Here is a 461,373-nt window from a genome sequence, read left to right on the forward strand (position 1 = left end):
GCCGAGGTGGCATCAGCGTTCGACGCCGACGTCGCATCCGCCTGCGCAGCAGCCTGAGCCGCCACCTGGGCCGACGCATTCGCCTCCGAGGAGACGTCCGTCGATGCATCGCTGGACGCATCCGCGTTCGCCGCAACCTGAGCCGCAGCGGTCGCATCCGCATCCGCCGCAGCCGTGGCCGTGGTCGACGCATCCGCCTGAGCCGCAGCCTGCGCCGCAACCTGAGCCGCCGCGTTGCTGTCGTCGTCAGCGTTCGCCGACGCGGAGGCCGAGGCCGCCGCGTTCGTGTTCTCATCGGCGTTACTGCCATCCACATCACTGTCCGCGTTCGCCGCGGCCGCAACCGACGCGTCCGACGAGGAATCGGCGTTCGCGGCAACCGCCGCAGCCGATCCTGCGTTCCCGTCGGCGGCCGAGGTGGCATCAGCGTTCGACGCCGACGTCGCATCCGCCTGCGCAGCAGCCTGAGCCGCCACCTGGGCCGACGCATTCGCCTCCGAGGAGACGTCCGTCGATGCATCGCTGGACGCATCCGCGTTCGCCGCAACCTGAGCCGCAGCGGTCGCATCCGCATCCGCCGCAGCCGTGGCCGTGGTCGACGCATCCGCCTGAGCCGCAGCCTGCGCCGCAACCTGAGCCGCCGCGTTGCTGTCGTCGTCAGCGTTCGCCGACGCGGAGGCCGAGGCCGCCGCGTTCGTGTTCTCATCGGCGTTACTGCCATCCACATCAGCGTCGGCGTTCGCAGCCGAGGTGCTGTCGGCATCGGCGTTCGCGTCGGGGTCGGCGCCCGTGCCCGCGGCCTCGACCGTCAGCGAGCCGGTGGCGGGCGTCTGCGACACCTCACCCGTCGCCACGACCTCGAACGTGCCCGTAGCCGCGTCCGCATCCGTCATGTGCAGGAACGAGAAGGTCCCGTCCACATCCGTCATGACCGGACCGACCTCAGCGCCGTCGATCGTCAGCGACGCCGACTCTTCGGCGGCGAAGCCCGTGCCGGAGATCGTCGTGGACTCACCCTGCTGGATGGTGCCCGGGTCGACCATGATCGCCGTGTCGTAGACCGCGTCCGCGGCCTCGATCGTCAGCGAGCCGGTGGCGGGCGTCTGCGACGCCTCACCCGTCGCCACGACCTCGAACGTGCCCGTAGCCGCGTCCGCATCCGTCATGTGGTCGAACGTGAAGTTCCCGTCAACATCCGTCATGACCGGACCGACCTCAGCACCGTCGATCGTCAGCGACACCGACTCCTCCGCCGCGAAGCCCGAACCGGAAATCGTCGTGGACTCACCCTGCTGGATCGTTCCCGGGTCGACCAGGATCGCCGTGTCGTAGACCACGTCGGCGATCGAGTTCGCGCCGACTGATGCCTTCCCGAGGTTCACGGTCGCCCCGTTGCCCCCGATGAGAGTGATCTGCGTGGCGATCTCGGTGTAGGTGCCCGCACCGTCGTCCTCCTGGACATTGATGTTGACGCTGACGACATCACCGATCAGCCCGAACACGGGGCTGAGCTCGCCAGCCGCGGTCGTGATCACAGCCTCGATCGCGCTACCCGCCGTGCTGAGCGCGCTCGTGACGAGCGGCTGGACCAGGTCGGTGAGACCACTCGTCACTGTGGCAAGCAGCGGGTCGATGATCGGGTCGAGAAGCCCGAGAGTACCGGTCCCGCTGAGCGCGAGCGATTCCGTACCATCGAGCAGATCGCCGAGCGTGCCGTCGTAAGCGATGTCGAGACCGGCTGTGCAAAGCCCGGCTACCTCAAGCAAGCAGACACCCCCGCTGATGGAGACGGTGACACTGTCGAGCACTCCGTCGAGAGCGGCGTTGATCTCACCCTGCAGCTGCGTCAGCAGACCTTCAACCTGGTCGCCAATCGCCGTGAGCGTCGTCGCACTCAGAAGAGGTGTGTTCGGCGGGAGGTTGTTGACGTCGACAAGCTGCTCGAGATCAACGGCGATCGTGCCTGCACTCAGGTCGAGCGTCACGCCGCCAGCGGTTCGCACCTCGTTCAGCTCCGCGTTGAGCGCGCCCGCCAGATCGGCCGTGATGTCGACGGCCAGGTCGTTCGAGACGAGAGAGACGCCCGGCAGGAGGGAGCTGAGGAGGTCCAGGGAATCTGTGACGCCGGCGAGAAGACCGTCGACGACCTCATCTTCCAGAGCCTCGAGCGTCGTGCCGAGCGTGGTGAGCGCCCCGTTGGCGGTTGTGACGATGTCGCCGAGAAGCGGTGAGCCGACGTTGATCGTCGCGGACGCGATCTGATAGTCGCGGCAGTGATCCGGGGCCGCCAGATCGGCGCACGCGGTCGCCAGATCGGCCTGAGCGGCGTCAAATGCCGCGACGCCCGTGACAGCGCCAAGCGTGAGGCTCGCAGTGTCGAGCGCCGCAGTCTCCGGAAGGAGCGCCATGAGGTTGAGGCTTGCATCGGCGGGGAATGTGCCGTCGCCCGAGGTGTCCACAACACCCGCGTCACTGACGGCTCCGGAGGCTGCAAGCGAGACCCCGGCGTCGCGCGCCTCGGAGTACTGGTTCACCGCTCCGAGCGCCAGCAGGTCGCCGAGAGGGAGCGAAACTCCGTCGGCAATCGTGACATTGATCGCGCTGAGCGCCGTGATATCTAGGTCGGTCGTGTCGATCACCGGAGCGGGATCGCCCGAGTTGCTGGCTTCGGTCCCCGCGACGCCCGCGATCGAAGAGAGATCGATCGCGTCCAGAAGCGACCCGCTCACGAACTGAGAGCTGGACGCGGACTCGTCACCGGGCGCTGCCGAAGCGGGGACAGCGACGAGCCCCATTCCCACCATCGTTGATGTCGCGACCACGGCTCCGATACCGAGTCGCCTCCTCGTCAACCACCGGGAGCTGCCGCCCCCGGATCGACCCTGTTTCTGAGCGTGCACTGGATACCCCTCACATCGATACGTTCATCGAGCCCCGAGGCCGATCGAAGATGCACGGCCATCGTGGACGCGGCACAGGTCCGCGCGCCCAGCTTTGCGGTATACGAGCCTGGCGTCCAGTATTCTGGGAGGGAACTGAATAACGATTCGGTTACGGCGACGCGCTGATGACCTCGATCACCTGCTGTCCGTAGGCCTCGCGCTTCTTCGCGCCGACCCCCGTAATGCCGTCAAGTTCGGCGAGACTCGTCGGCCGATGCTCGGCGAGAGCCCGAAGTGTCGCATCGCCGAACACGATGTATGCCGGCACCCCCTGCTCTCGAGCCTGCGCTGCCCGCCACCCGCGCAGCGCCTCGAAGAGATCGCGATCCTCGGGCGCGAGCGTGTCGGCAGCTGTCGTCTTCTTCGCCGCCGGTCGAGAGCGCCGACCGATCACGTCCTGTCGCAGCGGCACGGGCGTCTCGCCCCGTAGCACCCCTGCCGATTCCGGCGTGACCGCGAGCGTGTTGTACTCACCCTGCGGGGCGAGCAGCCCGCGCGCGAGAAGCTGCCGGATGACGCTGCGCCAGTCTTGTTCAGACAGATCGCCGCCGATGCCGTAGGTCGCGAGCTGATCGTGCCGGAATCGGGTGACGCGCTCGTTCTCTTTGCCGCGCAGGATGTCGATCAGGTGCCCCGCGCCGAACGACTGCCCGCGCTCGCGCTGCAGGCGCACGATCGTCGACATCAGCTTCTGCGCGGCGACGAGCCCGTCCCAGGTCTTCGGCGGCTCGAGACAGGTATCGCAGTTTCCGCAGGGGGAGGACTCCTGACCGAAGTATCCGAGCAGGTTCTGGCGTCGGCAGGACACGGTCTCGCACAGCGCGAGCATCGCGTCGAGGTGCTGCTGCTGACGCATCTTCAGGGTGCGATCGCCCTCGCCCTGCTGAATCATCCGGCGCTGCTGCACGACGTCGCCGAGACCGTAGGCCATCCACGCGACGCTCGGCTCGCCGTCGCGCCCCGCTCGCCCCGTCTCCTGGTAGTACCCCTCGACCGACTTCGGCAGATCGATGTGGGCGACGAATCGCACATCGGGCTTGTCGATGCCCATGCCGAACGCGATCGTCGCGACCACGACGACGCCCTCGTCGCGCAGGAAGCGCCCCTGATGCGCCGCCCTCATCTCGGCCGGGAGACCCGCGTGATACGGGATCGCGTCGATGCCCTGCCCCGCAAGATAGGTCGCGGTCTGCTCGACCGACTTGCGACTCAGGGCGTAGACGATCCCCGCGGCCCCGTCGGGCTGAGAGCGGATGAACTGCAGCAGCTGCCGACGAGCGTCGACCTTCGGCTCGATGCGGTACTGGATGTTGGGGCGATCGAAGCTCGCGACGAAGTGCCGAGCGTCGCCGAGACGCAGCCGCTCGGTGATCTCGCGATGGGTCTCGCGGGTGGCCGTCGCCGTGAGGGCGATGCGCGGGACACCGGGAAACTGCTCGCCGAGCTCGCCGAGGGCGAGATAGTCGGGCCGGAAGTCGTGCCCCCACTGGCTGACGCAGTGGGCTTCGTCGATCGCGATGACGCTCAGCGCGCCGCGTGCGAGGAGCTCTCTCGTCTGCGGACTGCTGAGGCGTTCCGGCGCGACGTAGATGAGGTCGAGCTCGCCCGCGAGGTACGCGCGTTCGACCTCGGCGCGCTCGGCAGGCGCCTGCGTCGAGTTGAGGGAGGCCGCCGCGACGCCGTTGGCGCGCAGTGCCTCGACCTGATCGTGCATGAGCGCGATCAGGGGTGAGACCACGAGCCCGGTGCCCTCGCGCACGAGCGCCGGCACCTGGTAGCACACGCTCTTTCCGCCACCCGTCGGCATGAGGACGATGGCATCGCCGCCGCCCACGACCTGTTCGACGATCTCGGCCTGCTCACCGCGGAATGCCTCGTATCCGTACACTGTCTGGAGCGCCTCGAGCCCCGTCCCGAATCGCGGGGCGCGAACGGCTCGCCGCTCGCGCGGCGCGTCGGCCGGAGGCGAATCCGAAGCGAACGGATCGGCCCACTCGATCGCGCCGCCCGTGTACTCGGCGTATGCGTCGTCGGGCGGCTCTTCCGGCGGAATCCAGCCGTCGTCGGGATCGAAGTCATACGGCGGCTGCGTCATGCCCCCAGCCTACGAGCGACGACTGACAGGCATCCGCCTCCTGTGGACAACTCGATCGCAACTGAGGGCACCCTCACTTTCTCGGCGGATCCGCACGAAAATCGGCTCCCGCAGGGGGTCGCTCACCGTAGGCTCGGAGTGTGTCCCGCCCCTCTGTGCTCTCGACGCGCGTCCTGCTCGTCTGCGCCGCGATCGGCGTCGCGACAGGCCTCGTCGGCGGTATCGAAGGCTGGCTCGCCGTTCCGGTTCTCGCCGCGACCCCGTTCCTGTACGGCTTCCTCCTCGGGGTGCACGTCCTTCCGGGGATCATCGCGCAGGAGCTGTTCCGCGGACCGTGGGTCGCGCTCCTCGCCCACGTGCTCGCCGCATTCGTCAGCTGCGCGATCGCGCCCGTCTACGCCCTGCAGTTCCTGGGCACGGCGCTGCTGTTCGGGGGGATTCAAGAGCTCGTGGCCGCGGCCTTCCGCTATCGGGCGTGGGCATGGTGGCGATACACGCTGTCGGCCCTCATCATCGGAGCGGGCATCGCTGCCGTCGTGTGGATGGCCGCCGACCTCGCACGCCTGCCCGAGTGGGCGCAGATCGCGTACATCGCCCTGTCGATGCTCGGCCCCGTCGCCTGGACACTCGGCGGCCTCGCCGTCGGCCGCTCCCTCGAGCGGGCCGGTGTCGTACCCCGGCGCCGTGTCGCCCGGTGACCGCGCCGATCGTCGCCCTCTCACGTGTGAGCGTGACGCATGAAGGCGCGAGCCGCCCGGCGATCCGCGATGTGTCGTTTGCGATCGCCCCCGGCGAGGTCGTGCTGCTCGCGGGGCCGAGCGGATCCGGCAAGTCGACCCTCGCGCTCACGACCAATGGGCTGATCCCGCACGCGATCGACGCCGAGGTAGCGGGATCCGTCACCGTGGCCGGCATCCCGACATCGCAGGCGACACCCGCGCAGCTGGGCACGCACGTCGGGATGGTGTTCCAGGATCCCGACGCGCAGGTCGTCACGGGATCCGTGCGCGATGAGGTCGCGTTCGCCCTCGAGAATCTGCTCCTGTCTGCAGACGAGATCGCCGCCCGCTGCGAGGATTCGCTGCGCCGCGTGGGCCTGTGGGAGCGTCGGGAGGAGGATCCGGCCGTGCTGTCGGGCGGCGGACGCCAACGGCTCGCGATCGCGTGCGCCCTCGCGATGCGGCCCGCGCTCATCGTGCTCGACGAGCCGACCGCGAATCTGGATCCGGACGGTGCCGCCGACGTGTACTCGGCCGTGCGGGACGTGATCACGTCGGGTGATCGATCGCTGCTCGTCATCGAGCACGACCTCGCCGCGGCCCTGCCGCTCGCGACGCGGATCCTCGTCCTCGATCACGAGGGACGCCTCGCCTTCGACGGCGCCCCCTCCGACGTCCTCCGCGACCACGCCGACGAACTCCGCACCCTCGGCGTCGCACTCCCGTCGCCGCCCGCGAGCGAGACCCTCGCGGGCGCGCGCACCAGCGCGGATCCGATCATCACGGCGCGCGATATCGCCGTCGCGCGCGGCGGCCGCGACGTTCTGCGCGACGTCTCGGCCGACGTCCCCCGCGGATCCTTCACTGCGATCATCGGCCCCAACGGCGCCGGCAAAACGAGCCTCGCGCAGGCGCTCGCGGGCGTGATCCCGGTCTCGCGCGGGGCCGTCCGCGTCGAGGGCGAGGATCCGTGGCGACCCCGGCGGCGCGCACGCGCGGTCCGCTTCGTCTTCCAGAACCCCGAGCATCAGTTCGTCGCCCACACCGTGCGCGACGAACTGGCGCACGACCTGCGTCGCCTTCGCCTGCCGCGTGACGAGGTCGAGACGCGCGTCGCGCGCATGCTCGACCGGCTCGGGCTCGCCGACCACGCCGATCAGCACCCGTCGCGACTCTCCGGCGGGCAGAAGCGGCGCCTCTCCGTCGGCACGGCCCTCATCGCGATGCCTCCGAGCGGCGTGCTCATCCTCGACGAGCCGCTCTACGGTCAGGACGCGATCCGCAGCGCGGCGCTCATCGACATGCTCGAGGACCTCCACGCGGCCGGTACGACGATCGTCGTCGTCACGCACGACGACGCGCTCGTCGCCCAGCACGCGACGCACGTCATCGAGCTGCCGGGAATGCAAGCAGTCGAGAGCGCGCCGACTCCCTCCACGGACTCCGCGCCCGATGTGCCGACGACGCGACGACCGCGGGCGCTCGACACCCTCAACCCGCTTGCGAAGTTCGCCGCGGTGATCCCGGCGATGATCGGCCTCGTGCTGACCCGCGACGCGATCACGCCCGCGATCTTCCTCGCCCTGTCCACCCTCGCCCTGCTGCTCGGCACCCGCTTCACGCGGCAGATCGCGCTGTGGCTCGGCGTGGCGCTCCCCGCGATCGTCATCGTCCTCGCGACGGGATTCGGCGTGTGGAGCGGGCTCGAGGCGGGCATCGCGACCGCGCTGCGCCTCGCCGCCCTGCTCGCGCTCGCGCTGATTCCCGGCGTGACGAGCGACGGCGTCGACACCGTGCGCGCCCTCGTCGCGCAGCTCCGGATCCCGTATCGCATCGGCTACGCGGCGCTCGCGGCGGTGCGGTTCGTGCCGCGTTTCCGGTACGAGCTCGGGGTGATCCGCTCGGCCCGGCGGGTCCGAGGATCCGCGGTGCGCGGCCCCGCCGCCGTCAGTCTGCTGGTGCCGCTGCTCGCCGGCGGGATCCGGCACGCCGAGCGCGTCGCGCTCGCGATGGACGCCCGCGCCTTCGGTGCGTACCCGACCCGTACCGAACGCCGCGAGTGGCGCTGGCGCGCCCCCGACACAGCCTGCGTCGTCGTGGGCTGGGCCGTCACTGCGGTGACGTTCGTCGTGGGCGCGCTGCACTGACGGGCAGCGGGACTCTCCGGCTCAGTACCCCGGTGCGGCGGGGAGACCCCAGAACTCCTCGTACGTCTCGTATCCACCCTCGTGATACGCAGTCGCGAGCTCGACGCCGACGTAGCGAAGGTGCCACGGCTCGGCCTCATAGCCCGTCGTCGCCGTCGTGTGCGCCTCGTATCGGACGATCCACCCGTGCCGCCACGCATTGTCGGCGATCCACTGCCCCTGCGGCGTCTCGCCGAACTCGTACATCGTTCCGCACGCGGTCCCGTCGCACGCCACGAGGTCCGCGGCGAGGCCGAGCTGGTGCTCGCTGTACCCGGGGCGTGCCGAGGTGAGATCGGCACCTTCGGTTCCGCGCAGATCGACCTGGGATCCGTAGGCATCGACCTGCGTGTCGTATGAGCGATACCCGCTCTCGAGCCCGATCTCGCCCGCGCCGGCGTCGAGCGCGGCAGATGTCATCGCGTCGAGCGACTCGGCGGCGGACGGATCCAGGTGCGCGCCGATCGGACTGTACGTCGCGGGGGCGACGAGCTCCGGCACGAAGTCGATCGGATCGATCGGCCGCTGCTTGTTGACGACGACCCAGTCCCAGGCGGGATGGCTCAGCGAGATGCAATCGCTCGCGCGACCCGCGACGACGCCCTCGCGGAACGCCGAGCCGCCGCCCGCGGCGACGACGAGCGCCTCGGGGTCGCCCGAGGCGATCGCCTCGTCGACCGAGGGCGAGCAGAACGCGGCGGATTCGTCCCCGTCGCTCGCGCGATCCGGTTCGTCATCGTCGAGATCTGCCTGACGAAGCGGGATCCCCTGCGCCTCCGGGGTCGCGGCCTCGACGGTGGGATCCAGCGGGGCCGGATCCCCGAGCGCCTGCGTGCCCGCGCCGTCGCCGCGGAGATCGCGATCCGCGCCTCCCGCCGAGAGAAGCGCGCCCGTGACGAGCATGGCGCACGCCGCGAACGCGGCGACCGCCGTTGCGACCGCCCGGCGGCGTCGACGCGTGACGCGTCGACGCCGCTCAGCGCGGCGCGAGAGCTCAGGGGGCGCGGTGGTCACCGTGCCATCGTCTCTGCTCCGGGTGTCTTCGCCCTGTACGCGCGCCGAAGAGGCCTGCTATTCGGCCCGTCCGTACGTGACGCCCCAGCTGAGCTCCCACGTCTCGCCCGGTTCGATCCACCGCAGGCCCTCGCCAGAGTTGAAGGCCTCAGGCGGCATCGTCATCGGCTCGACGGCGACGGCGTAATCCTGCCCCGGGTAGGACGCGGTCGTGAACACCTGGAGGTAGTCGAAGTTCTCGTCCTGCCAGATCGTGACCTTCTGCCCGTCGGGCGACTCGAGGGTCGTGCCCGCGAGGCCCTCGGCGTCGCGGGAGAGCGTGCCGAAGGCGGTGTCGAGATCGACATCGCCGAGACGGGCCCCCTCACGTAGATCAGTCTCGTCGCGGACCGGCTTCTCGGCCGTCGGCAGCAGGCGGTCGTCGACCTCGAACCACGTCGACGCCGGGAGTGTGAGGCGCAGCTCGCGCGGATCCACGCCCTCGATGAAGAAGAACGGGTGCGTGCCGACTCCGGCGGGTGCCGCGTCGGCGCCGACGTTCGTGAGGCGGTGGGTCACGAGGATCCCGTCGTCCGTCAGCTCGTAGACGACCTGCGTGACGAGCGCGAAGGGGTATCCCTTCTGCGGCACGACGGTCGCCGTGAGCGTCGCGGACGCCTCGTCCTGCTCGATCACGTACGGCGTGTACCGGAGCAGTCCGTGGATCGCGTTGTCGAGCGCCGGCTCGGTAAGCGCGAGCTGCTCGTCGTACTCGGCGCCGTGCGGATCGGTCTGCGCCCAGCGGCCGTCGCGGATCCGGTTCGGCCAGGGCACGAGAACCGAACCCGACCCGAACGGCGTCGCCGTGTGCTCGGGGTACGGCGTGACGATGGCGGTGCCATCGACCGTGAGCCCGCGCAGTGCGGCGCCGACCTGCGCGATGTGCGCGGTGACGTCGCCTCGCGTAAGGCGGATCTGCTGGCCGGTGGGATCGACGGGGGTGTGAGGCATGCCCCCTATTCTTGCGCACGCTCCCGACCGCGCTTCGCGCCGTGTCGCCGAGCGCCGCGGCCGCACGCATGCTCCCCGGGTCCTCACGCGCCGGCGCACCCCTCGCATGAAAAGAGGAGACCTCACGAAACGAGGGCGGATCCGCGGTGCGGGCCCTCGTTTCGTGAGATCTCCTCGATTCGTGACGGGATCAGGCGACGGGCGCGCCCGAGATCTCGTCGAGCACGACGTCGCCGGGGTTGGCGTCGCGGAACGGCGCATCGATCTCGGCGCGCTGCAGCAGCTCGCTCATGCGACGGCGACGATTGCGCGGGATCAGCGTGACGACGCGGCCCTCACGGCCCGCGCGACCCGTTCGACCCGAGCGGTGCAGGTACGTCTTGTACTCGTCCGGGGCGTCGGCCTGCACGACGAGGTCGACGTCGTCGACGTGGATCCCTCGCGCCGCGACGTCCGTCGCGACGAGCACATTGATGCGGCCGTTCGAGAAGCGCTCGATATTGCGCGTGCGCTTGGCCTGATTGAGGTCGCCGTGCAGCGCGATCGCCCGGATATCGGCGTCCTCGAGCTGCTCGACGAGCTGATCGGCGAACGCGCGCGTGCGGCTGAAGACGATCGTGCGCCCCTCGCGATTCGCGAGCTGCTCGATGACCTCCCGCTTGCGACGCTGATCGACGACGAGCACCTGGTGGTCGATCGTGCCCGAGTCCTGGTCCTCACCCGAGACCTCGTAGACCTGCGGATCCTTGAGGAACTCGTCGACGAGCGCCGACACCTCGCGGTCGAGGGTCGCGCTGAACAGCAGCTTCTGCCCGCCGTCCTTCGTGAGGCGCAGGATCCGCTGCACCGGCTCGAGGAAGCCCAGATCGCACATGTGGTCGGCCTCGTCGAGAACCGCGATCTGCACCTGGCTGAGGTCGAGCTTGCCCTGGGTGTGGAGATCCTCGATGCGGCCCGGGGTGCCGATGATGATGTCGACGCCCTTCTTGAGCGCACCCACCTGTCGCGCCTGGGGGACGCCGCCGTAGACCTGCGTCGTGAACAGGCCGACGCTGCGCGCGATCGGCTGAACCGTGCGGTCGATCTGCAGCGCGAGCTCGCGCGTCGGGGCGAGGATCAGCGCCTGCGGCGAACGACCGAATGCGCGGGTCCCGCCGTCACGAGCGCGCAGCAGGCTCTCGACGAGCGGCGCGCCGAAGGCGATGGTCTTGCCGGATCCGGTGCGTCCGCGGCCGAGCACGTCCTTGCCCGCGAGGATCGGCCCGATCGTCGCGGCCTGGATCGGGAATGGGCTGACAGCACCCTGCTCGCTGAGCACACGGCAGATGTTCTCGCCAAGGCCGAGATCGCCGAAGCTCTGGCCCTCGACCACATCCGCGGCCACCGCCTCGGCGCTCAGGCGCTCGTGCACGACATCGATCTGCTGCTCGTGCTGCGCCGAGCGCTGCGGCGCCTCGCGGCGCTCCTGCCAGGCCTTCTCGCCGTCGTGCTGCGCACGCGCCGGACGGTCGTCGCGGTTCTGGCGGGACGGGCGGTCGCCACGGACATCGCGGCGCGGGGCGCGGTCATCGCGGTCGAAACGACGCGGGGCGCGGTCGCCGTTCATGCCGCGGTCATCGCGGCCAGCGCCACGATTGCCATCGAAAGGACGGCCACCGCGATCATCCCGACGAGGGGCACGATCATCCCGGTCGAAACGACGCTCCCCACGGTCATCACGGCCAGCGCCACGATTGCCATCGAACGGGCGGCCACCGCGATCATCCCGCGCAGATCCACGGGCACCATCGAAACCGCGCCCACCGCGATCATCCCGGTCGAAACGACGCGCACCACCACCGGAGCGGTCACCGCGGTCAAAACCACGTCCGCCACGGTCATCCCGCGCAGATCCACGGGCACCATCGAAACCGCGCCCACCGCGATCATCGCGGTCGAAACGACGCGCACCACCACCGGAGCGGTCAAAGCGACGTCCGCCGCGGTCATCACGCGCAGATCCACGGGCACCATCGAAGCCGCGCCCACCGCGGTCGTCACGACGCGGGGCACGATCATCGCGGTCAAAGCCGCGGCCACCGCGATCATCCCGACGCGGGGCGCGGTCATCGCGGTCAAAGCGACGTCCTCCGCCACCGGATCGGTCACCGCGGTCAAAACCACGTCCACCGCGATCGTCACGCGCAGATCCACGGGCACCATCGAAACCGCGTCCGCCGCGGTCATCCCGGTCGAAACGACGCGCACCGCGGTCATCGCCGCGCCCACCCCGGTCGTCGCGGAAGCGCCCGCCGCCACGACTCTCGTCGCGGTCGAAACGGCCTCCGCCGCGGTCGTCACGGGCGGGACCGCGGCCCGTGGGGCGCGCGCCCTGGTCACCGAAACGATCCTGACGACGCTCATCGCGATTCTGACGGTAGCCGCCCTCGGCGCTGTCGCGGCGGGGTCCGGATCCGTTCCCCTGCGCGGCGCGATCATCGCGCGTCCAGCGCGGCTTGCGGGATCCGCTGCTCGACTTGCCGTAGCGAGGATCGAAGTTCCGAGCGGGGCGTCCGCCCGCGGGTTTCTTGTTCTTGGGCATGCGAAAGCACGCACCTTCCGTAGGTGTCATTGCGGCCGAGAAGGACACAACACACACCCGCGCATACGACGCGGCATCCTAGAGCCGACACGCCAGAGTATCTTGACGCCCTGGGAAACCCCCGGGCTGGGCCGGTCCGCTTCGACGGAGATTCTTCCATTCCACGGATCCGCCATCCGGATCCGATCCTTCGAACGGAAGAATCTCCGCAGTTCCGGACCGGTCACGGAAGCACCCCGGGACCCGACCCACCAAGCGGGCGGACCCCCGCAGTTCGCGACCGGCCGCGGAAGCACCCCTCAGCTCGCGAGCTCCCCCACGACGTCGTCTCGCCCCGTCCACGCCGGCGCGGCCTCGATGAGCGCGCCGAACCTCTCAAGCCGAGCGGTCGACGCGGCATCCGCCGGGGACATGACGATGATCCGCGTGCCACGGCCGGGATCGATCCACAGGCTCTGGAAGTGGGTGGTCAGCCGGCCGGCCCGCGGCGATGCGTAGCGGCGCAGCCGAGGCCTCTCGTCCGCGACCTCGTAGTCATCCCAGTAGCCGCGGAAGTCCGCCGACTCGCTCCGCAGCCGCTCGATGAGGACCTCCCAGCGGGGTTCATCTCGGTGCTCGGCGGCATGGGCGCGCAGCCTCGCCGCGATGTCCGGGAGCACCAGCGACTCATCGACGAGGCTGCCCCGCCAGGTCGGGTTCGTAAACATCAGCCAGGCACAATTGCGCTCATCGGGAGCGAAGGCGTCGAGGTCGCTGAAGAGGAAGCGGTAGGCGCGGTTCGCCGCGACGATGTCGTAGCCGTCCGTCTGGATCGCGGCGGGGAACGGCAGCAGCTGCTCGAGCACGGCGACGTGCTCGGGGCGCAGGCTCATGGGCGGCAAATGCGCGACCGCCGGGGCGCGATCCGCGAGCACCCGCATGTGACGCCGCTCGGCCTCGTTCATGCGCAGCACCCGCGCGACGGCTTCGAGAACCTGCTCGGAGACGCCCGTCGCTCTCCCCTGCTCGAGCCAGGTGTACCAGGTGATGCCAATGCCCGCCTGCTGGGCGACCTCCTCGCGACGCAGGCCGGGCGTGCGTCGACGACCGCTCACGGCGATGCCCGCTTCTCGAGGCGAAACACGCTCTCTCCGGGCACGCAGAAAGGCGCCGAGCTGACGGCGACGCTCGTCGGGATCGTCCATGCCTCCATCCTGCGTGCCACGCGCCCGCGGATCCAGATGGTGTCAGTAATAGGATGAATGCACTTCTGGTAACAGGATCCCGATGGGTCGACGGTGGATCCATGACCACCACATCCCCCGTCGCAACGCGCGCATCCACCGGGTTGACTCCCCGCGGCCTCGCCGTCCTGCTCGCGGTCTACGTCCCCGTGAACTTCACCTTCGGATCCGTCAATGTGCTCGCCGACGCGATCGGACGAGACCTGCACGCGGGCGCCGCCGGACAGCAGCTCGTGCTCGCGTCGTTCACGATCGCGTTCGCCGCTTCCCTTGTCATCGGCGGCCGCCTCGGAGACCGGTACGGGCGCCGGCGGATCCTCATCATCGGCGCGCTCGGCGTCGCCGGCTTCAGCATCGCGACAGCCTTCGCCCCCGGGATCGGGGTGACGATCGTCCTCCGCGTGCTGCTCGGCATCGCCGCGGGACTGCTGACGCCTCAGGTGCTCTCGACGATCCAGGCGACGGCCGCAGGCGCGCTCCGCGTGCGCGGGCTCACCCTCTTCGCGGCGATGAGCGGCGTGAGCACGGTGCTGGGGCAGATCGTCGGCGGCGTGCTCGCCTCGGCCCTGCCCGAGCACATCGGATGGCGCGCCGTGCAGATCCTCACAGGGCTCGTCGCCGCCGCCGCGCTGCTCGGGCTGCGTGCGATCCCCGAATCACGATCCTCGGCGCCGCTCGTCCTCGACCGGACGGGCGCCGCGCTCCTCGGAGCCGGACTGATGCTCGCCGTGCTGCCCCTCACGGTCGGCCGCGCAACGGGATGGCCTACGTGGACGATCGCCGCGCTCGTCACCGGCGCGGGCGCACTCGCCGCATTCTGGATCCACCAGCGGCGCGCCGAAGCGCGCGGCATCCTGCCCGTCGTGCCGCCGAGCGTGCTGCGCATCGTCGTCGTTCGCCGCGGCCTGGTGATGACGCTGCTGTTCTTCACGACCTACGGAGCGTTCCTCTACGAACTGTCGGCGCTCGCCCAGGGCCGTTTCGGAACCGGTCCGCTCGGCGCCGCAGGTCTCGTGCTGGGATTCGGCGTCTCCTTCATCGCGACGTCGATCGCGCTCCCGCGGATCCTCGCCCGGCTCGGTGCGCACACGATGGTCCTCGCCGGCGTCACCCAGGCCGTGCTGATGCTCGCGGTGACGGCGCTGGAGGTCGCGGGCGCGGCCGATCTCGTGACGCTGCAGCTCGTCCTGATCCCGATCGGCGTCGCGCAGGCGATGATGTTCGGTCCCGTCCTGCAGACCGTGCTCTCGCGGGCGCCAGAATGGGCGGCCGGCGTCGCGAGCGGCCTCTTCACGACCGTGCAGCAGCTGGGCCTCAGCATCGGCGTGGCGCTGCTCGGCGGCGTGTTCTGGAGCATCGCGGGGACGGATCCGGCAGGGATGGACCGCGGCGTCGGCGTCGCGTTCGCGATCCACGCCGCGTGCGCCCTCGCCTTCGCCGCCCTCGCGCGATCGGTGTCGGCGCGCTGATCGACGCGAGATACTGACGATCGCGCGAGATTCTGACGGATCAGCCGTCTCGGTCAGAATCTCCGCGCGATGTCAGCATCTCGGCGATCCGTCAGCGCCGGCGGCGTAGGGGCGGCGCAGCGACGATGCCCTCTCCCGCGGGCTGCACGCCAGCCGAATCCGTGGGCACCTCGGCCGCGGATCCGCCACCCGGAGCATCCGGCGCGGGGCCGTCGCTGCCGGCATCGCCGTCCGGTCGCGGACCCCGACGGTTCGCACGCCGCTCCTTCGCACCCTCGACGAGGTTGTACAGCGTCGGCAGCACGATGAGCGTGAGGAACGTCGACGAGACGAGCCCACCGATCACGACGATCGCGAGAGGCTGCGAGATGAACCCGCCGTGCCCCGTGATCCCGAAGGCCATCGGCGTGAGCGCGAAGATCGTCGCGAGCGCCGTCATGAGGATCGGGCGCAGACGCATCGAGGATCCGGCGAGCGTCGCGTCGTGCGCCGAGAGCCCGTGGCGGGAACGGTACTGATTCACGAGGTCGACGAGCACGATCGCGTTTGTCACGACGATGCCGATGAGCATTAGCACGCCGATGAGGCTTGCGACCCCGAGCGGCACACCCGTGACGACCTGCAGCAGGATCGCTCCGGTCGCCGCGAACGGCACCGAGACGAGCAGCAGCAGGGGCTGCCGCAGCGACTTGAACGTCGCGACCATGACGATGTAGATGATGAGGATCGCGGCGAGCATCGCGAGCCCGAGCTGCGCGAACGCGTCCGCCTGGTCTTCCGCGACACCGCCGATGGACGCCGTCGCCCCCTCCGGCAGCTCGGCCGCGTCGATCGCGGCCTGCACCGATGCCGTCGCCGTGGCGAGATCGTCCGTCGCCGGTGGCACCGTGATGGTGGCCGTGCGCTGACCGGCGACCGTCGTGATCGACGACGGGCTCTCGCTCCGTTCGACGGTCGCGATATCGCCGAGCTCGACGACGCCGGTCGCGGTCGGGACCTCGAGGCGCCGCAGTTCATCCTCCGTCGACGGCGGGTCCTCGCTCGCGACGTAGACGGTGAGCGACGTGTCGTCGATCTCGACCGTCCCGGCCTGCTGCGGCCGCATCGCGCTGTTGACGAGAGTGCCGACGGCGGCCTCGCTGAGACCGCGATCGGCCGCGGCCTGGCGATCGACGTCGACCGAGATGAACGGCATCGCGGCCTGGAGGTCGTTCGTGACCGCGCCGATCCCGTCGCGTCCTTCGAGCTCGGCCGTGAGCGACTCGGCCGCCGTGCGCAGCTCTGCGTCGCCGGCCGCGTCGACCTGCACCGTGATGTCGCTCGAGGCTCCCGGCGAGGCCGCCGACTGCACGGCGATCTCGCCCGCGCCGTCGATGCCGGAGACCGCATCCTCAACATCGGCCCGCACGGCCTCCTGGTCGGCGTCGGCGTCGGTCATGATCGAGTAGGTGATGCCTGTGCCGCCGGACATCATGCCCGCCAGAGGCGAGGATCCGGATCCGATCGTCACCTGAACCGTCTCGACGCCGTCGAGCCCGACGAGCGCCGCTTCGACATCAGCGGCCGCCGCGTCCTGCGTCTCGAGGCTGGCGGTGTCGCCGAGATCCTGCGTGACGGTGAGCGAGTTCTGCCCCGTGTCACCGAGGAAGTTGACCTTCATGAGCGGTGCGAGGGCGACCGTCCCCACCATGACGACGGCCGCGAGGCCGAGCGTCGACCACGAGTGCTTGAGCGTCCACCGGAGGATCGGCGCGTACGCCCGCTGCAGTCGAGACGGCGGGGCGTCGGGGTGCTCCGGATCGATCCGCTCGCCCGCATCATCCACGAGCGGCTTGCCCGGACGCATGAACCAGTACGCCAGGACGGGCACGATCGTCAGGGCGACGAGGAGGGAGGCGAGCATCGCGATCGTGACGGTCATCGCGAACGGTCGGAACAGCTCGCCGACCATGTCTCCGACGAAGACGATCGGCAGGAACACCGCGACCGTCGTCACCGTCGATGCGGTGATGGCGCCCGCGACTTCGCGCACGGCGAGACGGATCGCGTCGCCCTTGTCTGCGCCTTCGACATAGTGCCGCTTGATGTTCTCGATCACGACGATGGAGTCGTCGACGACGCGCCCGATCGAGATCGTCAGAGCGCCGAGCGTGAGCATGTTCAGGGAATACCCGAACGCCTGCATGCTCGCGAACGAGATGAGCACGCTCGTGGGGATCGAGATCGCCGTCACGAGGGTGGATCGGATCGACAGCAGGAACACGAGGATCACGAGCACCGCGAAGACGAGCCCGAGCACACCCTCGACGGCGAGCGTCTCGATCGACTGCACGATGAATGGCGCCTGGTCGAACACCACGGTGAAGCTCGCCTCGGGCATCTGCGCTCCGACGTCGTCCAGCGCGGCGATCACGCCCTCCGACACGTCGACCGTGTTGCCGTCCGGGAGCTTCGTCACCGAGATCGAGATGGCGTCCTCACCGTCGACGCGCGAAATCGACGTCACGGGGTCGTCCTCCACGGCGACCTCCGCGACATCGGCGATCGTGCGCGCTTCAGGCATCGTCACCGCACCCGTCGCCGGATCGACCTGCGGCTCCGCGCCGGAGACGAGGGGCAGCTGCCGGATGTCATCGACCGAGGTGATCTTCACGCCCGTCTGCACGGTCAGCGTGTCGCCGTCTTCCGTGATCTCGCCGCCCGGGAAGAGATTGCCGTTCTGCTGGAGCGCGTCGACGACGGCCTGCCGAGTGAGGCCCGCGCTCTGCAGACCCTCCGGGACCGGGGTGATCGTGACTCGCTCCCCCATCGCGCCCGATACGGACGCCGTTCCGACGCCGTCGACGTCCTCGATCGCCGGGATCGCGAGATCGTCGAGACGATCCTCCGCCTGGGCCGCATCGTCGAAGCCGGACACGGCCACCTGAATGACGGGCAGCTCGTCGAGCGAGATCGAGACGACCTGCGGGTCGACGTCGGTAGGAAGCTGGCCCGAGATGCGGCTGATCGCCTGCTGCATCTTCTGCTCGGCGGTCGCCATGTCGGTGCCGTAGTCGAACATCGCCTGCACGACCGACGCGTTCGACGAGCTCGTCGCCGTCGTCGAGTCGAGGCCGGGGACCGACTGGATCGCCTCCTCGATCGGCGTCGACACGTCTCCCTCGACGACGTCAGGCGAGGCGCCCGGATAGCTCGTCGTGACGACGAGCGCGGGCAGCTCGACCGAGGGGATCAACTCCTGCTTGAGGCTCGTGAGCGACAAGCCGCCGAATATCGCGGCACAGATCGTGATGAGCGCGATGAGGGCGCGGTTCTTCAGGCTGAGAACGGCGAGATTCGACACAGAGGATCCCCGGAGATGTCAGACGGCGCGAGACGCGGATCCGCTTCCGATACAGGTGCGTATCCGCGATTCTCAGTCTTCCACAGGGCCCCAGGCACACCATCCGGTTTTCCGGAAGATCATCCTCAGGTACGACAGCGGGGTCATCCGTTCGGGTGGCGCCGGCGTCGGATCAGCGAGGACGTCCCTGCGCCGGCGTCGGACCGGGCCGCGCATAGGTCGCGACACGCCGCCGTTCGGGGCCGGAAACGACGAACCATCCGACGCCGGCGCAGTGCTCCCTCGCATCCTCCGACGCTCGCGCCACGGCAGAGGTCAGACGAACGCGAGGCCGAGCACGGTTCCGACCGCCGACGCCGCGAGGCAGACGACGAGCGTGCCCGCGACGTTCGCGATGGCAAGCCGGTAGCGACGCTGCCGCCACAGCTGCGCGGAGTCGACCGAGACCGTGCTGTACGTCGTGAAGCCGCCGAACAGACCCGCTCCCACGATCGTGAACCACGAGTACGACGCACCGACGACGACTGTGAGGAAGGCAAGGAAGAGGCACCCGACGGCGTTGACGAGCAGGATCGCCCACGGGAACCCGCCCCGACGCCAGCGCCAGAGCGAGACATCGACCAGCCAACGCGCGCCCGCGCCCGCACCCCCGGCGAGCGCGACACCGAGCACCATCAGCGGGCTCACGATCCCCTCCTCTTCCCGAGCCTCCGGCCCAGGGCAAGCCCGGCGAGCGCGCACGCGACGGCCGCCACCGCGATCACCAGAAGCACACCGAGGCCCGCAAGCCCGAACCACGCGACCGGCCCGGCGAAGTGCACCGCGAGGTACCCGAGGGCCGGCGCAAGCGCGCTGTACGACGTGAAGGCGCCCAGGAACCCGGTCCCGAGGAGCGCACGGCGTCGCGGGTGACGTTCGCCGAACATGCCGACGACGACACCGAGCACGGTCGACCCGACCACGTTGACGATCAGGATCGACACGACCCCGGCGTCATCGAACGTCAGCGCCCACCGCAGAAGCGCGCCCAGCGCGCCGCCCACGACGACGAGCGGCAGCTGGACCCAATCGATGCCTGGGCGGGCCTGCGTCACGCCTCGTCGAAGATCGGCTTGTCGTCTTCGATCGGCTCGTCGACCGGCACGACAAGAAGCGGCCGGTACTGGCGATGAGACAGGCGCGCGGCGACGGATCCCGTAAAGAACTCGCGGATCGACTCACCGAATCCGCGCTTGCGCGTGCCGAGCACGATGAGCGGCGAGTCGATCTTGTTCGCAAAGTGCTTGAGCGCGAGCGCCGGATCGCCAACGAGCTGAGTCGTCGACCACTCGACGTCGAAGCGCTCGAGGATAGCCGTGACCTGCGCGGTGACCGCGGCGAGCTCTTCCGCACCCGCGTCGATGTTGATGTCGATGGGCGCCGTGTGCGGCGCGCCGTCGGGATCCTCATAGGTGACGAATCGCGTCACGTCGACATGCACCACGACGAGCGGGACCCCGAGGAGCGTCGCGTAGCGGGCAGCCTCCGAAATGACGCGCGGGGACTGATCGGGGATGATCGCCGCGATGACGGCTCCGTGCGGCTCACCGGCAGGCGATTCCGCGGGGTTCTGGGCGTCGGACATAGATGCGCACCTCCTGGCCTGCGGAGCCCGCCGTTCAGGCCCCGTGGTATCCTGAATCCTACTCTTTCCCGGTGAATTTCCGGGTGCCATGAAAGCATGTATCTGAATAGGGTTCGAGAAATCACCCACAGATCGACGTTGAAGGGGGTCGACGCGCTATGGGGCGTGGCCGTCAGAAGGCGAAACACACAAAGCTCGCTCGCGAGCTGAAGTCGTTCAGTCCGACCGTGGACTATTCGGCACTTGAGCGCGAGCTCACGCACAACAACGACGACGAGTACGTCGACCGCTGGGCCGACATGTACGAAGACGAAGACGAGGACGACGAGCCCGCGAGGGTCTGACACCCTTTCTCCGCACGAAGAGCGCCGCAGGTGGTTCGCCTGCGGCGCTCTTCGCGTCATTCCTCGAAACGCCGCCGGATCCGCGCATCCAGCACGGCGAACACGGTCACGCCCACCGCGAGCAACCCGAGCATCGGCATGTAAGCGACGCGGAACATCTCCATCGAGTAGTCGTCCGGCGTGTCGGCACCCTGCAGCGTCAGCATCGCGCCCGTCAGCCAGATGATGACGAGCGCGCCGGAGAAGCCACCAGTGTTGACGACGCCGTTCGCGCGCGCCGCAAGGTGTCCCGGCACGTAGTCGCGCGACATCTCGAACGCGGTCAGCGACGCGGGCCCCCCGACGCCGGTTGCGAGCGCCAGCAGCGCCAGGACGATCACGGGCGTCGGTGTCGGCCACATCAACGCGAGGATCCACGCCGCGATCTGCAGGACGACGGATCCGATCACGATCCGCGCGCGCAGCCGCGGACGGCCCACGATCGCGCGGCCGATCACGAGACCGGCCACCATGCCGGTGACGGGGATCGCGAGGAGATAGACGCCGACACCCGCCGCGTCCAACCCCGCACCATGGGAGAGGAACAGCGGGCCCCACGTCACGACGAAGGCCGTGAATGCGGCGCTCGTCATCAGGTGCGCCGTGAAGGCGAGCCACGACCCCGTCTGGCGCATCGCCTCGCCGGTGCCGCGCAGCACGGATCCGAGGCTCTCCCCGCTCGCCGTCCGCGACGGATCCCGGCCCATCAGGGCGAGGATCCCACCCGCCGCGAGCGCGACGACACCGGTGAAAGCCGCCATGATCGAGTACCCGGTGGGCCAGCTCGTGAAGTCGACCAGGCGGACGAGCGGCGTCGCCGTGACGACCATGCCGAAGTTGCCGACGACGCCGATCATCTGCGTGCCGATCGCGATCCAGCGCGACGGCAGCGAGACCGCGGTCAGGCGCACGGCCGAGGGGAACACCATCGCATCCCCGAGGCCCGCGAAGGCGCGCGCCACGAGAAGTGCGCCGAACGAGTCGCCGAAGCCGATGAGCAGCTGGCTGCCGGCGACGATCACGAGGCCGACAAGCAGCACGAACCGCCCGCCGAGGCGGTCGATGAGCATGCCCACGGGTATCTGCGCCGCCGCGTAGACGAACAGCTGCAGGATCCCGAAGGCGGCGAGCTGATCGCTCGTCAGCTCGAAGCGATCGCTCGCGATCGCGCCCGTCGCCGACAGGGAGGTGCGCGACATGATCGCGGCGAGATACGCCACGCACGCGACTCCCCATACGGCGAACCGCAGCCAGGGGGCGGGATTCTTCAGGCGCGGCATGTCGCCTCGATCCTACGCGGTGGTACTGGAGGCGCCCGCTGTGCCCCATCACAACGCAGTCAATCCGGCGCCCTTCACGGCTTTCGGGGGCGTTCCGCCGCTGTCTCGGCCGAATCGACTGCGTTGTGTTGGGGACTGGGTGTGGGGCGGGCGGGATTCCGCAGCCGGCGGGCCCCAGCCCCGACGCGCAGTGACCTCACCTCGCACATCACAACGCAGTCAATCCGGCCCACGCGGGGCCCAGGGCCGGCAGAACCCGGGTGCGGCGGCCGAATTGACTGCGTTGTGTTGGGGGGGGTGTCGTTGACTCAGGATCTCAGCGCGTCGCTGGGCTGGATGCGGCTCGCGCGAATCACGCCCGCCAGCGCGCCGATGCAGGCGATGAAGATGCCGCCGCCGACCGCGACGAGTCCGAGCACCGGGTCGAAGACGGGCGTCCAGCGCCGGGCGATCGTGAGGGCGAGGATCGCCCCCATCCCGAGCGCGACGCCGCCGAGCCCACCGATCAGCCCGACGGCGATCGACTCTGCCGTGAGCATGCCGCTGATGTGGCTCCGTCGCGCGCCGATCGCGCGCCGCAGACCGATCTCCTCCGACCGTTCGCCGACCGATGTCACAGATGCGATGACGACCGAGGCGGTCGCAGCGATGAGAGCCACGATCGTGAGGATCGTCATGCTCATGGCGATGCTCTCCTCCACGCCGGCGCGGACGCTGTTCAGTTCGACGGGTTGGTCAATCTGCAGTGCGTCCGGGTGGTGCGGATCCATCACATGCGGCATCTCACCGGCCACCTGGTGCGCCGCACCCGTGTCAGTGACGACGTAGGCCGTAACGGTCGATGTCGGGATCCGGTCGGCGTCGGATCCGAGCACCAGCTTGCCCATGAGGTCGGGCGCGCGCGGCGAGTCGTCGATGATCCCGACGACGGTGACGGTGCGTCCGTCGACGTCGATCGTCGGCTCAAGATCGACGGCGGTGAGGCCGAGGTTGTCCGCGAGGTAGGCGCCGACGATCGCCGTGTCGGCGGTCAGCTCGCGCGTCGTGTCGCCTGCCCACGCGACGTCGAGTCGCAGCGCTTCCTCCACTTCTCCCGTGCCGAGGAGCGTGCCGGTGGACACAGCCCCGCGCGGCGGTCCGACGCGGACGCCGCGCGAGCCGACGTCGGCGAGGATCGCGGCGGCGGCGACCCCGTTCAGCTCGCCAAGCGCGGCGAGAGTCACGCCGGTCGAGCGCGGGATCGCCGGCGATACCCCGTCGCCGTCGACGCGCGCCGACACGTCGCGGCTCGTGACGACGTCGAACTCGCTCGATACCTGTGTCTGGGCCGAAGCCGCGAGCCCGAGGGTCGTGACGACGAGCGCAAGCGACAGGGCGACCGTCGCGACGAGGCCGAGGGCGCGGCCCGGACGGCTCACCGCGTTCGCCCACGCATCCCGGAGGCCGGCGAGGAACCGCACGTGCGACGCCCGCCCCGGCGGGACATCGCGCGCTGTCGACACCGTGCGTGACCCCGCGACACCTTCGCCACGCGGCTCCCCCGCGGGCGCCATCTGCGGCGCGCTCCGAGTGTCGTTTCTTGGCGACCCTTCCGATGGGTCGCCAGAAAGTGCGAGTGAAAACGGCGGCCGACTGCCCGTTTGTGGCGACCCATCGGCGGGGTGGCTCGCGTCTTCCACGACTCGGCCGTCGACGACGCGGATTCGCCGTTCGGCGTGCGCGGCGACCTGTTCCGAGTGCGTGACGACGACGAGCGTCGTGCCGACATCGCGCAGTCGCTCGAAGCTGCGCAGCACGGCGGCGCTGTTCTCGCTGTCAAGGTTGCCCGTCGGCTCATCAGCCAGCACAATCGGCGTCTCGGACGCGAGCGCGCGGGCGATCGCCACACGTTGGCGCTGGCCGCCCGAGAGGGTGCGCGGCGTGGTCCACGCGAACTCCGACAGGCCGACGGCATCGAGCGCGCGTAGAGCGCGCCCGCGCCGTTCCTCCGTCGGGACACCGCGGTAGTGCATCGGCAGCTCGACGTTGTCGACGACCGGGCGGCGGTCAAGCAGGTGGAAGCTCTGAAAGATGAACCCGATGTAGTCGGATCGCCGCGCGGCCGCGTCGCCGTCGCTCAGGAGGCTCACGTCGACCTCATCGAGGTGGTACTCGCCCGAGGAAGGTGCGTCGAGCAGACCGAGGATGTTGAGCAGCGTCGACTTACCGCCGCCCGACTCGCCCTCGATCGCCAGATACGTGCCCTGCGGCACGTCGAGATCGAGCCCACGCAGGGCGTCGACGCGCGGCGCCTCCCCATAGTGCTTCGCGATCCGCCGGAGGGAAAGCCGCGGCACTACGGGATCCTCACGAAGTCGTCGACGGCGAGAGCGTCGTCGCCCTTGGGCTCGATCGCGCTCGTGCCGTCGAGCGTGCCGAGTTCGCGGACGGGAACCTCGGTGAAGTCACCGTCGCCTGCCTCACGCAGCACGTAGCGGACGTCGCCTCGCGAGGCGACTGCCGTGCTCGGGACGAGGAGCGCGTCATCCGCGACGACGCTGCGCGTGACGGCGACGACCGCGTCCTCCCCCATCGCATCAGCGAGGGATCCGTCGACCACGGCACGAAAGGTGAGCGCGACGCCGCCCTCATCATCCGGTTCTCCGATGCGCTCGAGCGTCAGGGGGATCGGCTCGCCGCCGCGCTGCATTTCGGCGCCGAACCCGGGTTCCAGCAGCGCGGCTGTCGCTTCGAGCACGCTCACGGTGACAACGGGATCCCCGCTCGCGAATGCGATCGAGGCGTCGCCCGAGAGCGCGCCGACGGGCGGGAGCGACAGCGCCGTCGCGGGCAGGGATCCTGTGACGGCGAACGCCGACGCGGGCGCGACGATCGTCGTGCGAGCGGGCGGCTCCTCCGTGTCCTCGCCGGATCCGCTTTCCTCCTCGGGACTCTCCGGCGCCGTCTCCTCAGCGACCTCGAGCGTCGGCGCGGCATAACCGGCCTGCTCGTACAGAGCGCGTACAGCCCGCTGGGTTCCCGGCCCGTACACGCCGTCGGCCGCGACATCGAAGCCGGCTGCCCGGAGGGCGGCCTGCAGCTGCTCGACATCGCGCCCCGTATCGCCGTCGGCGATGTCGCGAAAGAACGGAAATGTGCCCGGCATCGCGAACACGGGCTGGTTGCTCACCTCGAGCACGACGTCGCCTGCCGCGATCGCGTCGCCCTCGGTGACGGGGTGCGCGGTGACGACCCCCGCGCCGTCCGCGGATCCGATGGGCGCCGTCGTGCGCCCGGACGCGGCGACGGTCCCCTGGGCGTTGATCACGTCGGCGAGCATCCCCTGTGTCACGGGCGCGGTGATGGTCGACGGCTCGGGCGCGACCGCCTCCGCGGCGATCTGCGCCGGCGAGCGGAAGGCGCTCGCCATCGCCCACCCCGCCGCGAGCATCACGGCGCCGGCAACGATGACGACGACGCCCGTGATGACCGGGCGCCGTCGTCGAGGATCCGCCGTGCCGTGGATCACGAGGATCCGCCCGCGGTCGCGTACTGCGCAATGATGCGGTCGATCTCGGCATCGGTCGCTTCGATCGCGGCGCGCTGCTCTTCGAATGCGGCCTGGTTTTCCTCGAGCAGCCGGGCTTCCCGCTCCCAGATCGCGTCGTAGAGCGCCTGGTGATAGCCCGATGACTCGCGACAGTCGACGTCTGCGAGCGCGAGATCTATCTCCGCTTGCGTCAATGGCGCTGGAGGTGTGTCCTTGGCGGGGTTGAGGCCAAACCGTATGCGGACTGACTCGGACGGCATCATGTAGGGACTATCGGGGAGGTCCTCAACACCATAAGCAGCAACACACTCGCGCCAGGCGTCGGCCGCGGTCGTCACCTCGCCACTCGCAGCCGCGCCCTGAAACGCAGAAGCTGCGAAGCTCGACGTGAAGTTCACAACGTCGTTGCCGTACGACGGCATCTCGTCGCCGAGCTCCGTCCGGCACGCATCCATCGCCTTGAGCTCGACGTCAGACCGCTGCGTGGTCCGGTACTCCTCCCACGCCGCGATCCCCGCGGGGGTACGAGAATCTGGGCCTCGGTACCCAACCTCTTCTGCCAGACCTCGCGTCAGCATCGAGCGCTTGTGCACCTGATCGCCATACGCAGCATCGAAGTCGACGAACGGGACAGCGATCTCGATCCCCTGCCGCGCGAGGCACTCGCTGAGTAGTAGCGCGCCCGCGTAGGAGCTCTTCTTCAACTGCATGTCGGACAAAAGGAAGTCGTCGAGCGGAAGAGTCCAGCCCTCAACGTTCTTACTCGGAAGCGTGACCGCCCCACCCGCGTTGCCTCCATCCGCAGATGGAGCGCAGCCCGAGGTACTGATGAGGATCGCGGCGGCGGCCACGAACACGGCCGCCCCTTGTGATCGCGCCTTGAAGGGGCCGAAGCTCATGTTTAGATGAACTTCGCGGAGTTCGGGTCCCACGTGACGTTCTGAATCAGGCCCGCCTGGTTCGCGATATTGCCATCACCGGTTCCCCTCTCGAGACACTTCCGTGTGCTCCTCGGTTCGTAGTACGCGTGATCGTAGAAACACGCAGTCGAGCTGTTGCCGTTGTTGTACCAGGAGTCAGCCGTGTTGCCCGCCGTGATCGAGGTGCCACGGTAGTTGTAGTTCGACATGTTCCCGACGTAGAACTCGAACCAGAGCAGTGCGCCGTAGTTGCCATTCGTGTTGTAGCTCGGGTCGTCCCACACGCAGGCGGTTCCCGAATCGCAGTAGTCCTGCGGCGCGGCACTCGCCGGAGCCGCGAGGCCGAAGATGGCGCCGGCGGAGGCGAGCGCGGCGACGAGCCAAGTGGCGAGGCGCCTGCGGATCGAAGTCCTCTGAGACATGCTGTGTCCTCTCGTATTGCTGACGACCCGTGTGATCGCGGGTCATACGGCTTGTTTGCCGACCCAGCGGTTCTGTGACTTCCGAACGGACTTGTCACACATTCGGCGCGTCGGCAAACAATGGGTACGTGAGGCGGGGTTCGGGTGGACGCGCGCGTGCAGAAGCGCGCGGGCGATTCGTGGACCTCTATCGCGAGCGGTATCGGACGATCCTCACGACGATCGAGCACCGCGTGAGCAGTTTCGAGACGGCGGAGGACCTGACGGAGCACGTGTTCACCCTCGCCTGGGAGCGACTACAGGCCGGTGATGGCGTCGACCTGAGGTGGTTGTATACGACGGCACGGAACGTCGTCGGGAACGAGTATCAGAGGCGACAGCGCCAACTCGCGCTGCTGGAGAAGGCCGGTGAGAACATCATCACCGTTCCCAGCGCCGACAGCGAGGATCAACTCTCGGAGGTGCGTCGGCGAATCCGGAATCTCGACGACGAGCAGCGGGAGCTGATCTACATGGCGTATTGGGAGGAACTCACGGGAGACGAGATCGCGCAGATCCTCGGCTGCACACCCGCCACGGCGCGCAAGCGCCTGCAGCGGGCGCGAAAAGCGGCCGGCGCCGCGCTGGAAGACCTGCGACAACCGATGGAGGTGACACATGAATGACGTTGACGACCTGATCCGCCAGGCGAAGCCCGGAACGAGCCGTCGCGATCTCCCGCTGACGGACCGCGCGGAGGAGAGTCTGCGCCGGATCCTCGCGGCGGAGAACGAGGTCGAGCGCGAGCCCGTGAGGCGACGTCGAGCACGGCGGCGTCCGCGCTGGCGCGCGACGTCGCTCGCCCTCGGCGCCGCCGCCGTGCTGATCGTCGCCATCTTCGCGCCGGGCATCAGTCCGTCTCCGCAGCAGACCGCGGTCGCCGCGACGCCGCCGTTGCTCGCTGCATCTTCTGTGCCCGAGACTGCGCAAGCGGAACTTGAGAAGCTTGCGAGTGTCCGCGCGCAAAGCGAACCGATCAAGGCACCGGATCCTCCATTCACGATCCAGAGTCATTCGTGGCAGCTCGATGGCTACTACGGACACGATGTCGTTGCGCCGACCGTCACCGAAGAGCAGTTCTTCGCCGACGGCCACGTGCAGCGTTGGGACTACGTGGGCGAGCCGCTCACGGGCCCTGATGCTGACAAGCTCCCCGCTCCCGGCACTCTCCTCGAGGAGTACGACTCCCGCACCGGGATGTACGCGGGCCGAACGCTCGGCGACCCGTTCCCGACGGATCCTGACCTCATCGCCGATCACCTCGCGTTCATGCTGGACGAGGACGGCCCATCGACCGTCTTCTACTTCGGAGCCGTCACGACACTCATCAACGACCGCATCCCGTCGGCTGCCGAGGAAGCCGCGGCTCTCCGCTTCCTCGCCGGGCTCGATGGGATCACCGTCGAGGGAGAGGTCACCGACCGCCTCGGTCGCGACGGCATCGCCTTCAGCGCGAACGACCGCGGGGACGGCAGCGACAAGACGCTGCTGATCGTCTCGCCCGACACGGGCAAGATCCTCGCCACCGAGACGATCTACATCGGCGATACCCGCACCGATATCGAGTCGCCCGCGGTCATCCACTACGCAGCATGGGAGCGTCAGTAGGAGTCCACCTCGTACACAACGACGCCATTTTTCTCACCACCGACCCGTGGAACCGGTCTCAGGGACGAGTCGGGCAAATTCTGGCGTCGTTGTGCAGGAGCACCTCCGTGCGCAGACAACACAACGCAGTCGATCCGGCGCACGCGGGGCCAAGAAGGGCTGTTCCAGGCTGTGCGGGCCGAAATTGACTGCGTTGTGTTTCCGAGAATCCAGCCTCAGCGGCCGAGGGCCTCGCGGAGGCGGGTGGCCGCCTCGTCCAGGTCGCGCTGGAGGGCGTCGACCAGGTCCGAGGACAGCGTCCCTCCGCGTGCGACGTGCGTGCGCAGATCGGCGCGCACCGTGCCGCGGAACGCGTTCAGCGCAGTCTCGGCGCGCGCCTGCTGCGCGCGGGACGCCTGGCGCGGATCCTCCTGCGGCGGCTCTTCCTCGGTCTGCGCGTTCGATGCCGCGGCGAGATCGGCCCGCAGGCTCTTCATCGCCTCACGCACGTTCTGGCGTACGCCGTCGGCGATGATCCGCACCGAGTCGGCCAGCCCGTCCTGGATACCCTCGATGTCCTCGGCGCGCTCGCGCACCTCTGCTCGGCCGGCGTCGGTGATCTCGTACGTCGTCGTGCGCCCCTCGGTCGTCTTGATGACGAGGCCCTCGTCCTCAAGCTTCGCGAGGCGCGGGTAGATCGTGCCAGCGCTCGGGGTATACGTGCCTCCCGTGCGTTCGGAAAGTGCCTGCATGATGCCATAGCCGTGCAGCGGCTTCTCGTCGAGCAGACTCAGCAGGTAGAGCCGCAGATCGCCGTGACCGAAGACGGGGGCCATCAGTTCTGCTCCTCGCGGGCGGTCGGCCACTGGACCTCGTCGTCGACCGAGGGCGCGGGCGCGCGCCCCCCGCGCCGCAGCACGGTGACGTCTCCGCCGACCGAGTTCGCACGCACATCGGCGAACATGCCCGACAGGACGCCCGCGTGACCCGCGTGGTTCCGCGAGCGCGCGACGCCGTCGACCTGCACGCGGCCGCTCAGCGTGTGGATGCTGTAGCTCGCGGCGTAGTCGTCGTCGAGTCGCAGCGTCGTCGCGCCCGAAACCGTGTTCAGGCTCGCCTCCTGCAGCGGCCCCGTCGCGTCGATGAAGACGGCTCCGGACACAGTGTTGACGTCGGTCTTCGACACCTCGCCCGAGACGGCGATGTCGCCCGAGACCATGTCGCTCGAGAACGCCCCGACGAGCCCGCGCACCTGCACATCACCCGACACCGCGTGGGTGTTGAGATCGCCCGTCATGCCGTCGACGAGCACGTCGCCCGAGACGGCGTTGATCGTCGCATCGGCCTCCAGCCCCGCGACGAGCGCGTTCGCCGAGACGACGGCGAGCGACAGCTCGATGCTGCGCGGCACGGCGACGCTGATCTCGGCGCGCGGCCCGGAGGATCCGAAATGCCCGAACGCCTTGAGGAAGTTGTCCCAGCGCAGCTGCGGATGGTCGATCTCGAGCTCGGTGCCGGTGACCTCGATGCGCAGCTCCTTCGCCGCGACGCTGTGCACCTCGACGCGCACGTGCGCCTCGTCGTGCCCGATGATGTCGATCTGCCCGCCGACCAGCGCTGTCTTGAGGCGCGTGACGTCGGCGACGTCGATCACGCGCGCCTCACCCGGCTGGATGATCCATTTCTCCTGCACCATGTTCGTCCCCCTTGTTCTGCCGGACCCCCGGCATGGTTTCGAGATATAACTCGAGTTAAACACGATGTATCGCGTCTGGCCATCGTGCTCGACGAACTCACAGGAACGACCGCTTGACCTTGACGCAACGTCAACTTCTACCGTGGAGTGCACCACGACGGGAGAAGCGGATGAACGAGATGTCGATCCAACAGGTCGCGCGCCTCACGGGCACGACCAGCCGGACGTTGCGTCACTACGACCAGATCGGGCTGCTGCGCCCGAGCCGCACGGGTGCGAACGGCTATCGCCGATACGGATCCGCGGAGCTCGTGCGCCTGCAGCGGATCCTGCTGCTGCGCGAGCTGGGCCTCGGACTGACGCAGATCGCCGACGTTCTCGGGCATGAGGCGGACGAGTCCCGCGCCCTGCGCACGCACCTGACGTGGCTCAGCACCGAACGCGACCGCATCGACCGGCAGATCGCCGCCGTCGAGCAGACGGTCGCACGAATCGAGAGAGGGGAAGATCCCATGGATCAGAACATGTTCGACGGCTTCGACCACACGCAGTACAAGGACGAGGTCACCGAGCGCTGGGGCGCCGACGCGTACAGGCAGGGCGACGCCTGGTGGCGGGGTCTGGACGACAATGAGCGCGCGGGATTCCAGCGCACCACCCGCGAGCTCAGCGAGGCATGGACCCGCGCGGCCGAGGCGGGAACGGATCCCGCATCTGAGGAGGCGCAAGCTCTCGCCGAGCGCCATGTCGACTGGCTGCGCTCGATCCCTGGAACGCCGGCGCAGGATCCGGCGCAGCTGGGCGCCTACGTACGCGGTCTCGGCGATATGTACGTTGCCGACCCGCGGTTCGGGAAGAACTACGGCGGCGCGGAAGGAGCGACGCTCGTACGCGATGCGCTGCACGCGTGGGCCGACCGCCGCGCGTGAAACACAACGCAGTCGATTCGCACCCCAGGCAGCTCGATCTCCGCGAAACGGCGGGGATCGACCAGCCCGATGTGGCCGAATTGACTGCGTTGTGGTGCGGCCGCCCGCGGGCGGAGTAACGTCGGCACCATGACGTCCGATCTCCGTCCTGATTACAGCCTGCGACAGAGCCTGCGCACCGCGATCCTCATCGGCAGCATCATCTCGCTGGTGTTCGGCGTCGTGATGCTCGTCTGGCCCGTCAAGTCCGCGGTCGCAGTGACGATCCTCGTCGCGATCTACGCGATCATCGGCGGGTTGCTGCACCTCGCGTACGGCTTCTTCTCCCGCGGCACCGGCGGGTGGACCCGAGCCGGGCTCATCGTGCTCGGTCTCGTGTTCCTCGCGGCTGGCGTGGTCTCATTCCTGAATCTGGGCGAGACGACGCTCCTTCTCGCGGTGATCGTGACGACCTTCATCGGCATCGCCTGGATCATCGACGGCGTCGTCGCCCTCTTCTCGCTGGGCGTCGCCGACACGGCATGGCCGGGAGCGGAACGACCCCACAAGGGCTGGACGATCGCTTACGGGATCATCGGGATCCTCGCCGGCGCGTTCGTCATCTTGTCGCCCGCATTCACGGCGCTCTGGCTGTGGATCTTCCTCGGGGCGACGCTGGTCGTCCTCGGCGTCATCGGCATCGTCCGCGCCGCAACGCTCGAGAAGTAGTCAGGCGCGCCGGGCGGCCCGGCGCGCCTTCCACCATGCCCAGAAACGCTCGAGCCGCACGCGCAGCGCGTGCGCGAGTCGCTGCGCCCAGCCGAACTCGGTGGCGAGCACCGCGAGTCCGCCGAAGACGATGAGCCACCCCGGGCCGGGCAGGGGAACGATGATGAGCCCGAGGATCACGAGCACAGTGCCGATCAGGCCAACAAGGGTCCGATAGGCGAGGTCGACCCAGCGATTGCGCGCGATCGCGCGGCGCACGGCTCGGCCGGCCCGGACGAATGCGCGGGGACGCGGCGGATCCGCGGCCTCATTCTGCCGCCCGCGCGCGGGCGCCTCGCGGATCTCGACGACCTGGATCGTGTCGGGTGTCATGTCCCGACGCTAACCGGGGCCGCTTCCGAAGGGGATCCGGATGTCCCGAGAATCTTCGATGAGACGCGTCAGGACCCCTGCGTCGCCGCGACCCATTCGAGGTACTCGTCCGTGACCGTGCCGGTCACATAGCGACCGTCGAAGCAACTCATGTCGAGATCATCGAGCGTGACGCCGCCTGCCGCCGCGCCCTCGACGATCGCCGCCCGCAGATCCTCGATCTCCTGGTAGACGAGATGATCGGCGCCCAGCTCATCCCGGATTTCGGGGATCGTGCGACCGTGCGCGATGAGCTCCGTCGCCGAGGGCATGTTGATGCCGTAGACGTGCGGAAAGCGCACGGGCGGCGCTGCCGAGGCGAACGACACCGTCTCGGCGCCCGCGTCGCGCGCCATCTGGATGATCTGCCGGCTCGTCGTGCCCCGCACGATCGAGTCGTCGATCAGCAGCACCTTCTTGCCCCGGAACTCCGTCGACATCGTGTTGAGCTTCTGTCGCACGCTCTTCTTGCGCGCGGCCTGCCCCGGCATGATGAACGTGCGACCGACGTAGCGATTCTTGTAGTACCCCTCGCGGTAGTCGATGCCGAGCACGCGGGCGACCTCCATCGCCGCGGGCCGCGCCGAGTCGGGGATCGGCATCACGACGTCGATCTCGCCCTCGGGGATGTGCTTCGCCACCGTCGCGGCGAGCTTCTCGCCCATGCGGAGTCGCGACTCGTAGATGCTCTGCCCGTTCATGACCGAGTCGGGGCGCGCGAGGTAGACGTACTCGAAGGAGCACGGGGCGAGGATCGGATCGTCCGCGCACTGCTCCGAGAACAGCTCCCCGTCGTTCGTGATGAACACGGCTTCGCCGGGCGCAACCTCGCGGACGACCTCGTAGTCGCCGTTCTCGAGCACGAGCGACTCGCTCGCGACCACCCATTCATCACCCGCGAGACCCGCCGTGCGGCGGCCGAGAATGAGGGGGCGAATCCCGTGCGGGTCGCGGAACGCGAGCAGCCCGTAGCCCGCGATGAACGAGATGACCGCGTATGCGCCCTCGATCCGCCGGTGGGTCCGGGCGACGGCCTGGAAGATGCGCTCGGCGTCGAGGTCGACGGTGCTCGTCGTCGCCTGCAGCTCGCTCGCGAGCACGTTGAGCAGCAGCTCGGTGTCGCTTGACGAGTTGAGGTGACGCCGGTCGCGGCTCTCCATCTCGACGGCGAGCTCACGCGTGTTCGTCAGATTGCCGTTGTGGATCAGCGTGATGCCGTACGGGGCGTTGACGTAGAAGGGCTGAGCCTCCTCTTCGCTCGACGCCGTGCCCTTCGTCGCGTAGCGCACGTGTCCGAGGCCGACATTGCCCAGCAGCGATCGCATGTCGCGCGTGCGGAAGGCCTCGCGCACCATGCCGTTGTTCTTCGCCATGTGCATGACGCCGTTCGCCTCGGTCGTGGCGATGCCCGTGGCATCCTGGCCCCGGTGCTGCAGGAGCAGAAGTGCGTCGTAGATGTCCTGGTTGACGTGGCCGCGACCGACCACTCCGACGATGCCGCACATGGGTGGGTTACTTCGCTCCGTCCGCGTATGCGCCGACGAGCCGGACGGCGCCGCCGTCGACCCCCTTGGCGCCCTGCTCGTAATCGTCTCCGGTGGCCTCGCCGGCCTCGACGACGCCCGCCTGCCAGGCCGGGATCCCATCTCCCGCGAGGGCGTCAACCGCAGCGTCGACCTGGTCGGGCGACACCACGGCGAAGAATCCGACGCCGAGGTTCCAGGTTCCCTCGGCCTGCTCGAGGCTCGTGCCGGCAACATCGCTCAGCGTGCGGAACACGGGGCTCGGGCTCCAGGTCGATCGATCGACATCGACCCGCGTCCCCTGGGGCAGCACCCGCGCGAGGTTCGCCGCGATCCCGCCGCCCGTGACGTGACTGAGCGAGTGAACGGATCCGGGCAGCGCCTCGACGAGCCGCAGGAGCGGAGATGTGTAGAGCCGCGTCGGCTCGAGCAGCGCCTCGCCCCACGTGGCGCCGAGGTCGTCGGCGCGATCGCCGTAGCCGAGCCCGGCGTTCTTCAGGATGTGGCGCACGAGCGAGTAGCCGTTCGAGTGGATCCCGCTCGAAGCGAGCGCGAGAACCGCATCGCCCGGCTGCACGAGGTGCGCGCCGAGCATGTCGTCACCCTCGACCACGCCCGTCGCGGCGCCCGCGACGTCGTAGTCGTCCGGCCCGAGGAGCCCCGGGTGTTCGGCCGTCTCGCCGCCCACGAGCGCCGTCCCCGTGGCGCTGCACGCTTCGGCGATGCCGCGCACGATGTCGGCGATCCGCTCCGGGACGACCTTGCCGCACGCGATGTAGTCGGTCATGAAGAGCGGCTTGGCGCCCATCACGACGATGTCGTCGACAACCATGCCGACGAGATCCTGGCCGATCGTGTCGTGCTTGTCGATCGCCTGCGCGATCGCGACCTTCGTCCCGACGCCGTCGGTGCTCGTCGCGAGCAGCGGGCGGCGGTACTCCTTGAGGAAGCTCGCGTCGTACAGACCCGCAAATCCGCCGACGCCGCCGAGGACCTCGGGCCCCTGCGTCGCGCGTACGGAGGATTTCATGAGCTCGACCGCGAGGTCGCCTGCCGCCGTATCGACGCCGGCCTCGGAGTAGGTGGACCGGGGCGCCTCAGCGGACGAAGAGGGGGAAGTCACGGCTCCAGGTTACCGGCTGGTGATCGAGGCGCTGATCAGCGCTCGTCGATCTGATCGACCCGGACGGTCGCGTGCCGCAACTTGCGCGACACGGCCTTGTCGAGGATCAGGGCGAGGATCATCATGAGGGCGATCCCGGCGGGGACGCACCACAGGAGAATGAAGCCGAACGCCTGCGTCTGGGAGTAGCTCACCTCGGTGAACGGGCTCGGATGGCTCGTCCCGTCGAAGACCGTCGTGAGGATGAGCGCGGCAACGATGCCGAGCGCCACACCAAGGGCGGTGAAGGTGCCGTACTTCGGCGAGCGCCGGATACTCACGGACGACTCGGGGACGCGGGTCACGTGCGGCGCGCCCTCGACGGCCTCGCCCGAGCGCTGATCACTCTTCCCGTCCATGGCCCCATTGTCGCACCCGAACACTGTGAAGGATCGGGACGTTCGCTCACCACCTCACGGGAAGAAGGTCCGAGATGTCAGCGCGCGTCCCGGATGCGGTGATGCGCCCGGCCGCGACCTGCTCGGCCCACGTCGTCGCGCCCGTCGCGAGCGCGACCCACGTCCGCGGATCCGTTTCGACGACGTTCGGCGGCGTTCCGCGCGAGTGGGCCGGCCCCTGGATCACCTGCACGGCACCGAACGGCGGCACGCGCACCTCGACGCTCTTCCCCGGCGCCCGCTCCTCGAGCAGCTGGAGCAGATAGCGCACGGCAGTCGCGAGCTCGGCTCGCGCGGGGGACGGTGCGTCCTGGACTGCGCGGACGGCATCCCGCCCGTCGGCAGTGTCGATCTTCCGGGGCATGGGCCCATCTTCCCGCGTCGGACCTGCACAACGACGCCAATTCCTGGCCTGACCACCCCGACACGCCGCACTCGGGACCTCGCTGCACAGAATTGGCGTCGTTGTGCAGAGCGGCACGCCGACACCGCCGCCGGTCAGCGGCCCGCGATGCGGGGCGGATCGAACGCCTCGACGGGCGGGAGCTCGCCGTCGAAGCGCTCGACCTCGACCAGGGTCGTCTGGGCGGTGGATCCCTGCGCGAGCTTCGACGTGCCGCGATCAGCCGTGAGCACGTTCGGGTTCCCATGCCGCTCGATTCCCGTGACCGGATCCGGGTCGAACCAGGCGCCCGTCGGCAGCACGACGACGCCGGGCGCCACCGCATCCGTCACCGTCGCGCCCGCGAGACAGGATCCGCGGGCGTTGCGGATCCGCACGATGTCGCCTTCACGGATGCCGCGCGCGGCCGCGTCTGCCGCCGACAGCCGGCAGGCCTCGCGGCCCCGGATCTTCGCGGCACGGCTGACGGATCCGCCGTCGAGCTGACTGTGCAGCCGCGTCGACGGCTGATGCGAGATGAGGTGCAGCGGATGCTCCCCGGCGTTCTCCCACTCGCGCGGCGGCATCCACGTCGGATGCCCGCCGCAATCGTCGTAGCCGAAGCCGTCGATCGTCTCGGAGAAGATCTCGATCCGGCCGCTCGGCGTGCCCAGCGGCTCGCCCGCGCGAAGCCGAGCGAGCGGATTCCGCGGGGTGATGCGGGGCAGCTCGACGGATCCGCTGTCCCAGAACTCCTCGAAGGGCGGCAGCTCCAGGCCGATGCCGGCCGCCGACGCGCGCCCGGCGTCGTACATCTCGCGCAGCGCGTCGTCGACCGTGCGGTACGGCGCCTCGACGCCGAGCGCGGCCGAGAGCCGCCGGAAGATCTCGGCGTCGTCGAGCGCCTCACCGAGGGGATCCACGGCGCGCTTCATCGCGACGATCCAGCCGTCGCTCGACGTCGCCGCGATGTCGTCACGTTCGAGAGACGTCGTCGCGGGCAGCACGATGTCGGCATGCTTGGCGGTCGGCGTCCACCACGGCTCGTGAACGATCACCGTGTCGGGCCGCTGCCACGCCGCGGAGAGACGACCGAGATCCTGGTGATGATGGAACGGGTTTCCGCCCGCCCAGTAGATGAGGTGGATCTCCGGATAGGTGCGCCGTTCGCCGTCGAAGTCATAGGATCCGCCGGGCTCCTCGAGCGCGTCGACGATGCGGGCGACCGGGATCTCGCGCCCCGCGAGCGGGTTGGCGCCCTTCGTGAGCGACGGCGGCCGGAAGCGCTGCGACGCGGATCCGATGCCGTCGGTCGAACCGAAGCCGAACGCGAAGCCCTCCCCGGGCCGGCCGATCCCGCCGAGCATCGCCGCGAGGACGACCGTCATCCAGTACGGCTGTTCGCCGTGCTCTGCCCGCTGCAGCGACCACGTCGTCGTGATGAGGGTGCGGGTGACGGACATGTCTCGGGCGATCCCCCGGATCCTCTCGGCCGCGATGCCCGTGATGCCCGCGGCCCACTCCGCATCCTTCGCGACGCCGTCATCCTCGCCCGTCAGGTAGGACGCGAAGCGGTCGAACCCCGTCGTATAGGCATCGAGGAACGCGCGATCGTGACGATCTTCGACGAGGAGCGTGTGGGCGAGGCCGATGAGCAGCGCAACATCGGTTCCGGGGCGGATCGGCTGCCACTCCACGCCGTCCGGTGCCTCGTCGCGGATCGGGTTGACGTTGATCCCCCGCACCCCCGCGGCGAGCGCCCGCGCGAGCCCCCGCGCACCGCGATGCGCGCCGACTCCTCCCGAGTCGACCTTCATATTGCGGGTCGGCACGCCGCCCAGCATGAGCCACGTCTCAGTGTGCTCCGCGATGTCCTCCCAAGAGTGCGAGTCGCTCGTGTTGGCGTCGAAGCCGAGCACGCGCGGCAGGATGACCGAGGAGGCGCCGAAGCTGTAGGTGCCGACGTGGCTCGTGTATCCGCCCGTCGCCGAAAGGAAGCGCGCCAGCTGCGTCTTCGCGTGGTGGAAGCGTCCGGCGCTGGCCCAGCCGTAGGATCCGCCGAAGATCGCCTCGGATCCGTGCTCCGCACGCACTCGGGTGAGCTCGCGCGCGACGAGATCGATCGCCTCGTCCCACGAGACCTCGACGAACTCGTCCCGGCCGCGCGGCGATTCGGCTCGAGATCGGCCCTCGAGCCACCCGCGGCGGACCGCCGGGCGCGCGACGCGATTGGGAGCGTGGACGACGTCGGCCACGGATCCGAGCAGATCGACGGGGTCGGGATCCCCTTCGAAGGGAACCGCCTCGACGACGCGACCGCCCTCGACGCGCGCCCGGAAGGCACCCCAGTGGGCGCTGTGCATGACCGATTCCGTTGCCCCACTCATGTCTCCATTGTCCGCCCCACCCCACCCCGCGCTGTCCCTGATGCACAACGACGCCAATTCGGGCGTCCGGAGACAGAAAGCGCGGCGTGTCGCACGGTTCCGGCGAAAAATGGCGTCGTCGTGCAGCGCGGGTACCCTGGACGCGTGAAGATCCTCGTCCTCGGCTCCGGCGCACGTGAGCACGCCCTCGTCCTCGCCCTCCGCTCCGACAGCGAGCGCCACGAGATTCTCGCGGCTCCCGGAAACGCGGGGATCGGACGCCATGCGACACTCGTCGACGTCGACATGCTCGACCCGCGCGCCGTCACCGAGTTCGCCCAGGAGAACGACGTCGACCTCGTCGTGATCGGGCCCGAGGCACCGCTCGTCGAGGGCGTCGCCGACGCCCTGCGGGAGCGCGGGATCCCCGCCTTCGGACCGGGGAAGCAGGCGGCGCAGCTCGAGGGATCCAAGGCCTTCGCGAAGCGGATCATGCAGAACGCCGGCGTTCCGACGGGGCGCGCCACGCACGCCCACACGATCGCGGAGACGGTCGCGGCGCTCGACGAGTTCGGCGCTCCCTACGTCGTCAAGGCCGACGGGCTCGCGGCGGGCAAGGGCGTCATCGTCACCGACGACCGCGACGCCGCCCTCGCACACGCCGAGACCTATCTGCCGAAGGGTTCCGTCCTCGTCGAGGAGTTCCTCTCGGGCCCCGAGGTCTCGCTCTTCTTCCTCAGCGACGGCGACACCGTGCGTCCGCTGACGCCCGCGCAGGACTTCAAGCGCGCCCTCGACGGCGACGAGGGCCCGAACACGGGCGGCATGGGTGCCTACTCGCCCCTCCCCTGGCTCGCCGACCGCTTCGGCAGTGTGCAGGGCTTCGTCGACGAGGTGACCGAGCAGATCGCGAAGCCCGTCGTCCGCGAGCTCGACCGCGACGGCTCGCCGTTCATTGGCCTGCTGTACGCGGGTCTCATCATCACCGAGCAGGGCGTGCGGGTTATCGAGTTCAACGCCCGTTTCGGAGACCCCGAGACGCAGATCGTGCTCCCGCGCCTCACGACGCCCCTCGCGGGCCTGCTCATGGCGGCGGCGAACGGCACGCTCGAAGACGAACCCGCCCCGAGCTTCCGCGACGACGTCGCCGTGACGGTCGTGCTCGCGAGCGAGGGGTACCCTGCGTCGTCGGTCACGGGCCGCGAGATCACCGGCCTCGACGACGCCGAGAGCATCGAGGGCGTGCACGTCACCCACGCCGCGACCGCACACGACGGCGACCGCCTCATCGCCACGGGCGGCCGCGTGCTCAACGTCGTGGCGCTCGGATCCACCTTTGCCGAGGCCCGCGAACGCGCCTACGCGGCGATCGACCGCATCGGCCTCGAGGGCGGACAGTTCCGCACCGATATCGCGGCCCGCGTGGCGTAGCGGATCAGGGGTTGTACCGGGCGAACGCGAAGCGTGCGGCCGCGATCGTCAGGGTCACGAGCAGACCGACACTCGCTCCGGCGGCGGCGAGCAGGAACACGATGCCGATGAAGCGCAGCGTCTCCTTCTCGCCGCTCGCCTGCTCCCACAACCAGAGGGATGTGAGCACGGCAAGGCCGAACGCCATCGTCGGCAAGAGCACCCACGGGCGCCGGAACAGCCGGAATCGGTGATGCAGGAACCCACCCACCCCGACGACGGCCGCCGCCGACACTGCCCAGAAGATCGGCAACGCGAAGACGCCGAGGTAGAGCAGCCCGAACACGACGTCGGGCCACACGATCGTCACGACGGGCCCGATCGGGAACGCGACCGCCCACATCGCGAACAGGGCGATCCAGGTGCCCCACGGGCGCAGGCGACGGGGCGTCTCGGTCGGCGTCGGATCGCTCATGTCGCGACGCTATCGAAGGCGCGCTCCGCTCTGTCCACCCCCGACCCGCGCCTGTGGATAAGTCGGTACCCTGACGCCATGGAGCTCACGGGCGTCGAGAACTGCGGCAACTCGCCAAAGAACACCCTGCTCGCCGAATGGGAGGGGGCGCTCGCCGTCGGCGACGAGAACGGGGTGCGGGTGGTCCTGACGGCTGACGTCGTCCTCGAGATCGGCGCGCGCACGCTCAGCGGCATCGAGGAGGTGACCGCCGAGCTCCTTCGGATCCGGGGCGACCTCACCCGCGCCCACCTCGACATGGCCGTCACGCACGGCAAGGAGGGTGCCGCGGGCGGATCCTGGACCCGCGGATCCGACACGACGCACTTCGCGCACCTTTTCCGCTTCGCGACCGCCAAGGGCACGGCGCTGAGCTGGATCCGTGTCGTGCACGCGTAGCGGTGCCGTCGCCATAATGGATGGATGAGCGACGCACCCCGCATCCCCGGTTGGAACCACGTCTATTCCGGGAAGGTGCGTGATCTGTATCGGCCCGCGGACGGATCCGCCAAGATGCTGGTCGTCGCGAGCGATCGCGTGAGCGCCTTCGATCACGTGCTCGAACCGGGGATCCCCGGGAAGGGCGCCCTGCTCACCTCGCTCAGCACGTGGTGGTTCGGTCAGCTCGCGGGCGCCGACGGCGGGGATCCGATTGCGAACCACCTCACGGGCGAAGGGCCACCTGCCCTGGTCGCCGATCGCGCGATGGTGGTGCGCTCGCTCGACATGCTGCCGATCGAGTGCGTCGTGCGCGGCTACATCACGGGATCCGGCTGGGCCGAATACCAGGAGAGCGGCACCGTGTGCGGGATCCCCCTCCCCGAGGGTCTCTCGAACGGCGACCGCCTGCCCGAGCCGATCTACACGCCCGCGTACAAGGCTCCGCTCGGCGAGCACGACGAGAACATCTCGTTCGAGAAGACGGTCGAGCTCGTCGGCGCCGATCGCGCGGCCGAGCTCCGCGACGCGTCGCTCGCGATCTACTCGCGGGCCGCCAGGGCGGCCGAGGCCAAGGGACTGATCCTCGCCGACACGAAGTTCGAGTTCGGCGTCGATGAGGACGGTGTGCTGCGGATCGCCGATGAGGTGCTCACGAGCGACTCGTCGCGGTACTGGGATCGCGCGGCGTGGGAGAACGGATCCGCCCCCGCCGAGCGCATGGCGAGCTTCGACAAGCAGATCGTGCGCGACTGGCTCGCGGCGAATTGGGACAAGCAGGGCACGCCGCCCCGCCTCCCGGCCGACGTGATCGCCCGCACCGTCGCCCGCTATGAGCAGCTGCTGACGCGCATGACGGCGTAGCGCCGCCGCCAAGTCCGCAAGTCTTCGCCGAGTCCGCCGCGAATTGCAGCGGACTCGGCGAAGACTTGTGGATTCGTGGGGCGTCAGGCGCCCGCGGTGAGGATCCGCTCGACGAGCTTCTCGTCGACGCCGAAGCTCACGAGGCGTCCGAGCGGCATCGCGCCGCCCATCGCCGAGACGCCGTCCTCCGTGAAGAGCATCTGGCCGAACTGCGTCTTCCGGAATTCCTCGCGCGCGATGGGGCCGGCCACGGGGTGCGCCACGACGTCGCCGATCGAGGAGTCGCGGGTGAGGGGAACGACGAGGTCGTCGCCCTCGAGGTCGACGGTCGCCTCGCCGCGCAGATCCCGGCTCGACGCGCCGATCTCGACGCGGTAGGCACCCGGCTCGAGGATCCACTCGTCGACGCGCGTCTCCCAGTAGGCGAGGTCGCGGCTGCGCACGGTCAGCGGCACGGTCACGGTCTCGCCCGGCTGCACCTCGACGCTCGCGAAGGCCTTGAGCTCGCGCGGCGCGCGCTCGACCGCGGACCCCGGACGCGACACGTATGCCTGCACGACCTCGCGCCCCGCGACGGATCCGGTGTTCGTCACGTCGACGGTCACGTCGATTCCCCCCTCGGCGTTCGCGACCGCGCGCGGCTCGCCGTAGGAGAACGTCGTGTAGGACAGTCCGTGCCCGAAGGGGAAGGCAACGTCCATCTTGCGTGCGTCGTACCAGCGATAGCCCACGTAGAGCCCCTCGCCGTACCGCACGTGCTGCGCCTCGCCGGGGAACGACGTGAAGGCGGGGGTGTCCTCGAGCCGGTAGGGGAAGGTCTCGGCGAGACGCCCCGAGGGGTTGACGGATCCGAAGAGCACGTCGGCCGTGCCGGCGCCGCCTGCCTGCCCGAGCAGCCAGGTCTCGAGGATCGCGGGGACCTTGTCGGCGAAGGGCAGCGCGACCACGCCGCCGTTCGACAGCACGACGATGACGTTCGGATTCGCCTCGGCGACGGCGTCGAGGAGCGCGAGCTGCTCGGCGGGGAGGTCGATGTGATCGCGGTCGAAGCCCTCCGACTCGTCCTCGTCCGGCAGCCCCAGGAACACGACCGCGACGTCGGCGCCCGATGCGGCAGCGACGGCCTCATCCCGCAGCGACTGCAGCTTCTCAGGTGCGGGCTTCGGGGCCTTCGCTCCGCTCATGCCGATGCCCTCGGGCGCCGGCGGGAGGACGTATCCCGGAGCGTAGGTGACGTCGCCCGCCACCTCGCGGATCTTCTCGAGCGCGACATCGACGCGCGTGGGGTGGATGTGGCTCGAACCGCCGCCCTGGAATCGCGGGTTCTCGGCGAACTCGCCGATCACGGCGATCTTCTGCGAGGGACGCAGCGGCAGCGCGCCGCCGTCGTTCTTCAGCAGCACGATCGAGCGCGCCGCGGCCTCGCGAGCGAGCGCGTGATGGGCGTCGACGTCGAGCACCCCCTCCACCGCGGCGCGTTCGTTCGCCCGGCGGATGAGATCCAGGACGCGCGCGGCGGAGCGATCGAGCTCGGCCTCGTCGAGCGTGCCGTTCTGCACGGCCTCGACGAGCTGACGATCGGTGATCCCGCCCGAGGTGGGCATCTCAAGGTCCATTCCCGCGCGGATCCCGTCGATGCGCACGTTCGACGCGCCCCAGTCACTGACGACGAGACCCTCGAAGCCCCACTCGTCCCGCAGCACCTGCGTGAGGAGGAAGGGATCCTCCGATGCGTAGACGCCGTTGACCCGGTTGTACGAGCACATCACCGTCCACGGCTGCGTGTCTTCGACGACGCCCTGGAACGCGCGCAGGTAGATCTCGCGCAGCGGGCGCGGGTCGATGTCGCTCGACGACCGCATGCGGTCGGTCTCCTGGTTGTTGGCGGCGAAGTGCTTGAGGGAGGTGCCGACGCCGTTCGACTGGATACCGCGCACGATCGCGGATCCCATATCGGAGGCGTGGATCGGATCCTCGGAGAAGTACTCGAAGTTGCGCCCGCAGAGCACCGAGCGCTTGATGTTCACTCCGGGGCCGAGCACGACCGCGACGTCCTCGATCGCGGCCTCGCGCCCGATCGCCTCGCCGACGCGGCGCGCAAGCTCGGGGTCCCACGAGGATCCGAGCCCCACCGCCGGCGGGAAGCAGGTGGCGGGCACGCTGTCGTTCAGCCCGAGGTGGTCGCTCTCCCCCGCCTGCTTGCGCAGGCCGTGCGGCCCGTCCGTGACCATGATGCTCGGCACGCCGAGGCGCTCGATGGCCTTCAGACGCCAGAAGTCGAGCCCGCTCGTGAGCGCGGCCTTCTCTTCGAGGGTGAGGTCCGAGATGTCCGGGAACGGTGTGCTGGTCATGACTCTCCGTCGGGTCGAGGTGCGAACGTGAAAACCGTATGACGTTTGACTTTGAAAAACAAGTGTCGTTCGGCTTTAATCGAGGCATGGCACAGCGAGGCGCGTACGCGAAGGGCATCGCCAAGCGCGAGGAGATCCTGCAGGTCGCGCTCGACGTCATCGCGACGCACGGCTACCGCGGCGCGTCGGTGCGGGAGATCGCCGACGCGGTCGGGCTCAGCCAAGCCGGATTGCTGCACTACTTCGGCAGCAAGGACGAACTGTTCACCGCCGTGCTGATGAAGCGCGACGAGGTCGACGCCGTCGGGCAGACGAGCGATCTCCTCGACGATCTCCTCCGCATCGTCGCGCACAACGCCGAGGTTCCCGGCCTCGTCCAGCTGTATGCGCAGCTCTCCGTCGAGGCCGCGGATCCCGCCCATCCGGCCCGCGCGTACTTCGCGGACCGCTTCGCGCGCCTGCGCGCGGTCTTCGCGAAGGCGCTCGCCGACGGACAACGCGCCGGATCCGTCCGCGCCGACATCGACGCCGACCGCACGGCGACGATGATCATCGCCCTCGCCGACGGCCTGCAGACCCAGTTCCTCCTGGATCCGCACGTCGACATGACGGAGCCCCTGCGCGCGTTCTTCGAGGGACTGCGTCCCTGAGCCGCGTCGCGCCTTCTGAACGCTCGCGGATCCGGACCCCGGTAACGTAGTCGAGGCCGCATGCGCGGTCCACGGCACGAAGGGATCCGCATGTTCGGTTGGACACTGCACGGCAACGGGCGAGACGTCGCCCCCGGAAAGGTCGTCGCCCCCGGCGAACGCCTGAACTGGCCCGCAACGATCGCGATCGGCGTGCAGCACGTCGTCGCGATGTTCGGCGCCACGTTCCTCGTCCCCACCCTCACGGGCTTCCCCGTGCCGACGACGCTGCTGTTCTCGGGGATCGGCACGATCCTCTTCCTCATCATCACCGGCAACCGCCTGCCGAGCTATCTCGGATCGTCGTTCGCGTTCATCGCGCCGATCACGGCGGCCACGGCGTCCGGGGCGATCGGATCCGCTCTCGCGGGCATCGTCGCCGTCGGCGTCCTGCTCGCGATCGTCGGCGTCGTCGTGCAGGTGGCAGGGCTGAAGTGGGTCGATGCCCTCATGCCTCCCGTTGTCGCGGGGGCGATCGTCGCCCTCATCGGCTTCAACCTCGCGCCGACCGCGTGGAGCAACTTCGAGGCAGATCCGATCGCCGCGACGATCACGCTCGCCGCGACGATCCTCTTCGCCGTGCTGTTCAAGGGCTTCCTCGGGCGCATCTCGATCTTCCTCGGCGTGATCGTCGGCTATGTCTACAGCGCCGCCACGGGCGCCTTCGGCGTCCCCAACGCCGTGACGGGTCTCACGCCGGCCGAGGCAATCAGCCAGGCGGCGTGGATCGGCCTGCCCGAGTTCCACGTGCCCGACTTCGCGGCACCCGGAACCTGGTCGACTCTCGCGATGTTCCTGCCCGTCGTGCTCGTGCTCGTCGCCGAGAACGTCGGCCACGTCCGCGGCGTCGCGACCATGACCTCGTCCGACGTCAACCGCTACACGGGGCGCGCGCTCATCGCCGACGGCCTCGCCACGGGCCTCGCGGGCGCGGGCGGCGGATCCGGCACGACGACCTACGGCGAGAACATCGGCGTCATGGCCGCGACCCGGGTCTACTCGACGGCCGTGTACTGGGTCGCGGGCTTCGCCGCGATCCTGCTCGCGTTCTCGCCGAAGGTCGGCGCCGTGTTCAACTCGATCCCGCCGGGCGTGCTCGGCGGCGTGACGACCGCGCTGTACGGCCTGATCGGGATCATCGGCATCAAGATCTGGGTCGACAATCGCGTCGACTTCTCGCGCCCCGTCAACCAGTACACGGCGGCTGTGTCGCTCGTCGTCGGGATCGCGGGGTTCACCATGCACATCGAGGCGTTCGAGTTCGGCGGCATCGTGCTGGGCACCGTCGCCGCGCTCGTGATCTATCACGTCGGCAACTTCGTTGCACGCCTGCGCGGATCGGGCGCGGATGACGGCGGACCCATCCCGGCCGTCGGTCAGATCGGCGGCGACCCGGAGAACTGAGCTCCGGCCCCGTTCAGATGACGATCGCCCGCCACTTCCTCAAGGGAAGCGGCGGGCGATCGTCGTATGAGGCGAGTTGCTATGCGCTCTCGCGGACGACCAGCTCGAGAGGAAGCAGATTCTCGTTGGGTGGATCCTCGCCGCCGAGCAGGCGCAGCAGCACGTCGGCCATCGCCGCCCCCTGATCGCGCGACGGCTGCCGCACGGTCGTCAGTGGCGGCACGACGCTCGACGCGACGGGCGAATCGTCGAAGCCGACGATCGCGATGTCCTCGGGCACGCGGATCCCGGCCCGCGCCAGCACGCTGAGCGCGCCGCGCGCCATGAGATCGCTCGCGACGAAGATCGCGTCGGGGCGGGCGCCGCTTTCGAGGATCCGCTCCATCGCCTTCGCGGCGCCCGCCGACGAGAACTCACCGTTCTGGATGCCGACGGGGTCGAGACCGGCCTCCTCGAGCACCTCCCGGGATCCGCGGAGCCGGTCGATGCCGGCGAGCATGTCGTCCGGCCCCGTGATGATCGCGACGCGGCGGCATCCGCGCTCGACGAGGTGCCGCATCGCGAGCCGGCCTCCCGCGACGTTGTCGACATCGACCCAGTAGTCGTCCGGCGTCACCCCGATCGGGCGTCCACCGTAGACGACGGGCGTCGAACGCGCGATCCGTCGGACGTACTCGTCGCTCGTGTGGTGGGAGACGATCAGCGCGCCGTCGACGCTTCCGGAGGAGACGAAGTTGGTGGCCTTGTCGTCGGGGTCGCTCGACGCGATGAACAGGCCGAGCATGTACGGCGACGCGGAGATCCGGTCGTTGATGCCCGCGACGATCGACGAGAAGTACGGATCGCCGAAGAAGCGCGTCGTATCCTCCGGAACGACGAGCGCGATCGCATGGGTCTGGCGAGACGCGAGCGACCGCGCGGCCCGATTGGGCACGTAGTTCAGCTCGGCGATCGCCGCCTCGACCGCGGCGAGCGCGTCGGGGCTCACGCGAGCGCCGCCGTTGACGACGCGCGACACCGTCGATCGCGACACACCCGCGCGCACCGCGACCTGTTCGAGCGTCGCCGCCCCCGTGTCCGTCGTCCTGCTCATGTCGCCCTCCTTCGCGCCGTGGATCCATCATTCCCCACGCGCGGCCGCGATGACGCCGCGCCCGGCGCCGAGGGGGCTCCCTGTCGGCGCCGCGACCCCGTCACACGGCGCGGGCCGCGATCATCGACGCGTACTCGCGCCCACTGCGCTTGACGGTGCGCTCCTGCGTGTCGTAGTCGACGCGCACGATGCCGAATCGCTTCTCGTATCCCCACGCCCACTCGTAGTTGTCGAGCAACGACCAGTAGAAGTATCCGCGCACGTCAACGCCGCGATCGATCGCATCGGCGACGGCCGCGACGTGCGCGCGGACGAACGCGGCGCGCTCGACGTCGTCGACGGATCCGCCCACGAGCTCATCGTCATACGCGGCGCCGTTCTCCGTGACATACAGCGGAGGCACCTCGTAGTCGCCCGCCACGCGCTCAAGCAGGCGCGTGAGCCCCTCGGGCTGCACCTCCCACCCCATGCCCGTGCGGTCGAGGCCGCGATCGTGCCAGTGGATCCCCTCATGAGACGGGAACGGCGACCGCGTGGGGCGCTCGGTGGCGGCCTGCTCCCCCGTGGGCGGCACCGCAGCAGGCTGCCCCGCGACGAACTCGCCGTGGTAGTAGTTCACGCCGAGGAAGTCGAGCGGCTGCGAGATCGTCTCGAGATCGCCGGGGCGCACCGCCTCCTCGAACTCATCGACGGCGCCCGCATCGACCCGTCGGATGTCCTCCACGATGTCGTCGGGGAAGGATCCACGGAACACCGGATCGAGGAACCAGCGGTTGAACTGCCCGTCGATGCGCCGCGCGGCGTCGACGTCGGCCGGATTCTGCGGATCCGCGGCGTCGGCGACCGTGAGGTTGAGCGTCACGCCGAGATCGAGGTCGGCATCGCGCGAACGCAGCTCTCGGACCGTCGCGCCATGCGCGAGCAGCAGGTGATGGGACGCGAGCAGGCCGTCGCGCACGCTCTGTCGCCCCGGCGCGTGGGCGCCGGCCGTGTACGAGAGGAACGAGGCGCACCACGGCTCGTTGAGCGTCGTCCAGATGTCGACGCGATCCCCCAGCGCATCATGCATCGTCGCGGCATACTCGACGAAGCGCTCGACGGTGTCCCGCGAGGTCCACCCGCCGATCTCCTCAAGCGCCTGCGGCATGTCCCAGTGATAGAGCGTCAGCCACGGCAGGATCTCGGCTTCGAGGAGCTGATCGACAAGGCGCGAGTAGAAGTCGACGCCCTTCTGGTTCACGTCGCCACCGTCGGGCCGCACGCGCGACCACGACGTCGAGAAGCGGTATGCCTGGATCCCGAGGTCCTTCATAACGGTGACGTCCTCACCGGAGCGGTGGTAGTGATCGCACGCGATGTCGCCGTTGTCGGCATTGATGACGGCCCCGGGAACGCGCGCGAACGCATCCCAGATGCTGGCTGTGCGTCCGTCCTCGAACGCCGCGCCCTCGATCTGGTACGCCGCGGTCGCGGCGCCGAAGAGGAAGTCGTCGGGAAACGAGCGAGTCATGAATGCCTTTCTGAGAGATGCAACGGCGCGGAGGACTTCCCCGACGCCGGGGGGCGTGCGATCGAGCGAGTCAGCCCTTGACCGCTCCTGCCATGATGCCGCTGATGAGCTGGCGGCCGGCGACGACGAACAGCACAAGCAGCGGGATCGTCGCCAGGACGGCGCCCGTGAGCACGATCGAGTAGTCGACGTAGTAACCGGACTGCAGCTGGCTCAGCGCCGTCTGCAGCGTGGGGTTCTGCGGGCTGAGGACGATCATGGGCCAGAGGAAGTCGGTCCACGCCGTCATGAACGTGAACAGCCCGAGGATCGCCATGGCGGGCCGCGCCGCGGGCAGGCCGACCGTGAGGAAGGTGCGGAACTGATTCGCGCCGTCGACGCGCGCAGCTTCGATCAGCTCGTCCGGGATCACGTCGACGAGGTACTGCCGCATGAAGAACACGCCGAACGCCGTCACGAGGGTGGGGATGACGACGGCTCCGATCGTCCCCGTCCACCCGAACTGGCGCATCACCATGAAGAGCGGGATCACACCAAGCTGGGTCGGGATGGCCATCGTCGCGACGACGAACACCATGAGCCCGTCGCGCCCGCGGAACCGCAGCTTCGCGAACGCATAGCCGGCGAGCGTGGAGAACGATACGACCGAGATCGTGATGATCGACGAGACGACGATCGAGTTGCCGAGGGCGAGCCAGAACGGGATCGCGTCGAGCACCCGCGCGGCATTGGCGAGGAAGTTGCCGCCCGGGACGAGCGGGAAGGTCTCGCCGCGGGTCGCGTTCGTGCCGCTGCCGACGACGAAGGACCACCACAGCGGATAGGCGCTGCCGAGCACGAACGCGGACAGCAGGCCGTACACGAGGAAGCCCGGGCGGCTGCCGATCCCTGCGATGCCGCCCCGAGCGCGGCGGCGCGGCGGACGCGTGTCGGCCGTGGATCCCTCCGTGACGATGGCTTTCGTGGCGCCCTCTGTGTGCGTGGTCATCGGCGGGATCCCTTCGAGGCGCGGCGAGTCTTGCGGTTCGGTTTGGGCGCATCGCCCGTGGCGATGCGTCGGGAGAGCAGGAAGTTCACGAGGCCGAAGCCGACGATCACCAGGAACAGCAGCCACGCGACGGCTGCCGCCTCGCCGAAATCGCGGCGGAAGAAGGCGAGCTCCCAGAGGAACAGGACCGTCGTCTGGAACTGCCGATCGGATCCGCCGATGCCACCCGCGCTCGACGCGTCGAAGAGCTTGGGCTCGGCGAAGATCTGCAGGCCGCCGATCGTCGCCGTGATGATGACGAAGATCAGCGTGGGACGGATCGTGGGGATCGTGATCGAGAAGAAGCGCCGGAGGCTGCCGGCGCCGTCGAGAGCGGCCGACTCGTAGAGATCGCGCGGAACGGCCTGCATCGCCGCGAGGAGGATGAGCGCGTTGTATCCGGTCCACCGGAAGTTGACCATCGTGGCGACCGCGATGTGGCTGAGGAACGTGTCGTGCTTCCAGTCGAGGTCGGCGATCCCGATGAGATTCAGGAGGTTGTTCGCGAGGCCATCGGCCTCGTTGAAGATGCTCGAGAAGATGAGGGCGACCGCAACGGGCGTCACGATAAACGGCAGCAGGACGCCCATTCGCCAGACCGTTGCGGCGCGCAGTCCCTGATCGAGCAGGTAGGCGATGCCGACCGCGACGACGAGCTGCGGGACCGCCGAGAGGACGAAGATGCTGAGGGTGTTTCCGAGCGAGTTCCAGAACATCCCGTCGCCGAGGATCTCGACGAAGTTGCCGAAGCCGACGAAGCCGCCCTGGCCCTTCAGCAGATCCCATTCGTGCAGCGAGACCCACGCGGTGTAGCCGAGCGGGAAGAGCCCGACGAGCGCGAACAGGAGGAAGAACGGCGAGACGTAGAGGTACGGAGACGCCTTGACGTCAAAGCGCGACAGTCGTTGGCGGAGCGACGGGCGCGGCGGTTCGGCGGGTTCGGCGGGTGCCGTCGCCGGCGGCGCTGGCGTGTCGGTCATGGTCATGTCGGGAGGATCCTCACGTCTCGGGAAGGCGGGCGACGGTCGGTGCGCGCCGGGCTGGAGGCCCGGCGCGCACCGGATCAGCGGAGTGTCACTCGACGAGGTCGCCGAGCAGCTGGATCGCCTCGTCCCACGCCTCGTCTGCGTCGGCCTCGCCGCGGTCGAGCTTGTCGAGCGAAGGCCCGAACACGTTCTCCTGGATGACCGAGTCATCCGGGCCCTTGAACTGGGCCTGCACGCCCTTCGCACGCTCCGCGAGGATCGCGCCGGTCGGGGCGCCGCCGAAGAACTCGTTCGGCGTCGCGTCGGCGGCGAGGGTCTCCTGCGCCTCGACGGTCGACGGGAAGTTGCCGGCGGCAGCGGCCTGCTTGACCTGCTGCTCGGGCTGCGTCAGCCAGTCGGCCAGCTCGGCCGCGGCGGCCTGCTGCTCGCTGCTCGCGGGGATCGACAACCACGCGCCGCCCCAGTTCCCGGCTCCGCCGGGGAACACATCGGCAAAGTCCCAGCCGGTGTCGGCGTCACCGCCGCCGGCCTCGACCTGCCCCTGCACGACACCGAGCATCCAGCCCGGGCACACGTAGGTCGCGAAGGTACCGTCGACGAACGACTTGCCGCCGTTCCAGTCCCACTCGGCCTGCGCGGCCGACTGGCCGCCCGCGACCGCCTCGGCGAGAAGGTCGAAGCGCTCGCGCAGCTCGTCGTTGCCCTCGACGTTCAGTGCGCCGTCGGAGGTGTAGTACCCCTCGGCGAGCTGGTTGACCATCGAGTTCCAGACGAAGCCCGACTGGTCGAACCAGGCCTTGCCGGTGTCGTCGGAATACTCCTGCCCGACGTCGAAGTAGTGCTCCCAGTCGCCCTCGAGCAGCGTCGCGACCTCGTCGCGCTCCGTCGGAAGACCGGCGGCTTCGAAGGCGGGCTTGTTGTAGCAGATGCCGGTCGGCCCGATATCCGTTCCGTAGCCGATCACACGTCCGTCAGGATCCGTCGCACCGTCGTACTTCCACGGCACCCAGTCGTCCTTGCGGTCTTCGATCCCGTGATCGCGGAGATCGACGAACTGATCCGACACCTCCATGACGGCGCCGATCCAGCCCTCCTCGACGGCGACGATGTCGGATGCGCCCGATCCGGCGGCGAGCTTGGTGAACAGGTCGGTGCGGGCGTTACCGCCCGTATCGATGTTCGTGGCCTCGATCGTCACGTTCGGGTGAGCGTCCTCGTACTCCGCGTACAGGTCCTCGTAGCCGAAGGTGCCGAATGTGGTGATGGTGAGGGTGATGTCCTCGTTCGGGTCTGCCTCGGCGGCTCCGCCCTCTGATGCGGAACAGCCGGCGAGGACGAGGGCTCCGGCCGCCGTCGCGGCGAGGCCGGCGGCTGTCTTGCGCAGGATGCGTGTGGTCACTGTGTCCACTCCTTCGTGGTGGTGGCGGGACATCGTGGGAGCGCTCCCACGACTGAAGTGAACAGTAATGGGAGCGCTCCCACGATGTCAAGCTCCTGCCTTCCACATCACAACGCAGTCAATTCGGCCGGCGATCGGAGGGCCCGCCCGTCGTTCCGGGCCACCCGCCCCGCGACCCGCACAAATTGACTGCGTCGTGATGTCGGCGAGGATGGACGGATGCACCCACTCCGCTCGCGGATACACGCCGACGCCGCGGCGGCCGGCTTCACGCTCGACGACGGGCAGATCGCCGCCATCGACGCCGTGACCGGTTCCGAGCAGGGCATCTACCTCCACGGCCCCGTCGGCCGCGGAAAATCCTGGATCGCGGACGCCTGCTATCGGCACGCCCCGACCGACAGGAAACGGCGGATACACTTCCACGGCTTCCTCGACGAGCTGCACCGCGCGGTGTTCGCCCGCCAGACGGCGATCCGCCACCGGCGCGAAGACAGGATGCGCGCCGAGCTCACCGCCACACCCACCCCCGACTCGGCCGTGCGCGACACAGGCCCTCGCGCCGGCACCGCTCCCGTCGTCATCACGACCGGCCCGGAGTCCGCGACCGACGTTCTGGATTCCGCAACGACGCCGCGTGATGCGGATCCGATCACCGAGGCACTCGATGACGTCGTCGGCGACGCCGAACTTCTCGTCTTCGACGAGTTCCACGTCCACGACCCGGGCGACGCACGCCTGCTCACGCGACTGCTCGAGCACACGATCGAGCGCGGGATCCGCATCGTCGCGACGTCGAACTACGCGCCGGCCGAACTCCTGCCCGACCCCGTCTGGCACCACATCGCCGAACCAGGGATCCGCCTCATCGAACAGCACATGCACCACGTGCGCTTCGACGGCGGGGTCGATCACCGCAGGGATGCGCCCTGCGGTGAGGGCTTCGCCAGCGGATCCTGGACGACCACGCGCCTCGATCCTCCGGCGGGCGCAAACTCCCTCATGGTGCGTGAACGCGTGTTCACGGTGACCTCCGCCACAGACGACGCGCTCTGGATCACGTTCGATCAACTCTGCGCACAGGCAACCTCGACGATCGAGTACCTCGACTGGGCCCGCCGATTCCCCCGCTGGATCATCCTCGACGTCCCACCCCTCAACGTCACCCCGGCGGGACCGCAGCAGCGCTTCATCAACGCGATCGACGTCCTCACCGACACCGACGTGCCGACGACGATCTGCGCAACCGTACCGTTCAGCACCTTCGCCGAGTCGGCCGCTTCACGCCCCGACGCCGCGCGCCTCGTCAGCCGCCTGAGCCTGCTGAGCTGACTACCGTCAGGATCCGCGTGAGGTGAGGGCATCACGCAGACTCCGCACCTCGTGCCGGAGGCGGGTCGCCTCGACCACCGGTTCGAGCGCGCCGGCCACAGAGTCGACCTGACGCCTCGCGAGGAGGTGCCTGGTCAGGAGAGAGTGGCCAGACGGCGACAGGCGTCCTTCGCCTTCAGTACGAGCGCAGGATCCGACATGACTCCCGCCGTCACGATCGCCCCCTCCGCAAGGAGGTGCACATCGTCGGCCTCGAGCCCCGCGACGCCGTCTACCCACTCCGCGAGATGTTGCCGGAATGCCGCCTTGTGCTTCCGCACCTCGTCGACGACCTCGGGCGATGTGCCGCCCAGCTCGCCATGGACGTTCACCCAGGCGCACCCGCGAAAGTCACTCTCCTGAGACCACTCGTACAACCAGTCGAAGACCGCCAGCACACGGTCGATGCCCGGCCGTCGCACCTCTACCGAGGCGACGAGTCGGCCCCGCCACCGCTCGTCACGACGCCGCAGGACGGCCACGACGAGATCGCTCTTCGTCGGACAGATCGCGTAGATGCGCTTCAGTGACAGGCCTGAGGCGTCGCGGATCCGATCCATCCCGACGGACTGCACCCCGCGCTCATAGAACAGGTTCTCTGCCGCGCCGAGCAGCGCCTCGCGATCCTCGTCCATATTCCCCTCCGCTTGACCTAGAGAACGGTCATTCTCTAGGGTAGCGGCCGGAGGCGAGAACGACCGTTCTCCCCTCGGAGAGGACCATGATGACGACACAGCGCCCACCGCTGCCCCCATTCGACGCGACGACCGCCGCCGCCAAGGTGCAAAGCGCGGAAGATGCCTGGAACACCCGCGACCCCGAGCGCGTCGCCCTCGCGTATACGCCCGACTCCGTTTGGCGCAACCGAGAAATGCACATCCGCGGGCGCGACGAAATCGTAAGTTTCTTGACACGGAAATGGGAGCGCGAGCGGGACTACGCACTGCGGAAGGAGCTCTGGGCATTCACCTCAAACCGCATCGCCGTCCGCTTCCAGTACGAATGGCACGACGCCGACGGACAGACCTGGCGCAGCTACGGCAACGAGCTGTGGGAGTTCGACACCGACGGCCTGATGTCACGCCGCGAGGCGAGCATCAACGACGTCGAGATCGCCGCCGAAGATCGACGGATCCGCGGCGCACGAACCGACGAGGAACGCAGGACGCCGCTTCCGCTGTGGTGATGAGCGTGGCTACTCGCCACCCTCCCGCTGCCGCTTGCGCCGGGCGATCTCCTCGCGCAGTCGCGCCTCGTGCTCCTCACGCTCGAGGTCGGCGAGCTGCTGCTCGGTCGTGCGTGTGTCGACTGGCCGGCGCGGCGGCGCCATGCGTTCCGGGTAGCGCGTCGATCGCACCGGCCGCGGGGCATATTCGCGGCCGAGGATCCACCACAGGAGGCTGCCGATGAACGGCAGGAGGATCACAACGATCAGCCACACCATCTTCGGCATGAAGCGGATACTCGCGTCGTCGCGGCGGATGATGTCGACGAGCGTCGCGATGAGGAGCGCGAGGTTCACGGCGGCGATCAGGAACGGCATGTCCGCATCGTAGAGGCGCGGGCCGCACCCGCGCCAGACTCGGGGCATGGGAGCGGCCCGCGAGGCGGATAGAATCGACGGGCACACCTGCCCGCGACATCCGGAGCTCACACATGCCCACCATCGTCGTCGACGTCATGCCCAAGGCCGAGCTGCTGGACCCGCAGGGCAAGGCCGTCACCGGATCCCTCGACCGGCTCGGCCACGGCCGCTTCCAGAACGTGCGCATCGGCAAGCGCATCGAGATGACCGTCGAGGGCGAGGTCACGGACGAGGTGCTCGCCGAGGCGAAGACGGTCGCCGACGAGGTGCTGTCGAACTCGGTCATCGAGGACGTCGTGCGCATCGAGGTGGTCGAGTGACCGCGCGGATCGGTGTCGTCACCTTCCCGGGATCCCTCGACGACCGCGATGCGCAGCGCGCCGTGCGGATCGCAGGCGCCGAGCCGGTCGCTCTGTGGCACGGATCCCACGACCTCGACGGCGTCGACGCCGTGATCCTTCCGGGCGGCTTCAGCTACGGTGACTACCTGCGCGCGGGCGCGATCGCGGCCCTGGCGCCGCTCATGTCCGAGGTGAAGGACGCCGCCGGCAGGGGGATGCCCGTGCTGGGGATCTGCAACGGCTTCCAGATGCTCGTCGAGGCGCACCTGCTGCCCGGAGGGCTCATCCGCAACGCGCACCAGCAGTTCGTCCGCCGCGACCAGAAGCTCGAGGTCGTGAACACCGACACGGCGTGGACGAACGCGTTCGACGCCGGCCAGGAGATCATCATCCCGCTGAAGAACGCCGACGGCGGCTTCACGGCCGACGCCGAGACGCTCAAGCGCATCGAGGGCGAGGGCCTGGTGACCTTCCGCTATCGCGGAGTCAACCCCAACGGATCCCTCAACGACATCGCCGGCCTCACGAATGAGCGTGGCAACGTCGTGGGCCTCATGCCGCACCCCGAGCACGCGGTCGAGCCGGGCTTCGGTCCGAACACGCCCGCCGCGATGCGCTCCGGCGTCGACGGCCTCGGGTTCTTCCAGAGCGCTGTGTCGGCGCTCGCCACCCAGGCCGCCTGACCCGCTCCTCGCAGCGCCCCGCCGGATTCGGCGGGGCGCTGCCGCGTGGGTGCCTTCCAACACAATGCAGTCAATTTGCGGCCGGATGACCCCCTTCGGCCGAAACTCGGTGGCCTGACCCCATATCGACTGCGTTGTGCTGGCACTGGCGCGGGCAAGCCTCCGCGCAGCCCCAGCGCCCCAGCGCCCGCCTCAACACAACGCAGTCAATTTGCACCCGAACAGCCCTGTACGGCCAGATTCCGGCGGCGCACCCCCACATTGACTGCGTTGTGATGAGAGGGCGCCGGTAGCCTGGGGCGGGTGACCGATCTGACGCTCCTCGTTCCCACGCAGCAGCTCGCCGACGATGTCCGTGGGCTGATGGACCCGACGCTCGACGTCGACATCGCCGTCTGGGACGGCACCGAGGCGACTCCGCGCGACCGTGCCGATATGGTCGTCCCGCCGTATATGAAGCAGGGCCGGGCGCTACGTGCCCTCGCCGCGCTCCGCCCGCGTCTCGTGCAGGCGCAGTCGATCGGCTACGACGGCGTCGACAAGGTGCTGCCGGACGGCCTCACCTACGCGAACGCCTCGAGTGTGCACGAGACGGCGACGGCCGAGCTCGCGATCGGCCTCCTGCTGACGGCGCAGCGCGGGCTCGCGGACTCCGTGCGGAACCAGGATCGCGGCGAGTGGAAGCCGAGCTGGACCGACGGCCTCGCCGACCGTCGCGTCGTGCTTCTCGGCTACGGCGGGGTCGGGAAGGCAATCGCCGCACGCCTGAGCGGCTTCGAGGTCGACCTCATCCCCGTCGCGTCGCGGGCCCGGGAGGAAGATGGCGTGCACGTGCACGGAATCGACGAGCTCGGTGAGCTGCTCGCGAGCGCCGACATCCTGCTGAATGCGCTCCCGGGCGGATCCGCCACGCACCGCCTCATCGACGATGCCGCCCTCGCCGCGCTGCCCGACGGTGCGCTCGTCGTGAACGTCGGACGCGGCCCGACCGTCGACACCGATGCGCTCGTGGAGCACGTGCGCCGGGGGCGGATCCGCGTCGCGAGCGACGTCTTCGATCCCGAGCCGCTGCCGGCCGATCATCCTCTGTGGACGCTCGACGGCGTGTTCATCACGCCCCACGCTGGCGGTCTCTCGGGCGCCATGCGACCCCGCATCGCGAAGCTCGTCGCCGACCAGGCCACGCGCCTCGCGCGCGGCGAGAACCCGATCAACATCGTCATCGAGGGCTGACGGCCCCCGCCATCCCCGGCAAGAACTCCGCCAACATCGTCATCGAAGGCTGACGGCCGAACGCACGCCCGCCGCCCCCGGCAAGAACTCCACCAACATCGTCATCGAGGGCTGACGGCCCCCGCCACCCCCGGCAAGAACTCCACCAACGTCGTCACCCACGGCTGACGGCCGATGGCACCCCGGCGGCTGCTTCGGCCGCGCCGCGGGCGCCCGCCCACACTCCGAGAGTCGCGAGTTCGATGGGTGGGAGGCGATGGAACGTTGCCGCGGCACCGGCCGCGGCGACGGCCGGCTGCACGGTCCACTCCGGCGATCGCGCGACGCCGCCCCCGATGACCACGAGCCCCGGGTCGATGAGCGCGCACACATCGAGAAGCGCACGCGCGAGCGCCTGCGCGGCGTCATCGAGAGCGGCGACGGCCGCGCCGTCCCCCGCACGCGCCGCCGCGACGACGTCCTGCGCACTCGCCCCGGTGCCGGCTGCCCCGCCGTGATCTCGCCAGCGGTCGGCCAGCTGGGATCCGCCGATCGCCGTCTCGAGACATCCCCGCTGCCCGCACGAGCAGACCACCTCGCTCTGCGTGGTGCGCATGTGGCCGATCTCCCCCGCCGCCCCGTGTGCGCCACGCCGCACGCGGCCTCCGACGACGTGGGCGCCCGCGATTCCCGTGCCCAGGGCGATGACGAAGACGTCGTCGCCACCGCGACCTGCTCCGAATCGCGCCTCGGCGAGTGCCGCGGCTTCGCCGTCCTGCACAGCGACGCCCGGAACCCCGAGGGAGCTCGAGAGCACCTCAGCCGGCGCGGTCCCGTTCAGCCACGGAAGATTCGCGCTGTGGCCGACGACACCGGTCGCCGGGTCGAGGGTTCCCGCCACCGTCAGCGCGAAGGACGCTGGCGTCGCTCCGGCGCGCTCGAGGAAGTTGCCGACCGATTCGCCGAGCGCCCGCAGCCCACCCGTCGATACCGTGTCGCGGGCGATCTCCCCCTCATCGGACACGAGCATGAGCTTCGTCTTCGTGCCGCCATAGTCGATTCCGAGACGGGTCACAGGCTCGCGCCTCGCATCAGCGCTGCCCGGATCGCGCGAGCCTCGCCCTCGTCCGTCGTCGAAGACGTCGAGACTCCGGCCTGTGCTCCCGCACCGAGAGAGACCGCGAAGCGCTCCGTCACTGTGCGCTTCGCCGATGCATGCACGGCGTCGACGCCGGACTCGGCGATCGCGACGGCGTTCTGCGCGGTCACTCCCGCGCCGGCCATCACCTGCATGCGTCCGGCAGTGCGCTTCGCGAGATCGCTCAGGATCTCGAGCGCGTCGACGGCGCGGGGGGCGCCTCCGGAGGTGAGGATGCGCGTGACGCCCGCGTCGGCGAGCGCCTCGACCGACGCAGCGAGATCGGCCGCCATGTCGATTGCGCGATGGAACGTGACCTCGCGTCCGCCGGCCGCGTCCTGCGCTCGCCGGACGAGTTCGAGGTCGACGGCTCCGCCGACGAGCCCGCCGATCACGACCCCCTGGGCGCCGCGGCGGACGGCCTGCGAGATGTCGGAGAGGATGACCGCGCGTTCCGCCTCGTCGTACTCGAAGCCGCCTTCCCGGGGCCGCACGAGCACATGCACAGGCACCTGCGTCTCGACGGCGGCGTCGATCAGGGCGGCCGACGGGGTCACGCCTCCCGTGCTCAGCGCCGTGCAGAGTTCGATGCGGTCGGGACGCACGCGGCCGGCGACCGCGATTCCCGCCGGATCCTGGACCGCGAGCTCGAACGCGGTCATGCGGATGCCTCCGGCGCCCCGCCGCGCACGTACCCTCGCCCCTGCAGGAGCGCCGCCGACAGATCGGGGCGTTCCGCGAACTCGTCGTACGGGAACATCGGACGACGGATCCGCTCGTGCCCCAGCCGTTCGAGATCCTGATCGACGGGACCGGGTGTGAGGGCGAGCGTCCATCCTTCCGCGACGTCGTACAGCGTCGGCTCGAGGTACCCGATCTTGGTGACGACGATGTCGGCGTCGCGTATGCGAAGACCGATGTCCTCGAAGTCGCTCGTCGCATGGAAGGCCTTGCGGTGCTCCGTGACGATCGCGCGGATCCCGCCCACTCGGATCACGGCGATGCGCCCCGCTGCGGGATCACCCTCGTGGAGCGAGACGAGTGTTCCGCGGATCCGCACGGGGCCCGAGACACGGTCGTCGACGCGTGCGCCGGCGACGACATCGACGACGTCGCCCGGCCGCGCGGCGAACAGCTCTTCGATCGCCCCCTGATCGAAGATCGATGCGACGTAGCTCACGGGCGCGTCGTCCGACGTGAGCTCGGGCTTCTCGAGGAGGTGGGAGAGCGTCCACGTCACGTCCCCCGAGCCGCCTGCCCCGGGATTGTCCCCCGAGTCGCTGACGAGGTAGGGGCGCGCGCCCCCATCCGAGACGTGCGCGAGCGCCGCCGCGACAGCATCGTCAAGGGATCCCGGCGGGCCGACGAACGAGAACTCGTCGCGGGCGTCCCAGAGCTCGCCCGCGATCCGCTCGGCTTCACGCACGGTCGCCTCGGCGTCGTCGCCCGTCACCATGACGGCCGCGTGGCAGCGGGGTTCGTCGGCCCAGGCATAGCCGATCCAGATCGCCGCGTCGGTGATCCCGTCCTGCGCGGCGACCCCGCCGAGCTGCGCATACAGGGACCGGGCCGGTTCCACGCGCGTCGACGTCTTCTCACCGGGCAGCAGGATCGGAACGCGCACCCACGCCCGCACCGGCGCGTCGCCGCGGCGGATCCACTCGACGAGGTCGCGGGCCGTGCGCTCCTTCGTCTCCCAGGCGTCCTCGTGCGGGGCGAGGCGATAGCAGGTGGGGAGGTCGAGAGCGAGCGCGAGCGTCTCCGAGACGTTGCCGTGCAGATCCATCGGCGCGGCCATCAGCGTGTCCGGCCCGACGACGTCGCGCACGGCCGTGACGAGGTCGCCCTCGGCGTCATCGAGTCCGACGACGCTCATCGCGCCGTGGATATCGAAGTAGACGCCGTCGAGAGGGGCCTCGGCAACCGCGGCGCGCAGACCGTCGACGATGCGTGAGCGGAAGTCCTCGTACACCTCGCGGAGCACAGCGCCTCCCGGGATCGCCCGGGCCATGAACACGGGGATCCACTCGGCTGCGCGCCGCAGCGGCTGCCCGTCGGCGAGGAAGCCGTACCGCGCGAGCAGCGCGTCGCCCGTGAGCACCGGGAAGTCGCGATAGCCGGCGCGATGAGCGGCGTAGGCGCTCGATTCGATCGCGATGCCGACGATCGCGATGCGAGGTGCGGTGGTCGTCATGTCAGTTCTCCAGAAGTCCGGCGCGCGCCTGTCGACGCTCGCGTTGCTGAACGGGATCGGGGGACGGCACGGACGCCAGCAGCTCCTGCGTGTAGCGCTCACGGGGAGCCCGAAGCACGTCGGCGGTGCGCCCCTGCTCGATGATCCGTCCGCGTCGCATCACGACGACCCGCTCCGTGAGCTGATTCACGACGCCAAGGTCGTGGCTGACGAAGAGGCAGCCGAAGCCGAGCTCGGCGTGCAGATCGCGGAGCACGTCGAGCACTTCGGCCTGCACCGACACATCAAGCGCACTCGTCGGCTCATCGGCGACGAGAAGCCGCGGCTTCAGGACGAGAGCGCGGGCGAGCCCGATGCGCTGGCGCTGGCCGCCCGAGAACTCGTGCGGATAGCGACTCGCGGAGTCCTCCGGAAGGCGAACGGCGTCGAGCAGCTCGGCTACGCGCGCCCTCCGGTCGGCGCGGGAGGTGCGGCGCGCGTGGATCGCGAGGGGCTCGGCGATCGATTCTCCGACCGTCATGCGCGGATCTAGGGATCCCCCGGGATCCTGGAAAACCACGCCCACCTGCGCGAGCAGGCGGCGCGCACGACGCCCCTTCAGCGAGGACAGGGGGCGGTCAAGCAGCGTGATCTCGCCCGCCGAGGTGGGCAGCAGCGCCAGTGCGAGGCGACTCACGGTCGATTTCCCGGATCCCGATTCACCCACGAGGCCGACGAACTCTCCCCGGCCGACGGTCAGATCGATGCCGTCCACGGCCGGCACGTGGCGGCCGTTGACGCGATACCCGGCAGCGACGCCGCGCATCGAGATCACGGCGTCCTCCGGCACTTCGGGTTCGGCGGCGGCTGCCGCCTGCTCGCCTCCGAAGGCCGCCGGCGGCAGCTCGGGGATCGCGGCGAGCAGCGTGCGCGTGTACTCGTGCTGAGGGGCCGTGAGGACCGTGGTAGCCGCCCCCGATTCGACCACGCGCCCACGACGCATGACGAACACCCGATCGGCGAGGTCGGCGACGACGCCCATGTTGTGCGTGATGATCATGAGTCCCGTGCCGCGCTCGCGGACGAGGCGGCGCAGCAGATCGAGGATCTCGGCCTGCACCGTCACATCGAGCGCCGTCGTGGGCTCGTCGGCGATGATGACCGTCGGATCGCATGCAAGCGCGATCGCGATGACGATGCGCTGCCGCTGACCGCCCGAGAGCTCGTGCGGGAACTGCGCCGCTCGGCGCTCGGCATCCGGGATGCCGACGAGCCCCATGAGTTCCACGGCTCGATCCGAGGCTTCGGCCTTCGTCGCCGAGGTGTGGTTGCGCACGGCCTCGGCGATCTGCGCGCCGAGCGTCATCGTGGGATTCAGTGCCGTCATCGGCTCCTGGAACACCATCGATGCGACACGACCGCGCATATCGTCGAGCGTCTCGGCGGACGCCCCGACGATCTCCGTCTCCCCCGCACCGTCCGCGACCCGGATCGATCCCGTTGCCGTCGCCGTGCGCGGCAGCAGGCCCATCGCGGCGAACGAGGTGACGCTCTTGCCGGATCCGGATTCGCCGACGACGGCGACGACCTCCCCCGCGCGCACGTCGAGGTCGACGCCCCGCACGGCTTCCTCGTCGCGCCCGGCGAAGCGTACGTGCAGGCCCTCGATGCGCAGCACGGTGCTCGGAGCCGCCGTCCGTTCGTCGCTCATGCCGTCTTCCCCTTCACGTCGAACACGTCTCGCAGGCCGTCGCCGATGAAGTTCAGCGCGCAGACGACGAGCACGATCGCGAGGCCCGGGGGCAGGATGAGCCACCAGGCGTTCTGATAGATGAGCGACAGACCGTTCGAGAGCATCGCTCCCCAGTCGGTCGCCGGCGGCTGCAGACCCATGCCGAGGAAGCTGACGTATGCGACCAGGAGGATCGCGTCGGCGACCTGGAACGTTGCGTTCACGACGACGGTGCCGACCGTGTTCGGCACGATGTGGCGCACGACGATGCGGGAATGGGATCCGCCCATCGCTCGCGCCGCGACCACATAGTCGCGAGTCTTCACAGACAGCGCCTCCGCGCGCACGAGGCGCGCGGGGACCAGCCAGGAGACGAGACCGATCACGAGGATCATGACCCACTCGCTGGGCTGCACGATGCTCGAGAGGACCAGGAGCAGGAAGATCGCGGGGATCGCGATGCCCGCGTCGACGATGCGCATCATCACCGCGTCGACGACGCCGCCGACGTATCCGGCGATGGCGCCCCACATCGTGCCGATGACGGTCGCGAGGATCCCCGCGAGAATCCCGACGAGGAGAGAGGTGCGGCCTGCGATCATGAGCCGCCCGAGCACGTCGTAGCCGAGGGCGTCGGTGCCGAGAGGATGTCCCTCGACGCCGGGCGCGAGATTGGCGCTCTCGAGCGCCGTGCGCACCTGCTCCGTCGGATACAGGAGGGGCCCGATGAGGACGAACAGGACGGCGACGGCGAGCACGACGAGGCCCACGAGCGCGAGTCGATTGGCGGCGAATCGCCGGAACGCGTTCACGAGAGACCTCCTCGCGTGCGCGGATCGAGCACGGCCTGGATGATGTCGGCGAGCAGGGATCCCGCGACCGTGGCGATCGAGATGACGAGGACGCAGCCAAGCAGCACCGGGAAGTCGCTCGACTGCGCGGCACTCCAGAACAGCAGGCCCATGCCCGGATAGTTGAAGAGCTGCTCGATCACGAGCGCGCCGCCGAACATGACGGGGAGCTGGTATCCGAGCATCGCCACAACGGGTGTCAGCGAGTTCCGCAGCAGGTGGCGCGACAGCACGCGGCGGAAGGGCGTGCCCTTCGACCGAGCGGTGCGAATGTAGTCCTCGCTCAGACTGTCGAGCGCGGACGAGCGCATGTACCTGCTGAAGTTCGCGACGAGCGGGATCGCGCCCGTCAGCACCGGCAGCGCAAGCCGCTGCGGCTCGGCGAGCACGGCAAGGACCGACTCGCCCTGCGGTGCATTCGCCGGCAGGATGCCGAGCCCCTGGCTGAAGAGCATGATGAGGAGCATGCCGAGGAAGAAGCTCGGCGTGGAGTAGGCGATGATCGCGAGCGTCGAGAGAGTGTAGTCGGCGCCCCGATTGCGACGGACGGCCTGAAAGATCCCCACGGGGATCGCGATGAGCAGCGCGATCACGAGAGAGAGGCCGGTCAGCAGGAGCGTCTTGGGAAGGCGCTGAGCGATCGCGTCCGAGACGGGCATGTTCAGCAGATACGACTGTCCGAGGTCGCCCGTCACGAGGCGCCCGAGGAACATCAGGTACTGCTCCCACACGGGGCGGTCATACCCCTGTTCGTGATTGAACTGGGCGATCTGCTCGACGGTCGCCTGCACACCGAGCACACCGCGCGCGGGCCCGCCGGGCAGCATCTGCAGCAGCGCGAACACGATCACCGTGACGACGAAGATCACGATGATCGACTGGCCGATGCGCCGCAGCAGGAAGAAGAGGAACGGATGGCGTCTGGGCCGCGTTCCCGCGACCGTCGCCCGGGCGGCGACGGTCGCGGGAACGGCGTCGGGGGTCCTGCTCACGAGCGGCCGCTCACTCCCCCCACGCCCAGCGCTGGGGGTGGAAGTTGCCGAGCGAGTCCTGCTCGACCCCGGTCAGGCCGCTGTCGATCACCGAGACCTGGTAGACGGGGTTCGGAAGCCACATGACGGGGAGCTCGGTCGCGCCGTACGCCGAGTACTCCTGCATGGCGGTCTCGTCCCCGGCCTCGAGGGTCTTTGCGATCCGCTCGTTCATCTCAGCGTCGTCGTACGATCCGAAGTTCGAACCGCCTCCGGTGGAGAACAGCTGCTCGCCGGTCGGGTAGGCGGGGAAGTACCACGAACCCGCGGTCCCGAAGAAGGGCAGCTCCCATCCGCACTCCGGCGACTCCGGCTCGCACTGCGGGATGGATCCGAGCACCGTGTTGAGCGGTGCCTGCTCGATCGTCACGCCGACGCCCGCTTCTTCGAAGGTCGACTTCATCGAGGCGAACATGTTGTCGGTCTCGGTGTTGCCGCTCTGCGAGAGGATCGTGATCGACAGCTTCTGTCCGTCGGCGATCCCCTCTCCGCACTCGGCCCCCGTCTCGCAGACGTAGATGCCGTCGGATCCCAGGCTCCAGCCGTTCTCCTCGAGCAGGCTCTTGGCGGCCTCCGGGTCGAACGGATAGGGGTTCTCCCGCTGCTCGTCAGCGAGGAACTTGTTGTCCGGGTTCTGCGGCACCGGGCCGTAGCCGGGCTTCGCGGCACCGTTCCACACGACGTCCGAGATGGTGTCCTGGTCGACGAGGTGCTGCAGTGCCTGCCGCACGGAGAGCTGCGAGTACACGGGCCCCATCTCGGGGTTGTGGAAGTTGTACGGCAGGTAGGTGATCGCCCACCCGTCCCAGTTCACGACGTCGTACCCGAGGCTCTCGTACTGCTCCGCGCCCGAGAGTTCGCTCGTGGGGATGTAGCCGTAGTCGACCTCACCTGCGCGCACGGCCGCGACCTCTGCGTCGGTGCTCGTGTACGGCAGGAAATTGATCGTGGAGACGCCCGCGGCGTCGTCGCCGTCGTACGCCTCGTTGGCGACGAGCGTCACGCTCCCCGAATCGCTGAACGCCGAGAGGCTGAGCGGCCCGCTCACCGTGTCGAACAGCGGATTTCCCTCGTAGCTCGAGAGATCCTCGCCCTCCGAGACCAGGTACTCCCAGATCTGCGCCGCCCCCTCGGGCGTCTTCGCGAGCTCAGGATCGGGCTCGCCGCCGTCTTCCGTGATGCTCCAGGCATGGACCGGGATCGGCACGATGAGCGTGAGCTGCGAGGCGAGCATCCACTCTTCGTTGTATGCGTCGTCGAAGTTGAGCACAACGGTTTTCTCGTCGGGGGTCTCGACGCTGTCGATGAGGTCGGGCATCGACCCCTCTCGGTAGCTGCCCCACACGTCCTTGTTCGCCTTCACGAGGTCGATCCAGAAGGCGACATCGGCCGAGGTGATCGGCTCACCATCGGACCACGTGCGCTCGTCGAGGGTGATCGTCGCGGTCGTGTCGTCGTCGCTGAACGTGATCTCGTCTGCGAGATCGGCGCTCGGCACCCGGTCGACCGTGCCCATCGAGCCGTCGTAGGCGACGAGGGGTTCGTACATCGCGCGAATGAGCGACGAGTTGTGGGTCGTCATCTTGCCCGCTGTCGCGAGCGGAACGAGCCAGTTCGGCGTCGCGTTCGCCGGCAGCGCGTAGTTGATCTCGTCGTTCGTCTCGTCGGGGCTCGAACCGGAATCGCTCGAGCAGCCCGCGACGAGCGCGACAGTCGCGGCGACGCCGACGGCGCTGAGGCCGATTCGGTGGCCACGTGACGCAAATGTCGATCGCATGGGTGTCCTCCTGATTTCCCCGCGGCGAGGCGTGGGGCGGTGCTGTGGTGGAGTGGTCATGAGTACGGTAACCGAAATAACTTCCTGCGCAACAGCACTAAGTGTCACGAGCAAGTTACTATTGGACCGAAAGAAGTGCCGGAGCCCCTCCGGATTCGACCGGGACCAGGCACACTGATCCGTGAAATCGACGGGATACTGGGAGCCATGTCACGCACCGCCAGCAGCGCTGCCGAGAACCACGTCCTCGCCGCCATCGGATCCGGCCGCGCGCGGTCACGGAGAGAGATCTCGCAGGTCCTCGGACTGTCGGCATCTACCGTGTCCCAGCACGTGCAGTCACTCCTCACACAGGGCCTCGTCGAGGAAGGCGACGCACGCGACTCGACCGGGGGGCGGCGGGCGAAAGAGCTGCGCCTCGCCGGAGACACAGAGCTCATCGGCGTGATCGACCTCGGCGGGGCGCATGCTCGCCTCGGGGTGGTTCCGCGCGGCGGTGATCTCGTACGCACCGCCGAGATCGCGATCACCCTCGACGACGGCCCCCGCCCCGTTCTCGAACACTGCGTGTCGGAGCTCGAACGACTTGCGGAGGGCGCGCCGATCGCGGGCGTCGGCATCGCCCTACCTGGGCCCGTCGACGTCGCATCGCGCGGCGTCGTCAGCCCCTCGCGCATGCCGGGATGGGGCGGGGTCGACATCGGCCAGATCCTGTCGGACATCGCCGCCGTTCCCGCCGTCGTCGAGAACGACGCGAACGCGATGGCGCTCGGAGAGCACTTCGCGCATTCCCCGCACCCCTCGGGATCCGTCACCCTCAAAGCCGGAACGGCGATCGGATCCGGCATCGTCGTCGATGGCCAGGTGTATCGCGGTGCCGCGGGCGCGGCAGGCGACATCACCCACACCCGCGTGGCCTCCGCGCGAGATCGGCAGTGCACCTGCGGAAATCGCGGCTGCCTCGAGACGGTCGCATCAGGCGCGGCGCTCGTTCGCCTGCTTCAGGAAGAGGGCGTCGACGTCTCGTCAACCGCCGAGGTGATCGCCCTCGTCCGCGACGCTCACCCGCGCGCGACGGCCCTCACCCGCGCAGCGGGACACCACCTCGGAGAGGTGCTCTGCGCCGTCGTCAACTTCTTCAATCCGAGCGCGATCCACCTCGGCGGGGCGCTCTCCTCCCTCGAACCGTTCGTCTCGGCTCTGCGCAGCGAGGTGTACGAGGGATCCCACCCGCTCATGACGCGGGATCTCACGATCGCCCCCGCGGCTCTCGGCGCCGACGCCAGCCTCGTGGGCGTCTCCCGGCAGGTCAACGAGCACCTCACCGGGCTGCTGCGAGGGTGATCCCTACAGCCCGAGCCAGACCTGGATCGGGTCGACGAGGAAGTAGACCACGAACAGCGCGGCGACGAGCCACATGAGCCAGTGGATGTCACGTGCCTTGCCGCGTGCGAGCTTCACGACGACGTAGGCGACGAAGCCTGCGCCGATGCCGTCGGAGATCGAATACGTGAACGGCATGATCGTGATCGTGAGGAAGGCGGGGATGCCGATGTCGGGGTCGCGCCAGTCGATGCCGGCGATCTGCGTCATCATGAGGAAGCCGACGAGCACGAGCGCGGGCGCCGCCGCCTCGTAGGGCACGAGCGCGACGAGCGGGGCGAACATCGTCGCGAGCAGGAAGCACACGCCCGTCGTGATCGACGCGAGGCCCGTGCGCGCACCCTCGCCGACACCGGCGCTCGATTCGACGAACGCCGTGTTCGACGAGACGGATCCCATGCCGCCGGCGATCGCGCCGAGCGAGTCGACGAGCAAGATGCTGCGCGCCTTCGGGGGATTCCCCTTCTCGTCGAGCAGCTTCGCCTCGCCGCCGATGGCGACCATCGTGCCCATCGTGTCGAAGAAGTCGGCGAGCAGGAGGGAGAACACGAGCAGCGCGAGGGTCACGATGCCGATGTTCTCGAACGATCCGAGGAGGCTGAACTGCCCCAGGAGCGAGAAGTCAGGCAGCGCGAAGACACCCTGGAACGTCGGGGCAGTGTTGAACCCGCCCGGACCCTCGTCGCCGATGTGCAGCGTGTTCTCGAGGACCACGGCGAGCACAGTCGCGACGAGGATCGAGATGAGCAGGGCGCCCTGAACCCGACGCACATGGAGCACGATCGTGAGCACGAGACCCACGACGAAGACGAGCACGGGCAGGGTTCCGAGGTTGCCGAGCGCGAGGATCGTGGCACCGTCGCCCGTCACGACGCCGGCGTTTCCGAGGCCGATGAGCGTGATGAACAGGCCGATGCCGACGCCGATCGCGGTCTTGAGCTCGGTCGGCACGGCCCGGAAGACCGCTTCACGGAAGCCGGTGAGCACGAGGACGAGGATGATGAGCCCCTCGATGACGACGACGCCCATCGCGTCCGCCCATGTCACATCGGGGATCCCTGCGATCGAGAAGGCGACGACCGCGTTCAGTCCGAGCCCCGCGGCGAGCGCGAGCGGGTAGTTCGCGATCACCCCCATGAGGATCGACAGCACGCCGGCGATCAGCGCGGTCGCCGAGGCGATCATTGCGAGGTTCGGCTCGCCGGATCCGCCGCCGAGCAGCTGCCCCGTGCCGTCGGGCGTCGTCCCGAGGATCAGCGGGTTCAGCACGATGATGTACGCCATCGCGAAAAAGGTGACGAGACCGCCCCGGATCTCGGTGCCGATCGTCGACCCGCGCTCCGAGATGCGGAAGTAGCGGTCGATCGCGCTGGGGGAAGGGGACTGTGTGGGGGCCGCGGCCGAGCTCATGCCCTCATCGTTCCACGTCCAGATGGACGGACCGTCTCCGTCACGATCCCCTTCCTTCTTTTCTCCTACAGGTGTACAATTAGTACATCGATTCCATTCAACCGGATGGAATATCGGCAGTCCGAAGGAGATGGATCATGGCTTTCACCGACAAGGTCGCGCTGGTCACAGGCGGCGGATCCGGCATCGGCGAAGCAACGGCCAAGGAACTCGCGTCGCTCGGCGTGAAGGTCGTCGTCACCGACATCAAGCTCGAGGCGGCGCAGCGCGTCGTCGACGAGATCACGAAGGCCGGCGGTGAGGCCGCGGCGTTCGAGGGCAACACGGCCGTCGCGGAAGACAGCGAGAAGGCCGTCGCCTTCGCGAAGGAGACCTACGGCAAGCTGAACTACGCGTTCAACAACGCGGGCATCGGCGGCGCAAGCGCCCCGATCGGCGAGATGGACATCGACGCGTGGGACACGGTCGTCGGCATCAACCTCAACGGTGTCGCGTACGGCATGCGCTACCAGGTGCCCGCGATCCTCGAGGCCGGTGCCGAAGAGGGCGCGATCGTCAACATGGCCTCGATCCACGGCACGGTGGCGGCGCTCGGAAACGGCGCCTACACGGCGACGAAGCACGCGGTCGTCGGCATCACGAAGAACGCGGCCGCCGAGTACGGCCCGCAGGGTCTGCGCGTCAACGCCGTCGGCCCGGGGTACATCGACACGCCCCTGCTGGCGGGCGCCCCCGCCGAGGTCAAGGAGGGCCTCGTCGCGAAGCACCCGCTCGGTCGCCTCGGTCGCGCCGAGGAGATCGCCAAGGTCGTCCGCTTCCTCCTCAGCGAGGACGCATCGTTCGTCACGGGCGCGTACTACCTGATCGACGGCGGATACACGACCGTCTGATCGCCTCCCAGATCTCGCATTTCCACAAGTCTTCGCCGAGTCCGGTGCGAATAGCTGCGGACTCGGCGGAGACTTGTGGATTCGGGGTCACACCCCGCGCTGGGCGTCCATCCCCCGGCGCGCGAGAACCGTCGTCTCGATCACCTGCACGAGGTTGTAGAGCACGAGCGCCACCGCCGTCGTAACGGCGACGGCAGCCCACACCTCCGTGAACTTCGCCTGCGTGACGGCTCCTGAAAGGGATCCGCCGATGCCGTCGCCCGTCGCGAGCCACTCCGCGAGGAGGGCCCCCGTGAAGGCGCCGGGGACCGAGATCCGCACGGCCGCGAAGAAGGCGGGGAGCGACGTCGGCAGCGCCACCTTGACGAGCTGCGTGACCTTGCCGCCCCCGTAGACAGCGACGAGGTCGTTCATCTGGGGCGACGCGGAGCGCAGGCCGAACACGATGTTCACGAGCGCGGGGAACAGCACCACGATGGCACCGATGACGGCGACGCCGACGAGATCCCGCCCGAAGATGAGCGTGACGACAGGAGCCATCGCGACGAGGGGCACGGATCGCAGCAGCATCGCGACCGGCATGAGCGCCGCTTCGATGCCCCGCGAGAGCTGGAACAGCAGCGCAACGACGAGCGCGACCACGAGCCCCGACACGAATCCGATGAACGCGTGCCCGAGCGTGGTGCCGAGTCGTCCGAAGACGAGTGCGCGGTTCTCCCCCGCGTCTGCGTCGCTCACCAGCCACTGCCACACATCCCCCGGCCCCTTGCCGACGTAGTCGGTCACACCGAAGACCGTGAGCAGCGTCTGCCAGAGGACGAGCACGACCGCGACCATGAGGGCGAACAGCAGGAGGCTGCGCCCGAGAGCTCGCCACATGGCCCGCGAGCGCTCGCGGCGCATCTCGCGCTCGAGCGCGTCGCCTCCCACCTCGTGCGTGGATGTCAGCGTGAGGCGGCTCATGCGGATGCCCCCGTCGACCAGGGCGCGACTCCGCGCGCGATGAGCCCGAGGAGGCCGTAGCCCGCGAGCGCGGCGATTCCCGAAGCGAGCGCGAGCGACCACACGAGAGGCGCGTCGACGTTCGTCTGCGCGATCATCATGGCCCGCCCGACGCCCGCCTCGACCTTTCCGAAGAACTCGCCGAGCACGGCGCCGAGGAACGCGGCAGGAACCGCGATCTGCAGGGCGTTGAGGATCGCGGGCAGCGCGGCGATGAGCCGCACCTTGCGCAGCTGCGTGAAGCGGGATCCGCCGTACACGGCGATGACGTCGAGCGCGCTCCTGTCAGCCGCCTTCAGCCCCAGCAGCGCGCCGACGACCGTGGTGAAGAACACGCTGAGGCCCGCGAGGATGATCGGCGTGAGCGCCGGCTCGCCCGCCTCAGGGATCGGCGTCATGACGATGAGCACGGCGCCCATCGCGACGATCGGGATGCAGTAGGTGATCGTCGCAATCTGCACGACGATGCCTCCGAGGGCGGGGACGACGAGCACGAGCATCGCGAAGACGAGCGCCAGCAGGTTCCCGACGAGATAGCCGATGCCGGCCTCGGCGAGCGAGACGCCGAAGTGGCGAGCGAAGTAGTCCGCGCCGGCCGAAACCGCCGAGGCGACGACGTCCTGCGGATACGGGACCGCCGACGCCTTGCTCGCGGGTGCCTCCGGATCCGCCGCGACGCCGAGGCGCCACAGCCACGCGGCCAGGAACCAGAACGCGAGGATCGCGACGGCGCCGAGCGCCGAGGTCGCCCACGCGGGGAAACGTGTCGAACGCTCAGAGCTCATCGTCGGAGGATCCGTCGGATCCGAACAGCAGATCGGATGCCTCGTCGACGTAGGCGTGGAACTCGGGAGTGCGCATCATCTCGGGGGTGCGCGGCCGCGGCAGGTCGATGTCCATGACCGCCTTGATCCGCCCAGGGCGCGGGCTCATCACCGCGACCTTGTCGCTGAGGAAGATCGCCTCCGAGATGCCGTGCGTCACGAGCAGGGTCGTTGCGGGCTTCGACGACCAGATGCGCAGCAGCTCGAGATTGAGGCGCTGGCGCGTCATGTCGTCGAGGGCGCCGAACGGCTCGTCGAACAGGAGCACGTCAGGCTTCATGATGAGCGAGCGCGCGATCGACACGCGCTGGCGCATACCGCCCGACAGCTGGGCGGGCTTCGCCTTCTCGAAGCCCGCGAGACCGACGAGGTCGATCATCTCGGCCACGTAGCCGCGGTCGACCGGAGAACCCGCGACCTCGAACGGCAGCTGGATGTTCGACTGCACGCTCCGCCACGGCAGCAGGGCCGAGTCCTGGAACGCGATGCCCAGCTTGCCCGCCTTGCGCAGTTCCTTGGGTGAGTGCCCGTCGACCCGGGTCGTGCCGCTTGTCGGATCCTCGAGGCCCGCGAGGATCCGCAGGATCGTCGACTTGCCGCAGCCCGACGGCCCGAGAAGGGACAGGAACGCCCCCTGGTCGGTGTGCAGGTGGGCGTCCTGCAGGGCCACCGTCTCGCGACGCCCCGAGCGGAACACCTTGTTGAGTCCTTCGATGTGCAGGCCGGTGCCCGGGTCGCCCGGGGCACCGGCCTGCGACGCGTGTGACACTGTCGTCACTCGGCGTCCGCCGCGAGCTCGGAGCCCAGCGTCACGTAGTCGACGAGCTCGGGGTTCTCCTCGTAGATCTCCTCGAGGAGCGAGATGTCGAAGAGATCCTCGACCGCGACGTCGTGGCCCGCCGTCGCGAGGCTGTCGATCGTCTGCTGCTGCAGCTCGTCGGTCACCGTGAAGAGGCCGTTCGCCTCGGTGTCGTCGCTGACGATCAGTTCGAGCTGGGCCTGCATGCCCGCCTGCGTCTTCTCGGGGTCGAGGTCGGTGCCGAACTCCGCGACGACCAGATCGGCGGCCGTCTCGGGGTCGTCGAGCACCTGCGCCCAGCCCTTGATCTCGGCGACAAGGAAGTCCTTGACGAGGTCGCGGTTCTCGGCGAGGTACTGATCGGTCACGGTGAACGTCTCGACGACGAAGGGCATGCCGTTGTCGGCAAAGGTGAGGTTCGTGATCTCGTTGCCCGCGAGCTCGACCGTGAGGGCCTCGTTCGTCGTGTAGGCGAAGAAGCCGTCGACCTCACCGTTCGTGAGGGGCGACGGGTCGAACTGCACAGGAACGACCTCCAGCTCGGACTCGTCGATGCCGTTCGCATCGAGCAGCGCCTGGAACAGCGCGGCATTCGAGTCCTGCACGCCGATCTTCTTGCCCGCGAGATCAGAGATCGTCTCGATGTTCCCGCCGTCGGCGAGCGAGAGGATCGTGAACGGGCTCTTCTGGAACGTCGCGCCGACGATCTTCAGCGGCGCGTCCTCGTTCGCGATCGCGGCGCCCGTGACGATCGCGTCGTTGATCGCGATGTCGAGCTGGCCCGAGAGGAGGCCGGCGACGCCCGTGTCGGGTCCGTCGATAAGGTCGACGGCCTCGAACCCGGCTTCTTCGTAGTAGCCGTACTTCGTGGCGTAGAACTCGCCCGCGAACTCCTCGTTCTTGATCCACGACTGCTGCACGGCGATCGAGCCGTGGCCCGAGGCGTCGCTGTCTTCCGACGCCTCGTCATCGGTCCCGCCGCAGGCGGAAAGCGCGAGGGCGCCGGTGGCGAGGAGGGCGCCGGCGGCGAGACCGCGACGCGCGAAGGGGCTGCTGATGTTCATTTGCTGTGTTCTCCAGTTTCACCGCACGCCTGACAGGGGGGAGCGCGGGTCGGGGATGGATGATGCAGATCCGCGCGATGCGCGGTGCGAGTCCATCCTCCCCTTCCCGACCTGGGCATCTTCCGGCATGGAGATTGCCGCGGTGTTTCGCGGTGGATACGCAGACCGCTCGCCCGGCGAACGCGGTGTGCAGCCCGCAGCAGCCCGGGCGCGACACCGCCTCCAGATCGTCAGCGCGAGTAGACGCCCACGACGCGATTCTGCTCGATGACCGCGTCGGCGTAGTCACGAAGGAACTCCTCGCGCGTCGGCTCGCCCTCGACGGGGCGGCTCAGCGCGTAGACCCAGAAGTAGTAGCTGTGGTCGCCGTGGCCGGGAGGGGGCAGCGGACCCGAGTAGCCTGCCTCACCCTTCGTCGTGATTCCCTCACGGCCGATGTCCGCGGTGATCGTCGTCGCGTCGGCGGGGATCCCGAACAGCGTCCAATGGGTCCAGCCATGCGGGATCGGTGCGTCCGGGTCGTGGCAGATGAGGGCGAGCTCAACGGCGTCCGCAGGGACGCCCGTCACCTCGATGACGGGCGCGACGTCCTCGTGCTCCGCGGCGAAGCGGTCGGGCATGCGCGTGCGGTCGCTGAAGTCGGGGCTCGAGACGGCGATCGTTCCGGGAAAGGCCATGGAATGCTCCTTTGTCGTCGTAGAGAGGATCCGCATCGATCCTCGCGCGATCCCGCCTCCGCGTCGAGGCGTGAAACAGGTTCGCCATCGAGTCTTCGTAGCATGGAGTCTTCCCGCATCATCGTCGTCGCCCCGTGCGGCGAGAACCCGGAGATCAGACCATGAGCATCACACGCCTCGACTCGGCACGCCGTCACCTCCTGCTGATGCTCGTCCTCACCTTCTCGACGGGCATGATCGACGCGATCGGTTTCCTCGGCCTCGACCGCGTCTTCACCGCGAACATGACGGGCAACATCGTGATCCTCGGCATGGGGCTCGTCGGCGCCTCCGATCTGCCCGTTCTCGGGCCGGCGATCGCGCTCGTCGCCTTTGTCATCGGCGCGGCATTCGCCGGCCGAGTGCTGCGAAACGCGCGGGCTGGCTGGAGCGGTCTCACGACGACCTCGTTCGGCATCACGGGAGGCATGGTGGTCGCCCTCGGCGTCGCGACGCTCTTCGCTCCGCCCGTCGAGCACACCGTCTGGGGATTCGTCGTGACGGGCGTCCTCGGGCTCGCCATGGGACTGCAGGCAGCCTGCGCGCGCCGACTCGGCGTCAAGGACGTCACGACCGTCGTCGTGACGTCGACGCTCACGGGCTTCGCCGCCGACTCGCGCCTCGCAGGGGGCACGAGCGAGAACTGGGGCCGGCGCCTTCTCGCGCTCGTCCTGATGCTCGCCGGCGCGGCCGCCGGCGCGGGCCTGCTGCTGCTCGTGAACTTCGGCACGGGCCTCGTCGTCGCGGGCGGGATCGTGCTCGCGGCGTCGCTCGTCGGTCACATCGACCGACGCGCCGACTGACGACGGCGGAGCTAAAACCCGCGCTCGGCGCCCCGGCGGGTGACGGCCTCCGCGAAAGCGCGCAGGCCGACCTCGACGTCGGATGCCCTCCGATCTGTCGGCCCGCGCGAGGGTGCGGCGCACACTCGAAGACCCAACTCCGAGCGTGCGCGCAATATTCGCGTAGCTGTGCGGTTCATCGCGCGTTCGCTGCGCGGTCGCGATCCGTTCGGTACCCATGACCGTAGGACGTCTGCCCACGCGCCCGACGCTGCGCGCGTAGGTCACTCCGCGCATTAGGTTCGCGCGGATCGTGTCGATGCGCAGCTGCGCGATGCTCGCCATCATGCTCAGCATCGCGCGACCCATCCGCGTCGACGGGTCGACGTTCAACGTCGGTTCGGTATGCCTGCTGACTGCGATGCCCCGTTCGCCGAGATCGTGCAACCTTTGTATCGCCAGCACCTCAGACCCGCCGATGCGATCGAGCGCGCGGATCACGAGCGTCTCACCGGGGCGCATGTGATCAAGACACCTCAGCCACTCGGGCCGATCAGCGATACGGCTCGAGGAGCCATGGTCGACGGAGGCGCTCGCGCATCCGGCCTCGCGCAGCTCGGCCTCTTATGCGTCCGGGTTCTGCTCACGCGTCGAGACGCGGGCATGCACGGTGTTCAATTCCCTGCCGAGAACGGTACGCCGCTTGGTCCGGCTCACTGAGGTTTCGGCAGGGGGCTTCGGCCGATCAGGAGTCGGCGTGTCGCGCGATCGGCGCGCAGCGTCGAGCTGGGTGTCGGAATCGATCGTTACTGGTCCGCAAGGTTCCTGTTGACTCACCGGTACACGTACTTCAGGCGCCACCCATCCACACGACCCTCGCTCAGCTCTACTGAGACAGCGCAACAGCTCACACGATTGCCACCCTCCAGGTGAGAAGTAGAGCAGACATGGCGACGCCTATTGGAGCACAACAGACTCAATCAATCTTCATAGCAACTCTTTAGGTTTGTGACAGGCACCGTTAGGCTCGCTGGAAGTGCGCTGGCCGATGTAGGACATCGACTTGGCGGTCACTTCGCAGGTAACACACTCATCAACCGGGAAGGACCAGATCGATATGAGAGCGAGCACAAATCGCAAGCGGAAGGCAGTCGCCTCAGTAATGGCAGCCCTGGTGGTCACAACCACCCTGACCTACATCGGCAGTAACCAAGCAGCACAAGCAGATGCGCAAGACGAACCAAGTGCCGTATCCCTGGATTATCCCCAGTCCGCAGGGACGATCGATCTCCAAGGACGAGCTCTAGAAGTGTTGTCCACCGAGGAAACCCCCGCCGAGAGCATCGTCACATCACGGCTCATCAATGGCGAACTCGCAACAACCGTCACGCTGCGTGTACCTGTGGATCCCCTGGAACCTGGCCCCGTGGAACCGGTTGATGCTTCTCAACTCAGCAGCACCACTGAGAATCCTGGCCCTGTCAGCGAAAACCTGGACAGCATGCCACTCTCCGAGGACGCGGCTGACTGGCGGCCAGCGTTTGCCTATACGACCAGCGAAACAACCGTGACGTTCGCATGGTATACGGCAAACGGCCCTTTTGAAGTTTGGGAGGAGGGTGAAGAGATTGCAGAAAGTACCGACGGCAGCGCCACCCTGTCAGGACTCAAGCCGGGGTCAACGCACCAGTTCGAGCTTTACGGATCCATCGATACGGACGACGGTGTGACTGACTCTTCGCGATCGGTAAGCGTAACGTTGGAGAACTCAGACAGCTCCACGACACAGTCGAACCTTTCTCCGCTGACCTACCAGACCTACACCACCGCCGTCACCTATCGCACCTTCATTCCTGAGCAATCCGCTCCCGCAGCTGCCTGCAACTGGGGCGACACTTCTTATACCTTTGACGGCGACAACCGGAGTTGGGATTTTCCCGGCCCGAGCGAACCATTCCAGCCAGCAAATTACCGCACACTCATGGCCCTGAATGTCAACTGGGATAACGAGGATCCTTATAACCTAAATGCAGTTACAAATGTAGGCGAAAGCATCACTCGCAAGAACGGTAGCATTGTGGCTTCCGAATATACGAGCATGGAAAACATGTTGTTCGAAGAGGCTGGTTCGACGACTGCTTATGCTCAAGCCCGCTTCAACCACACAGCCAGCAACCCTCACTGCAAGCTCTTCAACCAAAACTACGGCGGTTCCATTCAGTACAACGTCGTATTTCGCATTTACCGAAGCGGCACCGTTGAGATGGTTGGCTGGCGGAAGCCTGTACCGAACCATGAGGTCTACGTACGATGGGATCGTACGGACGGGACAAATTTCTGGCAGACTCTCGCGAGACGCACCAACCAGGGGTTCGGCTGCTTGCTTGATGGCGTCTGTGCCGTCGACGACTACAACATCTCGTCGTCCTACTGAATAGGGATCGAATGACTGCGACACCGAGCCGGGCATCGGGGGGGCAAGTTCTCGTCTCGTGGATCGCCCTCTGTGCGAGCTTTGTGCTCGGTGTTGCAGTCGCAACGGTCCTTCTAGAGCTGGGAACGCCTGGTCAGCACGAATCCTCGCCTGCTGCGTCAATGGCTTGGTGGACCACAGCCGCGGACATTTACTGGCTCTGGGCGCCTTGGGTGCTACTCATCTCGGCGATCGGGGCCAGCCCGTTACTCGTATGGGTGCGACAGCGAAAGAGGGCCTCGGTGACCATCTTTTGCGGTGTGCTCATGGGTTTCGTTCCCCCGCTGGGGCTGGCTCTGGCGGTCTGGATCTTTCCGGCATTCACGGGCCTCGCTCTCTTCATCTTTCCGCTCAGCACGATGAGCCTGCTGACGTCCATCATCGGGACGAGCGTGTGGCTGCTCAGTGAACGGCTGCGTCTGATACCTATTGCTGGCGCAGTCCTGGTCACCGCCGCCGCTCTCGTCGCGTCATTCCAATGATGGCGGGTTGCCAGTCAGGCCTTCACCGCCGCGATGTTGACCTACGACACACGATTCCGCCCGATCTTCTAACAACGCGTTCACGATCTGTCATGGCGTCATTCCCTGTGGTCGCGGTGTAGCTCTTCTCGCATCGCCCCAGCTGCCGGCCGAGAACGATGAGCGGCAGGAAGTTCAGCAGGTTCGAGGTCGTGTGTACGCGGGCCGCGGGATGATCCGGTTCGGTCGCTTGCGAACTCGTCGCGGACGAGACGCTTGAGCGTGCGCAACGCCTGCCGCAGCGTGGGCTTCTCCTGAGTCGCCTGAGCGATCATGGCCGCCTCCCCTTGGCAGTTCTTCCGGCGATGTGGTCTCCTACCTTCTGCTCCACGGCAAGTCGTGGTTGGCCGAGTATCGTCGCCAGTCGGCTACTCCCCCTTCCGGCGCCCGGGTACCATCACGCCGGCCCCAATGGGTTGGAAGGGCTTGCCATCGTTGTACTTACATACCAGGCGTTCGACGTCGGCCGCAGCCAGGGCGGCGAGGGTGATGAAGCCGACCGCGGGCGGGGTGTCGGTCACGACGTCATCCCACTCCCCGCGAGGGTCGACAGGTCCGGCCGGTTCGTCAACGACCACGGCCAGGAGAACGGGCCGCCAGAATGGGACGATGCGAACCCGTCGATATTACAACACCGAGATCCACGCAAAGTGGCTTGAGCTCGCTCGCGCCGTAGACCGACTCGTCGAGAGGATCGCTTACCCCGACGACTTTGGCGTCCTGCCGGGAAGTTCCATGGCTGGCGATGACCGAAGGCTGCACCCCTACGAAATCTCCCAAGCCGTACGCCACCTCATCAACGCAACCGTCGACCAACTGCACGGCATCAAGACTCTGGCCGTCGACGCACAGATTCAACATTTGGCGGTCGGCCCAACCCTCGCGAGAGCAGCGCTGGAAAATACCGCGACCGCGCTGTGGATGCTTGGCCCCGCGAAACGTGAGGTCCGCCTCGAACGGGTACTGCGATGGCATATCCGCAACTACCAGGACGAGCACAGGACCGTTGGTCACCTGGTCGGTCCCGCGGCGCAGAACAACATCGAAGCCGTCCTCGCAACCGCCCGACAGCTCGGCGGTGACCCCGAAAAAGTCGGCCGCGGCTACGGCATCACCACCCCGATCGACGGATCGATGGAATACACCAGAATGGACGTGAGGTTCATGTGGTCCGTCGCCTCAGGCTTTGCCCACGGCCGCCCTTGGGTCTACCAGGGGCTTCTGCAGCGTCAAGCCCTCCAAGTGAAGGACGGCAGCAAGAGCGTTCGCCTGGCGCCGAGAACGGATATCGCCATCTGGCTGCCGCTCCAAGCTCTTCATCTTTTGGGAGAGCTTCTACGGCTCCGCGAGAAACGCGCGGGCTACCCGGAATCTCCCATGCCGACCGCGGGGCCCAGCCTGGCTAGCTTCTAGGGTGCGTCTCCTAAAACTTGTTGGGGCCCGCACTGGTGACCACGGTCGCCACCTGAGCCTACCGCGCTCGCCCCCTTACCTTCGCCGGCTCAGTGACTTCCTGGCCGCACTCCCCGGCGAATGTCGACCGCGACGCCGATCAGGTCGCCGCGACGCAGCTCTCATCACCGCGGCGTTGCCGTTGCTTGCCGATCTGGATCATGTGCTGCCACACCACGACATGAGTAGAACCCCCGCCACTTTCTCTTGCGAAGAAAGTGGCGGGGGTGGAGAAAGCTGAGTCCTGATCAGTTAGGCGATCGATCTCGCATTGCGTCTCGGCGCGCCACAAATGCGGCCACAAGTAGCGTCGCGGTTGCGACAGCGGGCACCATGAGAAAAACAGAGTCCATGATCCCCGAAAATATACACACAACAACAACGAATATTGATCCTACCGCTCCAACAATGTAGAACAATAGCGCGAAAGTACGGGAAACCGACCCACGCTCAACCAATACAATAGGCGCGGCGAGAAGCACGGTGGCCAACAGAACGAGAAGGCCCTCTGCGCTATCAAGCAAGAATGCCCCACCGTATCGCCCATCAAAGCTGTACTCAATCACAAACAGAGCGATCGGCACGACCCATGAGGCAAACAGAATGCTTGCCGAAACACCCACCGCCACCCGTTTTCTCGACGGATTCACTTCGACACTCGTGCGTCAAACATCGCTTAGATCGAGCCAATGAGAGAGTCGAACCCAGTTACCGCCTGTACCGGCGATCCTGTGATCTACTTCGGCCAGAACTCGCGGAACGTACTCCGCTCCTGAATTCCAGATCGCAAACCCAAAGCCAGTCGAGTAACTGTAGCTATTGGCGTATGGGAACTTCTCGAGCTTTTCGGTAAAAACGCCCCCATTAATCATCAATACACGACGATTCTTGACTTCGACGGAAAAATCGGGACTCCACGAACCCGACACATGATCAATGCGAATATCCTCTGTCCTCCTCGTGTAGGAAATCGAAATCGATGACTCGACACCCCCTGGCTTAAACGTGGAACCAATCGACCCCAAGGGCTGAATGGCATTATCATTCAACTCAATGTCGCTGGGAACAGTCAGCGCACCTTCCTCCGGCACGGGAACCTCTTTGGATTCCGAATACAAAACTTCGCCGGTTTCGAGGTCCGTCAAAGTCACGTGTGACGTGACGGAATGCTCTTCCGATTCACTTTCGGAAGCCTGAGCTGTCGATGCAGTCGCTGCCAGCAAGATACTTGCCGCAAACGCGAGGATTGCGGTTGTTGTTTTCCTCACTCGTACTCCTTTGGCATTGAGGTTGTCGAAGTTTCAACCGTACCATCGGCGAAGCGCGCTGCATATAGCAACTTGGGGGCTTCGGATCGCTGGCCCTCAGAGACCTGCCCCGATGTTTCGCCATCCACTTGGCTGGCCACCCCAGGCGTGATATCGGGATATGAGCCGAGACCCTGGCACAGTGCCGCACAGGAGCGGTCGCCATTACGGTAGCCCACCACCGATTTCGACAGGGCTATAACCCCATTTCGAGGGCCGCTGCAGCGGTGCGAGCAATGAATACCGAGCTCAACGATGCAGCCTCCCCGATGCGGCGGTTGAGCTTCATGTCAGCAAAGATTCGACGAGCCTCGACAGTGAGCTCATCGTCAGTCGGAAACTGCGAGATGCGAATGCGATCGAACGTACTGAGCGGGCCGTCGGGAACCTGCGACTGCGGCCGCTCATAGACCACGCGATCCTGGCGATCGCCGTCGAAGTAGGTGATGATCACGGTGCACTGGCTTGTGTAATCGACGCGCGCCGAGCGGTGAGATGTCATGGTGTGACCCAATCACGGATCGCAGTGGCCCCGGGTGCTCCCGCCCCTCGACCCGTCCACTAGACAGAGGACCCCTCCGCCCGGGCGGAGGGGTCCTCTGCACTGCGCCTCGATGCTCCTGCGGGAGCCCCACCGGAAGAGGGCGGCCTGCTCCGAGCACTCGCGTGCGGTTCAGGGTAGTACCGCTCGAGGTACTACCCACAGTACTGGAACGGTGGTCGAAGTTGGAGTGAAATTGTAAGGTGCGAAACCCATCACCCTACGTTAGCGCAACCCACGAATGATATCCTTGTAGTTCACAGTCTACCCCTTCGATTCGAAAATTGGAGTCCCGATGTCCCACACGCAAAGGAGGGCGTTCGAGGCCGCCACGCTCGCGCAGCAGCGACGAGCGGGTATGGGGGGACCGTTTCGTGACGCGTTCTTCAAGTCGCGCGACGCTGCGGGGATCGTCACGTATCCTCTGGCAAGTCTTCTAAGCAGCAGAAACGGGACAGGCGGCGGGGGCCGCGGTGGAAAGACTCGCCTCCTGCTCTACGTCAGTCTGTTGTGGGTCGCCGGTGGCGGGGATCACACCTCACACAGACCCGCATCGTTCTGGGCCGCGCTCCTCGGCCTCGAGGATCCGGACGGAGCGGGCAGTCGCGTCATCCGCAGCAGCTGGAAGGAACTGGAAAAGCGCAACCTCGTCGCCACTGAGCCCGGCGACGCGTCCGGGGATGTGCCGACCATTCGCGCGCTCCGCGAAGATCGCTCCGGCGAAAAGTACACGATTCCCACAGGCCGGCCCGGCGACACCTACCGACGGATCCCAGAACTGGCATGGCGGATGCTCTTCCATTCCCCCGAGCTCAGCAGCCCAGGGCTCGTGATGTACCTCATCTCACTCCGAACTCACGGACAGGCCAGCGGCGGCGAAATGACCTTCCCTCGCAACTACATCACAACGGAGTACGGCATCAGCGACTCCACCAGAAAGGCTGGCCTCCGCAACCTTGTCGAGATTGGAGTGCTCGCCCACGAAGGAACCAGTAAGGAGACCGGAGCGACCGCAACGCGTCTCCGCGGCCGCAACATCTATACGCTGACGCCGATCTACGCGCCGCCGGCACCGTCAGGTCCGGTTGCAGTAGACGATCGCTGAATACTTCTCCGTCACGCGCCCTTCTCCTTGTCCGCCATCCCGTCAACTCGCGCGCAGGTAGTCGGTGAGAGCGTCGCGCATGATCGCGGCAACGGGGCGGTGCTCGCGCTCTGCGCGCTCGGTCAGAGCGCGGTCGAGGTCGACAGGCAACCGCACCTGCCGCTTGGGGGACTCGCCGCGCGCACCCTTTGCCCCGACACTCGGGCGTCCGCGTCCGATCGCCTTGTCAAGCTCTGCGAGTTCGGCGGGGTCGAGTGAAGCTTCAATGAGGGCACGGCCTCGCGCCGCGGCCTCATCACCGCTGCGGATCTTCGTGTCGGGGGAGATATCGATGTCTCCGCGCTCGTAGCGCGCGGCGCGCTCCTCGCGCGTCTCGTTGTTGGTCATCACTCCCGCTCCTTCTGTGCCTTCTCGATCGTTCGAATGACGTGGGGGCGGGCCTCCATTATGTGGAAGATCGCGATCGTCCGCGCCCGGTGGTCGACCTCTGCGAACACTTCAATGTCGGTTCCGTCGACGGCGGGACCGATCCATCCTGCCGGGTCACTCGCGCCGGTGATCCGCGACGGCTCGAACGGATCTGCCGCGAGCCGCGCCCGGCTGATCGCCGCGAGGGCGTCAAGCCGAGTGAAGTCGTGCCGATACGCCGATCCCGTCAGCGTGATCGTCCACTTGCCCTCCATTTCTTTATTGTACTCCATAAATAATGTCCGTGCAGTCCGAAAGCCAGAGGCTGGCGCAGATCCAGTCGGCGACGTCGAAGACGTCGCTGTCGACGGAGAGTGCGGAGACCTCGGCGCGCTCGCGTCCGGCGATGCCGGGCCACCAAGGTCATGACCCCCGAGGAAGCCGCTCGACCCACGTCTCCGGTCCGTGCAACCAGCTACGCCCCGCGCTCGGCCCCCCGGAGGGCGACCGCCTCCGCGAAAGCGCGCAGGCCGACCTCGACGTCGGATGCACTGACCGCCTCGTCCGGGTGATGGCTGATGCCGTCCGGGTTCCGGAGGAACAGCATCCCGACGGGTGTGACGGATCCGATCGCCATGCCGTCGTGCCCCGCGGGGCTGAAGAGCGTGAGGGGATCCTCGGCGCCCGCGCGGAGCGTGGATCCGATCCCCTCACGCACGACGTCCTGCAGAAGCGGATCGCAGAACACTGCCGGCGCGGAGTGCACCTCCCGCGCGCGCCAGCGCAGGCGGCGGCGCCCCATGATGTCGTCAAGGTCGCGGCTGATGCGGTTCCAGACGGCGTCGCGCGCGCCGTCGAACTCCCCGCGAAGGTCGAGACTGAACTTCGCCTCACCCGGCACGACGTTGACGGCGCCGGGGAAGGCTTCGAGCTGGCCGACGGTGCCGATGATGTGATGCTCGCTCGAGCACACGCGCTCGACGGCGAGGGCGGCCTCGCTCGCACCGAGGAGCGCGTCGCGGCGCATATCGTATGGCGTACCGCCCGCGTGACGAGCCTCACCCTCGACGACGATCTGGAACCGGCGAGCCGACGCGATCGACGACACCGCCGCCAGCGATTCGCCACGGCGATCGAGCTCGGGCCCCTGCTCGATATGCGCTTCGAGATAGCCGACGAGCTGCTCGCTCGCGCGAGCGGCTTCGCCGATACGGCCCGGATCGAGTCCGAACTCGCGATACGCCTCGCGCAGCGTGATGCCGTCGGCGTCGGTGAGGTGCCACCAGTCGTCGTCCCAGACGCCGGCGACGGCCGAGGATCCGAGCAGCGCCTTGCCGAAGCGCGTGCCCTCCTCGTCGCTGAAGGCGGCGACCTCGATACCGAAGGGGAACGGGCTGTACCAGACGCCGTCGTCGCCGCCCGGAACACGCAGCAGCCGCACGATCTCGAGCGCCATGAGCACGCCGAGGATCCCGTCGAATCTCCCCGCGTCGATCACGGTGTCGAGGTGGGATCCGAGCATGAGGACCGGCGCATCGCGATCGACCGCGCGCAGCAGGCCGAGCTGATTTCCCGCGGCGTCGAGGCGGGTCTCCATGCCGACTTCCCGCATCCATTCGGCTGCGAGGCGATTGACGCGCGCATGCTCGGGCGAGAGGTAGACGCGCGTGATCCGCCCGTCGCCCGCCGAGACGCGCGCGAGCTCGTCGCAGCGCTTCATGATGCGCCGTGCGGCGAGCGCGAAGGCCTCGGGAGGGATCTGCGCGAGGCGTCCCATCGGCGCGGCGGGCGTCACGCGGCGGCCCCGCGGAACACGTCGGCGGCCGCGGCGACGCCCCCGCCGGCAGGAACCGAGATCCATCGCCGCAGCACCTGCTCCAGCGCGGCCAGCGTCGTGAGCACGGCATCCTTGCGGGCGTTGTACCCCATGGTTCCGATGCGCCACACGCGACCGTGCAGCGGCCCGAAGGACGTGCCGATTTCGATCGCGAAGTCGTCGAGCATCGCCTGCCGTGCCGCATCGCCCGGCACGCCGTCCGGGATCTCGACGGCGACGACGTTGTTCATCTTGTGGGCGACGTCGCCGAACACCGAGAGGCCGAGGGCTTCGACGCCCGCGAGCATCGCGCGACCCGCGGTCTCGTGCCGGCCGATGACGGCATCGCGCCCCTCGTCGAGCAGCACCGTCGCACACTCACGCGCCGCGTAGAGCATGCTCGTCGCCTCCGTGTGGTGATTGAGGCGACGCGGTCCCCAGTAATCCATGATCATGCCGAGATCGAAGTAGTTGGATCGGATGAAGTCGGAGGCCGACTCGTCGCCCTCTTCGCGGATCCCGGCCTCGATGCGCCGGCGCGACCGGATCACGTCGGCGGCGCGCTCCGACAGCGTGAGAGGAGCGGATCCGCTGGGCCCGCCGAGGCACTTCTGCAGTCCGGCCGTGGCCGCGTCGAGGCCCCACGCGTCGGCTTCGAAGGCGTTGCCGCCGAGCGACGCGGTCGCGTCGGAGTAGAACAGCGCGCCGTGCTTGTCGCAGATGCGGGCGATCTCGTCGAGCGGCTGGTTCATGGTCGTCGAGGTGTCGCCCTGCACCAACGCGAGCAGAGTCGGCTTCACTCGCGCGACGGCCTCCTCGATCGTCGACACCGGCACCACCTGACCCCACGGCACCTCGATGCGGTGCACCTCAGCCAGGGCGCGCTCGGCGATCTCGGCGAGCAGATGCCCGAAGCGCCCGAACACGGGGACGAGCACCCTCTCCCCCGGGCGCACGAGCGACGTGATCGCCGCCTCGATCCCGGCGCGCGAGGTGCCGTCGACGAGGAACGTCTGCTCGTTCCGCGTCGCCCACACCTCGCGGTAGAGCCGCTGGACCTCGCCCATCGCGTCCGTCATGAACGGGTCGTACTGCCCGACGAGGGGCGACGACATCGCGCGCAGAACGCGCGGGTACGCCGAGATGGGCCCCGGACCCATGAGGAGGCGGTGGGGCGGTTCGAGCGGAGCGATGGGGGTCATGCGGTCTCTTTCGTGGAGAACGGGGATCAGGCGTCGAGCTGGCGCCCCAGGCGGACGAGAGCGATGTCGGTCTCGGCGCGCGAGGCGACGCAGACGCCGACAGGCGCGGGGCCGAGCTGTGAGGGGACGGTGAGGAGCGGGATCGACAGGGCCGGCACGCCCGCGACGGCGACGGGCGTCGTCATGCGCAGCGTCGCGGTGCGCACGGCATCGACCTTCGCGCCGTCCGACGTGCGCATGGGGGCGGGGCCCGGAACCGTCGGCAGGAGCAGCTGAGCGTCGATCAGGAGGTCGTCGACACGTCGCTTGAGCACCTCGACCGCGGCCCGCGCCCGCGACTCGTCCTCCGCCGTCACCTCAGACGCGGCGCGGAAGCGAGCCGCGACGGCCGGGCCGAGCGCGCCCGGGTGCTCGCGGATCCAGTCGCCGTTGTTGCGCCATGCCTCGGCGCCCTGCACGAGACGGAAGGGATCCTGATAGTCGGCGAGCGCGCCGATGTCGACGCGTTCGACGGGGGCGTCGAGAGTATCGAGCCATGCCTCGAACGCCTCGCGAGTGTCGGGCTCGAGGACGTCGATCACTTCGTTCGGCACGCGGAAGCGCCACGGCAGGTCGCGGCCGGATTCTCCGTAGACGCGCTCTGTCGAGTCGGATCCGTCGTACGACAGGCACCACTCGGCCGCCTTCTGCAGCGTGTCGACGTCGCGCGTGATCCATCCGATCGTGTCGAACGACTGCGCGAGCGGCAGCAGGCCCGCGCGCGGAACGAGCCCGTGCGTCGTGCGCAGCCCCCAGAGGCCCTGGTACGACGCGGGCACGCGGATGGATCCCGCGGTGTCGGTCGCGAGCCCGATATCGGCCTGCCCCGTCGCGACGGCGCTCGCGGGGCCTGAGGACGACCCACCGGGGAGGGCGCCGGGCACCGCGCCGTTGGGCGGTGTGCCGTAGTGGGGGTTGTCGCCGGCGACCGAGTAGGCGAACTCGTCGGTGCGCGCGATGCCGCGCAGCGACGCGCCCGCGCGGAGCAGATCGGTGACGGCTGGCGCCATCCGCGGCTCGGCCGCGACCGTGTCGACATAGGTGGGGTTGCCCGCTCCGATGCGATAGCCCTTGATCGCGAAGAGATCCTTCACCGCGACGGTCTTCCCCGCGAGGGGTCCGTCCCACGCGCCCTGGAACAGCGGATCCCCCACCGTTCGCCACATCGCACGGTTGAGCGGCTGTGGGCGCCCCGACACATGGGCCGACGTGATCCGCCACCCATCGGGTGTCTTCTGCCACAGCTGCGTCTGCAGGCCACGACCGCCGATGCGGAAGCGCGACACCGAGACGATCAGGGCCGTGTCGTCACCGAGCGCGCGGTACTCGATCCGCTCGATGTCGCGGGGCGGGACGCCGCCGCGGAGTCCGCGAAACGCGCTGATCGCCTCGTGCCCGACGAGGAGGCCCGCGTCGTCTCCGCGCATCGTGCGGGGGCTGTCGAGGAACCAGCGGTCGAGCTCATCGAGGTCGTTCGCAAGGATGGCCTTCTCGTAGGCGAAGAACGCGTCCCGCAGATCGGCGGGGACGCCTTCCGTGCCGGGGATCTCATGGGTCATGCGAAGTCGGCCTCTCGGATGCGGGCGTGCACGCCGCAGGTGATGTCGACCACCTGCGAGATGTCGAAGTCGGCGGCAGCCGACAGATAGGCGTAGGCGAGGTGCTCGTCCATGCCCCAGCGCGCCGTGATGAGGTCGATGGCCGCGCGCACGGCCTTTCGCATGGCCTCGTTCAGATCGGGGTCGAGGCCCGTCGGCACGAGGTACTCGGGCGTGCGGACGAGCGGACCAGTCACACGGCCGAACTGGCGCTGCGCCTCCGCGGCGGGGATCACGTCGAACGTGAGGCTCGCGCGCAGCGACGCCTCGAGCGCCGTGAGCGCGACCTCGCCGTCGCCCTGAGCGAAGTGCGGATCGCCGACGAACGCCAGGGCGCCGTCGACCTGCACCGGGAGGAACAGCTGGGTGCCCTCGACGAGCAGCTTGATGTCGATGTTGCCGCCGAAGTCGCTCGGCGGCACGGAGTGCGGCCGGTCGTCACTCGCCGGGGCGACGCCCATCGTGCCGAGGAACGGCGCGAGCGGGAAGGTGACATCGCGCGCGGCCCCCTCCGTGCGGGGCAGCGCACCGACGAGCCGGCCGTCTCGTTCCTCGACGGGCGCGAAGACGCTGACGGTGGATCCGTCGCGGGGCAGCTGGCCGGGCAGCGCGCCCTTGCCGTGACGATTGCTGATGACGCCGTAGGGGACGCGCGGAACGAGGCGATCGACCGTGATCCGCAAGAGATCGCCGGGGGCGGCACCCCGGACGTGGATCGGCCCCGTGACGACGTGCGGCCCGTCGGCCGAGTGGTCGCGCGGGCTCGTCGCGGCGATCGCCGCGGCATCGTCGAGCACGGCGTCCGCGGGCACGCCGTGGGCCGCGAAGAACGCCCGCGGATCCTGCCCTTGATCGGGCAGGAGGCCCTCGTGGCTGACGGTATCGACGACGACCTGGTCCCCCGACGCGATCGTGAGGACGGCGGCGTCGACTCCGCTGGGCAGCCTCCCCCAGATCACGTTGCGGGGCTCGGCGCTGAGGTACGTGGCGCCGTCCGGAACGTCCGCGTGCGGCTGGAGGATCGGGAGATCCGCGAACGCCGGGGTGCCCTCGCCCGTTCCGTATCTGTTGCGCGCGAGCCCGGCCGCGCGATCGATGCCCGTCATCGTTCCTCCCCTGTGAGCGGAGCGTCCGTTCCTGCGAGTCTGCCCTGCTCGCCGCCGGGAAGCACCTCCCTCCCCGAACGAGCGAGCAGGCCCTCGCCGCGCGAGAAGATCCGCTCACCGTGCAGATAGGTGTGGAGGACGGCTCCGGAGAGCTCGGCGCCGACCCACGGCGAGAGCTTGTTGCGGTACTCGAGCTCGCCCTCGACGAGCGTGTGAACGGCGTCGGGATCGAACACCGCGAGATGCGCGGGAGCCCCCGGCTCGATCGTGCCGCGCGTAAGGCGCACGAGGCGCGCGGGCCCCGTCGTGAACAGCGGCAGGATCCGTTCGAGCGGGATCCCGCGACGCCTCGCCTCGGTCCAGCACGCAATGAGTCCCGTCTGCGCGCCCGAGATGCCGCCCCAGGCCGTGCCCAGGTCCGGGTCGAGCTTGAGCTCGGCCGTCGCCGGAGAGTGGTCGCTCACGATCGCGTCGACCGTGCCGTCGAGCACTCCGCGCCACAGGGCGTCCTGATGGGATCGATCGCGGATGGGCGGGCAGCACTTGAACCGCCCCTGGCCGTCGGGCACGCTCGCGGCGTCGAGCGCGAGGTAGTGCGGGCACGTCTCAATCGTGATCGCGACGCCGTCCGCCTTCGCGCGGCGCACGAGATCGAGAGTCTCGGCGGCCGACACATGGACAATGTGCGCCCGAGCGCCCGTGCGACGCGCGGCGTCGATGACGAGCTTCACCGCCTCGACCTCGGCGGCGGGCGGCCGCGATGCGACGAAATCGGCGAAGACCCGCCCGGATGCCTCCCCCAGGTGCTCCTCGAGCTCGGCGTGCGCGATGAGCAGCCCGTCTCGCTCGGCGAGCTCGGCGAGCGCCCTTTCGAGCTGCGCGGCATCGAGATGACCGAACTCGTCGATGCCGCTCGGCGCGAGGAAGCACTTCACCCCGACGATGCCGGCATCCAGCAGCGCGCCGAGCGCGCCGAGGTTCTCGGGCACGGCACCGCCCCAGTAGGCGAGGTCGACCGCGAGCTGTCCGGCCGCCGCTCGCCGCTTCTCCGCGAGTGCTGCGGGCGTCGTCGTGACGGGGATCGAGTTGAGGGGCATCTCGACGACCGTCGTGACGCCGCCGGCCGCCGCCGCGGCCGTGCCGGTCGCGAACCCCTCCCACGAGGTCCGGCCCGGCTCGTTGAGATGTACGTGAGTGTCGACCAGGCCGGGGAGGAGCACGTGGGCATCGTCGACGACGACGTCCGCGTGCTCATCGAACGGCGCGATCTCGCGGATCCGGCCGTCTTCGATCCGGAGGCTCGCGGGACGGAACGCGCCGTCGAGGAACGTGCGGCGAGCGGCGATCGAACGGATCGTGCGGGTGGTTGTCTCGGCGTTCACGCCATCACGCTATCCGCGACGCGTGTCGCCGGTGTTTCCCGTGTGCCGATCGCGGCGTACTCGTCGCGCTTGCTCGTCCCCACGCCCATGCGAGCCATCCCCGAGACCAGACCGACGGATGCCGCGACGCCGTCGACGACGGGCACGCCGAGCTCACCCGTCAACGTCGCGCAGAGGTCCGCCATCCCGGCACAGCCGAGCACGATCGCGTCGGCGCCATCGACGCGCACGGCGCGTTCGCACCAGGCGACGATCTCGTCGACATCCGCCTGCTCCTCGAGCGCGAGCACGGGGATCCCGGTCGCGTGCGCCGCGACGCAGGCCTCGTCGAAACCGTATCGGCGCACGAGGTCTCGCGCCCGCCCGAGGGTCCGCGAGAGCGTCGTGACGATGCCGAAGCTGCGACCTGTGAGCGCGGCGACGTGCATGGCCGCCTCAGCGATCCCGATCACGGGCACCTCGACAAGTTCGCGCGCCGCGTCGACGCCCGGATCCCCGAAGCACGCGACCACATAGGCGTCGCTTCCGCCGCTCTCCTGATCGCGGACGATCATCGAGACGACGGCCGCGGCCGCCCGCACCTCGTCGAGATGGCTCTCGACCGCCGGCGGACCGTCGCCAGGCTCGGGGCAGACCGCGACGATCTCGACGTCGGGCGCCGCGACATCGTGCGCCGCCCGGGCGATCTTCTCGGTCATGACACGCGAGGTGTTGGGGTTGATGAGGGTGACGCGGATCAACGCTCTCCCACCTCCGCGGGCGCCGTCGCCGGCTCGAACGGCGCGGGCTCCGTCTCGTGACCGCCCTCGCGCACGTCGGGCACGGATCCGTCGGAGACGCCGTCCGTCTCGTCGTCCCAGCTCGGAACCTGCGGTCGACGCCGCTCGAGGAGGATGAACAGCGCGAATCCGAGGCCACATCCGATGAACCACGTGAAGTCGCTCACCGCGCCCCACCCCGAGCCGACGAGCCCCGCGAAGACGAGCGACTTCGGCACGATGGCGAGGAGAATCGTCGGGACTCCGGCGCCGACGACCGCCCACATCGCGTTGGGGTTGTACCCCCGGCGATACCAGTACGAGCCGGTCTCGGACATCGTGTACATGTCGTCGACCTTGATGCGCTGCCTCGCGACGACGTAGTAGCCGGCGATGAGGATCCCGAACAGCGGACCGATGAGCGCCGACAGGATGCCGAGCGTGTAGTGGATCGCCTCATCGTTGGAGTACCAGTTCCACGGCGTGAGGATGACCGACCCGACGGCGGCGATCATGCCGCCGGCGCGCCACGAGATGCGGTTCGGCGCCACGTTCGAGAAGTCGAACGCCGGCGAGATGAAGTTCGCGACGATGTTGATCCCGACGGTCGCGGTGACGAAGGTCAGACCGCCGAGGAGGATCGCGAACCAGTGGTCGATCCGCTCGACCGTGTGGATCGGATCCGTGATGAGCTCGCCGAAGACCGGCACGGTGGCCGACGCCGTAAGGACCGTGAGGATCGCGAAGAACAGGAAGTTGATGGGAAGGCCCCAGAAGTTGCCGCGCTTGACGGCCTCGAAGCTCTTGCCGTAGCGGGCGAAATCGCCGAAATTCAGCATCGGTCCGGAGAAGTACGACACGACGATCGCGATGGCCGTGCACATCACGGGGATCGACGCCCAGAAATCGAGCGGCTCGCCGGTCGAGAGATTGAGGCTGACGTTCTCCCACCCGGCCTGGCTAACGAGGTAGACGGCGAGGACGATCATGACGACGTAGACGGCCGGTCCCGCCCAGTCGATGAATCGACGGATCGCCTCCATCCCGTTCCAGAACACGGCAGCCTGCGCGACCCAGAGGATCGCGTAGGAGATCCACCCGAGCGCGTCGAGGCCGAGGAACGTCGGCTCGATGAGCGCGGCCGAGGCCGGGATGAACTTGAGGAAGACGATCGTGAGCGACTCGGCCGCGAGGAACGTCTGCACGCCGTACCAGGCGATGGCGATCACGCCGCGGATGATCGCGGGCAGGTTCGCCCCCTTGACGCCGAAGAGGAAGCGGTTGACGACGGGATACGGCACGCCCGTGCGCTGACTCGGCTTCGCGACGAGGTTCGCGAAGACCTGGACGATGACGATGCCGACGACGAGGGAGACAAGCACCTGCCAGCTGGAGATCCCGAGCGCGAAGAGGGAGCCCGCGGTCACGTACCCGCCGACCGAGTGCACGTCGCTCATCCAGAACGCGAGAATGTTGTAGCTCGTCCACTTCTGCTTCCGCAGCGGTGCGAGGTCCTCGTTCGCGAGGCGCGGGTCATAGCCGGGGCGCATGTTGGCGGAGCCAGCGGGGTGATCAGACATGGCGTGAAGCTATCGCTTCACATTTCCTCCGTGATGTCTCGCGTGTTTCCGCCCCGTGAAGTCACTCCATGCCGCCGGATACGATGACGAGGTGGCCCCGTCGACCTCCCCGGACTCACCTGATCCGCGGTTTCTCGTCGGCCGGCGCCTGCGCGATGCCCGGGAACGCGTCGGCGTCTCCCTCTCGGAGCTCGCGCGGCGCCTCGACATCTCCGCGAGCGCGGTCTCGCAGATCGAGCGCGGCGTCATGCAGCCGAGCGTCGCACGCCTCATCACGATCTCGGATGCGCTCGGGATCTCGCTCGCCGACGTCCTCTCCGATCCGGCAACCCCCGACGGCGAGCAGCGCGTCTCGATCGAGCGCGCAGAGGACGCCGCCCGGCTCGAGCTGGGCGGCGGGGTCACCTTCCGTCGCCTGACGCCCGGCGACAGCCCCGGCGTCGACTACTTCGAATCGGTCTATCCCCCGGGCAGCACCGCGGCCGCGCGGGACCGGCTGCTGCGACACGAGGGCTACGAGGTCGGGCACGTGATCTCAGGAGAGCTCACGATCGACTTCTCGGACGAGATCGTCGTCCTCCGCCCCGACGACACGATCACCTACCCGTGCGACCGGCCGCATCGGCTCCACAACGCGGGCGACGTTCCGGTCGTCGCCCGCTGGCTGATCGTGCATCCGACGGGCTGAGCGCCGCGCAGATCACACGTCGCGTCACGCACGCCGGGACTTTTCCGAGGCATGTTCCGGGACTTTTCCGAGGCACATTCCGGGACTTTTCCGAGGCGCCTGCACCGCCCACCTCCGCTCCCGCTGGCTGATCGTGCACGCCGCTGGCCCGTCGTAACCACCGCGAAACGGTCCGGGCATAACGTTGCCGCATGCGCTTCGCAGACTTCGATCGGGCAGCCGACTCCGAGGCGGAGACGACGGCCCGGCTCTGGGCCGACGTCCCGCAGTGGGTCGACGCGCTCGTCGACGAGCGCCCGCACGGATCCGTCGACGCTCTCGTCGAGAGTGCCCGCCGCGCCGCCACGCGATGGGGCGCGGCCGAGCTCGACGCCGCGCTCTCGCAGCACGCCCGCATCGGTGAGGCACCGCGGGGCGACTCCGCGGAGGCATCCGCGTCGCGCCGCGAGCAGAGCGCCGTGACGCGCGCTGGCGCCGATGTCGCTGCCCGTCTGGCCGACGCGAATGCGCGATACGAGGCACGCTTCGCGCGCGTCTTCCTCATCCGCGCCGCCGGCCGCACGCCCGAAGAGATCCTGGCCGAGCTCGAACGCCGGCTCCACAATGACGACGAGGCCGAGATCCGTGAGGCGTGCGCCCAGCTCGCCGAGATCGCCGTGCTGCGGATCCGGTCGACCTTCGAGGACGACGACACGGAGAGCAAGGAGAGCTGATGCCGCACCTGACCACGCACGTGCTCGATGCCGCGAGCGGAACCCCGGCGGCGGGCATCGAGATCGCCCTGACGACGGCATCCGGATCCGCGATCGCCGACGGCGTCACCGACGACGACGGCCGCGCGGGCCTCGGCCCCGATGCGCTCGTGCCCGGCGACTACACGCTGCGCTTCGAGACGCGCGAGCACTTCGCCGCACGCGGCGTCGAGGCCTTCTACCCGTTCGTGACGGTCACCTTCACGGTGACGGACGACCGGCACTATCACGTGCCGATCCTCCTCAGTCCGTTCGCCTATTCCACCTACCGAGGGAGCTGACATGAGCGACGTCTCCGTGCGCCTGGGCCCGAACAAGTACGGCAAGGCCGAGGTGCGTCTCGTGCGCATCACGCGCGACACCCCACGCCACGAGATCGAAGACCTCAACGTCACGTCGCAGCTGCGAGGAGATGTCGACGGATCCTTCCTCACGGGCGACAACACGCGGATCGTCGCGACGGACACCCAGAAGAACACTGTCTTCGCCCTTGCCAAGACGCATGGCGTCGGCTCCCCGGAGCGGTTCCTGCAGACCCTCGCCGAGCACTTCACGGGAGAGTTCGACTGGATCGACGGTGGGCTCTGGCAGGCCGAGCAGTACTCATGGGATCGCATCGCGTCGGGCGGCCCCGGCGAGGACCACTCGTTCGTGCGAAACGGCCGGGCCACCCGCCTCGCCGCCGTGCAGGTCTTGGACGGCGCGACGCACGTGACCGGCGGGGTGAAGGACCTCACGGTGCTGAAGTCGACCGGGTCCGAGTTCTGGGGGTACCCGAAGACCGAGTTCACGACCCTGCCCGAGACGCAGGACCGCATCATGGCGACGAGCGTCACGGGCCGCTGGCGCTTTCTCCCCGAGGCGGTCGACGCCGGCATCGACTACAACGGCGTCTACGACGACGTCTGCCGCGTGCTGCTCGAGCGCTTCGCCGACGTGCACTCGCTCGCCCTGCAGCAGACGCTCTACGAGATGGGCAAGGCCGCGATCGCCGCGCGCCCCGAACTCGCCGAGGTGCGCTTCGCAATGCCGAACAAGCACCACTTCGTCTACGACCTCGCGCGCTTCGGTCTCGAGAACGAGAACGAGGTCTTCATCGCCGATGACCGCCCCTACGGCCTCATCGAAGGCAGCGTCATCCGCGACGGTGTCGCCGATGCGCCCGAGGCCTGGCACGAGCTGCCGAGCTTCGTATGACACCGCGACGACGGCCCGGGAATCAGGGGCGCGCGTGGACCTGAACACCGTCTCGGCATACCGCGCCGCGCGCTCGCGCGACGATCTCATGCTGGCGGACGGCGAGCGGATCCTCGGCGGCGGGACCTGGCTCTACTCCGAACCACAGATCGGCACCACAGGGCTCGTCGATCTGACGACGATGGGCTGGCCCGCGCTGGAGCGCGTCGGGGACGGTCTACGGATCGCGGCGACGTGCACGATCGCCGAGCTCGCGCAGATGCCGCCCGAGCCGACGTGGCGCGCACACCCCCTTTTCTTCCAGGCGGCGACCGCCCTTCTCGCCTCATTCAAGGTGTGGAACGTCGCGACGGTCGGCGGAAACGTGTGCCGCGCGTTCGCCGCGGGCGCGATGGTGTCCCTCTGCACGGCGTTGGACGCCGAAGCGCTCGTGTGGACACCCGACGGCGGCGAGCGCCGGCTGCCCGTCGCGGATCTCGTGACCGGCAACGGAACGACCTCGCTCCGCGACGGCGAGGTGCTGCGCGCGCTCGACATCCCCGGACACGCCCTGCGTGCGCGGACGGCGTTCCGGAAGATCGCGCTCGCCGAGCTCGGTCGCTCGGGCGCCGTCGTGATCGGGCGCGTCGACGAGGATGGCCGGGCCGTTTTCAGCGTCACGGCAGCCGTCGAGCGACCGGCCGTGCTGCGGTACGACGCACTTCCCGACGCGGTGCGCCTCGCCGCCGATGTCCGATCTCTCGACGGGTACTACTCGGATCCGTTCGGCGCCGCCGACTGGCGCCGACACGTGAGCGGCGTCCTGGCGGCACAGACCCGAGAGGAGCTCGCCTCGTGAAGTTCCGGATCAACGGCGCCGAGGTTGACGGGAATCCCGCGCCCGGCCAGTGCCTGCGCACCCATCTGCGCGACCACGGGCACACGGAGGTCAAGCGCGGCTGCGACGCGGGCGACTGCGGGGCCTGCAGCGTCCTCGTCGACGGTGCACCCGTGCACTCGTGCATCTTCCCCGCGCAGCGCATCGATGGCCGAGAGGTGACGACAGCCGCCGGGCTCGGAACCCCGGGCGAGCTGAGCCCGATGCAGAGCGCGTTCGTCGACGGCTTCGGGTTCCAGTGCGGATACTGCACGCCGGGCATGGTCGTCACGGCGTCGTCGCTCGAAGACGATCCCGATGATCTCCCGCGCCTCATGAAGGGAAGCCTGTGCCGCTGCACCGGCTATCGAGCGATCCGCGAGTCCATCCGCGACGGCCAGAGGCGCGGCGCCGAGAACCTCGGCAGCACGGGAGCCGACGCGCGCGTGGGCTGCTCGACCCGCCCTCCCGCGGCGGAGCGGATCGTGTCGGGCACCGAGCCGTACACCTTCGATCCCGTCGTGCCCGGCGCGCAGGTGCTGCGCGTGCTCGGTTCCCCGCACGCGCACGCGCGGATCGTCTCGATCGACACGTCCGAGGCCGAGCGCGTGCCCGGAGTGGCGCTCGTGCTCACCCACCGCGACGTCGAAGACCTCCCCCGCTTCTCGACGGGACGCCACGAGCACCGCGAGGACGACCCCGACGACACGCGCGTGCTCGACGACCGCGTGCGCTTCGTCGGCCAGCGCGTCGCGGCCGTCGTCGCCGACTCGGCTGCCGCCGCCGAGGAGGCGTGCCGACGGATCCGGGTCGAGTACGAGACGCTGCCCGCCGTCTTCGATCCCGAGGAAGCGCGACGGCCGGGTGCCCCGCTCCTCCACGCGGATCGCACGCCCGAAGATCGCGTCGACGAGCCGGACCGCAACGTCATCACGAGCGTGCACGACGGCTTCGGCGACGTCGACGCTGCCCTCGCCTGCGCGCACACGCGCGTCTCGGGCACGTGGAGCACCTCGCGCGTCGCGCATGCGCAGCTCGAGACCCGCGGCGCCGTCGGCTGGATCGCCGACGACGGGCGCCTCACGATCCGGACGAGCTCGCAGGTGCCGTTCCTCGTGCGCGACGAACTGGCGCGCCTGCTGTCGCTGCAGCCCGACGGGATCCGCGTGATGACGGCTCGGGTCGGCGGCGGGTTCGGCGGCAAGCAGGAGCTGCTGTGCGAGGATCTCGTGGCCGTCGCCGTGCAGCGCACGGGACGTCCTGTCGCATACGAGCTCAATCGACACGAGGAGTTCGTTCGGACGACTGTGCGCCATCCGATGCGCGTCTCGGTTTCGCTCGGAGCCGACGCCGATGGACGGCTCACAGCGATGAAGCTCGACCTCCTCGCCGACGCGGGCGCGTACGGCAACCACTCCCGCGGCGTGCTGTTCCACGCATGCGCCGAGTCGATGAGCCTGTACCGCTCCCCCGCCAAGCGCGTCGACGCCGAGGCCGTCTACACGAACAACGTGCCGTCCGGCGCCTTCCGCGGATACGGCCTGGGGCAGGTGAGCTTCGCGATCGAGTCGGCGATGGACGAGCTCGCGATCGAGCTCGGCCTGGATCCGTTCGAGCTGCGTCGACGCAACGCGGTGGCCCCGGAGGATCCCGTCCTCGCCCACGGATCGGCGCCCGAGCCGGGAATCGTGTGGGGCAGCTACGGCCTCGATCAGTGCCTCGATCTCGCGCAGAGCGCCCTCGCGACGGGCGGGGATCCGGTGCCCGAGGGCGACTCATGGCGCGTCGGCGAGGGGATGGCTGCGGCGATGATCGCCACGATGGCGCCGTTCGGGCACATCTCGCACGTAACCGTGACGCTGCGGCCCGACGGTTCGATCGACGTGGGGGTCGGCACGAGCGAGTTCGGCAACGGCACGACGACGGTGCACACGCAGATCGTCGCGACGGATCTCGCGACGACGCCCGACCGGATCCGTCTGCATCACTCAGACACCGACGCCGCACCGTACGACACGGGAGCCTTCGCCTCGGCCGGCACGACGGTCGCCGGCAAGGCGCTCCACGCCGCGGCGCTCGCGCTGCGCGATGTGCTGCGCGAGACGGCGGCCCGGCTCACGGGCGCGGAGATCGCCGACTGCGTGCTTGAGCGCGACGGCGTCCGCGTGAACGGGGCACTCGTCTCCTTCGCCGATCTCGTCGCGGCGGCCCCTGCCGAGCACCGCTTCGAGAACGGTCTGCGCACAGACGGGAGCGAGCTCGGCGAACTGCGCAGCCTCGCGTTCGATGTGCAGGCGTTCCGCGTCGCGGTCGACACCGAGACAGGTGCCGTACGGATCCTCCACTCGGTCCACGCGGCCGACGCCGGCACGGTCATGAATCCGGCGCAGTGCCGGGGTCAGGTCGAGGGCGGCGTCGCACAGGGCATCGGCGGGGCGCTGTACGAAGAGGTCATGACGGCGGAGGACGGATCCGTCGCGACGCCGGTCTTCCGCAGCTACCGCGTCCCGCAGATGGCCGACATCCCCGACACCGAGGTCCTGTTCGCCGAGACCGCCGACGATCTCGGCCCGTTCGGCGCGAAGTCGATGAGCGAGTCGCCGTACAACCCTGTGGCGCCGGCCCTCGCGAACGCGATCCGCCGGGCGATCGGCAGGCGGCCGTACGAGAGCCCCATGTCGCGGGACCGGATCTGGCGCCTGATCTCCCGAGAGGAGACGCCATGAGGGACGTGCTGCCGGTCGCGGCGCGGTGGGCGCGCGATGGGCGCCCCTTCGCGCTCGCGACGGTCGTGGGGATCCGCGGCAGCGCGCCGCGAGAACTCGGCGCGAGCATGCTCGTGGACGAGGACGGCACCGTGATCGGCAATGTGTCGGGCGGCTGCGTCGACGCCGCCGTCGCGGCCGACGGCGGCGAGGCGCTGCGCGAGGGCTCCTCCCGCGTGCACCGGTACGGGGTCGACGACGATCCTGTGCATGGGATCGCCCTCACCTGCGGCGGCGAGATCGACGTGCTCGTGCGCCCCGTCCCGCGAGACAGCGACGCCGCACGGCAGCTGTGCGCGCTCGCGGCCGCGGACGGGGCGATCGGCTGCGCCCTCGCGATCGCGGGCGAGCGGACCGGTCGCTCCTGGATCGTCGGGGACGACGTCGGCGCGGACGCCGAGGATCCGTCCACGCGCCGCATGCTTGCGGACGCCGCGGCTCTCGTCCGCGGCGACCGCGCGCGCGTGCTCGCCTACGACGCGGAGGGGTGCCGCGCCGACGATGCGGCGCCATCGCTCCTCCTCGTCCCATTCGGCTCGGCACCGCGCCTGATCGTGGTCGGCGCCGTCCAGTTCGCCGTGCCGCTCACGAGCCTCGCCGCGGCTCTCGGCTTTCGCTGCACGGTCGTCGACGCGCGACCGGCCTTCACCTCGCCCGAACGCTTCCCGGATGCGGAGGTCGTCGTGTCGTGGCCCGATCGCTATCTCGCGTCGACGGACATCGATGCGGCCACCGCGATCTGCATCCTCACGCACGACAGCCGCTTCGACGTGCCGGCGCTGCGGCTCGCGCTCGACGGACCGGCCGGATACGTCGGTGCGATGGGGAGTCGCGCGACCCACGACGACCGCGTGCAGCGGCTGGGCGAGGCCGGCGTCACGGCCGCGCAGATGGCCCGTCTCCGTTCGCCGATCGGCCTGGATCTCGGCGGCCGAAGCCCCGAGGAGACCGCGCTGTCGATCCTCGCCGAGATCGTCGCGCGCCGGAACGGCGCGACAGGCGCGCCGCTGTCGGAGCGGACGGGTCCCGTGCATCTGAGCGGAGCGGAAGGCGCATGAGTTCCGACCAGCTCTGCGGGATCGTCCTTGCGGCCGGAGCTGGCACACGCTTCGGGGGGCCGAAGGCGCTCGCGCGCACCACCGATGGGCGGTCGTGGCTCCGGCTCGCTGTGGCGGCTCTCGACAGCGCAGGATGCAGGCAGATCCTCGTCGCCGTCGGCGCCTCGGCCGACGCGGTCGAGCAGATCCTCCCGCCACGGGCGAGCGCCGTGTGGGTGCGCGGGTGGCGGACCGGGCTCGCGGCGAGCCTGCGCGACACGCTGGAAGCCGCCGCGCAGACGGCGGCGCGCGCGGCCCTCGTGATCCCCGTCGACACCCCCGCGATGCCGACGACGGTCTGCCGCCGCGTCCTCGACGTCGTCCCACCTGGTCCGCACGCCCTCGCACGCGCCGTCTACGCGGGAACACCAGGCCACCCGGTTCTGATCGGGCGCGAGCACTGGGAGCCGATCCGCCGCGAGGCGAGCGGCGACCGCGGTGCCAGCGGGTATCTCCGGTCCCACGGCTCCGCCCGCGTCGAGTGCGCCGATCTCTGGGACGGCGCAGACATCGACGAGTCGCCGTGAGCGTCAACCGGCGACGTACGTCCGAGTCCATCCCGCGTCGCCCCGCGTGTACCGGACGCGGCGGCTCGGCCCGCCCTCCGCGCCCTCCCAGAACGCGATCTCGTCCGGCAGAAGCCAGAACCCCGCCCAGCTCGCCGGCATCGCCGGCTCGTCGTGCGCGAGATCGGCGCGCGCGAACGCGTCTTCCCGCTCGACGCGCGGACGGTTCGCCAGCTGGTCAGTGTTGAGGAGAGCGAGCAGCTGAAGGTAGCGGCTGCGCCGGTCGAACGCGGCGCGCTCGCCCGCGGCGGTGTCGCGACGCACGCTTCCGCGCAGCACGACCTGACGCGCAACCTCCGGCCATCGCACGACGAGGGCCGCGACCGGGCGAGCGCGCAGCTGCTGCGCCTTCCTGCTGCCGACGTCCGTGTGGATCGCGACGGAGACACCGTCGACCGCCGAGACGAGAACCGTGCGCGCATCGGGCACGCCATCCTCGTCGACCGTCGCGAGCGTCGCGAGCGGACGTTCCGGGGCATCGTCCGCGGGGAGCCACGACAGAAGGAGCGCGGCCGGATCGGCGGGTGCACGCCCGTCCTGTACGGGACGCTCTCCCTCGGCGGGCGGGACGATCCCGGCCGCTCCGAGCAGCCTCGACGCCGTCATGCGGCGTGCCGGAATCGGGAGATCTCGGCGAGGGCGGTCGCGACGAACTCGGTCCCTTCCTCGACGAGGGCGCGCCCGTACTCTGCGGTCGCCTGCGTCGGGTCTCCGATCACACCGCTCGGTCCGAAATCGTCCGAGGTCCAGCCGAAGCTGACGGGAGCCCCGTTGAACCCGATCGTGGAGAACCCCGCGATGTGTTCCGGGACGCTGCGCACGGCGCGCGACATGTCGACGAGCTCGGGGCGCAGGGCGAGCATGACGCTCGTCTCCGAGTGACCGGCATGGATCCCCATGCCGAATTCGTCCGGCCCTCCCTCGGCGGAACCGCCCGCGCGCTGGGTACCCGAGCCGAGCGAGAACGTGCGCAGCCCGTACCGGCGACGGATCTCGCGATTCACGACCTGCAGGAGCGCCGAGTTGCCTCCGTGCCCGTTGAGGAAGACGAGCGTGCGTGCAGGCGTCTCGGCGACCGATCGCCCGACGTCGACGAGCGTGTTCCAGATCGTCGAGGCCTCCATCCAGATCGTTCCCGGCGCCCAGTGGTGCTCGTCGCTCTTGCTCGCGGCGATCGACGGCAGAAGCCAGGCATCGACACCGTTCTCGACCGCGCGATCGACGGCGCGAGTCCCGATCTCCTCCGGGATGACGAGGTCGGTGCTGAGAGGAAGGTGCGAGCCGTGCTGCTCGAGGGCGCCGATGGGCTGCACGACGACAGACTCTTCCGTCAGCGCCTCGATGGCCGCCGGCTGAGGCAGATCGGTGAGCAGGCGGCTCATCGGATGGATCCCTTCTGAGGCCCGGTGTAGTCGGGATTGAGCTTGCCGGGGTTGAGCAGCCCGCGAGGGTCCGTCGTCCGAGCGACCTCGATCGTGCGCTGCACCTCGAAGTCGACGTTCCACTGGTGGCAGTTGTGCACGCGCACACCGATCGCTGTGAGCCGTTCGATCGCCGCCTCGACCGCTTCCGGCCCGACGTACTCCGAGGCGAGCATGCCGATCGGGACCGTGTGGCCCGCCTCGATGTGGAGGAGTCCGTCGCCGATCGTGGCGTGCACGAGGTCGATGTCGTCGGCGAGGACGTCACCCGCGACCTCGAGGTGGTAGTAGAACCCCGGACGGGACTTCTGCAGCCACTCGATCGGGTGGTTGTAGCTGAGCGTCGAGAGCTTCGCCCCCTCGACCGCCCCGTCTCGAACGGCCTCGACCCGTCCACCCGCGTCGGCGATCAGGCGAGTGATCTCCGCGACCGCGTCGGGGTGAGCGATCGCGCGGAGACTCGACCGCCCAGATGGGATCGCGTCATCGTCGGGCAGGGCCGCCGATACCTCGACCGTGTCGGCCGACACGAGGCGCGGTCGCGGCTCGAGTCGGCCGATCTCGCGGACCACCGACAGCGATCCGCCGAAACTCGGGAACGACGCGTACAGCGCTCGCCACGCGACCTCGGGCTCGAGTCGGACCGTCGCACGGGCGATGATGCCCGCCGTACCGTAGTTGTGCACATAGCGCTGCGCGGCCTCCCCCTCGACGTGTGTCAGCCCTGAGCCATCGGCGTGCACGACGTCGAGAGCGACGACGAATCCCATGTGGTTCGCGCCATGCACGATCGTGCCTGTGCCGCCGGATCCCCCCGCGAGGAAGCCGCCGATCGACGAGTTCATCGTCGACGGATACATCCACAGCTGCTGGCCGGCCTCACGCGCGGCCTGCTCGAGCTGCGCCATGGGCGCCCCCGCGTCGGCCGTGATCGTTCCGTCTCCGACCTCATGGATCGTCCGGGCACGCGACGTGTCGAGCACGAGCCCGCCCGTCGACGGGATCGCCTGACCGTAGTTGCCGGTGCCCTTGCCGCGCGGGGTCACGGGGATCCCGCGCGACACAGCCTCCTGCACGACGCGCGCGATGTCCTCCGCGGTCGTCGGAAAGGCGACGATCTCGGCGATGCCGAGGGGGAGCCGCTCGCTGATGACGGGCGACATGCGCGCCCCGTCGACCGAGGCACGTTCGAGCATCCGGCGGTCTGTCGAGACATTCCGAGGTCCGAGGAACTCCACGAGCGCGTCGTGCAGCTCGACGACGGGCGCCCGCTCTGCCGTCACGGCGCTCATTCGGGCAGTCCGATCGACGTGTCGAGGAACTCGTTGGTGTAGATGTCCTCGGCTTCCAGCTCCGGATCGACATCGGCCGCGATCTGCTGGAACAGATCCATGCCGGTCTCGAAGAACTCCTGCACGCGTTCCGGATCGAAGTCGCCGATGTAGTCGTTGTCGCCGTTCGACACGATGCCGTCCGCAAGGAGCGTCTCCGTCGCGTAGTCGGCCACACCCTCCGAGTAGGACCAGCCGTTGTCGTATTCCGCGACGAGCTCAAGAATGAGCTGGTTCGCTTCCGCAGGGTCCGCGAAGAAGTCGACCTCCGCCTGCTGCAGGATTGGGACGAGCTCCTCCAAGCAGGGCGACAGCTCCTCGAACCGGTCGGCGCGCACCGACAGCGCGGATCCGTAGATGTCCCAGCCCGCGTCCGCGATCAGCGCGTAGTCGACGGGCTTGTTCCACGCGTCGACCTCATTGGCGTAGATGTACGGCTCGGCCGAGGCGAAGCCCTGCTGCGCCGAGAGCCCGGCATCCGACACGAACGCCGCGGGGGTGCCGTCGTACCCGCCGTCGACGATCGACTCCGGAACGATGCCGGCCGCCATGAGGTACTCCATATATGCGGCGCCACCGAAGTAGCGCCACGCGCCCCCCGATTCCTCGAGCGCCCCGGCTAGGTCCTCGATCGTCTCGACCTCGGGATAGGTCTCCGGATCCCACATGACCATCTGCGGGTTCACGTCCATCTGCGCCATCACGCCGACGACGGGAGTCACCGCCGACGACGAGATCGCCGCGTCCGAGTGCACGTAGCCGAGCGTGATCGCATCATCCTGGTACATGATCGAATTGACGGTCGAGTAGCCGATCGCGGGGCCGCCCGAGCGGACCTCGAAGTCGACGCCGGTGTACTCCCCGTCGACGACGAGAGGCGACGACACCGACTTGCTGTCGGCATCGATCGCACGGTCGTCGCCGATGAGCTGATACAGATGACCGTGCTCCGACTCGGGGTTCCAGTCGGTCTGCACGACGACCGTCTCCGGGCAGACAGCGGAGAGGTCGAGGGCACCGACCTCGAGGTCGGCGGCCGCGTCCTGCGGGGCGGATCCGCCCGAGCAGGCGGTGAGCGCGACGGCGGCGATGCCCAGCGTCGCGACGGCGGCAGGGCGCCGGCGGAGAGGATGCGTCATGAGAGTGGCTCGCTTTCGTGTGACGGGAGAAGGGGAATCAGGCTTTCGTGGCGTCGTACCAGCGGCCCACGACGAGCCGCGACAGCAGGCCGAAGCCCACGAAGATCGCGACGCCGAGGAGGGCGGCGACGACGACGGACGCGTAGAGCTCGGCGGCGAGCAGCCGCGAGGTGTAGGCGCTCATCAGGGATCCGAGGCCCGGGGCGCCGCGACGGAAGAAGTAGTCGCCGACGATCGCGCCCACGATCGACAGGCCCGCCGACGTGCGCAGTCCGACGAACATGGAGGGCAGCGCGGCCGGGAGCTGGAGCTTCCAGAGCGTCGTCCAGCGGCCGGCGCGCTGGAGCTGGAACAGCTCCTTCTGAGACCTGTCGACGGACTGCAGCCCGAAGAGCGTGTTCGAGACGAGCGGGAAGAGTGCGATGAGGACGCAGACGATGATGCGACCGGGCAGCCCGTAGCCGAACCAGAACCCGATGAGGGGGACGAGCGCCAGGATCGGGATGCACTGCAGGATCACGGCGTAGGGATAGAGCGATCGCTCGGCCCACTTCGCCTGAAGCATGACGACGGCCCACCCGATGCCCACGACGATCGCGATGGCGAGACCGATGAAGGCGACCAGCGTGGTCTGTCCGAGTGCCTCGAGGATCTCCGGCCCGACAATCGGGTCAAACAGACCGTCCGTGAAGATCCGATACGGGGCGGGGAGGAGGAAGCTCCGGTCGCCCAGGAGCATGCTCGCGATCGACCAGACCGCGACAATCGCCGCGAAGACGATCATCGGCGGCCAGACGGTGGACACCCATGCGGGGCGGCGCTTCGGGCGTGCGGCCACGTCGGCCGCGGGCGCGGCGATATCGACGGTCCGGCTCATGTGTGGGCCTCCTTCAGTGCGTGCGAGACACGACCGACGAGCGCTCCGAACTCCGAAGTGAAGCGGATCTCCGGATCGCGAGGGGTGTCGAAGGGGACGTCGACGACGTCGACGATCTGGCCGGGTCGGCCAGACATCACGACCACGCGCGTCGAGAGGTACACGGCCTCCGCAACAGAGTGGGTGATGAACAGTCCCCCGAATCCGCGCTGATCGAAGAGGCGGAGCAGCTCGTCGTTCAACCGCTGCCGGGTGATCTCGTCCAGGGCGCCGAACGGCTCATCAAAGAGGAACAGGTCGGGATCCAGCGTGAGCGACCTCGCGAGCGAGGCACGCATGCGCATGCCGCCCGACAACTGTCGCGGCATCGACTTCTCGAATCCCGCGAGGCCGACGAGGTCGATGGCGCTGCGTGCCGCCGCGGCCCGTGCGGCTCCGGGCAGGCCACCCAGCTCGGCCAGGAGTTCGACGTTCTTCTCGACGTTCCGCCACGGCAGGAGCGTCGCGTCCTGAAAGACGAAGCCGACGCGATCGGTCCGCGTCTCACACGATCCGGCCGTGTTCGCCTCGAGACCCGCCGCGATCCGCAGCAGGGTCGATTTGCCGCATCCGGACGGCCCGACCACGGTCACGAACTCGCCGCGCCGCACCTCGATGTCCACATGCTCGAGTGCGACCGTGCCGTCGTCGTAGGTCATGCCGACGTCCCGGAACTCGACGAGAGGGGCGGTCGCGGAAGAGACTCGCTCGATCGTCGCAGTGCTCATTGATCCTCCTTACGTGTGCGCGGAACCATCCAGCGCGTCGTATCGGCTCGCGCGACGACGCGGCCGCGTGAGATGACGATGCGATCGGCCGGCGCCGAGGCGACGGCCTCCGCGAGCGAGTCGGCACGGACGGCGAGCAGGTCCGCTCGGAGTCCGTCCACGGGGCCCGCCGGTGGCAGCCCCATGACGCGGCGAGCGCTCGCGGACACGGCGTCCCAGGCCTCTTCGATCGACAGATGCGCCGCGACGACGAGGAGCATCGCTGTCTCGAACGGGTCGGCCCGTCCGAGCGGATTGAACGGGTCCCGCACGTTGTCTCCCCCCGCCGCCGTGACGACCCCCGCCGCGCGCAGCTTCCGGATCGGCGCGATGCCGCGCGGTGTCGCGACGGGATCGCCCCACCCCTGGAGGTAGAGGTTCGTCATGGGGTTCGCGATCACCCCGACGCCGGCGCGAGCGGCGTCGATCAGCAGCGGGGCAAGCTCGGCGTCATCAAGCATCGACAGCCGTACGCAATGACTCGCGGTGCGCGTGACCGACCAGTCGCGTGTACGCCTCGAGAGATGGGCGAGAGTCGTCCCGTGGCGAAGCGCTTCATCGGCGTGGAAGTCGACGCCGACCCCGTGGCGCTCGGCAAGCCGGAGGAGGGCCTCGAGGTCGCCGCCCTCGTCTGGGGCAAGGTGCGGCGCACCGCCGACCAGGTCTGCCCCGGCTGCCAGAGCGCTCTCCATGCGAGCCGGGTCGATCTCCCGCCCCGCGAGAGCGACGATCTCGACGTCGATGAGTCCCGCGAATGCCTCGCGCGCCCGCGCCACCGCCCGCACGCCGCGAGTCGCGTCGCCCTCGGCGGGAACATCGACGTGGGTGCGAATGGCCGTCGTCCCGTTGCCGAGGTACCGCTCAATCGCCTGCAGAGATCGGTCGTGGATCTCGTCTTCGTCAACTCCGGACGAGTAGTCGAGCCAGGAGGCAATCGCACGGTCGAGGTCTCCGGACGGCGGCTGGATCGCGTCCCACGACAGGGCCTTGTCGAGGTGCGTGTGCGGATCGGCCGGCGCGGCCAACAGCAGCCACCCTTCGAGATCCAGATCGTCGAGCGCGAGGGGTGCCGTCGACGCGGGGCGAACGAGGCCGACCTTGTCGGCGTCGATCTCGACGTCGACGACCTGACCGTCGGCGAGGGTCGCGCGACGGAGGCGGCGAGGGGAGAAGGAGCTCATGTGGTACACCTGGGGTCGAGGTAATGTTGATGAGATCAACATCCTTGACGCTAGGCCCGCGATGTTTCCCCAGCGTTTCCATCTCGAACCGACATCCGCACCCCTCTCGGAGGAACCCGATGAGCGAGACCACCGGCCCCCACATCGGCCCGGCCATCCGCGCGCGCCGACGCACCCTCGGGCTCACGATCGTGCAGCTCGCCGAACGCGCCGACTTGTCTCACCCGTTCGTCAGCCAGGTGGAGCGCGGGCGGGCGAACCCCAGCCTCGACTCGCTCACCCGCCTCGCCCGCGCCCTCGGGACGAGTCAGGTCGAGCTGATGAGCGGCACGCCCCTCCTCTCGGCGCAGCAGGCGACGGGCTCCTTCGGCGCCGCCGATGCGCGCCTGCTGACAAGCGGCGACACCCGCTTCACCGTCATCGACGTCCAGGGCGCGTCGACCGATCTCGGCGAGTACTACACCCACCCCGAGGACGAGTTCGTGACCGTTCTCGCGGGGCGGGCCCTCATCGACCTCGGCCCGGATCGCCTCGACGTCCTCGCCGAAGGCGGGGCCGTCTATTTCGCCGGCGGGACGCCGCACCGGTGGGCGAGCGCTGACGGCGCGCCCTATCGCCTTCTCGTGGTGAAGGAGAGGACGACTGCCAGCCGAGCAGAAGGACCCGAAGGGAACGACCGGGCATGAGCTTCTTCAGCGACGTCGAGCGCGAGATCGTCGTGACCGATCGCACGCTGGTCGCCGACCGCATCGTCTCGATCGGCCTCGCCGCAGCGAACGGCCGCCCCCTGCCAGCCTGGGACCCGGGCGCGCACATCGATCTCATGCCCACCGCCGATCTCGAGCGACAGTACTCACTCTGCGGGGATCCCGATGACCGGGGGCGATGGCAGATCGCGGTCCTCCGCGACGATTCCGGGCGCGGCGGATCCGTCGCGGCGCACGCGCTGCGCCCGGGCGCCATCGTCCGTGCGCGCGGCCCCCGCACGAACTTCGCCTTCGCAGATCCGGCAGCCGGCGAAACGGTCGTGTTCGTCGCCGGCGGCATCGGGATCACGCCCATCCTGCCGATGGCACGTCGGGCGAGGGACCTCGGCGCCGATTGGACGATGCACGTGTGCGTGCGGTCACGGGAGGCGTTGCCTTTCGCGGACGAGCTTGCCACCCTCGGCAATCGAGTGCACCTGCACGTCAGCGACGAGGGCAGCCGGGCCGATCTGGCGCGGATCGCGCACGAAGCGGGGAGCGCCCCGATCTGGGCCTGCGGGCCGGAGGCGATGCTCGACGCGCTCCACGCGGCCGGCCCTCCTGCCCTGCACGTCGAGCCCTTCTCAACACCCGAACCGGAGAAGGCGAAACCGGCGACACCCTTCGAGGTCGAGACGCTGTCGACGGGCGAGGTCTTCGAGATCCCCGCGCATCGCTCCGTGCTCGAAGTGCTGGAGGACAACGGCCATTTCACCGTATCGTCCTGCCGCGAGGGCACCTGCGGGACATGCGAGACCGTCGTCGTCGACGGCGAGGTGGAACACCGGGACCGCGTGCTGAGCGAGGCGGAACGCCGCAGCAGCCCCGTCATGATGATCTGCGTGTCTCGTGCGGCCTGTCCGCGCCTCGTCCTGGACGTGTAGGGAAGTCAGCGCCCGACACGCTCGCGAAGCGCGGCGACGATCTCGCCTTCGTCCGCCGACACAAGCCGATAGTCGCGCACGACGACGCGCCCGGCCACGACGACGTGCCGGGGGCGCCGGCCTGGCGACATCCACAGCAGTCCGCCCACGGGGTCTGCGGATCCGGCATCGCCGACCCCGGAGATGTCCCAGACGCACAGGTCCGCGGCTCCGCCCTCGCGGATCCGCCCGAGGTCGTCGCGACCGAGTCCCCGCGCGGATCCGGCGGTCGCAGCAGCCAGGAGCTCGCGCGCCTCCAGCTGCGGCCCGACGAGCCCAGAAACCTGCATCGCGAGGCGCGCATCGGCGAGGAGGTGCCCCGCGTCGTTGCTCCCTCCGCCCGACGTTCCGAGACCAACTCCGATGCCGGCGTCGAGCAGGCGTCGAACGGGAGCGATCCCCCACCCCATCGGCACGTCGCACCCGGGCGCGTGGGTCGCCGTCACGCCGCGTTCTGCCAGCAGATCGATCTCGGCGTCCGTGACGTCGCAGAGGTGGGCGATCGTGACGTCCGTCTCGAGCCAGCCCCACGCGTCGAGCAGCTCGAGCGGACGCCGTCCGTATCGCGCGAGGGCGATCTCGGTATCGACCTGCTCGTTCGCCTGCGTGCGGCGGCGCAGCCCACGTTCGCGCGCGACATGCGCCAGCGCTTCGAACGTCGCTCGACCGTCGCTGTGGACACCGGCAGGCCCGACGGCGACCTGGGTCATCCCGTCGGCTGACACACCGCCCCGCTCCGGCGCGAGTGCTGCGGCGATCGCATCGGCGCTTGCCGCCGCACGGTCCGGTTCGTCTCCCGCCGTGCCGCGGACGAAGGCGAGCCGCGACCCCAGCTCCGCGCGTGCGCGCTCGACGGCGCGGGCGATGTCGACGTCGCCTCCGACGCCGGCCGGCCAGTTGAGATGGTGGTCGGCGATCGTCGTGACACCCGAGAGCAGCCCCTCCGCGATCGCGGCACGCGCGGCCGCATAGGCGAGAGAGCCGTCGATCTCGGCCTCGCGGTAGGCGTCGGCCATCACGGGAAGCCAATCGCGCATCGCGACGCCGCGGGTGCCGGGCAGCGTTCGGAAGGCGGTCTGCAGAAGATGGTGGTGCGCGTTGACCAGCCCGGGGGTCACCACACACCCCGACACGTCGATGACCTCCGCATCGGGCGACGCGTGACTGGCGACGACGCCATCGACGGCATGCACGTCGCCTTCGCCCTCCCCGTCGATCGACCAGACGGCGCGCGGACTGCGGAGCGTGACATCGTTCATCTGTCCACTGGTATCACGCGGCGCGGCACGACTCGCCCGCCGTGACGAGCCGGAAACACACCCGGCATAACGTCGGCCGCATGAGCCTCCTCGTCACGTCCGCGCGCCTCATCACGATCCCTGCGGGGACGGATGACCCCGGATTCATCGACCGCGGATGGATGCTCGTCGAAAACGGGCGGATCTCGGCTCTCGGGGCCGGGGATCCGCCAACCGGAACGAGAGCCGACAGGACCCTCGATGTTGCCGGCGCCTTCGTGGCACCCGGATTCGTCTCGAGCCATTCGCATCTGTTCACGAGCGGCCTCCGCGGTCTCGGCGTCGCCGAAACCCTCTACGGCTGGTGCGACTCCATGCTGGGCACCACCGCTCACATGTCACCCGAGCAGATCTACTGGTCGACAGTGCACGGCGCCCTCGACTTCCTCTCCCACGGGGTGACCACCGCATACAACTTCACGGACCCGCTCCAGGCGTGGGAGCCGATGGTCGACGGGCGCCGTGCGGGCACGGCACCGTTGCGCGATCTGCGCTATCACACCCGTCAGGCCGACGGCTGCCGCGATGCCGGGATCCGCTTCGTCGACGCGGCCGGGATGGACGTCACTGTCGGTGACGAGGACGAGGTGTTCGCACGCTTCGCCGCAGAGGTCGCGCACACGCGGTCGATGAACCCCGAGCTTGCCCTCGGCAGCTCGATCATGGGTCAGGTGCAGTGGTCGCCCCATCCTGCCGCCGCCGAGTTCGAGGTCGAAGCCATGCGCCGGCACGGCGTCACGAATCAGGCGCACTTCCTCGAGTCACCGGAAGCCGTCGGGCACCAGCAGTCGAAGTTCGCGCTCTACCGCGACGCGGGCGCGCTGGGGCTCGGGTTCGTCTTCGGCCACTTCATCCAGACGACACCCGAGATCATCGACGAGGCGGTGGCGGGAGGCGCCGCGATGTCATGGCAGCCCGCGTCGAACGGACGGCTCGCCTCGGGCATCGCGCTCGTCCCGGAGATGATCGAGCGCGGCATGCGCGTCGGTGTCGGGCTCGACGATCAGGCGTGCACCGACGTGTCCGACCCGTGGCAGAACATGCGCATCGGCATCTTCGCGCAACGCGCACGGACGCATGATCCCCGCTCGATCATGCCCGAACAGATGCTCCGGCTGCACACGCTCGGCGCCGCCGAGATCATGGGTGTTGACGATCGAGTCGGCAGCCTCGAGCCCGGGAAGTTCGCTGACTTCGTCGTCGTGAACCCGCTCTCGCCCGACGTCGGCCCTCTGTGGCATCCCGTGCGCAGCTACGTGCTCTCCATGACGCCGCGCAATCTCGAGGCCGTCTACGTCGGAGGCGAGCTCGTGAACGCGGGCGGCGCCTCGAAGAATCCGCTCGCCGCCGAAGCCACAGCGCGCGTGCACGAGCTGCCGGAGTTCATCACGGATCACGGCCACCCGCGATGAGGCGTGCTGCGGTTACCGCTCGACCGACACGGTGAGTTGCAGCGGCTTACGCCCCGGGGGCCGGCAGCGTGCCCGTGCCGAGGGCGACGACTCCGTCGAGCTCGCCCTCGTCGTCCCCCGCGAGAATCTCACGCCCCGCGTGGGCGGTCACGCCTTCCGCGAGGGAGAACACGCGCGCGCCCCGCAGATAGCTCGCGACGACGGATCCCTCGTCGGGAGCGAACACGGCGAGGTGCGCGGGCGCGCCACGCTCGATCTCCCCGCGCGCCAGGCGTAGGGCCACAGCCGGTCGGGCCGCGACGAGCGGGAGGAACTGCTCGAGCTCGAGGCCGCGGCTCTGCGCCGCCGCCCACGTCGTGGCGAGGATCGATGCGTCGAGCCCGCCCGCGATCGCATCGATCGCACCGTCGAGGAGACCGTCCCAGGCAGGGTCTGAAAGCTGGTCCCCGGCCGCGACATCGGCTGTGACGGGCGCGCCGCCGAGCTTCGCCCGCCGCACGGCGTCGATGCCCTCGGGGGTGGCGACGGCCACGACGTGCGCCCGCGCCCCCGCGCGGCGAGCGGCCTCGGCCACCAGGCTCACGCCGGCCGCTTCGTCCTGCCCTCGCAGGGTCACGGCGAGCGCGCTGTCGTGCGCCGCGACCTCGGTGAGCGCACGCTCCAGGCCCGCGGCATCCAGCGCGTCGGCGTCGCCGCCGTCGACCGCGAGCTCGCACGAGAGTCCGATCGCGCCCGCGTCGAGGAGTGCCGCGATGTCCCCGAGCGTCGCCGGGGAGACCGCGACGCGGCGTGCAACATCGACGGATGTCTCTCCGGAGGCCGCTTCCCTCTGCGCCGCGGGCGACTCGGAGGTCGTTGCGATCGTCGTCACGCCGCCCGCCGCCGCGCGCGCCGTCCCCTCAGCCGTTCCCGCGCCCGCGAGGTCGACGAGGCCGGGGATCAGCACGTGGGCCTCATCGACGACCGTGTCGGCCTGCGCGTCGAAGCGGCCGATGCCGCTGATGCGCCCGTCGGTGATACGGACAGTCGCGGGCCGGAAGGACTCGCCGACGAGGGTGCGTCGCGCCGCGATGGAGGTAGAGCTGGGGAGGTCAGGTGTCACGGGTTCCACGGTAGTCGCGACGGCGTCAGAGGCGCGAAGATATCGGGCACGTCCTCAGTCGCGCTCAGCTTCTTCCGCCTCCTCCCCCGCCTCGATTTCGAAGAGGTCTTCCTTCTGCGGAGGCGTCGCGAGCGCCTCGACGGGTGTGGGGTCGGGCATGGCGTCGTCGAGGCCCTGCAGCGCGCTGAACCGCCGCGCCTGCGTGACGATGTTCCTGTCGAGCGACGACGAGAACGAGTTGTACGCCTCGACCGTCTTGTTGAGGCGGCCGCCGAGCGTCGCGAGGTGCTTGCCGAGGACGCTCAGGCGCTTGTGAAGCTCCTTTCCGACCTCGAAGATCTGCTGGGCCTCCTGTGCGAGCTGATCCTGCCGCCACGCGTGCCCGACCGTGCGCAGCAGGGCGACGAGCGTCGACGGCGTCGCGATGACGACGTTGCGGTCGAACGCGTACTCGTAGAGCGTCGCGTCGCGATCGAGGGCGGCGGCGAGGAAGGGCTCGGCCGGCACGAACATGACGACGAACTCGGGCGAGCCCGACACGGCGTCCCAGTACTCTTTCGCGCCGAGATCGTCGATGTGCTTCTTCATGTGCCGCGCGTGCGCGTCGAGGCGCTGCGCCCGCACCGTATCGTCGGTCGCCTCCATCGCCTCGAGGTATCCGGTGAAGGCCACCTTGGAGTCGACGACGACATGCTTGCTTCCCGCGAGATGCACGACGAGGTCGGGGCGCAAATCGCCGCCGTCGGTCGCGTGAGTGGGCTGCTCGCCGAAGTCGACGTGGTTGAGCATGCCGGCGGCCTCGACCACGCGCCGCAGCTGCGACTCGCCCCAGCGACCGCGCACCTGCGGCGCGCGCAGGGCGTTCACGAGGCGCCTCGTCTCGGATCCGAGCTTCTCTGAGCTCTCCTGCATCGCCAGGATCTGCTGTTTCAGCTCGGCGCTCGTCACCGTGCGTGCCTTCTCGGCCGACGTGACCTCGGTCTTGACCTGATCGAGCGATTCCTTGATGGGTGTGACGAGCCGCCCGACGGCTTCCTCACGCTTGCGCAGCTCGGCGGCGCTCTCGGTCTGCGCACGCTTGAATCGCTCGTCGGCGCTCTCGAGGAATGCGCGCGAGTTCGCCTCGAGCGCCTTCTTCGAAAGCGCATCGAACTCGTCCGCGAGACGCTTCTGGTCATCGCGCAGCTCGGCGATACGCTGCTCGGACCGCTCGCGCTCCTGCTCCAGTTGCGCCTGCGCCTCCCGGCGCACCTCATCGACACGCGCCGTCGCGCGCTCGCGCTCCTCGCGCAGCCGCTCCTCGTGCAGCGCTCGCGTCTGCTCGTCACGCTGCCGCGCCTCCTGCGCGGCGGCGGCCGCTCGCCGCTCGGCCGCGGCGCGCTCTTCCTGTACGCGCTGATCAGCCGCTTCGCGCTGCGCCTGCACATCGCGCTGCAGGCTCTCGATCTGCAGGCGCCCCGCCGCCAGCTCGGCCTGCGCGGCGGTGCCGTCGGAGGACGCCCGCTGCCGCCCGATCAGGAATCCGACGACCCCCGCGAGCGCGATCGCGAGGCCCGCGACCACCATGACGATGACCAGTGCTGCATCCATGTGGGTTCCTTCTCTTCAGCGTCGGCGGATCCGCGTCGCCACAGTATCGGGGAGGTCCGACATGCGAGTGCGTCCTCCCGACCCATCGCCCCCGCGCACGCGAAGGCGCCCGCGGGATCCGGAGATTCCGCGGGCGCCTGTGCGAGGTTCAGCGCGTAGCGCCGGCGCGACGCTTGTTGTAGATGTCGAACGCGACCGCGAGCAGGAGCACGAGGCCCTTGACGATCTGCTGGGTCGACTGGGGCACGCCCATCAGCTGCATGCCGTTCGTCATGACGGCCATGACGAGGCCACCCACGAGGGCACCGCCGACGCGACCGACTCCGCCCATCGTCGAGGCGCCGCCGATGAAGCAGGCCGCGATGACGTCGAGCTCGAACATCTCGCCCATGCCGGGCTGTGCACCGTTCGACCGCGACGAGAAGACCGCGGCGGCGATACCGGTGAGCATGCCCATGTTGACGAAGATCCAGAAGTTCACGCTCTTGACGTTCACGCCCGAGAGGCGCGCGGCCGACAGATTGCCGCCCACCGCGTAGACGTGACGGCCGAACACCGTGCGGTTCGTGACCACCTGGTAGACGAGGATCAGCACCGCCACGATGATGAGCACGATCGGGAAGCCGCGGTTGTAGGCGAGCGCCCACGCGAATGCAAGCAGCACGGCGGCGACCGCGACGAGCTTCGCGACGAAGAGGGTCATCGACTCGACCGGCTGGTTGTAACCGATGCGGGTGCGGCGGCTGCGCCACGAGCTGACCACGAGACCGATCACCGCGAGCACGCCGATCAGCAGCGTGAAGACGTCGACCGTCTGCGCGACGCCCTTGAGCCCCTCACCCTCGCCGACCGTGATCACGCCGAACACCGGGTCGATAAACCCGCTCGCGACCTCTCGATACTCGCGCGGGAACGGCGACAGCGACACGTTGTCGAGAACGAGCCATGCGAGCCCGCGGAACAGCAGCATGCCGGCGAGCGTCACGATGAATGCGGGGATCCCGACGAACGCGACCCAGAAGCCCTGCCAGACGCCCACGACGATGCCGGTGACGATCGCGGCGAGCACACCGGCCCACCACGGCATGTCCATGCGGATGACGAGCACGGCCGACACGGCCGAGGCGAAGGCGAGCACGGAGCCGACCGAGAGGTCGATGTGACCGCCGACGATCACCAGGATCATGCCGAGCGCCATGATGAGGATGTGCGCGTTCTGCAGCACGATGTTCGTCACGTTCTCGGGACTGAGCAGCGTGCCCTTGGTGGCGACCGTGAAGATCACGATGATCGCGATGAACGCGATGTAGATGCCGGACGTGCGCAGATTGTGAGTGACGAGGTTCTTGGCCTCCACCAGCACGTTGTTCATGCGGCGGCCTCCTTCGGGGAAGAGCTTTCGATAGTCATGAGGCCCATGAGCTTCTCCTGCGTCGCCTCGGCGGCGGGAAGCTGGCCGGTGATCCGCCCGTAGGCGAGGGAGTAGATGCGGTCCGACAGCCCGAGCAGCTCGGGCAGCTCGCTCGAGACGACGATGACGGCCTTGCCCGCGTCCGCGAGGGCGTTGATGATCTCGTAGATCTCGTACTTCGCGCCCACGTCGATGCCGCGCGTGGGCTCGTCGAGAATCAGCACCTCGGGGTCCGTGTAGAGCCACTTGGACAGAACGACCTTCTGCTGGTTTCCGCCCGAGAGGTTGCCCACGACCTGTGCCACGGTCGGCGACTTGATGTTGAGGTCACGCCGGTACTGCTCGGCGATCTTGATCTCCTCGTTGCTGTTGACGAAGATCGAGGCCGTCGAGAGCTTGCCGAGCGCCGACGACGAGACGTTCGTCTTGATGTCGCCGATGAGGTTGAGCCCGTACGTCTTGCGGTCCTCCGAGACGTACGCGATCTTGTTCGCGATGGCGTCCTTGACGGTCCGGGTCGAGATCTCCTGACCGTGCAGGAAGACCTTGCCGGAAGCGTCGCGGCCGTAGCTGCGGCCGAACACGCTCATCATGAACTCGGTGCGGCCCGCCCCCATGAGGCCGGCGATGCCGACGATCTCACCCGCGCGCACCGAGATCGAGGCGTCGTCGACGACGACGCGCCCCGGCTGTGTCGGATGCATGACCCGCCAGTTCTCGACGCGGAAGATCTCCTCGCCGATGTTCGGGGTGCGATCGGGGAAGCGATTCTCGAGCGCGCGCCCGACCATGCCGCGGATGATGCGGTCCTGCGTCGCATCGGGTCCGTGCATGTCGATCGTCTCGATCGTCTCGCCGTCGCGGATGATCGTGGTCGAGTCGGCGATGTCGACGATCTCACCCAGCTTGTGGCTGATGATGATCGAGGTGATCCCCTGCTCGCGCAGATCGCGCAGCAGCCCGAGCAGGTGCTCGGAGTCGTTGTCGTTGAGCGCCGCGGTCGGCTCGTCGAGGATCAGGAGCTTGACGTCCTTCGTCAGCGCCTTCGCGATCTCGACGAGCTGCTGCTTGCCGACGCCGAGCTGACCGATCGGGGTCGTCGGGTTCTCGCGCAGGCCGACGCGCTCGAGCAGTTCGGCCGCTCGAGCGTTCGCGTCGTGCCAGGCGATGAGGCCGCCCTGGGTCATCTCGTTGCCGAGGAAGAGGTTCTCCGTCACCGACAGGGCCGGCACGAGGGCCAGCTCCTGGTGGATGATGACGATGCCCGCGTGCTCCGAATCCTTGATCGCGTGGAATCGCTGCGACTCGCCGTCGAAGACGATCTCACCGTCGAAGGATCCGTGCGGATAGACGCCGGAGAGCACCTTCATCAGGGTCGACTTGCCGGCACCGTTCTCGCCGCAGATCGCGTGGATCTCGCCGCGCTCGACGCTGAGGCTCACATCTTTGAGCACCTTGACGCCGGGGAAGTTCTTGGTGATGTTGCGCATCTCGAGGATCGCGTCAGACATCGCTGCTCCTGTCGTTCATGATTCTGAGCATCGCTGGCCCGCGTCCGCCGGGCCGCCGCGCGGGCGGCCCGGCGGACGTCGGCCTGCAGGGGCGGATTACTCCGCGACGCCCGCCTCGATCTCGTCTTCGGTCCAGTAGCCGGAGTCGACGAGGAGCTCGCCGATGTTGTCCGAGACGACGATGTCCGACTCGAGCAGGAACGACGGCACGACCTTCAGGCCGTTGTCGTACGACTCGGTGTCGTTCGCCTCGGGCTCCTCACCCTCGGCGTACGCCGACGCGGCGGCGACGGCCTGCGTCGCGAGCTTGCGCGTGTCCTTGAAGATCGTCGCGTACTGCACGCCGTCGCGAATCATCTTGACCGACGCGATCTCGGCGTCCTGACCGGAGACGACCGGGAGGCCCGCCTCGATCGTCGCGCCGTAGCCCGCGTTGTCGAGGGCCGTGATGATGCCGCGCGAGATGCCATCGTAGGGCGAGAGCACGCCATCGAGGGGCTTCGAGCCGCCGTCGTAGGTGCTCGTGAGCAGGTCCTCCATGCGCTTCTGCGCGGTCGCCTGGTCCCAGCGCAGGGTCGACACGGTGTCGAAGTCGTCCTGGCCGGATCCGATCGTCAGGCGCCCGTCGTCGAGGAACGGCTTCAGCGTGTCCATCGCGCCGTTGTAGAAGAACGTCGCGTTGTTGTCGTCGGGCGAACCGGCGAACACCTCGATGATCTTCTCCTCGTCGAGGCCGGTCTCCTCGTAGTTCTCGTCGAGGTAGCCGAGGCCGCGCAGCAGCGACTGCGCCTGCTGCACGCCCACCGTGTAGTTGTCGAAGGTGACGTAGAAGTCGACGTTCTCGGTGCCGTTGATGAGGCGGTCGTAGGCGATGATCGGGATCCCCTTGCCCGCGGCGTTCTCGAGCTGTGTCGCGAGCGCGGTGCCGTCGATCGAGGCGACGATGAGGATGTCTGCGCCGTTCGTGATCATCTGGTCGAGCTGCTGCTGCTGCGTCGGGATGTCGTCGTTCGCAAACTGCAGGTCGACCTCGTAGCCGGCCTCCTCGAGCTGCGACTCGACGGCCTCGCCGTCGGCGATCCAGCGCTCCGAGGTCTCGGTCGGCATCGCGACGCCGACCGTGATGTCCTCCGCAGCTCCTTCCGAGCCGCCTTCGCTTCCGGATCCGCCATCGCTCGCGCATCCGGCGAGACCGATTCCGAGGGCCACGACGCCCGTGACGCCGATCATCCGCAGGCCATTTCGCATCATTGCTGTGTCTCTCTCCATCGAAAGGGAGCGCTCCCACCAGGCGCGGGATCGCCATGTACTCCAGCGCCGGCGCACTCATCACGCCGGACCGCTGCATGGCAGACTACATATTGCTGACCCTGCGGACAAATTACTTTCGCATAACATACGGCTGACGCCCGGCGACTCGGAGAGGAGCGCAGACCGATCCCCACGACTGACCCCATCCTCCGCACAGCGGGTATCACGAAGCGGTTCCACGGCGTCGAGGCACTGTCGGATGTCTCGCTCGAGGTGCTGCCCGGAGAGGTCCACGCGATCTGCGGCGAGAACGGTGCGGGCAAGTCGACGCTCATGAAGGTCCTGAGCGGCGTGCACCCCACGGGATCGTACGAAGGGCGCATCGAGCTCGACGGGCGCGACGTCGCCTTCCGATCCATCGGCGACAGCGAGGCCCACGGCATCGTCATCATCCACCAGGAGCTCGCGCTCGTCCCCCAGCTCTCGATCGCCGAGAACATCTTCCTCGGCAACGAGGTCGTCCGAAACGGCCTCATCGACTGGCGGCGCACGAACGAACGCGCCGCCCGGCTCATGGCGCGCGTCGGTCTCGATGCTTCGCCGTCGACGAAGGCCATCGAGCTCGGCATCGGCGGCCAGCAGCTCGTCGAGATCGCCAAGGCGCTCGCGAAGGATGTACGGATCCTCATCCTCGACGAACCGACCGCCGCCCTGAACGACACCGACTCCGAGCGTCTCCTCGGCCTCGTCGCCCAGCTGCGCACGCAGGGCATCACGTGCATCGTGATCTCGCACCGGCTGCGTGAGGTCCTCGCGATCGCCGACCGGATCACCGTGATCCGCGACGGCGCGACCGTCGAGACGATGCGGACGGACGACCCCGAGACAGACGAGAACCGCATCATTCGGGCGATGGTGGGCCGCGACCTGGACAGCTTCTTCCCGCCGCGCGACCCCGACATCGGCGAGGAGCTGTTCCGCGTCGAGCACTGGACCGTCCACCATCCTTCGGATCCCGAGCGCGTCGTGGTCGACGACGCGAGCTTCTCTGTCCGATCCGGCGAGGTCGTGGGCTTCGCCGGCCTGATGGGCGCAGGACGCACAGAGCTCGCGATGAGCATCTTCGGGCGTTCGTACGGGTCGCGGATCTCAGGATCCGCGTTCAAGCGCGGCGAGCGCGTCTCGCTCCGCACCGTCGACGAGGCGATCTCCGAGGGAATCGCCTACGCGACGGAGGATCGGGCGCGATACGGGCTGAACCTCATCGGCGACATCCAGGCCAACGTCTCGGCCGCGGCGCTCGACCGCCTCGCCCGGCTCGGCATCGTGGATCACTTCCGCGAGCACAAGGTCGCCGATGCGTATCGCTACAAGATGAACATCAAGGCACCGAACGTCTCCGCCGTCACGGGGAACCTCTCGGGCGGCAATCAGCAGAAGGTCGTGCTGTCGAAGTGGATGTTCGCGAACCCCGATGTGCTCTTCCTCGACGAGCCGACGCGCGGCATCGACGTCGGCGCGAAGTACGAGATCTACGGGATCATCGGCGAGCTCGCGGCGCAGGGCAAAGCCATCGTCGTCATCTCCTCCGAACTGCCCGAGATCCTCGGGCTCTCCGACCGCATCTACACGATCTCTGAGGGGCGCGTCACCGGCGAGGTGTCCCGCGAACACGCGACGCAAGAGCTGCTCATGCGATACATGACGGCCGAGAGCTGATGGGTGACGTGGTGACGATGCAGGAAGACGATCGGGCGGGCGGGCGCGAGCCCGCGTCGTGGAGCGGCGCTCCGCCGCGCACGGCCGGCGCGCGAACGACGAACGAAGAGGTCCGGCAGCAGAATCTGTCGGCCGTGCTCCGCCTCGTGCACACGGCAGGAGCCCAGTCGCGTTCGCACATCGGCGCCGTCACCGGGCTGAATCGCTCGACCGTCACGGCCCTCGTCACCGAGCTGCTCGAGCTCGGTCTCGTCCGCGAGGCGGAGGCCGCACCGACGGGACGGCGCGGACGGCCGTCGCTCGGGGTCGCGGCCGACGACGCGGTCGTCGCGCTCGGCATCCGCGTCGAGGCCGACGCCGTTTCGGTCGCGCTCGTCGGGCTCGGCGGGGCGGTCCACTCCCGCGTGCGGCACGATCTGTCGAGCCCACCGAGTCCGCGCCGTTTCGCCCAGATCGCTTCTTCCCTCGTCGACGGCATGCGCGCCGACATCGACCGGCACTATCGGCTCGTCGGTGCCGGTCTCGCCGTGCCCGGGCTCGTCGACGAGGCCGGATCGGTGCTCGTCGCGCCCCCGCTCGGCTGGCGCCGAGAGCAGGTTGCTCCCCGTCTCGAAAGCGCGATCGGGATCCCCGTCACGGCAGGGAACGACGCGAGCATCGGCGCGATGGCGGAGGCCCGCTTCGGCGTGGGCCGCGACGCCGCGAACCTTCTGTACCTCCACGGGTCGCTGTACGGCGTCGGCGGCGGCCTCATCTTCGATGGCACACTGTTGCGCGGCACGTCGGGCTTCGCCGGCGAACTCGGCCACACGGTCCTCGACCCGCGCGGAGCACGGTGCCCGTGCGGCCGCCGCGGGTGTTTGTCGGCCGAGGTGACCCCCGGCCCCCTGCTGAAGCTGCTCGGTCGCCGGAAGCTCGACGAGGACGAGCTCGACATCGAGCTGGGCGTCGCGCGGGATCCCGCCATTACGGCAGAGCTCGAGCGCCAGGTCGATCTGCTGTCGCTCGCGCTGACCAACTTCGTCAACGCTTTCGCCCCCGAAGTGGTCGTGCTCTCGGGGTATCTCGGTGTGCTCCTCGCGGCGAGCCGCGAGCGACTTTCCGACGCCGTCCACATCGACCCGGTCGGCGCGGAGGGCCGTCAGGTGCGGCTCGAGCGCGCGCGCATGCGCTCACGGCTCATGCAGCTCGCACCGGCCGAGATGGCGTTCGCACCGCTGCTGCTCGATCCGGCGGGCATGGCGCCGGGTCGCTGAGGCGGTTTCGCCTCAGGCGGTGAAGACCGCGTGAACGCCGCCCGCACGGGCGCGTCCGCCCAGCTCCTCCAGCTCGAGGATCACAGAGGATCCGATCGCCGTCGCGCCAAGCTGGGACAGGATCTGCTTCGCGGCGGCGATGGTTCCCCCCGTCGCGAGCACGTCGTCGACGAGGAGGACTCGCGTTCCCGCCTCGAGCACGCCCGGCGCCTCGATCGTCGCAGTGCCGTACTCGAGCTCGTACGAGGCCGCTGCCGCAGGCTTCGGCATCTTCCCGGCCTTGCGGATCGGCAGCATGCCGACGCCCTCTGCCGCCGCGATGTACCCCGCGAGGAGGAAGCCGCGCGCCTCGATGCCGCCGACGATGTCGAACTGCCCGCGGAAGGGCCGGATCATCGCATCGCAGACGTCGCGGAGAGCGCTCGCATCGGCGAGGAGAGGAGAGATGTCGCGGAACAGCACGCCGGGCTCGGGATAGTCGGGCGTGAGAGCGATCAGTGATTCAGCGCGGGCGAGATCGGGAGCGGTCACGACCCCGAGCGTACCGGCGACGGCTGACAGTCGCCGTGCGACAGTTCGCGCGGCCACCCCCACATCGGGGCGTTTGTGCGCGAGGATACGTGCATGAGCATCTCCCTTCACGCGAACGAACTCGCCGCTGATCTGGTCGCGACCGGCGGGCAGATCTCAGGGATCGTGATCGCCATCGCGATCGCGCTCATCGTCGGCGGCGCGGCCCTGTACCTCTTCCTCCGCCGCCGCGGGCGCGACTGACGTGAGCGCTGCTCGCGGCCGCCCCGTACGCTGGTCGCATGACGTCCCATCTTCAGGCTGACGCCGACACCGACCGCTGGGTGCCGCTCAGGGGCCGCGGCTTCGGAGGAGGTCGCCACCGCAGGGCCGCGATCCGCATGCTGCTGTCGACGGCGGGCGTCACGCAGGGACAGCCCGGATCCGGGGTCATGAGTTTCCTCGCGACGCGCATCATCAAGGCCGGCCTCCGGAACGCGAACGGACGCTTCCTCGCGTGGTCGTGGAAGGACGATCCCTCCGCCCTCGCCGCGCTTGCGCAGGTGCAGGATCTCACGCCCCATCTGCGCGCCGCTCGCGCTTCGATGCCGATGGAGTACGACGACACCGAGAGCTTCTCGAACCCGCACCTTGGGGTCGGCGAGAAGCTCGTCATGGATCAGCCGCCGAACGGTCGCCTTTCGTTTGCGACCTACACGTGGGACACCGGGTCGCAGCTCATCTCGCTCCACGCTGTCTGCCCGGACCGAGAGCGCTTCCTCACCTTCCTCCCCCACCTCGACGATCTCGCGCGCACGCTGCGCTGGGTCGAGGATCTCGAGGTGGGCGAATCAGACGTGCTGAGGCTTCCCCCGGCCTGACCAGAACCCCCCCTGGAATCACCGCCCTGCGTAGGGCAGAATCGCGGTATACCCGGGCACCCGAGCCGATCCCGACGGCGACGGTCGCCACACACTCGTGCCGTGTCGCCTGCGACGGCCCGGGGTGCGCCAGGGGGGTGCGCTGTGACGTCGTCATTCGAGAGCGGACGGCCGCGGCTGCTCGCCCTGATGCAGCAGGCCCACCCGGGCGAGACCGTGCTGATCCGAGCACCCGACGGCTCCGGAACGACCACTTTCCTCACCAGCTGGCTCGCGGCGACCGGGCTGTCGGCGGCATGGCTGTCGCGACACGCACCGGACGACAAGGAAGACACGGACGTCATTGTGCTCACGCTCGCCGACGCGACGGATCAGGACGCGGATCTGATCGTCAGGTGCCGCGAGAGGGCTCCCCACGCGATCCTCGTCGTCGTCTCGCCCCTCGGGTGGCCCGGGAGCGCGTCGGCGCGAGGCGTGCGCCCTGACTTCCGGGTCGGCGGATGGACGCTGTCGTTCACCCGCGCAGAGCTCGTCTCCCTCGCCGCCGCGGCGGGCGTGAACATGACCGACCTTCAGGCGACGCGGATCATCGCGGCGACGGCAGGTTTCCCCGCCGCCGTCGACGCGATCATCGCGGAAGGATCCATCACCGGCGAGCTCAGCGACGCGCAGATCCGTCGCGGTTGCGATTCGGCCGTCGCGCGCCTCGCGAGCAAGGTCGAGGGCGATGAGGTTCGCCTCTGGGAATGGCGGGCTGCGATCGCCACCGCCCATCTTGCCCCCCTCTCTCGCAGCGCGGTCGACGCACTGTGGTCGCACAGCGACCGCACGACCGCGTTCGAGACGACGCTCATCGAAGCCGGGTTCCTGCGGGCCGACTCCGAGGGAAGACTCGCCTTCATCCCCGGGATGGCCGACGCTTTCCGCCGCAGCGTCCCGCTCCACGACGACCCCCACACTCGCGAGCACGCGTCCGCGTCGATCTCGGCGCTCGCCCTTCCCGACGAGATCGAGGATGCGGTGCGGATCTCGGCGATCTCCCCGCACGTGCGCGCACGACTGCTCGCGATCCGCTGGCGGGATCTCGCGCGGATCCCCGTCGCGCGGATCCGCGGTCCGCTCGAAACCAGTCTCCGAGTGAGCGAGGATCCGAGGCTGAGGATCGCACTCGCGCGCACGCTGATCGACATCGGACACTGCGGGCACAACGGGCACGTTCCCGACGCGGATCTCGCCCAGGCCGAGGAACTGCTCGATCATGTCGCCGATCTGTCGAGCGGTATGGCTCCGGAGGACGCCGCCATCTTCGTCACGATGCGCGCGGCCGCGAGCCGCCTCCGAGGCCGGCAGGAGGCGTCGCTGCAGCAGCTCCGTGCTCTCGCTTCCGTCCTTCCTCCCGATGAGGACCGCGCCACGATCTCCTTCCACACGGGGCTGAGCGCCCTCGAGTCGAGCCACATCGACGAGGCCATGCTCGCGTTCGAGTCGGCGCAGACCGCCGCGGCGATGCAGGGCCTCGAAGAGCTCGCGGCGATGGCAGCGGAGCTGACGACGGTCGCGGCGTACATCTCCCACGATGCTTCGGCACACCTCTCGCTCCGCCCGTCGCCGCGCCCTTCTCATCGCCGCCTCTCCGCTGCGGCGAAGCAGATCGGCTTCTCGCTCAACCGGCTCGACGTCGCGGCCGTGCAACGCATCCTCGGGCAGGTGGCGAACTACACCATCGACGATCCGAGGACGATCCCGCTCGTCGAAGCGGGCCTGCGGGCGCTGGCGCACGGCGTGCTCGGCCGCCCCCGCGCGGCGCAGAGCGAGATCGAGCACTTCGAGACGCAGGTCGCCCTCGAGCGAATGTCGCCCGGACAGACGCGGTGGCTGCACGCCATCCGCGCGGAGGCCCTGCTCGCCAACGGCTGCCCGCGCGAAGCTCTCGAAGAGCTCGACCGGGGCCAGCTCGATATCGACGCCTTCCCTCACGCCGAGCTTCAACGCGCGCTCGCTTTCATCCGCCTCGGAGAGCACACCGAGGCGATCGCCCGCAGCGAGCGGGTGCTCGAGCTCGCGCACGGACGTTCCGTTCGGCTTGCGATGCGGGGCCAGGTGCTGCTGCACATGGCCCGACGGGAGAGCGGCGACCGGTCCGGCGCGCTCTCGCCCCTCGAAGATGCGCTCCGCGTCGCTTCACAGACGCAACGGATCCTCCCCTTCGGGCAACAGGGCCCGGCCTGGCTCGCGTCCGTCCTCGATGACGCGGACACGCTGTGCGCGGATCCCGCGATCGCGAAGGTGGTGCACACGCTCCACGCCGTCGCCGCTGACATCGACGGCAGCGGCGAACTCATCGAACTGACCGAGCGGGAGATCGTCGTTCTCGAGGTCCTCGCCTCACAGGCAACCATTGCCGTGGCCGCCGAACGGCTGGGCGTTTCTCCGAACACGATCAAGACCCAATTGCGCAGCATCTACCGCAAGCTCGGCACGTCGACGCGGGCAGACGCGATCCTCGCCGCGCGGTCGGCGGGACTCATCGCGTAGGGCCTCACCCGCCCGCTCACCCCCGCGCCGTACGCGGCATCACCCGCTCGCCCATACGCAGCGGCCACGCCCCCTCCTCCGCTCCCTGAGGAGGAAGGGCGAGACGAGTGCGCGCCGAGAGAACTCCTGGTCTACCTGAGTTTTTCTCGTGCGTTCCTGTGCATCGTGACGTCCCCGCAACGGTCCGCCGAGCGCCCTGTTGGCGAGCTTCGCGCCAGGAATAGCGTGCGCACGTTGACCGCCCTCGCTCGCTAGGACCCGCCATGTCACGCATCCGCACCCGACTCGGTGCCATCACCGCCGCCGCCGCTCTCGCCGCCGCCGGCCTCGCCGCACCACCCGCGTTCGCCGCGGATATCCCCACCTCGGTCGGCAACGTCAACACGCTGTTCGAGATCGACGGCGACATGGCCGGGACGAATGACTGGGACGGCGTGCTGTCCGGCGCGGCATACGGTCCGTACACGACGGCGGAGGGCGATCCGTCGACGGGGATCCTCGGATACTCATCGGGCGAGGAGTACTGCGCGACGGAAGGGGTGCCCACGCAAGAAGACCCGTCGATGTTTCCCGGCAGTCAGACGATCGACGCCGATCCGTGGATCATCGGCACGGGCAACGTCAACAAGAAGAGCGACCTCTGTTCGGCGGGATCCGCGTACGAGATCGTCGACGTCGACGGCGAGGCGCACATCATCTTCTACCAATTCTGGAACCGTTCGGCGGACGGCACGGGCGACCTCACCGTCTACCAGGAGTTCACGGGCCCCCAGGCAGGGCGCGGGGACGATCTTCTCATCGAGTTCAACTACGACGCGAACGGCGGCGGGGCCGTCGACATCCAGGTGCTGCGCTGGAACGGCACAAGCTGGGTCCCCGGTACCGGCTCCTACCAGGCCGACTACGGCACGAACGGCGTCGACGGAAATGTCGGCACGTTCGGCGAGATGGCCGTCGATCTCACGGATTCCGGGATCTTCTCGCACGAGCAATGCGACACGTTCACTTCCGGGCAGGTCATGTCCCGAACGGGGAACAGCCAGCAGGCTCAGCTGCAGGACACGATGTCGCCGCCGCCGCTCGTCATCAGCGACTGCAACGACCTCACCGTGACGAAGGAGACGACCGGTCCCGTACCGGAGGACCTGCTCTTCTCGTACGTGATCGAGCAGGCCGACGGCATGCCCGTGCACGCGGACGGACTCGTCGGCCCGGTTGCGGATGAAGACGCGTCGAACGCTTCCATCACCGCTTCGATCGGCGCGGGCGAGAGCCACACCTGGCAGAACCTCTTCGCCGACCCCGACTACCTCGTGCGCGAGCTCACAGGCGATCTGCCCGCGGGCGTCAGCCTCGACACCGTCGTGTGCACGTACACGAACCTGTTCGAAGCCGGAGCACCGGTCGAGTCGGTCGTGCTGTACGAGAACGGCGCGTCGACGGGCGCCGTCTTCCCCATGTTCCCGCACACTGTGGCGGACGCCCCCTCCTGCGTGATCACGAACGCCGTCACGTCGCTCACTCTCGAGAAGATCGTGACGAACGATCACGGCGGGACCCTGACCGTCGCTGACTTCACCCTCACCGCCGAGGACGGCGGCGGGAACGTCGTGCTGCAGGGAACGGATCCCGACCCCGCACCTGGCATCGGTCTCACGGGTCTCGTCGAGGCCGGCGATTACACGCTCTCCGAGGAGACGGCCGCCGGATACGACGCGAGCGACTGGGTGTGCACCGGCGGCGAGCTGAACGGCAACGTCGTGACGGTCGCTGTGAGAACTTCCGTCACCTGCACGATCACGAACGACGACCGGCCCGCGCACCTCACGCTCATCAAACAGGTCGTCAACGACGACGGCGGCACCGCCACCACAGACGACTTCCCGCTCACCGCCACCGGCCCCGTGACGATCACCGGCGTGACCGACGACCCGGAGATCACGGGTGCCGAGATTCCCGCCGGCGCCTACGACCTCTCCGAGATCGAGCTCGACGGATACGCCGCCGGGTCCTGGTCCTGCGAGGGCGGAACCCTCGACGGATCCACCCTGGCGCTCGCGAATGACGAGAGCGCGACGTGCACGATCGTCAATGACGACATCGCACCCCGCCTCACTCTCGTCAAGGAGGTCGTCAACGACCACGGCGGCACCGCCACGGAAGAGGACTTCCCCCTCACCGCCGAAGGCCCCGACACCGTCACGGGCATCAGCGACACCGACGCCGTCACCGACGTGGCGGTGACCGCCGGCGACTACGCGCTCTCCGAGGAGACGGTCGACGGCTACACCGCGAGCGACTGGAGCTGCACCGACGGATCCCTCGACGGCGCGATGCTCAGCCTCGGCGTCGGAGACGTCGCCACCTGCACGATCGTGAATGACGACGACGCGGCGCATCTCACGCTCGTCAAGAACGTCATCAACGACCACGGCGGCACCGCCACGGAAGAGGACTTCCCCCTCACCGCCGAAGGCCCCGACACCGTCACGGGCATCAGCGGAACCGACGCCGTCACGAACGTCCCCGTCGCCTCCGGCGCCTACGACCTCTCCGAGGTCGAGGCCTCCGGCTACGCCGCCGGAGACTGGAGCTGCGAGGGAGGTTCCCTCGACGGATCCACCGTCAGCCTCGGCCTCGGCGAGAGCGCGACGTGCGAGATCACGAACGACGACATCGCCCCGCGCCTCACGCTCGAGAAGATCGTGACGAACGACCACGGCGGATCCGCGACCATCGACGACTTCCCCCTCACCGCGGAAGGCCCCGTGACCATCACGGGCATCAGCGGAGAGCCGGAGGTCACCGACGTTCCCGTCGAGGCGGGCAGCTACGTACTCTCGGAGGAGAACCTCGAGAACTACGACCCCAGCACGTGGACCTGCACCGGCGGGGGCGAGCTCGACGGCGACACCGTGGCGATCGGCCTGGCGGAGAACGTCACCTGCACGATCATCAACGACGATGCGGCCGCCCACCTCACGCTCATCAAGCAGGTGATCAACGACGACGGCGGCACCGCCACGACCGCCGACTTCACGCTCACCGCCGAGGGGCCGCTGACCATCAGCGGCGTCACGGACGACCCCGAGATCACGGATGCGATGGTCGCGGCCGGAGACTACGCCCTCTCCGAGGTCGAACTCGACGGATACGCCGCCGGGTCCTGGTCCTGCGAGGGTGGATCCCTCGAGGGGTCCACTGTGAGCCTCGACAACGGCGAGAGCGCCGTCTGCACGATCGTCAATGACGACATCGCACCGCGCCTCACCCTCGTCAAGAACATCATCAACGACGACGGCGGCACCGCCACGGAAGAGGACTTCCCCCTCACCGCGGAAGGCCCTGTGACCATCACGGGCGTCAGCGGAACCGACGCCGTCACGAACGTCGCCGTCGAAGCCGGCGCCTACGAGCTCTCCGAGGTCGAGGCCTCCGGCTACACCGCCAGCGGCTGGAGCTGCGAGGGCGGATCCCTCGAGGGATCCACCGTGGCGCTCGCCCTCGCGGAGAACGTCGTCTGCACGATCCTCAACGATGACCAGCCGGCGCAGCTGAGCCTCGTCAAGACGGTCATCAACGACGACGGCGGCCCCGCCACGGAAGAGGACTTCCCTCTCACCGCCGAAGGACCGACGACGATCTCCGGCATCAGCGGAACCGACGCCGTCACGAACGTCACCGTCCCGGCCGGCACCTACGACCTCTCCGAGGTCGAGGCCTCCGGCTACGCGCCGAGCGACTGGAGCTGCGAGGGCGGGTCCCTCGACGGATCCGCGGTCACGATCGCGAACGGTCAATCCGCGGTCTGCGAGATCGTCAACGACGACATCGCTCCGAGCCTCACGCTCGTCAAGGAGGTCGTCAACGATCACGGCGGCCCCGCCACGGAAGAGGACTTCCCTCTCACCGCCGAAGGACCGACGACGATCTCCGGCATCAGCGGAACCGACGCCGTCACGAACGTCACCGTCCCGGCCGGCACCTACGACCTCTCCGAGGTCATGGTCGACGGTTACACCGCCGGCGACTGGAGCTGCGAGGGCGGATCCCTCGACGGATCCGCGGTCTCCGTTCCCCTCGCCACCGACGTCGTCTGCACGATCATCAATGACGACATCGCCCCGACCCTGACGCTCGTGAAGGAGGTCACGAACGACCACGGCGGGCAGGCCACGGTCGAGGACTTCATCCTCACCGCAGAGGGTCCCGTGACGATCAGCGGCATCAGCGGGACGCCCGAGGTGACCGACCAGGTCGTCGTAGCCGGCGACTACCTCCTGTCGGAGGACGGACCGTCCGCGTACACGGGTGCCGGTTGGAGCTGCACGGCGGGGACGCTCGAGGGCGACACCCTCACGCTCGGCATCGCGCAGCACGCGACCTGCACGATCCTCAACGACGACGATCCGGCGCACCTCACCCTGGTGAAGAACGTGATCAACGACCACGGCGGCACCGCGGCCCCCGAGGACTTCGACCTCAGCGCCGACGGCGCCGTGTCGATCACCGGGCCGAGCGGATCCGACGCCGTCACCAATGTCGAGGTCCCGCAGGGCACCTACGCGCTGAGCGAGGAGCAGCTCGACGGCTACGAGCTCGTCTCGATCGTCTGCTGGGCGACGAACGACATGGTCGATGAGCTCGAGGTGGAGGACGCCGCGATCGCTCTCGCGAACGGTGAGAGCGCCTACTGCGTCCTCACGAACGACGACATCGCTCCGCGTCTCACACTCGAGAAGACCGTCCGCAACAACAACGGCGGCACCGCCACGGTCGTGGACTTCCCCCTCACCGGCGAAGGCCCGCTGACCCTCAGCGGCATCAGCGGATCCGACGACGTGACCGACGTGGCCGTGTCGGCCGGCACCTACGAGCTGTCGGAGGAGATGGTCGACGGCTACCACGCCGGTCTGTGGCACTGCGAGGGCGGAACCCTCGACGGCACGAGCCTCACGCTGTCGCTCGCGGACGCCGTGGTGTGCGAGATCGTCAATGACGACATCGCACCGAGCCTCACGCTCGTCAAGGAGGTCATCAACGACGACGGGGGTACCGCCACCACCTCCGACTTCCCCCTCACCGCCGAAGGCCCCGACACGGTCACGGGCATCAGCGGATCCGACGAGGTGACAGGCGTCGTCGTCGATGCGGGCAGCTACGAGCTCTCGGAGCTCATGGTCGACGGCTACGCCGCCGGCGAGTGGAGCTGCGAAGGCGGAACCCTCGACGGATCCGCCGTCAGCCTCGCTCTCGCCGCCGACGTCGTCTGCACGATCGTCAACGACGACATCGCGCCGAGCCTCACGCTCGTCAAGGAGGTCGTCAACGATCACGGCGGCAACGCCACCGAGGAGGACTTCCCCCTCACCGCCGAAGGCCCCGACACCGTCACGGGCATCAGCGGAACCGACGACGTCACGGACGTCGCCGTGCCCGCCGGTACCTACGACCTCTCCGAGGTCGAGGCCTCCGGCTACGCCGCCGGCGACTGGAGCTGCGAGGGCGGAACTCTCGACGGATCCGCGGTCTCCGTTCCCCTCGCCGCCAACGTCGTCTGCACGATCGTCAACGACGACCTCCCGATCGACCTCGCGATCGAGAAGACGTCCTCGGCCGACCGCATCCCGCGGATGACGCCGTTCGACTTCACGCTCACCATCACGAACGTCGGCGAGCGCGACGCCGATCTGGACGAGCCGGTGACGGTCACCGACACGCTCCCGGCCGGGATCGAGCTGCTGAGCGCCCCCGAGGGCTGCGAGGCGGCGGACGGGATCGTGAGCTGCGAGCTCGATCCAGCCGCCCTCACGGTAGGCGGGAGCGTCGAGCTCGTACTCACGGTGCAGTTCACGGGCGACGCCGAGACCGGATCCGTCACGAACATCGCGGTCGTCGACACCCCCGACGACCCCGCCCCCGCGGATCCCGACTGCACGTCGGAGAGCAACAACGTCGACTGCGACGTCGCCGAGCTCGTCGAGGGCGATCTGGCCGCGTCGAAGGCCGTCTTCGAGAAGACGGGCAGCGACTGGGAGGAGTCGGACGGCAACGTCGACTTCGGCGACACGGTGCAGTTCGAGATCACGGTCGTCGCGGGCGGAGACGCGCCGAGCACCGACATCGTGATCACCGACCGACTCGTCGACGGGCTGACCGACGCCGGCGGGGCGGCGTGCGACGTCGACTGCGACATCTCATTCGATGAGGACACGGCGAGCTACACGGTCGAGATCGACGAGCTCGCCCCCGGCGACACCGCCCGCTTCCGCTTCCTCGCGGTCGTGCCCGATGCGCCCGCCCACGCGGCCGGAACGAGCATCACGAGGACCTTCGGCAACATCGCGGCGGTGTCGTCCTCCGACACCCCGGAGTTCCCGACGAACCCCGTCGAGGTGAGTGCCGAGGACACGCTGCCGGAGGAGCCGCCGCTCGCCGCGACGGGCGGAACGATCCCGTGGCCGCTGCTCGGCACCGGCGCCGCGCTTCTCGCGGCCGGCCTGCTCCTCGCGATCCGCCGCCGACACCACCAGGAGTGATCCGCCCCGCGGCTCCCCGTATGGGTCGCCAAAAAACGCCAGTCCCGCTCCGGTGCGACTGGCGTTTTCTGGCGACCCTCACGCTTCCGGCGCGAACCACACCGTTGCGAGGGGCGGGACCGTGATGTCGGCGTGGGCCGGGAAGCCGTTCCATTCGCCCCAGACCGCCTCGATCGAGCCGAGGTTGCCGACGCCGCTGCCGCCGTAGCCGGACGCGTCGGTGTTGACGGTCTCGACCCAGCGGCCCGCCCGCGGCAGACCGATGCGATAGCTCGAGTGCGGCATGGCGGCGAAGTTCGACACACACGCCAGCAGCTCGGCATCGTCGTCCGCCGAAGAGCGCCGCAGGAAGGCGAACACGTTGCCGGCGGCATCATCGGCCTGGATCCAGCGGAAGGTACCGGGGTCCGTCTCCCACGCCCACAGCGACGGCGCATCACGATACGCGGCATTGAGGTCGCGGACCGCGGCGTGCACGCCCCCGTGCTCGGGAAGATCGAGAAGCCACCAGTCGAGCTCGCGCGACTCCGCCCATTCGGCGTCCTGCGCGAACTCGCTACCCATGAACAGCAGCTGCTTGCCCGGGAATGCCCACATGAACCCGTACAGCGCGCGCAGCGTCGCAAGCTGCCGCCACCGGTCTCCCGGCACCTTGCGCAGCAGGGATCCCTTGCCGTGCACAACCTCGTCGTGCGACAACGGGAGGACGAAGTTCTCGCTCCACGCATACACGGCCGCGAAGGTCATCTCGTGGTGGTGGTAGACGCGGTGCACGGGGTCGCGTGAAAGGTATTCGAGCGAGTCGTGCATCCAGCCCATGTTCCACTTGAAGCCGAAGCCGAGCCCGCCCGCGCTCGTCGGCTGCGTCACCCCCGGCCACGACGTCGATTCCTCGGCGATCATCGTGATCCCGGGAACTCTCTTGTACGCCGTGGCGTTGAGCTCCTGCAGGAACTGCACCGCCTCGAGGTTCTCGCGTCCGCCGTGGATGTTCGGCGTCCACTCGCCCTCCTCTCGCGAGTAGTCGAGATAGAGCATCGATGCGACACCATCGACGCGCAGGCCGTCCGCGTGAAACTCTTCCAGCCAGAAAAGTGCATTCGCGAAGAGGAAGTTACGCACCTCGCGGTGGCCGAAGTCGAAGATGTGCGAGCCCCACTCCTGGTGCCAGCCGCGCTGTGGGTTCGGGTCTTCGTAGAGCGGGGCCCCATCGAATCGCGCGAGCGCCCACTCGTCGGTCGCGAAGTGCCCCGGCACCCAGTCGAGGATGACGCCGACGCCCGCCTGATGCAGCCGGTCGACGAGCAATCGGAATCCGTCGGGATCGCCGAAGCGGCTGTCCGCCGCGAAATAGCTCGTGACGTGGTACCCCCAGGAACCCCCGAAGGGATGCTGCATGACGGGCATGAACTCGACGTGCGTGAACCCCAGATCCGAGACGTACGCGACCAGCTCGTCCGCGAGCTGCTCGTAGCTGCGCCCGCGCCGCCAGGATCCGAGATGCACCTCGTAGATCGACACGGGATCGGCGGCGATCTCTTTCTCGCTCCTCGCCGCGATCCACGCATCGTCGCCCCACGCATACGCACTATCGTGCACGCGGCTCGCGGTCGCGGGCGGCTCCTCGGCCCAGCGCGCGAGCGGATCCGCGCGCTCGTGCCACACGTCGTCGGAACCGAGGATCGCGTACTTGTAGCGCGCGCCGTGGCCGACATCGGGCACGAACAGCTCCCACACCCCCGAGGTGCCGAGCTGCCGCATGGGGTGCTCGCGGCCGTCCCATTGGTTGAACTCCCCCTTGAGGCGCACGCCCCGCGCGCGCGGCGCCCACACGGCGAACGAGGTGCCGGTCACGTCCGGCACGACGCCAGCCCCGTCGAAGGTGCGCACCCGGGACCCGAGCACCTGCCACAGATGCTCGTGACGGCCCTCGCCGATGAGGTGCAGGTCGACCTCCCCGAGCGTCGGCAGGAAGCGGTACGGATCGTCGGCGATATGCGGCGCACCGTCGGCGTATGTCGCCACGACACGGTAGGTCGGCACATCGGCTCGCTCCAGCACACCCGACCAGACGCCGTGCGCCTCGTGGGCGAGCGGCACATCCGACCAGGTGCCGTCACCCGAGAGGATCCGCACCGCCACCGCCTCAGCGAGCGGGCGCAGCACGCGCACCGTGACCGATCCGTTCCGCGGATGCGCGCCGAGGATCGCGTGAGGGTCGCCATGACGACCGTCCGCGATCATCTCGAGGATCCAGGCCTCGGCCGTCTGCAGCTCGTGCGTCATGCGGTCTCTCCCGTGTGTCCGAGGCGCGCGATCGCGGCCAGGGGGATGCCGACCCAGCTGGGGCGGTTGCGCTGCTCGTAGACCGCCTCGTACACGGCCTTGTCCGCGACGTACGCGTCGAGCAGCAGGATCTCGTCTTCCGGAGGCGCGCCGTCCGCGAAGCCGAGTTCACGGGCGTACGCGGCCACGAACGCCTCGCGAGCGACGACGGGCCACTCGCCACACTCGTCCACGCCCCGAACGAGGGGTTCCCTCCCGTCGGCAGGCGACATGCGAACGACGGCGAGCGCGTAGTCGAACGAGCGCATCACCCCCGCGACGTCACGCCACGCCGAATCGGGCCGCACCCTCTCGGCAAGGGGCTTCGCGGGCTCGCCCTCGAAGTCGACGATCCGCCACCCCTGGGGCGTGCGCAGCGCCTGGCCGAGGTGCATATCGCCGTGGATCCGCTGCACCGTCAGCCCCGGCAGCTCGCCCACGCGCGCGAACAGGCCGCGCAGTCGCGGCGCGTGCGCGTCGAGCTCGGGCACGGCGAGGATCGCCCGATCGAGCCGTTCGCGCATCCGTTCGGCGAGGGCGACGGCCGCCTCGGGCCCGCGCCGCTCGCTCGGAAACACCTCCCGCAGGAGTCGGTGGATCCGCGCAAGCGCACGGGCGAGCTCCGCAGCTTCGTGGTCGAAACCAGCCGATCCCGCGCTCTCGTCGACGAGCATCGTGCGCACACTCGACAGCGCCAGCACGAAGCCGTCGGTCGCACCGCGCAGATAGGTCTGCAGCATCGCAAGCTGCAGGACGGATCCGTCGACAGTGGTGTCTGCCCATCCGATGAGACCTGGCACGTCGTCGCCCCCGGCCTCCGTGAGGGCTCGGAGGATCTCGATCTCGGGATTGCGGCCCGGCGACACCTTGCGGAAGAGCTTCATGATCGACTGCTCGCCGAATCGGACGGACGAGTTCGACTGCTCCCCCGTCAGCGGCGACGACGTCGCATCAGGGTCGAGCTGCGTGTCCGCCACGCGATGGAAACGCGCGCCCGGCACCTCGCGAGGCGCCGATCCGGTCGCGGATGCGAAAGCCCCGAGCCACAGCGCCATCGCATCGCGGTCATGCACGGCGTCGTAGACCTCCCCGAGGCCGCTCCCGTCCGCACCGACGAGGGCGTGCTCGAGACGGGCGACGGGGTCGGCGTAGGACGAGAGGGGCACGTGGTAGGTCTCGGCGCCGCCCTCCTCGTCGTCGTAGACAACGTCGACCAGGTGGATGCGCACGGCCCGCAGGCGGCTCACGGCGTCTCCGGACGTCCGGAAATCCGCCGGATCCAGCTCGGCGATGGTCCGCACGCCCGTGACGCGGAACGGGCGCCCCTTGCCCCCGAACCAGCGCGTGCGCACAAGATACGACTCGACGTCCTCGGACGTGGGCGCAGTCACAGGACGCCACCCTCGGGATCCGTCGCGGGCGCCTGCAGCCGAAACCACAGGAATGCGTGCCCGCCGAGCGTGAGGAAGTACGGCAGCTCGCCGATGCGGGGGAAAGGGACGCCGCCGAGGATCTCGACGGGGATGAACCCCTCGAAGCGCCGCAGATCGAGTTCGACCGGCTGCGGGAACTGAGAGAGGTTGTTCACGCAGATGATGATCTCGCTCGAGCTGTCGTCGATCGCGTGCTCGCGCGAGAACGACAGCACCGACGGATTGGATCCTCCGAGATCGTTGAATCCCCCGAGCCCGAACGCCGGGTGCCGCCGCCGCGCGCGGATCATCTGCCGCGTCCAGTTCAGCAGGCTCGAGTGGTTCTCCTGCTGGGCCTCGACATTGACCGACTGGTATCCGTACACGGGATCCTGCACGAGCGGCAGCGCCAGCTTGCCGGGATTCGCGCGGGAGAAGCCGGCGTTGCGGTCGCTCGACCACTGCATCGGGGTGCGCACACCGTCACGATCGCCGAGCCAGATGTTGTCACCCATGCCGATCTCGTCGCCGTAATAGAGCACGGGCGATCCGGGCAGGCTCAGCAGCAGGGCCGTGAACAACTCGATCTGATCGATGTCGTTCTCGAGAAGCGGTGCCAGCCGGCGGCGGATCCCGATGTTCGCCTTCATCCGCGGATCCTTCGCGTACTCGCTCCACATGTAGTCGCGATCCTCCTCCGTCACCATCTCGAGCGTCAGCTCGTCGTGATTGCGGAGGAAGACGCCCCACTGGCATCCGGACGGAATGGAGGGCGTCTGCGCGAGGATCTCGCTGATCGGAAAGCGAGACTCCCGGCGCACAGCCATGAAGATCCGCGGCATGACCGGGAAGTGAAAGCACATGTGGCACTCGTCGCCGCCGATCTGCGGATCCCCGAAGTAGTCGACGACGTCCTGCGGCCACTGATTCGCCTCGGCGAGGAGCACACGATCCGGGTACTCGGCGTCGACGATGCTCCGCACCTTGCGCAGGAAGTCGTGCGTCTCGGGGAGGTTCTCGCCGTTCGTGCCCACCCGCTCGTACAGATACGGCACGGCATCGAGGCGGAAGCCGTCGAGCCCCATATCCAGCCAGAACCGCATCGCGTCGATGACGGCGTCGTGCACGTCGGGATTGTCGTAGTTGAGATCCGGCTGGTGGTGGAAGAAGCGATGCCAGAAGTACTGACCGCGTACGGGATCCCACGTCCAGTTGCTCGGCTCGGTGTCGACGAAGATGACCCGCGCGTCCTGGTACAGGTCATCGGTGTCGTTCCACACATAGAAGTCGCCGTACGGACCGTCGGGATCGTCGCGGGACGCCTGGAACCACGGATGTTCGTCGCTCGTGTGGTTGACGACGAAGTCGATGATCACGCGGATCCCCCGCGCGTGCGCCGCCTCAACGAGCAGGCGGACGTCGGAGGTGGTCCCGACCGACGGGTGCACGCCCGTGAAGTCGGCCACGTCGTAGCCGCCGTCACGCAGCGGCGACGGGAAGAACGGCGGCAGCCAGATGCAGTCGACGCCGAGCCACTCCAGGTAGTCGAGCTTCTCGATGAGCCCGCGGAAGTCACCCTGTCCATCGCCGTCGCCGTCGTGGAACGAACGGACCAGCACCTCGTAGAACACGGCCGTCTTGAACCACTCGGGCTCGCGCACGGCCCCCGGTGAATCGGGGAACGGCTCGTCGGCGATGACCGGGATCGATGTGGTCAGCGGCGACGCGTCGGAGGTCATGTGTCGTCTCGAATCGTGAGGATGTGGGCGACCTGGTGCCCGGGGTCGAACGCCACCCAGTTGTGCTCGCCCCACCACCAGTCTTCGCCCGTGAGGTGCTCGTGCACGGCGAAGTATTCGGGGAGACCGAGCGCCCGCCAATCGAGGTGCACGGTCGTGGCGCGCGCCCCGTGCGGGTCGAGATTGAGGACGACGATGACCGTGTCGGCGCCGGAGCCCTTCGTGAAGACCAGCACGTGGTCGTCGTCGCTCCAGTGGACCCGCAGCTCTCGCAGCGTCTGCAGCGCAGGGATCTCCCGGCGCAGGGCATTGAGGCGCGCGATATAGGGTGCGATCGATCGCCCCTCGGCCTCGGCGCCGTCCCAGTCGCGGATCCGGATCTGATACTTCTCGCTGTCGAGGTACTCCTCGGATCCGGGGCGCACGGCGACGTGCTCACAGAGCTCGTACCCCGCGTACATTCCCCAGGTGGGCGACGCCGTCGCCGCGAGCGTCGCGCGGATCCGAAACGCGTTCGGACCGCCGTACTGGAGGAAGGCGTGCAGGATGTCGGGGGTGTTGGGCCAGAACGCCGGCCGCATCACGTGGTCGGACTCTGTCGCGACCTCGGCGAGATACTCCTCGATCTCGCCCTTCTCGGTGCGCCACGTGAAGTAGGTGTACGACTGGTGGAAGCCGGCGGCCCCGAGCCCGTGCATCATGGCGCGCCGCGTGAACGCCTCGCTGAGGAAGATCACATCGGGATCGGTCGCGCGGATCCGCCCGAGCAGCCACTCCCAGAAGGCGAGCGGCTTCGTGTGCGGATTGTCGACGCGGAAGATGCGCACGCCACGCGCCATCCAGAACCGCACGACGCGCTCGGCCTCGGCGAAGATCCCGGCGGGATCGTTGTCGAAGTTGATCGGATAGATGTCCTGGTACTTCTTCGGCGGGTTCTCGGCGTAGGCGATCGAGCCGTCGGCGCGCGTCGTGAAGAACTCGGGATGCTCGGTCACCCACGGATGATCGGGCGCGGCCTGCAGGGCGAAGTCCAGCGCGATCTCGATCCCCCGTTCGTGCGCCCGCGCGACGAACGCGTCGAAGTCGGCGAGGGTGCCGAGATCGGGATGGATCGCGTCGTGCCCGCCGTGCCGGGATCCGATCGCCCACGGCACGCCGACGTCCTCGGGGCCCGGGTCGAGCGTGTTGTTGCGCCCCTTCCGGTTCACCTCGCCGATCGGATGGATCGGCGGCAGGTAGAGCACGTCGAAGCCCATCTCGGCGACGCGGTCGAGGCTCGCGATCGCCGTGCGGAAGGTGCCGCTGATCGTCCTCCCCGTGTCGGGATCGACGCGCGCACCCTCGCTGCGGGGGAAGAACTCGTACCAGGATCCGACGAGCGCCCTCCTCCGATCCGCGAAGAGCGGGAAGGGACCGTCGACGGTGAGGAGATCGCGCAGGGGTCTCTCGCGGAACAGCTGCGTCGTCTCCTCGCTCGCGATGACGGCGACGCGCGCCTCGAGGGGACGGTGGGCATCGGTCAGCGCGGCACGCAGCGCCGCGCATCGCGCGTCGGTCTCGTGCTCCGCCTCGAGGCGGTCGAGGAGCAGCAGCCCCTCCGTGAACATGAGCTCGACGTCCACGCCTGCCCGGATCTTGACCTCGGCGTTGTGCTGCCACGTGGCGAGCGCATCGCTGAAGGCGTGGATCTCGTACCCCCACTCCCCCGGAGCGTCGGGCGCGACCCAGGCTTCCCAGCGGTCGCTGCCCTTCGACACCTCGCGCATGCGAGCAGGATCCTGACGTACCCCGTCGGGACCGACGAGCACCACCTCGGCGCCCAGCCGATCGTGCCCCTCTCGGAAGACGGTGGCGCGGATCGGCTGCGCCTCGCCGACCGTAGCCTTGGCGGGGCGGACGCCCCCGTGAACGAGCGGGTGAACATCGACGACGGGTATTCGGCCGACCATGGGTTCAACGTAGTCCCGGGAGGGATCGGCGGGGAACCCCCACGTACCGACCGTTCACACGCGGTTCACACGCGGGGGCGTCGCCCGGCACTTCGCGGGTGCCGCCGGGTCGTTTCCGGCGCCGCGAGCGACCACATCGCACTCGCGAGCGCGTTCAGGAGAAATTGCACAGGGGTGTGTACTTTAGAGATTCATGACCCGTTCTCTTCGCCGCGATGCCGTCGCGAACCGCCAGGCGCTGCTCGATGCCGCGGGGCGCGTGCTGCGCGTGTCGCCGCAGGCGTCGATCGACGCGATCGCCGCCGAAGCAGGGCTCACCCGCCGCGCCGTCTACGGGCACTTCTCGTCGCGCGACGAGCTGCTGCGGGAACTCCTCGACCGCGGCGCGACGCAGATCGCGGGCGCCGTCGCCGACATCCGGCACGACGATCCCTCCGTGCACGTCGCACTGCTCGGATCCGCCGTCTGGCGGGCGATCGCGCACGTCAAGCTCGTCGCGCAGGCGCTCGTCTCGGGCCCTCTCGAGCGCGAGGTCGGCGCTGCGCTCGCGCCGATCCGCCGATCCCTGCGCGACGCCGTCGCGCGCGGCTGCGCGGCGGGCGCGTTCCGGCAGGACGCGGCTCCCGAGGTCATTGCACGCCTCGTCGAGGATTCGGCCCTCGCCGTGCTCGACGCCGCCGTGGCGCGCGAGATCCCCGACGACGAGGCGCAGCGCCTCGTCAGCGCAACGGCACTCGGCGTCGCGGGGCTGTCGTGGCGCGAGGCGCAGGGTGCGATCGCCCGCGCGGGCGAGAAGGACCCCGATACGGTGCAGTCAGCAGACCCGAACGGAGGCCTCGCGTGATCCTCTCCGCCCATAGCGTCGCGAAGGGCCCCCTCCCCGCGACGAGCCTCGAGGTCGCGACGGGCGGGGTGACGCTCGTTCCCGTCGAGGGCGGGCAGCGCCCGACGCTGCTCGCCCTCATCCTCGCCGGCCGGATGACGCCCGCCGCCGGCGACGTCACCCTCGACGGCGCGTCCGATGCCCGGCAGCTGCGCCGCCGCGTCGCCATCGTGGACGCGCCCGACACGAGCGCCCCCGTCGACGACCTGCCCCTCGCCTCGGTGGTCACCGAGGAGTTCGTCTTCTCAGGCCTGCGTGGACCGCGGCGGGCGGCACGCCGCCTCCTCGCCGACGAGGGGCTCAGCGACCACGCCTCGACGCCGATCGGCGATCTCCCGGCCGCGGCGCGGATCCGCGTCCTCACCCGAACGGCCGCGGCACCGCCTTCGGTAGACGCACTCGTCCTCACCGCTCCCGACCGCCACGGCGGCGACACGGCCGATTGGCTCGACGCGGCGCATGCGTGGGCCGCGCGCCGCTACGCCGTCATCGTCCTCGCCTCCGCCGGCGCCATCGCCGCCGCCCGCGCATGACCCGTCCCCAGATTCGGAGATCTCACGAAACGCGGAAGAATCTCGCGGATCCGTCCGCTCCTGGGGATTTCTCCGACTTTCGTGACGCCCTCACCTTGGAGTTCTCGTGAAGTTCCCCACGCTCGTCCGCACCGAGCTGCAACGGCTGACCTCATCACCCATGTCGATCCTCGCGCTCGTCGCGCTCATGCTGGTACCCGTGCTCTACTCGGGCCTGTACCTGTGGGGCAACGACGATCCGTACGGCAACCTCGACAGCGTGCCGGCCGCTCTCGTCGTCGAAGACGAGGGAGCGACACAGGACGGTGAGGACGTCGACTACGGCGAGCAGGTGCGCGACGAGCTCGTCGCCGACGGGACCCTCGACTGGCAGGTCACCGACGCCGGCGAAGCCGCCACGGGCCTGCAATCGGGCAAGTACGACTTCGTCGTCACCTTCGGCGCCGACTTCTCGCGCTCGCTCACATCCATCGGCGAGGACGACCCGTCGAAGGCCGTCGTCGAGCTCACGACGAACGACGCGAACAGCTACCTCGCCGGCACGATCGCCGACACCGTGACCGACACCGTGCGCGACAGCCTCACTCAGGAGGTCGGCGAGAAGGCGGCGCGCACACTCCTCGACAGCCTCGCAACGATCCGCTCCGGCCTCGCAGAAGCGGCCGACGGATCCGCACAGCTCGCCGACGGATCCGCGTCCGCGAAGGAGGGGGCCGACGCGCTCGCCGATGGTGCCGCGACTGCGGCCGACGGATCCGATGACCTCGTCGCGGGGCTGAACACCCTGAATGCGTCGGCGTCCGCCTTGCCCGAGCAGGCGTCCCAGCTAAACGACGGCGCGCAGCAGGTGGCCGACGGCAATGCGCAGCTCGACGCGCAGGTCGCTCCTGCCGCGCAGCGCGTCGACGAGGCGGTCGGGGCGCTTCCCTCCGAGCAGGATCTGCGCGAGCGGCTCACCGAGGCCGGCCTTTCGGAGGAGGAGATCGACCAGGTCGTCAGCCTTGTGGATCCCGTCCACACCGATATCGAGCAGGCCAACGACGAGGTGCAGGGCGCCGCGGCCGCTGTCCAGCAGCTGGCGGACGGATCCGCGCAGCTCGCCGAGGGCACGCAGCAGCTCTCGGACGGCATGCCCGCACTCGCGGACGGCATCGCGAGCGCCGCGACGGGCGCCTCCGATCTTTCGAGCGGCGTGCATGAGCTGTCCGACGGAGCCGGTGAGCTCGACTCAGGGCTCGACGAGCTGAAGGGCGGATCCCGCGAACTCGCCGACAGCCTCGGAAGCGCTGTCGAGGAGATCCCCGACCAGTCCGAGGACGAGCGCGCGACCGCCGCCGCGATGATGTCGGATCCCGTCTCCGTCGACGAGGGGGCGACGACCGCCGCCTCGTCCTATGGCGCGGGGATGGCGCCGTTCTTCATCAGCCTCGCGGCATGGATCGGGATCTACGCCCTGTTCCTCATCGTGAAGCCGTACTCGCAGCGTGCCGTGACGGCGCTGCGCCGCCCCTTGCCGATCACGCTCGGCGCCTGGGCGACGCCCGCGATCCTCGGCGTCGTGCAGATGGTCGCCGTGTTCCTCATCGTCGCGTTCGCGCTGGGGTATTCCATCGCGCAGCCGGCGGCGATGATCGGCTTCATGGCGCTGACGTCGATCACGTTCGCGGCCATCATCCTCACCCTCAACGTGCTGCTCGGCAGCGTGGGGCAGTTTCTCGGGCTCGTGCTCATGGTGCTGCAGCTCGTGACGGCGGGCGGCACGTTCCCCTACCAGACGCTTCCGACGCCTCTACGGGCGCTGCACGAGGTGCTTCCGATGAGCCACTCGGTCGAGGGGATCCGCCAGCTCATGTACGGCGGGGACATGTCGCGCGCGTGGGCCGACGCGGGATTCCTCGCGATCTGGCTCGCGGTCGCGCTCCTCGCCGCATTCCTCGCGATCACCCGCATGACCCGCACTCGCACCCTGCGCGATCTGCGGCCGTCGTTGATCGGGTAGGCAGGGCGCACGTGCACAACGACGCCAATTCTCGCGGCGACCACCCCGACACGCCGCTCCCGGCACAAGTCCGCGCAGAATTGGCGTCGTTGTGCATCCAGCCTCAGCCGCTCACCTCGTACTCGCGGGGGATCCCCGCGGTCACCCGGCCCCATTCGCTCGCCGCGACACGCTCCTGATGGGCGGCGAATGCGGCACGATCCGCGAAGCGCTCGGCGACGGCCCATACGAGCGGATCGTCCGTCTGCTCGACCGAGAAGCTCGCGCACCCCGGCTCGGCGCGTGTAAGGGCGATGTGCTCCGGCAGGTGCCGGCGCACCACGGCGACGTCCGCCGCGTCCCGGCATCGCAGGAACCCGGTCAGCGTCACCTCGTCTCTGGGCACCCGACCACGCTATCCCTACGATCGGAGACATGGACTCCACGACACCGGATGTGCAGGCCCTCGCCTGCAACGTCGCAATCCCTGAGCACCTGCGCTGGCGGGACGAGCGGCGCGGCGACGTGTTCGAGCTGCAGTCGATCACCGTGCGCCTCCTGGCCGACGGCTCGCTCGGCGCGAAGGCGTACGGGCGCCCCGTGGGCGGAGGACGCGGCGCCTATGTGTCATTCGCCGTGAAGGAGAGCCCCGAGATCGACGAGCTCATCACGTCTGCGGCCACCGAAGCCGCGCGCCGGTGGGCCGCCCACGGCGGGCGCTGAGGCCATGCAGACCCTCTCGCGGGCCGACGCGCGCCGCCGGCGATGGTCGTCTCAGCTGCTCGGCGGATCCGGTCTCTCGCCGACGCAGGTTGTCGATCGCGCCGTCGCGCTGCAGGGGCAGGATCTGCCCGCCGTGCTGCGGGCCATCGCGTTGCGTTCGCGCCCGGAAACGACGATCGACGACGTCCGCGCGGCGTTCGACCGCGGCGAGCTCGTTCGCTCGTGGCCCGTGCGCGGCACGCTGTTCGCGACGACGCCCGCGCACCTCGGCGCGCTGCGGTCGCTGACGCGCGAGCGGATCCACCGCTCCACGATCCGACGACGCGCACAGCTCGGGCTCGACGACGCGACGCTCGAACGCGCACGAGACATCGCCCTCGAGGCTCTCGCCGAACGTCCGGCCACCCGATCCGAAGTGCTCGCGCTCTGGGACGAGGCCGGACTCGAACCGTCGGGTGGACGCGGGTACCACCTGATCTTCCATCACGCGGTGGCGGGCCTCTGGCACTGGGGCGCGTTCCGCGGCGGCGAGCAGGTGCTCACGCCGTCTCCCGCGCAGGCGCCGACCGACGCGGATCCGCTGACCAACATCGTCCGCGGACTCGTCACCGCGCGCGGCCCCGTCACCGAGAATGACCTCGCCTGGTGGCTGAAGCTGCCCAAGACGCAGGTGCGGAAGGCCGCGGCGAGCGCCGGCCTCACGGGGGTCTCGGTCGACGACGAACCGGCGTGGATCGCGGGGGACCAGGCGGACCCCGGCGACACCGGCGTGACGCTGGTGCCCGCATTCGACGAGTGGATCCTGGGCTACGCCGACCGTTCTCTCGTGGCGAGTGCTGCGATGCAGGCCGCGCTCGTGCCCGGCAACAACGGAGTGTTCCGGCCCGCCATCATCGTCGACGGCATCGTTGTCGGCACGTGGCGCGGCCCCGCGAAGGGCCGCCCGGACGCCTCGTTCGAGCTCGTCGAGAGGGTTCCGGCAGCGACGCACCGACGCATCGAGCGCGCCGTCGCCGCATGGCCGCACGGCTGAGGCCCACGGTTCCCCTCTGCACAACGACGCCAATTCTGCGCCCGGCCACCCGACACACCGGGTCCGGCCGGCGGCACACCGAGAATTGGCGTCGTTGTGCAGAAGCGCGGGTGGAGGGGGATGCGACGCTCGCGTGAACCTCACGTGACATCCCTCGCGCGTCGGGGCCGCGGCCGTCTATCGTCAGGCTCATGCGCGCGATCCGACGTTTCACCGTCCGCCCCGTCCTCCCCGAGCCCCTCGCCGCGCTCGGCACCCTGGCCGCAAATCTGCGCTGGTCGTGGGATTCGCAGACGCAGGATATCTTCGCCGAGGTCTCGCCCGAGGTATGGGCCGCGCGACGGGATCCCGTGCGGGTCCTCAGCGACGTGCCCCGCGCCCGCTGGGACGAGCTCGCGCGCGACGACGCCTTCCTGGGTCGCCTCGCGTCGGCTTCGGCGGCCCTCGATGCCTACCGCACGCAAGACCGCTGGTATCAGCGGAACGTCCCCGACGGTCCGGCCTCGATCGCATACTTCTCCCCCGAGTTCGGCATCGCCGCCGCCCTCCCGCAGTACTCGGGTGGCCTGGGGATCCTCGCGGGCGACCACCTGAAGGCGGCGAGCGATCTCGGCGTCCCTGTCGTCGGCGTCGGGCTGTTCTACGCGCACGGATACTTCAAGCAGTCGCTCTCGCGCGACGGCTGGCAGGTCGAGTCGTATCCGGTGCTGGATCCGGACGAGCTGCCCGTCACGGCCCTGCGCGAGGCCGACGGCACGCCCGCGACGATCTCGATCGACATGCCGGGCGGCCCGGCCCTGATGGCACGGATCTGGGTCGCCCAGGTGGGGCGGGTGCCGCTGCTCATGCTCGACACCGACGTCGAAGAGAACTCCGACCACTACGTCGAGATCACCGACCGCCTCTATGGCGGCGGCAGTGAGCACCGCCTGCGCCAGGAGATCCTGCTCGGCGTCGGCGGCGTCCGCGCGCTGCGCGCGTACAGCCGGATCACCGGCTCCCCCGCCCCTGAGGTCTATCACACGAACGAGGGGCACGCGGGTTTCCAGGGCCTCGAGCGGATCCGCGAGCTGACGACGGCGGATCCGGGCGTCGAGTTCGAGGCGGCGCTCGCGCTGAATCGCGCGTCGACCGTCTTCACGACGCATACCCCCGTGCCTGCGGGCATCGACCGCTTCCCGCAGGAGCTCATCGCGCAGTACTTCGCTTCCGAGGGCGGCGTGACACCCGGCGTCCCGACCGCCCGCGTGCTGCAGCTCGGCGCCGAGGACTACGAGGGCGGGGATCCCGGCGTCTTCAACATGGCCGTCCTCGGATTCCGTCTCGGACAGCGCGCGAACGGCGTGAGCAAGCTGCACGGGCACGTGAGCCGCGACATGTTCCGCGGCCTCTGGCCTCTGTTCGATGAGGCCGAGGTGCCGATCACGTCGATCACGAACGGGGTGCACGCGCCCACTTGGGTCGCCCGCGAGATCCGCGAGCTCGTGACGGCCCTCGGAGCGGATGCCGACGGGGATCCGTCCGAGTTCGCTCGCGCCCTCGATGGCGCGAGCTTCGCGAGGATGTGGGAGATCAAGCGGATCCTCCGCGAGCGGCTCGTGGTCGACGCGCGCTCGCGCCTGCGGCGCGCCTGGCAGAAGCGCGGCGCGGCCGAGGCCGAGCTCGGCTGGATCGACGACGCGCTCGACCCCGATGTGCTCACGATCGGCTTCGCGCGCCGCGTGCCCTCGTACAAGCGCCTCACGCTCATGCTGCGCGACCGCGCACGGCTGAAGGCGCTGCTCACGGATCCGGAGCGCCCGATCCAGCTCATCATCGCGGGCAAGTCGCATCCGAACGACGACGGCGGCAAGAAGCTGATCCAGGAGATGGTGCGCTTCGCGGACGACCCCGAGGTGCGCCACCGCATCGTGTTCCTGCCGAACTACGACATCGCGATGGCGCAGCCGCTGTATCCGGGCTGCGATGTGTGGCTGAACAACCCGCTGCGCCCCTACGAGGCGTGCGGCACCAGCGGCATGAAGGCGGCGCTCAACGGCGGCCTCAACCTCTCGATCCTCGACGGCTGGTGGGACGAATGGTTCGACGGCGAGAACGGCTGGGCGATCCCGTCGGCCGACGGCCTGCCGGATCCGTCGCAGCGGGACGATCTCGAGGCGTCGGCGCTGTATGAGATCCTCGAGCGCGAGGTCGTGCCGCGGTTCTACGATCGCGACGCCGACGGCCTGCCGGCGCGCTGGCTCGAGATGGCGCGGCACACGATCGAGTCGCTCGGCCCGAAGGTGCTCGCGACGCGCATGGTGCGCGACTACGTGACCGAACTGTACCTGCCCGCGACGCGGAGCGTGCGCGCTCTGGGATCGGAGGATGACGGGGCGGACGCGTTCGCCGCCTGGCGGCGACGCGTCGAAGACGGGTGGGGATCCGTCCGCGTCGAGCACGTCGAGGTCGACGGCGTCGGCGATGTCGCGGAGGTCGGCGCGCTGCTCGACGTGCGCGCGTTCGTCGCTCTCGGGGACATCTCCCCCGACGATGTCGCGGTGCAGCTCGCCTGCGGGAGGCCGAACGCCGACGACGAACTCACCGACGTCCGGTTCGAGACGCTCACCCTCGCCGACGCCTTCGAGGGCGGTCGGTACGGCTTCGCCGGATCCCACGCGCTCGACCGTTCCGGTCCGTTCGGCTGCACCGTGCGCGTCGTGCCCGCCAACTCCCATCTCGCCGGGCCGGCGGAGACGGGTCTCGTCGCGTTCGCGGAGTAGCGCCCAAATCCGCAAGTCTTCGCCGAGTCCGCAGCAAACAGCTGCGGACTCGGCGAAGACTTGTGGACATGTGGGGGCGCCCCTGGCGCGCGGGGCTCAGTCCACCGAGCGCACCACGACGACGCTGCGGGCGGCGACCACGTCCTGTTCGCCGACGGTGAGGTGCTGGCCGACCGCGAACGCCGGATCCGTCGACAGCACCACCTCCCCCGCCGAGTGGAAGCGGTTCGCGGGGCTCGCGACCGTCACGTCGTGATCGGCCGCGTTGAACCAGGTGAGGAAGGCGCGGTCGACGATCTGCTCTCCATGCGGCCCCGGATCGCGCAGCGGCTTGCCCGACACCAGCATGCCGAGCGTGCGCAGGGATCCGTCTCCCCAGTCTTCGTCCCGCATGATCCGGCCGTCCGGGTGCAGCCACAGCAGATCGGCCTGTCCTCCTGCGACCGCGGGAGCCCCCTCGAACCATTGACGCTGCCGCAGGGCCGGATGGTCGCGCCGCAGCTGGAGGGCACGCCGCGTCTGCTCGTACACGTCGAGCCAGGCGTCGTCGCCCGACCAGTCGATCCAGCTGATCTCGTTGTCCTGGCAGTACGGATTGTTGTTCCCGCCCTGGGTGCGGCCGCGTTCGTCGCCCGCGGTGATCATGGGCACGCCCTTGGACAGGGCGAGGGTCGCCATGATGTTGGCGGCCTGGCGGCGCCGCACGGCGACGATGCCGGCGTCGTCGGTCTCGCCCTCGGCGCCGTAGTTCGCCGAGCGGTTGTTGTCCGTGCCGTCGCGATTGTCTTCGCCGTTGGCCGCGTTGTGCTTGTGCTCGTAGCTCACGAGATCACGCACCGTGAAGCCATCGTGGGCCGTGACGAAGTTGACGCCCGCGAACGCCCAGCGCCCGTCGTCGCGATACAGATCCGAGGATCCCGCGAGGCGCGTCGCGACCGTCGCGATGTCGCCGGCGCCGCGCCAGAAGTCGCGGACCGTGTCTCGGTACTGATCGTTCCACTCCACCCACGGCGCGGGCATCTGCCCGACGAGGTAGCCGTCCATCGAGACATCCCACGGCTCGGCGATGAGCTTCACGTGCCGCAGGATCGGATCCTGATCGACCGCCGTGAGGAAGGCGCAGGCCATGTCGACGTCGTAGCCCGTGCGGGTCAGGGCGCTCGTCAGGTCGAAGCGGAAGCCGTCGACGTGCATCTCGGTGACCCAGTACCGGAGCGAGTCCATGATGAGCCGCAGGGTCATCGGCTCGGAGGTGTCGACCGTGTTGCCGCACCCCGTGACGTCCCAGTAGACGTCGTCGAAGCTCGCATCGCCGTGCGGGATGACGCGCTTGTACCAGCCGCGATCGTCGAGGCCACGGAAGGAGACGACCGGGCCCGCCGCGCCGGCCTCGGCCGTGTGGTTGTAGACGACGTCGAGGATCACCTCGAGGCCCGCGTCGTGGAAGGCGCGCACCATGTCTTTGAACTCGGCGACCTGCCCGCCGCGGTCGCCGCGCGAGGAGTAGGCGTTGTGGGGCGAGAAGAATCCGGCCGTGTTGTAGCCCCAGTAGTTCGTCAGGCCACGCTCGGTGAGGTCGGGTTCGCTGAAGAACTGCTGCGTCGGGAGCAGCTCGACGGCCGTCACGCCGAGGTCTTTCAAGTAGTCGATCACGTGGGGGTGCGCCAGACCCGAGTAGGTGCCGCGCAGCTCCTCGGGCACCCGGTCGTGCAGTTTCGTGAAGCCCTTCACGTGCAGCTCGTAGATGACCGTGTCGCGCCACCGGGTCTTGGGCTGCGCATCGTCGTACCAGTCGTACGACGGATCCACGACGACGCTGCGTGCCATGACCGGGGCCGAGTCGTCGTCGTTGCGCGCCGCGTGATCGTCCCACTGATGCGCGTAGAGCGCCTGCGTCGGCGTGACATCGCCGGCCGTCGCGGCGGCGTAGGGATCGAGAAGCAGCTTGTGCGGATTGAATCGATAGCCGTTCGCGGGATCCCACGGCCCGTCGGCGCGGAACCCGTAGAGCTGCCCCGGCTCGATGCCCGGCATCGCGCCGTGCCAGACGCCGACGTGACGCTCTGTGAGCGGCACCCGTCGTTCGGATCCATCGTCTTCGAAGAGGCACAGCCACATCGCCGTCGCATCGGGGGCGTAGACGGCGAAGTTGGTCGACACGGGCGACCAGGTCGCGCCGAGCGGCCAACTGCGCCCCGGCCAGATCGGCGCGCGTTCCCCGAGGGCACTCCACGTGTGCGGGCTCATGCGCTCATCATGCCCCGAGCAGGCGGAGAAGCCGAATCCCGGGGCTCGCGCGGGCGCTCTGCCAACCTCGCCGTCAGGGGCTGTCGGTAATCTCGCCTGTATGACTTCTCCGCGAGCCGAGGCGGCCTATTCGCGCGCGCTCGCCGCGTTCAAGACGCCGACGCTCGATCTGCTCCACGGTCGCTTCGCGCCGTTCGTCGTCGCGGCCCTGTCGAGCATCTTCACGGCCGATCGCCCCGCCGTCGCCGTCAGTGACGCACACGTCGAGGTCGACGAGCTGCTCGACGCGCTTCGCGCCGCCGGATACGACGCGGACGAGCGCGGCCTTCCCGCTGGCCAGGCCCGCGAGATCTGCCGCTACTGGGTGCGTGTCGGGTGGCTCGTGCCGCAGATCGAAGACGACACCGAGGTCTACCGTCTCTCGGCTCACGCCATCGGCGCCCTCGAGATCACGGGCCGGACAGGAGGCCGCGGTCGCGTCTCGAACTCCCGCGTGCGCACCCTGCTCGACGCCGTCGATCGCCTCGCGGGCGACGCCGAGAACGACCCCGAGCGGCGCCTCGAGCGGCTGCGCGGTGAACGCGAGCTGCTCGATGCCGAGATCGATCGCCTCGAGGGTGGGCACGCCGATCCCATCGACGACGACGAGCTGCTCGAAGAGGCCGAGAACGTCCTGCACCTCGCGCGCGAGCTGCCCGCCGACTTCACCCGCGTCGCTGAGTCGATCAAGGCTATGCAGCGCGACGTCGTCGCCGATCTGCGCCGTGACGTGCGCCCCACGGGCGAGGTGCTGCGCGAGTACCTCGAGCGCGGACAGCACGTCATGCAGTCCACGCCCGAAGGCCGCGCCTTCGCCGGCGCCCTGCGCCTGATCGGCGATCCCGCACGCATCGACTCGCTCACGAACGAGCTCAAGAGCGTGCTCGCCCAGCCGTTCGCGAGATTGATGGATCCGGCGCAGCGCGCCGAACTCGACGCCATCAGCCGCCGTGTCGAACTCGGCGTGCAGGAGGTCCTCACGGCGCAGCGTCGAGCCTCGCACGTCATCACCCAGCAGGTGCGCACGCACGATCCTGCGCGCGATCGTCAGGTCGACGATCTGCTGCGCGACGTCATGTCGGGGCTGCACGCGTGGGCCAGCACATCGGCCGACGCCCGCGTCGACCCCCTGCGCAGCTTGCCCGTCGCCGATGTCGCGCACCTGCGCCAGACGCTCGGCGACATCCGCCCGCCCGGAACGCCCGCGCCGCTGGCCGCGGCCCACGACGTCGAGTTCCTCGACGTCGACACCCGCGCCTGGGGCGGCCCCCACTACGCCGAGCTCGAGGAATACGTCTCGACGCTCGGCTCCGAGTACGATCTCGCAGCGGCCTTCGCGGGCGCCGACGACAGCACCCGCCGCCCCGTCGACCTGGTCGGGCTGCTCGAGATCGCGCACCGCGGCGACATCGTCGAGTCGGGCGATGTGTCGATCGTCGAAGCACTGCGCCCCGACGGCAGCACGAGGAAGTTCGCATTCGAGTCCGTCACCGCGCGAACACCGGAGGAGAACGATGACTGACGCCGAGACCGCGTTCATCGCGCCTGTCGCGATGGAGGAGGCCCCCGAAGAGCTCTTCCCGGGCGACCGCGGGGTGCTCGACAGCGAGGTGCGCCGTGTGCTCGTGCACCTGCTGCGCCGGCGCTTCCTCTCGGCCGAGCGCAATCGCGCCGAATGGGCGGCCCTTCTCGACAATCAGGCTCTCGTCGAGTCGCGCCTGGGCGATCTGTTCGTGCGCCTTGTCATCGACCACGACCGGGGCTTCGCCTACAAGCAGCAGGTGCGCAGCGACGAGCTCGACGTCCCCATCCTGCTGCGCGACAACGCCTACACCCGGGCCGAGACGCTGGTGCTCGTCCACGTGCGCGCGGTCTTCCAGCGCGAGCAGGCAGCGGGCGAGGCACAGGCGCGCATCGACATCGAGGACATCGAGCAGACGGTGCTCAGCTACTTCGCCGATGCCGAGCGCGACACCGCGAAGCGCCAGAAGGCGGTGCGTGCCGCCGTGGCGCGCCTCGACCGCGACGGCATCCTCGACGAAGAGACCGAGGGCCGATACCGCATCAGCCCGCTCGTCGAAGTCGTGATGAGCGCCGAGAAGCTCCACGAGCTGCGCGCCTGGCTGCGCACCCAGACCGTTGCGGGCGAAGAGCCCGCCGAGGAGGCCGACGAACTGTGACGATGCTCGATACCCTCTTCGGGCTCATCCCCGCCGATTCGCGCGGACAGCAGTGGACGGCCGAGGAGCTGCACCTCGTCAACTGGGGCGGGTACGACGGATCCCACGTCGTGCGCTTCTCGCCCGGGGCGACGCTGCTCGTCGGCGGATCCGGCACCGGGAAGTCGACGCTCATGGACGCCTACATCGCGCTCATGATGCCGCACACGACACCCTTCAACGGCGCCTCCAACGGAGCGGTCTCGGGGCGAGCCCGCGGCGAGGACCAGCGCAACATCCTCTCGTACGCGCGCGGCAAGATCGACGAGACGCGCACCGACGAGGGCACGAAGGTGCGCGTGCTGCGCGGCGATGGCGAGGACACGTGGACGGCCGTGTCGATGACGTGGCTCGATCACGACGGATCCCGTTTCACGGCCGTGCGCGCCTGGTATGTTCCGGCGACGGCGCGCGTGCTCGAAGACACCGTGCGCGTGCGCGCGACGACCGACGCGGCGTTCGATCCGTCGGCACTCGAAGAGGCCGCCGCCCGGCGCTTCAGCGACACCGCGCTGAAGGCCGCGGGCCTCGACCCCGTTGCGACCGACCGCGAGTTCTCGGCGCGCCTGCATTCGGTCCTCGGCATCGGCGCGGCCGGATCCGGCGCGAAGGCGATGAACCTGCTCGCGCGGATCCAGGCGGGCCAGCAGATCACGACCGTCGACGACCTCTACAAGCGCATGGTGCTCGATGAGCCCGAGACGCTCGCTGCCGCCGATGCCGTCGTCGCGCACTTCGACGAGCTCGAGAACGTACGCGTCCGCATGGTCGAGGCCAGGAAGCAGGTCGAGGCGCTCGAACCTCTCCGCGAGCTGCAGACCAAGATCACCGCTGCCGCCGAGCACTCGGCCCTCCTCGACGAGATCGGCGACTTCACCGATGAGAATTCGCTGGCCACGCTGTGGCGCGCCCGCCGGCGTCTCGATCTGCTGCGCGCCGTGGAAGACGAACTCGGCGAGAAGAATCGGTCCCTGAACGCCGTCGTGCGCGAGCGTGAGGCGCTCGCCGAGGCCGCCGAGGCCGAGCGCGACGCGATCCGAGAGATGCTGCGCCAGTCCGGGGGCGACCGCCTCGAGACCGCGCAGCGCGAGCGGCAGGCCGCCGAACGTCGTCTCTCCGACACCACCCGCGCCCGCGAGAAGTTCGACGATGACGTTCGCGAGCTGGGCGTCGACGTCGCGAACAAGACGCAATTCGAGAGCCTCGTCGCCGAGGCACGATCCACCCTCGACGACGCCGATGCTCGCGGCGACGCCCGCCGCGCGTTCGCCGAGACCGCCGCCGAGCGCACGGCCGCCCGCCAGCGGATCGCCGAGCTCGAACGCGAGAAGCTGGCCGCGGCATCCTCCTCGGGGGCGATCCCGGCGCCCCTCGCCGAGGCGCGCCAGAAGCTCGCCGAGGCCGCGGGCCTCACTTCCGCCGATCTTCCGTTCGTCGGCGAGCTCATCGAGGTGCGCACCGAGTTCGAGCCGTGGCGTGAGGCCTTCAATCTCGCTCTCGGCAGCTTCGCCACGCGCATCCTCATCGACACCGCCCACCTGCCGGCGTTCCGAGCCGCGATCGAGAGCGTGCGCACGCCTCAGCGCATCAGCTATGACGGCGCCCTCACAGACATGGCGCTCGCCGCGCACCCCGATGCCCGCACCCTGCCCGGGCGCCTCGACTTCGCCGAGAGCCCGTTCGCCGGCTGGCTACAGCAGCGACTCGTCGAACGCTACGGATTCGTCTGCGTCGACAGCGCGGCCGAGCTTGCCGACCATCGCCTCGCCCTGACGATCGCCGGCCAGGTCTCGCAAGGAGACGGCGGATCCCACGGCGGGCACGGCCGCCGCAACGTCCTCGGGTTCTCGAACGACCGCGCGCTGCGCGAGCTCGAGGCCGATCTCGACGCCGCCCAGCTCCGCTACACGCGCGCCGAGCAGGCGGTCGCCGAGGCCGAGACTGCGCTCGACGCCGTCGACATCCGTCGCGCCGCCTCCGAGAAGATCGTCGCGACCACCTGGGAGCAGATCGACGTCGCCTCAGCGACCGCCGAGCGCGACCGGTGGGTCTCTGCGGAGCAGGAGCTCACCGACGACAGCCCCGAGATCCAGAAGTTCACGAAGCAGCTCGCCGAGGCCTCTCAGGAGGCGGCCGATCTGCGCGACCGCATCGCCCGCGCGAGCGTCGAGCGCGACCAGGTGAACGATCGCTGGGCCGATGTGATCGACGACGTCGACACGAGCCAGGAGATCGTCGACGCCGCGGATGCCGCCGGACGCGAGCTCACCGACGCGCAGGCGGCGCTCCTCGACGATCGCTTCGACGACGACAGGGGGTCCGGCGCCACTCCGACGGTCGCCCTCAGCACCTTCGACGCGGCGATGCAGTCAGCGACACGGCGCCTGGGCGAAGACCGTCGTGCCGCGCTCGACGCGCACCACGAGCATCGCGAGAGCATGCGCCGGGTGATGCGAAACTTCCTCGAGCGCTGGCCCAACCCGAACCTTCTCGCCGACCCCGACGCGTCGGTCGTCGACTTCGAGCGCATCCTCGCCGCGCTCGAGACGAGCGGCCTGCACGAGCTCGAGGCCGAGTGGCGGGCGAGCCTCATCCGTATGTCGGGCGACGATCTCACCAACCTGGATTCGACCCTCAGCCGTTCGATTCGCGAGATCCGCGACCGCATCGAGCCGATCAACCAGATCATGGGCGAGCTGCCGTTCTACGACGACGACAGCCGCCTGCAGATCATCACGCGCGAGAGCAGCTCCGAATCGCGCCGCCGCTTCCGCCGAGACCTGCGCGACGTGCGGCAGATGATCGACCAGGCGACGGGCGATGCCGACCGCGAGCGCGTCTACGGCCGCATGGCGAAGCTCATCGCCCGCATGCGCCGCACGGCGCCCGAGTTCGCCGATCTCATCGATGTGCGGGGCCACGTGCGTGTCAGCGCCGAGCGCGTCGACGCCGCCTCACGGCAGCACCTCGCGCTCTACGATCACATCGGCGAGAAGTCGGGCGGAGAGTCGCAGGAGCTCATCGCGTTCATCGTGGGCGCAGCCCTGCGCTATCAGCTGGGCGACGCCGGATCCGAGCGGCCGCGCTACGCGCCGGTGTTCCTGGACGAGGCGCTCATCAAGGCCGACGCGCACTTCACGAAGCGCGCGATCGGCGCCTGGCGCGGCCTCGGCTTCCAGCTCGTCATCGGCGCCCCGAACGACAAGTACAGCGCGATCGAGCCCCACGTCGACGTCGAGTACGACGTCCTGAAGGACACGCGGGGCCGCTCCTGGGCGAGGCCCAAGGTGGCGCTTCCGGAGTAGCGAGAGTGCCCGCGTCGTTCTGGCGAGAGCGCGTCCCTGTTCACTCGCGAGAAGGGTGCTCGCTTACTCGCGCGGCGGGCGCCAGATCATGATGTCTGTCTGGCGGCGCACGCGCGTCGTGCCCGTGAGCGTGACGACGCCACCCTCGGCGTTCGTCGCGAACACGCGAGCGCCGGGGCGCGTCTCGCGCTCCTCACGCAGCTGCTCCGCGAGAGCGCGCACCTCGGCGCGCAGATCCTGCACCTCGTCCTCGAGGTCGAGCATGCGCTGGATCACGGCGAGCGGAACGCCCTCGCCGGACAGCCGCGCCACCTGACGCAGCTGCGCGATGTTGCGGGCGGAGTAGCGGCGGGATCCGCCCCGCGTACGACCCGGTACAACGAGCCCGATGCGGTCGTACTGGCGGAGGGTCTGCGGATGCATGCCCGCGAGCTCACTCGCGGCCGCGATCGGGAAGATCGGGTCGTGCTCGCTCACACCTTCGGGCAGCTGCATCTCACACCTCCGTACGTCTCTCAGGATGCCCGACCTCGGGCGGGATGCGCGGATCCCGCCCGAGGGAGCATCGTCAGTGGAACAGCTCGGCCCGCGGGTTCTCGGCCGGTTCCACGGCACGATAGCGCTCGAGCGCCTCGCGCTGTTCGTCATTCAGGTGATCGGGAACCGCCACCTGAACCTCGGCGAGAAGGTCTCCGGTCCCCTTGGACGTCGCGATCCCACGACCCTTGACCCGCAGCACGCGACCCGACGGCGTGCCGGGTGCGACGCGGAGCTTCACGGGCGTGCCCTCCAGCGTCGGAACCTCGATCGTCGTGCCGAGCACCGCCTCCGTGAAGGTCACGGGGACGGTCAGCCGGAGATTGCGTCCGTCCCGCGAGAACACGCGGTGCGGGCGCACCGTCACCTCGACGACGATGTCGCCGCTTTCGCCACCGTTCGGCGACGGGCGCCCACGGCCGCGAAGACGGATCTTCTGGCCGTCGCCGATGCCCGCGGGGATCTTCACCTTGAAGGGCTTCCCGTCCTCGCTGCGGAGGGAGATCGTCTCCCCCTTCGCGGCCGTGAGGAAGTCGATTGTCGTGCGCGCGCGCACGTCGCTCCCCTTCTGCGGGCCCGGCGCACCGCCGAAACCACCGAAGCCGCCCGCGCGGCCGCCCCCCGACTGATTGAACATCGAGAAGATGTCATCGAAATCCGGGGATCCGCCGCCGCCTCCGCGCGAGAAGCGGCTGAAGACGTCCTCGAAGCCGCCGGCGCCTGATCCGCCCGCCGTGAAGCGCGCACCGGATCCCATCGCACGGAGCTCGTCGTACTCCTTCCGCTGCTCGGGGTCCGACAGCACCGAGTAGGCCTCGCTGATGTCCTTGAACTTCGCCTCGGCCGCCTGATCGCCCGGATTGGAGTCCGGGTGGTACTTGCGGGCGAGCTTGCGGTAGACCTTCTTCAGCTCCGCATCGCCGACGTCTTTCGACACCCCGAGGATCTTGTAGAAGTCCTTGTCGAACCAGTCTTGGCTGGCCATCGCGTTCCTCTTTTACGTCAGTCGGCCGGGACGGCCACGACCACCTTGGCCGGGCGCAGCTCGACGTCGCCCAGTCGGTATCCGACCTCGGCGACCTCGAGGATCGTCGACTCCGTCGCCCCGGGGGTCGGCTGCTGGAAGACCGCCTCGTGCTGCTGCGGGTCGAAGGCCTCGCCGGCCTCGCCGTATGCGACGAGCCCTGTGCGCTCGGCCAGCCCGCGCATCTTCTCCGCCACGATGGCGAAGGCGGATCCCTCTTCGAGGTCTCCGTGCTTCGCCGCGCGGTCGAGGTCGTCGAGCACGGGCAGCATGCCCTTCGCGACCTCGCCCTTCGCGCGGTCGATCTCGACCTGACGCTGCTCCTCAGTGCGGCGGCGGTAGTTGGCGTACTCGGCCTGGATCCGCTTGAGGTCGTTCAGGAGCTGCGTCTCGTAGTCGCTCTTCTCCTGGACGATCGCATCGTCAGTCTGATCGGCGTCGAGGATCTCGTCGACCGTGAGCTCCTCACCCTCCGCGGCGTCGTCTCCAGCGGATGCGCCCGCGGCGGGGGCCTGGTCGGCCCCCGCCTCGGCGTCCGGCTGGACCTGGTCGTCGCCGTCGTTCGGCTCGATCGGGTCCGTGTCCGTCATTACTTCTTCTCGTCCTCTTCGTCGACGACCTCGGCGTCCACGACGTCCTCGTCATCCGACGAGGCGTCGCCCGACGCGTCGGCCTGCGGGGCGTCGGCCTGCTCCTGCTGGGCCTGGGCGTAGATCGCCTCTCCCAGCTTGGTCTGGCTCTCGTTCAGCTTGTCGAGCGCGGACTTCACCGCGTCGTCGTCATCGCCTGCGAGCGCCGACTTGAGCGACTCGACGTCGGCCTTCACGGTCTCCTTGACGTCGTCCGGGAGCTTCTCGTCGTTCTCGTCGAGAAGCTTCTCGACCGAGTAGGCGAGCGTCTCAGCCTGGTTGCGGGTGTCGGCCGCCTCGCGGCGCTTCTTGTCCTCTTCCGCGTTTTCCTCGGCCTCGCGGACCATGCGGTCGATGTCTTCCTTGTCGAGCGACGAACCGCCCGTGATGGTCATCGACTGCTCCTTGCCCGTGCCCTTGTCGGTAGCCGACACGTGCACGATGCCGTTGGCGTCGATGTCGAAGGTGACCTCGACCTGCGGAAGGCCGCGCGGGGCAGGAGCGATGCCGGTCAGCTCGAAGGTGCCGAGCGGCTTGTTGTCGCGAGTGAACTCTCGCTCGCCCTGGAACACCTGGATCGCGACGGAGGGCTGGTTGTCCTCGGCCGTCGTGAACGTCTCGCTGCGCTTGGTCGGGATGGCGGTGTTGCGCTCGATGAGCTTCGTCATGATGCCGCCCTTGGTCTCGATACCGAGGGACAGCGGCGTGACGTCGATGAGCAGGACGTCCTTGCGCTCGCCCTTCAGCACGCCCGCCTGCAGCGCGGCACCGACGGCGACGACCTCATCGGGGTTGACGCCCTTGTTCGCCTCCTTGCCCGTCTCCTTCTTGACGAGCTCGGCGACGGCCGGCATGCGCGTGGAGCCGCCGACGAGGACGACGTGCGCGATGTCGCTGAGCTTCACGCCCGCCTCGCGGATAACGTCTTCGAACGGCTTCTTGGTGCGGTCGAGCAGATCGCTCGTGAGCTCCTCGAACTTCGCGCGGGAGAGCGTCTCGCTGAGCGAGGCCGGGCCCTGATCGGTGAGCGAAAGGTACGGCAGGCTCACGGTCGTCGACGCGGAGCTCGAGAGCTCCTTCTTCGCCTGCTCCGCGGCCTCCTTGAGGCGCTGCAGCGCGATCTTGTCGTTCGAGACGTCGACGCCCGTCGTGTTCTTGAACTGCGTGATGAGGTGGTCGACGACGCGCTGGTCCCAGTCGTCGCCGCCCAGGCGGTTGTCACCGGCCGTCGCGCGGACCTGGATCGTCGAGAAGTCGTCGTCCTTGCCCACCTCGAGAAGCGAGACGTCGAACGTGCCGCCACCGAGGTCGAAGACGAGGATGAGCTCGTCCTCCTGGCCCTTGTCGAGGCCATACGCGAGCGCGGCCGCCGTGGGCTCGTTGACGATGCGGAGCACGTTGAGGCCCGCGATCTCGCCGGCTTCCTTCGTCGCCTGACGCTCGGCGTCGTTGAAGTACGCGGGGACCGTGATGACGGCGTCGGTCACCGTGTCGCCGAGGTACTGCTCGGCGTCGCGCTTGAGCTTCTGGAGGATGCGCGCCGAGATCTCCTGCGGCGTGTACTTCTTGTCTTCGACCGTGAACGTCCAGTCGGTGCCCATGTGGCGCTTGACCGACGCGATCGTGTGATCGACGTTGGTGACGGCCTGGCGCTTGGCGGTCTCGCCGACCAGCACCTCTCCGTCCTTCGCGAAGGCGACGACCGACGGGGTCGTGCGCATGCCCTCCGCGTTCGCGATGACCTTCGGCTCGCCGCCTTCGAGGACGGACACGACCGAGTTGGTCGTTCCGAGGTCAATACCCACAGCACGTGCCATGTTCAGCTCCATTTCGTCGATGGGGAAGTCTGCTCGCGAGAGTTGAGTCGCGATGACTCAAGCGTACGTCACGCCCATCCCCCTGTCAACAAACTTGATATGAGCCAGCTCAAGTTTGCTTCTGGGTTGACCGAGAGGACATCACGAAGGCGAGGAGCACGACGACGACGCCGCCCGCGAGCGACACCGTGAGACCCGCGCGCAGCGAACTCGCGTCGGCGATCGCGCCGACGAGAGGGGGCGCGACGAGGAACGCGAGACGCATGAGCCAGGTGACGATCGTCAGCCCGACACCGGGACGCAGGCCCGGGATCCGATCCGCCTCCTGCATTGCCAGCGGAATGGTCGGCGCACAACCGAAGCCCGCGAGAGCGAAGCCGACGCACGCGACCCACACGGACGTCGCGCTGATCGCGAGGCCGATGCCCACGGCGACGAGGATCCCCGCGACGGTCACGACGGCGCGCGCCCCGAAGCGGTCGACGAGGCGGTCGCTCACCATGCGCCCGAGGAACTGCGCGCTGACCAGCCCGACGAATCCTGCAGCGGCGATCTGCGCGGGCGCCCCGATCTCGTCGCGGAGATAGAGCGAGACCCAGGAGAAGCCCACCTCCTCGACGAGGCCACCGCCGATCGCGATGAGCAGGAGCGCGATGAGGAGGAGGACCACCTTCGGTGTCACGCCGCCCGCCGCCTTCGCGACACGGATCTGCTCGGTGCGGCCGACCTCCGAATCCGGCCCGGGAAGCGCCCACCTCAGCGCAAGGATCGAGCCGACGGCAAGGCAGCCGCTCGTCGCGAGGATATGCGTCGTGAGGGGCACGCCGAGGGCGATCGCACCCGCGGCGAGCGCCCCGCCGACGACAGCGCCCGCCGACCAGATCGCGTGCATCGAGTTGATGATCGACCGCCCCCGCCGCTCCTGCACGCGCAGTGCGTTGGCGTTCTGCGCGACGTCGGCGATCGCGTCCATGGCGCCGGCGACGAGGAACGAGATCGCAAGGAGCAGCACGGTCGGCGACGACGCGGCGGCGAGGATCCCGGCAGCGAGGCCGACGCTCGTGACGGCGGCGACGCGCGCGGATCCGAACCTTCTGATGAGCGTCGCCGCGGCGACGCCGGCGACCATCGCTCCGACGGGGTTCATCGCGAGGACGACGCCGTACAGCGTGGCGCTCATCCCGAGCTCGGCCTTGAGCTCCGGATATCGCGGCACGAGACTCGAGAAGACCGCACCATTGACGAAGAAGAACGTCGCGGCCGCGATGTGCGCGCGCCGAAGCGCGCGCTCGGGGGTCATCGTCACCCGTCGATCCTGCCCGATGCTTCCCGCGATGTCACACACCCGCGCTATGGTGCGCGCTATGACCGAGAATCCCCGACGCCCCTCGCCGCCGGCGACCGCAGACAGCGAGGCCGTGCCGGTCCTCGGCCTTCAGGCGCAGCTCGACGACGCGCCGACGAAGAAGTCCACCGTCCTCGCCTGGGCCTTCTGGGACTGGGGACTTCAGCCGTTTAACACGGTGATCCTCACCTTCATCTTCACGGCCCTCTACCTCACCACCGACGCGTTCCTCCCGGCGGAGGTGCAGGCGCTCGACGACAAGGATCCCGTGAAGACGCAGGCGCTCGCCGGTCTCGCGAGCGGGCTCGGCCTCGGGACGACGATCGCGGGCCTCCTCATCCTCGCTCTCGCCCCGGTGCTCGGCCAGCAGGCCGACGCCCAGGGCCGGCAGAAGCTGTGGCTCGGCATCGGCACGATCGGCACGATCGGCTGCATGCTCGGCCTGTGGTTCGCCGAGCCCGCGCCCGCGTTCTTCTGGTTCGCGGTCTCCCTCATCTCCGCCGGAACGGTCTTCAACGAGATCGGCAGCGTCAACAACAACGCCCTGCTCGTCAGCATCGCGAACCCGAAGAACATCGGCCGCATCTCGGGCGTCGGCTGGGGCTTCGGATACGTCGGCGGCGTCGTCGCACTCGTGCTCGTCATCGCGTTCTACGCCGCCGACTGGTTCGGCGTCCCCGACGCCGACGGAGTCCCGTTCCGTCTCATCGCGGTGGGCTGCGCCGTCTGGGCGATCCTGTTCGGCATCCCCGTGTTCCTGAAGGTGCCCGAACCCGCGCCCCTCGGCAAACCCGAGCGGCGCGTCGGATTCCTCCGCAGCTATGCACTCCTCGTTCGCGACGTCGTCGGCCTCTATCGCTCCCCCGCGACGCGCAACACCTTCTGGTTCCTCCTGTCGAGCGCCGTCTTCCGCGACGGCCTCGCGGGAGTGTTCACGTTCGGTGCCATCATCGCGGGCCAGGTGTTCGGCTTCCAGTTCCTCGAGCTCGCGCTCTTCGGCATCGCCGCGAATCTCATCGCAGGGGTGTCGACCATCATCGCCGGGCGCTGGGACGACCGCTTCGGCCCGAAGGCGATCATCCTGTTCGCGCTGTCCGGCATGATCGTCACGGGCCTCGTGGTGTTCTTCCTCGCCGACGCGGGCGCGATCGTCTTCTGGATCTTCGGTCTCCTCCTCACAGCCTTTGTCGGCCCCGCGCAATCGGCTGGCCGTTCCTTCCTCGCCCGAGTCACCCCCGCCGGTCGCGAGGGCGAGATCTTCGGCCTCTACGCCACGACGGGCCGCGCGGCAAGCTGGATGTCGTCGCTGCTGTGGACCGTCCTCGTCGCCGCGACGGGCGCAACGGTGTTCGGCGTGCTCGGAATCGTGGTCGTGCTCGTCATCGGCCTCGTGCTCGTCGCCCTCGTCCGCGACGCGCGCTGATATCGGGGCCTGAGAGACTCGAAGCATGACCACCCGCATCGCCTTCCTCGACATCGACGGCACGATCATCGACCATGCCGGCGAGATACCGGAGTCGACCGTCGACGCCGTGCAGCGGGCACGGGCGAACGGCCACCTCGTCTACCTCGCCTCGGGGCGCACTCCGAGCGAGGTCGAAGGGCGACTGGTCGACATCGGCTTCGACGGCGCGATCCTCGGCGCCGGCGCCTACGCCTGGATCGGCACGCTGTGGCAGGCCGGAGGATGGCGCGTCGAGCGGCTCATGGATCCCGCCCGCGTCGCTGAGATGATCACCGCGCTCCGCGCCGTCGGGGCCGATTACGTGCTGCAGGGCCGCGACGAAGTCTGGGCCACGCGCCGCGCTGTCGACCGCGTGACGGCCGTTCTCGACGCCGAGGGGCGCCTGTCCGACGCGACGCGCGAGGCTCTCCTCGACCACGTGACGATCACCGACGATCCGCCCCACACCGGTATCGCCAAGTCGGCATTCTCGAGCGACGACCTCGGCTGCTACGGCGCCGTGAGAGGGCGCCTCGGCGACGAGTTCAGCGTCATCACCGGCACGATGCCGGGCCTCGGAACGGCGGGAGGCGAGATCTCCCCGGCGGGCGTCACGAAGGGTTCGACGATGCAGATGGTGCTGCGCGAACTCGCGCTTCCCGCCGCAGCCGCCCTCGCCATCGGCGACAACAACAACGATCTCGATATGCTCCGGCTCGCGGGCACGGGCATCGCGATGGGGAACGCGACCGAGGAGGCGCGCGAGGCGGCCGATGAGGCGACGACCGCCGTGGACGCCGACGGCATCTGGAACGCGTTCGCACGCCACGGTCTCGTGTAGCGGCACCGAACGGGAGAACCCGGGCGGCGTTCCCCCGATCGCTGCCCGGGCCCCGAACCTCTCGGCCTGTCGGTGCGGTCATGCTGCGCGAGCCGACACCTCGACCATACGGCGCACGGCGCCGCCGCCCCGAGACATCCCGCGGGTTTCACCCCGCAGTCACCCGGGAATCACACATGTGAGCGCTCGGTGACATTATGGGGGCTGGGAGGGGTGACCGTGCAGAACGCAAACGGCGACCGGCTGAGCCGGCCACGGCTCGTCTCGCTGTGGCGCCGCGTCGCCCCAGGCGCGACCGTCCTCGTGACCGCACAGCATCGTAGCGGCGTCGTCACGAGCGTACGCGAGTGGCTTGCCTCGTCCGATGCATCGCTCGTGCGCTGGTCGTCCACTCGCGTCGACGTTCCCGCCGACTCCCCCGACGCCGACGTCGTGCTGCTCGAACTCGAGGGGATGCGCGGCGACCATGTCGCCGCGACGCTCGCGGTGCGGAAGCGGTGGCCGAATGCGACGCTCATCGCGGTCTCGAGCACGCAGTGGCCCCCGGGGCTGCTCGACGCCGACGTGCGCCCCGAACGCGTCCTCTCGGGCGCTCTGTTCGGCTTCACGGCCGACGAGATCCTCGACCGCGCCGAGCAGCTCGGGCTCGCGATCTCCTGGGAAGAAGCGAACGAACTGCTCGACCGCGTCGGCGCGCACACCGGATTCGTCGACGCTGTCCTCCGCGCCGCGGCCGCGCGCGGATCCTTCGACGAGGCTGCTCTCCACGTGGGGTGCGACGAGGCGACCTCGTACTTCGCGAGCTCGGCGGCCGCCGGCGTTTTCCGACCGAACGCGTGGCGCGCCGCGCTCATGTCGGCGCGCATCGGTCCGATGCCCCGCCACACGCTCCTGGCCGTCTGGGGAGAGGACGAGGTGGTCCGCGCCGCGCTCGACAACCTGCTTCAGAACGGCTTCTTCACGCAGGATCTCGCCACCGACACGCTCGCGCTGCGCCCCGATATCCGCGCCGCGGTGATCGAACGGATCGAACGCGAGGCGCGAATGTCCGCCGTCGACGACGCCGTAGCGGCCCTCGCCTCCGAGCAACTGAGCGCGGGCCGCTCCGACGAGGGCTGGGCGATCGTCTCCGACCTCCCACAGGCCCGCAGGCGCCTTCTCGTCCGGCACTGGTGGCAGCTGAGCGACCTCGACGTCGAACGGGCGCGCCCCTGGCTCGCCGAAGCGCTGCAGAGCGACCCGGATCCCCGCCTGCGGCTCGCGCTCGCACGCACCCTTCTCGACGTCACGAGTGCGAATCACTCCGGAAGCATCCCGCACGACGCGCGCTTCGAGGCCCGCGCGCTGCTCGAGGAGGTCGACTCCTCCCCCGATGCGACCGACGACGCCCGGTTCGCCGCCGACATCCTGCGGGGCATCCTGCCGCGCCTTGAGGGTCGGCACGCCGACGCGCTCGAGATCCACGAGAATCTCGTCGATTCCAGTGCCTCCGCCCCGCACGCCCCCGCCCGGACGCCGCGTCCCTGCGGGCTCATGCAGGTCACCGCCCTCATTCAGGCCGGGCTCAGTGCCCTCGACGCGAACTGCACGAACATCGCGTCCGACCGCTTCGCGGCGGCCGCCGCACTCGCGCATCAGGAACGCCACGAGCGGCTCGCGAAGTTCGCGCACGAGATGCTGCTGATCGTCCGGTCGAACGGCACGCCCTTCGCGACATCGGTCCAGTCGCGCGTCGACAACATCGTCGGTGCGCAGGTCATCTCCCGGCCGATGCAGAGCGTCGTCGCCCTGAGCAGCGCCCTGTACGTCGTCGACCCGCACGCCCTGCAGACGGCGCTCGATGCCGCTGACGAGGCGCCGCCGCTCGACGACCCGATCACGCTGCGCTTCGTGTCCGTCACACTCCGGTCCATCACGCACAGCCTCCTCGGATCGTCGGCCCTCGCGATCCGGCGCCTGGAGCTCTTCGAGCGGGGATTCGAGGGACGCAGCCTCTCGCTTCATCACCGCGCCCTGCTCGCGTGGGCTCGGACCGAGACGCTCCTGTCCGTCGGCGCGGACGACCGCGCGACGGCCCTGCTCGCATCGGCACCGACCGAGTTCGCCAATCTGGTCCCCCTCGAGATCCTCCGCGCCCGAGCGCATCTGCACGCTGGCGAGCCTGAACGCGCCCTCGCCTGCCTCGCGACGTCTCCCGAGGTCCGAGACGCGGGAGTACTCGGCGTCTGGGCGCACGTGCTGCTGTTCCTCGCTTATCACGCGATCGGATCCGTCTCTTCGGTCGACATCGCGCGACAGCACCTGTCCACCGCGATCGTCGCGGCATCGCGCGCCCGCCCGCTGATGCCGTTCGCGATGCAGGGCATGGGTGCGCTCAACGTGATCATCGCGCAGGCCGAGCAGATCGGTCTCGACCCCGCCGGGCGCCGGCTCGTCGGCGACCTCCTCCGGGTACGCGACGCACTGCAGGTTGCGACCGGCGCATCGCTCACGCTGAGCGACCGCGAGCGCACGGTCGTCGCTCAGCTCTCCGTCGCCACGTCGACGAAGGATCTCGCGCGGCGCCTGCACGTCTCACCGAACACGGTCAAGACGCAGCTCCGCTCGATCTACCGCAAGCTCGGGGTCTCTTCCTGGGCCGACGCGGGCGCGGCAGCGAAGCGACTGGGGCTGGCCGAGTAGGCCCCGCGCGCCTCTCCACAGACTGCACACCAGAGAACCGAGTTTCTCATCATCCCGGCGTGGGAAATCCATCCGAAACACGCATTCTGTGAAAGTGATGTGGTCCAGCCGCATGAACGCTGAGTGCACAGCTCGGCGTTCCGGACGGCGGTCGCGGACGTTCTCGTCCGCTCCACCCATCTACGGAGGAACATGAAGATCCGCACCACATGCGCACTCGGGGCAGCAGCGTTGCTCGCCGGGTCGCTCCTCGTCCCCACTGCCGCAACAGCGGCCCCGGCGTCCGCGTCGGCCCCCGAGGCGCCGACAGATGCGCCCAGTGACAACCGACCCGATCCGCTCGCCGAGAAGCGCACGGCCGAGAAGCAGAAGGCTGCCGAGCTCGTCGCGACGGGCAAGGCCGACGTCACCGAACGCGGCCGCGGTTCGAACAAGAGCAGGGTCGTCGAGCTGAAGCCCGGCGAGTACGTCGAGTACGGCACCGCCGAGACGGCGCAGCTGTTCACGATCCTCGTCGAGTTCGGCGACGACGTCGATGAGCGCTTCCCCGACGCACCCGCAGGGCCGCGCCACAACGAGATCCCCGAGCCCGGAGAGTCCGACAACTCAACCTACTGGATGTCGGACTTCTCGAAGGCACACTACGAGGACATGTTCTTCGGCGACGGAGAGTCCTTCGCCGACGTCTACGACGAGATGTCGTCGGGCCGCTTCGCCGTCGAGGGCGGCGTCTCCGACTGGGTCCAGGTCGACAACAACGAGGCGTCGTACGGCGAGACCGAGTCCCAGCAGGACATGACGCGGTTCATCCAGGACTCCGCCGACGCCTGGTACGACGCACAGCTCGCGGAGGGCCGTTCCCAGGACGACATCGTCGCCGAGCTGCAGTCGTACGACGTGTGGGACCGCTACGACGCGGACGGCGATGGGATCATCAACGAGCCTGACGGCTACATCGACCATTTCCAGGCCGTGCACGCGGGCGCCGGCGAAGAAGCAGGTGCCCCCGAATGGGCCATCTGGTCGCACCGTTGGGCCGCCGGCCAGGCCGGCCTCGGCGAGGAAGGGCCGTCGCAGTACATGCCCCTCGGCGGCGTGCAGATCGGTGACACCGACATCTGGATCCGTGACTACACGACCGAGCCCGAGAACGGCGGCCTCGGCGTCTTCGCGCACGAGTTCGGACACGATCTCGGTCTGCCCGACTACTACGACACCGCAGGCGGCGAGAACGGCACCGCGTACTGGACCCTCATGAGCTCCGGCTCGTGGCTCGGCCACGGCGACGGCGCGATCGGCACGACGCCGAACCACATGGGTCCGAACGAGAAGCTGTTCCTCGGCTGGCTCGACTACGAGCTCGTCGAGGCCGAGTCGGATGCGACGGTCGACCTCGGCCCGTCGTTCCATGCAACGACGCGCGGAGCGCAGGCGGCCATCGTCGACCTGCCCGACGCGGAGACGTTCATCGAGGTCGGTCCGGCCGCCTCGGGCGACCGCCATCTGTACTCGGGCTCGGGCGACGACCTCGATGTGACGGCGACGAGCCCCGAGTTCCTCGTACCCGCGGGCGGCGAGCTCACGGCCAGCGCGAGCTTCGACATCGAGGTCGACTGGGACTACGCCTACCTCGAGGCCACGACCGACGGCGGCGAGACGTGGACGCCCGTCGAGACGAACCTCTCGACCACGACCGATCCGAACGGGCAGAACGCCGGATACGGCATCACGGGCACCTCCGACGGCTGGACCGCACTGACCGCCGACCTCTCGGCTCTCGCCGGCGAGACCGCGCAGGTGCGCTTCCGCTACTGGACCGATGTGGCCGCGACCTACCCCGGTTTCCAGGTCGACGAGATCGCCGTCGGGGATGCCCTCACGACGGACGACGGCGCAAGCGACTGGACCCTCGACGGCTTCACGGTCATCGAGGACGGCGGCTACGCGCAGCCGTACAGCCACTTCTACATCGTCGAGAACCGCGTCTACGGCGGCTACGACCGCGTGCTCGAGACCGGCGCCTACAACTTCGCGTGGTCGCAGTCGAGCCCGGACCAGGTCGAGCACTTCCCCTACCAGGACGGCATGCTCGTCTGGTACGTCAACAGCCTGTACAGCGACAACAACACCTCGCAGCACCCCGGCGGCGGCAGCGCGCTTCCCGTCGACGCGAACCCGACCGCACTGACCTGGTCCGATGGTGAGGTCGCGCGCAACCGGATCCAGGCGTTCGACGCGACGTTCGGCACGCACAAGACGGATCCGATCTCGCTGCAGCGCGAGACGGCGGCGGGCGTCTCGACGCTCGACGTCGCGTCGCAGAAGCCCTCGGCGACCTTCGACGACACCGACCCGTACGCGTATTACGACGCGGCGAACCCGGGGGCCTCGGTCATCGTGGGCGGCACGGGCACGTCGGTGACGATCGTCGACCGGAACAAGAACAAGGGCTCGATGACGGTGGACGTGCGCCGCACGCCGTAATCGTCACGCCGCGATCCGCAGCCGCGGATCGGTCACCGGATGGCCGCGCTCCCTCCCGAGGGGGCGCGGCCATCCGTCGTTCACGTCCGGGCGCGCGGATCAGCTGCCGTCGGCTGATCCGCCGGAGAGCTGTGGATCCGCGGGCGGACGAGGGGCCGACAGCAGCGCGGTGAGTCCGTCGAGCGACGGCTCGACCGCCTCGGCCGGGAGGTGGCCGGTGGCGATCAGCTGGGCGAGCCCGTGCACGAGGGCCCAGACGCCCGCGGCTGCCCCCTCCTGCACCGCCGGGTCCGCATCGCCGAGTCGCGAAGCGACGAGCTCGGCGATCAGCTCCTCATTCTCGGCGATGAGCGGCCCCATCTCGGCCGTCGGCTCACCGGGCACGCAGATCTCCGGATCGAACACGATCCCGAAGCCCGCGGGCGCGTCGAGCGCATACGCGACGTACGCGCGGCCGACGAGGCGGAGGCGCCGATCCGGGTCGCTCTCCTGCGCGGCTGCCTGCTTCTGCGCGTCGAGCAGCCGCCGCATGTGCCGCTCGGCGAGACCCCTCATCACGGCGATGCGATCCGGGAAGTGGTGGTAGGGCGCGTTGTGGCTGACCCCCGCGCGCCGAGCGACTTCGCGGAGGCTCAGGGCGCCGGATCCGCGCTCCGACAGCAGCGCGTCCGCGGCATCGAGCAGCGCCCGCCGCAGATCGCCGTGATGGTACCGCGCTTCCGATGTTGACACGAGCCAGATTCTCCCACATCATGACAGTGTCCAGTTTGTGGGCACTGTCCAGATCATGTCAGGAGGAACCATGTCCGCGCTCGTCATCGACGGCCACCCGAACCCCGATTCGCTCACGGCCGCGCTCGCGCGTCGCTACGCCGAGGCGCACGGCGACGCGCGCCTCCTCGCCGTGCGCGATCTCACCTTCGACCCGATCATGCGCCGGGGATATCGAGGAGAACAGCCACTCGAGCCCGATCTGCGCGCAGCCCTCGACGATCTCCTCGCCGCCGACCACGTCGCCGTCGCGACGCCGGTGTGGTGGGCGTCGACCCCCGCGCTCCTCAAGGGATTCCTCGACCGAATCCTCCTCCCGAAGATCACCTATCGCTACCGGTCGAATGGACTGCCCGAGGGGCTCCTGCGCGAGAAGACGGGGCGGATCCTCATGACGAGCGACTCGCCGAGGTGGTTCCTCTCCTTGACCGGCGACCCGGCGGTGAAGCACCTGAAGAATCAGACGATGCAGTTCTGCGGGATCCGGCCCGTGCGCCTCACGCGCTTCACGGGTGTACGCGAGGCGGACGATGCGCGCCGCGCGAACTGGCTCGAGCTCGCAGCGGCCGCCGGCGCCGCCGATGCACGGCGCTCCACCCGGTCCGCCGCCGCGCCCGCTTCCCTGACGCGTGCGTGAGGCGGCGCCTCAGACCCACACCTGCCCGGGCCGCGCCCGCTTCCCTGACGCGTGAGGAGGCGGCACCTCGGACCCACTCCCGCTTCCCTGACGCGCGCGTGAGGCGGCGCCTCGGACCCACGCGCCACGAAGGCGACGGCGCCCGGGCCCGCGAAACGACCTCGACGAGCTCTGACGCCCTACCCGGAAAGAACGCGTTCGCTCACGATGCGTGCCGTGGCGACAGGATCCATGCCGTGATCGCGCGATTCGGACACGACGAGGAACTCGGCGTCCGGCATCGCGTCGCGCAGCAGCTCGAATGCTCGCACGAGGACCGGGAAGGTGGGATCCCCGCGCAGGATCGTCACCGGCAGGGATAGCTCCCGCATTGCCACGGTCGGCGCCGCGAGATCGCGGGTGAGCGTCGCGTCGTAGACGGCCGACTGCGCGAGCGGGACGAGCGATGCGAACAGCGGGCTCTGCCGGATCTGCTCGATCAGCTGCTCAGGCAGACCCACAGCCTCCCGCTGGAAGAGGACGACCGCCTCGGCGGCCTCACCGTCATCGATGAGCCGCTGCAGCCGATCGGGAAGTCGCGGATCCGACGTCCGCTCACCGAACGAGAACGGCGGCTCGGAGAGGAACAGGCGCGAGACGGGCAGGCCCGACGCCGTCGCGAAGTGCGCGAGCACGGCGCCCGAAGAATGTCCGAGCAAGGCTGCCTCTCCTCCCACCGCCTCGATCACGGCGGCGAGATCCTCGACCTCGCGCTCGATCGCATACGGCGCTACGTCGCCACTCTCGCCCCGCGCGCGACGGTCCAGGGTGATGCCCTGCAGGCCGGATTCACCGAGCGCGCGGGCGAGGGGCACGGCAGCATCGGACGCCGAAAGCGCCCCGCCGACGATCACGACCGGCGGACCGTCGCCGTGGCGCCCGAAGGCGATCGGGGCGCCGTCAGCCGACATCGTGTGATCCATGCGGATACCGTGCCATGCTCGCGGCCCTCGCGGTACCCACTTGTGCGATGCGCATCGAGGTCGGACGGCGTCGGTCCTGTGCGCCGCCCACGGACGACGAGGCTCCCCTCGCGCTCGAGGGCTACCGTGAGTGCATGCCACTCGATTTCCGCCAGGTCGATGTCTTCAGCACGGACCCGCTCCAGGGCAACCCCGTGGCCGTCGTCCACGGGGCCGACGGTCTGACCGACGAGCAGATGGCCGCGTTCGCGCGATGGACCAACCTCTCCGAGACAACGTTCCTCCTCGCGCCGACGCACCCCTCGGCCGACTACCGCCTGCGTATTTTCACCCCGGGTGGTGAGCTGCCGTTCGCGGGCCACCCAACGCTCGGATCCGCGCACGCGTGGCTCGAGGCCGGAGGCGCGCCCCGCACCGGCGACATCGTGCAGGAGTGCGAGATCGGCCTCGTGACACTGCGCCAGGAGTCGGGCCGTCTGGCATTCGCCGCCCCTCCCCTCGCGCGCTCAGGACCCGCCAACGAGGAGCTCCTGGTGCGTATCGCGACATCGCTGGGCGTTGAACGCGGAGCGATCGTCGACGCCGCGTGGTGCGACAACGGCCCCGGTTGGGTCGGCGTGCGCCTCGCCGACGCGCAGGCCGTTCTGTCCCTGCACCCCGACTTCGCCGCGCTGCCAGTACCGGTGGGGGCCGTCGGCCTCTACGGCGACGGCGCCGAATGTGCGATCGAGGTGCGCGCATTCCTCCGGCCAGAGATGGGGCCGACCGAGGATCCCGTGACGGGCTCCCTCAACGCCGCCATCGGCCAGTGGCTCGCGGGATCTGTCCTCCCCGATGAGTACGTGTCGAGCCAGGGCACGGCGCTCGGACGCCGCGGCCGCGTGCACGTGCTCCGCGACGGCGACGACGTGTGGGTCGGCGGCGTCACGACGACGACCATCCGGGGCGAACTGACGATCTGAGCGCGGCCCGCACAACACAACGCAGTCAATCCGCAGGCGATGACGCTCGAACCGGCCACATCGGGCGTCCTGCGGACGAATTGACTGCGTCATGTTGTGCCGGCAGTGTCCGACGGCGACAACGGTACGTGCTACCGACCTACACGACGACGCCATTTTTCGTTCTCTTGGTGCCCGAAACCGGTTCAGATGCATGCGAGCGGGAGAATTGGCGTCGTTGTGCAGAACGAGAACCCGTCCTGGCGAGCGGCCCTTCGGGGACACCCCACCCGCCGCCCGGGGGAACGCCCCCGAATCAGTCCGAGTTCCGTCGCCAGGCTCGACCTCGGCGCCGAGCCGAACCTAGCCTCGCCACATGCCGACCTCGCAGCCCGCCCCGCTCCCCTATGCCGCTACGGGTGCACTGCCAGCCTGGGCGCCGCGATTCCTCATGACCGCCGGCGTCGCCGTCATGGCGATCGTCGTCGCGATCTGCCTGCCGTTCTGGCTCACCGACCTCGGCTCCGAGATCCTCGCCGTCGCGACGCCTGCCCTCCAATGGATCCCATTCCTCGCGATCCTCATCGTTCACGCGATCCTCCGGCCCGGCGTGCGATTCTGGCGCTGGAGTGCGATCGGCGTGCGTCCGCTCGGACAGACGCTCGGCGCCGCGGGAATCGCGCTGGCCGTGTTCACGATCGTGCCCCTCGCCACCATCGTCGCGACGGCATCTCTCGGCCTCGTCGACTACTCGGTCGTCGAGGGCGCTGGCACGGCCGCGCTGCTCGTGCTTCCTTTCTCGATCGTGTGGATGCTGTTCGCGTTCGGCGAGGAGGCGGGGTGGCGCGGGTACATCCAGACGACGCTCGCGCCGCTCGGGTTCTGGGGATCCACGCTCATCATCGGCGGATTCTGGGCCGCCTGGCATCTTCCCGTCGCGCTGACCTACTCGCTCGACGGGACGATGCCGATGCGCGTCGTGGTGACGACGACCGTGAACCTGCTGTTCGCGGCGGTCGCGATCAGCGCCGTGCGCTACCTGGGCGGATCCGTGTGGCCGGCCGTCTTCGCGCACGCCGTCATGAACACGATGGGCCAGTTCGCCTACAGCAACCTCATCACACCGCTCGCCGATCTCGACACCCCCACGTACTGGGCATTCCACGGCGTGAGCTGGACGATCTGGGCCGCCGTCGCGATCGCGGTCGGGAAACTCGTGCGCCGACGTGCGGCCCGCTGACGGAGCCCGTTCCACGAGTGATCAGTCGTCGGACGCGCCGAGGGCGGGGGCGATCGCGTCTCCGATCCAGTCGGCGAGGACCTCGTCGGGCGGATCCGTGAGGGATGTCGTTCGCCCGCGCGCATCGCTCCGAACGCCCGACCGTTCGAGCCCGGCTCGCGTCCGAGGCGCCCCGCCCCCCTCTTTGCGGAGGCGCTGTCCGCGCTTGGCGACGCGTCGGAGCCCTTCGCGGCGGAGATCCGCGGGGCCGCCGCGAGCCTCACGCCCCGACTCACCCTTCGTTTCTGGCTCATCCCTACCGGTGTGCCATGGAGAGATGTGCCAGAAATGAAGGGTTGGAGGCGCCGGATCGGCCGTTCGGCCGATGCGCCGCCGCCCCGGTAGCGCGAAGATCGAACGCATGAGCCCCCGGAAGCCCTTTGTGCCGCCGCGGTTCGTCGTGTCGACCGCGTGGCGGATCCACCGCGCCATCGCCCGGCGCGGACCCGGCCGCGGGCTCTGGGAACCGGGCGCGCGGAACGCGTGGGGCGCGCTGACGCTCACCACGACCGGCCGCCGCAGCGGCGACCCGCGCATCGCGATCGTCGGCTACCTCGACGACGGCGACGCCCTCCACACCCTCGCGATGAATGGGTGGCGCGAGGGGCACCCCGCCTGGTGGCTCAATCTGCAGTCGGATCCGCGCGCCCGAGTGGCGATGCCCGACGGATCCGCGCACGACGTCGTCGCGCATCGCGCGACCGACGCCGAGCGCGACCGCCTCTGGCGCGAGTGGCAGCGGATCGACCCGCAGATCGACGACCTCGCCGCCCGCCGCACCACCCCAACTGACATCGTTGTGCTCGTGCGGGCGTGACACCTCACTCCGCGCGGGCCACGGGCTGCTGCAGCTCCGTCACCCACTCGCTCTGATCATGGTCGGGTTCCGCCCGGACGTAGAACTCGCGGCACGGGCCTGCCGCCGCGATCCCAGTGACGCAGCATGCGATGCGTCACCTGGCCGATCTGCGCGAGGGCTCCGATGGACAACATGTATGCCACGCTCCCGTCTTCCACTGTGTCAGGGTCAAGTATCCGTGCCCAGCGTCGCCCCTCACACCGCGGATGACGGGAGGATCGGATCCATGAAGACCGACCTCAAGAAGGCCCTGCCCGCGTATCGAGCGCCGCGCGGGCGGTTCGAGATCGTGACCGTTCCGCCGATGCGCTACCTCACGGTCACGGGATCCGGAGATCCGAACACCGCCGCCGCGTACCGGGAAGCGCTCGAAACGCTCTATCCCGTCGCGTATCGCCTCAAGTTCCGCAGCAAGCAGGAGCTGGATCACGACTACGTCGTGCCGCCCCTCGAGGCTCTGTGGTGGGCCGACGACATGCGCTTCTTCACAGAGGCGCGCGATAAGTCGGCATGGCGCTGGACCGCAATGATCCTCGTGCCCGACTGGATCCCCACCGAGCTCGTCGACGAGGCGCGTCGCGACGTCGCCCGCACGGGCGCCCCCTCTCTCGACCTGCTGCGCGTCGACGACCTCGACGAGGGGCTCTGCGTGCAGACCCTGCACATCGGCCCGTACGACGCGGAGGGCCCCGTGCTCGAACGCATGCACGACGACTTCGTCCCCGCGAACGGCCTGCGCATGACGGGCCGGCACCACGAGGTATATCTCGGCGACGTACGTCGCGCAGCCCCCGAGCGGCTGCGCACAATCCTCCGCCAGCCGGTCGAGCGCATCAGCCGCGCCAGCAGCCCGAGAAGGTGACCTGCCCCTGAGCGACAGCGCGGACCTTCATCGGGGACCGACGGGGCCGGTCGTGATCTGCGCGCACCACAGCCCCTCAACCGATTCGCGACATCACAACGCAGTCAATCTGGCCGAACAACGCCGGCTTCGGTACAGCGAACGGCGCGGAGAGAGGCAGATCGACTGCGTCGTGCGTCACTCGCCCGACGAGCCGAACATCCGGGCCGAGGCGTCTTGCTCCGCGAGGCGACGCAGCGCCGCGAGCAGCGGCTCGACGAGGATCGCCCCCAGAACGGCATACCGCAGGGCCGCCCCCGGCTCTTCGGGCATGTGCGCGAGCTCGGCCTTACTCACCTCGGACGACGCGGCCAGGTAGGCGTCCATCACCCCATCCGGCACCACGAATCCGGCGTCGGCAAGCGCCGCGAGGGCGCGGGCGAGCTGCCCCACCTCGGGACTCGCGGGATCGATCACCCACCCCGCCCTGGCGATGAGCTCATGAGCGGGCGACTCGTCGACGGTGTCCGCATCGTCGTACATGGCACTTTGCGCCGCCCCCAGCGCGGCGAACATGTCGTCACCCGGCGCGTCGATCACGCAGAGCACCTTGCGCGCCTGGGCGACCGACAGTCCCCCCTGGCCGAGGAGAGCGCGAACGAGACGCAGCCGATCGACGTGCGCGTCACCGTACTGCGCCTGCGTCGAGGATGTCAGCTCCCCCTGTGGCACGAGCCCCTCGCGCAGGTAGTACTTGATCGTCGCCGTCGTGACGCCGGAACGACGAGCGAGCTCGGAGATTCTCACACGGACCCCTTGACATAAGATAGTTTCACTATCCATTATTGGAAAGTGACACTTCCCATTATGGCTGCATTCACGAGGGGGCCGAGATGAAACCCGTGCCGGGGCGGATGACCCACGACTACGACGGCGAACTCATCGTGTTCCTCATCGGCATGCGCATCAACCGCTGGTCGCGCGTGCGCGATTGGCTGCCGACCTTCCGCGCGATGCCGCCGATGATGCGCGAACTCGCCACCGATCCCGATTCCGGCATGGTCGGCTATCGCCTGTTCGGCCTGCCGCGCACGCCGACCGTCCTGCAGTACTGGACGAGCCTCGACAAGCTGTACGACTACGCGTCCAACCCGCAGGCGAAGCACCGCCCCGCCTGGGGTGAGTTCAATCGTCGCGCTCGGACGGCGGGCGACGCCGTCGGCATCTGGCACGAAACCTTCGAGGTCGCGCGCGCTGAGACCTTCTACTTCGCGATGCCGCCGACCGGTCTTGCCGCCGCAACGGACATGACACCCGTCACGAAGGCGCACGCCCGGGCCCGCGACCGCATCGCCAGCTGAGCACCGCAACATAATGCAGTCAATCTGGCCGGAGACAGCCGGGTTCGCTGCGGGAAACCCCTCCGGGCCCGCAAATCTCCTGCGTTGTGCTCGGCAGCTCCGGTGCGGGACCTGCTTTCGCGGGTGATCAGTCGTCGGACGCGCCCAGCGCGCGGGCGATCGCGTCCCCGATCCAGTCGGCGAGGACCTCATCGGACGGATCCGTGAGGGCCGCGAACGGCGCGGTGCGCCCACCCGGCATCGTGAGCCGGTGGGCTCCCCGCTGGAGGGCCGTGTCGAGCGACTCTCCCCCGCCGACGGGAAAGAACACCTCGTCGCCCGAGACGCCGACAGCGATCCTCCCGTTCACGAGGAAGGCGATCGATCCCATCATCCGCTTCTCGTCGACGTCTCCGGCCGCCTCGACGATCGCGCGCACGCGATCCGCGATCTCGGTGTTGTACGCCATGCGGCGAGCGTAGCCGACGCCGTCGGTGGCTCAGCGCCGAGCGTCGCGATAGACCAGACGCCGCAGGAGGATCTCGGCGGGGCCGCGCCAGCCCCGCGTCTCCCACACGGCGGACAGCAGCAGGGTCACAGCCCATACGCCGATCGCGTACAGCGCCATCTGCGTACTGCCGAACACGCCACCGAGGCCGAGACCCCAGCCGGCGAGCACGGGCGCACAGAGCACCGACTGCATGAGGTAGCTCGATAGCGACCGCTTACCAACGGCGGCGATCGCACCCGTCAGGCCGAGGCGAGTCGGCGTGGCACGCTCATTGCGACGCCGCTCGATCGCGGCCCCGATGAGACCGAACAGCGCGGCGTACCCGATACCGGCGAAAGCCCCGGAGACTGCCGAGAGCCCCGCGAACATCCACGAGGCGTGCAGAGGCAGCGCGATCACGTCAAAGTGCACGAGCATCGCCGGGACGCCCCCGAGCCAGCCCACCGCGACGCCCACGATCGCCGTGCGACGCAGCAGGCTGAGGTGCGCGCCGGGGTTCTCGAGAATCCCCCGCCGCGCGGCCCAGAACGCCACGAGGATCATGATCGGCACGACGAGCCCGATGAGCCCCTGCCCGACAACGATGGCCGGCCAGAATGCGGCGCGCTCGCCCATCGAGAGGAGGTAGTTCTCCTGCCCCTGCGTCGCATGAAGGTCGGGCCCCATGATCGTCGATGGATCCAGCGGGATCATGCCCACGGCCCATGCCGCAGGGATCGAGATGAAAGCCCCGAGCGCGAGCAGCCCAAGAAGGACCCACGCCCAGACGAGTAGCGTACGGTCCCTGCGCCGCAGGAAGAGCCACACGAAGATCAGGCCCGCGAGGCCGTACGCGCCGAGCACATCCCCCATCCACAGCAGCACCGCGTGAACGAAGCCGAAGACGAGCAGCCAGGCGTTGCGACGCTGCAGCAGGCCGCGAACGGCGTGTTCGTCGACCCCGGCCCCGACCTGACGGCGGTACATCTGCACGATGCCGTATCCGAAGAGGAAGGCGAAGAGCGGATAGGTGCGCCCGTCGATCGCGACGATCGTGATGGCCTGCACGATCTGGTCGAGCAGGGAACCGCCTTTCGGATGCGCACTAGTGAGGCCCGTCTCGGCCGCTCCCCACAGATAGAAGGGCGCGTTGGCGAGTGCGATGAACAGCAGCGCGAAGCCGCGGGCCAGGTCGGGCGAGATGCTGCGCTCTGCGGCGCGCACCGGACCGCGAGCGATTGACGAGCTCATGGATTCTCCGATCGTGAGACGGAACCAGAGTCGCAGAACCGCAGCTCCGCGCACATCCCCCTGAGGGCGGATATCGCGCGACCCTCTCCTTACCGGGTGCGGCTCCCGCGCGGCCGCATTCAGAACGGAGGCGCGACGTTCACACAAGGGGCGTCGCCGGACGTTCGCCTGTTCGTCGTCTCGGCGCGAGGTACGTCACCATTCCGACAGATGAAGATAACGGAATGGTCACGACAGCCCGCCAGGGTGAGGCGTGGATCCTCTTTCTCTCGAACTTTGGAGTTCCCCATGCGCATCCGCCACCTCATCGGCGCCACCGCCGTCACCGCTCTCGGCCTCTCACTCACCGCCCTCCCCGCGAACGCGGCGCCCGCCGAGGATCGCGGCCAGCCCGAGCACGTGTCGACGACCGTGATCGCCCACCGCGGCGCCTCGGCCTATGCGCCCGAGAACACGCTCGCGGCGTTCCGCGTCGGGATCGAGCAGGGATCCTCCCTCATCGAGTCGGACGTCCAGATGACGAAGGACGGCGTGCCGATCCTCATGCACGACACCACGCTGTCGCGCACGACCGACGTCGAAGATGTCTTCCCCGACCGTGCGCCGTGGCGGGTCGGAGACTTCACGCTCGACGAGATCAAGCAGCTCGACGCCGGCAGCTGGTTCGGCGAGGAGTTCGCGGGCGAGCCCGTCCCGACGCTCGACGAGATGGTCGAGCAGGTGCGCGGCTCGCGCTCCGGCATCATCATGGAGCTGAAGAGCCCCGGCCTCTACCCGGGAATCGAGGAGGCCGTGCACGGCGTTTTCGACGACCACCCCGGCTACCTCACGTCGGGAATCGCCTCCGGGCGACTGTCGGTGCAGAGCTTCGACTGGGCATCGATGGAGCGGTACAACGAGATCGCCCCTGCGATGCCGACCGGGCTGCTCGGAACCGTCCCCGTGGACCAGCTCGACGAGTACAGCGAGTGGGCCGACGAGATCAACCCGCACTACTCGGCGATCACCCCCGAGTACGTCGACGAGATCCACGCAGCCGGCATGGTCACGAACGTGTGGACCGTCGACGACCCGACGATCATGCACGCCCTGCTCGACGCGGATGTCGACGGGATCATCAGCAACGTCCCCGACGTCGCGTTCGACACGCTCGACGCGCGCAAGTGATGCGTGGCGCGGGGCCTGCGCCGTCAGGCCCCGCGCGCGCCCGCGTCGGTCACGGCGACATCGGAGCGGTCGAAGCGCAGGTGCGAACGGCTCGCGGTCGGACCGCGCTGACCCTGATAGCGGTTGCCGTACGCGCCGTACGACTTCTCTGCGGGAGACGACAGCCGGAAGAAGCAGAGCTGGCCGATCTTCATCCCGGGCCAGAGCTTGATCGGCAACGTCGCCATGTTCGACAGCTCGAGCGTCACGTGCCCCGAGAAGCCGGGGTCGATGAACCCCGCCGTGGAGTGCGTGAGCAGCCCGAGTCGACCGAGCGACGACTTCCCCTCGAGGCGCGCGGCGACGTCGTCAGGCAGCGTCACGGCCTCGAAGGTGCTCGCGAGCACGAACTCGCCAGGGTGCAGGATGAATGCCTCTTCCGGCTCGACCTCGACAAGGTGGGTGAGGTCGGGCTGGTCCTCGGCCGGATCGATGAACGGATACTTGTGGTTGCTGAACAGCCGGAAGTACCGGTCGATGCGCACGTCGACGCTCGACGGCTGCACCATCGCACGGTCGGACGGTTCGAGGGCGATGCGCCCGGCGTCGAGCTCGGCGGTGATATCGCGATCGGAGAGCAGCACGTAGGTGAGTCTACGGCGTGGGACCGGCGGATTCCGCATGCGCCCCACAGCTCGAGACCGGTCAGCGCAGGGTTTCGCGGGGCGCGTCTCGTTTGCACGAGAACATCCCGGCCTGTAGTCTCGTGACACCCCTCTGTTCCGCACTATGACGCGGATCGCGGGGTACGGGGCTGTAGTTCAATGGTAGAACTTCTGCTTCCCAAGCAGACAGCGCGGGTTCGATTCCCGTCAGCCCCTCCACACTCACCCGCCGCGCGTTTCCCTCTCGGAAACAACACCCTCGAGCAGATCCGCCAGCGAACGGAGCCGGATCGCGACCTCGCGACCGAGTTCGGTCAGCTCGTACTCGACGCGCGCGGGGATCACGTCAACCACCTCGCGCGAGACGAGACCGTCGTGATCGAGCGCCTGCAGCGTCTGCGAGAGCATCTTGTCGCTGACGCCGTCGACCCGCCGGCGCAGCGCGTTGAACCGGTAGGTCCCCTCGAGAAGCGCGAGCAGGGCGAGCGAGGCCCACTTCGAGGTGACGTCATCGAAGATCGCCCGCGACTCGCAGTCGCGCGCGAACACGTCCGCCACCAGCTCGACGCTCGGCTGCGGCTCGTCGATCTCTGCGTTCCGCACCGACATAGTGACCTCCCGGCGCATCCGCGCCACTCACTCGATGATACAACCGCTTCTTCCATGTATAGTACTCACTAGAAGTTAGTACACACTGATAGGAGAGCAACATGTCGACGATCTACGCCGTCACCGGAGCATCCGGGCACCTCGGACACCGCGCCGTCACCGAACTCCTCGCGCGCGACGTCTCCCCCGAGAACATCGTCGCGATCGCCCGCACGCCCGAGAAGATCTCCGACCTCTCGAGCCAGGGCGTGCAGGTCCGCGAAGGCGACTACACGAAGCCCGACACGCTCCGCTCCGCACTCGCGGGCGTCGACCGCCTGCTGCTCGTGTCGGGCAGCGAGGTCGGGCAGCGTTCCGTCCAGCACGCCGCGGTGATCGAGGCGGCGAAGGCGAACGGCGTGGGCCGCATCGTCTACACGAGCATCCTCGGCGCCGACACGACGCAGAACCCACTGGCTCCCGAGCACGTCGAGACCGAGAGCGCGCTGCGCTCGTCGGGTATCGCCCACACGGTCCTCCGCAACGGGTGGTACATCGAGAACTACACGAGCCAGGCACAGCAGTACCAGGAGACCGGCGCGATCCTCGGCGCGACCGGCGGCGCGAAGGTCTCGGGCGCAGCCCGCGAGGACTACGCGATCGCGGCCGCTGCCGCGCTGCTCGACGACGCCACGGACGGTCGCGTCTACGAACTCGGTGGTGCCGCGTTCAGCTTCGACGAGCTCGCCGAGGCCATCGGCGAAGCCACGGGAACCACCATCGCGCACAAGGATCTCCCCGCCGAGGAGTACACCGCGGCGCTGATCTCCGCAGGCCTCGACGAGCAGACGGCCGGCTTCCTCGCTGCGCTCGACGCGACGATCGCCGCCGGAGAGCTCGAGACCGACAGCGACGATCTCGCTCGCCTCATCGGTCGCGCCCCGACGCCGATGGCCGACGTGGTCCGCGCCGAGCTGGCCTGACGCCAACAGGATCCGCGCGCCCTTCGACGACGGGAAGCACCGAGCAGATGCAGAAGAAGACGAAGATCATCGCGGCCGTCGTGGCCGCGGGCATCGTGGTGGCCGGCGTGGCCGCCGTCGCGGGGCCGATCGTCTACCGAGACGTCATGGCCGGAGAGGCGGCGTCCGCGCCCACCATCTCCCCCGCCCCGGAATCCGCGGGAGATCCCGCGGATCCGGCCGACGTCTCGGGCACCTGGAGCGTCACTGATGGCTCGGAGGCCGGGTACCGGGTCGACGAGGTTCTCAACGGCACGGACGTGACCGTCACAGGGCGCACGAGTGAGGTCGCCGGCGAGCTCGTCGTCGACGGCCTCACTCTCACCGAAGCCGAGATCACGGTCGACGTCGCCTCGATCGCCACCGACTCCGCGCAGCGCGACGCCTACTTCCGGGATACGGCCCTGCGCGCAGGCGAGTACCCCACCGCGAGCTTCTCGCTCACCGAGCCGGTGACCGCGGACGAGGTGCCCACCGGCGGCGTCCAGACATTCGAGGCGACGGGCGAGCTGACGATCGCGGGCGTCTCGAACGAGGTGAGCTTCGAGCTGCAGGCCGCGTTCGACGGCGCGGAGGGGCAGCTGGCCGGCGCCATCGACATCGTCTTCGCCGACTACGGTGTCGAAGCCCCCAACCTCGGTTTCGTCTCGGTCGAGCCGGCCGGCGCCGTCGAGTTCCAGCTCACCGTGGCGCGGGGCTGATCCCGCGATTCCATCCACAACACAACGCAGTCGATCCGGCCCACACGGGCCCAGCCGACCCAGTTCTCGGCCGGGCCGGCCCAGATCGACTGCGTTGTGTTGGTGGGGGTGGCGGAACTCAGCCCCGCGTCACGCGGAGAGTGCGCACCTCGAAGGGGGTGAGCGTGATGTCCGCAGGATCCGCCGGAGCGATTACGTCCTCGATGAGGCTCGCCTCCCGCACCTCGGCTCCGGGCACGTCGATCGACACCGATCCGGTCACGCGACGGCCATGCGGCTCGTACACCCGGACGATGAGGTCGCCCGAGCGGTCGGCCGCGAGCTTGACGCCCGAGACCACGATGCCGTCCGAGACCGACACGAGCGGCGCGACCGGGGATCCGCTGCGCTCCCGCGCCGGCAGATTGAGCGCGAGCCCCGCCGCGGTCGCGTCCTCGATCGTCGATCCGACGACGAGACCGTAGCGGTGCGTCTGCGCGCCCTGATCGGTCTCGGGATCCGGGAACCGCGGCGCGCGCAGCAGCGACAGCCGCACGGTCGTCGTGACGCCCGCATCGGGATCCGCGTCTCGCGTCACGTCATAGCCGTACGTCGAGTCGGTGACGAGGCTCGCGCCGAAGCCGTACTCGTCGATGTGCACATAGCGATGCATCGACGTCTCGAACTTTGCGGCCTCCCAGCTCGTGTTCGTGTGCGTCACGCGCCGGGCATGCCCGAACTGCGTCTCGGCGGCCGTGTGCTCGGCCTGGATCGCGAGGGGGAAGGCGAGCTTGAGGAACTTCTCCGTCTCGTGCCAGTCGGTCTCCTGCGCGAACTCGAGCGTGCGGGAGCCCGGGCGCAGCGTGATCTCCTGCGAGACGCGCGACGCGGAGAACGAGCGCTCGACCCGCACCACGGCGGATCCGTCGACGAGGCGGGCCTCGAGCGAATCGACGCCCGTGAGGTCGTGGACGCGGTTGCGGTAGAAACGGTCGACGTCCCACGCGTCCCACATGTTCGGGAAGTCCTGATGCATCTGCAGGAGGTTCGCAGGCCTCCCGTCGGGGATCGCGTCGCGGCCGGTCGCGAGGTCGACGGCGCTCGTAATGAGTCCCTCCGCCGAGATCGCGACCCGTACGAGCTCGTTCTCGAGCACGAAGCCGCCCTCCGACTCGTCGAGTCGCACCTCGCCCGAGGCGGCGCGAAGCGGCGCGGCCGCGAGCCCCGGGACCCCGTCGCGCGCGAGCGGCGACGCGTTGAAGACGACGCGCTCCTCACCGGATCCTGCGAGGAGCTCCTGCGCCCGGTCGATGAGCGCCGTGGCCGCCTCCGCCACGCGCGCGTACTGCTCGACGGCCTCGCGATGCACCCACGCGATCGAGGTCCCGGGGAGGATGTCGTGGAACTGCTGCAGCAGCACCTGCTTCCACAGCTCGTCGAGCTCGTCGTGCGGATACGCGGCCCCCGTGCGGACGGCGGCCGTCGCCCACCACAGCTCGGCCTCGACGAGCAGATGCTCCGTGAGGCGGTTGCCCTGCTTCGTCTTGTGCTGGCTCGTGAGCGTCGCGCGGTGCAGCTCGAGGTACAGCTCGCCCACCCAGACGGGCGGGTGCGGCATCTCGCCCTTCGCTCGGTCGAAGAACGCGTCCGGATGCTCCCAGCGCACGCGCGCGCTGCCCTCGAGATCGGCGAGGCGGCGCGCCTTGCCGGTCATCTCACGCGTCGTTCCCCCGCCGCCATCCCCCCAGCCGACAGGCGCGATCGATCCGGAGGCGACGCGCGACTCGCGGAACTGACGCGACGCCTTGGCGACCTCCTCGCCCGACAGCTGCGAGTTGTAGGTGTCCATCGACGGGAAGTGGGTGAACATCCGGGACCCGTCGATGCCCTCCCACGCGAAGGTGTGGTGCGGGAACTTGTTGACCTGGTTCCAGGAGATCTTCTGCGTGAAGAACCACTCGAATCCGGCACGGCGCATGAGCTGCGGAAGCGCGGGCGAGTAGCCGAACGAGTCGGGCAGCCAGACGCCCTTCGAGCGGATCCCGAACTCCTCTTCGAAGAATCGCTGTCCGTAGAGGAACTGACGTACGAGAGCCTCGCCCGTCGGCATCACCGTGTCCGACTCGACCCACATCCCGCCGAGGGGAAGGAAGCGTCCCTCAGCGACGGCGGCGCGCACCTTCTCGTAGACCTCGGGGCGGTGCTCCTTGATCCACGCGTACTGCTGTGCGCTCGACATGCCGTACTGGAAGTCGGGCTCCTCCCCGAGGAGCTCGGTCATCGTCGAGGTCGTGCGGGCGACCTTCCGGATCGTCTCGCGCACGGGCCACAGCCATGCGGAGTCGATGTGCGCGTGGCCGACAGCAGAGATCTCGTGTGCGCTCCCCTCGGCGGGCGCTGCGAGGGCGGGTGCGAGCGCGGCGCGCGCATCGGCGGCGGTCTCCGGGATCCGCTGCAGATCGAGCCTGTCGAGCGCATCGTCGAGCGCCTGCAGGATCTGCATGCGACGCGGCGACGACTCCGGAAGCTCGGCCTGCAGCTCGAGAAGCACCTCGATGTCGAGCGCGAGCTCGTGCACCTCGGGTTCGAGCACGGCGAGGTCGAAGTGGCGCGTCGTATACAGCGGCTTCGGCGAGGAGGTGCGGACGTCACCCTCCTGCGTCGGCAGGAAGGGGTGGTAGTCGAGGAGCACGGGATTGGACGCCGCCTCGATGAAGAACTCGATCTCCTCTCCCCCCTCGGCGGCCTCGGCGACGCGCACCCACTGATTGCGCGGATTGAGCGACTTGACCGGCTCACCGCCCGGCAGATAGACGAGGCCCTCGCACTGGAAGCCCGGCATGTTGATGTCGAAGCCGAGATCGACGAGGGCCTCGACGCGTCGGCCCGCCCACTCGCTCGGAATGGTCCCCCGCAGGCGGAACCAGGTCGTGCCCCAGGCGGGCCCCCACGGGGATCCGGCCTCGAACGGCTGGTAGTCGAGCGCAAGCCCCTCGGCCGGCGGAATCGGCTCGCCGGGCAGTTCGTGCCAGGCGATGTCGAGCGGCAGGCGCGCGCTGTGGATGGCGGGCCGGATGCGCTCGTTCAGGACGCGGGTCGCGCGTCCGGTCGTGAGCGGGATGTCGTCGTGCATGAGGGTGTTCGGTCCCTTCGTCGGGTGGATCAGGAGGACATCGTCGCGGCGGCGCCGCCGCCCGTCGGGGAGGATACGCCGGTGCCGAGCCGCCCGGCTTCGATGAGATGGCGGATCCCGCGAGCGGCGAGGAGCGGCTCGTCGTGTGCGCGCGAGCGGAGGACGATCTGCGGCCCGGTTCCCGTGGCAGAGGCGGCCCGCATCCACGCCTCGAAGAATCCGCCGCCCGGCGCGCACCGCGCGCGGTATCCGGCGGAGTCGTCGAGGACGAGCGCGGTTTCGACGGGGGCCGGCTCCGGCGCGGAGCGCAGCTCGCGGGCGAGTTCGGCGAACGCGCGTCCTGTCGGCTTGATCCGCCCGTTCTCGTCGATCAGCCCCAGGTCGTATTCGACCGGGGGAAAGTCGAGCATGCTCCGCGCCACGTCGTGCGAGCACCACCAGGTGATCCCGGACAGGCCGGCGACACCGGCCGCGTGGCGAACGGTGCGCTCAACGAAATCGACCGCGTCGTATGGGTCGACAACCGTCTCGGGAACCCCGACCTCCTGAAGCCATACTCGCCGGTCGCCCGAGGTGTGCCAGGCGGCCGCGAGCTGCACGAGGTACTCGGCGTGGCGCACGGACCCCGTCCCCAGGCCACCGTGGCGCTGTGCGGCGCCGTTGAAGACCCACGAGTGCACGACGGTCTCGTCGCCGAGCTCCGCCGCGTGACGGGGAAGGAACGGCTGGCGCTCGTCGTACCACGTGGCGTCGTAGCTCGCGTGCGTGATGAGCCCGGTTCCCGCGTCGCGCGCCGCACCGAGCAGCCGCCTCAGCCAGGCCTCGGCCTGTGAGGCGTCGATCCCATGCGGATCCGGATGCGGGCGGGCTGCGAACTGGCTCACCTCGTTACCGAGGGTGAACCCGAGGACGTTTCCCCTTTCGGCGAGCACCTCGCCGAGCGCGCGCACGTACGCCTCCTCCCCCGCAATGACGTCGGGATCCGTGAAGATGTTGCGCTCGTGCCATGTCGACACCCAGGACGGGAGGAAGTCGAAGCTCGACAGGTGCCCCTGCAGTGCGTCGACGTTCACGTCGAGGCCGAACTCGGCCGCGACGTCGATGACCGTGCCGACCGCGGCGAGACCGGCGGGGCGGATGAGCCCACGATTCGGCTGGATGAGATCCCAGAGGGGGAAGATCCTCACATGGTCGACCTCGAGCTGCGCGATCTGGGAGAAGTCGCGCCGCACCGCGTCGGCGTCGAAGTCGAGCCACGAGTGGAACCAGCCCTCGCGAGGGGTGTAGTTGACGCCGAACCTCATCCTTTGACGCCGCCTTCCTCGACGCCCTTGAAGAAGTGCCGCTGGAGCACCGCGAAGACGATCGCGATCGGGATGAAGGCGATCATGGAGCCCGCCGCGATCATGCGCTGGTCGTTGGCGAACGTTCCCGAAAGGTACTGCAGACCGATCGTCAGCGTGAACTGATCGGGGCTGGTCAGGACGATGAGCGGCCAGAGGAAGTCGTCCCAGGCGCCGATGAAGCTGAAGATCGCGATGACCGCAACGGTTCCCTTGACGGACGGCAGGGACACGAACCAGAAGCGCTGCAGGGCGTTCGCACCGTCGATGACGGCGGCCTGATCGATCTCCTCCGGCAGCATGCGGAAGGCGTTGTACATGAGCAGCACGTTCAGCGTCGCGATCATGCCCGGCAGGGCGACACCGAGCAGCGTGTCGGCAAGGCCCACGTTCCGGATCGTCACGAAGTTTGCGATGATCGTCGCCTCGCCGGGCAGGATCAGGGTCGCGAGGAACAGCCCGAGGACGGCCTTCCGCCCACGGAAGCGGAGGCGGGCCAGGGCGAATCCGGCAAGCGTCGAGAAGATGACGTTGCCGCCCACTGCGAACACAGCGACGAACAGCGAGTTGCCGATGAACTGCCACACGGGGATCGCGTCCAGGACGCGCGCGTAGTTGTCGAGCGTCGGTTCGCTCGGCCACAGCTGCGGAATGCGCGTGTAGATGTCCTCGCTGGTGCTCTTGAGCGATGTCGAGAGCTGCCAGAGGAACGGTCCGATCGAGATCAGCAGCACGAAGATGAGCAGCGCGTAGCGCGCGATGCGCTCTCCCGGCCCCATGCGGCCGAAGCCGCGGGCGCGGCGACGCGGCGCCTGCGTCGTGCGGACGGCGGTGGCGGTCATGTGTCCCTCCTGCTGTTGATCCTCGCGAGGATGAGCATCGGCACGAGCGTCACGAAGAACATGAGGATGCTGAGGGCGCTCGCGTAGCCCAGATCACCCGTGAAGCCGCGGGAGTACTGCTGGATGAGCATGACCATCGTCATCGCCTCACCGCCCGCGCCTCCGGTGCCGCCGGTCATCACGAACACCTCGCTGAAGACACGCAGCGCCGAGATGCAGACGAGAACCGCGATGAGGAGCATGGCTCCGCGAACGGCCGGCAGCGTCACGACGAAGAACCGCCGGATCGCCCCCGCTCCGTCCATCGCCGCCGCCTCGTGGAGGTCGCGGCTGACGTTTCCGAGGGCCGCGAGGTAGATGATCATGTAGTACCCGAGCCCCTTCCACACGGTGAGGCTGACCGCGCTGAGGATGATGAGCCACCGATCGGTGAGGAACGGCAGCGGCTCCTGGATGATCGACAGCGCCTGGGCGAGCCCGTTCACGAGCCCGCGGTCGTCGAGCATGAACGTCCAGATCAGTGCGACGACCACAGCCGAGGCGATGACCGGCGTATAGAACGCCGTGCGGAAGAACGTGATGCCGGGCAGCTTCTTCTCGACGAGGATCGCGATCAGCAGCGGCAGGAGCGTCAGGAGCGGCAGGCACACGAGCATGAAGACGATGCTGTTCAGCAGCGCGCCGACGACCTGGTCGTCACGCAGGAGGTACGAGAAGTTCTCGAACCAGACGAACTCCTCGTTTCCGCCGAGCGGCTTCGCGTTCGTGAACGCCATGCGGATCGTGTTGAGGGACGGCCAGATCGAGAACACGAGGAGCCACAGCAGCGCGGGGGCGAGCAGCAGCCAGGGCGTGAATCGCCGAGTCGTGCTCGTCGGCCCGCGGCGCTGAGCGAACCGGGGAGCGACGAGGTGCGTCGTCTCCGGAGCGGACGGGCGCCCCGCGGCCGGCGCCTGGCCGACCGCGGGGAGGTTGCTCACGGACATGCTTCTCCTACTGGCGCGCGAGAAGGTCGTTGAGCTTCTCGACGGATGCGTCGAGCGCCTCCTGGCCCGAGATGTCGCCGCGGATCGCGAGCGCGATCTGCTGATCGAGGTAGGTCTTCATCGCGTCGTTCACGATGTACGGCTGAAGAACCTCGGCGGTCTCGAGCGAGGCGAATGCGGTCACGCGCGCCTCGCCGGCGGGCGTGCCGTCGGGCTCGGAGAAGTAGGGATCCTCCTCGGAGCCCAGCGTCGACGGGAACACGTTCGCGATGTGCGCGAACTCGTTCTGGTTGTCGGCGTTCGTGATGAACTCTCCGAAGGCGACGGCCGTCGCGAGCTCGTCGCTGCTCGCCGACACGCTCACGCCCTGCACATACAGCGGCGAGATGTTGAGCGCGGGCCCGACGACGACGTTCCCCGTGAGGCTCGGATTGTTCTTCTCGAAGTCATTGATCGACGTCGCGGTTCCCGTCGTCCACGCCACCTTGCCCTCGGTGAAGAGCTGCGAGTTTCCGAGGTAGTCCGAGCTGAGCACGCTCGACGGCATCTCGCCGTTCGCGTACGCCTCGGCGTATCGGTCGAGGATCGCGGCCGCCTCCGGGGTGTTGAAGACGAACTCGGTGCCGTCTTCGTTCAGGATCTCGATGCCCTCGAGCGTCAAATCGCCGATGCCCGGAAGCCGGCTGTGGAGCTGCATGTCGGAGCAGTTCTCGGTCAGGATCGACGCCTGCTCGAAGAGCTCGTCGGTCGTTGTCGGCGGGTTCTCCGAATCGAGTCCGCACGCGTCGAACTGCTCGGCGTTCCAGTAGTTCACGTCCGTGCCGAGGTACCACGGGTAGCCGTAGACGCCGTCGACGCCGGGGAACCGGAACGCCTCGACGGATCCAGCAACGTAGGTCGCCTCCATATCGGTCGACTGGCTCACGTCGTGGAGCATGTCCTGCTGCGCGAGCGGCAGCGCGAAGTCCGGCGGCAGATTGACGACGTCGGGAAGCGTGCCGGTCGATGCCTGCGACAGCACCTTCTCGGAGTAGCCGTCGCCCGGCTGGTCGATAAGCTCGACGCTGGCCCCCGGGTACTCGTCCTCGAAGGCGGCGATCGCCTCGTCGAGGTACTCCTGATAGGTGGGCGTGAGCGACCAGGTCTGGAAGCTGATGCTGCCGTCGACGTCGCCGGAGGCGTCGGCACCGTCTGCGGGTGCCGATGACGAGCAGCTCGCCAACAGAGCCGCGCCGGCGAGCATGCCGAGTCCCGCGAGGAGCGGGGTGCGTGTGAACTTCATGGTCATGCAACTCCTTCGTGTGCAGTGGGATCGCGCCTCCGACATCCGCGATGCTGGCGTCGGCGAGGCGACGGCCCTATAGTGAGAGACTAAACCGGGTAAGTCAATACCGGAGTTAACCGGTTGAGGAAAGTCGGAGGAACACGATGGAGAGTCACCGCAAGCGCGCCACGCTCAACGACATCGCGCGCCGCCTCGGCGTCTCGAAGGCAGCGGTGTCCTTCGCGCTGAACGACCGTCCGGGCGTGAGCAGCGAGCTTCGTGCCCGCGTGCTCGAGACTGCGGCCGAGATGAACTATCGACCGAACTCCGCAGCGCTCGCGCTCGGGAGCTCGCGCGTCGACGTCATCGGCCTCGTGATCAACCGCCCCGCACGAACGCTCGGAACCGAGGCGTTCTTCCCCGAGCTCATCGCCGGGATCCAGGCGGGGCTCACTGCCACCCACACCGGTCTCCAGACCCTCGTCGTCTCGTCCCTCGAGGAGGAACTCGCGGCCTACGACGCCTGGCAGTCCGCGCACCGGGTCGACGGCGTGGTCCTCGTCGACCCGCGACGCCAGGACGCACGGGTCGCGCGCCTCGCCGAGCTCGGCCTTCCCGCCGTGCAGATCGGCAGCCACCCCAGCGCCGACCCCTCCGTTCCGAGCGTGTGGATCGACGACCACGCCGTCGCCACGGCGCTCTTCGCGCAGCTCTTCGAACTCGGCCACCGGCGCATCACGCACGTAATGGGTCGACTCGAGTTCGAGCACACCGAGCTGCGCCGACACGCTCTCCGCGAGTGCGCGGAGGCGTACGAGGACGCGATGCCCGATTCGGTCGAGACCGACTACTCGGCACAGCAGGCGGCGCAGGCCACGCGGGATCTCCTCGCCCGCGACGATCGTCCGACAGCGATCGTGTACGACAACGACGTCATGGCCCTCGCGGGGCTCCGCGCCGCGGACGAGCTCGGGATCGACGTGCCCGGCGATCTCTCCCTCGCGAGCTTCGACGACTCGGTCGCGATGCAGCTCGTGCGCCCCTCGATCACCGCGCTCACGCGCGACACCTACGCCCTCGGCGAGCTCGCGGCGCGCACCCTCATGAGGCGCATCGATCAGGATGCCCCCGTGCCGTCGACCGCGGCGCTCGCGCCGACCCTCTCGATCCGCGAGAGCACGGCAGCCGTGCGCTGACGAGATCCCGACTGGCCCGAAAGCGTGCCGTCACGGCAGCCTTCTCGAGGACTCTCACGCGATCCGCCCCGTCAGACGAACGCCTCGACCTGGGCGAGAAACACGGGCCCCTCGGCGATGAACCGGATGGTGGCGAGCGCCACACCACGATGCTCCCGGATCCGAAAGGGCCGCGTCTGACCCGGATCGGCGAAGGTCTCGTCGCGAGCATCGAGCGAGACCGCGCGCCCGTCTGTCGTCACACCTTCCACGCGCCAGCGGGCGACGACAGCCTCAACCGGACGCGCCGGGAAGGGCGCGGGTCCACCCGCAAGGGTGACGGTGTACATGCCGACCGCGCCCGGGGCGGCGAGCGCGAGCTCGACCGCGTCTCCCGCCGTGAGCTCGCGCACCGTCTCCGCCGTATCGTCCGTGACCGTCCCCGGAACCGTCGCCAGCAGATCGCGCGCCGGCGCGGCGACGCCGAACTCGCGCGAGAAGGACGAAGGACGCGATCCTCCCGCCCAGCCGACCGGCTCGTCGGAGAGTTCGAAGTCGATCCGGCGGGCACGGCGGATCACCTCTGGCGGTACGGAGATCCGGCTCCAGGGATCCCCGTCGATCCGGACCCCGCGAATGTGCGGCGCCCCCGCGTTCTCGGCCGCGATGACGAGCGGATCCGCGCGCCCCTCGATCCGGAGATCCACCCGGGGAAGGAGGGGCGGCGAGAGGACGAGCTCGCCCGAGCCGGGAACGAGCGGGTACAGGCCGAGCACCGAGAAGAGATACCAGGCCGACATCTCACCGTTGTCTTCATCGCCCGGATACCCCTGCCCGATCTCGGATCCGGCGAAGAGCCGATCGCGCGCCTCCACGACGAGACGGTGCGCGTCGTCGTGTCGCCCCGCAAAGCAGTACATGAAGGGGATGTGATGGGCTGGCTGGTTCGACAGGCCGAGCATCCCCATCCGCACATCGCGGGCTTCCGACATCTCGTGGATGACGAATCCGTAGGATCCGACATTCGCCGGATCGGCCGTCTCGGACGCCCCAAAGAAGGCGTCGAGCTTCGCTCCGAGCGCCTCCTCGCCCCCGTGGAGGTCGGCGAGGCCAGCCCCGTCGTGCGGCGCCGTAAAGGCCGTCCCCCAGGCGTTGGTCTCGGTGTAGTCGTGCCCCCATTCGGCGGGGTCGAAGTCGTTGTCGGCGACCCGCCACACACCATCCGGGCGGCGCCCGAGGAAGAACCCGAGCCGCGGATGGAACACGTCCCGGTACGACAGGGCGCGGCGCGCGAGGTATTCAGACTCCGTCTCGAGCCGCTCGCGCCGGTCCGGATCAACCGCGTCATCCGCAAGGGAGCGCGCGAGCCGCGCCGCCGATGCGTCGTTGATCGCGTTGTCGAGGGTCCACGAGAGCCCCTCGTGGGTATCGGTGTCGACGTATCCACGGAAGCGCGCGGATCCGAGGCCCTTGCGGCCGACGCGCGGATCGGACGCCGGCACCGTCGCGTGGCGCAGCGCCGACGCGTACGCCTCCTCGCGGCGCAGGGGAACCCCCTGTGCGGCGAGCCCCGCGAAGACCGTGTCGCTCGTCGTCCCCGTCATGCAGTCGACGGGGCCGGGCGCGCTCCATCTCGCCACCCAGCCCGCGTCGGCGGCGTGCTGCACGAAGCCGTCGGCGAGGGCGCCGGCCGTGGGCGGCGCGAGCAGGCCGAGCAGTGGCCACGCCGTCCGGTATGTGTCCCAGAAGCCGTTGTTGGCGCTGTACCGCCCTCCGCGGACGTCGCCGCCGACGGGGCTGCGATAGCGGCGGCCATCCGTCGCGGGCTCGTCGTGGGCGATCGGGGAGGAAAAGACGCGCGTGAGCGATCCGGCGATCGAGCGCATCACGTCGGCCGGCACGGCGTCGGGATCGGGGATCTCGATCCGGCCGAGCGCGGAGCGCCATGCGTCGGCCGCGCCGCTCAGCAGGGCGTCGATTCGGCCGTCGGCCCGCGCCGCTCCCGGCAGATCTTGCTGCCCGCGAGTCTCGGCGCACCGCCCGACCGCGTTTCGCCGCGCCTGCTCGGCATCGATCGTCGAGACACCCACGACGATGTCCGCGTGGTCGACCGCGATCCGCACGGATCCGCGGAGCTTCCCGTCGACATGCGTGAGGTCGACGAGCTCCGGGTTCGGGACCACGGCGTGCACGTGATGGTCGGGCCCCTCCCCCGCATCCCGCAGACGGACGTCGAGGTGGAGCACTTCGTCCTCGACTGCCCACCGCGCGGAGACCGCCTCGCCGAGGTGGTCGACGACGACCGAGAGCGTCCCGGTGTCGGAGCGGAACCGCATCCCGACGACGTGATCGCCGGCGGTGATGAGGGCCTCGATCCGGCCGTCCGCCCCTCCGAGTTCGACCCGATACGCATCGGGCCCCGCGTGCTCGCCCGCGCGCTCGAAGGCCAAGGCGCGCGCCTCCCTGTCGATGTCGGGCCGCGCCAGCGGGCTCGGCATGAGCTGGAAGACGCCGCGGTCGCCGATCCAGGGGCTCGGGATCCGGCTCGTCGCGAAGGCCTGCAGCGCCGGGCGGGCCATCTGGAAGCGGTACGGCCAGTTGCCGGCCGAGGCGTCGGTCATCGGCAGCGCGAAGACACCGCCATGCGGGAGACCGGCGACGGGCGCCGTGTTGCCCCGGGAGAAGCGATCGGAGGAGTGCGTGCCGCGGCGCGTATCGACCCATCCCAGAAGGTCTGCGGGGCGCGGCGGCGCCGGACGGACGGTGACGTCGCCGAGGAACACCTCGACGGCTTCGTCTGCACGCCACGCGGCGCGCACTCCGCGGATCCGCCTCCCCTCGAACGCGGTGAGGTCGACGATGCGGCGGTTCCACTGGTCGACCCAGAGCCGCTTCGCGTCTGCCTGCGCCTCGGGAGCCACCGCCGTTCCGTGCTGATCGGATCCGCCGGCGCTCAGGACGGATCCGTCGTCGAACACGACGTCGACCGCGAAGGCCGTGGACGCCCAGCGGTCCGCGATGCCGGCGACGGGCAGGATGTCGCAGACCAGCTCATCGCCGGCCTCGACGAGGACGCCCTCGAGACCCGGGATCGCGACGGTGCCGGCACCGGGCGGGAGCTGGAGCCGCAGGCAGCGCTCGGGATCCGGTTCGGCGGTGGCGGCCGGAGCGAACGCGGGCACGCCTCTCGTGAGGGAAGGCGACGAGGACGACACGCGATGATCGTTCCGAACTGAACCGCTTTAGTCAAGCGGTGCCCACTCCACCCGCACACACGACGCTCCCCGACCACTCTCTCGAGCGGAGTGGTCGGGGAGCGTCACATGAACCGGACCGGCCGTCAGCCCACGTAGACCGTCTCCTGACCGCTCAGCTCCCGCGTGAACGACGAGAAGTACGCGCTGTGGTCACCCGCTGTGAGGTTGTAGGTGACGTAGACGCCGTACCCGTCGTCGACGGTGCGTTCCGCGAGCGACGCCGCCGCGGCCGCGGAGGTGCGGGTGAGATCGACCGCGGCCGCGCCGAGATCCGACCGATCGACCGTCGGGAACTGCGGCGGGTTGTACTGGCCGTAGTAGGGGTTCCAGATGTAGTCGATCTTGTCGATCGTCGCCGCAGGCGCGTTCTTGAGCGTCGCGGCGGTCGCCCCGATGTCGTACAGCGAGATGATGCTGTGCGGGGGAAGCTCCGCATCGAGCGCGTCGACCAACCACGCCGCCGAATCTGCGTTCGCCGGGGGCACGTCACCAGATCCGTACTGCACCCATTCGTCATCGATGTCGACGCCGTCGAGCCCATATGTCTCGACGACCTCGGCGACGTCGGCGGCGAACGCCTCGGCGGCGGCCTGCGACGGGAAGTTCGCGAAGCCGGAGGCATCGTGGTTGCCAAGAAGGGACAGCGTCACCTTGATCCCCTTGTCCTGCAGGGGCCGGATCTGCGTCGCCGCATCGTCGAGCGTCGCCTGCACCTGATCGTTGAGGTGCAGGTACGCATCGCCCGCCTCATCGGTGTTGATGTTCGCGGCGAAGATGATCGCGACATCGAGGGCGTTCGAGCCATCCTCGAGCTCATAGTCACCGGCGAGACGCAGCTCGTTGCTGTTCACCTCGACGTACGCGACCGTCAGCGGGTCGTCGTTTCCCGTCGCGGCGAAGGCGCGCTCGGAGGCCTGGTCGGCCGGTACACCCGGGAATCCCGGTGCGGCCGCGGCCGGCGCACCTATCGCGGCGACCGCGCCCATGGCGGCGACCGCGGCGGCGATGAGCGTGCGGCGGGCGCGCAGAGGGAAGCTCGTGGTTCTGGACATCTGATCTCCTCTTCGAGTTCATGGCCGACGGGCCGCCGGACCACAGCGAACGCAACCGGACTTAATCGGGTAAGTCAAGGGTGTGAGCTCCCGGCATCTGTGGCGAGGCGACGGGAACGCCCGGCGCCCCGCCCTATCCTTTCCGGATGGCCACGATCCTCCTCACCGGCTTCGAGCCTTTCGGCGACGACGCACGCAACCCCTCCGGCGAGGCGGTCACCGAGATCAGCCGGCGGTGGGGCGGGAACGATCACCTCGTCACCGCCGTGCTCCCCGTCGCCTTCGACGAGGCCGCCGCGGCCCTGCGGGCGCTCATCGCCGCGTACGCTCCGGATATCGTGATCGCGACGGGCCTCGCGGGCGGTCGCACGCGCGTCACGCCGGAGCGCGTCGCGATCAATCTGCGCGATGCGCGGATTCCCGACAACTCGGGAGCCGTGCCGATCGATGAACCGTGCGTCGAAGGCGGGCCATCCGCGCACTTCGCCACGCTCCCCGTGAAGGCGATCGCCCGCGCGATCGACGGATCCGGGATCCCCTCAGCCGTGTCGCACACGGCCGGCACCTTCGTCTGCAATCACGTCATGTACGTCGCCCTCGACGAGGCCGCGCAGCGCCCGGGGATGCGGGCGGGGTTCGTCCACGTGCCGTGGTCCGATGAGACGGCACCCGGCGGCGCGCCGTCGCTGCCTTCCGCGGCACTCGTGCGCGCGCTCGAACTCGCCGTGCGCACGACGCTCGCGCACGCCCGCGACGTCGACGTCTCGGCCGGCACGCTGCACTGAGCCCGGCCGCACCCGGGGCCGCTCAGGCGCGCCGCGGCCGCACGGTCAGCGTCTGCGAAACGCGGCCGAAGGATCCCCCATCATCGTGCAGCACGGCCGACGTCAGGCCGTGCCCGTCGGGGCCGAACGCGACCGAGGTGTCGAACCCCACCCATCCGCGGCGCGGGCGACGGAACACGTGCAGCGTGAGATCGATGTTCGGGAACAGGACCTCGTCGGGCGCGGCGCGCGGCACCATGCCGTTGGCGAGGTCGAAGAGGCGCGCGGCGCGAGCGAGATCCGAGGCGCCCTCTCCCGCGACGAGGTCGAGATCGCTCTGGGCCCAGAACACGCCGCGACCGGGCTGCCACTCGCCCCGGCGCACCTCGATCGACCGCACGAATCCGCCCGACCACTCGTCCTGCGATGCCACGGGCATCGTGTCGGGGCCGGCGATCCGTGCGTCATGGTCGCCCGCGATCGAGGCGGTGTCGCCCGCGCGCTGCAGCCAGGCGCGGGCCGCGAGCACCGTCCGCTCACCCTGGCTGAGCGTCGCCTCGACCAGCTCGATCGTCCGTCCGGGCCGGACGACGCGGGTGTCGACCCGCAGCGGATCCAGGGGGAAGGCGCCGAAGATGTCGTACGCGACCCGCGTCACGGTCAGCGCGTCCTCGCCGCGACGCGCGGCCGCATCGCGCTCGACCTCGTGCAGGAGAAGCCCGATGAACGGTGCGATGTGCACCTCGTCGGGGTTCCATGCGCCGCTTGTGGCGGGCGTCGGCTGGAGTTCGCGCGCGCTGATGCGCTCGAAGTAGCTCGTGGGTTTCACGCGGGTGATCCTAGTCGCGCGCAGCCCTCCGACGGGCGCGGCGCACGAGGGCGACGGCAGCGAGCGCCAGGACCACCGTGCCCACAGCGACCACCGACAGGAACGGCAGCGTCGATGGGCCGACGCTGAAGGCGACAGGTCGCGACCACTCTTGGAGCACGTCCAGGATGCCCTCGTCCAGCGCCACGACGAGACCGGACACCGCGCCGAGCGCGAAGAGGGCACCGAAGACGATCCCCGCCCATCGGATCCCCGGCCGCTTGTCTGCACTCATCGTCGATCCTCCACCTGGATGCGCACATCGCCGCTCGTCTGGGCAATTTCGATCGTGCGCGTGGCCTGCTCTTCCTCCGCGTCGATGACCCAGCGATACCCGCCGTCCGGGCGGGGAGAGAGGAAACGCTCGGCCCATTCCCCCTCGTCGTTCCACTGCGACACGATCACGTTCCCCTCATCTGTGTGTACGCGCACGTCGACGTCGACATCCTCATAGACGGTGACGAGCGTGTCGCCCGTGCCCTTCGTCACCGTCGTGACGCCGTCACCGCCGTCCCACGAACCGACCTCGAGATACAGCAGCCCGAACGGCTGGTCGATGGCCAGCGGCCCATCGCTCGGATAGCGCACAGCCCCCGGCGGCACGAAGCCTTCGAGGGCCGCGCGTCCGATGCCGGATCCGCCGAGCAGCAGCGCGGCGATCGTCGCGAGCGCGAGGAAGCCGCTGCGGCGACGCAGGACGCCCGCCGTCACCATGGCCAGCGCCAGGACGGCCGCTCCCCCGAAGGCCCCCGCCGTCACGGCCGTCTCGACCCCGTGATCGACGATGGTCGCAGCGCCCACTGCACCCCCGACGAGCAGCGCGAGGCCGACGGCGACGCCGATGAACGCGAGGGACGTGCGCGGACGTGCGGCGCGGCGCTCGGCGCGCATTCGCGCGGCCTCCGCCCGGAAGGCCGCCTGCTGCGCGCGACGCAGCTCGCGCTCGGCGGCGCGGGGATCCTGTTCCTGCACGGCGAGCGCACGGCGCCACTCATCATGCTGCCGACGCCATGCGGCGTACTGCTCACGCCACGCGTCCATGTCCCCGCCGCCTTCGGGAGGCGCCGGCGCCTCGCCAGGCGAATGGGGCGGGGCGGCGCCCGAAGCCGCCCCGCCGGTGGCGTCGGCCCCCACAGCCTCGCCACGGACCCCCTCGATGAGGGGGGAGTCGATGTGCACCGGCGCGCGACGCGCGAACCAGATGAGGGTCGCGATCGTCACCAGGAGGAAACCGCCCCAGAGCAGGAGCGGAACGGCCGAAACCGTGAGGCCGTACATCAGATCGTAGGCCAGGAGGATTCGCGCGGCGACGACCGTCGCCAGGGATCCGATCGTCGCGACGACGACCGTCAGCAGCAGTCCCACCCGTTCCCCGACGCGCCCGCGGCCGAAGACGCGCCTCCCCTCCCCATCGGGCAGCTCCGCCCACGCGATCGCATACATCCACAGGGCGGGGAACCCGATCGCGGCCGTCACCGCGAACGCGCCGCGTACGATGAGCGGATCCACGCCGAGCCGCCGCGCGATCGCGCTCGCGACACCGCCGATCCAGCCGTCGCGACGCACGTATCCGAGGTCGTCCACCCATGCACGGAAGGAACCCTCGCGGGGCACGGAGGACTGCTGATCGGTCATACATCGATCGTGCCCGCTCGGAGTCCGCTCCCGCCATGAGGGATCCCCCTGACTCGTCCCTGAGCCCCGGAGCGGATGTCGGTGGTCGGTGGTTACATGAATGCATGACCGCGATCGCCCTCCCGATGCCGCCCCCCGCTCCGCCCCTGCGGCGACCGCGGCACGCGGCCGTGTCGGGCGTCGCGGCGGCCGTGGCCGAGCACCTCGATTGGCGGGCCGGCCCCGTCCGCGCGCTGTTCGTCGTCAGCACGGGGCTGTTCGGCCTTGGCGCCCTGCTGTACCTGTGGCTGTGGGCCTTCGTGCCGCGCGAGGCCGGAGACGCGCACGCAACGCGACGCGTTCCGGTCGCCGTGATCCTGCTCGCCGCCGCGGGGGTCTGCGGCCTTCTCACGCTCCCGTATCTCTTCGAGGCGACCGCCTATGGGTATGTGAGTCCGATCATCCCGGCCATGCTCGTCGCGATCACGACTTTCGCCGTGTCCGCGGGCGTGTGGTCGTCTCTCGTCGACCGCGCGGATCCGGCGCGCGGCCCGCGTCACGTCGCCGTCGTGCGCACGATCGCGACCGGCCTCCTCGCCGCGACCGCGGTGACAAGCATCCAGGCGTCGCCCGGCTCTTCGGCGGGGCCGCTGCTCGCCCTCCTCGCCCTCGCCGCCCTCCTCGGCATCGCCTTCGTGTGGTCGTCGTCCTGGATCCAGCGCTTCCGCGAGCTGCAGATCGCGCGCATCGCGGGCATCCGCGAGGAGCAGCGCGCTGCGATGGCCGCGCACCTGCACGACTCGGTTCTGCAGACGCTCGCGCTCATCCAGAACCGCGCCGGAGCATCGAGCGAGGCCGGGCGGCTCGCCCGCGCACAGGAGCGCGAGCTGCGCGCATGGCTCTACGACGGCGACACCCCCGCCGACAGCGATCTCGCGACCGATCTGCGCGACTACGGCTCGGCGCTCGAACTCGACTACTCAGCGGCGGTGACGGTCGTCGCGACGGGCGCCTCGACCGAACGCGCCACGGGCGAGGTCGCCGCCGCCGCCCGGGAGGCGATGCTCAATGCGGCGCGCCACGCGGGCGGTGAGGTATCGGTGTACATCGAGGGGTCAGTGGGGGCCGTCGACGTCTATGTCCGCGACCGCGGCGAGGGCTTCGACCTCGATGCCGTCCCCGACGACCGGCTCGGCGTGCGCGAATCGATCATCGGGCGCATGCGGCGCGCAGGCGGATCCGCCGTCGTCACGCAGGGCGCCACGGGCGGCACCGAGGTGCACATCCGTCACCCCTCACGGCAGGAGGCGCCACGTGCCTGATCTGACCGTCGTGATCGTCGACGACCACTCGATCTTCCGCTCCGGGCTGCGGCACGACCTCGACGACTCGATCGATGTCGTCGGCGAGGCTGCCGACGTCGATCAGGCTGTCGCCATCATCACCGAGATGCGGCCCGATGTCGTCCTCCTCGACGTACACCTCCCCGGATCCGCGAGCGCCGCGACGGGAGGCGAAGACATCCTGCGCCAAGCCGCTCCCGTCGTCCCGGCGACGAAGTTCCTCGCGCTGAGCGTCTCCGACGCGGCCGAGGACGTCGTGGGAGTGATCCGCGCGGGTGCCCGCGGATACATCACGAAGGGCGCCTCCGGATCCGACGTGTCGCGCGCCGTCCACACCGTCGCGAGCGGAGACGCCGTGTTCTCGCCACGCCTCGCGGGATTCGTGATCGACGCGTTCGGCGCCGCGGCCGGCGAGACCGCGCAGGCCGACGACGAGCTCGACCGCCTCTCGGCGCGCGAGCAGGAGGTCATGCGGTACATCGCCCGCGGCTACGCATACAAGGAGGTCGCGGCCGAGCTCTTCATTTCGGTGAAGACGGTCGAATCCCACGTCTCGGCCGTGCTGCGCAAGCTCCAGCTGTCGTCCCGCCACGAACTCACGGCCTGGGCATCGGCACGTCGGCTGCTCTGATCGCCAGACTGCGATCTTAACGTCATCACAACCCGTCAGTTCGCTCACTTCTTCACCCTGAACTTGCGCGATCCGCTCACCACGCCGCAAGCTCGAAGGGATGACCAGCGAGATCCCCGTCCCCCACCCGACTCCCACGCACTCGATCGTGGACGACATCCTCGGGATCCTCTGCGGCACCGTCGTCATCTCGATCGGCCTGTTCCTGTTGCGCGCGGGAGGGGTCGTGTCAGGCGGAACCGCGGGCGTCTCGCTGCTTCTCGACTACGCGACGCCGGCGCCCTTCGGCGTGCTGTTCTTCGCGGTCAACATCCCCTTCTTCCTCCTCGCGATCCGCAGCAAAGGGTGGGGGTTCGTCCTCCGCAGCTGCCTGGCGATCACGCTCGTTTCGGCGGCCGCATCGTTCCACGCGATTCCCGGGATCGGAGTCCTCGGCGTCATCGAGCTGAACCCCTTCTACGCAGCCGTCGTCGGGTCCGCCATCGCCGGCGTCGGGGTCATCATCATGTTCCGCCACGGCGCGAGCATGGGCGGGTTCAACATCGTCGGCCTCCTGCTGCAGGAGCGGTTCCACCTTCGCGCGGGCTACGTGATGATGGTGCTCGACACGGTCGTGGTGCTCGCCTCGTTATCGGTCGCCCCGTGGCACGTCGTCCTCGCGTCCGCGATCGGCGTCGTCGTGATGAACCTCATCATCGCGGTGAACCACCGCCCGGGCCGATACGTCGCGCTGCCGGCGCGGATCCGCGCGCCACACTGACCGCCGGTCCCGGAAGGGACCGGCGCCGTGGCGTGCCGATTCGACACCTGGGGCTGCGCTATACCGACATCAGAGGTTGCGCTAAACCGACATTGGCCGCCGCCGCCTCCGCCGGAAGCCCCCAAGAACAGCGGATCCGTCAGCGCGTGCGCACGGACGGGATGACCCGCCAGGCGATGACCGCCGCGATCGCGACGAGAACAGCCGCAACGACCGAGGCCTGCTGCATGGCGATCGTGAACGCCTCGCGCCCCGCGGCGAGCGCGGCCTCCGATCCGCCCACGTCGTGCGCGGCGCTGGCCAACTGCGGAAGCGACTCGTCGGCCGCCCTGCGCAGCGACGCAGAAGTGCCCGCCGGCAGCTCGAGAGCTGCGCGGTACATCGCGCTGTGCAGCGACCCGAGCACGGCGATGCCGAGCGCCACTCCGAGTTCGTATCCCATCTCCGAGATCGAGGACGCGGCGCCGGCGCGGTCGCGCGGGACGGCCGCGACGACGGCGTCGGTCGCGACCGCCGTCGCGACGCCGATCCCGACGCCGACGAGCGCCAGCGCCGCCGCGATCCACGCGTAGCCGGGCATCGCCTCCGCGACCGCGAGGCCGGCGAGGCCCACCGCGACGACGACGAGCCCGGCGCCGATCGCACGCCCCTGCCCGAAGCGCGCCACGATCATCGCGATGAACGCGACGATAACGACGGATCCGATCGAGAGCGGCAGCTCGCCGAGCCCCGCCTCGAACGGTGAGAATCCGCGCACGAGCTGCAGGTACTGCGAGAAGAAGAAGATCAGGCCGCTGAAGGCGAAGACCGACACGAGGTTCGCCACGATCGCCCCGGAGAAGGCCGGAACCCGGAAGAGCGCCACGTCGACGAGCGGCACGGCGAGTGTGCGCTGGCGGCGCACGAATGCCCACCCCGCGGCGACGCCCACGACGAGGGCGATCACCTCGGCCAGACCGATCTGTCCCTTTGCCGCGTGCTTGATCGCGAACACGACGGGCACGATCGCGACGATCGACAACAGGGACGAGACGAGGTCGATGGGTCCCGGGGCCGCGGAGCGCGACTCGGGCAGCAGGAAGACGCCAAGAGCAACCACGACAACGATGACGAGCACGTTGATGAGGAAGACGGATCCCCACCAGAAGTGCTCGAGCAACGCGCCGCCGACGAGCGGCCCGGCGGCAGCGCCGACGGTGAAACCGACCGACCAGACCGCGATCGCCAGGGTGCGCTGTTGCGGGATGCGGAACATGTCGCGAATGATCGCGAGGGTGGACGGCATGATCGTGGCGCCCGCAACGCCCAGGAGGGCGCGGGCCGCGATGAGCGCTGCGGCGGTCGGCGCGAACGCGGCGACGATCGAGGCGAGCCCGAAGGCGACCGCACCGATCAGCAGGAGCCGCTTGCGCCCGATGCGGTCCGAGATGTTGCCCATCGTGACGAGCAGCCCCGCGATCGCGAAAGAGTAGGCATCGCCGATCCAGAGCACCTCGGTCGCCGTCGGGTTCAGGGCTTCCGTGAGCGCGGGGATCGCGAGTGCGAGGACGGTCGCGTCGACGGCCAGGAGAACGATGACGAGCGTCAGGACCATGAGCGCGACCCACTGCCGCGCGCCTGCCCGTACTTCGCGACGGATCGTATCTGTCTTCACCATGAGAGTTACTGTACCGTACGGTCGGTATAGTAACTGGGCAGATCATGGGCAACGCGGCTAGCCTGGACCGAACGTCAGCGAGAGGATCCGATGAGCCGCCCCAGCGCCAGACAGGAAGTCGAGGAGGCCGCCCTCCGCGTCGCGTCGCGCGTCGGGCTCGGCGCCCTCACCTACGAGGCCGTCGCGACCGAAGCCGGCAAGACAAAGGGAGGAATCCTCTACCACTTCCCTTCGAAGGAAGACCTCGCCCGCGCCGTCATCGAACGCCTCATCGGCGCCTGGGAAGACGATGCACTGCGCCACCTCGGCACGCCGTTCGACGCCGCGTCGCGCGAAGACCGGATCGCCGCCTTCCTGCTGTCATCGATCGATACCGAGGGCGAGATCGACGCCGTAGGAGACCTGTCGGTCCTCGTCGACGTGATGCACGACAGCGAGCTCGCGAGCGTATGGATCGCGTTCCGCGACCGCTGGGTGGGGGACGTCGCGACGCTCACGCTGCAGCAGCAGGTGGCCCTCGCCGCCGCCGACGGAATCTGGGTCGACGAGGCGATGCAGCAGGCCCCCTACCCGGCCACGCGCCGCGACGAGATCGTGTCCGAGCTGCTGCGCATGGTGCGTGGCGACTGACGCGACATCACTTCACTGCCCGCTCGGACGCCCCTCGCGCGTCGCGCGGGGATCCGGATCGAGCGACTCCCATCGCTTCGCCACCCACGCATCCTCGTCGATGTTCGTGATGTTCCAGCTGCGCCCCGTGGATCCCGCCATCACGTTCAGGTAGTACAGATCGCTCTCGGGCGGCGCCGTCACGGGCCCATGCCACCCAAAGGGCACGAGCACCGCGTCGCCCGAGCGCACCTCCTCGGCGACGTCGATCTCGCCCGCCTCAGAGGACGAGACCCGCATGAGACCGTAGCCGTCAGCCCCCGGCGTCGGTGCGGCCTCGAAGTAGTAGATCTCCTCGAGCTGCGACTCGTGCTCCCCCGCCGTGTCGTGCTTGTGCCGGGGGATCCCCGACCAATTGCCGCCGGGATTGATGACCTCGACGGCGATGAGGTGATCGGCATCGACGACGCTCGCATTGCCGAAGTCGCGGACGCGACGCGACCAGGCGCCCGCGCCGCGGACGAAGACAGGGACGTCGTCCGCCGCGACGTACTGCACGGGGAAACGGTTCTCCGCTCGGGCGGTCGGGATCGCGAGACGCCCGCCGCCGACCGCCGTCACGGTGACGTGCGCGTCGCGGGGCACGTAGAGCACGTCGGTCGGCCCGTCGAAGACGCCCGCCCGCCCGACGAGATCCCAGTCACCCTCGCCGTCGACGCCGACGCGATACCCGCCCTCGAGAGGAACGAGCATGACCTCGTCGCCGGCCGTCGAGAATGAGACCGCCTGCCCGGGGTCGAGCGAAAGGGATCGGATGCCGCTGTAAGCCCACCCGGCCCGCTCGGGAGTGATGTCCATCGCCCACTCATCGTGCGCCGTCTCGCCGGCGGGAATTCGGTACTCGCCCATCGCTGCGCCCCTTCGCGTCCATCGAGTATCAATGTCCTGTCAAACGGACATAGACAGCGTACCGCGTGAAGACGCCTGCGCGCTCGGACTATTCCACGGGGCAGACCGCGGCCGCTCCGACCGCGTCGTGCGCCTGGGCCGCCGTCCACGGCAGCGAAGCGCCGGAGTCGCCCTCGCCCGGCACCTCCATCGCAAGTGCAGCGAGCTCGCGTGCGAGCGCTCCCGCGAGCTCTCCGCCCCCGGCAGAATCGTTGAGCACCACGACGACCGTCAGCCCCGTATCGACATCGCTGTAGGCAGCCGTGCTGTACCCGGGGATCCCTCCCTGCTGCCCGATCATCGACCCGAACAGGCGATTGCCGCCCGCGGCGCGCACCCACTGGTCGCCGTCGGCAGAGACGGGAAGCGACTCGGCCCAGCGCGGCTCGAGCTCGTCACTCGATCCCGCGCGATCAGCGAGATCGGCCGTGTAGTCGCGCAGGTCGTCGAGGGTCGTGACGATCCCGCTATCGGCATACCCCATCGACGCGGACAGTTCCGTCCATTCCATCGGGTCTGCCTCGCAGCCCTCACGCCTGATCTGCGCCGTCGTGTAGTACCCGGGAAGGGCGTTCGTGCCGGGCGCTCCCGAAGCGTCCGATGGCAGGAAGGTGTTCTCAAGCCCCTGCGGCTCGGCAACGTGCTTCGCATACAGGTCGTGAAGCGATGTATGCGACGCGTTCTCGAGCGCGATGCCGAGGAGGAAGTAGGCGGTGTCCGAGTCTCTCCAGCTCTCCGTGCTGCGGAGCCCCTCGCCGAGGCCGGACGAGGCGAACTCACGCGGGTTCCATACGCGATCGCTGTTCGCGAAGATGTGCTGCCACAGCCCCGGCCGCGACGGAGCGAGGCCCGCGACTCCGTCGCACAGATCCACGAGCGTGACGTCTTCGAGCTGAGGCACGCTCGGCACGAACGTGGTGATCGAGTCGTCGAGGTCCACCGCGCCGCCGTCCATGGCGTAGAGGAGGTCGCACGTCATCGACCGCGTGATCTCGCCTGCACGGAACGACATCGACGTGTCCGGCGCCGTACCAGAGCCGGGCGCGGTCTCGCCGACCCCTGACTCCCAGGCTCCGGCCCACGGCACCCAGACGCCGACGATTGCGCCCGGCGCACCCCCGGCGGTCATCGCGCGCTCCGTGGCGGACTGCATGCGCTCGACGACGTCGTCCGGCAGCGGATCCAGATCATCGTCGGGCGCCGGCGTCGCTCCGCTCGTGCATCCGGCGAGCGCCAGCGCGCCGATGACGGCCGTGACGATACCGAAGACCCGTCCACGACGGTGCGAGAAACCCATGTGACCCCCTGGAATGCAGACTGCCCCGTAGTCTATGCGGTGAGCGAATGCGTGCCTCTCGGGGATCACCCGGATGCGGCCCGCATCTCTGCCCCCTGCTTCTCCCACGCGTTCTTCATGAAGCGACGCACGTCCTCGTCGACGCGGATGTCGCGCGGACGCAGCGGCCGCGTGAGATACAGGCCGTCGAGCGATGTCAGACGCGACAGCGCGACGTAGGTCTGCCCCGGCGCGAACGCACCCGATCCGAGATCCACGATGGCGCGGTCGTATGTCTTGCCCTGCGACTTGTGGATCGTCACGGCCCACGCCAGACGAAGCGGAAACTGCGTGAACTCCGCGGCGACGTCACGGGAGAGCTTCTTCTGGAACGAGTCGTAGGCGTAGCGGTACTTCTCCCAGACGGCTGGCTCGACATCGAACTCGTCGCCGTCGACGTCGACGCGCACGCTGTCCCCCTGGATCCGGGTGACGGTCCCGATCGTGCCGTTGACCCAGCGAGGCGGCTCGCCGCCGGATCCGACGTCGTTGCGGAGGAACATCACCTGCGCCCCCACCTTGAGCTTCAGATGCTCGTCGGCCGGATAGACGTCGCCGCGCCCGAAATCGCCCGAGATCTCGGCCACAGCCGTCTGCTCGCGCCCGGGGAGCGCCTCGAGGTGCTTCGCATTGATCGCGTTCACGCGATCATTGCGCGTCGCGAGCGTGATGACCGGATCACCTCCCTCGTCGGGCGGCGTGCGGGCGCCGGCCTCGTTGAGAGTCTGCGCGATGTCCGCCGTGACCCGGCCGTAGCGCACGGCGTTGAGCATCGTCTTGAACACGTCGTCGCCCTGACGGTGGATTTGCGTGAGCTCGCGAATGTGCAGCTCGGCGCCGTGCCGCCCCATCTCGAGGAGACCGTCGCCCGCCTGATCGCCCGCCCAGACCTTCGCATCGAAGAACCAGAACGAGCGGTAGTGGTCGGCGATGTACTTCGCCTCATCGCCGCGCGGGGGCACCGGCGCCAGCTGATACGGATCCCCGAACATGACGATCTGCACGCCCCCGAACGGCTCGCGGCGCCGGGCGCGCGCCTGCCGCAGCGAACGGTCGATGCCGTCCATGAGATCGGCGTTCACCATCGAGATCTCGTCGATGACGAGGGTGTCGATCGCGTTCAGCAGCTTCCGTGTCGCATCCGACTGATCGATGTCACTGTCGGCGATGAGCCCGATGGGCAGCTTGAACAGCGAGTGGATCGTCTGCCCCTCGACATTCAACGCCGCGACGCCCGTCGGCGCGCAGATCGCGATCTGCTTCTTCGTGTTCCACGTCAGGTGCCGCAGAAGCGTCGACTTCCCCGTTCCCGCACGGCCCGTGACGAACACGTGCTCCTGCGTGTCCTCGATGAGCCGGAACAACGCCTCCTGCTCGGCGGAGAGGGCGGGAGTGGGCATCTCACCATCGTACGAGAGCACGGTCGTGCAACGACTGGCCTGTGGAGAGGTGTTCCACAGGCTCGGCGTTTCTAGACTGTGCGCATGCCCTCCGGATCCGACGCGCCGCCTCGCACGCGCGGCTCGTCCCATCTGGCCCTGCAGCTGGTCGCCGCACTGTGCCTCTTCGCGCTCCTCCTCGGCGCGATCGTCATCGGCTTCCTCTCGCTGCACCGGGAGTTCTGGAGCGCGAGCGCATTCGCCGAGCGATACGTCGAGAGGATCGCCGACGCGGACGCGCCGGGCGCGCTCGCGATGCCGGGCGTCGCGCCCGAGTTCGCCGAGCTCGAGGACATCGAGCGGGGATACGCCTCCGAGACGCTCCTGCGGTCGGCGACCCTCACGAGCGAGATCACCGACATCGACGCGATCGACGAGCGCACCATCACGGATGGCGAGGATGAGTTCACCGAGGTCACGGTCGAGTTCACCCTCGACGGCCGCGAGGATCAGATGGTGTTCCGCGTCGAGCAGGCCGACTCGACCGGCCTCGTCCCCGAGTGGCGTTTCGCCGAGAGTCCCCTCTCGATCGTCGACCTGACCGTACGCGGCTCGTGGCGCTTCACCGTCAACGACTTCGAGATCGACAAGCGGCAGATCTCGCCCGCCGGGATCGAGGCCGAGCCGCTCGACCCCGTCTCGCTCCTGACGTTCTCACCCGGCTCCTACGACATCGCGGTCGACACCGCGGCGACGACTGCGCCCCCGCGCACCGTGCGGTCGACGGGCCTGCTCGAGACGATCCCGATCGACATCCAGACGCAGCCCACCGATCAGCTCAGCGATGTCGTGCAGACGAAGGTCGAGGAGTACCTCGTCTCGACGTGCACAACGCAGGCTGTGCTGCAGCCGTCCGGATGCCCGTTCGGCGCGCCAGCCGAGGTCTCGGCCTCGGGCATCGCCCAGTCCGACATCACGTGGGAGATCGCTGAGCCGCCGCGCACCGCCCTCGTGCCCGCAGAGGACGATTGGGAGGTCTCCGCGACCTCGGGAATGGCACGCCTGTCGCTCACGGTGCGCGACTACATCACGGGCGCGTTCGTCCCCGTCGAACGCGACGTGTACTTCACGATGGTCGCCGACGTGGACGTGCGCGACGACGGCACCGTCCACATCACGATCGACCGCGCCGGCGACGGCTGAGTCGCCGCTACAGCCCCCGCGCCCGGTCGCGCGCTGCCATCTCTGCGAGGCGGGCGTTGTACTCTTCCAGCTCGGCGTCGCCCGTGCGGTCGGCGTGCCGATCGCGGCGCTTCTGCTGGCGTTCGTCGCTGCGGCTCCACTGGATCGCAACCGTGATCGCCGTGATGACGGTCGGGATCTCGCCGATCGACCACGCGATCCCCCCGCCCGTGTACTGATCTTCGAGCGGCGTCGGCCCCCAATCGCGCCCCATGGATCCGTACCACTCGGCGACCATCAGCCCCTCCTGGCTCATGATCGCGATGCCGAAGAACGCGTGCATCGCCATGACGACGATGAGCAGCACGAGCCGCCCCGCGTACGGGAGGCGCCACGGGACGGGGTCGATGCCCACGAGGGTCGTCGCGAACAGGTAGCCGGTGATGAGGAAGTGGGCCACCATCCACTCGTGGCCCAGGTGGTCGTAGAGGCTCCACCGGAACAGATCGGTGAAGTAGAAGGCCCACAGCGACCCGATGAACAGCCCCGCCGCGACGAACGGATTCGTGAGAACCTTCGCGACAGGGTTGTGCACGAGCCACAGGACCCACTCCCGTCCGCCGCGAGTGCCGTCGTCTCGCTTTCCGATCGCGCGGGACGCGAGCGTGACCGGTGCGGCTGCGACGAGCATGAGCGGGATGTCCATGCTGAGGAGCATGTGCAGCAGCATGTGCATGCTGAACAGGTAGTGCCCGTAGGCGTTGAGCGGCCCGCACGTGACCCACAGCAGCTGCGCGATACCGAGCATCCAGAACACGGTCCGGTACACGGGCCACGCGTCGCCGCGCCGGCGCAGGCGCCGCACGCCCGCCGCGTAGAAGAAGATCGCGAACATCCCGATGAGCAGCCAGAGCGGATCGATCTCCCACTGCGTGAACCAAGCGCTCGCCGTCAGCTCCGGCGGCAGCGGCGCGTCGCTGAGGATCTCGGCCGGCGTCTCAAGGATCGGCGCCACATCCTCCGTGAGCGGTGACGCGGATCGCGCAAGCGCGGCGGCGGCGCCGGAGGCGATCCCCATGAACACGAACTCCAGCGCGAGCACGGCCCAGAAGATCGCATGCTTCTCGGTGCTCTTCGCGATGAGACGACGGCGATACCAGGCTCCCAGCACCCCCATCGCCACGAGCATGACGATCTTCACGAGCAGGACGATGCCGTACGGATCCGCGATCAGCTGATCGAGGGAGGCGATCGACGCGAGCGAACGCAGGAAGCCCGATATCGCGACGACGATGAACGCGACGAGCGCGATCGACGAGTAGCGTTCGAGGACGCGCCGCATGCGCCCGGGTTCCAGCACGGGCCGGATCGCGACGAGCAGGACGAGCCCTCCCAACCAGACGGCCGCCCCGACCGTGTGCACGGCGATCGCCGTGACGACGAGGTTGTGATCGGCGAGGTCACCAGAATGGCTCTGCGTCGCCATCGGCACGAGGCTCGCACCCGCGAGGACGGCGGTCAGCAGCGTCGAGGTCCAGCCACGCACGGCGAACGCCAGCACGGTGACGACGCCGCCCGCGATCGTCTGGAGGAGCCACGCCTGCCCGATCTCCCGCGTCGTCAGGTAGTTGCCGAGCTGGGCGCCGAACTCCGAGCCAAGCGACAGCTGCGGGTTCAGACCCAGCATGTAGTTGAGGAACGTCGTCGCCCCGCTCGAGATCGTGAAGACGGCGGCGCCGATCGACGCCGTGTCGAGGGCGACCTCGAACGCGCGTTCCTTGGGCGCGAGCGCGAACAGCGCGACGACGAGGGATCCGAGCATGACCGCACCCGAGATGTTCACCACGAGCTTGGCCACGGGAAGCGACCAGCGGACCACGGGACCGGGATCCTGCAGGGGGAGGGGATCCGCGCCTCCCGCGATGACGAGGGACCCGACGAGCGCGACTCCCGCCGCGAGAAGGAGGATGACGGGCCCGGCGGCCCGCAGAGCGCGGGGATTCACGCGCTCGATCCTATGCCGACCGGCTGAGCACGCTCTCCGGCCCCCGAGTCCACAAGTCTTTGTCGAGTCCGCTGCGAATCGCAACGGACTCGACGAAGACTTGTGGAGATGTGGGGCCCAGACGCGTCGCGGGCGCCCTCCCCGGAGGGAGAGCGCCCGCGGCGTCAGACGACGTCGTCTTACTTGACGGCGGCCTTGAGCTTGGAGCCCGCGGTCACCTTGACGCGCTTGCCGGCCGGGATCTTGATCTCGGCACCGGTCTGCGGGTTACGGCCCGTGCGGGCGGCGGTGTCGACCTGCTCGAATGCGATCCAGCCGGGGATCGAGACCTTCGAGCCCTTGGCGACGGCGCCGGAGACCGTCTCGAAGAGCGCGTCGAGGATCCCCGAGACCTTCGCCTGGCTGTCTCCCGTGGCGCTCGCGATGCTCGCGACGAGCTCGGTCTTGGTGATGTTCTTGTCGGCCATTGTGTTCCTCCATCGGCACCGGAGCGCCGTGACGAATCGTGGGACCGAGAGCGCCAGCCCCCGGCTCGGTCGTGCGACCGAGCACAAAACTAACGCGTTGCCCCGGATTTCCGCGTATTTCCGGGGATCTCGAGCGAATCGACACGGCGTGTCGCCCGCGAGACGTGACTCGCGTGACAGATGTGACGATATTTCGGTGGATCCCCGGATCCGCGCGACCGCGTCACGAGCCGTCCGACGCGGCGGGGATGCGGCTCAGGACGACGCTGACGACCGCCCCCGCGAGAAGCAGCGCCGCGGTCGACGCGTAGAGGGCGAAGGTCGACCAGCCCGCGTCCAGCAGGGCGCCGCCCGCGATGGGCGCGAAGATCGCCCCCACACGCCCCACTGCGAGCGCGGCGCCGACGCCCGTCGCCCGCGTCGCCGCGCCGTACCGAGCGGGAGCGACCGAGTACAGTCCCGCGATGCAGCCGTTGACGAGCAGCCCCGTCACGACCCCCAGCACGAACGCGAGCCCGAGCAGCGCCGTCGACAGCACGAACACGACGATCGAGACCGCCGTGAGCACGAGGAACGCGACGAGTGCCCGCTCCGGCGAGACGCGAACCGCGACGACGCCGTACAGGACGGATCCCACGGCGCCGCCGATCGCCAGGGCCATCCCGATGATCACACCCTGTTCGGCCGTCATCCCCGCCTCGACCATGAGGCGCGGCGTCCACGAGTTGACGAAGTAGAACCCGAACATGACGGTGAAGAACGCCGCCCACAGCAAGACGGTGACGAGCAGCATCCGGCCGCGGAAGAGATCGCCGAGGCGAGACGAGGTCCGTTCTGTCTCGCCCGCCGCGCCGATCGACTCAAGCGAGGCATGGGCCGGGTCGAAGCCGACCCGCTTGGCGATCGCCCGCAGCGACCTGTTCGCTGAGGCCGGACGGCGCGTGACGAGGAACTGCACCGACTCGGGGACGATGAGGGCCAGAGCGACGACGATGAACACGCTGACGCTGGCGCCCACGAGGAACACCGCGCGCCAGCCGTAGGTCTCCTGGAGGCCGTTCGCCGCGATGCCGCCGAGGAACGCCCCGACGCCGTATCCCGCCGTGTACACGCCGATCGCGAATCCACGCCAGCGGCGATTGGAGAACTCGGAGGTGATGACCGTGATGCTCGCGAGGATGCCGCCCACGCCGAGGCCGGTCAGCACGCGCCACACACCGAGCTGGACGACATCGGCCGACGACGAGGCGAGGAACATTCCGACGGTCGACACGACGGCCGATCCGATGACCGTCCAGCGCCGGCCGATGATATCCGCGAGACGGCCGATCGCGAAGGCGCCGATCGCCATGCCGATGAGCGTCGCGCTGATCACTGTGCCGAGTTCCGAGCCGGAGAGACCGAACTCGTTCTCGACGCTCAGCGAGACGAAAGACATCGCCGCCACGTCGAATCCGTCGTTGGCGTTGAGGAGAACCGCGATCGCGACGATCGCCCATTGATAGCCCGTCATCGGCGCGTGCTCGAGGTGGCTCCGCAGATCGCGGTTCGTGGTGAGGGTGTCTGACATAGAGGAAGTGCCTTCGTTGGTACGTGCTCCGGGTCCGCATCGATGCGTCCCCCGCCACCATATACCTACATACATAGTCTCTATGTCAGTAGGTAAATCCACCCGGAGACGACGAAAGGGCGGACCGGCCGAAGCCGATCCGCCCTCTTCGAGGCAGGTGCCGTCAGATCACCACGAGGACTTCGTGATGCCGGGCAGCTCGCCACGGTGCGCCATGCCGCGGAAGCGGACACGCGACAGGCCGTACTTCGTCAGGACACCGCGGGGGCGGCCGTCGATGACATCGCGCGAGCGGACGCGAACCGGCGACGCGTTGCGGGGCAGCTTCTGCAGCCCGACACGCGCGGCCTCGCGCTCCTCGTCGCTCGCGTTCGGGTTGACGAGGGTCTTCTTCAGCTCGCGGCGCTTCTCGGCGTAGCGCTCCACGATCACCTTGCGCTGCTCGTTGCGCGCGATCTTGCTCTTCTTGGCCATGCTTAACGCTCCTCGCGGAAGTCGACGTGCTTGCGGACCACCGGGTCGTACTTCTTCAGCACGAGGCGGTCGGGGTTGTTGCGACGGTTCTTCTTGGTCACGTAGGTGAACCCCGTGCCCGCCGTCGAACGCAGCTTGATGATCGGACGAACGTCCTGAGTCTTCTTCGCCATCAGAGCTTCACACCCTTCGCGATGAGGTCCTTCACAACCGACTCGATGCCACGAGCATCGATGACCTTGATGCCCTTAGCCGAGACGTTCAACGTGATCTTGCGCCCCAGCGAGGGGACGAAGTACGTCTTCTTCTGCACGTTCGGGTCGAACCGGCGCTTGGTGCGACGGTGCGAGTGCGAGACGTTGTGACCGAAACCGGGGGTGGTTCCCGTCACCTGGCACACAGCAGCCATAGTTCACTCTCCTTCAATACCGTGGCCCAGACAGGGCCACCCAAGATCTCTTGCCTGCGCGCTCCGCCACTCGCCCGCCTGGCGGGCTGTGTTCGAACGGGAAGCACACGAACTGCGCACAGGAGTGTGCACAGCCAAAGATCAACGATACCACACCTCGGGCGTGTCGGTCACCGAGGCCCGTTCACCACGGACCGACCTCGCACCAGCTGACGTCGAAGCCCTCGAGGACCCCGACCTCGACCTCCGAGGCGATGTCGTACACGCGGGTCTCGACCTCCTGCGGCAGCGGCTGCATCCCGCCGTCATACGGGTTTGCGACCACCTCCGGCGCGACGGCGATGGCGGCGTACTGTGCGCTCGGAGACGCACACACCTGCACGAGCGCGTCCCCCTGCGCCACCGTCGCCACCTCGCCGACCGAACCGTCCGCACCGACCACGACAACGCGCGCGACAGTCGGGAGCCCGTCGACCATCTCGGAATACGCGCGGAGCGTGCCGCCGTCTGCGAGGGGGATCATGTGGTTCAGGACGGTCTCGGCGCCGAGATCGACGTCCGAGACGGCCCGCTGCTCGCCCGAGGCGAGGTCGAGCTCGACGAATCCCTCATCGGCGCGGTCGATGAGAGCCGTGTAGGTCGACCGCGCGACGCCCTCGATTCCCAGCGCCGTCCCGAACGACGACACCTCACCGTCGGCGCTCTCGCGATCGACGAGCGTGAGGTCGCCCGCGAAGTCGTTCAGCAGAAGCGACGAGGTCTCGGGGACGAACCGCCAGCGGTCGATGCTCGGCTCTTCCCCACCCACGACGACCGGCTCCACACCGGCGCCGTCGCCGAACGCATCCCGCAGGGATCCGGTGAACAGCACGCTCTCCCGCCCGCCGCCAACAGACAGGTCGCGATCGGTGAACGTGAATCCGAAGAGCTGGCCGCGCTCCGACACCTGAAGACCCATGACGATTCCGGGGCCCGGCAGGGAGATCTCCTCCCGCCGAGGCTGTCCGTCGACCCCGCCGGATCCTCCGATATCGACGACGACGAGACCCATCCCTTCGTCGTCCACGACGCTCGCGACGAGATACCGACTGGTCACGCGGAAGTCATCGATCTGCTCCGCCTCGAACACCGTCTCGTCCGGCGTCTCACCACGGACCGCCGTGCGGACGATCTGGTCGGTCCCCGACGCGTCACGCCGCAGCGCGAACACCTCCGCCTGCGGCGTCGTGAAGACGGTCTCGAGCGTCGACGCCGGCCCGCCGCCGACGCCCCGCGCCCCCTCGATACGCACCGTGTAGTCCACGCCCGCGTCCAGGGCGACAGGAAAGCGCACGCCGACGGTCCGCCCGGCGGCATCGACCGTGAAGTCCGTCTCGGGCTCGACCGAGACCTGTGCGGGGTCGACGCCCGCGAGCGACTGGTTCGCGGTGAAGATGACTCGGCTGCCCGACTCCCGCGTCGCGGCGGCGGGATCCACCTGCACCTCGGTGACGCGCGGGCCCTGGGCAAGGCCGACGCCCGCGGCTCCCGCGCCGACGATCGCAAGCGCACCGAGCACGAGCGCGAACGCGCCGACGAACCGCCCGCGCGCTCGCGCCCGGCGGTGCGCGGCCCTAGTACTCATACGGCTCCTCGGGCTCCGGGATGCGGTCGATCGACGTGGCCTCGACGCGCAGCGTGCCTGCGTCGTCGACGACGATCTCGCCCGTGAGCTCGATCCACTCGCCCGTTGCGAGATCCCCCGATCCCCCCGTCGCCTCGACCGGGAGCGATGCCGGCTGCGCATCGATCACACAGTGCGTGATGACGAGCCGATTCAGGCTGAGGGATCCGCCGTCCCCCGGTGTGACGAAGCCCGTCAGCCGCACCGGCTCCCCCGCATACCGTTCGGGGCTCGTCGCCGTCGCGAAGGTCGCCGACCAGTCGCCGACGCCGAACGCCGAGGTGTCCACGATGCCGAGCTGAACGTCGTCGGCCCCCGCGAACAGCGGAGCGGATCCGGTATCGCGCTCCATCGCGAGTTCCGCCGACAGGGTCGCCGGCGGGAGCAGCACCGCCGCAAGTGTCACCGCGGAGGCGACCGCACCCCCGGCGAGCGTCGCGACGAAGCCGACACGACTCGCGCCGGTCGAAGACCCGTGATCATGGCCGTGCTCGTGCTGTTCGGATCCGAGCGGCAGCGCGAAAGAGGCCACGGCCCCGATGAGCAGCAGAACCGCCATCCCGCATGCGAACCACGCCTGCGCGGGGTTGATGTACAGCTGCAGCCGGTCGGTGACGGTCAGCCCGATGGTCACGACCGAGAGGAGCGAGGCGAGCCCGACACCGAGCCAGCGAGATCCGAGACTAGACAACAAGGTTCATCACCGTCCCGAGCGCGAAGGCTGCCAACAGCACGACAGCGACCACCCCGACGATCGCGCGGGTGGAGAACGTCGTGCGCAGCAGAGCGATCATCTTCACATCGACGATGGGCCCGACGAGGAGGAACGCGACGAGGGATCCCGTCGTGAACGTCGATGCGAACGAGAGCGCGAAGAAACTGTCGACGTTCGAGCAGATCGCGACGGTGACGGCGAGGAGCATCATCGCGACGATCGAGAGAACGGGGTTCGATCCGATCGCGACGAGGGCGGTGCGCGGGATCAGCACCTGCACGGCGCCGGCGACGGCGGATCCGACGATGAGCGCCGGCATCACAGCCCGCAGCTCCACGACGAACTGCGCGATCGTGCGGTTGAGCCGCGATCCGTGCGCGTCCTGCGACTCCTCGCACGTGAGCCGGAAGCGCTCTGTGAGCAGGCTCTGCGGATCCGGGTGCCGGCTGAACAGCCACCCGATGAGCAGCGCGATGCCGTAGCCGCCGAGGATGCGCGCGACGAGGATCCCGCCCGACCAGCCGAACGCCTGGTGCGTCGTGATGATCACGATGGGATTCACGATCGGCGCGGCGACGAGAAACGCCAGAGTGTCGGCGGGGGTGAGACCCCGCATCAACAGACCCCGCGCGAACGGCACGTTGCCGCACTCGCATACGGGGATGAGCAGGCCGAGCGCGGCGAGCACCATCCGCCGCGCCCACGCCCGCTTCGGCAGCACGCGATGGACGACCTCGGCGGGCACCCACACCTGGATGACGATCGACAGGATCACGCCGAGCGCGACGAACGGCAGCGACTCGATGAGCACGCTGAGGGCGAGCGTCAGCCCATCCTGAGCGCGTGTCGAGAGCGGGTCGGCGAAGAGCTGCGGAAGCAGGGCGTCGGCCGCGAACACGGCGCCGACGACGAGCACCCCCCAACACAACGCAGTCAATACGCGGCGCGTGGAGCGTCTCGGACGGGATCCCCCGGCCGAGCGGCCCGAATCGACTGCGTCGTGTTGGTGGGACGACGCGCGGACGGCCTGTGCCATGCCCGGGCCCGTCAGCGTTCGGCCTGACCGGCGGCCCGGTCGGCGCAGTCGGCGCAGATGCCGAAGATGTCGACGACGTGCTCGGCCTCCGTGAACCCGTGCGTCGCCGCGGTCTCGCGCGCCCACGTCTCGACCGCCGTCGCCTCGATCTCGACCGTGCGACCGCAACGCCGGCAGATGAGGTGATGATGGTGCCCGCTCGACTCGCACGCACGGAAGAGGTTCTCGCCGTCCGGGCTCTGCAGGCTGTCGGCCTCGCCCGACTTCGCGAGACCGGCGAGCGTTCGGTACACGGTCGCGAGGCCGATTCCGGTGTCGTCACGGATCAGCGCGTGGAGGTCCTGCGCGCTGACGAAACCGTCGCTCTCGGCGAGCGCGTCGCGCACGCGCTCCCGCTGCCACGTGTTGCGCTGTGCCATGCTCCGACCCTACTTCCCCGCGGCGACCGGCGCGGTGTGCAGCTTCGCCGCCTCGAGGCGCGTCCGAAGCGTGCGATCGCGCCGCGCCGCGACGATGCGGCACACGAGGTAGATGGCGAAGGAAATCGTCGTGATGTACGGGCTCACCGGCAGAGTCCCCGCGATCGCGAGCAGGATGCCGCCGACGGCCGCGATGAATCCGAACAGGGCGGACAGGAGCGGCACGGCGACCGGTCCGTGGCTGATGCGCATCGCGGCGGCGGCGGGCGTGACCAGGAGGGCCATGACCAGCAGGGCGCCGATGATGTGGACGGCCGCGGCGACGATCGCGCCGAGCAGAAGCATGAAGACGATGCTGAGCCCGCGGGTCGGCAGACCCCGCGCCTCAGCCGACTGCGGGTCGAGCGAGTCGAACCGCAGCGGATTCCAGATGACGATGAGCCCCACGAGCACGATCACGCTGAGGACGACAAGCGCGCTCAGATCCGGATTCGACACCGACACGATCTGCCCCGTCAGCAGACTGAACCGATTGGCCGAGCGACCCGAGTAGAGCGAGATGAACAGGATCCCGAGGCCGAGACCGAACGGCATGAGCACGCCGACGATCGAGTTCCGGTCGCGCGCCTTCGCTCCGAGCACGCCGATGAGGAGCGCCGCGACGATCGCCCCGGCGAGGGAACCGGCGACGACGGATCCACCGAACAACAGGGCGGCGGCGGCACCGGCGAACGACAGCTCGCTGATGCCGTGGACGGCGAAGGCCATATCGCGCTGCATCACGAAGACGCCGATGAGGCCGCCGACGATGCCGAGCGCGGCCGCGGCGACGATCGAGTTCGTCATCAGCTGCAGCAGCGCGCCGTAATCCTCGAAGGAGAACACGTCAGACCAGCTCATCAGAACACCGCCGCCTCATCGTCGTCGTGGTGGTGCTCGTGATGCGGGTGATGCGGTTCGGCGTCGGGGATGCCGGCGACGAGAAGCCGCCCGGCGGCGCGGATCACCTGCACGGGTGCGCCGTACAGCTCGGTGAGCACCTCGCTGCGGAGCACCTCGTCGGGAGTCCCGAGCCGGAAGCGACCGCCCGCGATGTAGAGGATCCGGTCGACCGCGCCGAGGACGGGATTGACGTCGTGTGTGACGAACAGCACGCCCGCACCGCGGTCGCGCCGCTCGCGGTCGATGATCCTCGTGACAGCGCGCTGGTTCGCGAGGTCGAGGCTCGAGAGCGGCTCGTCGCAGAGCAGGAGTTCCGGCAAGTCGACGAGCGCCTGCCCGATGCGCAGACGCTGCTGCTCGCCGCCCGACAGCGACCCGACGGGGTCGTCGGCGTAGGACGTCGCACCGACAGATTCAAGGATCTCCGAGACCCGATGCGCGTCGCCTCGGCGCGGGATCGGCGGGCCGAACCGCGTGCCATTGACCCCGAGGGCCACGAGATCTTTCGCCCGCATGTTCGTGCCGAGAGGGAAGGGCCGCTGCTGCGGGATGTACCCGACATGCCGGTTGCCGCGGCGCACGGGACGACCGGCAACGCGGATCTCGCCCGCGCTCAGCCGCTGCAGCCCGAGGATCGCGCGCAGCAGCGTCGTCTTCCCGGATCCGCTCGGGCCAAGGACCGCGACGAACTCACCGGGCGCGATGTCGAGGTCGAGGTCGCGCCACAGCTCGCGCCCGCGCAGGCGCAGCGCCGCGTCGGCGATGTGCAGCACGGGATCGGTCATCGGATCAGCATATCCCTGCATTGATAATCGTTCTCGGAAACGGGCTGTGACGTCCCTCCCAACACAACGCAGTCAAATCCGCCGCGAAAGGTCGGATATCGAGTGCTTCGGGCTCTACGCGACCGAATTGACTGCGTTGTGTTGGGGCACAGGAGGCTGGGGGTGCGTCAGGATTCGAGGGCGTCGGCGAGTGCGTCGATGTTGCCCGACATCCACTCGACATAGGAGAGGCCATCGGGGAGGGTCTCTGCGAACTCGACAATCGGCACGCCCGTGCCGTTCGCCGCGCCGATGAGCCGATCCGTCTCGGAGCCGCCCGTCTGCGCGTTGATCACGAGCACGTCGACGTCGCCGCCCTCGACGGCGTCGATCGCATCGAGGAGGGTCGCGGGGGCGACATCCTGCCCCTCCTCGACCGCTTCGGCGAAGCCATCGGTCGTGACGTCCTCGAGGCCGGCACCGGCGGCGAGGTATCCGCCGATCGGCTCGGTGAAGAACACCGTGCCACCGCCATGCGCCGTCTCGAGTTCCGAGAGCTGCCCCTCAAGGGCCGCAATGTCGGCGAGCACCGACTCGGCGTTCGCCGCGATCTCGTCCGCCGCATCGGGGATCCGCTCCTCGAGACCCTCGGCGAGCGTCTCGACGAAGTGCTCGACCGTGTGCGGGTCGTACCAGACGTGCTCATTGAAGCCCTCGATGTGATTGTGAGCGTGCTCGCCGTGCTCGGCGTGGGCATGCTCATCATCCGCGTCGTCGGCGTGGTCATCGAGGTCACCCTCGCCGTCGGTGCCGTCGTTCGGGTAGTCGTGGTTGAAGGCGACGACGGTGAGCGCCTCCGCACCCGATCCGTCGCCCGCGCCCGCGATGAGCTCGTCCATGAAGTGGTCGTAGCCACCACCGTTCATGATCACGAGATCGGCCTCCTGCACGGCCAGCTGGTCGCGCGCCGTCGCCTCGTACTCGTGCGGATCCTGCGTGGCGGAGTCGATGATCGCGCTCACCTCGGCGTTCTCACCGGCGACCTCCTCGGCGAGCGACGCGTAGACGCTCGTCGAGGCGACGATCCGGTACCCGACCGCCTCTTCTTCGGCCCCACCAGCGGATCCGGTGCACCCCGCGAGCACGAGGGCGGGCACGGCAAGGAGGGGCGCGGCGATGAGAGCACGGCGAGTCAGCATGCCCTCATCATACAATGAATGAGAATCGTTATCAGCTGTGAAAGGGGTGGCTACGCCAGCAGCTCCCGGAAGTCGTCGGCCGTGAGAGCGCGGATGCCGTCGGCGTCGCCGGAGCCGAGGACGTCTTCGAAGAGCTTCCTCTTGCGGTCTTGCAGCTCGACGACCTTCTGCTCGATCGTGCCCTCCGAGATGAGGCGGTAGACCATCACAGGACGGGTCTGGCCGATGCGGTGAGTACGGTCGATCGCCTGATTCTCGGCGGCGGGGTTCCACCACGGGTCGAGCAGGATGCAGTAATCGGCCTCCGTGAGGGTGAGCCCCACGCCGCCCGCCTTGAGCGAGATGAAGAACGCCGGCACCTCGCCCGAGCGGAACCGGTCGATCATCCCCTGCCGCTGCCTCTGGCTCGCCGAGCCATCGAGATACGCATAGCGCACGCCCCGTTCGTCGGCCACGCGCGCCGCGAGGCCGAGGAACTCGGTGAACTGACTGAAGATGAGCACGCGGTGCCCGTCGGCGACGATCTCGTCGAGCAGACGGCCGAGCTCCTCGAGCTTCGCAGACGGCCCGCCGGCGTCAGCGAACGTCGGATCGAGGGCGTGGCGCCGCAGGGTCGTGAGCGATGCGAGGATCTGCACGCGGTTGCGGTCGACGTCTTCGAGCAGGCCGAGGAGGCGCTGCTGCTCGCGGCGGAACCGCTTGTCGTATGCGCGTCGATGATCGGAACGCAGCGCGACCTCGATGACCTGCTCGGTCTTCTTCGGCAGCTCGGGCGCGACGTGCTCCTTCGTCCGGCGCAGCAGAAACGGCCGCAGCCGGGAACGCAGCCTGTCGAGACGACTGCGGTCGCCGTCGCGGCCGATCGCGCGGTGATACTCCTCGCGGAAGTGTGCCCGCGTTCCGAACAGACCCGGAGCCACGAGCGTCGCGATCGCGAAGAGCTCCATCAGGTCGTTCTCCATCGGAGTGCCCGTGACGGCGAACTTCGTCGGGGCGTCGAGCATGCGGGCAGCCGCGTACCCACGGGAGGCCGAGTTCTTCACCTGCTGCGCCTCATCGAGCACGAGCACGCGGAAGCCCATCTGCGCGAACTGGTCGTGGTCGAGGCGGAAGATCGCGTAGCTCGTGACGATCAGTTTCGCGTCGGCGGCGGCGTCGACGACCGATGTGCCTCGCTTCGACGCCGTCTCGCCGATCGCGACGCCCCGGAGTTCGGGCGCAAACCGCTCGGCCTCGGAGACCCAGTGGCCGACGACACTCGTCGGGGTCACGACGAGGAACCGGGCGTCGGGCTCGTCGACCCGCGCAGCATCGAGCGCCGCGAGCACCTGCGCGGTCTTGCCGAGCCCCATGTCGTCGGCGAGAACGCCGCCCAGGCGATGCCGCCGCAGAAAGTCGAGCCAGCTGAACCCGTCCCGCTGGTAGGCGCGCAGCTCGGCGCGGAAGGAGGCCGGCGGATCCCGCTGCTCGACGCTCGCATCGCCGAGGGCGCGCACGGCGTCGAACCACGCGCTCTCCTGCGCCGAGACGACACCGATCTCGGCAAGTTCCTGCCAGAGGTCGATCTGATAGCGGCTGACGCGTACGCGGTCGGAGGTGGGATCGTCGAGCGCCCGCGCCTCGGCGAGGATGTCGCGCAGGCGCGCGAAGTTCTCGCCCAGCAGGGGGAAGGTCGTCCCGCTCATGAGCGTGAAGTAGTTCCGCCCCTGTGCGAGCGCCGTCAGGAGCGCACTGCTCGAGACGGGTTCGCCCTGGATCGTCACGACGATGTTCAGCTCGAACCAGTCGTGTCCGGACGGATCGACGCCGATCGAGACGACCGGATCCTCCGTCGCGAACTCGTACGACGGCACCTCGTCGTGCAGCTCGATGCGCACATCGTCGAGCGATCTGAGCGCGGGCAGCACCTCGGCGAGGAACTCGACCGTCTCATCGCTCCCGAGATCGCGCGCGGGCGGCACGGCGTCGGTGCGCCGACGGCCGATGAGGTGCCGGAAGCGCCCCGCCGCCTGCTCGACGCGGTCGAGGATCTCGGCTTCGGCGGCGCGTGCGCGACGCCCGCCGGCCGGACGTTCCCACTCCCAGAAGAGACGGCAGACGGGATCGGCATGCCGCACCGCGAGCACGAGCGTCGGGCGCGGCGGGGCCGGGATCGTGAACGACTCGTCGCTCGACACGAGGGGAGCGATGTCGCGGAGCCTCGGGAGGAAATCGCGGGTGAAGTCGTCGATGCGGTCGGCCGGGACGGACAGTCGCGCGGAGCGCCGGAGTTCGTCGAACTCGGCGCCGAGCGGCCCCTCGAGCGGCGCAAGCGACTCGACGCTCGCATGCTCGCCGCCGATGCGTGCGATCGCCGTGGTCGGGGCGCCGATCGGCAGCGTCCGCCCCTTCGCGGCGCCGTCGCCATCGCCGAAGCTGGGCTCGACCCACAGCCGGCCGCGCACCATGCGCAGGTCGATGTACCCCGCCGCCGCACCCGCGGCGACGTTGATCGCCCCCTGAGCGGGGTCGTCGGCGACGAACTCGACTCCCGCGGCGTGCGCGTCGGACAACGCCTGCCACAGGCCGCGCGACGGCAGGGCGTCGAGGCGGATCCAGTCGGGGATGCCCCAGCCCCCGCCGAAGTGCGAGCGGTATCCCCCACGGGCCCGCAGCCGCTCGCCGACGGCCGAGAAGTTCTCGCGCGATGCGTGCAGCGCCTCGATCTCGGCGAGCGCGCGACGACGCGGATCGGCGGAGTCCTCTTCGGCGATGCGCTGCCAGGTCACGGCGGATCGGATCCACGCGCCGCGCTTCCCTCGCACCGCGGGCCGGATCGCAACGCCGTCGCCCTTCGGATCGCCCGGTTCGCTGGGGCGCACGGCGAAGAGGAGCGCGATCTCGGAGGGTTCCTCGGCGCCGCCAGTGTTGGAGTCGTCGACGAAGAGCCCGCGCAGCGTTCGTTCCCAGGGCTCGTGCGCCGGGGTGGGGCGCTCGAAGCTCGACGCGCCGCCGCCCACGCCGAACGGCTCGTCGCGTTCGGACAGCGCGAACAGCGCGGCCGCGGCGTGCCCGCACCACACCTCACCGTCGTGCGGACACCAGCAGCGCACGACTCCCCGGCCGTCTTCGTGGATCTCGAACTCGACGGCGACCGCGAGGGCGCCCACCGAGACGAGCGCCGTCGACACCTCACGCCCCAGCTCGCACCGGGTGACACGGATCGGCAGCTGATTGGCGAGCATGCGGCCGTCTGCGGCATCATGGGGCAGGAAGAGCCCGGCGACGTGTTCGGGTGTCAGGATCAGCACGCGCTCACACTATGCGCGAGCACTGACATCCCACGAGCCCGCGGCACGCGAGAGGCGGCGGGACCAGCAGTTCACGCACGCCCGCGACCCCCACAGCACTCTTCCCCACACTTATGCATCATCGACAGCTTTTATGCGACGGTACGGACGCTTCGGTTTCTGAGCGGTGGCCCCTGCACGATCGAGACATGGCCGCTCCACACCCCGACGTCTCCGTCGAGGTCGGGAGGCGCATCGCCCACCTCCGCGCCAAGACGGGCGTCAGCGCCCGGGCGCTCGCAGAGTGCGCCGACATGGATCTCTCGAACTATCAGAAGATCGAGAGAGGCCGGGGCAACCCGACCGTGGCCACCCTGCTTCAGATCGCCACGGCGCTCGAGGTCGACGTCGGCGAACTCGTCACGGGCCTCGACGCCGAGGACCTGCACAACGGCCACTACCCCTACGGATACACCGAGATCCCCGCGCAACGTCGGCGACGGCGACGCTCGGCTTCCTGACGCCAGACGCCACCACACGGACCGTCACCAATCGTCCCCCGGGATGAAGAAGCAGCCCGACGCGTTCGTGCGCGTGTGACGGATCAGATCGTCCGCCTCGTCGAGCCTCCGTTGCGTGAGCGTAAACGTCTCGGGATCCGCGACGAAGGCGAGGAACAGCAGCCCGCTTCCCGGGGGCGCGTCGAATCCATAGCTGCGACGCAGCATGAGGCCGCGGCCGATGTACGCAGGATGCGCGCGGCGCGCGTGCGCATGCAGCGGCGTGACGAGAGCGCCGTCAGGAGACTTCGCGAACAGATCCACGTCGTCGAGCGGACCACCGCCCGAGAGCGGGGATCCGTCGCCGCGACGCCGCCCGATCGCGTGCTCCTGATGCGACCGCGACAGCGCAACGAATTCCTCCGAAATGGTCATCCGGCGCGCCACCATGAACGTGTCGCCCCGTTCCGGATCCGACCACACCCCCGCATCGCGCTCCTCGGACGTGCGCGGGTTCGCGATTCCATCGATGAAGCCCACGGGAGTGCGAGACGTGCCCGCTTCGGTCGGTGCATCGCGGTACCCGCGCTCCGACCACACCGCGCCTGGCGAGCCCAGCATCCTGGCCGCGGCCGAAGCCACCTCGAGGAGGGCCGAGGCCGTCTCCGCGCACACCTGCAGGACGAGGTCCCCGCCCGTCACGACATCGTCCGCGTCGTTCGCGAACGAGGGGAGGTCGTCTGCCCCGCACCGAGCGGGCCAGAGCGAACGCGCTCGTCGCAGGGCGAATCCGATCGTCAGGGTGACCCGACCCGCATCGTCCGGGACGGGATATGCCGCGTCGCGTACCGCCCGCGCCGCTGCGAGGACTTCGTCGTCGCTCCGCCCGCCCATCTCGAACACGGTCACGATCGCGTGCCTCTGCGGCACCGCCGGGTCTGTGATCCCGGCGCGCAGCTGTCCAGCGGGCGACGGTGCCGGCATTGCTGCACCCGGGCCCCGATCGCCGGCGGCACGCGCACCCCATCCGAGGATCCCCGCGACGGCGGCCGCTCCGCCGGCGGCGAAGAGGTCCCGCCGGCGGATGCGACCGGCCCCGCGCCGAGGCTTCGTCACTTCCGTCCCAGCGCGGCCGCGAGCCCGGGCGGTTCAGGGGCGGGCTCGGCGTCCGTCACCTCGATGACGAAGTCGTCTGATCCGTCGTCGAGCCGGGCGGGGCGTCCGCCGTCATCGACCCAGAGCCGGCTGCGTCCCCCGTCACCGTCGACCGACGGAAGCCGGTAGACGGCGGCTTCTTCGCCTCCGAGCTCTGCGGCCCCGAGATGCCGCGCATCCGATTGACGGAGCAGCTGTGCGTTCTCCGGGCGGTCGTTCACGAGAGAGAAGACGACGGCGAGCGACGCGAGGGGGCCAGATCCGAGCGGCTCGGCGCGCCACGCCCCCTCGTCCGTCCGGAGCGCGATCGCGTCAACGGAGATCCCGGCTTCATCGACGATCGCGAGGTCTCGGGGACCGCGCGCGATCTCTCCCCAGGCGATGTGGCGGGAGGGATCCACCGTGATGTCCGCCTCGACGCGCTCGATATCGTGGCCCGCGCGCGAGGAGACCGTCGCAGTGAAGGGGCCCGTCGACAGCAGGCGGAATCGCGCGGATGCGAGCTCCTCCGACTGCGCGATCGTCAGCGGCTTCCCCTCGTCGTCAAGCCCCGGCGCGCATGCCGCCGTCGACGCGAGAAGCGCGATTCCCGCGAGGACGGTCGCCCCGCGCCGTGTCATCGTGAGCGTCATTCGGCACCTTCCGAGAGCAGGTCGACATCGGGCACATCGATGACATCCGTCGACGGGAACGCGATCTCGGCCGGCACGTCGCGCGGTGCCTCGTCGACGGCGGCGAGGCCCGGCCCCGGCGCGGGAAGCGCGACCTCCGAGAAGGGGATCCCGTCGGGCGCCTCTGGCTGCGCGTACGACCCGGCGGGCGTCGGCCCCTCGCATGCCGCGAGACCGATCGAGGCCGGATCCGTGCGGGCGCCCCCGGCGTCGCGGAAGCAGTTCCCCTCGCCGCCCACTCGCGTCGTGTAGGCGATGTCGAGGCCGTTGGCGCCGTACACATTGCCGTCGGTGCGGGTGCCGGTCGGCGGGAAGTCCTCGGACGAGCTGATCCACACGCCCACGTTGTCGTTGTCGACGATCCGGTTGCGCTCCACCTCGACGTCGACCGTTCCCGCCAGGCCAATGCCGATGCCGAATGCCCCGCCCGCCTGCGCGGGGGTGGCGGCTTCGTCATTGTCGGCGACGAGGTTGCCGACGATGGAGATGCCTGAGCTCGGTCCGTGCGCCTCGAGGTAGTTGCTCAGCACGCTCACCCCGATCCGGTTGCGAGCGATCCTGTTGCGGGCGATGACGACGCCCGTCGCGTTCGCGAGCTCGATCCCCACCGCATTGCTCTCGACGATGTTGTCCTCGACGACGGCAGAGCAGTCGTCGCACTGCCCGACGTAGATGCCCGAGTCGGATCCGCCGGTGGCCGTGTTCGCGCGGATGACTCCGTTCGAGCGGCCGAACGCATAGATCCCGTACAGACCGTTGTTCGAGGCCGTGACGTTCTGCACGAGGTACCCCGCCACGAGAGGCGGAGCGTCTTCGGGCACGTAGCCGTCCGGGCCGCGGGCGATGCCCGCCCCCGAGTCATCGGTGACACCCGTGATCAGGATGCCGTTCTGCAGATAGTTGCGGACCGTCAGGTTCTCGACCGCGATGCGTTCGCCGGTCGCGACGATTCCGCTGCTCAGCGCGAGCTCGCCGTCGAGGATGACGCCGCCGCGATCTTCGCCACGGATCGTCACGTCCGAGGCGGACACCTCGATCGACGCATGGTAGGTGCCGGGGGCGATGAGGATCACGTCTCCGTCCGTCGCGCGCTCGCCTGCGGCGGTGAGACTCGCGTCGTCGGCAACGCGGATGACCTCGGGTTGCCCCGGAACCGGCCCCGGGACGGTGCACGCCGTGGTCGCGCACGAGAGAGCGATGGCGCACGCGATCGTCGACGCGCGCGCCGGAAGCGTGAGATTCACGCGGTCTCCTTCCGAGTGGTGTGCGATTGCAGGAGTGAGGGGCGATGGCACGCGCCATCGCCCCTCTCCGTGCCGAGCGTCAGCCTCGCTGTCGGCGTCGCAGCGCCGCCAGCACGGCGCCCGCGAGGAGGAACAGGATCCCGGCCGCTCCGGCGGCGGCGAGAATCTCACCGTCCGCGCCCGTCGCGGCGAGGTCGCCCTCGTCCGGCACGAGGCCGGCGTCGATCGTGAGATCCTCGCCCTCCTCCGGCGTGACCTCGAAGACCGGCGTCACGCCAACCCGCGGATCATCCGTCAGATCCGCATTCGAATCCACCGCCGGATCGTCGCCGACTCCCGGGACCGTGAAATCGAAGCCCTTCGGAGCCGTGAACCGCACCTGATACTCCGCGCACTCCACGCCCTCGAACAGATAGGCCCCGTTCTCGTCGGTCACCGTCTCGGCGATGACGTTCCCGTCGCCGTCAAGCAACTCGACCACCACACCCTCGACGCCGGCCTCGCCCGCGTCCTGGATGCCGTCGCCGTCGTCGTCGCTCCACACCACATCGCCCACGGTGCACACCGGCGCGGCGGCGGGTTCGCCCTCGTCCGGCACGAGGCCGGCGTCGATCGTGAGATCCTCGCCCTCCTCTGGCGTGACCTCGAAGATCGGCGTCACGCCGACCCGCGGATCATCCGTCGGCTCCGCGTTCGAATCCACCGCCGGATCGTCGCCGACTCCCGGGACCGTGAAGTCGAAGCCCTCATTCGGGAGGGTGAAACGCACGCGGTAGGAACCGCATTCGACACCCTCGAACAGGTACGACCCGTCCGACGCGGTGACCGTCTCGGCGACAACGTTTCCGTCCTCGTCGAGAAGCTCGACGGTCACGTCGCCCGTGCCCTGCTCGCCCGCGTCCTGGACGCCGTCGCCGTCACCGTCGACCCACACGAAGTCGCCGATCGTGCACAGCTCCGCCTTCGGCAGGAGACCCGCATCGACCGTCGGATCGTCGTTCGGACGCTCGCCGCCCAACACGACGGGGGCCGTGATGCCGTTCTCGTCCGCGTCGGAATCGATCGCATCGTCCTCGCCCGCGTTCGGCGTCGTGAAGTCGCGACCCTCCGGATCGACGAACTGCACGGCGTACTCGCCACACTCCAGGCCCGCGAAGGAGTACGTCCCGTTCTCATCGGTGATCTGGGGCTCGACACCCTCCACCGGTTCGCCGTCGGCATCCAGCAGCGTCACGGTCACCCCGGGGACGGGAGGCTCGCCATCATCCTGGATCCCATTCCCGTTGCTGTCGAGCCACACGACATCACCCAGCGAGCAGACTGGCTGCTCGTCGGTGAACCCGAAATCGATCGAGTGGTCGTTCTCGCCGGGCGCGGGGCTCGTCACCGTCGCGGCCGCAGCAAACTCGACCTCGTCTCCGAGCGGAGCGACGACGCCATCGGAGTCGACCCCGGGGTTCTCGCCCGCGGCGGTCGCCGTCGGTCGATACCCCTCGAGCGGCCCACCGGCCAGGTAGTCCGCGGCGCGGTCCAGTCGGATCTCGTACTCGGTGTTCGGCGCCAATCCGTCGGCCGTCGCAAAGGAGTACGCGCCGTCGGCGTCGGTCTCCGTCCGCGCGACGAGCTCGCCGGCCGCATCGAACAGCGAGACCTGCACGCCCGAAACCGGCGGCTCGCCGCCGTCCTGGATGCCGTCGGCGTCGGTGTCGATCCAGACGCGATTGCCGATCTGCTGCGTCTTCTCGACCAGCACCTCGAGGTCGGCGAGCCCCGCCGCCTTGCTCCACGCAGAGGAGACGACGAGGGTGTCGAGCCGGTCGCCCGTCTCGGCGCTGTACGCGTGGATGCCGGCCTTCCATGCCTGATCGGCCGGATCCATCTGATTCGACAGGAAGTGCTCTGCTCCCGGCAGATACGCGATGCCGCCGAACGCAGCCTCGCTGTGGAATCCGGCCGCGCTGTCGTCGAGGTCACCGCCGCAGCCGAACTCGTATCCACCGTCACCCGCGCAGGCGAAGAGCACGTCTCCCGCACTGTCGTAGATACCCGATGCGCTCTCCCCCGGGGCGACCAGCATGTGCGCGCCCTGCGTTCCGCCGTACTGATCGGCGGCGCGGTCGCGGAAGCTCACGAGGAGGCGGCCGTCGACGTGCTCGACGATGTCGGCGATCAGCGGCTGCGGGAAGGTGAACTCGTCGCCACCGCCATGAGACGACGACAGCCGCTGGACGCAGTCGGCAGGCAGGTCATCCGCCCACGCCTGCCAGTCGGCGCGGTTGCACGCCCCGCCGTTGCTGTTCGGGGTGTGGTTCACGTCACGACCCGGGATCGTCGTCAGATCGCTCTGTCCGGCGACTCCGACGAAGGCCAGCTGGCCCTCGGCGTCCTGCGTGTACTCGAGGAGATACCCCTGCAGATCGCCGCCGCAGACCGCGCCGACGAAGACCGCGTCGCCGACCGTGCCGAGACCCATCGGCGCCCAGTCTGCGGCGCACCCCTGATCGGGAACCGCGAGCGTCTGCACGGGGGCCGGGTCCACGGCGTCCTGGACGGGGAACACCACGAGCGAGTCGGTGTTCATGTTGACGGTCGTGAGCCAGCGGCCATCGTCGCTGATGTCGACGTCGCCGAGCCCCTCGCGCCCGACCGCGGCGCGGAACGCGATGTCCTCCTGCTCGCCCATCGCGTGCGGGGTGTCTCCGGCGTCGGCCACGGTCGCGTAGAGCTCGACCGCACCCGTCGCGGGATCGACCCGGTGGATCGCCCCCGTGCCGGCGGCACTGTACGACGAGCCGCGCTTCGCGTGCGCCCCGAGGTACACCTCGCCCGCCGCCGGATCGATGCCGACGCCGTACGCGGCGCCGACCGTGCCCTCGGTCGTGAGCGTCTCGATCTCGGCGGAGAGGTCGTAGGGAACCGCGTACACCTCGGTGCCGCCGTCCGCTTCCCCAGACCGAATGCTCTCGGGGTGCACCGCGGAGTACACCGTCGCGTCGAGCCCGGTCACGGACTGACGATCGTCGAAGCCGACAGCGAGCTGCGCGCTCTGGCCACCGCTCAGGTCGACGAAACTCGTCGTCGGTGCCAGGGACGGATACTCGCCACCGTCTGCGAGCTGCGCATCGGTGTAGCGAGCATCGTCCGGATTGGCGACCTCCACGCGGTACTGTCCGCCGATGAGCGGGTTGCCCGCACCGGCCAGTTCTACGTACCCGTTCGCGTCGGTCTTTAGCGTGATGCTTTCGCCGTTCGCATCGGTGACCGCGACCTCGACGCCTTCGAGACCCGCGTCGGAGACGCTCTCCGCGCGGTCCCTGTCTGCGTCGACGACGACGCGAAGCGACAGCGCCCCATCGTCCGTCGCGGCCGAAGCCGCGTCACCGGTCATGATCGCATCGGTCACTGCAAGCGTCGACGCTGTGAGTGCGATCGCGGCGAGGCCCGCCGAGATCTTCCTCACGTGCATATGCTGGCTTTTCTGCCGTGGCATATATGCCCCCTTTGTTCGAAAGAACTTTGCCCTGTCCGACCAGCCCGTGTCAAGGCGCCCGGAGCGCGCCTGCGGAGCGCGATCACGCGACCGGGGCGTAGAGCCGACGCATCACCATCGCAGCGGAGCGCGCATCCCGTGCGGCGATCGCCCCCACGAGCCGCCGGGAGATCTCCTCGAGCGAGATGTCTGGGGAGGTTTTCGCCGCCCCGAGGAAGTACTCGATGGCAGGCGCCATGTCGCGAATGCGCGCATGATGCAGTGCGTTGGCATGAGCATGTGCGAACAGCTGCCCAAGCCGGAGCGCCGGCCCGGTGACCGCCTCGCTCCACCCGGCGCATTCGCCGATCTCACGCGCGAGCACTCGGGCGCGCTCGACGGCTTCTCCGCGCAGTGCAGGCACGCCCTTCTCTGCCGCGAACGCCATATCCCACGCGGCGGCTTCCCCCACCCACGCCACAAGGTCAGCGGTGATATCGGCGACGCGAGTGAATCGGCCGGGCTCTGCGACGACGACTCCGACGCGTTCGAGCCGGAGGATGGCCTCGCGCACGCTCGCCCGCGCGACTCCCTGCTCACGCGCGATCTCGGCCGAGCTGATCTGATCCCCTTGCCGGAGCCGTCCGCCCCGGATCCGTTCGACGAGCGCGTCGACGACCGAGTCGCTGACATGCGAACGCTCCGCGCGGTGCTGACGGCGGATGGGCGTGAGCCAGTGCTCAGTCATGGCCGACACCCGCCTTCAGCGCAGCACGCCACTCCTTCGACGGCGCAGGTGAATCTCTTGTTCCATACGGCCACTTCAACGGCCTCCCCTGCCCGAGTGCGCGATACTTCGACGGCATGCGAAAGCGCGCGCCGTCTCAGGCGTGGAGGCACCCTCGGGCTCAGGCGCCCCCACGCCTGTTCGCGCACCGACCTGCCAGGGTGCCAGGCGGTGCGCATGTCAGCGCGCCCGGCCGCGCGGGTATCGCGGCCGTATCGCGCTTGGCATCACCTTAAACCGCGCGGAGGCGAGGATCGCTCAGATCCGGGGGATATACCCCGCACGCCCCTCCGTTCAGTCCAGCAGCAGAGCGGGCTCCTCGAGCACAGCGGCGACATCCGCGACGAAGCGGCTGATCTTGTCGCCGTCGACGATGCGGTGGTCGAACGATCCCGACACCGTCGTCACCCACGCAGGGCGGACTTCGCCGTCGACGACCCAGGGCTTCTGCCGGATCGCCCCCATCGCGATGATGCCCGCCTCGCCCGGATTGAGGATTGGCGTCCCCGCGTCCATCCCGAACACACCGATGTTCGTGATCGTGATCGTGCCACCCGACAGATCTTCGGGCCGCGTCTTCCCGTCGCGCGCCGACACCGTCAGGTTCTGCAGCGCGAGCGCGAGCTCCCGGATCGAGAGATCGTGCGCGTCCTTGATGTTCGGCACGACAAGGCCGCGCGGCGTCGCAGCGGCGATGCCGAGATTCACATAGCCCTTCACCTGGATCTCGGCCCCGGCCTCTTTCTCGATCCATGCCGAGTTGATCTCGGGAGTGCGCTGCACGGCCCAGAGAACGGCACGCGCGTACACGAGCAGGGGCGAGACCTTGATGTCGGCGAACTGCGGCTGCTTCTTCAGACGCGCGACGAACTCCATCGTGCGCGTCGCGTCGACGTCGGTCCACACCGACACGTGCGGCGCCGTGTACGCCGAGCCGACCATGGCATTCGCCGTCGCCTTGCGCACGCCCTTGACAGGAACCGCCTCGTAGCGCGGGTCGGTCGTCCCCGCGGGCGCCGGGATCGTCCGCTCACGCTCGGTCGGCCACGCCGGCGTCGACAGATTGCGGAACACCGACGCCTGCTCGGCGTGCTTCACGACGTCGTCGCGCGTCACCTCGCCGGCGGGCCCCGTTCCCGAGACCTCCGCGAGCGTCACGTCGAGATCGCGCGCAAGCTTGCGCACGGGCGGCTTCGCGATCACGCCGACCGACGACTGCACGACGGTCTCGTGCGACTTCGGGGTGCGACGCGTCTTGGCCTCGGCACCGCTGCCGTACCCGACGAGAACCGCCGAGTCAGACGTATCGGCGGGCGCCTCCGGCGTCGCACCGCCCTCGGCGGAGGTATCGGCGGACGTCGCGCCACCCTCAGCAGCGGGCCGCGCGGATCCCGCCTGATCGACCGTGAGGATCGGGGCGCCGACGTCGACTGTGTCGCCCTCCGAGACGAGGAGCTCCCCCACCGTTCCCGCGAACGGAGACGGCAGCTCGACCACGCTCTTGGCGGTTTCGATATCGGCGATCGTGTCATTCACGGCGAGCTCGTCGCCGGGCTTCACGCGCCACTCGACGAGCTCGGCCTCGGTCAGGCCTTCACCGACGTCGGGAAGATGGAACGTCTCCATGGAAGATCCTCCGTTGTTGCCTAGTAAGCGAGCGTGCGGTCGACGGCTTCGAGCACGCGGTCGGCGTCGGGCAGGTAGATGCCCTCGAGCTTCGCCGGAGGGAAGGGCACGTCGTACCCCGACACGCGCATGATCGGCGCCTCGAGCGAGTAGAACGCGCGCTCCGCGACGGTCGCCGCGATCTCCCCGCCGACGCTGGTGTGGCCGGGTGCTTCCTGCGCCCAGACCATGCGACCCGTCGAGCGCACCGAATCGACGATCGGGCCGTAGTCGATGGGCGACAGCGAACGCAGGTCGATGACCTCGCAGCTCGTCCCCTCGCCCTCGGCGATCGCGGCCGCCTGCAGCAGCACCGCGACCATCGCCCCATGCCCGACGAGCGTGACATCGGATCCCTTCCGCACGACGCGCGACGCGTGCAGCGGCCCGGGGGACGCCTCGATCTCGACCTCACCCTTCTGCCAGTAACGGCTCTTGGGCTCCATGAAGATCACGGGATCGTTCGAGCGGATCGCGTCCTGGATCATCCAGTAGGCGTCGTTCGGCGTCGACGGGCTCACGACTCTCAGGCCGGCCGTGTGCGCGAAGTACGCCTCCGGGCTCTCCTGATGATGCTCGACGGCACCGATGTGACCGCCGTACGGAATGCGGATCACGACGGGCATCGGCAGGGATCCGTCGTGACGATTCGTGAGTTTCGCCAGCTGGGTCGTGATCTGGTCGAACGCGGGGAACACGAAACCGTCGAACTGGATCTCCACGACGGGACGGAACCCGCCCATCGCCAGGCCGATCGCCGTGCCCACGAGGCCCGACTCGGCGAGCGGGGTGTCGAGGACGCGTTTCTCGCCGAAGTCACGCTGCAGGTGCTCCGTCACGCGGAAGACGCCGCCGAGCTTTCCGATGTCCTCCCCCATGAGCATCACGCGCGGGTCGGCATCCATCGCGGCGCGCAGGCCAGCGTTCATCGCCTTCGCGAAGGTCATCGTCTCGCGGGTCATGCCGCACCTCCCTCGAACGACGCCTCGTACTCGGCGAGCCACTGCGCCTGCTGCTCCATGAGCGGATGAGGATCGGAGTACACGTTCGCGAACATGCTCTCGGGCGACGGCGCCTCGAAGTTCACGACCCGCGCGCGAGCGTCTGCCGCGAGCGCCTCACCCTCGGCCTCGACGTCGGCGAAGAACTCCGAACCTGCGCCGCGGTTCTCGAGGAACGCGCGCATCCGGGCGATCGGATCGCGACGGGCCCACGACTCCTCTTCATCCCGGCCGCGGTACTTCGTCGGGTCGTCGCTCGTCGTGTGGGCTCCCATGCGATAGGTGACGGCCTCGATCGCCCGCGGGCCGCCGCCCGCGCGCGCCTCCTCAAGGCTCATACGCGAGGCGGCATACGACGCGAGCACATCGTTGCCGTCGACGCGCACCGTCGGGATCCCGTAGCCCGCCGACCGGTCGGCGAGAGGCCCGCGCGACTGCGTCTCGACGGGAACCGAGATCGCCCACTGGTTGTTCTGCAGGAAGAACAGCTGCGGTGTGTTGTAGGACGCGGCGAACACCATCGCCTCGTGCACGTCGCCCTCGCTCGCGGCACCGTCGCCGTAGTAGACGACGACGGCCTCATCGGTCGACGCATCCCCCGTTCCGGCGCGACCGTCGAGGTTCAGCGCCATCGCGTAGCCGGTGGCGTGCAGCGTCTGCGTGCCGAGCACGAGCGTGTACAGGCGGGTGTTGCCGTTCTTCGGATCCGCCGGATCCCATCCGCCATGCGTCGTGCCCCGCATGAGCGCGAGGATGTCCACCGGGTCGACGCCGCGGATCTTCGCGACGACGTGCTCGCGGTACGACGGGAAGATCGTGTCCTGCGGGCGCGTCGCCCGCGCGGAGCCGACCTGCGCCGCTTCCTGCCCGAGAGACGGCGGCCACAGCGCGAGCTGCCCCTGGCGCTGCAGCATCGTCGCCTGCTGGTCGAATGCCCGGATCACCGCCATGTCGCGATACAGCTGCTCGAGCGCGGCATCGTCGAGGCCGTCGACGATCTCGCGATACGGCTCGGCGTCGGGAGTGGGTGCGAACGAACCATCAGGATCGAGGAAGCGCACAGCGGGAGTCTCTGCCGAAGTCACCGTTCCACGCTAGGCCCGTTCGTGCATGAGCGCGCGGTGACGCGCTCGACAACGGAATCCCGGATCCTGTGGCGAGGGTCTACAGGATCACCCGCGAAGCGAGCGCGCGACGTCGAGAACGCGGGGAAGGGACGCTTCCTCGCCGACCGAGATGCGAAGGCCGTCTTCGAAGGGGCGGACGATGAGGCCGGCGGCCTCGAATGCCGCCGCGACCTCCGGGCCGGAAGTCGGGAGCCAGACGAAGTTCGACTGCGACGCCGGCACGCTCCACCCCATCTCCCGCAGCCCCGCGATGAGTCGCTCCCGGCGCGCGACGAGCTCTGCGACGCGCGCGTCGATCTCGGCCCGCCGGTCGAGGCTCGCGAGTGCGGCGGCCTCGGCCTGCGCCGTGACCGAGAGGGGGATCTGCGTCGCCCGAGCGCCGTCGAGCACGCGCGCGTGGCCGATCGCGTATCCGACGCGCAGCGCGGCGAGCCCGTAGGCCTTGGAGAACGTGCGGAGCACGACGACGTTGGGGTGCTCATCGCGCACGCGCTCGGCCAGGCCGTCGACCGCGGAGTCGTCGGTGACGAACTCGGCGTACGCCTCGTCGAGCAGGATGAGCACATCGCTCGGCACCTTCTCGACGAAGTCCGCGAACTCGTCGCTCGTGACGATCGGGCCCGTCGGGTTGTTCGGGCTGCAGACGATCACGACGCGCGTGCGTTCCGTGATCGCCGCCGCCATCGCGTCGAGGTCGTGCCCGCCGTCGGCGCGGTTCGGCACCTGCACGCTCGCCGCACCGGCCACCAGCACGAGGCCGGGGTAGGCCTCGAACGACCGCCACGAATACAGCACCTCGTCGCCCGGAGCAGCCGCCGCCTGGATGAAGGCCGCGAGAAGCGAGACGCTTCCCGCACCGACCAGAACCTCGTCGGCATCGGCGCCGAAGCGCTCCCCCAGCGCCGCGCGCAGGCGGCCGGCCGTCGCGTCGGGATAGCGATTCAGCCCCGCGGCGGCGCTCACGGCATCGAGAACGCCGGGCAGCGGGTCGAAGGGGTTCTCGTTGCTCGACAGCTTGAACCCATCGGGCGCGGCGGGCTTTCCCTGCCGGTACGGAGGCAGGGCCGCGATCTCAGGACGGATTCGAGGCAGCACGGGATCAGAGGAGCTCACCCGATCGATCCTACGGCGGCGAGCGCGAACCGACGCCGCGGGTTCCGCGGCCGGTCGATCGCCGCGGGAACGCTGAACGGCCGCCGTGAAGGAGGCGCGCTCGCCTCCTGCGATGCGACACTCGACAGATGGGTTTCCTCATCCGATCGGTCGTCAACGGCTTCGCCCTCTGGGTGCTCTCCCTGATCCCGCTCCTGCAGATCACCGTCACGCCGTTCTCTCCCGGCCGCGATCTGCAGCTCGTCATCACCCTCGTCGCCCTCGGCGCGCTCTTCGGCCTCGTGAACTCGATCATCGGGACGGTCATCAAGATCGTCGCGTTCCCCCTGTTCCTCCTGACGCTGGGCCTCATCTCCCTCCTGCTCAACGGCGTGCTCCTGATCATCACGGCGTGGATCACCGACTTCTGGCACTGGGGCCTGAGCGTCGGCGACTTCTGGCCGGGCGTCCTCGCCGGCATCCTGCTGAGCGTCATCAACTGGGTCTTCGGCATCATCCTCCGCCCCCAGCGCAAGAAGCGCCGCTGACTCACGGCGCGCCTTTGTCGAGCAGCGGATCCGTCGCGATGCGGGGCGGCCGCTCCTCCGGCGCGGAGAAGAAGGTGCTCCGCACCGACGTCGCCTGGCCCAGCCGCGCGTAGTACTCACGCACAGCCTCGGCGCGCGAGTCACCCGATTCCTCGAAGATTCGGGCCGTCTCGGCGTACGAGCCGACGCGGTGCGCCTCGACGTCCCACTCGAGAAGGCCCGTGTCGCGCTTCTCGTGCGGGCGTCTGATCAGGAGGCTGCTGTCGGATCCGAGCCTCATCGGGGATCCGCCGTCGGCGAGCGCCACGACGGGATCGTCCTCGTGGGCGAGCGCAATCGACGTCACGTCGTCGCCGAGCGGCAGCCGCAGGGGCGCACCGATCGTCGTGACGTTCTGCACCGTGAAGTCGCTGTCCGTCGCGAGTCTCTGCGCGATCATGGCACCCTGCGAGAACCCCGTCGCGTCGACGATGTCGCCGGGTTCGGCGCCCGCCCTCTCGAGCGCCTCGAGCACGAACTCGTACCCCTCCGAATCGGCACCTCCGGTGTAGAGCGTGAGGTTGTTGCCCCAGTTGAACGGATCGCTCGTGTCCCAGGGCATCTCGCTCGATCCCGCGATATTGACGACGTAGCGCGTCTCGCCGGTGGGCATCGTGTAGGCGTCGACGCGGACCCGCGCGTTGTCGTCGAGGTTCCACAGCCCCTCGGAGTTCGGGATCCGGGTGATCGCCTCCGCGAGACCTGTCGGTGCCACGCCGCGGAAGGGACGGCTCTCGCGCATCGGCACGAAGCCCTCCGAGGATCCGGGGACGCGCCCCGCACGGCTCTTCGCACGGATCGGCTCGCCGAGGGACCCGGCCCCCATGCCGAGTGTGCGGCGAAGGCCCGAGACCGCCGCGAGCAGCACGGCCATCGCGGCGGCGCCCGGCAATCCGGCGCCCGACCAGTGCTCGGCGAGGTCGCGCCCCAGCATCACTCTCCACGCCGCCCAGAGTCGATCGGCACGCGCGCTCGCGGCGGGATTCGACTCGCGCAGCTCGTCGAGCCGGTCGCGCGCCGACGCGCCACCCGGGGCCACGGCGGCGGCGCCGTGCATCTCGAGCAGGGTGCGCAGCTCGATCGTCTCGTACATATCGGCCGCGAGCAGCAGTTCGGCGACGAGTTCGGCCGCCCCGTCACCGAACCAACGACAGCGATCCGCAGCGAGCCCCGGCCACGCCCAGACGACCGCGTGTTCGACGGGCAGCTGCGACTGCAGGAATCCCGATTGCTCGATGTGCTCGAGCGCCCGGCCTACCCTGTCGCACGCCCGACGGATCCGGCCCGCGACGATCCGCAGCTCCTCGGGATCGACCGCCACGATCGACCCCTGTGTCACGTCGAGCGTCACGACAGCGCCAGCGCGTTGCCGCGTTCGAGGAGGACGCGGGCCTCCTCGGCGCACTCGGACACGGCGTATCCGGCCTCGACGGCGAGATCTTCCGCGCGCTCACCGAATCGCCGCGCGGCGGCGGATTCCCAGGCCATGTCCGCGACCGCGGACGCCAACGCCTCTCGGGCCGCGCGCATCTCCTCGGATGCCGCGTCCATCTCGTCGCGCGCCTGCCACAGCAGCTGCGCCGCTTCGAAGTTCGTGATGCTCATATCCGCAGGATGCCGGGACGTCCGCGCCGACCGATCGGCCACGGCGACCGATCGTCAGATAACCCGCCGAGATCGCCTCCTGTGGACACGGTGAACGTGGCTCGGCCGGTGCGTGTCGCGGGCTCCGATTAGGCTGGTGGCACCTACTGCCCGCCTCGATCCGGAGGTGCCCATGACCACTCTTCCGACCCAGCCGCTGAGCCCGCTCGACGGTCGCTACCGCGACGCCGTCTCCCCCCTGTCGGAGTTCCTGTCCGAAGCGGGCCTCAACCGCGCCCGCGTCGAGGTCGAGGTCGAGTGGCTCATCCACCTGACCGACAGCAAGCTGTTCGGCACCGATCCGCTGCCGCTCGCGACGAAGGAGAAGCTGCGTCTCGCGTACCTCGACTTCGGTCAGGACGAGATCGACCAGCTCGCCGAGAGCGAGCGCGTCACGCGCCACGACGTCAAGGCGGTCGAGTACTTCGTGCGCGACCGGCTCGCCCAGCTCGGCCTCGAGCACCTCTCCGAGCTGACGCACTTCGCCTGCACGAGCGAAGACGTCAACTCGACGGCCTATGCGCTGACGATCAAGCGCGCGGTCGAGGACGCCTGGCTGCCCGCGTTCCGCGGCGTGATCGAGAAGCTGCGCGGCATCTCCCTGGAGCTCGCCGACGCCCCCATGCTGTCCCGCACGCACGGACAGCCCGCGACACCCACGACGATGGGCAAGGAGCTCGGCGTCTTCGTGTGGCGCCTGCAGCGCGTCCTCACCCGCATCGAGAGCACCGAGTACCTGGCGAAGTTCTCGGGCGCGACCGGCACCTGGTCGGCGCACCTCGCGGCGGAGCCGAAGGTGGCCTGGCCGAACATCACGCGCGAATTCGTCGAGGGATCGCTCGGCCTCACGTTCAACCCCCTCACCACGCAGATCGAATCGCACGACTGGCAGGTCGAGCTGTACGACCACGTCCGGCACGCGGGCGGCATCCTGCACAACCTCGCGCAGGACATCTGGACGTACATCTCGCTCGGCTACTTCACCCAGATCCCCGTCGCCGGCGCGACGGGCTCGTCGACGATGCCGCACAAGATCAACCCGATCAAGTTCGAGAACGCCGAGGCGAATCTCGAGATCGCCGGCGGCCTGTTCGCGACGCTCGGCCAGACGCTCGTGACCTCCCGCCTGCAGCGCGACCTCACCGACTCCACGACCCAGCGCAACATCGGCGTCGCCTTCGGGCACTCGCTCCTCGCGCTGACGAACCTCTCCGGCGGCCTCGACCAGATCGCGCTCGCGCGCGACGTGCTCCTCGACGACCTCGACGGCAACTGGGAGGTGCTGGCCGAGGCGATCCAGACGGTCATCCGCGCCGAGGTCGTCGCCGGCCGCTCGGACATCTCAGATCCGTACGCCCTCCTCAAGGAGCTCACGCGCGGCCACCGCATCGGCGCCGACGAGCTCGCCGAGTTCGTGAACGGACTCGATATCGGAGACGCGGCCAAGGAACGCCTCGTCGCTCTCACACCCGCGTCGTACATGGGCCTCGCCGAGAGCGTCGTCCGCTCGAAGCTCGGCAAGTAGACCGCACGGAGAAGGCGCCGACCCCTCGGGGCGGCGCCTTCTCCGTGCGCGACACGTGCGCGGGCAGGGCCGCTGCCTCGGGGATCCGCGGAGAACAGGCGCCTCCCGCCGTCACCTTCGCGAGCGGACGGCGAACGCCGCGCAGGCGATGACGGCGACGACGCCGACGGCGGTCTCCCACCGCAGCACCTCTCCGAGCAGAAGCGCCGCCCAGACGAGACTCATGACCGGCTGCGTCAGCTGCACCTGGCTCACGATCGACATGGGACCGATCGCGAGACCGCGATACCAGGCGAAGAAGCCGAGGAACATGCTCACCACGCCCAGGTAGGCGAATGCTCCCCAGGCCGCCGGGCTCGCCGTGATCGGCTCGGTCGCCGCCGATGCGGCCGACACGACGAGCATGACGGGCGCGCTCAGCACGAGCGCCCACGAGATCGTCTGCCACGCCCCCAGCTCGCGCGCGAGGAGGCCGCCCTCGGCGTAGCCGACGCCGGCCGCGACGACAGCGCCGAGCAGGAGGAGATCGGCCGACGCGAACGATCCGAATCCTCCGCCGTTCACCGCCGCGAACGCGACGGCCGCGACGGCGCCGAGGCCCGCCGCTATCCAGAACCGCGCTCCGGGGCGCTCCCTGCCTCGCAGGACCGCGATCACCGCCGTGGCCGCGGGCAGCAGCGCGATGACGACGGCGCCGTGACTCGCCTCAGTCGTTTCGAGCGCGTAGGAGGTGAGCAGCGGGAACCCGACGACGACGCCCGCCGCAACGACAGCGAGGCGCGGCCACAGGCGGCGCAGGGGCAGTCGCTGCCGAGTGAACGCCAGAGCGATCACGGCGAGCGCGGCCGCGACGACGGCTCGGGCGGATCCGAGGAAGGTCGCGGGAATGCCCGCCTCGACCGCGAACCGCGTGACGGGGAGGGTGAATGAGAACGCGACGACCCCGACGAATCCCCAGAGGACGCCGGGAGATATCACCCGCGTTCGAACGACAGTAGCGCTATCCTTGCTCTTCATGACTGACGATAGCAGTGGTCGCATCGCCGCGGCGCTTCGCGCGTGGATCGGCGACGCACCGCCCGGCTCACGCCTCCCGTCGACCCGCGCGCTCGTCACCGAGCACGGTGCGAGCCCCGTCACCGTACAGCGGGCGCTCACGCTCCTGCGGACCGAGGGCCTCGTCGAGACATCGCCCGGCGTCGGAACGTTCACGCGACGCCCCCGTGAGGCGCGCCCGAGTGACTTCTCGTGGCAGACCGGCGCCCTCGGCGCCCCTGCACGACGGATCCCGTCGTCGCCCGCCGCTCTGCGCTCATCTGGCGACGAGCCCTTCGCGCTGCACTCCGGCTATCCCGACGTCGAACTGCTGCCCGAACGCCTGGTCCGCGCAGCGTTCGGGCGCGCCGCACGCCACGACGCGGCGATGCGCCGCGCCCCCAGCGCCGGACTGCCCGAGCTGCGGGCCTGGTTCGCCTCCGAACTCGCGCAGGCGACGCCGCGGTCCGCGACCCCACCGACGGCGCGAGACGTGCTCGTGCTGCCGGGCACGCAGACGGGCCTCAGCACCGCGTTCCACGCGCTCGTCGGATCCGGCAGGCCGCTCATCGTGGAATCGCCCACCTACTGGGGCGCGATCGCCGCCGCCGAGCGCGTCGGTGTCGAGCTCGTGCCCGTGCCGTCGGGACCCGACGGGCCCGACATCGACGAACTGGCCCGCGCCTTCGCGCGCACGGGCGCCCGCGCCTTCTATGCGCACCCGAACTACGCGAACCCCACGGGGGCGCAATGGTCCCCCGCACTCGGCGATCAGGTGCTCGATCTCGTCGCTGCGCACGGCGCCTTCCTCATCGAGGACGACTGGGCGCACGACTTCGGCATCACGACCGATGCCACCCCGCTCGCCGCACGCGACGGCGACGGGCACGTGGTCTACCTGCGCTCCCTGACGAAGAGCGTCTCCCCCGCCGTGCGGGTCGCGGGCCTCATCGCTCGCGGTCCGGCCCGCGACCGGATCCTCGCCGAGACGCAGGCCGAATCGATGTACGTCAGCCCCGTGCTGCAGCACGTCGCGCTCGACGTCGTCACGCGGCCCGGATGGGGCACCCATGTCCGCGGGCTGCGCGCGGCCCTCCGAGCACGGCGCGACGCCCTCGTCGACGCTCTCGCAGCGCATGCCCCGCAGGCGCACCTCGCCTCGCCTCCGCCGGGAGGCCTCAATCTGTGGCTGCGCCTGCCCGACGGCGCCGACGCGCGCCACATCGCCGCGTCATGCGAGCGTCGCGGCCTGCTCATCGCCCCGGGCGACGAATGGTTCCCGGCCGAACCGCCCGGCCCGCACGTGCGCCTCAACTTCTCGGGTCCCGCCCCCGACCGCTTCGCCGATGCCATGCGGATCCTCGGGAGCGTCCTCGCCGACTGAGAGGATCTGCGCGACGTGGTTCTCAGTCGACCTCGCCCGCGTCGAGCAGCGGGAGGTCGACGCGGCCGACGAGCTGCGACGACACCGCGTACTCGACCAGGCGCGCACGACGGTTCATCGCGAGCTTGCCGGGGCCACCACGGAGCCCCTGGACGCCCATGCGGTCGAGCTTGTCGCAGACGTTGTCGAGCTTGCGATTGAACTTGCTCATCGACCAGCCGAGGCGTTCTGCCGCGGCCGCAGACGACGGCAGATCGCTGACCGAGACACCCTCGCGGCGCAGCATGGGTTCGGCGAGAGCGACGATGAGCTGCTTCTGCGAGGGCGTGAACCGCACGGGCATGACGGTCGTGTCGCCGGAGATCGACTCCTGCACCTGATTCGACACCGCATACAGGGCCGCCGGTGCATGCACGCCGAGTTCGTAGGTCGTCGGTCCCGCGGTGAAGACGACGACGCTGTCCTCGAAGACGACGGGCAGGCGTGCGCCGGGCTGGAGCCACGACTGCACGGCGCCGCCCGCACTCGAGATCGTCGCCGACAGGCGGGATCCGATGTTCGACACCCACCACATGCCCTCGGCATACGACAACTCGAGGAACACTCGGTGCAGATAGGGGTTCTCATCGACGACGAGATCGGCATCGCGCCCGATCGTGAACGTCTCGCCCGGGGCGACGTCGAATATCTCCCCGGCGAAGTCGATCTTGACGGGAGCCGGTCGCCGCAACGCGCCCTCGTCCGGACGGACGGTGTCGATCTGGATCTCGCCTGTGTCGCCCATGCTCTCCCTCGTTCTCCAGCATTGTGCCAAATGTGAACGCGGTACAGGAGACCGGCACCGTGCTTCGGCGGGTCGGATCAGAGTAGCCCGTCGTCGTCTTCGCCGCTCGGCTGGTCCTCGACGGGGGAATCGCGGTCCGCCGGCCGCCACTCGGTCGCCCCCGCGAACAGGGGCGCGACGCGGCCCGAGCGCGGCAGGACGCCCTCCATTCCGCGATCGCTGACGGTGATGATCGGATCCATCGAGAGAGGGGCCGCGACCATCTGCTCGACGATCGTCTTCTCGATCGCGACGCGCAGATCGCGCGCCTCGTACTGATCGGTCTCCCTCTCGAGCTCGGCGATGAGCGCGTCGCGCTTCTCGCTCACGGCGCCTGCGTGGTTCGCGGATCCGCCCGTCCCCCACTGCGCCGCGATCTCGGCCGGCGTCTCGGGGATCGCGATCTTCGTCAGCAGGATGTCCCAGTCGCCGCCCATCTCGAGCATTCCCTCGACGTCGTCGCTGCCGCAGTCCCGAGCACCCCAGCCGGCTTCGGGGAGCTGCCGTTCCAGCGACGCGAAGAGCCCGCGCGCGAATGCGGATCCCGTGTCGTACAACACGCACATCCGGAGCTTCGGCGGGATGCCCGCCGCCTCTCGCTCGTCGAACGCATTTCCCCGGCTGCGGAAGCGCTCGCCGAACCCCGCATCCTCCAGCGCGATCTGATACCCGTCGGATCCGGGTGCGAACAGGACGGAGGAGTGCGTCGCGTACGCGTCCTCCCACTCGCCCGCCGCGTCGTCGATCATGTCGCCCCGATCGAAGGCCCTCAGGAACACCTCCCGCATCGTCGTGTCGGAGAGCCTGCTCGCGCCGTCGACGCGCGCCAGAACGACCCACACCTCGCCGCGATCCGTCGTGTCGACGCCGTAGTCGGTGCGTTCGAGATCGCGGATCGCGAGGAAGTCATCGGCGCGCGGTGGCACCTGCACGATGTCGTAGGTCTCGCCGATGTCGGCCGCGACATCGGGCTCGGTCTCCCGCTGCAGAACGATCCGCTCGTAGGAGGCCGTCGGCGCGCCCACATAGGATCCGTTCGCGACGAGGCTCACGCGCTGGTCGGATGCGCCCTCGATCTGCTCGACACGGAACGGGCCGCTCGAGAGAGTGAGCTCCCCACCCTCGTTCTGCCCGATATCGCCCGTCACGTCGAAGCCCTCGTTCCACGTCTCGGCGATCTTCGCGAGCGCGTCGGCGTCCGCCCCCGCGATCGCATCGATGACGGCGGTCTTCGCCTCCATCGGATCCTCGACGCCGAGAGCCAGGAGGCCGACGGCGTGCGCGGGAACGGCGACGTCGAGCGCCGTCCTCCAGTCGACGATCGGGCGCTCGAACGACACCTCGATGCGCTTGTCGAACTCGTCGTAGCTCGGGATCTCATCGCTCAGCCGCATGCCGGTCTCGATCGAGGCGAACGACAGCGGATCTTCGCCCTCCTCCTCGGAGAAGAAGTCGGATCCGGCCGCCCAGGCGAGCATCAGATCGGCGGCATCGATCGCGATGCCGTCGGACCAGACGGGGTCGGCGAGGTCGAACGACACGACGAAGTCGGTCTCGTCCTCGACTTCGATCGCGACCTCGCCGAAAAGCGGATCCACCGTGATCTCGCCCTCACGCTCGCGGGCGAACTGCGCACGGGTCAGACGCTCGACGTCGAGGTTTCCGGGCGTCGCGCCGCTCACGCTGGCCGCGTTGACGCTCGTCAACGCCCCGTCCCAGGCGACGACCGCCGCGGTGCCCTCGAACACGGTCGGCGGATAGCCCGGACCCCCGCATGCCGCGAGCGAAGCCGTCGCCGCTGCCGCGGCGATCACCGCCAGCGCGCGCCTCGTCGTCCGACCCACTGATACCCCCGTGTCCCGCCGCTCCCGCGGCGGATCCAGCCTATTTCGCCCGCGGCGGCACCCAGCGCAGGGTGGAGATGCAGGCGTCGTACAGCTGCTTCGTCGCGACGACCTGCTCGTCATCCGCCTCCGCCTCGAGGGGACGGCTCACGGTCGCCGTGAACTGCAGGGCTCGGCGACGCTTGGTCGTCGGGATAGGCGTGAGGTACTCGATCGTCGTGAGCCCGATCGAAGTGTCGCCGAGCTTCACGATTTCGTCGCGTTCGAATCGAACGAATCGCTTGTCGCCGAACAGCGGCTTCGCGCCGAACTCCCGAATGGCGTGCGACACCATCTGATCGAGCGTGATCTCGGGGGTCGCAGCACGCTTCGAGACGATGATGGACCCGGGGATCCACAGGGTGTTCGCGTCGCCCGTCGTGGCCGCGTAGTAGGCGAGCGCGCCCTCGTTCTGCATCGCGGCGTACGAGTCGTCCACCATCGCTCGGACCACAGCGTACAGATCGGGGCGCTGGGCTTCGAGGAACCGCCTGCGCATCGCGGCACCGAGGTCGGCGCGATCGTCGTCGCCGACCTCGCGGCGCTCCCACCCCGCGGGAAGATCGATCTCGAAGTCGGGCTCCGCCGCCCCGCCGAGCTGTTCGCGCAGCGTCAAGCCGCTCCCGTCGGTCATGCGTCCTCCTCGAGGTGAAGGCGACCGATCGGGCGCGCCTTAAGTGCGTCGATGTCCTCGTCGGGCAGCATGCCGCGCTTCACGAGCTCATCGATCGCCTTGCTGCGCTGCTTCAGGAGATACGCCACCGTCTTGTCGTCGAGGTCCTCGAGGTCAAGCTGCGCCTCGGGTTCCGGCGGGGGCGACAGCTGCGCGAGCACGAAAAGCGCGGCCGCCAGCGCCATCATCACGTAGGTGGGCACGAGAAGGAAGCCCACGCCGACGCCGTCGCGCGCCGCCAGCATGTGCGCCAGGGGGATCCCGACCGCGCCGAAAACGAAGGTCACGACGGCGGCCAGCCGCAGTCCAGGCGCCCTGCGGCGCCCGTGCCGCAGCCATTCCGCGATCAGCATGATGACGCCGAACGCCGCGACGGCATAGCAGACCCCGGCAAACGGGATGTCTCCCGAGTCCGGCGCGTCCATCCGCCCGAGGCGGATCGCTCGGTCGTCGCCCATCAGCGCGGCGAACCCGCCGATCGACGCGAGCACCGGAAGGTACATGACGGCGATCGTCCAGATCCGGCGCGGGACCGACATCGCGGTCCACTTCGCCGCCTGCGTCCGATAGGCGACCACGTGCGCCTCGAGCACGTCCAGTCCGTGAGGTTCATGCCGAGGAGCGGTCCGCGCCCAGTCCGAAGGGGGAAGCGGCTTCGGTCCGATGTCAGGAAGCGTCATGCGTTCCAATGTGCCACGTATCGGCGGGTCCCCCCGGCAGGCCTGCGACGGGCTCGCCCGTGAAGGCCCGGCCGTCGTCGAACTCGACGACGAGCGACCTGACGATGTCCGTCAGCCCCGCCTGCATCCGGTCGAAGAGGACGGGATCGATCGGCGGCACGCGCACGGCGATGCCGAGATCTTCCGAGGTGAAGACGAACATGCACTCGTGCCCGACGAGGCGCTGTCCGTCCTCTCTCGACTCGGTGGTGCGGGAGGCGAGCATGCCCTCGCCCATCCGTTCCGTGCGAATCGGACTCAGCGCGTATCCGGCCTCACGCCACAATTCGGCAGGCTGCGATTCGACGATCGCGACGCGAACCGTCGACGCGATGAGGCCGGGCGTAGGCAGGAACGCGAGCCGGAGGAGATCGCTCTCCTCCCGATCCGCGGCGATGCCGACGACGAGCTTCCGGAGCGCCGGTGCGAGCTCGGGGTCGAATCGCTCACCGTGCGCGCGGGCCACGGCGTCGACGACGGCAGCCGCCCAACGCTCGCGCTCGCGGGCGTCGGCGAGCGCGGGGACCTCGACCCAGCCACCCGAATCGACGGAGGCGCGCGCCCGGACCGACGTCACCAGATCACGTCCAGAACCGGCAGATAGTCATCGCCCACATCGACCCGCGCCTGCTCCTTCTTGAAACCGTCGTAGTCGGGGTTGATCTGCGCGACCATGCCGTCGATGCGGAAGAAAGCGCTCCCCATGCCATGGTGCAGGTCGACGATTCCTGCGGCGAGCTGACGACCACTCCAGCCCCCCATCTCGTTGAAGAACGCCAGATCCTTCCCCGTGAACAGGCGAGTCATCACACCTTCGAAGCCTTCACCGGCCCGCCACATGGTCGGCAGCGACGCGGCCTCCGTGATGCCTTTGTACTGGCCGACGAACTCCGAACCGAACTTCCCCGCCATGCCTCCCAATGTCCCGCCCTCACCGATGATGCCGGCGATCTTCCCCACCGGCAGCACGTCGATGACCGCGAGGCTGAGATCGACCCACGAGGCCTCGCCTCGGTAGAACTGGATCGCCGTGACGATCAGCGTGGCGGCGGCGACGATCGCGGCGAGCGCGGCGATGAACGGCCCGCCGATGATGAGCCCGGCGACCGCGAGGACCAGCCCCGCCCACGAGAGGGCGGTCTTGATCGCCGCGAGGGTCTGAGTCCAGCCGTCCTGGATCTTGCCCGACATCTCGTCGGTGATGCCACTGACGGCATCGTCGAACGCCTGCTCCCAAGTGTCGTAGTCGGCGTCGAAGCGGCCGGCTTCGTCTTCCCACGCCTCGAACGCCGCCTTCTTCGCCGCGTCCTCCTCAGCCTGCTGCTGCGCCTCGGGGCTTCCTTCATCGGGCTGGAAGAGCCCGCCCGTGCCGCGAGGTTCCACCTCGCCGGGGAGAGAAGCGCAACTCGTCCACAGCGTCTCACAGTTGTCGACGTGCGAACGGATTCGGGGCTGTACTTCGGAGAGCGTCTCGCCGTACGCGACGAGCACGGGTCCGACGGGCTTGTAGAGCTCGCCCGCCTCTTTCAACTGCCGATAGGCGTCGTCGATCGTCTCGATCAGCTTGTCGATCGCCTGGCCCTGCTGATCGGTGGATCGCGTCGCGATCTTCTCGAGTACCGTCGCACTGTCGAGCATCTGCTGGCCGAGCGTCGAGATCGCCTCTCCGCGGCTCGTGATCGCTGCGGGGTTTCCCGTGACGTAGTCAATGCGGCGTCCTGCGGGTGACCTGTCCATGGGGTCCTTCACTCCTCCGGTTCGAGTGCGATCGCGAGCTCGTCATCACCCTCGCGGAACCCGTCGAGGATTCCCGTGACCCGTTCGAGGATCTTGCCAAGGTCTTCGGCAAGCTCACCGCGCTTGCCGTCCCAGCGCTCCTCGAACTCCCGCGCCGCATTGCGCAGCTCGTGACGTCCGTACGGGTCGTCGATCGCGGCCGCAAGATCGTCGGAGCTGCGCCCGGCGTTCTCGAACTCCGCGACGATGCCCGTCAGGTTCGTCTCGATCTCGCCGAGCTCGGAGTATGAGATGTAGACGTCGCCCATTTCGCCCCCTTCGTGTCACGTCTGAGCGCGTGTCCGGCGGCGGGGCCGGACGATGCCGCCCGGCCCCGCCGCCGAAGTGCGCGGTGGATCAGCCGCCGGCCAGCTGGTCGTCCAGGTCGCGGATCGCCTGGGCCATGTCGCGAAGCGCCGTCGCCATGTCGTTGACGCCGTTCGCGGCGTCCTTCATGCCCTGCGTCAGGTCCTCGTAGCCATCCTTGAACTTGCCCGAGGCCTTCTCCGTCTTGAACCCGTCCTCGACGAGGTCATCCACGTGACCCTGCAGCTCGTCCAGGAGCGAGTCGATCGACTCCTTGCCGTCGTCCAGCTTCGTGGCCGTCGACTCCATCTCGTCGTAAGTTGCGCCGAAATCGCTCATCGGTCGCCACCCCCAAATCTCTCTCAGGAACCGGCAGCCCGGCCGGACCACCTGATGAAAACGCTATGCGAGTCGGTGAGAACCACCAATGGGGAGAACTGCCCGGGGCAGCTCACCCCTCCTCGGACCCCTCTTCTTCGGCCCGGCGCTTCGCCTCCAGGCGGGCCTGCCTGCGGGCTCTCCGCGCCGCGCGTTCCTCCGCCTCCGACGACGGAGAACCGGCCGCGGGCGCCGCGGGAGCCTCCGCGGGCGCCGGCTTCTGGGGCAGGACGAAACCGGATCCCGTCTGCTCCGGCTTCTCGTCGTGGGCCACCGGCATCTGCATGAGAACCGCGCGCCCGGCCTGCACGAACATGCCGCGCCCCTCCGGGAAGTCGGAGCGCTTGATGCGCCCGAACGGAACCTTGAACAGGCTGTCGCCGTCGTAGGCGTCGGGCTTGAGGGCGATGCCCTGACGGCCTGCCTTCCACTCGCCCAGAACGCCGGATCCGCCGCCCGCGCGCGAGACGTCGGCCTCTCCGATGAGCATGTGGTCGCTCTCTCCGACGGCCTTGAGCAGCGCGCGCATCGCGCGGTCTGCTCCGCCGTCGGCGAGATGCGGCATGTCCTCGCACACGATGAGGATGCGGAATGGGATCGACTCGTCGGCGACGATCTCGGTCAGCTCGACCGCGAGCTCCTTCTCATCGTCGCTCTTCGTCGCGCTGCGCACCCACGGGCGGAAGTCGGCGAGCTCGGAGCGGCGCGTGCCGAAGTGGAACAGCTTGACCTCGGGATCGAAGCGCTCCATCGCGATGATGAGCGACTTCAGTGCGTTCGTCTTGCCCGACGCCGGCGGGCCCGTCACGATGAACGAACCGACCGGGTCGAATCCGCGCGCCGCGAGCGTGTCGTCGGCGACGCCGAACACGGGCTGCCCGTCGGCACGGGGCGGCAGCTCTCGGCTGTCGACCTGCGTGGGCAGGGATCCGATGATCGGCGCCTCGGCGACGCCCTGCTCCCGCAGCTCCGCGGCGAGCGCGTCGACCTTCTTCGCCTGCTCCGACGTGTTCGTCGTTCCGCCGAGCACTGCGAGCTGCACCTCGCTCCTGTCGACGACCGCGCGCCCGGGGGGCGATTGGTCGTTCAGCACGTCCTTCTCTGCTCCGAGCAGCGTGTACTGGTTGACGTCGCTGAGGCGCAGGATGATGCGGCGCGAGATGTTCGATGCGACCCCCGTCGGCACGGCGCCGCCGCGGTCGGCCGTGATCACGGCGTGCACGCCGAGCGGGCGCCCCTCACCGAGGATCCGCATGAACTCGCGGTAGAACGGCGCCCGCGCCGACGAGATCTCCCACTCCTTCCGGAAGTCGGGGAAGTTGTCGATCAGCAGGATGATGCGCGGCATCGACGGATCCGCGAGCTCGCGGTACTCCGAGAGGTTCGACGCGTGCGCGGCGGCGAACGCCTCCCCGCGACGGTCGAGTTCGCGCCCCAGCGTGCGCAGGAGGCGCTGGATCCTCTCCGGATCCTCGCCGTCGACGATGGATCCGACGTGCGGCAGCTTCTCGAGCACGCCGAGCGCCCCCGACGCGAAGTCGAGGCCGTACACCTGCGCCTGGCCGAGATCGGGGCGCATGCCCGCGGCCGTCGCGATCGACTTCAGCGCGGTCGACTTGCCCGCGCCCGATGTGCCGAAGACGAGCAGGGATCCGTCGCGGTCGGGCACGAAGTACGTCGGGTTCTGCTGCTGCTTCTCGGGCCGATCTGCGACGCCGAGCGCGATGCGCCCATCACCCTCGAGGGGCATGTCGGCCAGGTCGATGACTTCGGCGAGGTCGTCGAGCCACGGGCGGCGCGGCGTGAGGAGACCCGCGCGCTCATGCGCCCGGATGATGGTCTTCACGACGCGCTTCTGGTCGTTCGGCCCCAGATCCTCGTCGTGCGAGTCGCTCTCGGCGGGCCGGTCGGGCTCCCACTCCTGGATCGATCCGAACCGCAGCTCTGCCGCCTTCACCTCGGCCGAGACGGCCTCGTCGGTGCGGGTCCATCCGCCGGCGTACGCCGACTGGAAGGGCGTGAGACGACCGGGTCCCGTCTTCGCGATGCCTCGTCCCGGGATCGAAGGCGGGAACGACGCGGCGATGGGATCGTCGACGACGTCCTTCGAATCGGCCTCGTCCGCCATGCGCAGAGCGACGCGCAGATTCGTGTTCGCGCGCAGGTTGTCCTTGATGACGCCGGCCGGGCGCTGCGTGGCCATGATCAGGTGGATGCCGAGCGAGCGCCCGCGCTGGGCAATGTCGACGACGCCGTCGACGAACTCGGGCACCTCGCCCGCGAGCGCCGCGAACTCGTCGATGACGAGGACGAGCGCGGGGGGCGTCTCGGGATCCTGTCGCTTCTCGAGCTCGAGGAGGTCCTTCGCCTTCTTCCGGTTGAACAGGTGCTCGCGGTAGTGCAGCTCGGCGCGCAGGCTCGTGAGCGCGCGGCGCACGAGGTGCGGGCTGAGATCGGTGACGAGGCCCACGCAGTGCGGGAGCTCGACGCAGTCGGCGAACGCGGATCCGCCCTTGTAGTCGACGAACAGGAACGTCACGCGATCGGGGCTGTGCGCGCTCGCGATCCCCAGCACCCACGCCTGCAGGAACTCCGACTTTCCGGCACCGGTCGTGCCACCCACGAGCGCGTGCGGGCCCTGCGCGCGCAGGTCGAGGGTCATCGCGTCGCTCGCGCCCTGGCCGACGATCGCGCGCAGATTGCCCGCCTTGCGCAGGCGCGGGCGCTCGGCCTCGGACCGGTCGATGATCGTGTTGTTCTGGCGCCACCGGTCGATGACGGCCTGCGGATCCTCGGCGACCTCGTCGCCGACGAGCGACAGGAACATGACGGATCCGGGGATGTCCGACTCGTCGTGAATAACGGTCGACGCATCGACGACGGGCGCGAGACGCTTCGCGAGCATCCCCATATAGGCGTTCGAGACGCCCTCGACACGGGCGTGCTCGTACTGCTCGCCCGATCGCACGACGCCGACCGTCGCGTCTTCGAGGCCTCGCGAGACGTCCATGAAGGTGCGGCACGCGGCCGGCAGCGACTCCGGCGTGGGCGAGACGAAGATCGCGTGCACGCCGACATCGGCTCCGAGCTCGAGGATCTGCGTGAGACGCGCGCGGTCGACGGGCGCGTCGTTCGTGACGAAGACGACGACGCTGATCCGCTTCTTCGCGTCGTTCTCCTCCGCGGCGCGGTTCACATCGGTGCCGAACCGCATCGGGTTCCACGTCTCCTTGAACGGGCCGCGGTGCGATGGCGCCTTTGCCAGGCGCATGACGTAGTCCTCGAGCGCGCTGAGAAGCGCGTTCGCCGTGGGCTCGCTGTCGGCGAGGGGCAGATCCTTGAACGGATTCGTCTCGCTCGACGTGTGCGGCAGCCACTTGATCCACTCGAGTTCGCCGGTCCACTCGGCATCGGCGAAGGCGACCGAGACGACCTCATTGGGCGCGTGCAGGCCGAAGAGCTGCACGGCGAGGCCGCGCATCGCGTCGGCTGCATATCTCTCGGGCCCCGCGACGCCAAGGGATCCGGCGGCGGGCAGCGTCTCGAGGATCGGCACGTCGTGCACGTACCTGTAGCGCTCGCGCAGGCGCTCGACGCGCGCGATGTACTCGGGCAGGCCATCCTGCGAATCGGATTCGCGGATCGAGTTGCGCGACGGTGCCGTCGAGACGCCGAGTCGGAACGCGAGGAAGTTCCAGTGCTCGGGACGCCTCGTCCACAGCATCGGCCCGAGGCGCATGGCGTGCTCGAAGACCTCCGCGACCGGCGGGACCTCCTCACCCCGCGCCTTCTCCTCCCGCGGCTTCTCACGGAAGAACGTCTCCTCGAGATGCTCGAACTGCCTCTCGAACAGCATCAGCTCGTGATTGCGCTTGTTCTTCATCTGCATGCGCTGATTGACGAAGTTGCCCAGCGCCATGAGCGGCGTCATGAAGATCAGCAGGAGCGCGCGCGGCCGATCGGTGATCAGGTAGATCGACACCGCCATGATGATCGGCGCGACGAGCATCGTCCACGGGAAGAGCTTCGAGAGCATCTCGGTGGGCATGCGCGGCGGCGCGTGCTCGACGCCCGGATAGCGCACCTCGACGCGCGGGCTGCGATTGAACAGCAGGCCGCCGCCGCGCTCGAGGACGGGATCCTCTTCCATCTCGTCGCCGCCGGCCGAGTAGAACAGCACCAGAGTGGATCCGCCGATGACGAACGGCTGCCCCGGCTCGAGGCGCACGCGCTGGACCTGCTCGCCGTCGACGAGCACGCCGTTGGCCGAGTTCAGGTCGACGAGCTCGATGAACCCCGAGACCTCGAGTCGCGCGTGCCGTTTCGACACCATGCCCTCGGGCAGCACGATGTCGTTCGCGGCGGAGCGCCCGATCGACGACTGCCCGCGGGCGACAGGAAAGTCCTGCCCCTTCAGCGGTCCGTCGATCGCGCGCAGCACGGCGACGACCCTGCGGCCGTCGACGGCGCGCGTGTGGTTCGGGCCGAGGTTGTGCACGGCGGCGGCGAAACCGGATCCGATGGGCGCCTCACCCATGGGGACGTCGGGCTGCAGCGGTTCGAGCCGTTCGCCCGTCGGCGGGCTGACGGCGAGAGTGAGCGTGTCGTCGGGGCCCGCCGTCACGGAGCGCGCCGGATCGGCCTCGGCGATGTGCCGCGCGACGTCGCCCGCCGTCGCGGTCGAGTCGGCGGTGACGACGATGTCGACCGGGTCGACACCGGCGCGATGGAGTGTGAGCTTGACCTTCACGTGTCAGTTCCGTCCAGGGGGGTCGTGGAGAGTCATCGGGACGCCCCGATCGTGATCGTGCGGTCGCCGAAGCGCACCGTGTCGCCGACGACAGCGACGACGGGCTGCCCGGCGGCGACTTCGCGCTCGGCGTCGCCCCGGACGACGAACGTCCCGTTCGTGGATCCCAGATCGCGCACCAGGACGCCCTCTCGGTGCGGAGCCAGGGCGAAGTGGGTCTTCGAGATCGAGCGGGTGCCGTCGGGCACGGGAACGCGGTGCGCGCTCTCGTCCCCGCTCGGCCGCTGCGGATCTCGTCCGAAGATCGTCAGCCCGTGCAGCGTGAGCTCGGACCCCGTGTCCATCGTGAGCACGATGCTCGCCGCCTGCCGCTGGCGCGCCTCCCGCCTCGTGGGCGGATCGGGCGGGGCGGGAGCGGGGTGCGGCACCGGCTTCGGATCGGAGCGGGTGAAGGACTTCTGCGGGGCCTTCACGGCCGGTGCGGGGGCCTGCGGCGGTGGCACGGGAGCCGGGGATCCCGTGAGGTCGGACGGCATGCCGGACATCGCCGGCGCCGACGCGTCGTCCTGCTGCTCGCTCTTCCCCGCACGGTACCCGCCGAGGATCGGGCGGCCCTCCTCGGTGCGCGGCTGCGGGGCGGGGGCGGAACTCGGCTGCTGCGCCGACAGACCAACCGCCTTCTCGGCCCGGTGTGACCGCGCCACGCCCAGCACGCCCGCACTCACGCGGCCTGCGGGGCGGTAGGCGATCTCAGGGCCGTCGGCGGTGGCGAGCGAGGGGAGCTCGTGGGCCACGGGCTCGAGCTCGACCTTCACCATCTTGCGCGCGATGCGCATGCGCTTGTCGTCGTAGGGATCGAGCCCCTTGCGGATGTCGATCATCCACAGCTGCGCGGCGTAGTCGTGCCACGCGCGCCCGCGCCTCTCGGGATCCCACAGCGCCGACAGGAAGAACAGCAGCGGTCCGATCAGGGGCACGATGCCCGCCGCAGAGACGATGAGCACGCGCAGCACGATGCGCCAGAACCCCGGCTTCTGGAGGGTCTTGGCGTTGACGCTGCGGATGCCCATCATCGCCTTGCCGATCGTGAGCCCCTTCCGCCCGTGCAGAACCCCCTGCACGACGCACAGCGCGAGGGTGAGCAGCACGGTCACGCCGGCCATGACCATGGCCAGCACGAAGCTCGGATGCGTCACGAGCCCATAGGCGCTGATGCGCGACTGCAGGAACTTCAGCAGCAGCGGCACCGTGAATACGGCGTACGGGATCTGCATGACGAGCAGAAACGCGACGTCGATCGCGGCCGCGAGCGTGCGGCGCGGAAACGGGGCGCGGATGAGACCGAGCGCCTCGGCGTAGGCGGGATCGGGCCGGCCGTTCTCGTCGAGACCCTCGACCTCCTCCTCGCCCTCGTCGAGCTCCCAGATCGTCGTCACGCGCCACCTCTCCCGTCGACGCGGGGCACAGCGCCACCCCGGCCCTCAACGTTACCGACCCGTGCGCGGGATCCCTTCCTCGCCAGGAGGGCAGTTCTCCCCATCCCTCGGACTCGCCGACCGTGAAACGATCGGCGCATGGCATCCGACACGCGCCGCGAGGCGCTCGCGCTGAGCGGCGAGCGCGAGGCGGTGCTCGTGCGGGACGACACGGGATGGCGCCTCGAGGTCGACGGTGTGCTCCAGTCGCATGTCGCGCCGGCCGGCGAGCCCGCTCGTCTCGCCTCCGCACGGTGGATGATCGCGGCCATCGGCCCCGGATCCCCGCTGCGCGTCGCGCATCTCGGAGGGGGTCTGCTCACTCTGCCGCGGCTCGTCGCAGACGTTCGCCCCGGCTCTGCCCAGCTCGTGCTCGAGATCGAGCCCGCCTATGTCGCGCTCGCGGGCACGCGCCTGCCCGCGCCCGACGGCGTCGAGGTGCGCGAGGCCGACGCGCGCGACTGGCTCGACGGGGCGGATCCTGCGGCCTGGGATGCCGTGACCGTCGACGTGTTCGCGGGCGGGCGGATCCCCCCACGCTTCACATCGATCGAGAGCGTCCGCGCCGCGCGCCGCGCCCTCGCCGACGACGGCGTGCTCGTCATCAACTCGACGGCGGGCCCCGAGCTCGACTTCACGAGGCGGCAGCTCGCGGGGCTGCGCACGGTGTTCCGCCACGTCGCGCTCATCGTGCAGGGGTCGTCGCTCGGAGGCCTGCGCTTCGGCAACGCGTGCATGATCGCGAGCGACGCGCCTCTGCCGGCCGACAGGATCCGATCCGCCCTCCGCGGGGATCCCTCCCGAGGCGCCCTCGTGACGGACCTCGACGAGCTCGTCGGCGACGCGGATCCGCTCTCGGAGCGCGAGGGGCTGTGGTCGCCGACCCCCGCGCTTCCCGACGCCTCCGGGGCGCTCGAAGCCCTTGAGCACATGCGGCGGACGCTCGAGGGGATGCTGCCGCCCGATCGGGCGTAGCGCGTGGCGTCAGCTGCGGGTGTCGGGATCCGGATCGGTTCCGTCGTCGGCGTCGCCGTCGACATCGGGATCCGCATCGTTGTAGAGCACGGGCCGATCAGCGCCCTTCTCGACCTCCCGCGGATCGACGACGAGCAGCAGCAGCGCGAGCGACAGCAGAACGACGATGAACACGATGCCCGCGACGATCGCCGCGAGCCGCCACGCCGATCCGACGATGCTGGTCTGCTCCGTGAACCCGCCCGTGGACAGGGCCGTGACGAAGCCCGCGAACAGGGCCGCCGCGAACGCGAACCCGAGCAGCTGCACGGGCTTCATCAGGTCGCGGCGAGTGGGCTTGTCGGTCATGCGGCGTCCTTCGTATGCGGAGTCTTCTGCGGCGTGGGCGAGAACCCGCCGATCGCGAGGTAGACGGCGACGATCGCGGCCCAGCCGCCGAACAGGCCGACGCCGAGGATCGTGCCGGTGAGGGTGAATTCGCGCCCCGCCTCCTCGATGAAGTAATCGAGGGCGTACTGCGGCGAGACGACGAGCGAGACGGCCGCGAGCAGGAGGGTGAGGCCGCCGACCGTGATGCGATCGCGCGACTCGGCCGTCGCCCGCGCGCGGCGCCCCGCGATGCCGGCGACGAGCTCCACCGCTCCCGCGGCGGCCGCCCACCCGATGAGGATCCAGTGGAACGCGAGCGCCGGATCGGCCGGGATGAGCTGGCACAACGCGCCCGCGAGCAGGTGGATCGCTCCGAGGACGCGGGACGTGGTGGCGTCGCGACGTTCGCGCACGAGGACCGAGTCGGCGAAGAACAGCACCGCCGTCGCGAGCGCGAACATCTGCAGCACCGCCAGGCCGAAGTCGCCGGTGCGATCCTGCACGAAGGTCACGACGAGCGCCGCGACGGCTGCGATCACCGCCCGCAGGATCAGCACGATGCGCGCGGCGCGCGGCGTGGCGAAGAGCGGCGACATGGGAATCCTCTGCGGAACGAGCGGGGTTCACCCCATCCTATTTGCCCGACGCTGAGAGGGGACGCCGGGCTCGGCGACCCTGCGTCCCTCGACGAGGTGCACCACACGATCTGCGTGCGCGATGTCGTCGTGGTCGTGGGTGACCCACCCCACCGCGCGGCCACGCCGGGCTTCATCCGCGAGGATCTCCCGCACGCGCGTGCGACTGTCCGCGTCGAGCCCCGCGGCGGGCTCGTCAAGGATCATGACGTCGGCGCCGCGCGCGATGCCCTGCGCAATGAGCGCGCGCTGCCGCTGACCGCCGGACAGCGCGTGAAGGGAGCGCCGCGCGAAGCCCGTGAGGCCGACGCGCTCGATGGCCTCGTCGACCGAGCGACGGACCTCGCGGCGGGGCCGCCTCCTCCCCCATGTGCCCATCGCGATGGCTTCCCGCACCGTCAGCGGCAGGGCCTCGGGTACGGCGACGCGCTGGACGACGAGCGCGACGTCGCCCGACCGCTCGACGCACCCCTCGCGCGGGCGACGCACCCCCGCGAGGATCTCGATGAGCGTCGACTTGCCGGATCCGTTCGCGCCGACGATGGCCGTGATCGCTCCGGCATCCAGGCGGACATCGACGTCGTGGAGGACGTCTGATCCTCCGTAGGCGAAGCAGATACCGGTGGCGGTGAGGGCGGAGTTCGTCATCCTTCTAACGTAATTGATAACCGTTCTCATTTTCATGTAGCGTGATCCCTCGTGTCCTGGTTCCTCACTCCGTTCTCCGCCGATTTCATGGCGCGCGCCCTCGTGGGCGGCGTGCTCATCGCCGTGCTGTGCGCCGTCGTGGGCACGTGGGTCGTGACGCGCGGGATGGCGTTCCTCGGCGAGGCGATCGGACACGGCATGCTCCCCGGCGTCGCGATCGCGAGCCTCGCCGGCTGGCCCGCGATCCTCGGCGGCGCCGTCAGCGCCATCGCCATGAGCGCCGCGATCGGCGGCCTGCAGCGGCGCGGACGCCTCTCCTACGACACATCGATCGGCCTGCTGTTCGTCGGCATGCTGTCGCTCGGCATCATCATCGTGTCGCACTCGCGCAGCTTCGCGACCGACGCCACCGTGATGCTGTTCGGTGACATCCTCGCGGTCGACACGGGCGAGATCGTCCTCATCGCATGTGCGCTCGCCGTCACGCTCGTGACCGCCGCGCTTCTCCACCGCTCCTTCGTCGCCGCGGCCTTCGATCCGCGCATCGCGCAGACACTCGGGCTGCGCCCACAGCTCGCCCACGTCATGCTCACGGGGCTCGTGACGCTCGCCGTCGTGTCGTCGTACCAGGCGGTCGGATCCCTTCTCGTCGTCGGCATGCTCCTCGCGCCCGCCGTCGCGGCCGGCCCCTGGACGCGCACGATCGCCTCGACGATGGCGCTCGCGTCGATCTTCGGCACGGTCGCGGTCATCGCCGGCCTCCTCATCTCGTGGCACGCCGCGACGTCGACCGGCCCGACGATCGCCGGCACCGCGATCCTCCTCGCCGGGGCCTCGTCTCTCACGGCCTCGCTGATGGCGCGCCGTCGCACGACGACCGCCGCCCACGCGATCGATCGGCCGCATCGCGCCCTGTCCGCTTTCGCTCCGCCCACGGCGGGAGCCTCCCCACCCGCGCCCCCTCAGCCCGCGCACGACCCGCCCGCGCCCACTCCCTCCGCTTCGGGCGCCCCCGCGTCCGGACCCGTCCGATCCGCGCACGACCTGTCCGCGCCCCCTCCCTCCACCCGGACACCCGTCACCTTCACGGAAAGCACGTCATGACACGATCCCTCGCCCTCGCCGCGCTCCCGCTCGCGGCACTCGCCCTTGCCGGGTGCGCCAGCGGCGCGCCCGATGCAGCCCCCGAGCAGACGCCACCTCCCACCGCCGCGGACACCGCCGGCCACGGCGAGACCGACGGAGCCCAGGAGCTCGGCGAGCCGCAGTCCGCTCTCCTCTCGGTGTCGGCCACAGGCGAGGTGGGGCTGCTCGACCTGATGACGGACAAGGCGCAGGAGCTCGGGTCCATAGGCGAGCCGATAGCCATCGCCAGCGACGGCCGATTCGGTTTCGTCACGACGGCGAGCGGCGTCGAGGTCGTCGACAGCGGCGTCTGGACCTGGGATCACGGGGATCACTCGCACTACTACCGCGCGGAGCCCGCGCTCGTCGGCTCCCTCGAGGGATCCGGCATCCCGCGCATCACGACGCCGCCGCTCGCGACCGCGGGCGTCACGGGCGTCTTCTTCGAGGGATCCGGCGAGGCCATCGCCCTCGATATGGCCGCGCTCGCAGAGGGCGAGGTGCGGGAGCGGTTCCGCCTCGACACGGGAGCGGAGACCGGCGTCGTCGCGCCCGTCGGCGAGTTCGCGATCGTCGCGTACGACGACACGGCGCACCTCTTCGATGCAGACGGCACGCTCGTCGCGGGCTCCGACGAGGCCTGCGCGGATCCGCAGGGGGCGATCACCACACGCGTCGGCACGGTTGTCGGCTGCGAGGACGGCGCCCTGCTCGCCACCGCATCCGGCGACGAGGTCGAGATCGAGCACATCGCGTATCCGTCGGATGCGCCACGGGCGACCGCATTCGCGGGCCGCAAGAACCGCCCGACCGTCGCAGGGCTCTCCGGTGACAGCGCCTTCTGGCTGCTCGACACCCGGCAGAAAGCCTGGACGTACACCGAGGTCGATGCGCCGCTGCGCACGGTTGTCGCCGCCGACGATGCCGATCAGAACGTCGTCGCGCTCGACACGGACGGCCGCGTGCGCGTGTACGGACCGGACGGATCGGAGCGCGGGTCCACGGATCCGCTCGCCGGAGAGGGGCCCGTCCTCACGGTCGACACGCAGCGCGCCTACCTGTCGGCACCGGGCGAGGGCCTCGTATACGAGATCGACTACGCCGACGGCGCGCGGATCGCGCGCGAACTCACGCCCCCCACCTCCCCCGACGCCGCGATCGAGGTCGGGCGATGAGAGCGCGACTGCACAACGACGCCAATTCTGTCCCTGCACGGCGGAACTGGCCCGATTCCGGCCATCGCGCACAGAATTGGCGTCGTTGTGGATCGGGGGTCGCGCTCACCGCCGCCGCGGGGCTTGCACTTACCGGATGCTCGGCCGTATCCGCCGGGACCGATGCGCCGCAGATCGTCGTGACGACGAACATCCTCGGCGACATCACGGCCGAGATCGCGGGCGACGCGGCCGAGGTCACGACGCTGATGAAGCCGAACGCCGACCCCCATTCGTTCGAGATCTCGGCCCACGACGCCGGGCGCCTCGTCGACGCCGACCTCATCGTGTCGAACGGCCTCGGACTCGAGGAGCACCTCGAACAGCATCTCGCGACGTCGAAGGCCGAGGGCGCCCCGCGCTTCGTCGCCGGCGACCACATCGACGTGCTCGACTACGCGCCCGGATCCCCGGATCCGCACCTCTGGACCGACCCCGCACGCATGGTCGACATCGTCGACGCGCTCGAGGAGCGCCTGATCGAGATCGACGGCATCGACACTGCCGAGGTCCAGGAGAACGCCGATGCCTATCGCGCCGAACTCACCGCCCTCGACGCCGAGATGGTCGACACCTTCGCCGCCCTCCCCGCCGAACGCCGTGCGCTCGTCACGAATCACCACGTCTTCGGCTACCTCGCCGATCGCTTCGACTTCGAGGTCATCGGGGCCGCCGTGCCCGGCGGCACGACGCTCGCGTCGCCGTCGGCGGCCGATCTCGAGGAGCTGGCGACCGCGATCGCCGACGCCGACGTCCCCGCGATCTTCGCCGAGTCATCCCAGCCCGACCGCCTCATGCAGGTGCTCGCCTCCGAGGCGGGCATCGAGGTCGAGGTGGTCGAGCTGTTCACCGAGTCGCTCACCGAGCCCGGCGAGCCGGGTTCGACCTACCTGTCCATGATGCGCGAGAACGCGCATCGCATCGCCGACGGCCTCGCCCCGTGAGCGCCGCCACCCGGAAGGAAACACCATGAAGAAGATGTCCACGCGCCTGCTCGCGGGCGCCGGATCCCTCGCCGCGTTCGCGCTCGTCGCGACCGGCTGCGCGAGCGGAGCCGCGCCCGGCGCCGGATCCCCCGACGACGGATCCACCGATGTCGCTGCCGGCGAGCGCCTCGCGGTCTCGCTCGCGGGCGAGGTCGCGGTCCTCGACGCCACCACCCTCGAGGAGATCTCGTCGTTCGACTCCGAGGAGTTCACGCGCCTGAACCCCGCCGGCGATGGCCGGAATGTCTTCGTGACCACCACGGATGGATTCCAGGTGCTCGACACCGCGACACCCGAGCTGACCGACCTCGTCTTCCCGGCGGAGGCCGCCGGCCACGTCGTGCGCCACGGCGGCAAGACCGTGCTGTTCTCGGATGGCTGGGGCGAGACGACGATCTTCGACACCGACGCGCTGCTCGATTCGGACGGAGCGCTGCCCGAGGTGCAGAGCTACGAGTCCGAGACGGCCCACCACGGCGTCTCGATCGTCCTCGAGGACGGCACCCTGCTCACGACCGTCGGCGACGAGTCGTCGCGCTCAGGCGCCGTCGCGCTCGAACCGCACGGCGATCACTTCCACGAGCTCGCGTCGTCCGACGACTGCCCGGGCATCCACGGCGAGGGGACCGCGCAGGGCGAGGCCGTCATCTTCGGCTGCGAGGACGGCGCCCTGCTGTTCCACGACGGAGAGTTCGAGAAGTTCACCGCGCCCGACGAATACGGCCGCATGGGCAATGCGTACGTCTCCGAGACGAGCCCGATCGTCGTCGGCGACTACAAGCACGACCCCGACGCCGAAGGCTACCTGCTGCACGAGGTCGCGCTGATCGACACGGCGGCGCACGAATACGAGGTCGTCGAGCTCGACGGCATCGAGTACACGTGGCGCGGCGTCGTCCGCGGCCCGGGCGATGACGCCTACATCCTCGGGACCGACGGATCCATCCACGTGCTCGATCCCGAAAGCGGCGAGATCACGTCGTCGTTCCCCGTCATCGGCGCCTGGGACGGCCCGGCCGACTGGCAGGATCCGCACCCCGCGCTGACGAGCGACGGATCCATCGCCTACGTCGCGGATGTCGCGAACGACCGCGTCGTGTCGGTCGACCTCGCCACGGGCGAGGTGCTCGCCGAAAGCGCTCCGCTGCCCGCGGCACCGAACGAGATGGCCGTGAACATCGGCTGACGACCCGCGCGGATTGGGGCCGCGCGCTGCCCGCCTTCCGGCGGGCACAGGGGCGGGCGCGGAGAACCGCGCCCGCCCCGACCTCGTCAGAAGACGAAGTCGAACGTGTCGGGGTCGGGCCCCGTGCGCTCGTCGCGGTTGAGCGCCGCGATCGCCGCGACCTCCTCTTCGGTCAGCTCGAAGTCGAACAGGCGGAAGTTCTCCTCGATGCGCGAGCGCGTCACCGACTTCGGGAAGACGATGTCGCCGCGCTGGATGTGCCAGCGCAGCGTCACCTGCGCGGTCGTGCGGCCCACGCGATCCGCAATCTCCTGCAGCACGGGGTCGCCGAGCACGGCTCCCTGCGCGGTGGGCGACCACGCCTCCGTACGGATCCCGTGCTCCGCACCGAACGCCCGCACCGTCTCGTTCGTGAGGTACGGGTGCACCTCGATCTGGTTGACCGCGGGCACGACGCCCGTCTCATCGAGCAGCCGCCGCAGATGCGGCACCTGGAAGTTCGAGACGCCGATCGCCCGCGCCTTGCCCGCATCGCGGATCTCGATCATCGTCTTCCACGTGTCGACGAAGTCGACGTCGATCATCGGCAGCGGCCAGTGGATCAGGAACAGGTCCATCGCCTCGATCCCGAGACGCGCGAGGCTCTCGTCCGCCGTGCGCAGCACGTCGTCGCGCCGGTGCGCTCCGTTGGCGAGCTTGCTCGTGACGAACACGTCGTCGCGGCCGAGCCCCGACTCCCGCAGGGCCTCGCCCACGCCCTGCTCGTTCTGGTATCCCTGGGCCGTGTCGATGTGCCGGTAGCCGACCTCGAACGCCGACAGCACGGCCGCCTTCGTCTCGTCCGGCGCCACCTGGTAGGTGCCGTAGCCGAGCTGCGGGATCGTCGCACCCGTGTTCAGGTCGATCTCGGGAACTGCGGTCATCGTGTTCTCCTCTCACAGCGGGGCGATCGCCCCGCAGGCATCGAATCAGAACCTCGCCCGTCCGCGCGCGATTCCGCGGGATCCATAGAAGATCCCTATCGCTCGACGCGCCTCCCGCAGACGCATCCTTCCTAGGCTCGAACACGTCATCCGACGAGAGGACACCGACCATGACGACATTCGCCATCATCGGCGCGGGGCGCAATCTCGGCGCCGCGCTCGCCCGCCGCTTCGGGCGCGAGGGCTTCGACCTCGCGCTCATCTCCCGCAGCCAGGAGCGCGTCGATGCGCTCGCCGACGAGCTCCGCGCCGAGGGCTTCACCGCGCGCGGGTACGCCGCGAACGTGCGCGACCCCGAAGGCCTCGCCGCTGCGCTCGACCGCGCATCGCAGGAGCTCGGCCCGATCGAGGTGCTCTCTTACAACCCGCTCCCGCAGAAGGAGTTCCTGCGCCCGCTCCTCGAGTCGACGGTCGGCGACGTGCGCGCCGCCGTCGAGTTCAGCGTCTATGGTCCGATCGCGGCGGTGCACCAGGTACTGCAAGGCATGCGCGTGCTCGGCCGCGGCACCGTGCTGTTCGTCAACGGCGGCAGCGCCGTGCAGCCCGTGCAGCACTTCGCGGGCACCTCGATCGCCTTCGCGGGCGAGACCGCGTACGCCGAGATGCTGCGCCAGGCCATGGCCGACGAGCCGATCCACGTCGGCCAGCTCATCATCCCGGGTGGGATCATCGCCGGGCACGCCGAGAAGGATCCCGAGGTGCTCGCCGAAAAGCTCTGGCAGATGCACGCCGAACGCGGGGAGTTCCGCCACTACGCAACGGAGCTCGAGGAGCAGCCCTACTGATCCCGCGAATCGCGAGAGGATAGGCGCATGGATGTGCGCCAGCTCGAGTTCGTCCTCGCGATCGCCGAGGAGGGGAGCTTCACGCGCGCGGCCGAGCGGTCGTTCGTGTCGCAGCCCGGGCTCTCCTCCTCGATCCGGTCTCTCGAGCGCGAGCTCGGGGCACCCCTCTTCGAGCGCGGGCGCCGCGGTGCGCAGCTGACGGCGGCCGGTTCGCGCTTCCTGCCGCGGGCTGAGCGGATCCTCGACGACGTCCGCGAGGCGCAGCGCGCGCTCGCGGACGACGCCACGCGCGGGGACGCCGTGCGCATCGGTGCCGAGCAGTGCTTCGGCGGCCTCGTCGACATCGCCGACCTCATGACGACGTTCGCCGAGCGCCACCCCACCGCCGATCTCGAGTTCGTGCAGGACACGTCCTCGCGCCTCGCGCCGCTCGTCGAGTCCGCTCGCCTCGACGTCGCGCTGATCGCGCGCGGCGCCGGCTCCCCCTCCTCCGAAGGAACGCTGCTGCGCCGCGAGCCGTTCGTCCTGTTGTCATCGCCCGGCGACGCGTCCCCGCGCCCTGAGTCGCTCGACGATCTCGACGGCGCGCGACTCGTCGACTTCGGACCGTCGTGGGAGTCGCGCCGAGTCCTCGACCGCGCGCTCGCCGATCGCGGCGTCGCGCGCCGCACGGTCGTCGACGTCGGCGACGTGCACATGCTGCTGAGCCTCGTCGGGCGGGGCTTCGGCCGCGCGGTCGTCCCTGAGTCGATCGCCGCGAAGCAGGCGGCGTCAGAGCTCGAGGTCTCGCCGCTCGCTGACGCGCCGGAGTGGGAGATCCACGCCGCCCTCTGCGCGGATCCGACACCGCTCGCGCAGGCCTTCGCCGCCATGCTCATGCCATACGCGGCCGTCGCCGAACTGCGCGAAGAGCTCGTCCCGGTCGCGTAGCGCGAACCCTGCAACACAACGCAGTCGATTCGGCCGCGCACGGGCCGACGCACCGGTGCGTGCGAGCGGTCGACGCCGAATCGACTGCGTTGTGTTGCCCGGTCCCCGCCGTCAGCCCGCGAGCGGGAGGAACCGCAGGAACTCGTCGAGGTGGTCACCCGGAGTGATTGCCCGCAGAACGACCTCGTCGACCGCCGCCGCGTACTCATCGAGGCGCGGGGCGATCTCGACCTCGCCCGCCGCGGGAAGGACCGTGTCGCGCGCCGAGAACCCGAGACGCTCGAAGTTCGCACGGTACGACGGGAATCCCGCATAGCGATCCGCCTCCTCCTCGAGGCGTTCGCGCGCGGATCCATCGACGTTCGTGCGCACGTAGAGAACGACGTCGGTCTCGGATCCCTCGTATTCGCGGCGCTGCTGGGCCGCGGCATCGGGCGTGAGCCAGTTCAGCACCACGGCGTCCGACTGCGCAGCGGCGAGCGCGCGCATCTTCGGCCCGAGCGCACCCACCGCGAGCGAGGCGGCCGTGCCCTCGCGCAGGTCCTCGAGCGTCCGCTCCATCATCGCGAGCGCCCCGCGGCGCCGCTGCCCCGCACCGATACCGAGCGTCAGACGGTCCTCGGGGAGATCGAGCCGGGCGAGGTCGTCGAGCAGCTCGCTCGCCGGGCGACGATCGACGGGAATGACGCCGGTCGCGATCCGCAGAGCTTCGGTCTCACGAGCCGCGGCAGCGGCGACCTCGAGAGCGTTGACACCGGGCGTCTCGTTGATCCAGAGCGAGTGGAACCCGGCCTCCTCGAGGCGCGGCGCGAGCGCCGCCGCCTTCTCGGGACCAAGCCCGCCTGCGATTCCCAGCGACACGCGTTTCGAATGCATGGATCCCAGGGTGGCAGTTCACCCGCGTCTCCCGAAACACAACGCAGTCGATTCGTGCGGATCGGTGGAGGAACCCGCGGTTCGGCGCACGGAGGGTCAGGATTGACTGCGTTGTGTTGGATGGATTCCGCCGCCGCGGGCGCCCGGCAGGCGGTTACGGGCCGACGGACGCGAGGATGCGATCGAGCACACGGTGCGCGTGCGCACGGGACGCCTCCGCATTCTCTGCATTCATCACCCAGAGGGCGGCCTCGTTCATCGCCCCGGAGAGCAACGCTGTCGTCGCATCGAGCAGCTCGTCTCGCACCCCGACGTCGGCGAGAGCCTCCCTCAGGTGCGCTGCGGAGTGCTCGGCGTCGAGTCGCCTCCACTCGTCCCACCCGACGACCGCTGGTGCATCGATCAGCAGGATCCGCGCCGCGGAGCTCGAAGTGATCACGTCGAGGAAGGCGTGAGAGCCTGCGCGCAGCCTCTCGTGCGGATCCCCTCCCGCGGCCGCCGCCGCGGCGACGACCGCATCCGCGACGCGGCTCTGGACCCGCGCAGTGACGGCGGCGAAGAGCCCGGATTTGCTTCGGAAATGGTGGTACACGGCACCCCGCGTCACTCCAGCTGCCTGCGCGACATCATCGAGCGAGATCGCGGAGTATCCCTCCTTCGAGAACAGTTCCTCACCCGCCTCGCACACGCTTTCAGCAGTCTGACGGGCGGCGGCGGCAGAAGCGCGAGGCATGGGACCTTCCTTTACGTACGCACTGTATGTATCCTGAGCTCAGTTACGTGTTCAGTGTATGTAAACGGAGGGAACCATGCCCGTCACGAGCTTCTACCCGGTCCTCATGTCGCGAGACGTCGCCCGCGCCGCGGCGTTCTACCGAGACGCCCTCGGCTTCGAGCTGAGCTTCGAATCCGATTGGTACGTGAGCATGCGTCTCGGCGCGCACGAACTCGCGATCCTCGACCGCGATCACGACACCGTGCCCGAAAGCCACCGCGCGGATCCACGGGGCGTCATCCTCAATGCCGAAGTCGACGACGCCGACGAGACCTACGCGCGTCTGACAGAGAAGATGGGGCTCCGCCCGATCCTGGAACTGCGCGACGAGCCATTCGGTCAGCGGCACTTCATCGTCGCCGCCCCCGACGACGTCCTTCTCGACGTGATCCAGCCCATCCCACCCAGCCCCGAGTTCGCGGAGGCGTATATGACGGCGGACTGAGCACGCCATTCAAAGACGCATCGTCATGAACGCCGAGAGTGGGGTGTCGGGGTAGTCGCCGAACACGCCGCACGGCTCGAAGCCCTCGCTCGCGTACAGATGACGGGCGGCCGCGAATCCGGGTTCCGTCCCCGTCTCCAGCCACAGCGTCCGATATCCGCGGGTTCGGGCCTCGCCGATCGCATGCTGCAGGATCCGCCGCCCCACGCCGCGTCCGAGGAAGTCGGCATGCGTGCGGAACGACTTCAGCTCGCCGCGATCCTCGTCGAGGTGCTTGAGGCCGCCGACACCGGCGAGGCGGTCTCCCTGCCACGCCGACCACAGGGTGACCGCGGCGTCGCGCAGCTTTTCGACGTCGTACGCGTGGACGGCTTCCGGCACGGATCCGGCCCGCATCTCGTCTACGTGGGCCGCCACGAGATTCTGCGTCGCGGGGTGGCTGAGGTCGTCGGGGCGGATCTCGAAGTTCACGAAGCCATTCTGCCGGGCGCAAGCCTCGGCGCAGCGTTCTGCGCACCGAGGGGAGGTCGTTCCCCTTATCTCAGCGCGGCCCCGTCGCCGACGACCGCGACGAACGCGCGCGCGGCGGGGCTCGGATCCGACGGATGCCACGCGAGATACTCGACGCGCTCAGGCGCCCCGGCCGTCGGGATCGCGACCACGTCGGGCGCGTGCGCCGCGACCCCCGGTGCGACCATCGCGACCGCGAGATCGGATCCGACGATGCCGAGAACGTGCTCGGCGTGCCAGGCCTCGAACGCGACATCGCGCGGAACGTCCGCGGCGGCGAACGCCGTGTCTGTCTGCGCGCGGCCCGGGCTCGACGCGGGGAAGTCGACGAAGACGGATCCCGCGAGGTCGGCGATCCGGAGGCGACACCGCGAGGCGAAGCGGTGTGCCCGCGAGACGATCGTCACGAGCCGCTCGCGGCGGAGTTCGCGGCTCTCGACGCCCTGCGGAGTGACGTCGGCATGGAGGCCGAGCAAGGCGACGTCGAGTTCGCCGCGGCCGATCCGCGCGGTCATCTCATCGCTCGCGCCGACCGTGACCTCGACGCGCACCTCGGGGAACCGCTCGCGGAATGCCCGCACGGTCGCGGGAACGTCGATCGCGACGACCGTGGGAATCACGCCGATGCGCAGGGTGCCGCGCACGACGCCCTCGGCGGCCGCGACGTCGTCCCGCGCCCGGTCGACCGCGGCGAGCGCGACGCGCGCCTGGGCAAGGAGCGCGTCACCGGCGGCCGTGGGGCGCACCTCGCGCGCCCCGCGCACGAAGAGCCGTGCGCCGAGCTCCCGCTCAAGCGCCGCGACCTGGTGGCTCAGAGCCGACTGCGTGACGTGGCACGCCGCGGCGGCGCGCGTGAAGGATCCGGTCTCGACGATCGCGACCGCGTACCTCAGCTGCTGCAGTTCCACGCATCCATGATCTCACTGCATGTCTCGCATGCAGAGAATGCGTTGGATTCATGAGCAGGATCGCGCGAACCTGGATCCATGACCCGCACCGCCACCCTCCTGCTGGCCGCGTTCGCGACGGCGACATGGGGAACCACCTACGCCGTCACGACCGAGCTGCTTCCGCCAGGCCACCCCCATTTCGCTGCTCTCATGCGGGCACTGCCCGCCGGGATCCTCGCGATCGCGATCTCGCGCACGCTGCCGCGCGGATCCTGGTGGGGCAAGGCCTTCGCGCTCGGGGCGCTGAACATCGGGGCGTTCTTCCCCCTCCTGTTCATCGCGGCGGAACGCCTGCCCGGCGGCGTCGCGGGCGCGGCGGCGGGGGTCGGCCCCCTCGCCGCGATCCTGCTCGGTGGGCTGCTGCTCGGCGAGCGGATCCGCGCCGTATCGATCGCGATCGCCGCCGCGGGTGCCGGCGGCGTCGCGCTCGTCGCGCTGGGCCCGGCGACAGGCCTCGATCCTCTGGGGCTGCTGGCGGCCATCGCCGGCGCGGGGGTGATGGCGCTCGGCACGGTGCTGACGAAGAAGTGGGGGCGCCCCGAGGGCGTGAGTGCGCTCGCCTTCGCGGGGTGGCAGCTCACGGCGGGTGGCCTCGTACTGCTGCCGATCTTCCTCGTGTTCGACAGCGTGCCGACGACGATCGACGCGGGCGGGATCGCCGGCTATCTCTGGCTCGCGCTCGTCGGCGGCCTCCTCGCCTATGCGCTCTGGTTCCGCGGCGTGCAGCGACTGCCGATCGCCGCATCGGGGCTGTTGCCGACGCTCTCGCCCCTCGTCGCAGCGGCGCTCGGGATCGGCCTGCTGGGAGAGAGTTTTACTCTCGCGCAGACGGCTGGGTTTGTTCTCGCGATCGCGGCCCTCGTGGCGGGGCAGCTCTGGGCAGCACGGCCTCGGCGCGGCACGGCGGCGCGCCCGATCCCGGCCACCCCCTGACGCCCCCCAACACAACGCAGTCAATCTGCACGCCCGAACGCGCGGAACCCGGTTCCGCAGCCGATCCCGGCGAAATCTCCTGCGTTGTGTTGGGGTGGCGGCCGACTACCGCGGCCCCATCCGCAGGGCGCCGTCCATGCGGAGCGTCTCGCCGTTGAGATAGTCGTGCTGCGCGAGCATGACGACGAGCTGCGCGTACTCGTCCGGGCGCGCGAGGCGCTGCGGGAACGGCACGGTCTCTTCGAGCGACCGGCGCACCTCGTCGCCGAGGGAGGCGAGCATCGGGGTGTCGACGATGCCGGGGGCGATCGTGTTCACGCGGATCCCGGATCGTGCGAGGTCGCGCGCCGCGGCGATCGTCATCGACACGACGCCGCCCTTTGACGCCGCGTAGGCGATCTGCCCGATCTGCCCCTCGTAGGCGGCTACCGAGGCCGTGTTGACGACGAGACCGCGCTGCCCGTGCTCGTCGGCCTCGCCGCCCGCGATCACCTCGGCGGCGAGCCGCAGCACGTTGAACGTGCCGACGAGATTGACGTCTATCGCACGCCGGAAGGTGTCGAGGTCGTGAGGTCCGTGAGAGGAGAGGATCCGGCGGGCCGGAGCGATGCCCGCACAGTTGACGACGAGCCGCAGCCCGCCCTCCGCTGCGGCGAGCGCGGCCGCGACCTCGTCTTCGTCCGTCACGTCCGCGGCGACGTAGGTGACGCCGCGCGGCGGATCCCCCGCCCGCTCGATCGCCGCCGGGAGGTCGGCCCCGACCACGCGCATCCCCTCGTCCGCGAGACGTTTCGCCGTCGCGGCTCCGAGCCCGGATGCCGCCCCCGTCACGAAGGCCGCCGATCCCGTCAGTTCCATGTTCGCCCCTTCCTCATCCGTCCAGCGCGGAGAGCGCCTGGCCCCCGCCGGAATACATCGCCGCCACGGCATACCCGATACCTCGGCGCCGAAGATTCATCGCCTCGACATCACCCGTCCCACCGCCGCAACAGCGCTGCCAGCGCCTGACCCCCACCGATACACATCGTCACCACGGCATACTCGAGATCCCGGCGCCGCAGATCCATCGCCGCACGCACCGTGAGGATCGCCCCCGTGGCTCCGACCGGGTGGCCGAGGGCGATAGCGCCGCCATACGGATTCACCCGCTCGGGGTCGAGACCCGCATCGCGGATCACGGCGACCGCCTGCGCGGCGAACGCCTCGTTCAGCTCGACGACGTCGACGTCTCCGGGGCCGAGTCCGGTCTGCCGCCACAGGCGTTCAAGAGCGATGACGGGCGCATAGCCCATGATCTCCGGCTCGATGCCCGCGGTGGCGACGGCCTCGATCGTCGCGAGTCCGCGGGTCCCGCGCTCGCGTGCATCGGACTCCCGCAGGAGCACGGTGGCCGCCGCGCCATCGTTGATGCCCGAGGAGTTCCCGGCGGTGACGGATCCGCCCTCGCGGAAAGCCGGGCGCAGGCCGGCGAGGACCTCGAGGCTCGTATCAGGCCGGGGATGTTCGTCGGCCGCGATGTCGACGGGGTGCCGTCCGCCCGAGGAGACGGGAACGATCTCCTCGGCGAAGGCGCCCCGGGCCTCCGCCGACGCCGCGCGCCGCTGACTCTCGACCGCGAACTCGTCCTGCTCTCGCCGCGAGACGCCGTAGCGATCCGCGACGTTCTCCGCCGTCGATCCGATGTGGTGGCCCGAGAACGGGTCGGTCAGGATCGCGAGCGTGCCGTCGCGCAGCGTACGATCGCCGAGGCGGTTGTTCCCGCGCGCCTCGTAGTCGAGGAACGGCGTGCGCGACATGCTCTCGTCGCCACCCGCGACGACGACGTCGACTCCACCCCAGAGCAGCTCCTGCGCGCCCGACCAGATCGCCTGCAGACCGGATCCGCAGAGCCGGTTGACGGTGAACGCCGGCACGCGGGTCGACAGTCCGGCTTCGAGGGCGACGCGGCGCGCGTTGTACGCATCGGGACCGATCTGGGCGATGCAGCCCATGACGACCTCGCCGACATCATCGCCGTCGATCCCGCTTCGGCGCAGGGCCTCCGTCGTCGCGCGGGCCCCGAGGACATGGGCCGGGACGTCCCGGAACGCCCCTCCGAAGGATCCGACCGGCGTGCGTGCGCCCGCCGCGATGACGATCCGCTCGCGCGCGTCTGCCATCGTCGCCCTCCTCGTCGTGGGTTCGTCGGCTCCAGCGTACGCCGCCCCAACACAACGCAGTCGATTCGGCCGGCTCGGTTGCGCGCAATCGGTTCCGCAAGCTGCGGCGGCGGAAATCGAGTGCGTCGTGTTGGGGCGGTCTCCGCGCCGCAGGGCGTCACTTCCCCGCCCGGGAGCCCTCGTCGCCGCACGATGCGCCAACACGACGCAGTCAATCCTGTCGACCGGAGCCGGCGCAATCGGTTCAATCGGCGATGAACGCTCGAATCGACTGCGTCGTGTTGGGGCGAGCGTCAGACGAAGGGGTGGGTGCGGCCGAAGGCGCGGAGGAGCGGCGTGCTCTTGGCGACCGTCTCGTCGGCCTCGGCGTCGGGATCGCTGTCGTAGGTGATGGCACCGCCCGTGCCGATCGTCACCTCGCCGTCCGCCGCGACGGCCGTGCGGATGACGACCGACAGGTCGACCGATCCGCACCGCGAGAAGTACCCGACCACGCCCGAATAGGCCCCGCGCGGCGCGGCCTCGAGCGCGTCAAGCATCTCGACCGTGCGCCTCTTCGGCGCGCCCGTCATCGAACCGGGTGGGAACAACGCCTCGGCGGCACGCACGCCGACGGCGTCACGCGGCAGCAGCTCAGAGCGGACGGACGTCACAAGCTGGTGGACGGTCGCGTAGCTCTCGACCGCCATGAGCGACGGAACCGTCACCGTGCCCGGCGCGCTGATCCGGCCGAGGTCGTTGCGCAGCAGATCGACGATCATGAGGTTCTCGGCGCGGGTCTTCGGATCCACGGCGAGCGCACGCGCGACGTCCGCGTCGGCCTCCGGATCCGCGACACGGCGGGCCGTGCCCTTGATCGGCTTCGTCTCGGCCCATCCGGCGCTCGTGACGGCGAGGAACCGCTCGGGCGAGCACGACATCACCTCGCGCCCCGGGAGGCGGAGGAACGCGGCGTACGGGGCGGGGTTCGTCCGGCGCAGGCGCCGATACGCGTCGAGGGCGGGCCCGTCGTGCGGAAATCGCAGGGTGTAGGTGTAGCACGCCTCGTACGAGTCGCCCGCCGCAAGCCACGTGCGCACGACGGAGAGGTCGCGGAGGTACTGCGATCGTGTGACGGTGGCGTCGGCGGGAGCGGGATCCGCGGTCTCGCTCCCCGACGATGGGGATCCGTGTTCGCGGCTCGCCCCGTCGCCGCGAGTGGTGCGCGGCGTCGCGACGGGGTCTCCGGACCCGCTCGCCCCCTGCGGATCTGCATCGCACGTCGAGAGGATCCGCTCCCGCGCAGCCGCGATCCACCCTCGGGCCTCGCGCTCGTCCTCAGGCGGCCCCGCGGCGACGACGTGGATCCGTTCCTCGAGGTGATCGACGACAACGAACCTGCTGAGGTGCACGAGCTGCGCGTCGGGCGTCGCGGACGCGCGCGCTCGCCCGATGGCCTTCGCTCCGTATCCGATGGATCCGACGTATCCGCCGACGAATGGCAGATCGTCCCGGGGCTCGACGGGATGCGCGTCCATGCGATCGGCGAGGACGTCCCAGACATCGGATCCGATCTCCTCCCCGTCGAGGCGCACGACGCCCTCGGCCGCGCGGAAATCGATGACGTGATCCCGCGGGCCCTCGGGCGTGCCCAGGATCGAGAACCGCCCCATGCCGTACGCCTGCTGCGCGCTATCGAGCCAAACGGCGACGGGCGCGGCGCCGTACAGGTCGACGAAGAGCCGCTCGGTATCCCCCTGTCGCTCGACCGCCTCCGACCAGACCCGCCACGCGCCACGCGGATGCTCACTCACCGCCTCCGGCGCCCGCCCCTCGCTCCGAGACCTCGGAGGCTCCGCGAACACCGGAAGATCCGGGCCTTCCGTGGGTACATCGCTCGCGAGGAATGCCTCGATCATGCGCGCGCCGTGGCCGGATCCGATCGACTCGGGATGGAACTGCACGCCGTACCACCCGCGTTCGGCGACCTCGCCCGCCATCGGCAGGCCATCGCGCGAACGCGCCGTGATGCGCATCGGCGCAGGCTCGTCGACGACGAGCGAGTGGTAGCGCACGGCTTCGAACCGCTCGGGCACGCCCGCGAACAGCGTGGATCCGTCGTGGGTCACGGTCTCGACGACGCCGTGCGCGGGACGAGGTGCGGGCACGACGCGACCGCCGAGCGCGACCGCCATCTCCTGGAATCCGAGGCACACGCCGAGCACGGGCACTCGCGCACGACGCAGGATCTCGAGCCCCGCACCGACGTCGCCCGCGTGGTGGGGCGTCCCCGGCCCCGGGCCGAGAACGATGTGGGTGTATTCGGCGAGCGCTCCGAGATCGACGGCGTCGCTCTGCACGAGATGGGGGCGATCGCCCGTCACCGCCCAGATGAGCTGCTCGATGCTGCCCGTGTACGAGTCGTGGTTGTCGACGAGGAGCACGCGGGGCCGCTGCGCTGTCGTCATCCGTCCATTCTGCCGGTGCGCCCGGCCCGCCCCGCAACACTGGCGCAGTCAATCCGTGCGCCGGGCGGCCGATACCGGGGTTTTCGCAGTGGGGCCGCCCCGATCGACTGCGTTGTGTTGCGGGCAGGTGCGACACTGGCGCTATGCAGCAGATCGACGGCGGCCCGGTGGATCCGGCCGACCTCCAGGCGCTGGCCCTCACGGGGCTGGGGCACTTCACGACGATGCTCGTGCAGGACGGCCGCGTGCGCGGGCTCGACCTCCACCTCGCACGGCTCGTCGCCGACGCGCGCGCTCTCTTCGACGCAGACCTCGACGAGGACGTCATACGCCAGCGGATCCGCTCGGCGATCGCCGACGAGCCCGCCGCGGTCGTCGTGCGCGTGACGATCTTCGATCCCGCGCTCACGCTGACGCATCCGGGCGCGGACGCGCACCCGCGGATCCTCGTCTCCCCGCGCCCCGCGCCCTCGGCGAGCCCCGCTCCGATGCGCGTGCGGACGACGAGCTTCGGGCGTCAGACCCCCGAGATCAAGCACACGGGCCTGTTCGGATCCCTGTATCAGCGCCGGGTCGCACAGCGCGCCGGTTTCGACGATGCCCTCTTCGTCGACGACGACGGGATCCTCTCGGAGGGGCCCACCTGGAACATCGGTTTCATCGCGGGCGACGAGATCGTGTGGGCCGACGGCGACGCCCTGCCCGGCGTGACGCGGGCGCTGCTCGCCGACGTCGCGGGCGGGCGCACCGCGGCGGTTCGCGTGGACGAGCTCGCGGGGATGGACGCCGCGTTCGCGACGAGCTCGGGCGTGGGGATCCGGCCGATCGCGTCGATCGACGAGAGCGCGTGGCCGACCGACCACCCGGCGTTCGAACGGCTCCGCGCGGCCTACGCCGCGATCCCCGGCACCCCCCTCTGACCCTTCATTTCTGGCACGTCCCTTCACGTACTCCCATACGAGGATGTGCCAGGAATGAGGGGTTGAGGATCTGCCCGCGTCAGAAGCGGCCGGCGAGCTCGACGCCGCCGAGCGCGAGGAACGCGAAGATGACGCCCCAGAGGATGATCGAGATGATCTGCCAGAAGATCACCCGGTTCTTCGGGGCGCCGAAGCCGACGATCATCGCCGAGGTGATCTGGCTCGGCAGCACCGCCTGGCCGAGCAGGCTCACGCCGGCGACGCCGTACTTGTCGAAGCGGTCCTTGAGCTTCTGACGACGCGGCGAGAGCTCCTGCGGCGCGCTGTTCTTCGTCGCCGCCACGCGGATGCGGTGCGCCGAGAGCACGAAGATCAGCATCGAGACGACGTTGCCCACGACGGCGGCCGCGACCGCGAGCACGGGCGGAACGCCCGCGAGGATGCCGATGAAGGATCCGAAGTATGACTCAACAAAAGGGATCGCGCCCAGGAGGATCAGCCCGAGCCACTGGACGGCGGCAGGAAGCGATTCGGTGAAGCTCTGGAGGGATTCGATCATGTCTCTATCCCACCTGCTCGAGGATCCCGGCACCTCCCCCTCGCGGTGGATTCCGACTCCGCCGAAAGGATGTCAGGCGCCGCGCGGATCCCTCTTCGGCGTCCAGTCCGGCCCGGGACGGAAGGCGCGTGCAGCCAGCAGGATCGCGATGAGCGCGGCCATGAGGATCCATCCGGGCACCCCGAGCGCCGTGCCGAGCAGCGGATCCATCTCGGGCGTCGCCCAGAACAGCGGAAAGACGAAGGTCGCGTTGAGGGCGCCGTGGCCGATCGCCGCCGGCCACACGCTGCGCGTGAAGTACCTGCTCCACTGCAGCAGGACGCCGACGATCACCGTGAAGACGCACATCCACACGATTCCGAGAGCGTCGGTGCGCCCGAAGTTGTAGCCGAGCAGGATGATGGGCGCGTGCCAGAGGCCCCAGACGATGCCGATCACGAGCGCCGACGGCCAGAACCCCAGCGGCGACAGGGCCGTCGTGAGATACCCGCGCCAGCCGAGCTCCTCCCCGAAGGCCGTGGCCGACGCCATGACGACGCCGAGCGGCAGCGAGAGGAATTGCATGACGACGTACAGCTGCACGTCGGTCGTCCCGAACGCCGCGAGCTGCGCTTCGAGGCCCGACAGCGTTCCGTCGATCTCGGCCCATCCGAGGGCTGCGGCGAGAAACATCGCCCCGAAGGCGATGGCGAGGAACACGACCGGCCAGAGCAGGAAGAGCCAGATCTTCCGCGCGATCGGCCGGAACGGAAGCAGGCCGAGATACCGCGCACGCGCCCCCTTCGGCACTGTCGCGAACGTGACGACGAGGGCGGCGATCGTGGGCGTCGCCATGAGCCCGGCCGCGAGGATCCGGAAGAGAGGAGACGCGAGACCGTCGCCGAGCCACAGCGGCAGGCACACCGCCCACCCGAGAACGACGGCGATCGCAAGGAAGACGGCGACGGATCCCCAGGGGACGCGCGTGGGCGGGATCCCGGGGCGGGAATCGTACGGCGAGAAGAGGTCGGTCGCGTTCATGACCTCATCGTTGCGCCGCCGGATCTCCCCCGCATCCGCCGTGCGGGGGAGATCGGTGGACGGAATCTTCCGGCATCGCCGGACCGGATCCGCCGGGTGCGGATTCCGGCACCCGCGGATCCGGGCTTGACGCTCTGGGCAGTCAGTGCCCGGCGCCGAGACCTCCGGACAGGCGCCGGTGGATGTCGCCCGACGCGTCTTCGATGCCCTCGATGACGACGTACTTGTCGTGGTGCTCGTACTTCGTGACGACCGCATCGAGCGCGGCCACGGTCGATGCGTCCCACACGTGCGACTGCGACATGTCGATGACGATGCGGTCGGGGTCGTCGGCGTACTCGAACTGCGTCGTGAGGTCGTTGCTCGACGCGAAGAACAGCTCGCCGACGACCGTGTAGCGCGCGGTCGGCACCTGTGCGTCGGCGTCGACGACGCGGGTGACACTGACGAAGTGCGCGACGCGACGCGCGAACATCACCATGGCGGTGAGCACGCCGAGCACCACACCGATCGCGAGGTTATCGGTCAGGACGGTCGCGATGACCGTGATGATCATGACGGCCGTCTCGCTCTTCGGCATCATCTTGAGCGTCGACGGGCGCACGCTGTGCCAGTCGAAGGTCAGGAACGCCACGACGATCATGACGGCGACGAGCGCTGCCATCGGGATGACCGCGAGCACATCGCCCAGCGCGACGACGAGGATCAGCAGGAACACGCCCGCGAGGAACGTCGAGATGCGCGTGCGTGCGCCCGAGGCCTTCACGTTGATCATCGTCTGGCCGATCATGGCGCAGCCGCCCATGCCACCGAACATGCCCGAGAGCACGTTGGCGATCCCCTGGCCGACGGCCTCGCGCGGCTTGCGCGAGTGCGTGTCGGTGATGTCGTCGACGAGCTTCGCCGTCATGAGCGACTCGAGGATGCCCACGACCGCAAGCGCGAGCGCGTACGGGGCGATGATCTGCAGCGTCTCGAACGTGAACGGCACATCGGGGAAGAAGAGCGCCGGGAGGCTCTCGGGCAGGTCGCCCTGGTCACCGACCGTCGGAACGTCGATGCCGAGGGCCACGACGGCCGCCGTGATGACGACGATCGCGATGAGCGGCGCCGGGATCACCTTGAGGATCTTCGGGGCGAGCACGATGATCACGAGACCGACGACGACGAGCGGATACACCATCCACGGCACACCGTGCCAGGTCCAGTCGTGGTTGTCGAGGCCGAGCTGCGGCAGCTGCGACATGAAGATGAGGATGCCGAGCGCGTTAACGAAGCCGACCATGACGGATCGCGGGATGAAGCGCATGAGCTTCGCGACGCCGATTGCGCCGAGCACGATCTGGAGGAGACCGCCGAGCAGCACCGTCGCGATGAGGTAATCGAGGCCGTACTCGCGGGCGACGGGCGCGACGACGAGAGCGATCGCGCCCGTCGCGGCCGTGATCATCGCGGGGCGGCCGCCGACGAACGCGATCGCCACCGCCATGACGAACGACGAGAACAGGCCGACCCGCGGATCCACGCCCGCGATGATCGAGAAGGCGATCGCCTCGGGAATGAGGGCGACAGCGACAACGAGGCCGGCGAGCACCTCGCGCGTCAGGATGCGCGGGCTCTTGAGTGCTTGCAGCACCGTGGGTTCGATGCGATAGCGGGACGCGGGGTCCTTCGCGGGGGTGACCGTGGTCATGCGACTCCTTGGCATGGTGGCGGGGACAGAGACGGGAATTTCCGAGCGCACCATTGCGCGGATCGCCGACACAGGTCGGCACGGAAGAATGGGAGGTCGGCCCGAACGGGCCACGATGAGGCTACCGTAACGTGAGGGTAGAGTTCAAGACGATGGGAATCCCGATGACGAACACGGCTGTCATGCACATCGGCGAGCTCGCCGACCGTACGGGCCTCTCGCTGCGGACGATCCGGCATTACGACGAGATCGGCCTGGTCAAGCCGTCGGGTCGCTCGGACGGCGGTTTCCGCGAGTACAGCGCGAGCGACCTCGGTCGCCTGATGCTGATCCGCCGCATGAAACCCCTCGGCTACAGCCTCGAGCAGATGGCCGAGCTGCTCTCCGTGATCGACGCCCGTGCCGCCGGCGAGAGCTCGCCCGAGGAGGAGGAGTCGCTCGCGCGCTTCCGCGCCGACGCGGACACGCGGCGCGCGAAGCTGGCCGCCCAGCTTGAGATGGCCGACGAGTTCATCGAGGAACTGGCGACCCGCTAGGCCCACGCCGACGCGGCGCGCGTACGAAGACCCCCGCGACGATGACCGCGGCGGGGATCACGGCCAGCGCGATCGACGGCGTCACAAAACCACCCGCCATCTCGCGACCGTACGCGAGCACGAACGGTCCGAGCGCCGACGCCCCCAGCGAGACGACGCCCGCGAAGCCGCGAATCTGGCCGATGTGCTTCGTGCCGAAATAGCGCACGAAGGTTGCCGCTTCCATGCCGCGGAGACTCCCTCCCGCGCTCCCGAGCACGAGCCCGTAGAGAATCGCTCGCCACCCCGGCTCGACGAACGATACGAGCAGCAGCGCCCCGCCCATCGCGAGCATCGCCGCGACGATGATGATCCGCGGATTCACGCGATCGACGAGGGCGCCGACGAGAACGGTCGCGAGGAGGGCCGTCACCGTTTGGGGGAGGAAGTTCGCGGCGGCCTCCCACGGCTCGAGACCCTGTTCGCCGAGGAGCGCGATCTGGTGGAACTGCAGTGCCGTGCCGAGCATCGAAGTCGTCGCCACCGCGAGCGAGAGCACCCAGAACATCCCCGTGCGCACCGCCTCGCCGACTGTCCACTCCTCCTCGTCGCGATGGGCCGCGACGTGATCGGCATGATCGACTCGTCGACGAAAGAACATCGCGGCCGGCACGACGACGGCAAGCACGATGAGGGCCTCCCAGCGCCACGCGGCACGGATCCCGACGGCGTCGATCAACCGTTCGATCCCAATCGGCGCAAGGGAGATCCCTGCCGACCCGATCGCCGTCGACAGCCCCAGCGCGAGACCGCGTCGTGAGGAGATCGCCCGCGCGACCGCTGTCGTCACCGCGAGGGAAAGAGCGCCCTGACCCGCCATCCGGACACCGACGAAGCCCGCGGTGAGCCCGAAAACCTCGGTGACGAAGCTGAGACCGACCAGGAATGCGGCCAGCGCGCACGCGATCACAATGAGGACAGTGCGGGGGCTCCACCGGTCGGACGCGCGGCCGATGATCGGCTGCGCGGCGGCGCCAGTCAGCGTGCCGACGAGATAGCTCAACGAGATCTGCGTGCGATCGATGCCGACCTCGGCGATGAGAGGATCCGTGAAGACCGAGAGCCCGGCCGTTTGCCCCGGAACGGTCATGGCTGAGATCGCGCCGGCCGCGAGGACGATCGCGAGCCAGAGCGCTCCCCGAGGTCCCGACGGACGGGATGCGCCGGCACTGGCCACGACGGGATCCCCTTTCGTTGCGTGAGCGCCTCAACCGGCAACCCTCACGCTCTGTTAGCGTGAGTCTCTCGCACCGAGTATCCCGGCGAGAGCAGCCCGACCCGGAGGGAGAAACCGATGGCGCACGGAGACGCCGAGGCAGAAGAACGCACTCGACTCGCGAGCACCCTCTCCACCCTACGCGCGGTGCGCGAGAAGGCGGATCGGGCGGTGAACGCGACGGCAACCAATCTCGAGGAGCACACTGAGTTCCTCTGGGAGCACCGCCGGGACATGGACGGATCCGAGAAGGCCGCGCTCCGCGCAGCCCTCGACGTGACCGTGTCACAGGGCGAGAACGCCGTGCATCTGCGCGACCGGCTCGACCGACTGATCGACTCGCCCTATTTCGGCCGCGTCGACTTCCGCGACGACCGCACGGATCGCGTACAGGGCCACTACCTCGGAGTGCACACGTTCCGCGACCCCGATTCCCGCGACATCCTCGTGCACGACTGGCGTGCCCCGGTTTCGAGCCTGTATTACGACGTCGAGCACGGCGAGGCTGCCTATCGTGCCCCTGAAGGCGTGCGCACGGGCAGCGTCGAGAGCAAGCGCCAGTACCGGATCCGCGACGGCGAGCTCGAGTACATGCTCGAGAGCGACATCAACATCGGCGACGACATTCTGCAGCGCGAGCTCAGCCGCTCGGCCGACGACAAGATGAAGAACATCGTCTCGACGATCCAGCGCGAGCAGAACGCCGTCATCCGCGACGAATCGTCAGACATCCTGATCCTCCAGGGCGCGGCTGGCTCGGGCAAGACGTCGATCGCCCTGCACCGCGTCGCTTTCCTGCTCTACCGCTTCAAGGACACGCTCTCCTCCGAGAACGTCGCCGTCCTGTCGCCGAACCGGGTCTTCGGCGACTACATCTCGAACGTCCTCCCCGAGCTGGGCGAGGAGAACATCGCCGAGCTGCGGTTCGATGACATCGCCGACCGCTTCCTGCGCCGCGTCACGACCTATCAGAGCTTCGCGCAGCAGGTCGACGCGATCCTCGAGGGCATCGATGACCAGACGCGCGAGCGGATCCGATACAAGGCGACGGGCGACTTCGTCGATGAGCTGGAAACGTGGATCCGCGAGAGCGCGACGATGTTCCGACCCGCCGACGTTGGGCGGCGCGGCGGGCGCGTGGCGGCCGACACGGTCGCCGAGAACTTCGACGCGCTCCGATTCCTCCCGATCTTCGAGCGCCTCGACCGCACGGCCGAGCAGGTCATCGCCCCTCTGAAGAACCAGATCACCGACCGCCATGGGAGATGGGCGGCGGCCGACAGCACCGCCGTGCGCAAGGCCGTGCGCGAGATGTTCCCGTTCCGCACTCCGCTCGAGCTGTACGCGGCGTTCTACGATCACCCCGATCGCGCGGGGTTCTTCGTGCGTCCGAACAAGAAGATGCTCGAGTTCGCCGACGTCTTTCCGGTCGTCCTCACGGCGCTCGCTTCGGAACGACACGACACCTTCTCCGACATCCGCCATCTCGTCGTCGATGAGATGCAGGACTACACCCCCGTGCAGTACGCCGTCCTGCGACGACTGTTCTCGTGCCGGATGACGATCCTCGGCGACGCGAACCAGTCTGTGAACCCGCTCACCTCGTCGACGTCGGCATCGATCCACCGGATCTTTCCCGAAGCGAACACGCTCGAACTGCGCAAGAGCTATCGATCGACGATCGAGATCGCCGAGTTCGCGCAGGGAATCTCGCGAAATGAGGGGCTCGTCCCGATCGAACGTCACGGCGCCGCGCCGACGATCACACCGTGCGCCGACGCCGACGAAGAGCTCGATCAGATCGCGGATCTCGTTCGCCGCCGCGTATCCGAGGGTGCGAAGTCGATCGGCATCGTCTGCAAGACCGCCGCCGAGGCCGCGAGCACTCACGCGGGTCTGGCCGACCGGGGGATCACAGCGACCCTGCTCGACGCCGGCAGCGACGTGTTCGCAGAGGGCGTCGTCATCGCCACGGCGCACATCGCGAAGGGGCTCGAATTCGACGCGGTCCTCGTCCCGCACGTCAACCACGACAACTACGCTCGCGACATCGATCGCAGCATGCTGTACATCGCGTGCACCCGGGCGATGCACACACTCGACCTCACGCACACCGGTGCGCGTTCGCCGCTGCTGGCCTTCGCCGATTCCGAGGAGACCCGAGAACTTACCGTTACGTGAGGGTAGAGTCGGGTGCGTATGACAGCTCTCCCCGAGTCCCACCAGATCGAGCGCGAGGCGCGACGTCGTCGCGCAATCGCCGTGATCTCGCATCCCGACGCGGGCAAGTCGACCCTGACCGAGGCACTGCTCCTGCACGCGAATGCCATCGGCACGGCGGGAGCCGTGCACGGCAAGCGGGGGCGCACGGGGACGGTTTCCGACTGGATGTCGATGGAACGCGAACGCGGGATCTCCATCACATCGACCGTCATCCAGTTCGACGTGGATGGCACCCTCGTCAACCTCGTTGACACACCCGGTCACGCCGATTTCTCGGAAGACACCTACAGGGTACTGTCCGTCGTCGACGCCGTCGTCATGCTGATCGATGCGGCGAAGGGCATCGAATCGCAGACGAAGAAGCTGTTCGACGTGTGCTTCGCGCGCGGCATCCCGATCATCACGATGGTCAACAAGTGGGATCGTCCCGGCAGGGATCCTCTCGATCTCATCGATGAGATCCGCGATCGCACCGGGCTGATCTGCGCGCCCATCACGTGGCCCGTCGGGCTCTCTGGTGACTTCCAGGGTCTCCTCGACCCCCTGTCACACGACGTCACGCGGCACGAGAACGCGCACGGCGGTGGCGCGAAAACCCAGCGGAAGACGCTGTCGGCGACGGACGCCTCAACGTCGCTCGGCGACGACTGGCGCACGGCCGTCGAGGAGGTGGATCTCGTGGCCGCGGACGGCGGCAGGTTCGACGACGATGCCTTCCGTGCCGGACACCAGACGCCGCTGTTCTTCGGAGCGGCAGTGCGCAACGTCGGCGTCGACGAACTGCTCGACTTCGTGGTGTCTCGGGCACCTCATCCGGGCGCCTGGCAATCGCTCGATGCCCACCGCCGGCCGGTCGACAGCCCGTTCAGCGGTTACGTGTTCAAGGTGCAGACGGGCATGGATCCCGCGCACCGCGACCGGATCGCCTTCATGCGAATCTGCTCGGGCGTCTTCGAGCGCGGCATGACAGTGACGCATCAGCGCACGGGCCGACCGTTCGCCACGAAGTACTCGCAGCAGGTCTTCGGCCGCGAGCGGCACACCGCAGATATCGGGTGGCCGGGCGACGTCATCGGGCTCGTGAACGCGACAGCTCTGCAGCCCGGCGACACCCTCTTCGTCGACCAGCCGGTCGAGTATCCGGGCCTGCCGCGTTTCGCCCCCGAGCACTTCCGCATCGCCACCCCCGCCGACACGAGTCGAGGCAAGCAGTTCCGCAAGGGCGTCGAACAGCTCGACGAGGAGGGCGTCGTGCAGGTCCTTACCTCGGAGAGGCGCGGGCCGGGGCGGCCGATCCTTGCGGCCGTCGGCCCGATGCAGTTCGAAACCTTCGCTCGACGCATGGTCGACGACTTCCGCAGCCCGATCCACACCGAGACGCTCGCCTACTCCCTCGCCTGCACGCTCGACGAGGGAGAGCCCGGCGACCTCGAGCGCACGTCAGGCGTCGAGGTGGCACGGCGCGCCGACGGCACGCCTCTTGTCCTGGTGCGCGACAAGTGGCGTCTGCGCACGCTCGATCGCGATGCGCCGGGTGTTTCGGTCACACCGCTGAGCGGAACGGTAACGACTCAGACGACACAGAGAGGGCAGCCCCATGCCACAGCATCCACTTGAGTCCGAGGACTTTTCGATCGTGCAGGACCACCTGGTCACCAGGGTCACCCTGCTCGCCCAGTCCGGCGTGGGCGACGACGAGTGGGACCGGGAGCTCCTTGCCGTCCGCCGCGACGCAGGAGCCACCTGGGGCCACCACGTGGCGTTTCTGCTCGACGTGACACTCGCCCGCTTCGCGGCGTTGGCGCAACGCGAACTGGGCGGCGTCATCGATGACGAGTGGTGCGCAGCTTTCGTGGTCGCCGTCTCAGATCAGGACCATCTCGTCGCCGACGAGCTCTGGGCATCTGCGAACCACGCCGTCGATGTGCGCGAGGACGGCCTCCTCGCGACGACGACCGCGCTACGGAGCATCATCCCAAGGATTCCCTTGGCGCCGACCGACCTGAGCAACGAGCTACCACCGGAGTACTATCCCGCCGTGGCGTCGTAGCCCGTCACCTCGCGGGCGGGATCCGCCCGTTGTGCCGAACGAGCACGACCAGCGGCGGGACGAGCGCGAGCATCACGAAACCGATCGCGTTGAACGGATTCCCGAAGCTCATGAGCACGCCACCGACGGCGAGCGCGATGAATCCGACGGTGCGCTGCGTCTTCGCGCGGCTCGTGTCGGTGACGGCCCTGCCGACGTAGGGGATCCGCACGCCGCCGTTCTCGCGCACGAGGGTGACCGCCGCGACCGTCAGAACGACACTCGCGATGACGACGATGACGAACCCGAGGCTCATGGCCCCATCCTGTCACCGGCGCGGCGCGGGGGCCATGCATTCGGCGGAGCTACTCGCCGCCGAACCCACCATCCATGTGCACCATGTCGTGGAAGCGGCTGTAGTGGCCCTGGAACGCGACCGCGATGTCGGCCGTGGGGCCATTGCGGTGCTTGGCGACGATGAGGTCGGCCTCGCCCGGTCGGGTCTGCTTGTCGTAGACCTCGTCACGGTGGAGGAGGATCACCATGTCTGCGTCCTGCTCGATCGATCCCGATTCGCGGAGGTCGCTGACCATGGGCCGCTTGTCCTGGCGCTGCTCGGATCCACGGTTCAGCTGCGACAGCGCGATGACCGGCACCTGCAGCTCCTTCGCCATGAGCTTGAGCGCGCGAGAGAACTCCGAGACCTCCTGCTGACGCGACTCGACCTTCTTGCCGCTCGTGAGCAGCTGCAGGTAGTCGATCACGATCATGCGCAGGCCGACGCGCTGCTTGAGGCGGCGGCACTTGGCTCGGATCTCGACGAGCGTCATGTTCGCGCTGTCGTCGACGTAAAGCGGGGCGTCGTTGATGCGACCGCGAGTCGACGCGAGGGTCGTCCAGTCGCGGGAATCGAGATCGCCCTTACGCAGCTTCTGCAGGGGGATCTGCCCCTCGGCGCTGAGCAGGCGCATCGCGATCTCGGTCCGGCCCATCTCGAGCGAGAAGAAGATTGCAGGCTGGTTGTGCGTGATCGCAGACGCGCGCGCGAAGTCGAGAGCCAACGTCGACTTACCCATCGCAGGCCTCGCGGCGACGACGATCATCTGACCGCCGTGGAGACCGTTCGTGAGTTCGTCGAGCTCGGTGAACCCGGTGGGCACGCCCGTCATCTCGCCATCGCGACCCTTGGCGACCTCGATCTCCTCGACGGCGGCGGAGATCGCCGTCTCGAGCGGCACGTAGTCCTCTGACTGCTCCTGCCCCGTGACGGCGTACACCTCGGCCTGCGCCTGGTTGACGAGCTCGGTCGCCTCGCCCTCGCCGTCGTAGCCCATCTGCACGATGCGGGTACCCGCATCGACGAGGCGACGCAGGAGCGCACGCTCCTGCACGATCGACGCGTAGTAGCCGGCATTCGCCGCGGTCGGAACGATCGAGGTGAGCGAGTGCAGATAGTCGACGCCGCCGGCCCGCTGCAGATCGCCCGTCTTCATCAGCTCGTCGGTGACGGCGATGACGTCGGTGGGCTCGCCGTGCGAGTACAGCGAGAGGATCGCGTCGAAGATCACCTCGTGCTTCGGGATGTAGAAATCGGCTCCGCGAAGCGTCTCGACGACGTCGGCCACGGCATCCTTCGAGAGCAGCATGCCGCCAAGCGTCGACTGCTCGGAGAGGAGGTCATGCGGGGGCGTGCGCTCAGACTCGCGCCCGCCGCCCAGCCGTTCGGCTACGACGTCGTTGATCGACACAGACTCTCCTCCTCCGCGGGTGGACCGCCCGCACACAGCGGCGCACGAAGCCGCTGTGACCATGTCAGCAGAAACCCCTGACATTCCTCCGGGCACCCCGACCGGTGCCGACGGTTCACCCTAGGCGCCGCCGCACGCACCCCTCAATGCTGCCTGTGGATAACTCTGTGGAGAGTCCTGGGTAAAACGCCGGAGAAGCTGTGGACCGCGGGTGTGGAGAACTGGGGATCACGCCCCATCCAAGCCGGAAGAAAACCAGCTTGACCAGGTTTTCATTTCGCTCACACCCTGTGGAATGAGGTGTGATTAAACCACCCCTTGAGACTTGAACATTCAGGGGAGCATGTGGATGGATTCGCGGGCCCAGGCCGCGAAGACGCGCGAAGCGGCGCCGCCCCGCGAGGGGCGGCGCCGCTTCGACAGCCTCGGTCGTTACTTCTTGAGAGCGACGACCTGCAGGGTGATGACGGCGCTCACGTCGTCGTGCAGACGGACGAGTGCCTCGTGATCACCCACGGCCTTGATCGGCGAGGGGATCGTGACGCGACGCTTGTCGAGCTCGCCGAGCCCGGCAGCCGACACGGCCGCCACGACATCTGCGGGCCCCACCGAACCGAACAGGCGGCCCTCGGTACCGGCCTTGACCGTCACCTTGACGCGAGCCTGCTCAAGCTGCTGCTTGAGCGTTTCGGCCTCTTCGTGAGTCGCGATCGCGCGCGCCTCGCGGGCCGCGCGGATCTGATCGACCTGCTTCTGGCCACCGCGGGTCCACGCCACAGCGAAACCCTGGGGGATGAGGTAGTTGCGGGCGTACCCGTCCTTGACCTCGATCACGTCTCCGGCGCTGCCCAGGCCGTCGACCTCATGCGTGAGAATCAGCTTCGACATGGGTTCTCCTTAGCGGCCAGCGCCCGCGTACGGGAGAAGAGCCATCTCACGCGCGTTCTTGATCGCGCGAGCGATGAGGCGCTGCTCCTGCACCGACACACCGGTGATACGACGGGCGCGGATCTTGCCGCGCTCCGAGATGAACTTGCGAAGGGTGGCGACATCCTTGTAATCGATGACACCGACCCGGATGTGCTTCGCGGGGGCGGCGTTCTTGCCACCCTTGCGCGGCTTGCGGCGGTCGCCGCTCGACTTTCCAGCCATTGTGGGTCCTTACGAAAATGAAGTGTTTCTAGAACGGAGTGTCGTCAGAGAACGACCCCGGGGTGCTCCACGCATCGGCGCCCGTCGAACCGGGCGTCGCCCAGGGCTCTCCGGCCGACTGCGGGGCCTGCTGACCACCGGGCACCTGAGCGGGTGCGTTTCCGCCGCCCCGGCCATAGCTCCCGCTGCTGGCGGCGCGCGTGACCTGAGCGGTCGCGTACCGCAGCGACGGGCCGATCTCCTGGACGTCCAGCTCGATCGACGTGCGCTTCTCGCCCTCGCGCGTCTCGTAGTTGCGCTGACGGAGGTTGCCCTGCGCGATCACGCGCATGCCCTTCGTCATCGAACCCGCGACGTGCTCGGCGAAGTCGCGCCAGACGCTGGCTCGCAGGAACAGGGCTTCGCCGTCCTTCCACTCGTTCGACTGTCGGTCGAACGTGCGCGGAGTCGACGCGATCGTGAAGTTCGCGACCGGCACGCCGGACTGCGTGTACCGCAGCTCGGGGTCGGCCGTCAGGTTGCCCACGACGGTGATGACGGTTTCGCCTGCCATGCGATCAGCCTCAGGCCTTCGCCGCCGACTTGCGCGCGGCCTTTGCCTCGGCCCGCTTGGCCTCGGAGGCGACCATCGCGATGGCCTCTTCCGCGCGAAGGATCTTGGTGCGGATCACGTCGTCGGCAAGACCGAGCTGTCGGTCGAGCTCCTGCGTGGCCTCGCTCGTCGCGGTGAAGTCGACGACGGCGTAGATGCCCTCGTTCTTCTTCTGGATCTCGTAGGCGAACTTGCGCTTGCCCCAGATGTCCACGTTCTCGATCGTGCCCTCGGCATCGGTGATGACCTTGAGGTACTTGTCGAGGTACGCGGGAACCTGGCGCTCGTCCACCTCAGGCTGGATGATCACCATCATCTCGTACTGGTGCGTGTGCGTCACTGTCCCACCTCCTTCGGACTCGAACGGGCGCCGGGTATCTCCCGACGCCAGGAGGGTGTGTTGCACGTCGCCTGCTGCTCACTCCGAACGGAGGAACGACAGACAACCGGCACAGTCTATCGAACAGGCCACCCCGAAGCGAATCCGCCATCCTGCGACAGCCGCAGAGAACCACCCCTGCCCCCTGTGCAAATGCTGGCAGTATCGCTAGTGTCTGCCGTGCACGAGCGTTGCGCAGCAACGCGCTTCACCCGAGAGGCAAGGAGTCGATCGTGAATTTCGCAGACATTGACTGGATGGGCATCCTCGGCAAGATCGCCCTCGCAGTCGTCATCATCGCGGTGACATGGATCATCGCAGGCATCGTCCGATGGGCCATCGGGAAGCTCGTCAATCGGGTCGAGTTCCTGCAGCGCCAAGGCAATGACGGCAAGGCCGTCGGCGACTCTGTCGGTTCGATCGCCTCGCTGCTCATCTGGCTCTTCGGCCTGATGGCCGTCCTCCAGGTGTTCGCCCTCACGCAAGTGCTGGCGCCGATCCAGAACCTGCTCAACACCGTGCTCGGGTTCCTCCCGAACATCATCGGAGCCGTCTTCGTCTTCGTGATCGGCTTCGTGCTGGCGAGGATCGTCCGGCAGCTCATCGAGACCGCGCTCGGCGCCGTCAACTTCTCGAAGCTCACGCAGAAGGCCAAGTCGGGCGCGAACGCGGTCGTCGGCGAGGCAAGCGGAAAGGGATCCGCTGAGCAGACGGCGGACACCGACACCCCCGCCGCCCCGTCGAAGATCCCGGGCATCATCGGCAACCTCGTGTTCGCCGTGATCCTCATCGTCGTGGCAATCGCCGCGCTGCAGATCCTCGGGATCTCGGCAATCTCCGAGCCTGCCGAACAGATGCTCGGCATGTTCCTCGCGGCGCTGCCGGCCATCGTCACGGCCGCGCTGATCCTCGGACTCGGCTATCTGATCTCGTCGTTCCTCGGCGGCCTTCTCGATACGACACTGTCGGGCCTCGGCGTCGACCGTTCGATCGCGAAGCTCGAGATCCTCCCGCAGGGAGCGAGTGCGTCGACGGTCATCACCCGCATCGTGCAGGTCGCGATCATGGTGTTCTTCGCGATCATGGCGACGCGCGCCCTCGGGTTCCCCGAGGTCACGAACATCCTCAACGAGGTGCTCGAGCTCGGCGGCAGGGTCGTCTTCGGCGGAGCGATCATCGCGGCGGGCTTCCTCATCGCGAACCTGATTGCGAAGCTCGTCGGATCGTCGACGGTCTCGAATGTGCTCAAGTGGGCGACGATCGCGCTCTTCACGGCGATGGGCCTGAGCTACATGGGCATCGCCGACGAGATCATCACGCTCGCCTTCGGCGCCGTCGTCGTCGGCGGCGCGCTGGCCGCGGCCCTCGCCTACGGGCTCGGCGGCCGCGAGGCGGCGGCGAAGTCGCTCGAGAAGCTGCAGGCGAAGAAGGCCGAGGCACCGCAGACGCCCCCGCAGGCGTAGTCGGATTCGGCAGCGCGCGGCCCGGTCTCCTCGCGAGGCCGGGCCGCGTCGCGTCCGGGGCATCGACGGCGCCCGACATCCCGCAGTACGCTCGCGGACATGGGAGAGGTGCGGATCCGGCGCGCATACGACGCCGCGGGGCCGAACGACGGCTTCCGCGTGCTCGTCGACCGGCTGTGGCCGCGCGGGATCTCGAAGGAGCGCGCCGCGCTCGACGCCTGGATGAAGGACGTCGCCCCGACGCCCGAGCTGCGCCGCTGGTGGGATCACGACCCCGATCGGCTCGACGAGTTCGCCTCCCGCTACGACGCCGAGCTCGACGAGAACCCCGCCGCCGACGAGCTGCGCGCGACGATCGACGCGCACGCGGTCGTCACCCTCGTCTACGGGGCGAGGGATCCGCAGGTCAACCACGCAGCCGTGCTGCGCGACTATCTCGCCGGGTGATCACAGACCACGATGCACCCACAACGCGCCGTCGGCGAGCAGCGGCGTCTCCCCGCCTGCCAGAGCAAGGGGTGTTGCCAACAGGCCAGGGCGCTCATAGCCTGCTGTCATGTCCGCAGTCGTGCTCGGAACCGTGATCTTCGCCGCCATCGTGCTCGGACTGCTCCTGATCGTCGGGGTCGTGCTCGCGATCGTGCTGGGGCGGGCCTCGAGAACCACAGACTCGAGCGAGCGGACCGCCTACCCGCCCGCGGAGGAGCAGCTGAATCCCCAGGCGTTCCAGCCCCCTGCGGTGGGGATTCCCGGTGGGGATTCGGGCGGCATCACGCCCTGACGGTCGAGCCTGAGGCCCTCATCTCGCTGTCCACGGCCTCGGCGGACATCTCTTCTCCGTCGAGTCCGTCAGGCGCTCCGCGCACCCGCCGGGCGAATCCTGGCCGAACACTGTCACCCGCTCATCCCTCGCCACGCGACCTCGAACGCCTCGCGGCACCTGGCCTTCGTCTCGGGCTCGTCCATCCGCGCTCCGCGCACGACGGCCTGGTAGTAGAAGACACCGTTGATGAGGTCGATGCACGCGTCGAGATCGAGGTCGTCCCGCAGCTCACCACTGCGCACGGCCTCGCCCAGAGCCTCACGGATCGCGCCCCGCCGTCGGCGCACATGCGACGACCAGTACGCCTTCTGCAGCTCGGGATTCTGCATGACGAGCGCCATGCGGGTCCGGAAGCGGCGCTCGCTGTAGGACGCACCGCGGACCGCACGCGGGTCGCCGAAGATGAGGGCGATGATGCCCTCCTTGACGCCGCCCGTCGTGTCGATCTCGATCGACGCGCGACCACGGTCGAGGGCCGCCGCGACGAGGTCCGTCATGCTCGGCCATCGCCGATACAGGGCCGCGCGCGAGACGCCGCTCGCGGCGACGACAGCACTCACGGTGACCTGCTCCCCGGCGTCGATGAGGGCGATCGCGGCATCGAGGATCCGCTCATCGTGGCCCTCCGTGCGTGGTCGGCCGGGGCCGCGCGAAATCTCCGCCTGCTCGCCAGCACCCTCCTTCGACGCCCCCACGATGGCGGCCCGGGATACCTCGTCGCTCACGAGACAGCGCGCTCGCGCAGCATCGAGATGAGGCCCTCCGTCAGGCCCGCCTCTCGCAGCGGCACGAGCGGATCCGCATACTCGCGCTCGAGATGGGACAGCAGCCCCTCCATCGGCGCCGGGGAGAACTCGGCGCGCGTCGCGGCCTTCGCGGCGTCTTCGAGCTCCATGCCGTGCTCGGCCATGAGCGGCCCCATGACGGGCGCGAGGCGCCGCATGATCGCCGGCGAGTTCTCGCCCGTGCGGACGTAGTCCTCGACGATAGCGTCATGCGATGCGCCGAGCGTGAGCAGGAGCGACGCGGCGAGCACGCCGGTTCGATCCTGGCCTGCCGCGCAGTGGAACGCGGTCGCACCCGGCGCCGTCGCCATGATCGCGAGCGAGGCGACGATGCGCGGCGCCGCCGTCTCGTACATGCGAACGTACATCGCGGCGAACCGCGACTGGTCGAGGACCTCCGTCGGGTCGTCTCCGCGCGCGTCGCCGAGCGACGAGAGGAACGGCAGGTGGTGGTAGGTGACGGGCATCGATCCGAACGGGCCGCGCCCCGTGAAGCGCACCTCGCTGTGGGATCGCAGATCGACGATCGCCACGAGCCCACCGTCCCTGAGGTCGGCCGCAGAATCGGCGTCGATCGTCGAGAGATCGTCGGCACGAATCGCGAATCCGTGCCGCAGGGATCCCCCCGAGACGGGAACTCCGCCGAGGTCGCGAAGGTTCACGGGAGCCGTGAGGGGAACATCGAGGGCATCGAGCGTCATGTGATCTTCCTTCTGATGATGGCGCTCGCCTGGTCGATGATCGTGACGAGCACGATGATGCAGACGACCATAGCGAACAGGTGTCCATATTCGTAGCGGTTCATGGCGGTGGTCAGTTCGAGCCCGATGCCGCCGGCTCCGACCAGCCCGAGGATCGTCGCGCCGCGCACATTCCCCTCGAACAGCAGCAGGGTATAGCTCGTAAGCAGGGGCAGCGCCTGCGGCACGATCGCATACTGGATCGTCTGCCGCTTCGAGGCGCCGACCGCCTCCATCGCGGTGATGGGGCCGCGGTCGACGGCCTCCATCGCCTCGGCGAACACCTTTCCGATGGATCCGATCGACCCGATCGTCATCGCGAGGATCCCCGCGAACGGTCCGAGCCCAACGGCCGAGACGAACATGAGGGCGATGACCAGATCGGGCAGCGCGCGGATGATGTTCATCGTCCACCGGCAGAGGTAGTACAGCCAGGCCGGCGCGATGTTGCTCGCGGCCCCGAAGGCGATGACGAGAGACAGCACGGATCCGAGAACCGTTCCGACGATCGCCATCTGCAGCGTCTCGAGAAGGAGCAGCAGGATCGTCCCGATCTTCGAGAAGTCCGGCGGGAACATGCGCGAGACGAACTCGCCCATGTTGACGGCACCCTCGCCGAGCTTCAGAAAGTCGAACTGCGCGCCGTTCGCCGACCAGACGACGATCGCGACCGCGGCGACGGCGCCGACGATGAATCGAGCTCGGGGGATCCGGAACGCCCGCTCCATGCGCTCGCGGGCACGCGGATCCAGCCGCTCGACCGGGCGCCCCTCGCGCAGCGCCGGGTTCTGGGCCTCGGTCGTCGGCATCACTCGTCCCCCTCGTTCTCGTCGATGTCGTACACGGGCGCGAGCTGATCCGCGCCGAGATCGGCGGTGCGTCCCGAGACGACGATCCGGCCGTGCCGCAGCCCGACGATGCGATCGGAGTGGGCGAGCGCGAGCGGGACGACGTGCAGGCTCACGAGCACCGGGATCCCCTCCTCGCGCGCGATCGAACGCAGCAGCTCGAGCACGGTGCGGCTCATCTTCGGGTCGAGAGAGGCGACGGGTTCATCGGCGAGGATCACGCGAGGGTTCTGCATGAGCGCCCTCGCGATCGCGACGCGCTGCTGCTGGCCGCCCGACAGCGACCGAGCCTCCTGCCCCGCCTTGTGCGCGATGCCGACCCGATCGAGCAGTTCGAGAGCGCGTCGTCGATCGGCGCTGCGGAACGTGCCGAGCATGTTGACGGGTCCGGCGCCGTGCAGGGATCCCGTGAGCACATTGGTGAGAACGCTCAGCCGACCGATGAGATTGAACTGCTGGAACACCTGACCGACGTGCGAGCGCAGCGCGCGCAGCTGTCCGCGACGCAGGTGCGCAACATCGAAGTCGCCCGCCTGCACGGATCCTGAGGCGATCGGCGCAAAGCCCGTGATGGTCTTCATGAGCGTCGACTTCCCGGATCCGCTGGAGCCGAGCAGCGCGACGGTCTCGCCCCGGAACAGATCGAGGTCGACGCCGTCGAGCACGAGCGGCGCGTCGGCCGCGTAGCGGACGGCGAGGTCGCGGATGCGAACGTGCGGCTCGGCGACGTCCGCAAGCTGCGGGCGGACGGCCATCTCGACGACGCTCATCCGAGATCCGAGATGTCGACGTCGGCGACGGCCGCGATGTCCACGAACGGCTGGAAGAGCTCCGCGTCGGGCTCGACGATCGGCTCGACGCCCTCGGGCATGGCCTCCATGTACACGCCGAGCTCGTCGCGGTTCGCGTCAGAGAAGACCGCGGGGATCGCCTCGATGAGCGCATCGCGCTTGGCGTCACTCATGTGCTGGCTGCCGAGGAAGGAGATCGAGATCGGCATCGAGATGCTCTCACCGATCGACCGCGTCTCGCCCTCCTCGAAGGGGAACATCGGATCGCCCTGGCCGGCCATCGACGGGAAGATCGTCGAGGTGCACGCGACGTCGGCCTGCCCCTCCTGCAGCGCCATGAAGCTGCGGTCGTGGCCGCCGGAGAACAGCTCCTCGAAGTCGTCGCCCGCCGTCAGGCCCGCCTCGTGGAGCATGTGCGTCGGCATGAAGAAGCCCGAGCTCGATGCCGGGTCGGCGAAGGCGATCGTCGTGTCGGGCGTGATGTCCGCGAGCGAGCGCAGCGGGGAGCCATCGAGCACGAGGCAGGTCGAGACCGGCTCATCGAGACCGGGCCACGCGACGAGCGAGTCGACCTCACCCGTGTTCACCGCGAGGGCGGACGGGAATCCGCTCATGATGCCGAGATCCTCATGGCCGGCACGCACAGCCTCGATCACGGCCGAGTAGTTAGGGACATCGGTGATCTCGACCGCCATCCCCGTCTCCTCCTCGAGGAGCGCGGCCATCGCGTCGACCGGCGTCTCGACGGAGGGGTCATCACTGACGGGCATGGTGGCGAATCGGATGACGTCGTCTTCCGATCCCGTATCGGCCGAACTCGCCGAGCAGCCGGTGACGAGCAGCAGGGAGCCGGCCGCGAGTGCGCCGGCGGTGAGGGGAGCGCGGAGTCGCATGGGAGCGCCTTTCGGGTCTGAGGTGTCTGGGGACTCCTCAGATACAAGCCCTCCCGGGTGACGCGGAAATACGAGACCGATGATACGAGAACGGAAGACTCGATGAACGGACGGTGACGGAGGGGGTGGAGGGTGCGGCAGGTTCCGGACACCGGGGCGTGTGGGGCGTGCCGGGCACCGGGGTTGGGCGCGCCGGCGTCGGAGATGCACACGCAGCACCGCGCGGGCGTCGGAGCCGAAGGGGTTCCACAACACCCGATGCGGCGTGTCGCACCCCGTACGCCCAAGAACTCCGACGCTGGAGCGGGCACCCCTCGACCGCTCCGACGCCCGCGCAACGGGCGGCGGGTGTGCCGGACACCCGAAGGACGGGGGTCGCCGCGTCAGGCGCCTGTCGGGCGGTTCAGGTCGTCGGCATCCCAGGTCAGATCTGCGTCGGCGCGAATCGCGTGGGCCTCGATCTCCGGATCTGTGCAGATCGCGCGGATGAGTTCGGCCGATCCGCAGACGATCGTCGAGTCGAAGTCGATCTCGGAGACGAGAACCCACTCTCGGCCCTCCGGCCAGATGAGGCTCGGAGACTGGGTCCACTCGCCGTCGCTCCACGGCACCCGCTCGGGCCACGACGGGTCGGTCCACTCCCGCGGCGCGGCGTGGAAGAGCACGTGGCCGCGCTGGGGAAGCTCGAGCCGAGGCCCACGCGAGATCTCGTCCGAGAGGATCCCCGAGCGCCACTTCGGTCGACGGAGCACATTGTTGAACGCGTCCCGCATGCTCGCTCCGAGCATGGCCTGATGATGCGGATCGCCGGCCTCGCGGGCAAGGAGCGACGTGGACGGCGCACCGCTCGACATTCCGCCGACGACACCACCCCACCCCTCCCAGAGGGCCGCGAAACCATCGCCGGGCGTCGCGGTATGGGCCGCAAGATGGCGGGCGACCGCGGCGAGCGCCTCGGGTTCGAGCCGTCCCTCATCCGGTTCCGCGTACCGCCACCCGTCCGCGTCGCGCGGCTCGCCCGTCTCAGGGCCGGAGCGATGGACGAGCCGGTGCCATTGCGCGAGCTCGTGCATCGTCGTGCCGAAGGCGTCGGCGACCTGCCGCCACGTCACCCTCTCAGTGTCGACCTCGGGTCGCTCGGCCAGGAAGCGGTCCCATCCGTCGCGGTCGTCGGCTGCGGGCCAAGTGAGACCGACGGGTCGCTCGCGGTGGGCCGGGTGGAAGACACGCGCATACGCGGGGAAGCCGCGCGGGACGAAGGATCGGAATGTCAGCCCTTCGGGATCCAGCCTCTCCCGGATCCACTCCCCCGCCGCGACGTTGCTCGTCCACTCCATGCGGCCAGCCTAAGTGCCGGGCGGAGCATCCCCGCCCGCGCCGCGGCGGGCGCCCATCACGCCGGTGTGCGCACCCGCAGGAACGACACCCGACGGCGGATCTCGAAGCCGAGCTTCTCGTAGGCGCGGACGGCACCGTCGTTGCTTTCGGACGCGTGGAGGAAGGCGCGGTCGCCGCGCGCTCGGATGTGGTGGGCGACGTCGCGCGTCAGCCGCGAGGCGAGGCCCTGGCGGCGGTAGTCGTCGTCCACCGAGACGGCGCTGATCTCCGTCCAGCCGGAGGGGCGCAACCGCTCCCCCGCCATCGCGACGAGGCGGCCCTCGCGGCGGATCCCGACGTATCGGCCGAGCTCGTACGTGCGCGGGAGGAACGGACCGGGTTGGTTGCGGCCGACGATCGCGAGCATTTCGTCGACGTCGTCCGCGCCAAGCTCGACGGCCTCGTCGCAGGGCTCAGCGACGAGACGATCCGTCTCGACGAGCTGCACTCCGTGGCCGCGCCAGATCTCGGTCCAGCCGTCCGGCAGGGCCGGGTCTGCGTGGGAGATCGTCAGCTCGGCCCCGCGGCCGAACTCGTCGATCACGGCGTCCCAGACGTCCGGGTTCTCCCAGGAGGCGACGCCCGCGAAGGGAGAGACGTCGTCGAGGTATCGCTTGACGAGGTCATTCCCGACGGCGAAGCGCGCATGGTGCCCCGTGAGCGACGACCACGCCGGGGCGTCGAGGACGGCATCCGACATCGGGGTCGGCGCGGAATCGGTGCTGACTGTGCTCATGGCCGCCCTTTCGAAAGACATACGCATGCATTCAACGCCCGAGAGCCTGAGGATGTTCCGGGCGCCACACCGCGGATTCGGCGGCATATGTGCAACATGCAGGTGATGCCCGTGCGGGCCGGAAGCCGCGCGACGCCGACGAAGAGCATGGGGCCGCCCGCGGGGACAGGCGGCGATGTCACCCCGAGGGGAGCGCGTCGCGGGAGACCACGAGGGCAGCGCACTGCGCGCAGAGTCTGCGCCGCGATCCGTCCTCGGCATGCACCATGATCCAGGGCTCGTCGCGCTCGATCTTCGCGTCGCACTCGTCGCAGCGACCGCCGCGCCGGCGCAGAAGGAACCACAGGCCGGCGAGCATCGCGGCGAGACCGAGCAGCGCGAGCGCCGCGAGCGCGGCGTACTCCCCGCCCGTGCGCACGAGAGGCTCCTCCGTGTCGCCCTGCATGCGCACGTTCACTCCGAACGACAGCGTCGTCTGGGCGTCGAGGCCCGTCTGGTCGGTGAGCTCCGCCGGCACCATGACGCCCAGAGTCACGGGAGCGAGTGCCCCCTGGGGCACCTGGATCTCGGCCACGACGGGGCGCCCGTCCGAGCGGGCGAGCAGGTCCGCGAACGTCGCAGATCCTTCGACGCCCGCCACGTCCCAGAAGAGGTCCACGTGCTCGGCGAGATCTGGGTTCTCGCTCATCGCGTCGAGGTGCTGGGAGACGTCGAGCGCGACGGTCATCACGGCGCTCGCGGGGCCCGCGTTCTCGACGTTGAGCGTACGTTCCACGCGGTCGCCGGGCGAAACGATCCGGGTGCCGACAAAGCTCGCCTCGGCCGTCGCGTAGCCGTCGCCCTGCCAGTCGAGGTGGGTCGTCGGTCCGTCCCATTCCGCGACGATCGCGTCGTCGAGGTCGGTGCCTGACTGTTCCGGACTCGTCGCGAGCGAATAGCTCTGCGACGGATCGGTGGCGACGGATCCATCGCCTCCCGCGTCCGAAGACGCGTCGCTCGCCGAGACGGCGGCCCCGAGAATCGTGGCACCCGCCGTGCTCATGAGGACGAAGCCGCCGACGATCAACAGGACCAGCGCGATCAGCCACGCGACAGCGCGGCCACGGCCCGACAGACCGTGGGAGTTGCGCACGACGTAGGTGTCGTCGGTGAGGTGTGTGCTCACGAGGAGACGACCTTTCCTTCTCGCTCTGATGCGTCGGCGGGGTCCGCGTCGACAGCGGATGTTCTGGGGTGCGCGATGCCGAGCTCGGACTCGCGCACGGCGATCTCGCGCTCGCGGATCGCCAGCTCGCGCATGCGCAGCTCGTACTCACGGTCATCTACGCCGCGCGCGGCGGGCGACGGCGAGGACCCGGCAGGGGCAGGTCCGGTCGTTGAGACGACGCGCGTCTTGGGGCCGCGCATACTGTCGAAGAGCCAGAGAGCGCCGATGACGACGAGCGCACCGATGACGACGGCCGTCCGGTTGTCGGCGACCCAGCCACGCGCCCAGCCGAGCTTCGGCACGCCGTAGAGGAACTCGCCGCGTACCTGCGCGGGCGACACGGGCTCGTCGACCGAACTGTTCGCATCCCCCTGGGTGATGAGGCGACAGTCGGTCCCGTCCTCGTAGGTTCCGATCGTCTTCGCCACGATGCGGTGAGTGATGAGATCGGGGTCGTCGGGGTTCGGGAGGTAGGTGACGATGTCGCCGATCGCGAGGTCGGTGCAGACATCGGCTTCGTCGATGCCACGGACGGCGACGACATCACCGGGCTGCAGACTGGGCTCCATCGAGCCGGTGAGGACCGTGAGGCTCGTCCCACCGAGGAGGCGGGGGATCACGAAGATCGCGACGACGAGAACGAGGAGGGCGGCTCCGAGCGCCACGCCGAGGGCATGGGCCGCGATGCGCCAGGGGGAGTCACGCCAGACGCGTGTCCGCGCGCGCCGGGAGGCGTTGCGTGCGGATCGTCGCGTGCCCATCAGAGGCTCCTGGGGATCGGGGTGGCGGGAGGAGGAAGACGTGAGCCGCGGCGCCGGGACGGGGGAGTCCCGACGCCGCGGCGGGAAGTGGGCGCTGGGCCCAGCACGATCAGCCGAAGATCGCGCCCGTGTCGCGCACCTGGTCGAGCTGCAGCTGCATGCCCGCGAGCGTTTCGACCGTGAGAGCGTCCTGACGCGTGCCGGTCTCGGCCGTCGTCTGGTCGCTGTAGGTGCCGTCGGCGTTCGTCGTGGCCTGGCCCGCGTCTCCCGCGGTGACATCGAACGTGCCGTACACGACGACCGTGACATCCTCCGTGACGGCGGCCATGTTGTAGACCGCCGTGGCGGCGGCCGCGGCGCCCTCCTGGGGCTTGTCGATGCCGTCCTCCAGGCCGGCCTCCTGCCCCGCCGCGGGCGCCGAGAGGTAGAGCAGCGTGCCGTCGGCGGGCATCGCCGTCTCGGTGACGAGCAGGCCCTCCTCGCTGTAGACCTCATAGGTCCAGTCGAGCGAGGCGTTGCCTTCGATGATGTCGTTGAAACCGGCGATCGAGAGCTTGCCGACGAGGTTGTCACCCTCGAGGGTGACATCCGCCGAGAAGGCCGCGGCGACCTTGTCGCCGGGGACCGCGCGCCAGGTGTCGTTCACGATCGTGTGGCCGAGCTGCGAACCGTCGGTTCCGGGGATCGTCTCCGTCGCGTCGGTGCGGTCGGACGAGACGTCCCAGAAGGTCGTGTCGTTCGTGCTGACGAGGTTCAGGTCTCCCGCCGTGATGTCGCCACCGGCGAACGAGTCGTTGGCGCTCCACAGGGCGAAGGTCGAACCACCTGCGAGCAGCGCAACCGCTCCGAGCCCCACCCACACAAGTCCGCGACGGCGCTTGCGTTCCTCCGTCACGACGACGGTTGCTCCGTTGTTATCCATGGTTCTGTTGGTTCCTCTCTGTGCCCACGACGGGCATGTTCTCCGTGCCCACCGCGGGCCGGCGTACCTTCTCCGCGGAGACGTTCCGCGGGGCTGGGCGCCTGCTTCCGGGCGCATATTCAGTCAACGACGGCCGGATCCGCACGCCGCGTTCCGCACGAACACATGGGTGCCCTGGAAGCGATCGATGAGTAGGCCGAGCGCCGAATCGCGGCCTGCTGCCCATCGACATGAGTAGTCCCGTAAAACTCAATCTGACCAGGACAAACCGCGCCGCGGCGACCCGGGGGAACAGGGCCCGGGTCGCCGCGGCGCGGCGGGTGCTGTCTTCAGTTCTTGACGAACGTGTCGCCCGTCTCGACGTCCGGATTGACGTTCGTCACGGCAGGGTCGAGCGAGATCACGATGTCCGGCTCGTTCGAGGGATCCGGATAGATCACCGAGCTCCAGAGCGATGAGCCGCTCGTCTCCGTCCCGTCTTGGCCCGTACCGGTCGACTCAGCCGAGTTCACATACTCACCGAGCGCGTTGAGCGACGGCGGGAATCCGATCGCGCTCGTCCACTCGGTCAGCGCCGTGAGCTCGGATCCGTCCTCCCCGGCACCGGTCGCGGACACGGTGTTCAGGTATGTGCCGTCGGGGTCGAGGTTGTAGTTCATCGCGACGCACCAATCCTGCACGGTCTCGCCGTCGGCGTAGGCGCCGGCCGCTTGAAGCTCGTGCGCATCGCCGTCGTAGACGTGCACGTTCTCTCCGTCGGCATCCTCGGGGGTGTCCGGCACTGCGGAGCAGTCCCCGCCCGCCGCGGCGGGATATACCTTGATGGTCGAGAAAGACAGCAGGGTGTTCTCCCCGGCGAAACCGTCGGAGATATCGATCACCGTCCCGTCCGTCGCCACCTGCGACGTCACCGCGACGTCGAAGTCGATCCCCGTGATCCCCTGGCCGAAGCCGCGCGCCTGGAAGCGCCAGATGACGGGGTCCGGAGCGATGCCCGTCTGATCCAGAACCGTGATCAGGGCGGTTCCGGGCAGCGTGACATCGACGGCCTCGCCCGCGGACGAGTACGTCGCTTGCGTGGTGTCCGCCTCCGGGTTCGCGGCGAACGAGACATCGCCGACGAGCATCGACGACGTCGCCTCGACGCCGTTGACCGACCACAGCGCGTGAGCCCCCGACACGAGGGCGCAGGCCACTGCCCCGCCGATGACGCTTGCGAGCACCATGCGTGTCCTGTTTCGCATCACGCGTCTCCGTCCGTGTAGCCGGGGCCCGATCGCACCTGGTTGAGCTGGACGACAAGCCCGCCGACCGTCCACTCGTCCTGCACGTCCGCCGCCGGGTCCGCCGCGGTGGGGTCGACCCAGTCGTAATCACCGAGGACTTCGACCGTGACCACGAGCGTCCACTCGTCCGTCGCGCCGGCGTCGGAGCCGACCAGCCCGTCGGGCGAGGCGAGTTCGCCGAGCGCGACGGACCCCGTCGCCGGAGCCACCTGCATTCCATCGGCGTCCTCGACGTAGAACGTCGCCGCGATATCGCCGGACCCCGCGGCGGGATCGGCGAACGTGACGCCGAAACCAACGTTCAGGTTGTCGCCGACGAGCGTCGTCGTCACGGGGATACGGATCTCGATCTCGTCGCCCGGCATCGTGAGGAAGTCAGTCGGAGTCTCCTCGAGCGTCCCCGAAGCGGGGTTCGTGACGCCGGGCGTCGCCTGCTCCCACGTCGCGGTGCCGACGGTGAAGCTCATGTCGCCCGCTGAGATGCTGCCGCCCGCGAACGCGTCCGAGGCAGACCAGAGTGCCCAGGTCGCGGCGCCCGCGACGAGCGCGGCCGCCGCCGCGGCCGCGGCCGTCAGCAGCGCCGCCTTCTTCGCGCGGCTCCGGCGCGCGGTCTTCCGGGCTCCGGTCGCAATGTCGTTGCTCATCATCTTTCCTCTGCCGTGCACGCGCGTCACTTGGTGACGGACTGCGTCGTGTCCTCGGGAATGAGGACCGTGCAGGAGGCGAGCTGCGCGCTCTCTCCCCGCGCAAGCGTGTCGATCGTGCCGATCACGCCATCGGTGCCGAGCCGCTCGTCCGAGTCGGTCACGGTGATACCCGTGATCGACGTCGTCCAGTCGTCCTGCGACGTGTTCGTGACGGTGTACACGAAGCACACGGCCTGTCGGTCGGTGAGGCGCGAGCCAGTGGGAGCGAGTGTCCCCGTCCCCACGATCGACGCCGCGTCCGTCGTGTCCGTCACATCGACGTAGGCGTTCTTCGTGATCTGGATCGCGGGGTCCGTCGCATACAGCAGCACCGACAGGCTCGGGACCACGAGGCCGTCGTAGTTGGCGTCCTCAGACGCCACGGTGAACGAGACCAGGGCCTCGGTCCCAGCCGCCACGGCGCCGGCGTCTGCCGTCACGGTGATGCTGTCGGTCACCGTCGAACCCGACGCGATCGTCAGGTCGCTTGTCGACAGCTTCACGGTCGGTGTGCCGTCGTCCTGCGTGACCGTGCTCGTGAACGAGAGGTCCGCACCGGGCGTCGGCGCCCCCGCACGCGTTCCCAGCGTGAATTTCTCGCCGTACTGCTCTCCGGCGATGACGTCCATCGTGCCCGGGTCGAGCACGAGCGGGTTGATGAAGGTGATCGCCGCGTCCTCGCTCTTCGCGGGATCCGCGTTCGTCATGCCGTTAGAGGACGTCACCGCATCAGCAGGAAGGGCGAGTTCGACGAGCGCCGAGTCGTCGACGCGCACGACGATGTCCCACTGCATGCCGTCGCTTCCGGCGACCTCCGTCACGCTCAGCACACGCGGGTTGAGGCGCGTGTCGTCGCTCGTCTCGTCCACGGCCGTTGCGGTCGCGAGGAAGTCTTCGACCGTGACCGAGTCGATCTCCAGCGACATCGAGCTGGTCAGCGTGTAGTGCAGATCACGCGCGAGCGTCGGATCGTTCTGCTCGTCTGCCTGCTCGAGGGTGAGCGAGGGGCGGCAATTGCCCTCGACCTCCACGAGGCGCGAGTACTGGGAGGACTCGAGCTGATCGAGCCCCTCGACATGAGTCTGCAGGCGCACGTAGCCGGACACATCGCCGGTCGCGGCGTCGACCACCTGCGCCGTGCCGTCGGCGAGCGTCTGCGCGCCGATGGGCAGCGGAAGCGCGAGCGTCGCCTCGGTGCCCGCGACGCCCGAGACCGTGCCGAGGTAGACCTCGGCCGTGTCACTGTCCGTCCAGAAGGCGTCGAGCGTCACCGGAGATCCCGCCGCCTTCGTTCTGTTGTTCGTGTCCGTGATCTGCTGCACGTCGACGATTGCGGTGCACACCGGCTGATCCGTCGCCGCCGTCATCGCGAGCGCGCTCGCGGGAATGGACCCGGTGGGCACGCTGGCCACGTCCGTCGGAGCCCACGTGCGAATCGACTGGTTCGCGGCGTAGTTCGCGCCCGATCCCGAGACGTTGCCAACCAGAACCGTCGAGTCGCTGTACTCCTCGGCCGTGCCCGGGTTGCCCTGGCTGCCGCTGCGGGTGCCGAAGGTGTTTCCCTGGACCGTCACCAGACCGGTCTGCCGGAGCCAGATCGAGCTGTTGGTGTAGCCATTGAAGTAGTTGTCTGTGATGGTCAGACCAGATCCGCGTGTCGTGTCGGTCATCGACGAGTCGTTCGCCCTCCTGCCCGCGGCGTAGGAGATCGCGTATCCCTGACCGCTCGCGGCACGCACGAAGGTGTTTCCGCTGATCTCGGACGTTCCCGTCAGCTGCCCGCCTCGCGGGAGTGTGATGAAGGCGTCGTCGTCTGCTGTGCCGAAGCCCTGGTTGTTCGTGAACGTGTTGTTCACGATCTTGAGATCGCTGAGCACGACCGATGTGCTGCCCGTGTAGCTCGCTGAGTTCGCGAAGGAGAACGCGCGCTGGTTCGTCATGTTCGCGACCGTCATGTTCTGAAAGGTCAGGCCCTGCGTGACGTTGTTCGCCGTGAAGGGAACGAAGTTCGTCAGCCGCGTCCGGCAACCCGAGCCGTCCGAGGCCGAGCACGTCGTGCTCTCGGATGCGTAGTTGACGTTGAGGCCGTCGAACACGATGTCGGAGCGCGGCGTCGTGTCGCTCGTCGGATAGTTGTTGAAGTACATGATGCCGCCGCTCACTGCTGAGTCGTAGAAGCCACGCACGTTGTAGTTCTTGACCGTCAGACCCGTCACACCCTGCATCACCGTGACGAAACGCTCCGGGTAGTACGTCGAGTCGGTGTTGATCTCTCCGCCGCCACCGTCGATGACGACGTTGGATGCGTTCGGCCCCACGACGAAGGACGATCCGCCTGCACGAACGAGATCGGCGTTGAGGATCGTGATGCCGGGGCCGTTGAGGTAGAAGGCGGCGTTCTCGACGTCGTCCTGCACCGAGTCCACGTAGAACCGGTGGTCGAGGTCGAGCGTCACCGGCGCCGTCACAACGTAGAGCGCCCCGATGTCCTCGCTCGAGATCCTGTCCGTCGTCATCCGGTAGTCCGTGCCGCGCTGGTCCGAGAGGCCCTCGCCGACAATTGACTCATCGACGGTGATCGTGACCTCACCCGGGGCAGCGTTCAGCGCGTTCGACTCTTCGATCGCGGCCCGCAGCGTGCACGTCCCCGCGCTCGTGGCGCACACTCCGTCGCCGGGATCTGCGTCCGTGACGGTGCCGCCCGCATCGGTCGAGTCGATGACGAGCTCTGTCGCGGCGTATGCCGTCGACGTCATCACGATCGGCACGAGCACCCCCATGGCGACTGCGATGCCCGCGGCTATCGCGAACGGCACCAGGCGGCGCCGGTTCTCGCCGGCGAACTGGCGGATGTTCATGGTGTCTGCTCCCCTTGCCCGCGCACCGGCGGATATGGCTCGGCCCTGTTCGGGCCTCGACACCATCCCAATGGGTGGGCTTTCGCACAGGGGCCTCCGCAGGCCGGATGAGAACGTCGCGGACGCGGGGTGAGTACTCCCGCAGCCGGCGATTTCGTCACCGACCTCAGGCGGTGAGTACCGGCGTCGTCAGGCGTCGAGGGTCGCGGCGAGCTGCTGACGCCCGTCGATGTGGAGCTTCTGGAACACGCGGTACAGATGGTTCTCGACCGTGCGCGTCGAGACGACGAGCCGTTTCGCGATATCGCCGTTGCTCATCCCATCGGCTGCGAGCTGAGCGATCTCGCGCTCGCGCGCCGTGAGGACACTCCCCTGCAGGAGCGGTTTGACGAGGGCCGGGTATTCGCCGCCGAGCTCCTCAGCCCGCGCCCGAAGCTCGCGCGCGATCGCCGCGCCGTCCGCGTCGCCCGTGCGGGACGCGAGCGCGGCGGCCGCGACCCGTACACGGATCGCGAAGCCCGCGCAGCCACTCGCGTCAAGGAAATCAGCGGCGTCAAGCATGTCGGCCGTGTTCGTTCCGACGAGGCCGTCGGCGTACCGCATGATGAGCTCGGGGAGACCACCTGGCTCGCACGCGGCCTGCCATATCGCCATCTCGCGCGCGTGCGCCACGTCGGGATCCACCTCGAGCGACCGTATGCCGTGGACGAGGGCGCTGACGAGGTAGCCGCGTCCCGCGGCGTCGACTGCTCCCTCCCACAGGTCCTTCGCGATCTGGTCGGATGGCGCGCCCGCCACGAGCGCCGCATGAGAGCGGGCGTGGACCGCTGACATGAGGGGAAAGGGCCCCAGCGGAGGCACCATCGCCGAGGCTTCGTCGGCGAGGGACGCGGCGTTGGCCTCCCGCCCCATGCTCGCCGCAATCCGGACCGCCATCGCGAGCGTGCCGAGGTGATAGTGCGCGTAGCGCAGGGGCGTGTAGCCGACGGACAGTACCGTGCCGATGTGGTCGCGCAGCGGGGCGTCGTCGCCGCGCAGGGCGAGGATCGCCGCGAGCACGTATCCGTACGGAGTGATCGCCTCGGGGTCGAGGCTCGCGATGCCGCCATCGAACGCATCTCGCGCCGCGACCTCGGACGCGTCGAGATCGCCCTGAAACACAGTGGCGAGGATCCGGAGCGCGCCGCCCCATCCTCCGACGCTCGTGTCCTCGCGCTCCATGATGTCTATCTCCGCAAGCGCCTGCGCGGGACGACCGAGTGCGAGCAGCTGTTCGGCGCGCAGCAGGCGGGCTGCACCGCGGATGGTCGCGGGCTCGTCCTCCTCCGGCTCGGGCTCGATGCCACCAACCCCCTCCCCGAGAAAGCGCAGGTGCCCCTCCGTGATGTCGAGAAGGCGGCTCCACTTCCCGGTCCGCCGGCGTTCCTCCTCAAAGTCACGCTCGACTCCCGCAAGCCCCTCGGGCCCCACTGCCACGGCGAAACCTCGCCACGTCGCGAGAGTGGCGCGCTGGCGCTCGTCGGTCTCGTCGTCCGGCACCTCGAGGATGCGCGCGATCTCTGCGGGCGGCGCGTCGGTCGACATCAGCGCAAGCGCATACGAGATAGCCGAGGAAGCATCGGGGTGGCGATTCCACTCCGCGCGGCGGACCAGGGTCTCGGCCGTGACGCGCTCGTACACCATCCGATTCAGCGTGGCGTCAAGTGAGTGCCGATTCTCCGGATCCGCTGCAACGGGCGTTCCGAAGCCGCGCGCCGCCGCGAGCGATACGGGCGCGACCGGCGAGTCGAGCGCGCCCGGCGTGAGCCGAGTTCTCCCGAGGTCCTGCGCCTCGGTCCCATTGAGGGTTGCATCGATGTCCGCCAGCAGCCGGAGGCGCCGGGCGCCGAGCCGATCGCGTCGAAGGTGCTCGGACAGCAGCGGGGGATAGACGCTGACCGTCAGCGAATCGCCCTCGGTTCCGAAGGCCAGCAGCCCGCGTTCATCGAGCCGTTCGACCTCGCTCCACGCTGTCAGGCGCCTCGCGACGCCCGCGTCTATCGTGCCGACAAGCGAGAGGATGGCGAGCGCATCGAACTCGGTGGGCGCCAGACCCTGCAGGAACGTCTCGATGACGGCCGCCAGCCGCGGCGACCACATCGTGGCGGCCCCGGCCCAGACCCCGTCCCGCCTCACGAGAAGCCCTTCTCGCACGGCGTTCTCGACGAGCACCTCGATGATGCCGGGGAGGCCGCCGGACTTGGCGTGGATCCGCGCGGCGGTCGCGACCGCGACGGGGCCGCCGGCGACCTCGTCGATCAGCTCGGACGAGTCGTGGAACGCGAGGGGCGGCATCGCGACCCGCACGTTCGGGCGAACGTGCGCGACGATCGAGAAGTCGGGGGTCGCGCGCGCGATCGACGTCGCACTGAGCACGGGGATCCGCCCACCGTGCAGCGCCGCGACGATCGCGCCCGCAGATGTCTCGTCGAGCTGATCGGCGTCGTCGATCACGAGGAAGGTCCTGTCGCGCGTCACCGCCCGCCGCAGCGCGACGACGGCGCTCGAGACGGGCGTTCCTGCGCCCTGAGATCGCGCGTCGAGAAGACCCGCGAGCGCGAGCGCCTCGAGTGGGCGCGTCGTCAAAGCGGGGCTCCCGTGGATCTCGAGCGCCTCCCAGCCGTCTGTGACGAGTTGGTCGGCGACCGCGCGCAGGAGCCGACTGCGCCCGCTTCCGGGCAGACCCGTCAGCGCGACGCTGACGCCCGCCTTCAGGTACTCACCCACCTCGGCACGAAGTTCGACGAAAAGCGATTCCCCCATACTCACGACGCTACTCCGAGCCGGCGAAGAGAGACAGAATACCGTCGTCATCTGTCTCTGAGGACGTTCGTCGGCCCGCAGTGATGGTCCCTCTCCTGCTTGCCGCGACGAGGCGGCCCTTCCCTCTGTCGCGCACTCGCCACACGACGACGACCGCGGCACGCGAAGGCGACGTGCGCCGCAGCGCCCTGATCCGGTGCGGCGGAGCGCCGCAACGCGGGGCAGAGCCCCCTGGCCGCCTTACTCTGGTCTTATGTCCTCCCTGTCTCGCATCACCGTGTTCACCGGCTCCGCCTCGGGCGCGAAACCCTCCTATCGCGCGGCTGCCGAAGCAGTCGGCGCAGCGCTCGCGTCGGCCGGCATCGGCGTCGTCTACGGCGGGGGAAACGTGGGCCTCATGGGCACCGTCGCGACGGCCGCGAGCGACGCGGGCGGCGAAGTAGTCGGGATCATCCCGAAGGCGCTCGTCGACAAGGAGATCGCACACGACGACCTCACGCGGCTCGAGGTCGTCGCTGACATGCATGAACGCAAAATGCGGATGGCCCAGCTCGGCGACGCCTTCGTCGCGCTGCCCGGCGGCGCCGGCACGCTCGAAGAGTTCTTCGAGGCGTGGACGTGGTTACAGCTCGGCTTCCACACCAAGCCGATCGCGCTCTACGACGTCGGAGGCTTCTGGGATCCCCTGGTCGAGATGCTCGACAGACTCGTTGACGAGGGCTTCATCAGCGAGACCTTCCGCGAGGCACTCATCATCGCGTCGGATCCGCAGCAGCTCCTCGACGAACTCCAGAACTGGAAGGCGCCCATGCCGAAGTGGTCGCAGCCTGCTGGGAGCGCCTGAGGATCGACCGGGGCCGCTCGACCGCCGCATCCGGCCACGCCCGCGCCGAAGGGATCGCTCCGAGAAGATCCGGAGTGAACCAGTCCGGTTCATTCCGGGGAACGGCCCCTCTCCGGCGATCCCCCGAGCAATCCGAGCCGCGTCGCCCGATGCAGTGCACTGGCTCGGTCGTGGACCTCGAGCTTGGCGTAGATGGCCGTCACCTGCTTCTTGATCGTGTTGACCGACACGCTGAGCTCAGATGCGACGTCGGCGAGCCGCGGACGCTCCGCAAGCGCGTGCAGGACGACGGTCTCGCGACGCGTCAGTCGGACGACCTCGGCCCGCGTGGGAAAGATCTCATGCACGCCCCTGAGAGTCGTCAGCTGAGCATCCGTGATGCGCAGCCCTGCGACACGGAGGAGGCCCTCGCGGAGATCGGTCGGCATTCCCGCGAGGATCGCCAGCCGATCACCCGCGTCGTCCCCTTCGAAAGCGCGCGTCGCATCGGATGCGGCTTCGGCTTCGTCGCCGGCTTCAAGAGCCGCGGATGCGGCGATAAGCAGAGCTTCCACTCTCTCGCGAGGCGATATCACTGCGTTCCATGATGCACGGGCGGAGGCCAGCTGCCGCGCTGACGCCAATTCACCGGACGCAAGGGCGATCCGCGCGCGCGGAACGGTGAACCGGGCCGCGGGTCGCCGTTCCAAGAACACGCTCGCTCGAGTGTGAGCACCGACGGCGATCAGCAGGTCGACGTACGTCCGGTCGAACAGATGACGATCACGTGGCGACGATTCGATCTCGCGGCTTCGTCGTGACGATATCGTCTCGAGCCGTCGCAACGCCTGCGCTGGATCTCCGAAGAGCAGGCTGTGGCGGGCGAGGAGCCACTCGACGATCATCCACTCCTCGAGCCTCTGCGACCGAGCCGCCAGATGCTCGAGACCGACGGAGACATCCCCCTCAAGCCGGTCGAGTCGCACGACAGCGCGCGCAAGCATGAGTATGGTCCTGCGGATGTCCCGCACCCACGACGCCTCGTCGTGGTCGCGTTCGGCTTCTCCCATCAGTGCCACAGCGTCACCAACGGATCCTTCAACGGCGCGCATGAGGGACAGATGCGCACTCGACAGACTCGCGATCGCCTTCGCCTCCCCCGCGTTCGCGTCGAGGATCGCATGAGCGAACTGTTGCGAGGCAGACGACGAATCGGCGCTCCATGCAGAGATCGCTTTGTGCATCTCCATCCAGGCTCGTGTATCCGCCGAGTACGTCGTCGAGGCGTCCGCGCGTCGCTCCGTCAGCCGCATGCCGCCGCGCGATCGCTGTGTGATCAGCAATGCCGTCTCCGAGGCCGGTGTCAGCACGTCCGACGCGACCGAGGCGATCGTCCCCCATCCCGCGTCGTGATAGCCGACCACGCTTCCCGCCGCACTTTCGAGCAACGCTGACGAAAGAGTCCGCGCATCCGCGAGGTCTCGCCGACGTTGTCGCACCGCTAGCGGGATCATCCCGTACGCCTTCGACGCATCCGCAAGATGGTGGACGAGAAGGTCGATTCCCGCTTCCGCCCACAGCGACTCGAGCAGCGGCCACATCTGTCCCTGACCGGCGTGGCGCACGATGTCCCCGCGCTCTCGTTCTCCCTGCGTGACGAGCGTCCGGACCACGGCCTGATGGACGTCGATGACGTCCGCGTCTGTGACGACACCATCGATACTCAGGAGGGCCCGTTCGACGACCGTCGGCAGGCACGGGCTGCTTCTGACACCACCGATGATGAGCCCAGCCTCATTCAGGACTCGGGTCACGGCATCGAGCGGAACCGTGTCGGCCTCGATCCGAGCCAGCCTTCCCTCGCTGTGCGCGAACAGGATGCCCTCGCGAAGCACTCCGTTCTCCCGGAGCAGACGCTCGACGCGACGACCCACATACTCGTCGATGCTCCGTTCCATGCCCGCGACTCCGCGATCCGGGTTCGCGTCGAGCGCTCTTCGCATCGCGGCCAGCCATCCTCCGGTGGCTCGCCAGAGATGGTCGGCGACCGGCGCGTCGACAGCGTGCCCCCACGCTGCGAAGACGGCGTCGGTCTCCTCGCGGCGCGCCGCGAGGTCTCGACCGGAGATCTTCGCCGTCGCGAGCCCGCGTTCGCTCGCGACGCGCTCGACCGAGGACTCCGCCGTCGACAGGGACACGATATGAAGCTCTTCGTGTTCCCACAGAAGATCCATCAGGCTCTCCGCGTCCTGTCCATCCAATGGCACGTCATCGACGACCAGGATCGCGACGCGGCCGGTGCCCCGCACCGATTCGATGACGCCGAGCACTGTGCCGACGAGCTCCGTCTCCACCGGGCACTCGTCCGCATCGTTCCCGATCCACACGACGCGATCACCGGCCTCGGTTCGCATCCGCGCCCATCGCGCAACGAGGCTCGTCTTCCCCGTCCCGCCCATCGCACGTACGACCGTAAGCGGTTCGAGCACGTCCAGCCTGCCGACGAGAGCTGGGCGATGCAGATGGGTCTTCGCCAAGCGAGGGATCATCGTCCTCCGCGATGACACAGGGACGGCACTCTCGCGCTTCATCGATAAAACCTCACTCGCAGTCGGCCCCTGCGGCGAACTCTCCCTCCCGCGAAATGCACGGCGTCGAGCCTGACTTCCCCTTCTTGCGCAGGGGAGAAACCCAGAATCACTTGTGCAAAACGGATCAGCGAGCGGCTTTCCTCTTCGCCCTCGATTCTCGTGGAGCCGAGGAGAGAGCATTTAAGGCCCGACACAGCGTCGACCGATCCATCACGATCATGCAACCGGCCGCCAGACTCTCGTCGCACATACCGCACGAAATCGGGTACCTTTCGACATTACGCCCCCTTGCGAGAGAGGCGACCTCCCCCTGAGGCTCTTTTGGTACACGAATTGGTACGCGTACCAAGGATTCCTCCGGCTTTCACAGACGGACGCGAACGGAGGAGGAGAGGGGCCAGCGGCTCCACACGGTGACCCCTCTCTGACAGATGGCTCCGCTGAACGAGCCACCCCCTCACCAGCCCGATCGGTATCCGCGGAGGGAGTCGCGAAACTCGATCGAGTCGGTGAATCACGGCCATCGCACGACACGACCGGCCGATCATCCCGGCCCCGCCACCGGGAGCGATGGCGGGACCGAGACACTTACCGCGCGCCGGAGATCACGGCTCGGCGCGGCGGCGCATCGCGAGCACCGCGACACCACCGATCAGCAACAGGACGACCAACGCCGTCAGCGGCAGGCTCACGTCGGTCCCCGTCGCGGCCAGGTCATCGCCAGGCTCGTCGCCCGGTTCGTCACTCGGCCGCGGATCCGGGGCCGGGGCCGTTGGCGGCGTCGGCTCGGGCGTCGGCGTTGTGGGCGGCGTCGGCTCCGGCGTCGGCGTCGGCGGTTCCGTCGGCTCCGGCGGCTCGGTGGGCTCCGGCGTCGGCTCCTGCGGAGTCACGAACCCGAAGTCCAGCGTCGAATCACGCTGACCGTCCTCCGTCAGATCCCCCGACTCGGCCGAGCCCGTCGAAGAATCCTCCCCACGTGCTCCCTGACCAGGCTTCGTCGGCACCAGTCCCTCCGGATCGGCCACCACGACCGTGTAGTGCTCGCCCGCAAGCAACGCCGGCAGATGATCGAACGAGTACTCACCGTTCTCATCCGTGACCACCGGCTCCACCGGGTTTCCGGACACATCCGTCACCGGCGCACGATCAGGCCCCACCAGCGTCAGCTCCACGCCCGGAATCCCCGGCTCAGACTCGCCCTGAGCACCATCACGGTCCTCGTCCAACCAAACGAAGTCGCCCACCGATACCGATGGCGGCATATACCCCGCGTCGATCGTCGAATCATCGGCCATGGTCGGATCACCCAGATTGATGCCAGCCGTCGGCGTCGTGAACGCGTACTCGCCAGTCGTCTGGTCGGGATTGGAATCGAGCGAGTCGTCGCCGCCTGCGGTCTCCGTCAACGGGTACTCGACCCCGTCGACTTCCACCGTCGGAGGGAACACGATCGTGAAGTCCGTGCCCGGCGGAAGATCCGTGAACGCGTAGTAGCCGTTCTCGTCCGTCGTCACGGACGCATGCTCGCTACCGTTCACGTCGACGAGCACCACGGTGACATTCGCCAGAGGCTTCTCGTCGGCGCCCTGCAAGCCGTCTCGGTCCGCGTCGATCCATACGTAGTCGCCCACGGACACGCCCTCGGGTGGGACGAAGCCGAAGTCGATCGAGTGGTCGTTCACTCCGGGAGCCGGCGTCGTGAGCTCTGCAACGGGCTGCCCTGTGGCGCCGCTCGCATCGCTGTCGATCGCTTGGCCACCCTCGTTGGCGCTGCTCGTCACCGACATGCCGGCCAATGGGCCTCCGGTCTCGAAATCTGCGTCACGGTCGAGACGGACCTCATAGTCGGTCTCCGGAAGAACGCCATCCGCCGTGTCGAACCAGTACCGCCCGTGCTCGTCGGTTTCGGTCCGCGCAACGACCGCGCCAGAGTCGTCGTAGAGCGTCACCTGCACCCCCGCGATCGGAGCTTCGCCCGGATCCTGGATGCCATCTTCGTCTTCGTCCACCCACACGTAGTCGCCGATCTGCTGTGTCTGCTCGCGCACCAGCGCCTCGACATCGGCCAGCCCCTGGGCCTTCTGGAAGTCGGCCGTGATGAAGGTGTTCGGGGTTCCTGTGCTCCCGTCGGCCTGTTCCCCGGTGGACGGATCGAATGCGCGCAGGCCGTTAGTGTTGACGGCTGTCGCGTCCATCAGATTGCTGACCAGCCGCTCTGATCCCGAGAGGTACTCGGTACCTCCGATGGCGGCCTCGTTATGCGCGAATCCCGCGTCCTCGAAATCTGCGCGGCAGGTGAAGTCGAGAGAAGCGCCGGTCACGCATACGGCAGCGACCTCTCCCTCGGCGACGTAGTTGGTATAGGCCGGCCGACCGTCGCTGGATTCTCCGTGGTACAGCCCTCCGCCGTACATGTCGCCACCACGATCGCGGTACGACAAGACGAGTTCACCGCTCTCGAGGAACTCGATGTCCGAAAGCAGCGGCTGCGGATAGGAGAACTGCTTCGCCAGCCCGTTCGGCGAGTAGGCGGAGTGACTTGCCGGCTCGTCGTTGCACGGTTGAGGAACAGTGTCCGACCAAGCGTTCCATTCGACGAAACGGCACTCGTCCTCGGGGAAACCCCAGTCGGGGCCGGTCACTCCCGGCTCCCGACCAGGGGCCGTCGCCGGGTCGCCACTCCAGGTGACTCCCGTGGCCGTGAGGACACCGCCATCCGACAGCTCATACTCGATCACCGAGGTTTCGCGCGTCTCGCCACACGTCGCGCCGAGGTAGATGAGCCCATCGTTCTCCGCGATCGCCATCGGAGCCCAATCGGATCCGCACCCGTTCACGGCGGGAATCGGAAGCGTGTGCGTCGGCATCGGATCCGCCGCGTCCTGCACTGGATACACGACCGCCGAGTCGGTGTTCATGTTGATGGTGAGCAGGAACTGCCCGCTCTCCGTCACCTCGACGTCCCCGAGCCCTTCGCGCCCGACAGCCGACAGGAACGAGTAGTCGTGGATGTCGTTCCCGGTTGCGTCCGTCTCATCGAAATCGTGCACACGGTCTCCCGCATCCGCGACGACCGCGTACTCCTCAACTTCTCCGGTAATGGTGTTCAGCCGGTAGATGGCTCCGGGGCCACCTTCGCCATATGCGGAGCCACGCTTCGCATAGGCGCCCGCATAGACATCGAGCCCGGTTGGGTCGAGGCCGATGCCGTACACCGTGCCGACGGTCAGGGGAGCCGTCACGGCCGTCGAAGGCGCGTCGAAAGAGTAGGGAATCGAGTAGATCTCCTTGTTCTCACCCTGGGGCCAGATGCTGTCCGCTTGCACGGCAGAGTAGAGCACGGCCTTGTCGATGCCGAGAGTGGTGTGGTCAACATAGCCGACCGAAAGAGCGACGTCATGCCCATCGGCGACGTCAACGAAGGAGACCGCGGGGGCGAACGCGGGGTCGGCAGCGCCGTCAAGAATCTGCGCCTCGGTGTAGAGATCCGCGTTGGGGTTGAGCACCTCGATGCGGTATCGACCGCCGGTCAGCATGTTGTCGGCGGGCGCAAGAGTCGCCAGGCCGTTCACATCGGTCACGATGGTGGTCGTCCCGCCGGCGGCATCGGTGATCCGCACATCGACACCCTCCAGCGCGGAATCAATATCATCGCGGGCGCTGGTTAGGTTTCTATCATTCACGACTCTCACGGAGATCACACCGTCGTCCACGGCCGCATATGCGGGCGGTGTCGCGCCCACCGCGAACGCTGCGCCTATCAATGCGCATGCCGCCGTGCCTGCTGCAAAGCGTTTCACGATCTCTCCTGCCTTTCGAAACGGGACTTTCCATTCCTGAACGCACCCCGCAGGGCGAAATACGGCCTGACGAAAGCTATCGGGATCATCACGCGACTCACACGTATTTCACCCGCACTTTGGTACGCACGTACCAGGCCTTCACCTCCGCACGCCTCTCGACCCGCATTCATTCACGCCGCGTAACGCGTGAATTGATCGCACTCTGTCCGGCCTCGGACGGGCAGCCGCTTCTTGTCGCCCCCATCGGCACGCTCGGGTGCCCACCGAACTCCACGCCGGGCGACGTCTCGCTGCTGCGGCGCGGGCGCAGCTTCGACGCGCCCCGCAGCGAGGTCCGTGCCAGGGCCCGATTGTCAGAGCTCTGCACTATCAAGGAGGGGTGCCGATCGACATCTACGCGCCCGTCATCCACGGCATCGGCGTGCGCGATCACATGGAGTTCGTCGAGAACGACGTGCACGCCATCGCCGATCACCTGAACGGCTCGGAGACGGGCTGGGCCCACGCCGCGTGCCCGGCCGGCTGTCGCGACTTCGCGCGGGGCCACGCGCACCTCGCGGACGAGAGCGGGCGGCATCTCGTCGTCGATCCCCTCACCTGGTACGCCGAGATCCGCGAACCGACGCGCTGGCGGGCGGCGTGGTGGACCCTCCGCGCCCTGTTCGTGCTGTGCGCCGTGCACCTCATGGTGAACGGGCACGTGCTGGTGCAGGGGCCGGGCGATCGCGGCCTGCTCCGATACATCTGGCACGGGCTGCGCGCCATGATCTGGATCCTCGTGATCGGATCCCTCGCCGTCGCCACCGCGATCCCCCTCACGCTCGCGGTGGCATTCGTGCCGCGGATGCGACTGCTCGCAACCGACGCGCTCGGCTGGACGAGCGACTCCGAGACCCGGCTCGGCGTCATCGAGCGGGTCACGAGCACGGTGCTCGACGTCGGCGCACGGCACACGGTGCTCGTGGGCCACTCTCAAGGAGCAGCGATCGCGACCAACGCGGCGCACGCGCTCGACCCCGAGACGACGACGCTCGTGACGGTCGGCACGGGCCAGGCGCTGCTCGCCCCCATCCGCGCGTCACTGCGCGTCCCGTGGACATCGATCCTCGCCCTTGTCGCGGCGATCATCGTGTACGCCGGTGCCGTTCTTGTCATCGTTCGCACCCTGCTCCTCGGCGCACTCGAACTGCTCGGCGCGCTCGTCACGGGCATCGCGCGACTTCTATCGGGCGGCTGGGCGCTCGCGACCGGGCGGCCGGGCACCGGCGACCAGATCGCCGCGGCTGGGCAGAGCGTCGCCGACGCGGCCGAGGCGATCGTGTTCTCCCCCGATGCGATCGCCCTTCTCGTGAGCCTGCCGCTCGTCGCCCTCACCGTCGTCGTGTACTCCCACACCTTCGCGCCCGCCGTGGAGGGGGTGCGCGAGCTGTGCCGCCCGGATGTGCCGGGGATCGACATGTGCGCGCGCTTCGATCCCGTTTCGCACCCGTTCACCATGCTCGGCTCCCCGGATCGCGTCGCGAGGATCACGCAGTCGGCGTCCCTCGCCGATCACGCGCTCTACTTCGCGAATGAAATCGAGGTCCTCGGAGAGATCGACCGGCAGATCTCCGGTGTGGGCACCCCGCGCGCACCAGATCCGCTCGGATCCATCGCGCGGCGTTCCGTCCATCGACTCGTCCGCGGCGCCCGCATCGCGCGGGGGGTCGTGACGATCGCGGCCGCCACCGCCGCGACGCTGCTCGCCCCGGGCGTCGGCAGGGCGACGCTGGCCGCGATCCTCGCCTACGCCTGCATGACGGGGGTGAAGCACGCTCTGTGGAAAGCTCGCCAGCGGCGCTTCGCGGCGCGCGGAGATGATGCACCATCGGATGAGAGGCCCGCATGACGGCGAAGGAGCGAACCATGAGTGATCACCTCGAGCTGCCCGGCGGCGTATCGACGTCGATTCTGCGCGTGTACGACTGGGAGGCGGCCGACGGCGAACATGGCGGATCCCCGCACTTCCATACCGTCTCGCGCGAGGGATACGTCGTCATCGGCGGTGCCGGCCGCGTGCAGACGCTGACGGCGGAGGGGCCCCGCGAGACGCCGCTCGAAAAGGGGCGCGTCGTCGCGTTCGATCCCGGTACGATCCACCGCCTCGTCAACGACGGCGGACTCGAGATCGTCACGCTCATGCAGAACGCCGGCCTGCCCGAGTCGGGCGATGCCGTGTTCACCTTCCCCCTCGACATACTCGCGTCGATCGACGACTATCGGGCGGCTGCCGCGCTCCCCGAGGATCCGGATCTCCGCGGCCCGGCCGCCCGCGCACGCCGCGATCTCGCCCTCGCGGGGTTCGCGGAGCTGCGCGGTCGCGCCGAGGAGATCGGCGCCCGCGCGGCGCTCGCGCCCTACTACGAACGCGCCGCGGCGATCGTCGCCGACCGCATCGACGGGTGGCGCGAGACATGGCGCCGCGGCCCGCTCACCCAGGCGGAACGGACTGGTGCCCAGCTCGACGCGCTCGCGCGCACCGACGGATCCCACCTCTTCGACGCCTCCGTCGGCGACGCGAGTGCACGTCCCGACGAGGCCTGGGGCATGTGCGGCAGGCTCACGGTCTTCCCCGATCTGCTCCCCCGCGGATGATCAGCGGTGCCGCACGGAGTCCGGTTCGCCGTCCTGGATATGGGCGGTCTCGATCTGGAAGGTGGAGTGCAGCACCGAGACGTCGAAGTGCTCGGCGACGCACTCCTTGACGTCGTTCAGCACTTCCGCCGCATGACCATCGGTGAAGCACTCGTCGCGGACGACGACATGCGCGGTGACGGTGGGAAGCCCCGTCGCGATCGTCGAGGCGTGCAGATCGTGGACGTCCTCGACATGTTCCAGCGCCAGGATGTGACGACGCACGCCGTCGAGGTCCAGCCCCTTCGGTGTGAACTCCATCAGAACGCTTCCCGTCTCCTTCACGAGGATGAAGGCGCGGGGAACGATCAGCGCGGCGATGAGCAGCCCGGCGATCGCGTCGGCCTGCAGGAATCCGGTCGTCGCGATGACGATCGCGGCCACGATCACGCCGAGAGATCCGAGCGCATCGTTGAGGACCTCGAGGAACGCGGCGCGCATATTGAAGTTGTGGCCACGACTGGAGGACAGCACGAAGATCGCGGCGAGGTTCGCCGCCAGTCCGAGGACACCGAACACCAACAGCTCGCCGGCGGGAACCTCGGGAGGCTCGAACAGGCGGCGGACGCCCTCGATCGCGGTGTAGACACCGACGGCGAGAAGCAGCGCCGCCTGACCGAGCGCGGCGATCACCTCGATGCGTCGGAATCCCCACGTGCGCTTCGAGCTCGCGGGGCGAAGCATCAGGGTCGCGGCGATGAGCGCGACCAACAGGCCCGACGCGTCGACGATCGCGTGCGCGGTGTCCGTCAGAAGGGCGAGGCTGCCCGTGACGACCGCCCCGACGGCCTGCACCGCCACCACGGCTGCCGTGATCGAGAACGCGATCCACAGCCTCCGGCGAGAGTCTCCGGGCCGACCGTCCGCCGCCGAGGCGTGATCGTGACCGGCGCCCATCAGGCGACCTCCGTCCGCTCGACCTCGTCGCGCGGATCCAGTTCGCGGATGTGAGGGCACAGGGTCGCATCCGTGCCCGTCGCGCGGAGGAGGGCCTCGGCCGCGCCGACGAGGCCGGCGGTCGCGCCGGGCTCCGCGAGCGCATACCAGGACGAACGCCCGTCGGGCCGGACGCTCACCAGCCGGCACGCGAGCAGGAAGCTCAGATGCTTGCTGACCGTCGACTGGGCGAGGCCGACGTGCTCCACGAGATCGCGCACCCGATGCTCCCCCGTCGCGAGGTGCTGAAGCACCCGGAGACGCGTCGGGTCGCTGAGAGCATCGAACAGGTGCGCGTACGCCGCGGTCGCCTCGCTGTCGACGAGGAGTTCCTCGGGTCGCTCATTATTCATCGCCATACAGCGATGATATCGCTCCGGGGCTTCATCAGCTCGGGGGAGGAGAAGTCGGGAATGAATATCATTCGGCGTGCGCCGAGGCGAGCGACGACACCACCGCGGGCGCAGGCGTGAGGGGTGTCGGGGGCAACTAGACTGATCCCACACCGCCCCGCCTGACTCCTGGAGCCACTCGCGTGACCACCGAACACGTCGCCGACACAGTCGAGCACGCAGCCGCCACTCCCGACCGCGAGCAGCCGTACGAGACGCTCGGGCTCAAGCCCGACGAGTACGCGCAGATCCGGGAGCTGCTCGGGCGCCGCCCCACCTCGGGCGAGCTCGCGATGTACTCGGTGATGTGGTCGGAGCACTGTTCGTACAAGTCGAGCAAGAAGTACCTGAAGCGCTTCGGCGAGAAGGTCACCGACGAGATGCGCGAGCGGCTCATGGTCGGAATGGGTCAGAACGCGGGCGTCGTCGACGCGGGTGAGGGATGGGCCGTCACCTTCAAGGTGGAGAGTCACAACCACCCGTCGTACATCGAGCCCTTCCAGGGCGCCGCGACCGGCGTCGGCGGCATCGTCCGCGACATCATCTCGATGGGCGCGCGCCCCGTGGCGGTCATGGACCAGCTGCGCTTTGGCGCGATCGACGACCCTGACACCGCGCGCGTCGTGCACGGCGTGACGGCGGGCATCAGCTCGTACGGCAACTCCCTCGGCCTGCCGAACATCGGCGGCGAGACCGTGTTCGACTCCTGCTACCAGGCGAACCCCCTCGTCAACGCCCTCGCGGTCGGCGTGATGCGCCACGAGGACATCCGCCTCGCCAACGCCACCGGCGCGGGCAACAAGGTCGTCCTCTTCGGCGCGCGCACGGGCGGCGACGGCATCGGCGGAGCGTCGATCCTCGCGTCCGATTCGTTCAGCGACGGCGGCCCGACGAAGCGACCGGCCGTGCAGGTCGGCGACCCGTTCGCCGAGAAGGTGCTCATCGAGTGCTGCCTCGAGCTGTACGCGGGCGAGCTCGTCGAGGCGATCCAGGATCTCGGCGCCGCTGGCATCTCGTGCGCGACGAGCGAGCTCGCCGCCAACGGCGGATCCGGCATGAACGTCGAGCTCACGAAGGTGCTGCTCCGGGATCCCTCGCTCACGGCAGAAGAGATCCTCATGAGCGAGTCGCAGGAGCGCATGATGGCGATCGTGACGCCAGAGAAGCTCGACGCGTTCCTGGCCGTCGTCGACAAGTGGGACGTCGAGACGAGCGTGCTCGGCGAGGTCACCGGAGACGGCCGTCTCGTCATCACGTGGGACGGCGAAACGATCGTCGACGTGGATCCCTCGACCGTCGCCGTGGACGGCCCCGTCTACGACCGCCCCGTCGCCTATCCGTCGTGGATCGACGAGCTGCAGAACGACACGGCGAGCGCCCTCGAGCGCCCGCAGGATCCGGCCGCTCTCTCGGAGCAGTTCGCGGCGCTCGTGAAGTCCCCGAACCTCGCCGACACGAGCTGGATCACGAACCAGTACGACTACTACGTGCTCGGCAACACGGCGCTCTCCTTCCCCGACGACGCCGGCATGATCCGCGTCGACGAGGAATCCGGCCTCGGCTTCTCGATCGCGACCGACGCGAACGGCCGCTACTGCCAGCTCGACCCGTACGCGGGCGCGCAGCTCGCCCTGGCCGAGGCGTACCGCAACGTCGCCGTCACGGGCGCCGTTCCGACGGCCGTCACCGACTGCCTGAACTTCGGCAGCCCCGAGAACCCCGAGGTCATGTGGCAGTTCTCGCAGACGGTCGAGGGTCTGTCCGACGCGTGCCAGGAGCTCGCGGTCCCCGTCACGGGCGGCAATGTGTCGTTCTACAACCAGACGGGCGACACCCCGATCCACCCGACTCCCGTCGTCGGCGTCCTCGGACTCATCGACGACGTCTCGCGCCGCATCCCCAGCGGCTGGCAGGACGCGGGCGAGAACATCTACCTGCTGGGCATCACGCGCGAAGAGCTCGACGGATCCGCGTGGGCCGACGTCATCCATGGCCACCTGGGCGGCACGCCGCCGCAGGTCGACCTCGACGGCGAGAAGCGGCTCGCCGGCCTGCTGCAGGCGGCGCGTGACGAGTGGCTCGTCTCGAGCGCGCACGACCTGTCTGAGGGCGGGCTCGCGATCGCGCTTGCCGAGGGCGTCACGCGTTTCGGCGTGGGCGCGCGCGTCTGGCTCACCGAGCTCATGGAGCGCGACGGCGTCGACCTCGCGAGCGCCCTGTTCTCCGAGTCGACCGGACGCGTGCTCGTCACGGTGCCGCGCGAGGAAGACGTCAAGTTCCGCGGCCTGTGCGAGGGCCGCGGCTACCCGGTGCTGCGCATCGGCGTGACCGACACCGAGCCCACCCTCGAGGTGCAGGACGTCTTCACGTACTCGGCCGCCGATCTTCGCGAGATGTCGGCATCGACGCTGCCGGCACACTTCGGTCCGACGGTCACGGAGCCCGCTTCCTGATGGATCGCGAACACGAGAGCCTGCACGTGCCTCCCGAGCTCGAAGAGCACGAGGACGACGGCTTCTCGCGCCTCGACCGCCGCAATCGGCGGATCCGGGGTGTCGCGTGGGTCGTCGTGATCTCGCTCATCCTCGCGGGCGGCGGATCCACCGTCCTGCTGACACTGTTCGGCTGACCCCAACCCTTCATTTCTGGCACATCCCTGCCTCCGCACCCGGAAGGGATGTGCCAGAGATGAAGGGAACGGCGCACGGCGGGGCGGGCCCGACGCCGTAGCCTGTGAAGCATGGATGCGCTGTTCTCCTTCCTCGGGAACTACTGGTGGCTCGCTTTCGTCTTCGGCGGCGCCATCGCCAGCGGCTTCGGCGCGCTCGGAAACTGGATGTCGAAGCAGTCGAAGCAGCGCCACAAGCAGCGGATCGAGATGATGCGCGTCAAGGCCGAGCTGGCGCAGGCGTCATCCTCGACCGATCCCGAGGCGATCGCGGAGGCCGACGCGGCGAGCCGGTCGCAGCGCCTCGAACGGCTCATGGACACGCACGACGAAGTGTCGCGGCGCTGGCTCGACTACGAGCTCGACACCGCCAAGCTCATCGCCTTCCCGACGATGAGCGATGGACGGGATCCGCACACGGCGGCCTTCCTGCGGGCGAAGAAGGTCGCCGACGGGCTACGCCCCGAATCAGCCGACGCGCGCGTGGACGCCGAGACCTATGCGGAGTACCGCGACGCGGTGCACGACTTCGAGGTCTCGTTCGACGTCGCCGAGCAGGAGGCCCGACGCGTGCGCGACTCGGGCTTCACCGAGGCTGAGCGGCAGCGGCTCTCGCGCGCCCAGCAGATGCTGAACGTCGCGGTCGACCAGTCAGCCACGGCCCCCGAGCGGCAGACGGCCTACCGCCGCGTGCGCGAAGAACTCGACGGACTCATCGTGCTGTCCGACGCGGCCGAGGACGAGCTGAAGCATCGAGTGGCGGGCGAGCTCGAGGCGTGAGCCGTCTATCCTGGAGGGGATGAACGAGACTCCCGAGACGGCCGACCGCGCACGCACGCAGAAGGGCCGGGAGCGCTCGACGCCCCTCGCCTCGCTCGACGAGGCATTCCGGCAATATCGCACGCCTCCGGCCAATCAGGTGCTCATCCGCCGCATCGTCGATAACACCGACGTCGCCGAGCTCATCGGCTTCGGCACCTACTTCCGGGTGAACCGGCGCGGCGGCGGTCCGGCGCTCGAGGTGCACGCGGGATATACGACCGGCTTCCGCTCGGAGAGCGACGCCGTCCGGCGCGCGGGTGAGGTCGAGCGCTGGCCGAGCCGGCGCTTCCAGGGCGCCTGGGGCATCACGCATCCCGAGGCCGAGGCGGTCGTCGAGAAGAAACCTGCCCGTCGCAGTCCGCGCCAGGCTTCGCCCCGACAGCCCGCACGCCCGTCCGCCCCGGAAAAGCCCGAGCCCATCTGCCCGACGTGCTTCATGGTTCTCCCTTCCACGGGCATCTGCGACACCTGCGACGCCTGAGCACAGCAGTCGGGCAACACAACGCAGTCAATCTGCAGCGGTACCCACGAGGGATGCCCCGTGCAGCGTTGCGGCGAGCGAATCGACTGCGTTGTGTTGGAGTCCTTCGTGGGAGGATGATCTGGTGACCGCCCCCGACATCACAGCCTTCTGGCGCGACGCCCGCGCCGCCGTGCCTTCCCTCCCCACGGATCCGCCCTCCGCCGACCGCGTGTGGGGCTTCGGTGCGACGCCCGAGCAGGCGGACGGGCTGCTCGCGCTCGTTCTCGCGGGAACGAAGACCGGCACGGCCGGGGCTCTGTGGGACTACGAAGCCGACGGAGAGCCGGTCACGCAGGTGGGCGAGCACGACGTGATCCTCGACGGATCCGGTGTGCCCCGGGCCGTGATCGAGAACACGTCGGTCGAGGTCGTGCCCTTCCGCGACGTCACCGCGGAGCACGCCTTCTCGGAGGGCGAGGACGACCGCACGCTCGCATCCTGGCGCCGGATCCACCAGGACTTCTTCACGCGCTACGCGAGCCACGACCGCGGCTTCCACGACGAGATGCCGATCGTGTGCGAGCGCTTCCGCGTGGTCTACGCCGCCTGATCTCGGGGAAGCACCGAAGCGCCCGCAGCACAACGCAGTCAATCCGGCTCCGATCGTGCCGGTACACGGCGGGTCGCCGTGTGTGCCGCGAGATTGACTGCGTTGTGTTGTCTGCGCCACGCACAGGGCTTGACGGACTCTAGGTTCTGTGGTTCATTAGTCGAGTAATGAACCACAGAACCTCGGAGGGGGTGTGACGTGGACGAAGGCAAGCCGCTCTTCGTGCAGATCGCCGAGATGGTCGAGGACCAGATCGTCGATGGATCCCTCGCCGAGGAGGAGAAGGCTCCCTCGACGAACGAGATCGCCGCCTTCTCCCGCATCAATCCGGCGACGGCGGCGAAGGGCGTGAACCTCCTCGTCGACAAGGGCGTGCTCTACAAGCGCCGCGGCATCGGAATGTTCGTCGCCGTCGGCGCGCGGGAGCGCGTGCTCGCGGAGCGCCGCGCCGCCTTCGCCGACAGCTACATCGCTCCACTCATCGTCGAGGCCCGGAAGCTTGGTCTCGGGCCCGACGACGTCGTACAGCTCATCAGCGAGCATGCGACCTCCCAGACATCCTGATCCGACCTCATTGGAGCCCCTCATGGACCCCGTCATTCAGGTCCGCGACCTCACCAAGACGTACAAGGACACCACGGCGCTCGATCGTGTGAGCTTCGATATCGAGCGGAACACGATCTACGGCCTCCTAGGCCGCAACGGCGCCGGCAAGACGACCGCGATGTCGATCCTCACCGCGCAGAACTTCGCGACGAGTGGATCCGTGCGCGTCTTCGGCGAGGATCCCTACGAGAACGCCCGCGTCCTCAGCCGCATCTGCTTCGTCCGCGAGAGCCAGAAGTACCCCGACGAGGCCAATGCGACGATCGCCTTCCGCACGGCGCGTCTGTTCTTCCCGAACTGGGATCAAGGCCTCGCTGAGGAGCTCATCGACGACTTCCAGCTGCCGATGAAGACCACGATCAAGAAACTGTCCCGCGGTCAGCTGTCCGCCGTCGGCGTCATCATCGGCCTCGCTTCGCGCGCCGAGATCACGTTCTTCGACGAGCCCTATCTGGGCCTCGATGCCGTCGCTCGACAGACGTTCTACGACCGCCTGCTCGCCGACTACGCCGAGCACCCGCGCACTGTCATCCTCTCGAGCCACCTGATCGACGAGATCTCGAACCTCATCGAGCGCGTGCTCGTGATCGACAAGGGGCGGATCCTCATGGACCAGTCGACCGACGAGGCGCGCGACCGCGCGACGAACCTCGTCGGCGAGCGCGATCTCGTCGAGCGTTTCATCGGATCCCACGAGGTGCTGCACCGAGAGAACCTGGGCCGAACGGCATCGGTCACTTTCCTCGGCCAGCTCACCGACGCCGAGCGCCGCGAGGCGGGGAATCTCGGCCTCGAACTCGCTCCCGTCTCGCTGCAGCAGCTCATCGTTCGGATGACGCAGACGGGCGGCAGCCCCGCCACCGACTCCCCCGCACAGGAAGGAGCACTGCGATGACCACCGCCACCCCTCTCGAGGCGCTTCCCGACCGACGCGCCCTCGGCAGCCGCACTCTCAAGGTCGTGCGCCTGCACCTCATGAACACACAGTCTCTCGTGTGGGTTCCGCTGATGATCCTGGCCATCGCCGCGATCATCTCGGCTCTCATCTTCGCGATGATCCCGGGCGACGGGGTGAAGGTCGCGGGCGCTGGCAACGCGCCGATGTGGTACTTCCTGGCCCTCGGGATCCAGGCGATGACTCTCTCGTTCCCGTTCTCGCAGGCCATGAGCATCACGCGTCGCGAGTTCTTCCTCGGCACGATGATCGTCGGGGCGATCGGCGCCGCGATGATGGCGACGATCTTCCTCCTGCTCGCGGGCGTCGAGGTGCTCACGAACGGCTACGGCGTGAACGGGCGCGTCGCGTACCTCGAGTGGATCTTCGAGCCAGGCTGGGTCTCGGCATGGCTCTCGTACTTCACGGCGACGATCTTCCTCTTCGTCGTCGGGTTCTGGGCGGCCGTGATCTACCGGCGGTTCGGGTGGTTCGCCGTCACGGCGGTGTTCGCCCTGCTGGGCCTCGCCCTCATCATCGGACTCTTCGTCATCACGCGCACGGAATCGTGGCCGGCGGTGATGACGTGGTTCGCCGACGTCGGCGCCTTCGTGATCACCCTGATCGGGCTCGCCGTCGCGGCCGTCACGGCTACCGGCGCCTACGCCACCCTGCGCAGGACGACGGTGTAGGGGTCACGCGAATTGGGTCGCCAGAAAACGCCAGTGCAGCAGGCCGTGCACTGGCGTTTTTTGGCGACCCACGGGTTTCGGCCGCCCCAATACGGACACGAACGCGCAGCGGGTCCGGCACGCGACGATCAGTCCCGCTCTGCCGCCTGCTTGTGGTGCTGGATCACCTCTGCGACGACGAAGCGGAACCACTTCTCCGCGAAGGCGGGGTCGAGCTCCGCGTCGTCGGCAAGCTGATGCAGCCGGGCGATCTGGCGCTCCTCACGGGCCGGGTCGCTCGGCGGCAGATCGTGCGCGGCCTTGAGCTCGCCGACCTGCTTCGTGCAGCGAAAGCGCTCGGCGAGCATGAAGGTGAGCGCGGCGTCGATGTTGTCGATGCTCGCGCGCAGGCGCAGCAGAGTGGCCATAGGATCGTCGGACGCGTCGCTCATGGAAACAGCGTATCGGGGCGACCCGACCATGCTCCGGGCGACGCAATCGACAGCGCGGAATCCCGACGAATGTGATGTCGAACTCGTCCCTCGATGTCGACCGTGATGACCCGACACCCGGTTCGGCGGATGACCCTCGAACGACTCCGCGCAGGGCCGCTCGGGGATCGCCGCTCAGACCGCGGAGACGTCAGGCCTTCCGCACCTTCGGCTCCGGCGCCGGGGGTGCGGTGGCCGCCGGTGTCTCGGCAAGGCGGTCGAGCGCTTCGGCGATCGCGCGGTCAAGCTGCGGATCCGCATCGCTGAAGAGCGCCGATGGATCGTGGATCACCTCGATGTCGGGGTCGACGCCGTGGTTCTCGACGCCCCAGTCCTTGCCTTCGAGCCAGAAGGCATAGCGCGGCTGCGTCACGCCCGTGCCGTCGACGAGGTCGAAGCGCCCGTCGATTCCGACGACGCCGCCCCACGTGCGCGCACCCACGACAGGGCCGAGGCCGAGCGCCTGCGCGCGGGCGTTCACGATGTCGCCGTCGGATCCCGAGAACTCGTTCGCGACGAAGACGACGGGCCCGCGACGGGCGCGGTCGGGGTCGGGGATCATCTCGTCGTACTGCCGCGCCTGGCTCCAGGCGACCACCCGCGACATGAGACGCTCGATCACGAGCTGGCTCGTGTGCCCTCCGCGGTTGTAGCGCACGTCGGCGATGATGCCCTCGGCCTGCGACGCCGTGCGGAGATCGCGGTGCAGCTGCGCCCACCCGACGCTCATCATGTCGGGCACGTGCAGATAACCGAGCCGCCCGCCGCTCTTTCGAACAACGTACTCGTGCCGCGAGCGCACCCAGTCCTGATAGCGCAGCGCCTCCTCATCGCCGAGCGGTACGACGACGACGCGCCTGTCATCGGATCCGTCTCGCCGCAGCGTCAGCTCGACCGGTTTGTCGGCGGCGCCCACGAGCGAAGCGCCGGGGCCGAAGCTCGGGTCGACGTCGCGGCCGTCGATCTCGACGATCACATCGCCCTCACGCGCGCCGACGCCCGCCTGCCGGAGCGGGGAACGCGCCCCGGGGTCGCTCGACTCGCCCGGCAGAATCCGGTCGATGCGCCACCCCTCCTCTGCGGGCGACAGCTCGGCGCCGAGGAAGCCGAGTCGCCGCGACTGATCGCCGAGCGGGGACGACGGCATCACGTACGCGTGCGACGTGTTGAGCTCGCCGACGTGCTCCCACAGCAGATCGACGAAGTCGTCGTGCGTGCGGACGAGATCCACGGCCTCGCGCCACCTCGCCGTGGCGGCCGCCCAGTCGACGCCGTCCATGTCTTCGCGCCAGAAGTGGTCGCGCATGATGCGGGCGTTCTCGTCGAACATCTGTCGCCATTCGGCGACGGGATCGAGCACGAAGCGCAAGCGCGTGAGATCGACCTTCACGGGGTCGTCGCCACCGTCGGCCTTGCGCGTGGCGCGGACGATCGAGACGTCTCCGTCCTTGCGGACGACGATGCGCTCGCCGTCTCCTGACACGGCGCAGCTGTCGATGCCCTCGACCACCGTCACCACCTCGCGGTCGTCGAACGACCAGCGCTCGAGCCGATTGGGCTGTTTCTCGCCCGGCACGCCGGCGCGACGGGATCCGAGTACGCCAACATCGCTTCCCTCCGCGATCCAGGCGACGCCGCCCGCCGTCGCGACGAGGTCGCGGTACTCGGCCGAGGGCACGGGGAACGCGACGATCCGCTGCTCGGCGCCTTCGATGTCGAGATCGGGAGACTCCTGGACGCGCCGCTTCGCAGCCCCGTCCTTCTTCCCGCTGAATGCCCATCCGCTGGTACTGGGGCCGAACGGGGCCGGCTCGGTCGCCGACAGGGGCAGCAGCCACGGCCGGGTGGATCCCGAGAACGACAGATCGAACGCCTGCGCGTTGTACGACGGGTCGAAGGTGCGGTTCGACAAGAACACGAGGTGCTTGCCGTCGCGCGTGAAGTCAGGCGAGTAGTCGTGGAACCGCCCATCGGTCACGCGCACGCCCTCGTCGTCGTTCGTCGTATCGGCGACCCACAGCGCGTGCAGCTCGCCCTCACCGGCGGTCGGCTGTGACCACACGAGGTACCGCCCGTCAGGAGAGAAGCGCGGCGTGAGCGCCTCACCCTGGATCGAACGGCCCACCTCCCGCGCCGTGCCGGCCTCGACGTCGATGACGCGCACCCAGCCGTCATGGGAGATCGCGGCGAGCCGTTCGCCCTTCGGATCGGCGGCGAGGTGCAGCACGCGCCCGAGCTGGCCCGTGAGGATCGGGAACGAGCCCGCGTCGCGGGTGCCGTCGGTCGCGGCGATCTCGACCGCGTCTTCGCCTTCGACGTCGGTGACGTACGCGACCCGCCCCGTGGATCCGAGAACAACGGGCTCGCGCACCCGCACTCCGGATTCGGCGCCGGGGAGCGCGCGGGCCGGGCCTTCGCGGTGGGTGAGCCAGAATGGCTTCCCACGCCACGCGACGACGCTGCCGCTCGCGCTGCGATCCGGTGCGATGTCGGTGAGGTTCTCGGTGGGATCGAGCACGACCGGCTCGGGCGAGACCCCCGGCAGGACGAGGTCGATCGTCCGCGGCTGAGCGTCGAGGCCCTCGAGGATCCGGATCTGCCCACGGCTGTGCCACACGATGCGCGTACCGTCGGTCGTCGCGTCTCGCACGTACCCCTCGGCTTCGTTCTGGAACGTGAGCTGGCGGGGCTCGCCCTCGCCCGGAGTGTCCCAGATCCAGAGATTCGCCTGCTCATCGGCCGCGTCGGGGAATCGGGCCGCCCGGTCGGAGACGAAGGCGAGCGCGTCGCCGATCCACATCGGGTCGACGATCGCGGCCTCGTCGCCCGCGAGGAGGCGAGCCCAGGATCGGTCCTTCCGCAGCCAGAGGCGCGGGGCCGTGCCGCCCCGATAGCGCTTCCACCACGCGGGCGGGCGGCTCCCCGGCGTCGTGAGCGCCGCGACGCCGTCGGACCGCAGGGCGACGCCCGATGCCATGCCCAGATCGAGGCGCTCCGTGCGCCCGTCGAGCGCAACCGTCTTCACGACCGTGTGGCGGATGTTCGCCTCGCCCGCGTTCGACGCGACGAGCACATCGCCCGACGTCGTCCAGCCGAGAAGCAGCAGGGACTGCCCGCCCCAGTAGGTCAGCCGGCGCACCTCGCTCGAGGCGACGTCGGCGACCATCAGCTCGGGGTGACCGTCGCGATGCGAGACGAAGGCAACGTGGGCTCCGTCGGGCGAGAACCGCGGTTGTCTGACCGGAGCGCGGTCGCTCGTGAGGCGCCACGCGCGGCCTCCGGAGACAGGGGCGATCCACACGTCGTCGGCGGCGATGAACGTGAGGAGGTCGTCGTGGATGTGCGGGTATCGGAGATACGCGGATGCCATGCGCTCAAGGTATCCCGGACCCCTGACACGGGAACAGAGCCCTGGGCCGCGAGTTCGGACCGGCGCGTCAGCCGGGCGGTACGGGCGTCACCGCAGGCCCGCGTCGTGCACTCGGCGCGCGAGCTGCACCCGATTGGCGGCGTCGAGCTTCGTGAAGAGGTGGGCGATGTGGGTCTTCACCGTCGCGACACCCATATACAGTTCGCCCGCGATCTCGGCGTTGCTCATCCCCCGCGCGACCGCGACCGCGACCTCTCGCTCCCGCTCCGTGAGCGATGCGGCGAGCTCGCGCGCGTTCGAGTCACCGCCCTGTCCACGCACGGCCGCGTGGATGAGCTGCGTCGTCACGCTCGGCGACAGCATCGGCTCTCCGCGCGCGACGCGGTGGACGGCGTCGACGAGATCGGCGGGCGGGGTGTCCTTGAGCAGGAATCCGGCCGCCCCGTCGCGCAGCGCCGCGAGCACCATATCGTCGGTGTCGAAGGTCGTCAGCACGATCACACGTGTCGCGGATCCGCTCGCCGCTATCTCGCGTACGGCCGCGAGACCGTCCATGACGGGCATGCGGATGTCCATGAGGGCGACGTCCGGTCGCTCGCGACGGATCAGGTCGACGCCCTCCCGCCCGTTCGCCGCCTCGCCCACCAGGCGGATCGATGGGTCGCCGCCGAGGATCATCGTCAGTCCGGCGCGCACGAGCGCATCATCATCGACGAGCACAACCCGCGTTTCCTCAGTCACCTTCGTCCCCCTCCGCATCCCATGGCAGCCAGGCACGCACCGCGAACCCTCCCCGCCCATCAGGCCCGTGCTCCAGTGTGCCTCCCGCGAGCTCGACGCGCTCGGCGAGGCCCATCAATCCGAATCCTGCCCCCGTCGCATCCGTCTCGTGCACGGCCGGCGTGGGGGATCCGTTCACCACCTCGACGGCGAGAAGGCCTCCGGGGCGTCCGCCGATGCTCACCCGAATCGCCGCACCGGGAGAGTGCTTGCGCGCATTCGTGAGGGCCTCCTGCACGATCCGGAAGCCGGTTCGGGATACCAGCGGCGGGGGCGACGGAGTCGTCTCCTCGGCATTCAGATCCACGATCGCCCCGGCGGCCCGCGCATCCGAGAGCAGCGCCGGAATCGCGTCGAGCGTCGGCTGCGGCGGCTCGACATCGGAGACGTTCGGGATCTCCGCTCGGAGAACCCCCAGGACCTGTCGCAGCTCCGTGAGCGCGCGGCGCGCATTGTCCTGCACGAGAGCCACTGTGCGCGTCGACTCCGCCCGATCGAGATCCTCCCGATAGGCGAGGGCGCCCGCATGCATCGCGACGAGCGAGATGCGGTGCGCGAGGACATCGTGCATCTCGCGCGCGATGCGCGTGCGCTCCCCGGCCTGCGCCGCGGCCACCTGAAGCTCCCGCTCGCGCTCCGCCTCGAGTGCACGCTCGTGCAGCGACGCGACGAGCGCACGGCGGGCGCCGATGTACAGTTCGAACGCCGCGGGAATCAGGAAGGCAAGTCCCGTGGTGACGAGAACGAGCCACTCGGGGGTAGGCCCAAACGCGCCGGCCGGAACCAACTGCTCGTACACCCACAGCGCCGCCACGTATACGAGGCCGTTAGCGATGATCGGCACGGCGCGTCGGTGCGTCGCGTTCGAGACGGCGGCAAGCATTGCGGGTCCGCCGGCAGCCGTGGTGGATACGGAGGACAGCGTGGCCGTGACGATCGCGATCGTGGCCGGGGCACGACGCCGCAGGGGCAGCAGGAGGATGGCGACGAGGCCGATGACCGGGTCGATAAGGGCGAGGACCGCGACCCGCGTCGAGTCGGGCGCCCCGCCGTCAATTGCCTCTGCGACGCTGCCATAGACAATCAGATACGAGAGCGCCGAAGACAGCACCACGACGAGGTAACGCCACACGCTCGACCACACGCTCAGACGCGCGCCCGTCGCGTATTCGATCCTCGCATCTGCGGTTGCCATCCCTTCGAGCCTAGTGACGACGGGGAGGGACGCCGTCCGCCTTCCGGCTCGGGCGGATCCACCGAACGGCGGATCCGATACCGACCGGCGCGCGATGCGGCGACGCGCCCCGGGCGGCGACGGTGGAACCATGATCGAAGCACGAGAACTCACCAAACGCCATGGATCCACGACCGCCGTCGACCAGGTCTCCTTCACCGCCAAGCCGTATCGCGTCACGGGGTTCCTCGGACCGAACGGCGCCGGGAAGTCGACCACGATGCGCATGCTCGTCGGCCTCGCGCGCCCCGACTCCGGCACGGCCCGGATCCTCGGAGCGCCTTTCGCCGGCATCCCCAATCCGGGCCGCCATGTCGGCGTGCTGCTGGATGCGTCCGCGACGCACAAGGGGCGCACGGGCCGGGAGACGCTGAGCCTCGCGGCCATGACGATGGGCCTCGGAGCGAACGCCGTCGACCGCGCGCTCGACCGGGTGTCACTCTCGCGCAGCGAGGCGAACCGCCGCACGGGCGGGTACTCGTTGGGCATGCAGCAGCGGTTGGGTATCGCACACGCCCTGCTCGCGGAGCCCGCCGTCCTCATCCTCGACGAACCCGCCAACGGCCTCGATCCCTCGGGGATCCGGTGGATGCGCACGCTCGTTCGCGAGTTCGCGGACGACGGCGGCACCGTGCTGTTGTCCTCGCATCTGCTGCAGGAAATCGATGCCGTCGCCGACGACATCGTCATCATGGGCGGCGGACGCGTGCATGCGCAGGGCCCGCGCGACGAACTCGTCGGAGAGGGATCCCTCGAGGATCTGTTCTTCGCCGCCACCGCGGATGTCTCTCGCGAGGAGGTCGGCACATGACCACCCTCGCCCCCACTCAGATGCCCGTGATGGCCGGCCCTCGGACGCCGTTCCTGCGCCTCGTCCGCGTCGAGATCCGCAAGCAGATCGACACGCGCGCGAGCGTCTGGATCCTCAGTGCGATCGCCGCGATCACCCTCGGCGCCGCCGCCCTCGCGCTGTGGGTTCTCGCGCCCGCGGGGCTCACGTGGCGCACGCTCACCGACTTCGCCTCAGCCGGGTGGTCGCTGCTGCCCTTCATCGGCGTGCTCGCCGCGACCAGCGAATGGACACAGCGAACCGGCCTGCAGACGTTCGTTCTGGAGCCGCGCCGCTCGCTCGTGGGCCTCGCAAAACTCGTCGGGTCGTTGCTCATCGGCGTCGTGATGGTCATCGCGACGTTCGCCGCCGCGGCCGCCGCGAACCTCATCGGCATCGTCGCCTTTGACGGTGACGGATCCTGGACGCTCGAGCCGGCATATGTCGCCGGATCGGTCGCGAGCATGGTGATCTACGTTGCGATGGGCGTCGGCCTCGGTTTGGCCCTGATGAACACGCCGCTCGCGATCGTGACGTTCCTCGTGCTGCCGACCGTGTTCGGCGCGCTCGCCTTCGTGCCGTGGCTCGCCGACGTGATCCCCTGGCTCGACATCAGCGGGGCGACCCTCGCCCTCGTCAACGGCTCGCTGTCAGGCGAGGAAGGCGCCCGCCTCGCCACCTCGGCCGCGCTCTGGTGCGCGCTCCCCCTCGCGATCGGGTTCTGGCGCACGTCCCGCCGCGACATGCTCTGATGACGGGGAACCGGGTCCGATACTCTGCGTTCCCATACGCACGGTCCGGGCCCGGCACCCGCGTCAGGATTCTGAAAGCGACGGCAACCTGAGGGGCGCCATCGCGCCTCCAACAGCTCGTCAGCCGGTCGGCGTGAACTCGACGACGAGGATCCGGGCGTCGCCGCCCTGGGCGATGTCCATCGCGCCCTTGAGCCGACCCCACGCCGCCGGATGCGCGGAGGCGTAGCGCGCGAGGACGGCGCCGGAGGCCTCGTCGTCGAGGAGATCCACCGCGACCCGTTCGCGGCGTACACCGCCCGTGCTGAGGTACGCGACCCCATTGGCGCGGAGGTTGCGGTACCACTGCGACTTCGCACCGAAGCCTGACGCGACACGGAGCGCGCGGCCCGTGCGTTCGACGACCTCGACGACGACGAATCGCGGCTCGCCCGATGAGCGACCCTGATGCTCGATCATGACGAGGCGGCGGCCCAGCAGCCGCCCGAGCCCGGCTCGGTAGAGCGGAATCGGCAGCCGCATGAGCCACGGCGTGCCGAGGATCCGTGCGATCAGCCAATCGGTCATCGAACTCATCCTCTCGTCGCGCGGGCGTCGGAGCGAGCGGCACGTCACTGCGCGAGCGTCGGATCGATCAGGGCCTCGCCCCGTGACACGCCGAGTTTCCGCTCCCGGGACCACCGTACCTCCGACATCCGCGCACGAGGCCGGAGGCGGATCCGACGCTCGCGTCAGTCGATGAGGTCGTGCCGCACGATGACCTCGTCGCGGCCGGGGCCGACGCCGATCACCGAGATGCGCGTGCCGCTGATCTTCTCGAGTGCGAGCACGTAGTCCTGCGCGTTCTGGGGCAGTTCGTCGAATGTGCGCGCGCCCGTGATGTCCTCGCTCCACCCCGGGAAGTTCTCGAGGATCGGCTTCGCATGGTGGAAGTCGCTCTGGTTGACCGGCACCTCATCGAACCGATCGCCGTTCACGTCGTAGGCGACGCACACGGGGATCTCGTCGAGCCCCGTCAGCACATCGAGCTTCGTGAGCACGAGGTCGGTGATGCCATTGATGCGCGTCGCATAGCGGGTGATCGGCGCGTCGTACCAGCCGACGCGGCGCGCGCGCCCGGTCGTCGTGCCGAACTCGTGCCCCTGCGCGGCGAGCCACTCGCCGTCTTCGTCGAACAGCTCGGTCGGGAAGGGGCCCGCGCCGACGCGTGTCGTGTAGGCCTTGACGATGCCGACGATGCGGTCGAGGCGGTTCGGGCCGACGCCGGATCCGCTCGCGGCGCCCGCGGCCGTCGCGGTCGACGACGTCACAAAGGGATAGGTGCCGTGGTCGATGTCGAGCATCGTCGCCTGACCGCCTTCGAAGACGACGACCTCGCCGCGATCGAGGGCGTCGTTCAGCTCGAGGCCGGTGTCGCAGACCATGGGGCGCACGCGCTCGGCGTACGACAGCAGGTCGTCGACGATCTCGTCGACCGTGATGTCGCGCCGGTTGAACACCTTCAGGAGCAGGTGGTTCTTCTGCTCGAGCGCACCCTCGACCTTCTGGCGCAGGATCGACTCATCGAAGAGATCCTGGATCCGGATGCCGACGCGGCTGATCTTGTCGGCATAGGTCGGGCCGATGCCACGGCCCGTCGTGCCGATCTGCCGCTTGCCGAGAAAGCGCTCCTGCACCTTGTCGAGGGTGCGGTGGGCGTGCGTGATGACGTGCGCGCTCGACGAGATCTTGAGCTTCGACGTGTCGACGCCGCGCGCCTCGAGTGCCTCGAGCTCGTCGAAGAGCACCGCGAGGTCGACGACGACACCGTTGCCGATCACGGGCGTCACGCCCGGCGAGAGGATGCCGGAGGGCAGCAGGTGCAGCGCGTACTTCTCGTCACCGATCACGACCGTGTGACCGGCGTTGTTGCCGCCGTTGAACTTGACGACCCACTCGGTGCGTTCGCCGAGCAGATCTGTGGCCTTGCCCTTGCCCTCGTCGCCCCACTGGACGCCGACGATCACGATTCCTGGCATGGGTCTTCCCCCTGAGATTCGGGTGCTGGACACCCCATCCTATCCGCGGGGCGCTCGCGCCCTCACCGCGAGGCCGCTGCCTCAGCATGGAACGGCACAGGGGCCCTGCGCATGCGATGCGCAGGGCCCCTGTGTCCGGGGCGGGAGGGAGGCCCCTCCCGCCCCGGTTCGGACGTCAACCTTCTAGGAGGCCGACTCCTCCGCTCGGCCGAGGCGACGGCGAGCGAAAAGGAGGAGCGAACCGCCCGCAAGCAGGGCGAGCACCCCAGCGCCGATCACGGCGCCACCGATCTCCCCGCCCGTGGCCGGAAGAGGAGACCCCGGCGACGGAGACGCGGACGGATCGCTCGAGCCAGGCTCCTCAGCCGGCGCGGGCGTGGGTTCCGGGTCCGTCGTGGGTTCCGGGTCCGTCGTGGGTTCCGGGTCCGGCGTGGGCTCCGGATCCGGCGTGGGCTCCGGCGTGGGCTCCGGATCCGGCGTGGCCGTCTCCATCTCGACGACGCCCGCGTCCCACGTGGGATCGATGCCCTCGGTGGCCAGGACCTCCTGCTCGTCGTAGTCGCGCGTCAGCGCGACATTCGAGTCGTCCAGGACGAACACCGCCGACCGGCCCGTCGCGGGATCCGCGTTCGAGTCCATCGCGGCGCTCTCGCCGGCCCCGGCCTGCGTGAACTCGTACATCTCCGCCTGCTCCGGGGTGAGCTCGAACTCCACCTGGTAGCTCCCGGCCGGAAGCGAGTCGAACAGATAGCGGCCGTTCTCGTCGGTGAACACCGGCTCGACTCCGTCGACGGGCTCGCCGTCGCCGTTCAGCAGCGTCACCTTCACGCCGGACAGGACCGGCTCGTCGGCTCCCTGAAGACCGTCACGGTCCTCGTCGATCCACGTCACATCGCCGATCGCGTACGTCTTCTCGACGAATCCGAAGTCGAGCGTCGGGTCGCGATCGCCGTCATTCGTGAGCCCCTCAGAAGACTCCTCCCAGGTCGAGGAGTCGCCCTCGCGGTCCCCTACGCCCGGCGTGGTCGGCACATACGGCGCGAGCGCCTCGGCCGACTTCTCGCGATCGATCGACACCGTGTAGGACTGGCCGTCCTCGAGCACCGGAAGGTCCTCGAAGGTGTACAGACCGTTCTCGTCGGTCGTGACGGGCGCGACGGGGTCACCGTCGACGTCGGTCACGGGAGCGCCATCCGGGCCCGTCAGCACGAGCACGACGCCGGGGATCCCCGGCTCATCGACGCCCTGTCGGCCGTCGCGATCCTGGTCGAGCCACACGAGGTCGCCCACAGACACGCGTTCGGGCTCGGGATCCTCACCCGGAGTGTTGTAGAACGTGACCTCGTCGGATGCGCCGTTCTCGGCTACGACGACATCAACCGTCTCCGTGGTGGTGAGGTACCCCTCCGGAGCGTCGATCTCCTTCACCGTATAGGTGCCGGGCTCATCGACCTTGACGTTCTTGATCTCGCCGTTTTCGTCGACCACGCGCAGCGCGCCGTCCACCACCATGACGTCGTCGACCACGACGGATCCGTCGGCGTCCAGGATCTGGAAGTGCGCGTCCTCGTCAGTGATGACGACCGTGCTGTCCTCCGCATCGACCTTCTTGATGCTCAGCGGATATCCGTCGGACGGCGTGATCGTCGCCGAAGTGGTCCCGATCGTGTTGACGATCGGCTCGTCGATGTCGTAGTCGGTGATTCGGACCAGGACGTTCACCGATGGTGCACCCTGGCTGGCATCGAGCACCGTGCCGTCCTTCTGGAACAGCGTCACCGTGCCCGCCGGAGCATCGTCCGTCGGTGCATCGAAGCGCGCCTGGACATTGCCCTCGAGGTCCTGCACCGCCGTCGACGGGTTCGCACCGTCGTCGACGTTCGTGTCGCCGACGAAGCCGACGAACTCGACACCGGTCGGGAGGGTGTCCACGACGTCGAGGATCGGCACACCGTCGTAGTCGCCGTGCGGGATCAGTGCGATGTTGTAGACGTACTCATCGCGAACGAGGTTTCCGTTCGCGTCGACCTCCGCGCGGAGGTTGCTCGTCCACTCCTCGTTCGGGGTGTCGCGCACCTCCTTGCGGACCTCTGCCTCGTCGCCGTAGGACGTCGCATCGCTCGTCACCTCGGACCAGTAGAGGATCTGGTCGTCCTCGCCGAGAAGCGATGCCTTGTTGGTGATCTCCACCGTGTCCTTGCCGACGAGCGGCTCGGTCGTCAGGGGGATGTCGAGCGTGAAGTGCTTGTCGACGCCCCACTCTTCGACCTTCTGGACGCCCGCATCGCTGAGCGCGATCTCGAGGTCACCGTCGGCGTTCACGTCGAGGGTGAAGTCCTCGGACCCCATCGCGTGCCACCAGTCGTACTCGGCCGTCAGGCCGTCGCGGATGGCGTCGAGATCGCTGATGTCGAACACGTTGGCGTCGATGTGATCGACGATCGTGCTCTGGGTCAGGTCGATTCCCTTCCCCGCGCCAACCGTGAACGTGTACGTGACCGTCGCGGATTCACCCGGATCGACCTCGACCGTGGATGATTCCGCGGTCTTGTTGAAGTAGTCCGGTGCGTTCCAGCCGTCCTCGTTCTCCTCGGTCGTCGTGAGGAGGTTCTCGTAGCGAGCGTCGTGGGACGCTCCGTCGCCGTAGGTGTATCGCGCGACGTTCGTCACGCCGTACTTCGTCTCGCCGGGAACGTCGGTCCGCTTCTCGTCGAGGCCGTCGATCGTAGTGATCTCGGCCGCGACGGTGATCTCGGCGCTCGTCTCGGAGTCCCGCCCCAGGTTGATGACGAGCGTCTGACCGTCGATGTAGTACTCGCCGACGTGCTCGTCGGCGGAGAAGTCCTCGCCGTCGGCCGGCACGGCGACCTCTGTGAGGTCGAATCCGGTGCTCGAGACGGGGTCCGCGGCAAACGAGATCTGCTCGGGCAGCGTGTCGGTGACGACGACGTTGCGATCGAGCGTCTTCTTCGAGTTGCTGCCGTCGAAGGTGCTGAGGTCGACCGAGAGAGTGTAGGTGACGGACTCGGAGATCGCACCGCCGTCGCCCGGCTCAACCGCGCGTTCCTTCCAGTCGGCGCTCTTCTGGAAGGCTCCTCCGACATTGGGCCCCGGAAGGCCTTCGATCGAACCGCCGATCCAGACGCTCGCCTCGCGCGTCTCGTCCGTCCCGAAGTTCGCCGTGTTCGTGAGGTCCACCCCGTACGAACCACCGTCGTCCGCGTTCACGGCGTCGGCCTCGGTCTGGAGGGCCTCTTCGAGCGCGGCGCGCGCGGCCTCATCGGCCACCGCGGCCTCGTATGTGATCGCCGTGCGCGACGTCGCGGGCAGGTCCAGGGTGCCCGTGAACGTGCCATCGACGATTGCGGGAGCGAATGCGACTTCGTCCGTCTGCTCGTTCAGGCCGTCCTCGTCCCACGTCGTCTGTGTGGCATGGAACGAGCCGTCGACGTAGGCAAGGCCTTCCGGGAGCTGATCAGCGACCGTGTAGGCGGGCTGCGCCTCGACGGTGTTGATGTTCAGGCGGTACGAGATGGGCGCGCCGATGACGTCCTCGGAGAGGGTGACATCGCCCGTCTCGGCGTCGTACGACACGTACTGGCCGAGGTCGCCGTGGTTTGCAATCGCCTTGCCAACGCCGTCCGTGACGTCAGCGAACCGGTCCCCGCCATCTCGGATGATGACTTCGACCGCCTGTTCTTCGCCGTCGAGGCTCCACGAGATCGTCTCGTGCGAGCTGTGCTCGACCTCGTCGATTGTGAAATCGAGCTGGAGAACGCCCTGGTTGACGTCCGACGGCCACGGATCGGCGAAGGTGAGGATGACCGAGTTCGGATCGTCGGATGCCGTCTCGATGCTCGTGACCGCCGTGTTGCCCGCGGGGAGATCCGCCAGCGTGAGGCCGGACCCGAGGTCGATCCTCGCGGTCGATCCGGGTGCGACGTCGCTGCTGTACTGGACGCGCATCGTGAGGGTGTCGCCCTCGTTTACCACCGGCGTGCCGTCGTACGAGCCGCCATTGAGGTCGACCGTGGTGGTGATGCCGGGTGTGGCGGAGTACGCCGCCGTCGCACCGAGGCCGACGAGGCTCGCCACGCCGAGAAGCACGGCAAGTAAGCCAGCGATTGCTCGCTGCATGAGGGGCGTGCGCGTGACAGCGTCGCCCAGGTCAGTATCCGATCTCAAAGGATCCCCTCCATAACGATCTCGCCCGCACGGCGCGAGGGCATGGTTCGGGAGATGCTCCGCGCGCGCGGACGCACGGGCGCGATGACGCGGCCCGCAACGGGTAGTGATCAGGCACAGCTCGAAACGCCGTACGACTCCCCCTGGTTCGGGTGGAGGATGTCGAAGACGCTCTCGATCTCGCCCACCACGCCGAAGCGCGAGCAGACGATGTGCCCCACCGATTACCCTCTCGCGTAGCGCGCGGCGAGACCGCGGAAAGGGCGGGCTTTTACCCTCGAATTACCCCGTGCCCCGGCGTGCCGCGCCTTCGGCTCGCCCCCCCCGGGGCGCATGGACTGCGGCGCGCCGGCCTCCGGATGGCCCGGAGACGCGTCACGCGATGCGGCTGCCCGGGGGTGTGCGACGGGCCGGCGTACGCGTGCGGGAAGCACCCCAGAGCATGAGGCCGGCGGCGAGCAGCACCTGGATCCCGAGCCCGACGAACCAGCTCGGCGTGCTCGAGGCGATCGCCTCGCGGGGCGTCTGCCGGTCGAGCTCAGACAGAGGCGGATCGGTGTATTCACCCTCGACGAAAGGCTTGCCGTCGCAGGGATCGGCCCAGTCGTCGCGGATCAGCTCGGGCGGGTGCTGAGCGCTGCGGATGCCGTACTTGATCTGGCCGAACAGGTCGACGGGGTACCCACTGCCGTCGTAGCCCGTCGGCGTCGCATCGGCGAGCACGACGAACGGATTCGCCGCGAGGATCCACCACACGTAGTCGTAGCGCGGCGCCTCGCCGGATCCGCGCACCTCGACGCACTGCGGGGTGACGTCCGGGCGGGGCTCAAGGCAGGGCTCGGAGCTCTCGTCGCATGACGGCAATCGGCTGGCCTCGCCCGTCGAGACATACACCTGATCGGGGCTCTCCGTGAGAGTCGACACCGACGAACGCGCGGCGAACGTACCGAGGCCGAAAGCGATGACGGTACCGATCACGAGCAGCATCACCACGAGATAGGAGGCCGCGACCGAGAACAGCGGCCGCGCGATGACCGCGCTGAGGCCGACACCGATCGCCGCGAAGACTCCGATCTCGACGGCGAGGATGAGGATCGACACGATGAGCGTCGCGGGATGGATGGTGTCCTGCCCGGCGAGGCCGGCCCAGTTCGGGGCGGGCGGCGCGAACTGCCCCCGGATGAGCGCGAAGACGAGGGCGGGGACCGCGGCGACAAGGTACACGAGCCCCGTCACCCACCCCGCGAGCAGCTTCGCGACGAGGATCTCGGCAGTCGTCGCGAGCGTCACCTGCACCGGAGCGAGAGTCGCACTGTCGCGATCACCGTTGATCGCATTTCCGGTGAACGTCGGCGTGACCAGCACCGTCATGAGCAGCACGCCGTAGATCGCGACCGAGACCATTCCCGACGCGACCGATCCGGACCCCGAGAACACGAGCGAACCGAGCCACGTGATGCCGACGACGACCAGGAAGAAGACGCCGAGGAGAACGTAGAAGCCGGGACGACGCACGCGCTGGCGCAGGTCGAGCCCGACGAGCACGCCGATACGAGCGGGACTCATCGTTCCCCTCCGTCCTTCATCTGCAGGAAGGCGCTCTCGAGATCGCCTGACGCGGGGGCGAATTCCGCCACGAGGATGCCGGCCGCGACGAGGTCGCTGAGGCCCTGGGCCGCGTGCACCTCGTCGGGGAACGCCAGAACGAGGTCGCGGCGATCGATCCGGATGTTCGCCTCGGGGAGCACACGTGCGACGGCGTCGCGCCACGGACCGGGACCGGACTGCCGGGTGCCCGCGACGCGCAGTCGCCAATCACGAGGCTGGCCGTGCGACGATGCGTCGTGCTGATGGGCGACGGTCGCGCCCTCGGACATGAACACCGCATCGTCGACCATCTCTTCGAGTTCGGAGAGAACGTGGCTCGACACGAGGATCGCGGCGCCGTCGTCGGCGAGCGCGCGCAGATGTCGGCGCAGCGCGATGCGAGCCGCAGGGTCGAGGCCGGATGCCGGCTCGTCCAGCAGGAGCACGGATGGCCGGTGCACGAGCGCGCGGGCGAAGCCGAGCAGCTGCTTCTGCCCGCGGGACAGCACCCGCGCGGGCGCCGTCGCGAGCTCCCCCAGCCCGACTTCGGCGAGCAGCTCGTCGGCGCGATCGACCGCCTGCGCCTTCGGGGCGCCGTACAGGCGACCGGCGATCGTCAGCGTCTCGCGCGCCGAGAGGGATTCCCACGCGCCGAGCGCGTCGGGCATCCACCCGATGCGCTCGCGTGCGGCCGAGGGGTCGGCAACAGGATCGATGTCGCCGATGCGGATCTCGCCGCGGTCGGGCGCGAGGAGCGAAGCGAGCATGAGGAAGAGCGTCGTCTTACCCGCGCCGTTCGGGCCGACCAGCCCCGTGATACGACCGGGGCGCGCGTCGAACGTGACGTCCCGCACCGCGTGCACGCTGCCGAACGAGCGCGCGACCGACCGCGCGACGACGCCCGCGTGAGGCGTTTCGGACGCGGGGATCGCATCGGCCGTCGGTGAGCTCATGTCAGCACGCTATCGCGGAGCTCCGACATCGGAGGGACGGGCGGTCCTCACGTCTCCGAAACGGGCTCCAGGCCGACGAACTTCATGCGGTCCTCGCCGTAGAAGCAGCTCTGCAGCGCGATCTCCCCCTGCAGCCCGACGAGGTCGTCGGTGCTGCTCCAGATCTTCGAGGTGTAGCGGATGTCGACGACCTCGTAGACCTCATCGCGTCCGTCGATGCGGATTCGCTGGCCCTCGTCCCACGACAGCAGAACATCGCCGCCGCAGTTGTTGTGCGCGGCCGCCGTCTCCGGCACCCCCTCGCGCTCGTAGGAGGTCATGATCGTGAAGGTGCCGTCGCAGAGGTCGAGCTCGGGGATCCCGCCCGTGGCGCCGACGGTGACCGTCGGCAGCTCCTCGAAGACCTCCTCCTGGACGCTGTCGATCGTCGAGCCGATGGCGACCTTCACGCCCCCGTAGCCCTTCTCGACCTGCTCGGGCGCAAGCAAGACGCCCGCCAGCAGCGCGGCTCCGCCGACGATGAGCACGCCGCCGAGAGCGCCCAGGACGATGTTCCCGCGCTTGCGCTTCCCCATACGAGCCCCCTTCGAACGGATCCGCGCTCAGGATACCCTCGGCGCCCGAGAGACGGTCAGTCCTGGGCGCAGATCGTGACGGGCTCGTTCGCAACGCGGCCGTCGGACCGCGCGAGAAAGATGTCGACGCACACCTCCTCGGCGCCGTTCCGCGGAACCGCGACGGCCTCCTCATCGACACGCTGGTTGTCCCCCACCCCGTCGATCGTCTTCTCGCGCCACAGGTAGTAGTCGCCGGCTTCCGGCGCCGGATTGCTCCACGAGAACTGCGCCTCATCGGCGGTGAGGACGCCGGTTCCGTCGACGATCTGCGGGACAGTCGCGCCGAGGGGATCCTGCGGCGCCGCCGTGGTCGTCTCGGGGGCCGGTTCGTCATCCGGGAGGGCGAGCTGAGCGAGGAAAGCCCCCACGACGCAGGTGACGACGACGCCGACGATCGACGCAGCGACGACGCTCGGCCACCGCTTCTTCTTCCTCGTCGGCGCCGCGGCCGGCGCCGGTGCCCGCGAGTCCCGCGGCGGCTCGGCACGTCCGGCCCGCAGCACCGTCTCTTCCTCCGCGGGCGACGCGGCGTGGGGACGACGGATGGTCTCGTCGCCGTCGAAGCTCTCCGCGATCCGCGAGGGACGGAGCACGGTCGCGTCGTCGGCGGGCGCCGAGCCCGGGACGCGCGTGACCGTCTCGGGCGGATCCTCTCGATCCTCGCGACGTGTCGTCGGCGCGCGCGTCTCCTCCTCGGGCGCGATCGTCGCGACGCCGCGCACCCGCGTCAGCTCGTCACCCTCGTCGTCGCCCGCCTGATCTGGGTGGTCGTCGAGGATGTCGATCGTCGTCGGAGCGAGCCCGAGCGCGATCTCGACCTGCTGCAGCGCCCGCCCGAGGGCGAGCGCGGATGCCGGGCGAGCGGCCGGATCCTTCGCCATCGACCGCGCGAGAACCTCGAACAGCGCCGGCGGAACATCTGAGCGCGCGATCGGCGGAAGCGCCATACGCTCGATGCGGTCGATCAGCACGGCCGTCTGGTTGCTCTGGCCTGCGACCTCGAAGGGCGAGCGGCCCGCGAGCAGCGTGTAGATCGTCGCGCCGAGCTGATAGACGTCTGCGCGTACGCCGCTCGACGCGTCCTCGGCGAGCGCCTCGGGCGGCGACCACGGCACCGACAGCCCGACCGCCTCGCTCTCTGCGTGACTCGTCGACGCGATCCCGAAATCCGTCAGCGCCGGGCGACCATATGCGGTCACCAGAATGTTCGCGGGCTTGATGTCGCGATGCACGACGCCCGCGCGGTGCGCCGTCTCGACCGCCGCGGCGACCGTGACACCGATCCGCAGAGTCTCGGCGACGTCGAGCGCCTCACGGCGATATCGCAGCTGCAGATTCGGGCCCGGGCAGTACTCCATGACGAGGTACGGCCGCCCGTCGCGCGACACCCCCGCCTCGAAGATCGTGACGATCGCCGGATGTGACGACAGCATCGCCATCGTGTTGGCCTCGGACGTGAACTGCGCCGTCGACGTCGAGACGAGATCCGGCAGCAGAACCTTGACCGCCACGCGTCGGCGCGGCAGGCGCTGCTCGTAGAGGAACACGTCGGCGAAGCCCCCCGAACCGAGCGGCTTCACGTACGAGAATCCGGGCAGCTCCGGGGGCGCCGCGGGGGCGCGACGGGCCATCATCCGTCTCGGCTCCTCTCTCGGCGCGCGGCGATCGCCGCGCGGAACGCGCGCACACGCGATCCGGAACGAGCGCGCCGAAGCGAGGCGAGGCTCAGACGGGCGCGCAGCCGCCGCCAGATCGACGCGCTCCGGCTCATGTCCGCGACCACGCCGTCGACGTCGTCCCAGTACCGGTCGACCTCCTCGCGTTCCGGATCCCCGGGCGCGAAGACGCCCGCGTCGGCGCGGGCCGCGAGGGTCGTCACGCGCTCGTCGGCCAACGATCCTGCGAGACCTTCGGACTGCTCAGAACGGGTGCCCCCCGCCGCGACACCGTGTCCGAGGTCGACGGCGCGATCGGCCAGCTCGTCCCATCCGCCGCTGATCTGGGCCGACGCCTCCGCCGCCTGGCGCCGGCGCTTCCGCCGGAGCGCCTTGATCCCGCCGAGGATCAGGAACGGCGAGAGAAGCAGGAGGATCGTGGCGAGCGAGATTCCGCCCACGAGCACGTACACGAGATAGTCGCTTGACACGGCGTCGTCATCGTCTTCGACCTGACGGTCGTCCGGCACGAGAGGCGGCTCGTCGGCAGACTCCTTCGGGGGCGGCGGCGGCTGAAGCGGCATCGGCTGCGGATCGGCCTGCGGCTTGGTGCTCTGATCCTTGGGCTCGTTGTCCTCGTCGGGCGTCGGATCGAACGCGACCCACCCCGATTGCTCGAACGCGACCTCCACCCAGGCGTGGAGAGTGCTGCCGTTCGCGATCAGCCGCCCGTCGTCATCCGTGTCGTAGAAGCCCATCACGACACGCGCCGGAATCCCGGACTCTGCGGCCATGAGCGCCATGAGCGCAGCGTACTGCTCGTCGTCGCCGACCATCTCGTCTGCATCGACCATCGTGCCGAGGCGCGCGGATCCGTGCCCCGACGGCGAGAACTGCTCCTCATCGAGGCCGTGGCTGAAGTAACCCGACTCAGAAAGGAACGTCGTGATCGCATCGACGCGCTCGTACGGCGTCTGCGCGCCAGCCGCCGCGATCGCGTCGGCGGCGAGCTCGCCGACGCCGGGCGGAACGGACTCGGGTTCGGGAATATCGACCGACGCGAACTCGTCCTCGACGAGCACGGCCTCGTCCGGCTCACCCGGAACGACGGCATGCATCGTGTAGGCGTCCCCTTCACGCAGGCCCGTGCGCACGACCGTCGTCCCCGTCGCCCCGTTGTGATAGGTCGCGCGGCGCAGTTCGTCCCCATCGTCGCCGCGGTAGGCGATCGAATCCACCTCCCCGACGGTCGGCGCCCAGACGTCGTCGTATGCGCCGATGTCGACACGCACCTCGCTGCGCGGCGCGCCCGGATCGGCCTCGGCCATCCCGGTCCGCAGCGGCAGAAACGCGCTCGTCGAGTCCGTGACGTCGTAGACGACTCCCGAGTACGCGTCCATCGTCGCGAGTCGCACTCGAGCTCCGGCGGGCAGACCGGAGACGGTGAACAGCTCGGCATCGTCGTAGGCGTCGACATAGATCCGGAAGTCCTGCAGGGGGCTCGCCAGCTCGCGGATGTCGAACGGCGGGATGATGACGTCGCGGACGACGTACCGGACCCCGCCAGCGGACGCCGCCAGCGATGTCGCGCCGCCGACGGCGCCCGCGAGGACGAGGATGCCTGCCGCCGTGAGAATGCGACGGAGCACGTGGTTGCGGTGCGATGAGTCGTCGCCCGAGGTCGAGGCGACGACCTCATCGCCGCGCCGCCACGCATGCCGGAGGACGAGCCACACGATGGCCGCAAGGCCCCAGAGGATGCCCTGTGCGACCGGCGCAGCCGGCTGCGATGTGCCGAGCGCGATCTGCCCCGCAAGCGCCCCCGCCGCCGCACCGATCGCCCAGGTCGGCGAGGGCATCCGCAGCGCGAGGGATCCGGTCAGGACCCCCGCGACGAGCAGGAGCAGGAACGGGACGATCAGATGCCCATCCTGCGGAGAGACGGGGGGAACGGTCGTGAGCAGCGTCTTCCACGAGGTCACGACGCCGACCGCGAGCTCGCGCAGCGTGTCGAGGGTGGGCACGACGCCGGCGATCGTCGTGGCGGGCACCGCGAGCGGGCCACCGAGGACGAAATACGCCGTGCAGGAGGCAGCGGCGAGCAGCAGGATCCCCCAGCCGCGTCGCGCCCCGATCCATGCGATTCCCAAGCCGACGAGGATCGCCGCGGCCCCGCTGACGAGCACGAACCAGCCGGAGAAGGTCGGCAGAAAGCCGACCGCCGGCACGATGAGGAGGAGCAGGGCGCCCGCGAGGTCGATGACCTCGCGGGGCAGCTCCCGCGGAGCGCGCGCGGCCGTCACGAGAGCACCCTGCCGATCGCGGCCGGGACGGCGTCGAGGTCGCCGATCGTCAACGCGTCCGCGTCGCCGATGCGGCGGCGCGCCGTCTCGGCCCCCGGACGGGCGGTGACGGCGAGGGCGCGAGCCCCCAGGGGCAGCCGCGAAAGTGCCCCTTGAAGGGCCCGAGGCGTGACGCGACTGCCCGAGACGAGCACGACGACGCTCGCGGCGGGCGCGATCCGCGCCGTCTGCGCGGAGAGCTCGCCCGTGCCTCCCTCGCGAACCGGCGCCTGGTCGACGCCGGAAAGCGAGTCGAGCAGGATCCGCGGCGTGCGCGATCGAAGAGCCTGCTGGGGGGTCAGGACGTCGACGCGCGACGCGTCGCGCAGCGCGCGCAGACCGAGGGATCCCGCGATCGAGACCGCGAGCTCGAACTCCTCATCGCTCGCGTACTCGGAGCGACTCGTGCTGAGGCCGACGACGAAATGCGAGCGCCTCGTCTGCTCGTAGGTGCGCACCATGAGGGTGCCGATGCGGGCCGTCGAGCGCCAGTGCACGTGCCGCAGATCGTCGCCCGGGCGGTACTCGCTCAGGGCGTGGAAGGCGATGTCGTCGCGGGTGAGATCGCGCGAGACCATCCCCTCGAGATCGCGCACGTATCCGAGCGACTCGCCCGCGAATCCCACCGTCTTGGGATGCACGTAGAGGTCGACAGGCTCGTCGCGGCTCGTGCTCCGCTCGAACAGGCCGAGCGGGTCGCCGCGGACGATGCTCACGGGACCGACCGAGAGGACGGTGCGGCGCGTCGTCGGGATGGCGAACAGCTGCTCCTCCTCGTCTCCCGGCGCCAGACGGCCGACGGAAAACGCGCCGCGCGCGGATCCGACGGGCAGCACGATGCGGGAGGGAAGGATCGCTCGCTCCCCCGGGTTCGCGACGGTGAACGCCCCGACGGCGCGTTCGCCGACGACGACGCGCGTGCGCGTGAGGTCGAGCCTCACGTCGTACGCCGTGCGCCCGAAGAGGAACAGGAGGCACACCCCGATCGTCGCGGTGAGGACGACGGCGGCCACGATGACCTCCCACCACCCCATCACGGTGCCGAGGATCCAGAGCACGACGGCCGCCGCGAGCAGCGTCCACCCCACGGGGCGCACCACTCCCGCCGCGCGCCGCGCGGCCGCGACGGCGCGCTCGAGGAGGAAGAGCACGACCTCGCGCCACGTGGCGAGCTCGGTTCGCGTCGACGTCATTTCCATGTATAGGCCGCGGTCGTGGTGCTGTGGGGGCCCTTGATGACGAGGCGCACGCGATCGCCGGGGTATCCGAAGAAGCAGTTCATGTCGGTTCGTCCCGAGCCGCTGAGCCGGCCGCTCCAGCTGCCGCCGAAGTTGTGCCATCCACCCTGATCGTTCTGACAGGTCACGGTGTAGTTCCCGGAGGGGAAGTCGCCATAGTTCAGCCGCAGGTAGTTGCAGTTGCCGCTCTTACAGTCCGGGTTCTGTGCAGCGCTGCCGCCCTTCGACGTGCTCGCGCTCGGCTCCGGCGGCGGGGGCGGGGGCAGGGGCTTCTTCGACGTCGTCGCCCTGGCGCTCGCGATGCCGCTCCAGCCGCCCTCTGTGTGGACGCGCGCGTCGATCGTTCCCGTCTCCTCGTAGCCGTATCCGACCGTGCGGGAATCGCGGAGCGACACTTCCTCCCAGCTTCCGCCATCGATCCGGATCTGCATCGCGTCGATGGGCCGGCCGTTGTCATTCGAGGGCGGCGCCCAGGAGTACGTGATCGACCGTCCGTCGGATCCCGAGCGCTTCGCGGACACCGACGGCGCCGGTGGCGCGCCGAACGGAACCGCCGCGTTCGAGCGTTCGCTGACGGCACTCGGCTCGGAGCGCTGGCCGTCGGCGATGGCGAACGCGCGCACCTCGACGCGGTACTCGCTGCCATTCGTGAGGCCGCTGGCCGACATGCTCGTCGCCGTGCCGACGCCCGTCCAGGTACCGCCGTTGATGCGGTACTCGTACCGGATCTCGTCGGCGCCACCGGCCGAGGAGGCCGACCACGACGCCGTAATCGAACGGTCGCCCGGCTTCGCCGTCGGCGTGCCCGGCTGCGACGGCGAGGTGAATTGGCGAAGCGGCGCGCTCGCGGCGCTCCACGCCCCCCATCCGGCCTTGTTCTCGGCCCGCACCTGGAAGGTGTACGCCGACTCGCTCGGCGGAAGCGCGAACGAGGCCGACGTCGCCGAAACCTTCTTCGGCACGCCGTGCGCGGATCCGCCCTCGTAAGCCTGCACCTCGTACCTGTCGACGGCGTCGCCCCCGGCGCTCCGGCCGGTCACGGCATTCCACTCGACGAGGATGTCGCCGGGGGTGCGCCCGATGTCGCTCTGCCTGCTGGACGTCGGCGCCGCCGGGGCATCCGGGGCGCGCGCCGGCACCTTCGCGGGGCTCGTTGCGCTCCACGCCGACGGATCCGGTGCGTCGTTGTGCGCGCGCACGCGGAACGAGTAGGAGGTGCCGTTGACGAGACCGCTCCAGGTGTACTGGGTCGTGCCCGCGGGGAGCTCGACGCGCGCCACGCCGCTCGGCGGCGTCGGGCTGATCTCGAGGTCGTAGCGCACGATCGGCGAGCCTTCGGTGCCCGGCTCTTCCCACGCCGCCGTGAGCTCTCCGTCGCCGAACGACGGCACGCGGGGCGGCGCCGGCTGATCCGGACGGACATCGGGCCGCGCTTCGACGCTCACGGGCGACGGCTCCGAGTCCCCGACCTCGTTGATCGCCGTGACCGTGAAGGTGTAGGTGACGTTGTTCGTCAGCCCCGTCAGCGTGCAGGTGGTCTCGGGGCACGTCTGCGAGAAGGTGGATCCGTCCGACGCGGAGGCGGCGTCGACGCGGTAGCCCGTGATCGTCGATCCGTTGTCCGCCGGAGGACGCCAGGTCAGGCCCACCTGACGGCTCTCCACGGTCGTCACGCGCGGCTTGCTGGGGGCGTCCGGACGCCCCTGCACCGTCACCCGCACGCGGGCCTCGGCCACCCGCTCGGCATCGCCCGTCGCGTCCTGAATCACATAGCGCAGGACGAGGCGGCCGTCGTAGTCGGCGCCGGGCGTCACCGTGACGGAGTCTTCGGTGAAGGAGAGCTCCTCCGTGACGCCGATCACCGGGTTCACGCTCACGACGGTGAGCGGCTCCCCCTCGTCGGCGAACGGATTGATGTCGTTGTCGAGGACATCGATCGTGAGGGTCTCGCCCTGGTTCCACTCGTCGACCGTGTCGTCGCTCGCAACCGGCATGGGGCGCGTCGACGCCGTGACCGAGACCTCGATGTCTGCGGTGACGGGAGCGGGATCGCTCGGATGGTCCTGACCGTCGTCGACGGTCACCGGGATCGACGCCGTGGTGCCCTTGCGATCGGCATCGGCCGTGACCGACAGGATCGATCCGTCGACGATCTCAGCGTTCAGCCCGGCCGGAACGTCACCGAGCGAGAAGGTCAGCGGATCCTCGTCGATATCGCTCGCGAGCCCCGCGAGGTCGACGGTTCCGGGCTCGGAATCGCCCGCACCGACGCTCATTGCGGCGCCGACCATCTCCGGCGGCACGTTCTCGGGCGGCGTGACCGTGATGGGAAGCGACAGCGTCGCGACCCGGCCGTTCGGATCGTCGGCGTCCGCGCCGTCCGTCACCTCGAACGTGATGGCGTCGCCGCCGAAGTAGCGGTCGGTCGACGTGTAGGTCAGCGTGTGCTCGTCGACGATGAGCGAACCGCTCGCGTGCGAAGCGCGGACCTTCTCGGCGGCCGTCAGGCGCAGCTCCCTCTGGCTCGCGATCTCGACGTAGTCCTCGAGCGGCAGCTCGATCGTCTCGCCGCTGCCCACGACCACCGGCTCCGTCGAGATGAGCGTGGGGCGGACGTCCTCCTGCCCCGGAACGTGGATGAAGGCGCGCGCGACGTGACCGTCCTCGTCGGTGATCGTGTACTCGATGAGGCGGCGCGTCTCGCCCGTGGTGACGAGCACGGTCCGGTCGGATGTCAGCTGTGCGCCCTCGTCGGCCTCGAGCTCGACCTCCAGCGCCTCGACCGTGCCGTCGGGATCCTCGTCGTTGTCGAGGATCGGGACTTCGACCGTCTGCGTCTCGGGATCGACGTCCTCGACGCGAACCCGGTCATCGCGCGCAATCGGGGGCGCGAGCGGGACGTCCTCGTCGACCGTGACCTGCACGACGCCTTGCGCCCTCGCGCCACGCTCGTCCTCGATCACGTACTGGAAGGAGGCCTCGAGCTCGTGATCCGGTGCCGTAACCACCACGCGGTTGCCCACGACCTCGGCGTCGATCTCGGCGTCCTCACCGAGGATGAGCCCCTCCGCGCCCTGCACGAGACCGATCCGGTCGCCGTCGGGGTCGGAGTCGTTGTCGAGGACCGGCGCGGCCACGACGCGACCCGGACGCATCGCGAGGGTGTCGCGCACGGCGTACGGCGCCTGGTTCTCGAGCGAGGCGGGGGCGATTCCGACGCGGACCGTCGCAACCGCCTCGGCGCCGAGCGCATCGCGCACGCGATACGCGAAGGTGTCGACGCCCCTCGAGTCGCGGAACGCCTCGTACGTGACCGAATCGGAGCCGAACTCGACGATCCGGCCCTTCTCGGGCCCCGCCGCGAGACCGATCACCTCGACCGAGTCGCCGTCAGGGTCGATGCCGTCAAGCGGGATCGGGATCGTCGTGGTCCGCCCGCTGAGCGTGCGCGCCTCGATGTCGCGCGGACGCGGCGCGTTGTTGTTCTCGGAATCGATCGCGACGATCTGGATCTCGACCGGGGCCGCGGCACGCTGGCCCGTCGAGTCGACGACCGCGTACGTCGCGTGGACGGTGCCCGGCTCGTCTCCCGCGCGGAAGCGCAGCGTGTCCTGCGAGACGAACGCCTCGCCCATCTCGGGATCCGGCTCCTCGACGAGAACGGGATCGACATGGAACTCGTCGTCGTTCGGGTGGTGGTCGTTGTCGGTCACAGGGATCGTGACGATGTCGCCCGCGCGGACGATCGCCGAATCCGCGTTGGCGATGGGCGGGCGCAGCTTGCCCGGCGCGGCCATCGCCATGATGGTCACCTCGCCCTCCACGGGGTCCGCGATGCCGTTCGAGATCGTGTAGTGGATCGTCGTCTGACCGCCCTCGGACGCCATGCCGGCGTCGGCGATGCGCAGCGTCTCGTGGCCCAGCACCGAGACGCTGAGGCCGCTGTTGTCAGGTACGTCGACCGACTGCACGACGAGCACGCCGCCCGACGGATCGACGTCGTTCGCGAGCACGTTGACGAGCGTGTCGCCCCCCTCGGGCAGGAGCGCGACATCGCGCACGGCGACGGGCGGCTCCACAGTGTCCTCGGGCTCGACGACGTCGACGCGCACCAGGCCGGGCACGGGGCTCATCCCCGCCAGGGAGGCGAGATAGTCGACGTAGTAGACGCCGGGCTTGCCCGATGTGAAACGGAACGTACCCGCCGTGAAGTCGGGGACGATCGTCGCGTCCTCGACCTCGCTGACCTGCGCGAGCACGAGACGCTCATCGTTGGGGCTGAGATCGTTCGCGAGCGGCGCGACGACCCCCTGCTGGCCCGCGTTCACCACGAGATGATCCGCCATCGTCATGGGGCCTGCGGTTCCCGCGGCGCGCACCTCGAGCTTCAGCTCGCCCGCCGTCGAGGCGCCCCGCCCGTCCGACACCGTGATCGGCACATCGATGAACCCCTGATTCCCGGACAGGGCGCGATAGGTGATCCGGCCGTCCGGCGTGAACTCGACCTCGTCGCCCTCGAGGGCCGTGACCGACTCGAGGAACAGGCTGTCGCCGTCGGGATCGATCCAGTCGGGCAGCACGTTGTAGGTCACGGAGGTGCCCGTCTCGACCTGCAGCGCGAACTGCTCGCGTCGCTGCTCGGGGGGCGAGTTCTCGTCGTCGGGGACGACCTCGATCGAGACCGACGCCTCGTCCGTTCCGCCCTCGCGTCCGTCGTCGACGCGATAGCGGAAGCGGTCCACGCTCGTGACGCCCTCGGGCACCGTGATCTGCAGTGCGGAGGACTTGTGGATCGGCCGAACGTCGACTCCGTCGGGGGCGCCGTCGGGCAGGTCGACGACGAGCACGTCGCCGTCCGGATCGCTGTCGTTGTCGAGAACGGGCAGGATCGTGGATGCACCGGCGCGAACCCCGAATGCATCGTCCTTCGCGATGGGCGGCGTGTTCTCCTCGCCGCGGTCGGGCGGCGACGGATCCGGCACCTGCACCGTGGTCGGGTCGGGGTTCTCCTCCCCGTCTCCCTCGGGCGGCGTCAGATCGTCCCAGTTGTCGACCTTCTGCATGACGTCGCTCGCGAACCACGCGGCGCCGCTCATGACATCGTTCAGGATCACGACATCTCGGTTGACGCGGAACCGGAGGTCGCCGCCCGCGCGATATTCGCTGATCGCGTCCACGCGGTCATACGCGTCATCGAGGCAGTCGCGCACGAAGCGCCCGGAACCCGCCCACGCCCCGTACGCGCACCCGTTCAGCCACACGGGAGCGGCGGGCACGCCCTCGGATCCGCCCGTCGGAACGACGATCGGCTCCGACCCATCGAACGGGATCCGCAGGAGCGCGTCGGCCGTGGCGACGACGACGGCATCGGCGTCTGCCGCGTCACCCGCCAGACGCGCACCGTCCGCACCCTCGAGGGCGGTCGCGGATCCGCCGTCCAGGATGATCGTCCCGCCCGAGCGGTCGAGCACGACCGGCCGCTCTCCGACCGACGTGATCTCGAGCTCCGCCCCCTCGGCGATGTCGATCTCGCGTTCGCCCACCCCGCCGTCGCGCACCTCGCCCTCGACCGAGGTCGAGACGGTGTAGAGGAGCTGCTTCTCGGGCGACGCCGCATACACGGTTCCGTCGCGACCGACCGTCGCGACCGCCCCCTCACCCAGGTCTTCGAGGACGGGTTCGGCCTCGGCGAGCGCGAACGAGGGCGCGCCGGCCGCCGGGACGACGAACAGCTCGCCCTCCCGGGCGTCGAGGATCGAGACGGTGTTCGCGGCGAAGTCGACGCGCGCGTCCTCTGGCACCTGGGCACGATCGGGAGCGGAGACCATCGCCGGGTCGATGCGGCTGATCGTGGCGTCGCCCGTGTCGTGGACGAAGGCCTGCTCGCCGTCCTGGAGAACGTCGTAGTCGGCAGTCGCGGCCGCAAAACGGCCGTCGAGCACCTCGGATCGCGCGTTGAAGTGGCCGACGAATTGCTGATCCTGCTTCGTGATCCACACGGACCCGTCGTTGAGGTCGACCTCTGTCGTGGGTTCGCCCTCGTAGGCGACGGCGAGCGTCGTGATGCCGATCGCGGCGACGGCGACGATGGCCCCGCCGGACAGCGTGCGCCATCGAGCCCGCAGCCAGTTCATCGTGCGCGTCCCCTTCCCCCCGAACGGGCGTCGAATGCTCAACGACCCTGGCGGATTCTAGCCCAGACCGGAGACGCTCCTCCGACGAGGGCGCCCAGGATTCGAAGGCGCCCCGGTCCGCACGTAGGATTGAGCGCATGTCGAACGTTCTTGAGAACCTGCCCGTCGGCGAGCGCGTCGGCATCGCCTTCTCCGGGGGGCTCGACACCTCCTGCGCCGTCGCATGGATGCGCGACGCCGGGGCCGTGCCGTTCACCTACACGGGCGACCTCGGACAGTACGACGAAGACGACATCGCCTCGATCCCGAGCCGCGCGCTGGAGTACGGCGCCGAGAAGTCGCGCCTGATCGACTGCAAGCCGCTCATGGTCGAAGAGGGCCTGTCGGCACTCGCGTGCGGCGCCTGGCACATCCGCTCGGCCGGACGCACCTACTTCAACACGACGCCCATCGGCCGCGCCGTCACCGGCACGCTCCTCGTACGCGCCATGAAGGAGGACGGCGTCGACATCTGGGGCGACGGCTCCACCTACAAGGGCAACGACATCGAGCGGTTCTACCGCTACGGCCTGCTCGCGAACCCCCGCCTGAAGATCTACAAGCCCTGGCTCGATGCGACGTTCGTCAGCCAGCTGGGCGGCCGCCAGGGCATGAGCGAGTGGCTCGTTGAGCACGGCTACCCGTACCGCGATTCGGCCGAGAAGGCGTACTCGACCGATGCGAACATCTGGGGCGCGACGCACGAGGCGAAGACCCTCGAGGACCTCGATGTCTCGCTCGAGACCGTCGAGCCGATCATGGGCGTGAAGTTCTGGGATCCGTCCGTCGAGATCCCGACCGAGGACGTCACGGTCACCTTCGACCGCGGCCGCCCGGTCGCGATCAACGGCGAGGAGTTCGGCGACGCAGTCGCTCTCGTCATGAAGGCGAACGAGGTCGGCGGACGCCACGGCCTCGGCATGAGCGACCAGATCGAGAACCGCATCATCGAGGCGAAGAGCCGCGGCATCTACGAGGCGCCCGGCATGGCCCTTCTCTACATCGCGTACGAGCGCCTTGCGAACGCGATCCTCAACGAGGACACCCTCGCGACGTACCACGAGCAGGGGCGCCGCCTCGGCCGCCTCATGTACGAGGGTCGCTGGCTCGAGCCGCAGTCGCTGATGCTGCGCGAGTCGATCCAGAAGTGGGTCGGATCCGAGATCAGCGGCACGGTCGCGATCCGTCTGCGCCGCGGTGAGGACTACACGATCCTCGACACGAGCGGGCCGGCCCTCTCGTACGCCGGCGAGAAGCTGTCGATGGAGCGCGTCGAGGACGCCGCCTTCGGCCCTGCCGACCGCATCGGCCAGCTCACGATGCGCAACCTCGACATCGCCGACTCGCGCGCTCGCCTCGAGGGCTACGTCGAGCGCGGGATGATCGGCGGCACGACGGCCGATCTCATCGGGGCCCTCGAACAGGGCGAGGCGAAGCAGATCACGAAGAGCGCGACGCCGGGCGACGCCGATGCAAACGAAGCGCTCGACAGCGTCGGCGAGTCGGCGGCGTTCGACACCGGCACCGACTGACGCATCGACCACCCCCCTTTCGTTTGTCAGTGGTCCGCGTGAGGATCCTCATGGGCTCCGGGCATCCCGCCCGGCCCGCGACGAAGGGGAGATCATGGCGGTCAAGGTCACGACGTACATCGGCTTCAGCGGCGACGCCGAGGAGGCGCTGACGCTCTACCACGACGTGCTCGGCGGCACGCTCAACCTCACGCGATACGAGGACATGCCTGCGGTCGAGATGGGCGGCGAACCGAACTGGGTCATGCACGGGCAGCTCGAGCTGCCGGGCGGCGCCACGATCATGGCCGCCGACAGCACCGACGGCGGATCCGGCGGATCGCGCATCGACGTCATCCTGTACGGCGACGACTCCGACGAGCTCCGCCGCGCGTTCGAGGGCCTGTCCGACGGCGGAGAGGTGACGATGCCGTTCGCCGAGGCGCCCTGGGGCGCCCACTTCGGGCAGTTCACCGACCGATTCGGCGTCGGCTGGATGATCGAGGGCGGCGGCGAGCAGGGCTGATCGTCCGCTGCCTCCGCGTTCCGGGCGGGTGCCGATCACCCGCCCGGGACGTCGAGGTGAGCCTTCTTCGCCTGCTTGCGGTTGCGTGACTTCGCGAAGAGCTTCTTCGCGTCGGCGGGGTCGAGTCGGCCTTCTGCGAGCATTCGGATCGGGCAGCGCTTGCAGCGCGGCTTCGACTTGCAGCACGTCTTCTTGGGCGTGAGCTTCTTCGCCTTCTTGGACTTCTCGGACTTCTTGGACTTTCCGTCCTTCTTGGACTTCTTGCCCTTCTTGCCCTTGTCGCTCGACATGCCCACATCGTAGGCGGCCGCACGCCGCGGCACACCGCTCAGCGGAAGGCTGCGGCGACTCCACGACGGTGATACTCGAAGATGATGCTCGTGCGCGTCGAGGCCACGAACGGCTCCGTCGAGAGATTCTCGACGACGAACTGCCGCACCTCGCTCGAATCGGCGACCGCGATGTGCACCATGAAGTCGTCCGGGCCGCCCAGGAAGAACAGCTGAAGGACCTGCGGCAGCTGCTTCACCTCGTCGATGAACGTCACGATGCTGTCGTGGCGAGTGCCCCCGCGCAGCGTGACCCCGATCATCGCCTGCAGACCACGCCCGAGCCGCTGATGGTCGACGCTCGCGTGAAATCCGCGGATCACGCCGCGCTCGACGAGGGAGCGCGTGCGCGCGTGCGCGGTCGACGGCGCGATGTCGAGCGCCGCCGCGAGATCGGCATTCGTGATCCGCCCCTCGCGGCTGAGGATCCGCACGATCCGACGGTCGAGTTCGTCCAACTCGACCGTCTGCAGATTCTTCGGCGGGAGATCGCCTTTCGCATCCGTCATGCAGACGATCGTACCGACAATGGCAATGAGATCGGAGATTCTCCGGGCTTTCCCTATTTCACACGAACTTCTTGCGACGCTGGAGAGAGCACCGCACGATCGCCGACACACGGAGTCCGACATGAGGATCGCCATCCCCACCGAGGTCAAGAACAACGAGAACCGGGTCGCCATCACGCCCGCCGGCGTCGATGCGCTCGTCCGCCGCGGACACGAGGTGTTCGTCCAGGCTGGCGCGGGCGAAGGATCCCGCCTCTCCGACGAGCAGTTCGCCGCTGCAGGCGCCACGATCCTCCCCGACGCGGAGACGACGTGGGCCGCCGCCGAGCTGCTGCTCAAGGTGAAGGAACCCGTTGCGAGCGAATACGGCTTTCTGCGCGAAGACCTCACGCTGTTCACCTACCTGCACCTCGCGGCGAACAAGCCGCTCACCGATGCCCTCGTCGCGGCCGGGACGACCGCCGTCGCCTACGAGACCGTGCAGCTCGCCGACCGGTCCCTTCCTCTGCTCACCCCGATGAGTGAGGTCGCCGGGCGCCTGTCCGTCACGGTCGGCGCGTACCATCTCATGCGCTCGCACGGCGGGCGCGGCGCCCTCCTCGGCGGCGTGCCGGGCGTGCCGCGCGCGAACGTCGTCGTGATCGGCGGCGGCGTCGCCGGTGAGAACGCCGCCGCCAACGCCCTCGGGCTCGGTGCACGCGTGACGGTGCTCGACGTAAACCTCCCGCGGCTCGGCGAGCTCGAGGCGCGCTACGGCAACGGCCTCGTCACGCGGCACTCGACGCGCTACGCGATCGCCGAGGCTCTCGCCGATGCCGATCTCGTCATCGGATCCGTGCTCATCCCCGGCGCCGCCGCGCCGAAGCTCGTGACCGACGAGATGGTGCGCGAGATGAAGCCCGGCTCGGTGCTCGTCGACATCGCGATCGACCAGGGCGGCTGCTTCGAGGGATCCCGCCCGACGACGCACGACGACCCGACGTTCCCCGTGCACGACACGCTGTTCTACTGCGTTGCGAACATGCCCGGCGCGGTCCCGGCCACGTCCACGCACGCCCTGACGAACGCGACGCTGCCGTACGTGCAGCGGATCGCCGACCTCGGCTGGGACGCGGCCGCCGAGGATCCGGCCCTCGCGAAGGGGCTCAATGTCCGTGCGGGTGAGGTCACGAACGCGGGCGTGGCGCGCGCCTTCGGCTACGCCCTCGCCAGCTGAGATCAGCCCGTGAGCCGCCGGGCGCGCGGCGCGCGGGTGTCGCCCTCGAGCATCACGATCTCGCCGTTGTGGATCCGCGGGCAGGCCTCGCCCGTGAGCGCCTCGATGCTGAGCCGCAGCGTCGTGCCGTGCGCGACGACGACCGCGTTGCGACCGTCGTCGAGAAGCTCGCGCAGCGCGTGCACGCCGCGGGCGGCGACCTCGGCGACGGGCTCCGAGCCGGGGTAGGCCTGGTCGGGCCAGCGCTCCTGCACCTCCGCGACGGCGAGCCCCTCTGCCTCGCCGTAGTCGCGCTCGACGAGCCGCACGTCGGTTCCGCTCACCTCGATGCCGAGGTGAGCGGCGACGATCTCCGCGGACTCCTGCGCCCGGGTCAGGGGCGAGGAGACGATCCGATCCCACACCGCGAGGGCGAGCACGCGCCCCGCCGCCGCGGCCTGTTCGCGTCCGTGATCGTCGAGCGGCACGTCCGACGCCCCCTGCATGCGCCGACGGCGGTTCCAGTCGGTGCGTCCGTGCCGGACGAGGGCCAGGCTCATGCCGTGACCGCCGTCCGTCGCGGCAGCTCCGACGGATAGATGAGCACGCGATCGACCTCGACACGCACCCGGTCGCCGACACGAAACCGGGATCCGTTCGACCGCGCACGCAGCTCCACCCCGGCCCAGTCGATGACGAGGTCGCTTCCGTCCGGGGCGAACAGCGACGATCGGACGACGGCTCCCCCATCGGGATCCGCGGCGACCCGAACGGACGACGGCACAATGGCCGCCTGCGCCTCGACGAACGTGTCCGACGAACCGTCGCAGTCGACCTCCAGCGGGTGATCGATCGCTCGGAACCGACCACAGACCACCGCACCCTCGACGATCGTCGCGTCAGAGAGGAACGTCGCGACGAACGGCGTCCGCGGCGCGCGCAGGAGCACATCGGGCGCGTCGACCTGCTGCACGCGCCCGGAGTCGAGCACAGCCACCCGATCGGCGAGCGCGAGGGCCTCGGATCGATCGTGCGTGACGTGGATCACGGTGAGGCCGAGCTCACGCGTGAGTGTGTGCAGCTCGAGGCGCAGCCGATCGCGCAGCGGCTCGTCGAGCGCGGACAGCGCCTCGTCGAGGAGCAGGACCTGGGGGCGGGAAACGAGCGCGCGGGCAAGGGCGACGCGCTGTCTCTGACCACCCGAGAGCGTGGCCGGATCGCGCTTCTCGTACCCCGTCAGGCCAACGAGATCGAGCGCGTCGGCGACGCGACGGATCCGCTCACCGCGGGCGACACCGGCCCGTTTCAGCGGATACTCGACGTTGCGCCCGACGTTCCAGTGCGGCCAGACGGCGTGCTGCTGGAACACCATGCCGAGCCCGCGCGCCTCGGGAGGCGCGAGGTCCGCGCCTCCCGCGACGACGCGATCCCCGATGAGCACGCGCCCCGACGAGGGGGCGAGGAATCCCGCGATGCTGCGGAGAAGCGTCGTCTTGCCGGATCCGGACGGGCCGACGAGCGCGAGGAACTCGCCGTCGTCGACGTGAAGGTCGATGTCGGCGAGTCCCATCGCGCCGGTGCGGAAGCGCACCGAGACGGAATCGAGGGTGACGGATGCCATGGAGGGGTGTCCTTTCAGTTCCGATGCCGGGTCGCGAGGCCGATGAATGCAATACCGAGGATCGCGACGATGAGCGACCACGCCGAGGCGGTGCTGAAGGCGCCCGCCTGCTGGAAGCTGAAGATCGCGACACCGAGCGTCTGGCTGCCGGGCGACAGCAGCAGGACCGACAGCGTGAGCTCGCGCACGGCCGTGACCGCGACGATGACGGCGCCCGAGACCGCCGCGGGCAGTGCCATGCGGCTCGAGATGTCCACGAGGGCCCGCAGCCGGCCCGCGCCGGAGATCCGCGCCGATTCCTCCGCGCTCGCGGGCGTGGCCTCGAGCGGCGCGACGACCGCCTGCACGACGAGCGCCGTGAACGATGTGACGTAGGCCGCGAGGATGAGCCACGGAGTGTTGAACAGTCCCAGCGCGGGCGCGAGGACGAGCCACGCGACAGCGATGACGATGCCCGGCACGGCCTGCGGCAGGGTCGCGGTCGCCGCGAGACCGCGAGCGGCGCGACCGCGCGCGCGGCTCGTGACGACGCCGATCCCGAGCCCGAGGACCCCGCAGATGACGGCCGCGAGCGTCGCGAGCATGACCGAGTTCGCGGCGCCCGTGAGTGCCGTCGACGATGTCACGGCCGCAGCGAGGTGGTCGAGCGTGAGGTTCTCCCACGTGAGAGGCACGCCGGGGGCCCGAAGGAGGGTCTGCGTGCCGAGCGCGAGAAGCGGCAGCACCGTGATCGCGAGCACGAGCCCCCACATGGCGACCCCGAGCGGCGCGCGGGCACGGCCGAGGGGCAGGCGCTCGACGACCGCGTTCGAGGTGTCGAGCTCTCGACCGCGTCCGCCGATGAGCGCGTTCGCGGCGAGGGCGACGAGCGCCACGAGCAGGACGACGACGCCGATCGTGGCGACGATCGCGAGCGGCTCATCAACCGTCCCCGACTGCAGATAGCGGTACACGAGCGTCGCGAGGGTGACGTACCTCTCGGGCAGACCGATGATCGAGGGGATCCCGAAGTCGGCGAGATTGCCGACCGCGACGAGGATGAAAGACGACAGCAGCGCGGGCCGCAGCAGCGGCACGGTGATGGTCGCGGCCGTGCGCACGGGCCCCGCGCCGCCGATACGCGCGGCATGTTCAAGGTCGGAGGGGATCCGCCGCAGGGCGGCCGAGACGATGAGCATCACGATCGGATAGCTGTGGATGGTGAGCAGCGCGATGACCCCGTCGGCGCCGTAGATGACCCAGAGAGGCGCCCCGAACGTCTCGCGCCACCAGACGTTGACGGGGCTGGATGGCCCCGCGATGCCGAGCCACGCGATCGCCCCCACGAAAGGCGGCATGAGCAGAGGGCTGAGGGCGAGCAGCCGCAGCCCTCGCCGTCCGGGGAGATCGGTGCGGTCGAGCAGCAGGGCGAACACCGTGCCGACCGCGACCGCGAGGAGCGCGGACGACGTGGCCGACACGAAACTGTTGAGCGCGGCTTCGAGGACGTCGCCCTGCAGGAGCACCGAGAAGTGGCGTCCGCCTCCGGCGAGGAACAGGATCGCCCCGATCGGCAGGAGGACGAAGATTCCGCACGCGATCCAGAGGCCCGCCGTCACGGCGTCGACCCCGTCGAGGCGACGCGCGTCGCCGCGCGACCGGCCGGAAGCCGGTCGCGCGGCGAGCGTCGGAGCAGAAGTCATGAATCGGGCGCGGTCGCTCAGAGGAAGAGGTCGCGGAAGGTCTCGACCGCGGCGTCCTGCGTCGACTGGATCGTCTCGAGGTCGGGCGTGAGGATCGCGATCTCGTCCATCGACGGGGCGCCCTCGGGGGTCCCGACGTCGGAGCGCACGGGCAGGTACGACTGCTCGACAGCCAAGGTCTGCCCCGCCTCGCTCACCAGGAAGTCGACGAACGCCTGCGCGGCCTCGGGTGCCTCCGTGTCGGCGAAGATGCCGACGGGCTGCGACACATAGGGGACGCCCTCCGTGGGGTACGAGGTCGCGATCGGGGATCCCTGCTCCGCCAGCTCGCGCACGAGATAGTCGACGACGACGCCGACGGGCTGCGCCCCCGTCGCGATCGCCTGCGACGTCGGGCCGTTGCTGTCGGCGATGACGGGCCGGTTCTCTGCGAGGGCGGTCATCCACTCCTCGCCGAGCTCGGGCGTACTGTTCCACACCGCCGCGTTGTACGCCGCGGCGCCCGAGACGTCGGGGTTCGGCATGACGATCTGGTCGGCGTACTTCTCGTCCGTGAGCTCCTGCCACGAGGCGGGCGCCTCGTCGACCATGCTCGTGTTGTACGCGATGACGGTGGGGATGATTCGAGTCCCGACATAGAAGCCCTCGGGATCGACAACGTCAGGAGTGATCGCGTCGACATCGGCGGGCGTGTACTCGAGGAGCAGATCGTCGGCCGCATAGTCCTCGAAGGTCGCGGCGTCGGCGGCGAGGAAGACGTCGGCCTGGATGCCGCCGGATTCCCGCTCGGTCGCGACGCGGGTCGTGAGGTCTCCGGTGCCGGCGCGGAACACCTCGACCTCGATGCCGGGGTTCTCCTCCGAGAACGCGGCGACGAGCTCGTCGGCCTTCTCCTGCGGCTCCGAGGTGTACAGCGTGATCGTCGTCACCTCCGCGGGTGCGTCGTCGGAGCTCGGGTCGGCGCTCGTCGAGGAGCATCCGGCGAGCGCGACAGCCGTGAGGCCGAGCGTGGCGAGGGGCAGGATCTTACGCAGCGTGGTCATGATTTCCCATCTGATTCTTCGGGTCGATCGGTGAGGTGAATAGGGGCGCGGGAGACTCGAGGCTCACGCTCGTCGCCGAGACGCCGTCGGGCACGAGGTGCACGAGCGAGAACATCGCGGAGTCGTGACCGCTGACTCGGTCGGGCCCCGCATCCATCACCTGGTGGTAGGCGAGGGACGGGGCGACCGAGACCGGGATGCCGCCCAGCGTCGCCGCGATCGCGTGGTGGAAGTGTCCGGCGAGAATGGCGCGCACATCGCCGCCCGCGGCAGCTTCGAGGAGGGCGTCGGCGTCGCGGAGCCCCGCGCGAGCGAGCGTGGGCATGGGGGATCCGAGCGGCGGATGGTGCAGGGCGATGACGGTTCCGGATCCGTACGGGGTACGCAACGCGTCGCGGACCCACGCGATCTGCGCGGATCCGAGCTCCCCCGTCGACGAGTCGAGGAGCAGGAACCGCAGATCGTCGACGCGCACCTCACGGCAGTGGCCCCGCGCGTGTCCGCGCAGCTCGCGAGCCCGCTCCGGATCGTCGTGATTTCCGATCACGGTGAGCACCGGAACACCCGCGGCGTTCTCGAGTTCGTCGAGCGCTTCCTGCACGGCGCCGTATGCGCCCCCGTGCCCGCGCTGCACGAGGTCGCCCGTCACGACGACGGCCTCGGGCGTGATGCCGGTCTGTCGCACGTAGTCGCCGACGGCGCGCAGGCGGCGTGCACCGTCGACCCGCTCGTAGAGCAGATCGCCGCCCGTCGCGTGCACGTCGCTGATGTGGAGAACGGTCAGCCTCCCCGTCGCGTGACTCACGCCGCCTCCTCCCGCCGGCGGCGCAGAGCCGCGATCCGGTCGCCGCCGAGGCCGTGCCCGCGCAGATAGGCTTCGGTGCCGCCGAGCTCGTCGACGAGGGCGAGCGCCGAGGCGATCGCCTCCGGCGGGCTGTCGAGGTGCAGCCGCAGGACGTCTGGGCGGGCGCTCGCGTCGGCGGCGTCCGCTAGGTCCCGCGCGACCGCCTCGCGCACGGGACGCACCTCGGGGCCGGAGCGCGCGTAGTCGTCGATGATGTCGGCGTCGGCGTCGCCCGCAACCCGCCGGGCGAGCGCAACGACGAGGCCCGTCCGGTCTTTCCCCGCCGTGCAGTGCACGAGCGCGGCGCCCTCGGCGTCGGCGATGTGGGCGACCGCCGAAGTCAGAGCCGGGCCGCGTTCGCGGAGAAGCGAAACGTAGATATCCTCGATCCGCCCGGTCTGCGGGGGCGCCTCACCGTAGACCGGCACGGGCAGTGCCGGTATCCCGTGGCGCACGCCATCGGCCTCATCCGGCTCGCGCAGATCGATGACGACCGAGACGCCGAGGGTGCGCAACGCGCGCTCTCCCGCCTTCGTGAGCCCGTCGGTCGCCCCGGAGCGGACGAGCCAGGGGGCCTGCGCGCCGATCGCTCGGACGTTGAACAGGCCGTCGACCGCGATGCTCCTCATCACGTCACCTCCGCACCGTCTCGTTACGTACGTTTCACAACCCGTGAAACGCGGTTACGACCGGAGCATGACGCGACAAGGTAGAGCGGAGGTGGAGCGAGATCGACGCGCAGGTGAACGGCGTCGGACCGATCAGTCCTCGGCGAGCGCGTCCGCGACGACGTGCCGCATCTCCGCCACCTCGGCGTCGCGCGAATCCGGCGCGAGAGACGTGAGCAGCGCGTGCAGGACGACGGTGTGCCCGAGGCGGGCGAAGAACGGATCCACGTCGTGCGCCTCCCCCGCCGGACCGGTCGCGACGACGAGCTCGGCGATACGGCCGAGGGGCGAGCGCGCGTAGCTTGTGACGGCGGCGACGATCGCGCCGCGGTCCGCCGCCGCCGCGCATGCCCGGAGGGTCTGTACGTTCGCCCCGGAGTAGCTGAGGGCGAGACAGAGGTCGCCCGCGGCGAGAGTGCGCGCGGCGAACTGCTGGGCGAGGGGATCGATGGGCGCCTCGGGCGCGCGCCCCAACGTGCTGAGTCGCATCGCGAAATCCTGCAGCGGCGGCCCCGAGAACCCGTTGCCGACGAGCACGATGCGACGGGCGCCGCGCATCGCGTCGGCGACGGCGTCGATGCGGCCGGGATCGACGCTGTCCTGCGCAAGACGGACGGCGTCCACGGAGTCGTCGAAGGTGTTCGTCACGATGTCGTCGGAATCGCGCGCGAGAATCGGCGTCGACCGCGCGAGTTCGAGCCGCAGGTGCTGGAAGCCGCGGAATCCGAGGCTCTGACAGGCCCGGATCACCGTCGCGGTCGACGTGTCCGCGGCCGCGGCGAGCTCGGCGGTCGACCAGCCCATGACTTCCTCGGACCGCGCCAGCACGACGTCCGCGACGCGGCGCTCGCTCGGGCCGAGCGACGAGACGCACGATCGGACGCGCGTGAGAACGCTGAGCTCAGGCCGCGCGATCGCCATCAGCCGACGACTCTTCCCGGACGCGGGATCTGTGTGCGCACGCCTTCAATGTACATTTCGCGGCGTGCGGTGCACGCGGCGGCCTCACACGCCACCGCCGCCACCGCCGCCCCCGCCACCGCCGGCGGAACCCCCGCCGCCGGACCCGCCGGATGTGCTCGACGAGCTCGAAGCGCCCGAGGTCAGCGAGCTCATGCCCGCGGAGAACGCCGCCGCGTGGAATGTGCTGGATCCCGCATACCACCCGGGCGAGCTGTCGCCGTAGCGCACCGTGAGCTCCTCGGCCCAGCGCTTCTCCTGCCCGAAGACGACGGCGAAGGGGAGCAACGACTCGTACAGGTGGAGCATCTGCGCCGGGTCTTCAACGTTGACCTTCACGCGCGACGCGCCCTGCGGCGACTGCAGCATCCGGATGCGGTCGGCCTCGGCCCAGTTCATGAACATCTCGAGCCCGCGCAGGTGGTCGCGCGCGATCGCGCCCTCGCGATTCAGGGGCGTGCGGGCCACGAGGACGATCGTGACGATGAGCACGCCGATGGCTCCGAGAAGAAGGGGAACCGGCACTGCCGGTGAGACGTAGTTGCTCAGCGCGGCGATCCCGAATCCGATGACCGCGATCGTCGTGAGCACGGCGGATGCCGCAATCATCGCGGATCTGCCCTCCGACACCTCCCGGTGGTACCGCTCGAGTTTCTTCTTCCCCGTGTGCAGAACGCTCCGCGAGACCTTCGCGAACTTGTTGTTCGTCCGGCCGAAGTCGAAGGTGGATCCGGGGCGGAGGCTCGGGAACAGCCCCGAGAGCACGACGCGCCCATTGGCGTCGGCGCGCCCCACGTCGACGAGCTGCGCCGACATCGACGGGGAGGAGAACGCTCCCCGCTTCGGCTTCTCGATGATGCGCACGGCACCCCGGATGGCCTGCTCGAGGATCTCGGCCGGGATCGCCTTCGAGTCGCGCTTCAGCAGCAGAGCCGAACGGAGCGCGTCGAAACCTTGCGGCGGCTCGAACTCGGGGATCACAGTCGGGCGTCCGGGCTCGTCCCGCAACCAGCGACGCCGGTGGACGATCGCCCAGATGAGGGGGCCGAGCGCGAGGACCGCCGCGATCATCTGCCCGACGCCCCACGGGGAGGCGAGAGGCGATGTGTCGAACTCCGCGAAGGTGCCGGGCTCGAAGCCGACGGCGATCGTCACCGTCTCGCGCGGTCCGACTGCCTCGGGGCTCGTCGCGAAGCCGGTCGTCTCACCGCCCGTGTCGATCGTGTCGATGGTGCACCGCTCGGTCGACCACGACTCGCCGACGTAGCACGCGCTCTGCCCGTTCAGCGCCGGCGCGAGGTCCGGGTCGATGCGCACCTCAGCTGTCACGGCACCGAAGGCCTGCGGCCATTCGACGCCGTTGACGTTCCAGTAGAACTCGTCGACGCCGTTGTCCATCGCCCGGCCGACGTTGTGGAGCGTGTACGTGAAGACGAAGGTCTGCCGCCCATGCAGATAGTCGTCAGCCCGGGACGTGATGATGAAGGAGCCGTCGTCGGTCTCGGTCTCGGCCGGCCGCGGATCGCCGTTCTCATCGGTCACGCTGATGAATTCCGGGAGCAGCGGGGCGCCGAGGTATTTCTCGGGGATCGTGCGCCGAATCCCGCGATTCTGGTCTCTGTCGGGGAACTCCGCGACGAAGGTCTCGGTGACCGTCACGACGCCCGCGCCGTCCGCGTTCCGCGACAGCTCGTAGACGACGTCGACGCTCGCGAAATCGAAGTCGTCGACGTCGGCGCTCGCGGGAACCGCCCCCAGCAGAACGATCATTCCCGCGGCGAGCGCCGCGACGGCGATCCGAACCCATCCCCCGATTCGATGCATGAGCTCGACCCTATAGCGCCCGCGAGAGTGCGGCCGAACCCACATCGTTTACGGAACCCTCGCGCCGCGCGGGACCGGTCACTCGTCCCTCAGCTCGTCGATGAGGATCGTGTCTCGATCGATGCTGCCATTTCGGTAGGCCTGCCGCCCGACGATGTGCGCCGCGATCGGCGACGCCGCCAGCTGGATCAGCACGATCGGAACCAGGAACGCGACGACCGCCCACGACTGGAACGCCACCGCGACACCGCCCGCGATGAAGAGCAGCCCGAGAACCTGGGGCTTCGTGGCCGCGTGGAGGCGCGACGGAACATCGCGGAATCGCAGCAGGCCGATCGACGCGGTCAGACACAGCACGGCCCCGCACAGCACCAGCACGAGCGCCACCGTCTCGAGGATCATCGTCCCTCCTCTCCGCTCGCGCGATCGCGGCGGGCGACGAAGCGGGCCACGGCGAGCGTCCCGAGGATTCCCGTGGCCGCGATCATGAGCATGACCGGCAGCGTGTCGGTGTGGGAGTTGATCACGGCCTCCGCCCCCATGACGCACAGAACCTCGGTGAGCAGCACGTCGCTCGCGACGGCTCGGTCGAGGATCGATGGCCCGATCACCATCCGGATGATCGCGAGCGCGGCCGCGACCGCGAAGACCACCGCGATCGCGACAACGAGGACGGTCTGGATCGTCATGGGCCGCCTCCTTCGGTCGTCGCCCGACGTTCGACGTACGGTGCGACCCGCGCGGTGACCTCCGCAAGCTCACGACGCGAACCGACGGCGCGCACGATCCGCGCCTCCCACGTGAGTGCGTTCGCGCGGATGGCCTCGATCTGCTCCGCGGACGTCACGCCGATGACGTGAAGGAACACCACGCGGTTCGTGCGATCAGCCTCGATGACGGTGCTTCCGGGAACGAGCGACAGCACGACGCCGACGTGGGTCATGATGAGGTCATCGTCCACACGCAGGGGCGCGCGCACGATCGCCGCGCTCGGCGTGCGCGGCGAGATCGTCCACCAGGCGACCTGCAAAGCGCCCCAGACGAGCTCGACGAGGAAGGTCCCGAGCGCGACGAGCAGCCACCAGGGGTTCACCCGTCCCGTGAGCTCTGCCGTCGGCAGGCGGAACGCATTCGTCACGACGATCGCGACGACGACGCCCGTGACGAAGGCGAGCACGGTGAACTGCCCCCACAGCATCATCCAGAGGGCGACAAGCCACACGAAGAACGGCAGCTGCGTCCAGAAGTGACGGATCCCCTCGCGGCGGCTCACGATTCCTGCTCCACGTCTTCCAGCTGCACGAGCGAGATGGGCTGCAGAAGCGAGGAACCGATCCGCTCGCACACCTCGTAGATCGGCCCGGCGAACACCGTCAGGGCGATCGTCACGGCGACCATGCCCGTGGCCGCACCCGACATCACGCGGGGAATCTCGCGGCGCGCGCCCTGCGCATCGGCCTCCGGCGCCTTCGAGAGATAGGCGATGCGGTCTTCCGTCTCAGGAGAGTCGTCCTTCACCCGCCAGAAAGACAGGTTCCACGCCCGCATGAGCGCGTAGAGCGTGAGGAGGGACGTGAGGATCCCGATGCCGATCCCGACCCACATGATGGGCGTCCCGACAGAGGCGGCCGCGTCGAACAGCGCGTACTTTCCGATGAAGCCCGAGAACGGCGGCAATCCCCCCAGATTGAGGGCCGGAATGAGGTAGAGACCCGCGATGAACGGCGCCGCCGCGACGAGCCCCTTCACGCGCACGATCGATGTGGATCCCGCGTAGCGCTCGATGAGGCCGACCACGAGAAACAGCGTCGTCTGCACGACGATGTGGTGCACCATGTAGTACGCCGTCGCGCCGACGGACGCCTCCGTCGCGATCGAGATGCCGAACACCATGTATCCCACGTGGCTCACGAGCGTGAACGAGAGGATCCGCTTCAGCTCGGCCTGCGCGATCGCGCCGAGGATCCCGACGATCATCGTCGCAACGCCCGCGATCGCGAGCACGAGGTTGAGATCGCTGTCGTGGAACAGCTGCGTCTCGGTGCGGATGATGGCGTACACGCCGACCTTCGTCAGCAGGCCCGCGAACACGGCCGTGACGGGCGCCGGCGCGGTCGGATACGAGTCGGGCAACCAGAAGGACAGGGGGAAGACCGCGGCCTTGATGGCGAAGCCCAGCAGCAGCAGGATGTGCAGAACCATCTGCACATCGGGCGGGATCTCGACCATTCGCTCGGCGATGTGCGCCATGTTCACGGTTCCGAGCGCGCCGTAGATCACGGCGATCGCGGAGAGGAAGATGATGCTCGACGCGAGCGAGACGACGATGTACACGGTGCCCGTGCGGATGCGCGACTCTGTGGATCCGAGGGTGATCAGCACGTACGACGCGACGAGAAGGATCTCGAATCCGACGTAGAGGTTGAAGAGGTCGCCCGCGATGAACGCGTTGAAGATGCCCGCCGCGAGGATGAGATACGTCGGGTGGAAGATCGAGACGGGCGTGTCCTCGTCGCCGTCAGCCGCGCCCTGCCCGATCGAGAACAGCAGGACGGCGAGGAGCACGATGCTCGACACCGCCACGAGCATGGCGGCGAGCCGGTCGACATACAGAACGATGCCGAACGGCAGCGGCCAGCCGCCGACCGAGACGGCAAGGGGCGTGCCGAGGTCGACGGCGACGAGCATGACGAGCGCGAGGACGAACGTCGCCGTCAGCGTGACGACGGATACGGCGACCTGCGCGCGGCTGCGTCGCCCGAGCAGCAGCGTGAGCGCCGCCCCTAGCAACGGAAGCGCGACGAAGAGCGGCACGAGCAGACTCACGATTCACCCCGCGTCTCGTCGCGGACCTCGTCCACGATCGTCGTGACGGGTGCGGCCGGGCCCTCGGTGAAGTCGGTCGTCTCCTCGTCTTCCTCCTCAGCGTCCTCTTCCTCACCCTCGAGCACGTCCTCCGTCTCCTCGGCACGTTCGCGAAGCGCGATGTCTTCAGCGTCATCGAGGACGGTGTCCGCCTCACCGAGCTGCCACGACCGGTAGATGAGGGCGAGCAGGAAGGCGCTGACGGCAAAAGTGATGACGATCGCCGTGAGCATGAGGGCCTGCGGAAGCGGATCGCTCACGCCCTCCGCGCCGTAGAACGGAGAGACCCCGGGGAAACCCATCGCGATGAGCAGCAGCAGATTCGTCGCATTGCCGAGCAGCAGGAACCCGAAGAGAACCCGCGTGAGGCTGCGCTCGAGCATGGCGTACACGCCGAGCGCATACAGCACCGCCATCACGATGACGAGCGAAAGCGAGACGGTCACGGGCGGGCCCCCTCTCTCGCGGTCCCCTGCGTGATCTGGCGGTCGACCTCGGCGCCGAGCGAGCGCAGAACGTCGAGGACGAGACCGATCACGACGAGATACACGCCGATGTCGAAGAAGGTGGACGAGACGAACTCCACGTGCCCGAGGAGGGGCAGCTCCGCCTCCCACACGGCGCGTGTGAGCGGTTCCTCCCCGAACAGCATGGGCGCGATGGCCGTGCCGACGGCGATCACCATGCCGGCGCCCAGGAGAGAGCCGGCGTCGGTCGGGGCGGCGACGCCGAGCTCGTAGCGTCCGCCCGCCACATAGCGCATCACGAGCGCGAGACCGGCGACGAGGCCGCCGGCGAATCCGCCGCCCGGCAGATTGTGCCCAGCGAAGAGCAGATAGAGCGAGATGACGATGATCGTGTGGAACAGGATCCGCACGACGACCTCGAGCAGGAGCGAGCGCGATTCTGCGCTCATCGTGCGTCCTCCGACGAGCCAGGCACGCGGAGCTCGTCGGTTCTCCGTCGTCTGCACGCGGATGCCCTCGGTCGTCTCGACGAGCGGTCGCCTGCGCGCGGCGCGACGCGCCTTCGCGGGGATGCCGTCGCGCACCCGCTCGCGCACCTCCATGATCCGGTCCCCGCGGGCTGTGACGAACACGAGCGACGCGACGCCGGTCGCAGCGAGCACGAGAACGCTGAGCTCGCCCATCGTGTCCCACCCGCGCAGGTCGACGAGCGCCACGTTCACGACGTTCTTCCCGTGTCCGATCTCGTAGGCGAGCTCCGGCCAGGGTGTCGAAACGGGCTCGTGGATCCGCGCTCCGGCCGCGACGATCGCGACGGCCGCCATCGTGGCGCCGACGCCCACGCCGATGAGGGCGCGCACGATGTTCCCTCCGGACCCGTTGTGGCTGCCGAGACGCGACGGGATGCGGCGCAGCACCAGCGAGAACGCGATGAGCGTGACCGTCTCGATGAGCACCTGCGTGACCGCGAGATCGGGGGCGCCGGACGACGCGAAGAGCACGACCATTCCGAGCCCCGTGACCGACACGAGCACGACGCCCGTGAAGCGCTTGCGCGCCCGCACGGCCACGATGCCCGCCGCGATCATCAGCGCGGCGGCGATGGGCTGCACGGGGTGCTGCCACGCGTCGAACCGCGCCTGCCATCCTTCCCCCGTGAGCAGCACGGATCCCTCCGCCGCGACGAGCACGACGAAGACGGTGCCGACGTACATCGGGAGCGAACCGGACTGCGTCGTGCGGGTGACGACGACGGCGATCCTGTCGACCGAACGGGTGATGAGGTAGTAGACGTCGTTCGCCTGGAAGCGCAGCACCCGCCCCGTCCGCGCCCAGCCCGTCGACACCGAGAACCAGAAGACGGCGGCACCGGCTGCAAGCGCGAAGGCCGACAGCCCGAGCGCGGGCTCGAGACCGTGCCAGAGGGCGAGGTGGTACTCGCCGTCCCCCGCGGAGTCGGCGTAGGGCGCCAGGAGGACATCAATCGTGGGCGCGACGAGACCACCCGCGAGCGTGAGGGCTGCGAGAACGAGCGGGCTCACGAGGAAGCCGATCGGCGGGTCGGGCCACTCCGTCTCGGGCCGGGGCACGCCACGCGCGTCGCGCTTGCGCCAGAAGGCCCCCCACACGAATCGGATGGCGTATGCCGTCGTGAGAATGGATCCGATCACGACGCCGACAAGCGCGACGCTCGCCCACGTGGATCCGTCCGCTCCCGCCTCGATCAGCGACGTGAGGGCGGCTTCCTTCGCGACGAATCCGAGAAGCGGCGGCACGCCGGCCATCGATGCCGCGGCGACGATCGAGATCGTGGCCATGACCGGCGCGCGGCGACCGAGCCCGCTGAGTCGATCGATGTCGCGCGTCGAGAGCTGGCGGTCGATGACGCCGACGACGAGGAAGAGCGTCGCCTTGAACAGCGCGTGGGCGAGGATCAGGCTCACCCCCGCGAGAGCCGTGTCACGCGTGCCGAATCCGACGACGACCGCGATGAAGCCCAATTGGCTGACGGTGCCGTAGGCGAGGATGCGCTTGAGGTCGGTCTCGCGGAGAGCCTGGTATCCGCCCAGGAGCATTGTGAAGATTCCGAGCGTCACGATCACGGGCCGCCACGGCGCCTCTTCGGCGAACGTCGGCGCGAATCGCGCCAGAAGGTAGATCCCGGCCTTCACCATCGCGGCCGCGTGCAGATACGCGCTGACGGGTGTCGGGGCCGCCATCGCGCCCGGCAGCCAGAAGTGGAACGGGAAGATCGCCGACTTGCTGAGCGCGCCGACGAGCAGGCACACGAGCGCCGCGTCGATGAGGGCCCCCTCCGGCGGCGCCGCGAGGATCTCCACGATGCTCGTCGTGCCGGCCGAGGCGACGAGGATCACGGCGCCCACGAACATCACGAGCCCACCCAGCGTCGTCGTCATCAGCGCCTGCAGAGCGGCGCGTCGCGAGGCCGCGCGCGTGTACGAGTGCCCGATGAGCAGGTACGACAGCACGCTCGTCATCTCCCAGAACATGACGAGCATGATCAGGTCGTCCGTCAGCACGAGTCCGTACATGGCACCCGCGAACGCCGTGAGCACACCCGCGAAGCGGCCCACGCCGGCCGACTTCCCTCGAAAGTAGACGGCGCAGTACGTCATCACGAGCGTGCCGACCCCCGTGACGATGAGAGTCATGAGCCAGCTGAGGGTGTCCATCCGCATCGAGATCTCGATGCCGAGCGGCCGGATCCACGCATATTCTTCGTGGGGAATGTTTCCGGCGAGGACCGACATGCTCGCGAGAGAGGCGTGGGCGGCTCCCGCGAGCGGGACGAGTGCGGCGACGTAGAAAACGCGCGCCCCGAGAAGCTTCGCCAGCGGGACCACGAGGACCGAGCCTGCGGCGAACACGACGAGGATCGCGAGCATGGCGTCTCCTCGTCGTCTGGCCGGCGCAGGTGCACAGGCGGCGGGTGTTTCTCCGACAGTCTATTGCGGCCCGGGAGCTGCGAGACCCGCGGATGTCTCACCCGCCGTCCGAATCCGCACCCGCTCTGCCCGAATTCCCCGTCCGACCACGCGCCCCGTCACGTGCCTCAGGAAGGGGATCCGCTGCAGTGCGCGGATCGGAAGGGGCAGCTTCGGCGACGCCGCGGCCGACCCGAGGAGCGGATCCTGCAGGACTCGCTGCACACGCTGGATGATCACGGTCGGCAGTGCCCGTCGACGCTGGACCCGGCGAAGTTCGCGCTCGGTCGGTCGTCGATTGCGCAGGATCGGCCCGAGGATGTTCGCCGTCGCAATCGCGTCCTGGAGCGCGAGGTTGATGCCGACGCCGCCGGCCGGCGACATCGCGTGTGCGGCGTCGCCCACCGCGAGCAGACCGTCGCGCTGCCATCTGCGCAGCCGCTCGAGGCGCACCGTGAGCAGCTTGATGTCGTCGAGCTCAAGCGCGTGGACCCGGTCATTCAACTCGGGCACCAGGCTCGAGACGCGCGTGCGCATGGCCGCGAGGCTTTCGGCGTCACCCTCCCAGGACCCCGCCGGGATGACGTACGCGACCTGGAAGAAGTCGCCGCGGTCGATCACGATGAGGGTGCCGTCGCCAGCGTGCACGAACGGCTGTCTCTCCGCGGGATCCTTCGGCAGCCGGAACCAGAGGACGTCCATCGCGCTCGCGATCTTCCGGGGAACCATGCCGGCGGCTGCGCGGACATCCGAGTCGCGCCCGTCCGCGGCGACGACCAGCCGGGACCGGACGTCGAACGCCCCTTCCGGCCCCTCCGCCCGGACGCCGACGACCCTGCCGTCCTCGACGATCGGCTCCGCGCCCCGCGTTCGACGGAGGAGACGGAACCCCGGCTCCCGTTCCCCGGCGCGGGCCAGGAGATCGAGAAAGTCCCACTGCGGCATGAACGCGATCGTCTTCCGCGCCGTGGGGAGGCGCGAGAAATCTGCAAGAACCATGTCCCGCCCGCGATACCGGAGCGTGACGTGGGACATCTCGGTATGCGGCAGGGCGAGGAACTCGTCGATCAGACCGAGATCGGCAAGCGCATCCTGCGTCGACGGGTGGATCGTGTCGCCTCGGAAGTCGCGCAGGAAGTCGGCGTGCTTCTCGAGGACGAGGGTGTCGACCCCCGAGCGGGCGAGGAGCAGCCCCAGCATGAGCCCGGCGGGTCCTCCCCCAACGACGACGCAGTCCGCGGTTTCCGTACGGTTCTCGTTCATGTCCCCACTGTCTGCCGGGCGGGTGGCATGATGCGAGAGTGGTCAATAGACGCGGTCGGCCGCCACGCGGCTTCGATGCACGCAGGGCACTCATCACTGCCGCGCAGAAGCATCTCGATGCGGGCGATCTCGGGGAAACCAGTTCTCGAGCGATTGCGGCCGAGGCCGGCGTGAGCCACACACTGGTCAATTACCACTTCGGCGGCCGCGAAGGGCTTCGGACGGCGGCGATCGCCCTGCGCGTGGCCCCCGACCGCGTCATCGCGGCAAGCTCCGATGCGACGGGGCGCATCGACCACGGCATGCTCGCGGAACTGTTCGTGCGGATCTGGGAGGATCCGGCGCGACGGCCCTCCCTCGAAACGCTCGCGCGCGACGCGGCATCGGGATCCGCCCGCGCCGCGGCGATCGTCGAGTACTTGCAGGAGTCCGTGATCGCGCAGCTCACGGCATCGTTCGGAGCGGAGCGCGCCCGGCGCGCGGCCATCGTGATCGTCGGCGTGGTGTTCACGAGGTACGTGCTGCAGCTTCCGGCCATGACGTCCCTCACGCCGCGCCAGACCATCGAGACGATGCGGTCGATGCTGCCCCGGCGCCGACCAGAGCCACCCGCATAGGGAAACCTCCCGTCGCGCGGATCGCCCCCGGGCTCAGTGACAGGCGTGCGCCGTTCGTTCTCCGTACTCGTCGGCGCGTCGCATCCACTCGTAGGCCGGCGTCTGGGGCCACCCTTCCGGCGAGTTCTCCCAGTCCTCCTGGCGCCCGTACGGCGTGAGGTCGAGCAGGTCGAACACCTGCATGAACGGCTCCTCACCGCGGCGGAACGTGCTCCACGAGTGGAAGACGCGATCCCCCTGGCGCAGGAACACGCTGACGGCCTGATGCTCCTCGTCGTCGACCGTCACGCCGAAGTCCTCGTTGAAGGACGACCCGCCCGATGACACCCACGGCAGGTCCCACCCCATCCGTGTGCGGTACGCGAGCAGCTTCTCGAGCGACGCGCGAGAGACGAGCGCGAAGGAGGTGTTCCGCGCGTGCAGGTGCGACAGCGGCCCCACGTGCTCCGCCATCATCGAGCAACCATCGCACCCCGCGTCCCAATCGGGATGGAACATGAAGTGCTGCACGATCAGCTGGGGTCGCCCGTCGAAGATATCGAGCAGTGAATTCGGGCCATCGGGTCCCTCGAAGCGGTAGTCAGACGTGATCTCGACGACCGGCATGCGCCGGCGCAGGGCAGACACGGCGTCCTTCATCCGGGTCAGCGCTTTCTCCTGCTGCAGCAGGACGGCGCGCGCATCGTTCCATTCGGCGCGCTCGACGACGCGCGGCAGAGGCAGGCGATGATTCATGGGCCCAGAGTCTCACCGATCCCGCGCCGCGCGACACCCCTCCCGGCGCCCCGCGTTAGGCTCGCACGGTGCGCCTCGTCATCGCCCGCTGCTCCGTGGATTACACGGGCCGCCTCAACGCCCACCTGCCCCTCGCCACCCGCGTGCTCATGCACAAGGGCGACGGCAGCGTCCTCATCCACTCGGACGGCGGCTCGTACAAGCCGCTCAACTGGATGAGCCCGCCCTGCCGACTCGACCACCTCGAGGTCGATGAGGAGCTCGCCGAGGCGGGCGTCATCGAAATGTGGAAGGTCACGCACCAGAAGTCGGGAGACACCCTCACGGTGCGGATCCACGAGATCGTCGACGACACGGCGCACGATCTCGGCGTGGATCCGGGGCTCATCAAGGACGGCGTCGAGTCGGATCTGCAGCGCCTCCTCGCCGAGCAGGTCGACCTCATCGCCGAAGGTGCCAGCCTCGTGCGCCGTGAGTACCCGACCGCGATCGGGCCCGTCGATCTGCTCGTGCGCGATGCGGAAGGCGTCGCGATCGCCGTCGAGGTGAAGCGCCGCGGCGGGGTCGACGGCGTCGAACAGCTCACGCGCTATCTGGAGCTGCTCGGGCGCGATCCGCTTCTCACGGGAATCCAAGGCGTCTTCGCCGCGCAGGAGATCAAGCCGCAGGCCCGCACGCTCGCCGAGGATCGCGGGATCCGCTGCGTCACGCTCGACTACGAGGCCATGAAGGGCGTCGACTCCGGAATCCCCACGCTCTTCTGAGCGAGGGCCGCGATGTGCGGCCCGTCAGCCGACGCCGAATAGGCTGGCACCATGGCGAATTCTCCGTGGTCGTGTGTGCTCTGGGACGTGGACGGAACGATCGCGGACGCGTCCGCGGGGATCCTTCCCCGAATCGAGCGCGTGCTCGATGAGCTCGGCCACCCGCCGACGCCGACCGATCAGGTGCATCTCTGGATCGGCCCGCCCATGCTCGAGTCGTTCCAGGAGCTCGCCGGGCTCTCGCTCGCACAGGCGAAGAACGCGGTGGAGCGCTATCGCGAGCTCGCTTCTGAGCACGGCTACGCGCACAAGGTCCGCATCTACGACGGCGTCGCCGACGTGATCCGAGACGTGCACGCCGCGGGGATCCCGCAGACGACCGCCAGCACGAAGCCCGAGAATCAGGTGCGCGCGATCCTCGAGCACTATGTACTCGCACCCCTGTTCGAGAGCATTCACGGGGCGGTCCCCGACGCCGATGTGCTCGACACGAAGGCGCACGTCCTCGGGCGTGCGCTCGCGGACATGCGCGCTCGCGGAGTCGATCTCTCGAACCCCGTGCTCATCGGCGACCGCCACCATGACGTCGACGGCGCGGCCGAGCACGACGTTCCGGTGATCTTCGTCCGCTGGGGCTTCGGCGACGCCGAGGAGGCGACGGGATCCGTGGCCGTTGCGGACGATCCGGCGCACCTGCGCACGCTGCTTCTGCCCCGCTGACATGATCGAGCTTCCTGAGGTCACGACCGAGGGCGTGCTCGCGTGGGTCATCCCTGCGCTCGTCGTGTTCGGCGGAACCGCACTCGTCATCGTCGCGATCGTGATGGCCGTGCGCGTCGCGCGTCGCGGGAAGCGTGCCCGTCGCTCGGCCCGCGAGTCGCTCGACGCCGTCGGAGCGAAGCTCGTCGAGCTCGATGATCAGACGGAGGGGCTCGAACTCGAGATCGGCATGTCGAGCGCGCTGTACGACGGGCGGCCGCCCGCATCGCTGCGACGCGCGCGGCTCACGGCCCAGCACACGCGCGATGACGCCTTCGCCGCCTACCGCGACGCGTCGGGCGAGGACGTGCTCCCGAGCGCACAGCGTCGCGAGGCGAAGCGGCTCTCCGTCGGAATCGACAAGGCCATGGAGATCATCCGACGGGCTCGTGCCGACCACGAGGAGTGGTTGCGTGAGCACTCCTCCGCCCAGGAGCAGGTCGACGTCGCGCGACGGCGGATCGTCGAGCTCGAGGCGCGGATGGGCGAACCGGCAGCGCTTCGTGCCGAGCTCGCACGTATCGCGGACGAGAGCGAGTGGGAGGCCGCGGCACACGCCGATGACGAGGCCAGCGAATCCCTCGAGGAGGCGAAGGCCCTCCTGCGCGAGGCCGAGGAGCAGGCGGCGGATCCCTCGCGGTCGGCCCGCGAGACCCTGCGCGCCTGCGAGGAGGCCGTGAGCCGCGCCGAGCGGGCATCGCGCCTGCTCGAAGAGACCCACCGCCTCGTGAAGAACGCACGCCTGGCCGTCGACGATGAGCACCGCGCGGCGGAGTCAGCCATCCGCGCCGCGATCGGCACCCAGAAGGCTCTCGACCCCGAGCAGGCCGCCGAGCTCGGGGAGGCCATCCGCGTCGCGAGCGCCGCCCTCGAGTCGGCCAGCGAGATCGCAGAGCGTCGTCCCGTCACGGCGAATGAGCGCATCGCCCGCTTGCGCGACCGGCTCGACATGGCTCTCGCCGACGCCCGCACGCAGCAGCAGCGTCTGCGCGGCGCCCGCAGCGCCCTTCCCGGATCCCTCAACGCGGCGCGCAGCGCCCTGGCCCGCGCCGAGGCTGTCATTCTCGACGCCGAGGTCGACGCGCGGGTGCGCCTCGACAGCGCCCGCCGCGAACTGGCCTTCGCTCGTCAGTCGCACGATCCGATCGAGGCGCTCGACGCCTCCCGCCGTGCCCGACGCGACGCCGAAGACGCCGCCGTCCTGGCCCGCTTCCGCAAACGGCGACGCTGACGCCGCCCCGTCGATATGCCCGGTATCGACCGCTCACCCGAGAAGAGTGGTCGATTCGCATCCTCTCAACGGGGGTGGGTGGTCACGCGAGGGCGCCCGTGACGCGCATCGCGAGCAGCGTGGTCGCTGCGACAAGGATCGAGAGGATCGCGCCGAGCGCGAGTGGACGCCATCCCGCGCGACGCATCGCGCCGAGATCCGTCGACAGGCCGACGCCCGCAAGGGCCATCGCGATGAGAAAGCCGCTCGCTGCGGGCGCCGCCTCGACGAGCGGGGCGGGGATCCCTCCCACCGTGCGCAGCAGCGCCATGACGAGGAACCCGACAAGGAACCACGGCACCACGCGCGCGACGCCCGCCCCCGTGGGTCGCTGACCCCGCGAGGAGCGCCGAGCCTCCGCGATCGCCAGGACGATGCTCACCGGGACGATCGCGAGGGTGCGCACCAGCTTCACCGTGACGGCGGCCCCGAGCGACGCCGCGCCGAACACACTTGCGGCAGCGACGACGGAGCTCGTGTCGTTGACGGCTGTTCCCGCCAGGAGCCCGAACGCCTCCGGGCCGAGCCCCATCGCGTGACCGAGAAGAGGGAAGACCGCGACGGCCGCGAGGTTGAAGAGGAAGATCGTCGACATCGCGGACGAGATCACCGCGCTCGACGCGCCGATCACGGGCGCGACGGTCGCTATTGCGCTGGCACCGCAGATACCCGTCCCGACACCGATGAGGGTCCCCAGTCGCCGCTCGACGCCGAGCGCGCGTCCAAGCAACGGCGCGGCGAGGAAGCAGGACGCGAGAGAAACCAGCATGACGGGCAGGCCCACGGCGCCGATGCGGACGACGACGTCGAGCGAGAGCTGCGCCCCGAAGACGACGATCGCCAGCCGCAGCACGACACCGCTCGCGGCGTCGACCCCGGGCCGCAGGTGGCGCCCCGGTGAGTGGACGAGTGCGATCGCGATTCCGAGGACGATCGCCGGGAGCGCGCTGCCGACCACGGGGACGATGCTGCCGATCAGCGTGGCTCCCCCGGCGAGGGCGACGGTGACGACGAGCCCGGGCAGGATCGATCGCGCGCGTGCAACGACAGAGACGGACATGACTCCAGCCTGCGGCGCCCGCCGACACCGCGGTATCCGCTTGCGCACGGTGGGGGTACAGAGTCAAACTGTACCGATCATGCGAGATGTACCGCCCCTCGATGCCCTGGAGCTGTTCCGCGCCGTCGCGCGCCACGGATCCATCTCGGCCGCCGCGCGGGAGGTCGGGCTCTCTCAGCAATCGGCGTCGACGCGGATCCGCTCGATCGAGCGGAATCTCGGCATCGAACTCCTCACGCGCTCAGCGCGCGGCACCGTCCTCACCGAGGCGGGCGAGCTCGTCCTCGGCTGGACCGAAGACCTCCTGAACACGGCGACGCGATTTCGCGCCGGCGTCGAGGCACTTCGCGGGGAGAGCAGCCGGACGCTCATCGTCGCAGCCAGCCAGACGGCCGCCACCTATCTCGTCCCGCACTGGATGCTCGGCTTCCGCTCTGCGCAGCTCGCATCCGGCCAGGTGCCGACCGAGGTGCAGATCCTCGCGGCGAACAGCACGCAGGTGGGAGAGATCGTGCGAACCGGACGGGCAGATCTGGGCGTCGTCGAGTCTCCGGATCTGCCGGACGACCTCTCGTCGACGACGATCGCGAACGACGAGCTCACCCTCGTCGTCCCACCCGACCATCCGTGGATCCGTCGGCGCTCCCTGCCGCTCGACGAGGTCGCGTCGACGCCCCTCATCTTCCGCGAGGAGGGCAGCGGCACTCGGCGTGCGTGGGAGGCCGTCGTCTTCGAGCGCCTTCGTCGCGCCCCTGCCGAGCCCGCCGCCGTGATGTCGACGACCTCGGCCATCCGCTCGGCCGTCGCCGACGGGATCGCCCCGGCTGTCGTCAGCACCCACGTCGTCGCCGACGACATCGCCCTCGGCCGTCTCCGGAGAGTCGCGCTCGACGGCCCCGCCCTGACGCGACCGATCACCGCCCTGTGGAGGGGATCTGATCGTGATCTCCGGCAGACAAGCCGTGACTTCCTCGACGCGGCGCGCACCGCTCGCTGAAGTGACCGCACGAAGAAACCCCGCCCCTCCGAGCGGAGGTGCGGGGTTCTGATCAGTCGCGCTGCTTACAGCGGAACGATGTTGTCAGCCTGCAGACCCTTGGGGCCCTGCGTGACCTCGAACTCCACGCGCTGGTTCTCTTCCAGCGTGCGGTAGCCCTTCGACTGAATCGCACTGAAGTGCGCGAAGACGTCCTGGCCGCCCTCGTCGGGGGAGATGAAGCCGAAGCCCTTCTCCGAGTTGAACCACTTGACGGTGCCCTGCGTGCTCATGTACTGCCTTCTATCGGGGCGGATGTCGGCGCAATTTCACGCCCACGCTGACAACTTAGCCCACGAACATGTCCAACAACAGGGTATGGCGAAGATTTCCTGCCAAAGAAGAGAAACAGCCCTCACCGTCGGGGGGAAACAGTGAGGGCCGGACGACCGAGAGAGGACGTCTCCCACAAGAATACAGCCTTCGGTGACCGCGGGCGCACACGTTGGCTCACCCAACGGGTGCGACGACCCTCGGGGAGCACGAATCGCTCATCTGTCGTGGATACGAGAGCAGGCGCAGAAACCTCGGAACACAGAGAGCCCATTGACAGATCACCACATATATGAGGGAACGGCCTGTATCTTCTGAGGTGTCAATCGCCGGCGGTACGTGTATCGCCGGCACGACCAGTGGGGATCCGCGGTCGCGATGACGTCACGCGACTCTGCCCGTAGCCGCGGCCCCCACGCACTCCAGGGGAGACGAAACAGGAATGGCAAGATCAATGACGGCAACAGCTCAGCTCGACCAGGGCCGGGTGAGCAAACGCGAGTTCATCCAGCGAGCGGCGCGACGCGGCGGAATGCCCGTGAAGGTCGTGCAGCAGGCGTACGACGCGATCATCGACGAGGTGATCGACCTGGTGCAGAGCGGCAATCGCGTCACGCTCACCGGCTTCGGCAAGTTCTACCCGCAGGAGCACAAGGGGCACGTCGCGCAGACCAACTTCACGCAGGAGCGCCAGCGCGGCGCGACGAAGGAGGTTCCCGACTACAAGGTGCTCAAGTTCTCCGCCACGCGTGAGGTGAACAAGCGTCTGGGATCAACCGGCGACTGAGCCTCACAGCCAAGATGAAGACCCCGAGGGTGGCCGCCCTCGGGGTCTTCGTCTTCTCAGGGGGGGTCGTTCCTGACGAACGACGAAACAGGGGCACCCGTAAACCGCCCGGGCGGTAACTACCCGGGTAGTTTTTAGGTGCCCGGGTAGTTTATGGGTACTTGAGGGCTAGGCTACATCGTGGGGGAAGACAGCTCCGAAAGATTCGGGCGGTCCGACGACAAGAAGTGCACAGAAAGCCGCGCCACCGGAGATGCCCGAGCACGCCGAGCATGACCTGATCGTTTCCGCACTCCCGCTGGTCTCCCGCATAGCGCGACGCCTCGCGCCACGAGCAGGATCCCTCTCGGTGGACGATCTGGTCGCAGCGGGATCCTACGCCTTGGTCCTCGCGGCGCGGGACTTCGACTCGAGCCGCGGCGCGAGCTTCCTCACCTACGCACGACACCGGATCACGGGGGCGGTGCTCGATGAGCTGCGGAACGCCGACTGGGCATCCCGCACGATGCGCACGCGCGCGAAGACGATCGAGGCCGTTCGTGACGAGCTGCGGACGGCGACCCAACACGAGCCCACAGCCGATGAGGTCGCGCTGAGGATGGGGATCGACGCGAGGACTGTCACGCAGACCCTGGGCGGCGTGATGCAGGCCCCCGTGAGCCTCTCGGCGCTCGACGAGGTCGCCGTGCGCCAGCACAGCAGGGGCCCCGAGGACGAAGCGGTCGAGCGCGAGCGTCGCGAGGTGCTGAACTTCGCAATCGATGCTCTCCCGCCACGCGCCCGGCACATCGTTCGTGCGATCTACTTCGACGAGCGCACCGCAGCCGATGTGGCTCGCGAACTCGGAGTGACGCCATCTGCGGTGACGCAGCAGCGCGCCGAAGCTCTCCGGCTGATCAGAGACGCGATGCAGCGCTACTTCGCGACAGCTCAGGAGACGCCACCCGCGCACGCCGCGTCCGGCAGGAAGAAGACCGCCTACTTCGCGCGGATCGCGGGGATCAACGGCCGTCTCCGGCGCGCTTTCGCCGTGGCCGTCTGAGCCGGGGCGTACGGTCAGTCCATCCGGAATCCGTAGCTTGTCTGTCCAACGAGCGTGAGTGAAACGCTCACCGGGAGCTCGTCGGGAGTCTCGTCGTACTCGTCGAGGATGTCGATCCTGCTCACCGGCAGGAAGATCTCCCCGCTGTCGTCGAAGAGAAGGTCCTGCGGGCGGAAGGAGAAGCACAGTGCCCGGCGATTGTCGCGCAGTTCGATGGTGCGGACCATGTCGCCGCGCTCATGGATGTTGAGCGTGACCTCATCGGACAGTGGCGGCGACGAGGCGAAACGGGCATCGACTCGGTAGGTCAACGGCTCTGTCGCCTTGATGTTCAGATCGTTGATGATCTCGGAGAAGCGGGCCTCGGGATCGTTCATCTCGAACGCGATCGCGCGCAGGTGGTCGTAGCTGACCGGGATGTGGCGCGAGAACAGCACAGCGTTCTCGATCTCGGGGGCGGCGGCATCCGGCGCCTGGTCGGTGAGGTATGCACGCACTTCGTCAGGACCGGGGTAGTCGAAGCGCATGTGGTAGTGGAATCGTCCCGGCCGGTTCACGATGTACTCGCTCACATCGGCAAGGTCGTTCACGGTCAGGCAGTAGATGCGCTTCACGCTCGACATGCCGTCGAACAGGCTGAGGAACTGGCTCTGGCGGTCCGCGCTGCCGAAACGGTCGCGTCGCCCATTCGAGAAGGTCTTCTCGAACTCGTCGAAGATGAGAACGCACTCATCGAGGGTGTCGAGGAACTCGACGATTCCGTCGACATCCTCGGTGACGAGCACGACAGGCAGGGCAAGACTGCGGGCGCGCTCTGCGATCATGCGCAGGAAGAGGGACTTGCCCTGCCCCTTGTTGCCCGAGAGCATCACCCCGAGGCTGCGAGAGATGCGCTCGTGCGCGGAGAAGATCTTGTCGAGACGATGCGCGCGATCGCCGTATACGCGCTCGGCTCCGACGGTGAGGTCGGACACGCGCAGCAGGCTGAAACCCTCCTTGGGGTTGTGCTGCACGCGATAGGTGCCGACAGGCAGGGCGTCGTGCGCTCGGACTGCGGAGTCATAGATCTTGATGCGACCGGCGGTCTCGATGTAGGTGTTGCTCATGGGGCGAGTGCAGCCTTTCTCTCGAGGTCTCTATCGGCAGTCGCGACCCGTATCGACAGCAGAACACCGGTATTTCGCTACAACTGGTGCGACCGGTTCGACCGGTTGGGGCTGAGGGCACGACCACCCCCGACGCGTCCCCCTCGCCCGGACTGTGTAGAGTCAACAGGTACGTAACCGTCGTTTCTTGCTCGTACCCGAGCAAAACCGGCACCTTCATGACCCACTGGTTCGCCCTGGAGGACGAGCACATGACGATCGCACTCGACCGCACGGAATCGAGCCCGGAGCCGATCTACGATCCGCTGACCAATCACACGGTCCGCCTGTCGGATCTCGCCTTCACGCGACTCGCAGAAGAGATCTCAAGCGGCCGACGGGGGCCCGGTGAGACTCTGCGGGACCAGAGCATCGCGAGAGAGTTCGGCGTCTCCCGGATGCCCGTGCGCGAGGCGATCATGCGACTGGAGCGCGTGCAGCTCGTCGAGGTGGCCGCTAGCCGCCACACCCGCGTCACCGCGTTCGACGCGGCCCGCGTCGCCGAGACCCTGGAGTTCGCGGGTTTCCTCTACAGCATGACGACATCGCTCACGGCGCTGCGAGCCACCGACGAGAGCATCGAACACGGCGTGCGATTGCTCGATGACGCGATCGGCACGCCAGAGGATGAGGCCACCCTCGGCGCCCTGCGCGCGTTCTTCCGCCTCACCCTCGACCATGCCGGCAACAGAGTCGTCGAGTCGCTCGAGGACTTCACTCACCTCGTGCAGCACGCAGAGAGCGCCAGGACCCCCTCGGAGAACGCCGCCCGCGTGCGTCCGCACCTGGCGGATCTGCGCGACGCGTTTGCCGCTCGCGAGTCAGCGGCAGCCGCGCCCGCGATCCACGCGATGCATCGCATCGACTGAGGGCGCGCACTCGCTCCATCCCGTCCGGGCTCCGTTTCTGCGCACGGAGCTCGGTTCAGGCGACCAGGGTGCCACTGACCGGAAGCGCGGCGTTCTCGAGGATCACCTGCTCGCCGACGGCCTTCGTGCGCGAGATCAGGACGGGCGCCCGGAGGTTCACGTGCACACCGTCGTCGTCGACGCTCGCGACGGCGAAGATCTCCGCCTCCTCACCGCCGAGGCGCGCGACAGCGTCGTGCAGAGCTTTCTCACCGGCGTAGCGCTCGAACCCGATGCGGACGAGAAACAGCCGCACGATGCCGTCGGCCGAGCGCAGGGTGTGCAGACCCGCTGCGCCGTCGACCTCGCGAAACGCGTAGTCGATGTACGGCGCGAGCCCCGGAAGGGGGCGCACAAACGTGATCTGCTTCTCGATGGTCATCGCAGGAACTCCAGGAGGTTCGTGTTCAGGCCCTTGGCGGTCACCTGCAGGGCCGACTGATAGGCGAGCTCGGCCGACTGCAGTTCGATGAGCACCTCCAGGCTGTCGACGTTCTCGACCGCCGCGCGGCGCACCTCGAGGTCGGTGGAGACGGAGAGGTTGTTGGTCGAGGCTCGCTCGATCTGCGCCTGGCGGGAACCCGCTGTGCCCTGCGCGGTGACCAGCGCATGAAGCCGGTCGTCGATGTCCTCGAGACGCGACCCGACATCGGCGCCTCCGCGCAGCTCGGTGCCGATGTCGTCGAGGAGTGCGAACACGCTGTCGGCACCCGTTCCGAAGGCCGCGGCACCGTCGACGTCGACGCGGACCGTCTGATTCTCGTCGATCCGGCGATTCACTCCGCCCGTACCCTGTCCGTTGTACGCGAAGGTGCCGCTGTCGAAGGCCGTGCCTGCATCGCTCGTCCCGGCGAAGACGTGACGCCCCGCGATCGTCGTGTTCGCCTGGCCGAGGAGCTCCTCGCCGATGCTGTCGAGCTCTGCGGCGATCGCTTCGCGCGCCGTATCGCTGAGGGCGCCCGAGTTGGCTCCCTGCACGACAAGATCGCGAGCACGATTGAGCAGATCGATGCTTGACGACAGCGCCGAGTCCGCCGTCGTCGTCCATGCCATGGCATCGCCGATGTTGCGTGCGTGCTGCGATGCGCGCGCCTGCTGGCTGTGCAGATCGAGCGTCGTCGCGGCAGCCGTCGGGTCGTCGCTCGGGGCCCGAAACGCACGCTGGCTCGTTGCCTTGTCGTGGAGCTCTGCGCGCTCGGCGAGATTCTTCTGCAGCGTGCGCAGCGTGTCCTGGCTCATGGTGCTGCTGGTGATGCGACCGATCATCGTCTCTCCGATGCTCAGCGGCCGACGAGGCCGGTGCGGTTGATCAAGGTGTCGAGCGCCTCATCCACTGCCGTGAGCACCCGCGCCGAGGCCTGATACGCCGTCTGGTAGGTGAGCAGGTTCACCGTCTCCTCATCGACGTCGACCGACGCATTCGACTGCTGCGCCGAGACGGCGGCGATCGCGCCTGTGTCGGCGATGTTGGCGCGCTGCAGGTCACCGGACGTGGACACGCCGAACTGCGTGACGAACGCCGCCCACCCCTTGCTGGGCCCGCCGTCGGCGTCTCCGAGCGTGCCGATCTCGTCGGCGATCGACGTGTCCAGGCTCCCGGATCCCGGGCGCGCGAGGGCGAGCTCGTCAAGACCGCCGACCGCGACGGACAGCCCGACCGCCGCGGGGCCGGTCCCACTGAGGGAGAAGAAGTCTCCGCCGGCAGCGCCCGTGCGCGTCTGCCCCTGCCGGTGCAGATCGTTGACGTGCTCTGCGAGGGAGGTCGCGACGTCGTTATAGCCCTGCGCCGCGACAGCCAGGGGCCCTCCGCTCGCGGCCGGTGCGAGCACGCTCACCATTCCGCCGAGCTCGCCGCCGAGGGAGGTGATCGCGACATCGGGCCTGTCGGCCCATGCGACCGCAACGTGGCCGGCGGCGTCGATATCGACGGGCCCCGAAGCGACGATCTCGCGAGAGGTGCCGCCCGATACGAGAGCGTTCCCCTCCAACCGCAGCGTCATGGTGCCGTCAGACTCGAGAGATCCGGTCACCCCGGCCGCTGTCGAGAGGTTCTGGGCGAGGAGGTTGCGCTGATCGATCAGCTCGTTCGCGCCACGGCCCGACTGCGTCGCCTGGCGGATCTGCTCGTTCAGCTCGGCGACCTGGGAGGCGGTCGCGTTGATACCCGCCACCTGCCGGTCGACGGCCCCCCGCAGATCAGTCCAGCTCGCAGAGACCTGCTCGTATCCCGCTGCGATCTGGGAGACGAGAACATCGGCGCCGCTGAGAACGACCGCGGCCGCTGATCCATCAGGCGAGTTCGCAAGGTCCGACCAGGATGCCCAGAATCCGTCCATCGTCGCCGCGAGCCCGTTCTCGGTCGGCTCTGCCATAGCCGCTTCGACCTGGGCGGACGCGGTTGCCCGCGCAGTCCAGAAGCCTGAGGCGGAGAGGGCGTCGCGCACGCGCGCATCGAGGACCTCATCACCGAGCCGGGCGATCTGGTCGACCGCAACCCCGTCTCCGGGGGCGATGGCCGCCGGCCAGAGCCCCGCGGATCCGGCGGAGGGCACGGAGGACTGCTCGACCCGCTGACGCGTGTATCCGGGAGTCGTCTCGTTGGCGATGTTCTGGCCGACGACCGTCATGCCGGCGCGGGCAGCGGCCAGACCGCTCGCGGCGGTCTGCAATCCGGAGAAGGTGGACATATTGCCCCTCAGACGTTCGTATCGAGCAGTCGGGACGAGCCGTCACGGACGACGCCACCGGAGTCGTCGTAGGCGCCCGTGGGCGCCCCCAGGCCCGCGATCGTCTCCTGGGTGACGCGGAGCGCGGTGCGCACGCGCTGCTCGCCGACGTCCTTGGCGCCCTGGATCTCCGTGGCAAGGCGAAGCATCGCGTCGCGATGTTCGCGAAACACGTCCCGCCACACGTCTTCAGGGGCGTTCTCGATCAGCTCGCGCAACGACGCGTTGCCGCCTGCGCCCCACTCTTCGCCGACCGATGCGACCATCGTCGCACGCAGCAGCGACACCGAGGACAGCGCGTCCACGACGCGTTCCACTTCGACCGTCGCGTGGCTGATCCACCGGTTCTGCCCCGTCGCAAGCAACGTCTGCAGCGTCTCCAGCTTGAACAGCATCAGCTCGAGCAGTTCGCGCTCTCGCCACAGCTGCAGGCTCAGGTCGTGGGCAGGCACCGTGTGTCACCTCGTCACTTCGCGGGGGTGCGGGCGAGTGCTCTCGCCATCACTGCCTACTATCGCGACGATTGCCCCGGAGAGTAACCTTCGCACCGCGCACCGCCTTCGTGCGCGCCCGCGCGGCTACGGCGCCTCGGATCCGCCACGAAGGGCCGCGATGATCTTCTGCTCGATGTCATCGCTCGCGCCGGAGGCCGCGGCCTTGTTCTCATCACCGATCGCGACGACGACCTCGGAGCGGTGCACCGGGAGCTCTCGAGGGGCGTCGATCCCGATGCGAACTCCACCCGGAGTGACCCCGAGGACGACGATGCGGATGTCATCCCCGATGAGGATCGACTCGGTGGGCTTGCGGGTGAGAACGAGCATGGATGTGCCTTCCGTGGCGTGCGCCGGAGCGCGAGTTCTTCCGGAGAGAAAGGGGTCAGGATTCGTTCGGCGTGAGCGCGGCCTGCTCACCGATGCGGATGACGCCGACGACATCCATGGCGAGGCCGCCAGACGACGCTTCGTCGTAGGAGACGACCGGGAGCTGGGGAGCCTGCGAGACGGTCATCTCTCGAACCCCTGCGCGAAGAGTCGGCGCACACACCAGGATCGGCTCGTGTCCGCTCTCTGCCGCAGACTGCGCCTGGGCGCGGACGGCGTCGAGGACGTCGAGGGTCGCTTGGGCACCGAGCACGATCTGGGCGCGCCCCTCGACAACACGCATCCCTTCCAGCATCTGCTGCTCGAGAGCAGGATCGAGCATGATCACCTGCAGACGCCCGTCGTTCGCGAAGCGCGACGCGATTGCCGGCCCGAGGGCGCCTCGCGCTGCCTCGACGAGCCCTGCGTGCTCGGTCGAGATCTTCGCCCGCAGCACGAGCGCCTCGTAGATGCGCCCCAGATCCCCGATCGCGACGCGCTCAGCGAGGAGGCTGGTCAGCACCCGCCAGATCGCCCCCATCGACAGCAGCGCCGGGGTGAGTTCCTCCACGAGAGACGGCGTCTCCTTCTTGAGGTGCTCGGTGAGCTGGCGTGCGTCCTCGAGAGAGAAGAGACGGTGCGCGTTCTGCTGAACGACGTCGGAGAGGTGGGTGATGACGACGCTCGTGCGGTCGATCACCGTCGCCCCGGCGAGGTCTGCCGCGTGACTCATCTCCGTGGGGATCCAGCGCCCGTCAAGCCCGAAGACCGGATCGGTCACGGCGGTGCCGGGCAGATGATCGAGACCGGCGCCGAGGGCGAGCACCTGTCCGCGAGGGACGATCCCGCGTGCGACCTCGACGCCCGCAATGAGCACGGCATAGGTCTGAGCCGGGAGTGCGACGTTGTCACGAGTGCGCACCGGCGGGATCATGAAGCCCATCTCGAGCGCGATCTTGCGACGCAGGGCCTTCACCCGCGTCAGGAGGTCGCCCTGTCCCGGAGCTGCGAGGTCGACGATGTCCGGGGACAGCGAGATCTCCAGCGCGTGCACGCGCATCTTGTCCATCAGCTCGTCGGGAGTCTCCTCGGCCTCCGCCTCTCGCTGAGCGAGCTGCACGCTCTCGGCGTCCTCGTCCTTCCGCCGCTCGTGCGCCTTCATCCGCGAGGCCATGATGAACAGCACCGCGGCGACCGCGAAGAACGCGAAGATCGGCATCCCGGGGATGAATCCCAGGGCGACGGCGCCTGCGCCCGTGATCATCAAGGCGTTGCGCGACTGCAGCAGCTGTCGGCCCGCCGACTGCCCCATCTCGACTTCGATGTTCTCGCGCGTGACGATCATGCCCGTCGAGATCGCCATGAGCAGGGCCGCGATCTGGGTGACCAGCCCGTCGCCGATCGTCAGAATGCTGTACGTCTCCAGGGCTTCGACAGCGCCCTTGCCGTCCTGCAGCATGCCGATGGCGATGCCACCGACGAAGTTGATCACGATGATCACGACGCCGGCGATCGCATCGCCCTTGACGAACTTCGAGGCGCCGTCCATCGCGCCGTAGAAGTCGGACTCCGCCGAGACTTCGGCGCGACGCCTCTTCGCCTCGGTGTCTGTGATGAGCCCCGCGTTGAGATCGGCGTCGATGGCCATCTGCTTGCCCGGCATCGCATCGAGGGTGAAGCGCGCACCGACCTCGGCGACGCGCTCCGCGCCCTTGGTGATGACGACGAACTGGATGACGGTGAGGATGAGGAAGACGACGGCCCCGATGATGAGCGAGCCGGAGACGGTCACCTGGCCGAACGCCTGAATCACCTGACCGGCGTGCGCCTCGCCGAGCACCAGACGCGTCGAGGCGACGTTCAGGCCGAGACGGAACAGCGTCCCGATGAGCAGAAGCGAAGGAAACACCGAGAAGTCGAGGGGCCTCTTGGCGAACATCGAGGTGAGCAGCACCAGCAGGGCGAAGCTGATGTTCACGATGATCAGCACGTCGAGAAGCCAGGAGGGGATCGGGACGATCAGCAGAACGATGATCCCGACGACGCCGACGGGAACCGTGGCCTTCGACAACAGCTGCTTCATGGGTCTCCTGATCACATTTCTCGCTCATCTACGAGCATATCCAAGGTGTTCCCGTCAGATCCCGCGGTTTCTGATGGCCGCCTCCGGCATCGTGTGCGTGCCGCGCGCGGATCCGCGGCGCCGGAGCTGATCGACGAAGGCCAGCACCTGCGCGACGGCCGTGTAGAGCTCGACGGGGATCTCCCGGCCGACCTCGACGGCCGTGAACAACGCTCGAGTGAGCGGGATGTCACGAACAACGGGCACCGCCTCTGCCTCAGCGCGCTCACGAATCTTCTGCGCGACGACGCCGCCGCCCTTCGCGACGACCTTCGGGGCGGAGACACCCGGCTCGTAGACGATCGCCACGGCGAAGTGCGTCGGGTTCACGAGCACGACCGAACTGTTCGCGACGGCCGAGATCATGCGATTCCGACTGAGGGCCATCTGCTTGGAGCGGCGCTGCGACTTCACGAGCGGGTCACCCTCGCTCTTCTTGTGCTCGTCCTTCGCCTCCTTCTTGGTCATGTGCGTGTGCTTGCGATTGCGCTTGCGTACGACGGCGATGTCGATCGCAGCAAGGAGGAGTCCAACGACGACCGCGACGATCAGAAGGGTCACAACCGCCTGTGACGCCCGGGCGAGCAGGAAGCTGACCGGGTTCTGCCCGCTTGTGACCAGCAGCGGAACAAGCCCGGCCACGACGAACCACAGCGCACCGCCGATCGCCAGCGTCTTGAGGAGTGCCTTCACGCCCTCCCAGAGCGCCTGCGCGCCGAAGATCCGCTTGAAGCCCGCGGCGATGTTCAGCTGCTCGGTTCGCATCGGCACGGGGCGCAAGCGGATCCCGCCTTGCGATATCGCGGCCGCCGCCGCGACGAAGGCGGTCACGATCAGCAGCGGCAGCAGCACCTGACCGGTGGCACCGATCGCCTGCGCCAGAGTGTCGACGGCCAGCTGCGTGCTGACGCCGCGAGCCGCCTGGGCGGTGATGAACAGCAGCTCCGTGAGCGCATTCGAGGCGTTGTGGATGACGACGGGGATCATCGCGGCCGCCCCGCCGATGCAGATCCATGCGGTGAAGTCCTGGCTTCGGCCGATCTGCCCCTTCTTCGTCGCCTCCTTCAGACGCTGCTCGGTGGCTTTCTCAGACCGCTCGCTGCTGTCGTCGCTCACCTTGTCACTCCGATCAGCTGGCGCACGGCATCGTCCGCCAGAGCCGAGACGATCTGCGGGAGGGCGATGTAGACCATGCCCACGAGGATCAGGGTCAGGCCGATCTTGATCGGGAATCCCATCGCAAAGGCGTTGAGGGCCGGAGCCACGCGCGTGATGAGACCCAGGCCTGCGTCAGCGAGGAACAGCACGATGAGGAGAGGGCCCGCGATCTGCACGGCCGAGAGCATCATCTGCCCAATCGTGCCGGTGAGCAGCTCCGCCGGCCGGTCGAACGAGATGATGCCCGTCACGGGAATCGCGTCGAAGGACCGAAACAGCCCCCCGAGGATCAGCTGATATCCGTCGCTGGTGAAAAGCAGCAGAATCGCGGTCATCTGGAAGAGCCGGGTGAACTGCGCGCCATTGAGGTTCGTCCCCGGATCGAACGCCTGCGCCATCTGGAATCCGCCGAACATATCGACCAGATGGCCCGCCCCCTGCACGGCGCTGAAGAGCGCCAGGACGAGGAAGCCGAGCAGCGCCCCGGTGAGCACCTGACCCGCCAGCGCCATGAGGAACGGCCCCGTCCCGAGCGGTTCGTACCCGGGGGCGACCACCGGTGCCGTGGCGAGGGCGATCCCGATGCCGAGCATCGCCTTGATGCGCATCGGGATCATCGAGTGGCTGAAGGGCGGGGCGACGACGATGAACGCGGTGATGCGCACACAGGCGAGCGCAACCGCCTCGATCCAGGAGAAGTCGAGCGCGATGTGCACGATCAGCCGCCGGCAAGGAGGCCGGGTATGCGCGCGAACAGCTCGTTCGTGAACGCCACGATCTCGTTGATCATCCAGTGCCCGCACACCAGGAGGGCGATTCCGACGGCGACGAGCTTGGGGACGAACGAGATCGTCATCTCCTGCACCTGGGTGATCGACTGCAGGAGGCTGATCGCGAACCCGACGACGAGCGCCGTGACGAGCAACGGCGCGCAGAGCTTGGCCGCGATGATCAGTCCGTCGTGACCGATGTCGATGACCTGCTCCGGGGTCATCCGGAGCCTCCGTACGACTGCACGAGGGTGGTCACGACCAGCCCCCATCCGTCGATGAGGAGGAAGAGCAGGATCTTGAACGGCAGGGAGATCATCACCGGCGGCAGCATCATCATGCCCATCGACATGAGCGCCGAGGCGACGACGAGGTCGATGACAAGGAACGGCACGAAGATGACGAAGCCGATGAGGAAGGCGGCGCGCAGCTCCGAGAGCATGAACGCCGGGATCAGCGCGTACATCGGAACCCCTGACGGATCCTCGGGATTGTCCAGTCCGCCGGCGCGATACATCAGCGCGATGTCTTCTTCGCGCGTGAAGCCGAGCATCCAATCGCGCAGCGGGCCCTGGGCGAGACCGAACGCCTCCCCGAAATCGATGTCGCCCGCGGTGTAGGGCGATACGGCGGCCTGGTTGATGTCGACGAGCACCGGCCACATGATGAACATCGTCAGGAAGAGGCTGAGCCCCGCGAGGACCTGATTCGGCGGGATCGACGGCAGGGAGAGCGCGTTTCGCGTGAGGGCGAGCACGACGAAGATCTTCGTGAAGCTCGTCGTCATCAGCATGAGCGCCGGAGCCACCGACAAGACGGTGATGCCCAGCAGGGTCAGGACGCTGTCGGACGGCGTCCCATTGATGCCGTTGATCGTCACCCCCTCCCCGCCATCGGGGATCGGCGCCGCATGCGCCGCGGAGGGGGCCAGGACAGCGAGGAGAAGTGCGCCGATCAGGGCCGCACCGACGACGGCCGCCGCTCGGGGCATCCGACAGCGCGGGTAGGTCACGCGGCCTGCCCCGCAGAGACGGCGTCGGAGATCGTCGCGAAGCCCGCGCCATCCGTGACCGCCTGCTGCGGTGCCTGCTGCTCCTGGGTGTCGACGACCGTGACCCCCTGATCGGTGACGCCCAGGATGTACCGGATGCCGTCGAACTCCGCGACGACGAGCTGGGCGCGTGGTGCGATCCCGGCGCGGGAGAGGACCTGGATCTGCGGGTTGTCCCCGGCCTCCTGCCGGGGCGGGAGAATCGCGCGCCGCACCGACGCGCCGAGCTTCGCCACCGTCGACGGCAGGGGGGTTCGCCGACCCGTCGACTTCGCGGCGGGCGTGGACGATGGGCGCGCAGCCGTGCCGCCGAACCTCCGAGCCAGCACCCAGATGAGTGCGAGCACGGCGGCGAGCGCGACGACCGCGCGCACCACGATGAGCGCGTCATCCACGGGGATTCCCCTCCTCGCGCACGACGAAGGAAGTGCCGGATCGATTCCAGCGGTACGTCGCCGCATGACTGATGCCGAGGCGTGTCGCCCAGTCAGCCAGATTCATAGACGTGCCCAATCTGTCTGTTATGCACGTTTCCGAGGGAAATATCGCATTTAGGCTAGCACGCAAGGGTCGGCTGTCGACCGCTCACACCCTCCTCGGATGCGCGAAACCCCGGCACCCCATCGATGCCGGGGTTCTTCGTCGGCCGTACGCCCGACGCAGACGGATCAGGCGGCCTCGGCGTCGTCGAGGATCCGCTCGATGCGCACCGCGTAGTCCGAGTCGCTGACGACGACCGTTCCATGTGCGATCAGTCGGCCGTTCAATCGGATGTCCGCGGGGGATCCGGCGACGCGATCGAGCTCGACGACCTGGCCCGGCTCGAGAGCGAGCACGTCCCGAACCGGCATCCGCACTCGCCCGATCTCGACGACGAGGTCCATATCCACGCCCGCGATGCGGTTGATCCGGCCCGGTGCGGGCTTCGCGGTCTCGGCCGAGCCGTCGATACGGATCGCCGCCCGCGCAACGGTGTTGCCGTCGGCGTCGACCAGGTCGAAGCGCTGTGCTCCCACGGCGGTGAACAGATCGGCCGCAGAGCTCTGACGCAGCTCCCCGAGGGTGCCCTCATCGAGAACCGCGACCGCAGCCTCGAACACGGAGTGCAGCCGGTCGCTCAGTTCTCCGCCCGCGGATCCGTCGGTGAGACGTTCCTCGTCCGTCACGATGATCGAGATGCTCGCCCCCGGGTTCCCGGCGAACGCAGCCGTGATCGCCTCGCCGGCCGCGCTGGGATCCGTCGAGGGCGTCGGGATAACGGGGAAATCGAAGGGCATCTTCGCAGCGATGGCCGCGGCGACCGCAGTCGCGTGAAACGTGCTCATCAGTGGGTCTCCTCATGCAAGGTCGTGATCGTGCAGGCCAGACGCGAACCGGCGCTCCCGGCGATGGCGCTGGCGACCGGGATGTCGTCGGCGACGAGATCGAATGGCCTGGTCTCGGGGTGCGGCAGGGTGATCAGATCGCCGACGGCGAGTTTGAGCACATCTCCGGCACCGATGGACAGGGGTGCCAGGCGCAACGCCAGCTCGAGCGGCGTCTGCTGCATCTGAGCGAGCATCGTGTCGGGGTGGTACTCGGAGACGCTCTCGGCGCCCGTCTCGTCCAGGCGCGCAATCACCGAGGCCGCAGGCAGCATGACGCTCGCGGTCGTTTCGACGTCGCCGAGTCGCATCGTGTACCTCGCGACGATCACGGCATCGCCCGTCGAGACGATCTGCAGGAACTGCGGACTGTAGTGGATGCCGCCGAACGCGATATCGGGCCCGATCGCCGCACCGAGGCTCTGCCCCAGGTGCTCGAGGGTGTCGCCGAGCAGATTCGTGACGAGGGCCAGCTCGATCGGCGTGAGCGGTCGCGCGTCGGGCATCTCCTGAGTCCGCGACCCCATCATCTGGGACACCCACAGCAGCGCGGCATCGAGGCCGAACTGCACGATCAGGGCGTCGTCGCCGGACACGCCCTGCACCATCGAAGTCGTCGACGGCAGCGCATCCGCGTACTCCGCGTACGGCAGCAGATCCACGGACAGGAGGGAGATGTGACTCCGGAGTCGGATCTTCGCGGTGAGCTGTGAGGACCACTGGCGGGCAAACGACTCGAAGCCCGCCTCGAGCCGTCGCGCGTGCTCGCGGCCGAGCTGCGCTGGCTTGCTGAAGTCGTAAGGCTCATACCGCCCCGCGGGATCGTCACGGATCATCGATGGCTGCTCCTCGCACATGGTGGTCGTCATGAATTCCGTGCCCGTTCGATCGACGGAATCAGCTCGCGGACGGCGTCGGTCTCCCTCGACTCGACAACGATGTCCACGCGACGATTCGCGGCCAGAGCCTCGGCGCTGTCGCCGTCAGCCACCGGACGGGTGTCGCTGAAGCCGGTCGCCCGCAGGCGATCCCCTGCGATCTGCTCCTGCTCGGCGAGGTAGCGGACGACCTCCGTCGCCCGGCCTCCGGACAGCTCCCAGTTCGTCGGGAATGGGGCGACGGCGTTTCGGTAGTCGGCGTGTCCCTCGATGGCGAGCTGGTTGTCGACCGTGCCCAGCACGCCGCCGATCGTGTCGAGCACGCGCCCGGCTGTCTCGGACAGGGCCGTGGAGTTGTTGGCGAAGAAGGTCTCGGCGCCGACGAGCCCGGCCGTGAGCCCGCGATCGTCGATGACGAAGTCGACGGTGTTCTCGAGGCCTTCCGCCGTGAGGGCGCTGCGCATTCGACGCTCGAGCTCTTCGAGAGAGTCGTACTCGAGCGCGGCTCGACGCTCGAGATCGGTCTCCTCGCTCGGCGGCTGCGACGGGAGCACCAGTTCGGCGACTCCGACTGCGCCGCCGCCGAGATCCTCCTGGCCGAATCCCGCCGCCAGTGACCCCGCAAGCTCTTCGTACTTGCCCTTATCGACGTTCGAGACCGCGAACAGCACGATGAACAGGCACATCAGCACGGTGACCATGTCGGCGTAGCTGACGGCCCACCGCTCGTCGGGTTCGTCGTGAGCGTCCTCGGAGTGATCGCGCCGGCGTGAATGCCGCGCCCGCGTCACACCGGCTCCTCAGCGACTTTCGCCTTCCGGGCCTTCGGCTTCACGCTCACGAGCGCCTCGAGACGCTCTTCGAGCAGATGCGGCGCCGTTCCCGACTGGATCATGAGCATGCCCTCGGAGATGACGGTGAGACGCTCGATCTCCACGGCGTTCAGACGCCCGAGACGCCCGCCGATCGGGTTCCAGATGAAGTTCGCCGACAGCAGCCCCCACAGCGTCGCGACGAAGGCCGCCGCGATCATCGGGCCGAGATGTTCGGGCTCGTCGAGGTTCTCCAGAACGTGGGTGAGCGAGACGACCGTCCCGACAATGCCGATCGTGGGCGCGTATCCGCCCAGCGACGAGAAGAAGCGGGATGCGACCTGCCCGCGCGTGGCGACGGCGGCGATCTCATCGTCCATCACCGCGCGCAGATCCTCGGCGTCCGTGCCGTCGGACAGCGCCTGCAGGGCCTTGCGCGTGAAGTCGTCGGGCGCATCCTCGATGAGCTGTTCGAGCGCGAGCAGTCCCTCACTGCGGGCCTTGTCGGCGTATTCCACGAGGGTCGGGATCATCGCCGCCGGTGTCTTGCGAGCGCCACGGACGACGCGCCCCAGGGAGGTGACGGCGATCATCGTGTCCCGGAGCGTGTGGCTCGCGACGCCGACCCCGATCGTGGCGCCGAGAACGAGGATCATCGGCGCCGGGAGGAGCAGCGCACTCAGGTGCGCGCCCTCCATCGTGATCATGGCGTAGAGCGCGCCGAAGGCCGCGAGGACTCCGATGAGGAATGCGAGGTCCATACCTCAGGCCTCCGAATCCGTCGCCCGATGCTGCGCCCGACGAAGGACGCGCGCGCGGAAGTCGACGATCTGGTCGATCACCCCGTCCAGGCTCTCGCCCACCACGTACACCTGCCCGTCGACCATGTGGATGTACGTGTCGTGCTCGACAGTCACGCGTGCGATCAGATCGGGATTGATGGCGAACCGCGCAGATCCGTCGAGTCGGGTGACGATGATCATCGAGCGGGTCCTTCTGACAGGGGGGAGGGTTCACCCCGTACTATCGCGACACGGCCCGCCGCGAGTAACCGAGACGGGCCGTGCAGTTCGGTCGAGCGCGCGTCATCGCTTGAGGTTGACGAGCTCCTCGAGCACCTGGTCGCTGGTGGTCGTCGTTCGAGCGGATGCCTGGAAGCCACGCTGGGCGATGATGAGGTTCGTGAACTCCTGAGACAGATCCACGTTGCTCATCTCGAGAGCGCCGGAGACGAGCCCGCCGGCACCGCCCTGTCCGGCCTCCCCCAGCTGCGCGACACCGGAGTTCACCGAGACACGATAGGACGCGCCGCCCGCCTTCTCGAGCCCTGCGGGGTTCTCGAAGGTCGCCAGGGCGATCTTCGCGATCGTCTCCGTCGCCCCGTTGCTGAAGGTGCCCACGACCGACCCGTCATCGGTGATCGCGTAGGACGTGAGCGTTCCGGCCTCCGCTCCGTTCTGGTCTGTGATCGCGACGGTGCTCATCCCGGCGTATCCGGTCACGCCCGAAAGATCGATGGTCGTGTCACCGGTGTCGAGGGTGAGGGCGCCCGTCTGCTCCCCGCCGTCGAAGGTGAGACTTCCCGCCGCGCCGCTCTCGGCGTCGGCCACATCCCAGCCGGCATCGGTCTTGGTGAAGGTGAGGCTGAGGACGCTCGCCGCACCGTCGGCGTCGAAAACCGTGATGTCGCGGACGAGCTCGTCACCGGTTTCGGCATCCGCGGGCAGGTTGCCCGTCACCGTCGCCTCGGTGGTCTGCTGCGCGGCGGCGACGGCCTCCCGCGGCAGAACGATGTCACCCGGGTTCTGCCCGGGGTTGACGACGCCGTTCTCGGCGGTCCAGCCCTGCACGATCGAGCCGTCGGCGGAGACCATCTTCCCGGTCGCGTCGAAGGTGAAGCCTCCGGCGCGCGTGTAGAGCGTCTCGTCGCCGTTTCGGACGGCGAAGAACCCCTCGCCCGAGATCATCAGATCCGATGCGCGGCCGGTGGACTGCGGAGATCCGGGGCTGAAGTTGGTCTGGATGGCGGCGACCTGCACCCCGAGTCCCACCTGGGCGGGATTTCGGCCACCGACCTCGTCGCCCGGGATCCCGGGGTTTCCGGTCATCTGCGAAAGCGAGTCCTGGAAGAGCACGGAGGAGCCCTTGAAGCCCGCGGTGTTGACATTGGCGATGTTGTTGCCGACCACGTCGAGCATCGTCTGGTGCGAGCGAAGACCGGAGATCCCGGAGTAGAGCGAACGGAGCATGGTGATGCCTTTCTGATCGTACGGGTCAGTCGGGGACGGAGGTCGCGGGTGCGACAGCGGAGATCTGGTCGAGAGGAACGGCCGTGCCGCCGATGATGACCTCGGGGACGGCGCCGGCGAAGGAGACCTTCTCGACGAGACCCGTCACGGGCTGGCCGTCGTCTCCTTCATAGGTCGCCTGCCGGCCGACGAGCGCCGTCGCGGCCTGGCGCATGTCGAGCGCGAACGCCTCGCTCGAGGTTGTCGCGAGAGCCGTCAGCTGCTCCATCGTCGCGAGCTCGGTGGTCTGCGAGATCATCTGGCTGGTGTCCATCGGGCTCGACGGATCCTGATTCGTCAACTGCGTGACGAGCAGGTCGAGGAAGACCTCACTGTCGAGGTTCTGCTTGGGAGCGGTGCTCGCCGCAGAGGCCTGCGGCTGGCTCACCGCGCTCACGGCTTCGAGAGGCATACCGGTGTCCTTTCAGGCAAGAATGTCGAGACGGGCGTGCGGCCCGCCGTGGTCATGGGATTCGGACGCAGGGGTCCGCTGTGCGAGATCAGGAAGCGGGGCCGGGGCCCCGCGTCCGCGGCGATCCCCCGGGGAGGGCTCAGATCCATCTCGACCGTCAGGATCCGCGAGCCCGCCGCTCGCACCCGCGTCGGCGTCGGAGCTCTGCGCGGATCCCTGTCCGAGATGCAGTGTTGCGTTCGGCGAGATGGCCGCCAGATCACGACGAAGGTCCGTGACGATCATGCGCAGGGCGTCGCGCCCTGCGTCGCTTCCGCCGGAGAGCTCGATGCGCATCTCACCAGCGCGATCGATCTCCGCGCGCACGGTCACGGCGCCGAGGTGTTCGGGGGCGATCGTCAGCGTCACCTGATGGGTGCCTGCCGGCTGCTGGGCGAGGTGCATGACAGCGGGCGCAACCTGCGCGAGCACCGGAGCAGCAGGAGCAGCAGGCGCAGCAGGCGCCTGCACCGCCGCGGACGCTGTCGCCGCGACGACAGGGGTCGCCGGCGCCGCGGCCACGGGTTGCGGGCTTTCCGAGCCAGACACCTCGAACTTCGGGGCGACCGCCGCATCCGGGCGCGGCATCCCGAGGAGAGGGGGCGACGCCTGAGCCTGAGCGAACGCGCTCCCGGGGGAACCGACCGCGGGAGAGCCCATCATGGTCGCGGTATCCGGCACCTCCTCCGCGGGCACGCTTGCGGATCCCGCCACAGCCGGCGCGGCATGCGCGGTGATGGCGGCGGGCACCCCGGGACGACGGCGGGACGGATCCGGGGGCGTCTCGGCGACCCCGTCCACACGCGCCACGGAGGCCTCCGCGCCGGTCTCCGTCTGTGGATCCGGCTGCGCCAGGGCGGCGGGATCGCCCGCGCCCTCCCCCGCGGCGCCTTCGGCGACGCTGAACGCGACCGGGACGTCCTCGGTCTGCGCCTCGGACTCCGTGGAGACGGCCGCCCCACGCGGCTGAGGCAGCTCGGACGGGCCCGCCGCGACGATGCTCTGGGGGATCTCGGCATCGAGAGATTCTTCGGGAGTCGCGAGCTGTGCGGCCTCGTCGACAGCGGCGTCCGAGGCGGCCTGTGCGGGACGTCCCGGATTCCCGGCGGGGAGCATGCCCGTCAGGAGCGCGTCGAATGGGTGTGCGTCGAGACGCGGGCCCTCTGCGCGCGGCTGCACGGTCGCCACACGGGGGACGAAGGTCACCGCGCTCATGCGGCGACCCCCGGAAGGCTCTGCGAGGCGAACAGCGCCTGCACCTGGGCGAGGATCTGCTGACCGGTGACATCCGCGCCCGTCGACGCGGGCGCCGACGCAGGAACGGCCGGCGCCTCGACCTCGTTGTCCGCCGGAACGAAGCGCCGGATCGTGAAGAGGTCGGCGTCGGAATACCAGTTGTCGGCAATCTTCACGTGATCGCCGGGCTTCGGAGCGTGCAGCACCTGACCGTCACCGATGTAGATGACGATGTGGCCAGATCCGTGTGGGACGAGCAGATCGCCCGGCTGTGCCTCCGCGAGAGACCCGACCTCCCGCCCGATGTCGTCCTGGTCTTGCACGACGCGGGGAACATCGATGCCGAGGTCGGCGAAGACCCTCTGCACCAGCCCCGAGCAGTCCATGCCCGTGGCATCTTCGCCGCCGAAGACGTAGGGGACGCCGAGGTACTTCTTCGCCTGCTCGACGACGTCGGAGCCGGTGACCTGCCCGTCGCCCAGCGTCGATGGCGCGACTGCTTCGGCGGCACGCTCGAAAGCGGAGGCCGTCGGCTGCGTGACCTGCGACACCTCCCGCGATGCCGAAGGCTGAGCCACCGTCGCCGCCTCAGGGGCCCCACCGGCAGAGCGAGTGGCCGGGTTCAGCTGCGTGATCTGCGTCTCGATCTCGCCGATGCGGGCGATGGCCGCTGTCAGTCCGCTCATCTGCTTCTCCGATCCTCGGCCGCAGCGTTCACGGCGATCTCATCCAGGGCCGACTGTTCGTTCCGGCCGTCGCGCGCGGCCTCTTCTCTGCGCGCGCGACCTTCGAGCTTCTCGATGGCACGCACCTCGCGCTTGGCCTCGACGTGCGCCGCACACGCGTCTGCGTGGGCTTCGGCGGCGAGCGCCTCGGCGGCGCGCAGATCCTGCAGCGCCGCGCGAGCGGCCGCACGCGCTGCCGAGGTGGCCATGAGGCTTCGCGCGTCTGTGACCTCGTCGCCGCCGACGCCCAGGCGCTCCTGTGCCCGACGGACAGCCCTGCGTGCATCTTCGGCGGCCGTCTCGGTCCGGCTCCGGTCTGCGGCCGCGGCACGTTCTTGAACGCCGCGCACCCGCAGCAGCCCTCCCAGCGTGAACCTCATCGCTCCCCTCCCGTGAAGCTCTGCGTCAGCGCACGGAGCCGGGTCCAGGCGTCGTTCGAGGTGCTCGGCTCATCGATGCGCTGCATAAGGAACTGTTCGATCGCCGCCTCGGAGGCAAGCGCCGTGTCGACGTCGGGATTCGCGCCGGGTTTGTAGGCGCCGATGTCGATGAGGTCGCTTGCCTGGGTGCGCGCAGCGAGCACGCGTCGAAGCCGGGTGGCGGCCTCTCGCTGCTCCGGTGTGGTGACCTTCGAGAGGACACGGCTGACGGATCCCAGGACGTCGACGGCGGGGAAATGCCCCTTCACGGCGAGAGAACGGTCGAGGACCACGTGCCCATCGAGGATTCCGCGGGCGGCGTCGGCGACAGGCTCGTTGTGGTCGTCGCCGTCGACGAGCACGGTGTAGAGACCCGTCACCGACCCGCGCGGCCCCGTGCCCGCTCGCTCGAGGAGACGAGCGAGGACCTGGAACGTCGACGGCGGGTATCCGCGAGTGGCCGGTGGCTCGCCGGCCGAGAGGCCGATCTCGCGCTGTGCCATGGCGACGCGCGTGAGCGAGTCCATCATCAGCACCACATCCTGGCCGCGGTCGCGGAACGACTCGGCGATCCGCGTCGCGGTGAAGGCCGCGCGCAGGCGCGCCATGGCGGGTTCGTCACTCGTGGCCACGACGACAACACTGCGCCGGAGGCCCTCCTCGCCGAGATCGTCTTCGAGGAACTCGCGCACCTCGCGTCCACGCTCCCCGACGAGGGCGATCACGTTGACGTCCGCCTCGGTGCCGCGCGCGATCATCGACATGAGAGAGCTCTTGCCCACGCCCGATCCCGCGAACAGGCCCAGCCTCTGGCCCGATCCGACGGGCGTCATCGTGTCGAGAACCCGGACGCCGACGCCGAGCTGAGTGGTGATGCGCTGCCGCCCCATCACGCTCGGCGCCGGGAGATCCATCGACACGCGCTGCACCTCGCCGCTCAGCGCACCCTTGCCGTCGATCGCTCGGCCGCGTACATCGATCACGCGTCCGAGGAGTCCGTCTCCTGTCGGGACCAGGGGGGATCCGCCGGCGTGGCGCACTCTCGAAGAGGTCGTCACCCCTTCGAGGCGAGCCAGCGGCATGCACCGGACGATGCCCGCCGTCACGGCGACGACCTCGGCATCGACCGACCGGTCGGCCGACACGTCGATCTGCACGTGATCGCCGACGGCGGCGTCGACGCCGACGATCTCGACCCCCAGGCCTGTGACGGCGTGGACATGCCCGGACGCGATGGGCCGCACCGCAGTGAGAACCCGCTCCCAGGAGCCGCCGCTCATGCACTCGCACCTTCCGCGAGGGCACTCCGCGCCCGAGCGAGCGCCTCGGCGAGACGCCCGTCGATCGTCGTATCGTCCGCGTGGACGATCACTCCCCCGCGATCCACGCGAGACGAGGCCTCGAAGACGAGCCCCTCGTGCGCATCCGCGCATTCCCGGACGCGCTCCTCGTCCTCCGGCGCGAGAAGTACGCGAGCGGTGAGGCCGGAGCCGATCTCGACAGCGCGGCGCAGCGCATGGGCTGCAGAACGCGCTTCGTCGGAGACCTCCGCGGAGAGGATCGTCTCCGCAAGCTCAACGGCCAGAGCCTCCACCCGCTCGGTGCCGGCGGCCGTCAGCTCTGCCGTGCGTCGCGAAAGAGCGGCTGCCGCTTCGTGGACGGCGGAAACCGCCTCCCGCATGCTGCGGAGAACAGCATCCCGCTCAGCCTGAAAGGCCGCAGCCTGCGTGGCGCGCTCGCTCTCTGCGGCTTCCTTCGCGTCTCGACGTCCGGACGCAAAGCCATCGGCGTAGCCGCGGGTGCGCGCACGATCGATCTCCGTGCGCGGATCGGGCCGCGCGGGGCCCACATGCTGCGCGATCATCGGCGAGAAGACCTCACTCAACGATCTCGTCCTCGTCATCGCGCGACATCGTGATCTCTTCGTCCGCCTCCATCTGACGGATCACAGCGACGATCGCCGCGCGCGCCTCGTCGACCTGGCGCATTCGGACAGGCCCCAGGCTCTTGGACTCCTCGGCGAGATTCTCTCGATTGCGGTCCGTCATGTTGCGGCGCACGACTTCCACGATCGCCTCGCTGGCACCCTTGAGCGAGAGCGCGAGGGTGCGCATGTCGATTCCTCGCAGCACCCGCTGCGCGTCGCGATCTTCGAGCCGGGCGATGTCCGTGAAGGTGACCATGCGGCTTCGGATGTCGTCGGCGAGAGTGAGATCGCGCTCTTCGAGGCTTGCCAGCAGAGACTTCTCCAGCGCCTGGTCGGCACGATTGATGATCTCCACCAACGGCTGGACGCCGCCGACCTGCTCCGACACCTCACGGGAGGCGAAGACGCCGGTACGGGCGCGGAGAGAATCGGCCACGATCTGGATGGCCTCCTGCGACGGGGTTCCCATCGTCGCGATCGCCTGCGCGACATCCGTGCGCAGCGGCTCGGTCAGCGCGCTGAGAACAGCAGCGGCTCGGTCGGCGCGGAGGTTGGCGAGGACCACCGCGACAGTGCTCGGGAGCTCGCCGTCGAGGATCGTCGCAATCTGCTGCGGATCGGCGGCGTTGAGGAATTCGAACGACACAGCGCCCTGCGACATGGCCCGCCCGACCATCCCGACCGCCTTGTCGCGACCGAATGCGCCCTCCAGGAGCCCGGTGGCGATCTCCTGGCCGCCCCGCGAGGGCACCCCCGAGCCGCGCGCGATGCTGCGGAACTCGCCGAGCGCTTTCGCGGTGGTCGCCGCATCGAGGCCTCCCAGCCGCGTCAGCTCCGTCGCGATGAGCTCAGATCGGGTCTCGCCCAGATGGCGCAGCACCTCCGCCGAGGTCTGCCGATCCATGTTGAGGATCACGATCGCGGCCTTTCGCACACCGGAGATCGCGGGGTCCGCGGCGACAGGGGCGATGTCCTTCGGCACCAGATCGGTGCCGGTGTCCTTCGTCGTCGGCGTCTGCGGGTCGAGAACATCCAGCGTCATGCCGACACCTCATCCATCAGGCTCATCAACGCCGTGGCAGCTGCTTCCGGATCCTTCTTCGCCATGTCGTCGATCTCGCGCTTGCGGCGCTCGACGAGCTGGTGCTCGGGCTCCGGGCCCGGCTCCGGATCGGGCACGGCGGTGGGGCTCGGCTCGGGCTTCCGGGCCTGCTCCACCTCGTCGACTGCGGTGGTCAGCGTGATGACGTCATCCTCGAAGGAAGTGCGACGTGCGGATGTCTGGGCGACCTCGAGCGCGTCGCCCCGTCGGCGGCGAGAGCGGATCGCGACGACGACGGCCAGGATGATCGCAGCCAGGACGGCGGCCCCTCCGATGATCGCCGTGCGAATCAGTTCCTGCTGCGCCTGCGCGGCGGCGGTGGCCTCTGCCTGGGCGAGAGCCTCCGCCGCAGCGTCGGCACCCGCCTGGCTGAAGGGGACGAACTCAACCGTCACGGCATCGCCGCGCTCCTCATCGACCCCCGCCGCGCCGGCCACGAGAGCTTCGATCTGGGCGGCGGTGACCCCCTCGACGGCGTCGGCATTGAGGGCGACGCTGACACTCTGACGCGTGACCTCTCCGGCCGGCGTCGTAATCTTCTCGGTGGACTTGTTCACGGCATTGGCCCGTGTCGTCTCTTCCAGCTCGTAGGTCCCGTTGCCGTTCGCGTCCCCGGGAACGGCGATGTTGTCGGGTCCGAGAACCCCCGTCTCCGGGCCGGCACCGCCCGTGTAAGTCTCGGTCTTCGTCGTCTCGCTCGGCGAGAGCTCCCCGTCCGGATCGGTGAAGGTCTCATCCATCCGCTCGCTGGTCGCATTGGTGACGTCGGCGGCGACAGTGACGGTCGCGTTCCCCGGTCCGACGACCTTCTCGAGCATCTGGGCAACCTCCGCCTGCACACCGGCCTCGTACTCGGTGGCCTGTTTGGCCGAGCCGCCCGTCAGTCCCCTTCCGACGGCAGAGAGAACCTGGCCGTCCTGGTCGGTGACCGCGACGTCCTCGGCATCCATCCCGGCGACAGCCGCGCTGGTGAGGTGTGCGATGGCTTCGACCTGATCGTCTCCCAGGGCCGTGCCCTGCGTCCGCACGAAGACCGATGCCGTCGGGTCCTGCTTCTCGGAGACGAAGACGCTGTCCTCAGGAATCGCGAGCTGGACGCTTGCGGAGGTGATGCCGCTCATGGCCCCGATCGTCTGGGCGAGCTCTCCTTCGATCGCGCGCTTGTAGGTCACCGACTGCTGGAACTCGCTCGAGGTGACCCCCATGTCGTCGAGCAGCGCGTATCCATTGCTCGACTCGCCGGGAAGGCCCGCAGATGCGGCCGCGAGACGCTGGGAGTACACGTCCTTCTCGGGGACGAGAATCGAGGATCCCCCGTCGGTGAGCTCGTACTCGACGCTCGCCGACTGCAGCTGTTCGACAACGGCAGAGGCGTCCGCCGCGCTCAGTCCCGTGAACAGAGGGCTCATCTGCGGCTTGGCGAGCCAGGATCCCAGCGCGATCCCACCCATGACGAGAATCGCGATGCCGATGATCGCGATGGTGCGCTGTGCGACGGAGAAACCAGAGACCGTCGTCTGCAGCCGGCTCCAGAGCGAGCTGATCGCCTTCGGCATCAGGCCTGCATCCTCATGATCTCGTTGAAGGCCGCCACACCCTTGTCGCGGACGGCGACCATCAGCTGCAACGTCACCTGTGCACGACTGGACGCGATCGTGGCCTGGTGGATGTCGTTGAGATCTCCGGTGACCGCGCCGACCGCGAGGGCGTTCGAGTCGGACTGCAGCTGCTGCAGCCCATCGACGGCTTCCGTCATCGAGGCGCCGAAGCTCCCCGCGGTCGCGGAGGCCGCCTCGGGGGTCTCGCGCTCGAAGCTCAACTCACGAAGCGGGCTGATCCCCGCCTGGATCGGGTCGATGGCCCCGGCCATCAGCTTCGTCCGATCTGCAGAGCCGCCTCGTAGGTGGTCTTGGCTCGATCAACGATGGCGGCGCTTGCCTGGTAGCCGCGCTGGGCGAGGATGAGCATGCTCATCTGGTCGCTGAGCTCGACGTTGGGGTACTCGACGTACCCCTCCTCGTCGGCGTAGGGGTGGTTCGGCTCGTAGACGAGCTTCGTCTCGACTTCGCTCTCCACGACCCCTGTGACGTACACGCCCGGATCCTCGGTCCCCGCCGCGACCGTGACCAGGCGCTCGCGAAACGGCTCCTCCCCGGGGGCGGTCGGCGTGTTCACGTTCGTGATGTTGTCGCTGAGCGCGTCGAGCCAGTGCCGGTGCACGTTCAGGCCGGTTCCGGCGATGCCGATTGCGTCGAAGGTCATGCGGATGCCTGCCCGATCGCGGTCTTGACACTCCCGAGCTGGCCGCCAATCGCCTGGGTCGCGAACTGATAGCGCAGAACGGTGTCGATGTTGGAGAGTGTTTCGGTGTCGAGATTGACGTTGTTGCCGTTCGAGCGAGTGGGCTCGAGCGACGAACGTGTCGTCGCGTCGACATCACCCGAGCCGTTCTCGACCGCCTGTCGCAGTTCCTCCTCGAACTGGACGCGCTGGGCTTGATAGCCAGGGGTGTTCACGTTCGCAACGTTGTTCGCGATCGCCTGCTGGCGCTGGGAGAGGCCATCCAGGGCGCTCATGAGCGCAGTGGCCGTGACGGATTCGAGCACGAAGGCACCTTCGAAGTCAGGGGTGCAGCCGATCCGTGGCCATCTCGTCGAGCAGTCCGTGCTCGATCCCTACTATCGGGACACCTCGCCTGATCCGTAACCGAAATCGACCTCGAGTTCTCCGGCAGTCATCCTTCGAGATCGAGGAAGGCCGGGGAATCCCCGCGCGTTTCCGGGATCTTGCGCAGGGCCTGGAGTTCGCGTGCCGTCGACGCCAGCGCGAGAGCCGTCTGGTCGACGAGCACTCTCTGCCGAGAGATGATGCTGCGCATCTGCTCATGGATCTCCTCGGGAACGGGCCCGGGAGGGGTGACGATCTCTTCGACGTCGATGATCTCCTCCGGATCATCCAGCGCACGCTCGAACCTCGCAAGGAGCTCGCGCCACGCCGCGATATCGCCAGTCTGCACGACGCGTCAGCCCGCCTGAGCCGTGACGAGGTCCGCGGCGCCCGCGAAAGCGTCGCGCAACGGCTCGACGAGTTCGCGGCACTCGATCGTCGCCGCGCGGTCGCGACGGATGTTCGCGTGGATGAGACGCGAGTTCACGTACGTGTAGATCGCCCGGAGATCCGCGGATCCCTCCCACGCATCGGTGAGCGACGACGTCAGCTCCGCCACGATGCTCTGTGCGTGGGTGAGGTGGTCGCCGGCAACGGCCCACGCTTCGCTCTCCTGGGCGGCCGCGGCACGATCGATGTCGACGAGAAGGCGGCCGAACAGCATCGTCACGAGCTGCTGCGGGGTCGCCGAGGCGATCTGCTGCTCCAGGTACTGCTCACGAGCGCGGGCGATGGCGAGTGCAGACATCGGTGTTCCTCCGGATCAGTTCTGGGACGCGTTCATCGCGTCGATCTGCTGGGTGAGCCAGCTCTCCTGCGAGTTCCACTTCGCCATCAGCGTCTCGAGCGTCGCGTACTGCCTCTCGAGGGTCGCTCGACGCTGCTCGAGGCGCGTATCCCACCGTTCGTCCTGCGACTCGAGATTCGCGATGAACGACTCCTGGCCCGTGATGCGCTGGGTGAGCTGCCCGTCGTACTTGTCGGAGTACTGCTCGGTGGTCTGCTGTACCCGGAGCGCGATCTGCTGGAACATCTGCTCGGTGCCCGCGGGGTCGGCTTCCATCGCCTCCGAGAACTTCTCCTCGTCGAAGCTCAGAACGCCGTGGCGGTCGATGGAGATCCCGATCTCCGACGGCGAGCGACCGTCGACGGGTCGCTGGATCGCGTTCGCCAGATCGGTCCGGAGCGAGCGGACGGTGCTGTCGCCGGTGAAGACGCCGAGAGTGGTGGATTCACCCGGCCCGGCGACGGTCGCGGTGGAGCCCTTGTCGATGCGGGCGAGGATGTCCGCGACGACCGCGACGAACTCTCCGGCGGTCTCGGCGCGAGCCTGCTCGTCGATCGCGACGCCGACCGCAACCGGGCCGGTCGTGACGGCGCTGACGGTGATGTCGACGCCCGAGGCGAGAGCATCGAACGTGTTCGTCGAACTGGTGATGATCTGCTCGGCGGCCGTTCCCGCGTACAGGCGCACCTGGGCGTCCTGCCCCTGTGCGATGACCGCCGCGTCTGCTTCCGTGCTGAGGTCTGTGCCGGTCGCATCACCGCGGTGGAGCGTGAAGGACCCGGGCGCGCCAGTCTCCTGTGCGGTGATCTGGATCCGCGAAAGAGGCGATCCGTCGCCCGCGACCCCCGCGCTGACGACGGTCGCACTGACTCCCGCGCCCGCATCGTTCAGTGCGGCCGCAAGGCTCTCGGCGCTCGTCCCCTCAGGGACGATCTGATGCTCGGTGCCGTCGGCCGAGACGAGCGTGAAGGAGCCGCCCCAGTCGTCTGCGGAGCCCGCAGCCGTGACGATCGAATGGGCGCGCGCTGTCTGGTCGACGACGATGTCGGTCTGAAATGCGCGAGCGCCTTCGCCCGCGATCACCGTGACGGATTCGTCGCTCGAGGAGGTCGTGAACACCTGCAGGGCGTCTGCACTGGCGGCTTCCGCGGCGCCCGTCGCGAGCGACTGCAGAGAGGTGTTGAGGGACTGGAGGTTGGAGACGACGAGTTCCCGGTCGCTGATCTGTGCTTTCAGCTGCTGCTGGGGGATCGCCTGCACGTTCATCAGCGCGTCGATCATCGCCGCCGTGTCCATGTTCGATGCCAGTCCGGGGATGTTCATCGTGCCTTTGCCCTCGTGTCAGATCTACAGAAGCCGAAGCGCCCGGGCGGAGTCGAGACCCCGCCCGGGCGCAGGAGACGCGTGCGTCAGGATCAGCGCAGGAGCTGCAGGACGCCCTGACCCGACTGGTTCGCCTGGGCGAGCATCGCCGTGCCCGCCTGCTGCAGAACGTTCGCCGAGGTGTACTTGACCATCTCGCTGGCCATGTCCGTGTCCGCGATGCGGCTCTTGGCGGCCGACAGGTTCTCCGAGGAGATCTGCAGCGAGTTGATCGTCGACTCGAAGCGGTTCTGGACCGCACCGAGGTCGGCACGGGCCGAGGACACCGACGTGATGGCCGCATCGACGGTCTCGATGGTGGCAGCCGCGACGGTGGGGTCCGCGAAGCCATCCGTGTCGACGATCGCCGTCTGCAGATCGGCGGCGAGCGTCTTGATGTCCGCCGAAGCGAGGTTCACCGTGATCTGGTTGCCCGCGGTGCCGTCGGCGCCGACCTGGAAGCTCAGCACACCGTCCCCCGCAGCGCCGGCCGAGGCGTCAAGCAGCTGGATCCCGTTGAAGTTGGTCGTGTCGGCGATGCGGTCGAGCTCGGCGACCAGCTGCGTCACCTCGGTGGTGATCGCGGCGCGCGAGTCGGCGTTGTTCGAGTCGTTGCCCGCCTGGACACCGAGGTCGCGCACACGCTGGAGGATCGAGTGAACCTCCGTGAGAGCACCTTCCGCGGTCTGGATGACCGAGATGCCGTCCTGGGCGTTGCGGGCTGCGACGTTCAGGCCGTTGACCTGCGAACGCAGGCCCTCGGAGATGGCGAGACCGGCCGCGTCGTCGGCGGCCCGATTGATGCGAGCACCGCTCGAGAGCTTCTCGAGCGACTTCGACATGTCGTCCTGCGTGCCCGAGACGTTGCGGTACGCGTTGAGCGCCATGGTGTTGGTAGCGATCTGAAGACCCATGTTGTTCCTCCGTGGCTGATGGGTGAGATGCCGGCCCATCCGTGGGCCTGCATACCTACTCATCGCGACACGGCGCCCGGAGCGTAACCGAGCCTCCACAGAGATGCCGATATTGCGGTATGGAGGTCGGACGGTTCCCGGCTTCAGGCCGAGACGCGATCCCGGTTCGCCTCCGGCCAGAGGGCACCGTAGAACGCTCGCTTCGCGCTCTGCGGTGCGTCGACCTGGCTCGTCTCGGCGTCGACCATCCGGTCGTCGTTCCACGCATCGAGGGCCTCGCGCATGAGGCGCAGTGCCATACTGCGGACCTTGTTGACCCTTGGCCGTGAGACACCGAGCTTCTCGGCGATGACCGTGTCGGACTCATCCCCGAAGTACGCCGCTTGGATCACGGTACGCATCGCCTCGGGGAGAGCCTCGGTCATGCGGACGAGCATTCGCCGGTTCTCCGAGCGCTCGGCCATGTGCTCGGGCATGATGATCTGGTCGACGACCGTGAGCTCTGCGCCTTCTTCCACGAAGGACTCGTAGCTCACGCTGCTGCGGATCATCGCGTCGATCTTGAACGCCTCCGCGACACGGGATTCGTCGATTCCGGTCAGTTCCGCAAGCTCGGCATGGGTCCCGTCCTCACCGTGGTCGCGCTGAAACTCCGTGCGCGCATCACGGAGGGTGTTGATCCGGGTCCGCATCCGCTCCCCTGCCGGATCGAGCTTGCGCAGCGCGTCCGAGAGCTCCCAGTGAATGTAGTGACGGGCGAACGCCCCGAACGGCGTCCCCTTGTTCGGGTCGAACTCGCGGGCGGCGCGAACGAGCCCGAAATGGGCAGCGGACATCAGTTCGCCGAGATCGGATCCCTCCACGCGGCGGGCCTTCTCCGTCGCGAGAAATTTGGCGAGGGCGAGGTTCGCCCCGACGAGCTGCTCGACCGTCGAAGAAGCGGTCGGATTGACGGTGAGATCAGGGGAATCACCAGAACTTCTCGACACGGAGAATCATTGCCCTTTCGACTCGTATATGAGGGAACCATACACAATCTGCTTGAATCTCAGGGGTTCTCGCAAGACTCGCCGAAGCCGAGGCGTCTGCCGTGGCAACGCACCGAACACCGAGGGCCACCGGCCCGCGCTCGTTGTGGGTTCGAAGGGGCCGCACTCGCCCGGAGCTGCCATGCGTCCACGCGCGGGGTGATCCCCGCCAAGCGGTCGATCTGAATCGCTCGGCCCTATTCCCATCCGACACCGCATCGACTGAGTTGATACGCTCGGCGGCACGAACGAGGAGGTTCCGGTGACCGATCACGCGCTGCTCTCGCGCCTCGACCTCAACCTGCTCGTCTCGCTCGACGCACTGCTGACAGAGCGCAGCGTCACTCGAGCGGCAGAACGCCTGCGCCTCAGCCAGCCGGCACTGAGCGCCTCGCTTGCCCGCCTGCGCACGCACTTCGACGATCCGATCCTCGCCCGCCGCGGGAACACATACGAGCTGACCCCCTTCGCCGTTCGGCTCGCGGAGCATACGACCGTCGCGCTCGAGGCGGCGCGGCGCGTGTTCGAGAGCCAGGCGGCGTGGGATCCGGCGGAGTCCGTTCGCGAGTTCGCGATCTACGGATCCGACTACGGCTTCGTCACCGTCGGCAGGCTGGCCTCACGACTTGCCGCCGAGCGTGCGCCCGGTGTGCGCTTCCGATTCATGCTGCACACCCCGGCGATCGTCGATGATGCCGCGAACCGCCTGCGCTCCGCCGACGGCATGATCATCCCGCATGGACACCTCTCGGACTTGCCGTACACCGATCTCTGGCACGACGACTGGATCGCTGTCGTCGCGAAATCGCACGAATCGGAAGAGGGCGCCGACCTCACAATGGAGGATTTCGCAACACGTCCATTCGTGATGACCTATCAATCCCGCTCGGCCTTCACCTCAGTGGCGCGTCAGCTGCAGCAGCTCGGCATCGAGCCGCGCACTGAGGCAGTCGTCGAGAGCTTCCTCGCTCTCCCGCACTTCGTGGCGGGGACGAATCGTGTGGGACTCGTGCAATCGGCGCTCGCCCCGGTCGTCGCACAGACGGAGGGAATCCGCACCGCGAAATTGCCCTTCGAAGCGACGCCGCTCGTCAACGCCCTGTGGTGGCACCCCGCACACGAGCGGGATCCCGAGCACGCATGGATGCGGCAGCTCTTCGAGGAGGCCGGCCGGCTCATAGCGGGCGATTCCGCGCGCCCGTGACGCCCACAACGAGACATCCCCCTGATCAGCGGCGGAGCCGCGACCAGGGGGATGCAGGAAGTCCAGTGCGCAAGGGGGGACTTGAACCCCCACGTCCGTAAGGACACTGGCACCTGAAGCCAGCGCGTCTACCGATTCCGCCACTTGCGCGTGTTCGCGTCTCCGCGAACTCAACTTCCCGAGAATACCATGACGGTGAGACCCCTCGCCAACCCCGCCAGGCCGTGTCGTTCGTGAGAGTGACCTGAACGTCATCCTTGCGTCCGACTCGCGAAGTCAGAAGTGCCCAGTAGCATGACGCATACCCGTATCCGACATCGAGGAGCACCGTGGGATTGCTTGACAGCTTCGAGAAGGGACTCGAGCGCGCCGTGAACGGCGCGTTCGCGAAGACCTTCCGCAGCGGCATCCAGCCCGTCGAGATCGCCTCGGCGCTGCGTCGCGAGATGGATACGAAGGCGGCCGTCGTCAGCCGCGAGCGCATCCTCGCCCCCAACAGCTTCGAGGTGCGCCTCAGCCCGGCAGATGCCGAGCGCATGCAGGGCCTCGGCCGCTCGCTCGACGACGAGCTGCGCGACATCGTCCACGCCCATGCGACGGCGCAGGGATACAGCTTCTCCGGACCTCTCGCCATCGAGATCCACGCGGCGGAGGGCATCTCGACCGGAACGATCGACGTGCTCAGCTCCTCCGCAGAGGGTCGCGTGTCCTGGCAGGCGGTTCTCGACATCAACGGCCGACGCCATGCGATCACCCGGGCACGCACGGTGATCGGCCGCGGCTCGGACGCCGACATCACGGTCGCCGACTCGGGAACGAGCCGTCGTCACGTCGAGATCCTTTGGGACGGCGAGCGCGGCATGGTGCGTGATCTCGGCTCGACGAACGGATCCCGGCTCGACGGCCAGAAGGTCAAGCAGGCAGGGCTCGTCGACGGGCAGACGATCACGATCGGCCGCACGAACATCGTGTTCCGCGTCGTCGCGACGGCGTCGCCGCGCGCCGAGAGCCTCCCAGATCAGGGCGACGCGACACAGATCATCGACGCCTTCCACGGGGGGCGCCGATGAGCGAACTCACACTTTTCATCCTCCAGTACGGCTTCCTGCTGCTGCTGTGGGTGTTCGTGTTCGTACTCATCTTCGCGCTCCGCGCCGATGTGTTCGGAGGGCGGGTGCGAAAGCTCCCGGATCCGCCCGCCGCATCCGGTGGGCCGCCCGCGGGCGCGGATCCGCGAGCGCAGACGGTCGCTCACAGCGTGACGCGATCTTCGGGCGGCTCCGAACCCGCGACCGCCTCCTCGGTCGGACGCATCGTCATCACCTCGGGGCCGAAGGAAGGCCTCGAGATCCCGCTCGGATCCGAGCCGCTGACGATCGGCCGCTCGAGCGAATCGGGCCTGGTGATTCGCGACGACTACACGTCGAGCCACCACGCCCGCCTCGTGCGCTACGCGGATCAGTGGATGATCCAAGATCTCGACTCGACCAACGGCACTTTCCACGACGGCACGAAGATCTCGCCGAACTCGCCCGTCGCGGTGCGGATCGGCGCGCCCATCAAGGTGGGCGCCACCACCTTCGAGCTGAGGAAGTAGCCCACACCCGATGGTCTTCGAGGGCTCCAGCGCCGCGATCTCCCACACGGGACGCGTCCGTTCGAACAACCAGGATTCGGGCTATTCCGGGTCAAATCTGTTCGTCGTGGCCGACGGCATGGGCGGTCACGCCGGCGGCGATGTCGCCTCGGCGATCGCGATCAACCGGCTCCAGGGGCTCGACGCCCACTTCGACTCTCCGGCTCAGGCCGAAGAGGCTCTGCGCGCGACGATCACGTCGACCGCAAGCGACCTCATCGAGATCGCATCCCGCAGACCCGAGCTCGCCGGCCTCGGAACAACCGTCAGCGGCATCGTCATGGTCGACGAGTACGCAGCCATCGGCCACATCGGCGACTCGCGCATCTACCTGTATCGCGACGGCGACCTGACGCAGATCACGACCGACCACACGTTCGTGCAGCGCCTCGTCGAGACGGGCAGGATCACGCCCGAGGAGGCGCGTTACCACCCTCGCCGCTCGGTTCTCATGCGCGTACTCGGGGACATGGACGCGAACCCCGAGGTCGACACGTTCATCATGCCGACACGACCCGGCGACCGCTGGGTGCTGTGCTCCGACGGACTCTCCGGCGTCGTCGACGAGGCACACCTCGAGAAGGCGCTCAAGCTGCAGCTGCCTCCCGCGCGGACGGCCGACAATCTGCTCAAGCAAGCGCTCGACGGCGGTGCGCCAGACAACGTCACGATCGTCATCGTCGACGTCGGGGGCCAGCACCCCCTCTATACGGGCACGCCGACGATCGTCGGGTCGGCGTCGAACCCCGACGGCGTCGACGTGCCGGCCTCACGTTCGCTCCTGCCGACGGGCTGGCTGCACCCGCAGCGCGCGGCCGCAAACGAACCGAGCCACTTCGAACCCGACACCGAGTACCTCGAGGAACTCATCGCCGAAGACCGCCGGCGTGCACGGCGACGACGCATCATCGGCCTCGGATCACTCCTGCTTCTCGCGGCCGCGATCGCCGCCGGTTCCTGGCTGTTCTACGACTGGACGCAGACGCGCTACTACGTCGGCACCGACGACGACACCGTCGTGATCTATCAGGGCATCCAGCAGTCGATCGGCCCGATCGCGCTGTCGACCGCGTACGAGGACACCGACGTGCTGATCGACGAGATCCCCGCCGCCTGGCGGTCGCGCGTCGAAGAGACAATCAGCGCCGATTCGCTCGCGGAGGCACAGCAGATCGTCGAGAACCTCCGGTCACGCGTGCCGGCGAAGGATGTCGAGCCCGAGCCGACCCCGACGCCTGATCCCACGCGCACACCGACACCGTCCGCGACACCCGACGGGGGAGGTGACGCATGACCGACATCGAGACCGAACAGACATCCGACAGGGGCGTCAAGAAAGAGCTGCGCCGCATGCGCAAGGCGCAGCGCCTGCGCAATCGCGAACTCATGTTGCTGCTGTTCGCCATCCTCCTGACGATCGGCTCATTCGTCCTCGTGCAGTTCGGGGCGCTCGGGGGAGTCGACCAGTCGATCCTGTACGTCGTCGCCGCGATGTGCGCTCTCGCGCTCGCCGTGCACATCGTGCTGCGGTTCCGCGCCTCGCAGGCCGATCCCTTCCTGGTGCCGGTCGCCCTGCTGCTGACAGGCCTCGGCACGGCGATGATCTATCGGATCGACCTCGCGCAGGACACATCGGCGGGTCTGCACCAGCTGATGTACGCGATGCTGTCGATCGCCCTGTGCGCGGTGCTGGTCTGGGCCCTGCGCAACCACCGTGTGCTGTTCCGATACACGTACATCTTCGGGCTCACGGGCGTCGTGCTGCTGATCCTGCCGTTCATCCCCTTCCTGAACGGCGGTGGCAATGCGACGGTGTGGATCCGGATCGCCGGGTTCAACTTCCAGCCGGGCGAGATCGCGAAGATCTGCCTCGCGATCTTCTTCGCCGGGTACCTCGTGCGCACACGCGAGAGCCTCACGTCGACCGGGAAGAGGATCCTCGGATTCACGTTCCCGCGGGCACGTGAGTTCGGTCCGCTGCTCGTGATCTGGCTCGTGTCGATGGGCATCATCGTCGCGCAGCGAGACCTCGGCACCGGCATGCTCATCTTCGGAATGTTCGTCGCGATGCTCTACGTCGCGACAGGCAAGACCGGCTGGGTGCTCATCGGCGTCACCCTCGCAGGCGCAGGCGCGGTCGCGGCGACGTTCGTCATGCCGTATGTGCACGGCCGCTTCGACGCCTGGATCCACGCATTCGACGACGAACTGTACAACGACCCGGCGGGCGGCAGTTTCCAGCTCGTCAACGGCCTGTTCGGGCTCGCGCACGGCGGCATGTTCGGGACGGGCCTCGGCCAGGGCCGGCCACACCTGACGCCCGTCGCCAACAGCGACTACATCATCCCGAGCCTCGGCGAAGAGCTCGGCCTCGTCGGGCTGTTCGCGATCCTCGCCCTCTATCTCGTGTTCGTCAGCCGTGGCGCCCACATCGGCGTCGCGGGCCAGGACGACTTCGGCAAGCTCCTCGCCGTCGGCCTCTCCTTCACTCTCGCGCTGCAGGTGTTCATCATGGTCGGCGGCGTGACGCGCGTGATCCCGCTGACGGGCCTCACGACGCCGTTCCTCGCGGCGGGCGGTTCCTCGCTCCTCGCGAACTGGCTCATCGTCGCGATCCTCCTTCGCGTGAGCGATGCCGTACGTCGACAGCCCCGGGCGGTGATCGGATGACCAAAGAGATCCGCAGGATCAGCATCATCGTCGTGTTCATGTTTGTCGCGCTGTTCGCGTCGACAAGCGTGATCCAGGTCTTCACGGCGAGCGAGCTCCAGAGCGACCCGAACAACCGCCGCACGCTCTACGACTCGTACGAGGTGCGCCGCGGGCCGATCATCGCGGGCGGCGAGCAAATCGCGCGCTCGCAGTCGACCGACGATCTCTACGCCTACCAGCGTCTCTACCCGGACGCCGCAATGTGGTCGAGCGTCACGGGATGGCTCAATCCGGCCCTCAACACCGCGACGCGCATCGAGCAGACGATGAATCAGGAGCTCTCGGGCTTCGCCGATTCGGCGTTCCTGTCGCGACTCGAACAGGTCATCACGGGGCAGGAGCCGCGCGGGTCTTCGGTCGAGCTGAGCCTCGACCCGGCCGTGCAGCGCGCCGCGTACGAGGCGATGGTGAATGCCGGATACACGGGCGCCGTCGTCGCCATCGAACCCGACACGGGCCGGGTCCTCGGGCTCGTCTCAACTCCCGGATTCGATACCAACCAGCTTTCGGTGCACGACCCCGAAGCCGCGAACGACGCCTACGAGCAGCTGCTGGACGACGCTGGCGACCCGCTGATCAACCGCACCGTTGACTCCATCTACCCTCCGGGGTCCACGTTCAAGCTCGTCGTGGCGGCGGCGGCGCTGTCGTCGGGTGACTTCTCGGCCGACAGCGAGTTCGACAACCTCACCGCGTACACGCTGCCCGGAACCTCGACCGAAGTGATGAACGCCACTCGCGGCACATGCGGCGACGGCGATGAGGTCACGCTCGCGACGGCGATCCAGCTGAGCTGCAATGTGCCGATGGCGCAGCTCGCTGTCGAGCTCGGCGATGACGCGATCCGCGAGCAGGCAGAGAAGTTCGGATTCAACGCGGGCTATGAGATCCCCCTCGCCTCGGCGATCTCGGGGTATCCCGCAGACCTCACCCCGGACGAGACGGCGCAGACCGGCTTCGGCCAGAGCAAGGTCACATCGACGCCCCTGCAGGTGGCACTCTGGTCGGCCGCGATCGCGAACGACGGCGCCCTGATGAGCCCCTGGATGGTCGATCAGATCGTCGGAGACGACCTCTCGATCCAGAAGCAGTACGCCGCCTCCGAGAAGAGTCAGCCACTCAGCGCGGACGACGCAGACGCCATCACGGAGATGATGGTCTCGAGCGTCGCATCGGGCGCCGCGACGGGTGCAAGAATAGAGGGCGTTGACGTGGCCGGAAAGACGGGCACTGCGGAGAACGGCCCGGACGAGCCGTACACGCTGTGGTTCACCGGATTCGCTCCCGCCGACGACCCTGAGGTAGCAGTCGCGGTCGTGGTGGAAGATGGCGGCGGCATGGGTCAATCTGGTTCAGGAAACACGATCGCGGCTCCCATCGCGAAGAAGGTCATGGAGGCGGTGCTCGCACAATGAGGCCAACGCAGGGTGTGACGTTCGGTGGGCGCTACGAGTTGATCTCGCGTATCGCCATCGGCGGGATGGGCGAGGTCTGGGAAGCCACGGATCACGTCATCGGCCGTACGGTCGCGATCAAGATCCTCAAGGACGAGTACATGGGGGATCCGGGCTTCCTCGAGCGCTTCCGCGCCGAGGCCCGCCACGCCGCGCTCGTCAATCACGAGGGCATCGCGAGCGTCTTCGACTACGGCGAGGAGAACGGATCCGCGTACCTCGTCATGGAGCTCGTCCCGGGCGAGGCTCTGTCGACGATGCTCGAGCGCGACACGTCGCTTCCCGCCGACAAGGTGCTCGACTACGTCTCCCAGACGGCCTCTGCCCTCCAGGCCGCCCACGCAGCGGGCCTCGTCCACCGCGACATCAAGCCGGGAAACCTCCTCATCACCCCCGACGGTCGCGTGAAGATCACCGACTTCGGCATCGCCCGCATCGCCGACCAGGTGCCTCTGACGGCGACCGGTCAGGTCATGGGAACCGTGCAGTATCTGTCGCCCGAGCAGGCGTCGGGACACCCCGCGAGCCCCGCGACCGACATCTACTCGCTCGGGATCGTGGCCTACGAAAGCCTCGCCGGGAAGCGACCGTTCACGGGCGAGTCGCAGGTGGCGATCGCGATGGCGCAGATCAACGACGCTCCGCCACCCCTGTCCGAGTCGATCCCCGCGCCCGTGCGGGACCTCGTGCTCGCGATGATCGCGAAGAAGCCCGCCGACCGCCCCGCCTCGGCGGCGGCCGTCTCGCGCGCATGCAATGCGCTGCGTCGAGGCGACCTCTCGGCCGCGATCGCGGCCGCTCCGATGATCGGCGCGGCCGGGGCGGGCGCCGATGGCGACGTGACTCAGCTCCTCGGTGCGACGGGCGCCGCCACGCAGATGATGCCGACGACGTCGCCGCTGCCGATGGGCGCGCCCGACGAAGAGGTCGCCGAGAAGCCGAAGAAGAAACGCAGCCCGTGGACCGGGCCGCTCATCGCGCTCATCATCCTGCTGGTCGTGGTGATCGTGGGCACGGTGTGGGGCATGACCTCTGGCCTGTTCGGTGGCGACCCCGAGGCGTCCGAGACGCCGACGCCGTCGGCCGAGCCGACGCCGTCCGAGACGGCGACACCGACGCCCAGCGCCGACCTCATCGACGTGACGGCTCTCTCCCTCGAGGGCCTCACCTGCGACGAGGCGAGCCGCACCATCAGTGAGCAGGATGCTCAGGTGACGCTCGAATGCGTCGACGGCAATGCGGCGACCACAGAGGATCAGGTAGGCACGATCTACGAGATCTCCCCGCGCGGTTTCGTCGCCGCGGGCACCACGATCACCGCCACGGTATATGGCGGGCTCGTTGATATCCCGGCGCCCAGCTCTGCGCCGTCGTTCAGCGAAAGCGAGCTCGTACGCGGCGAGTCCGCCCAGCTGAATTGGTCTCCCTATACGTGCCCGAGCGGTACGGGGAGCGTCTCCGGCTACACCGTGACACTCGAGGACGCCCGCTTCGACGACGGATCCCGCGAGCGTGTCTTCGGCGCGGAGGGCTACGTCGCGCAGGTGACGATCGATGAAGACGCGCAGTACGTCGGCGCCTCCTACCAGGCGATCTGCACCAACGGCGACTCCCAGCGCAGCTCGGCGGCCGCCTCCATGGAACCCGTCGCGGCCACGGACCCCGCTCCGGAGCCGACGCCCGAGCCCACCGGAACTCCGCAGCCGCGGGAGGGTGGCTCAACGGGCGACGACGAGGCCGCCGTCGACGATCTGCTCGGAGACTCGGAGGACGACGCCAGCGCGTGAGGCCTCGCCTGAGCGGGGTCGTCATTCGGCTCCGCTAGTCTTGCGATCCAGGCCATGCACGCACACCTTGGGGGGAGGCGACGACGTGTCGGATGAGCGAACTCAGGCGCTGGAGGCGCCCGTCCAGAACGAACGGATCCTCTCGGGCCGCTACCGCGTCGACTCTCTCATCGGCCGCGGCGGCATGGCGAGCGTCTATCGCGGCTACGACCTCACGCTCGGGCGGAAGGTTGCGGTCAAGATCCTCCGAAAGGATCTCGCGAGCGACAACACCTTCCGAACCAGGTTTCGGCTCGAGGCTCAGGCCGCGAGCCGCATGTCCCACCCCTCGATCGTGCGCGTCTACGACGCGGGAGAAGACCTCGAGGACGACGGCACCGGCGGCACGAAGCACACGCCGTTCATTGTCATGGAACTGGTGCATGGGCGCCTGCTGAAGGACATCGTCGCGGACGGCGCCCTTCCGGCCGACGATGCCGCCCGCTACGTCGATGGGATCCTCGAGGCGCTTGAGTACTCGCACCGAGCGGGCGTGATCCATCGCGATATCAAGCCCGCGAATGTCATGGTGACGGACGACGGCCAGGTCAAGGTCATGGACTTCGGCATCGCGCGCGCCGTGAGCGACACGTCCGCAACGGTTGCCGAGACGACGACGATCCTCGGAACGGCCGCATACTTCTCCCCCGAGCAGGCGAAGGGCGATCAGGTCGATGCGCGCGCCGACATCTACTCGGCCGGCGTCGTGCTCTACGAGCTGTTGACCGGTCGTCCGCCGTTCCGTGGCGACTCCCCCGTGTCTGTCGCGTATCAGCACGTGCGCGAGGCCCCGGTGCCGCCGACCGCGATCTCTGCGGAAGCGCCGGCGCAGCTGGATCCCGTCGTCCTGCGGGCGCTCGCGAAGGATCCGGCGCAGCGCTTCGCCGATGCGGCGACGTTCCGAGAAGAGCTCGACGCAGCGCTCGATGGCAAGACGCTCTCGCGACGCCAGATGGAAGCTCTCACTGACGATCTCTACGGCGAGCGTCAGCAGAAGCAGAACGAGACTGAGCACACGCTCACCCAGCTGTCGGCCGAGACCGGGATCGCGCGCACGCAGTCTGGACCTCCCGTGGCCTGGGTGTGGGCGGCGATCGCCCTGCTCATCGCGCTCGTGGCCGCGGTCGGGTTCTGGGTCGTGCGAACGGACCCTCTCGATCTGCGCGCCGCCGACACCGTCGACGTCGTCGACGTCTCACAGATGAACTACGCAGACGCCGCGGCGGCCCTCGAAGACGCCGATCTCGTTCCCACCGAACGCACTGAGCCGAGCAACACGGTCGACGAAGGCGTCGTGATCCGAACGGACCCCGCGCCCGGAACCTCGGTGTCGACCGGCGCAACGGTCGACGTCATCGTCTCCGAAGGTCGGCTCATGTCGGTGCTCCCGGAGCTCGTCGACGGCAACGAGCAGTCAGCGCGCGACGCGATCGCAGCGACCGACGGGTTGCATCTCGGCCGGGTGCTGCCGGTCAACGACCCCGCCAGCGACGAGGGCACCGTTCTAAGCGCGCACGTCGACGGGGATGCGGTGTCCGAAGGCGACGAGGTGCTGCACGGCTCGATGGTCGACCTCACGATCGCCACGGGCCGCGTCACGACCTCGAACCTCGCGGGATTCACGCTGCAGGCGGCGATCGCCGAACTCGAGGAACTCGGCCTGACCCCCGATACTCACGAAGACGCCACCTGCGAAGCGAGCGAGACACCGACCGTTATCGCCCAGTCGCCCGCGCCCGGCGACGTTCCCGTGCACTCAACCGTGACGCTCTCGACCTGCTCAGGCGAACCCGAGTCGGGCGACGACGAGTGAGCGTGCCGGTCTAGAGAAGGGCCGCGCCCCTCACCACCTGTGCCATGCCGACCGTGGCCTCGTCGGGGATGATCATCCCCGCAATCCACGGGAAGACATGCCAGAACAACGCGTAGAGAACGGCCGCGAGCAGCACGAGAAGGATCAGCAGCTTCACGGGCCACGGTCCGGGGAGGATTCGCCAGAGTCCTGCGTACATCAGCTCACGCTCTTCAGGGAATCGGGCTCGCCTTCGGATCTCGGCGTGAACGACTCGAACACGCCGTATCCGATGATCCGCTCAGCGAGCGAGAACCGGGGCGAACAGCTGGTCAGGGTGATGTAGCGCGTGCCGCTCGATTCGACCTCCGGCATGCGCGGGACGTCGGAGAGCACGTCGAGCTGTGTGGGGACGACGTACTCGAGCGAACGGTAACGGTACGTGAACCACCCCTCTGGCGCTTCGACGACGACCGCGTCGCCGATCTGCAGCGTCGTGATGTCGGCGAACGGCTTACCGAAGGTCGTGCGGTGCGCGGCGACCGCGAAGTTCCCCACCTCACCCGGCATCCTGGAGTCGTCATACAGCCCGATGCCGATGTGGTCGAGGGTGACGGCGCGCGTCGTGCCGCCCGCGATGTTGACCTTGTAGTCGTCTCCCCAGCGCGGCACGCGCATGGTGGCGAACACCTCGCCTTCGTCGGGATGCTCGAGCGCCGGCGGTTCGTACGATCGCTCCCCCGTCTCCGGATCCTCCGTGACAGGGGGCGGGGCGACCTCGAGACCCGACCACTGCTCGATCTGCTCGGCCCCCGCGAGGTTGTTCTGCTCACCGATGATGAGATCGCCGATCCAGAGCTGCCACGAGATGAAGAGCATCACGACAATACCCGCCGTGATGAGCAGCTCGCCCAGCACGCTCGCGACGGTCGCCCTGCGCCGAGCCCGGTACGGACGCGGACGCTGCAGAGGTTTCGCCTCGACGGTCACGCGTTCGAGCGTACCGGCCTGCGCCGAGCCGTCGCATCTGCGGCGGCCCCTCCCGTAGACTGGCGGCATGGCACGCAAGCAGAACGAGGACGACGACATCACCCACGTTCCGGGTGAGCCGCTGCCGAACCCTGTGTGGTTCAAGCCCGTGATGGTCGCGTTCTTCCTGCTCGGGCTCGCATGGATCCTCGTGTTCTATCTCTCGAGCTCGCAGTTCCCCATCCCCGACATCGGCGCGTGGAACCTCGTGATCGGCGGCGGGCTCGCATTCATCGGCCTCATCATGGCCACGCGCTGGCGATAGCCGCGCCCCTCGACACCTCACGACGCCCCGTCCGGACCCGCTCCGGACGGGGCGTTTCGCGCGCACCCGGCGAGGTGAATCACACCGTTGTCATTCATCCCCAGGCGTTTCCCCAGTTGTGAATAACACGCGTGTGATTCTCCCCAACTGGGGACAAAGCTGTGGATAAGTCCGTGGAGAACCTCGGATTCTCGGTGGAGAACGCGTGGACGGACGGTGGACAACACCGCTGAAGTCGTGGAGAACCCGGTCTCGGCTGTGGAAAACCTCACACGCACTGTGGACAGGGCGTGGAGAATCCCGGGCGCCGCGGGCTCAGGTGAGAGTCAGATATCCCGTCAGCGGCGGCACGAGGAAAGCCGCTGCAACGACGGCGCCGACGAGGCAGAGAAGCCCGATCTGCATCCTCCGCTGCGACGGGCGGCGCGTGCGCGTCAGGATGAACCCGACGGCCGCGCCGACAATGAGCCCGCCGAGGTGCGCCTGCCAGGCGATGTTCATGCCGGGGATGAAGCCGATCACGAGGTTGATTCCGAGCACGACGTAGATGCCCGTCATGTTCGCGCCGAGATGACGGCCGACGACGAGCAGCGCCCCGAAGAGGCCGAAGATCGCTCCCGAGGCGCCGACGACGGGGGTGGAGAACGCCAGGACGGCGACGGCCGCCGAGCCGCCCGCGGCGCTGAGCAGATAAGTCGTCAGGAAGCGCCACGCGCCGAGAAGCGGCTCGAGCGATCGTCCGACCATCCACAGCGCGAGCATGTTGAGAGCGACGTGCCAGAATCCGGAGTGCACGAATGCAGCCGTGAGGACGCGCCACGGCTGGAAGGTGGCCGTCACATCGGGGTAGAGGTACGGCGGCCAGAACAGCAGCCATGCCTGCACGTCGAGGCCCGGCACGACTCGCCCCAGCATCTGCGTGAGATACACGACCGCCGTCACGATGAACAGCGTCGTCATGACCCGCGTGCTGCTGGATCCGAACGACGACGCCACGGATCCGCCCGCCCCGCGCCCCCAGCGGCGAGCCGCGCGCTTCTGCGCGGGCGTGCGATTCTTCCGCTGTTCCTTCATGCACTCGGGGCAGATGAACCCCACCGACGCCTGCGTCTGGCAATCGGGGCAGATGGTGCGGGTGCACCGCTGACACAGCACGAAGCTCTGCCGATCACGATGCCGGTAGCAGTAGTTGTCGGGGTTGTCGGCGTACGAGTTCGACGTCACTGCGGGTGGGATCCGATCTGGCAGAGCTTCGTGCGGAGCGGGTGGGTCAGACGGTCGCGATGTCGATCGAGCTGATCACGACGTCCTCCGTCGGGCGGTCGTTCGCACCCGTCGGGACCGCGGCGATCGCGTCGACGACCTTCTTGGAGTCATCGTCGGCGACGGCGCCGAAGATCGTGTGCTTGCCCTGCAGCCACGGCGTCGGGTCGGTCGTGATGAAGAACTGCGAGCCGTTCGTGCCGCTCATCTTGCCCGTGATGGCGTTGGGGCGCTTGCCCGCGTTCGCCATCGCGAGGATGTAGGGCTCGTTGAAGTTCAGCTCGGGGTGGATCTCGTCGTCGAAGTTGTATCCGGGGCCGCCGATACCCTGGCCGAGCGGGTCGCCGCCCTGGATCATGAAGCCGGGGATGATGCGGTGGAACACAACGTCCTTGTAGAGCGGACCGTCGCCCTTCTCGTTCGTGCGGGGATCCTGCCATTCCTTCTCGCCCGTGGCGAGGCCGACGAAGTTGTCGACCGTGACGGGCGCGTGATCGCCGAACAGGTTGATGACGATGTCGCCGTGATTCGTGTGGACGGTGGCGACGGCCGTGTGCTGAGTCATGGAACCATTCTCGCAGAGAACCCCGATTCCCTCGCCGGTATCCGAGCCCTCGTGGCAGGATGGGGGAAAGTACGTCCACTAGGCGGGAGGGCACACACGTGAGCGTCAGCCTCAGCAGGAAGCGCAAGAAGGAGCTCCGCAAGCTCCAGGGCACGGCCAACAAGGTGCTGGAGGCCCAGCGCGCAGTCGCCGCCGAGGCCGCCGACGTGGCCCGTGCGGCCGGTCGTCAGCTCGGCGCGATCAATCAGGAAGTGCTCGCGCCCGAGGCGCGCAGGAAGTACCACGAGTACGTCGAGCCGTACGTTGATCGTGCTCGCCCTTACGCCGAGGACGGCTACCGCAAGGGCAAGAAATTCTTCGACGGCCGCGTGATCCCCGCCGCCGGCGGCGTGATCGGGCGAGCGATCGGCGCCTACGACGCGACGGCCGCGAAGCTCGGCAGGAAGACCATCGTCGTCGAGCCGCCCAAGAAGAAGTCGAGCGCAGGCGCCGTCATCGCCGCCGTCCTGGGCATCGCCGCGGCCGTGGGCATCTTCGTCGTCGCGTGGAAGACGCTCAGCGCCGAAGACGAGCTCTGGGTCGCCGACGAGGCCGTCGCCGCTCCCGACGCGTGATCCCACGAAGAGGGGTGCGCGGGCCGTTCGTCGGCCGCGCACCCCTTTTCGCTGCCTGCTCCCGCATCTGAGAAGGACCAGAGGACAATGACCGACGACCCCACCCGGCGAGTGCGCGACGCCGCCGAGGCGCGCGGGCTGGACATCGAGATCCGCGATTCGCCTCGGGCAGGATCCCTCGAGGAGGCCGCCGCCCAGCGCGGCATCACGCCCGCAGACATCGTCAAGACGCTCGTCGTGAAGGGGAAGGGCGACCGGTACTACTTCGCCCTCGTTCCCGGCGATCGCGCGATCTCCTGGGCGAAGCTGCGCACCGCTGTGGGGGCCAACAAGCTGCGTCTACCGGAGCCCGAGCTCGCCCTCGAGGCAACCGGCTACGAGCGCGGCACGATCGTGCCGCTCGGATCGACGCACGACTGGCCCGTGTATGCCGATGAACGCATACGCGGCAAGCGTATCTCGATGGGCGCGGGGGCGCACGACTACGCCCTGTACGTCGAAGCCGATGCGCTCCTCGACGCGTACGACGCGACGGTCGCCGACATCACCGATCCGATCGACGGGATCCGCGGGGTCCTCCCGAAGGAATAGCTGCTCCGCGAGCGTGCATCGTTCTCGCGGCAGCGCATCTGAATCGACGCTCACTCGCGGGACGGATGCTCACTCACGGGCTCGGGGGTGGCGACGCTCTTCCGGTCTCGTGCGCCCACATCGCGGCCTCGACGCGATTGCGCAGACCGAGCTTGGCGAGGATCCCCCCGATATGGGTCTTGACCGTGCCGAGCGAGACGAACAGCTCCTCGCAGATCTCGGTATTCGTCAGGCCTCGCGCGAGCAAGCGCAGCACCTCCTCTTCTCGGGGCGAGAGGGGTTCCGCGGGATCCACGACGGACCGCGGCTCCGCGAACCTCTCCAGCAGCCGCGTGGTGACGCGCGGCGAGATGAGCGCGTCGCCGTCCGCGGCCGCGCGGACGGCCTCGCCGAGCAGCTGCGGTCCAGCGTCTTTGAGGATGAACCCCTTGGCGCCCGCCCGCAGCGCGCCGTAGACGTACTCGTCCAGGTCGAAGGTCGTCACGACGACGACCGCGAGCGGATCCGCGGCATCGGGGCCCGCAAGGATCCTCGTCGCCTCGACTCCGTCGCGGCGCGGCATCCGGATGTCCATGAGCACGACGTCGGGGCGCAGCCTCCGAGCGCGCGCGACGGCCTCCTCGCCGTCGGCGGCCTCGCCCACGACGTCGAAGCCCTGCGTCTCCAGCAGCGCGCGCAGCCCCGAACGGATGGCCGGTTGGTCGTCGGCGATGAGCACACGGATCATCCGTTCCCGCCCCTCGGAAGCACCGCCCGGACACGCCACCCGCCCGATGGATCCGGACCCGCCTCGCAGGTGCCGCCGAGCAGGTGCGCGCGCTCGGCCATGCCGAGGATCCCGTACCCCCGGCGTGAGCGGGAGGGCGCGGATCCGTCATCCGTCACCTCGATCGTCACGGACGGCCCCGCAGCGGCGACGGCCACGTCGATCAGGGTCGCCTCGAGCGCGTGACGACGCGCGTTCGTCACGGCCTCCTGCGCGATCCGGAACGCCGTCTGCGCCAGGAGCTCGGGAAGGCTTTCTGCGTCGACGCGGACCCGCACGGCGGGCGGCCCGTCCGCGGCGAGCGCCGAAAGCGCGGCGATCCCCGGTGTCGGCGCGAGAGGCGCGTCCTCGGCATTGGGCTCGCGATGGCCCGGCGTCGGCTCGCGACCCGCATCGGGCTCACGGGTGTCCGCGCGGGGCGGGGAGGTCCGCGCGCCGCCGGACGAGAGCCGCGCGTCGTCGCGCAACACGCGCACCAGGGAGCGCATGTCCCCCAACGCCGCCTGCGCCTCCGTCTCGATCTCGGCGAGAGATCCCGCCGCGCGCCCGGGATCCGCGGGAAGGAGCGCCTGCGCCGCCTGCGCGTGGACGACCACCGCCGACACGTGGTGGGCGACCGTGTCGTGCAGATCACGCGCGAGGGCCTCGCGCTCCCGCGCCCGGATCCCGTCCCGCTCGCGTGCACGGGCATCAACGCGCTCCCGCCGCAGGGCGCCCGCCAGGCACGTGCCTCCGACGAACGCGACGCCCGCGACCGCGCCGGCGACGCCCTCGCCTCCGGATGCCGCAGACAGGGCGAGCCCCGCGCTGAGCACGAGGCCGCCGACGACGCGCGCGCGCCCGGATCCCCACCGGAAGAGCGCGTACGGGAACAGGATCGCGACGAACATGGCCGCGAGCGCATTCTGTCCGGCGCCCGCCGAGAAGGCGGCGAGCTCGAGGCCCGCGACCGCCAACGAGATCCCGATCACGATCGGCAGCGGATGACGCCGACGCCACGGCAGGGCGAGCGCGATGAGGATGGTCACGGCGACCGCGGGGACGGGCCACGCGAGATCCGTCCGGACCGCGCCCTCCGTCGCCGCCACCACCGCAACGATGGCGACGAGCACGCCATCCCGCGCGCGGGGCCCTGCAGCCCCGGGGGCCCGAGGCGCGTCCCAGGCCGCCCGGAGGCGCGAGCGGATCCTCACGCGGGCGCCGTCCGGTCCAGGCGCGCGCTTTCGCATGGTCGACACGCTACTCACGCGAGGGCCGCCGCGGTGCGCCGCGCACGAACCCGTCGCCGGATGATGATCTCCGCGACGAGCGCGTTGAGGATCCATCCGGCGTCCATCTGCAGCAGGCGCGCGAGCTCGTCGGGCGGCCCGAACGCGATGATGAAGGGCATCGAGGTGAGAACCTGCGTGCCTGCACCCATCGCGAGGGCGTAGGCGCGGATCATCCACGCCCCGTGTTCGCGGAAGCGGCCGCGCGCGACGTTCACGACGCCCATCGCGAGGAAGGCGAGGGTCAGGATCCCGACGATCCCTCGCGAGATCGCAAGACCGACGCCATCGACGGGCGGCATCTCGTACGCCGCGTTCATCCACAGGCCGGACACCGCGACGACGACACCCGACGGCACGAGCAGGTATCGCCCCGCGAACATGTGCCAGCGCGTATGCCGACGCCGCAGGGTGGGGAGGAACTGGAATGCGCCGACGAGCGAGAACACGAGCGCGGAGACGATGTGCAGCACGATCGGCAAAGGATCGCCGACGAAGCGCGCAGTCTCCGGCGTCGAAGCACCCTCGGCGATGGCGCCGAGGCGCGCCGCGCCGGCAAGGACCGGGACGAGCGCAAGCAAGACCAGCCCGGCGGCGAGCGCCCACTCGCGAGCGGGGACACGAATCGGTGAGGAGGACATGCCCCGATCGTGCGTCAGCGCCCGCCCCTCCCGCGTCGGCCGGATGGCCGAATCTCAGCGCACGGACACCCAGCTCGCCACGATGTCGGCCAGCATTTCCCGTGCCCGTGAGGCGGTCGGATCGGAAAGGATGTCGCGGTCGAAGAGGTGGCCGAAGGTGTGCTGGTTCGCGACCTGGAACACGCAGTACGAGCTGATGAGCATGTGAAGGTCGAACGCCGCGATGTCGTCGCGGAACGATCCGTCCTCCCGCCCGCGCACGAGGATCCTCTCGAGCGTGTCGACGGCCGGCTGCCCGAGCTCGCGCAGCGAGTCGATCCGCTTCAAGAACTCACCGCGGTGGATGTTCTCGATCATCACGAGACGGATGAACTCGCTGTGGTGCACGTGGTGGTCGTATGTCGCCTCGGCGATCGCGCGCAGAGCCTCAAGCGGTTCCAGACCGGCGACGTCGATCCGGCCCTCGGCCTCGCGGATCCCCCGGTAGGCCCGTTCGAGCACCGCGATGTAGAGCTGCTCTTTGCCGCCGAAGTAGTAGTAGATCATCCGCTTCGTCGTGCGCGTGCGCGCGGCGATCTCGTCGACGCGGGCTCCGGAGTACCCGACGTCGGCGAACACCTCGCTCGCGACATCGAGCAGCTCGCGGCGCGTGCGCTCCGCGTCGCGCGCACGGGGGACGGATCCTGGGCTCGGCATCCCCGTCATCGTACGGGCTCCCGGTCGTTCGCGAGGAGACGGCGCGGATTGTCGACGAGCATCGTGCGGATGTCGTCCTCCCCGACGCCGCGGGCGCGCAGCTCCGGCAGGATCCGATCGTGCAGGTGATGCAGGTGCCAGTGCGGGGCGCGGGCGCGGCGCCACGACGGGGGCGTCACCCGGCTGAAGACGGCGGCGTCGTGCGAGAGCGCGATCCGCGGCGCGAGGCCGCGTTCGAGCAGTTCGAGCAGCGTCCGCACGCGCTGCGCGTCGGGGGCGGCATGCTCCATCCCGAAGCGATCGAAGCCGAGCAGGGAACCCTCCGCGGCGAGCTCGACCAGATAGGACACGTCGTCAGAGTCGCCCGCGTGGCCGATCACCACACGGTCGAGCGAGACGCCCCGCGCGCGGAGCATCTCCTGCTGCGGAAGCCCTCCGCGCGACGGAGAGTGCGAGTGCGTGAAGATCGGTGCGCCCGTCTCGGCGTGCGCGACCGCGGCCGCCGCGAAGACGCGGCGCACGTCGTCTGTGACGCCAGCGGCATCGGAGACGACCTTGATCGCGCCGGCCCGCACCGGGGTGCCCTGAATGCCTCGCGTGAGGTCGTCGACGAAAAGCTCCGCGAGCGGATCCGGTCCGTCGACGAGGAGCCCCGGGCCGTTCAGCCGAAAGTACGGGGGCAGCACGTCGTGCGTGTACCAGCCGGTCGCGGCAACGATCCGCACCCGCGTCGCCTCGGCCACGCGCTGCACGCGGCGCACGTCTCGACCGAGCCCGGGAACCGTGAGGTCGACGACGGTGCGCACGCCGCGGTCATGGAGGCCGTCGAGCTGCCGGACGGCCTCGGCGATGTGATCGCGCTCGGCCCACTCCGCGCTCGGGGCGGCGAGGTCGATCTCGCCGCCCCCGACGAATACGTGCTCGTGGAGCAGCGTCTCGCCGAGGGCGGCGGGCGCGACGTCGCCCGTGAACGTCGGTACGGGCCGTGCGCTCATCGGATCACTCGGCCGTCGCGCGAATTGCCTCGAACATGGCGAGCGAGTCGCCCGTCAGGTTCTCCTCGAACCAGCTCACCGCCTGATCCTGGAAGGCGGCGACGTCGACATCCTCGTGCACGTTCCACTCATCGCCCGACTTCCACTCCTCGATCGTGGCGGCCTCCTGCTCTTCGACGCACGCGGTGACCTCGTCGACCGCCTGCGTCACGGCATCCGAGACGACCTCCTGCTGCTCCGAGGAGAGCTCGTTCCAGACCTCGCTGACGATGACGAGGTTGGTGTTGAGCGCGTGGGCCGACAGGCTCAGGTCGCTCTGCACCTCCTGCAGATTGGAGGAGTCGATGTTGGTGATCGGGTTCTCCTGACCGTCGACGGTTCCCTGCTGCAGCGCGAGGTACAGCTCCTCGTACGCCACCTCGGTCGCCTCAGCGCCGAGCGCCTGAGCGTTGAGCAGGAACTGCGGGGATCCCGGGAAGCGCATGCGCATGCCCTCGAGATCGGCGGGCTCGAGGATCGGCGCGTTCGCCGTGAAGTGGCGCGCCCCGACCGACCACACACCGAGCACGTTCACGCCGGAGGCCGCGGCGAACTCGTCGAACACCTGCTGCCCCTCGTCGCTCGCGGCGAACGTCGCGAGGTGGTCGGCGTCATCGAAGGCGTACGCCGCGTCGAGGACCGAGATCGGTTCGTAGACCGCGCCGAGCGCCGAGGCACCCTGGATGTCGAGGTCGATGTCGCCGGACGCGACCGCCGCAATGCGGTCGGCGTCGCCGCCGAGCTGGCTCGAGGGGAAGATCTCGACCGAGATCCCCACATCGGCGCTCTCGATCTGCTCCTTGATGACTGCGGCGCCGCACGTGTGCTGCGGCTGGTCTTCGTTGTAGCTCGTGGCGAAGGTGAGCTCGAACTCGCCTCCGTCGCCCGTCGCGGCGCCCTCATCGGATCCGCTGCAGCCCGCCAGCGCCAGGGCCGGCGCGGCGACCAGAGCGACCCACGCTGCTCGCTTGGTTCGTGCGTTCATGGTTCTGCATTCCTCTCTTGTGGTGCGTTCACACCGGGTGCACGGCCGCCTCGGCGGCGACCAGGTCTTTCAAGTCGTTCATCATGGCCTCGCGGTCCGCGGGCTCGCCCGTGAAGATCTCGAAGGCGTCGGCTGCCTGCCCCATCGCCATGCCGAGCCCCGAGATCGTGCGGTGACCCCGGGCGCGGGCGCGCAGAAGCAGCTCCGTGTCCGTGGGGCGGTAGACGATGTCGCCGACCCACGCGTCCGCCGCCAGGAGCGCCGGGTCGAACGCCATGCCCGGGTGGGCGGCCATGCCGAACGGCGTCGCGTTCACAACACCGGAGGCGACGGGGAGCAGTCCGGGGAGTGCCTCGGCGTCGACGCCCCGCACGGCGCCGCGCGCGACCGGTCGCACGCGCTCGGCGAGCGAGAGGGCACGATCCTCGGAGGCATCGCAGATGATGAGGTCGGCGATATCGCGCGCGGCGAGGGCCGTCGCGACGGCCGCCCCGGCGCCCCCGGCGCCGACGAGCACGACGAGGTCATGAGCAGATCCAGCAAACGAAGCGTCGAACGCCGATCCGAATCCCGTGACATCCGTGTTGTGCCCGATCGTGCGCGCGCCGTCGAAGCGCACGGTGTTGACGGCGCCGACGCGCTCGGCGCTCGGCGCGAGTTCGTCGAGGAGCGGGAGGATCGTCTGCTTGGCGGGGTGGGTGACGTTCAGCCCGTCGAAGCCCATCCTCTGCGCCGCCCACAGCAGCCTCGCGAGCGGCCCCGCCTCCGCATCCGACGGCTCGATCGCGATGGGCCGGTACACGTAGTTCATCCCGTGGCGCGCACCCTCACGCTCGTGCATGGGCGGCGTGAGCGACGGCGCGACTCCCTGCCCGATCAGTCCGGCGAGAATCGAGCGACGGCGGTGCAAGGCGTGTGCGATCACAGTCCGAGCACCCCCGGAAGCCAGGTGACCGCCTGCGGGAAGGCGACCATGAGAGCGATGATGACGACGAACGGAATGAGGAACGGCAGCGTGCCGCGGAAGACCTCGCCGATGCGCGCCTTCGACACCGAGGCCGTGACGAACAGCACCGTGCCGACGGGCGGGGTGAGCAGCCCGACCATGAGCGAGATGATGACGACGACGCCGAGCGTGACCGGATCGACTCCGTAGGTCTGTGCGATCGGCACGAGGATCGGGACGACGAGGACGAGCACGGCGGTCGCGTCGATGATGGTGCCAAGCACAAGGCACAGCACGACGGTCAGGATGAGGAACACGGTCGCGCTGTCGCCGAGCGACAGCATCGCGTCGGTCATGAGCTGCGGCAGCCGCTCGCGGGCGAGGATGTAGCCGAGCAGCGATGCCGACGCGACGATGAGCATGATCGCGCCCGTCGTGAGAACCGTCTCCGTGAGAGCCTGCAGGAGGCCCTTCCAGCTCAGCGAACGCTGCACGACCCCGACGATGAGGATGTAGACGACGGCCACGGCCGCGGCCTCTGTCGGAGTGAAGAAACCGCCGAGGATGCCGCCCAGGATGATCACCGGGGTGACGAGCGGAAGAAGCACGCCCTTCAACGAGGCGGCCACCTCCCGCCGATCGAAGGTGCCGCGGCGGATCGACGGATTGCGTGCGACGAGGACGGCGACGACGATCACGAGGCCGACGGCCATCGCGAGGGCCGGGATGACGGAGGCGGCGAAGAGCGCCCCCGTTGAGACGGCCGCGAGACCGGCGTAGATGACGGCGGGGATCGACGGCGGCATGACGGGCGCGATGAGCGCCGACGACGCGGAGACGCCGGTCGCGAAGCGGCGCCCATAGCCCTCGCGCACCATCTGCGGGATCTGCACCTTGCCGAGCGCGGCGGCATCGGCGACGGCGGATCCGGACATCCATGAGAAGCCCACGCTCGTGCCGATCGACACGTACCCGAGCGATCCGCGGACACGGGCGAGGACGGCGAGCGCGAAGCGGAAGAGGCGGTCGGCGATTCCCGCGTGGTTGGAGAGCGCGCCCAGGAGGACGAAGAGCGGCACGGCGAGCAGCGGGAAGCTGTCGGCGGCGTTGACGACCTCGCGCAGGGCGTTGCCCACGGACTGTCCGTTCAGCCACATGTAGACGATGGACGGCCCGAGGAAGGCGAAGGCGACGGGCACCCGAATGACGAGAAGCACCGCGATGGCGATGCCGAGCAGTGCGAGCATCATGCGGTGGCCTCCTCGTCCGCGGCGATCTCGGCGAACACCGGGCCGTGGATCGCGATGTCCGCAGCCGCGACGAGCGAGCGGATCGCGGTGCTCGCGACGCCGATGAGGACGGGGATGTAGACCCACGACATCGGGATGCGCAGGACCGGCGACTTGATGATCCCCTGCGAGTCGATGAGCGCGATCGCCTCGATGACGAGCGAGATCGCGACGGCGGCGACGATCAGGAGCGCGAGTACCTGCACGACGCGCACGAGCGTGCGACTCGGCAGTGTGTCAGCGATCTCGAGCGCGATGTGGCCGCGATTCGTGATGAGAAGGCCGGCGGCGGAGAAGGTGAGCCAGACGAGGCAGAACCGCGAGACCTCCCCCGTCCACGCGACCTGATCGACCGGCAGATATCGCTGAGCGGCCTGAAAGAAGATCAGGGTGAGGATCACGACGAGGCACGTCGCGCCGATGGCGAACTCGACGCCGGTGATCACGCGCACGAGGCCGCGCCAGGCGCGCGGTCGTACGGGGGTGGTGTCTTCCATGGGACGTCCTTGTCGGTCCATGAGCGGGTGCGATAACTAACGTACCGGGTAGTACATTGCGTGCGCAAGAAGTCGACTGTCCCGCGAGCGGGAACCGAGTCGCGTCTTTCTCGCGGTGGAGTCAGCCCGCCACGACGGCCGCGAGGCGGCGCACGGCGAGGTCGTACCCCTGGATCCCTGCGCCGGCGAGGACGACAGACGCGTTGGCGCTCAGGTACGAGTGGTGGCGGAAGGGCTCGCGCGCGTACACGTTCGTCACGTGCACCTCGGCGTAGGGCAGCGCAACGCCTTCGAGGGCGTCGCGGATCGCGATGGACGTGTGCGTGTACGCGCCCGCGTTGATCACGACGGCATCGCAGTCTTCGCGCGCGGCGTGGATCGCATCGACGAGCGCGCCCTCGGAATTGGACTGCACGCACCGGGTCGCGAAGCCGAGTTCGGAGGCCGCTTCCGTCGCGACGCGCTCGACGTCGGCGAGCGTGTCGGATCCGTACAGCTCGGGCCTGCGCGTGCCGAGCAGGTTCAGGTTCGGGCCGTTGACGACCAGGATCCGCTTGTGCATGCGCGCCCTTCTATGTGACCTGCCGCTGCGCCGACAAGCGTACCGGGGCATTCGGAGCCCCGTAGCCGTCGTAGCCGCCGCGTCGTTCGACGATCTCAAGGAAGAGCCCGCCGATCGTGGGGGTGTAGAAGTGCACGAACTCGCCCTCGCCATCGCGGTCGTAGAGCAGGCCGAGATCTTTCAGCTCGGCGATCCGCTCGGGCTCCAGAGCGAACCTCGCCTGCACGTCGTCGTAGTAGTTCGCGGGGATCGGCAGGAACGCGAGCCCGCGATCGCGGGCGCGACGCGCGACGGCGACCGCATCGTCGACGCGCACCGCGATGTGCCGGTGCGGCACAGGAGCCGTGGGCGGCGCGAGGTTCATCGGCAGGCGCACGACGCCATCCGGCGAGCGCATCACCTGGCTGCGCACGAGCCCGCGCGGCCCCGGAACCTCGGCCGCCGGCTCGGCGTCGAGGCCGACGACGCTCGACATGAACAGGACTGCCTCGTCGAACTCCTGCCAGGGATACGACACGTTGATGTGATCGATCCACGCTGCAAAGCCATCCGCGACGTCGCCGCCCTCGAACTCGCGGATCCAGGATTCCTCGGGATCGCGGTCGTTCCAATACACCTCGGTACCGTCGGGCGACGCGACGGCGCGCAGCTCGACCTCGCCACGATAGGTGCGGCGATACACGGGATCGGCTCCGAGCGACGCGGCGCGGGCCGACGCCGCATCCGCATCGTCGACGGTGACACCGAAGCCCGACAGACGCGGCACCTCGGAACGCACCTGCTCGTCGAGGACGATGCGCGCCTGGCCCGCCGACCACAGCCGGACGGGCTTGGAGCGGTGTCGCCCGCGGAACGTGAACCCGAGCTGTCCGAGCAGCTGATCCACCTCGTGGAGGTCGGCAGCGGCGATCTCGACGAAGTCGACGCCACGCGCCGCCTGCGGGGCGGGGATCCGAGAATCCGCCCACCCGTGGGCCGCGGACGTGCGATCGGCGAGCCAGGTGAGCGACCGACGCGCGTGCGCGGCCGTCCGCACGACATCGGTCTGCCGGAACGTGTCGTTAAACACCTCGAGCGAGAGCGGCCCGGAGTAGCCCGCGCGGAGCACGTGACCGAGGAATCTCGTCAGGTCGAAGTCACCCTCCCCAGGAAACAGCCGATGATGCCGGCTCCACTGGAGCACATCCATCGCGAGCGCGGGCGCATCGGCGAGCTGCAGGAAGAAGATCTTCTCGCCCGGGATCCGCTCGATGTCGGCGGGGTCGTGCCCGCGGCTGAGGATGTGGAAACTGTCGAGGCAGACGCCGAGGTTCGGCCGGTCGGCCCTCTCGACGAGTCGCCACGCATCGCGATAGTCGTCGACGAAGGTTCCCCAGGCGAGGGCCTCGTACGCGATGCGGATCCCCCGCTCCGCGGCAAGGTCGGCGAGTGCGCCGAGCTGACGCACAATCACGTCTTCATCGCCGACGGTCGCCGTCCCGACATTGCTGCACAGGAGCATGAGGTCGGTGCCGAGTCTCTCCATGACGTCGAACTTCGCGGCCGCGCGACGCAGATTGTCGGCGAAGGTCTCCTCATCGACGCCCTCGCCGTCGCGGAACGGCTGGAACATGTCGATGCGCAGCCCGAGCCGCTCGCAGAGGGCGCGGATCTCCTCCGGGGATTCGGGGGCTGCCACGAGGTCGGCGTCCATGATCTCGACACCATCGAATCCCGCGGCCGCACAGGCATGGATCTTCTCGACGAGACCGCCCGACAGGCACACCGTCGCCACTGACGTGTTCATGCAATTAACGTACCAGATCGTACATAAAAGGATCCGCTGCTCCTGCGGTCTGCGCGGTACCTTATGAATGCGCCGTGAACTCGTCACGGCACGACCGTCCAGCGTTCCGCGCGCACGCTGTCAACGACGACAGAAAGGTCATCGCATGGATTCCGTGATCCTCCTGATCATCGGACTCGCGATCTTCGCAGCCGGCTATCTCGTCTACTCGAAGTACCTCGGAAAGCGGGTGCTGAGACTGGATCCCGCGTTCCGCACCCCCGCGCACGAGAAACACGACGGCGTCGACCACGTTCCGACCAACAAGTTCGTGCTCTGGGGGCACCATTTCACGTCGGTCGCGGGCGCCGCCCCGATCGTCGGCCCCGCGATCGCTGTCATCTGGGGATGGCTGCCCGCGTTCCTCTGGGTCACGATCGGCACCGTCTTCTTCGCCGGGATGCACGACCTCGGCGCCCTGTGGGCGTCGGAGCGCAACAAGGGCCGCTCGATCGGCGCCCTCGCCGCCCGCTACATCGGGCGACGAGGCTCGTACGTCTTCCTCGTCGTGATCGGCCTGCTGCTGCTCATGGTGATCGCCGCGTTCGCGGTCGTCATCAAGAACCTGCTCATCGGCAACCCCTCGGCCGTCATCCCGGCCTGGGGAGCGATCCCCGTCGCGATCCTCATCGGCCTCGCCGTGTACAAGCTGCGCTGGAATCTCACGGCCGTGACCGTCATCGGCGTCGTCGCGCTCTATGCACTGATCTTCGTCGGCGACCGCGTCCCCGTCATCCTGCCGGATCCGATCCTCGGGATGAGCCCCGCGACGTTCTGGATCCTCGCCCTCTTCCTGTACGCGGGCATCGCCTCGCTGCTGCCCGTCTGGCTGCTGCTGCAGCCGCGCGACTACATCAACGGCGTGCAGCTGTTCATCGGCCTGGCGATCCTCTTCGTCGGCACGATCGTCGCGGGCCTCGTCTTCGGCAATGGCTTCGTGGCGCCCGCGATCAACACCGCGCTCCCCGACGGGACGCCCGACATCTGGCCGCTGCTGTTCGTCACGATCGCCTGCGGCGCGATCAGCGGATTCCACGGCGCCGTGGCGAGCGGCACGACGTCGAAGCAGCTCGACAAAGAGACCGACGCCCGATTCGTCGGATACTTCGGCGCGGTCGGCGAGGGCATGCTGGCGCTCGGAGCCATCCTCGCGACAACGGCTGGGATCCAGTCGGTCGCCCGCTGGGAGGAGATCTACAGCGCGTTCGGGGAGGGCAGCGTCGGCGCATTCGTCGAGGGCGGCGGCAACATCATCGAGATGGGCCTCGGCCTGCCGCAGTCGCTGTCGGCGACCGTGCTCGCGACGATGGCCGTGCTCTTCGCCGCGACGACGATGGACACCGGAGTGCGCCTCTTGCGGTTCGTCTTCCAGGAGGCCTCCGAGATCATCGGCTTCAAGATGAACAACCTCGTCGGCACGCTCGCCGTGCTCGTCGTCTGCGTCGGCCTCGTGTTCAGCCAGGGCGTCGACGGATCCGGCGGGCTCGCGATCTGGCCGCTGTTCGGCACGACGAACCAGCTGCTCGCGTCGCTCACGCTCGTGATCGTGTCGATCATGCTGATCCGCAAGCGTCGCAACGCGTTCGTCGCGATGATCCCGCTCACGCTCGTGTTCATCGCGGCGTTCTGGGCAGCGATCGTCCAGGTCGGGTCGTTCTGGAACGGCGGAGTCGACACGAACTGGCTGCTGCTCGTGCTCGACATCGTGATCATCGTCGCGACGATCTGGGTCGGCGCCGAGGGCATCTCCGCAATGCGCCGCGCGGCGCGCGAGGATCCAGAGGTGGAGGACGCCGACCTGACCGATCACGTGACGAACACGATCCCGACGGCGAGGTAGCGATCGTGTCCCCGTCGCGCTGGGCGGCCTTCGCAAAGGGCCTGAACGATTTCTACGCGGGCCCGTACCGCCAGACGTTCGCCCGCGCCCAGCGCGACGAGGACGATCACTTCATGCTCGTCGTCCTCGCCGAATCGCTCGGCGTGCCCGATCCGGCCGCGTACTACACGGCCGAGCTGATGCCCGCCGTCTACGACGATTTCCACGACTGGCACCAGCGCGCGGGGATGGAGCGATCGCCCTTGGATCACATCTCGTGCTGCTGAGGGCGCCCGCGTTCGCGGGCGAGATCACATGAGCGAGCTCCTGAACGACGTCGCGGCGCACCAGGCCGTGTTCGTGGGTGGCAAGGGCGGCGTCGGCAAGACGTCCGTCGCGTCGTCGATCGCGCTCGCGCGCGCCCAGCCCGGATCCCGCGTGCTCGTCGTCTCGACGGATCCCGCGCACAACCTCGGGCACCTGTGGGAGCAGGCCGTCGGTGACGACGTCACGCCGCTGTGGTCTGGCGGCGACGGCCCCGGACTCGTCGACGGCGTCGAGATCGACCCCGCGCGCACGGTCGGCCGCCACCTCGCGGCGGTGGCCGAGACGATGACGCGCCTGTTGCCCGATCGCCTGCACGCGGCCGCGCGCGAGCACCTCGAGTCGGCGCGCGACGCCCCCGGGACACACGAGGCGGCCGTGCTCGAACGCGTCGCCGAGACGCTCGAGACGGGGCTCGACCGCTACGACCTCGTCGTGTTCGACACGGCACCCTCGGGACACACGCTGCACCTGCTCGCGATGCCGGATCGCATGACGGGCTGGACCGAGAAGCTGCTCGCCAACCGCGACCGTTCCGAGCGCTTCGGCGTCGCCTACGGCGCGCTCGGCGGCACGAAGGACACGTCCGACCGCGACGCCGAGCTGCGCCGGATGCTGCTGCGGCGCCAGGCGCGCTTCTCGCTCATGCGCGACACCCTGCAGGATTCATCGCGCACGGGGTTCCTCCTCGTCACGGTCGCGGAGCCGATGCCGATCGCCGAGAGCCGGGAGGTTGCCGCGCAGCTCGCGACACTCGGGATCCCGCTCATCGGCGTCGTCGCGAACCGCCTCTCCCCCGCCTCGCTGCTGCCGGCGCGCGCCGCGCGCGAGGAGGCCCTCCTGGCGGACCTTGACCTCGGAGCCCGCCTCACGCGGATCCCCCTCATCGACGAGCTCGTCGGACTGCCGGCGCTGGAGCGGATCGCGGGGGCGCTGGCGTAGGGGTGGGCGAGACCTGGCTGATCCCCCGCTGAAGTACGGTGCAGCGAGCGCGATGGCGAAGGCGGTCTGCTTTTGTCACTCGTCCGATGCGCGACGTCGGGAGAGGCCGAACACCGATCCACATTCTCTTCTCTGCGAACGCCATAAATTCATCTCTACTTTCTCCACTTTTTCCTCTCTCGCGCGTACGATCGTCACATGCCCGCCTATCGCCCCCGCGTTCTCGACAGCGAACTCGCCGAGATGCTCCGGTACCCGGGCGCGGTGCTCCTGGAAGGGCCACGAGCCTGCGGAAAGTCGGCGACGGGTCGTCATCACTCTCGCAGCGTCGTTCAGCTCGATGTCGAGCCATCCGCGCAGCAGCTCGCCGAGCTCGATCCCGACCGACTGCTGCGCGGGGAGAAGCCGCGATTCATCGACGAATGGCAGCTCGCTCCGAAACTGTGGAATCACGTTCGAGCGAGCGTCGACCAAGAGCGCGACGCGACCTACATTCTCGCTGGGTCGGCCGTGCCTGCCGACGATGAGACGCGTCACTCGGGTGCCGGACGCATCGTTCGATACCGGATGCGCCCGATGTCCCTCTCAGAGACCGGCGCCTCATCGGGTTCGGTTCGCCTGAATGACTTCTTCCGTGATCTCGCCCACGTCGACGGGGAGTCGACGCTCACTGTTCCCGACCTGGCTGAGGCGGCGGCGCGCGGTGGGTGGCCCGGGTTGCAGGAACTTCCGCTGCACCTCGCGCTCGGCCGCATCCGCTCCTACCTCGACGACACGGCACGGATCGACATCCGTCGTCTCGAGGACGAGCCCCGGCGGAATCCCGACGGGATCCTCCGCGTACTGCGCGCACTCGGCCGCGGCACAGCGACCGAGATCGCAGTATCCGCGCTCGCACGGGATGCATCCACAGGTGCCGAGCGCATGACGGATGCCTCCGTCCAGACCTACCTGTCTGCACTCACGCGCGTATTCGTCGTCGAGGACCAGCCGAGCTGGGGGCCGCACCTTCGGTCACGTGACCGTGTGCGAATGGCACCTCGTCGACACTTCGTCGACCCGTCACTCGCCATCGCCGCTGTCGGTGCGGATGCCGACCGTCTCCTCACGGATCTGGCGTACTTCGGGCAGGTATTCGAATCGATGGTGGTGCGCGATCTCCGCGTCTATTCCGCACCTCTCGGTGCCACAGTCCGGCACTACCGCGACAGTGCGGGCAGAGAGCTCGACGCCGTTGTCGAGCGCCCCGATGGGTCGTGGCTCGCCGTCGAGGTCACACTCGCCGCCGCACGTGAGGACGACGCCGCAGCGACCTTGAATCGCGTGGTCGACAACCTCGACCCGACCCACACCGCGCCTCCGGCCGCGAAAATCCTCATCACGGGAGGCCGATACGCCTATACCCGCACCGACGGGATCCACGTTGTGCCGCTCGCGTGCCTCGGGGCGTAGCGCTCCCCCGCAGGTGCCCGGTCGACGACGGTGCGTGCCGAGACTCTGAGATCTCGCCGACGAACTGACGGATCGGGCGAATTCGTCAGTTCCTCAGAGAATCGTCCGATTCTCGGCGAGTCTCAGTGTCGCGGTCGGGCCGCGACGCCGCATCCTCGCGCCTCGGCCAGCTGATGAGGATGAAGACACCGATCGGTCCGAGAAGAAGGCAGATCCAGAACCAGTTCCACCGCGAGCGTCCGCGTTCGCCCGCGAAACCCGCGGCGAGCATCGCGACGGAGATCCAGCAGGCAAGAGCTATTGCGAGAGCGGTCTCCATGCGTCATTCCTCCGATGCGCGGCGCCGGGAACGGTCGAGAATCAGCCTAATTGTGAGGCACTCGACCCACCGTCACCCCCGCCCGAACGGGAGGTCTGCTCGAGCGATGGTGTCGCTCGCGAGGGCGATGAAATCGCGCAGGGCCGGGGCGGCGGGCTCGTCGCGCACGACGAGTCGCGCGACGACGCGGTGCGTCGAGTCGAGGGGGACGAAGACGATTCCGCCTCGGCCGTAGGACGAGATCGCCGACGCTCCCGCGATGTTCACGCCCATTCCCGCCGCGACGACCTCCATCGTCTCGTCGGCGCTCGTGGCGACGCGCTCGAGACGGCATCGCTCGAAGAGGACCGGGTCGATCGCCTCGTACCACGGAGGGAGCCCCGGGGCGGTGCTGTCGTCAGGGGCCGCGATCCCGATGAGCGTCTCGCCGTACAGCTCATCCGTGCGCACCCGACCCCGGTCGGCGAGACGGTGCCCCTCGGGCATCGCGACGACGAGTTCCTCCTCCCACAGCGGAACGGCAGCGACACCCTCATGCGCGTCGGGAGGCGCGAGCTCGAACGACAGCGCGCAGTCGACGGAACGGTCGACGACCGCGCGGACACCGCCGGCAAGACCGACGGGGACGACGCGCGGGGTGACGCGCGGAAGGCGTTCGATCGCGGCGCCGAGGATGAGGCGCAATCCAGCACTCGCGGCCGTATAGCCGACCTTCAGCAGGGTCGGTTCGGATTCTCCCGCCCACGTCTCGATCGACCGCACGGCGGAGACAGCACCCCGGGCGAGCGGCAGGAGATCCCGCCCGTCGTCCGTCAGGGTCACCGCGCGCGAAGTGCGCTCGAACAGCCGCCGCCCCAGCTCGCGCTCGAGCCCGGAGATCTGGTGACTCAGCGACGACGGCGCCATGCGGAGCGTCTGCGCCGCGCGGGCGAAGTGCCGCTCGTCGGCGACCGCCAGAAAGCACCTCAGCTGGTGCAGCGTGATGTCCACGTTTCGAATCTCCCACACGCAGAACGTCCCCGCACGCCCGTATCTCGATGGAGGTCGGGACCACATGGTTCGATCAGATCGAATGATCGTGCGGAAGTTCGCATCGCGAGATCATGGCGCGGCACGGATCCGAACGGCCAGAATGACCGGCATGCCCGTGCGCCACGACCGCGATGTCGTCTTCGCCTCCCGCCCGTCGGGAGACCTGCTGCTCGACCTCGTGTTGCCCGATTCGTCCCAGCCCGTTCCCGTCGTCATCTGGCTGCACGGCGGAGGCTGGTTCACGGGCGACCGCACGCTCGCCCCCGATCTTGCGGCGCGTGCCGAAGCGACCGGATGCGCGTTCGCCAGCATCGAGTATCGTCTCTCAGGCGACGCCCTCTTCCCGGCCCAGATCCTCGATCTGCGCGCCGCGATCCGCTTCCTGCGCGAGAACGCGCAGCGCTGGGGCCTGGACCCGAGCCGAATCGGCCTCTGGGGATCCTCAGCGGGCGCGCACCTCGCGGCCCTCGCCGGCGCGACCGGTCACGTCGAGGCGTGGGACGGCGAGGATCCCGCTGAGAGCGCGACGAGCGTCGCCGTCCAGGCCGTCTCGGCCGCCTACCCGCCTGTCGACCTCGTGCGCTGCGTCGACGACGCCCTCGAGGCCCGACCGGGCTCCAACCCGGCTTCGTTCCCCGAGTCGCGGCTTCTCGGCGGCGTGCCGCGCGAGCGATCCGATCTCGCGACGAGCGCGAATCCCGCGGCCCACGTCGCGCAGGCCCCGTCCCTGCCGCCGATGCAGCTCGCCCACGGCACGGCCGATGTCGCCGTCGGGCACGTCCACAGCGAGATCCTGCACAGCGCTCTCCTCGCCACGGGGGCCGACGCCGAGCTGTTCCTCCTCGACGGGTACAAGCACGGCTTCCTGAACCCCGGCGGTCGCATGGAGGCCGGTTTGAAGGACGTCATGGACGACGGTCGCCTTGAGGCCGAGACCTGGGCGACCGCGCGCCGCATGGATGCCGCCGGGAACACGAACAAGACGCGGTTCGGCTTCGAGACGATCGACGCCTTCTTCCGTGCACACCTGATCGAATCAACACGAGGAGCTGTCGCATGACTGCATACACACCGGAGGAGATCGGGCAAAAGCGCCTGGTCCGCGGATCGCTGCCCGGCGAGCCCGTCCCCTATTACGTCGCGAGCGGCGACGGCATGGCGTTCGAAACGGCCGGCCAGCTGTGGACCGTAATCGCCCGCGCCGTCGACACGGGCGACGACTTCGACGCCGCCTACATCACCGGTCGTCGCGGGGCAGAGTCGCCCCTGCACGCGATCCCCTCGGCGCACCGCACCTTCGTCGTGCTCGACGGCCGGGTGCAGATCTGGCTCGGCGCCGCCGCGGGCGAGGACGCCGCGATCGAGAGCCGCATCCTCAGCCGCGGCGACTCGGTCGTCGTCCCCGAGGGCGTCCTCTTCGGGTACCGCATGCGCGCGGAGGCGAGCCGCCTGTTCCTGTTCTCGGCGCCCGGCGGCACGCTCGACGATCTCCTCGCCTCGGGTCGCGGCACGTCGTCGCACATCTACTCGCCCCAGGCGGGATCCGACAGCCTCATCCTCCCCGCGAACGCGACCCGCCTCGCCCTGCCCGACACGGATCCACGCGACGCCGCCGACGATCGCCTCCCGGAGGGATGTGAACCGTACGTGCTGCGCAGCCTCGAGGGCGAGCACCGCGCGTGGCCCGATGCGCTCAACAGCTACGTCAGCCGCGCCCGGAACACCGACGGACGCTACTTCTCCGTCGACACCCTCGCGGCCCCGCAGCCGTACATCATCCGCCACTTCCACCGCCAGCACACCGAGAACTTCCTCTGCCTCTCGGGTCGCGTGTGGCTCTGGGTGAACGGCGAGGAGGTGCTGCTCACAGAGGGCGACTTCCTGCATGCCCCGGCCGGCACGATCCACAGCTTCGCGATCGCGGGACACAACACCCGCATGCTCGGGTTCTTGACGACGGGCATCTTCGAGCCGTTCTTCGACGTGACCTCCCAGCACACCGACGACAAGGTCTACACGGAAGGACTCGTGAACCCCTCGGTGATCTTCGAAGGGATCAAGGGCAACCCCGACCTCGATCTCGAGGTCGTCGGCCCGCCGCCCGAGCGGGTGTTCGCGCCCGGGCTGTGACCGACTACGCCAGCCCGTCGCTCTTCGGATCGTAGGGCCGCGTGATCGGGTGCGGATCGTCAGTCTCGGCCGCGGGCGCCTCGTGTTCGACGTCGTACTCCGGAGCCGCGACGGGCTCGGTGCGGACGACCTCGAACGCCGCCGTACCGCCGGCGGCCGACACGGGCCGCGCCTTCGAGCGCATCATCACCGTGCGTCCGCCGATCCGCACCCGGAGCGGGCTGCCGATCATGATGCCGAGCGTCGCGCCCGCGGCGAGCGCGATGCCCGTCATCCCGGCCGTGAACAGCGAGTCGAAGGCGCGCATGAACTGCGCCTGATCGGCGTCCGCGCTCACGAATCCGAGCAGTCCGAGGAACACGCTGGTACCCGGCACCCAAGGGATCATCGCGGCCGTCGTCACCGCGATCGACGGAACTGACAGACGATCGGCGACGACGGATCCGATGAAGCTCGCGAGGAGCGCACCGCCGAAGACCGCGCCCGCGGACGGCATCCCCGTAATCGAAATGAGCAGGTACCAGCCTGCCCACGCCGCGGCGCCGAGAAAGGCGCTGACGAGGATGATGCGGATCCCCGCACCGTTGAGCACGGCGACCGCGGCAGAGATGAGCATCGCTCCCGCGACGTGACCGAGCGGAGGCCCGAAGGCGAGTACCTGCTCCGGCATCCGCAGCCCGAAGCCGAGCTGATGCGCCGCCTCGAGGCCGACGAGGATGCCGACGACAAGGCCCATCGTCATCACCGTGATGTCGAGGATCCGGCCCCCCGCGGTGAGCGAGAACCCGTCGATCGCATCCTGCGCGGCGCCGACGACGGCCAGCCCCGCGAGCATCATGACGATGCCCGACGAGACGAGCACCGACGGACGCACCTCGGTGAATGGCTCGATGCCGGCCATCGAGAGGGCGAACACACCGACGGCGAACGCCACGAGTACGATCCCGCCGACGGCCTGTGTGAAGAACAGCGGCACCCGCAGGCGCGCCAGACCATGCTGCGCGAGCGCGATCCCGAGCACGGCGATGAACGCGAGCAGCAGGGTGAACGGGCCCGCGCCGTACATGAGGGCGATCGCCACGCCGAGGAGTGCCTGCACGACGATGACGACGCCGGAGCGGTACATGAACGGCGTGCGACGCACCTTGTGGAACTGGGTGATCGCGTCGCCGAGCGGCAACCCGCTCTCGATGTCGTTCACGAGCGCCTGCAGGCGCTGCAGCTTTGCGTGATCGGGCGCGGCCGAACGCACAACCTGCATGAGGGTGATCGGATCCCCCGCGCCGTTTCGGTGATCCGAGAGGATCACCGAGTTGAAGGTCACGTTCACGTGGACGCTGCGCAGGCCATAGGCGGCCGTGATGCGCAGCGCCGCGAGCGTGACCTCCTTGGCGCTCGCACCGATCGACAGCATCACCTCGGCGACGCGCATGGCGAGGTCGATGATGCTCTGCGCCGTACGGTCGTCGACGATCGGGATCTGCTCGGTCATGCGCCGCTTCGCCGGATCGCTCCAGACCGCACGCTTCACGCCATCGATGACCCTCCTGTGACGCTTGTCCTCAGGCATCGTCGCGCCACACTCCCGTCTCGAGGAACTCCTCCATGCGAGCGCGGTGCGGAGCCGGGTCCAGCCCCTGCTCCGCGACCCACGCATCGTCGTAGTACGTGTGCGCATACCGGGCGCCGCCGTCGCAGATGAGGGTGACGACCGAGCCGGTCTCGCCCGCTGCGAGCATCCGCGCGATGACGCGGAAGGATCCGGCGAGATTCGTCCCCGTGGATCCGCCCGCCCAGTGCAGCGTACGGTCGCGCAGGAGTCGGATCGCCGCAATGGATTCCGCGTCGGGAATACGAATCATGTCGTCGACGACATCGGGGATGAACGACGGCTCCATGCGGGGCCGTCCGATGCCCTCGATCCGGCTCGGCAGCCCCGTCGCGTAGTCCGAGGCGCCGGTCTTCCAGCCGCCGTAGAACGCGGAGTTCTCCGGATCGACGACGCACACCTCGGTCGCGTGCCGGCGGTACCGCACATACCTTCCGAAGGTCGCGCTCGTCCCGCCCGTTCCCGCGCTCACGACGATCCATCGCGGAATCGGATACCGCTCCTCCGAGAGCTGTTCGAACACACTCTCGGCGATGTTGTTGTTGCTGCGCCAGTCGGTGGCGCGTTCCGCGTAGGTGAACTGGTCGAGGTAGTGGCCGTTGCAGTCGGCGGCCAGCCGCTCGGCCTCGGGGTAGATCTCGGGCGGATCGTCGACGTAGTGGCATCGGCCGCCGTAGAACTCGATCAGCTCGATCTTCTCTGGACTCGTCGAGCGCGGGACCACCGTCACGAACTCGAGCCCCAGCATGCGCGCGAAGTACGCCTCGCTGACAGCCGTGGATCCGCTCGACGCCTCGACGAGAACCGTATCGGGCCCGATGCGCCCGTTGACGAGTCCGTACAGGATGAGCGAGCGGGCGAGGCGGTGCTTGAGGGATCCGGTCGGGTGCACCGACTCGTCCTTCAGGTAGAGATCGATGCCCCACTCGGGAGGGAGGGGAAAGACGTGCAGATGGGTGTCGGCGCTCCGGTTGGCGTCGGCCTCGAGCAGCCGCACGGCATCGCTCACCCAGTCACGTCGTTCAGTCATGTGTCCGAGCGTAGTTCCGCTCGGACCCGGATTCAGGCCCCCATCACAAGGTCGTAGGCGAGTTTCAGGATCAGCACACCGACGACCACGATGAAGACGATCCGCACGAAACGATTCCCCTTCGACACTGCCATGCGCGCGCCGATGTATCCGCCGACGAGATTCGCTGCTCCGACCGCGAGGCCGAGCCCCCAGAGCACGTGCCCCGCAGGGACGAAGAAGATCAGGGCACCGAGATTGGTGCAGAAGTTGGCGATCTTCCCGAGCGCCGAGGCGGGCATGAACGCGTATCCGAGCACGCTGACGAGGAGGATCACGAAGAAGGATCCCGTTCCCGGGCCGAGCGCGCCGTCGTAGGTTCCGACCGCGAGACCGATGAAGGAGGCCGCGACAACATGCCGCCATCCGTGCCAGCGCTGATGGGCGTGCACACCCATCTTGGGCTTGAGCACCGTAAATGCCCCGACGGCGATGAGTACAACGAGGATGATCGGAGTGAATGCCTGTTCGGGAATGAAGGTCGCGACCATCGCCCCGACGATCGCCCCGAGGAGCGCCATGACCGCGAGCGGAACGGCGGTGCGCGGATCCGGTTTCACTCGGCGCGCGAAGGTCACGGCCGCCACCGAGGTGCCCATGATGCTCGCGACCTTGTTCGTCGCGAGAGCCTGGAGCGGCGCGATGCCCGGCACGAGCATCATGGCCGGCAGCTGCACGAGGCCGCCGCCGCCGACGACCGCATCGACCCACCCGGCGATGAGCCCCGCGACGATCAGCAGGGCGAATGTCAGGACGTCGATCTCGGGCACTCGGCGAGTCTACGGCTCGCTCGGGGCGAGCTTCTCGGCATCATCGCTGCGCGGATCCTCGGGGGCTGACGCTCCGAGCGTCGGGTCCCGCGAGAATGGATCCGTGACCTGGTCGACGAAGAGCTCCCGAACCGCGTACGAGAACCCGTGGATCCGCGTCCGTGAGGACGAGGTCAGACGGCCCGACGGATCCGACGGCATCTACGGCGTCGTTGAGCTGCGCAACGCCGCCGTGTTCGTCGTCGCTCTCGATGCCGACGATCGTGTGCTCCTTGTCGAGGTCGACCGCTACACGGTCGGCTCGTCGTGGGAGGTCGTCGCGGGCGGATCCGACGGCGAGCCCGCCGAGGTCGCGGCGAGGCGCGAGCTGCTTGAGGAAGCCGGTCTCGAGGCGGGCGAGTGGATAGAGGCCGGCCGCATGAACGCCCTCAACGGGATCTGCGTCGCGCCCGAGGTCGTGTTCATCGCCCGCGATCTGCGCGAGGCGGAGGACGCGACCGCCCACCGCGCCGAGGAGGGCATCACGGCATCACGCTGGGTTCCGCTGGACGACGCGCTGCGGATGTCGACGACGGGCGAGATCACCGACGGCGAGTCGATCGCCGCCCTCGCGATGGCCTCCGTGCACGTGCGGGGATAGAACCCGTAGAGTGCCTCGGATCGCTCCAAAGACGCGATCCTCGGGCGATCTGAAGGAATCGAAGCGGGCAGGCGCGATCGAGATCTACTCCACCTGCGGTACCCACCGGGCACTGGCGAGGGCGATGATGGAGTGTGCCCAGCCGACCCGCCGACGCCCCACGGTTCCCGTGGTGGTATCGCAACCCGCGGCGTCTCGACGCGATCACCCTGCTCGTCGCGGTCGTCCCCGCCGCCGTCGGGGCTTTCGTGCTGATTCTGCTCCACCAGCAGGTGCTGGAGGCCGTTCCCGCCGTCGTGACGATCGCCGGTGCGCTGCTGTCACGTCGCGTCCCACGCACGGCGACACTCATCGTCGCAGCCGCCCCGCCGCTGACGTATCCGCTCGACATCGACCCCACGCTCGCCTGGTGCCTCGTGGTCGTCTCCGCACCGCTGCTCACCATGCGCGGACCGTCGGCGACGCTCGTCATGTGGACGGGCGCCGTCTCGAACGCGGCGTCCGTGGCTCTCAATTCCCTCCCCGGCCTCGAGCTGATCCCGACCTCGGTGTCCGCCATCCTCGTCGTCGCTGCCACGGCCACAGCCGCAGCTACGAAGCGGCAGATCAGTTATCTGCGTGCGATGGAGGATCGGGCGCTCGAGGCCATCGCGGAACGCGACCGAGAAGCCGAGCGCCGCATCGTCGAGGAGCGCCTCCGTATCGCCCGCGATCTGCATGACGTCGTCGGCCACAAGGTGGCGATCGTCAGCGTGCAGCTTTCCCTCGCCGAGGTGAACGTGGCGAAGGATCCGGAGAGGGCGACGGATGCCCTCCACGAGGCGCGCGGCGGCATTCAGGCGATCCTGCATGAGATGCAGCGCATCCTCGAGGTGCTGCGATTCTCCGACGGCGAGGACGCGGGCCGTCCGACGGGCGGGATCGCGGCGCTGCCCGAGCTGATCGGCTCGTTCAGAAAAGTCGGCATGTCGATCGATGCGCGCCTTGCCCCGGTCGACGAGCACGTGGACGCACTGGTCGATACCGCGATCTATCGCGTCGCGCAGGAATCCTTGACGAACGCCCAGAAACACGGCGATGGATCCGCGCAGATCACGTTGGGCCTCGCCGACGGCACGATCGAACTTCGCGTCTCGAACGGCGTCGCACGCCATTCGCAGGAGTCGGGATCCGGGTTCGGCCTCGTCGGCATGCGCGAGCGCGTCGAGTCCACGGGCGGCACCTTGAACATCACCGACGACGGCGACCGCTTCGAGGTCGTCGCCCGCATTCGCACGACAGGAGAATCGACATGACGACGACGGTGCTGATCGCCGACGACCAAGAGATGATTCGCGTCGGACTCTCGTCCGTCCTGAGCTCGTTCGACGACATCGACGTGATCGGCACGGCGCGCGACGGCCTGGATGCCGTCGAACGCGTCACGGAGCTCGTCCCCAACGTCGTGCTCATGGACATCCGGATGCCCGGAATCGACGGCGTCGAGGCGACGAAGCGCATCCGTCAGACTCACGCGGCCGTGCGCATCGTGATGCTCACGACGTTCGAACAGGACGAGCTCGTCTTCCAGGCCCTGCGGAACGGCGCCGACGGCTTCCTCGGCAAAGGGGCCTCTCCCGATCAGCTGGCGGACGCGATCCGCGAGGTCGAACGCGGTGGCGGCGCGCTCAGCCCGAAGGCCGCCGCGGCCGTGATCTCTCATGTCGGTTCGGCACCCGTGAAGCAGGTCGACGAGGATCTCGCACGCCTGTTCCGCGAGCTCACGGCGCGCGAGCGCGAGCTCACGGCGCTCGCGGCGACGGGCTCCTCGAACGAGCAGATCGCGCGCGCCCTGTTCCTCTCCCCCTTCACGGTCAAGACGCACATCAATCGCGCCATGGCCAAGCTCGACGCGCGCGACCGTGCCCAGCTCGTCGCCTTCTGGCACGCCGCGGGCGAGCCCGACGCGTAGCACGCGCCGCGGCTCTCGGCCCGTGGACTACTGCAGATGCAGTAGACGCCTCGCTCCCTCCGGACGACGCCCCCGAGGTTCGCGGCCGGTTGACTGCTCGGACAGTCACCGAAGGGAGCTCCATGAGCGACGAGAACGACATCGACCTCGACGTCATCCGCGACGTCTACCGCCGCGAGCGCGACCGCCGGATCCGGCCCGACGGCGCTCGCCAGTACGCGCGCGTCGCGGGTGATTTCGGGTACTACGCGAAGGATCCGTACACCGCGCGCACCGAGCGGGCGCCGGTCGACGATCGCGTCGAGGTGCTCATCATCGGGGCCGGCTTCGGGGGTCTGCAGACGGGTGCCTTCCTCCGTGACGCCGGCATCGACGGGATCCGACTCATGGACGAGGCCGGCGATGTCGGCGGCACCTGGTACTGGAATCGGTACCCCGGTGTGCGATGCGACATCGAGTCGTACGTGTACATGCCCCTGCTCGAGGAGACCGGGTACGTACCGACCGAGCGCTACGCGACGGGCGAGGAGATCCGACAGCACGCCGTGCGCATCGCCGAACACTACGATCTCTACCGCGACACCCTGTTCCAGACCCGCGCGACCTCGCTCACGTGGGATGAGGACGCCGCCGAATGGATCGTGGCGACCGACCGCGGCGACCAGTTCCGCGCACGATACGTCATCACCTCCTCGGGCACCCTGACGCAGCCGAAGCTGCCCGGCATCCCGGGGATCGAGACCTTCCGTGGCCATACGTTCCACACGAGCCGCTGGGACTACGGCTACACGGGCGGCGACCAGAACGGCGGTCTCGAAATGCTCCGCGACAAGCGCGTGGGCGTCGTCGGAACGGGTGCGACCGGCCTGCAGGTCGTGCCGCAGCTCGCCGAGCACGCAAAGGAGCTCGTCGTCTTCCAGCGCACACCGTCGACCGTCGACGTCCGCGACAACCGACCGACCGATCCGGAGTGGGCCGCCTCGCTGGAGCCGGGCTGGCAGCGGGAGCGCATGGAGAACTTCCTCGCCGTACTCGCGGGTGAGCCGGTCGAGGAGAGCCTCGTGACCGACGGTTGGACCAGGACGCCGAGCCTGCAGCGGGAGATCCTGTCGGGATCGTTCGGGGAGACGACCGACACTGAGGTCGACGACGCGATCACAATGAATCGGATCCGCACCCGCGTCGACGAGATCGTCGACGATCCCGCGACCGCCGCGGTGCTGAAGCCCTGGTACCGCTACATGTGCAAGCGCCCCGGCTTCAGCGACCGCTACCTGCAGTCCTTCAATCAACCGAACGTGCGACTCGTCGACACGGCGGACACGCACGGCATCAGCGCGATGACCGAGAACGCGGTCGTCGTGGGCGAGGACGAGCACGAGCTCGACTGCGTCATCTTCGCCACCGGGTTCGAGGCCGGCGTTTCGGGGGTCGTCTCGGGCACCCTCCCCGTCGCGGGCCGCGGCGGTCGACAGCTCCTCGAGGCGTGGGGTCGCGGGCCGCGCACGCTGCACGGCTTCTACACGCACGGATTCCCCAATCTCCTGCAGCTGGGCGCCATGCAGAACGCCAACTCGGTGAACTTCGTCCACATCCTGCAGGAGCAGGCGACCCATATCGCGGCGGTCATCGCCCGGGCCGAGCGCGAGAATGCCGCGTGGGTCGAGCCGTCCGTCGACTCGGAGGATGCATGGGTGCGCGAGGTCTACGCGACCGCGCACGACACGTCGGCATTCCAGGCCGAGTGCACGCCCGGCTACTACAACGGCGAGGGGACGGCGGCGATCACGGGGATGACCTACTCGCCTGGCCCCGTCGTGTTCCATCGGCTGCTGCGCGAGTGGCGCGATGGTGACATGAGTGACGTGCTCGTGTCCACCGAGCAGGCCACGGCCCGCTCGCAGCACACGTATGCGGAGGCGACGGCATGAGGCGCGCCGTCCTCGTCGGCGCACTGCTCACGACCGGATCCCTCGCGCTCGCGGCGTGCGCACCGGCCACCGCGCCCGATCCAGCTGGCGACCGGGCCGATGCGAGCGCCGTCGCGCAGGAGGCCGAGGAGCTCGGCCAGATCACGACCCCGCACGAGCTCACCGGCGGCACGCTCCTCGAGGGGCCGACGTTCAGCGACGACGGCGAGCTGTTCGTGGTCGACGTCATGGCACCGCCGGGAGAGCCGAAGGTGCTGCGGATCGACGTCTCCGACGGGACGGCGGAGCCCGTGTACACCGACGACGAGAGCGCCTTCACCTCCGCACAGTTCGGGCCGGACGGCCGACTGTATCTGACGGACATCCGCGGGGGAACGATCCAGTCGATCGCGGCGGACGGCACGGATCCGCAGGTGGTGTTCTCCGGGAAGGTGCACGGCTCGCGTATGCAGCCCGATGACCTCGCGTTCGGCAGCGATGACGCGATGTACGTCAGCGACACGACGGGCATGGGCGGGACGTCCGGTGACCAGGGGCGGGTCGTGCGCGTCGCCGCGGACGGATCCGCAAGTGTGCTCGCCGACGAGCTGCCGTCACCCAACGGCATCACTTTCGACGAGAACATGGACGGCTTGTGGATCGCGCAGTACAACGCGAACCGCATCGACTATCTCGCGCTCGACGAGACAGGCGAATCCGTCGCAGAGACCCACGCCGCCATCCACATCGACGGCGGCCGGGCTCGCGTCGACTCCACTGCCGTCGACGCCGCCGGGAACGTCTATCAGGCATTCCACCACCGCGCGGCGATCGAGGTGTACTCGCACGACGGCGAGCACCTCGCGACGATCGACGTCCCGGACGACGCGCACGACATCGACTCCGCGACCAACATCGCGATCGAACCCGGGACGACCGACGGATACATCACAGTCAGCGGCCCCGACGGCGGCTACATCTACACGTTCGCCGCCCTCGCGGAGGGCACGCGCCAGTCCAACGGCGGCTGACGTCTCCCGTACACGCACGCGTCCTGTGGGGATCCTGTCGATCGGGAGGATCTCCACGGGGCCTTCTCGCGTGGACGGATCAGCCGACGACGACGCGCGCGCGAGCCAGGTTGAACGTGCGCGCGTGCGGCGTCCCCACGGCGTCCGCGGGCTGCGATGTCACGCGAACGGTCACGAAACGCGTGCCGCCGTTGTCCCACGAGAACCGTCGCTCCGAAACGATGTTCGCGCGCCCGTCGACGTCGACGATGTCCGTGAACGCGCCCGATCCGTCGAGATCCCATTCGACGCGCGTCACGGCACCCGCCCGCGGCGGCACCGCCACCGTCGCGCAAAGCGCCACGGTCTCGCCACGTGCGACATCGGCGCGCTCAGACCCGTTCGCCGTCAAAGTCACGACGGGCTGCACGCCGCGACGATCGCGGGCGTCGCCCGCGACGATCGTCTGCCCGTCGACGATCTCGTAGCCGCTCGTCTCGGCGGGCTCCACGCCGCGTTCGACCCACGCGGCCACGGCGCGCAGCGCGTGCTGCAGCGCGCCGATGTAACTGACACTGTGCGTCGGGTGCTCCTGCTCTTCGTCGTCGCCGTGGAGCGCGTTGTCGATGAACCAGAGGCGGAATCGATCGTCGGCGGCGTCGCCGAGGTGCTCGGCCACGCGCTGGCGGTACCAGTCGGCCTGCCACGCGAACGCCTCGCGGTCGAGCAGGCAGGCGACGACGATCATCCTGCCGCCGGCGATCTCACCGGTCGGAAGGGAACCGCTCGCGTGGGCGGTGAACATCGGGCCGAGGAGCATCGACCGCTGCGGGAGGATCGGCGCCCCGTCCGCGTCGCGGAACTGCTGCCAGGCCGGGTACTGCGCACCGGGATCCTGGTGCCGATGGTAGGTCTGCGCGGCGAGGAAATCGCTGTTGTCGAGCGTGCACCGGTCACCCACGCGGATCCGCTCCGCGTCGTCCCGCGCGGTCGGATCGAGGATCGCGACCCCGTCGACGACCCGCTCCGCCGCACATCGCACGGATCCGCTTCCGCTCGTCTCGAGCACGGCGAACGTCTCACTGGAGACCGTGTCGGACGACAACCGCACGCCGACGACCTCATCGTCGCGGTGCGAGCCGCGGAATGCGCGATCGACGCCGGCGCGGGCCTCGATGCCGCTCGGCTGCGCGATCAGTCCCGCCCTGAGGGCCTCGGCGCGGGTGACGAGGCCCGCGACCTCGCCCGTGAACTGCAGGCGGTCGCGGTGCACCGACGACGACGGATCCGCACCGAGGTACCCCGGCTCCGTCCAGAAGTCCGTGAAGTAGCTCGGGTCGGCCTGTGCGACCCCGGGGTAGAGGGCGCTGAACGCATGGATCCCCATGGTGCGCCATCCGAACCACGACCGCGGCGGGAATCCCATCCGCGTGACCTCGTCGAGCGCCTCGCGCTGCTCCGGGGTGAGACCGTCGCGCATGTCGCGCTCGCCGCCCGGCTCGACGGCGTCCACGATGTCGTCGAACACGTCGCGCAGCACACGCTGCGCGTGCATGCGCACCGAGAACACGTTGGGGATCGCGACGGGGCTCCCGATCACGTACGGGACGAATCCGTCCCACGCCCCCGTGGTGTTCTCGGCCGATCCGATCGTGCGGTATCCGCCGCCGGAGCCGCCGTAGGCATAGCCGTGGACACGGTGCGGGCCGTAGACGGCCTCGGCGACGACGCGCGCGTATCGCGCGACCGCCGCGTTCGCCCGGTAGGCCGTGATCGTCGGATCCGACGCGGCACCGGGGCCCTGATCGGCGTCCGCACCGCCGTTGGTCTCGACGAAGAACGCGCCGCTGTCATGCGCGAACGTGATCCGGTCCTCCTGACCCGTCGCCGCCTGTGCGAGGTGCTCGCTCAACGGGACCGGCGTGATGTGCTGGAAGAACCGTCCCTCGTAGCGTTCCGCCGAGGGCAGGTAGAGCGAGAACCGCGTCTGCGTGTCCGCGAACCCGCCGTGCACATACCGGTGCTCGACGGGATCCGTTCGCGGCTCGTCGATGTCGATGTACGGGTGCGCGAAGATCTCGTCGGTCAGGTCCACCATCGCTGGCGCGGACCGCGTGAGGTCGGTCATGGGCATCCTCTCGTCGTCACGCGGCACCGTCCGTCCGCGTCGGATCCGTCGTCTCGGTGATGCGGTCGGCGCCCGTCAACCGGCGGATCCCGTCGACGAGCAGCGCGCCCACGTCGCGGTCTCCTTCCACGCGGGCGACGAAGGTGCTGATCCCCTCCCACAGGGCGAGGATCTGCAGCGCAGCCACGCCCGGATCCACGTCGGCGTGGGCGAGGCCCTCGCCCCGGCGACGCGCGACGATCCCGGTGAAGATGCGGACAGCTCGGGCGTCTCGTCCGGCGAAGTACGCGGCGGCAGGATGGCCGTCCGTGGCCGCCTGCCCGCGCAGCATCTCCCGCAGCCTGGCGCGCGGCTCATCCGCCCGGGGGCGCGCGTTCACCATTTCGCGCAGGAAGTCGAGGTCGAGCGACGCGTGTGATTCGTCCGGCACGGAGAGCGCGACGTCGATCTCGTCGGCCCGTTCGAGGGCTCCCACGAGCATGTGGCCCTTCGTCGGGAAGTGATAGAGCACCGTCGCCTCGGCAATACCGCTCCGGCTCGCCACGCGGGCCGTCGTCACCCTGCTGTGGCCATCCTCGTCCACGATCGCGAGGACGGCGTCGGCGATCGCGCGCCTCCGCTGATCCGAGACGGCATACGGACCGCGTGATGACCTCTCCGGCATCGTCCACTCCCTGGTTGTGAATCCTGAGTGTATATGAGAATTCGACGCGGCACGAGCGACTCGTGCGCGTCAGGCGGGGACCGCCTCCCGGTCGACGCGCGGCCCCGGCTCGGCCGGCGACCGTCGCTCCCGCGCGATGCCGAGCACGATCAGCGCGCCGACGGCGGCCGCGACGGCGCCAATGACGAAACACAGCTGGAATGCACCGCGGGCCGGGACCTCGGGGACGCCGGGCGCCACGGCCACTGTGTTCGAGGTGAGCACGACCGCCATGACGGCACCCGCGATCGTCGTGCCCATCGACCGCATGAGGCTGTTGAGGCCGACGCCCGCCGCCGACTCCGACCGCGGCACGTTCGTGAGGATCAGCGTCGGCATGGCCGCATAACCGATCCCGACACCGGCGCAGATCACACACGAGGCGAGCATCAGCTGCCACGGCGCGGCCATCAGCAGCGTCGCGACGAGGTAGCCGCCCGCGAGCACGGCCGCGCCGACGGCCATGGTCACGCGGGCGCCGAGACGAGTCAGCATCCACGATGACACGGGTGTGAAGAGCATCATCATCAGACCGCCGGGAGCCATCCAGATGCCTGCCATGAGGATCGTCTGACCGAGGCCGCCGACGCTCTCGGGCATCTGCAGCAGCTGCGGCACGACGATCGACTGCGCCATCATGCCGAACCCGATCAGAACGGCCGCGATGTTCGTCAGCAGAACCGGCCGCCGCGCCGTCGTCCGAAGGTCGACCAGGGGATCGGTCTGCCGCAGCTCGAACCATCCCCACAGCAGCAGCACGACGACACCGAGCGCGATCATGCCGACGGTCTGCACGCTCGTCCAGCCCCAGTCGTTTCCCTTCGAGACGCCGACGAGCAGACCGACGAGACCGACCGCGAGGCCGACCGCGCCGACGACGTCGAGGCGTCCGTGATGAGGTCCGGCGACGTGGGGAACGACCGCCGCCGTCAGGGCCAGCATCGCCACGGCGAGCGCGGCGGCGACCCAGAACAGCAGGTGCCATTCGTAGCTCTGCGCGATCCACGCCGCGAGCGGCAGACCGAGCGCGCCGCCGACGCCGAGGGTGGCGCTGACGCCGGCGACGGCCGTGTTGCGCATGTGCGCCGGCGCGGCCTCACGCACCATGCTGATTGCGACGGGGATGTAGCCCATCGCGACGCCCTGCAGCACCCGGCCGATCAGCACGAAGCCGACGCTGCTCGAGATGGCGCAGACCAGGGATCCGAGCAGCAGGATCGCCGCGGAGACGACGAGGACCGGCTTCCTGCCGTACATGTCGGCGAGTCGGCCGCTCACGGGCATCGCCACGCCGCCGCCGAGCAGGGTCGCCGTGACGACCCACGACGCCGTGCTCGCGCTCGTCGAGAGCAGCTGCGGAAGCTCGCTCTGGATCGGGATCACGAGCGACTGCATCAGCGCGGCGGACAGGCTCCCGAAACACAGGACGACGACGGTCGCCAGGGCCCGCGCGGTGGACGTGGGGTTCTGAGTGCTCATCTCGTCCCTCGATGTGTAAGTTACATAAACGGTGCACATGTATGCTACATACATGTCGTTGGATCGCGAAACCGGGAGAGAAGGATGACGCAGGACGGATCCCTCAGCCGCGACCGCGAGCTCGCCGGGCTCCTCGCCCGCCTCGACGTGCACCGCCGATTCGCGGAGCAGCGCAGCGCGCTCGGAACCGCCGACGCACGCCTGCTCTGGCTCCTCTCCGGCGGCGAACCGCGCACGCTGCGGCAGATCTCCGACGCGCTGCGCCTCGAGCAGTCGACGGTCAACCGGCAGGTGCACGCCGCCGTCGCCGCGGGGCTCGTCAGACGCGTCGACGGCCCGGGACCCGCGCGCCACTTCGCCCCGACCGAGCACGGCCGCGAGCTGTACGACGACGTGGTCGCGGCGTCACTCGGCGCACACGACGCCGCGCTGGCCGCCCTCGGGGACGAGGCCGAGGACTTCCTCGGCATGCTCGCCCGCGTCGTCGACGCGTATGGGGCCGCCGTCCGGCCCGAATGACCGCCGGCCTCCGCGGCGGTCGTGATCCGGCCGCCGCGGAGGCGCTGCGCTCGCGAACGCGTCAGCCGACGCGGGCGGGCGCGTCGAGGGCGTGCCCCTCGACGTCAACGTCGGGGATGACCCGATCGAGCCACTTCGGGGTCCACCAGGCGCTCCTGCCGAGCAGACTCAGCAGGGCGGGCATCAGCACCATGCGCACGATGAAGGCATCTGCCGCGACCCCGACCATGAGGCCGAAGGCGATCGCCGCGCCGACGGCGAACTCCGCCAGCGCGAAGCCGGCGAACACGACGATCATGATCGTCGCCGCCGCGGCCAGCACGGGGCCGGACCGCGCGAAGCCCTCGCGGATCGCGAGCCGCGGATCCATTCCCGCGCGATACATCTCCTGGATCCGCGAGACGAGGAAGACCTGGTAGTCCATCGCGAGCCCGAACAGCACCCCGACGAGGATGATCGGCAGCAGGCTCATCATCGGATCGCCCTGCGGCGCGGGCAGGATGCCGAGCCACCCCCATTGGAACACCGCCACGCTCGCTCCGAACGACGCGCCCACGGAGAGCAGGTAGCCGACGGTCGCGACGATGGGGATCAGGACGGACCGGAACAGCACGATCATGAGAACCAGCGAGATGGCGACGATCACCGCGATGTAGATGAGCAGCGCCAGCATCATGTCGGCGTCCTGATCGATTCCGATCGCCGTCTCTCCCGTCACCTCGAGGTGCACGCCGTCGATCGCATCGGCGTCGCCCCGGATCTCGTGCACGAGATCCTTGGTCGAGTCGGCGATCGGCCCCTCCTCGGGGATCACCGTGATCCGGGCGTAGTCGCCGGCGTCGTTCACCTCGGCGGGCGTCACCGCGTGCGCGCCCTCGAGACTCGAGAGATCGGCCTCGATGTCGGCCGCGTGCTCGGCGATGTCCTCCCCTTCGGCGAGCACGATGAGCGGGCTCTGGATGCCCCCGAATCCGTCGAGGATCAGGTTGTAGGCCGCGCGCTCCGTCGACGACGGGTCGGTCCCACCCGGCACGTGCGACGCGGTCTTCATGTCGAGCACCGGCAGCGCCGCGATCACGAGGACGATCAGTCCGCAGATGAGCGAGGTCACGGGCTTCTTCACGACGACGCTCGACCATCCGCGGATCAGCCCGCGCTTCTGCTCGCCGCCCTCCTGCCAGATCTCCCCGCGCTCGCAGGCCTTTCGCTGCCGGCGAGACAGGGCGCGGGCGCCCATGAGACGCATGCAGGCGGGGAGCAGCGTCAGCGCGAGCAGCACGGCGACGGCCACCGCGAAGCCGGCGGCCATGCCCATCTCCGTGATCACCGTCATGCCCGCGACCATGAGCGCGACAAGGGCGACGATCACCGTCATCCCGGCGAACACGACGGCGGTGCCGGCGGTGCCCGTCGCCCGAGCGACGGCGTCCTCGACCTCGCGCCCCTTCCGCAGCTCGATGCGGAATCGCGAGAGGATGAACAGGGAGTAGTCGATCCCGACCGCGAGACCGAGCATCGACGCGAGGATGATCGAGTTCTCCCCAAGCGGCGCGAACGCGCCGTACGCGAGCACGCCGACCAGGCCGATGCCGACGCCGAACACGGCGAGCAGCAGGTTGATGCCCGCGGCGATGAGGGATCCGAACGTGACGGCCAGGACGATGAGCGCGAGCACGACGCCGATCCCCTCGCCCGGTCCGGGAGCCGGTGCGCCGAGCGGTACGAGGTTGCCGCCGAGTTCGACGCCGAGACCGGGCGGTGCCGTCTCCTGCAGCTCACGTGCCGCGTCGTAGAGCGCCTCCTGATCCGCCTCGGCGACCTCGCCGTAGCTGAGGGTCGCGACCGCGATCTCGCGATCCGGCGAGATGCCGTGCGCGGCCGGATCGAACGGGTCGGCGACCGCGTCGACGCCCGGGAGCGCCTCCGCCTCGGCGAGCACGTCCGCGATGTCGTCGGCCGCGGCCGCGACGTCCCCGCCCTCGGGAGCGAAGACCAGCTGCAGCGTGCTGCCGCCGTCCTCGCCGGCCGGGAACTCGTCGCCCATCCTGTCGAGGGCCTGCGCAGCCGGGGTGTCGGATGGCCCCTGGTCGGCGGCGGCGTCTGATGGTGTCTGGCTGCCGACCGTGTACAGGCCGACGAGCGACGCGAAGACGAGGATCCAGGCCACGATCACCCACCAGCGGTGTCGAGCACTGAATCGCCCCACGCGGGCAAGAAGAGAGGACATGCGAACCTTTCGAAGAAGACGGTCGTCGAACCTCCTCCACGATTCCGAGCCTGGGGGATCCGCACGTCGTCCGCTCGAAGCGCCCGTCGTACTGCGTCCGGACGAGCGGGCCGAGGGAGACGCACGAAAGCCTCGAATTGCTCCAACCGGCGCCCGCTGGAGCAATCTGAGGCATTCGAATGGCGCACCCGCACCCGGGCGGCGTCAACCGCCGAAGTCGAACGACCGGATCGTCGGCGGAAGACCGCCGACCGTCGACACCTCGATGCCGTCACGACCCGCCCAGGTGGATCCGGTGTAGGCGATCGGCACGACGAATGCCTGTTCCGTCGCGTACGCGTTGAGTTCGCGGTAGGCGGGGACCGCGTCGTCGAACTCTACCGTCGTGTTGACCGTCTCGAACAGACCGTCGAGCGTCGGATCCGTGTGATTCAGGGGGTTTCCGTACCCGCCGACCGCGTAGCGCGAGAAGGCCTCCTCGGACTCCGAGCTGAAGCCCGACACCTGGAACACGATGCCGTACTCGCCCGACTGCGCGGCTGACTGCACCTGCTGCGGAGGAACCGACACCCACTCGACGTTCAACCCGACGTCTTCGAAGGCCTGCGAGATCGTGGGCTCGAAGGCCGTCGACAGGTAGGTGCTGGGGATCTCGAAGGTCTCGCCGGCGAAGCCCGCCTCCTCGACGAGCTCGCGTCCCCGCTCGGGATCGTACGGATAGGTGCCCTCGAGCGACTCGTCGTACACGGCGCCGTCGGGGTTGAACACCTGCACCGTGCTCATGCCCCCTCCCGCGAGGAGCCCGTCGACGATGCCGTCTCGGTCGAACGCGAGGTTGAGCGCCTGCCGCACCCGCTGATCCTGAAGCGCAGGCCAGTCGTCGCCGCCCCGCCCGATGAAGTCGAGGAGGAGCACGCCGGTGGCATCCGTCGTACTGAAGGTGAAGTCAGATTCGGGCAGCTGACCGACGAGCTGCGCCTGCACACCAGCCGCGTCGACCTCCCCGGTCTGCAGGGCGTTGAATGCGGCCGTCGGATCCTGCATGACCCGCACGGTGAAGACGTCGACCTCGATCGCGTCGGCATCCCAGTAGTCGTCGCGCCGCTCGAAGACGTAGGTGGTGCCGTCGACGGTGTCATCCACGTCGAGGGTGAACGGACCCGAGCCGATCGGATCGGTGCTCGTGCGCGCGTCGTCGAGGGTCTCGGGGTGCCCGATCGCCCCGACGCCGTACGCCAGGTTCGGCACGAACTGCGGGTCGAACCGCTCGAATCGGACCTCGACCTCGAGATCCCCCGTCTTCACGATCTCGGTCACCTGATCGAACTTCGGCTGCACTGGTCCGGGCGTCGCGCGCGTGCGGTTCATCGTCGCGACGACAGCGTCGGCGTCGACCGGAGTGCCGTCGCTGAACGTCATGCCGTCGCGCAGTGTGAGCGTCAGCACGGTTCCGTCGGCGTCGTACTCCCACGCCTCGGCGGCGTGCGGCACGAGGTCGCCCGTCTCGGGATCGCGCGCGAGGAGCGTGTCGAGGATCGAGGTCCAGACGAACATCTGCTGCCCGTTCGCCAGCTCGGCCGGATCGAGGGAGTTCGGCCCCGACTGCGCCGCGATCGTGAGCTCGACCGGGTCGGCGGCCGCCCCGCCGTCGTCGGGCTCGCTCGCGCCGCAGCCCGCAAGGGCGAGCGCCGCGAGGGCCGCCGCTGCCACGAGCCGCCACCGTGTCGATGAATGTGCGTGAACCATGCCACTCCCCTTTGAGCAATTGCGGATGAAACCGGGTGCCGTCACTGATGTTCGTGACAAGTGACATCCAGTGTGGGTGCGGAATCATGTCATGTCAACCGATTGCCAGAATCCTCTTCCCACATTGCGGAACTCCGCGGCGACGTCATCCGATCGCAGTACGCGTATCGCTCCCCCGGGAGGATTCCCCCGCCCGGCGTTCGCGGAACAGTGGACTCATCGACGCAGAGGAGTCCCGAATGAACACCGTAAACAACCACCTGGCCGAGGTCGGCATCGCCGTTCTCGCCGCCGTGTCCACCCTGCTCTCATGGCTGCTGATCCCCATCATCGCGCTCGCCGTGATCGTCGGGTACGGGCTGCTGCGCCTCGGGCTCGCCGTGCGATCGGCCGTGTCCGGCCGCTCCGAGACCCCGGTGCGGCCCGTCATCGTGCGCGAGACGCTCGCGCGCGCCGTCTGAACGCCTCCGAGTGACGCCGTCGCCCCGGACCCACCGCTGACACGAGAAAGGAGAGGCCCATGAAGCGCACGCTGCTCATCGGATCCGTCGTCGCCGCGATCGGAACCGCCACGACGCTCATCATCCGCCGCTCGCGCACCGCGTGAGCCGACAACGCCGACCAGGGGGATCCCAGGAGCTCTGGGGGCACAGGGGATCCCCCTCCTCGGCGGATCGCACACGACACCCATCATCGAAAGGATCACCCGTGAACACGATCGCCATCCCCGCACCGAAGCCCGCGTCGTCGCACCGCGTGTGGAGCGCCGCCGCCGCCGACCTGGTGGCCTACTTGCGGATCGTCGCGCTGCGCGACTCGGCTCCATCGGAGCACCGACGCACCTGGCGGCCCGCATGAGCGCCGCCGGACACGATCGGACCGCGGTCGCACCCCACAAGTTCGCAACCGAAGCCGGCGCGACCCCGCACCACGAGATTCGGCGCCTGCGCGTCACGCCGGCGACGGCCGACGCCTGCCGCCGCCACTACCCCGCCTTCGGCTGGCGCATCCTCGAGAGCGCATCGTCGGGGCGGCGCCTCGTGCTGTCTCGACCCGCGGAGATCCGCGAGCGCGATCGACTGCACGTGCTGGAAGGCGAACTCGATGACGAGATCGCGCGCATGCGCCGCATCGCCCGCCGCGGCCGCCTCGTCTCCGGCGTCGGCGGGGTCGTGATGTTCCTCGTCGGTGTCGTCCTGCTCACTCTCGCCGCCCCCGCGTTCTTCGGCCGGGACGAGGCCGCGTTCCTGGCATGCCTCGGCATGGGCACCGCGTTTTGCATGGTGCCGCCGATGTTCGCCTCGCTCGTCCGCGAGCGGATCGACGACGGTGCGCGCGAGAGACTGAGGCTCTCTCACGAGCGCGCGGACCACCTGCGCGTCCTCGCCGGACAGAGCCTGATGCGGTTCCGCACGGGAGGA

Annotated in this window: 412 protein-coding genes, 2 tRNA genes and 2 pseudogenes (1 of these 416 only partly in view); 143 read left to right on the plus strand and 273 right to left on the minus strand. The window is 69.0% G+C overall.

Going from position 1 to position 461,373, the window contains the following annotated elements; translation table 11 throughout:
- Window positions 1–2,795: choice-of-anchor G family protein (locus tag C0012_RS09615; protein WP_110589774.1), on the minus strand; the 2,795-nt coding region annotated here is incomplete at its 3' end.
- Window positions 2,796–3,051: 256 nt separating this feature from the next.
- Window positions 3,052–5,037, minus strand: coding sequence for a DNA helicase RecQ (gene recQ, locus C0012_RS09620; RefSeq protein ID WP_110589775.1), 1,986 nt, complete (start codon window positions 5,035–5,037; stop codon window positions 3,052–3,054).
- Between the two features lie 140 nt (window positions 5,038–5,177).
- On the opposite strand from recQ, the gene C0012_RS15705 reads away from it, so the two are divergent.
- Together C0012_RS15705 and C0012_RS09630 are read left to right on the plus strand one after the other, a co-directional pair.
- Window positions 5,178–5,735 (plus strand): ECF transporter S component, encoded by a 558-nt coding sequence (locus C0012_RS15705; RefSeq protein ID WP_110589776.1) that lies wholly within the window; start codon window positions 5,178–5,180, stop codon window positions 5,733–5,735.
- The gene (locus C0012_RS09630; RefSeq protein WP_269777940.1) at window positions 5,732–7,903 is read left to right on the plus strand and encodes an energy-coupling factor transporter ATPase; all 2,172 of its coding nucleotides are present in this window, start codon (window positions 5,732–5,734) and stop codon (window positions 7,901–7,903) included. The genes C0012_RS15705 and C0012_RS09630 overlap by 4 nt, the downstream gene beginning before the upstream one ends.
- Window positions 7,904–7,924: 21 nt before the next feature.
- Here the strand turns inward: C0012_RS09630 and C0012_RS09635 are convergent, their stop codons facing one another.
- The 4 genes and pseudogenes from C0012_RS09635 to C0012_RS09650 form a co-directional block, all read right to left on the minus strand.
- The gene (locus C0012_RS09635; protein WP_110589777.1) at window positions 7,925–8,956 is read right to left on the minus strand and encodes a M15 family metallopeptidase; all 1,032 of its coding nucleotides are present in this window, start codon (window positions 8,954–8,956) and stop codon (window positions 7,925–7,927) included.
- A 57-nt stretch (window positions 8,957–9,013) separates the two neighbouring features.
- A complete protein-coding gene (locus C0012_RS09640; RefSeq protein ID WP_110589778.1) occupies window positions 9,014–9,946 on the minus strand; it encodes an aldose 1-epimerase family protein in 933 nt (310 codons plus the stop codon).
- 190 nt (window positions 9,947–10,136) lie between these two features.
- Window positions 10,137–12,122: pseudogene (locus tag C0012_RS15870) on the minus strand (DEAD/DEAH box helicase); the annotation flags it as partial.
- A gap of 704 nt (window positions 12,123–12,826) precedes the next feature.
- Entirely contained in the window at window positions 12,827–13,711 is an 885-nt protein-coding gene (locus C0012_RS09650; protein ID WP_110589780.1) for a helix-turn-helix transcriptional regulator, read from the minus strand.
- 101 nt (window positions 13,712–13,812) lie between these two features.
- Here C0012_RS09650 and C0012_RS09655 point away from each other — a divergent pair, with 101 nt between their 5' ends.
- Window positions 13,813–15,219 (plus strand): MFS transporter, encoded by a 1,407-nt coding sequence (locus C0012_RS09655; RefSeq protein WP_198411120.1) that lies wholly within the window; start codon window positions 13,813–13,815, stop codon window positions 15,217–15,219.
- Between the two features lie 91 nt (window positions 15,220–15,310).
- On the opposite strand, the gene C0012_RS09660 is transcribed toward C0012_RS09655, so the two are convergent.
- The 4 genes from C0012_RS09660 to C0012_RS09675 form a co-directional block, all read right to left on the minus strand.
- Window positions 15,311–18,562 (minus strand): efflux RND transporter permease subunit, encoded by a 3,252-nt coding sequence (locus tag C0012_RS09660; protein WP_110589782.1) that lies wholly within the window; start codon window positions 18,560–18,562, stop codon window positions 15,311–15,313.
- A gap of 315 nt (window positions 18,563–18,877) precedes the next feature.
- The gene (locus tag C0012_RS09665; protein ID WP_162621912.1) at window positions 18,878–19,249 is read right to left on the minus strand and encodes a fluoride efflux transporter FluC; all 372 of its coding nucleotides are present in this window, start codon (window positions 19,247–19,249) and stop codon (window positions 18,878–18,880) included.
- The gene (locus C0012_RS09670) at window positions 19,246–19,656 is read right to left on the minus strand and encodes a fluoride efflux transporter FluC (RefSeq protein ID WP_232527872.1); all 411 of its coding nucleotides are present in this window, start codon (window positions 19,654–19,656) and stop codon (window positions 19,246–19,248) included. Before C0012_RS09670 ends, C0012_RS09665 begins: the two co-directional genes overlap by 4 nt.
- Complete coding sequence (locus C0012_RS09675) at window positions 19,653–20,186, minus strand: universal stress protein (RefSeq protein ID WP_110589784.1); 534 nt, start codon at window positions 20,184–20,186, stop codon at window positions 19,653–19,655. Before C0012_RS09675 ends, C0012_RS09670 begins: the two co-directional genes overlap by 4 nt.
- 158 nt (window positions 20,187–20,344) lie before the next feature.
- Here C0012_RS09675 and C0012_RS09680 point away from each other — a divergent pair, with 158 nt between their 5' ends.
- On the plus strand, window positions 20,345–20,530 hold the full coding sequence (locus C0012_RS09680) for a DUF3073 domain-containing protein (protein ID WP_110589785.1): 186 nt from the start codon (window positions 20,345–20,347) through the stop codon (window positions 20,528–20,530).
- Between the two features lie 56 nt (window positions 20,531–20,586).
- Here C0012_RS09680 and C0012_RS09685 read toward each other — a convergent pair whose 3' ends face one another.
- The 5 genes from C0012_RS09685 to C0012_RS09705 all read right to left on the minus strand — a co-directional run bounded on the left by C0012_RS09685 (window position 20,587) and on the right by C0012_RS09705 (window position 26,720).
- On the minus strand, window positions 20,587–21,849 hold the full coding sequence (locus C0012_RS09685; protein WP_110589786.1) for an MFS transporter: 1,263 nt from the start codon (window positions 21,847–21,849) through the stop codon (window positions 20,587–20,589).
- A gap of 308 nt (window positions 21,850–22,157) precedes the next feature.
- A complete protein-coding gene (locus C0012_RS15580) occupies window positions 22,158–24,185 on the minus strand; it encodes an ABC transporter ATP-binding protein/permease (protein ID WP_110589787.1) in 2,028 nt (675 codons plus the stop codon).
- Window positions 24,185–25,357 carry a peptidoglycan-binding protein gene (locus C0012_RS09695; protein WP_110589788.1) on the minus strand — a complete coding sequence of 391 codons (1,173 nt, stop codon included), beginning with the start codon at window positions 25,355–25,357 and terminating at the stop codon, window positions 24,185–24,187. The genes C0012_RS15580 and C0012_RS09695 overlap by 1 nt, the downstream gene beginning before the upstream one ends.
- Window positions 25,354–26,277, minus strand: coding sequence for a hypothetical protein (locus tag C0012_RS09700; protein ID WP_110589789.1), 924 nt, complete (start codon window positions 26,275–26,277; stop codon window positions 25,354–25,356). The genes C0012_RS09695 and C0012_RS09700 overlap by 4 nt, the downstream gene beginning before the upstream one ends.
- Window positions 26,278–26,279: 2 nt before the next feature.
- Window positions 26,280–26,720: a hypothetical protein gene (locus C0012_RS09705; RefSeq protein WP_110589790.1), complete on the minus strand. Its 441-nt coding sequence runs from the start codon at window positions 26,718–26,720 to the stop codon at window positions 26,280–26,282.
- Between the two features lie 128 nt (window positions 26,721–26,848).
- Between C0012_RS09705 and C0012_RS09710 the strand changes: the two genes are divergently transcribed.
- Together C0012_RS09710 and C0012_RS09715 are read left to right on the plus strand one after the other, a co-directional pair.
- Window positions 26,849–27,385: an RNA polymerase sigma factor gene (locus C0012_RS09710; protein ID WP_162621913.1), complete on the plus strand. Its 537-nt coding sequence runs from the start codon at window positions 26,849–26,851 to the stop codon at window positions 27,383–27,385.
- On the plus strand, window positions 27,378–28,367 hold the full coding sequence (locus C0012_RS09715; RefSeq protein WP_110589792.1) for a CU044_5270 family protein: 990 nt from the start codon (window positions 27,378–27,380) through the stop codon (window positions 28,365–28,367). Before C0012_RS09710 ends, C0012_RS09715 begins: the two co-directional genes overlap by 8 nt.
- Before the next feature lie 215 nt (window positions 28,368–28,582).
- Here the strand turns inward: C0012_RS09715 and C0012_RS09720 are convergent, their stop codons facing one another.
- Window positions 28,583–29,182 carry a PadR family transcriptional regulator gene (locus C0012_RS09720; RefSeq protein WP_110589793.1) on the minus strand — a complete coding sequence of 200 codons (600 nt, stop codon included), beginning with the start codon at window positions 29,180–29,182 and terminating at the stop codon, window positions 28,583–28,585.
- The gene (locus C0012_RS09725) at window positions 29,182–30,042 is read right to left on the minus strand and encodes a DUF4097 family beta strand repeat-containing protein (RefSeq protein ID WP_110589794.1); all 861 of its coding nucleotides are present in this window, start codon (window positions 30,040–30,042) and stop codon (window positions 29,182–29,184) included. Before C0012_RS09725 ends, C0012_RS09720 begins: the two co-directional genes overlap by 1 nt.
- Before the next feature lie 170 nt (window positions 30,043–30,212).
- Between C0012_RS09725 and C0012_RS09730 the strand changes: the two genes are divergently transcribed.
- Both C0012_RS09730 and C0012_RS09735 read left to right on the plus strand, forming a co-directional pair.
- Window positions 30,213–30,971: a MerR family transcriptional regulator gene (locus C0012_RS09730; RefSeq protein WP_110589795.1), complete on the plus strand. Its 759-nt coding sequence runs from the start codon at window positions 30,213–30,215 to the stop codon at window positions 30,969–30,971.
- Between the two features lie 129 nt (window positions 30,972–31,100).
- The gene (locus C0012_RS09735; RefSeq protein WP_110589796.1) at window positions 31,101–31,679 is read left to right on the plus strand and encodes an HdeD family acid-resistance protein; all 579 of its coding nucleotides are present in this window, start codon (window positions 31,101–31,103) and stop codon (window positions 31,677–31,679) included.
- Here C0012_RS09735 and C0012_RS09740 read toward each other — a convergent pair whose 3' ends face one another.
- The 6 genes from C0012_RS09740 to C0012_RS09765 all read right to left on the minus strand — a co-directional run bounded on the left by C0012_RS09740 (window position 31,680) and on the right by C0012_RS09765 (window position 37,942).
- The gene (locus C0012_RS09740) at window positions 31,680–32,051 is read right to left on the minus strand and encodes a TIGR02611 family protein (protein WP_110589797.1); all 372 of its coding nucleotides are present in this window, start codon (window positions 32,049–32,051) and stop codon (window positions 31,680–31,682) included. It abuts the gene before it with no gap.
- Between the two features lie 68 nt (window positions 32,052–32,119).
- Window positions 32,120–33,595 (minus strand): amidophosphoribosyltransferase, encoded by a 1,476-nt coding sequence (gene purF / locus C0012_RS09745; RefSeq protein ID WP_110589798.1) that lies wholly within the window; start codon window positions 33,593–33,595, stop codon window positions 32,120–32,122.
- Between the two features lie 7 nt (window positions 33,596–33,602).
- Window positions 33,603–34,736 carry a phosphoribosylformylglycinamidine cyclo-ligase gene (purM, locus tag C0012_RS09750; RefSeq protein WP_110589799.1) on the minus strand — a complete coding sequence of 378 codons (1,134 nt, stop codon included), beginning with the start codon at window positions 34,734–34,736 and terminating at the stop codon, window positions 33,603–33,605.
- A 35-nt stretch (window positions 34,737–34,771) separates the two neighbouring features.
- Window positions 34,772–35,134: a potassium transporter Trk gene (locus C0012_RS09755; protein WP_232527873.1), complete on the minus strand. Its 363-nt coding sequence runs from the start codon at window positions 35,132–35,134 to the stop codon at window positions 34,772–34,774.
- 46 nt (window positions 35,135–35,180) lie between these two features.
- Window positions 35,181–35,537 (minus strand): sterol carrier family protein, encoded by a 357-nt coding sequence (locus C0012_RS09760; protein WP_110589800.1) that lies wholly within the window; start codon window positions 35,535–35,537, stop codon window positions 35,181–35,183.
- 134 nt (window positions 35,538–35,671) lie between these two features.
- Window positions 35,672–37,942 (minus strand): molybdopterin-dependent oxidoreductase, encoded by a 2,271-nt coding sequence (locus C0012_RS09765; RefSeq protein WP_110589801.1) that lies wholly within the window; start codon window positions 37,940–37,942, stop codon window positions 35,672–35,674.
- Window positions 37,943–38,086: 144 nt separating this feature from the next.
- Here C0012_RS09765 and purD point away from each other — a divergent pair, with 144 nt between their 5' ends.
- A complete protein-coding gene (purD, locus tag C0012_RS09770; protein ID WP_110589802.1) occupies window positions 38,087–39,352 on the plus strand; it encodes a phosphoribosylamine--glycine ligase in 1,266 nt (421 codons plus the stop codon).
- 4 nt (window positions 39,353–39,356) lie between these two features.
- Here the strand turns inward: purD and C0012_RS09775 are convergent, their stop codons facing one another.
- Window positions 39,357–39,806, minus strand: a complete 450-nt coding sequence (locus C0012_RS09775) for a hypothetical protein (protein ID WP_110589803.1) — start codon at window positions 39,804–39,806, stop codon at window positions 39,357–39,359.
- Window positions 39,807–39,884: 78 nt separating this feature from the next.
- Between C0012_RS09775 and C0012_RS09780 the strand changes: the two genes are divergently transcribed.
- Together C0012_RS09780 and C0012_RS09785 are read left to right on the plus strand one after the other, a co-directional pair.
- Entirely contained in the window at window positions 39,885–40,244 is a 360-nt protein-coding gene (locus tag C0012_RS09780) for a hypothetical protein (protein WP_110589804.1), read from the plus strand.
- Between the two features lie 24 nt (window positions 40,245–40,268).
- Window positions 40,269–41,147, plus strand: coding sequence for a phosphoribosylaminoimidazolesuccinocarboxamide synthase (locus C0012_RS09785; protein ID WP_110589805.1), 879 nt, complete (start codon window positions 40,269–40,271; stop codon window positions 41,145–41,147).
- Window positions 41,148–41,230: 83 nt separating this feature from the next.
- On the opposite strand, the gene C0012_RS09790 is transcribed toward C0012_RS09785, so the two are convergent.
- Window positions 41,231–43,498, minus strand: coding sequence for a glycoside hydrolase family 3 C-terminal domain-containing protein (locus C0012_RS09790; RefSeq protein WP_110589806.1), 2,268 nt, complete (start codon window positions 43,496–43,498; stop codon window positions 41,231–41,233).
- Between the two features lie 86 nt (window positions 43,499–43,584).
- Here C0012_RS09790 and C0012_RS09795 point away from each other — a divergent pair, with 86 nt between their 5' ends.
- Window positions 43,585–44,148 carry a TetR/AcrR family transcriptional regulator gene (locus C0012_RS09795; protein WP_110589807.1) on the plus strand — a complete coding sequence of 188 codons (564 nt, stop codon included), beginning with the start codon at window positions 43,585–43,587 and terminating at the stop codon, window positions 44,146–44,148.
- Window positions 44,149–44,238: 90 nt separating this feature from the next.
- Window positions 44,239–45,591 (plus strand): uracil-xanthine permease family protein, encoded by a 1,353-nt coding sequence (locus C0012_RS09800; protein WP_110589808.1) that lies wholly within the window; start codon window positions 44,239–44,241, stop codon window positions 45,589–45,591.
- 79 nt (window positions 45,592–45,670) lie between these two features.
- On the opposite strand, the gene C0012_RS09805 is transcribed toward C0012_RS09800, so the two are convergent.
- The 5 genes from C0012_RS09805 to C0012_RS09825 all read right to left on the minus strand — a co-directional run bounded on the left by C0012_RS09805 (window position 45,671) and on the right by C0012_RS09825 (window position 51,639).
- The gene (locus tag C0012_RS09805; protein WP_110589809.1) at window positions 45,671–46,684 is read right to left on the minus strand and encodes a LacI family DNA-binding transcriptional regulator; all 1,014 of its coding nucleotides are present in this window, start codon (window positions 46,682–46,684) and stop codon (window positions 45,671–45,673) included.
- A gap of 100 nt (window positions 46,685–46,784) precedes the next feature.
- Complete coding sequence (locus tag C0012_RS09810) at window positions 46,785–48,194, minus strand: GH1 family beta-glucosidase (RefSeq protein ID WP_110589810.1); 1,410 nt, start codon at window positions 48,192–48,194, stop codon at window positions 46,785–46,787.
- A 70-nt stretch (window positions 48,195–48,264) separates the two neighbouring features.
- Window positions 48,265–49,182, minus strand: coding sequence for a carbohydrate ABC transporter permease (locus tag C0012_RS09815; RefSeq protein WP_110589811.1), 918 nt, complete (start codon window positions 49,180–49,182; stop codon window positions 48,265–48,267).
- Entirely contained in the window at window positions 49,179–50,201 is a 1,023-nt protein-coding gene (locus tag C0012_RS09820) for a carbohydrate ABC transporter permease (protein WP_408631141.1), read from the minus strand. The genes C0012_RS09815 and C0012_RS09820 overlap by 4 nt, the downstream gene beginning before the upstream one ends.
- Before the next feature lie 94 nt (window positions 50,202–50,295).
- On the minus strand, window positions 50,296–51,639 hold the full coding sequence (locus C0012_RS09825; protein WP_110589813.1) for an ABC transporter substrate-binding protein: 1,344 nt from the start codon (window positions 51,637–51,639) through the stop codon (window positions 50,296–50,298).
- Window positions 51,640–51,825: 186 nt separating this feature from the next.
- Here C0012_RS09825 and zapE point away from each other — a divergent pair, with 186 nt between their 5' ends.
- Window positions 51,826–52,938 (plus strand): cell division protein ZapE, encoded by a 1,113-nt coding sequence (zapE, locus tag C0012_RS09830; protein ID WP_110589814.1) that lies wholly within the window; start codon window positions 51,826–51,828, stop codon window positions 52,936–52,938.
- Window positions 52,939–53,072: 134 nt separating this feature from the next.
- Here zapE and C0012_RS09835 read toward each other — a convergent pair whose 3' ends face one another.
- Window positions 53,073–53,612 carry a TetR/AcrR family transcriptional regulator gene (locus tag C0012_RS09835; protein WP_110589815.1) on the minus strand — a complete coding sequence of 180 codons (540 nt, stop codon included), beginning with the start codon at window positions 53,610–53,612 and terminating at the stop codon, window positions 53,073–53,075.
- Between the two features lie 86 nt (window positions 53,613–53,698).
- On the opposite strand from C0012_RS09835, the gene C0012_RS09840 reads away from it, so the two are divergent.
- Entirely contained in the window at window positions 53,699–54,163 is a 465-nt protein-coding gene (locus tag C0012_RS09840) for a nuclear transport factor 2 family protein (RefSeq protein WP_456299248.1), read from the plus strand.
- Between the two features lie 9 nt (window positions 54,164–54,172).
- On the opposite strand, the gene C0012_RS09845 is transcribed toward C0012_RS09840, so the two are convergent.
- The gene (locus C0012_RS09845) at window positions 54,173–54,520 is read right to left on the minus strand and encodes a PLD nuclease N-terminal domain-containing protein (RefSeq protein ID WP_110589816.1); all 348 of its coding nucleotides are present in this window, start codon (window positions 54,518–54,520) and stop codon (window positions 54,173–54,175) included.
- A gap of 113 nt (window positions 54,521–54,633) precedes the next feature.
- On the opposite strand from C0012_RS09845, the gene purS reads away from it, so the two are divergent.
- The 3 genes from purS (at window position 54,634) to C0012_RS09860 (ending at window position 56,819) form a co-directional block, all read left to right on the plus strand.
- Entirely contained in the window at window positions 54,634–54,882 is a 249-nt protein-coding gene (gene purS, locus C0012_RS09850) for a phosphoribosylformylglycinamidine synthase subunit PurS (protein ID WP_110589817.1), read from the plus strand.
- Window positions 54,879–55,586: a phosphoribosylformylglycinamidine synthase subunit PurQ gene (gene purQ, locus C0012_RS09855; RefSeq protein WP_110589818.1), complete on the plus strand. Its 708-nt coding sequence runs from the start codon at window positions 54,879–54,881 to the stop codon at window positions 55,584–55,586. The genes purS and purQ overlap by 4 nt, the downstream gene beginning before the upstream one ends.
- Before the next feature lie 303 nt (window positions 55,587–55,889).
- Window positions 55,890–56,819, plus strand: a complete 930-nt coding sequence (locus C0012_RS09860; RefSeq protein ID WP_110589819.1) for a 2-hydroxyacid dehydrogenase — start codon at window positions 55,890–55,892, stop codon at window positions 56,817–56,819.
- Between the two features lie 154 nt (window positions 56,820–56,973).
- Here C0012_RS09860 and C0012_RS09865 read toward each other — a convergent pair whose 3' ends face one another.
- Genes C0012_RS09865 through C0012_RS09895 form a run of 7 tightly spaced genes read right to left on the minus strand, consistent with a single transcriptional unit; the run spans window position 56,974 to window position 65,500 of the window.
- Window positions 56,974–57,873 carry an ROK family protein gene (locus C0012_RS09865; protein ID WP_110589820.1) on the minus strand — a complete coding sequence of 300 codons (900 nt, stop codon included), beginning with the start codon at window positions 57,871–57,873 and terminating at the stop codon, window positions 56,974–56,976.
- Window positions 57,870–58,598, minus strand: a complete 729-nt coding sequence (locus C0012_RS09870; protein ID WP_110589821.1) for a copper homeostasis protein CutC — start codon at window positions 58,596–58,598, stop codon at window positions 57,870–57,872. The genes C0012_RS09865 and C0012_RS09870 overlap by 4 nt, the downstream gene beginning before the upstream one ends.
- Window positions 58,595–60,130, minus strand: coding sequence for a M81 family metallopeptidase (locus C0012_RS09875; RefSeq protein WP_110589822.1), 1,536 nt, complete (start codon window positions 60,128–60,130; stop codon window positions 58,595–58,597). Before C0012_RS09875 ends, C0012_RS09870 begins: the two co-directional genes overlap by 4 nt.
- Before the next feature lies 1 nt (window position 60,131).
- Complete coding sequence (locus C0012_RS09880) at window positions 60,132–61,820, minus strand: dipeptide ABC transporter ATP-binding protein (protein ID WP_110589823.1); 1,689 nt, start codon at window positions 61,818–61,820, stop codon at window positions 60,132–60,134.
- A complete protein-coding gene (locus tag C0012_RS09885; RefSeq protein WP_110589824.1) occupies window positions 61,817–62,653 on the minus strand; it encodes an ABC transporter permease in 837 nt (278 codons plus the stop codon). Before C0012_RS09885 ends, C0012_RS09880 begins: the two co-directional genes overlap by 4 nt.
- Window positions 62,650–63,684, minus strand: a complete 1,035-nt coding sequence (locus tag C0012_RS09890; RefSeq protein ID WP_456299249.1) for an ABC transporter permease — start codon at window positions 63,682–63,684, stop codon at window positions 62,650–62,652. Before C0012_RS09890 ends, C0012_RS09885 begins: the two co-directional genes overlap by 4 nt.
- A 10-nt stretch (window positions 63,685–63,694) precedes the next feature.
- Window positions 63,695–65,500, minus strand: coding sequence for a peptide ABC transporter substrate-binding protein (locus tag C0012_RS09895; RefSeq protein WP_110589825.1), 1,806 nt, complete (start codon window positions 65,498–65,500; stop codon window positions 63,695–63,697).
- A 207-nt stretch (window positions 65,501–65,707) separates the two neighbouring features.
- On the opposite strand from C0012_RS09895, the gene C0012_RS09900 reads away from it, so the two are divergent.
- Window positions 65,708–66,844, plus strand: coding sequence for an ROK family transcriptional regulator (locus C0012_RS09900; RefSeq protein ID WP_110589826.1), 1,137 nt, complete (start codon window positions 65,708–65,710; stop codon window positions 66,842–66,844).
- Window positions 66,845–66,847: 3 nt separating this feature from the next.
- Here the strand turns inward: C0012_RS09900 and C0012_RS09905 are convergent, their stop codons facing one another.
- On the minus strand, window positions 66,848–68,293 hold the full coding sequence (locus C0012_RS09905) for an NCS2 family permease (protein ID WP_110589827.1): 1,446 nt from the start codon (window positions 68,291–68,293) through the stop codon (window positions 66,848–66,850).
- A gap of 137 nt (window positions 68,294–68,430) precedes the next feature.
- Between C0012_RS09905 and C0012_RS09910 the strand changes: the two genes are divergently transcribed.
- Window positions 68,431–69,183: an SDR family NAD(P)-dependent oxidoreductase gene (locus C0012_RS09910; RefSeq protein ID WP_110589828.1), complete on the plus strand. Its 753-nt coding sequence runs from the start codon at window positions 68,431–68,433 to the stop codon at window positions 69,181–69,183.
- Between the two features lie 87 nt (window positions 69,184–69,270).
- Here the strand turns inward: C0012_RS09910 and C0012_RS09915 are convergent, their stop codons facing one another.
- The 5 genes from C0012_RS09915 to C0012_RS09935 form a co-directional block, all read right to left on the minus strand.
- Entirely contained in the window at window positions 69,271–70,146 is an 876-nt protein-coding gene (locus tag C0012_RS09915; RefSeq protein WP_232527875.1) for an ABC transporter permease, read from the minus strand.
- The gene (locus C0012_RS09920) at window positions 70,143–70,970 is read right to left on the minus strand and encodes an ABC transporter permease (protein WP_110589829.1); all 828 of its coding nucleotides are present in this window, start codon (window positions 70,968–70,970) and stop codon (window positions 70,143–70,145) included. The genes C0012_RS09915 and C0012_RS09920 overlap by 4 nt, the downstream gene beginning before the upstream one ends.
- On the minus strand, window positions 70,960–71,787 hold the full coding sequence (locus C0012_RS09925) for an ABC transporter ATP-binding protein (protein WP_232527876.1): 828 nt from the start codon (window positions 71,785–71,787) through the stop codon (window positions 70,960–70,962). The genes C0012_RS09920 and C0012_RS09925 overlap by 11 nt, the downstream gene beginning before the upstream one ends.
- On the minus strand, window positions 71,784–72,872 hold the full coding sequence (locus C0012_RS09930; protein ID WP_110589830.1) for an ABC transporter substrate-binding protein: 1,089 nt from the start codon (window positions 72,870–72,872) through the stop codon (window positions 71,784–71,786). The genes C0012_RS09925 and C0012_RS09930 overlap by 4 nt, the downstream gene beginning before the upstream one ends.
- Before the next feature lie 230 nt (window positions 72,873–73,102).
- Window positions 73,103–73,549: a YbhB/YbcL family Raf kinase inhibitor-like protein gene (locus C0012_RS09935; protein WP_110589831.1), complete on the minus strand. Its 447-nt coding sequence runs from the start codon at window positions 73,547–73,549 to the stop codon at window positions 73,103–73,105.
- Between the two features lie 161 nt (window positions 73,550–73,710).
- On the opposite strand from C0012_RS09935, the gene C0012_RS09940 reads away from it, so the two are divergent.
- Window positions 73,711–74,391, plus strand: a complete 681-nt coding sequence (locus C0012_RS09940) for a YoaK family protein (RefSeq protein ID WP_110589832.1) — start codon at window positions 73,711–73,713, stop codon at window positions 74,389–74,391.
- 252 nt (window positions 74,392–74,643) lie between these two features.
- On the opposite strand, the pseudogene C0012_RS15710 reads toward C0012_RS09940, so the two are convergent.
- A pseudogene (locus tag C0012_RS15710) lies at window positions 74,644–74,985 on the minus strand (recombinase family protein); the annotation flags it as partial.
- 547 nt (window positions 74,986–75,532) lie between these two features.
- Here C0012_RS15710 and C0012_RS15445 point away from each other — a divergent pair.
- Both C0012_RS15445 and C0012_RS09950 read left to right on the plus strand, forming a co-directional pair.
- Window positions 75,533–76,804, plus strand: a complete 1,272-nt coding sequence (locus tag C0012_RS15445; protein ID WP_162621914.1) for a hypothetical protein — start codon at window positions 75,533–75,535, stop codon at window positions 76,802–76,804.
- A gap of 281 nt (window positions 76,805–77,085) precedes the next feature.
- Window positions 77,086–77,325, plus strand: coding sequence for a hypothetical protein (locus tag C0012_RS09950; RefSeq protein ID WP_162621915.1), 240 nt, complete (start codon window positions 77,086–77,088; stop codon window positions 77,323–77,325).
- 407 nt (window positions 77,326–77,732) lie between these two features.
- Here C0012_RS09950 and C0012_RS15450 read toward each other — a convergent pair whose 3' ends face one another.
- Complete coding sequence (locus tag C0012_RS15450) at window positions 77,733–77,885, minus strand: ParA family protein (protein WP_162621916.1); 153 nt, start codon at window positions 77,883–77,885, stop codon at window positions 77,733–77,735.
- Window positions 77,886–77,973: 88 nt separating this feature from the next.
- Between C0012_RS15450 and C0012_RS09955 the strand changes: the two genes are divergently transcribed.
- On the plus strand, window positions 77,974–78,777 hold the full coding sequence (locus tag C0012_RS09955; RefSeq protein ID WP_110589835.1) for a hypothetical protein: 804 nt from the start codon (window positions 77,974–77,976) through the stop codon (window positions 78,775–78,777).
- Window positions 78,778–79,481: 704 nt separating this feature from the next.
- On the opposite strand, the gene C0012_RS15455 is transcribed toward C0012_RS09955, so the two are convergent.
- Window positions 79,482–80,084: a hypothetical protein gene (locus C0012_RS15455; protein WP_162621917.1), complete on the minus strand. Its 603-nt coding sequence runs from the start codon at window positions 80,082–80,084 to the stop codon at window positions 79,482–79,484.
- Between the two features lie 235 nt (window positions 80,085–80,319).
- Complete coding sequence (locus C0012_RS09960; RefSeq protein ID WP_110589836.1) at window positions 80,320–80,625, minus strand: hypothetical protein; 306 nt, start codon at window positions 80,623–80,625, stop codon at window positions 80,320–80,322.
- Between the two features lie 334 nt (window positions 80,626–80,959).
- Between C0012_RS09960 and C0012_RS09965 the strand changes: the two genes are divergently transcribed.
- Complete coding sequence (locus C0012_RS09965; RefSeq protein ID WP_110589837.1) at window positions 80,960–81,769, plus strand: hypothetical protein; 810 nt, start codon at window positions 80,960–80,962, stop codon at window positions 81,767–81,769.
- Between the two features lie 42 nt (window positions 81,770–81,811).
- Here C0012_RS09965 and C0012_RS09970 read toward each other — a convergent pair whose 3' ends face one another.
- The 9 genes from C0012_RS09970 to C0012_RS10010 all read right to left on the minus strand — a co-directional run bounded on the left by C0012_RS09970 (window position 81,812) and on the right by C0012_RS10010 (window position 91,658).
- Window positions 81,812–82,156 carry a ribbon-helix-helix protein, CopG family gene (locus tag C0012_RS09970; protein ID WP_110589838.1) on the minus strand — a complete coding sequence of 115 codons (345 nt, stop codon included), beginning with the start codon at window positions 82,154–82,156 and terminating at the stop codon, window positions 81,812–81,814.
- Window positions 82,156–82,452, minus strand: coding sequence for a hypothetical protein (locus C0012_RS09975; protein ID WP_110589839.1), 297 nt, complete (start codon window positions 82,450–82,452; stop codon window positions 82,156–82,158). Before C0012_RS09975 ends, C0012_RS09970 begins: the two co-directional genes overlap by 1 nt.
- 200 nt (window positions 82,453–82,652) lie before the next feature.
- Window positions 82,653–83,954, minus strand: a complete 1,302-nt coding sequence (locus C0012_RS09980; protein ID WP_110589997.1) for a Zn-dependent hydrolase — start codon at window positions 83,952–83,954, stop codon at window positions 82,653–82,655.
- 14 nt (window positions 83,955–83,968) lie between these two features.
- Window positions 83,969–85,195 carry a pyridoxal-phosphate-dependent aminotransferase family protein gene (locus C0012_RS09985; protein ID WP_110589840.1) on the minus strand — a complete coding sequence of 409 codons (1,227 nt, stop codon included), beginning with the start codon at window positions 85,193–85,195 and terminating at the stop codon, window positions 83,969–83,971.
- A 26-nt stretch (window positions 85,196–85,221) separates the two neighbouring features.
- Window positions 85,222–86,793, minus strand: a complete 1,572-nt coding sequence (locus C0012_RS09990; protein ID WP_110589841.1) for an AtzH-like domain-containing protein — start codon at window positions 86,791–86,793, stop codon at window positions 85,222–85,224.
- Complete coding sequence (locus C0012_RS09995) at window positions 86,790–87,938, minus strand: acetamidase/formamidase family protein (RefSeq protein WP_110589842.1); 1,149 nt, start codon at window positions 87,936–87,938, stop codon at window positions 86,790–86,792. The genes C0012_RS09990 and C0012_RS09995 overlap by 4 nt, the downstream gene beginning before the upstream one ends.
- On the minus strand, window positions 87,935–89,320 hold the full coding sequence (gene allB, locus C0012_RS10000) for an allantoinase AllB (protein WP_232527878.1): 1,386 nt from the start codon (window positions 89,318–89,320) through the stop codon (window positions 87,935–87,937). The genes C0012_RS09995 and allB overlap by 4 nt, the downstream gene beginning before the upstream one ends.
- Entirely contained in the window at window positions 89,317–90,060 is a 744-nt protein-coding gene (locus C0012_RS10005) for an aspartate/glutamate racemase family protein (protein WP_232527879.1), read from the minus strand. The genes allB and C0012_RS10005 overlap by 4 nt, the downstream gene beginning before the upstream one ends.
- Window positions 90,057–91,658: an NCS1 family nucleobase:cation symporter-1 gene (locus C0012_RS10010; protein ID WP_110589843.1), complete on the minus strand. Its 1,602-nt coding sequence runs from the start codon at window positions 91,656–91,658 to the stop codon at window positions 90,057–90,059. Before C0012_RS10010 ends, C0012_RS10005 begins: the two co-directional genes overlap by 4 nt.
- 91 nt (window positions 91,659–91,749) lie before the next feature.
- Here C0012_RS10010 and C0012_RS10015 point away from each other — a divergent pair, with 91 nt between their 5' ends.
- The 8 genes from C0012_RS10015 to C0012_RS10050 all read left to right on the plus strand — a co-directional run bounded on the left by C0012_RS10015 (window position 91,750) and on the right by C0012_RS10050 (window position 99,540).
- Window positions 91,750–92,346, plus strand: a complete 597-nt coding sequence (locus C0012_RS10015) for a helix-turn-helix domain-containing protein (protein WP_110589844.1) — start codon at window positions 91,750–91,752, stop codon at window positions 92,344–92,346.
- A gap of 191 nt (window positions 92,347–92,537) precedes the next feature.
- Window positions 92,538–93,059, plus strand: a complete 522-nt coding sequence (gene uraD / locus C0012_RS10020; protein WP_110589845.1) for a 2-oxo-4-hydroxy-4-carboxy-5-ureidoimidazoline decarboxylase — start codon at window positions 92,538–92,540, stop codon at window positions 93,057–93,059.
- Window positions 93,059–93,379 (plus strand): hydroxyisourate hydrolase, encoded by a 321-nt coding sequence (gene uraH / locus C0012_RS10025; protein WP_110589846.1) that lies wholly within the window; start codon window positions 93,059–93,061, stop codon window positions 93,377–93,379. Before uraD ends, uraH begins: the two co-directional genes overlap by 1 nt.
- A 1-nt stretch (window position 93,380) precedes the next feature.
- Entirely contained in the window at window positions 93,381–94,295 is a 915-nt protein-coding gene (pucL, locus tag C0012_RS10030) for a factor-independent urate hydroxylase (RefSeq protein ID WP_110589847.1), read from the plus strand.
- 34 nt (window positions 94,296–94,329) lie between these two features.
- Window positions 94,330–95,133 (plus strand): FAD binding domain-containing protein, encoded by an 804-nt coding sequence (locus C0012_RS10035; RefSeq protein ID WP_110589848.1) that lies wholly within the window; start codon window positions 94,330–94,332, stop codon window positions 95,131–95,133.
- Window positions 95,130–97,877: a molybdopterin-dependent oxidoreductase gene (locus C0012_RS10040; protein ID WP_110589849.1), complete on the plus strand. Its 2,748-nt coding sequence runs from the start codon at window positions 95,130–95,132 to the stop codon at window positions 97,875–97,877. Before C0012_RS10035 ends, C0012_RS10040 begins: the two co-directional genes overlap by 4 nt.
- A complete protein-coding gene (locus C0012_RS15810) occupies window positions 97,874–98,974 on the plus strand; it encodes an XdhC family protein (protein WP_110589850.1) in 1,101 nt (366 codons plus the stop codon). The genes C0012_RS10040 and C0012_RS15810 overlap by 4 nt, the downstream gene beginning before the upstream one ends.
- Window positions 98,971–99,540 carry a nucleotidyltransferase family protein gene (locus C0012_RS10050; RefSeq protein ID WP_110589851.1) on the plus strand — a complete coding sequence of 190 codons (570 nt, stop codon included), beginning with the start codon at window positions 98,971–98,973 and terminating at the stop codon, window positions 99,538–99,540. The genes C0012_RS15810 and C0012_RS10050 overlap by 4 nt, the downstream gene beginning before the upstream one ends.
- Window positions 99,541–99,543: 3 nt before the next feature.
- On the opposite strand, the gene C0012_RS10055 is transcribed toward C0012_RS10050, so the two are convergent.
- From C0012_RS10055 to C0012_RS10085, 7 genes are read right to left on the minus strand one after another with little or no spacing between them, the layout of a single operon-like run.
- Entirely contained in the window at window positions 99,544–100,185 is a 642-nt protein-coding gene (locus C0012_RS10055) for a pyridoxine/pyridoxamine 5'-phosphate oxidase (protein ID WP_110589852.1), read from the minus strand.
- Window positions 100,182–100,961: a creatininase family protein gene (locus C0012_RS10060; protein ID WP_110589853.1), complete on the minus strand. Its 780-nt coding sequence runs from the start codon at window positions 100,959–100,961 to the stop codon at window positions 100,182–100,184. The genes C0012_RS10055 and C0012_RS10060 overlap by 4 nt, the downstream gene beginning before the upstream one ends.
- Window positions 100,958–102,292 (minus strand): FAD-binding oxidoreductase, encoded by a 1,335-nt coding sequence (locus tag C0012_RS10065; protein WP_110589854.1) that lies wholly within the window; start codon window positions 102,290–102,292, stop codon window positions 100,958–100,960. Before C0012_RS10065 ends, C0012_RS10060 begins: the two co-directional genes overlap by 4 nt.
- Window positions 102,289–103,470, minus strand: coding sequence for a substrate-binding domain-containing protein (locus C0012_RS10070; RefSeq protein ID WP_110589855.1), 1,182 nt, complete (start codon window positions 103,468–103,470; stop codon window positions 102,289–102,291). The genes C0012_RS10065 and C0012_RS10070 overlap by 4 nt, the downstream gene beginning before the upstream one ends.
- 37 nt (window positions 103,471–103,507) lie before the next feature.
- Window positions 103,508–104,347, minus strand: a complete 840-nt coding sequence (locus C0012_RS10075; RefSeq protein ID WP_110589856.1) for an ABC transporter permease — start codon at window positions 104,345–104,347, stop codon at window positions 103,508–103,510.
- On the minus strand, window positions 104,344–105,114 hold the full coding sequence (locus tag C0012_RS10080; RefSeq protein ID WP_110589857.1) for an ABC transporter ATP-binding protein: 771 nt from the start codon (window positions 105,112–105,114) through the stop codon (window positions 104,344–104,346). The genes C0012_RS10075 and C0012_RS10080 overlap by 4 nt, the downstream gene beginning before the upstream one ends.
- A complete protein-coding gene (locus tag C0012_RS10085; protein WP_110590000.1) occupies window positions 105,111–106,334 on the minus strand; it encodes an amidohydrolase family protein in 1,224 nt (407 codons plus the stop codon). Before C0012_RS10085 ends, C0012_RS10080 begins: the two co-directional genes overlap by 4 nt.
- A gap of 119 nt (window positions 106,335–106,453) precedes the next feature.
- On the opposite strand from C0012_RS10085, the gene C0012_RS10090 reads away from it, so the two are divergent.
- Window positions 106,454–107,020, plus strand: coding sequence for a helix-turn-helix domain-containing protein (locus C0012_RS10090; RefSeq protein ID WP_110589858.1), 567 nt, complete (start codon window positions 106,454–106,456; stop codon window positions 107,018–107,020).
- Window positions 107,017–107,964 carry a PDR/VanB family oxidoreductase gene (locus C0012_RS10095; RefSeq protein ID WP_110589859.1) on the plus strand — a complete coding sequence of 316 codons (948 nt, stop codon included), beginning with the start codon at window positions 107,017–107,019 and terminating at the stop codon, window positions 107,962–107,964. The genes C0012_RS10090 and C0012_RS10095 overlap by 4 nt, the downstream gene beginning before the upstream one ends.
- A gap of 5 nt (window positions 107,965–107,969) precedes the next feature.
- Here the strand turns inward: C0012_RS10095 and C0012_RS10100 are convergent, their stop codons facing one another.
- On the minus strand, window positions 107,970–109,262 hold the full coding sequence (locus C0012_RS10100) for an amidohydrolase family protein (protein WP_110589860.1): 1,293 nt from the start codon (window positions 109,260–109,262) through the stop codon (window positions 107,970–107,972).
- A gap of 80 nt (window positions 109,263–109,342) precedes the next feature.
- On the opposite strand from C0012_RS10100, the gene C0012_RS10105 reads away from it, so the two are divergent.
- Complete coding sequence (locus C0012_RS10105) at window positions 109,343–110,713, plus strand: amidohydrolase family protein (protein ID WP_110589861.1); 1,371 nt, start codon at window positions 109,343–109,345, stop codon at window positions 110,711–110,713.
- Window positions 110,714–110,759: 46 nt separating this feature from the next.
- Here the strand turns inward: C0012_RS10105 and C0012_RS10110 are convergent, their stop codons facing one another.
- The 5 genes from C0012_RS10110 to chvE all read right to left on the minus strand — a co-directional run bounded on the left by C0012_RS10110 (window position 110,760) and on the right by chvE (window position 117,575).
- Window positions 110,760–111,815, minus strand: a complete 1,056-nt coding sequence (locus tag C0012_RS10110) for an amidohydrolase family protein (protein ID WP_162621918.1) — start codon at window positions 111,813–111,815, stop codon at window positions 110,760–110,762.
- Window positions 111,816–111,869: 54 nt separating this feature from the next.
- Complete coding sequence (gene rmuC / locus C0012_RS10115; protein WP_110589863.1) at window positions 111,870–113,405, minus strand: DNA recombination protein RmuC; 1,536 nt, start codon at window positions 113,403–113,405, stop codon at window positions 111,870–111,872.
- A 148-nt stretch (window positions 113,406–113,553) separates the two neighbouring features.
- Window positions 113,554–114,777 (minus strand): multiple monosaccharide ABC transporter permease, encoded by a 1,224-nt coding sequence (gene mmsB / locus C0012_RS10120; RefSeq protein WP_110589864.1) that lies wholly within the window; start codon window positions 114,775–114,777, stop codon window positions 113,554–113,556.
- Window positions 114,774–116,327, minus strand: a complete 1,554-nt coding sequence (gene mmsA, locus C0012_RS10125; protein WP_110589865.1) for a multiple monosaccharide ABC transporter ATP-binding protein — start codon at window positions 116,325–116,327, stop codon at window positions 114,774–114,776. Before mmsA (C0012_RS10125) ends, mmsB begins: the two co-directional genes overlap by 4 nt.
- A gap of 96 nt (window positions 116,328–116,423) precedes the next feature.
- Window positions 116,424–117,575, minus strand: a complete 1,152-nt coding sequence (gene chvE, locus C0012_RS10130; protein ID WP_110590001.1) for a multiple monosaccharide ABC transporter substrate-binding protein — start codon at window positions 117,573–117,575, stop codon at window positions 116,424–116,426.
- Window positions 117,576–117,764: 189 nt separating this feature from the next.
- Between chvE and mmsA (C0012_RS10135) the strand changes: the two genes are divergently transcribed.
- Together mmsA (C0012_RS10135) and C0012_RS10140 are read left to right on the plus strand one after the other, a co-directional pair.
- The gene (gene mmsA / locus C0012_RS10135) at window positions 117,765–119,297 is read left to right on the plus strand and encodes a multiple monosaccharide ABC transporter ATP-binding protein (protein ID WP_110589866.1); all 1,533 of its coding nucleotides are present in this window, start codon (window positions 117,765–117,767) and stop codon (window positions 119,295–119,297) included.
- On the plus strand, window positions 119,297–120,553 hold the full coding sequence (locus tag C0012_RS10140) for an ROK family transcriptional regulator (RefSeq protein ID WP_110589867.1): 1,257 nt from the start codon (window positions 119,297–119,299) through the stop codon (window positions 120,551–120,553). Before mmsA (C0012_RS10135) ends, C0012_RS10140 begins: the two co-directional genes overlap by 1 nt.
- A gap of 12 nt (window positions 120,554–120,565) precedes the next feature.
- Here the strand turns inward: C0012_RS10140 and C0012_RS10145 are convergent, their stop codons facing one another.
- On the minus strand, window positions 120,566–121,084 hold the full coding sequence (locus C0012_RS10145) for an adenine phosphoribosyltransferase (protein WP_110590002.1): 519 nt from the start codon (window positions 121,082–121,084) through the stop codon (window positions 120,566–120,568).
- A 93-nt stretch (window positions 121,085–121,177) separates the two neighbouring features.
- Between C0012_RS10145 and C0012_RS10150 the strand changes: the two genes are divergently transcribed.
- The 4 genes from C0012_RS10150 (at window position 121,178) to C0012_RS10165 (ending at window position 131,018) form a co-directional block, all read left to right on the plus strand.
- Window positions 121,178–121,327 (plus strand): LPXTG cell wall anchor domain-containing protein, encoded by a 150-nt coding sequence (locus tag C0012_RS10150; protein WP_110589868.1) that lies wholly within the window; start codon window positions 121,178–121,180, stop codon window positions 121,325–121,327.
- 38 nt (window positions 121,328–121,365) lie between these two features.
- Window positions 121,366–121,944 carry a hypothetical protein gene (locus tag C0012_RS10155; protein ID WP_110589869.1) on the plus strand — a complete coding sequence of 193 codons (579 nt, stop codon included), beginning with the start codon at window positions 121,366–121,368 and terminating at the stop codon, window positions 121,942–121,944.
- Between the two features lie 144 nt (window positions 121,945–122,088).
- Window positions 122,089–124,479: a LuxR C-terminal-related transcriptional regulator gene (locus C0012_RS10160; protein ID WP_110589870.1), complete on the plus strand. Its 2,391-nt coding sequence runs from the start codon at window positions 122,089–122,091 to the stop codon at window positions 124,477–124,479.
- A gap of 263 nt (window positions 124,480–124,742) precedes the next feature.
- Complete coding sequence (locus tag C0012_RS10165) at window positions 124,743–131,018, plus strand: DUF11 domain-containing protein (protein WP_110589871.1); 6,276 nt, start codon at window positions 124,743–124,745, stop codon at window positions 131,016–131,018.
- A gap of 78 nt (window positions 131,019–131,096) precedes the next feature.
- Here C0012_RS10165 and glgB read toward each other — a convergent pair whose 3' ends face one another.
- The 4 genes from glgB to C0012_RS10185 are packed head-to-tail and all read right to left on the minus strand — an operon-like array spanning window position 131,097 to window position 138,443.
- Window positions 131,097–133,304, minus strand: coding sequence for a 1,4-alpha-glucan branching protein GlgB (glgB, locus tag C0012_RS15725; protein ID WP_110589872.1), 2,208 nt, complete (start codon window positions 133,302–133,304; stop codon window positions 131,097–131,099).
- The gene (locus C0012_RS15730; RefSeq protein ID WP_110589873.1) at window positions 133,301–134,734 is read right to left on the minus strand and encodes a maltokinase N-terminal cap-like domain-containing protein; all 1,434 of its coding nucleotides are present in this window, start codon (window positions 134,732–134,734) and stop codon (window positions 133,301–133,303) included. The genes glgB and C0012_RS15730 overlap by 4 nt, the downstream gene beginning before the upstream one ends.
- On the minus strand, window positions 134,731–136,494 hold the full coding sequence (gene treS / locus C0012_RS10180; RefSeq protein WP_110589874.1) for a maltose alpha-D-glucosyltransferase: 1,764 nt from the start codon (window positions 136,492–136,494) through the stop codon (window positions 134,731–134,733). The genes C0012_RS15730 and treS overlap by 4 nt, the downstream gene beginning before the upstream one ends.
- Window positions 136,491–138,443, minus strand: coding sequence for an alpha-1,4-glucan--maltose-1-phosphate maltosyltransferase (locus C0012_RS10185; protein WP_110589875.1), 1,953 nt, complete (start codon window positions 138,441–138,443; stop codon window positions 136,491–136,493). Before C0012_RS10185 ends, treS begins: the two co-directional genes overlap by 4 nt.
- A 193-nt stretch (window positions 138,444–138,636) precedes the next feature.
- Here C0012_RS10185 and C0012_RS10190 point away from each other — a divergent pair, with 193 nt between their 5' ends.
- The 3 genes from C0012_RS10190 (at window position 138,637) to C0012_RS10200 (ending at window position 141,858) form a co-directional block, all read left to right on the plus strand.
- Window positions 138,637–139,287, plus strand: coding sequence for a TetR/AcrR family transcriptional regulator (locus C0012_RS10190; protein WP_110589876.1), 651 nt, complete (start codon window positions 138,637–138,639; stop codon window positions 139,285–139,287).
- Window positions 139,284–139,859, plus strand: a complete 576-nt coding sequence (locus C0012_RS10195; protein WP_110589877.1) for a P-loop NTPase family protein — start codon at window positions 139,284–139,286, stop codon at window positions 139,857–139,859. Before C0012_RS10190 ends, C0012_RS10195 begins: the two co-directional genes overlap by 4 nt.
- Before the next feature lie 106 nt (window positions 139,860–139,965).
- Complete coding sequence (locus C0012_RS10200; RefSeq protein WP_110589878.1) at window positions 139,966–141,858, plus strand: YhgE/Pip domain-containing protein; 1,893 nt, start codon at window positions 139,966–139,968, stop codon at window positions 141,856–141,858.
- Between the two features lie 103 nt (window positions 141,859–141,961).
- On the opposite strand, the gene C0012_RS10205 is transcribed toward C0012_RS10200, so the two are convergent.
- Entirely contained in the window at window positions 141,962–142,243 is a 282-nt protein-coding gene (locus C0012_RS10205; RefSeq protein WP_110589879.1) for a putative quinol monooxygenase, read from the minus strand.
- 29 nt (window positions 142,244–142,272) lie between these two features.
- On the opposite strand from C0012_RS10205, the gene C0012_RS10210 reads away from it, so the two are divergent.
- The 3 genes from C0012_RS10210 (at window position 142,273) to glgP (ending at window position 146,355) form a co-directional block, all read left to right on the plus strand.
- Complete coding sequence (locus C0012_RS10210; protein WP_110589880.1) at window positions 142,273–142,560, plus strand: hypothetical protein; 288 nt, start codon at window positions 142,273–142,275, stop codon at window positions 142,558–142,560.
- Window positions 142,561–142,564: 4 nt separating this feature from the next.
- Window positions 142,565–143,593 carry a winged helix DNA-binding domain-containing protein gene (locus C0012_RS10215; RefSeq protein ID WP_110589881.1) on the plus strand — a complete coding sequence of 343 codons (1,029 nt, stop codon included), beginning with the start codon at window positions 142,565–142,567 and terminating at the stop codon, window positions 143,591–143,593.
- Between the two features lie 191 nt (window positions 143,594–143,784).
- Window positions 143,785–146,355, plus strand: coding sequence for an alpha-glucan family phosphorylase (gene glgP, locus C0012_RS10220; protein WP_110589882.1), 2,571 nt, complete (start codon window positions 143,785–143,787; stop codon window positions 146,353–146,355).
- 96 nt (window positions 146,356–146,451) lie between these two features.
- On the opposite strand, the gene glgX is transcribed toward glgP, so the two are convergent.
- Window positions 146,452–148,602 carry a glycogen debranching protein GlgX gene (gene glgX, locus C0012_RS10225; RefSeq protein ID WP_110589883.1) on the minus strand — a complete coding sequence of 717 codons (2,151 nt, stop codon included), beginning with the start codon at window positions 148,600–148,602 and terminating at the stop codon, window positions 146,452–146,454.
- 100 nt (window positions 148,603–148,702) lie between these two features.
- On the opposite strand from glgX, the gene C0012_RS10230 reads away from it, so the two are divergent.
- From C0012_RS10230 to C0012_RS10240, 3 genes are read left to right on the plus strand one after another with little or no spacing between them, the layout of a single operon-like run.
- Window positions 148,703–150,163, plus strand: coding sequence for a DUF3375 domain-containing protein (locus C0012_RS10230; protein WP_110589884.1), 1,461 nt, complete (start codon window positions 148,703–148,705; stop codon window positions 150,161–150,163).
- On the plus strand, window positions 150,156–150,821 hold the full coding sequence (locus C0012_RS10235) for a DUF4194 domain-containing protein (protein WP_110589885.1): 666 nt from the start codon (window positions 150,156–150,158) through the stop codon (window positions 150,819–150,821). The genes C0012_RS10230 and C0012_RS10235 overlap by 8 nt, the downstream gene beginning before the upstream one ends.
- A 2-nt stretch (window positions 150,822–150,823) precedes the next feature.
- Window positions 150,824–154,165 carry an ATP-binding protein gene (locus C0012_RS10240; protein ID WP_332835689.1) on the plus strand — a complete coding sequence of 1,114 codons (3,342 nt, stop codon included), beginning with the start codon at window positions 150,824–150,826 and terminating at the stop codon, window positions 154,163–154,165.
- A gap of 63 nt (window positions 154,166–154,228) precedes the next feature.
- On the opposite strand, the gene C0012_RS10245 is transcribed toward C0012_RS10240, so the two are convergent.
- From C0012_RS10245 to C0012_RS10265, 5 genes are all read right to left on the minus strand, one after another.
- Complete coding sequence (locus C0012_RS10245; RefSeq protein ID WP_110589887.1) at window positions 154,229–154,660, minus strand: heat shock protein transcriptional repressor HspR; 432 nt, start codon at window positions 154,658–154,660, stop codon at window positions 154,229–154,231.
- Between the two features lie 73 nt (window positions 154,661–154,733).
- The gene (locus tag C0012_RS10250) at window positions 154,734–155,687 is read right to left on the minus strand and encodes a DnaJ C-terminal domain-containing protein (protein ID WP_110589888.1); all 954 of its coding nucleotides are present in this window, start codon (window positions 155,685–155,687) and stop codon (window positions 154,734–154,736) included.
- A 17-nt stretch (window positions 155,688–155,704) separates the two neighbouring features.
- Window positions 155,705–156,316, minus strand: a complete 612-nt coding sequence (locus tag C0012_RS10255) for a nucleotide exchange factor GrpE (RefSeq protein ID WP_110589889.1) — start codon at window positions 156,314–156,316, stop codon at window positions 155,705–155,707.
- On the minus strand, window positions 156,316–158,172 hold the full coding sequence (gene dnaK, locus C0012_RS10260; RefSeq protein ID WP_110589890.1) for a molecular chaperone DnaK: 1,857 nt from the start codon (window positions 158,170–158,172) through the stop codon (window positions 156,316–156,318). Before dnaK ends, C0012_RS10255 begins: the two co-directional genes overlap by 1 nt.
- Before the next feature lie 109 nt (window positions 158,173–158,281).
- Window positions 158,282–159,472 (minus strand): MFS transporter, encoded by a 1,191-nt coding sequence (locus C0012_RS10265; protein ID WP_110589891.1) that lies wholly within the window; start codon window positions 159,470–159,472, stop codon window positions 158,282–158,284.
- A 64-nt stretch (window positions 159,473–159,536) separates the two neighbouring features.
- On the opposite strand from C0012_RS10265, the gene C0012_RS10270 reads away from it, so the two are divergent.
- The 4 genes from C0012_RS10270 to C0012_RS10285 all read left to right on the plus strand — a co-directional run bounded on the left by C0012_RS10270 (window position 159,537) and on the right by C0012_RS10285 (window position 166,968).
- Window positions 159,537–160,940 carry an MFS transporter gene (locus C0012_RS10270; RefSeq protein WP_110590003.1) on the plus strand — a complete coding sequence of 468 codons (1,404 nt, stop codon included), beginning with the start codon at window positions 159,537–159,539 and terminating at the stop codon, window positions 160,938–160,940.
- A 25-nt stretch (window positions 160,941–160,965) separates the two neighbouring features.
- Entirely contained in the window at window positions 160,966–161,802 is an 837-nt protein-coding gene (locus tag C0012_RS10275) for an HAD hydrolase family protein (RefSeq protein WP_110589892.1), read from the plus strand.
- A gap of 219 nt (window positions 161,803–162,021) precedes the next feature.
- Window positions 162,022–164,484 (plus strand): helix-turn-helix transcriptional regulator, encoded by a 2,463-nt coding sequence (locus tag C0012_RS10280; protein ID WP_162621919.1) that lies wholly within the window; start codon window positions 162,022–162,024, stop codon window positions 164,482–164,484.
- A gap of 192 nt (window positions 164,485–164,676) precedes the next feature.
- Entirely contained in the window at window positions 164,677–166,968 is a 2,292-nt protein-coding gene (locus C0012_RS10285; protein ID WP_110589894.1) for an immune inhibitor A domain-containing protein, read from the plus strand.
- Between the two features lie 99 nt (window positions 166,969–167,067).
- Here the strand turns inward: C0012_RS10285 and C0012_RS15590 are convergent, their stop codons facing one another.
- Window positions 167,068–167,700, minus strand: coding sequence for a TetR/AcrR family transcriptional regulator (locus C0012_RS15590; protein WP_110589895.1), 633 nt, complete (start codon window positions 167,698–167,700; stop codon window positions 167,068–167,070).
- A gap of 70 nt (window positions 167,701–167,770) precedes the next feature.
- Here C0012_RS15590 and C0012_RS10295 point away from each other — a divergent pair, with 70 nt between their 5' ends.
- Window positions 167,771–168,376, plus strand: a complete 606-nt coding sequence (locus C0012_RS10295; protein ID WP_110589896.1) for an NAD(P)H-dependent oxidoreductase — start codon at window positions 167,771–167,773, stop codon at window positions 168,374–168,376.
- A gap of 179 nt (window positions 168,377–168,555) precedes the next feature.
- Here C0012_RS10295 and C0012_RS10300 read toward each other — a convergent pair whose 3' ends face one another.
- A complete protein-coding gene (locus tag C0012_RS10300; RefSeq protein WP_110589897.1) occupies window positions 168,556–169,338 on the minus strand; it encodes an alpha/beta fold hydrolase in 783 nt (260 codons plus the stop codon).
- Window positions 169,339–169,472: 134 nt separating this feature from the next.
- On the opposite strand from C0012_RS10300, the gene C0012_RS10305 reads away from it, so the two are divergent.
- The 4 genes from C0012_RS10305 (at window position 169,473) to C0012_RS10330 (ending at window position 173,279) form a co-directional block, all read left to right on the plus strand.
- Entirely contained in the window at window positions 169,473–170,300 is an 828-nt protein-coding gene (locus tag C0012_RS10305; protein WP_110590004.1) for a PhzF family phenazine biosynthesis protein, read from the plus strand.
- 355 nt (window positions 170,301–170,655) lie between these two features.
- Window positions 170,656–171,519, plus strand: a complete 864-nt coding sequence (locus C0012_RS10310; RefSeq protein WP_110589898.1) for a CPBP family intramembrane glutamic endopeptidase — start codon at window positions 170,656–170,658, stop codon at window positions 171,517–171,519.
- 400 nt (window positions 171,520–171,919) lie between these two features.
- The gene (locus C0012_RS10320) at window positions 171,920–172,375 is read left to right on the plus strand and encodes a nitroreductase/quinone reductase family protein (protein WP_110589900.1); all 456 of its coding nucleotides are present in this window, start codon (window positions 171,920–171,922) and stop codon (window positions 172,373–172,375) included.
- A gap of 268 nt (window positions 172,376–172,643) precedes the next feature.
- Entirely contained in the window at window positions 172,644–173,279 is a 636-nt protein-coding gene (locus C0012_RS10330; RefSeq protein WP_110589901.1) for a GyrI-like domain-containing protein, read from the plus strand.
- A 177-nt stretch (window positions 173,280–173,456) separates the two neighbouring features.
- On the opposite strand, the gene C0012_RS10335 is transcribed toward C0012_RS10330, so the two are convergent.
- Window positions 173,457–174,065: a MerR family transcriptional regulator gene (locus C0012_RS10335; protein WP_110589902.1), complete on the minus strand. Its 609-nt coding sequence runs from the start codon at window positions 174,063–174,065 to the stop codon at window positions 173,457–173,459.
- An 86-nt stretch (window positions 174,066–174,151) separates the two neighbouring features.
- On the opposite strand from C0012_RS10335, the gene C0012_RS10340 reads away from it, so the two are divergent.
- Window positions 174,152–174,619, plus strand: a complete 468-nt coding sequence (locus tag C0012_RS10340) for a DUF4188 domain-containing protein (RefSeq protein ID WP_110589903.1) — start codon at window positions 174,152–174,154, stop codon at window positions 174,617–174,619.
- A 127-nt stretch (window positions 174,620–174,746) separates the two neighbouring features.
- On the opposite strand, the gene C0012_RS10345 is transcribed toward C0012_RS10340, so the two are convergent.
- A complete protein-coding gene (locus C0012_RS10345; RefSeq protein ID WP_110589904.1) occupies window positions 174,747–175,067 on the minus strand; it encodes a TfoX/Sxy family protein in 321 nt (106 codons plus the stop codon).
- Between the two features lie 30 nt (window positions 175,068–175,097).
- On the minus strand, window positions 175,098–176,339 hold the full coding sequence (locus C0012_RS10350; RefSeq protein ID WP_198411121.1) for a DUF418 domain-containing protein: 1,242 nt from the start codon (window positions 176,337–176,339) through the stop codon (window positions 175,098–175,100).
- Between the two features lie 288 nt (window positions 176,340–176,627).
- On the opposite strand from C0012_RS10350, the gene C0012_RS10355 reads away from it, so the two are divergent.
- Window positions 176,628–177,506, plus strand: a complete 879-nt coding sequence (locus C0012_RS10355; protein WP_110589905.1) for a glycerophosphodiester phosphodiesterase — start codon at window positions 176,628–176,630, stop codon at window positions 177,504–177,506.
- 23 nt (window positions 177,507–177,529) lie between these two features.
- Here C0012_RS10355 and dcd read toward each other — a convergent pair whose 3' ends face one another.
- Window positions 177,530–178,129: a dCTP deaminase gene (dcd, locus tag C0012_RS10360; RefSeq protein ID WP_110589906.1), complete on the minus strand. Its 600-nt coding sequence runs from the start codon at window positions 178,127–178,129 to the stop codon at window positions 177,530–177,532.
- Between the two features lie 166 nt (window positions 178,130–178,295).
- Between dcd and C0012_RS10365 the strand changes: the two genes are divergently transcribed.
- Window positions 178,296–178,369 (plus strand) — tRNA-Gly (locus C0012_RS10365).
- Between the two features lie 3 nt (window positions 178,370–178,372).
- On the opposite strand, the gene C0012_RS10370 is transcribed toward C0012_RS10365, so the two are convergent.
- On the minus strand, window positions 178,373–178,753 hold the full coding sequence (locus C0012_RS10370) for a winged helix-turn-helix transcriptional regulator (protein ID WP_232527881.1): 381 nt from the start codon (window positions 178,751–178,753) through the stop codon (window positions 178,373–178,375).
- Window positions 178,754–178,860: 107 nt separating this feature from the next.
- On the opposite strand from C0012_RS10370, the gene C0012_RS10375 reads away from it, so the two are divergent.
- Both C0012_RS10375 and C0012_RS10380 read left to right on the plus strand, forming a co-directional pair.
- Window positions 178,861–179,721, plus strand: a complete 861-nt coding sequence (locus tag C0012_RS10375; RefSeq protein ID WP_110589908.1) for an SDR family oxidoreductase — start codon at window positions 178,861–178,863, stop codon at window positions 179,719–179,721.
- A gap of 47 nt (window positions 179,722–179,768) precedes the next feature.
- Entirely contained in the window at window positions 179,769–180,461 is a 693-nt protein-coding gene (locus C0012_RS10380; RefSeq protein WP_110589909.1) for a YceI family protein, read from the plus strand.
- Window positions 180,462–180,579: 118 nt separating this feature from the next.
- Here C0012_RS10380 and C0012_RS10385 read toward each other — a convergent pair whose 3' ends face one another.
- Genes C0012_RS10385 through C0012_RS10405 form a run of 5 tightly spaced genes read right to left on the minus strand, consistent with a single transcriptional unit; the run spans window position 180,580 to window position 188,032 of the window.
- Window positions 180,580–183,573 (minus strand): alpha-mannosidase, encoded by a 2,994-nt coding sequence (locus C0012_RS10385; protein ID WP_110589910.1) that lies wholly within the window; start codon window positions 183,571–183,573, stop codon window positions 180,580–180,582.
- 29 nt (window positions 183,574–183,602) lie between these two features.
- Window positions 183,603–184,877 (minus strand): glycoside hydrolase 5 family protein, encoded by a 1,275-nt coding sequence (locus C0012_RS10390; protein WP_198411123.1) that lies wholly within the window; start codon window positions 184,875–184,877, stop codon window positions 183,603–183,605.
- Window positions 184,874–185,758, minus strand: coding sequence for a carbohydrate ABC transporter permease (locus C0012_RS10395; protein WP_110589911.1), 885 nt, complete (start codon window positions 185,756–185,758; stop codon window positions 184,874–184,876). Before C0012_RS10395 ends, C0012_RS10390 begins: the two co-directional genes overlap by 4 nt.
- A complete protein-coding gene (locus C0012_RS10400) occupies window positions 185,755–186,744 on the minus strand; it encodes a carbohydrate ABC transporter permease (protein ID WP_110589912.1) in 990 nt (329 codons plus the stop codon). The genes C0012_RS10395 and C0012_RS10400 overlap by 4 nt, the downstream gene beginning before the upstream one ends.
- 7 nt (window positions 186,745–186,751) lie before the next feature.
- Complete coding sequence (locus C0012_RS10405; RefSeq protein ID WP_232527882.1) at window positions 186,752–188,032, minus strand: ABC transporter substrate-binding protein; 1,281 nt, start codon at window positions 188,030–188,032, stop codon at window positions 186,752–186,754.
- Window positions 188,033–188,172: 140 nt separating this feature from the next.
- Here C0012_RS10405 and C0012_RS10410 point away from each other — a divergent pair, with 140 nt between their 5' ends.
- Entirely contained in the window at window positions 188,173–189,204 is a 1,032-nt protein-coding gene (locus tag C0012_RS10410; protein WP_110589914.1) for a LacI family DNA-binding transcriptional regulator, read from the plus strand.
- A gap of 71 nt (window positions 189,205–189,275) precedes the next feature.
- On the opposite strand, the gene C0012_RS10415 is transcribed toward C0012_RS10410, so the two are convergent.
- Window positions 189,276–192,365 (minus strand): GH92 family glycosyl hydrolase, encoded by a 3,090-nt coding sequence (locus tag C0012_RS10415; protein ID WP_110589915.1) that lies wholly within the window; start codon window positions 192,363–192,365, stop codon window positions 189,276–189,278.
- Between the two features lie 158 nt (window positions 192,366–192,523).
- Window positions 192,524–193,492, minus strand: a complete 969-nt coding sequence (locus C0012_RS10420) for an endo-beta-N-acetylglucosaminidase H (RefSeq protein ID WP_110589916.1) — start codon at window positions 193,490–193,492, stop codon at window positions 192,524–192,526.
- Window positions 193,493–193,638: 146 nt separating this feature from the next.
- Between C0012_RS10420 and pcp the strand changes: the two genes are divergently transcribed.
- The gene (pcp, locus tag C0012_RS10425) at window positions 193,639–194,277 is read left to right on the plus strand and encodes a pyroglutamyl-peptidase I (RefSeq protein ID WP_198411124.1); all 639 of its coding nucleotides are present in this window, start codon (window positions 193,639–193,641) and stop codon (window positions 194,275–194,277) included.
- 22 nt (window positions 194,278–194,299) lie between these two features.
- Here pcp and C0012_RS10430 read toward each other — a convergent pair whose 3' ends face one another.
- Genes C0012_RS10430 through C0012_RS10440 form a run of 3 tightly spaced genes read right to left on the minus strand, consistent with a single transcriptional unit; the run spans window position 194,300 to window position 196,759 of the window.
- On the minus strand, window positions 194,300–195,085 hold the full coding sequence (locus tag C0012_RS10430; RefSeq protein WP_198411125.1) for a thioesterase family protein: 786 nt from the start codon (window positions 195,083–195,085) through the stop codon (window positions 194,300–194,302).
- Between the two features lie 10 nt (window positions 195,086–195,095).
- The gene (locus tag C0012_RS10435) at window positions 195,096–195,359 is read right to left on the minus strand and encodes a hypothetical protein (protein WP_110589917.1); all 264 of its coding nucleotides are present in this window, start codon (window positions 195,357–195,359) and stop codon (window positions 195,096–195,098) included.
- The gene (locus C0012_RS10440) at window positions 195,356–196,759 is read right to left on the minus strand and encodes a PspC domain-containing protein (protein WP_110589918.1); all 1,404 of its coding nucleotides are present in this window, start codon (window positions 196,757–196,759) and stop codon (window positions 195,356–195,358) included. The genes C0012_RS10435 and C0012_RS10440 overlap by 4 nt, the downstream gene beginning before the upstream one ends.
- Before the next feature lie 104 nt (window positions 196,760–196,863).
- Between C0012_RS10440 and C0012_RS10445 the strand changes: the two genes are divergently transcribed.
- The 3 genes from C0012_RS10445 to C0012_RS10455 all read left to right on the plus strand — a co-directional run bounded on the left by C0012_RS10445 (window position 196,864) and on the right by C0012_RS10455 (window position 199,472).
- Window positions 196,864–198,060: an ATP-binding protein gene (locus C0012_RS10445; protein ID WP_110589919.1), complete on the plus strand. Its 1,197-nt coding sequence runs from the start codon at window positions 196,864–196,866 to the stop codon at window positions 198,058–198,060.
- Window positions 198,053–198,712: a LuxR C-terminal-related transcriptional regulator gene (locus tag C0012_RS10450; protein WP_110589920.1), complete on the plus strand. Its 660-nt coding sequence runs from the start codon at window positions 198,053–198,055 to the stop codon at window positions 198,710–198,712. Before C0012_RS10445 ends, C0012_RS10450 begins: the two co-directional genes overlap by 8 nt.
- 100 nt (window positions 198,713–198,812) lie before the next feature.
- Entirely contained in the window at window positions 198,813–199,472 is a 660-nt protein-coding gene (locus C0012_RS10455) for a YitT family protein (protein WP_110589921.1), read from the plus strand.
- 139 nt (window positions 199,473–199,611) lie between these two features.
- Here the strand turns inward: C0012_RS10455 and C0012_RS10460 are convergent, their stop codons facing one another.
- Window positions 199,612–201,129: an MFS transporter gene (locus C0012_RS10460; protein ID WP_198411126.1), complete on the minus strand. Its 1,518-nt coding sequence runs from the start codon at window positions 201,127–201,129 to the stop codon at window positions 199,612–199,614.
- 90 nt (window positions 201,130–201,219) lie between these two features.
- Here C0012_RS10460 and C0012_RS10465 point away from each other — a divergent pair, with 90 nt between their 5' ends.
- On the plus strand, window positions 201,220–201,759 hold the full coding sequence (locus C0012_RS10465; RefSeq protein ID WP_110589922.1) for a TetR/AcrR family transcriptional regulator: 540 nt from the start codon (window positions 201,220–201,222) through the stop codon (window positions 201,757–201,759).
- A 12-nt stretch (window positions 201,760–201,771) separates the two neighbouring features.
- Here the strand turns inward: C0012_RS10465 and iolB are convergent, their stop codons facing one another.
- The 3 genes from iolB to C0012_RS10480 form a co-directional block, all read right to left on the minus strand.
- Window positions 201,772–202,647: a 5-deoxy-glucuronate isomerase gene (gene iolB / locus C0012_RS10470; protein ID WP_110589923.1), complete on the minus strand. Its 876-nt coding sequence runs from the start codon at window positions 202,645–202,647 to the stop codon at window positions 201,772–201,774.
- Window positions 202,648–202,735: 88 nt separating this feature from the next.
- The gene (locus C0012_RS10475) at window positions 202,736–203,983 is read right to left on the minus strand and encodes a serine hydrolase domain-containing protein (protein WP_110589924.1); all 1,248 of its coding nucleotides are present in this window, start codon (window positions 203,981–203,983) and stop codon (window positions 202,736–202,738) included.
- A 65-nt stretch (window positions 203,984–204,048) separates the two neighbouring features.
- Entirely contained in the window at window positions 204,049–205,422 is a 1,374-nt protein-coding gene (locus C0012_RS10480; protein ID WP_110590009.1) for an ATP-dependent DNA helicase, read from the minus strand.
- Between the two features lie 84 nt (window positions 205,423–205,506).
- Between C0012_RS10480 and C0012_RS10485 the strand changes: the two genes are divergently transcribed.
- Window positions 205,507–206,604, plus strand: a complete 1,098-nt coding sequence (locus C0012_RS10485; RefSeq protein WP_162621920.1) for a hypothetical protein — start codon at window positions 205,507–205,509, stop codon at window positions 206,602–206,604.
- A 7-nt stretch (window positions 206,605–206,611) separates the two neighbouring features.
- Here the strand turns inward: C0012_RS10485 and C0012_RS10490 are convergent, their stop codons facing one another.
- The 14 genes from C0012_RS10490 to C0012_RS10555 form a co-directional block, all read right to left on the minus strand.
- Window positions 206,612–208,588 carry a cytochrome c oxidase assembly protein gene (locus C0012_RS10490; protein WP_110589926.1) on the minus strand — a complete coding sequence of 659 codons (1,977 nt, stop codon included), beginning with the start codon at window positions 208,586–208,588 and terminating at the stop codon, window positions 206,612–206,614.
- Between the two features lie 179 nt (window positions 208,589–208,767).
- The gene (locus C0012_RS10495; protein WP_110589927.1) at window positions 208,768–209,055 is read right to left on the minus strand and encodes an HU family DNA-binding protein; all 288 of its coding nucleotides are present in this window, start codon (window positions 209,053–209,055) and stop codon (window positions 208,768–208,770) included.
- Window positions 209,056–209,278: 223 nt separating this feature from the next.
- Window positions 209,279–210,625 carry an MFS transporter gene (locus C0012_RS10500; RefSeq protein ID WP_110589928.1) on the minus strand — a complete coding sequence of 449 codons (1,347 nt, stop codon included), beginning with the start codon at window positions 210,623–210,625 and terminating at the stop codon, window positions 209,279–209,281.
- 168 nt (window positions 210,626–210,793) lie between these two features.
- Complete coding sequence (gene rpsN, locus C0012_RS10505; protein WP_110589929.1) at window positions 210,794–211,099, minus strand: 30S ribosomal protein S14; 306 nt, start codon at window positions 211,097–211,099, stop codon at window positions 210,794–210,796.
- 2 nt (window positions 211,100–211,101) lie between these two features.
- Complete coding sequence (gene rpmG, locus C0012_RS10510) at window positions 211,102–211,272, minus strand: 50S ribosomal protein L33 (RefSeq protein WP_110589930.1); 171 nt, start codon at window positions 211,270–211,272, stop codon at window positions 211,102–211,104.
- A complete protein-coding gene (gene rpmB, locus C0012_RS10515) occupies window positions 211,272–211,508 on the minus strand; it encodes a 50S ribosomal protein L28 (RefSeq protein ID WP_110589931.1) in 237 nt (78 codons plus the stop codon). The genes rpmG and rpmB overlap by 1 nt, the downstream gene beginning before the upstream one ends.
- A gap of 184 nt (window positions 211,509–211,692) precedes the next feature.
- A complete protein-coding gene (locus tag C0012_RS10520) occupies window positions 211,693–213,132 on the minus strand; it encodes a hypothetical protein (protein ID WP_162621921.1) in 1,440 nt (479 codons plus the stop codon).
- Window positions 213,122–213,862 (minus strand): TIGR03943 family putative permease subunit, encoded by a 741-nt coding sequence (locus C0012_RS10525; protein ID WP_332835688.1) that lies wholly within the window; start codon window positions 213,860–213,862, stop codon window positions 213,122–213,124. The genes C0012_RS10520 and C0012_RS10525 overlap by 11 nt, the downstream gene beginning before the upstream one ends.
- On the minus strand, window positions 213,855–214,922 hold the full coding sequence (locus C0012_RS10530) for a permease (protein ID WP_110589934.1): 1,068 nt from the start codon (window positions 214,920–214,922) through the stop codon (window positions 213,855–213,857). Before C0012_RS10530 ends, C0012_RS10525 begins: the two co-directional genes overlap by 8 nt.
- 11 nt (window positions 214,923–214,933) lie before the next feature.
- On the minus strand, window positions 214,934–215,341 hold the full coding sequence (locus tag C0012_RS10535) for a Fur family transcriptional regulator (protein ID WP_110589935.1): 408 nt from the start codon (window positions 215,339–215,341) through the stop codon (window positions 214,934–214,936).
- 9 nt (window positions 215,342–215,350) lie between these two features.
- Complete coding sequence (locus C0012_RS10540) at window positions 215,351–216,241, minus strand: metal ABC transporter permease (RefSeq protein ID WP_110589936.1); 891 nt, start codon at window positions 216,239–216,241, stop codon at window positions 215,351–215,353.
- Complete coding sequence (locus C0012_RS10545) at window positions 216,241–217,068, minus strand: metal ABC transporter ATP-binding protein (protein WP_110590010.1); 828 nt, start codon at window positions 217,066–217,068, stop codon at window positions 216,241–216,243. The genes C0012_RS10540 and C0012_RS10545 overlap by 1 nt, the downstream gene beginning before the upstream one ends.
- A gap of 167 nt (window positions 217,069–217,235) precedes the next feature.
- Window positions 217,236–218,246: a metal ABC transporter solute-binding protein, Zn/Mn family gene (locus C0012_RS10550; RefSeq protein WP_110589937.1), complete on the minus strand. Its 1,011-nt coding sequence runs from the start codon at window positions 218,244–218,246 to the stop codon at window positions 217,236–217,238.
- Window positions 218,247–218,296: 50 nt separating this feature from the next.
- Complete coding sequence (locus C0012_RS10555; protein WP_110589938.1) at window positions 218,297–221,536, minus strand: DEAD/DEAH box helicase; 3,240 nt, start codon at window positions 221,534–221,536, stop codon at window positions 218,297–218,299.
- Between the two features lie 188 nt (window positions 221,537–221,724).
- Between C0012_RS10555 and C0012_RS10560 the strand changes: the two genes are divergently transcribed.
- Window positions 221,725–222,036: a helix-turn-helix domain-containing protein gene (locus C0012_RS10560; RefSeq protein ID WP_162621922.1), complete on the plus strand. Its 312-nt coding sequence runs from the start codon at window positions 221,725–221,727 to the stop codon at window positions 222,034–222,036.
- A 24-nt stretch (window positions 222,037–222,060) separates the two neighbouring features.
- Here the strand turns inward: C0012_RS10560 and C0012_RS10565 are convergent, their stop codons facing one another.
- From C0012_RS10565 to C0012_RS10605, 9 genes are all read right to left on the minus strand, one after another.
- Window positions 222,061–223,131, minus strand: coding sequence for a Dyp-type peroxidase (locus C0012_RS10565; protein WP_110589940.1), 1,071 nt, complete (start codon window positions 223,129–223,131; stop codon window positions 222,061–222,063).
- The gene (locus tag C0012_RS10570) at window positions 223,128–223,802 is read right to left on the minus strand and encodes a hypothetical protein (protein WP_110589941.1); all 675 of its coding nucleotides are present in this window, start codon (window positions 223,800–223,802) and stop codon (window positions 223,128–223,130) included. Before C0012_RS10570 ends, C0012_RS10565 begins: the two co-directional genes overlap by 4 nt.
- Complete coding sequence (locus C0012_RS10575; RefSeq protein WP_162621923.1) at window positions 223,799–225,085, minus strand: right-handed parallel beta-helix repeat-containing protein; 1,287 nt, start codon at window positions 225,083–225,085, stop codon at window positions 223,799–223,801. The genes C0012_RS10570 and C0012_RS10575 overlap by 4 nt, the downstream gene beginning before the upstream one ends.
- Window positions 225,086–225,164: 79 nt before the next feature.
- Window positions 225,165–228,545, minus strand: coding sequence for an SdrD B-like domain-containing protein (locus C0012_RS10580; RefSeq protein WP_162621924.1), 3,381 nt, complete (start codon window positions 228,543–228,545; stop codon window positions 225,165–225,167).
- 112 nt (window positions 228,546–228,657) lie between these two features.
- Window positions 228,658–229,302 carry a GntR family transcriptional regulator gene (locus tag C0012_RS10585; RefSeq protein WP_110589944.1) on the minus strand — a complete coding sequence of 215 codons (645 nt, stop codon included), beginning with the start codon at window positions 229,300–229,302 and terminating at the stop codon, window positions 228,658–228,660.
- A gap of 333 nt (window positions 229,303–229,635) precedes the next feature.
- Window positions 229,636–230,967: a dihydrolipoamide acetyltransferase family protein gene (locus C0012_RS10590; RefSeq protein WP_110589945.1), complete on the minus strand. Its 1,332-nt coding sequence runs from the start codon at window positions 230,965–230,967 to the stop codon at window positions 229,636–229,638.
- 20 nt (window positions 230,968–230,987) lie between these two features.
- A complete protein-coding gene (locus C0012_RS10595) occupies window positions 230,988–231,968 on the minus strand; it encodes an alpha-ketoacid dehydrogenase subunit beta (RefSeq protein WP_110589946.1) in 981 nt (326 codons plus the stop codon).
- Window positions 231,965–233,092 carry a thiamine pyrophosphate-dependent dehydrogenase E1 component subunit alpha gene (locus C0012_RS10600; protein WP_110589947.1) on the minus strand — a complete coding sequence of 376 codons (1,128 nt, stop codon included), beginning with the start codon at window positions 233,090–233,092 and terminating at the stop codon, window positions 231,965–231,967. Before C0012_RS10600 ends, C0012_RS10595 begins: the two co-directional genes overlap by 4 nt.
- Window positions 233,093–233,179: 87 nt before the next feature.
- Complete coding sequence (locus C0012_RS10605) at window positions 233,180–234,247, minus strand: histidinol-phosphate transaminase (protein ID WP_110589948.1); 1,068 nt, start codon at window positions 234,245–234,247, stop codon at window positions 233,180–233,182.
- Between the two features lie 128 nt (window positions 234,248–234,375).
- Between C0012_RS10605 and C0012_RS10610 the strand changes: the two genes are divergently transcribed.
- Window positions 234,376–234,774, plus strand: coding sequence for a phage holin family protein (locus tag C0012_RS10610; RefSeq protein ID WP_110589949.1), 399 nt, complete (start codon window positions 234,376–234,378; stop codon window positions 234,772–234,774).
- A 1-nt stretch (window position 234,775) separates the two neighbouring features.
- Here C0012_RS10610 and C0012_RS10615 read toward each other — a convergent pair whose 3' ends face one another.
- Both C0012_RS10615 and C0012_RS10620 read right to left on the minus strand, forming a co-directional pair.
- The gene (locus C0012_RS10615) at window positions 234,776–236,164 is read right to left on the minus strand and encodes a hypothetical protein (RefSeq protein ID WP_110589950.1); all 1,389 of its coding nucleotides are present in this window, start codon (window positions 236,162–236,164) and stop codon (window positions 234,776–234,778) included.
- On the minus strand, window positions 236,161–236,418 hold the full coding sequence (locus C0012_RS10620) for a hypothetical protein (RefSeq protein ID WP_110589951.1): 258 nt from the start codon (window positions 236,416–236,418) through the stop codon (window positions 236,161–236,163). Before C0012_RS10620 ends, C0012_RS10615 begins: the two co-directional genes overlap by 4 nt.
- 172 nt (window positions 236,419–236,590) lie before the next feature.
- Here C0012_RS10620 and purB point away from each other — a divergent pair, with 172 nt between their 5' ends.
- Complete coding sequence (gene purB, locus C0012_RS10625; RefSeq protein WP_110589952.1) at window positions 236,591–237,982, plus strand: adenylosuccinate lyase; 1,392 nt, start codon at window positions 236,591–236,593, stop codon at window positions 237,980–237,982.
- 111 nt (window positions 237,983–238,093) lie between these two features.
- On the opposite strand, the gene C0012_RS10630 is transcribed toward purB, so the two are convergent.
- The gene (locus tag C0012_RS10630; RefSeq protein ID WP_110589953.1) at window positions 238,094–238,999 is read right to left on the minus strand and encodes a DMT family transporter; all 906 of its coding nucleotides are present in this window, start codon (window positions 238,997–238,999) and stop codon (window positions 238,094–238,096) included.
- Here C0012_RS10630 and C0012_RS10635 point away from each other — a divergent pair.
- Window positions 238,998–240,401 carry an aminotransferase-like domain-containing protein gene (locus tag C0012_RS10635; protein ID WP_110589954.1) on the plus strand — a complete coding sequence of 468 codons (1,404 nt, stop codon included), beginning with the start codon at window positions 238,998–239,000 and terminating at the stop codon, window positions 240,399–240,401. The two genes, C0012_RS10630 and C0012_RS10635, sit on opposite strands and share 2 nt — an antisense overlap.
- 22 nt (window positions 240,402–240,423) lie before the next feature.
- Here C0012_RS10635 and C0012_RS10640 read toward each other — a convergent pair whose 3' ends face one another.
- From C0012_RS10640 to C0012_RS10685, 10 genes are all read right to left on the minus strand, one after another.
- Window positions 240,424–241,185, minus strand: coding sequence for an FHA domain-containing protein (locus C0012_RS10640; RefSeq protein ID WP_232527884.1), 762 nt, complete (start codon window positions 241,183–241,185; stop codon window positions 240,424–240,426).
- Window positions 241,186–241,262: 77 nt separating this feature from the next.
- On the minus strand, window positions 241,263–243,038 hold the full coding sequence (locus C0012_RS10645; protein ID WP_162621925.1) for a periplasmic substrate-binding domain-containing protein: 1,776 nt from the start codon (window positions 243,036–243,038) through the stop codon (window positions 241,263–241,265).
- A gap of 70 nt (window positions 243,039–243,108) precedes the next feature.
- Entirely contained in the window at window positions 243,109–243,741 is a 633-nt protein-coding gene (locus tag C0012_RS10650; RefSeq protein WP_110589956.1) for a protein TPRXL, read from the minus strand.
- Entirely contained in the window at window positions 243,738–244,460 is a 723-nt protein-coding gene (locus C0012_RS10655; protein ID WP_110589957.1) for a hypothetical protein, read from the minus strand. Before C0012_RS10655 ends, C0012_RS10650 begins: the two co-directional genes overlap by 4 nt.
- Complete coding sequence (locus tag C0012_RS10660) at window positions 244,447–245,076, minus strand: hypothetical protein (protein WP_110589958.1); 630 nt, start codon at window positions 245,074–245,076, stop codon at window positions 244,447–244,449. The genes C0012_RS10655 and C0012_RS10660 overlap by 14 nt, the downstream gene beginning before the upstream one ends.
- A complete protein-coding gene (locus tag C0012_RS10665) occupies window positions 245,073–246,236 on the minus strand; it encodes a hypothetical protein (protein WP_110589959.1) in 1,164 nt (387 codons plus the stop codon). The genes C0012_RS10660 and C0012_RS10665 overlap by 4 nt, the downstream gene beginning before the upstream one ends.
- Before the next feature lie 8 nt (window positions 246,237–246,244).
- Window positions 246,245–246,544: a BAR domain-containing protein gene (locus tag C0012_RS10670; protein ID WP_110589960.1), complete on the minus strand. Its 300-nt coding sequence runs from the start codon at window positions 246,542–246,544 to the stop codon at window positions 246,245–246,247.
- 88 nt (window positions 246,545–246,632) lie between these two features.
- The gene (locus C0012_RS10675; RefSeq protein ID WP_232527885.1) at window positions 246,633–246,920 is read right to left on the minus strand and encodes a WXG100 family type VII secretion target; all 288 of its coding nucleotides are present in this window, start codon (window positions 246,918–246,920) and stop codon (window positions 246,633–246,635) included.
- Between the two features lie 112 nt (window positions 246,921–247,032).
- Window positions 247,033–251,709 (minus strand): FtsK/SpoIIIE domain-containing protein, encoded by a 4,677-nt coding sequence (locus C0012_RS10680; RefSeq protein ID WP_110589961.1) that lies wholly within the window; start codon window positions 251,707–251,709, stop codon window positions 247,033–247,035.
- Window positions 251,710–251,741: 32 nt separating this feature from the next.
- Window positions 251,742–253,145, minus strand: a complete 1,404-nt coding sequence (locus C0012_RS10685) for an RDD family protein (RefSeq protein ID WP_110589962.1) — start codon at window positions 253,143–253,145, stop codon at window positions 251,742–251,744.
- A gap of 138 nt (window positions 253,146–253,283) precedes the next feature.
- Between C0012_RS10685 and C0012_RS10690 the strand changes: the two genes are divergently transcribed.
- On the plus strand, window positions 253,284–254,159 hold the full coding sequence (locus C0012_RS10690) for a spermidine synthase (protein ID WP_110589963.1): 876 nt from the start codon (window positions 253,284–253,286) through the stop codon (window positions 254,157–254,159).
- Between the two features lie 9 nt (window positions 254,160–254,168).
- Here the strand turns inward: C0012_RS10690 and C0012_RS10695 are convergent, their stop codons facing one another.
- Genes C0012_RS10695 through aztA form a run of 3 tightly spaced genes read right to left on the minus strand, consistent with a single transcriptional unit; the run spans window position 254,169 to window position 255,811 of the window.
- Window positions 254,169–254,507, minus strand: coding sequence for an amino acid transporter (locus C0012_RS10695; RefSeq protein ID WP_110589964.1), 339 nt, complete (start codon window positions 254,505–254,507; stop codon window positions 254,169–254,171).
- On the minus strand, window positions 254,504–255,124 hold the full coding sequence (locus C0012_RS10700; RefSeq protein WP_110589965.1) for an acyl-CoA synthetase: 621 nt from the start codon (window positions 255,122–255,124) through the stop codon (window positions 254,504–254,506). Before C0012_RS10700 ends, C0012_RS10695 begins: the two co-directional genes overlap by 4 nt.
- A gap of 27 nt (window positions 255,125–255,151) precedes the next feature.
- Entirely contained in the window at window positions 255,152–255,811 is a 660-nt protein-coding gene (aztA, locus tag C0012_RS10705) for a zinc ABC transporter ATP-binding protein AztA (protein ID WP_110589966.1), read from the minus strand.
- Window positions 255,812–255,862: 51 nt separating this feature from the next.
- Between aztA and aztB the strand changes: the two genes are divergently transcribed.
- From aztB to aztD, 4 genes are all read left to right on the plus strand, one after another.
- Window positions 255,863–256,915, plus strand: a complete 1,053-nt coding sequence (gene aztB / locus C0012_RS10710; protein ID WP_110589967.1) for a zinc ABC transporter permease AztB — start codon at window positions 255,863–255,865, stop codon at window positions 256,913–256,915.
- Window positions 256,912–258,111, plus strand: a complete 1,200-nt coding sequence (locus C0012_RS10715; protein WP_110589968.1) for an ABC transporter — start codon at window positions 256,912–256,914, stop codon at window positions 258,109–258,111. The genes aztB and C0012_RS10715 overlap by 4 nt, the downstream gene beginning before the upstream one ends.
- Window positions 258,112–258,290: 179 nt before the next feature.
- On the plus strand, window positions 258,291–259,094 hold the full coding sequence (gene aztC / locus C0012_RS10720; RefSeq protein ID WP_232527886.1) for a zinc ABC transporter substrate-binding protein AztC: 804 nt from the start codon (window positions 258,291–258,293) through the stop codon (window positions 259,092–259,094).
- Between the two features lie 25 nt (window positions 259,095–259,119).
- Window positions 259,120–260,322, plus strand: a complete 1,203-nt coding sequence (aztD, locus tag C0012_RS10725) for a zinc metallochaperone AztD (RefSeq protein WP_110589970.1) — start codon at window positions 259,120–259,122, stop codon at window positions 260,320–260,322.
- A gap of 86 nt (window positions 260,323–260,408) precedes the next feature.
- Here the strand turns inward: aztD and C0012_RS10730 are convergent, their stop codons facing one another.
- Entirely contained in the window at window positions 260,409–261,245 is an 837-nt protein-coding gene (locus C0012_RS10730) for an aldo/keto reductase (RefSeq protein WP_110589971.1), read from the minus strand.
- 170 nt (window positions 261,246–261,415) lie between these two features.
- Between C0012_RS10730 and C0012_RS10735 the strand changes: the two genes are divergently transcribed.
- Both C0012_RS10735 and C0012_RS10740 read left to right on the plus strand, forming a co-directional pair.
- Window positions 261,416–262,090, plus strand: a complete 675-nt coding sequence (locus C0012_RS10735; RefSeq protein WP_110589972.1) for an SDR family NAD(P)-dependent oxidoreductase — start codon at window positions 261,416–261,418, stop codon at window positions 262,088–262,090.
- Window positions 262,091–262,117: 27 nt separating this feature from the next.
- On the plus strand, window positions 262,118–263,020 hold the full coding sequence (locus C0012_RS10740) for a LysR family transcriptional regulator (protein WP_110589973.1): 903 nt from the start codon (window positions 262,118–262,120) through the stop codon (window positions 263,018–263,020).
- 111 nt (window positions 263,021–263,131) lie between these two features.
- Here the strand turns inward: C0012_RS10740 and C0012_RS10745 are convergent, their stop codons facing one another.
- Both C0012_RS10745 and C0012_RS10750 read right to left on the minus strand, forming a co-directional pair.
- On the minus strand, window positions 263,132–263,896 hold the full coding sequence (locus tag C0012_RS10745) for an LLM class flavin-dependent oxidoreductase (protein WP_110589974.1): 765 nt from the start codon (window positions 263,894–263,896) through the stop codon (window positions 263,132–263,134).
- A gap of 154 nt (window positions 263,897–264,050) precedes the next feature.
- Complete coding sequence (locus tag C0012_RS10750) at window positions 264,051–264,629, minus strand: TetR family transcriptional regulator (protein WP_110589975.1); 579 nt, start codon at window positions 264,627–264,629, stop codon at window positions 264,051–264,053.
- Window positions 264,630–264,705: 76 nt separating this feature from the next.
- On the opposite strand from C0012_RS10750, the gene C0012_RS10755 reads away from it, so the two are divergent.
- Window positions 264,706–265,116 (plus strand): VOC family protein, encoded by a 411-nt coding sequence (locus C0012_RS10755; RefSeq protein ID WP_110589976.1) that lies wholly within the window; start codon window positions 264,706–264,708, stop codon window positions 265,114–265,116.
- 9 nt (window positions 265,117–265,125) lie between these two features.
- On the opposite strand, the gene C0012_RS10760 is transcribed toward C0012_RS10755, so the two are convergent.
- Together C0012_RS10760 and C0012_RS10765 are read right to left on the minus strand one after the other, a co-directional pair.
- Window positions 265,126–265,587, minus strand: a complete 462-nt coding sequence (locus tag C0012_RS10760; protein WP_232527887.1) for a GNAT family N-acetyltransferase — start codon at window positions 265,585–265,587, stop codon at window positions 265,126–265,128.
- Window positions 265,588–265,652: 65 nt separating this feature from the next.
- Window positions 265,653–266,534 carry a LysR family transcriptional regulator gene (locus C0012_RS10765; RefSeq protein ID WP_110589977.1) on the minus strand — a complete coding sequence of 294 codons (882 nt, stop codon included), beginning with the start codon at window positions 266,532–266,534 and terminating at the stop codon, window positions 265,653–265,655.
- A 78-nt stretch (window positions 266,535–266,612) separates the two neighbouring features.
- Here C0012_RS10765 and C0012_RS10770 point away from each other — a divergent pair, with 78 nt between their 5' ends.
- On the plus strand, window positions 266,613–267,509 hold the full coding sequence (locus tag C0012_RS10770) for an EamA family transporter (RefSeq protein WP_110589978.1): 897 nt from the start codon (window positions 266,613–266,615) through the stop codon (window positions 267,507–267,509).
- 105 nt (window positions 267,510–267,614) lie between these two features.
- Here the strand turns inward: C0012_RS10770 and C0012_RS10775 are convergent, their stop codons facing one another.
- The 3 genes from C0012_RS10775 to C0012_RS10785 form a co-directional block, all read right to left on the minus strand.
- On the minus strand, window positions 267,615–268,367 hold the full coding sequence (locus tag C0012_RS10775; protein WP_110589979.1) for an SDR family oxidoreductase: 753 nt from the start codon (window positions 268,365–268,367) through the stop codon (window positions 267,615–267,617).
- Between the two features lie 110 nt (window positions 268,368–268,477).
- Window positions 268,478–269,668 carry a thiolase family protein gene (locus C0012_RS10780; protein ID WP_110589980.1) on the minus strand — a complete coding sequence of 397 codons (1,191 nt, stop codon included), beginning with the start codon at window positions 269,666–269,668 and terminating at the stop codon, window positions 268,478–268,480.
- Window positions 269,669–269,961: 293 nt separating this feature from the next.
- Entirely contained in the window at window positions 269,962–272,115 is a 2,154-nt protein-coding gene (locus tag C0012_RS10785) for a chorismate-binding protein (RefSeq protein ID WP_110589981.1), read from the minus strand.
- 143 nt (window positions 272,116–272,258) lie between these two features.
- Between C0012_RS10785 and C0012_RS10790 the strand changes: the two genes are divergently transcribed.
- Complete coding sequence (locus C0012_RS10790; protein WP_110589982.1) at window positions 272,259–273,035, plus strand: aminotransferase class IV family protein; 777 nt, start codon at window positions 272,259–272,261, stop codon at window positions 273,033–273,035.
- A gap of 79 nt (window positions 273,036–273,114) precedes the next feature.
- Here C0012_RS10790 and C0012_RS10795 read toward each other — a convergent pair whose 3' ends face one another.
- The 3 genes from C0012_RS10795 to C0012_RS10805 form a co-directional block, all read right to left on the minus strand.
- On the minus strand, window positions 273,115–273,594 hold the full coding sequence (locus C0012_RS10795; RefSeq protein WP_110589983.1) for a small multi-drug export protein: 480 nt from the start codon (window positions 273,592–273,594) through the stop codon (window positions 273,115–273,117).
- A 72-nt stretch (window positions 273,595–273,666) separates the two neighbouring features.
- Window positions 273,667–274,614: a CPBP family intramembrane glutamic endopeptidase gene (locus C0012_RS10800; protein ID WP_162621926.1), complete on the minus strand. Its 948-nt coding sequence runs from the start codon at window positions 274,612–274,614 to the stop codon at window positions 273,667–273,669.
- Between the two features lie 142 nt (window positions 274,615–274,756).
- A complete protein-coding gene (locus tag C0012_RS10805) occupies window positions 274,757–276,307 on the minus strand; it encodes a SulP family inorganic anion transporter (protein ID WP_110589985.1) in 1,551 nt (516 codons plus the stop codon).
- 164 nt (window positions 276,308–276,471) lie between these two features.
- On the opposite strand from C0012_RS10805, the gene C0012_RS10810 reads away from it, so the two are divergent.
- Window positions 276,472–276,843, plus strand: a complete 372-nt coding sequence (locus C0012_RS10810; protein ID WP_232527888.1) for a MerR family transcriptional regulator — start codon at window positions 276,472–276,474, stop codon at window positions 276,841–276,843.
- Here the strand turns inward: C0012_RS10810 and C0012_RS10815 are convergent.
- Window positions 276,818–278,059, minus strand: a complete 1,242-nt coding sequence (locus tag C0012_RS10815) for an MFS transporter (RefSeq protein WP_232527889.1) — start codon at window positions 278,057–278,059, stop codon at window positions 276,818–276,820. The two genes, C0012_RS10810 and C0012_RS10815, sit on opposite strands and share 26 nt — an antisense overlap.
- A gap of 117 nt (window positions 278,060–278,176) precedes the next feature.
- Here C0012_RS10815 and C0012_RS10820 point away from each other — a divergent pair, with 117 nt between their 5' ends.
- The 3 genes from C0012_RS10820 to C0012_RS10830 are packed head-to-tail and all read left to right on the plus strand — an operon-like array spanning window position 278,177 to window position 282,371.
- Entirely contained in the window at window positions 278,177–280,279 is a 2,103-nt protein-coding gene (locus C0012_RS10820) for a HelD family protein (protein ID WP_110589986.1), read from the plus strand.
- Window positions 280,280–280,297: 18 nt separating this feature from the next.
- Window positions 280,298–281,938, plus strand: a complete 1,641-nt coding sequence (locus C0012_RS10825; RefSeq protein ID WP_110589987.1) for a peptide chain release factor 3 — start codon at window positions 280,298–280,300, stop codon at window positions 281,936–281,938.
- Window positions 281,919–282,371, plus strand: coding sequence for a hypothetical protein (locus tag C0012_RS10830; RefSeq protein WP_110589988.1), 453 nt, complete (start codon window positions 281,919–281,921; stop codon window positions 282,369–282,371). Before C0012_RS10825 ends, C0012_RS10830 begins: the two co-directional genes overlap by 20 nt.
- Before the next feature lie 4 nt (window positions 282,372–282,375).
- On the opposite strand, the gene C0012_RS10835 is transcribed toward C0012_RS10830, so the two are convergent.
- The 6 genes from C0012_RS10835 to rpsF form a co-directional block, all read right to left on the minus strand.
- Window positions 282,376–282,666, minus strand: coding sequence for a hypothetical protein (locus C0012_RS10835; RefSeq protein WP_110589989.1), 291 nt, complete (start codon window positions 282,664–282,666; stop codon window positions 282,376–282,378).
- 49 nt (window positions 282,667–282,715) lie between these two features.
- Entirely contained in the window at window positions 282,716–284,098 is a 1,383-nt protein-coding gene (gene dnaB / locus C0012_RS10840; protein WP_232527890.1) for a replicative DNA helicase, read from the minus strand.
- Window positions 284,099–284,530: 432 nt separating this feature from the next.
- Window positions 284,531–284,986 (minus strand): 50S ribosomal protein L9, encoded by a 456-nt coding sequence (gene rplI, locus C0012_RS10845; RefSeq protein WP_110588149.1) that lies wholly within the window; start codon window positions 284,984–284,986, stop codon window positions 284,531–284,533.
- Between the two features lie 9 nt (window positions 284,987–284,995).
- The gene (gene rpsR / locus C0012_RS10850; protein WP_110588148.1) at window positions 284,996–285,250 is read right to left on the minus strand and encodes a 30S ribosomal protein S18; all 255 of its coding nucleotides are present in this window, start codon (window positions 285,248–285,250) and stop codon (window positions 284,996–284,998) included.
- 28 nt (window positions 285,251–285,278) lie between these two features.
- Window positions 285,279–285,803, minus strand: a complete 525-nt coding sequence (locus C0012_RS10855) for a single-stranded DNA-binding protein (protein WP_110588147.1) — start codon at window positions 285,801–285,803, stop codon at window positions 285,279–285,281.
- Window positions 285,804–285,813: 10 nt separating this feature from the next.
- Entirely contained in the window at window positions 285,814–286,158 is a 345-nt protein-coding gene (gene rpsF, locus C0012_RS10860) for a 30S ribosomal protein S6 (protein ID WP_110588178.1), read from the minus strand.
- A gap of 296 nt (window positions 286,159–286,454) precedes the next feature.
- On the opposite strand from rpsF, the gene C0012_RS10865 reads away from it, so the two are divergent.
- The 3 genes from C0012_RS10865 to C0012_RS10875 all read left to right on the plus strand — a co-directional run bounded on the left by C0012_RS10865 (window position 286,455) and on the right by C0012_RS10875 (window position 288,465).
- Window positions 286,455–287,684 carry a mechanosensitive ion channel gene (locus C0012_RS10865; RefSeq protein WP_110588177.1) on the plus strand — a complete coding sequence of 410 codons (1,230 nt, stop codon included), beginning with the start codon at window positions 286,455–286,457 and terminating at the stop codon, window positions 287,682–287,684.
- 99 nt (window positions 287,685–287,783) lie between these two features.
- On the plus strand, window positions 287,784–288,131 hold the full coding sequence (locus tag C0012_RS10870) for a DUF488 domain-containing protein (protein WP_110588146.1): 348 nt from the start codon (window positions 287,784–287,786) through the stop codon (window positions 288,129–288,131).
- 109 nt (window positions 288,132–288,240) lie between these two features.
- Entirely contained in the window at window positions 288,241–288,465 is a 225-nt protein-coding gene (locus C0012_RS10875) for a hypothetical protein (protein WP_110588145.1), read from the plus strand.
- Window positions 288,466–288,578: 113 nt separating this feature from the next.
- Here the strand turns inward: C0012_RS10875 and C0012_RS10880 are convergent, their stop codons facing one another.
- From C0012_RS10880 to C0012_RS10945, 14 genes are all read right to left on the minus strand, one after another.
- The gene (locus C0012_RS10880; RefSeq protein WP_232527891.1) at window positions 288,579–289,232 is read right to left on the minus strand and encodes a TetR/AcrR family transcriptional regulator; all 654 of its coding nucleotides are present in this window, start codon (window positions 289,230–289,232) and stop codon (window positions 288,579–288,581) included.
- Window positions 289,229–289,993: a tyrosine-protein phosphatase gene (locus C0012_RS10885; protein ID WP_110588144.1), complete on the minus strand. Its 765-nt coding sequence runs from the start codon at window positions 289,991–289,993 to the stop codon at window positions 289,229–289,231. Before C0012_RS10885 ends, C0012_RS10880 begins: the two co-directional genes overlap by 4 nt.
- The gene (gene phnE, locus C0012_RS10890) at window positions 289,990–290,841 is read right to left on the minus strand and encodes a phosphonate ABC transporter, permease protein PhnE (protein WP_110588143.1); all 852 of its coding nucleotides are present in this window, start codon (window positions 290,839–290,841) and stop codon (window positions 289,990–289,992) included. Before phnE ends, C0012_RS10885 begins: the two co-directional genes overlap by 4 nt.
- Window positions 290,841–291,650, minus strand: a complete 810-nt coding sequence (locus C0012_RS10895; protein WP_110588142.1) for a phosphonate ABC transporter ATP-binding protein — start codon at window positions 291,648–291,650, stop codon at window positions 290,841–290,843. The genes phnE and C0012_RS10895 overlap by 1 nt, the downstream gene beginning before the upstream one ends.
- Window positions 291,647–292,564: a phosphate/phosphite/phosphonate ABC transporter substrate-binding protein gene (locus tag C0012_RS10900; RefSeq protein WP_110588141.1), complete on the minus strand. Its 918-nt coding sequence runs from the start codon at window positions 292,562–292,564 to the stop codon at window positions 291,647–291,649. Before C0012_RS10900 ends, C0012_RS10895 begins: the two co-directional genes overlap by 4 nt.
- A gap of 383 nt (window positions 292,565–292,947) precedes the next feature.
- Window positions 292,948–293,901, minus strand: coding sequence for a hypothetical protein (locus C0012_RS10905; protein ID WP_110588140.1), 954 nt, complete (start codon window positions 293,899–293,901; stop codon window positions 292,948–292,950).
- A 56-nt stretch (window positions 293,902–293,957) separates the two neighbouring features.
- Window positions 293,958–294,677 (minus strand): GNAT family N-acetyltransferase, encoded by a 720-nt coding sequence (locus tag C0012_RS10910; RefSeq protein ID WP_110588139.1) that lies wholly within the window; start codon window positions 294,675–294,677, stop codon window positions 293,958–293,960.
- A 178-nt stretch (window positions 294,678–294,855) separates the two neighbouring features.
- Window positions 294,856–295,842 (minus strand): hypothetical protein, encoded by a 987-nt coding sequence (locus tag C0012_RS10915; RefSeq protein WP_110588138.1) that lies wholly within the window; start codon window positions 295,840–295,842, stop codon window positions 294,856–294,858.
- Window positions 295,839–296,645 carry a signal peptidase I gene (locus tag C0012_RS10920; RefSeq protein WP_110588137.1) on the minus strand — a complete coding sequence of 269 codons (807 nt, stop codon included), beginning with the start codon at window positions 296,643–296,645 and terminating at the stop codon, window positions 295,839–295,841. The genes C0012_RS10915 and C0012_RS10920 overlap by 4 nt, the downstream gene beginning before the upstream one ends.
- A gap of 109 nt (window positions 296,646–296,754) precedes the next feature.
- Window positions 296,755–297,567 (minus strand): SipW-dependent-type signal peptide-containing protein, encoded by an 813-nt coding sequence (locus C0012_RS10925; RefSeq protein WP_162621770.1) that lies wholly within the window; start codon window positions 297,565–297,567, stop codon window positions 296,755–296,757.
- Window positions 297,568–297,896: 329 nt separating this feature from the next.
- Window positions 297,897–298,811, minus strand: coding sequence for a hypothetical protein (locus C0012_RS10930; protein WP_162621769.1), 915 nt, complete (start codon window positions 298,809–298,811; stop codon window positions 297,897–297,899).
- Window positions 298,811–299,497 (minus strand): hypothetical protein, encoded by a 687-nt coding sequence (locus C0012_RS10935; RefSeq protein WP_162621768.1) that lies wholly within the window; start codon window positions 299,495–299,497, stop codon window positions 298,811–298,813. Before C0012_RS10935 ends, C0012_RS10930 begins: the two co-directional genes overlap by 1 nt.
- Before the next feature lie 26 nt (window positions 299,498–299,523).
- A complete protein-coding gene (locus tag C0012_RS10940) occupies window positions 299,524–302,397 on the minus strand; it encodes a right-handed parallel beta-helix repeat-containing protein (protein WP_110588133.1) in 2,874 nt (957 codons plus the stop codon).
- Between the two features lie 189 nt (window positions 302,398–302,586).
- Entirely contained in the window at window positions 302,587–305,199 is a 2,613-nt protein-coding gene (locus C0012_RS10945; RefSeq protein WP_162621767.1) for a helix-turn-helix transcriptional regulator, read from the minus strand.
- Window positions 305,200–305,452: 253 nt separating this feature from the next.
- Here C0012_RS10945 and C0012_RS10950 point away from each other — a divergent pair, with 253 nt between their 5' ends.
- Complete coding sequence (locus tag C0012_RS10950) at window positions 305,453–306,043, plus strand: LOG family protein (RefSeq protein WP_110588131.1); 591 nt, start codon at window positions 305,453–305,455, stop codon at window positions 306,041–306,043.
- An 89-nt stretch (window positions 306,044–306,132) separates the two neighbouring features.
- Here the strand turns inward: C0012_RS10950 and C0012_RS10955 are convergent, their stop codons facing one another.
- Together C0012_RS10955 and C0012_RS10960 are read right to left on the minus strand one after the other, a co-directional pair.
- On the minus strand, window positions 306,133–308,559 hold the full coding sequence (locus C0012_RS10955) for a LuxR C-terminal-related transcriptional regulator (protein WP_162621766.1): 2,427 nt from the start codon (window positions 308,557–308,559) through the stop codon (window positions 306,133–306,135).
- 659 nt (window positions 308,560–309,218) lie between these two features.
- The gene (locus C0012_RS10960) at window positions 309,219–312,233 is read right to left on the minus strand and encodes an SdrD B-like domain-containing protein (RefSeq protein WP_110588129.1); all 3,015 of its coding nucleotides are present in this window, start codon (window positions 312,231–312,233) and stop codon (window positions 309,219–309,221) included.
- Window positions 312,234–312,795: 562 nt separating this feature from the next.
- Between C0012_RS10960 and C0012_RS10965 the strand changes: the two genes are divergently transcribed.
- Both C0012_RS10965 and C0012_RS10970 read left to right on the plus strand, forming a co-directional pair.
- Window positions 312,796–314,304 carry a hypothetical protein gene (locus tag C0012_RS10965; RefSeq protein WP_110588128.1) on the plus strand — a complete coding sequence of 503 codons (1,509 nt, stop codon included), beginning with the start codon at window positions 312,796–312,798 and terminating at the stop codon, window positions 314,302–314,304.
- A gap of 17 nt (window positions 314,305–314,321) precedes the next feature.
- Window positions 314,322–315,050, plus strand: coding sequence for a cupin domain-containing protein (locus C0012_RS10970; protein ID WP_110588175.1), 729 nt, complete (start codon window positions 314,322–314,324; stop codon window positions 315,048–315,050).
- On the opposite strand, the gene C0012_RS10975 is transcribed toward C0012_RS10970, so the two are convergent.
- The gene (locus C0012_RS10975) at window positions 315,051–315,986 is read right to left on the minus strand and encodes a cation diffusion facilitator family transporter (RefSeq protein ID WP_110588127.1); all 936 of its coding nucleotides are present in this window, start codon (window positions 315,984–315,986) and stop codon (window positions 315,051–315,053) included. It lies immediately after the preceding gene.
- Window positions 315,986–316,384 carry an ArsR/SmtB family transcription factor gene (locus C0012_RS10980; protein WP_110588126.1) on the minus strand — a complete coding sequence of 133 codons (399 nt, stop codon included), beginning with the start codon at window positions 316,382–316,384 and terminating at the stop codon, window positions 315,986–315,988. Before C0012_RS10980 ends, C0012_RS10975 begins: the two co-directional genes overlap by 1 nt.
- 176 nt (window positions 316,385–316,560) lie before the next feature.
- Here C0012_RS10980 and purL point away from each other — a divergent pair, with 176 nt between their 5' ends.
- From purL to C0012_RS11015, 8 genes are all read left to right on the plus strand, one after another.
- Window positions 316,561–318,870 carry a phosphoribosylformylglycinamidine synthase subunit PurL gene (gene purL, locus C0012_RS10985; protein ID WP_110588125.1) on the plus strand — a complete coding sequence of 770 codons (2,310 nt, stop codon included), beginning with the start codon at window positions 316,561–316,563 and terminating at the stop codon, window positions 318,868–318,870.
- Window positions 318,870–319,046 carry a hypothetical protein gene (locus tag C0012_RS15595; protein WP_198411141.1) on the plus strand — a complete coding sequence of 59 codons (177 nt, stop codon included), beginning with the start codon at window positions 318,870–318,872 and terminating at the stop codon, window positions 319,044–319,046. The genes purL and C0012_RS15595 overlap by 1 nt, the downstream gene beginning before the upstream one ends.
- 111 nt (window positions 319,047–319,157) lie before the next feature.
- On the plus strand, window positions 319,158–319,865 hold the full coding sequence (locus C0012_RS10990; protein WP_110588124.1) for a hypothetical protein: 708 nt from the start codon (window positions 319,158–319,160) through the stop codon (window positions 319,863–319,865).
- A 19-nt stretch (window positions 319,866–319,884) separates the two neighbouring features.
- The gene (locus tag C0012_RS10995) at window positions 319,885–320,388 is read left to right on the plus strand and encodes a hypothetical protein (protein WP_110588123.1); all 504 of its coding nucleotides are present in this window, start codon (window positions 319,885–319,887) and stop codon (window positions 320,386–320,388) included.
- Between the two features lie 124 nt (window positions 320,389–320,512).
- Window positions 320,513–320,980: an ASCH domain-containing protein gene (locus tag C0012_RS11000; protein ID WP_110588122.1), complete on the plus strand. Its 468-nt coding sequence runs from the start codon at window positions 320,513–320,515 to the stop codon at window positions 320,978–320,980.
- A gap of 237 nt (window positions 320,981–321,217) precedes the next feature.
- Complete coding sequence (locus tag C0012_RS11005) at window positions 321,218–321,544, plus strand: GntR family transcriptional regulator (protein WP_110588174.1); 327 nt, start codon at window positions 321,218–321,220, stop codon at window positions 321,542–321,544.
- A gap of 22 nt (window positions 321,545–321,566) precedes the next feature.
- On the plus strand, window positions 321,567–322,481 hold the full coding sequence (locus tag C0012_RS11010) for an ABC transporter ATP-binding protein (protein WP_110588121.1): 915 nt from the start codon (window positions 321,567–321,569) through the stop codon (window positions 322,479–322,481).
- Window positions 322,478–323,212, plus strand: coding sequence for a hypothetical protein (locus tag C0012_RS11015; protein ID WP_110588120.1), 735 nt, complete (start codon window positions 322,478–322,480; stop codon window positions 323,210–323,212). The genes C0012_RS11010 and C0012_RS11015 overlap by 4 nt, the downstream gene beginning before the upstream one ends.
- 128 nt (window positions 323,213–323,340) lie before the next feature.
- Here the strand turns inward: C0012_RS11015 and C0012_RS11020 are convergent, their stop codons facing one another.
- From C0012_RS11020 to C0012_RS11035, 4 genes are all read right to left on the minus strand, one after another.
- The gene (locus tag C0012_RS11020) at window positions 323,341–323,643 is read right to left on the minus strand and encodes a chorismate mutase (protein ID WP_110588119.1); all 303 of its coding nucleotides are present in this window, start codon (window positions 323,641–323,643) and stop codon (window positions 323,341–323,343) included.
- Window positions 323,644–323,833: 190 nt separating this feature from the next.
- Complete coding sequence (locus tag C0012_RS11025) at window positions 323,834–327,052, minus strand: S41 family peptidase (protein ID WP_110588118.1); 3,219 nt, start codon at window positions 327,050–327,052, stop codon at window positions 323,834–323,836.
- Window positions 327,053–327,139: 87 nt separating this feature from the next.
- Window positions 327,140–327,793 carry a response regulator gene (locus C0012_RS11030; RefSeq protein ID WP_232527892.1) on the minus strand — a complete coding sequence of 218 codons (654 nt, stop codon included), beginning with the start codon at window positions 327,791–327,793 and terminating at the stop codon, window positions 327,140–327,142.
- Entirely contained in the window at window positions 327,786–329,027 is a 1,242-nt protein-coding gene (locus C0012_RS11035) for a sensor histidine kinase (protein ID WP_162621765.1), read from the minus strand. Before C0012_RS11035 ends, C0012_RS11030 begins: the two co-directional genes overlap by 8 nt.
- 130 nt (window positions 329,028–329,157) lie before the next feature.
- Between C0012_RS11035 and C0012_RS11040 the strand changes: the two genes are divergently transcribed.
- Together C0012_RS11040 and C0012_RS11045 are read left to right on the plus strand one after the other, a co-directional pair.
- Complete coding sequence (locus C0012_RS11040) at window positions 329,158–329,877, plus strand: ABC transporter ATP-binding protein (protein WP_110588115.1); 720 nt, start codon at window positions 329,158–329,160, stop codon at window positions 329,875–329,877.
- Window positions 329,874–330,647 carry an ABC transporter permease gene (locus tag C0012_RS11045; protein WP_110588114.1) on the plus strand — a complete coding sequence of 258 codons (774 nt, stop codon included), beginning with the start codon at window positions 329,874–329,876 and terminating at the stop codon, window positions 330,645–330,647. The genes C0012_RS11040 and C0012_RS11045 overlap by 4 nt, the downstream gene beginning before the upstream one ends.
- Before the next feature lie 120 nt (window positions 330,648–330,767).
- Here the strand turns inward: C0012_RS11045 and C0012_RS11050 are convergent, their stop codons facing one another.
- The 10 genes from C0012_RS11050 to C0012_RS11100 form a co-directional block, all read right to left on the minus strand.
- A complete protein-coding gene (locus C0012_RS11050; protein WP_198411127.1) occupies window positions 330,768–331,214 on the minus strand; it encodes a nitroreductase family deazaflavin-dependent oxidoreductase in 447 nt (148 codons plus the stop codon).
- Between the two features lie 164 nt (window positions 331,215–331,378).
- Window positions 331,379–332,665 (minus strand): adenylosuccinate synthase, encoded by a 1,287-nt coding sequence (locus tag C0012_RS11055; protein WP_110588112.1) that lies wholly within the window; start codon window positions 332,663–332,665, stop codon window positions 331,379–331,381.
- A gap of 183 nt (window positions 332,666–332,848) precedes the next feature.
- Window positions 332,849–336,850 (minus strand): SdrD B-like domain-containing protein, encoded by a 4,002-nt coding sequence (locus C0012_RS11060; protein ID WP_110588111.1) that lies wholly within the window; start codon window positions 336,848–336,850, stop codon window positions 332,849–332,851.
- Window positions 336,851–337,225: 375 nt separating this feature from the next.
- Window positions 337,226–338,416, minus strand: a complete 1,191-nt coding sequence (locus tag C0012_RS11070; RefSeq protein ID WP_110588109.1) for an ABC transporter permease — start codon at window positions 338,414–338,416, stop codon at window positions 337,226–337,228.
- Window positions 338,413–339,390: an ABC transporter ATP-binding protein gene (locus C0012_RS11075; protein WP_110588108.1), complete on the minus strand. Its 978-nt coding sequence runs from the start codon at window positions 339,388–339,390 to the stop codon at window positions 338,413–338,415. Before C0012_RS11075 ends, C0012_RS11070 begins: the two co-directional genes overlap by 4 nt.
- Before the next feature lie 47 nt (window positions 339,391–339,437).
- Entirely contained in the window at window positions 339,438–339,965 is a 528-nt protein-coding gene (locus tag C0012_RS11080; RefSeq protein ID WP_110588107.1) for a hypothetical protein, read from the minus strand.
- A 56-nt stretch (window positions 339,966–340,021) separates the two neighbouring features.
- The gene (locus C0012_RS11085; RefSeq protein WP_110588106.1) at window positions 340,022–341,641 is read right to left on the minus strand and encodes a serine/threonine-protein kinase; all 1,620 of its coding nucleotides are present in this window, start codon (window positions 341,639–341,641) and stop codon (window positions 340,022–340,024) included.
- Window positions 341,638–343,965 (minus strand): transglutaminase domain-containing protein, encoded by a 2,328-nt coding sequence (locus tag C0012_RS11090; protein WP_110588105.1) that lies wholly within the window; start codon window positions 343,963–343,965, stop codon window positions 341,638–341,640. The genes C0012_RS11085 and C0012_RS11090 overlap by 4 nt, the downstream gene beginning before the upstream one ends.
- The gene (locus C0012_RS11095; RefSeq protein ID WP_232527893.1) at window positions 343,962–345,197 is read right to left on the minus strand and encodes a DUF58 domain-containing protein; all 1,236 of its coding nucleotides are present in this window, start codon (window positions 345,195–345,197) and stop codon (window positions 343,962–343,964) included. The genes C0012_RS11090 and C0012_RS11095 overlap by 4 nt, the downstream gene beginning before the upstream one ends.
- The gene (locus tag C0012_RS11100) at window positions 345,194–351,376 is read right to left on the minus strand and encodes an Ig-like domain-containing protein (protein ID WP_110588103.1); all 6,183 of its coding nucleotides are present in this window, start codon (window positions 351,374–351,376) and stop codon (window positions 345,194–345,196) included. The genes C0012_RS11095 and C0012_RS11100 overlap by 4 nt, the downstream gene beginning before the upstream one ends.
- 137 nt (window positions 351,377–351,513) lie before the next feature.
- Here C0012_RS11100 and argG point away from each other — a divergent pair, with 137 nt between their 5' ends.
- Window positions 351,514–352,947: an argininosuccinate synthase gene (gene argG, locus C0012_RS11105; RefSeq protein WP_110588102.1), complete on the plus strand. Its 1,434-nt coding sequence runs from the start codon at window positions 351,514–351,516 to the stop codon at window positions 352,945–352,947.
- A gap of 94 nt (window positions 352,948–353,041) precedes the next feature.
- Window positions 353,042–353,452, plus strand: a complete 411-nt coding sequence (locus tag C0012_RS11110; RefSeq protein ID WP_110588101.1) for a VOC family protein — start codon at window positions 353,042–353,044, stop codon at window positions 353,450–353,452.
- Window positions 353,453–353,487: 35 nt separating this feature from the next.
- Here the strand turns inward: C0012_RS11110 and C0012_RS11115 are convergent, their stop codons facing one another.
- Window positions 353,488–353,742, minus strand: a complete 255-nt coding sequence (locus C0012_RS11115) for a hypothetical protein (protein WP_110588100.1) — start codon at window positions 353,740–353,742, stop codon at window positions 353,488–353,490.
- Window positions 353,743–353,780: 38 nt separating this feature from the next.
- On the minus strand, window positions 353,781–354,290 hold the full coding sequence (locus C0012_RS11120) for an Lrp/AsnC family transcriptional regulator (protein ID WP_110588099.1): 510 nt from the start codon (window positions 354,288–354,290) through the stop codon (window positions 353,781–353,783).
- 121 nt (window positions 354,291–354,411) lie between these two features.
- On the opposite strand from C0012_RS11120, the gene ald reads away from it, so the two are divergent.
- Window positions 354,412–355,506 (plus strand): alanine dehydrogenase, encoded by a 1,095-nt coding sequence (gene ald, locus C0012_RS11125; RefSeq protein WP_110588098.1) that lies wholly within the window; start codon window positions 354,412–354,414, stop codon window positions 355,504–355,506.
- A gap of 2 nt (window positions 355,507–355,508) precedes the next feature.
- On the opposite strand, the gene C0012_RS11130 is transcribed toward ald, so the two are convergent.
- The 15 genes from C0012_RS11130 to C0012_RS11200 all read right to left on the minus strand — a co-directional run bounded on the left by C0012_RS11130 (window position 355,509) and on the right by C0012_RS11200 (window position 371,667).
- The gene (locus C0012_RS11130) at window positions 355,509–356,045 is read right to left on the minus strand and encodes a histidine phosphatase family protein (RefSeq protein ID WP_110588097.1); all 537 of its coding nucleotides are present in this window, start codon (window positions 356,043–356,045) and stop codon (window positions 355,509–355,511) included.
- Complete coding sequence (locus C0012_RS11135; protein ID WP_110588096.1) at window positions 356,042–357,106, minus strand: ABC transporter ATP-binding protein; 1,065 nt, start codon at window positions 357,104–357,106, stop codon at window positions 356,042–356,044. The genes C0012_RS11130 and C0012_RS11135 overlap by 4 nt, the downstream gene beginning before the upstream one ends.
- A gap of 14 nt (window positions 357,107–357,120) precedes the next feature.
- Entirely contained in the window at window positions 357,121–358,788 is a 1,668-nt protein-coding gene (locus C0012_RS11140) for an ABC transporter permease (protein ID WP_111466949.1), read from the minus strand.
- 17 nt (window positions 358,789–358,805) lie between these two features.
- A complete protein-coding gene (locus C0012_RS11145) occupies window positions 358,806–359,831 on the minus strand; it encodes an ABC transporter substrate-binding protein (protein WP_110588094.1) in 1,026 nt (341 codons plus the stop codon).
- The gene (locus C0012_RS11150) at window positions 359,815–360,636 is read right to left on the minus strand and encodes a metallophosphoesterase family protein (RefSeq protein ID WP_110588093.1); all 822 of its coding nucleotides are present in this window, start codon (window positions 360,634–360,636) and stop codon (window positions 359,815–359,817) included. The genes C0012_RS11145 and C0012_RS11150 overlap by 17 nt, the downstream gene beginning before the upstream one ends.
- Complete coding sequence (locus C0012_RS11155; protein WP_232527894.1) at window positions 360,633–361,304, minus strand: tyrosine-protein phosphatase; 672 nt, start codon at window positions 361,302–361,304, stop codon at window positions 360,633–360,635. The genes C0012_RS11150 and C0012_RS11155 overlap by 4 nt, the downstream gene beginning before the upstream one ends.
- 132 nt (window positions 361,305–361,436) lie before the next feature.
- Complete coding sequence (locus C0012_RS11160) at window positions 361,437–362,264, minus strand: MurR/RpiR family transcriptional regulator (RefSeq protein ID WP_110588091.1); 828 nt, start codon at window positions 362,262–362,264, stop codon at window positions 361,437–361,439.
- An 84-nt stretch (window positions 362,265–362,348) separates the two neighbouring features.
- Window positions 362,349–364,127 carry a DUF2207 domain-containing protein gene (locus C0012_RS11165; protein WP_232527895.1) on the minus strand — a complete coding sequence of 593 codons (1,779 nt, stop codon included), beginning with the start codon at window positions 364,125–364,127 and terminating at the stop codon, window positions 362,349–362,351.
- Between the two features lie 78 nt (window positions 364,128–364,205).
- Complete coding sequence (gene mnhG / locus C0012_RS11170; protein WP_110588090.1) at window positions 364,206–364,529, minus strand: monovalent cation/H(+) antiporter subunit G; 324 nt, start codon at window positions 364,527–364,529, stop codon at window positions 364,206–364,208.
- A complete protein-coding gene (locus C0012_RS11175; RefSeq protein ID WP_110588089.1) occupies window positions 364,526–364,816 on the minus strand; it encodes a monovalent cation/H+ antiporter complex subunit F in 291 nt (96 codons plus the stop codon). Before C0012_RS11175 ends, mnhG begins: the two co-directional genes overlap by 4 nt.
- On the minus strand, window positions 364,813–365,400 hold the full coding sequence (locus C0012_RS11180) for a Na+/H+ antiporter subunit E (RefSeq protein ID WP_232527896.1): 588 nt from the start codon (window positions 365,398–365,400) through the stop codon (window positions 364,813–364,815). Before C0012_RS11180 ends, C0012_RS11175 begins: the two co-directional genes overlap by 4 nt.
- Entirely contained in the window at window positions 365,397–366,953 is a 1,557-nt protein-coding gene (locus C0012_RS11185) for a Na+/H+ antiporter subunit D (RefSeq protein ID WP_110588088.1), read from the minus strand. The genes C0012_RS11180 and C0012_RS11185 overlap by 4 nt, the downstream gene beginning before the upstream one ends.
- Window positions 366,950–367,438 (minus strand): Na(+)/H(+) antiporter subunit C, encoded by a 489-nt coding sequence (locus C0012_RS11190; RefSeq protein ID WP_110588087.1) that lies wholly within the window; start codon window positions 367,436–367,438, stop codon window positions 366,950–366,952. The genes C0012_RS11185 and C0012_RS11190 overlap by 4 nt, the downstream gene beginning before the upstream one ends.
- Complete coding sequence (locus C0012_RS11195; protein ID WP_110588086.1) at window positions 367,435–370,365, minus strand: Na+/H+ antiporter subunit A; 2,931 nt, start codon at window positions 370,363–370,365, stop codon at window positions 367,435–367,437. The genes C0012_RS11190 and C0012_RS11195 overlap by 4 nt, the downstream gene beginning before the upstream one ends.
- A 60-nt stretch (window positions 370,366–370,425) precedes the next feature.
- Complete coding sequence (locus C0012_RS11200; protein ID WP_110588085.1) at window positions 370,426–371,667, minus strand: FAD-dependent oxidoreductase; 1,242 nt, start codon at window positions 371,665–371,667, stop codon at window positions 370,426–370,428.
- 38 nt (window positions 371,668–371,705) lie between these two features.
- Between C0012_RS11200 and C0012_RS11205 the strand changes: the two genes are divergently transcribed.
- On the plus strand, window positions 371,706–372,284 hold the full coding sequence (locus C0012_RS11205; RefSeq protein WP_162621764.1) for a TetR/AcrR family transcriptional regulator: 579 nt from the start codon (window positions 371,706–371,708) through the stop codon (window positions 372,282–372,284).
- Window positions 372,285–372,317: 33 nt separating this feature from the next.
- Here C0012_RS11205 and C0012_RS11210 read toward each other — a convergent pair whose 3' ends face one another.
- Complete coding sequence (locus tag C0012_RS11210) at window positions 372,318–373,019, minus strand: DUF899 domain-containing protein (protein ID WP_110588083.1); 702 nt, start codon at window positions 373,017–373,019, stop codon at window positions 372,318–372,320.
- Window positions 373,020–373,087: 68 nt separating this feature from the next.
- Here C0012_RS11210 and nucS point away from each other — a divergent pair, with 68 nt between their 5' ends.
- The 3 genes from nucS to C0012_RS11225 are packed head-to-tail and all read left to right on the plus strand — an operon-like array spanning window position 373,088 to window position 375,773.
- On the plus strand, window positions 373,088–373,783 hold the full coding sequence (nucS, locus tag C0012_RS11215; RefSeq protein ID WP_110588082.1) for an endonuclease NucS: 696 nt from the start codon (window positions 373,088–373,090) through the stop codon (window positions 373,781–373,783).
- 51 nt (window positions 373,784–373,834) lie between these two features.
- The gene (locus C0012_RS11220) at window positions 373,835–374,503 is read left to right on the plus strand and encodes an HAD hydrolase-like protein (RefSeq protein ID WP_110588081.1); all 669 of its coding nucleotides are present in this window, start codon (window positions 373,835–373,837) and stop codon (window positions 374,501–374,503) included.
- A gap of 1 nt (window position 374,504) precedes the next feature.
- Window positions 374,505–375,773, plus strand: coding sequence for a coiled-coil domain-containing protein (locus C0012_RS11225; RefSeq protein ID WP_110588080.1), 1,269 nt, complete (start codon window positions 374,505–374,507; stop codon window positions 375,771–375,773).
- 82 nt (window positions 375,774–375,855) lie between these two features.
- On the opposite strand, the gene C0012_RS11230 is transcribed toward C0012_RS11225, so the two are convergent.
- Window positions 375,856–376,872, minus strand: a complete 1,017-nt coding sequence (locus C0012_RS11230) for a YeiH family protein (protein ID WP_110588079.1) — start codon at window positions 376,870–376,872, stop codon at window positions 375,856–375,858.
- Between the two features lie 79 nt (window positions 376,873–376,951).
- Between C0012_RS11230 and C0012_RS15465 the strand changes: the two genes are divergently transcribed.
- Complete coding sequence (locus C0012_RS15465) at window positions 376,952–377,869, plus strand: LysR family transcriptional regulator (RefSeq protein WP_162621763.1); 918 nt, start codon at window positions 376,952–376,954, stop codon at window positions 377,867–377,869.
- Between the two features lie 65 nt (window positions 377,870–377,934).
- Here the strand turns inward: C0012_RS15465 and cspE are convergent, their stop codons facing one another.
- Window positions 377,935–378,141 (minus strand): transcription antiterminator/RNA stability regulator CspE, encoded by a 207-nt coding sequence (cspE, locus tag C0012_RS11245; protein WP_110588077.1) that lies wholly within the window; start codon window positions 378,139–378,141, stop codon window positions 377,935–377,937.
- A gap of 494 nt (window positions 378,142–378,635) precedes the next feature.
- On the opposite strand from cspE, the gene C0012_RS11250 reads away from it, so the two are divergent.
- Together C0012_RS11250 and C0012_RS11255 are read left to right on the plus strand one after the other, a co-directional pair.
- Window positions 378,636–378,968, plus strand: a complete 333-nt coding sequence (locus C0012_RS11250) for an HU family DNA-binding protein (protein ID WP_110588076.1) — start codon at window positions 378,636–378,638, stop codon at window positions 378,966–378,968.
- A gap of 253 nt (window positions 378,969–379,221) precedes the next feature.
- Window positions 379,222–380,010, plus strand: a complete 789-nt coding sequence (locus C0012_RS11255) for a sigma-70 family RNA polymerase sigma factor (RefSeq protein WP_110588075.1) — start codon at window positions 379,222–379,224, stop codon at window positions 380,008–380,010.
- 14 nt (window positions 380,011–380,024) lie between these two features.
- Here the strand turns inward: C0012_RS11255 and C0012_RS11260 are convergent, their stop codons facing one another.
- The gene (locus C0012_RS11260) at window positions 380,025–381,116 is read right to left on the minus strand and encodes an AAA family ATPase (RefSeq protein ID WP_110588074.1); all 1,092 of its coding nucleotides are present in this window, start codon (window positions 381,114–381,116) and stop codon (window positions 380,025–380,027) included.
- 251 nt (window positions 381,117–381,367) lie between these two features.
- On the opposite strand from C0012_RS11260, the gene C0012_RS11265 reads away from it, so the two are divergent.
- Window positions 381,368–382,024, plus strand: a complete 657-nt coding sequence (locus C0012_RS11265; RefSeq protein ID WP_110588171.1) for a GntR family transcriptional regulator — start codon at window positions 381,368–381,370, stop codon at window positions 382,022–382,024.
- A gap of 55 nt (window positions 382,025–382,079) precedes the next feature.
- Here the strand turns inward: C0012_RS11265 and fliW are convergent, their stop codons facing one another.
- The 33 genes from fliW to C0012_RS11430 form a co-directional block, all read right to left on the minus strand.
- A complete protein-coding gene (gene fliW, locus C0012_RS11270) occupies window positions 382,080–382,445 on the minus strand; it encodes a flagellar assembly protein FliW (RefSeq protein WP_110588073.1) in 366 nt (121 codons plus the stop codon).
- Window positions 382,442–383,329 (minus strand): flagellar hook-associated protein FlgL, encoded by an 888-nt coding sequence (flgL, locus tag C0012_RS11275; protein ID WP_110588072.1) that lies wholly within the window; start codon window positions 383,327–383,329, stop codon window positions 382,442–382,444. Before flgL ends, fliW begins: the two co-directional genes overlap by 4 nt.
- A gap of 14 nt (window positions 383,330–383,343) precedes the next feature.
- A complete protein-coding gene (flgK, locus tag C0012_RS11280) occupies window positions 383,344–384,750 on the minus strand; it encodes a flagellar hook-associated protein FlgK (RefSeq protein WP_110588071.1) in 1,407 nt (468 codons plus the stop codon).
- 8 nt (window positions 384,751–384,758) lie between these two features.
- A complete protein-coding gene (locus C0012_RS11285) occupies window positions 384,759–385,241 on the minus strand; it encodes a flagellar protein FlgN (RefSeq protein WP_232527898.1) in 483 nt (160 codons plus the stop codon).
- Between the two features lie 126 nt (window positions 385,242–385,367).
- Complete coding sequence (gene csrA / locus C0012_RS15815) at window positions 385,368–385,613, minus strand: carbon storage regulator CsrA (protein WP_110588070.1); 246 nt, start codon at window positions 385,611–385,613, stop codon at window positions 385,368–385,370.
- 55 nt (window positions 385,614–385,668) lie between these two features.
- Window positions 385,669–387,735 (minus strand): flagellar biosynthesis protein FlhA, encoded by a 2,067-nt coding sequence (locus tag C0012_RS11295; RefSeq protein WP_110588069.1) that lies wholly within the window; start codon window positions 387,733–387,735, stop codon window positions 385,669–385,671.
- Between the two features lie 54 nt (window positions 387,736–387,789).
- Entirely contained in the window at window positions 387,790–388,890 is a 1,101-nt protein-coding gene (locus C0012_RS11300; protein ID WP_110588068.1) for an EscU/YscU/HrcU family type III secretion system export apparatus switch protein, read from the minus strand.
- Entirely contained in the window at window positions 388,887–389,648 is a 762-nt protein-coding gene (locus C0012_RS11305; protein ID WP_110588067.1) for a flagellar biosynthetic protein FliR, read from the minus strand. Before C0012_RS11305 ends, C0012_RS11300 begins: the two co-directional genes overlap by 4 nt.
- Window positions 389,649–389,650: 2 nt before the next feature.
- On the minus strand, window positions 389,651–389,926 hold the full coding sequence (fliQ, locus tag C0012_RS11310; protein ID WP_110588066.1) for a flagellar biosynthesis protein FliQ: 276 nt from the start codon (window positions 389,924–389,926) through the stop codon (window positions 389,651–389,653).
- Window positions 389,923–390,693 (minus strand): flagellar type III secretion system pore protein FliP, encoded by a 771-nt coding sequence (gene fliP / locus C0012_RS11315; RefSeq protein ID WP_110588169.1) that lies wholly within the window; start codon window positions 390,691–390,693, stop codon window positions 389,923–389,925. Before fliP ends, fliQ begins: the two co-directional genes overlap by 4 nt.
- A 17-nt stretch (window positions 390,694–390,710) precedes the next feature.
- Window positions 390,711–391,148, minus strand: a complete 438-nt coding sequence (locus tag C0012_RS11320) for a flagellar biosynthetic protein FliO (RefSeq protein ID WP_162621762.1) — start codon at window positions 391,146–391,148, stop codon at window positions 390,711–390,713.
- Between the two features lie 273 nt (window positions 391,149–391,421).
- Window positions 391,422–392,078, minus strand: a complete 657-nt coding sequence (locus C0012_RS11325) for a FliM/FliN family flagellar motor switch protein (protein WP_110588064.1) — start codon at window positions 392,076–392,078, stop codon at window positions 391,422–391,424.
- Window positions 392,078–392,986 carry a flagellar motor switch protein FliM gene (locus tag C0012_RS11330; RefSeq protein WP_110588063.1) on the minus strand — a complete coding sequence of 303 codons (909 nt, stop codon included), beginning with the start codon at window positions 392,984–392,986 and terminating at the stop codon, window positions 392,078–392,080. The genes C0012_RS11325 and C0012_RS11330 overlap by 1 nt, the downstream gene beginning before the upstream one ends.
- Window positions 392,983–393,786 (minus strand): OmpA/MotB family protein, encoded by an 804-nt coding sequence (locus C0012_RS11335; RefSeq protein ID WP_232527899.1) that lies wholly within the window; start codon window positions 393,784–393,786, stop codon window positions 392,983–392,985. Before C0012_RS11335 ends, C0012_RS11330 begins: the two co-directional genes overlap by 4 nt.
- Complete coding sequence (locus tag C0012_RS11340) at window positions 393,783–394,568, minus strand: motility protein A (RefSeq protein WP_110588062.1); 786 nt, start codon at window positions 394,566–394,568, stop codon at window positions 393,783–393,785. Before C0012_RS11340 ends, C0012_RS11335 begins: the two co-directional genes overlap by 4 nt.
- Before the next feature lie 3 nt (window positions 394,569–394,571).
- Entirely contained in the window at window positions 394,572–394,790 is a 219-nt protein-coding gene (locus tag C0012_RS11345) for a flagellar FlbD family protein (protein ID WP_110588061.1), read from the minus strand.
- 102 nt (window positions 394,791–394,892) lie between these two features.
- Window positions 394,893–396,056 carry a flagellar hook protein FlgE gene (locus tag C0012_RS11350; RefSeq protein ID WP_110588060.1) on the minus strand — a complete coding sequence of 388 codons (1,164 nt, stop codon included), beginning with the start codon at window positions 396,054–396,056 and terminating at the stop codon, window positions 394,893–394,895.
- A gap of 25 nt (window positions 396,057–396,081) precedes the next feature.
- On the minus strand, window positions 396,082–396,507 hold the full coding sequence (locus C0012_RS11355) for a flagellar hook assembly protein FlgD (RefSeq protein WP_110588059.1): 426 nt from the start codon (window positions 396,505–396,507) through the stop codon (window positions 396,082–396,084).
- A 12-nt stretch (window positions 396,508–396,519) separates the two neighbouring features.
- Window positions 396,520–397,761, minus strand: coding sequence for a flagellar hook-length control protein FliK (locus C0012_RS11360; RefSeq protein ID WP_111466951.1), 1,242 nt, complete (start codon window positions 397,759–397,761; stop codon window positions 396,520–396,522).
- A complete protein-coding gene (locus C0012_RS11365; protein ID WP_110588057.1) occupies window positions 397,758–398,468 on the minus strand; it encodes a C40 family peptidase in 711 nt (236 codons plus the stop codon). The genes C0012_RS11360 and C0012_RS11365 overlap by 4 nt, the downstream gene beginning before the upstream one ends.
- Window positions 398,465–398,887 carry a flagellar FliJ family protein gene (locus C0012_RS11370; protein ID WP_110588056.1) on the minus strand — a complete coding sequence of 141 codons (423 nt, stop codon included), beginning with the start codon at window positions 398,885–398,887 and terminating at the stop codon, window positions 398,465–398,467. Before C0012_RS11370 ends, C0012_RS11365 begins: the two co-directional genes overlap by 4 nt.
- Window positions 398,884–400,206 (minus strand): FliI/YscN family ATPase, encoded by a 1,323-nt coding sequence (locus tag C0012_RS11375; RefSeq protein WP_110588055.1) that lies wholly within the window; start codon window positions 400,204–400,206, stop codon window positions 398,884–398,886. Before C0012_RS11375 ends, C0012_RS11370 begins: the two co-directional genes overlap by 4 nt.
- A complete protein-coding gene (locus C0012_RS11380) occupies window positions 400,203–400,811 on the minus strand; it encodes a FliH/SctL family protein (protein ID WP_162621761.1) in 609 nt (202 codons plus the stop codon). The genes C0012_RS11375 and C0012_RS11380 overlap by 4 nt, the downstream gene beginning before the upstream one ends.
- Complete coding sequence (fliG, locus tag C0012_RS11385; protein ID WP_232527900.1) at window positions 400,804–401,895, minus strand: flagellar motor switch protein FliG; 1,092 nt, start codon at window positions 401,893–401,895, stop codon at window positions 400,804–400,806. Before fliG ends, C0012_RS11380 begins: the two co-directional genes overlap by 8 nt.
- Window positions 401,892–403,511: a flagellar basal-body MS-ring/collar protein FliF gene (gene fliF, locus C0012_RS11390; RefSeq protein ID WP_110588053.1), complete on the minus strand. Its 1,620-nt coding sequence runs from the start codon at window positions 403,509–403,511 to the stop codon at window positions 401,892–401,894. Before fliF ends, fliG begins: the two co-directional genes overlap by 4 nt.
- Window positions 403,511–403,825: a flagellar hook-basal body complex protein FliE gene (fliE, locus tag C0012_RS11395; RefSeq protein ID WP_110588052.1), complete on the minus strand. Its 315-nt coding sequence runs from the start codon at window positions 403,823–403,825 to the stop codon at window positions 403,511–403,513. Before fliE ends, fliF begins: the two co-directional genes overlap by 1 nt.
- Window positions 403,825–404,217, minus strand: a complete 393-nt coding sequence (locus C0012_RS11400) for a flagellar basal body rod protein FlgC (protein WP_110588051.1) — start codon at window positions 404,215–404,217, stop codon at window positions 403,825–403,827. Before C0012_RS11400 ends, fliE begins: the two co-directional genes overlap by 1 nt.
- The gene (gene flgB, locus C0012_RS11405; protein ID WP_110588050.1) at window positions 404,214–404,561 is read right to left on the minus strand and encodes a flagellar basal body rod protein FlgB; all 348 of its coding nucleotides are present in this window, start codon (window positions 404,559–404,561) and stop codon (window positions 404,214–404,216) included. Before flgB ends, C0012_RS11400 begins: the two co-directional genes overlap by 4 nt.
- A gap of 128 nt (window positions 404,562–404,689) precedes the next feature.
- Window positions 404,690–404,971: a hypothetical protein gene (locus tag C0012_RS11410; protein ID WP_110588049.1), complete on the minus strand. Its 282-nt coding sequence runs from the start codon at window positions 404,969–404,971 to the stop codon at window positions 404,690–404,692.
- Window positions 404,972–404,977: 6 nt separating this feature from the next.
- Window positions 404,978–405,370, minus strand: coding sequence for a flagellar export chaperone FliS (gene fliS, locus C0012_RS11415; protein ID WP_110588048.1), 393 nt, complete (start codon window positions 405,368–405,370; stop codon window positions 404,978–404,980).
- Window positions 405,371–405,385: 15 nt separating this feature from the next.
- A complete protein-coding gene (gene fliD, locus C0012_RS11420; RefSeq protein ID WP_110588047.1) occupies window positions 405,386–406,732 on the minus strand; it encodes a flagellar filament capping protein FliD in 1,347 nt (448 codons plus the stop codon).
- 92 nt (window positions 406,733–406,824) lie between these two features.
- Window positions 406,825–407,685 (minus strand): flagellin N-terminal helical domain-containing protein, encoded by an 861-nt coding sequence (locus tag C0012_RS11425; RefSeq protein ID WP_110588046.1) that lies wholly within the window; start codon window positions 407,683–407,685, stop codon window positions 406,825–406,827.
- A 143-nt stretch (window positions 407,686–407,828) separates the two neighbouring features.
- A complete protein-coding gene (locus C0012_RS11430; protein WP_110588045.1) occupies window positions 407,829–408,674 on the minus strand; it encodes a sigma-70 family RNA polymerase sigma factor in 846 nt (281 codons plus the stop codon).
- Window positions 408,675–408,975: 301 nt separating this feature from the next.
- Between C0012_RS11430 and C0012_RS11435 the strand changes: the two genes are divergently transcribed.
- Window positions 408,976–409,917: a LysR family transcriptional regulator gene (locus C0012_RS11435; protein ID WP_110588044.1), complete on the plus strand. Its 942-nt coding sequence runs from the start codon at window positions 408,976–408,978 to the stop codon at window positions 409,915–409,917.
- 66 nt (window positions 409,918–409,983) lie between these two features.
- Here C0012_RS11435 and C0012_RS11440 read toward each other — a convergent pair.
- Window positions 409,984–410,067, minus strand: a tRNA-Leu gene (locus C0012_RS11440).
- 179 nt (window positions 410,068–410,246) lie between these two features.
- Here C0012_RS11440 and C0012_RS11445 point away from each other — a divergent pair.
- The 7 genes from C0012_RS11445 to pknB all read left to right on the plus strand — a co-directional run bounded on the left by C0012_RS11445 (window position 410,247) and on the right by pknB (window position 419,358).
- Complete coding sequence (locus tag C0012_RS11445; protein WP_110588043.1) at window positions 410,247–410,987, plus strand: FhaA domain-containing protein; 741 nt, start codon at window positions 410,247–410,249, stop codon at window positions 410,985–410,987.
- A complete protein-coding gene (locus C0012_RS11450; RefSeq protein ID WP_110588042.1) occupies window positions 410,984–411,514 on the plus strand; it encodes an FHA domain-containing protein FhaB/FipA in 531 nt (176 codons plus the stop codon). Before C0012_RS11445 ends, C0012_RS11450 begins: the two co-directional genes overlap by 4 nt.
- 10 nt (window positions 411,515–411,524) lie before the next feature.
- The gene (locus tag C0012_RS11455) at window positions 411,525–412,847 is read left to right on the plus strand and encodes a PP2C family protein-serine/threonine phosphatase (protein ID WP_110588041.1); all 1,323 of its coding nucleotides are present in this window, start codon (window positions 411,525–411,527) and stop codon (window positions 412,845–412,847) included.
- Entirely contained in the window at window positions 412,844–414,223 is a 1,380-nt protein-coding gene (locus tag C0012_RS11460) for an FtsW/RodA/SpoVE family cell cycle protein (protein ID WP_110588040.1), read from the plus strand. The genes C0012_RS11455 and C0012_RS11460 overlap by 4 nt, the downstream gene beginning before the upstream one ends.
- On the plus strand, window positions 414,220–415,680 hold the full coding sequence (locus C0012_RS11465) for a penicillin-binding transpeptidase domain-containing protein (RefSeq protein ID WP_110588039.1): 1,461 nt from the start codon (window positions 414,220–414,222) through the stop codon (window positions 415,678–415,680). Before C0012_RS11460 ends, C0012_RS11465 begins: the two co-directional genes overlap by 4 nt.
- On the plus strand, window positions 415,677–417,506 hold the full coding sequence (locus tag C0012_RS11470) for a serine/threonine-protein kinase (RefSeq protein ID WP_110588038.1): 1,830 nt from the start codon (window positions 415,677–415,679) through the stop codon (window positions 417,504–417,506). The genes C0012_RS11465 and C0012_RS11470 overlap by 4 nt, the downstream gene beginning before the upstream one ends.
- A gap of 85 nt (window positions 417,507–417,591) precedes the next feature.
- A complete protein-coding gene (pknB, locus tag C0012_RS11475; protein ID WP_269777945.1) occupies window positions 417,592–419,358 on the plus strand; it encodes a Stk1 family PASTA domain-containing Ser/Thr kinase in 1,767 nt (588 codons plus the stop codon).
- A gap of 10 nt (window positions 419,359–419,368) precedes the next feature.
- Here the strand turns inward: pknB and C0012_RS11480 are convergent, their stop codons facing one another.
- Both C0012_RS11480 and C0012_RS11485 read right to left on the minus strand, forming a co-directional pair.
- Entirely contained in the window at window positions 419,369–419,557 is a 189-nt protein-coding gene (locus C0012_RS11480; RefSeq protein WP_110588037.1) for a hypothetical protein, read from the minus strand.
- Window positions 419,557–420,327, minus strand: coding sequence for a class E sortase (locus C0012_RS11485; protein WP_232527901.1), 771 nt, complete (start codon window positions 420,325–420,327; stop codon window positions 419,557–419,559). The genes C0012_RS11480 and C0012_RS11485 overlap by 1 nt, the downstream gene beginning before the upstream one ends.
- Before the next feature lie 67 nt (window positions 420,328–420,394).
- Between C0012_RS11485 and C0012_RS11490 the strand changes: the two genes are divergently transcribed.
- Complete coding sequence (locus C0012_RS11490) at window positions 420,395–420,631, plus strand: cell division protein CrgA (RefSeq protein WP_110588035.1); 237 nt, start codon at window positions 420,395–420,397, stop codon at window positions 420,629–420,631.
- Between the two features lie 315 nt (window positions 420,632–420,946).
- Here the strand turns inward: C0012_RS11490 and C0012_RS11495 are convergent, their stop codons facing one another.
- Both C0012_RS11495 and C0012_RS11500 read right to left on the minus strand, forming a co-directional pair.
- Complete coding sequence (locus C0012_RS11495; protein ID WP_110588034.1) at window positions 420,947–421,855, minus strand: rhomboid family intramembrane serine protease; 909 nt, start codon at window positions 421,853–421,855, stop codon at window positions 420,947–420,949.
- A 46-nt stretch (window positions 421,856–421,901) separates the two neighbouring features.
- The gene (locus tag C0012_RS11500) at window positions 421,902–422,459 is read right to left on the minus strand and encodes a peptidylprolyl isomerase (protein WP_110588033.1); all 558 of its coding nucleotides are present in this window, start codon (window positions 422,457–422,459) and stop codon (window positions 421,902–421,904) included.
- Window positions 422,460–422,557: 98 nt separating this feature from the next.
- On the opposite strand from C0012_RS11500, the gene C0012_RS11505 reads away from it, so the two are divergent.
- The gene (locus tag C0012_RS11505) at window positions 422,558–423,073 is read left to right on the plus strand and encodes a DNA helicase (protein ID WP_232527902.1); all 516 of its coding nucleotides are present in this window, start codon (window positions 422,558–422,560) and stop codon (window positions 423,071–423,073) included.
- A gap of 87 nt (window positions 423,074–423,160) precedes the next feature.
- On the plus strand, window positions 423,161–423,664 hold the full coding sequence (locus tag C0012_RS11510; protein WP_110588031.1) for an aminoacyl-tRNA deacylase: 504 nt from the start codon (window positions 423,161–423,163) through the stop codon (window positions 423,662–423,664).
- A 73-nt stretch (window positions 423,665–423,737) separates the two neighbouring features.
- On the opposite strand, the gene C0012_RS11515 is transcribed toward C0012_RS11510, so the two are convergent.
- The 11 genes from C0012_RS11515 to C0012_RS11565 form a co-directional block, all read right to left on the minus strand.
- Window positions 423,738–424,391 carry a response regulator gene (locus tag C0012_RS11515; RefSeq protein WP_110588030.1) on the minus strand — a complete coding sequence of 218 codons (654 nt, stop codon included), beginning with the start codon at window positions 424,389–424,391 and terminating at the stop codon, window positions 423,738–423,740.
- Window positions 424,388–425,659, minus strand: a complete 1,272-nt coding sequence (locus tag C0012_RS11520) for a histidine kinase (RefSeq protein ID WP_162621760.1) — start codon at window positions 425,657–425,659, stop codon at window positions 424,388–424,390. Before C0012_RS11520 ends, C0012_RS11515 begins: the two co-directional genes overlap by 4 nt.
- A 14-nt stretch (window positions 425,660–425,673) precedes the next feature.
- Window positions 425,674–426,339: a DUF2306 domain-containing protein gene (locus tag C0012_RS11525; RefSeq protein ID WP_110588028.1), complete on the minus strand. Its 666-nt coding sequence runs from the start codon at window positions 426,337–426,339 to the stop codon at window positions 425,674–425,676.
- 54 nt (window positions 426,340–426,393) lie between these two features.
- A complete protein-coding gene (locus C0012_RS11530) occupies window positions 426,394–427,035 on the minus strand; it encodes a TetR/AcrR family transcriptional regulator (RefSeq protein WP_198411128.1) in 642 nt (213 codons plus the stop codon).
- Window positions 427,036–427,040: 5 nt separating this feature from the next.
- Complete coding sequence (locus C0012_RS11535) at window positions 427,041–428,030, minus strand: phosphotriesterase family protein (RefSeq protein ID WP_110588026.1); 990 nt, start codon at window positions 428,028–428,030, stop codon at window positions 427,041–427,043.
- A gap of 4 nt (window positions 428,031–428,034) precedes the next feature.
- Window positions 428,035–429,054, minus strand: coding sequence for a DctP family TRAP transporter solute-binding subunit (locus tag C0012_RS11540; RefSeq protein WP_110588025.1), 1,020 nt, complete (start codon window positions 429,052–429,054; stop codon window positions 428,035–428,037).
- Window positions 429,055–429,082: 28 nt separating this feature from the next.
- Window positions 429,083–429,979, minus strand: a complete 897-nt coding sequence (locus C0012_RS11545; protein WP_232527903.1) for a shikimate dehydrogenase — start codon at window positions 429,977–429,979, stop codon at window positions 429,083–429,085.
- Window positions 429,976–431,250 carry a TRAP transporter large permease gene (locus tag C0012_RS11550; RefSeq protein WP_110588024.1) on the minus strand — a complete coding sequence of 425 codons (1,275 nt, stop codon included), beginning with the start codon at window positions 431,248–431,250 and terminating at the stop codon, window positions 429,976–429,978. Before C0012_RS11550 ends, C0012_RS11545 begins: the two co-directional genes overlap by 4 nt.
- Entirely contained in the window at window positions 431,247–431,786 is a 540-nt protein-coding gene (locus tag C0012_RS11555) for a TRAP transporter small permease (protein ID WP_162621759.1), read from the minus strand. Before C0012_RS11555 ends, C0012_RS11550 begins: the two co-directional genes overlap by 4 nt.
- A 121-nt stretch (window positions 431,787–431,907) precedes the next feature.
- Window positions 431,908–432,348, minus strand: coding sequence for a type II 3-dehydroquinate dehydratase (aroQ, locus tag C0012_RS11560; protein ID WP_110588022.1), 441 nt, complete (start codon window positions 432,346–432,348; stop codon window positions 431,908–431,910).
- A gap of 10 nt (window positions 432,349–432,358) precedes the next feature.
- Window positions 432,359–434,134, minus strand: coding sequence for a bifunctional sugar phosphate isomerase/epimerase/4-hydroxyphenylpyruvate dioxygenase family protein (locus C0012_RS11565; protein WP_110588021.1), 1,776 nt, complete (start codon window positions 434,132–434,134; stop codon window positions 432,359–432,361).
- Between the two features lie 145 nt (window positions 434,135–434,279).
- Between C0012_RS11565 and C0012_RS11570 the strand changes: the two genes are divergently transcribed.
- The 4 genes from C0012_RS11570 (at window position 434,280) to C0012_RS11585 (ending at window position 438,710) form a co-directional block, all read left to right on the plus strand.
- Window positions 434,280–436,013 carry a carbon starvation CstA family protein gene (locus C0012_RS11570; protein WP_110588020.1) on the plus strand — a complete coding sequence of 578 codons (1,734 nt, stop codon included), beginning with the start codon at window positions 434,280–434,282 and terminating at the stop codon, window positions 436,011–436,013.
- 5 nt (window positions 436,014–436,018) lie between these two features.
- Entirely contained in the window at window positions 436,019–436,279 is a 261-nt protein-coding gene (locus C0012_RS11575; RefSeq protein WP_408631138.1) for a cory-CC-star protein, read from the plus strand.
- A 28-nt stretch (window positions 436,280–436,307) separates the two neighbouring features.
- Window positions 436,308–437,258: an ArsA family ATPase gene (locus C0012_RS11580; protein WP_110588019.1), complete on the plus strand. Its 951-nt coding sequence runs from the start codon at window positions 436,308–436,310 to the stop codon at window positions 437,256–437,258.
- Between the two features lie 198 nt (window positions 437,259–437,456).
- Window positions 437,457–438,710, plus strand: a complete 1,254-nt coding sequence (locus tag C0012_RS11585) for an ATP-binding protein (RefSeq protein ID WP_110588018.1) — start codon at window positions 437,457–437,459, stop codon at window positions 438,708–438,710.
- Window positions 438,711–438,795: 85 nt separating this feature from the next.
- On the opposite strand, the gene C0012_RS11590 is transcribed toward C0012_RS11585, so the two are convergent.
- Window positions 438,796–439,029, minus strand: a complete 234-nt coding sequence (locus C0012_RS11590; RefSeq protein WP_110588017.1) for a hypothetical protein — start codon at window positions 439,027–439,029, stop codon at window positions 438,796–438,798.
- 72 nt (window positions 439,030–439,101) lie between these two features.
- Window positions 439,102–440,019 carry a LysR family transcriptional regulator gene (locus tag C0012_RS11595; RefSeq protein WP_162621758.1) on the minus strand — a complete coding sequence of 306 codons (918 nt, stop codon included), beginning with the start codon at window positions 440,017–440,019 and terminating at the stop codon, window positions 439,102–439,104.
- A 151-nt stretch (window positions 440,020–440,170) separates the two neighbouring features.
- Here C0012_RS11595 and C0012_RS11600 point away from each other — a divergent pair, with 151 nt between their 5' ends.
- Together C0012_RS11600 and C0012_RS11605 are read left to right on the plus strand one after the other, a co-directional pair.
- Complete coding sequence (locus tag C0012_RS11600; RefSeq protein ID WP_110588164.1) at window positions 440,171–441,121, plus strand: alpha/beta hydrolase; 951 nt, start codon at window positions 440,171–440,173, stop codon at window positions 441,119–441,121.
- Window positions 441,118–442,191: a cupin domain-containing protein gene (locus tag C0012_RS11605; RefSeq protein WP_110588015.1), complete on the plus strand. Its 1,074-nt coding sequence runs from the start codon at window positions 441,118–441,120 to the stop codon at window positions 442,189–442,191. Before C0012_RS11600 ends, C0012_RS11605 begins: the two co-directional genes overlap by 4 nt.
- 4 nt (window positions 442,192–442,195) lie before the next feature.
- Here the strand turns inward: C0012_RS11605 and C0012_RS11610 are convergent, their stop codons facing one another.
- From C0012_RS11610 to C0012_RS11620, 3 genes are all read right to left on the minus strand, one after another.
- A complete protein-coding gene (locus tag C0012_RS11610; RefSeq protein ID WP_232527904.1) occupies window positions 442,196–443,683 on the minus strand; it encodes a threonine/serine exporter family protein in 1,488 nt (495 codons plus the stop codon).
- Window positions 443,684–443,753: 70 nt separating this feature from the next.
- The gene (gene cds1, locus C0012_RS11615; protein WP_110588013.1) at window positions 443,754–444,830 is read right to left on the minus strand and encodes an L-cysteine desulfhydrase Cds1; all 1,077 of its coding nucleotides are present in this window, start codon (window positions 444,828–444,830) and stop codon (window positions 443,754–443,756) included.
- A 32-nt stretch (window positions 444,831–444,862) separates the two neighbouring features.
- Window positions 444,863–445,639, minus strand: coding sequence for a TSUP family transporter (locus tag C0012_RS11620; RefSeq protein ID WP_110588012.1), 777 nt, complete (start codon window positions 445,637–445,639; stop codon window positions 444,863–444,865).
- A gap of 103 nt (window positions 445,640–445,742) precedes the next feature.
- Here C0012_RS11620 and C0012_RS11625 point away from each other — a divergent pair, with 103 nt between their 5' ends.
- The 5 genes from C0012_RS11625 to C0012_RS11645 all read left to right on the plus strand — a co-directional run bounded on the left by C0012_RS11625 (window position 445,743) and on the right by C0012_RS11645 (window position 451,171).
- Window positions 445,743–446,279 carry an NUDIX domain-containing protein gene (locus C0012_RS11625; RefSeq protein ID WP_110588011.1) on the plus strand — a complete coding sequence of 179 codons (537 nt, stop codon included), beginning with the start codon at window positions 445,743–445,745 and terminating at the stop codon, window positions 446,277–446,279.
- Between the two features lie 134 nt (window positions 446,280–446,413).
- Window positions 446,414–447,574: a sensor histidine kinase gene (locus C0012_RS11630; protein ID WP_110588010.1), complete on the plus strand. Its 1,161-nt coding sequence runs from the start codon at window positions 446,414–446,416 to the stop codon at window positions 447,572–447,574.
- Window positions 447,571–448,230 carry a response regulator transcription factor gene (locus C0012_RS11635; RefSeq protein ID WP_110588009.1) on the plus strand — a complete coding sequence of 220 codons (660 nt, stop codon included), beginning with the start codon at window positions 447,571–447,573 and terminating at the stop codon, window positions 448,228–448,230. Before C0012_RS11630 ends, C0012_RS11635 begins: the two co-directional genes overlap by 4 nt.
- A gap of 122 nt (window positions 448,231–448,352) precedes the next feature.
- Entirely contained in the window at window positions 448,353–450,161 is a 1,809-nt protein-coding gene (locus tag C0012_RS11640; protein WP_110588008.1) for a flavin-containing monooxygenase, read from the plus strand.
- Complete coding sequence (locus C0012_RS11645; RefSeq protein ID WP_110588007.1) at window positions 450,158–451,171, plus strand: SMP-30/gluconolactonase/LRE family protein; 1,014 nt, start codon at window positions 450,158–450,160, stop codon at window positions 451,169–451,171. Before C0012_RS11640 ends, C0012_RS11645 begins: the two co-directional genes overlap by 4 nt.
- A gap of 79 nt (window positions 451,172–451,250) precedes the next feature.
- On the opposite strand, the gene C0012_RS11650 is transcribed toward C0012_RS11645, so the two are convergent.
- From C0012_RS11650 to C0012_RS11660, 3 genes are all read right to left on the minus strand, one after another.
- Window positions 451,251–453,278 carry a hypothetical protein gene (locus C0012_RS11650; protein ID WP_162621757.1) on the minus strand — a complete coding sequence of 676 codons (2,028 nt, stop codon included), beginning with the start codon at window positions 453,276–453,278 and terminating at the stop codon, window positions 451,251–451,253.
- A gap of 16 nt (window positions 453,279–453,294) precedes the next feature.
- Entirely contained in the window at window positions 453,295–453,942 is a 648-nt protein-coding gene (locus C0012_RS11655; RefSeq protein ID WP_110588006.1) for a TetR/AcrR family transcriptional regulator, read from the minus strand.
- A 69-nt stretch (window positions 453,943–454,011) separates the two neighbouring features.
- Window positions 454,012–455,460: an MFS transporter gene (locus tag C0012_RS11660; RefSeq protein ID WP_198411129.1), complete on the minus strand. Its 1,449-nt coding sequence runs from the start codon at window positions 455,458–455,460 to the stop codon at window positions 454,012–454,014.
- Between the two features lie 84 nt (window positions 455,461–455,544).
- On the opposite strand from C0012_RS11660, the gene C0012_RS11665 reads away from it, so the two are divergent.
- Window positions 455,545–455,979, plus strand: coding sequence for a MarR family winged helix-turn-helix transcriptional regulator (locus tag C0012_RS11665; RefSeq protein WP_110588004.1), 435 nt, complete (start codon window positions 455,545–455,547; stop codon window positions 455,977–455,979).
- Between the two features lie 61 nt (window positions 455,980–456,040).
- Here C0012_RS11665 and C0012_RS11670 read toward each other — a convergent pair whose 3' ends face one another.
- Window positions 456,041–458,206: an MMPL family transporter gene (locus C0012_RS11670; protein ID WP_110588003.1), complete on the minus strand. Its 2,166-nt coding sequence runs from the start codon at window positions 458,204–458,206 to the stop codon at window positions 456,041–456,043.
- 204 nt (window positions 458,207–458,410) lie between these two features.
- Entirely contained in the window at window positions 458,411–459,952 is a 1,542-nt protein-coding gene (locus tag C0012_RS11675) for an ABC transporter substrate-binding protein (protein ID WP_110588002.1), read from the minus strand.
- A gap of 239 nt (window positions 459,953–460,191) precedes the next feature.
- Between C0012_RS11675 and C0012_RS11680 the strand changes: the two genes are divergently transcribed.
- From C0012_RS11680 to C0012_RS11685, 3 genes are all read left to right on the plus strand, one after another.
- Complete coding sequence (locus C0012_RS11680) at window positions 460,192–460,413, plus strand: hypothetical protein (protein WP_110588001.1); 222 nt, start codon at window positions 460,192–460,194, stop codon at window positions 460,411–460,413.
- A 247-nt stretch (window positions 460,414–460,660) separates the two neighbouring features.
- On the plus strand, window positions 460,661–460,810 hold the full coding sequence (locus tag C0012_RS15470; RefSeq protein WP_162622938.1) for a hypothetical protein: 150 nt from the start codon (window positions 460,661–460,663) through the stop codon (window positions 460,808–460,810).
- Window positions 460,807–461,373 carry the 5' portion of a hypothetical protein gene (locus C0012_RS11685; RefSeq protein WP_111466952.1) on the plus strand. It continues 18 nt past the right edge of the window, so 567 of the gene's 585 nt are visible here — the first part of the coding sequence; it begins with the start codon at window positions 460,807–460,809; its stop codon lies beyond the right edge, outside the window. The genes C0012_RS15470 and C0012_RS11685 overlap by 4 nt, the downstream gene beginning before the upstream one ends.

The organism is Microbacterium suaedae, assembly GCF_003254645.1.
GTDB lineage: Bacteria > Actinomycetota > Actinomycetes > Actinomycetales > Microbacteriaceae > Microbacterium > Microbacterium suaedae.

Excerpts from the sequence above, each read along its gene's own strand:
- C0012_RS09915 (WP_232527875.1), bottom strand. The coding sequence starts at position 70,146 with ATGAGCCGCCTCACGCTGACATCCACGCACGAGGTGGGAGGCGACGCG.
- C0012_RS11635 (WP_110588009.1), top strand. The coding sequence starts at position 447,571 with ATGACGACGACGGTGCTGATCGCCGACGACCAAGAGATGATTCGCGTC.
- C0012_RS10875 (WP_110588145.1), top strand. The coding sequence starts at position 288,241 with ATGTCCGCAGTCGTGCTCGGAACCGTGATCTTCGCCGCCATCGTGCTC.
- C0012_RS11570 (WP_110588020.1), top strand. The coding sequence starts at position 434,280 with ATGGATTCCGTGATCCTCCTGATCATCGGACTCGCGATCTTCGCAGCC.
- C0012_RS10835 (WP_110589989.1), bottom strand. The coding sequence starts at position 282,666 with ATGAGCCTCGGGTTCGTCATCGTCGTCATCGCGAGTGTCGTTCTGACG.
- C0012_RS11540 (WP_110588025.1), bottom strand. The coding sequence starts at position 429,054 with ATGAACGCACGAACCAAGCGAGCAGCGTGGGTCGCTCTGGTCGCCGCG.
- C0012_RS11525 (WP_110588028.1), bottom strand. The coding sequence starts at position 426,339 with ATGTCCTCCTCACCGATTCGTGTCCCCGCTCGCGAGTGGGCGCTCGCC.
- purS (WP_110589817.1), top strand. The coding sequence starts at position 54,634 with ATGCCCACCATCGTCGTCGACGTCATGCCCAAGGCCGAGCTGCTGGAC.
- C0012_RS11155 (WP_232527894.1), bottom strand. The coding sequence starts at position 361,304 with ATGAGGAGCATCGCGGTCGACGGCCTGTTCAACGTCCGAGCGATCGGC.
- C0012_RS10155 (WP_110589869.1), top strand. The coding sequence starts at position 121,366 with ATGACGTCCCATCTTCAGGCTGACGCCGACACCGACCGCTGGGTGCCG.
- C0012_RS11650 (WP_162621757.1), bottom strand. The coding sequence starts at position 453,278 with ATGACCGACCTCACGCGGTCCGCGCCAGCGATGGTGGACCTGACCGAC.
- C0012_RS10585 (WP_110589944.1), bottom strand. The coding sequence starts at position 229,302 with ATGACTGAGCACTGGCTCACGCCCATCCGCCGTCAGCACCGCGCGGAG.
- C0012_RS11120 (WP_110588099.1), bottom strand. The coding sequence starts at position 354,290 with ATGACGGATGCGAAAGGCGATCTCCCGCCGAAGAATCTGCAGACGGTC.
- C0012_RS10665 (WP_110589959.1), bottom strand. The coding sequence starts at position 246,236 with ATGGACAGGTCACCCGCAGGACGCCGCATTGACTACGTCACGGGAAAC.
- C0012_RS10320 (WP_110589900.1), top strand. The coding sequence starts at position 171,920 with ATGAGCCCCCGGAAGCCCTTTGTGCCGCCGCGGTTCGTCGTGTCGACC.
- rpsR (WP_110588148.1), bottom strand. The coding sequence starts at position 285,250 with ATGGCTGGAAAGTCGAGCGGCGACCGCCGCAAGCCGCGCAAGGGTGGC.
- C0012_RS10790 (WP_110589982.1), top strand. The coding sequence starts at position 272,259 with ATGCAGCAGATCGACGGCGGCCCGGTGGATCCGGCCGACCTCCAGGCG.
- C0012_RS10305 (WP_110590004.1), top strand. The coding sequence starts at position 169,473 with ATGCCACTCGATTTCCGCCAGGTCGATGTCTTCAGCACGGACCCGCTC.
- mmsA (WP_110589865.1), bottom strand. The coding sequence starts at position 116,327 with ATGTCTGACGCGATCCTCGAGATGCGCAACATCACCAAGAACTTCCCC.
- C0012_RS10285 (WP_110589894.1), top strand. The coding sequence starts at position 164,677 with ATGAAGATCCGCACCACATGCGCACTCGGGGCAGCAGCGTTGCTCGCC.
- C0012_RS10485 (WP_162621920.1), top strand. The coding sequence starts at position 205,507 with ATGCCCTCCGGATCCGACGCGCCGCCTCGCACGCGCGGCTCGTCCCAT.
- C0012_RS09955 (WP_110589835.1), top strand. The coding sequence starts at position 77,974 with ATGCGAACCCGTCGATATTACAACACCGAGATCCACGCAAAGTGGCTT.
- flgK (WP_110588071.1), bottom strand. The coding sequence starts at position 384,750 with ATGTCCACCTTCTCCGGATTGCAGACCGCCGCGAGCGGTCTGGCCGCT.
- C0012_RS10375 (WP_110589908.1), top strand. The coding sequence starts at position 178,861 with ATGTCGACGATCTACGCCGTCACCGGAGCATCCGGGCACCTCGGACAC.
- C0012_RS10420 (WP_110589916.1), bottom strand. The coding sequence starts at position 193,492 with ATGTCCAGAACCACGAGCTTCCCTCTGCGCGCCCGCCGCACGCTCATC.
- C0012_RS09795 (WP_110589807.1), top strand. The coding sequence starts at position 43,585 with ATGGCACAGCGAGGCGCGTACGCGAAGGGCATCGCCAAGCGCGAGGAG.
- C0012_RS10735 (WP_110589972.1), top strand. The coding sequence starts at position 261,416 with ATGACGACATTCGCCATCATCGGCGCGGGGCGCAATCTCGGCGCCGCG.
- C0012_RS10310 (WP_110589898.1), top strand. The coding sequence starts at position 170,656 with ATGCCGACCTCGCAGCCCGCCCCGCTCCCCTATGCCGCTACGGGTGCA.
- C0012_RS10140 (WP_110589867.1), top strand. The coding sequence starts at position 119,297 with ATGGGTGACGTGGTGACGATGCAGGAAGACGATCGGGCGGGCGGGCGC.
- C0012_RS10520 (WP_162621921.1), bottom strand. The coding sequence starts at position 213,132 with ATGAGTACTAGGGCCGCGCACCGCCGGGCGCGAGCGCGCGGGCGGTTC.
- mmsB (WP_110589864.1), bottom strand. The coding sequence starts at position 114,777 with ATGAACAACGTGCTGGTGGAGGCCAAGAACCTCGTCACTCACAATCTG.
- aroQ (WP_110588022.1), bottom strand. The coding sequence starts at position 432,348 with ATGCACAAGCGGATCCTGGTCGTCAACGGCCCGAACCTGAACCTGCTC.
- C0012_RS09820 (WP_408631141.1), bottom strand. The coding sequence starts at position 50,201 with ATGACCGACACGCCAGCGCCGCCGGCGACGGCACCCGCCGAACCCGCC.
- rpmG (WP_110589930.1), bottom strand. The coding sequence starts at position 211,272 with ATGGCGAAGAAGACTCAGGACGTTCGTCCGATCATCAAGCTGCGTTCG.
- pcp (WP_198411124.1), top strand. The coding sequence starts at position 193,639 with ATGGCCACGATCCTCCTCACCGGCTTCGAGCCTTTCGGCGACGACGCA.
- C0012_RS10405 (WP_232527882.1), bottom strand. The coding sequence starts at position 188,032 with ATGACCATGAAGTTCACACGCACCCCGCTCCTCGCGGGACTCGGCATG.
- C0012_RS11130 (WP_110588097.1), bottom strand. The coding sequence starts at position 356,045 with ATGAGCCTGGCCCTCGTCCGGCACGGACGCACCGACTGGAACCGCCGT.
- C0012_RS11590 (WP_110588017.1), bottom strand. The coding sequence starts at position 439,029 with ATGGAGACCGCTCTCGCAATAGCTCTTGCCTGCTGGATCTCCGTCGCG.
- C0012_RS09720 (WP_110589793.1), bottom strand. The coding sequence starts at position 29,182 with ATGGCCCCCGTCTTCGGTCACGGCGATCTGCGGCTCTACCTGCTGAGT.
- C0012_RS09990 (WP_110589841.1), bottom strand. The coding sequence starts at position 86,793 with ATGACCCATGAGATCCCCGGCACGGAAGGCGTCCCCGCCGATCTGCGG.
- C0012_RS10560 (WP_162621922.1), top strand. The coding sequence starts at position 221,725 with ATGGCCGCTCCACACCCCGACGTCTCCGTCGAGGTCGGGAGGCGCATC.
- C0012_RS09650 (WP_110589780.1), bottom strand. The coding sequence starts at position 13,711 with ATGGACGATCCCGACGAGCGTCGCCGTCAGCTCGGCGCCTTTCTGCGT.
- C0012_RS11400 (WP_110588051.1), bottom strand. The coding sequence starts at position 404,217 with ATGACCTTCGACGCAATCGGCATCGCCGGAACCGGCCTGAACGTGCAC.
- C0012_RS11345 (WP_110588061.1), bottom strand. The coding sequence starts at position 394,790 with ATGATCATCGTCACCCGACTCGACGGATCTGCGCGGTTCGCCATCAAT.
- C0012_RS10300 (WP_110589897.1), bottom strand. The coding sequence starts at position 169,338 with ATGGATCACACGATGTCGGCTGACGGCGCCCCGATCGCCTTCGGGCGC.
- C0012_RS11165 (WP_232527895.1), bottom strand. The coding sequence starts at position 364,127 with ATGCATCGAATCGGGGGATGGGTTCGGATCGCCGTCGCGGCGCTCGCC.
- C0012_RS11015 (WP_110588120.1), top strand. The coding sequence starts at position 322,478 with ATGACCACCGCCACCCCTCTCGAGGCGCTTCCCGACCGACGCGCCCTC.
- fliP (WP_110588169.1), bottom strand. The coding sequence starts at position 390,693 with ATGCCCCGAGCGGCGGCCGTCGTCGGTGCGGCCCTGATCGGCGCACTT.
- glgX (WP_110589883.1), bottom strand. The coding sequence starts at position 148,602 with ATGAGCCCGCACACGTGGAGTGCCCTCGGGGAACGCGCGCCGATCTGG.
- C0012_RS09735 (WP_110589796.1), top strand. The coding sequence starts at position 31,101 with ATGACGTCCGATCTCCGTCCTGATTACAGCCTGCGACAGAGCCTGCGC.
- C0012_RS10970 (WP_110588175.1), top strand. The coding sequence starts at position 314,322 with ATGAGTGATCACCTCGAGCTGCCCGGCGGCGTATCGACGTCGATTCTG.
- C0012_RS10775 (WP_110589979.1), bottom strand. The coding sequence starts at position 268,367 with ATGGAACTGACGGGATCGGCGGCCTTCGTGACGGGGGCGGCATCCGGG.
- C0012_RS09655 (WP_198411120.1), top strand. The coding sequence starts at position 13,813 with ATGACCACCACATCCCCCGTCGCAACGCGCGCATCCACCGGGTTGACT.
- C0012_RS09805 (WP_110589809.1), bottom strand. The coding sequence starts at position 46,684 with ATGAGCAGGACGACGGACACGGGGGCGGCGACGCTCGAACAGGTCGCG.
- chvE (WP_110590001.1), bottom strand. The coding sequence starts at position 117,575 with ATGCGAAATGGCCTGCGGATGATCGGCGTCACGGGCGTCGTGGCCCTC.
- C0012_RS09835 (WP_110589815.1), bottom strand. The coding sequence starts at position 53,612 with ATGGACGAGGATCGCGAGGCGCTGCTCGGCGCGGCAGAGAACCTGTTC.
- C0012_RS11010 (WP_110588121.1), top strand. The coding sequence starts at position 321,567 with ATGGACCCCGTCATTCAGGTCCGCGACCTCACCAAGACGTACAAGGAC.
- C0012_RS09895 (WP_110589825.1), bottom strand. The coding sequence starts at position 65,500 with ATGCGATCGACATTTGCGTCACGTGGCCACCGAATCGGCCTCAGCGCC.
- C0012_RS10185 (WP_110589875.1), bottom strand. The coding sequence starts at position 138,443 with ATGGTCGGCCGAATACCCGTCGTCGATGTTCACCCGCTCGTTCACGGG.
- C0012_RS10640 (WP_232527884.1), bottom strand. The coding sequence starts at position 241,185 with ATGGGCGACACAGGCGAGATCCAGATCGACACCGTCCGTCCGGACGAG.
- C0012_RS10240 (WP_332835689.1), top strand. The coding sequence starts at position 150,824 with ATGCTCGATACCCTCTTCGGGCTCATCCCCGCCGATTCGCGCGGACAG.
- C0012_RS11135 (WP_110588096.1), bottom strand. The coding sequence starts at position 357,106 with ATGGCATCCGTCACCCTCGATTCCGTCTCGGTGCGCTTCCGCACCGGC.
- C0012_RS10500 (WP_110589928.1), bottom strand. The coding sequence starts at position 210,625 with ATGTCAGACACCCTCACCACGAACCGCGATCTGCGGAGCCACCTCGAG.
- C0012_RS10870 (WP_110588146.1), top strand. The coding sequence starts at position 287,784 with ATGGGAGAGGTGCGGATCCGGCGCGCATACGACGCCGCGGGGCCGAAC.
- C0012_RS11585 (WP_110588018.1), top strand. The coding sequence starts at position 437,457 with ATGCCCGCCTATCGCCCCCGCGTTCTCGACAGCGAACTCGCCGAGATG.
- C0012_RS09730 (WP_110589795.1), top strand. The coding sequence starts at position 30,213 with ATGAACGAGATGTCGATCCAACAGGTCGCGCGCCTCACGGGCACGACC.
- C0012_RS10935 (WP_162621768.1), bottom strand. The coding sequence starts at position 299,497 with ATGAGCAACGACATTGCGACCGGAGCCCGGAAGACCGCGCGCCGGAGC.
- C0012_RS10460 (WP_198411126.1), bottom strand. The coding sequence starts at position 201,129 with ATGGTGAAGACAGATACGATCCGTCGCGAAGTACGGGCAGGCGCGCGG.
- C0012_RS10100 (WP_110589860.1), bottom strand. The coding sequence starts at position 109,262 with ATGAACGATGTCACGCTCCGCAGTCCGCGCGCCGTCTGGTCGATCGAC.
- C0012_RS11610 (WP_232527904.1), bottom strand. The coding sequence starts at position 443,683 with ATGACCGAGCAGATCCCGATCGTCGACGACCGTACGGCGCAGAGCATC.
- C0012_RS11375 (WP_110588055.1), bottom strand. The coding sequence starts at position 400,206 with ATGAGCGGCGGCTCCTGGGAGCGGGTTCTCACTGCGGTGCGGCCCATC.
- C0012_RS11555 (WP_162621759.1), bottom strand. The coding sequence starts at position 431,786 with ATGGAAGACACCACCCCCGTACGACCGCGCGCCTGGCGCGGCCTCGTG.
- C0012_RS10700 (WP_110589965.1), bottom strand. The coding sequence starts at position 255,124 with ATGTCGCCGCTCTTCGCCACGCCGCGCGCCGCGCGCATCGTGCTGATC.
- rpmB (WP_110589931.1), bottom strand. The coding sequence starts at position 211,508 with ATGGCTGCTGTGTGCCAGGTGACGGGAACCACCCCCGGTTTCGGTCAC.
- C0012_RS10545 (WP_110590010.1), bottom strand. The coding sequence starts at position 217,068 with ATGACCGATCCCGTGCTGCACATCGCCGACGCGGCGCTGCGCCTGCGC.
- C0012_RS10785 (WP_110589981.1), bottom strand. The coding sequence starts at position 272,115 with ATGACGACAGCGCAGCGGCCCCGCGTGCTCCTCGTCGACAACCACGAC.
- C0012_RS10395 (WP_110589911.1), bottom strand. The coding sequence starts at position 185,758 with ATGACCGCCACCGCCGTCCGCACGACGCAGGCGCCGCGTCGCCGCGCC.
- C0012_RS10465 (WP_110589922.1), top strand. The coding sequence starts at position 201,220 with ATGAGCCGCCCCAGCGCCAGACAGGAAGTCGAGGAGGCCGCCCTCCGC.
- C0012_RS10655 (WP_110589957.1), bottom strand. The coding sequence starts at position 244,460 with ATGACGCTTCCTGACATCGGACCGAAGCCGCTTCCCCCTTCGGACTGG.
- C0012_RS09685 (WP_110589786.1), bottom strand. The coding sequence starts at position 21,849 with ATGCCGCGCCTGAAGAATCCCGCCCCCTGGCTGCGGTTCGCCGTATGG.
- C0012_RS09970 (WP_110589838.1), bottom strand. The coding sequence starts at position 82,156 with ATGACCAACAACGAGACGCGCGAGGAGCGCGCCGCGCGCTACGAGCGC.
- C0012_RS10550 (WP_110589937.1), bottom strand. The coding sequence starts at position 218,246 with ATGCTGACTCGCCGTGCTCTCATCGCCGCGCCCCTCCTTGCCGTGCCC.
- C0012_RS11005 (WP_110588174.1), top strand. The coding sequence starts at position 321,218 with ATGGTCGAGGACCAGATCGTCGATGGATCCCTCGCCGAGGAGGAGAAG.
- C0012_RS10435 (WP_110589917.1), bottom strand. The coding sequence starts at position 195,359 with ATGAGTGCAGACAAGCGGCCGGGGATCCGATGGGCGGGGATCGTCTTC.
- C0012_RS09940 (WP_110589832.1), top strand. The coding sequence starts at position 73,711 with ATGAGCATCACACGCCTCGACTCGGCACGCCGTCACCTCCTGCTGATG.
- fliQ (WP_110588066.1), bottom strand. The coding sequence starts at position 389,926 with ATGACCCCGGAGCAGGTCATCGACATCGGTCACGACGGACTGATCATC.
- C0012_RS10630 (WP_110589953.1), bottom strand. The coding sequence starts at position 238,999 with ATGAAGAGCAAGGATAGCGCTACTGTCGTTCGAACGCGGGTGATATCT.
- C0012_RS10995 (WP_110588123.1), top strand. The coding sequence starts at position 319,885 with ATGAACGAGACTCCCGAGACGGCCGACCGCGCACGCACGCAGAAGGGC.
- C0012_RS11425 (WP_110588046.1), bottom strand. The coding sequence starts at position 407,685 with ATGGGTCTTCAGATCGCTACCAACACCATGGCGCTCAACGCGTACCGC.
- C0012_RS10235 (WP_110589885.1), top strand. The coding sequence starts at position 150,156 with ATGACTGACGCCGAGACCGCGTTCATCGCGCCTGTCGCGATGGAGGAG.
- C0012_RS10340 (WP_110589903.1), top strand. The coding sequence starts at position 174,152 with ATGAAACCCGTGCCGGGGCGGATGACCCACGACTACGACGGCGAACTC.
- C0012_RS15465 (WP_162621763.1), top strand. The coding sequence starts at position 376,952 with ATGCGAGATGTACCGCCCCTCGATGCCCTGGAGCTGTTCCGCGCCGTC.
- flgL (WP_110588072.1), bottom strand. The coding sequence starts at position 383,329 with ATGATCGGTCGCATCACCAGCAGCACCATGAGCCAGGACACGCTGCGC.
- C0012_RS10385 (WP_110589910.1), bottom strand. The coding sequence starts at position 183,573 with ATGCACGACGACATCCCGCTCACGACCGGACGCGCGACCCGCGTCCTG.
- C0012_RS10215 (WP_110589881.1), top strand. The coding sequence starts at position 142,565 with ATGCAGACCCTCTCGCGGGCCGACGCGCGCCGCCGGCGATGGTCGTCT.
- C0012_RS10780 (WP_110589980.1), bottom strand. The coding sequence starts at position 269,668 with ATGGCAGACGCGCGCGAGCGGATCGTCATCGCGGCGGGCGCACGCACG.
- C0012_RS10075 (WP_110589856.1), bottom strand. The coding sequence starts at position 104,347 with ATGAGCCGGACCGTCGATATCGCCGCGCCCGCGGCCGACGTGGCCGCA.
- C0012_RS11470 (WP_110588038.1), top strand. The coding sequence starts at position 415,677 with ATGAGGCCAACGCAGGGTGTGACGTTCGGTGGGCGCTACGAGTTGATC.
- C0012_RS11115 (WP_110588100.1), bottom strand. The coding sequence starts at position 353,742 with ATGTCGAGCGACAAGGGCAAGAAGGGCAAGAAGTCCAAGAAGGACGGA.
- C0012_RS11225 (WP_110588080.1), top strand. The coding sequence starts at position 374,505 with ATGATCGAGCTTCCTGAGGTCACGACCGAGGGCGTGCTCGCGTGGGTC.
- C0012_RS10445 (WP_110589919.1), top strand. The coding sequence starts at position 196,864 with ATGACCGCGATCGCCCTCCCGATGCCGCCCCCCGCTCCGCCCCTGCGG.
- C0012_RS10740 (WP_110589973.1), top strand. The coding sequence starts at position 262,118 with ATGGATGTGCGCCAGCTCGAGTTCGTCCTCGCGATCGCCGAGGAGGGG.
- C0012_RS09845 (WP_110589816.1), bottom strand. The coding sequence starts at position 54,520 with ATGCCGTTCCTGATCGCCGCCGTGAACCTCGCGCTCCTCATCGCGACG.
- C0012_RS10675 (WP_232527885.1), bottom strand. The coding sequence starts at position 246,920 with ATGAGCGATTTCGGCGCAACTTACGACGAGATGGAGTCGACGGCCACG.
- C0012_RS09910 (WP_110589828.1), top strand. The coding sequence starts at position 68,431 with ATGGCTTTCACCGACAAGGTCGCGCTGGTCACAGGCGGCGGATCCGGC.
- C0012_RS09980 (WP_110589997.1), bottom strand. The coding sequence starts at position 83,954 with ATGGGACGCCTCGCGCAGATCCCTCCCGAGGCCTTCGCGCTCGCCGCA.
- C0012_RS11535 (WP_110588026.1), bottom strand. The coding sequence starts at position 428,030 with ATGAGCGCACGGCCCGTACCGACGTTCACGGGCGACGTCGCGCCCGCC.
- C0012_RS11500 (WP_110588033.1), bottom strand. The coding sequence starts at position 422,459 with ATGACTCAGCACACGGCCGTCGCCACCGTCCACACGAATCACGGCGAC.
- C0012_RS11455 (WP_110588041.1), top strand. The coding sequence starts at position 411,525 with ATGGTCTTCGAGGGCTCCAGCGCCGCGATCTCCCACACGGGACGCGTC.
- C0012_RS10350 (WP_198411121.1), bottom strand. The coding sequence starts at position 176,339 with ATGAGCTCGTCAATCGCTCGCGGTCCGGTGCGCGCCGCAGAGCGCAGC.
- C0012_RS10670 (WP_110589960.1), bottom strand. The coding sequence starts at position 246,544 with ATGGGCGACGTCTACATCTCATACTCCGAGCTCGGCGAGATCGAGACG.
- C0012_RS10905 (WP_110588140.1), bottom strand. The coding sequence starts at position 293,901 with ATGGAGTGGACGAGCAACGTCGCGGCGGGGGAGTGGATCCGGGAGAGG.
- C0012_RS11465 (WP_110588039.1), top strand. The coding sequence starts at position 414,220 with ATGACCAAAGAGATCCGCAGGATCAGCATCATCGTCGTGTTCATGTTT.
- C0012_RS09810 (WP_110589810.1), bottom strand. The coding sequence starts at position 48,194 with ATGACTCGCTCGTTTCCCGACGACTTCCTCTTCGGCGCCGCGACCGCG.
- C0012_RS11250 (WP_110588076.1), top strand. The coding sequence starts at position 378,636 with ATGACGGCAACAGCTCAGCTCGACCAGGGCCGGGTGAGCAAACGCGAG.
- C0012_RS09840 (WP_456299248.1), top strand. The coding sequence starts at position 53,699 with ATGATGACGACACAGCGCCCACCGCTGCCCCCATTCGACGCGACGACC.
- C0012_RS10070 (WP_110589855.1), bottom strand. The coding sequence starts at position 103,470 with ATGACGCATCCTCTCCGCCGGCGCCCTGCCGCCGTCGCGACGCTGGGC.
- C0012_RS10855 (WP_110588147.1), bottom strand. The coding sequence starts at position 285,803 with ATGGCAGGCGAAACCGTCATCACCGTCGTGGGCAACCTGACGGCCGAC.
- C0012_RS10105 (WP_110589861.1), top strand. The coding sequence starts at position 109,343 with ATGAGCCTCCTCGTCACGTCCGCGCGCCTCATCACGATCCCTGCGGGG.
- C0012_RS09960 (WP_110589836.1), bottom strand. The coding sequence starts at position 80,625 with ATGACATCTCACCGCTCGGCGCGCGTCGATTACACAAGCCAGTGCACC.
- recQ (WP_110589775.1), bottom strand. The coding sequence starts at position 5,037 with ATGACGCAGCCGCCGTATGACTTCGATCCCGACGACGGCTGGATTCCG.
- C0012_RS09880 (WP_110589823.1), bottom strand. The coding sequence starts at position 61,820 with ATGAGCGACGAACGGACGGCGGCTCCGAGCACCGTGCTGCGCATCGAG.
- C0012_RS11080 (WP_110588107.1), bottom strand. The coding sequence starts at position 339,965 with ATGGGGAAGCGCAAGCGCGGGAACATCGTCCTGGGCGCTCTCGGCGGC.
- C0012_RS10750 (WP_110589975.1), bottom strand. The coding sequence starts at position 264,629 with ATGCCTCGCGCTTCTGCCGCCGCCGCCCGTCAGACTGCTGAAAGCGTG.
- C0012_RS10755 (WP_110589976.1), top strand. The coding sequence starts at position 264,706 with ATGCCCGTCACGAGCTTCTACCCGGTCCTCATGTCGCGAGACGTCGCC.
- C0012_RS10480 (WP_110590009.1), bottom strand. The coding sequence starts at position 205,422 with ATGCCCACTCCCGCCCTCTCCGCCGAGCAGGAGGCGTTGTTCCGGCTC.
- C0012_RS10010 (WP_110589843.1), bottom strand. The coding sequence starts at position 91,658 with ATGTCTGATCACCCCGCTGGCTCCGCCAACATGCGCCCCGGCTATGAC.
- C0012_RS11450 (WP_110588042.1), top strand. The coding sequence starts at position 410,984 with ATGAGCGAACTCACACTTTTCATCCTCCAGTACGGCTTCCTGCTGCTG.
- C0012_RS11655 (WP_110588006.1), bottom strand. The coding sequence starts at position 453,942 with ATGCCGGAGAGGTCATCACGCGGTCCGTATGCCGTCTCGGATCAGCGG.
- C0012_RS10745 (WP_110589974.1), bottom strand. The coding sequence starts at position 263,896 with ATGCATTCGAAACGCGTGTCGCTGGGAATCGCAGGCGGGCTTGGTCCC.
- C0012_RS09875 (WP_110589822.1), bottom strand. The coding sequence starts at position 60,130 with ATGACGACCACCGCACCTCGCATCGCGATCGTCGGCATCGCGATCGAA.
- C0012_RS10690 (WP_110589963.1), top strand. The coding sequence starts at position 253,284 with ATGGCATCCGACACGCGCCGCGAGGCGCTCGCGCTGAGCGGCGAGCGC.
- glgB (WP_110589872.1), bottom strand. The coding sequence starts at position 133,304 with ATGACGCACGAGCTGCAGACGGCCGAGGCCTGGATCCTCGAGATGATC.
- C0012_RS10390 (WP_198411123.1), bottom strand. The coding sequence starts at position 184,877 with ATGAGGTTCGGCGTCAACTACACCCCTCGCGAGGGCTGGTTCCACTCG.
- C0012_RS11050 (WP_198411127.1), bottom strand. The coding sequence starts at position 331,214 with ATGACCGATTGGCTGATCGCACGGATCCTCGGCACGCCGTGGCTCATG.
- C0012_RS11200 (WP_110588085.1), bottom strand. The coding sequence starts at position 371,667 with ATGAACGAGAACCGTACGGAAACCGCGGACTGCGTCGTCGTTGGGGGA.
- C0012_RS11175 (WP_110588089.1), bottom strand. The coding sequence starts at position 364,816 with ATGACGATCCAGACCGTCCTCGTTGTCGCGATCGCGGTGGTCTTCGCG.
- fliF (WP_110588053.1), bottom strand. The coding sequence starts at position 403,511 with ATGCCGAAGGCGATCAGCTCGCTCTGGAGCCGGCTGCAGACGACGGTC.
- C0012_RS10090 (WP_110589858.1), top strand. The coding sequence starts at position 106,454 with ATGAGCGAGACCACCGGCCCCCACATCGGCCCGGCCATCCGCGCGCGC.
- C0012_RS09725 (WP_110589794.1), bottom strand. The coding sequence starts at position 30,042 with ATGGTGCAGGAGAAATGGATCATCCAGCCGGGTGAGGCGCGCGTGATC.
- fliE (WP_110588052.1), bottom strand. The coding sequence starts at position 403,825 with ATGGCCGGGGCCATCGACCCGATCCAGGCGGGGATCAGCCCGCTTCGT.
- C0012_RS09935 (WP_110589831.1), bottom strand. The coding sequence starts at position 73,549 with ATGGCCTTTCCCGGAACGATCGCCGTCTCGAGCCCCGACTTCAGCGAC.
- C0012_RS11365 (WP_110588057.1), bottom strand. The coding sequence starts at position 398,468 with ATGAGCGGACTGACAGCGGCCATCGCCCGCATCGGCGAGATCGAGACG.
- C0012_RS11085 (WP_110588106.1), bottom strand. The coding sequence starts at position 341,641 with ATGATGGCCCGTCGCGCCCCCGCGGCGCCCCCGGAGCTGCCCGGATTC.
- C0012_RS10150 (WP_110589868.1), top strand. The coding sequence starts at position 121,178 with ATGAGCATCTCCCTTCACGCGAACGAACTCGCCGCTGATCTGGTCGCG.
- csrA (WP_110588070.1), bottom strand. The coding sequence starts at position 385,613 with ATGCTCGTTCTCACCCGCAAGCCCACCGAGTCGATCCTCATCGGGGAT.
- uraH (WP_110589846.1), top strand. The coding sequence starts at position 93,059 with ATGCCGCACCTGACCACGCACGTGCTCGATGCCGCGAGCGGAACCCCG.
- C0012_RS10455 (WP_110589921.1), top strand. The coding sequence starts at position 198,813 with ATGACCAGCGAGATCCCCGTCCCCCACCCGACTCCCACGCACTCGATC.
- phnE (WP_110588143.1), bottom strand. The coding sequence starts at position 290,841 with ATGCCGACGACCGAGGCCCAGAACCCGGCGCTGCGCGAGGGGCGCCCG.
- C0012_RS10925 (WP_162621770.1), bottom strand. The coding sequence starts at position 297,567 with ATGGATAACAACGGAGCAACCGTCGTCGTGACGGAGGAACGCAAGCGC.
- fliD (WP_110588047.1), bottom strand. The coding sequence starts at position 406,732 with ATGAACATCCCCGGACTGGCATCGAACATGGACACGGCGGCGATGATC.
- C0012_RS10065 (WP_110589854.1), bottom strand. The coding sequence starts at position 102,292 with ATGAGCGCCGTGACGGCAGAGCGGGCGCCCGTCGTCGAGCTGCACGAC.
- C0012_RS09765 (WP_110589801.1), bottom strand. The coding sequence starts at position 37,942 with ATGAGTGGGGCAACGGAATCGGTCATGCACAGCGCCCACTGGGGTGCC.
- dnaK (WP_110589890.1), bottom strand. The coding sequence starts at position 158,172 with ATGGCACGTGCTGTGGGTATTGACCTCGGAACGACCAACTCGGTCGTG.
- C0012_RS10080 (WP_110589857.1), bottom strand. The coding sequence starts at position 105,114 with ATGAGCACTGCGACGATCGAGCGAGTCTCTTCCGCGACCGCCCCTCTC.
- fliS (WP_110588048.1), bottom strand. The coding sequence starts at position 405,370 with ATGTCTGCACTCGCCATCGCCCGCGCTCGTGAGCAGTACCTGGAGCAG.
- C0012_RS10910 (WP_110588139.1), bottom strand. The coding sequence starts at position 294,677 with ATGAGCACAGTCAGCACCGATTCCGCGCCGACCCCGATGTCGGATGCC.
- C0012_RS09640 (WP_110589778.1), bottom strand. The coding sequence starts at position 9,946 with ATGCCTCACACCCCCGTCGATCCCACCGGCCAGCAGATCCGCCTTACG.
- C0012_RS11095 (WP_232527893.1), bottom strand. The coding sequence starts at position 345,197 with ATGACGTCGACGCGAACCGAGCTCGCCACGTGGCGCGAGGTCGTGCTC.
- C0012_RS10380 (WP_110589909.1), top strand. The coding sequence starts at position 179,769 with ATGCAGAAGAAGACGAAGATCATCGCGGCCGTCGTGGCCGCGGGCATC.
- C0012_RS10255 (WP_110589889.1), bottom strand. The coding sequence starts at position 156,316 with ATGACGGACACGGACCCGATCGAGCCGAACGACGGCGACGACCAGGTC.
- C0012_RS10885 (WP_110588144.1), bottom strand. The coding sequence starts at position 289,993 with ATGACGCTCGATGCCCTCGATGTTCCCCTCACGGCTCCCGTGAACCTT.
- C0012_RS11325 (WP_110588064.1), bottom strand. The coding sequence starts at position 392,078 with ATGAGCACGTTTCACGCGACTGCGGTCGCCGCGGCCATCGCTGCGAAG.
- C0012_RS10095 (WP_110589859.1), top strand. The coding sequence starts at position 107,017 with ATGAGCTTCTTCAGCGACGTCGAGCGCGAGATCGTCGTGACCGATCGC.
- C0012_RS10295 (WP_110589896.1), top strand. The coding sequence starts at position 167,771 with ATGTCCGCGCTCGTCATCGACGGCCACCCGAACCCCGATTCGCTCACG.
- mnhG (WP_110588090.1), bottom strand. The coding sequence starts at position 364,529 with ATGATCCTCGAGACGGTGGCGCTCGTGCTGGTGCTGTGCGGGGCCGTG.
- C0012_RS10570 (WP_110589941.1), bottom strand. The coding sequence starts at position 223,802 with ATGACGCTCACGATGACACGGCGCGGGGCGACCGTCCTCGCGGGAATC.
- C0012_RS11515 (WP_110588030.1), bottom strand. The coding sequence starts at position 424,391 with ATGATCCGTGTGCTCATCGCCGACGACCAACCGGCCATCCGTTCGGGG.
- C0012_RS11530 (WP_198411128.1), bottom strand. The coding sequence starts at position 427,035 with ATGCCGAGCCCAGGATCCGTCCCCCGTGCGCGCGACGCGGAGCGCACG.
- C0012_RS10270 (WP_110590003.1), top strand. The coding sequence starts at position 159,537 with ATGACCGAGAATCCCCGACGCCCCTCGCCGCCGGCGACCGCAGACAGC.
- C0012_RS11360 (WP_111466951.1), bottom strand. The coding sequence starts at position 397,761 with ATGAGCGCGGTGACCTTCGTCCCCCGTGTGGCGACCGTGCAGCCGCGC.
- C0012_RS10165 (WP_110589871.1), top strand. The coding sequence starts at position 124,743 with ATGTCACGCATCCGCACCCGACTCGGTGCCATCACCGCCGCCGCCGCT.
- C0012_RS10930 (WP_162621769.1), bottom strand. The coding sequence starts at position 298,811 with ATGCGAAACAGGACACGCATGGTGCTCGCAAGCGTCATCGGCGGGGCA.
- cds1 (WP_110588013.1), bottom strand. The coding sequence starts at position 444,830 with ATGACTGAACGACGTGACTGGGTGAGCGATGCCGTGCGGCTGCTCGAG.
- C0012_RS11645 (WP_110588007.1), top strand. The coding sequence starts at position 450,158 with ATGAGGCGCGCCGTCCTCGTCGGCGCACTGCTCACGACCGGATCCCTC.
- C0012_RS09790 (WP_110589806.1), bottom strand. The coding sequence starts at position 43,498 with ATGACCAGCACACCGTTCCCGGACATCTCGGACCTCACCCTCGAAGAG.
- C0012_RS10800 (WP_162621926.1), bottom strand. The coding sequence starts at position 274,614 with ATGAACGCGACCGACCTCTTCTCGCCGTACGATTCCCGCCCCGGGATC.
- C0012_RS09985 (WP_110589840.1), bottom strand. The coding sequence starts at position 85,195 with ATGACCCCCATCGCTCCGCTCGAACCGCCCCACCGCCTCCTCATGGGT.
- C0012_RS10540 (WP_110589936.1), bottom strand. The coding sequence starts at position 216,241 with ATGAGCTGGTCTGACGTGTTCTCCTTCGAGGATTACGGCGCGCTGCTG.
- C0012_RS10825 (WP_110589987.1), top strand. The coding sequence starts at position 280,298 with ATGACAGCTCTCCCCGAGTCCCACCAGATCGAGCGCGAGGCGCGACGT.
- C0012_RS11110 (WP_110588101.1), top strand. The coding sequence starts at position 353,042 with ATGGCGGTCAAGGTCACGACGTACATCGGCTTCAGCGGCGACGCCGAG.
- C0012_RS11520 (WP_162621760.1), bottom strand. The coding sequence starts at position 425,659 with ATGCGAAAGCGCGCGCCTGGACCGGACGGCGCCCGCGTGAGGATCCGC.
- C0012_RS10355 (WP_110589905.1), top strand. The coding sequence starts at position 176,628 with ATGCGCATCCGCCACCTCATCGGCGCCACCGCCGTCACCGCTCTCGGC.
- C0012_RS10805 (WP_110589985.1), bottom strand. The coding sequence starts at position 276,307 with ATGACCACGGTCACCCCCGCGAAGGACCCCGCGTCCCGCTATCGCATC.
- C0012_RS09715 (WP_110589792.1), top strand. The coding sequence starts at position 27,378 with ATGAATGACGTTGACGACCTGATCCGCCAGGCGAAGCCCGGAACGAGC.
- rpsF (WP_110588178.1), bottom strand. The coding sequence starts at position 286,158 with ATGATGGTGATCATCCAGCCTGAGGTGGACGAGCGCCAGGTTCCCGCG.
- aztD (WP_110589970.1), top strand. The coding sequence starts at position 259,120 with ATGAAGAAGATGTCCACGCGCCTGCTCGCGGGCGCCGGATCCCTCGCC.
- C0012_RS10980 (WP_110588126.1), bottom strand. The coding sequence starts at position 316,384 with ATGGCGATGAATAATGAGCGACCCGAGGAACTCCTCGTCGACAGCGAG.
- C0012_RS09705 (WP_110589790.1), bottom strand. The coding sequence starts at position 26,720 with ATGTCTCAGAGGACTTCGATCCGCAGGCGCCTCGCCACTTGGCTCGTC.
- C0012_RS09930 (WP_110589830.1), bottom strand. The coding sequence starts at position 72,872 with ATGAACATCAGCAGCCCCTTCGCGCGTCGCGGTCTCGCCGCCGGCGCC.
- C0012_RS10635 (WP_110589954.1), top strand. The coding sequence starts at position 238,998 with ATGACTGACGATAGCAGTGGTCGCATCGCCGCGGCGCTTCGCGCGTGG.
- C0012_RS09965 (WP_110589837.1), top strand. The coding sequence starts at position 80,960 with ATGTCCCACACGCAAAGGAGGGCGTTCGAGGCCGCCACGCTCGCGCAG.
- rmuC (WP_110589863.1), bottom strand. The coding sequence starts at position 113,405 with ATGGATGCAGCACTGGTCATCGTCATGGTGGTCGCGGGCCTCGCGATC.
- C0012_RS11330 (WP_110588063.1), bottom strand. The coding sequence starts at position 392,986 with ATGACGACCACCATGTGCGAGGAGCAGCCATCGATGATCCGTGACGAT.
- C0012_RS11350 (WP_110588060.1), bottom strand. The coding sequence starts at position 396,056 with ATGCTCCGTTCGCTCTACTCCGGGATCTCCGGTCTTCGCTCGCACCAG.
- C0012_RS15595 (WP_198411141.1), top strand. The coding sequence starts at position 318,870 with ATGGATCGCGAACACGAGAGCCTGCACGTGCCTCCCGAGCTCGAAGAG.
- C0012_RS11675 (WP_110588002.1), bottom strand. The coding sequence starts at position 459,952 with ATGGTTCACGCACATTCATCGACACGGTGGCGGCTCGTGGCAGCGGCG.
- C0012_RS11045 (WP_110588114.1), top strand. The coding sequence starts at position 329,874 with ATGACCACCCTCGCCCCCACTCAGATGCCCGTGATGGCCGGCCCTCGG.
- zapE (WP_110589814.1), top strand. The coding sequence starts at position 51,826 with ATGCACCCACTCCGCTCGCGGATACACGCCGACGCCGCGGCGGCCGGC.
- C0012_RS11035 (WP_162621765.1), bottom strand. The coding sequence starts at position 329,027 with ATGGCAACCGCAGATGCGAGGATCGAATACGCGACGGGCGCGCGTCTG.
- C0012_RS11660 (WP_198411129.1), bottom strand. The coding sequence starts at position 455,460 with ATGAGCACTCAGAACCCCACGTCCACCGCGCGGGCCCTGGCGACCGTC.
- C0012_RS11145 (WP_110588094.1), bottom strand. The coding sequence starts at position 359,831 with ATGACCACGCTGCGTAAGATCCTGCCCCTCGCCACGCTCGGCCTCACG.
- C0012_RS10950 (WP_110588131.1), top strand. The coding sequence starts at position 305,453 with ATGTCCTCCCTGTCTCGCATCACCGTGTTCACCGGCTCCGCCTCGGGC.
- C0012_RS11100 (WP_110588103.1), bottom strand. The coding sequence starts at position 351,376 with ATGAACTGGCTGCGGGCTCGATGGCGCACGCTGTCCGGCGGGGCCATC.
- ald (WP_110588098.1), top strand. The coding sequence starts at position 354,412 with ATGAGGATCGCCATCCCCACCGAGGTCAAGAACAACGAGAACCGGGTC.
- iolB (WP_110589923.1), bottom strand. The coding sequence starts at position 202,647 with ATGGGCGAGTACCGAATTCCCGCCGGCGAGACGGCGCACGATGAGTGG.
- C0012_RS10715 (WP_110589968.1), top strand. The coding sequence starts at position 256,912 with ATGACACGATCCCTCGCCCTCGCCGCGCTCCCGCTCGCGGCACTCGCC.
- C0012_RS10345 (WP_110589904.1), bottom strand. The coding sequence starts at position 175,067 with ATGGCGTACAACACCGAGATCGCGGATCGCGTGCGCGCGATCGTCGAG.
- fliG (WP_232527900.1), bottom strand. The coding sequence starts at position 401,895 with ATGACGCTGGATGTTCTCGACCCGCAGACGCCGACGACGAAGGACACC.
- C0012_RS09785 (WP_110589805.1), top strand. The coding sequence starts at position 40,269 with ATGAGCGACGCACCCCGCATCCCCGGTTGGAACCACGTCTATTCCGGG.
- C0012_RS11680 (WP_110588001.1), top strand. The coding sequence starts at position 460,192 with ATGAACACCGTAAACAACCACCTGGCCGAGGTCGGCATCGCCGTTCTC.
- C0012_RS11295 (WP_110588069.1), bottom strand. The coding sequence starts at position 387,735 with ATGAAGCAGCTGTTGTCGAAGGCCACGGTTCCCGTCGGCGTCGTCGGG.
- C0012_RS09870 (WP_110589821.1), bottom strand. The coding sequence starts at position 58,598 with ATGACCGCGTTCGAGCTCGCGGTCCAGGATCCGGCGGGAATCGCGGTC.
- C0012_RS11140 (WP_111466949.1), bottom strand. The coding sequence starts at position 358,788 with ATGACTTCTGCTCCGACGCTCGCCGCGCGACCGGCTTCCGGCCGGTCG.
- C0012_RS11355 (WP_110588059.1), bottom strand. The coding sequence starts at position 396,507 with ATGCCTCTCGAAGCCGTGAGCGCGGTGAGCCAGCCGCAGGCCTCTGCG.
- treS (WP_110589874.1), bottom strand. The coding sequence starts at position 136,494 with ATGACCTCCGACGCGTCGCCGCTGACCACATCGATCCCGGTCATCGCC.
- C0012_RS09740 (WP_110589797.1), bottom strand. The coding sequence starts at position 32,051 with ATGACACCCGACACGATCCAGGTCGTCGAGATCCGCGAGGCGCCCGCG.
- C0012_RS11550 (WP_110588024.1), bottom strand. The coding sequence starts at position 431,250 with ATGATGCTCGCACTGCTCGGCATCGCCATCGCGGTGCTTCTCGTCATT.
- C0012_RS10245 (WP_110589887.1), bottom strand. The coding sequence starts at position 154,660 with ATGCAGCTGCCCGAAGGTGTGAGCGAGCACGACCCGATCTTCCCGATC.
- C0012_RS10620 (WP_110589951.1), bottom strand. The coding sequence starts at position 236,418 with ATGAGCATCACGAACTTCGAAGCGGCGCAGCTGCTGTGGCAGGCGCGC.
- C0012_RS10530 (WP_110589934.1), bottom strand. The coding sequence starts at position 214,922 with ATGGCACAGGCCGTCCGCGCGTCGTCCCACCAACACGACGCAGTCGAT.
- C0012_RS10650 (WP_110589956.1), bottom strand. The coding sequence starts at position 243,741 with ATGACCGACGGGAGCGGCTTGACGCTGCGCGAACAGCTCGGCGGGGCG.
- C0012_RS11340 (WP_110588062.1), bottom strand. The coding sequence starts at position 394,568 with ATGGACCTCGCATTCCTCATCGGAGTCCTCGCGGCCTTCGGCGCGCTC.
- C0012_RS11490 (WP_110588035.1), top strand. The coding sequence starts at position 420,395 with ATGGCACGCAAGCAGAACGAGGACGACGACATCACCCACGTTCCGGGT.
- pucL (WP_110589847.1), top strand. The coding sequence starts at position 93,381 with ATGAGCGACGTCTCCGTGCGCCTGGGCCCGAACAAGTACGGCAAGGCC.
- C0012_RS15810 (WP_110589850.1), top strand. The coding sequence starts at position 97,874 with ATGAGGGACGTGCTGCCGGTCGCGGCGCGGTGGGCGCGCGATGGGCGC.
- C0012_RS11605 (WP_110588015.1), top strand. The coding sequence starts at position 441,118 with ATGACTGCATACACACCGGAGGAGATCGGGCAAAAGCGCCTGGTCCGC.
- C0012_RS11070 (WP_110588109.1), bottom strand. The coding sequence starts at position 338,416 with ATGAGTCCCGCTCGTATCGGCGTGCTCGTCGGGCTCGACCTGCGCCAG.
- C0012_RS11040 (WP_110588115.1), top strand. The coding sequence starts at position 329,158 with ATGATCGAAGCACGAGAACTCACCAAACGCCATGGATCCACGACCGCC.
- C0012_RS10400 (WP_110589912.1), bottom strand. The coding sequence starts at position 186,744 with ATGTCCGTGAGCAACCTCCCCGCGGTCGGCCAGGCGCCGGCCGCGGGG.
- C0012_RS10820 (WP_110589986.1), top strand. The coding sequence starts at position 278,177 with ATGGCGCACGGAGACGCCGAGGCAGAAGAACGCACTCGACTCGCGAGC.
- C0012_RS10770 (WP_110589978.1), top strand. The coding sequence starts at position 266,613 with ATGACCCGCACCGCCACCCTCCTGCTGGCCGCGTTCGCGACGGCGACA.
- C0012_RS10475 (WP_110589924.1), bottom strand. The coding sequence starts at position 203,983 with ATGGGTTTCTCGCACCGTCGTGGACGGGTCTTCGGTATCGTCACGGCC.
- C0012_RS10900 (WP_110588141.1), bottom strand. The coding sequence starts at position 292,564 with ATGCGACTCCGCGCTCCCCTCACCGCCGGCGCACTCGCGGCCGGCTCC.
- C0012_RS09700 (WP_110589789.1), bottom strand. The coding sequence starts at position 26,277 with ATGAGCTTCGGCCCCTTCAAGGCGCGATCACAAGGGGCGGCCGTGTTC.
- C0012_RS11260 (WP_110588074.1), bottom strand. The coding sequence starts at position 381,116 with ATGAGCAACACCTACATCGAGACCGCCGGTCGCATCAAGATCTATGAC.
- C0012_RS10265 (WP_110589891.1), bottom strand. The coding sequence starts at position 159,472 with ATGACCCCCGAGCGCGCGCTTCGGCGCGCGCACATCGCGGCCGCGACG.
- rpsN (WP_110589929.1), bottom strand. The coding sequence starts at position 211,099 with ATGGCCAAGAAGAGCAAGATCGCGCGCAACGAGCAGCGCAAGGTGATC.
- C0012_RS10275 (WP_110589892.1), top strand. The coding sequence starts at position 160,966 with ATGACCACCCGCATCGCCTTCCTCGACATCGACGGCACGATCATCGAC.
- C0012_RS11665 (WP_110588004.1), top strand. The coding sequence starts at position 455,545 with ATGACGCAGGACGGATCCCTCAGCCGCGACCGCGAGCTCGCCGGGCTC.
- C0012_RS11510 (WP_110588031.1), top strand. The coding sequence starts at position 423,161 with ATGACCGACGACCCCACCCGGCGAGTGCGCGACGCCGCCGAGGCGCGC.
- C0012_RS11025 (WP_110588118.1), bottom strand. The coding sequence starts at position 327,052 with ATGGCATCCGCGTATCTCCGATACCCGCACATCCACGACGACCTCCTC.
- C0012_RS10210 (WP_110589880.1), top strand. The coding sequence starts at position 142,273 with ATGGACTCCACGACACCGGATGTGCAGGCCCTCGCCTGCAACGTCGCA.
- C0012_RS09680 (WP_110589785.1), top strand. The coding sequence starts at position 20,345 with ATGGGGCGTGGCCGTCAGAAGGCGAAACACACAAAGCTCGCTCGCGAG.
- C0012_RS09905 (WP_110589827.1), bottom strand. The coding sequence starts at position 68,293 with ATGAGCTCGGCCGCGGCCCCCACACAGTCCCCTTCCCCCAGCGCGATC.
- C0012_RS09800 (WP_110589808.1), top strand. The coding sequence starts at position 44,239 with ATGTTCGGTTGGACACTGCACGGCAACGGGCGAGACGTCGCCCCCGGA.
- C0012_RS11670 (WP_110588003.1), bottom strand. The coding sequence starts at position 458,206 with ATGTCCTCTCTTCTTGCCCGCGTGGGGCGATTCAGTGCTCGACACCGC.
- C0012_RS11265 (WP_110588171.1), top strand. The coding sequence starts at position 381,368 with ATGACGATCGCACTCGACCGCACGGAATCGAGCCCGGAGCCGATCTAC.
- C0012_RS10595 (WP_110589946.1), bottom strand. The coding sequence starts at position 231,968 with ATGACCCGCGAGACGATGACCTTCGCGAAGGCGATGAACGCTGGCCTG.
- glgP (WP_110589882.1), top strand. The coding sequence starts at position 143,785 with ATGCGCGCGATCCGACGTTTCACCGTCCGCCCCGTCCTCCCCGAGCCC.
- C0012_RS11565 (WP_110588021.1), bottom strand. The coding sequence starts at position 434,134 with ATGAACACGTCAGTGGCGACGGTGTGCCTGTCGGGCGGTCTCGTCGAG.
- C0012_RS10695 (WP_110589964.1), bottom strand. The coding sequence starts at position 254,507 with ATGACCGACAAGCCCACTCGCCGCGACCTGATGAAGCCCGTGCAGCTG.
- C0012_RS09675 (WP_110589784.1), bottom strand. The coding sequence starts at position 20,186 with ATGTCCGACGCCCAGAACCCCGCGGAATCGCCTGCCGGTGAGCCGCAC.
- C0012_RS09995 (WP_110589842.1), bottom strand. The coding sequence starts at position 87,938 with ATGACGGGCATCGATCGCGCGGCCGGGCTCGCGCGCAACAGATACGGA.
- C0012_RS10975 (WP_110588127.1), bottom strand. The coding sequence starts at position 315,986 with ATGGGCGCCGGTCACGATCACGCCTCGGCGGCGGACGGTCGGCCCGGA.
- C0012_RS10940 (WP_110588133.1), bottom strand. The coding sequence starts at position 302,397 with ATGAACATCCGCCAGTTCGCCGGCGAGAACCGGCGCCGCCTGGTGCCG.
- C0012_RS10945 (WP_162621767.1), bottom strand. The coding sequence starts at position 305,199 with ATGGGGGAATCGCTTTTCGTCGAACTTCGTGCCGAGGTGGGTGAGTAC.
- C0012_RS10730 (WP_110589971.1), bottom strand. The coding sequence starts at position 261,245 with ATGACCGCAGTTCCCGAGATCGACCTGAACACGGGTGCGACGATCCCG.
- C0012_RS11580 (WP_110588019.1), top strand. The coding sequence starts at position 436,308 with ATGAGCGAGCTCCTGAACGACGTCGCGGCGCACCAGGCCGTGTTCGTG.
- C0012_RS10410 (WP_110589914.1), top strand. The coding sequence starts at position 188,173 with ATGGAGAGTCACCGCAAGCGCGCCACGCTCAACGACATCGCGCGCCGC.
- C0012_RS10060 (WP_110589853.1), bottom strand. The coding sequence starts at position 100,961 with ATGAGCCGCCTGCTCACCGATCTGCCTCAGCCGGCGGCCATCGAGGCG.
- C0012_RS10920 (WP_110588137.1), bottom strand. The coding sequence starts at position 296,645 with ATGGGCACGCGACGATCCGCACGCAACGCCTCCCGGCGCGCGCGGACA.
- C0012_RS11075 (WP_110588108.1), bottom strand. The coding sequence starts at position 339,390 with ATGAGCTCACCGACGGCCGATGCGATCCCCGCGTCCGAAACGCCTCAC.
- rplI (WP_110588149.1), bottom strand. The coding sequence starts at position 284,986 with ATGTCGAAGCTGATTCTCACGCATGAGGTCGACGGCCTGGGCAGCGCC.
- C0012_RS11600 (WP_110588164.1), top strand. The coding sequence starts at position 440,171 with ATGCCCGTGCGCCACGACCGCGATGTCGTCTTCGCCTCCCGCCCGTCG.
- C0012_RS10190 (WP_110589876.1), top strand. The coding sequence starts at position 138,637 with ATGACCCGTTCTCTTCGCCGCGATGCCGTCGCGAACCGCCAGGCGCTG.
- C0012_RS11020 (WP_110588119.1), bottom strand. The coding sequence starts at position 323,643 with ATGAGCGACGCGTCCGACGATCCTATGGCCACTCTGCTGCGCCTGCGC.
- purB (WP_110589952.1), top strand. The coding sequence starts at position 236,591 with ATGACCACTCTTCCGACCCAGCCGCTGAGCCCGCTCGACGGTCGCTAC.
- C0012_RS10895 (WP_110588142.1), bottom strand. The coding sequence starts at position 291,650 with ATGAGCGTCGTCGAGATGGCCGTCCGCCCGCAGCTTGCGGACGTCGCC.
- C0012_RS11460 (WP_110588040.1), top strand. The coding sequence starts at position 412,844 with ATGACCGACATCGAGACCGAACAGACATCCGACAGGGGCGTCAAGAAA.
- uraD (WP_110589845.1), top strand. The coding sequence starts at position 92,538 with ATGCGCTTCGCAGACTTCGATCGGGCAGCCGACTCCGAGGCGGAGACG.
- C0012_RS09815 (WP_110589811.1), bottom strand. The coding sequence starts at position 49,182 with ATGACCACGCACACAGAGGGCGCCACGAAAGCCATCGTCACGGAGGGA.
- C0012_RS11230 (WP_110588079.1), bottom strand. The coding sequence starts at position 376,872 with ATGTCCGTCTCTGTCGTTGCACGCGCGCGATCGATCCTGCCCGGGCTC.
- argG (WP_110588102.1), top strand. The coding sequence starts at position 351,514 with ATGTCGAACGTTCTTGAGAACCTGCCCGTCGGCGAGCGCGTCGGCATC.
- C0012_RS10990 (WP_110588124.1), top strand. The coding sequence starts at position 319,158 with ATGGATGCGCTGTTCTCCTTCCTCGGGAACTACTGGTGGCTCGCTTTC.
- C0012_RS09900 (WP_110589826.1), top strand. The coding sequence starts at position 65,708 with ATGTCACGCACCGCCAGCAGCGCTGCCGAGAACCACGTCCTCGCCGCC.
- C0012_RS10330 (WP_110589901.1), top strand. The coding sequence starts at position 172,644 with ATGAAGACCGACCTCAAGAAGGCCCTGCCCGCGTATCGAGCGCCGCGC.
- C0012_RS11255 (WP_110588075.1), top strand. The coding sequence starts at position 379,222 with ATGCCCGAGCACGCCGAGCATGACCTGATCGTTTCCGCACTCCCGCTG.
- C0012_RS10795 (WP_110589983.1), bottom strand. The coding sequence starts at position 273,594 with ATGATCGAATCCCTCCAGAGCTTCACCGAATCGCTTCCTGCCGCCGTC.
- C0012_RS11210 (WP_110588083.1), bottom strand. The coding sequence starts at position 373,019 with ATGAATCATCGCCTGCCTCTGCCGCGCGTCGTCGAGCGCGCCGAATGG.
- C0012_RS09760 (WP_110589800.1), bottom strand. The coding sequence starts at position 35,537 with ATGCCCCGGAAGATCGACACTGCCGACGGGCGGGATGCCGTCCGCGCA.
- C0012_RS10440 (WP_110589918.1), bottom strand. The coding sequence starts at position 196,759 with ATGACCGATCAGCAGTCCTCCGTGCCCCGCGAGGGTTCCTTCCGTGCA.
- C0012_RS09920 (WP_110589829.1), bottom strand. The coding sequence starts at position 70,970 with ATGAGCTCTGAGCGTTCGACACGTTTCCCCGCGTGGGCGACCTCGGCG.
- fliW (WP_110588073.1), bottom strand. The coding sequence starts at position 382,445 with ATGACCATCGAGAAGCAGATCACGTTTGTGCGCCCCCTTCCGGGGCTC.
- C0012_RS09825 (WP_110589813.1), bottom strand. The coding sequence starts at position 51,639 with ATGTCCCGCCACCACCACGAAGGAGTGGACACAGTGACCACACGCATC.
- C0012_RS09780 (WP_110589804.1), top strand. The coding sequence starts at position 39,885 with ATGGAGCTCACGGGCGTCGAGAACTGCGGCAACTCGCCAAAGAACACC.
- purF (WP_110589798.1), bottom strand. The coding sequence starts at position 33,595 with ATGTGCGGCATCGTCGGAGTGGTCGGTCGCGGCCACGTCAACCAGGAC.
- aztA (WP_110589966.1), bottom strand. The coding sequence starts at position 255,811 with ATGACGAACTCCGCCCTCACCGCCACCGGTATCTGCTTCGCCTACGGA.
- C0012_RS10085 (WP_110590000.1), bottom strand. The coding sequence starts at position 106,334 with ATGAGCTCCTTCTCCCCTCGCCGCCTCCGTCGCGCGACCCTCGCCGAC.
- C0012_RS10535 (WP_110589935.1), bottom strand. The coding sequence starts at position 215,341 with ATGGCACAGCGCAACACGTGGCAGCGGGAGCGCGTGCGCGACGCGCTC.
- C0012_RS11055 (WP_110588112.1), bottom strand. The coding sequence starts at position 332,665 with ATGCCAGGAATCGTGATCGTCGGCGTCCAGTGGGGCGACGAGGGCAAG.
- C0012_RS11160 (WP_110588091.1), bottom strand. The coding sequence starts at position 362,264 with ATGGCGATCGCGCGGCCTGAGCTCAGCGTTCTCACGCGCGTCCGATCG.
- C0012_RS10230 (WP_110589884.1), top strand. The coding sequence starts at position 148,703 with ATGACTTCTCCGCGAGCCGAGGCGGCCTATTCGCGCGCGCTCGCCGCG.
- C0012_RS11195 (WP_110588086.1), bottom strand. The coding sequence starts at position 370,365 with ATGCTCGCGATCCTCGTCGTGTTCGCCGCAGGCTCGGTCCTCGTGGTC.
- C0012_RS11480 (WP_110588037.1), bottom strand. The coding sequence starts at position 419,557 with ATGTACGCAGGACTCTGGCGAATCCTCCCCGGACCGTGGCCCGTGAAG.
- C0012_RS10495 (WP_110589927.1), bottom strand. The coding sequence starts at position 209,055 with ATGGCCGACAAGAACATCACCAAGACCGAGCTCGTCGCGAGCATCGCG.
- C0012_RS10250 (WP_110589888.1), bottom strand. The coding sequence starts at position 155,687 with ATGGCCAGCCAAGACTGGTTCGACAAGGACTTCTACAAGATCCTCGGG.
- C0012_RS10050 (WP_110589851.1), top strand. The coding sequence starts at position 98,971 with ATGAGTTCCGACCAGCTCTGCGGGATCGTCCTTGCGGCCGGAGCTGGC.
- C0012_RS10810 (WP_232527888.1), top strand. The coding sequence starts at position 276,472 with ATGACGAACACGGCTGTCATGCACATCGGCGAGCTCGCCGACCGTACG.
- C0012_RS09755 (WP_232527873.1), bottom strand. The coding sequence starts at position 35,134 with ATGGACGGGAAGAGTGATCAGCGCTCGGGCGAGGCCGTCGAGGGCGCG.
- C0012_RS11370 (WP_110588056.1), bottom strand. The coding sequence starts at position 398,887 with ATGAGGTTCACGCTGGGAGGGCTGCTGCGGGTGCGCGGCGTTCAAGAA.
- C0012_RS11220 (WP_110588081.1), top strand. The coding sequence starts at position 373,835 with ATGGCGAATTCTCCGTGGTCGTGTGTGCTCTGGGACGTGGACGGAACG.
- C0012_RS15445 (WP_162621914.1), top strand. The coding sequence starts at position 75,533 with ATGGCAGCCCTGGTGGTCACAACCACCCTGACCTACATCGGCAGTAAC.
- C0012_RS10610 (WP_110589949.1), top strand. The coding sequence starts at position 234,376 with ATGGGTTTCCTCATCCGATCGGTCGTCAACGGCTTCGCCCTCTGGGTG.
- C0012_RS09975 (WP_110589839.1), bottom strand. The coding sequence starts at position 82,452 with ATGGAGGGCAAGTGGACGATCACGCTGACGGGATCGGCGTATCGGCAC.
- C0012_RS09775 (WP_110589803.1), bottom strand. The coding sequence starts at position 39,806 with ATGAGCGATCCGACGCCGACCGAGACGCCCCGTCGCCTGCGCCCGTGG.
- C0012_RS10055 (WP_110589852.1), bottom strand. The coding sequence starts at position 100,185 with ATGACGGCGTCGAGGCTGCTCGGAGCGGCCGGGATCGTCCCGCCCGCC.
- C0012_RS10590 (WP_110589945.1), bottom strand. The coding sequence starts at position 230,967 with ATGGAGACGTTCCATCTTCCCGACGTCGGTGAAGGCCTGACCGAGGCC.
- cspE (WP_110588077.1), bottom strand. The coding sequence starts at position 378,141 with ATGAGCACGCAGGGCACCGTCAAGTGGTTCAACTCGGAGAAGGGCTTC.
- C0012_RS10830 (WP_110589988.1), top strand. The coding sequence starts at position 281,919 with ATGCCACAGCATCCACTTGAGTCCGAGGACTTTTCGATCGTGCAGGAC.
- C0012_RS11640 (WP_110588008.1), top strand. The coding sequence starts at position 448,353 with ATGAGCGACGAGAACGACATCGACCTCGACGTCATCCGCGACGTCTAC.